The organism is Bradyrhizobium sp. TM239, from assembly GCF_036247985.1.
Classification (GTDB): domain Bacteria; phylum Pseudomonadota; class Alphaproteobacteria; order Rhizobiales; family Xanthobacteraceae; genus Bradyrhizobium; species Bradyrhizobium ottawaense.
In genome coordinates, this window is sequence record NZ_BTIR01000001.1 from 1 (window position 1) to 455,045 (window position 455,045).

Below are 455,045 nucleotides of genomic sequence, written 5' to 3' on the forward strand. Positions count from 1 at the left end.
CCGCAACAGATCATCCATGAAAACAGGCCTTCATACAGGGAGGGCACGCACGAATTGTGATGCGCCTATTCGGAATGGGGCCAGCTTCACCGCAAAGCGTTTAATATTGGTTGAGTATGTGCAAAAGAACGGAACCAACAAAGAGATAAGGCGCTCCGGACAAGCCGAAGCGCCTCGTAAAGATTTGATTAAGATACCGAGCGCGCTGCGCGCGTTTACGAAGCGGTAATGATGATGGCTTCGCCTTCCGGCTTGAGCGTCACGGTGAGCCCGCAGGCCTGCGCCAGCAGCCGCGTGTAATAAGGCTGGATCGCATGCGCATCCGCGGCAGGGCCGCGCTCGCCGCTCAAGAGCTCGGAGATGTTCTGCGGCAGGCGCGCATTATGTCCGGTCGCGGTGATGCGAAAGCTCATCGTTTCGCCCTCGCCGATCGGGTCGATCGTCAGCATGCCGCCGCGCGGGATGGTGTGCTGGGACACGACCAGCATGTTGAGCAGCAGCTTGACGCGATTCTTCGGCAGCAGGAGCCGCGGCAGATTCCAGGTGATCGAGCACTTGCCATCCTCGATGTGGCCGCGCGCCATGGTCTGGGCATCGCCGAGATCGATTTGCGCGCCGGAGGAGCCGGCCGCCCCGAAGGCGAGACGGCAGAACTGGAGCCGGGCGGAGGCGGTCTTGGCGCTCTTGCGAATCAGGTCGAGCGCGAATTCGCGGTCTTCCGGCTTGGGATCGTCGTCGAGCACTTCGAGCCCGTTGACGATGGCGCCGACGGGGCTGATGAGATCGTGGCAGACCCGCGAGCACAGCAGCGCTGCGAGTTCGAGCATATCGGGAGCAGTAGCAGTCGCGGGCGACGAGGCGTCAGACATATAAAGGGGTCCTGGAGGGTTCCTGAAATTGCACGGCGCTGGACGCCGCGAATCACGCATGCTCGACGGATGCTGCGGGTTCTAACATTCGCCAGCCCGTGGCAGCTAGCTTGCGATAGGTTCGAAGCGGCCATAAAGGGCTGCGGGCGAATCAACTGAGAGGGGCGAGACTTGCTGACGAATGAGGCACACAGGTGAGGATCATCGACGCCGAGGCCGCATCCCGGTTGATGGAGCCGCTCACCGCGCTGGTCGTGAAGGCGGGCGAGGCGATCCTCGGCGTCAACCGCGCGGCGATGCGGATCGACGGCAAGCAGGACGGCTCGCCGGTCACCGAGGCCGACCTCGCCGCCGACCATATCATCGCGGAAGGCCTGGCCCAGCTTGCGGGCGACGTTCCGACGCTCTCGGAAGAGCGGACCCAGCTTGCCTCGCCATCGTTTGAGGGCAGCTTCTTCCTGATCGATCCGCTCGACGGGACCAAGGAGTTCGTCGCCGGTCGCGACGAGTTCACCGTCAACCTCGCTTTGGTGACATCAGGCGTGCCGCTGCTCGGCATCGTAGCTGCGCCCGCGCTCGGCCTGCTCTGGCGCGGCATCGTCGGCCGCGGCGCCGAGCGCGTGAGCTTTGACGGCGCTACCATCGGCGCGGCCGAGCCGATCCACACCCGCAAGCTGCCGGCGCAAGGCGAGCCCTGGATCGCGGCGGTGAGCCGCTCGCATGGCGATCCCAGGAGCGAAGCCTTCATCGATAACAGGCCCAATGCCGTCAGACGGACGGTCGGCTCGGCCGTGAAATTCGGCCGGATCGCGGAAGGCAGCGCCGACATCTACCCCCGCTTCGGGCCCACCTGTGAATGGGACGTCGGGGCCGGCTCGGCGGTCGTGACCGCGGCCGGCGGCAGGGTGACCGACGGCAAGGGCGGCGAGCTCCGCTTCGGCGAGCGGCACGCCAGCGGCTTCATCATCCCGGAGTTCATCGCCTGGGGCGACCCGCAGGCGGCAAGTCTCTGAAAGCCGCTACTGACTGAGCTGTTCCTGAAGGGCCGGCCAGCGCTTGCCGACTTCATAGAGGAACCGCTCGGGGTCGGCGGCGAAGGCGTCGCGATTGGCTTCGCGGCTGAACAGGTAGAGCCGCTGCGCCACGATCGCGAAGAAGCGGGGATTGCCGGCAATGGTCACCCCGCGGGCGATATCGGCGGGGTCGTAGCCGCCGAATTGCGGCCCATAGATTTCGGGATGGGCCAGGAAGGAGGCGCGGTTGCCCTCGTTGCGGAAGCGCCAGACCGCGCCCCAGAGATTCGCCTCGAACTCCGCCGTGCCCTGCATGGCCGTCCCCTCGACGAAATAGGCGACGGGGTCGAACCCTTCGATGGCGACGCCGGTGAAGCGGTTGACGACGACCCGCTCGGTGGTGGCAGCCCCGGCCGGCATGACCGAGCCGCTGAGCCATATGCCCGACAGCAGGCAGACGAGGAGGCCGATCAAGGCAATTCCGGGGCGCAAAGGGCTATCTTCCTGCCGTTGTGCCGTCATAGTTGCTGCGGATAACATCCGAGTCGAGGGGACATCCGGCGCAACCTAGAGCCGCGCCTGTTGGCGTCAGGTTAAGGAAGCGACCGGTTTCGGTACCAGGGGTTCTTTTATGACTTTCGCATCACGCCTTGCTGCGCTCGCGCTTGCCGCGATGGTCGGCTGGATCGTGCCGGCCTCCGCCCAGCAGGCGCCGCCGCCCAATCTGCCGCCGCCGCAGCGGACCCCGACGCCCAGCACCTATGGGCCGGACGAGCTCGTCGGTGCCGGACACCGCTTCTTCGGCAATGTCTCGCGTGGGCTCGCCTCGATCATCGAGAAGGCGATCAGCCAATGGGGCCTGCCCAACGGCTATATCCTGGGCGAGGAAGGTTCCGGCGCGTTCGTCGCCGGCCTGCGCTACGGCGAAGGCACGCTCTACACCAAGAACGCCGGGGATCTGCGCGTCTACTGGCAGGGCCCCTCGCTCGGCTTCGACTGGGGCGGCGACGGCGCGCGCACCATGACGCTGGTCTACAACCTGCCCGCCACCAACGCGATCTACCAGCGCTTCGCCGGCCTCGACGGCTCGGCCTACATCATCGGCGGCTTCGGCATGACGGCGCTCACCGCCAACAACATCGTGCTGGTGCCGATCCGCTCCGGGCTCGGCCTGCGGCTGGGCGCCAATATCGGCTATCTCAAATACACGCCGCGAGCGACCTGGAACCCATTCTAGGCTCCCCTCCTCCATCCAGCTGCGGATCAAGGTTAACGACAGAGCGGGGCTGGCTTTTTGCCGGCCCGCCATGGCATGGTCGTTGGTGAATTTTTCCTTAAGCTCCGGAGTTCTGCCCCATGGTCGAACCGATCATGTACCTGGCGATCGGTTTCCTGCTATCGATGCTGTGCGGGCTCGCGATCGTGCCGCTGGTGCATAACCGCGCCGTGCGCCTGACCACGCGCCGGCTAGAGGCCGCAACGCCGCTGTCGATGGCCGAGATCCAGGCCGACAAGGACCAGCTCCGCGCCGAATTCGCCATGTCGGCGCGGCGGCTCGAGATGAGCGTCGACCAGCTCAAGAACAAGACCACCAGCCAGCTCGCCGAGCTCGGCAAGAAGAGCGACGCCATCAACCGCATGAAGATCGAGCTCGGCGAGAAGAACGCCACGATCTTCGCGCTCGAGGCGCGCGAGAAGGCGGTGAAGGAACAGCTCCGCGCCACCGAAGAGGAATTCAACGCCAAGACCGAGGCCCTGCGCGCCGCCGAGAACGCGCTGACCGACAAGCAGGGCGAGCTCGCCAAGATCAACTCCGAACTGTCCGACCGCTCGATGATGGCGGAGAGCCGTCAGGTCGAGCTGGTCGCGGTGCGCGCGCAGATCGAGGAATTGAAGAACCGCGTCGGCGATGCCGAGAAGGAATTTGCCGCCACCCAAGCGCGCCTTGCGCAGGAGCGCACCGAATCCGAGACCGCCTCGCGCGAGCTCGGCGATGCCCGCGGCCGGGTCGAGAATCTGAGCCAGCGCGTCACCGAGCTCGATCGCCAGCTGATCGGACAGGTGAAGGAAGCCGAGATGCTGTCGGGCCGCGTCGCCGACCTCGAGGGACGGCTCGCCACGCAGGGCAAGCTGCTCGCCGAGCGCGACTATGAGAACAACCAGCTCCGCCAGGCCAATGAAGGCGCCGAACGCACCGTCAAGGAGCTGCGGGTCGAGATCGCAGCCTTGAGCGGCGGCAAGTCGTCGGCCGCCATGGAAGCGCTGCGCGCGGAAAAGGCGGCGCTGGAGGAGCAGCTGCGCACCGCCCGCGACGAGCGCGCCAAACTCCAGCGCGACATCAACGCGATCCAGCAGCAGGCGGAAAGCTCCTGGGCGACCGAGCGCATGGAGAACGCGCTGCTCCGCGAGCGCATCAACGACATCGCCGCCGAAGTCGCAAAACTCGCGATGCAGCTCGAAGGCCCGAACTCGCCGATCGAGGCGCTGCTCGCGGCCGAGGCCGGCCAGCCGCCGAAGCCGGCGCCGCGCCCGGCCAACGACGCCGCGACCAATGGCGCGCCGAGCCTGCCCGAAGGCGGCGGAACGCTGGCCGAGCGCATCCGGGCGCTGCAGGCCCACGCCTCCCGGGCCCGCCAGCAGGGCGCGTAAGCAGCCCGAAATCCGGCCGGGCCAGCGAATTGCGCGACCGGGCCAAGGTTTTCCGCCCCCGCGGCGCCTGGAAACTTGACACCTTAAGCCCGCACTTCTAAATCGCGGGCTCCGATGCGCCGGCCGGCCGAACAGGTCCGGCCGTCTGCATGATGGTCCCGGGCGCATAGCTCAGCGGGAGAGCGTTCCCTTCACACGGGAGAGGTCCAAGGTTCGATCCCTTGTGCGCCCACCACGCTTCGCCAAAAGGCTTCGCGTGGCGCAGCCACGCCCAATGATGGCGAAGCGTGTCCGGCATAGCTCGAAGAGCGTCGACGGACTGGGGCGTCTTGCTCCTGCTCCGTCGAAAATCTCGAAAACAACCCCATGCACAGTAGCCGACGCCAGTCGGATCAAGGAGTTACGGCTTTCCCGAATCGGCTAGTACTTCGCGATGATGGGACCGCCAAGGCGGTAGTTCAATCGCACGAGCCCGATGTCGACGTCCTGGCCGATCCGCTCCCTGCGCGTGAAGGCGCCGGCGGTCACGCCACCAAAGCCGCCCGTGGCGGCGAACGTGACATCGCGATGGCCGAGAAAGATGTGGTCGTACTCCACACCCAGCGACCAGTTCGGAGCAAAGCCGAATTCAAGGCCCGCGCCGATGACCCCACCAAAACGCGTTTCGCTGGTCCGATCGAATTCCGCGCCGGTGACGACGTCGTTGGTTCGGTATTTGTCGGCCACCGCCGCGCCGCCGCCCTTCACGTACAGCAGGACATTGTTCCAAGCATAGCCGACCTGCCCGGTGATCAGGCCGAAGCCTTCAATCTTGGACCGATTACGAAGACCCGTCGGCGGGAAAAGCACCGTGCTGACGTTGTCGCCCGTGAAGTCGGCCCAGTTGCCCTGGCCCTCGATGCCGAACACCCAGTTGACGGACCGCCAACGAAATCCCATCTGCCCGCCCGCCGTGCCGCCCGTGGCATCGTGGCACCCTTCCGGGACGATAGTGCCAAGACCGGGGGAAATCAGATCCCAGCACTTGCGGCTCGATCCGCCGCCGCCGTTGACGCCGATGTAGAAGCCGCTCCAATCGTAGACGGCGGCGACCATCGGCGGCGCCTTGGTGTAGGGACGCGCCGCGAGATCGGCGGCGCCTGCGCCTGTGCAGGCCATTCCGAATGCTGCGACGGAAAGCAGGAACTTCTTCATCAGCGTCCCCCGAATGTCATGCGTCATGCAATTGGCCTGATCTTATCGCTTTTCGGGTGGTTGTATGTGATCGGCATGCAACATCCTGGGGCGACTTTGCCACGGCAGGGGCCGTAGAGTGCGCGCTGAAATATCCGAGGGAGCGCGCATGGCGACCATCTTCATCACCGGCAGCACCGATGGCCTCGGCCGGGCAGCGGCGCAATCACTGCTTGAACAGGGACACCGCGTGGTGCTGCATGCACGCTCGGCCGATCGCAGCGACGCGCTCGGCGAGCTGAGGTCGCGTTGCCAGGGGATCGTGGTCGGCGATCTCAAGAGTGCGGCCGAGACGAAGCATATCGCCGAACAGGTCAACGCGATCGGGCGCATGGACGCGGTCATCCACAACGCCGGCGTCTACACGCGTCCCGGCCGCGGCGCGACACCCGAAGGCCATGCCGAGACTTTGGCCATCAACACGCTTGCGCCGTACATGCTGACGGCGCTGATCGAACGGCCGGACCGATTGGTGTATCTCAGCAGCGGGCTGCACCGCGGTGGAGAGGGCTCGCTCGACGACCTCGACTGGACCAGGCGTCCCTGGGATTCGGCCAAGGCCTATGCCGAGAGCAAGCTGCACGTGGTCGCACTGGCCTTCGCGCTGGCGCGGCGCTGGCCGAAGGTCCTGAGCAACGCCGTCGATCCCGGCTGGGTCCGCACGAGGATGGGCGGCGCGGGCGCGCCGGTCGATATCGACACCGGACAGCGGACGCAGACTTGGCTAGCGGTGAGCGAAGATGCTGCAGCTTCGGTGACGGGGCGCTACTGGCATCACTTGCGGCAGGAGGAGCCCGCCAGCGAGGCGACCGATCCGCAGTTCCAGGACGAGCTCATCGCCAGATTGGGCAAGTTGACGGGCGTTGAGCTGCCCGAGGCGTAAAGCGCGATGACGGAGCAGGCTTCACGCCGCCTGCCCCGGCCGCCAAGCCGTGTAGAGACCGACGAGGGTTCCGATCGCAACCAGCGCGACGGCCAGCAGCACCTGCAATTGCCCATCATCGGTGGGGCCGACCGACGACACCAGTCTGGTCACGATGACGAACAGAATGCCCACGGCGGCCGCTGCACCCGCGCAGAGATAAGCGAGCTCCCGCGTCAAATTGCGACCGAGAAGTCCGAGCGCCGTGAAATACATCGCGCAGGCGTTGGGATGAACGAACAAGGCAATGCGCGCATAAGCGCCATAGGCGTCGAACAGGGACTCGCATCGGCGCAGGGCCGCTTTTGAGGCGACCCGCTGCAGGAACGGCCTGAAGAAGCGAGCCTGTCCGTAACTCAAGACGGCGCCCAGGATGATGGCGAGCCACGCCACCACAAAAACGGAGCCATCCACGGCCTTCGGACCGAGCGCCGCGGACATCAGGATGAGCGCGGTTCCGGGAAAATAGCCGAAATACGGGAAGACCGACTCCAGCAGCACGCAGACGAACATGAAGGCCGGAAACCATGCCGATCCGGTCGCGCCATGAACGATGGCGTTCAGGTCGAAGAGAGCAGTCCTGTACAGGACGAGGTACATGCACATGGCTAGTAGAGCCAGCGCGTAGAACGGCAACGCTCCCGACAAAAACCGTCTCATCCAACCATCAAGCTTCGTTTGGCGGAGACGACGGCCTCGCGCTGTTCCGGATCATGCATTAGGCGAATGAGATTGCTGCTGTCGATAGCGCCGTTTGCCACGCAATCCTCGCCGCGCTCCGCGCCTACGCAATCGACAAGATCTCGATCTCCTGCGCGCCCGCCCCCACAACGTCACCCACCGCCTTCCCCATCAGCGACCGCGCCACCGGCGCGACGAACGAGATCGATCCCGCCTTGGGGTCGGCCTCGTCCTCGCCGACGATGCGATAGGTCTGCACGCGGCCATCGGTGCGGCTGAAGGTCACGGTGCTGCCGAAGGCGACGATGTCGTTCGACACCGGGTTGGGAACCAACTGCGCCGTGCGCAGCCGTTCGGTCAGATAGCGGGCGTCGCGCAACGGCACCGCCGATTGCCGGCGCTTTTCGTTGACGTCCTCGATGGCTTGCGCGGCTTCATAGGCCTCGCGGGCGTGCTGGAGCTGCGTCTGCAACGCCTGCAGGCCGGCTTCTGTCACGAGGTTGGGATGCGGCGAGATCGGGCGATCCGGCAACAGCGTCTCGGACGCGGTTTCGGCGCTTTCTTCCTTGGTAAAGGCGACGCTCAATGCAAAATCCTGTCGAACTGTTTCGGGTAACGGCGCGCACCATCACGCTGCGACTCACCGAGGGGAATCGCGCAGAGGCGCCGCTGAAGATCGCCCTGGACTATATCTCAAGTTCGACGAAACGACGGAGCTTGAAGACGAGGTCCGGCATGGCCTGGCGGAACCGCGTCGCGTTCTGGAAATTGGTCGAGAACGGCGCAAAGGTGATCATGGCATTCCAGTGCCGGTAGCCATAGACCGTGACCGAGGCACCGGTCGCGGGAAAATTCTCCAGCTTGCGCAGCTCGCCGAGCACGAGATCGGCGATCGCTTCTGCCGGCAGCAGCTGCTTGCCATCCCGCGTCGTGACGATTTTCGCAGGCTGCGCGACCGGTTCCACAATGGCCGGCGCAGCGTCGGCTGCATCCTCCGGCCCGGTCGACGTCGCCTCAGGGATGGGCGCCGCGTCCGCTCCGTTCGACGGCACTGTCGGCGGACCCTCGGTGAGCGGCGGCGGTGCAACACTGTCTGCGCGCTTGTTGCCTCCAAGGATGCTGCTGATCATGGCCACAAGGCCAGCATCCTTCACGTCGTCACTCATCATTCCCCCCAGGCTTCGGCCTACTCTAGCACTGCTCTCGCAGACCGCCACCGGGGATGTGACATTGGCAGCCGACCGGCCAGGGGCCCAATTGGCCAGGCACCGGCGGCGCAACGGCTGATCGCGTCGCGCTGCCGTGCGACCCGTTATTGCTTATCGAACGGGATATATTGCTGGTACTGCTTGGGCACCGAGCTGCGATAGCGCGCGGGCACGGTGCCGCTGTCGACCGAGTGGTCGATCTCCTGCTGCCGCGTCATCTTCTTCTTCGCCGGCTTCTTCGACGCGCTCTTCTTGGAGTCGGTCGGCTGGCTGGGCGTGTCGGTGGTTGCGCTCGGCGTCGTCGCGGCCGGCGCGGCTGTTGTCGCCGCAGGCGCCGCGGCTCCGCCGGCAGCCGGCGCGGTCTGGGCCAGCGCGAGCGATGTTTGCGTCATGAGCGCCAGCGCTGCCACTGCAGCCAGCAAATATGATTTCTGCATCAGAACCTCCAAATGCCTTGATCCGAATGAGGCAAGCCTAGTCCCACCGGATCGAGGCGTGCAAGTTCGCCGAGGATAGGTCGGAACCCGTGCGCGAACTGTGGCCGAGATCACAGTGCGAGCCGCCGGCTGCGTCACGATGTACCTCGCTTCGAACGCATCCGGCGCCGCGGAGACCAACACAGCAGGACCCCGCGTCAGACAGGCCACGGGAACGCCGACCAAGACACGGCCGTTCCACCCTACCATTGAAGGAGATCGAAATGCGTCGCACCATCCTCACGCTTGCATCGTTCGCAACGCTGATCGCCGCGTCATTGTCGGCGGCCCCGGCCCAGGCCGGAAGCGACCGATACTGCCTGCAGGGCCGCAGCTGGGGCTATCCCGGCAACTGCCAGTTCGCCAGCTACCAGCAATGTGCCGCCACGGCCTCCGGAACATCGTCCTATTGCGGCATCAACCCGCGCTACGCGTACTCGCAGCAATATCATTACTGAGTGAGGCTGTCCCCTCATCGGGAGTGTCCCATCGGGGAGACACCCTCTCCCCAGCCCTCTCCCGCAAGCGGGAGAGGGAGAGCACCTCTTCTGTGGCAAGTGATCGATCCGACCTTACCGCGCGCTACAGATTGTTGTTCAAGCATGATCTTTTCGGAAAACCGCTGCGCACTTTTCCGGATCATGCTTCAGGCGCCGGGCCCGAGGCCGATTTCCGCAAGCCGCGTTGCGAACCAGCGCGACAGCGGCTGATCCACGGCGCCGCTGACATAGACCTCCGACATCGTCGGATGGTGCTTGTCCAGCACCAGCAGCAAGCCGACCCAGTACGGGAACCAGACATGCACGTCGGTCAGCGCCCGCAGCTTGTGCTGGTCGTGCTCCAGCGGCGTGTGATTGCTCGCCTTGCGGATCTCCACCGTGAGCAGATTGTTCGGGATCTCGCGCTGATGCACGACGACGTCGGGGTAGATCGACTTGCCCAGATGATCGTCGGTCGAGATGATGGTGCCGTGCGGCAGATGCAGCGTGCGCTCGCCGAGCCGGTCGTAGTTGCAGTCGACCGACCAGCCGGCGAACTGCTTCTCCAGATGCACGGCGAAGCGGTGCGTGACCGCGCGCTCGCCGATGTCCTTCTCGAACAGGAAGCCCTCGTGGGCGTAGAAGTCCCGCAGCGCCGCGATCACCTTGTTCAGCTCGGTCTGCATCGTGCCTCCGGGCTCATTCCACTTTGCGTCCCGAGCGGTCTCTCGCTCCCTCGCCCCGTTCTTACGGGGAGAGGGTGGGGTGAGGGGCCGCCTCCGCAAATCCGGTTGGAATGATAGGTCGAACGCGCGCGACGTGCGAGTCGGATGGTGTCTTGCCTGGACTTGGAGCCTGCCTTGCCCCTCACCCGGATTACATCTTCGATGCAATCCGACCTCTCCCCGCGGAAGAGCGGGGAGAGGTAAGACGCATCCTACATCTGAACTTCGATCAGCCGCGGCCCCGGCTCGGCGACGGCCTCGGCCAGCGCCTTGTTGAACTCGTCGGCATTGGTGACGGCGCGGCCGGGCACGCCCATGCCCTTGGCCAGTGCGACGAAATCCAGCGTCGGGCGGTCGAGGCGAAGCATGTCGTTGGCGCGCTGGCCGGGCTCGCCGGCGCCGACATTGTCGAACTCGCCGCGCAGGATCTGGTAGATGCGGTTGGCGAACACGATGGTGACGATATTGAGGTTCTCGCGCGCCTGGGTCCACAGCGACTGGATCGTGTACATTGCGCTGCCGTCACCGACCATGCAGATCACCTTGCGGTCCGGGCAGGCGATCGCGGCGCCGATCGACAGCGGCGTCGAGAAGCCGATCGAGCCGCCCATGTTCTGCAGCCAGTCGTGCGGTGCGGCGGCGGCCGTCGGCGGGAAGAAGGCGCGGCCGGTGGTGAGAGACTCGTCGACCAGGATCGCATTCTCGGGGATGGCGTACGCAATCGACTGCGCGATCGAGGCGTGGGTCAGCGCGCCGGTCGGCTTGAGCAGCTCCTGCGACGCCTGCGGCTTGACGTCCCTGGCGCTGGCTTTCACCGCGCCGGCGAGCGCCTCGAGCGCCGCGACCGAATTCTCGCCCCAGGAGGTCATGCGATGCACGTCGCAGCCCTCGGGCTTGAGCATGCTCGGCTTGTTCGGATAGGCGAAGAACGCCACGGGATCGTCGGACTCGACCAGCACGATGTGACGGAACTTGGCCAGCATCGGCAGCGCGTTCTCGATCACGTAGTGGATGCGGTCGATCGAATAGCGGCCGCGGCCGCGCGCCATCTTCGGACGGAAGGTCGGGCCCATCACGGTGCAGCCGGTCTTGGCGGCGATGCGCTCGGCGAGCGCGAGGCCCTGCTCGCTCAGGGCGCTGCCGGTCATCAGCAGCAGCGTACCCTCGCCGTCGCCATGCAGGATTTTTGCGGCCTGCTCGACCGCCTGCGGTGAATAGCTCGCGCGCTGTTGCTCGGCCGGGACCTCGGCGACGCCGTCGGCCTCGTTCCAGGCGGTGTCGGCGGGCAGGATCAGGGTCGCGATCTGCGGCGGCGCGCTTTTGGCGGCGGCGATCGCCGCGGCGCCATCGGCGGCGACCGATTTGGCATCCGGCGAGGTGCGGACCCAGGACGACATCGGCCGGGCCAGGCCCTCGATGTCGGAGGTCAGCGGCGCGTTGAAGCCGATGTGGTAGACGGCGTGCTGGCCGACGATGTTGACGATGCCGGAATTGGCCTTCTTGGCGTTGTGCAAATTGGCAAGGCCGTTGGCGAGGCCGGGGCCGAGATGCAGCAGCGTCGAGGCAGGCAGGCCCTTCATGCGGAAATAGCCGTCGGCGGCACCGGTCACCACGCCCTCGAACAGGCCGAGCACGCAACGCATGCCGGGTACGCGGTCGAGCGCTGCGACAAAATGCATCTCGGAGGTGCCTGGGTTGGTGAAGCAGACATCCACCCCACCCTTGACCATCGTCCGCACCAGGCTTTCCGCACCGTTCATTCGTTCTGCTCCCGCAACCGGCAATATCCAAAGATCCGTTCGATCAATCATTGTTCGCTCGTCCCGTCAAAGCAATAGGCGGCATCGCGGCCCTGCCCCGCGCGACAATGGCTAACGCTTTTCGGCAAATGGCATGGTTGCCGATTTGATAACGCCTGTCCTGGATGATGTCCCTCACGGGGCCGTGGCTTGCGAAAAGCCCGCAAATATGGCCTGTGGCCTGTGTTGAATCGATCTTTTCTGGGGGAAACAATGATCCGGTTTTTTGCCGCACCGATTGCCGCCATCGCACTGCTGTCGACCATGGCGGGCGGCGCGTTCGCCGAAGAGTTCGACTCGCGCGACATCATGGGCGGCGGCCCGAACTTCTTCCGTTCCGGCGCCAATCCGATCCCCCGCACCACCGTCATGTATAACGGCAATTACGCCCCCGGCACGATCGTGGTGAACACCAGCGAGCGGCGGCTGTATCTGGTGCTCCAGAACGGCCAGGCGCTGCGTTACGGCATCGGCGTCGGCCGCGACGGCTTCCGCTGGGGCGGGGTGCACAGGATCACCGCCAAGAAGGAATGGCCGGACTGGACGCCGCCGTCGCAGATGCTGGCGCGCCGGCCGGACCTGCCGCGCCACATGAAGGGCGGCGTCGAGAATCCGCTCGGCGCGCGCGCGATGTATTTGGGCTCGACGCTCTATCGCATCCACGGCTCCAACGAGCCGGAGACGATCGGCCAGGCGGTGTCCTCGGGCTGCTTCCGCATGACCAATGACGACGTCAGCGATCTCTACGGCCGCGTCTCGGTCGGTACCACGGTGGTGGTGCTGAACAACTGACGCAACTCTCGTAGGGTGGGCAAAGCCGGAGGATCGCGCGAACGCCGGCGTGCCCACGGTTTTGAGATGGTGGGCACGGCGCTTTGCGCCTTTGCCCTCCCTACGGCACCTGTAGCGCTCTTGCTACAGACAACGCCGGGAACCCGCAGGGCGCGTGAATTTGCGGTCTTGTGCGCGCGACGCGAATGCGGCAGCGTCGCACAACGATGAGCGCACTTGCCCCGCCCTCGCCTTGCCTTCGCATCGCCCTGCTCGCGCTCGCAGCGCTCGTGGCTGCGCCTGACACCGCGACCATGGCCGTCGCCGGCGAATTGCCCGCGATCTCCTCGCGCCAGCGCGCCGAGAAGAAGAATTTCACCGACGGCGAGATCGTCGAGGGCTTCCTGAAGACGGCGTTCGGTGCCGAATATCACCTCGCCGGCCGCGTCGACCGCATCCGCAAGTTCGACGGGCCGGTGCGCGTGTACGCCGAGAGCGACCGCGCCGACCGCAAGACGCAGCTCGCCAAGGTCGTGGCCGACATCGCCCATCGCGTGCAGCACCTCGACATCGCCATGATCGCGACCGCCGAAGCGGCCAATGTGCGGGTGAAGCTGGTGCGCGACCGCGACCTCTTCCGCACCATCTCCAGCTTCTACGGCGCCGAGAAGGCGCGCGAGATCCGCACCTCGCTCGACCCGCAATGCCTGTCCGGCTTCCGCAAGAACGACAATTTCGAGATCGAGCATTCCGACGTCATCCTCACGGTCGACAACGGCGATTTCGTCTTCCTCGACTGCGCCTATGAGGAGTTGCTGCAATCGCTCGGGCCCATCAACGACACCGCGAGCGTGCCCTGGACCATGTTCAACGACAATGTCTCGATGGGCTATTTCGACGTCTACGACCAGTACATCCTCAATCTCTTGTACGATCCCCGCATCAAGCCCGGCATGACCGTGGCCGAGGTCAAGGCGGTGCTGCCCGCCGTGCTCGCTGACGTGCGCACCTGGGTCAAGCAGGTGAATGATCTGAAGGAGTGAGCCGCGCGACCCTCCCCATGGTTCGAGACGCCTGCTTTGGCGGCTCGCACATGAGGGCAGAATCTCACGGTAAAACGCGCCTCACACCTTCCGTGCCTTCGACATCAGGAACTGCTGGCGCATTACATTGTGGCCGGCGTCGAAATATTCCGAGATCAGCGCCTCGAACTCGGCTCGGAAGCTCCTGAGCTTGTCCGGCTCGTCCTTGTACTGGGCGATGAGCCTGATCAAAGGCCCGATCGTCGTCTCCATGGTGCGGCGGAAATGCTGCGGGCTGAGGGCGGACGGCGTCATCATGTCCATCTCGAAGGAGAGATCCTTCGTTTTCCCCGCGAGACGCTCGGCGACGATCTTCGGATCGCCCCACAACACTGGCGATGCCACGCCCTCGGGCGGCGGCAGATGGCGGTCGATCAGTGCGAACATCCGCCCGACATACAGATGCGGTGGCCAGGTGGAGAACGCGATGGTGCCGCCGGGCTTCAGCACGCGCAGCATCTCGCCGATCGCGACGTCCGGACGCGGCGCGAACATGTGGCCGAACTGGCTGAGCACCACGTCGAACTCGTTGTCGTCATAGGGCAGGCTTTCGGCGTCGCCGTCCTTGAAGTCGACATCGAGGTTCATCAGTTGCGCGTGCTCGCGGGCGCGCTCGATCAGAACCGGCGAGAGGTCGAGACCCCTGACCTTCGCACCGCGGCGCGCCGCCGTGATCGCGACCACGCCGGTGCCGCATCCGACGTCGAGCAGCCTTTGGCCGGCGGCAACGCCGGCAAAACCGACGAGCCTGGCGGCGGTCGGTGTCGTGAAAACTTCCATCGGCGTGAACAGCGACCAGGCTTCCTTCTGGACTGCCTTGAAACCCGCAAACGGATCCTGCGCGGTCATGGAACTCTCCCTTTGCACGAGCTCGATCTCCATGAGGCTGGCGACGGACGCCGAAGGTTCAACGCGTCCGCATGGCGCCGCGAAACGCGGATGCCCGGGCATTCGCCTCGCCAAAGCGGCTTCGGCCTCGTCCCGCGCGGGGCCGCGCCGCAACACAACAGATCGGACCCTACTGGACGAGATCGGCGACGGTGGTCGCGGCCTTCAGGCCGGTTCCGGTGAGGACGGCGACCGTGGTGTCGGTCGCCTTGACGGCGCCGGTGGCGGAGAGCTTTTCAAGCGCCGCCGCCGCGCTGGCGCTGGTCGGCTCGGCGAACAGGCCCTGCCGCGCAAGACGGCGCAGCGCGGCGACGATCTCCTCCTCGGTGAGCGCGACGGTGCCGCCGCCGCTTTCGCGCAAGGCGGCGATGATCTCGCGCAGGCGCAGCGGATTCTTGATCGCGGTGCCCTCTGCGATGGTCTTGTTCACCTCGCGGGCGACGGGCGTATCGACGCCGGCCTGAAAACTCGCATCGATCGGCGAGCAGTTTTGCGGCTGCGCCGCGAACAGCCGCGGCAGTTTTGCGATCTGGCCGGCTTTCATGAGCTCGCGGAAGCCGAAGGCGCATCCGAGCAGAGAGCTGCCGGCGCCGACGGGAACGATGACGTTGTCGGGCGCGCGAAAACCGAGATCTTCCCAGATCTCATAGGCGAGCGATTTGGTGCCTTCGAGGAAGAACGGCTGCCAGTTATGGCTGGCATAGAAGGTCTGGCTCGACTGGCGGATGGCCTCGGCCTCGGACTCCTCGCGCGGGCCTTCGACGAGCTGCACCGTCGCGCCATAAGCCCGCACCTGCGCGATCTTGGCCGGCGAGGTCGAGGCCGGTGCCAGAATCTTCACGCGCATGCCGCCGGCAGCACCGAGCCCGGCCATCGACGAGCCGCCATTGCCGGAAGAGTCTTCCAGAATCGCGTTGACGCCGATCTGGCGCAGGAACGACAGCATCACCGCCGAGCCGCGATCCTTGAAACTGCCGGTCGGGTTGAACCATTCGAGCTTGAACAACGGCCGCAACTCGCCCCAGTCCTGCTGCACCAGCGGCGTGCAGCCTTCACCGAGCGTGATCGGAGTCTTGATCTCGACCGGCAGCGCCGCCCGGTAGCGCCAGAGCGAGCGCGTGCGGGGCTCGATGTCCTCGCGCGAGATCCCCGCCCCCGGCGTCACCAGAAGCGGCGTGCGCTCGTCCGAGCACCAGCGCGGCTGGTCGAGCGGATAGAGCTGTCCGTTGCGAGGATCGATGTAGCTGGCGGGCATGGGGGTCTCCGGGGCGGGCAGCCGATCCAGTCGATATGTCTGAATATGCGGGTTTAATCCAGTCGCCCGTTCGGAGGCGGAGGGGCCGCCCGCCCCTTCAAAAATTCAAATGATTACATAGATATAGGAAGCATTCCGGCGTGGTCCGCTGATCGGGACGGGCGCGGGAACGGCCTCTGGGTCGCCTCGCACGATTAACTTGTCTGTCGTCGCCGGCCGCTACAATATGTTGGATTGCGTCGCCGATGTTCCGCGTCGGCAACGCAACCGAGCCAGGCCCGTCCAAGCGGCGGGCCGTTGGCTTTTTGGGAGTTTGGTCATGAGCCGCGCGAACCGTACCGACCACATCCGCCTGACCTCCCATCCGGAGCCGGGCCGGAAGGCCGCCTTCCCGATCCACTGGGGCGCAGCTGATGCGCGCGGCCGCGGACCGATCATCGGCACGGTGTCGCGCGCTGGGGATCGCAACGTGATCGGCAGCCATGGCGGGTCCTATGCGATGTATCGCGCACTCGCGGTGTCCGCCGGCGCGCTCGATCCGATCAGGCGCCCTGACCTCACCAACACCTTTCCCGCCGCGACCATCGGGCCGTTTCCGCAATGGAGCGATCCCACCAAGATCGTCGCGCTCGATCCCTGGGGGCATCTGGTCGCGGAGAATTTCGGCAAGGAGATCGCAGAAGGCTCCGACATCCGCCCGAGCATCGCCGTAACGCGGGCGCGGCTGGACCTGCCCGAGATCCGCGAGGCGCTCGCTGCAAAACGCTTACGCGCGGACGGCGAGGTCGTGCATGCCAATGGCAGCGTCTCCGTGGTGAAGATCGCGATCGATCCGGTCTGGTACCTGCCGGGCCTTGCGGCGCGCTTCGGCACCGGTGAGACCGAGCTGCGGCGCACGCTGTTCGAGCAGACCGCCGGCATGTTCCCCGAGCTCGTCACGCGGCCGGACATGAAAGTGTTCCTGCCGCCGATCGGCGGCACCACGGTCTACATGTTCGGCGATGTGACGAAACTGCCGGACCATCGCACAAAGATCACCTGCCGCGTGCACGACGAGTGCAACGGCTCCGACGTGTTCGGCTCCGATATCTGCACCTGCCGGCCCTACCTGATCCACGGCATCGAGGAATCCGCACGCGGCGCGCAGGAGGGCGGGCTCGGGCTCGTCGTCTACAACCGGAAAGAGGGCCGCGCGCTCGGCGAGGTCACCAAATTCCTGGTCTACAACGCACGCAAGCGCCAGGAGGACGGCGATGCGGCCGCCGCCTATTTCGAGCGCACCGAATGCGTCGCCGGCGTCCAGGACGCCCGCTTCCAGCAATTGATGCCGGATACGATTCACTGGCTCGGTTTGAAGCGCATCGACCGCTTCCTGTCGATGAGCGACATGAAGCACGACGCGCTGACCTCGCAAGGCATCGACATCGTCGAGCGCGTGCCGATCCCGCTGGAGCTGATTCCGGCCGATGCCCATGTCGAGATCGCCGCGAAGAAAGCCGCCGGCTATTACTCGACCGACATCGCGCCGGAGAAAGACGTGAACGGCGTGGTCGGACGTTCGCTGGAAAAATACTGATCGCGATGGCGGAGGCTTTGGAATTGCAGGCACGCTCGCTGCTCAGCGCAGATGCGGTGCGCGCGCGGGCCGGGCAGATGCTGGAGATCGGCCTTGCCGGCGGCTTGAGCCACTTCACGATCGACCTCGACCGGATGGACGGCGTCGCGGAGGCCGTGCTTGCGGTGACGCGCAAGGCCTATCCGACGCTGCAGATTCCGTTCCATGCGCGCTGGCGGCATTTTGTGCTTGGCGGCGTCGACCGCTGGGCGAGGCTTGCCGAGGCTGCTTCGTGGCCGGACCGCGCCGCGCGGGCGCGCGCGGAGTTCGACCTCGCCATCGTCAGCGTGCTGCTCGACGCCGGCGCGGGCGCCGCGTGGCGCTATCGCGACGCCATGAGCGGCGAAAGCATCGGCCGGTCCGAGGGGCTCGCAATCGCGAGCCTCGACATGTTTGCGAGCGGCCTTTTCTCGGGCGATGCGCGCGCGCCGTTCCGAACCGATGCGGACGTGCTGGCAAAACTGCCCCTGGCATCCCTCACCTCCGCCTTTCAGGTGAGCGATGCCAATCCCCTGGTCGGGCTGGAGGGGCGCACCGATCTGTTGCGGCGTCTGGGCCGGCACGTCGCCGAGCGCGTCGACGTTTTCGGCTTGAATGATACGCCGCGGCCGGGCGGCCTGTTCGACCACATCGCGGCGCAGGCGAATGGCGGCGCCGTTGCCGCGCCCGTGATCCTGTCCGCGGTGCTGAACCAACTCGGGCCGATCTGGCCGTCGCGGCTGGCGCTCGCAAAAATTCCGCTTGGCGATTGCTGGCGGCATCCGGCGATCAAGGCCGATGATGCGACCGCCGGCCTCGTGCCGCTGCACAAGCTGTCGCAATGGCTGAGCTATTCGCTGATCGAACCGCTGCAGCGCGCCGGCCTCGATGTCACCGACATCGACGGCCTGACCGGGCTTGCCGAATACCGTAACGGCGGCCTGTTCGTCGATCACGAGGTGCTGCGCCTGCGCGATGCCGCGGACGCCGAGCGTGCGCATGCGGTGGATTCGCTGCTCGTCGTGGAATGGCGCGCGCTCACCGTCGCACTGCTCGACAAGCTGGCGGAACTGGTTCGCGCAAAACTCGGCCGCACGCCCGAAACCTTGCCGCTCGCCAGCATCCTGGAAGGCGGCAGCTGGGCCGCGGGCCGCGCCATTGCGTTCGCGCGCCGGCCCGACGGCTCGCCGCCGCTCAAGGTGATCAGCGACGGCACGGTTTTCTAGTCCATCCGCAAGTTGATCCATTGCGCAACGATGAATTTCAGGAGCATCCGATCATGGAAGGCGTCACGATCGTCGATCACCCGCTGGTGCAGCACAAGCTGACGCTGGTGCGGGACAAATCGATTTCGACAAAGTCGTTCCGCGAGCTGATCAAGGAGATCGGCATGCTGCTGTGTTACGAGGTGACGCGCGACCTGCCGCTCGCCGACACCGTCATCGAGACGCCGCTGGCGACGATGCACTCGGCCAAGATCGCCGGCAAGAAGCTGGTGTTCGTGCCGATGCTGCGCGCCGGCACCACCTTCGTCGACGGCATGATGGATCTGGTGCCGACAGCGCGCGTCGCCCATATCGGCCTTTACCGCGAGCCGCACAGCTTTGCGGCGGTCGAGTATTTCTTCAAATCGCCGTCCGACCTCGGCGAGCGCCTCGCGATCGTGGTGACCCCGGTGGTTGCCACCGCGAACACGACCGTCGCCGCCATCGACCGCCTGAAAGAGCGCGGTGCAAAGGACATCCGGCTCGCCTGCCTGATCGCCGCCCCGGAAGGCCTCGAACGGCTGCGCGGCTTGCATCCGGACGTGCCGATCTGGACCGCGGCGGTGGACGAAGGTCTCGACGAGAACGGCTTCATCCTGCCCGGCCTCGGCGACGCCGGCGACCGCGCCTACGGAACGCGGTAGATTAGACCTTCCCGCTGCCGCAAATCCCCTTCAGCGACTGCCATTCCTTGTCCGTCAGCAGCGGCGGGCCGGAGGCCGGGCGGTCTTCTTTGGTCATGCGCGCGAGGCGGTCCTCGGTGAGCGGGTGGCTGGCGAGGATCGACGTGAGCGTGGAACCGCCTTCCTTGCCGGTGATGCGGAACATCAGCTCGGCCGCGGGCTTCGGCGAGCGGCCGAGCTTGTGCATGACCTCGATCGCGAACGTATCGGCGGCAGTCTCGGCCTCGCGCGAATAGGAGGCTTCGACCACGCTGCGCGAGGCAAAGATCACGGCGGATGAGCCGGTGACGTCGCCGAACAACAGGCCGATCAGGAACGAGGTGCCGCCGTTGTAGATCAGGCCGCGCATGTTGTCGTAATGCTTGAGATGGCCGAGCTCGTGGGCGAGGATGCCGGCGAGCTCGTCGGGGTTTTGCGCCTTGTCGAGCAAGCCTCTCAGCACGTAGACCTTGCCGCCGGGCAGCGCGAACGCGTTCGGCACCGCGGTCGGCAGCACGCCGGCCGTCATGGAATCGTCGTCGAGGCCGGCGGCATCGCGCAGGCGGTTGACCAGCTTGGTGAACGCGGCCTTGCCCGCGGGGTCTTCGCACACGCTGCGGCCGAAGATGGTCTTCACCTGGACTTCGGAGGCGTCGCCGATGCGCCGCTCGATCGGTTTCGGCACCAGCGGCGCAAGCCGGTCGGCGGCGAGCGGAACGCCGAACAAGACGACGCAGACGATGGAGACGGCAGCGGCCACCGACCAGCCGACGATTTTTGCGACGCCGCGGCGCGAGGTCCGGTGCTCGTCGAGATGGGTGCAGCGGACGGTCACGTCAGCGGCCAGCGCAGCGTCGCGGATCTCGAGCCGCGCCAGCGGCGGCGCCGTGGTGCAGGCAAGACGCAGGATTCCCGGCGGGCTGTCGGCGCGGCGGATGTCCGCATAGGCCCAGCGAACCGGCGTTCCGCCGTCCTCGGCGATCTCGAGCGCATCAGCGAAGGTCAGTATCACCTGCCGCCGGCGGCTCGACGTGCCGTCGAAGAAGATGGTCGGCTTGGCGGACTGCGCCGGCGCCTCGGCAAACACGTCAGTCACAGCTCAGAATCCCGCGACATCGAGCCCGTCGGCAAAACCTTCGCCGAGCGCGCTGGCAAGCTGACCGCTGCCACGCACATCCGCCGCGGCCGCGATGTCGTGCACCTCGACGGTCTCCAGCACCTTGGCCCAGAGATCACGCTGAAGATAGACCCGCATGACGATGTTGATCGCAAGCGCCAGCGCGAGATAGCCGATCACCATCATCACCACCATCGGGATGCTCCTGGCGGCATTGTCGGAGCCGAACACCTGATCGGCGGGAACGCCGCTCAGTTGGACGACCAGCAAGGCGGAGCCGCCGAGATAGGCGGAAAAAGCCATCGAGAGCAGCGTCCACCAGCCGATCACCTTCCAGTACAGGCCGTAGAACGCGTCGTGCGGCAATCGCGATGACAGGCTGACGCCGCCGATGCGGATGCCGTCGAGCCACCAGCGCCACTCGCGCGCCCTGAATTCCGCATAGAAGAACGGGGCGAGCGGGAAGATCAGCAGCGCGATCGGGCTGAGCAGCCACAGCCACCAGGCGCGCTTGAAGAAGGTCCAGCCGTCGCCCTCGAAATCGCCGCGGAGATCGCCGTAATGGGTGTGCTGCATCTTGTAGCGTTCGAGCGCGGCCGCGCGCCAGGGCAGCGCCAGGCCGAGCGTGAGTAACACCAGCAAGCCCCACATCATGGCGCGGAACGAATAGGCCCAGCCCGACCCGTCCATCCAGAACCGCACGCCGCGCCAGACCGTGCGCGTCAGCCGATAACGTCGCGCGCGAAAGATCGCGAACTGGCCGAAGGCGTAGAAGCCGATGAACAGCGGTGTCGAGGCAAAGCCCTGCCAGCGCTCGAACTCGATGCCAACAAGGAAATAGGCGAGATAGATCGGCACCAGGATCGCGAGCGCGAACAGGAAGCCGACCAGGAGCTCCTTGGCACGGCCGGTATATTCAGCGGCATCACCGTCGATCGCGGTGTTCGCCCACAGATGACGGCGGATGTCGGTGACGAGCCAGAACCGGTAGAAGCCGAAAGTGACGAGCTCCAGCATGGCACCCTTGGTGACCATTTTCCGGAACTCGGAGCGGTTACCGCTGAAATCGACCCGCGTGGGCGGCAGCGGCGGGGGCAAAGGCTCGGAGCCGATCGGGGTCCATTGCATGTCGTTCACGGCGGCAACCTCGGGATGCGGTCTTGATCGGGTCAAACTATAGATCAGAGCTTGGTCGGTCCCCAAGATGGCAGGGTTCGATTTACCTCGATTCCAGTCGGTTTCTGGCACGATTTCACGACAAAGGGTGTGCGGCTGATCACGTCAATTGAGGTCCTGTCGCCGGATGGAGCCAATGGGTCGGCGCAACGCGCCGCCCCATGGGCTCCATCCGGGCTACGCATCCACCCTCTCGCAAAGGTTGGATGTGACAAAACTCTCCCTTGCTCCGGCGCAGACAACCGGCTGTAATTGCAAATCAAATACCGCAGCGCAGAATTCAACGAGAACGCGCGGTACATGCCAGGGAGAACGGTCATGCATGGGACCATCGAGAGCGCGGCCAAGCTCGACGCCCTTCGCGAGCGCGCCACGACACTGCCGCTGGAGCAATTCGATCCGGGCGATCCGGAATTGTTCAGGACCGATACGTTCTGGCCGTATTTCGATCGGCTGCGCCGCGAAGATCCCGTGCACTACTGCAAGGACTCGATGTTCGGCCCGTACTGGTCGGTGACGCGCTACAACGACATCATGGAGATCGAGACCAACCATTCGGTGTTCTCCTCGGCCTCCTCCCTCGGCGGCATCACCATCCGCGACATCGATCCGGACCTGCGCCGCGAGAGTTTCATCTCCATGGATCCGCCGCGCCATGCGGCGCAGCGCAAGACCGTGGCGCCGATGTTCACGCCGACGCATCTGGACAATCTCGCCCTCAACATCCGCAAGCGCTCAGCCGAGTGCCTGGACAATCTGCCCCGCGGCGAGGTGTTCGACTGGGTCGACCGCGTCTCGATCGAGCTCACCACGCAGATGCTGGCGGTGCTGTTCGACTTTCCCTGGGAGGACCGCCGCAAGCTGACGCGCTGGTCCGACATCGCGACCACCATTCCCGGTCCCGACGGCCTCGTCGCCACCGAGGACGAGCGGCAGGCCGAGCTGACCGAATGCGCGGGCTATTTCGCGCGGCTGTGGAAGGAGCGCATCGCGCAGCCGCCGAAGAGCGACCTGCTCTCGATGATGGCGCATGGCGCCGCGACGCGTGACATGGACGCGAAGAACTTCCTCGGCAATCTCGTGCTCTTGATCGTCGGCGGCAACGACACCACGCGCAACACCATGTCGGGCTCGCTCCACGCGCTGAGCCAGCATCCGGAGCAGTATCGCAAGCTGCGCGAGAACCCGGCTTTGCTCGACAGCTTCGTTCCCGAAGTGATCCGCTGGCAGACGCCGCTGGCGCATATGCGGCGCACTGCGCTCGCCGACTTCGAGTTCCGGGGCAAGGAGATCAAGAAAGGTGACAAGGTCGTGATGTGGTACGTCTCGGGCAACCGCGACGAAGAGGCGATCGAGAAGCCCTACGAATTCATCATTGACCGCGCCCGCCCGCGCACGCATCTGTCCTTCGGCTTCGGCATTCACCGCTGCGTGGGTTTGCGGCTTGCCGAACTCCAGCTCAAGATCATCTGGGAAGAGATCCTGAAGCGGTTCGATCATATCGACGTGGTCGGCGAACCCAAGCGGGTCTATTCGAGTTTCGTAAAGGGCCTGGAAGAGCTGCCGGTGAAGATTGCAGCGTGAGACGAAAAACCCTCCCTCTCCCCGTTCTTACGGGGAGAGGGTCGGGGTGAGGGGCTCTCTCCCCGAAGACGGCGACAGCCGAATCGCAGAGAGTCCCCCTCACCCGGATCGCATCTAACGATGCGATCCGACCTCTCCCCGCAAGCGGGGCGAGGTGAAGGAAGAACCAACTGGAGCCACGACGATGAACATCCAAGCGCCGGTTAAAGTGGACAAGGCCGAACGCCTGCGCAGGGCCCGCGAGGAGGCCTATGCGACACCGTTGTCGCAATTCCACCCCGGCGCGCCCAGGCTGTTCCAGGACGACACGCTGTGGCCGTGGTTCGAGCGGCTGCGCAAGGAAGAGCCGGTGCATTACTGCACCAATGCGCCGATCGAGCCATACTGGTCGGTGGTGAAGTACAACGACATCATGCATGTCGACACCAATCACGGCCTGTTCTCGTCGGATTCGACGCTCGGCGGCATCTCGATCCGCGACGTGCCGGAGGGCTACGACTGGCCGAGCTTCATCGCGATGGACCAGCCCCGGCACTCGTCGCAGCGCAAGACCGTGTCGCCGATGTTCACGCCAACGCATCTGGACGAGCTGGCAAAGCTGATCCGGCAGCGCTCGCAGACCGTGCTCGACAATCTGCCGCGCAACGAGACCTTCAATTTCGTCGAGCGCGTCTCGATCGAGCTGACGACGCAGATGCTGGCGACCCTGTTCGACTTCCCCTGGGAGGAGCGGCGCAAGTTGACGCGCTGGTCGGATGTTTCGACCGCGCTGCCCAAGAGCGGCATCGTCGCCTCCGCCGAAGAGCGCCGCCGCGAGATGGACGAGTGCTACGCCTACATGTCGAAGCTGTGGAACGAGCGCGTCAACTCCGCGCCGCGCAACGATCTGCTGTCGCTGATGGCCCACAACGACGCCACGCGGCACATGGACCCCGACAACCTCATGGGCAACATCATCCTGCTCATCGTCGGCGGCAACGACACCACGCGCAACACCATGACCGGCTCGGTGCTGGCGCTGAACGAGAACCCCGAGCAATACGACAAGCTCCGCGCCAATCCGGAGCTGATCGATTCCATGGTGCCCGAGGTGATCCGCTGGCAGACGCCGCTGGCGCATATGCGGCGCACCGCGTTGCAAGACACCGAGATCGGCGGCAAGCACATCAAGAAGGGCGACCGCGTCGTGATGTGGTACGTCTCCGGCAACCGCGACGAGGAGATGTTCGAGAAGCCGAACGATTTCATCATCGACCGCCCGCGCCCGCGCACCCACCTCTCCTTCGGCTTCGGCATCCACCGCTGCGTCGGCATGCGCCTCGCCGAGCTGCAGCTGCGCATCGTCTGGGAAGAGATGCTGAAGCGCTTCGACCGCATCGAGGTGGTGGGAGAGCCGAAGCGGATCTATTCGAGCTTCATCAAGGGGTACGAGACGCTGCCGGTGAGGATTCCGGGGTAGGCGCACTTCCACTAAGTCTCTTGGGGCAAACCGCCTCATCAATCTCCGCTGTCATGCTCCGCGAAAGCGGGGCATCCAGTACGCTGCGGCTTCTCGGCTCCAGCCGCGCTGTCTCTGGAATACTGGATTGCCCGCTTTCGCGGGCAATGACAGCTGAGAATGACGCGAAGAGCTAGCCAGCTATAAAATTTCGGCATGACAGCTCGCGCCAGATGCGATGGCCAGGCGGCGCGCGGCTGTTCTACCACACGGCATCTAACTCAATTTGATATCCCACACGCCTTCCTTGCGGCAGGCGGCGACTTCCTCGCGCAGAAGCGCTGTCACGGCGAGCGAAGCCGTCGAGACCGGGCGGTCGATCGGAGAAGCGAAAATGAGCTCGCGTGTCATCGGCTTGGAGACGACAGCGGTTTCCAGCCGCCCGTCCGCGACCTCGCCGTGGACCGACGACGGCGGCAGCAGCGCGAAGCCGAGCCCCTCCTCGACCAGGCTGGTCAGCACGCGGAACGAATCCGCCTCGAGCTGGACGTCGAGCTTGATCTTGCGCTGGGCGGCCGCGTGCTCGATCAGCGCACGGAGGCCGTGCGAGTGAGAGGGCAGCACCAGCCGTTGCCGCAGCAGCCAGCCGATGTCGACGCTCTTCTTGCGCGCGAGGCCGCAGCCGCGCGGGCCGACCGCGACGATGTTGTCGCGCCCCAGGCTCTCCACGTTGAGATGCAGATCGGCCGAGCGGCCATAGAGGATGGCGAGATCCATCTCGCCGCGATGCAGCCATTCGACCAGATGGCCGCTGTAGCTCTCGACGATGCGCAGCGAAATGCCGGGAAATCTTTCGACGCAGCGCCGCGCAAAGCGCGCCGACAGCACGCAGCTGACGGTCGGAACCAGGCCAAGCACGACCTGGCCGGACGGCGGCCCCTGGGACGACTGGATGTCGTCGCGGATCTGGTCGATCTGCCGCACGATGCCGGAGGTGCGCGCCAACAGCAGCCGGCCGGCTTCGGTCAGCACCATGCCGCGGCCGTTGCGGGTGAACAATTCGGTGCGCAGCTCGTGCTCCAGCAGCTTGATCTGCCTGGAGAGCGCCGGCTGCGCCACGCGCAGCGTGTCGGAGGCCTTGCTCAGACTGCCGAGCTCCGCCACGCAACTGAAGGTCCTGAGCTGCCGGAAATCCATGCTTGCCAATCCTGGAAGGCTACTCCATACGCTATAACAAATGAGCATAGGGGGCTGGCGTTGTTTTCACAACGCCTGAGGATCGGCCGGCGTTATCTTAACTGCCGCTAAGAACTGGAAACGCCATGAGTGAAGAACACCACACCGAAGATTACGCCGACATCCGCGAAGCCGTCGCAAAGCTCTGCGCGCAGTTCCCCGGCGAATATTGGCGCAAGCTCGATCGCGAGATGGCCTATCCCAAGGCGTTCGTCGACGCGCTGACAGCGGCCGGTTATCTCTCGGTGCTGATCCCCGAGGAATATGGCGGCGCGGGCCTGAAGCTGTCCGCGGCGGCTGCGATCCTGGAAGAGATCCAGCGCGCGGGCTGCAACGGCGGCGGCTGCCACGCCCAGATGTACACGATGGGCACCGTGCTGCGGCACGGCAACGCCGAGCAGAAGGCAAAATATCTGCCGAAGATCGCAAGCGGCGAGTTGCGCCTGCAGGCCTTCGGCGTCACCGAGCCGACCAGCGGCACCGATACCTCCTCGCTGAAGACCTTTGCGCGCAAGGACGGCAACGACAGCTACATCGTCAACGGCCAGAAGATCTGGACCAGCCGCGCCGAGCATTCCGACCTCATGGTGCTGCTGGCCCGCACCACGCCGAAGGAGCAGGCCAAGAAGCGTACGGATGGCCTATCGGTGTTCATCGTCGACATGCGCGAGGCCAAGAACAACGGCCTCGAGATCCGCCCGATCCGCACCATGATGAACCACGCCACCACCGAAGTGTTCTTTACCGACATGAAGGTGCCGGCGGAGAATTTGATCGGCGAGGAAGGCAAGGGCTTTCGCTACATCCTCTCCGGCATGAACGCCGAGCGTATCCTGATCGCGGCCGAATGCGTCGGCGACGCAAAGTGGTTCATCGCCAAGGCCACCAACTACGCCAAGGAACGCAGCGTTTTCGGCCGGCCGATCGGCCAGAACCAGGGCATCCAGTTCCCGATCGCCAAGGCCTACGCCTCGATGCGCGCGGCCGAATTGATGGTGAAGGAAGCCACGCGCAAATACGAGGCCGGGCTCGACTGCGGCGCGGAGGCCAATATGGCCAAGATGCTGGCGGCGGATGCGTCATGGGAAGCAGCCAATGCCTGCATCCAGACCCATGGCGGCTTCGGCTTTGCCGAGGAATACGACGTCGAGCGCAAATTCCGCGAGACGCGGCTCTACCAGGTGGCGCCGATCTCGACCAACCTCGTGCTCTCCTTCGTCGCCGAGCACGTGCTCGGCATGCCGCGCTCGTACTGAGGCCGCCATCATGGGAGCATTGGACGGGATCAGGGTGATTGCGGTCGAGCAGGCGGTGGCGGCGCCGTTCTGCTCCTCGCGTCTGGCGGATGCCGGCGCGGAGGTGATCAAGATCGAGCGGCCCGAGGGCGATTTCGCCCGCGGCTATGACGCGGCGGCCAAGGGCCAGAGCAGCTATTTCGTCTGGCTCAACCGCGGCAAGCAATCGGCGGTGGTGGATCTCGCAACGAAAGAAGGCTGCGCCGAGCTGGAGAAGCTGATCGCCAGCGCCGACGTGCTGATCCAGAACCTCAAGCCCGGCTCGATGGACAAGCTCGGTTTTTCGCGCGAGCGGCTGCTGAAGGACTATCCAAGACTGATCTCCTGCACGATCACCGGCTATGGCGACGACGGTCCTTACGCGCATCGCAAGGCCTATGATCTGTTGATCCAGGCCGAGAGCGGCCTGGCCTCGATCACCGGCAACCCTGATGGCGCCTCGCGCGTCGGCATGTCGATCGTGGACGTCGCGACCGGCGCCACCGCGCATGCGGCGATCCTGGAGGCGCTGATCGGGCGCGGGCGCACCGGCAAGGGCTGTGACATCCGCATCTCCATGTTCGACGTGATGGCGGACTGGTGCACCGTGCCGCTGCTCAACTCCGAAGCCGGCAATCCGCCCAAGCGCATGGGGCTGCGCCATCCCTCGATCGCGCCCTATGGCGTGTTCACCTCGAAGGACGGCAAGGACATTCTGATCTCGATCCAGAGCGAGCGCGAGTGGAAGACGCTCTGCGCCAAGGTGCTTGATCAACCCGACCTGCCCGCCGACCCCCGCGTCGCCAACATGGTGGAGCGCGTGCGCAACCGCGACTTCACCGACACGACGGTTGCGGACATCTTCGGCAAGATGACGCGCGACGAGCTCTTGAAGCGGCTGTCGAACGCGGACATCGCCTTTGCCGAGGTCAACACCATGGCCGACCTCACCAACCATCCGCATCTGCGCCGGATCGAGGTCGACACGCCGCAGGGACGCGTCAGCTATCCCGCGCCGGCACCGATCATCGTCGGCGAGACCCGCACCTATGGCGCAGTTCCCGCCATCGGCGAAAAGCCACAGTCCAAAAAGTAAGAAGAGCGAGGCGTCATGACCGAGAAGCTCGACATCGAACATCTCAGGCAGTGGATCGGCCGCAGCACGGAGGCCACCGACATCGTCACCGCGCAGCTCGTGATGGGCCTGCGCGCGACGCTGTTCCAGGAGGTCGGCGAGCCCAGGAAAGGCGACGCCGCACCATTCACGGTGCATTGGTGCCTGGCGCAGCCTGTGTTTCCGATGTCGATGCTCGGGCCCGACGGCCACCCCACCCGTGGCGGTTTCCTGCCGCCGGTGCCGCTGCCGCGCCGGATGTGGGCCGGCGGCGAGATCGAGTTCTTGCAACCGCTGCAGGTCGGCGATGAATCGACGCGGACTTCGCGCATCGCCGACGTCCAGGTGAAATCAGGCTCGACCGGCACGCTGTGCTTCGTCTCGGTCGAGCACAGCATCTCCAGCCCACGCGGCGTCGCCATCCGCGAGCGGCAGGACATCGTCTATCGCGAGATGACGAGCAGCGCGCCGGCGAGCACGAAGGCTCCGCCTCCGCCGCCGAAGGCGCAGCACCGCGAAACCCATGTCTCAGATCCCGTGCTGCTGTTTCGTTATTCCGCACTGACCTTCAACGGCCACCGCATCCATTACGACCGCGACTACGTCACCAAGGTCGAGGGTTATCCGGGCCTGATCTTCCACGGTCCGCTGCAGGCGGCACTGATCATCGAGATGGCCGCGAAGCTGCACGGCGGCAAGGCGCCGAAGAAGTTCACCTATCGCGGCCTGCAGCCGCTGTTCGAGGGCACCGAGTTTTCCATCAACGCCAACGAGACCGGAGCAGGCATGGAGCTGTGGACCGCGAATGCGGAAGGGCAGCCGACGATGAAGGGCACGGCGGTGTGGTAGCTTCGTCATTCCGGGGCATCGCGCCGCGATGAACCCGGAATCTCGAGGTTCCGGGTTCGGTCCTGCGGACCGCCCGGAACGACGCCGTAACAGTAAGCACGCAGGGGACGGAAACCATGGCCAAGAACGGCAAGACCGGCAGCAAGTCCGTCACCGTCAAGCAGGCGACGCTCGATCTGCTGCGTGCCTTCGGCATCACAAAAGTGTTCGGCAATCCTGGTTCAACCGAGCTGCCGTTCCTGAGCGACTGGCCCGATGACATCGACTACGTGCTGGCGCTGCAGGAAGCCTCCGCCGTCGGCATGGCCGACGGTTACGCGCAAGCGACCCGCAATGCCGGCTTCGTCAATCTGCATTCGGCCGCCGGCGTCGGCAACGCGCTCGGCAACATCTACACCGCGCATCGCAACCAGACCCCGCTGGTGATCACCGCGGGCCAGCAGGCGCGCTCGATCCTCCCCTTGCAGGCCTTCCTCTATGCCGAGCGCGCCTCGGAGTTTCCGCGGCCGTATGTGAAATACAGCGTCGAGCCGGCGCGGCCCGAGGACGTGCCGGCCGCGATCGCACGCGCCTATTACACCGCGATGCAGCCGCCATACGGGCCGACTTTCGTGTCGATCCCGATCGACGATTGGGCGCATGCGACCGCGCCGATCGAGGCGCGCAAGGTCAGCCGCGAGATCGGGCCCGAGCCTGAGCCGATGAACGCGCTGGTCGCCGCGCTCGGCTCCGCAAAGCACCCTGCCCTCGTCGTCGGCCCCGGCGTCGACCGCGCCGGCGCGGTCGATCTGATGGTGCGCGTGGCCGAGAAGGCGAAGGCCAGCGTCTGGGTCAGCCCGTTCTCGGCGCGCTGCTCGTTCCCCGAGCGGCATCCGCAATTTGCGGGCTTCCTGCATGCCTCGCCGGCGCAGCTCTCGGACGCGCTGCGCGCGCACGATCTCGTCGTCGTCATCGGCGCGCCGGTGTTCACCTTCCATGTCGAGGGCCACGCCGCGATCTTCGATGGCGGCGCGACGATCTTTCAGATCACCGATGACCCGGATGCCGCGGCGGTGACACCCGTCGGCACCAGCATCATCGCCACCATGAAGCCGGCACTGAGCCTGCTGCTTGATCTCCTCCCCGAGAGCAAACGCGCCACGCCAAAGGGCCGTACGCTGCCGCCGGCGCCGCAAGCCGCCGATCCGCTGCCCGTCGAATTCCTGCTGCATTCGCTGTCGCAGGCGATGCCGGATGGTGCGTCAGTCGTCGAGGAAGTGCCCTCGCACCGGCCGGCGATGCAGAGATTCATGCCGATGCGCGGCCAGGACAGTTTTTACACCATGGCGAGCGGCGGCCTCGGCTATTCCCTGCCCGCCGCCGTCGGCATGGCGCTCGGCAAGCCGAACAGCCGCACGGTCTGCCTGATCGGCGACGGCTCGGCGATGTACTCGATCCAGGCGCTGTGGACCGCCGCGCAGCGCAAGCTGCCGCTCACCATCGTCGTCATCAACAATTCCGGCTACGGCGCGATGCGCTCGTTCAGCCAGGTGATGCAGGTGCGCAATGTGCCGGGGCTGGAGCTGCCGGGCATCGATTTCGTCCGGCTCGCCGAAGGCATGGGATGTCACGCGGTGCGGGTGACGAAGGCCGCAGAGCTCGGCGAGGCGCTGAAGCGCGGGATGGCGTTCGAGGGGACGAGCCTGGTCGAGGTCGTGGTGGATTCGGCGGTGCCGGTGCTGTACGGGCAGAAGCATTGATTGATTGTCGTCCCTGCCTAGTGCGCAATTGCGCACGGGCGCAGGGACCCATACCGCGTGATCTATCGTTAGTGACGCGATGTTGATACCGCGGGACAGAACAACTACCTGTCCTCGCCAAATTTCGCCCTGTGGTTATGGGTCCCCGCGTTCGCGGGGACGACACTGAGTTTGTCGCGCCACCTCATCACTACGACGCCAGAAATCCCCCATCCGCCGCCAGCACATGGCCGACCACATACGACGACGCATCCGACGCCAGCCACACCACGGCTTCCGCCACCTCTTCCGGGCTTCCCATCCGCCGCAGCGGCAGGCCGGCGCTCACGGTTGCGACGTCGCCGACGCCGGCGCGCAGCATCATGTCGGTAACGACGCGGCCGGGCGCGATGGCGTTGATGCGGATGCCGCGCGGGGCGTTCTCCAGCGCCGCCGAGCGCGTCAGCGAGATCGCGGCGGCCTTCGAGGCCGAATAGAGCGAGAAGCCGGGATTGGGATTGCGCACGCCGCTGACGGAAGCGTTGACGACGATGCTGCCGCGCCCCTGCGCCAGCATCGCCGGCAATTGGTGGCGCAAGCACAGGAACAGCGCGCGGACATTGGTGTCGAACACGCTGTCGTAGATGTCAGTACCCTGCTCCTCCAGCGGCGCGCGGCGCTCCTGGAAGCCGGCATTGTTGAAGGCGACGTCGAGCCGGCCGCAGCGCTCGACCGCGGTGCCGACGAGACGCGCGACGTCGTCCTCGCGCGTGATGTCGGTCTTGAGCGCGATCGCCTCCGCACCGAGCTCGCGGCATGAAGCGGCGGTCGCCTCGATCTCGGCTTCGCGCCGGCCCGCCACGACGATCGCCTCGGCGCCCTCGGACGCCATCCGCAACGCTGTGGCGCGGCCGATGCCGCTGCCGCCGCCCGTGACGAGGCAGACCTTGCCATTCATCCGCTGACCTGCCGGCAAAGCTCCGCTCATGGCTCACTCCAAAACGCTTGCGCGCGGCGCTGCGCGCATATAGTTGTATGGTACAACTATATGCCGGGAGTCAAGATGGCCGAGCTTGCGCTGATCGACGACATTCGCGCCGCCTCGCGGTTGATGGTGCGCGAGCTCGGCTTCATGGATGCGACGGTGGCGGCCTCGGACTATCCGCCGTCGGCCGTGCACACCATCCTGGAGATCGGCATCCGCGGCCCGATGACCTCGGGCGAGCTCGGCGATTTCCTGCGACTGGAGAAGTCCAGCGTCAGCCGCCTCGTGCGCAAGCTGATCGATTGCGGCGAGCTCACGGAGACGCCGGATGAGAACGATGCACGCAGCAAGCTATTGTCGCTGACCGCGAAGGGGCGGCGCACGCTGGAGGGGCTGCACGCGTTCGGCCGACAGCAGGTGCGCGGCGCGCTTGCGGCATTGACGGCGGCGGAGCAGCGCACCGTGCGGGAGGGAATGATGCTCTATGCGCGGGCGCTGCGGCAGAGCCGGGTGGAGGACGAGGTGGCGGTGTAACGACAGGTATCGTCCCTGCGAACGCAGGGACCCATACCGCGTGATCTATCGATAAGCGCAGGTGTCAGTCCCGCGCAAAAGAACAACAAGCGGCCTTCGCCAAACTTCTCCCTGTGGTTATGGATCCCCGCGTTCGCGGGGACGACAGTGAATATTTGGCTTGAGCCGTGCGTCAAACGCACCGTCGCCTACTTCCCGAACTCTTCCCGCATCTTCGCCTGGATCTTGGCCATGCCGCCGAGCCAGCGGTCGTAGTTCTCGGTCTTCTTGCGCATGTAGCCGAGCACCTGGGGGTGCGGCAGGATCAGGAAGGTTTCCTGCTCGAGGCCGGCGAGCACGTCTTTCGCCACCTGCTCCGGCGTGAGATCGCCGTCGCCGGATTGCGGACCCTTCGGGATCGAGCGCAGCATGTTGGTGTCGACGCCCTGCGGGCAGAGGATCGAGACCTTGATGTTGTCTGCCTTGTGCGAGATCGCGAGATTCTCGGCAAAGCCCACCGCGGCATGCTTGGTTGTCGAATAAGCCGGACTGCCGACCTGGGACAGCAGGCCCGCGGCCGAGATGGTGTTGAGGAAATAGCCGCCGCCGCGCGCCTTCATGCGGGGGACGAGGTGCCGCGCCGCATAGACATGGGCCATGACGTGGATGGCCCAGCTGCGCTGCCACGGCTCGTCGGAGGCGCCGCCGGCATTGACCGACATCGGATCGAAGCCGCCGCCGATGCCGGCATTGGAGCAGAACAGGGCGATGGGACCGAACTGCCGCTCGGTCTCCTCGATCACGTGCGAAACGTCTTTCTCCTGCGCGACGTCGCATTTGAAGGCCGCGCCATCCACCATGGCGGCGACGGCCCGCGCATTCGCGGCGTCCATGTCCGCGACGACGACCTTGGCTGCGCCCGCATTGTAGAACGCCTCGCACAGCGCCTTGCCGATGCCGTTGGCGCCGCCCGTGACGACCACGACCTTGCCGGTCACCTGCATGCGACGTCTCCTCTTGTCTTATGGCGCTTCGGAGCAGACCCCCTGGGTCTTGCTCAGCTCAACACGAGGTCGAGCACCGCGGTATAATGGCATGCCGCGCCGGCCAAGACAAAGCCGTGCCAGATCGCATTCTGGAAGCGCAGCCGCCGCCAGGCGTGGAAGATCACGCCAAAGCTGTAGAGCAGGCCGCCCGCAAGGATGAACCCCAGCACCACCATGGGCAAGACCCTGACCACGGCGTCGTAGAGCATCACGCCGCTCCATCCCATCGCGAGATAGATGCCGACAGAAACCCGGTCGAACCGGCCGGGGCAGCACAGCTTGAGCACGATGCCGAGGATCGCCACGCACCAGACGCCGGCGAGCAGCACCAGCGCGAACCCGCTGTCCTTCACCTCCAGGATGAACGGCGTGTAGGTCGCCGCGATCAACAGATAGATCGCGGAATGGTCGAACCGCCGCAGCAGCCATTTGGCCGGCGACACCGGCCAGAGATTATAGGTCGCCGACAGCACCAGCATCGAGAGCAGGCCGGCGACATAGATCGAGACGCCGACGATGTCGGTCGCATCGGCATAGATCGCCGTCAGCACCACCAGCACGGTCGCGGCGATGAGGCCGGAGAGGACGCCGATCGCGTGGATGATTCCATCGGCGATCAGCTCGGCGCGGTCGTAATTCCAGCCCATCACGTCGGCTGCGGCGTGGACGGAGGTGGAGGCGAACTCTTTCAGTTGGAAGACGGTCATGACAAATCCGCAAGATGAGGCAATGTCCTCTTTTATGGGTCTTTCGGGATCGGCGCGTCGTTCAAACGGCTGATTTCCGACAAAGACGGTGGAAGTATGGAGCTTGATTTTCTTCACGCAATTGCCACTTTTGTGATCGGTCACACAGTCCCGCCGCCCCCGATCCATTAACGTTCATATGGCATTCAGTTTCCAGGATATGGTCGAAGAAGCGCGCTTGTCCGCGCAGGCGCTGATCGACTATGGCGAGCACTTCTTCAACCCGACGATGCGGTTGGGCGTTACCGGCTTGTCGCGCGCCGGCAAGACCGTGTTCATCACCGCGCTGATCCACGGCCTGACCCGCGGCGGCCGGTTTCCGGTGTTCGACGCTTACGCCTCGGGCCGGATCGCACGAGCGCATCTGGCGCCGCAGCCCGACGATGCCGTGCCGCGGTTTGCCTATGAGAGCCATCTGCGCGCGCTGATCGAGGAGCGACGCTGGCCGAACTCGACCGTCGACATCAGCGAGCTCAGGCTCGTCATCGACTATCAGCGCCCGAACGGCGCCGACCGCACGCTGACACTCGACATCGTCGACTATCCCGGCGAGTGGCTGCTCGATCTGCCGCTGCTGCAGAAGAGCTTTGAGCAATGGTCGGCGGAGAGCCTGGCTTTGTCGCGCGAGGCGCCGCGCGCGCATCTTGCGGGCGAATGGCACACCCATCTCGCAACGCTCAAGCCCGAGGCGCGCGAGGACGAGCAGGCAACGCTCACCGCAGCAAAGCTCTTCACCGATTATCTGCGCGCCTGCCGCGACGAGCGCTTCGCAATGAGCCTGTTGCCGCCCGGCCGCTTCCTGATGCCCGGCAATCTCGCAGGCTCTCCCGCGCTGACCTTTGCGCCGCTCGACGTGCCCATCGGCGGGCAGGCGCCTGAGGGATCGCTGTGGGCGATGATGGTGCGTCGCTTCGAGGCTTACAAGGACGTCGTGGTGCGGCCGTTCTTCCGCGATCATTTTGCCCGGCTCGATCGCCAGATCGTGCTGGCCGATGCGCTCGCGGCGTTCAACTCCGGACCCGAGGCGCTGCACGACCTCGAAGCCGCGCTTGCCGGCATTCTCGACTGCTTCAACATCGGCCGCAGCACCTTTCTTTCCAGCCTGTTCCGGCCGCGCATCGACCGCATCCTGTTTGCGGCGACCAAGGCGGACCATCTACACCATTCCAGCCACGACCGGCTCGAAGCCGTGCTGCGCCGCGCCGTCGCGGGCGCGGTTGCGCGCGCGGAAACTACCGGCGCGGCGATCGACGTTGTGGCGCTTGCCGCGGTGCGTGCGACAAGAGAAGCGCAAGTCGCGCAGGGCCGCGACAAATTGCCGTCGATCCTGGGAACACCGGCCGCGGGCGAAAGCGCCGGCGGCGAATTCTTCGATGGCAACACGGAGGTTGCGACCTTTCCGGGCGATTTGCCGCTGGATCCCGAGCCGCTGTTCAACGGCAATGCCGCGTTCCGCGGCCTCGCGACCGAGACCGCCGGGACAAGCGATTTCCGTTTCCTGCGCTTCCGCCCGCCCACACTCGACCGCGAAGGCACCGAGCCGCCGACGCTGCCTCACATTCGCCTCGACCGTGCCTTGCAGTTCCTGATCGGAGACAAGCTCGCATGAACGACCGATCGAAGCCACGGCGGCCGGCGACGTTCCGGCTCGACGATCCCGGCGTCGTCGTCACCGAAGCCGACGAGACCAGCCGGCTCAGCCGCGCCACCATCCAGATCACGCCTGAGCCCGATCCCCTGGCGCTTCCGGTGCCAATTCAAGCGGCGCTGCCGCCGCGCCGCGGTTTTCCCTGGGGCGCGCTGTTCTGGTCCGGCCTCGCCGGACTGACGCTGCTCGGCACCGGGCTCGGCGTCGTCCATCTGATCGAGGACCTGTTCGCGCGCAGCGAAAGCCTCGGCTACGTCGGTCTCGCCTTCGCGCTCGTCACCGCCCTTGCGCTCGCGGTGGTGATCGGCCGCGAGGCACTCGGCCTGGCGCGGCTGGCGACGATCGAGCAGCTGCATACGCGCGCAGCGGCCGTGCTCGCCAGCGACGACCGCAAGGAGAGCCGCGTCATCGTGCAGGATCTGCTCAAGATCGCGCACCAGAACCCGCAGCTCGCCCGCGCCCGCGCGACGCTGGAGAGCCACACCGGCGAGATCATCGACGGCGCCGACATGATCCGGCTCGCCGAACGCGAGTTGATGTCTCCGCTGGATGCGGAGGCGCGGCGTCTGGTGTCGTCAGCCGCGCAAAAGGTCTCGATCGTGACCGCGGTGAGCCCGCGCGCGGCGATCGACGTGCTGTTCGTGTTCGTCGCCGCGCTGCGCCTGATCCGCCAGCTCGCTTATCTCTACGGCGGCCGCCCCGGCGCGCTCGGCATGATCCGACTGCTCCGCCACGTCATTGCCCATCTCGCCATCACCGGCGGCATGGCCGCGAGCGACAGCCTGGTGCAGCAGATGCTCGGGCATGGGATTGCGGCGAAGCTGTCGCAGCGGCTCGGCGAAGGCGTGCTGAACGGATTGCTGACGGCGCGGCTGGGCCTCGCCGCGATCGACGTCACGCGCCCGCTGCCCTTCGCGGCCCTGCCGCCGCCGAAGCTGTCGGATCTGGCGACGGATCTGCTGCGGAAGAAGGATGGGGAGGAGTAGCTTCGCCTCTCCCCGCGTGCGGGGAGAGGCCGGAGCGCATCGCCAGATGCGATCCGGGTGAGGGGGACTCTCCGCGAGTTCAACTGTCACCTCCCCCGCGGAGAGTCCCCCTCACCCCAACCCTCTCCCGGCAAGCGGGGAGAGGGAGAGGAAAGCCAACACCTTCCACCAAAACAGCGGCGAATCCTTCGGCGGCGACAGCTCGGGGGTCCAGCCGGTGAGCTTTTCGATCACATAGGTGTCCGCGAGAACACCCCGCCAGCGGCGTTCGACTTCGCCGAGCGGCTCGCGCTTGGCTGGGATGTTCTCCCATAGCGAGGAACGGTTGTCCGGCTCGCGGCCGACATAGATGCCGGCGTGGCCCTTAATCCGGTCCAGGCCGGGATCGCGGAAATCCTGGAAGCGGCCGCGCTCGTTGAGCTCGATGACGGGCACGCGCCCCCTGAACAGCCAGCGCATCATGGCATAGGTGCGGTAGTCCGTGGTCGCGATCCAGGTCGCGCCGGTCTCATCCAGCGCGGCCTGCGCACGCGCGGCGACCTGCTCATAGCCGGCCTCGGCGCCGATCGGATCGATCTTGCCGAGGAGATTCCAGGGCGCTGCGACGTAATAGAGGAACACGATGACGACGAAGGCGATGCCCGAGCCGACGGCTGTCTTGGCCCAGAACACCGACGATCTCAGCATGCGGGCCGACCAATCCTCCTTCATCATGGCCGCGAGGTTGACGGCGGCCGCGGCGAAACCGACCGGCCACATGAACATCGGCCAGGTGTCGCCGACCCTGAGCGTGGTCGACTTGAAGAGGAAATAGGCGAACGGCACCAGCACCGCCGTCGACAAGAGAATTCCAACCGGCTCACGCGTGCGGTAGCCGCGCCATGCCGTCAGCACCAGCCCGGTCAGCACCACCGGCAGCATGACGAAGCCGACCAGACCGAATTGCAGGCCGATGAAGTCGCCGATGGTCCGCAGCGAGATGCCGTAATTGGCGGTGGCGCGCACGCCCTGAAAACGGAACGAGGCCCAATCGTGCTGCGCATTCCAGATCAGCACCGGCGAGAACACGAGGGTCGCAATCAGCACGGCGAGATAAGGATAGGGGCTGCGCAACCAGCGCCAACGCCACTCCGGCACCAGCAGAAAGGCGGCAACCGCGGGGGCGAACATGATCGCGGTGAACTTCGACAGCATCGACAGCCCGGCGAACAGACCGGCCGCAAGCCACCAGCGTCCGTCGCCGCTTTGCGCCAGCCGCACCAGCGACCACATCATCGCCACCGCGAACGGGATCATGGCGACATCGGGCGCGACCTTGGCCATCAGCAGGCCGTAATAGAGCGCGGCTTCCGGCATCAGCACCGCGAACAATATGGCACGCACATCATGGGTGAGGCGGCGGACGATGTCGGCGAGCAGACACTGCGTCACCAGCATCGCGACGATGCCGCCGAAACGGACCCCGAGCGTGGTATCGCCGAAGATCGCGGTTCCGAAACGGATCAGCCAGGCGATGGCCGGGGGATGATCGAGGAAGCTCAGCGCTGCCTCCTTCGACCAGGTCCAGTAATAGGCCTCGTCGGTGCGCAGCTCGATCGCGGAGGCGTAGACGATCCGGAGCAGCGTCATCGCGGCGATGACGAGCACGGCAACACGGATGAGACGGCGTTCGGCGCCGTCTGGCTTCACAGAGATGTCGGGAGCGATCGTCACGGCCGCGCTTTTCCCCAACTTGGGAGGGGGAGTCAATGTGGGTTGCCCCAACAGAGGTGTCGTCCCGGGCAAGCGAAGCGCAGACCCGGGACCCATAGCCACAGGGGGGTTGGGCGACCTGGTCACTCCAAGTCTTCGCCAAACATCTTCCTGTGGCTATGGGTCCCGGATCGGCGCGTGCCTGAGGGCGCGCTTGTCCGGGACGACGGCGGAGTTGACCGTGACATCGTGGGCACGACGCGAAGGGCGCGCCTTTGCCCAACCTACGATTTCGCAGCCTTGTCGGGCTTGTGATCCCCGAACCTGTCCACATCGGGAATTAACCGCTACGCTGGCCGTTCTCCTTGATGAACTGATACAACCGAATCATGGCCAGCGCTCCTGCACACATGTCCGACCTCGTCCGCGCCACCAGCGTGCGGCAGGTGCGGCTCGTCTGCGGCGTGATCCTGTTCTGTTATGTGATCAGCCATTTCCTCAACCATGCGCTCGGCAATATCTCGGTCGAGGCGATGGAGGCCGGGGTCTACTACCACACCGTCTTCTGGCAGTTCCTCCCTGTCGCGATCCTGTTCTACACCGCGGCGCTCACGCATATGGGGCTCGGCATCTATGCGCTGTATCAGCGCCGGCAGTTCCGCTGGCGGACGGTCGAGCCGCTTCAGCTCGTGCTGGGCTTGAGCATCCCCGCGCTGATCATGGCGCACGTGATCGGGGTGCGGCTTGGCCAGACGCTGTACGGACACGAGAAGCTCTATCCCCAGGAGCTCTATCTGTTCTTCGTCGCAGCGCCGGGACGGCTCTGGCAGATGACGATCCTGCTTCTCATTGCCTGGGTGCACGGCTGCATCGGGATTTATTTCTGGCTCCGCCTCAAGCCGTTCTTCACGCGCGCCGCACCCTACCTGCTCGCCGCCGCGGTGCTGGTCCCGACATTGTCGCTGCTCGGCATCTACCAGGGCGGCCGCAGCGTCGCGCTCGAGGCCGATGACGGGGAATGGCGCACGCACAATCTCACGCGACGCCAGGTCGGCACGACGGCCGAGGCCGCGACGCTCGATCGCATCACCGGCGCCTTCACCATCACCTATTTTGGGCTGCTGGGCCTGGCGCTGGCGGCACGCGGCGTGCGGGCCTGGCGCGAGCGGCGCGGCGGCATGATCGCGCTGTCCTACGGCAACGGCAGGACGGTGCGGGTTCCCAAGGGCCTCTCCGTGCTGGAAGCGAGCCTGCGCCACAATCTGCCGCATGCCAGCGTCTGCGGCGGCCGCGCCCGCTGCTCGACCTGCCGCATCCGCGTCATCGGCGATCATGGCGTCCTGCCCGAGCCGTCGCAGCGCGAGGCCTTCGTGCTGACCCGCGTCGGCACCAACGACCCCTCGATCAGGCTGGCCTGCCAGCTGCGGCCGACGTCGGACCTCTCCTTCTTCCAGCTCTTCACCCCGCAAACGTCGTCGGCCAACGCGCAGGCCTCGGCGCCGGCGCGGATCGGCCAGGAGCGCTATCTCGTCAGCCTGTTCGTGGACATGCGCGGCTCGACCCAGCTCGCCGAGAAGCGGCTGCCGTTCGACACCGTCTTCATCGTCAACCGCTTCCTCGGCGCGGTGTCGCAGGCCGTGATCGAGAATGGCGGCCAGCCGAACCAGTTCGTCGGCGACGGCATGCTGGCGCTGTTCGGGCTCACGGCCGATCCGCAAACCGCCTGCCGGCAGGCGCTGAAGGCGGCCTCCGGCATCGCCACCCATATCGACGAGCTGAACCAGCTGCTCAGCCACGATCTGCGCCAGCCGATCCGCTTCGGCATCGGCATTCACGGCGGCGAGGTCATCATCGGCGACATCGGCTATCGCGATCACATCGTCTTCACGGCGCTGGGCGATGCCGTCAACGTCGCCGCCCGCCTGCAGGACATGACCAAGACGCTGGCCTGCGAGGCGATCGTCTCGGACGAAATCCGCCGCACCGCGGGCCTCGCCGACGATACGCTGCCGCAACAGGAGGTCGCGATCCGCGGCCGCGACGAGCCGATGGCGGTGCGCGTGGTGGCGGATGCGCGGGGGCTGACGGCGCTGGTGGATCGCGGCGAGCGCGTCGCGGCGTAACGCAGCCGCACGAGAGGTGCGCCCCCTCTCCCGCTTGCGGGAGAGGGTTGGGGAGAGGGTCTGTCCACAACGGGACAATCCCCCAGAGGAGAAAGCCCTCACCCGCGCCTTCGGCGCGACCTCTCCCGCAAGCGGGAGAGGCGCACCACCACCCGCGCTGCTACAGCTCGACTCTCACTACATCCGTAACACCGGCCTGCTGCAACGCAGCGGCATGGGCCTGCTGCGAAAGCACGAATTGACTTCGTTCAAATCGTTGCGACAGATGAGCGCGGCTCGCGGTGATGACCGCAGGCCAACGAAAAGCTCCGGGAGGGGACTAGATGTTCGATCGCCGCGACCTGCTCAAAGGAGCGGGGCTTGCCGCCATGGCGGCCACATTGAATGCCACCAAGGCGTTGGCACTCGATACCGTCACGCTCCCGTTTGCCAATGGCGAACGGCCGCTGGTGAAATATCCGCAGAAGCGGCCGATGATCGGCCTGACCAGCCGGCCGCCACAGCTCGAGACACCGTTCACGATCTTCAACGACGGCCCGATCACGCCGAACAATGCGTTCTTCGTGCGCTATCACCTCTCCGACCTGCCCTACAATCTCGACCCCGACAAGTTCACGTTGGAGGTCAAGGGCAAGGTCGACAAGCCGCTGAAACTTTCGCTGAAAGACATCAGGAAGATGAAGGCGACGGAGATCGTCGCCGTCGCGCAATGCTCTGGCAACAGCCGCGGCTTCTTCGAGCCGCGCGTCGCCGGCGGCCAGCTCGCCAACGGCGCCATGGGCAATGCGCGCTGGCGCGGCGTGCCGCTGAAGGCCGTGCTGGAGATGGCCGGCGTGCAGGCCGGCGCCAGGCAAGTCACCTTCAACGGCATGGACGGACCGGTCAGCGACAAGACGCCTGACTTCGTCAAGGCACTCGATCTCGCTCACGCCAGTGACGGCGAGGTGATGCTGGCCTATGGCATGAACGGCGAGGATTTGCCGTTCCTCAACGGCTTTCCGCTTCGCCTGATCGTGCCCGGCTATTACGGCACCTACTGGGTCAAGCACCTCAACGAGATCACCGTCATCGACAACGTCTATGACGGCTTCTGGATGAAGTCAGCCTATCGCATTCCCGATACGCCTGATAACGCGATCGAGCCCGGCACCGCACCGAAGGCGACGATCCCGATCAACCGCTTCACCATTCGCTCCTTCATCACCAGCGTGCCGGACGGTGCCAAGCTGAAGGCTGGCCGCACCACCCTGCGCGGCATCGCCTTCGACGGCGGCAAGGGCATCAAGGACGTCGCGGTCTCCACCGACGGCGGCAAGACCTGGGCGAGCGCCAAGCTCGGCAAGGATCTCGGCAAATATTCGTTCCGCGAATGGAAGCTGCCGGTGAAGCTTGCGGCGGGAAGCGTTGAGCTCAAGGTGCGCGCCACCGGCAATGGCGGCGAGACGCAGCCGGACACGCCGCGCTGGAACCCGGCGGGATACTTGCGCAATGTCGTCGAAACCGTCCGCGTCACCGTGGCCTGAAAGGAGAATGACCATGCAGCGCACCGTTCTCCTCGCCGTCACGCTCGCCCTCGCCACCGGCCTCGCGGCCGTGACCGCGGCGCCCGTCAACTACCAGCTTCCGGACGAGGTCGCCGCCTTCAAGGCAGGCCCCAATCTCGAAATCGTCAAGGGCAATTGCAGCGCCTGCCACTCGGCCGACTACGTCAAGACGCAGCCGCCGATGAAGGACAAGAAAGGCTTCTGGCAGGCCGAGGTGACCAAGATGATCAAGGTCTATGGCGCACCGATCGACGATGCCGACGTCGGCAAGATCGTCGATTATCTGGCCGCGACGTATTGACGGACAGCGCGAAGCACGCCGGCCATTTGACCGCGAAACGGGCAAAACCGGCAAAAACGCCGCGAAGTTGAGCGGAATTCGGCGAAAGGCCGATGTGGTTTGAGCTACCAAGCCGGCCACATTCCGCGTATCCTGTTAGGACCGAACCGGCCGGTTGGCGGGGATTGGCGGTTCGAGATCTCGGAGGAAGACCCGCGGAGAAGTCGTGATGGCTAAAGGTACGGTCAAGTGGTTCAACCCGACGAAGGGTTATGGATTTATCCAGCCTGCGTCGGGCGGCAAGGATGTGTTCGTGCATATCTCGGCAGTGCAGAAAGCCGGTCTGTCGTCCCTTAACGAAGGACAGACGGTGGAATACGAAGAGATCGCAAACCGGGGCAAGACCTCCGCAGAGAACCTCAAAGTATAAGCCCGCCAGCTTTTGCTGCCTCCCGGATCGATCCGGGAGCCGGGCCAAGAAAATTTTAGAAGACGGCCAGTGCATTCGACGACAGGCGTTGCGACTGCACACGGAGAGCTATTTTCCCGCGAGGACCGCCCGTTCAACGCCTCAGCAATGACAATCGCGACGGCACTTCGTCAGCCCACCGGTAACGGTGCGTCGCGCTTGATCTCCTCCATCACCGCATAGGTCCGCGTCTCGCGCACGCCCGGCATCGACAGCAGGGTCTCGCCGAGAAAGCGTCGATACGCCGCCATGTCCGCGAGCCGCGCCTTCACAAGATAGTCGAAGCCGCCGGCAACCATGTGACACTCCAGAACTTCCGGCGCGAGCTTCACCGCGCGCGCAAACCGCTCGAAATTGTCCGGCGTGGTCTTGTCGAGCAGCACCTCGACGAACACGAGGAGCCCGAGACCGAGCCGGTGCGGGTTGAGCCGCGCGCCATAGCCTTCGACGAAGCCCTCCCGCTGCAAGCGCTTCAGCCGCTCGCCGATCGAGGTCGGCGACAACCCGATGCGCTCGGCGAGCTCGACATTGGCGATGCGCCCATCCTCCTGCAAAATCGAGAGGATCTTCCGGTCGATTCGATCGAGTTCCATGTTTTATCAGGTCAAGTGGCTCATGATCTTCATTTTCTAAGGCAAACCGGCTAGATTGTCTATCGAACTACGGTCACGCGGGCCTTATCCTGGATTTTAGCCACAGGACACGCCATGCCGAACATCCCGCCGCCCTTCACCGCCCCCTACGCGCCCGATGATGCCGCGATCGCCGCGCGCCTGTTGCCGGCATCGCATCTGTCCCCGCCGCAGGAGGCCCGGATCGACCGCACCGCGACGCGGCTGATCGAGGCGATCCGCAAGCGCGACGACCGGCTCGCAGGTAGTCTTGGCGGGGTCGAGGACATGCTGCGGGAGTTCGCGCTCTCGACCAAGGAAGGCCTGGCGCTGATGGTGCTGGCCGAGGCGCTGCTGCGCGTGCCGGACGCGCGCACCGCCGACCAGTTCATCGAGGACAAGCTCGGCGAGGGCGACTTCATCCACCACGAGACCAAGTCCACGGCGTTCCTGGTCAACGCCTCGGCCTGGGCGCTCGGCCTGTCGGCGCGGGTGATCCAGCCCGGAGAGACGCCCGACGGCACCATCGGCCGTCTGGTGAAGCGGCTGGGGGCACCTGCGGTGCGCACCGCGACGCGCCAGGCGATGCGGCTGATGGGCAGTCATTTCGTGCTGGGCGAGACCATCGAGCAGGCGCTGGAACGGGGCCGGCCGCGCTCCGGCCAGAAGCCGCGCTATTCCTTCGACATGCTCGGCGAAGGCGCGCGCACGGCGGCGGACGCCAAGCGCTATTTCGACGCTTATGCCAGCGCGATCGAGACCATCGGCAAGGCGGCGGGCAGCAATTCCCTCCCCGACCAGCCCGGCATTTCCGTAAAACTCTCGGCACTGCATCCGCGCTTCGAGGCGATCAGCCGCGACCGCGTGATGGCCGAGCTGGTGCCGCAACTGCTGGATCTCGCGCAGCGCGCCAAGGCACATGACCTCAACTTCACCGTCGACGCCGAGGAAGCCGACCGGCTGGAGCTGTCGCTCGAAATGATCGCGGCAACGCTCGCCGATCCCTCGCTGAGAGGTTGGGACGGATTTGGCCTCGCCATCCAAGCCTACCAGAAACGCGCTAGCGCGGTAATCGATTACGTCGACGCACTCGCCCGCGCGCATGACCGCAAGCTGATGGTGCGACTGGTCAAGGGCGCCTATTGGGACACCGAGATCAAGCGCGCGCAGGAGCGCGGGCTCGACGGCTATCCCGTGTTCACGCGCAAGGCGATGACGGATTTGAACTACGTCGCCTGTGCGGCGAAGCTGCTGGCGTTGCGGCCGCGCATCTTCCCGCAATTCGCCACCCACAACGCGCTGACGGTTGCGACCGTGCTGGAGCTTGCCGGGAAGAGCGGTGGATTCGAATTCCAGCGCCTGCACGGCATGGGCGAAGCGCTCTACGAGCAGCTCGCCAAGGATCATCCTGATATCGCTTACCGCACCTATGCGCCGGTCGGCAGCCACCGCGATTTGCTGGCGTATCTTGTGCGTCGCTTGCTGGAGAACGGCGCCAACTCGTCGTTCGTGGCGCAGGCCGCCGATTACCGCGTTCCGGTGCCGGCCCTGCTGCAGCGTCCGGCGGATGCTATTCTCCGGCCGCAAGCGGCGGCGCATCCGAAAATTCCGTTGCCCGGTGATCTCTACGCGCCGGAGCGGCGCAACTCGCGCGGCGTCGAATTCGGCGCACGCACCGCGCTCGACCGGTTGCTCGCCGACGTCAAGGCCGAGGCGACCGAGCTCGAGCCGATCGCGGATGCCACGCCGGATCAAGCCAATGCGGCGGTGACTGCCGCGCGCGTGGGCTTTGCGGCCTGGAGCCGGACACCTGCGGCCACGCGCGCGGCGGCGCTGGAGCAGGCCGCGCATCTTCTGGAGAACCGCGGCGCGCGTTTCATCGCGATGCTGCAAGTTGAGGGCGGCAAGACGCTCGACGACGCACTGTCGGAGCTGCGCGAGGCCGCCGACTTCTGCCGCTATTATGCCGCAGAGGGCCGCAAGCTGTTCGGCGCTGATGCGGCAATGCCAGGCCCGACCGGCGAAAGCAACGCGCTCGCGATGCGCGGCCGCGGCGTCTTCGTTGCGATCTCGCCGTGGAATTTTCCGCTGGCGATTTTCCTCGGCCAGATCACGGCGGCGCTGATGGCGGGCAACAGTGTGGTCGCAAAACCGGCCGAGCAGACCCCGCGCATCGCGCGCGAGGCCGTCGCCCTGCTGCACGAAGCCGGCATCCCGAAAGATGCGCTGCATCTCGTCACTGGCGACGGCAAGATCGGCGCGTTGCTGACGGCACATCCCGACATCGCCGGCGTCGTCTTCACCGGCTCGACCGAGGTCGCCCGCAGCATCAACCGGACGCTCGCCGCCAAGGACGGACCGATCGTGCCGCTGATCGCGGAGACCGGCGGCATCAACGCCATGATTGCGGATGCCACCGCGCTGCCCGAGCAGGTCGCAGACGACGTCGTGACGTCCGCGTTCCGGTCCGCCGGCCAGCGCTGCTCGGCGCTGCGGCTGCTGTTCGTGCAGGAGGACGTCGCCGACCGCATGATCGAGATGATCGCGGGCGCGGCGCGCGAGTTGAAGATCGGCGATCCCCGTGACGTCGCGACCCATGTCGGTCCGGTGATCGACATGGAGGCCAAGCAACGCCTCGATGCGCATATCGCACGGATGAAGACCGAGGCGAAACTGCACTTTGCCGGCGCGGCGCCGCAAGGCTGCTTCGTCGCGCCGCACATCTTCGAGCTCAAAGACGCCGGCCAGCTCACCGAGGAGGTGTTCGGCCCGATCCTGCACGTCGTGCGCTACCGTGCCGAGAACCTCGAACGCGTGCTGCAGGCGATCGAGCGCACCGGCTACGGCCTCACGCTCGGCGTCCATTCCCGCATCGACGACACCATCGAAGCCATCATCGACCGCGTGCAGGTCGGCAACATCTACGTCAATCGCAACATGATCGGCGCCGTGGTCGGCGTGCAGCCGTTCGGCGGCAACGGCCTGTCCGGAACCGGCCCCAAGGCCGGCGGCCCGCACTACCTCGCGCGCTTCGCGACGGAGCAGACCGTGACGATCAACACCGCGGCCGCCGGCGGCAACGCTGCCCTGCTTGCGGGGGAGGAGTGAGGCCCTGCGCCTGATGCCGTTGCATCCCGGCAAAACATCGGTCTAATGCTCTCACGATCTGGCCCGCGCCAATTCCAGCGCACGGGAAACGACAAGAGCGAGGGAGCAACGCCGCGATGGAAAAAGGCATCTTTTCAGGCCTGAAGGTTCTGGACTGCGCGAGCTTCATCGCAGCGCCCGCGGCCGCGACCGTGCTGTCGGATTTCGGCGCCGACGTCATCAAGATCGAGCCGCCCGGCGCCGGCGATCCCTACCGCAATCTGCCGAACCTGCCAGGCTATCCGACCGGCGAGCACAATTTCGCCTGGCTGCTGGAAGCCCGCAACAAGAAGAGCATCGCGCTCGATCTTGCCAAGCCGGAGGCGCAGGCCGTGCTCTACAAGCTCGTGGCAGAGGCCGACGTCTTCATCACCAACATGCCGCCGCCGGTGCGCGCCAAGCTCGGCATCACCCATAATCACCTCGCCCATCTCAACGACCGGCTGATCTACGCCTCCTTCACCGGCTATGGCGAGAAAGGCGAGGAGGCCAACAAGCCCGGCTTCGACAGCAACGCCTATTGGGCGCGCTCGGGCCTGATGGACCTCGTCCGCGCCGACACCGACACCACCCCGGCCCGCTCGGTCGCCGGCATGGGCGACCACCCCTGCGCCATGGCGTTCTACGGCGCCATCGTCACCGCGCTCTATCAGCGCGAGAAGACCGGCAAGGGCTCGCACGTCGCCTCCAACCTGATGGCGAACGGGGTGTGGGCCGCGAGCGTGCTGGCCCAGGCGAAACTCTGCGGCGCCAAGTTCGGCGAGCGGCGTCCGCGCGAGCGCGCGCTGAATGCGGTCGCCAACCACTATCAATGCAAGGACGGCCGCTGGCTGATCCTGTCGCTGCTGAGCGAGGAGAAGCAGTTTCCGACGCTGGCGAAGTGCCTCGGGCGCGAAGACCTCATCACCGATCCGCGCTTTGCCACCAAACCCGACCGTCACGCCCGCTCGGTGGAGCTGATCAAGATCTTCGACGAAACCTTTGCGACCAGGGATCTTGCCGAATGGCGCAAGATTCTCGACGGCAACGGCCTCGTGTTCGGCGTCGTCGCCATTCTCGACGACATCCCCAACGACCAGCAGATGCTCGACAACGAGGTGCTGGTGCCGTTCGAGAACGACACCATGCTCACCATCTCCAGCCCGATCTGGATCGACGGCACCAAGAAGGTGCAGCCGCGCAAGCCGCCCGCTGTGGGTGAGCACAGTGACGAGATTTTGCGCGAGGCGGGATACGACGAGAAGGCGATCAAGCAGCTGCGGGGTTCGGGGGCGGTGGGGTAGCGCCGGCGCGTGCGCCACACACGCCGCTGTCGTCCCGGCGAACGCCGGGACCCATAACCACAGGGAGTGGTTTGGCGGAGACACGTCGTTCGGGACGTCTACCAGACTACGACCGATAGATTCCGCGGTGTGGGGCCCGGCGTTCGCCGGGACGACACTGAACAAGATGCATTGCTGGATTGCTTCGCTGCGCTCGCAATGACGACGCGGGACCATCTCGCTATAACAATCGGCAGAACACGAACGCCGCGAGGTCCCATGCCCCTCTACCGCCTGCACTACTTCCCCGAATCCGGCAACAGCTACAAGCTGGCGCTGATGCTGACGCTTTGCGGCGAGAGGTTCGAGCCGGTCTGGACCGATTTCGGCGGCGGCGTCACGCGCACGGCGGAGTGGCGCAAGGCCGTCAACGAGATGGGCGAAATCCCGGTGCTCGAAGTCGACGGCGTGAAGATGACGCAGACGGCGCCCCTCTTGCTCAGGCTCGCCGAGCAGTACGGCCGCTTCGGCGCCGAGACCGAGGAAGAGAAGTTCGAGCTGCTGCGCTGGCTGTTCTGGGACAACCACAAGCTCACCGGCTACATGGCGACCTATCGCTTCATGCGCGCCTTCACCGAGAAGAACGACCCGCAGGTGCTGAAGCACTTTCGCCGCCGGCTGGAGGACTTCCTCGGCATTCTCGACGGGCATCTCCAGCACAACGCCTTCGCGATCGGTGCGAAGCCGACGGTCGCCGATATCTCGATGATGGCCTATCTGCACTATCCCAGCGACGAGCACGGCTTCGATTTCGCGGCGAGCCATCCCGCCATCCATGCCTGGCTCGGCCGCATGGCCGCCCTGCCCGGCTGGAAGCCGGCGTACGAGCTGCTGCCGGGCAAGCGGATGACGAACTACGCGACGTGATTACCGCAGCGACAGCCAGCCGAGCGTGAACAGGATGCCACCGACGATGACGGCCATCGCGATCGCCCAGATGCTGACGCGGGTGCTGCCGGTGACCTGCTTGACTTCCTCATTGCGCGCAATCTCGCGATTGCGCTCCTTGTTGGCGTCGCCAGTATTCGTCATGAATCATCCAAATCGCTTTGCGGGCTCAACGCGTCTTGATGAAGCACATGCCGATGCGGCGCGAGGCCGCGGCAGCCTGACAGGTGAGACCGTTAGCACAGCTCCATGACGTAAAACTCTCATCTGGCGTTCCCGATCCCGCGTCTTGCAGGGAACAATGCGCTCCCCAGCCGTCCTGATACTCGCTCCCGGCGAGCTCCCGGCTGCCGCGGGTCTGCGGCCGGCTGGCAAATCCGCGTGAGAAATCAGGACGCGTGCCCGCTGCGAACGCGGTCAGGATGTCGCGGCGGCGGGGCTGGTCGCCGAGAAAGTGCGGCGAAGCCGGCACGATGGTGGAATTCGACGGCCTGTCCGCCAGCCAATCGACGCCCGGAAAGTGAAAGCCGCCGATGCCGCGGGTCTGGTGGCAGCCGGCGCAGGTGACGTCGTTGAGACGGCGCTGGAAGCCCGCGACCGAGCGGATGTTCTGCATGTCGCCGCGCGCGGCCGCCTGCTTCAACGCAGCGACCACGTCGTTGTCGGTGAAGATCGGCTGGCCCCCGCCCTCCCCTTCAGCAGGCATCATGCCGAATTCCGGCTGCAGCGCCGAAGCATCGAGGCCGGCCGGCGTCGGCACCACCGCGCTTCTGGCCAGGAATTTCTCGGGGATCAGCACGGTGCCGCGATCGAATTCGCGCAAGTTCTCGGGTGCGAGCAGCCAGGCCTTGAAGTCGCGCCGAAGCACCTCGTCCGCCATGATCCGGTCGCGGTCGATCTGGTTCTCCAGCGTCGATTCCTCGAAGGCCTTCGTGGCGGAATTGTACTTGAACACCTTGAGCAGATAGTCGGAGCGGAAATCATGCAGCGCCGACTTCGCCGCGACCGAGAGCTGGATGTTGGTCTCGATGCGATCGAGCATGGCGTCGTCTCGACTGCCGATCAGCTCCTGCCAGTTGCCGTTGTCGAGCCAGCGCCGCGCAAGCTCGGCGCAATTGATCGGCTTGCCATTCGCGTCCGTCTGGCGCGCATCGCGCGCCTTCATCACCAGATTGAGCGTCATCGGCAGCCGCGTCGCGGTTGTGCCGTCGAAACGCGCCAGCCGATAGATCAGCCGGATCTCGCCGCAGGAGTCCTCCGAGGCGTAGGCGCGGTCCATGCGGTTGACGATGCCGGCGAGCACGAAACGCGTGTCGCGGGAATTCAGCACGGCCCGATCGAACAGCTGCACGTCAAAGCCCTCACCGACGCCGATGCTCTCGCTCGGATAGGCCGCCTTCTGCCTGATGATGTAGCGGTCAAACTCCGCATCGATCGCCGGCGGAATGTCCTTGAGCTGGGGCAGCGACGCGAACAGCCGGTCGGTCGTCAGCGGACCACCCGCCTTGCGCTCCGGCGACAACAGGCGCTGGAGCGTGAGAGCGTCGCCCTCGTCGAGCTTGCGCAGCAGATCTGGATCGGTGATGGCCGTGCCGCGCGTCAGCGGCGCGGTCTGCGCTGACGATAGCGCGGCGGCGTCGCCGAACAACACGGCGGCAACAAGGAGAATTCGCAACGCGCGGCTCATGCCTGAGGTAACACCGCGGCGGTCCGCCTATTCAAGCAAAAAGGCGCTTCACATCGTGGTGAAGCGCCTTTCGAAAGTCCTATCCGAGCCGCTCAGCGTCCGGTGATCAGGCCCTTGCTGGTGACGACCACCCAGCGGCCATCCTGGCGGCGGATCGCATCGACGCGGCCGAGGCCGGGGATGGGATCGCCGGGATAGACCTCGTAGAGCCCATCGCGGCCCTCGATCAGCGCACCGCCATTGGCGGCGTTGCGCAGCCGCCAGCCTTCGACCGTCGGCAGGCGGCCGACATCGGTCTTGGGGGCGGCCGGCACTGGAGCCTGTGCGGCGGCGGCGGTCGCAACCTGGGTCGGCGCGATCGAGCCGGTGGTCTCCTTGGGCACCGCTGCTGCGGCCTGCGCGGGGGCGGCGGGCGGCGCGGCGCGGAGCTTGTCGACGGTCTCGGACAGTTTTGCGATTTTGGCCATCGGCTCGGCCTGCGCCTTCTCGAGCTTGTCGAGGCGGTCATTGGCCCGGTTGAGCTGGTTGACGCCGGTTTTCGAGCTGTGCTCGACATTGGCCTTCAGTGCGACGAGGTCGGCGTCGATCCGGGCGACCGAAGCATCGATCGCGCTGGTGTCGGCGACCTGCACCGGCGCCTGGGCCGGGGCAGCGAAATGCATCATGCCGGCGGTTGCGAGCGCGCCGCTGATGGCGCCGACGCCGGCGGCGATCGCCACCACCGCGGCCATCGCCGACAGGCGGCGCTTGCTGCCGGTCTCGCGCGGCTCCTCCGCCTTCACATGCGGAGCAAAATCCTCGCGGTCCCAAGAGCCGTTCCGCGACCGCTCCGACGGCGCCATGACGATCAGCTTGCCGGGCTTCGGCTCAGGCTTGGTTTCGGCTTTGGCTTCGAGCTTCGGCACCTCGATCCTTGACGCCTCGATCTTCGGCGGCTCGATCTTCACCGGATCGGGCTTGACCGGATCAGGTTTGGGCGGCGCCTCATGGTCCGGCGCAATCGAGGGAGCCTCGATCCCAGCGGCCTCGACTGCCTGCGGCGCGGTCGCAGCAGCTTCGACGACGCCGGTGTCCTGGGCAGCCTGCTCGGGCATTGGTTCGCTCACGGCTCAAATACTCCAGTCTGGGTTGACCTTTTGGTAACTTTCATTGCTTGCGAAATCCTTACCTGCGGACCCGCTTACCGAAATTTTAGGAAGTTATCCGGGGCCGAATTTGGCCGGGAAAGTGGAACCGGTGTGGCGGGCGTGAAACAAATTGTAATCGGGTGAAGATGAACGGCCGCGGAATAGGCGCTGGGCAGCCCTTGTCACTTCCGTCACCCCCGCGCAGCGGCGGAGCCGTTGCGCGAGAGAACGGCGCGCGCTCCGTTCACATCACGACCGGCGCATCCGGCAGCTCGTTGCTCTGCGGGCCGTGCGGCGGGAAGTGCCGCGCCAGCTCGCGCGACACCGCTTCGATGCCCGCGATCACGCCGCGCTCGAACCGGCTGGAAGCGAACTCGGTCTCCATTGCGCGGCAGATGCTTTCCCATCCCTCGACACCGACCTTGGCGTGGATGCCGCGGTCGGCGACGATCTCGACATCGCGGTCGGCGAGCAGCAGATAGATCAGGACGCCGTTGTTATGCGCGGTGTCCCAGATGCGCAGGTGAGCGAACACGTCGAGCGCGCGCGCGCGGGCCGGCTGGTTGCGGAACAGCGGCGCGCCGTCGAGCGCGCCTTCGACCACGAAACGGACCTGGCCGGAATGGGTGGCCTCGCCCTGCTTGATCGCCTGCTCGATGCGGGCGAGCACGGCCGGCGGAAAGATCTGCTTTGCCCGCCAATGATGCTGCACGAGATGTCTGGCGATACGCTTGATGCTCATGACCGCTACCAGCTCCCCGAGGCGCCGCCGCCGCCAAAACTGCCGCCACCGCCGCTGAAGCCGCCGCTGTCACTGCTCGACGATCCGCTGCTCCAGCCGCCCGACGAGGAGCCGCTCGACCAGGAGCCGCCGCGCGAGCGGCCGGTGCCCGGCGTGATCGCCGAAAACAGATCGGCGACGAATCCGATGATGAAGCCGAGGGCTCCGACAGCCATGGCGAGCGCGAAGGAGCCGAGAATGAGCCAGGTCAACCCTGCGATGATGCCGCCGGTCACCAGGGATCCGAGCAGCCGCCCCAGCATGGCTCGGAAGAACCCGCCGACCCCGATCGAGGCGAACAGCGTCACGATGAAGATCGGTGCAAGATCGTCCAGATTGCCGAAGTTGACGGTGGGAGAAGGAACCGGCAACGGCTCACCGTCGATGACGCGGACCATGCGATCGACGCCATCGGCGATGCCGCCGCCGAAATCGCCGGTGCGGAATTTCGGTGTGATGATCTCGTCGATAATGCGGCGCGAGGTGACGTCGGTGAGCACGCCTTCGAGGCCGTAGCCGACCTCGATGCGCAGATGCCGGTCGTTCTTGGCGACGACGAGGATCGCGCCGTCGTCGATCCTCTTGCGGCCGATCTTCCAGGCCTCCGCAACGCGGATCGAGAATTGCTCGATCGTCTCCGGCTGCGTGGTCGGCACGATCAGGACGGCGATCTGGCTGCCCTTGCGCGTCTCGAAGTCCCGCAGCTTTTGCGACAGCGCGGCGGTCTCGCTGCTGGACAGCGTGCCGGTCTGGTCGACCACGCGCCCAGTGAGCTGGGGCACGGCGACGTCGGCTGAGGCGGGGAGCGCGAAGAGGAGTGCGATGGCGAGGACAAGTGAGGCGACCACCGAATACGCTCGCCACACCCTCGCTGTCATCGCCCGCCTTGTGCGCGCTGCGCACTGGGGCGGGCGATCCAGTATTCCAGAGGCCGCAGTGCATGAGCCGTGAAGCCGCGGCGTACTGGATTCCCCGCCTTCGCGGGGAATGACAGTTGTGAGTGGGGCGCGCATGGGAGCCGAACGCGTCTACTTCGACGGCGCCGGCGCCGGGTTGAAGTCCACCTTCGGCGCGGTCGAGATTTCCTTCTCGTTTGCGACCGAGAAGTTCGGCTTCTCCTTGTAGCCGAACATCATCGCGGTGAGGTTGCTCGGGAACGAGCGGATGGTGACGTTATAATCCTGCACCGCCTTGATGTAGCGGTTGCGCGCCACCGTGATACGGTTCTCGGTGCCCTCGAGCTGCGACATCAGATCCTTGAACAGCGCGTCCGACTTGAGCTGCGGGTAATTCTCGGTGACGACCAGCAACCGCGACAGCGCGCTGGAGAGCTCGCCCTGCGCGGCCTGGAACTTCTGGAAGGCGGCCGGATCGTTCAGTACCTCGGGCGTCGCCTGGATGCTGCCGACCTTGGCGCGGGCATTGGTGACGCCCAGCAGCACGTCCTTCTCCTGCTGGGCAAAGCCCTTCACCGAGTTGACGAGATTGGGCACGAGGTCGGCGCGGCGCTGATACTGGTTCACGACCTCGGACCAGTTGGACTTGATCTGCTCGTCCTCGCTCTGGATCGCGTTGTAGCCGCAATTGGTGAGGCTCAGCGAGGCCAGCGCCGCCAGCACGGTCAGGATCTTGCGCATTAAATTTCTCCCGGTGGAATCCCGTAACTCAATATCAGATAGCGATAACGCGGTACCAGCTTTTCGGGTTCATTCCGGGGCGCGAAGCGAGCTATGGTGCGCCCTTGCGCACCTGAAAATCTCGAGATTCCGGGGCTGGTCCTTCGGACCATCCCGGAATGACGGCGCTGGATGAGCGCATCCCAGCCGACTGACGCAAGCCTCTTGCCTATCCCTGACCGACATAGTCAACTCGGCGAAACAATAAGACAGAACACCGGGGGAACGCGATGACCTCGTTCGAGACCATCCTCGTGGAGAGGCCGGATCCGGCGGTCACCCGGATCGTGATGAACCGGCCGGAGGCGCGCAACGCGCAGAACCTGCAAATGACCTACGACCTCAACGCCGCCTTCGACGCGGCGGTGCAGGACGATACGGTCAAGGTGATCGTCCTCGCCGGCAACGGTCCGCACTTCTCCTCCGGCCATGATCTGCGTCCCGGCGGCAAGAATACCGCCGGCGTCGATTTTCCACCGATCGGAAATTGGGGCGGTTTTGCCGAGCCAAATGCCCATGGCCGCTTCGCGCGCGAGCAGGAAATCTATCTCCAGATCACCCGGCGCTGGCGCAACCTCGCCAAGCCGACCATTGCCGAGGTGCACGGCAAGTGCATCGCCGGCGGGCTGATGCTGGCCTGGGCCTGCGACCTCATCATGGCCAGCGACGACGCGCAGTTCTGCGATCCCGTGGTGACCATGGGCGTCTGCGGCGTCGAATGGTTCGTGCACCCCTGGGAGCTCGGTGCGCGCAAGGCCAAGGAGTTCCTGTTCACCGCCGACAACTGGAGCGCCGAGGTGGCGCAGCAGCTCGGCATGGTCAATCAGGTCGTGCCACGCGCGGAGCTTTCTGCGCGCACGCTGGAGCTGGCGCGCAGGATCGCGGCAAAGCCGGCCTTCGCGCTGAAGATGACCAAGGAAGCGGTGAACCGCTCGGTCGACGTGATGGGCCAGCCCGCCGCGATCGACCAGGCCTTTGCGCTGCATCAGCTCTGTCACGCCCACAATCTTCAGGAGTTCGGCATGATCGTCGATCCCTCAGGCCTGCATCCCTCCGTGCGCAAGCCGCCGGCGGCCGCGGAGTAGACGCGATGGACCTCAATCTCAGTGACGAGCAAAGACTGCTGCGCGAGAGCGCTGAGCGTTTCGTGGCCGGAAGCTACGATGCCGATCACCGCCGCAAGATGGCGAACGATCCACTCGGCTTCAGCCCGGCCGTGTGGAAGCAGTTCGCCGAGCTCGGCTGGCTGGCGCTGCCGATTGCCGAGGAGTTTGGCGGGCTCGGTGGCAGCGCGGTTGAAATCGGCATCTTGATGGAAGCCTTCGGCCGTGGGCTGGTATCGGAGCCCTATATCGCGACGGTCGTGCTGGGTGCCTCACTGCTCGACCGCTGCGGCACCCATGAGCAGAAGCAGGAGAGCCTGCCGAAGATCGCGGATGGTTCGTTGAAGCTTGCGCTTGCGCATTCCGAGCGCGCGGCAAGGTTCGATCTCGCCAAGGTCGCAACCGCCGCCGACCGGACGGCGCAGGGCTGGCGCCTGGCCGGCAGCAAGATCGCCGTGCTCGACGGCCATGCCGCCGATGAGATCATCGTCTCCGCGCACATTCATGATCATCAGAGGCCTTCGGGACGGATCGGCCTGTTCCTGGTGCCGGCGACGACGCCTGGCCTCGTCGTCAGCGACTATCCGCGCCTCGGCGGCGGACGCGCCTGCAACATCGAGCTGTCCGACGTGCATTTGCCCGAAGATGCCCTGCTCGGTGACGGCCATGACGCGCTGCCGGCCGTCGAATGGGCCGTCGACCGCGCCATGGCCGCGCTCGGCGCGGAAGCCGTCGGCATCATGCAGACGCTGCTGGACACCACGCTCGAATACACCAAGATCCGAAAGCAGTTCGGACGGCCGCTCTCGGCCAACCAGGTGATCCGCCATCGCCTCGCCGACATGGCGATGCAGGTCGACGAGTCGCGCTCGATGGCGCTGCGGGCTGCGCTGAAGGCGGATAGCCCGCCGGTCGAGCGGGCCCGTGCCGCGTCCGGCGCGAAAGCAAAGATCGGCAAATGCGCGCGCTTCGTTGGCGAGCAGTCGATCCAGCTTCACGGCGGCATGGGCGTCACCGAGGAGCTCGAGGTCGGCGCCTATTTCAAGCGCCTCGTCGCCTTCGACACGCTGTTCGGCGGCAGCGCGCATCATTATGCCCGCCACGCTGAGCTTGGCCGCAAGGCCTGATACCGGGAGAGCCTCATGGACCTGTCGTTCAATGCCGAGGAGCGCGCCTTCCAGGATGAGGTGCGCGGCTTCATCGCCAAGAATCTCACCGAGGAGATGAAGCGCGCGACCGCGCTGACGCCGTCGGTATTCTCCGACCCTGATATCGGCATGGCCTGGCAGCGCGCGCTACACAGGCAGGGCTGGGGCGCGCCGGGCTGGCCGGTCGAGCATGGCGGGCCGGCCTGGACGCCGGCGCAGCGCTGGATCTTCGAGACCGAATCCGCACGGGCCGGCGTGCCGAATGTGAATGTCATGGGCGTGAAGATGGTCGGGCCCGTCATCATCGGCTTCGGCAGTCCCGAGCAGAAGAATTTTTACCTGCCGCGGATTCTCTCCGGCGAGGATTACTGGTGCCAGGGCTATTCCGAGCCGGGCTCCGGCTCCGACCTCTCCTCGCTGAAGACGCGCGCGGTCCGCGACGGCGACGATTACATCATCAACGGCACCAAGATCTGGACCACGCATGCCCACCACGCCAACCGCATGTTCGCGCTGGTGCGCACCAGCGACGGGCCGCGGCAGCAGGACGGCATCAGCTTCATCCTGATCGACATGAAGACGCCGGGCATCACCACGCGCCCGATCCTCACCATCGGCGGCGACCACGAGGTCAACCAGGTGTTCTTCGACGACGTCCGCGTGCCCGTGGCCAACCGGGTCGGCGAGGAAGGCAAGGGCTGGACCTACGGCAAATATCTGCTCGAGTTCGAGCGCGGTTCGGGCATCGCCTCGGCCAAGCTGCGCGAGGGGCTGAAGGCGATCGCGGATCTCGCCGAATCGGATCTGACCGGACGGGCCATCGACAGTCCCGATATCGCGGCGCGCATCTCGGAGGTGGAAGTCGATATCGACGCGCTTGAAATGACCGAGCTGCGCGTGCTCTCCGCGCTGCAGACCGGACAGAATCCCGGCGCGGTGTCGTCGATCCTGAAGCTGCGCAACAGCGAGATCCGCCAGGCCGTCACGCGGCTCGGGGTCGACGTCATCGGCCACGACGCCCTTGCCGTCGAGCCGATGCGCCCGCTCTACAAGCTCAACCACGAGCCGGCGACGCCGGAGGAGATGCTGACAATGGTGCCGGAATATCTCAACGGCCGCGCCTACACGATCTTCGGCGGCACCTCGGAGATCCAGCGCGACATCATCGCGAAGATGATGCTGGGGATTTAGCCCCGTAGCCCGAGCATTTGGCGCGAGCGAGCACTACATACTCCACTGTCGTCCCGGACAAGCGTAAGCGCAGATCCGGGATCCATGGCCACAGGGGGATGTGGTTGCGGGGATTCGGAGTTACCAGTTCGCGCCACAACCACTCCCTGTGGCTATGGGTCCCGGATCGGCGCGCGCTTATGGCGCGCTTGTCCGGGACGACAGCGGAGTTTGACGCAGTACCAGCGCAACAACGCGCCGCGCTTAGCCCGCCGCCTTCGCCTCCTTGATCGCCTGCCACACCTTCTGCGGCGTCAGTGGCGTGTTGAGCTGGGTGATGCCGAGCTCGGCGAGCGCGTCCATCACGCCGTTGGTGACGCAGGGCGGACCGCCGATGGCGCCGGATTCGCCGCAGCCCTTGGCACCGAGCGGATTGGTGCGGCAGGGCGCGGTATCGTCCAGCGTCACCACGATCGGCGGCACGTCGTCGGCGCGCGGGATGCAATAATCCTGGTAGCTCGCGGTGAGGAGCTGGCCGTCGGCGTCATATGAGACGCCTTCGTACAGCGCCTGGCCGATGCCTTGCGCGACGCCGCCATGGATCTGCCCGGTGACCAGCATCGGGTTCACGGCGACACCGACATCGTCGACGGTGGTGTAGCGCACGACCTTGGAGACGCCGGTCTCGGGGTCGATCTCGACCTCGCAGATATGCGTGCCGTTTGGCCAGCTTGGACCGTCGACCTCGCCTTCGGAATCGACGCTGAGCTTGGCGCCGCTCTCCTTCTCGGCAATGTCGAACAGGCTGATGCGGCGGTCGGTGCCGACCACGGTGAGCATGCCGCCCTGATATTCGATGTCCTCGACCGAGGTCTCCAGCACGTTGGCCGCCCTCTCACGCGCCTTCTGGATCAGATCGTTGGAGGAGACCGCGACGGCCGTGCCGCCGACGAACAGCGAGCGCGAGCCGACGCTGCCAAAGCCCATCGCGAGATCGGTGTCGCCCTGCACGACGTCGATCTTGTCCATGGCAATGCCGAGCGTGTCGGAGATCATCTGGGTGTAGGTGGTCTGCAGCCCCTGCCCCATCGCCATGGTGCCGGAATGCAGCACGACGCGGCCTTGAGAGGTCGCGTGCAGGCTGACCTTCTCGGTGTGGGCGCGGCCGCCGGTCCATTCGATGTAGGAGGTGAGACCGCGGCCGTAGAGCAGGCCCTTCTTCTTCGCCGCCTTCTTGCGCGCGGCAAAGCCGTCCCAGTCGGCCAGCTTCACGGCGCGGTCGAGCATGTGCGCGAAGGCGCCGGAATCGTAAACCTGACCCGCGGCATTGGTGTAGGGCAACTGGGCCGGCTTGATGTAGTTGGCTTTGCGGATCGCGCGCGGATCCATGCCGATTTTTCGCGCCGCGGCGTCGAACAGGCGCTCGACGATGAACACCGCTTCGGGACGGCCCGCGCCGCGATAGGCGCCCACCGGCGCGGTGTGAGTCATCACCGACTTCACCTCGAAATGCACCAGCGGCAGATCGTAGACGCCGGTCTGCACGAACGGGCCGAGCACCAGCGGGATGATGTTCGCCGCGCCCGAGGAATAAGCGCCGGTGCAGCCGATCGACCTGACGCGATAGGCCAGCACCTTGCCCTTCTCGTCCAGCGCGAAGGACGCCGTCGAGGTGAGATCGCGGCCATGGGTGCCGCCGACGAACTCGTCGGTGCGATCGCCGCGCCAGCGGATCTTCTTGCTCAGCTTGGTCGCGGCATAGGCGACGATGCCGTCCTCGGGATAGAGGTTGGTCTTCTGGCCAAAGCCGCCGCCGATGTCGCCGACCAGCACGCGCACGCTGTCCTTGGGACGCTTCAGCACGGCCTCGGCGAGCACGTCGCGGGTCGAGGCCGGCGTCTGCGACTGCACGTGCAGCAGCAGGCGGCCGGTCTTGTTGTCGATCTCGGCAATGGTCGAGCGCGGCTCCATCGCCGACGGCACGAGGCGCTGGCTGACGAGATCGAGCTCGACGGTGTGCGCGGCCTTCGCAAACGCCTCGTCCACCTTGGCGGCATCGCCATAAGCCATCGCGCCGACGATGTTGTCGGGCGCCTCCGGCCACACTACGGGCGCGCCGGGCTTCACGGCCTCGACGGGGTCGACCACGGCCGGCTGCACGTCGTACTCGACCAAGATCGCTTCGGCCGCGCTCTGCGCCTCGACGCGGGACGACGCCACGACGGCCGCGACGGCTTCGCCCGCGTAGCGCACGACCTCATGGGCGAGCAGCCGGCGCGGCGGCACCGTCATCGGCTTGCCGTCGGGTCGCTTGAAGATGCTCAACGTCGGGATGCTGCCGACATCGTCCTTGACGAGGTCGGCGCCGGTGTAGATCGCGGTCACGCCGGGCATCGCGGCGGCCGCACTGGTGTCGATCGAGACGATCTTGGCGTGGGCATGCGGCGAGCGCAGCACGTACAGCCACAGCGCGCCGTCGCCCGGCTTGTCGTCGATGAACTGCCCCTTCCCGGTGAGCAGCCGCTGGTCTTCCAAACGCTTGACGGGCTGGCCCGCTCCGAAACGCAAATTGCCGGGAAGAATGTTCATTCCGTGGGGTCCTCAGGTCTTTTCGAAACTGCGGGCAGCCTTTTAGCGGATCGATCAAGGGCATACCAGCCGCGGTTTTGGGCGGGATATCCACGGATTCGGCATGCCGTTGGAGATCGTCATTCCGGGATGGTCCGACGGACCAGACCTCAGGTGCGCAATTGCGCACCGGGGAATCTCGAGATTCGGGGTTCGATGCTGCGCATCGCCCCGCAATGACAATCACGCCAGCTCCCGCAACGCCGCCTCGACCACCTTGCGCGCATCGGCCGTCAGCGGGGCTTGCGGCGGGACGGGGTCGCCGACATCGTAGCCCTGGATCGACAGCCCCGCCTTGATGCAGGCGGCGAGGTTGAAGCGGGCGAAGGCCTCGTTGATGCGCCACAGCCTGCGCTGGAGCGTCATGGCCTCGTCCCAGCGGCTGGCCTTGCAGAGGTCGTAGAGCGCGACGCTCTGGCGCGGGATGATGCAGGCCGGCCCCGCCATCCAGCCGAGCCCGCCGATCAGCATCACTGCGGCCGGGATATGGGCGGAGGCCGAAAACACCCGCAAGCCATCCCCGCAGCGGTTCATGATCGAGAGCAGCCGGCCGGTGTTGGTCGAGGCGTCCTTGATGTAGCCGATACGCGGAAGCTCGGCGAGGCGCGCGATCACGTCGAGGGTGAGGTCCGAGCGCTGGAATTGCGGATTGGTGTAGATGACGACGGGAATGTCGACGGCATCCGCGATGGCGCGGAAGTAGGCTTCGACCTGGGCATCATTGAGCGGGAAGTACGCCTCCAGGATCGCGAGGATGCCGTCGGCCCCACACTTCTGGTAGGCCCTCGCCTGCGCCACCGCATCCGTCGTCGAGGTCGAGGCGACGCCCGCAATCACAGGCACCCGGCCCCTCGCGGCCTCGATCGTGGTCTGCACGACCGCCGTGCGCTGCGCTGCACTGAGATAGGCGAACTCGCCAGTCGAGCCCAGCGGCGTCAGCCCATGCACGCCCGCGCCGACCAGATCGTCACAGAGCTTGCCGAGCACTTTGGTGCGCACGGTGCCGTCGGCATCGACGGGCGAGACGAGATAGGGAAAGACGCCGTGGAATTCGGACATGTCTGGACCGGACCCTGAAGACAGCTTCGGACAGGAGATATCCTTCCGGGTGCTAACATGAGGTCCCAGCGCCAGCAAGCAACGCGGTCGCCCGATGCGGATTTGCGCCCGGACCACAACCTGCAGAAATATATGTGTGGATGGACTACCGCGAAGATCGCAGTAACATCCCTCGTAGCAAGAAAAATGCAGGGAGGGGCGCGCTGTCTTGCGCCGGCGTCGTTGGCTACGCGTCGCGCGCATCGCAGGCAGTGCGTCGAGGGGCGTCGATGGTTGCGTTGTTGTCATGGCGAAGATCGGCCGCGCGCCATCTCGCCGCGAGCTTGATCGTCGCAATGTCGCTGCCGATTGCATCGGCGGTGGCACAGGAGGAAGGATCGTCCGGTCAAGGCGGCCGCGACGTGCGCACCGAGGCAAAGCCGTTCCAGCTCTATCGCTGGAAAGAGGACTATTCCTACCTGGCCGGCAAGCCGCAGCTGAGCACGTGGGAGCGGCTCAAATATATTCCGATCGCGCAATCGCCGGAGGTCTGGCTCTCGCTGGGCGGCGAGGCCCGTTACCGACTCGATCGCTACGCGCCTTACCTGTTCGGTCTCGGCAAGAGCGGCTTCGACTGGGCATCCCATCAGGAGCGCATGTTTCAGCATTTCGATCTGCATCTCGGCCGAACATTCCGAACCTTCGTGCAATTCGATGCGGCCTATGAGGATGGACGGCCGGTGCAACGCGCCTACGACCAGAGCCGGCCGGACGTTCGTCAGGCCTTCGTCGATGTCGTGCTGCCGATGGGGCCCGGAAACGTCATGCTCCGCGCCGGACGGGAGGAGCTCTATCTCGGCGATTCCCGCTGGCTCGCGGTTCGCGACCCCACCAACCTCAGGCGCTCGTTCAACGGATTGCTTGCCGAATATGACGATCCCTCACTGACCTTGCGCGTCTTCGCAGCGAACCCGGTCAACATCCAGTCCGGCACATTCGACGACAACACGCTCGGCTCGGAATTCTTCCGCGGCGCCTATGCCGTCGTTCGCGAGCCGCTTGCGCTTCCGCTGACGCTGGACGCTTATGTCTACGGCCGGCAGCAAGCCAGCGTCACCTATGCACGAGGCATGGCGCCCGAAGATCGATGGAGCGGGGGCGCCCGGGTCGCAGCAAGGCACCGGGGCTTCGAGCTCACCGGCGAGGCAACCTATCAATGGGGCTCGTTCGGGACCTCATCGATTTCGGCCTTCGGAGCCTTCGGCGATTTCGGCTACAGGTTTCCACGGCTTGACATCTTCGGCCAGAGTGCCGCCCCGAAGCTCGGCCTACGTGCCCACTATGCCAGCGGTGACGACAATTTGAAGGGTACGACCCTGCACACTTTCGCGGGCGCCTATCCGGCAGCGAGCGTGATCTCGGAGATGTCCCTGCTCTCCGCCTCGAACGTGACGAACCTGCAGCCCTATGGCCAGCTGTTCATCACCTCCGGACTGGTCCTCGGCGCGAACTGGAACTTCGTGCGCAAAGCCACAACGGCCGACGCGGTCTATGGTCCAATCGGAACGCAGATCACGGCCAAGGGCTCGGCATCGCTCGATGTCGCGCAGATCGGGCAGATCGACATGACCTGGACCATCAATCGCTTTCTTCAGTTGCACGCGCTCTATGCGCACGTCTACGCGGGCGACTACATTCGCGCCGCCGGCGGACGCGATTTCGACTATTACCGCCTGCAATTGATGGCCCGATGGTAACGTCGATGGGGCCTAACCCCTGATCAGCCGCACCCGCGTGCCCCAGGGATCGACGGCCTCGACACCGTTCGCGAGCGTCGTGACCTGCACACCGCCCTTGCGCAGGCGCTGTTCCTGGGCGGCCAGGATGTCCTGCTTTTCCGTCACCAGCGAGAACCAGGCAAGGCCGGTCATCTGATCGTCGCGCTGGCCGGCGCCCTGGCTCTGCCAGACGTTCATGCCGAGATGATGATGATAGCGGCCCGACGACAGGAACGCGGCGCCGTTGCGGCTGCGAGTCGGATCGAGGCCGATCGCGCCATGATAGAAATTTCCGGCCTGCGCGAGATCGCCGACCCGCAGATGCATGTGGCCGATGCGCATTCCGTCCGGCGCCCTGGCGTAATCGGGAACGCGCGTATTGGTCAGCGACAGCAGGTCGGGAATGTTGAGCTCGTCGGACGCCATCTTCACGCTGCCCTCGCTCCATTGCCATTGCGAGGGATCGCGGTCGGCATAGACCTCGATGCCGTTGCCTTCGGGGTCATCGAGATAAACGGATTCGCTGACGAGATGATCGGCGAAGCCCGACAGCTTGACGCGGTGCGAGGCGGCGTGAACCAGCCAGCGCGCCAGGTCCTTGCGGGTCGGCATCAGGAACGCGGTGTGGTAAAGGCCGGCGGCATTACGCGGCTCGATTGCCGCATCGGGCCGCGCCTCCAGCACCAGCAGCGCGATGCCTGATGTGCCGAGCCTTGCGGCGGCCGCCGAGCGCTCCATCACGGTGAGGCCGATGACATCGCGGTAGTAGTCCGCAACCTTGTCGAGATTCTTCACCCGCAGCGTCACCATGCCGACCCGCATCGGCGTGCGGCTGGCATAGGTCGGCCCGCCGCCCTGCGGCGCGCCCTCGGCACGCGCCGCGGCTGCGGCCGCCATGGCAAGCGAGGTCGCGCCGGCGAGTTGGAGCAGGGTGCGGCGGGTGAGGTCGATGGTCGTCATCAGTCAGGGCTCGCTGAAAGGGCTTCAGGCCGTGCGGCGCAATGTCGGGCCGATTGCTACACGTTCCCGTGAGCGGCTCCCAATCACATGTTCGTCGGCCGTAAAGGCTGTGTCCTGACCACCCGGCCAGTTTCGCGATTCCCCGCGACATCCCAGATTGGGGGCAGCTTATAGGAGCCTGCTATGACCGACCCAACTCCCCTGTCCTCACTGTCGTCCGCCCTCGCGGACGTGGTGGCGCGCACCGCGCCCTCTGTCGTCTCCGTGCACTCGCATCGCTCCCGCGCGACCGGCTTCGTCTGGAAAGGGGGCCTGATCGTCACCGCCGACGAGGCGCTGGCCGATGAGGGCGAGGTCGAGATCGGCCTGCCCGACGGCAGCCGGGCGGCCGCCACGATCGCCGGTCGCGACCACACCACCGATATCGCGCTGCTGCGCACCGACGCCGCTGTTACGCCGGTTAAGCTCGCCGCAACCGTCCCGCCCCTCGGCACATTGGCGATCGTGGTGGCCACCAACCGTGACACGCCCAGTGCCGCGCTGGGGATGGTGTCGGCGTCCGGAAAGGGCTGGCGCTCCTTGCGCGGCGGCGAGATCGATGCACGGATCGAGCTCGATGTTCGCCTGCGCGCCAGCCAGCAGGGCGGCCTCGCGCTCGATGCATCGGGCGCGGCCTTCGGCATGGCCGTGCTCGGCCCGCGGCGCGTGCTGGTGATCCCGACCGCGACGATCGAGCGCGTCGCGCCGCAGCTGGAGGCGCGCGGCCGCATCGCGCGGGGATATCTCGGCCTCGGGCTCCAGCCGGTCCGGCTCGACGACGGCCTCGGCGCCATGGTGATGAACGTCGACAAGGCCGGTCCTTCGGCCGCCGCCGGCATCCGCCAGGGCGACGTGATCGTCGCGGTCAACGACCAGAAGCTGTCCGGCGTGCGCGCCCTGTCGCGAACGCTGGGACCTTCGAGCGTCGGCGCGGTGGTCGATGTCGCGGCGCGCCGCGGCGGCGAGCCGGTCAGCTTCAAGGTCACGGTCGGCGAGAGGCCGGAGGCGTGAGCGAGGACCGGACGCCGGAGATCGTGCTTGCCTTGGAGATCGACGATCCCGCCCTCGCCGATCGCCTGGCGGCCTTGCTCGGCAGCGTCGCCGGGCTGCGTCTCGCCGGGCCCGGCGAGGCGGCCGCGGCGACGATCGTCGCCCGCGATCCGCGCATCATGCCCGAAGACATCGCGCTGACGCAGCGCGAGCTCGACGTGCTGGCGCTGATGGCCGAGGGCGCCTCCAACAAGATGATCGCCCGCCGGCTCGGCATCTCCGTGCACACGGTGAAATTCCATGTCGGCTCGCTGCTCGACAAGCTCGATGCCACCGGCCGCACCGATGCGGTGGCGCATGCGGCACGCCGCGGCGTGATCGAGCTATGATGAACTCAATAGTGCTTTGGTCTTGGGGAAGCTGAGCTCGACCGTCAGGCCGGGCGCATTGTCATGCAGCGCTACTCCCGCGCCGTGAAGCCGCGCGACCGCGGCGACGAGGCTGAGGCCCAGGCCATTGCCCGGCGTGTAGCGGCTCTGCTCGAGCCGGTAGAAGCGCTTGAAGACGTGATCGCGCTCCTCAGTGGGAATGCCCGGACCATCGTCGGCGATCGCGATCACCGCGCCGCCCTCGGTGCTGCGGCAAGTCACGCTCACCTGCCCGCCTTTGCAGCCGTGCTTGATCGCGTTGTCGACGAGATTGGCGATGGCATCGAACAGCAGGTCGCGATCGCCGGTGATCGGCACCTGGCGGTCTCCGGCAAGGCTGAGGCGGGTTGCGACCTGCTCGGCGGCGGCGTCGTAGAGCTCGACGACCTCGCCGGCGATTTCCGTCAGGTTCAGCGCGCGGAAGGCGCCGGTGCGGGCACGGGTCTCGATCTCGGAGATCCGGGTGATGGAGGCGAACATGCCGAGCACGGCGTCGAGATCGGCGATGGTGTCGCCGATCAGCGCGGCATCCGCCTCGCTGTTGCGCTCGTGGTGATAGGCCTTTTCCAGCCGGCCGCGCATCCGCGTCAGCGGCGTGCGCAGATCATGGGCGACGTTGTCGCTGACCTGCTTGACCTCGCCCATCAGCGTCTCGATGCGGTCGAGCATCTGGTTGAGGCTTTCGGCGACGCGGTCCCATTCATCATGGCTGCCGCGCAAGGGGATGCGCTGGTCGAGGCCTGAGAGCATGATGGCGCGGCTGGTGGCGTTGATCTCTTCGATCCGCCCGACGGTGCGCCGCGTCACCAGCACGGCGGCGAGCCCGGCGAGCACCAGCAGCAGCACGGCAACCGCCAACATCGCAAGCTCGATCATCGCGGTGAAGCCGCTGTGATCGCCGGCGTCGCCGACCCGGCTCCGCACATAGGCGATCGTGCCGAAATAGACATAGGCCATGATCGCCGCGACGATCAGCCCGAACGCGGCGATCGCGATCAGCGCCAGACGGAAGGTCGAGGAGCGGAGCGTCTTAACCAGGAGCACGGAGGCAATATCCGATGCCGCGGATGGTATGGATCAGAGGATAGGCCTGGGCATCGTCGACCTTGCGGCGGACGCGCCCGACATAGACGTCGATGATGTTGGTGGAGGGATCGAAATGCAGGTCCCAGACGTGCTGGAGCAGCATCGCACGGGAGACGACCCGGCCCTCGTTGCGGACGAGATATTCGAGCAGCTGGAATTCGCGCGGCAGCAGCGGGATCTTGCGGCCGCGGCGGCTGGCACTGCGTGCGATCAGGTCGATGGCGAGATCGCCGACCCGCAGCAGCGTCTCCTTGGCGATGGTCTCGCTGCGGCGGCCGAGCGCCTCCAGCCGCGCCAGCAATTCGGTGAAGGAGAACGGCTTGACGAGATAGTCGTCGCCGCCGGCGCGCAGGCCGCGCACGCGGTCATCGACCTCGCCGAGCGCGGAAATGATCAGGAACGGCGCGGCGACGCCGTCGTCGCGCAATTGCCGCATCACGCTGATGCCGTCGATATCGGGCAGCATCCGGTCGATCGTGATCACGGCATAGTCGCGCGCCGCGCCGTGGCTCAGGGCTTCGCGCCCGTTAGCTGCGAGATCGACGTCGTAGCCGGAGGTCGTCAATTCCTCGACGAGCTGGCCTGCGGTTTCCGGATCGTCCTCGACGACCAGGATGCGACGGTGACCTCCGGTCATGCAAAACTCCGCGCGACGATCGCCACCAGACTATCCCGTTCCGGGGCTGGACGGAACCGCCCGGTGGCGACCGCGACAATGGTGCGGTACGGCGATGCGACTACCAATAGTCTCCGCACACATTGACCCATTGCCATCCATAGGGCGTCCAGCTCCTGCGCCAGCAGCCGTCATTGTAGCCGGCGTAAATGAAGGGCGCGCCGAAGACGGCGAAACGACGGAAATGATGATGGTGGAAGGCGTGGCGGCCGTGCCAGCCGGCACCGGCGAAACGCGGCCCGATCGCCGCATGCGCGAAGCGTGCGCCGCCGAAGGCCGGACCGCCGACATGGGCGAAGCGCGCGCCGCCCATCCCGCCGACATGCATGCCGCTAAAGCCGCCGGCGCGCATCCCGCCGCCACCGAAATGACCACCACCACCGAAATGGCCACCGCCGCCGAAGCCGCCATGTCCGCCACCGCCGCCTCTGGCGAGCACCGGTGAAGCTGCCGCCATCACCGCGCCGAGCGTCACCGCGGTGAGGCCTTTGAGAAGCCTGCTGTTCATCGAAGCATCCTCCTTGCAGTGCGGCGGTCTTAACGCCGCACGAGGACGATCAGATGAGGAGAAGCGACGGGCGCCTTCAACTTACAAATGCGCCAGATTCTGACGCGGGTGTTAGGGAGAGGGAGCCCGCGCTCTCTCCCCGTCATTGCCAGGAGCCCTTGCGACGAAGCAATGACGACGTGGAGAAAGTTTTCCAAACGTCGGGCAGCTCACCTCTCCCCGCAAAGAGCGGGGAGAGGCTGGAAAACCTACGCCCGCTTGCCGTTGTTCTTTTCCGCCGCCCTGCGCAGCGCTTCGGCGAGGGCACCGCCGCCCGAGGATTCCTGCTTGCGCGGGGCGGACGACGTCATGCGGGACGGGTTGCGCGAGCTGTTGTCGCGCTGCATGCCGGGGGCGTCCTTCTTGGCGCCGACCTCGTCGTCGAGACGCAAGGTCAGCGAGATGCGCTTGCGGGCAACCTCGAAGTCCAGCACCTTGACCTTGACGATGTCGCCGGGCTTCACCACCTCGCGCGGATCCTTGATGTAAGTCCTGGACATCGCGGAGATGTGCACGAGGCCGTCCTGGTGCACGCCGATGTCGACGAAGGCGCCGAAGGCGGCGACGTTGGTCACGGTGCCCTCGAGGATCATGCCCTTCTTGAGATGCTTGATCTCCTCGACACCCTCCATGAACACGGCGGCCTTGAACGCCGGACGCGGATCGCGGCCGGGCTTTTCCAACTCCTTCAAAATGTCGGTGACGGTCGGCAGACCGAAAGTCTCGTCGACGAAATCCTTCGGCTTCAGGGTGCGCACGATCTCGCTGCTGCCGATCAGCGCCTTGATGTCGCTCTTGGTGGCGCTGAGGATCCGGCGCACCACCGGATAGGCTTCCGGATGCACGCCGGACGCGTCGAGCGGGTCCTCGCCGCCGAGGATGCGCAGGAAGCCTGCGCACTGCTCGAACGCCTTCGGCCCGAGCCGCGGCACGTCCTTGAGCGCCTTGCGCGACTTGAACGGGCCGTTGGCGTCGCGATGCGCCACGATGCTCTGAGCGAGGCCGGAACCGACACCCGACACGCGGGCCAGCAGCGGTGCGGACGCCGTGTTGACGTCGACGCCGACCGCGTTCACGCAGTCCTCGACCACCGCATCGAGCGATTTTGCGAGCTTGGCCTGGCCGAGATCGTGCTGATACTGGCCGACGCCGATCGCCTTGGGCTCGATCTTGACCAGCTCGGCGAGCGGGTCCTGCAGACGCCGCGCGATCGAGACCGCGCCGCGCAAGGTGACGTCGAGGCCGGGCAATTCCTCCGAGGCGAAAGCCGAGGCCGAATAGACCGACGCGCCGGCTTCCGACACCACGATCTTGGTCATCTTCAGCTCGGCCAGACCCTTGACGAGATCGCCCGCGAGCTTGTCGGTCTCGCGCGAGGCAGTGCCGTTGCCGATCGCGATGAGCTCCACACGATGCTTCAATGCGAGCTTGCCGAGGATCGCGAGCGACTCGTTCCACTGCCGCTGCGGCTCGTGCGGATAGATCACGGCGGTGTCGACGACCTTGCCGGTCGCATCGGTGACGGCGACCTTGACGCCGGTGCGGAAGCCGGGATCGAGTCCCATGGTGACGCGGGTGCCGGCCGGCGCGGCCAGCAGCAGGTCGCGCAAATTGGAGGCGAACACGCGCACGGCCTCGGTCTCGGCGGCGTTCCACAGCCGCATGCGCAGGTCGATGTTGAGATGCACCTGGATCTTGGTGCGCCAGGCCCAGCGCACGGTGTCGATCAGCCAGCGGTCGCCGGCGCGCTTGAGGTCGGCGATGCCGAACCGCTTCATGATCTTCAGTTCATAGGCGCTCGGCACGCCCGGCGGCGGCGCTTCGGCCTCAGCCTGGATCTGCAGATCGAGGATCTCCTCCTTCTCGCCGCGGAACATCGCGAGGATGCGGTGCGAGGGCAGCTTGGTCAGCGGCTCGGAGAATTCGAAATAGTCGGCGAACTTTTCGCCCTCGGTCTTCTTGCCGTCGCGCACCTTGGAGGCCATGCGCGCATTGGTCCACATTTCCTCGCGAAGTGCGCCGATCAGATCGGCGTCTTCGTCGAAACGCTCGACCAGGATGGCGCGGGCACCGTCCAGCGCGGCTGCGGCGTCCGCAACGCCCTTCTCGGCGTTGACGAAGGCTTCGGCCACCACCTTCGGATCGTTGGTCGGCTCCGCCATCAGCTGGTTGGCGAGCGGCTCGAGGCCGGCTTCCTTGGCGATCTCGGCCTTGGTGCGCCGCTTCGGCTTGAACGGCAAATAGATGTCTTCGAGGCGGGCCTTGCTGTCGGCGGCGAGAATGGAGGCTTCGAGGGCGGCATCGAGCTTGCCCTGCTCGCGGACTGATTCGAGGATGGCCTTGCGGCGGTCTTCGAGCTCGCGCAGGTAACCCAGGCGCTCCTCCAGGGTGCGCAATTGCGCGTCGTCGAGCGCACCGGTCGCTTCCTTGCGGTAGCGGGCGATGAAGGGAACCGTGGCGCCGCCATCGAGCAGCGTCACCGTCGCCTCGACCTGCTCCGCCCGAACCCCAAGCTCCTGCGCAATTTTCTGGTTGATATTTGCCACGCGAGAATTCCTCTATCCAAGCACGCAACGCGGGGGCGAACCACCGGCCACGGGACGCCGCTTATGGACCAACCGGGGTTGATTCATCAAGGTACCGCGGAGGACCGTCGACAGGGGATTTTTTTGTCGAACCGATGCGATCTCGCCACATTCGTGGGGGTGCCGATGTGAGCGGCAGACACGTGCCGTAGGGTGGGCAAAGGCGCGAAGCCGTGCCCACCAAACTCAATTTGCGGCACGAGATGCGTGGGCACGCTTGCGCTTTGCCCACCCTACGATGTCGGAGGTTGTGACTCGCAGACATGGCTTCTCCTCCTCGCGGCGCTTCCGCCCGAGTTTTGCTCTCTTCGTCACGCCCTCAATGAAGGGGCGCAGGGAAGGCCGGGTGCCGGCTGGCACCCGCAAGACCCCCGTGCGAAGACATTGCACACGCAATGCACGAGGGAGACACAGGGCAGCCGATCATCCGGCCTTCCCTGCGCGATGTTTGACGGCGTATGGCGCGCTCTCCCCGGAGACGAGTTCCTGCTTGCCTCCGTCACCTCGCGGATTGACGATGCGCTTCGCCCGGTCGGGCTTGGCGCACCTCCGCAAGGCTTGGCTGTAGCAACGACAGCCAGGACCACGCGATTTGGCCGTACGCATCAGCGCCGCTCGTCCGCACGCCGCCGGGACCTCACGGGGTTCGCCCGCCCTGCTCCCGCTTCTCGTGCACGACGCTGCCGCGTCCACCGCTCCCCGATCCGCGGCTCGTTGCGACGTACGACCGCCCCTTTTGCCGGATCAGGATGGGCGACACATACGCCGAAACCGAATTTCGGTAAAGTGGAATATTTTCGCGCTCGTGGATTGACAGAGGGCGACACAGGCACGATGGCGTAGCCCGGATGGAGCGCCAGCGTAATCCGGGACGGTGCAAGATGCCGGGCGAGCGGCCCCCGGATTGCGCTGCGCTCCATCCGGGCTACGGTCGAACGTCCGCCAGCCCGGTTGCAACCATCGCACCACTGCCGGATTGAGATCCGCCTTGCGACCTCTCCGCCCCATGCAACCCTGCCCCTCGTGCCGGCTCAGTTGATTCATGCGGTCCCTTGCTAAAGGAAGGTGGCGCTGCATCAGAGGGATTTGAATTTCATGACTTTGCCGATGAGCTGGACTGAATGGGCGCAGCACGATGGCGTGGGCCTCGCGGCGCGTGTCCGCAAGGGCGAGCTGACGGCAAAGGAGCTGGCGCGCCAGGCTGCCGCGGGTGTCGCCAAGGTCAATCCGGCGCTGTCGGGCGTGGTCGAGCTGTTCGAGGACGTGATCGCCGATCCCGCCAAGGACGGCGCCAATCTCGCCGGTCCCTTTGCCGGCCTGCCGTTCCTGATGAAGGACCTCGGGCCGACCATGAAAGGCCGGCTGCAGGAAATGGGCTCGCTGTTGATGCGCGGCAATCGCGCCGCGGCCGATACCTTCCTCACCGGCAAATTCCGCCAGGCCGGGCTCAACCTGATCGGGCGCACCACGACGCCGGAGTTCGGCGTGTGCTCTTCGGCCGACAATCCCGCCGTCTACGTCACCCGCAATCCCTGGAATACCGATTACACCACCTGCGGCTCCTCGGCGGGCAGCGCCGCGATGGTCGCCGCCGGCGTGGTGCCGATCGCGCATGCGACCGACGGCGGCGGCTCGATCCGCATTCCCGCCGGCGTCAACGGCAATATCGGGCTGAAAGTCTCGCGCGGCGTGTTCTCGCTCGCCCCCCACATGTCCGACCTCACCGGCCTCGTCTCGATCCAGGGCTGCCAGTCGCGCTCGGTGCGCGACACCGCCGCCTTCGTCGATCATGCCCGCGGGTCTGCGCCCGGCGAGTTCATGCCGTTCTGGACCACGGCGCAGCCTTATTCCGAGATGATCAAGCGCGATCCGGGCAAGCTGCGCATCGCGCTGTCGCACACATGGGGCGACTACACCGCGACGCCCGAGCTCGCAGCCGAGCTGGAGAAGACCGGCCGCTTCCTCGAAGGCCTCGGCCATCACGTCGACTACGCGCTGCCCGAGCTCGACTTCCGTGCCGCGTTCGAGGCGCAGACGATGTGCTACATCTCGAACTTCGCCGTGGTGATCTCCAACATGCTCGCCGCCCGCGGGCTGGACAAGCCGCCGGAAGACCTGATCGAGCCGATGAACATCCGGATCTGGGAAGCCGGCCGCCACACCACCTTTGCCGAGCGGGCGAAGATGCAGGGCGTATTCAACACCACATCGCGCGGCTTCGGCGCCTTCTTCGAGCAGTGGGACGTGATCCTGACGCCGATCACGGCGCTGCCGACTCCGAAGGTCGGCACCAGGGAATACCTGACCATCTCCGACAATCCTGACGTCCTCGACTGGTTCGGCAATCTCTGGCGCTTCTTCGCCTTCACGCCGCTCGCCAATCTCTGCGGCATGCCGGCGATCTCGATGCCGATGGCGACGCAAGACCACGGCCTTCCGCTCGGCATCCAGGCCATCGCGAAACAGGCCAATGACGGCCTGCTCTTGCAACTCGCCGCCCAGATCGAGCGCGCGCTCGACGGCAAGTGGAACGGCGGCAAGACGGCGAAGGTGCATGTCGCGAGGGCGTAAGCTGTCGCCAGGGATTGCTTAGCCCATCTCCTTGCCAACACCTCGCGCGATCGCCTTGTCGGCGCGCCCGCGCGAGACGCCGTGCTCTGCAAGCAGGCGCGCGGCGGGGCTTCGTGTTTCCGGAAACAGGGCAATTAGGGCGTTGGCGCCGGTCACGGCAGTGTAACCCATCTCCTGGGCGTGGAGCGCGGCGCGCTGATCGACGCGATTGAATGCCGCCGTGGGCTCGGCGCTCCCGACCTCCGTCACGATATGTTTGAGATCGTCGTCGAGATATTGCACGAGTCCCTGCCTCAGGCCGGCGAGATCGGCGTCGCAGGCCCGCATCACGGCGGATGCTTCCGCATCATCGATCAGCGCGAGTAGCAAATGCTCAAGTGTCGCGTATTGATGGTGACGGCGGTCGGCGTGATTGAGCGCCTTCCGTATCGTAGTCGCATAATTTGCTGAAACCGGGCGCTGCGGCAGGTCAAGCAGTGCCTCGATGCGCTCGAGCCGCTTCGCGGGATCGAGTGTTGCCAACAGCTCGTACTTGTCCTTGATCGGCAACTTCATCCGCGTCGCAACGGTATCGGCGATCTGTCCGGGATCACGGGTTTGATCGAAGAACAGCCAGATGTCGGGGACTATAATTCCGTGAACCGCCGTGTAATCCTGGAAGCGCTGATAGATCCTTCGGATGAGATCCCTTGCATTGCGGGCAACTCCCTCGCTGACGTCGACCGCCTCGGCCCAATAGGCGGCCGATTCGGTAGCGAAGCTGCGTAGCTCGACACGCCGCAGTCCTCGCGTCAGCACCCTGAACGTGCCATCGGCGAGCGGTTCGAGTTCGAGCAGTTGGGCCACGATGCCGATCTCGTAGACATCGGCAAATCGGGGATCATCGACGCCCGCCTCCCGCTGGACCGCCAGCACGACCTCGCGTGCGCCGTCAAATGCCTGGTTCAGGGCCTGGAAGGAGCTCTCTCGGCCCACAAACATCGGGTATGTCGCATTTGGAAACGGAACGAGATCGCGGAGCGGAACGGCGGGATAAAGCGCTGTTGTCGTTTTGAGCCTCGCAATCGGCGCCGCCGTATCACGCCGCTCGGCGTGAAGCAGCGCCGACAACGTGTTCCAGTCGGCAACGCCGAGCATTCTCGAGACAAGTTCGAGGCTTTCGCTGTGACTGACGGTGACGGCCTTGCTGGTCAGAGATTCGCGCAGGGTCTGCGCCATAGCCTTGGCATCGCGAAAATCGCGCATCGGTTCGTCCTCTGCATGAGCGATCCAGGTGTGTCAGGCGGTTGCGTTGCTGATCCGGTCGCTCGGGCAAAGGGGAGGCCGATGAGGGCTCGATACGTTCACCATTCCACAGAGGGTGCAACCGGCAGGTCGTATCAACCTGTACGGAAGGTGGCGCAAAGATAAATCGCTGTCAATTGCGATCTCAATTCTTCACCGCGGGGATCTCCTCCGTCACCGGCTGCTGCTGGCCCTGCCGGAACATCGCCAGCGCCTTGTCGAGGGCTTCGCGCAGCGCAAGCGCTGCGGCGACGCTGCAGCGCAGATGCGCGGTCTGGATCACGTCGACCCTGACGGCCGCGCCGACCGGCATCAGCAAGTTCGCGGCGAGCTCGATCTGGATCGCGCCGTTGTGATGGCCGAAGCAGGACGCGCCGTCGAAATAGATGATCGGCGCCCGCTCCGAGCTGGAGCTCGAAATGGTGACGGGCCCCTGATTGTTGGCGGGCGTTTCGGGGTCGGCCATGGGCGCTCCTTGCGGCTAGTCGGCGAACGAAGCGCCCACCATCGGTGCTTCTGCCTGCTCTGTCGAGGCCAATTCGGGGTTTTGCGCGGCGCCCGACACTGGTCTAGAACCTTCCCATGAGCACCATACCGACCACGCTCCCGTTCGAGGAACTCGCCGACGCCGTCCAGGGCCGCCGCTCCGATTACGGCCATATCAGCGGGCTCCAGCTCGACCGCTTTGCGCCGGCCGAGGCCTGGTCGAGCCTGCCCTATCGTCCCGTCTTCGTCGGCGACACCGAGACCGGCGTGCTGCATGGCGGCGTCGTCACCGCGATGCTGGACGAGAGTTGCGGCATGGCGGTGCAGCTTGCGCTCGACGGCACGCGCGCGATTGCGACCCTGGACCTGCGCATCGACTACCAGAAGCCGGCGACGCCGGGCCTCGACATCAAGGCGCATTCGGTCTGCTATCGCACCACGCGCTCGATCGCCTTCGTGCGCTCCACCGCCTATCAGGAGTCCGAGGACGACCCGGTGGCGACCGCGACCGCCTGCTTCATGATCGGCGCCAACCGCACCAACATGCTTGCCGACCGCCGGATGGATGCGCGCAGCATCCCGGTGCTGGAGGCGCCGGAGGATCCGGATGGACCATTCGCGCGCAGCCCGTTCGCGCGCGCCCTCGGCATCCGCCTCAATGACGACGGCACGCTGACGATGCCGTTCTCGCCGCAAATCATCGGCAACCCGATCCTGCCCGCGATCCACGGCGGCATGACCGGCGCCTTCCTCGAGACCACGGCCGTCATCGGCGTGGCGCGCGAGCTCGGCGCCGCCGCGCCGCCCAAGCCAATCGGGCTCACCGTCAACTATTTGCGCTCCGGCCGTGCGCTCGACACGTTTGCCAACGTCTCGATCGTCAAGCAGGGCCGGCGTATCGTCGCCTTCGAGGCGCGCGCCTGGCAGGACGATGCGGACAAGCCGATCGCCACCGCCTTCGGCCATTTCATGCTGCGCCCGACGCCCGGACGTGACGAGGAATGAGCGCTTTTTGACTTGACGGCCGCAGCGCCGGCCACAACGATAGCGCGTCCCCGCGAGAGGTATTGGATTGCGGCATCCGCTCGACATCATCGCCATGTTCGCCGCACTCTGGCTGCTGGCCGCGATGATGCTCGACGCGCTGACGCCGAAGGAGCTGACCGCGGTGATGATCGGGGTTGCGATCGGCCCCGCGATCGTCATCACCGCCGTGTTCTACTATTTGCGCTGCGCGCGAACGGATTTCGCGGTGATGTTCGCAGCGCTCTGGCTGATCTCGGACATCGCGATCGCCTTCGTCTCGCCGACGCAGCTGCCGCACTTCCTGATCGCGCTCGGCTTCGTGCCGGCCCTGCTGATCGGCAGCGTGCTGCACTGGCAGCGCTTCCAGCGCCGCCAGGAGCAACTGCCCGCGCCTTCGGTGAAGCGGGGCTAGCGCGGCAAGAGGTTCGTCTTGGCGAGGTCGAGCACCTCGTCGCCGCGGCCATTCATCACCGCGCGCAGGACCCAGAGGCTGAAACCCTTGACTTGTTCGGTGGTGATGGTCGGCGGCATCGACAGCTCCTGCTTGGCGGTGACGACGTCGAGCAGCGCCGGCCCGTCATGGGCGAGGATCTCCTTGACGGCACCGGGAAGCTCGCCCGGGTCTTCGACACGCTTGGCAAAGATGCCCATCGCGCGCGCCATCGCGGCGAAATCGGGATTCTCCAGGTCGACATTGGTGTCGACGAAGCCCGCCGCCTTCATCTCCAGCGCGACGAAGCCGAGCACGCCGTTGTTGAAGATCACGACCTTCACCGGCAGCTTCTCTTGCGTCAGCGTGATCAGATCGCCCATCAGCATGGTGAAGCCGCCGTCGCCGGAGAGCGAGATCACCTGGCGACCGGGCTGGGCGGCCTGCGCGCCGATCGCCTGCGGCATCGCGTTGGCCATCGAGCCGTACACGAAGGAGCCGACCAGCCGGCGGCGGCCGTTCATGTCGAGATAGCGCGCGGCCCACACTGTGGGCGTGCCGACATCGGCGGTGAAGACCGCATCGTCGGAGGCATGGTCGCTGATGACCTTGGCGAGGTATTGCGGATGGATCGGCTTGCTTCCCGGCGTGCCCCTGGCGAGCGAATCCAGGCCCTCGCGCGCCTTCCTGTAATGCGCGACGGCGTCGTCGAGATGCTTGCGCTGCGTCTTTGCTTTCAGCAGCGGCAGCAGCGCCTCGATGGTGAGCTTGACGTCGCCGACGAGGCCGAGATCGATCTTGCAGCGTCGTCCGAGATTTTCCGGGCGGATGTCGATCTGCGCGACCTTCGCATCATCAGGGAAGAACTGCTTGTAGGGAAAGTCCGTACCGAGCATCACCAGCGCGTCGCAGGCGTGCATGGCGGCGTAGCCCGAGGAGAATCCGATGAAGCCGGTCATGCCGACGTCGTAAGGGTTGTCGTACTCGACGTGCTCCTTGCCGCCGAGCGCATGCACGATCGGGCTCTTCAGCGTCTCCGCGAGCTGCATCAAGGGTGCATGCGCGCCGGCGCAGCCGCGGCCGCAGAACAGGGTGATGCGCTCGGCGCCGTTGAGGAGATCGGCGAGCGCCTGCAGCTCATCCGCCTGCGGCACCACCTTCGGCGCCGCCACGTTGAGGCCGCGCGTGGTCGACAGCGCGCGCTTGGCCGGGCTGCGAAACGCGACATCGCCGGGCATGGCGACGACGGCGACGCCGCGCAGGCCCACCGCCGCGCGGATTGCGTTCTCCAGCACAAAGGGAAGCTGGCTCGGGTCGGAGACCAGCTCGCAATAATGGCTGCATTCGCGGAACAGGTTCTGCGGATGGGTCTCCTGGAAATAGCCGCCGCCGATCTCGGCGGTCGGGATCTGCGCTGCGATCGCCAGCACGGGGACGCGGCTGCGATGCGCGTCGAACAGCCCGTTGATCAGATGCAGATTGCCGGGACCGCAGGAGCCCGCGCACACCGCAAGGCTGCCGGTCATCTCGGCTTCGCCGGCGGCGGCAAACGCTGCGACCTCCTCGTGGCGGACATGGATCCATTCGATCGTGCCACGGCGCCGCAGGGCCTCGGTCAGGGCGTTCAAGCTGTCGCCGACGATGCCGTAGATGCGCTTGACGCCGGCCTGTTCGAGCGTTGCCACGAACAGATCGGCCACGTTGTTGATCGCCATGTCGGTCTCCTGCTGTCGCCAGTCATCCATACGATGCGTGAACAGCAGCATCGCGAACACAATGAGGCACAATAAGCCATGACCGGGTCACGGCTAGGTCATTGCCGTCTCAGTCTTTCGCGATCGCCCGATCGTAAGCCGCGATCGTCGCCTTCGCGCGCGCGGCGACGTCGGCTGCGCTCATGCCGGGCTTGTAGAGGCTGGAGCCGAGCCCGAAGGCGGTCACGCCGCCCATGATGTACTCCGCAAAATTCTGATCGGAGACGCCGCCGACGGCCGCGATCATCACGCCAGCCGGCAGCACGGCGCGGATCGCGGCGATGCCGGAGGCACCTAGCACGTTGGCCGGGAAGAACTTCAGGCCGGATGCGCCGGAGCGCGCGGCAAGCAGCGCCTCGGTCGGCGAGAACACGCCGGGTAGCGTGACCATGGCGTACTGATGCGCACGCACGAGCACCTGCGTGTCCACATTCGGCGAGACCATCAGCCTGCCGCCGACGTCGTTGAGACGATCGACGTCCGCGGTGGCCAGCACCGTGCCGGCGCCGATCAGCACGCCCGGAGGCGCCAGCTTCACCGCCATTGCGATGGAGCGGAACGGATCTGGCGAGTTCAGGGGAATCTCGATCGCGGTCATGCCGGCTTCGATCAGCACGCCGACGATCGCCTCGGTCTCCTCCGGCTTGACGCCGCGCAGGATCGCAACCAGCGGCCGCTTCATCGGCGGAAAGGGAATGGTCATCTCAAAGATCCTTTGATTTCGTCCAGATCGCGGCAGCCGCCATCGACAGGCCGCGGCGAACGGCTTCGTCCGCATCGACCGTATCAGCGTTGACCGACAGCGCCTCGAACGCCAGCCGGTACAGCATCGCAAGCCGCCCCGAGGCAATCAGCGTGATGCCGGCTTTCGGCACAACGCCGGAAAGCCCCGCCGCCAGCTCGACGCCGATCAACGTGCCCGACAGCGTCTCGCGCGCCGCGGCCGGCGTGCCGCCGAACAGCAGCTGGCGCGAGCGCGCACCGAACAAGAGATTGGCGGCGAAGGCCGGCGCCTCATACGCGGCTTTCACCGCTGCCTTGAAGCTCGCGACGTCCTCGGCCTCGTCGGCGCCGGCGACCGCCAACGACAGGATGGTCTCGCGCGCGACGACGCTGAACAGCTCGCTGGTCATGAAGGTGGAAAAGCGCTCGACGATGCCGTCCCTCACCCGCACCCATTTCGAATGCGTGCCGGGCATGCAGACCAGCGCCTCGCCGGCGGCATCGAGGCCGAGCGCGCCGAGCAGCTGCGTTTCCTCGCCGCGCATGACGTCGGGGGCGGCTGCATCGCGCTGCGCGATGCCGGGCAGGATGCGGATGTCGCGCGCCTCGCCGGGGACGCGCACGGCCTGCTTCAGGATTGCCGAGAGCGGTGCCGGGGTGTCGACATAGCCGGCTTCGACCCAGCCGTTCCTGGCACCGGCCATGCCGCAGACCAGAACCGGCAGATGATCCGGCGCTTCGACCGCCGCAAGATGCGATCGCAGCACGGCGGCAAAGCCGGCCTTCGCCGCCGCCAGCATGCCCTCGCCGCTGCGGCGCTCCGTCAGCACCTCGCCGGCGCGGTCGACCAGCCACAGGCGAAAGCTGCTGGTGCCCCAGTCCACCGCGACATAAGCGGGTTCGGTCATTCGAAACTGTCCTCGTCTCACCGCCGGGACGCTGTCTCGCGACAATGAGACGACATCTTGCGGGTCTGTGCCGGGATACCGGCTATTGCGCGGGCAAACCAGCCCTTTCTCTGCGATCTGAGGCCGCCCCGCGCTGGCACAACGCTTGCTGAAGCCTTTCCGCTCAACTCCGTCAACGCGCGACAAGACGCGTCAACATCAGATGAGGAAACCCATGGAGATCGGCTATTTCACGATGCCTTCGCACCCGCCGGAGTGCGGCCTGAAGGAAGGGAACGACTGGGACCTGCAGGTCATGCGCTGGCTCGACGAGCTCGGCTATCAGGAGGCCTGGGTCGGCGAGCACCACACCGCGCCCTGGGAACCCAATCCCACGCCGGACCTTCTGATCGCACAGGCGTTGATGCAGACCAAGAAGCTTCGCATCGGGCCCGGCGGATTCCTGCTGCCCTATCACCACCCGGCCGAGCTCGCCAACCGCGTCGCGATGCTCGACCATCTCTCCGAGGGTCGGCTCAATTTCGGCGTCGCGGCGAGCGGCCTGCCGAGCGACTGGGCGATGTTCAACGTCGACGGCATGAGCGGCCAGAACCGCGACATGACGCGCGAGGCGCTGGAGATCATCCTGAAGCTGTGGACCGAGCCGGCGCCCTTCACCCACAAGGGCAAGTTCTGGACCGTGACCAAGCCTGACACGATGTTCGACTTCCTCAAGCCCCACATCAAGCCGCTGCAGGCGCCGCATCCGCCGATCGGCGTTGCCGGGCTGTCGAAGAACTCGGACACGCTGAAGCTCGCGGGCGAGCGCGGCTTCATCCCGATGAGCCTCAATCTCAACCCGGCCTATGTCTCCAGCCACTGGGACTCCGTCGAGATCGGCGCCGCCAAGACCGGGCGCAAGCCGAACCGGCAGGACTGGCGCCTGGTGCGCGAGGTGTGTGTCGCCGACACCGACGAAGAGGCCTGGAAGCTCTCGACCGGCGACATGATGGGCCGGATGATGGGCGAGTACTTCCTGCCGCTGCTCGGCCATTTCGGCTTCAAGGATTATCTCAAGCACGCCCCTGATGTGCCCGACAGCGACGTCACCGTCGAATATTGCGCCAAGCGGAACTGGATCGTCGGCTCGCCCGCGACTGTCGCCGAGAAGATCGAGAAGATCTACGACGAGGTCGGCGGCTTCGGCGTGCTGCTGGTGTTCGGCTTCGACTACAAGCACAAGGCGGAAGCCTGGCACCACTCGCTCTCGCTGCTGAAGAACGAGGTGATGCCGCGCCTTGCGCATCTCGGCTCCGCGAAGAAGGCGGCTTGACGCTCGGCGGGTGCGGCGCGATCGTGCCGCACCCGCATCCATTTCGGAGGCCTCGGCGTGAGCGTGGACGCAAAGGATTTCAAGCAGGCGATGCGCCAATGTGCCGGCGCCGTCGCGCTGGTCACGGTCGGCGCCGAGCACGGCAAGCGCACGGGATTGACGGTGACCTCGGCCTGCTCGCTGTCGGACAATCCGCCATCACTGATCGTCTGCGTCAACCGCAACGCCAGCGCGCATGCACGCATCCGCGAGGAAGGCGCCTTCGCAATCAATTTCCTGCACGAGGATCACGCGCTGCTCGCGCTCACCTTCAGCGGCCAGAAGGGCGTCAACGGCGACGACCGCTTTGCGTTCGGCCAGTGGACGCGGGGTGCGACCGGCGCGCCGGTGCTGACGGATGCGGTGGCCGCATTCGATTGCGTGCTGGCGCAGGAATTCGAGACGACGACGCATTCGATCTTCGTCGGCGAAGTCCGCGGCGTGTCGCATCTGGCGTCCGCCGCGCCGCTGGTGTACCTGCGCAGCAGTTTCCACACGCCGCAGGAGATGCGCGAAACGGTGACGGTCGGCGACCTCGATTCACGGCATCTGAGCTGGACGGATTTTTCGTAAGAGGCGCCACGCAAGCGATCCACGACTACAGATATCGTAGGGTGGGCAAAGCGACTTGTCCGCCGTAGCTCGAAGAGCGAAGGCGGAAGCGTGCCCACGTGTGAGGTCCTAAACGAGAAGACCTGGGCACGGCGCAAGTGCGCCTTTGCCCACCCTACGACGTCTGTGATTTGGGACAGAGACCGCTATTGCGTTGTCTCGATCTTCAGCAGCTTGATCTTCCGATAGAGCGTCGCTCGGCTCAGCTTCAGCGCCCGAGCTGCATCGGTCACGCGTCCACCGTGCTTGCGCAAGGCCTCGACGATCGTGGCGCGCTCGGCGGCTTCAAGGTCGGGCTCAACCCGCCCGCCGAACGGCGGCAGATCCAGATCCGCATCGGTGATGACGCCGTTCTCCGCCGTGCAGCCGGCGAGCCGCAGCACGTGGCGGAGCTGGCGCATGTTGCCGGGATAGGAATAGGCCGAGAGTCGCGCCCACGCTTCATCCGAGAGGCGACAGTTCGGCGCCTCCTCGCGCGCGATCTGGCGAATGACGTCGTCCCGGTCGGCGCGCTCGCGCAGTGCCGGCAGCCGTACCTCGAGGCCGCGCAGGCGGAAATAGAGATCGGCGCGGAAGGCGCCCTCCTCGGCCATGCGGCCGAGATCGCGGTGGGTGGCGCTGATCAGGCGGATGTCGACGGCGACAGGCTTGAGCGCGCCGAGCGGCCAGACCTCGCGGTTCTCCAGCACGCGGAGCAAGCGCGTCTGCAGCGCGATCGGCATGTCGCCGATCTCGTCGAGGAACAGGGTGCCGCCATCGGCCTGCACGATCAGCCCTTTCGAGCCGTCGCGCCGTGCGCCGGTGAACGCGCCGGCCTCGTAGCCGAACAGCTCGGCGTCGATCAGGCTCTCCGGCATCGCCGCGCAGTTCAGCGCGACATAATTGCTGCGCGCCCGGCAGCTCGCGGCGTGAATGGCGCGCGCGAACACATCCTTGCCGACGCCGGTTTCGCCGTACAGCAGCACGGGCAGATTGTGATCGCCTATGCTTCGGAGCCGCTTCACGCTTCTGATCAGCCCGGGATCGCGGCCGGCGAGCCGATGCAGCGCGTCGAAGCGATCGACGGGCTCATCGCGGCGCGGCGCATGCGGACGCGCCGATGATCTCGCCCGCAGCGGCGGCGCAACATGCCCCTGCCCGATCCCACTGCCGTCGGCGCGGCGCAGCTCAACGACACCGTCCGCGCCGCGGGCGGCATGATGATCGAATTTGAGGTAGCGCGACAGGTCGATGCCGGATGCGATCAAGCCGTCGGTGAGGCCCAGCAGCGCGCGCGCCGAACGGCAGGCGCCAACGATGCGGCGATCGTCGTCATAGGCGAGCAGACCGCTGCCGCCGTCGCCCGGCACGGTCGCGATCCAGGCGTTGCGGAAATGACCGCGGAAGATCGCGCCCTCCATGCGCCGCGTCGCCTCCATCGTCACCGCGAGCGCGAGCTGATGCGCAGCGCGCTCGAGATCCTCTCGGCAAGAGGTGATGTTCACGGCACCGGCGAGGCGACCGGCCTGGTCGAACAGCGGTGCCACAGCGCAGGAGAACATGTGCCACTGCGCGCGAAAATGCTCGTCACGATGCACCAGGATCGGCTTCTGCTCCGCGAGCGCGGTGCCGAGCCCGTTGGTGCCTTCGAAAGCCTCGGAAAAATTCGAGCCGGTATAGACCTTCCAGCGCATGAATATTTCAGTATCGGCCGGGCCGGGCAGCCGGCTCCACAGCATCGTGGCGCTGGGATCGGCGAGATTGACGCAATAGCCGGCCTCGCGCAGCACCCGCGCGAGGTCTTCGAGCTCCGGCGTCGCCAGCCGGATCAGCTGCTCCATCGGTTCGGCGACATGCCGGACCTCGGCTTCAGTCAGCGTCTGCGGCGGTCCCTGGCGGGCGGGGTCGAGCTTGTGGCCGATCAGGCAACGCCGCCAGGAATCGGCAATGCGCGAAGAGGCATCGACGTCGGCCAATTGATTGGCGACGGACAAGACGCGGGCGACATGGTTCGAGGCCGACAGGCTGGCCATCGCGGACGTCTCCACCCTGTATTATTGTGCAAAGTCTGGCACCACAGGCGGGGATGTCAATCCGGAACCGGGACGCAGCTATTGCTGCACCGCCCTCACCACGTATCGATGCACGGCCGCTTCTTCCCGGCCCTGGCCGGCGGCTTCGGCACCGAACGGAGTCCGGCCATGATCCAGCGCCGCGTCTCGGCGGGGTCGATGACGTTGTCGATCTCGAACACCGAGGCGATCGAGACCGCCTTGCCGTTGGCATAGAGCTCGGCGACCTTGTTGCGGTAATAGGTCTCGCGCTCCTCGGGGTCGGCGATGGCTTCCATCTCCTTGCGGAAGCCGAGGCGGACGTACCCCTCCAGCCCCATGCCGCCGAACTCGCCGGTCGGCCAGGCCGCGGTGAAGAACGAGGCGTGGAAGCCGCCGCCGATCATCGACTGCGCGCCCAGGCCATAGCCCTTGCGCAGCACGATGCCGAACAGCGGCACGGTGAGGCTCGCGCCTGTGACGAACATGCGGGAGACGTGGCGCACGATCGCGGTTTTCTCCGCTTCCGGACCAACCATGAAGCCGGGCGTGTCGCAGAGCGAGACGACGGGCAAGTCGAAGGCGTCGCAGAGCTGGAGGAAGCGCGCGGCCTTGTCGCCTGCATCGGCATCGATGGCGCCGCCGAGATGGCGCGGATTGTTGGCGATCAGGCCGAACGGCTTGCCTTCGATGCGGATCAGCGCGGTGATCATGCCGACGCCGTAGTCGCGGCGCAGCTCCAGAACGGAATCCTTGTCGGCGACGAGATCGATGACGCTGCGGATATCGTAGACGCGCAGGCGGTTCTCGGGGATGGCGCGGCGCAGCAGGCGCTGGTCGGCGGCCTGCCACTCCGTCACCGCACCCTGGAAATAGGACAGGTATTTTTGCGCGACCTTCGTCGCTTCCTCCTCGTCCTCGACCAGGATGTCGATGACGCCGTTCGGCGATTGGAACGAGACAGGGCCGACCTCGGCCGGGTGATAGACGCCGAGGCCGCCGCCCTCGATCATCGCGGGGCCGCCCATGCCGATCGAAGCATTTTTGGTCGCGATGATCACGTCGCAGCAGCCGAGCATCGCGGCGTTGCCGGCGAAGCAATAGCCGGAGACGACACCAATCACGGGCACGAGGCCGGAGAGCCTTGCGAACTGCACGAAGGACGGACCGTCGAGACCGGTCATGCCGAGCCGGTCGGTGTCGCCGGGCCGGCCGCCGCCGCCCTCGGCGTAGAACACCAGCGGGACGCGCCAGTCTTCCGCAAGCGTCAGCATGCGGTCAATCTTCTTGTGGTTCATGTGGCCCTGCGTGCCCGCGAGCACGGTGTAGTCGTAGGCCACGACGATGCAGCGCGCGCCCTCGGGGCCGAACTTCTCGCCATTCACCGTGGCGACGCCCATCACGAGACCGTCGGCCGGCGTGTTCTTGATGAGATCGTCGAGCTTGCGCCGGCGGCGCTGCGCCGCGATCGCGAGGCTGCCATATTCCATGAACGAGCCGTCGTCGACGAGCTGGGCGACATTCTCGCGCGCGGTGCGCTGGTTGGTGTTGCGGCGGCGCTCGACCGAGGCGGGGCGATTCGCATCCAGCGTGTTGGCCTGGCGCGCGATCAGCTCGGCAAGATCGGGGCGGATGTGGTCGAGATCGATATCGGCTTCGGCCGTCGTGCTGTCAGCCGCAACGTCGAGCGGCTCCAGATAGAGGATCGCCTCGCCATGCAGCAGCGTGGCGCCGTCGCCGGCGGCGAGTTTTGTCACCCGGCCGCCCTGCTCGGCCATCACGAGATGCTCCATCTTCATGGACTCGATCACGGCGAGCTGCTGGCCGGGGCGCACGATCTCGCCCTCCTTCACCTGAATGGTGACGATGGTTCCTTGCAAGGGTGCAGCGACCATCACCGTGCCTTCAGGCACGATCTGCGCGACATGCGTCTCCGCGCCGTAAACGCCACTTCCTTCGGTCGGCGCAAAGTAAAGCGGCTTGGCCGCACCGTCGGCGGCATCGACGAGCTTTGCGATATTGCGGTCGATGAAGTCGGTCGCGATGCGGTTGGTCCTGAAATCAGGATGCGCCAGCACCGCCTGCAGGAAGGCGATATTGGTGACCACGCCGTCGATCCGGAACTCGCGCAGGGCACGCGAGGCTTTTGCAACGACATCATGCCAGGCTTCGCCCGGCGTATGCACGATGACTTTCGCGAGGAGCGAGTCGAAGGCCGCGCTGGTCTTGTAGCCGGCGTAACCAAAACTGTCGACGCGCACGCCCGGCCCTGACGGCGGCTCGAACACAGCGAGCACGCCGCCGGTCGGATGCGTCGCGCCGGTCTCGTCCAGCGTCTCCATGTTGACGCGGAGCTGCATGGCATAGCCGCGCGGCTTCGGGATCGATCCCTGCGCAAGGCCAAGCGAGGACAGCGTTGCGCCTGATGCGACCGCGAGCTGGGCGCGGACGAGGTCGAGCCCGAGCACTTCCTCGGTCACGGTGTGCTCGACCTGGAGCCGCGGATTGGCCTCGATGAAGGCAAAGCTGTCCTCGGCGGTGCCGTCGACCAGGAACTCGAAGGTGCCGAGATTGTCGTAAATCGCTGCCGTCGCAAGCTGCTTGGCCGCCTCGATGATACGGCCGCGCAAGGGCTCGCTCAGCGAGGGGCTCGGCGCGACCTCGATCAGCTTCTGGTGCCGGCGCTGGATGGTGCATTCGCGCTCCCAGAGATGGGAGATCGCGCCGTGCTTGTCGCCGATGATCTGCACCTCGATATGGCGCGCCTGCCGGATCAGCCGCTCGGCATAGACACCGTCGAAGCCGAAGGCAGCCTTGGCCTCGGACTGGCAGCGCGCATAGGCCTCCGTGAGATCGGCCGCGTTCTCGACGACGCGCATGCCGCGCCCACCGCCGCCGGCCATGGCCTTGATCACGATCGCAGCATTGCTGCCTAGGGAAGCGAAGAACGCCGTGATCTCCTCCAGCGAGGAAGGCCCGCTGGTGCCGGCAATGATCGGCACGCCGCAACGCTTTGCCAGTTGCCGTGCCGCGACCTTGTCGCCGAACAATTCGAGCGCCGCCGGCTTCGGCCCGACAAAGGTGAGGCCTGCATCGGCGCAGGCCTTGGCGAACGCAGCGTTCTCACTGAGGAAGCCGTAGCCGGGATGCACGGCATCGCACCCCACGCTCTGTGCCGCCGTCACCACCGCATCGATGTCGAGATAGGCCCTGGCGCCACGGCCGGGGATTTCGACCGCTTCGTCGGCAACACGCACGTGCAGCGACAGCGCATCATCAGCGGGATGGATCGCGACGGTGGCGATGCCAGCGTCGGCCGCCGCGCGCGCGATGCGAATGGCGATCTCGCCGCGATTGGCGATCAGGAGTCTCTTGAACGACATGCGGCGGTCTCCATGCCCGCAAGCGGAGCGGGTCGGCAGGTTCGATGATCCTGCTTCTTCACTTTAGCCGCTGCCGTCAAGGCTGGGGAAGCCAGTTGCGGTGACCGCTCCCGCGGGCCGGAATATCAGCCGGCTGCACGCGCTGCGATGAGGCAAATAATCCGCGCCACGGCAGACGGGATCGGCGCGATGATCGGCACGGTGAACATCGGCTGAAGCGTTCGCGCAGCCTCGCCGAGCGGCCCCCCACCGATGATCACAGCCTCAGCTCCGTCCTGCACGATGCAGGCTTCGACCGCGCCGGCAAGGGCCGCGCGCAGCCGTTCCGAATCGCGCATCAGCTCGTGCGGATCACCATCGGCGAAGCGCGTTCCCATATAGCTGGATCGCAAGCCCAGCGCTTCAGGCAAGGCGTCGATCTTCGCCTCGAGCAGCGGCGTCGTGGTCGCCACGCCAAAGCGACGACCACCTTCGGCCGCCGCGAGCATCGACGCCTCGCCGATGCCGACCGCAGGCAGCTTCAGCGCGCTCTTGATCCCGGCAAGGCCCGGGTCGCCGAACGCAGCGACGATCATGCCGTCGCAAAGGTTCCAATGCGCGCTCGCGATCTCCTCGACCTCGGACGCAGCCGCGTCCAGCGCATCCGCCGACACGATCATTTGGGGAGCGCGTGTTGCCGTAGCGCCGACGATGTCGAAGCTGTCGGGAACTGCGGGCCTCGCAATGGCGACCATCATCGCTGTGGTCGCCTCGAGGCTGTTCGGATTGATCAGGAGGATGCGACGGCCTGACATGTCAGGCGCCGGCCCGTGAGCGCGCACCGATCTCCTTGAAGATCGCGGTGAATTCGTCGACCTCGTCCTTGTCCCCCTGCTGGCTGATCCGCCGTTCCATCTCCTCGAGGTGATGACGCATCGCATGGATCGCGCCCGCCTTGTCCCGGGCGAGGATCAACGCCCCGATGTCCGGGTGCGCGTCCGGCGAGCAATCCGGTTCGCCCGGCTGCTCGAATGTCGCGATCGCCAGCGATGTCCGCAGTATCAGCTCGCGCGACATGTCCAACAGAACGCGGTTGCCCGCAAGCTTGGCGACCAGGATATGGAATTCCGCCGTGAGCGACAGCGAGGCCCAGCGGTCGTTGCGATCGTGGCGCGCCTCCAGCTCCATGTGCGCCTTCAGCGCGGCTCTGCCGGACTTGTCCAATCGGTCGACCGCCGCGGCGACCGCGGCGACCTCGATGATGCGGCGCGCGGCGAAGATGTCCTGCGCCTCCTCCCAACTCGGCCGGTACACGAACGCCCCGCGGTTGGGGATCTGCATCACCACCTTGCGCGAGGCGAGATGGGCAAGCGCCTGCCGGATGTGAATCCGCGTCGTGCCAAAGGCAGAAGCAAGCTTATCCTCGCCGAGCTTGGCGCCGGGCTTGAGCCGCTTCTGGCTGATCGCGGTCAGGATGCCCTGGACCACCGGATCATCGTCGATGCTGCGCGGATCGACGGCATCTGGCTCCCCGTGTTTCGGCGCGGGGCGCTTCCGCGGGCGCTTGAGGGGGCGGGTTCGCTTCATGCCTCGCTTTTATAGGATTCTGGAGTGTTGCCGCAGCCTATTTTTTATACAAACGAGGCCAACGCTTGTTTACAATATAGCCATCATATTGGCGCCAATATTTGGCGACAATTAATTACCGGCGTATTTACAATGTGTTGGCGAACCGCCTGCATTGGCACGGCGCTTGCTGACGACCCTCCGGCAGGACAACGCCAACGACGGAGCTGACGTTGAGTGACGTGCGCGGACATTCGCTGGATCTGAAGGACATCGGCCATGCTTTCGGCGCAACGGTCGCGCTGGACGAGATCGATCTTGCCGTCGCAGCCGGAGAGCTGATCGCACTGCTCGGGCCGTCAGGCTGCGGCAAGACCACGATGCTCCAGATCATCGCCGGCTTCCTGCGTCCGTCCAGGGGGGAAGTCCGCTTCGACGGTGCACGGGTCGAGCACATCCCGGCGAACCGCCGCCGTATTGGCATGGTGTTCCAGAACTACGCCCTGTTTCCGCATCTCACCGTGTTCGAGAATGTTGCCTACGGGTTGCGGGCGCGCAAGACGCCCGGCGCCACGGTCTCTGCCAAGGTCGAGCAGATGCTCGGCCTCGTTCAGATGACGACGTTCGCGCGCCGGCTGCCCGGAGAGCTGTCCGGCGGACAGCAGCAGCGCGTGGCGCTGGCGCGCGCGCTCGCGATCGATCCAGGCCTCGTCCTGCTCGACGAGCCGTTCTCGGCGCTCGACAAGAATCTGCGCCTCGACATGCAGATCGAGATCAAGAGCCTGCTGAAGACGTTCGGCGTCACCTCCATCATCGTCACGCACGACCAGGAGGAGGCGCTCTCGATGGCCGACCGCATCGTCGTCCTCAACAAGGGACGCGTCGAGCAGATCGACAACCCAGACGCGCTCTACGACCACCCGGCCAGCCTCTTCATCTCAAGCTTCATCGGCCACACCAACTTGCTGCGCGGCACCGTCACTGAGGCGGACCGCGTGTTGCTGGAGGCGGGTCCAGAGATCGACCTCGGGCGCTCCGCGCAACGACGGCGCGGCACGCCGGTGACGATCTCGGTGCGACCCGAGAACATCGCATTCGGCGCCGCTGACCGACCCGGCGCCATTCCCGTCACGATCCGCGCCACCGTACCGCTCGGCGCGGTCAGCGTCACCGAGGGACTCACGGCGAGCGGCGAGGCCGTGAAGATCAGCCAGGCGCGCGCCGCCGGCATCGCGAAGGCGCAGACGGGATCAACCGCCTGGCTCGCGATCTCCGACGTCTCACGCGTCAGCATTTTCAGCACGCCGGCCGACGGCGTCCAAGACCATCAGCAAAGGAGTGTTTGACATGAGCCTATCCCGGAGATCGCTGCTCACGACCGGTTCGGCCGCTCTTGCGGCAGCACGCCTCGGATGGCCGACATCATCGCGCGCCGCCACCTCGATCGTGGCGACGACGTATCCCGGCAGCTTTGACGAAGCGTTTCGCGCCGTGGTCGGGCCGGCCTTCAAGAAGACCAGCGACAGCAGCGTCACCTTTACGCCCCTGCTCGGTGTCGACCAGATCGGCAAGATTCAGGCCTCGCGCAACGCGCCGCCCTTCGACGTGGTGCTGTTCGACGAGGGCCCGCTGATCCCCGCGATTGCGAGCGGCGTGCTAGAGAAGTTCCCGGCCGAGCAATCAAAATCCTTTGCCGACATTCCGAGCGCGTTCCGCCATCCCGACGGTTACGCCCCTGTCATCACCTGTCAGTTGATCGGCATCGCCTACAACCCGAAGAAGATCACGACGCCGCCGACCTCGTGGGAGGACCTCTGGAAGCCAGAATACAAGGGCCGCGTCGGCATCACCGGGCTCGGCTCGAGCCTCGGCACCGCCTTTATGGTCGAGATCGCAAAGCTGAACGGCGGCTCCGAGACCAACATCGAGCCGGCTTTCGAAGCGATGAAGAAGCTGCTGCCGAACGTCGGCGCGATCGCGGCCTCGCCGGGCGCGCTGGCTGCGCTGTTCCAGCAAGGTGAGATCGATATCGCCTTCAATTTCTGGAACAACGTGGCGCTGCTCGCCGCCAAGGGGGTCGATATTGCCTTCGCCAAGCCGAAATCAGGCGCCGTCGTGATCCGCACCAGCGCGCAGATCGTGAAGAACAACCAGAATGCGAAGGCGGTGCTCGACTATCTCGACACCGCGATGTCAGCCGAAACGCAAAAGGGGATCGAGGCGGCGCCCTGGGTGATGATGCCGACCAACAGAAAGGTCGTGCTGACCGGCGCGAACCTCGCTGTCGCCAAGAGCGTCGACGAACTCGTTTCCAACAATGTGCTGCTCGACTGGACCAAATTCCAGCCGCTGCGCGGCGAATGGATCACCCGCTTCAGCAAGGAAGTGAAGATCTAGATGATTCCAGCGAGCACGAGCGCATCAAGACAGCTGCTGCCGGTGATCCCGCTGGCGACACTGTTCTTCGCAGCCTTCGTGCTGCCGCTGCTCGCGCTCGTCGCGATCAGCCTGTTCCGCAACCCACAGTTCGCGGACCTGTCGCTGGCGCAATATATGCGCTTCTTCACCGATCCGTTCAGCATCAAGGTGCTGACGGACACGTTATGGTTAGGGGCTGAAGTCGCGCTGGCGACGCTGGTCCTCGCCTATCCGCTCGCGCTCGTCTATGCCGCGAGCGGTCCGTTCATGCGCACCCTGATCACTTTCTTGATCATGCTGCCGCTGCTGACCAGCACGGTGGTGCGCACCTTTGCCTGGATCGTCATCCTCGGTCGCGACGGCATCGTCAACTCGGCGATGCTGTCGCTCGGCCTCTGGCAGGCGCCGGCCCGACTGCTCTACACTTGGGAGGGCATGGTTTTGGCGCTGACCCAGATACAGCTTCCGTTGATGGCGCTGCCGGTCATCAACAGCCTGCTACGACTCGACGGCAACCTGACGCGGGCGGCAGAAGGACTCGGCGCAAGCCGCGCCCGCATCTTCCTCACCGTCATCCTGCCGCTGACGCTGCCCGGCGCCATCGCCGGATGGCTGCTCGTCTTTGCCGCGGCTGCGACCGCCTTCATCACCCAGACGCTGGTGGGCGGCGGACGCATCATCCTGATGCCCTCCTATATCTACCAGCAGGCGGTTGGCGTGCAGGACTGGCCGTTCTCGGCCGCGCTGTCGCTGATCTTCACGCTGGCCGTGACCGGCATCGTCTTTGCCGTCGGTGCGCTCTCCCGTCGCTACGTGCGAGGCGTCGATGCAGCGTAGCTTCGTCGATCGAGTGTATTCGGGCGTCGTCGGCACGATCACCGGCCTCGGGATGCTGCTGCTATTGGCGCCGACACTGGTCGTTGTCATTATTTCCTTCACCGGTGGCATCACCCTGAAGTTCCCGCCGCCGAGCTGGTCGCTGCGCTGGTATGTCGAGCTGCTGCAATCGCAGGAGATCGTCGAGCCCGCTCTGACGAGCCTCAAGATCGCGGCGGCGGCGACGATCCTCTCCGCGATCCTGGGCGGCGCGGCAGCGCTCGGACTTGCGCGCAGCAAGCTCAAGATCGCTCGCGCGCTGGATGCGCTGTTCATGTCGCCGATGGTGCTGCCTGCGATGGCGTTCGGCCTGTCGCTGCTGCTGGTCTTCAACCTGCTCGGCATTCGCCTTTCGGCGGCGACGCTGGTGCTCGGCCACACCGTCATCTGCGTGCCATTCGTGATCAGAATGATCGGCGCTTCCGTGCAGCAGCTCAATCCGGTGCTGATCACCTGCTCGCTCAGCCTCGGCGCCAGCAGCTGGTACACGTTCCGGCGCATCACGCTGCCGCTGATCCGCCGCGGCATCGTCGCGAGCTGCTCTGTCGCGTTCCTGACCTCGTTCGACAATGTGCCGGTGTCGCTGTTCCTCGCCGATGCACGCACCGAGGTCCTGCCGATCAAGCTCTGGGCGATCCTCGAAGGCAGCCTCGACGTCCGGGTCGCCGCGGTCTCCGGCGTGATCGTGCTGCTGACGCTGGCCGGCCTCGTCTGCGCCGAGATCTTCGGCGGCGTCAGCCGCCAGATCGGGAGCCGCTGACCATGCCGATCGAACGCGATCTTCGCGGATACGGGCGGGCGCGCCCGGATATCGTCTGGCCGAACGGCGCCCGCGTCGCGGTGTCGCTGGTGGTGAATTTCGAGGAAGGCGCCGAGCTTGCCGTCGAGCAGGGCGACGCCGACACCGAGCGCTATGGCGAAGTCGCTTCGACATCGCCGCCTGGGGTCCGCGATCTCGTGCAGGAGCAGGTGTTCGATTACGGCATGCGCGCCGGCCTGTGGCGCTTCCTCGACGCCTTCGCCGACGCGAAGGTACGCTCGACCTTCATGATGTGCGGCCGTGCGGTCGAGCGCGTCCCGGATCTCGCCCGAGCCGTGATCGAAGCGGGACACGAGCCGGCCGTGCACGGCTGGCGCTGGTTGCCGCACGCGCTCTATGGCGATGCCGAGACCGAACGCCGCGACATCGAGAAGACGCGCAACATCATTGCCCACGCAACCGGCGTTACGCCGGTCGGCTTCATGACCCGCGGCAGCCAGAGCGCCTGGACGCGTGACGTCCTGATCGACCTCGGCTTCACGTACGATTCCAACGCACTCGACGACGACCTGCCCTATTGGAGCCGGTCGCCGCACGGATCAATGCTGATACTGCCCTACGGCTTCGACACCAACGACATGAAGTTCTTCCATCCGAACGGCTTCGTGCAGCCGGATGATTTTTCCGGTTACGTCAGCGCCGCGCTCGCGACGCTGATCGAGGAGGCCGAACGCGGCCGCTCCGCGATGTTGTCGGTCGGCTTCCACCTGCGTATTTGCGGCCGGCCTGCGCGTTTCCGCGCGGTGAAGGCCATTCTCGCGGAACTGGCGCGGCTCGAAGGCCGCGTCTGGGTGGCGACACGTGCCGACATCGCGAAGCATTTTCGCGGTGTCGCAAGCGAGCGCCGGATCTAGGCCGCCCGCACGCCCGCGACGAAAGCGCTGACTTCGTTTTCGAGCGATTGCAGCTTCTGCGTCAACCGGCCGCTCGATTGCAGCACGAGGCCTGCGGCCTGGCCGGTCGCCGCGGTCGCGTCGCTGACGCCGGAGATGTTCTGCGAGACCTGGTCGGTGCCGGAGGCCGCCTCCTGCACGCTGTGGGCGATCGCCTGCGTCGCGGCGCCCTGCTCCTCGACCGCGGCGGCGATCGACGAGGAGATCTCGTTGACCTCCATGATGGTGGCGCGGATGCTCTCGATGTTGCCGACGACCTGGTTGGTCTCGGCCTGGATCGCGGTGATCTGCGCGCCGATCTCGTCGGTCGCCTTCGCGGTCTGGCTCGCCAGCGACTTCACTTCGCTCGCAACCACCGCAAAGCCCTTGCCGGCTTCGCCCGCCCGCGCCGCCTCGATCGTGGCGTTGAGCGCGAGCAGATTGGTCTGCGAGGCGATCTGGTTGATGAGGTCGATGACCTCGCCGATCTTGTGCGCGGCCGCGGCCAGCCCCTGCACGGTGTCGTTGGTGCGCTGCCCGTCCGCGGCGGCCTTGTCGGCCACCGTCGCGGCCTGTGCGACGCGCTGGCTGATCTCCGAGATCGAGGACGACAGCTGGCCGGCGGCGGAGGCCACCGTCTGCACGTTGCTCGAGGCCTGCTGGCAGGCGGAAGCCATGAAGCTCGCGCGGTCGGTCGCCTTGTCCGCGGTTTCCGACATGCCTTGGGCTGCCTGCTGCATCGCGCGCGCCTCGTTGAAGACATCGCGGACGACGGCCTGGACGCTCGCCTCGAACTTGCCGGCGAGATCGGTCATCGCCTTGCGCTTCTCTCCGTCGGCCAGCTGCTTCGCCTCCTGCTGCTCGGCGTGCATCCGGCCGACGGCCGACGCATTGTCCTTGAACACGGCGAGCGCCTTGGCGAGCGCGCCGACCTCGTTGTTGCGGTCGGTATAGGGCACCTCGAACGCGCTGTCGCCGGCGGCAAGCCGCTCGGTGAGCGCGGTGATCTTTGCCAGTGGCCGGGTCACGCTGCGGCCGATCACGAAGGAGGCGCCGAGGACCAGGACCAGCACGGCCAGACAGACGTAGCCGAACGTCGTCGCGGCCTGGCGGAACACGGCGTCGACGTCGTCGAGATAAATGCCGGTGCCGATGATCCAGCCCCAGGGCGCAAAGCCCTTCACATAGGAGATTTTCCCGACCGGCTGGTCGAAGCCGGGCTTCGGCCAGAGGTAGCCGTAGAAGCCCGCGCCCTGCTTCTTGACGACGTCGACGAAGCCCATGAACAGCGCGTTGCCGGCGGGATCCTTCATGCCGGAGAGATCCTTGCCGTCGAGCTCCGGCTTGATCGGATGCATGACCATCTTCGGGGCCATGTCGTTGATCCAGAAATACTCGACCTTGTCGTAGCGCAGGCTCTTGATCTCGGCGATCGCGGCGGCCTGGGCCTGTTCGCGCGGGAGTTTTCCGTCGCTCTCGAGCTTCCGGTAATGCGCGAGGATGCCGTAGCCGACATCGACCATATGTTGCGTCTTGGCCTGACGATCGGCGACCATCTGCGTGCGCAGGGTCGACAGCGCGATCGGCGCCAGCGCGATCATGCCGAGCAGGCTGATGCCGACAATCAGGACCAGCTTGAAACTGATGCGGGAGAAAATCATCGGAGCTCACGAGATTTGGCGGGACAGACATACCAATTTATCCCGATCCCCTTAGCAAAGCTTTAAGCATTCGGGTTCCCGAAGCGGCCGCCGAAGGCCTGCGTCTGCGCACGGATTTACCACCCTTGCGATGCGGCCCCGCGCCTCCGAATATAAACCTCTTCAAAACTAGAAGACCTCGATATCGCCCTTGCGAGCGTTGACTTGGAGCGGGCTCCGGCAGAACGATCGATGCAGGCAATCAGCGCCAGCTGTGGCGTAAGCGCAGCCAAGGGCCAGAGGTTTCATGCATCAATCGACATCACCAGGGTCTCTCGACCTTCCCGCGCTCAGCGCGGCGGAACGGCTCTTCATCTGGGGATTCCGGGCCAAGGCACGCAGCGGCGGCGCCGTTCCGACCGCAGCCGATATCCAGGAGGTGTACGACCATTTCCGCGTGGGCGATGCCGTGCTCTCGCTGGAATCCATCATCGAGATCTTCGCCTGCACGGCCCATACGGCGATCGAAGTGCACTGCCCGACCTGTCCGCGCATGTCGGACAGCGAGCAAGGGATTCTGCACGCCATCGCCGCGGCACAACAGGATCGCATCGACATCGTGCGCGAACGGTTCGCGAGCTGGCTGCCGCCGGTCGGCGCCGATTGGGCGCTGGCGCCCGTCCGCGGGCTCGCCACGATCTTCCGCATGGCAGGTCTCATCCTGCCCGACCGGCAGGTGCGATCATTCGACCATGACCGGACCATGGCGATGAAGAGCTGGCTGGTCGGAAGCCCGACATTGCACTGACGAGATCGATCATGCCCCCCGATACTTGCGGTTCTGTGCCGGACGCCGGCCAATCGCGGCTCTGTCCGCTCCAGGCCGCGCTTGCGGCGCGCCCCGGCGTCGACAGCTACGACGATTTCTGCCGCGTCGCGCTGTCGCTGTTCCGCTTCATCGGAGCGGCATACACCACCGGCGCCTCCGATTGCTGGGAGGCCGCCTATCGCTTTGCCGACGAGGCGCCTGATATTGCCGACAGTCCGCTGCTGGTCGCGCGCGTGGCCGCGCTGGTCAGAATCCTGCGCAGCGGCCGGCCATGCGAGCTGTGCTTCATGCCGCCGTCCTGTCGTCGGCTGTCGAAAGACGAGACGGAATTGATGCGGTTGCTGGCGGTCGCGCGCCGCAAGCAGCCGGGCGAGCTCGAATCCATCGTCTGCGCGTTCGTCGGCTCCGGCAAGCAAGCTGCGGCAACGCGGGCGGTCAACGCGCTCGCTCTGTGCTGACGTCTAGCCGCCTTTCCTGCCGAGCACGAGATCGATGGTGTGCGCGGCGATCTTGTGCAACTGCGGCTCGTCGCCGAAGGCACGTTCGAGCACGGCGAGGCCACGTGTCACGGTGACAATGTGTAGCGCCGCGGCCGCGGCATTGCCGTTGAACTCGCCGCGCTCGGCGCCTGCCGACAACGTGTCCTGAACCAGCGCTGTGATGCGCGCGATAAGGCCCGCAAGAGCCTTGCGCGCGTCTTCGTCCAGCCCCTCGCCTTCGGCGGCGCCGAGCTCCATCAGCCCGCGCGTGGTCGGACAGCCGCGCGGCGGCGTACCCGACCGGAAATTGGTGATGGTCAGTTCGAAGAACGCGGTGAGGCGCTTGCGCAAGGAGCCCGTGCCGAGCGCCTTCTGCAGCGCTGCGAGATAATCCCCCGCATAGCGATCATAGGCCTGCAGGAACAGCGCTTCCTTGCTGCCGAAGGCATTGTAGAGGCTGCCGCGCTGGACGCCGGCATCGCGCGCGATGTCCGACAGCGAGGTGCCGCGCACGCCTTTGCGCCAGAACTGGTCGAACGCAATGCGCAGGACCTCGTCATGATCGAATTCGCGCGGCCGCAAGCTCGGCTCCTTTTGGAAGTATTTGACACGACGTCAAGAACATGCTTTCTCGACATCGTGTCAAAAACCAGTTGGAATTGATAGCCCGTTTCAACACTGGGCCGAACAGTGGCGTATGCATTCGCCCTGCTGGTCGGACCCGCATGCAAAGGGACGCGCGATGCCTCTGCTCCACATCTCGATGCGCGCCGGCAAGCCGCAAGCCTATCGGCAGGCGATTCTCGACGGCCTCTACCGCGCCATGCGCGAAGCGCTGAACGTGCCCGCCGACGATGCGTTCATGGCCATCACCGAACATGAGCCCGCGAATTTCCGCTGCGGCAATGCCTACGGCGTCGCACGCAGCGACGACGCGCTGCTGATTCAGATCACCGTGTTCGCCTCGCGCACCCCGGAGCAGAAGAAGGCGCTGTATCGCCGGATCGCGGACCTCCTCGGCGAAAGCCCGGGTATCCGGCCCGAGGACGTGTTCGTGAACGTGCTCGATGCCCCAGCTGAAAACTGGTCGGTCGGAAACGGCATCGCGCAGTTCGCGTGAGACGGCACAGACTGCAGCTTCATTCGACAACGCACGCATCCATGATGCCGTCGAGCTCGGCCTTGGAGAGCACGCCGAGCTCGGCGATGAAGACGATCCGCGACCGCGGCACGCCTGCCGCCGGCGCCTCGCCAGGGGCGAGCGTGGCGCGGCCGGCGGCGAATTGAAACACCATCTGGCGGCCGGGCTGCTCGATGGTCTCGAACAGGCCTTTGGCGCGCGCCAGCTTCGGCGCCAGCTTGCCGATGGCCTGCTGCAGGCGGGGCAGCGAGATCGGCCGGTCCGAGGTCCAGCTCAACGTCTCGAAGCGCTGCTCTGCCGGTCGTTTCGGGCCCGGATCACGCGGCGCGGGCGCACGCTCGACATTCGCGGGGAACAGCAGCGCGGACGGAATCTCGCCATGCCGGGCATCGACCACCACGGCGGGAAGGCGCAAGGCGCGGATGGCCTGACGCATCCGCGCACCCGCGCCCTCGTCGGCCAGATCCAGCTTGGTCAAGGCCACGATGTCGGCGACGCGCAATTGCGAACGCTGGAGAGCATCATCCAGGGCGGCGGGCGGCGTCGCGGCGTCGATCACGCACAGCACCGTCTCCAGCGGCGCCTCGCGCAGGATCACGGGGTCCATCAGATTGCGGACGATGTCGGCGGGATCGGCAACGCCGCTGGTCTCGATGACGATATAGTCGGGCTTCGGATCCCGCCGCAGCAGTGTCGAAAGCGTGCGCAGCAGATCGCCCTCGAGCGAGCAGCAGATGCAGCCATTGGCGAGGCTGACCACGCCGTCGCTGGCGCCCGCGATCAGCTCCGCATCGATGTTGATGGCGCCGAAATCGTTGACGATTGCGGCGATCCGCCGCCCCTCCGCATGCGCCAGCAGGTGATTGACGACCGTGGTCTTGCCCGCCCCCAGAAAGCCCGTCACCAGGAGAATGGGGACCGGCATGGGTCAGCCCCCGACGACGGGGCGGCGCACCGGCTTGCCCGGCCGCGCCGCGAGGTCCAGCTCGCCGTCGCTGATCAGCACCTCGCCGCTGACCACGAGGTGCCGCACACCCTCGGAGGGACGGTTCATCGCCGTGAAGGTCGCGCGGTCACTCAGCTTCTCGTAGTCGAACACGACGATGTCGGCGTCCGCGTCCTTCGCGATCCGACCCTTGGCGCGCATCGCCGGCGTGCTCTGCGACAGGATTTCCGCCGGGATCAGCGCGCATTTGCGCACGCCTTCGAGCAGCGACACGGTCTTGCGCTCGCGCACCCATTCGCGGATGAAGCGGGTGAAGCAGCCGGCCGAACGCGGATGCGAGGTGGCATCCTCAGGCAGCGGCCAGGCATCGCCGGTGTAAGTCTTGCCGTCCGATGTCGTCCACGGCATCGCGTCGGACGCGATCGCGCCGCCGGGATACAGCACCGACATGTCGAGCAGGTCGCGGTGATGCGAATTGTTCTCGATGTCGAGGATGTGCCAGAGCACCAGCGAGGACGGCTCTTCGGCCTGCGCCTTCAAGAGCTCCTCGCGGTCGTGGAAGCGATAACCGTCGGTCACCCGCTGCACGGAATCGTAGCCGGTGCCGTTGCGCTCGACGAATTCGGGGTCGCTGAAGAAGGCGGCGGCCAGCACAGTCGAGCCGGTGCCGTAAGGATAGGCCTCGACCGTGATGGGCAGGCCCTGCGCCTGCGCCTTCGCGATCAGCACGCGGCAACGCTCGACGTCGGTCTTGCTCGACGAGTTGAAATGGCAGATGTGCATGTGCGCGCCGGTGGCGCCGGCATAACCGATCAGGCGGATATAGGCTTCCACCGCGCTCTCGGGGTCGATGCGCGACATGAAGGCGACGTGGGTGAAGGTCGGCACGTCCTTGGCGGCGGCGAGCTGGCACACCGCGGTCAGCTCCTGCACGCCGGCGCCCGGCGCGTAGGCATTGAGGATGCCGATGCCGATGCCGCCTTCATCGAGGCCGCGCGAAAGACGCTCGAGAATGCCGGCGACCTCCGCATCACTTGCCACATTGTCCATCCAGCGGCGATCGCGCATGGCGTTGCCGAATGCCTCCAGCGAGCTCTCCGCGTTGGAGCCGGTCATTGCGCCGATGCGCGCAAACGCCCAGTTGGTGGCGGCGCCGTAGTTCAGCACGCGGCCTTTTCTCGCCTGGCGCTCGTACCAGGACCCGACCGGCAGCACGCCAGCCTCGAGATCGAGCGTGGTCGTCACCCCGTCGAACGCCTGCATGCGGTCCGCCGGGATCGATTGACCATGCGCGTGCAGGTCGATGAAGCCGGGGGCGACCACGAGCCCGGTCGCGTCGATCACCCGCTCGGCGCCGCCGAGGCCCGTGCCGACCGCGGCGACCTTGCCGTCCACCACCGCCACGTCGCCGACGGCGTCCATCCCACTCGCGGGATCTACCACCCGGCCGCCAGAGATCACCAACCCGCTCATATCGTCACTCCTCCACCTCGAAATCGCATCAAGGCAGATTCCGGAAGCGACGACCACCTCCACTGAAGCCGACGCATCATGCTCGCACGGAAGGTCATCTGGCAGGCAACCCGCGGACGCGCGCCCGCGTCCTCGCGGCATGTTTTGCCCGAGTGATGCTGCTCTCCTCACCCTCTCGGAAAGAAAGGGCGCAGGGAAGGCCGGGCGCCGGCTGGCACCCGTAAAGACCCCCGTGCTGAACAAATGCACACGCAATGCACAGGGGAGACACAGGGCAGCCGATACCAGGCCTTCCCTGCGCGATGGTTTGACGGCCTATGCCGCGCTCTCCCCGGAGACGAGTTCCTTCTTGCCTCCGTCACCTCCGCGAAATTCAGGCCACCACGCCGGTTGGCGCGATGACGCCTTCGCGAAAGGCTTGACCGTAGCAACGACGGCCAGGACCACACGGTTTTGCCGTACGCAGGGGCGCCGTTCGTCTTTGCGGGTCGCGCCATGCTCACGAGGTGACCTCGCCCTGCACGCGCAAACTCCGCCTTTAACGCCGCCCGCGTCCACCGCAACTCCCAGCCCGCGCTCGAAACGACGTACGACCGCCCCTTTGGTGGGCTGGGATGGCCGACACATACGATAAATCCGAATTTCGGTAAAGTGGAATGTTTTTGCGAGGAGGGGTTGACAGCGATCGGGCTGTTTTGCCCGACGCTAGCCCGCGTCAAATGCCCGAACTCTTGCGAAGCAACCGGCTGGCCAGTAGCCTCAACGTGCTTTTCAGAGGACAATCGACCATGAGCGTTCCGCAACGCATCAACGATTTTATCACCTCTTATCGGCCGAAGTCGGTGTGCAACAAGTGCATCGCTGAGGGTGTTGGATTAGTCAACGACGGGCCCACCCCGCGCAAGTCACGGGCGCCCTAGCCACAACAAGCGATTTCGTACAAGAAGACGGGGTGTGCGATATTTGCAAGGGACAGAAGAAGGTGATCCGGCGCGCCTAGACGCTTTTGCGCAAGAGGCGCCCGCGTTCATCAAGAGAGCACTTTCTGGACAAGTGTTCGCTTCATGCCGGCTTGACGGGCTATGGCCTCCGGTCGGCCGATTGTGGCCGACCAAAAGGAGTTCGCAGATCGCAAGGAAACTTCCGCCGATTCATCCGGGCGAAATCCTACGGGAAGAATTTCTCGTTCCGTTGAAGCTGACGCCCTACGCGGTCGCGGCGGCTCTGAACGTGCCGCGCACTCGGATCGAGCGCCTTGCGCGCGAAGAAAAGCCCGTCACGGCCGACACTGCGCTGCGGCTCGGAAAGTTCTTCAAGACAGGCGCCGCGTTCTGGATGAACATTCAGACCCGCTTCGACCTCGAAACGGCCGAGGACGTGCTCGCACCTCAGATCAAGAAAATTACGTCTTACGAGGCCGTTTGAGAGTGCGCCATAACTTGAACCGGCCGCGAAGCTGCTCCGCCGTCTTCTCGCCTGCATTGTCATTCAGTGAGCTAGGTGGGGCGGCGTTACGGTGGGCAAGTTCCCAAAGGTTCCCAGTGATCGTCCGACGTCCTCTGCAACGCCATTCCCGCCATTCCGTTTCGCGCCGCGCGCTGCTCGGCGGATTCGTGTCGGCGGGAAGTGCCCTCGCGCTCGGCGGATGCGCCGGCCTGGGTGCGACCGGCGCGCGCTTCGACGCCTCGTCCCTCTCCCTCGACCCGACATTGCTTGTCACCACCACGCGCAAGCCCGTCAACGGCGCTCGTGCCAAGCCCTGGTTTGGGCCGGAACGCGCGACGACCATGACGGTCGCGCGGGCCAAGCTGGCGGCGCCGGACGAGAGCCGTCTTTCCCTCGCCTCCGTTGGACTTGGCGATTGGCGCCTTGATCGGGTGGAACCGGTGTCGGCCGACGCTGGCGATCTCGCTGCGCAAGCCGGGACAGGAGACGTGCTGATCTATGTGCACGGCTTCAAACAGACATTCGAGACGGCCGTGCTGGATGCCGCCCACCTCTCCGATGGGATCAAGTTTCGCGGCAGGACCATGGTGTTCTCCTGGCCCTCCAAGGCCGGGCTGTTCGACTATGCCTATGACCGCGACAGCGCGATGTGGTCCCGCGACGATTTCGAACGCGTGCTCTCCGCGCTCGTGTCGGCGCCAAGCGCCGGCCGCGTGCACATCGTTGCCCACAGCATGGGAACCATGCTGACGCTCGAAAGCCTGCGTCAGCTCCATGCGCGATACGGCGACACGGTCACGGGCAAGATCGGCGCGGTGGTGTTTGCCGCACCTGATATCGACATGGACGTGTTCTCGTCGGCAATCCAGCGCATCGGCCCGCTGGCCGGCAAGATCACCGTGATCGCGTCAACGAACGACCGCGCACTGGCGCTGTCGGGACAGATCGCAGGTGGGATGACCAGGGTCGGCGCCGCCGAGAAGGCCGTCATCGCACGGCTCGGCGTGCGCGTGGTCGATGCCTCCCAGGAAGGCTGGGGCATCATCAACCACGATCTGTTCCTGTCGAATTCGGAGGTGCAGAAGGTGATCCGCCGCTCGATCGACGGCACCACGGCGTGAGGGCGCGGCCGCGCCGAGCCATGCGCGAAGATTGCTCCTGCGCACGCTCGCTGCGGCTCCGAGGGGAAAAACGGCCGGCTTCGAGTGCCAGTCTCGATCGACATGGCGCTCCGCGCAGAATAAAACCGCGAACGCTGAATTGCAGCTTGCGGATGGAGGACCTATGTTGGTTCTCTAGTCAGGCAGCCGCCCATCGTATGGCGAGAGTCTGCAAGGTCGACCTCGCGGTGGATGGTTTGCATTCCGCATCGGAGGTGATGCCATGGCCATTGCTCCCACGCTCCAGAAATACCTCGCCGCTGAGAACATCCAGTACGAGGTGATCCCGCACGAACTCAGCATGACGTCCGCTCGAACGGCCGAGGCATGCCATATCTCGGGCGACCGCCTCGCCAAGGGCATCGTGTTGCGGCGCGACGGCGGATACATGCTGGCCATCTTGCCCGCATCGCATCACCTCCGTCTGTCGGACCTGAGGACAAGTCTCGGCGACGATGTCCACATGGCCGATGAAACCGAGATCAATCGGCTGTTCAGCGACTGTGCACACGGTGCGGTTCCTGCCGTCGGCAAATGCTACGGATTGGATATCATCGTTGACGACAGCATCGAGGCACAGCCAGACATCTATATGGAAGCCGGCGATCATGAGACGCTGCTCCATATGGCTCACGCGCAGTTCGCGCGCCTGACGGCCAACACACCGCACGGGCGCTTCAGCGCGCATGACTGAGGATTAGACCGCCCATTGCCGTTGCGATCTTGGGCGGGAACTCTGGCCGCGAGGTCGCCGCCATACTGTTCCGCAGGATGGCGGCGAGAGTGTCTGCGCTTGTCTGGTCGGAGTTCGGAAGATTGGGGGTGCCGCTGCATTGCATCAAGGCACTTGAAACCAACGAACGGAGGCTCGCCATGAAAGTCAAAGACGTGATGCACAAGGGTGTCGACTGGGTCAGCCCCAACACCCCAATCACCGAGCTTGCCAAACTGATGCGGGCGCATGACATCGGCTGCATTCCGATTGGCGAGGATGACAAGCTGGTCGGAATGGTGACCGACCGCGATATCGTCTGCAAAGGGCTCGCGAGCCACAGCTTCGATGCTGGCCGCGCGACGGCGCGCGACGTGATGACCGAGGGCATCCACTGCTGCCGCGAGGACGATGACCTCACCAAGGCGATGCATCACATGGAGAAGCTGCAGGTCCGAAGGCTGCCGGTGATCAACAAGAGCAAGCGGATGGTCGGCATCATCAGCCTGGGCGACGTCGGCCATTCCACGTCCGGTGATATGCTCACCGAGACCGTCAGGAGCATCTCGGCGCATCACTGAACTTGCGGCCAGGGCTTACGGCTAGGGCTCCTCTCGCGATCGCCGCTCAAACAGGCATTGGGGGGAGCCCGAGCCACGTCATGCAACCATCGCGCGGCACAGAAGCGACGGCGCGATGTGGCTTACTTTGCGCCGGAGTGAATGTTCGGGCGGGTTCACTCGATCGCTTCATCAGCATCAGCGTCGACGCTGCGGCGCGCAACCCATGACCAAGCGAGATTCGCGCGACCGGACCGGGATGCGGTCGGGTCGCAGAAAAAAGTCGAGGAATATCGCGGATTTGGCGCTCCCTAGGGGAATCGAACCCCTGTTTCAGCCTTGAGAGGGCTGGAAGCATTTTCCGCCCTGGTTCGCAGTTGTTCGTCATAATATAGCCTTGTCAATAACTTAGACAGAAGCCGTTCTTCGCTGTTCGGCTTTGTACGCCGATGCTTATTCGACGGATATTCGACGACTCCGGGTTCGTATGCCATGACAAAGACGCTCGCTGAGGCTCAGATCACGACTGCCAAGGCGCGCTCGAAACTGGAGCTTGGTGTACATTGGCGCCGCCTCGATGCCGAGGCGCATCTTGGCTATCGCAAGGGCAAGCGGAGCGGCGTTTGGTTCGTGCGCTGGCGCAATCACCATGATGGAGCCAACTACAAGCAGGCGCCGGTCGGCATCGCCAACGACGTCAACGACAAACTTGCCGAAGGCACGCTGACTTTCGAGCAGGCGGTGACACAAGCGCGGGAACATGTCACCCGTTTCAGAACAGAAGCGGCTGCACAAGCCGCCGGACCGGCCCCCACCGTGCGGACGGCTGTAGAGACATATATCAGGGAACGTAATGCCCGTGACAGCCGAAGGACCGGTCGCGAGGTTCGATCCGATGCTGGTCACCGCTTGCGGCGTTACGTTCTTGGTCAAGAGGAACGTGGTAGCCAGGAAGCCATTGAGGCCGCCCCGCTCGCCGCAGTGCATCTGCACGCGCTACGGGAAGATGATCTTTTGACGTGGCGCGAGGACCTTCCTGTAGAGTTGAAGGCCACGACAAAACAGCGGCTCATAAATGACCTGAAGGCTGGGCTGAATGCAGCGTGGCCTCGCCTGTCGACAGAGCAAAAGAAGCTGAACCCAACATTCCCTTCGATTGTGAAAGACGGGTTTAAAGCTGAGCGAATCGATGATGATGATCACACATCAGTCGCCCGAGACAACCAAGTCCTTACGGATGCGCAAATAAGCACCCTACTTCGAGCCGCACGCGAGATCGACGACGAGCAGGGATTTGAAGGCGACCTACATCGCATTGTCGTGTGCCTTGCAGCCACGGGCGCCCGATTTGCGCAGGCAAGACGGATGCGCGTCAGTGATGCACAACGGGAAGAGCAGCGCTTGATGGTACCAGGTTCCTACAAGGGTCGTGGTGGCAATGGTGGCTCCGTTCCAGTTCCGGTGGGCGAAGATGTCATCGAAGTCCTCTTGCCAGCCATGTTAGATCGCCCAAAAGAGGCGCCGTTGTTCGAGCGATGGAGCTACGAGCAGGAGGCCGGCAGCATCGTTTGGAGAAAGTCAGAACGCGGTCCTTGGAAGACGGCAGAACTTACACGTCCGTGGCACGCCATCCGCGATCGCGCAGCGCTACCAGAAGCCATTCCTTATGCGTTGAGACATTCCAGCATCGTTCGCGGTTTACGAAATCGACTCCCTATTCAACACGTTGCTAAGCTACACAACACTTCCGTGAAAATGATCGAGCGGCATTACGCGAAATATATCTCAACAGCCTTGGAAGATCTCGCTCGGGCGGCAGTTGTGCCCCTCGTCCCGCGGCACGGCGAAAATTCGGTTGGGTACGGATGACCAATAAGACGCGCTTGCCAGCGAACGCGTACGGCCTTTCCCGGCTGAGACGACAACCAAGTTGAGGGCCAATTCACGATCGATACGGTAAGCCGTGTCAAGCTTCCGGACCTGCTTACCTGACTGTCATCAGGAGCCGTGAACCTGTCCAGGGTCGATTGGTATCGCATTGATACCAACCAGAGCCAGTAGAGATTGCAGATGTGGACGGCCCCCCACTTGTCAGGATGGTAGCAGACTTTTGACCTGATCGCTTGCTATCAGATGTCCGGCCTGTTTGCGCGGACAAAGCCCGCTGGCCGAGATGGTGTTCGCTACGCACGTTCCAAGCACATAGGCGACATTGATGATGCCAGTGTAATCTACGGAAGCTCGCGCGTATCGACCGATCGGTCGTTCCATCTACTGCGTCCTGCAAGTTCGTGGGCTATCCGCCTAGCAACCTCGCTCGCGGCGCCGATTTCAGATCAGATGGGCATGGCAGCTACCGGCCGGTTGTACACGCCGCCCGATATCATCAAGCGCCAGGCGATGCGGGCGAACTTATTGGCCAAGGCCACCGCCACCAACTTCGGCGGCTTCCGTTCGAGCAGCGAGGCGAGCCAGGGTGTGGGCTTATGACGACCCTTTCGGATATGCCTGAGCAGCGCGGTCGCCCCGACGATCAACGTCGATCGGAGCACTGAATCTCCGGCCTTTGTGATACCGCCATGTCTTTGCCGGCCGCCAGTTGAATGATCCTTGGGCGTCAGTCCGAGCCAAGCTGCAAAGTCACGGCCTGACCTGAACGTCTCCGGCGGCGGCGCCTTCATGCTTAGCATGGACGACCCAATCGGACCGACGCCGGGAATCGTCGCGATACGCCTGCTGACGTCATCTTCGCGATGCCACTTCATCAGCTTGGCCTCGATCTTTACCAGGCGAGCTTCGACTGCGGCATATTCCTCCGCCTGGAGGCGGAAGAGATCCCGCGCCATTTCCGGCAAGCTGTCATCCTCGAGCACCCGCTTGATAAGTGCGGTGACGTTTTGCCGACCGGAGGGGCCGACGATGCCAAACTCAGCTGCATAGCTCCTGAAAGCATTGGAGAGCTGCGACTTCACGCTGACTAGGCGTTCCCTCACGGTCATCAACATGCAGGCCGCTTGCCGTTCCTTCGATTTCACCGGTACAAACCGCATACTCGGCCGGGTGACCGCCTCGCACAAGGCCTCGGCGTCAGCCGCGTCGTTCTTGCCGCGCTTCACGTAAGCCTTCACATATTGAGGTGGGATTAGCTTCACCTCGTGACCGAATGATTGCAGCAGGCGCGCCCAATGGTGCGAGCTGCCGCAGGACTCGATGGCGACGAGAACCGGCGGAAGCCGCTCGAAGTAGCGGATCATCTCGGCTCGCCGAAACTGGCGGCGGACAACCACCACCTCGTTCTCGTCAACACCGTGAAGCTGGAAAACCGACTTAGAAGTATCCATACCGATACGAACGGGAATGTTCATCAGACTTCCTCTCATCTAGCTGTGACGCCGAGAGCGCCATAGAACCGTGGGGATGAGAGGCCGTCCACACCAGCACATTGACTAGACGACGGCGCCCGACCGTCGTCGTGGTAACTCGACCATCCCCGATGAGTTCATAGATTTTGGTCCGCCCGAGACCCGTCGCTTCACAGGCCTCCGCAACAGTGCAGGTCAACCGCTGCGCAAACGGGAGACGACCTAGATGGCTGGACATCGGCATATCTGCGGCCGCACTACGTTCACCTTGGAAACTACTTTCGAAGCCCTGACCACGCCGCATCAAGATCCGTCCCCTCCATAATCGAAGGAGCTACCCTGAGGCGCGCCGCATTGCACGTCAATGGAAGCAAGGGAGCAGAAGGGAGGGCCTTAGCGAACGTTAGAGAGTGTCAGAAAAGACCAGGTTACGAAAGACAACGCAGAATTTTTCGTAACTAGTGTTGCAAGGATCGATGCTGCGACAGTTGCAACACCCAGTTCTTGGCATTGCTTGAGCGAACATTGCTGAAGCTGCAGCTCAGCCTGGGGCCGAAGCCGTTCCGACGTAAGCTTCCTGCGGGAAGGAAAATACACCGCCTGCCAGCATCGCTGGATCGGACGTGTCCGCGACTTCCGATGCGACCCTGTCGATCACCGCCTGCCGTTCGGACTCCGGACGGCCGTCGAGCAGCCCCGCCATCGGCGTCGCAAGAAGCTGAAAGCGCACGTAATCGAGGACGGACGGAAAAGCGATCCCCTGAACAACGGTGTCGACACGCACGTTCTCGAACGCGGCGTTGAAAGAAGCTCCTCTAACTCGCCAGGGGCGCCGAATGAATGCTCCCCGCGTTTGATCAGGCAAGCGTCGCTTCCGAGGACGCGGTCGAGCGCCTCGACAAACGCGTGGGCGCTAGGAGTTCTTTCGATCGGGCTTTAAACGCTCACCGCCAGGCGCCCGCCCGGCAACAGCACCCGACGCATCTCGCGTAGAGCCATCCCTTGATCGGGGAAAAACTGCAGACCGAGTTGGCAAAGCACGACGTCGAAAGTGACCGCCGCGAACGGCAGATCCAGGGCGCTTCCGTCGATGAACTCGATCGCCCCATCGCCGCCGGATGCGTTGCGCGCGACGGACAGCATGCCTTGGTTCAGGTCGAGGCCGGTGACGCGGCCGGACCCGGTCCGGAGGCTCGCGAGGCGGGCCACGATCCGCGTTTCGCAAGCGACGTCGAGGACCTTTTCCTCGGGCCGGAGCCCGGTGCGTTCGACAAGGTCGACCGCCCATTTGGCGGTGATCGCAGGCACAAGATAGCGCTCGTAGAGCTCCGGCGCGCTACCGTCGGGTTGCCAATGGGAAAGACCAGACACCGTCCCCTCCAGCTGGTATCCGCTTCAGTATAGCACACCGCAATTACGATCTCGGTCCGCGCGTAGCCGGCTGGTCCGGGCCGGGAAACGCCGTAGACGTCGAAACCATTTTTCGAAGCCGCGACACATTCCTGAAACCGAACAGGATCAAGCTGCTGCCATTGGACCAGATGGGGATGTGGTCATGCGGACATTCATCGAAACCCTTTACCGCGATTATTGCCTGGCCCGGCTGCAGGAGATGCGGAAGCTCGAGATCTCGCACTGACCCATAAGTGATACTCAAAGATATCCGATCGCGTTCGCCGTAGTTTCGGCCTTCGCGATCGCCATCGCGGTCTGGGCCGCCATGGGGCAACCGCCCGTGAATTATCCGAAGAAACCCGGCTCTGGCCTCGTGCTGAATCCATCAGACGGTTCCCTCTGGTTCAGGAACCGGCCGTCGTTTTCAACCGTTCGGTCAACGCTCATCGATCTTGGTACCGGTCTGGAACGGGTACGCAATCCTGTTGTTCGACATGAGCAACAAACCGGTTCGGAAAGAGCAAGCAGTGAGCGTACTTCTCGTCGAGGACGACCCCCTGATCCGCGAATTCGTGGTCGAAGCTCTGCGTGAGGCAGGGTACCACGTGATCCACGCAAGCACCGGCGAGGAGGCGCTCGCCTGGTGCAAACGCCACGTCGCCGACGTGCTGGTCACCGATGTGAGGCTACCTGGACAGCTTGATGGATGGCAGATCGCGGAACGCTACAGAGAGGAGGATCCTGGGTTGCCCGTCATCTACGCCACCGGCTTCTCGCCCAGCACTCCACGCCCCGTCCCAGGTAGCCGCATCGTGAAGAAGCCCTTCCATCCAGATGAGATCGTCCGGACGATCAAGGAGCTCGACGAAAAGAAGGGCGCACCGCCTGTTTGATCGGTACTCGCGGTCGTTCGCGCGGCGCGCCGGCTTTCCGGTCGACCAGATTCAAACCGCGCACAGGAACGATAGCGCACTGCCAAGTTTTCCCAACGCCCCTGCCCCAGGGGCGAACCCCGTACTGGCCCCAGCTCATAGCCCCCTTAGCCCCCAGAGCTGGGGCCTTCATACCGGCGGGATATCGTTCGGAAGAACTTCAGGGAGATCGCTCGCCGACCACTACTCGTCGGCCACGGCAGCGGTGGAATACTGGCTGCCGAGCAGCTTCAGCGCCGTCTCGATCTTTGAAAGCAGCGCCTGGATCTCGGCCCGTTCGTTCGGACCCGGATCGAGGCGCGCGAGCAATTGCTCTTTCTGGGCCAGGAGCTTCGCAACAGCTGACATCTCATCATCCCCGGAGGAACCGACGGAGAAAGGGCCGCTCGAGAGCGGCCCTTTCGTAATTCACCAGCTCCGGGTGCCGAAGCTGAAACCGATGCTCGGCCCGCCACCGTAGTAGCCGTAGCCGCGGTCGTAGTAGCCGGGTCCGCCGTAGTACCCATAGCTGCGGCGCACGACGTACCCGTCGTCCCCGCCGTAGTAGCGCTGGACATAGCGGGGGCCGCGGGTCCGATAGCAGCGGCCGTACTCGTCACAGACGAGGCGGACCTGCTCGACGCCGCCAAGCTCGGCGGACGCGACTGCCGCAGGCGCGAGCGGGGCGGCATTCGCAGACGCCGCCATCAGGGTGGCCCCGAGCACTCCTAAAGGATGGTCTTCATGGTTCTTCTCCTTACGTTTCGAGATCAATCGATCTCTTCGATGACGCGACGTTCACGGGGTTCGACGATGTAGGTGTGGCTGTCCCGGTTGATGTACCGGTACTCGCGCAGGGTCGGAGCATCCCGGTACACCTCTTCTGGGAACGCCTCGATCTCCACGCCCTCCGGCACATGCTCGCCGGTACGGATCTCGGTACGGACCGAGCTGCCCGTGGTCACGCGCTTCTCGCGCTCGACGGGGCGCGCCTTGGCGTGCTTGCGAATGACTTCGCGGTCGCGGTCGCTGAACGTCGCCTTGCTCTGCTCGGTGCGCGCCGGCGCCGCCGCCGTCGAACGGCCGGAGTACGGCAGGACCGTCACGATCTTGTAGGTGGACGGTTCGACGATGACGATCTCGTCCTTCACGAGCAAGAAGTCGTAGCCGCGGTACTGCGGCACGATCTCGACGACCTCCGCCGGCAGCGGCTGCAGGCGGACGTCCCGCGGGACGACGGTGCCCACAGATAGCGAGAAGTTCACGTTGGTCAGCGGCTGCACGTTCAGGTGCGAGATCGACGCGCTGATGCGGGTTCGCTGCTGGTCGTTGATGTTCACGGACGCGTTCACGTTGGTGTTCGACGAACGATCAGCGGTGTTCTGCTGATTGTTCGGCTGCTGGGCCGCGTTGGTCGAACCGCTACCCGACGGGGACTGCGCCTGGTTGGTGTTCGAGGAACGCGGGTTCGCGCTCTGTGTCTGGTTGTTGGTGCTCGACGGCGAATTGGTCTGCGCCTGGTTGGACGGCGTCGTGGACTGGTTTGACGGCTGATTGGTCTGGGCCTGGTTCGTCGAATTGTTCGAGGCAGGCGCCTGCGTCGTGTTGGTGCCGCTGCCGGAATTGGACGACTGGCCTCCTGCGGTCTGGCCGGTCGAGGACGGAGACTGCGTCTGCGCAGAATTCGTCGAAGGATTGGTCTGCGATCCCGAAGACGCGCTGGAGGGGGTCGACGCCGAAGACGACGGCGACGTCGTCGAGGTGGAATCCTGCTGACGCTGCGTCGCGGACGGGTTCGAGCTCGACGTGCTCGGAGAAGACTGCGCGAACGCCGAAGTGGCGATGGCGATCGCAGCGGTCGTGGCCAAGAATAAACGCTTGTTCATCTGAAACCTCCCTAATGTGGACGCCGATCAACCCTTGGCGCGGCCTTCGGTTCCGAACCGGGAAATTTCGGCAATTGGCGCAGGATCGAGGCTTCGGATTTTTCCGGCGTCCGGAGATGCTGCTTCGCGTAATGGCAAGCGAGCGTTAACCAAGAGGGCGTCCGCCGCGGCGTCGATCTGATGCTCGGGCGCAAGTGTCACTGGAGCATGCCGGCTGGTGTGTATCTTTTTATACTTTCCCGCGCCGCCCGAGCTGCTACGACTTACCAAACACAGAGCGGCGGGGGCGGCCGATGAAGCGACTGAAGGATTCCCTGGCGGAAGTCGGCAATCCGACGTGTCCCAACTGCCGCGTAGCCATGCGGTGGTTTCGATCCGAGCTCGTTCGGGACAATCCCTCGACGATGATCGCGCACCTCTTCGTGTGCCCCAATTGCAAGCGCGCCCAACGACAGGACACGGATTTCGCGCCCGTCAGGGTGCCGCCAGACAAGCTGGCCAGTCAGCGATTTCCGGTCATCGATGGGGGTAAGCAGGCCACCTGAAAGCTTTTCGCTTCATTGCGCCGTAACCGGGAAAAAGTGGAACTTCAGCCGCGCCAGCTTCGTTAGCGGTGACAACTTACGGACTGCTTTAGGAGGACACCATGAAGAAGCTGATCGTGTGCGGCGCGCTCGCCGCTTTCGCTCTCGGCACCCAGGCCGCCAGTGCCGCCGAGTTCTACATCGTCCGCGACGCGACCACCAAGAAGTGCACCGTCGTCGACACCAAGCCGACGACCACCACCACAACGGTCGTGGGCAATGGCGTCTACAAGACCAAGACGGAGGCCGAGTCCGCCGTGAAAACCACCAAGGTCTGCACCGAGCAGTAATCCGGCTCTATTCCGAAAAGGCCATTTTGACGAACGGCTCGTCCGGTACACTGGGCGGGCCGTTTTCGTTTCGGCCGAACGATTCCTTCGGCAGCGTTACCTGCCCGCGACCAGCTCGCGATATCGTTCTTCGTATTCTCTCGCCATTCGGCTCGCGACGAATCGTTCCTCGAACCGGACGCGAACTTTTCGTCGATCCAAGCCGACGACTTTTTTGATCGCCTCGATCGCCTGCTCCTCGCCGTCCACGATGAAGCCGGTGAGGCCGTCCTCCACGACTTCCGGCACCGATCCGGACCGGTAGGCGATCACGGGCGTCCCGCATGCCATCGCCTCGATCATCACCAGGCCGAAGGGCTCGGGCCAATCGATCGGAAAGAGCAACGCGGCGGCGCCCGCGAGAAACGGTTGTTTGCGGACGTCGTCAACCTCCCCGACCAGCTGGATGTTCTCGCCGTCGATCTCAGGCTCGAGCTTCTTCTTGAAGTAGGCCGTCTCCGCGCGAGGAATCTTGGCCGCGATTCGGAGCGGCATCCGGACTGAGCGGGCGATGCGCATCGCAGCTTCCGGCCCTTTCTCCGCCGTCAGCCGCCCGAGAAAGGCCAGGTACGACCCCGCTTCGTAGGAGGGGCGAAACAGGTCATGGGGCAATCCGTGCTGAATCTTCGCGATCCAGTTGGCACCCGGAAGCGGACGGCGCTGGTTGTCGGAGATCGAGACGAAAGGGGCATCGGCGAACGTCCCGATCACGTCGGACAGGCCAGGAAGGTCGAGCCGGCCGTGCATCGTCGTCAGAAACGGCACGCCGGTCCGGCTCAGCACCGGCAGCGGCAGCCAGTCTACGTGGGAATGAATGACGTCGAATTCGTGCGCACGTTCGGCGATGGCCTCGATCAGCAGCGAGCAGGCCGCGTTCGGGTCGCCCCCCGTCGCCCCAGGCGCAACGCGCGCGGCCACACCGCGTGGAGATTGGCCTTCGTGCGGGAGTCGCCGCTCGCGAACAGGGTGACGTCGTGCCCTAAGTCGACGAGCTCCTCCACCAGCCAGGCGATCACCCGCTCGGTGCCACCGTACAGCTTCGGAGGAACGCTCTCGGCCAAAGGGGCAAGCTGGGCGATTCTCATCGAGTTACGCCCCAAACGCGATGCGCAAGCCGACCACGAAGACCGCGGAGATCAGAAATGAAATCGCGAGCAGCGTCCAATAGGGCCTTGTGGTTCCGCGGGCTACGCGCGCGACGAGCATTTTGAGGGTCCTCAACATCCGTCCTGGAAGAATCGGTGCAGGTAGACAATCCCGAAGCCCGGCGAGTTCTTCGGTATCGCTCTCGCGCTCTTCTCCTCGCCTTTGCAGATGGCGCTCGAGAAGGCAGCGCCTGCTGTCCTGCGGGTCGATCTCAGGGTGGTGCGCCCGGTAGACAGACCAGGCTGTTTCGGTGGCGTTCTTCAGAACGACTTCGTCGACCATCTCCACGCTCCCGCGGCCTATCCGGTCGCTGGCAACTCGAAGCGTTGGGCAAAGTTTCCAGTTTTTCCCGTCGCCCGTAGTTCACCGGATCAGCGCGTATCAGCTCGCTTTGGCGCGGGCGCGCACGCGTGCCGCGCGACGGCTCTGCAGACGTTGGCTCCGGACGGAGCGCCTGGCGGCTAGAGGCGGGGACGCCGAGGCCGTATCGAAGGGCTCCGCTGCGGCCGCAGCGCTCTCCGTTCGCATCTCGCCAGGCTTCGCTTCCATGAACTCGAGCACGGCGCGCCCCTTCTCGGTGATGCGCCAGCCGCCATTCAGACGCTCGACCAAGCCTTGCGAGAAGATGTCGAGCTCCGGCACGCGAGCGGCGAGGCGCTTGGTCCGCTCGGCCCAGTCGCGCCCGCTCGTCGCCAGTATCGCCATATCGCGCTTGAGGTCCGCCATGACGGCAAACCCGTCGGGATAGCTCACCAGGATCTTGAGCACAGTAACCTGGAAGTTCACCCCCGCCTTCCTCCACCTACCGCCACATCGACGGAGCTTCGTGAAGGGCTTCGCGTCCAACCTGCTTCAGCCTCTCGAGCGAGGTGTCCCCGTTTGTAGCCGCCTCCAGAATTCTTGAGGCCACGTGGGTGCGTGCTCCCGTCTCATAGCGCGAGACGTCTTCGCAGACCTCGTCGAAAACGGCGCGCAAGAGCGCGGTAGTGGTCGTATCGAACATGGGAACCCTCAACGCAGAAGAGTGAGCGTACTGCGGAACGCTTCGCGGCGAATTCAACGATGTTAACGTCACTACATCAGGCGAGCGAAATTTCTCGAACTTCCGCGGCGCAACATGAACTGAACCCAACCCGAGCCTTCGTGTGTGGTCCAAGCTCGATGCTTCGGAGTGAAGCAGCCCTGGCGCCGAGCATCCATCTCGCTGCCGGGGCCCGGCACTGCCGGCACTGGTGAGAGTCGTCGATCCGCATGCATTAGGGCCGTGCCATGGAAAGCGCGGCCTCTCCCTTCAGCATGCCCCGTCACCACAATCCGGCGGCAAATGGATCGGCCCGCTCGAAGGCGAGACGCCGGTCGGGTATCCTTTTCTGCAGCTTTGCCGAGCGCTTCGGATGCGGGCGAGCCGCTGCGGTCGCGCGCACAGCCGACTCCTTCTTCGCCTCAGCGGCCGGAGCTACAGGCATTGCGGCCATGGCTTCGCGCACTTGTTGCCGGGATTCTTCAGGGAGCGGATCGGCCTGCGCAATTGTCGGCAAGTCGGCACGCGGCCGCGTGTCGAACACGATCTTCTCCGGAAGGCTCCTCGCTGAGGCGATCCGGATGATGGTCCTGTCCGGCTCGGATGGGCCGGCCTGTTCAACCGGCGCTGGCAGATACCGGTCGGCAGCGAAGAGCAGCACCAGCAGCAGGGCGCCGACGAAGACGAAATAACGAATGATCGGCATGGACGGCCGCTCGCAAATGGGAAGGCGGGTATCGGCGGAGGGCCGGATGGGGTGGCGGGCCGCTGCTTTCAGCGACCCGCAAGGAAGGCTTAGTCGATCTCCTGGACGACCGTGCGGGTCGACGGATCGACCAGCATCACGCGTTCGCCCGAGTAGACATAGCGATACTTGGTGAGCGACGGACCCCAATCGGCAGGCACCGCCTCCAGCTCGACTTCGCGCGGCACTGGTTCGCCGACGACGATCTTCTCGCGGCTCTCCATAGGACGAATCTTGTGCTCGGTGACGTAGGTGCGGATCCTGGTGCGATACTCCGGCTCTATCTGCACGGCGGCTGCATGGCCGGTACCGGTGGTGGTCGTAACGACAGTGGACTGCGCCATGGCGCCCGTCGAGATCAGCGCGGCGGTCGCGCACGTCAGCATCAGCTTCTTCATCGAAATCTCCTGACCGCAGGATGCGGCCTGCGAGAACCCGCGGATGATGGCAAGGTTCCGCAGCTGCGGCGGAAAATTGCCGACTTTTCCCGGCGACAGCCAAACCCGAGTCGGCCTAATCTCGGCGCATAATCCCGAAGATGGATCCCTCCAGCACCAGCCGATATGGACCGATGCTGGACTTGGTGCAGCAGCGGTGGAGAGATCAGTGAAACGTCGCACCTTCATCGCGTCCGCGGCGGCCTCGGCGATCATAGCCCAAAGGCAAGTGCGTGCGGCGTCCAAGCTCTGCAGGATAGGCTGGCTCACCGCGCAGCGGGAAGCCAGCCTAATCCCTTTTCTGGCGACGTTCCGGGAGGGGCTTGCCGAGCTCGGCTATCGCGACGGGGACAATCTGAAGATCGAATATCGGTACGGTGATGACGACCCGTCACGCGTCGGACCGCTGGCCGCCGAGCTTACCCGTCTTCCCGTCGATCTGCTGGTCGTCCAAGGGGCCGCCGTCCCGATCGTGTTCGGCTTGAAACTCTCCACGCCATCCATCTACGCCTTCAGCGGAGACCCGGTCGTCGCGGGCCTCGCCGACAGTCTCTCGCATCCGCGCGGCAGCATGACCGGCCTGACCTTCATGGCGGCCGAACTGAACTCCAAACGTCTCGAGATGCTGCGGGATATCGTGCCCGAACTGAAGCGCGTCGCCATCGTCGCAAATCCCGAACATCCGGGGTCCCAAATCGAGCGCGCCTATTCCGAAGAGGCCGCAAAGAAACTCGGTCTCGCGCTGGAATTTTACGGGACGGGCACGGAGAGCCAGCTCGCAGGAGCGTTAGCGACCATGGATAAAGATCCTCCGCAGGCTATATCGCTCTTCTCCGACGGCTTCGCCATTCAGTACCGTCAACGGATCATCGATTTTGGACTAGAGCGCCGCGCGCCCCTCATCTCGGGCTGGCAGGTGTTCGCGAAGAGCGGCGCCATCTGCACGTATGGACCCAAGCTCTCCGAAAGCTATCGTAGATTGGCGTACTACGTCGACCGGGTACTCAAGGGGACGCCGACGACGCAGTTGCCGATCGAGCGGCCGACCAAATTCGAGACCGTGGTCAACGTACGGTCGGCAAAACGGCTCGGATTGACCGTTCCGGATTCCATGCTCGCCTCCGCCGACGAGCTGATCGAATGAGCGCATCGTCGCGCCCACCCGCTTCCCACCTTCCCTGCAAAGTTCGATTCGAAAAGGTAGGGCGGACGAGACGCGGTAATTGCAAATCGCTGGCGCAGTGGCGGAGGGGCCGTGGACACCCGCCGGAGTACCGGCGGATGCCATCAGCCGACCTCAATGGTGGTGCCGCCGGTTGGCGCGACCGATGTACCAACCGTAGTGGTGCCCGCGGTTGCCGTGCCAACCGCGGTGACCTCCTCCGTGACCATGACCATGCCCGCCCTTCACCTGGATCACGCTGTCGTCCTGCGTCGCTATGGGTGCCATGCCCAATCTTGCCGAAGCGACATGCGCGCCGCCGAGCATCGCTACAGTCAATACTGCCATCGTCCATCCGAGCTTCTTCACCGACAATCCTCCCGCGCGAGATTGCGCCCGGCATCAAGCCGACCGTGACAGGATTTGTTCCCAGCGCTTGGTGCCCACCCAAGCCCGATCACCGCCGCCAGTGTCGGTCTGCTGTGCTTCGGCGCTCTGGAAGAGTGACAACACCTTGCAGTCGATCACGTGGCTTCGCTCCCGTCGCGCGAGTTATTTCGCCGTGGTCGCTGTCGCCGGTCTCGCTGGCATCCGAAATCTCTGCGCGCGACATGCAGAATGTGCAATTTAACTCGAAGAACGGAGGGAACAGTGCGAAGGCGCGATTTCATCCAAGGGCTTGCGATCGCAGCCGGCATGCCGGCGGTCGCGCGTGCCCAGCAGGGTCAACCCGTCGTCGGATTCCTCAGCACTCGCTCGCCGGAGGAAGCCAAAACGCACACGAATGCGTTTCGGCGGGGGCTCGAAGAGATGGGGTACGTCGAGGGCCGCAACGTCGTCATCGAGTATCGTTGGGCGAAGGGCGATTACGGCCAGTTGTCCGCGCTCGCCGCCGATCTCCGCGATCGGCGGCCTTCGTTGGTGGTGGCGGCCGGCGACCCCGCGGCGAAGGCCGCGAAGGCGGCGAACTTCCCGGTCCCGATGGTCTTCGTAGTCGGCGAAGATCCCGTGCAAGCCGGCCTCGTGACGAGCATGAACCGCCCCGGAATGGCGACCGGCGTCAACTTCTTCACCGGCGATTTGGGAGGAAAGCGACTTGCGCTCCTCTGCTCGATGGTCCCTACGGCTCGTATGCTCGGACTACTTGTGAACCCGCGCTTCGGCGCCGAGGCGGCCGAAGAACACAAGCGATCCATAGCAGCCGCCGCCCGCACACTCGGACGCGAGCTCCTGGTTCAGCAAGCGAGCACCGATGCCGAAATCGACTCCAGTTTTGCGGAGTTGGTCAAGGCAGGGATCTCGGGTCTCGTCGTACAGAACGATCCGTTCTTCGACAGCCGGCGCGAGCAAATCCTGACGCTCTCCTCCCGGGATCGTCTGCCGGGCATCTTCCATATCCGAGAATTTCCGGCTGGAGGGGGTCTCATAAGCTATGGCGCCAGCCTCTCCGACACGTATCGCCAATTGGGCGCGTACGCCGGCAAGATCCTTAGAGGCGCGAAACCGGACGAGCTTCCGGTTTCGCGCCCAACGAAGTTCGAATTGGTCATCAACACAAAAACGGCCAAGACACTTGGTCTCGCCGTACCTCCGTCCATTTTGATCGAAGCGGACGAATTGATCGAATAATCGCCTCTACGAGCCGATCCTCTCGCTGCTTCGAACCGCCCCCAGGCCAACCCCTCATCGCTTCTGCAACACCGTCGAGAGCGCCGAGCCGTCGTTTAAGATCGAGAAGACTTCCCGCGAAGACAGATGCGCTGCGGCTTCGTCGAAGGTATCGCTCGCGTCCACCTTGGCACGGCCGACCGCCAGGTTCGCATCGACAGTGTCAGGCCGGGCGGTGCGCGGAGGTGGAAGCTGCGCCAGGTGGAAGGCCAGCAGCGCGGGTTCTTCGCGTAGCTGCACCAGTGCGGGTCTTACCCCTACCTCCGCCGACGCGCATAGTTCGTTCGCCCGACGCAGGACAGAAGGCGGCTCTCGTTCTTCGGGAGTGACGAACAATTTGGCGGACACTGGCCTGGCGGTCAGCGCGCCGATAGGAACAGCGAACAGCAGTCCAACGATGACCGGCGACATCCAAAGCAAAAGGGGCAGCGAAACAGCATACGCGCTTGCCGCCATCGCAACGCCGCAAAGAGTTGGAACGCCGTATTTCCGATAGAGTTCGCGGCGCTCGACCGTGCCGTCGTCGCGCCTCTGCGTCTGCCAGCCCGCATCGCGGCCGGCAAGAATTTCGACTACCGCGATCGACTGGAAGATCATCATCACTGGCGCCATCAGCGCGGACATGACGATCTCTGCGATAACTCCGGCCGAGGTTCGCAATGCCCCGCCGAATTGGCGTCGCTCCGAGCGCCGTATCCAGACGAGGAGCAGGCTGAGCAGCTTCGGCAACAGCAGCAGTCCCATCGTGGCGACGAACACCCAAACGGCGAGCACGGGATCCTGGGCCGGCCAGGTGGGAAACAGCGAGAAGCCCTTGGGAAAGTATTCCGGCCGCACGAAGCGGGCTTGCAGCGAGATGAGCATCCCCAGCAACAGGAACAGCAGCCACAGCGGCGCCGTCAGATAGGCTCCGATCCCCACCATGAAATGCAGGCGCGACAGCCAATGGAGACCGCGTGCAGGCACGACAGCGATATGCTGAAGATTGCCTTGGCACCAGCGCCGGTCGCGCGCGGCGAAATCTAGCAGCGAGGGCGGCATCTCTTCGTAGCTTCCGCCGAGCATCGGCAGCATGTAGATGCCCCACCCGGCGCGCCGCATCAGCGCGGCCTCGACGAAATCATGGCTGAGGATGTGCCCGCCGAACGGCTTGGGCCCCGGCAGATGCGGCAGCGCCGCCGCATCGGCAAACGCCTTCACCCTGATGATCGCGTTGTGGCCCCAGTAGTTGCCTTCGGAGCCGTGCCACCAGGCCACGCCGGCGGCGATCATCGGTCCGTACAGTCGGCCCGCGAACTGCTGGACGCGGCTGAACAGACTTCGCGCATTGACGATCAGGGGGAGCGACTGGACGAGCCCGGCGGTGGGATTGGTCTCGATGGCATGGACCAATCGGACGATGGTCTGCCCGCTCATGAGGCTGTCGGCGTCGAGCACGATCATGAAGTCGTAGACGGCGCCGAACCGCGTGATCCACTCTGAGATGTTTCCGGCTTTGCGCGCCGTGTTGTCGGCGCGGTGGCGATAGTACAGCCGCGATGTTCCGACGGCTTGTCGTAGTGCGAGCAGTGCCTTTTCTTCGGCGACCCAGATGTCCGGATCGGTGCTGTCGCTCAGAACGTACCAGTCGAACAGCTCCCCATGGTTCGTCGCTTCCAAGGACTCGACGATGGCGCGCAGCCTGGCCGTCAATCGGTGCGGGTCTTCGTTGTAAGTGGGAAGCAGCATGGCGGTGCGGCTTGCGATCGCAGGCAGCTTCCCGTCTGACACGAAGGCGCCCGAACGATGGGCCAGCAGCACAAAGAAGCCGGCCAACGCGGATGCGAACGAAAACGCGACCCAGGCGAGCAGAACCAGGAAGAGCGCCAGCACCATGGCTTCAAGGACGGTGACGCCGCCTACCTCCAGCACGCGATACATCTCATATCCGCCGCCCGCCGAGAGCGCTGCCGTCGAGAGGAGAATGAGGCCGCGCCGCCAGGCCATTGCGGGGGCGACCGGCGAGGGAATGCGGTCGGGTACCCGGTCCTTTCCGAGGTCTCCCGGAGCCATGGAAAGTGGCGACTCGCGCGGCAGCAGGCGCTGGGTCGCGATATCGCCGGCGACCGGCCGTGGCGCCGTGTTCAGGGTGCCCATCGGTAAACCCACACTTCCGACAAGGGCTTATCGCCCTCGGTCAGAAACGCCCGCAGCTCGATCGGCTCTCCCTTCACCTGGCACTGGAAGCTAAGGCGCCAACCGCCGGTGTAAGGATTTGGCTGCGTGACGATGTTCTTCACCTCGGACTTCTCCGCGGTCACCATGCCTTTGACGCCCGCAGGATCGATGCCCTTCAGGTTGTCGCCAACCAGATCGAGCACGAAGAGGCGCGCGTCCTCGCCCCTCGCGCCGATCCCGCTTCGCGTGAATCTGGCGAGCGAATGCGGTTTCGGACTGTCCGGTCCCCAATGCAGCCGATAGGTGTAGTTGTGTTCGCCTTTGGCCTGTAGCGGGCTTTTAGGCCGCCAGAATGCGGCGATGTTGTCGTGCACCTCCTCCTTGGTCGGGATCTCGAACAGCATGACGCCGCCCTCGCCCCAATCGCCGATCGGCTCCATCCAGAGACTTGGGCGTTTTTCGAAGCTGGACTCAATGTCCTGATAGACGAAGAAGTTTCTCTCCCGCTGCATCAGCCCGAACCCACGGGGATTGAGATCCTGGAAGGTGCTGATCTGGAGATCGCGGGGGTTGCTGAGCGGCCGCCACAGGCTTTCGCCCTTCCCATTGAAGATCGCAAGGCCATCGGAATCGTGGACCGACGGACGAAAGTCGTCGATGTCGTTGCGGTCATTCGGACCGTAGAAGAACATGCTCGTCATGGGCGCGAGCCCGGCCCGCTGCATCTCGACGCGCGGGTAAACCGACATTTCGACGTCGAAGACCGTCGTGTCTCCCGGCCGCACGGTGAACCGGTAGCTCGCTGCGCAGCTTTTGCTGTCGAGCAAAGCATGGATGACGAGCGAGGTCGCACCGGGCGCCGGCCGCTCGAGCCAGAACGTCTTGAAGAGCGGAAATTCCTCGCCCTTGGCTTCGCCCGTATCGATCGAAAGTCCCCGGGCCGAAAGTCCGTACGTTTGCCCCTTGGCAACGGCACGGAAGTAGCTCGCGCCCAGGAAGACGCAGACCTCGTCGTAGTAGTCGGCGCGGTTCATGGGCGCGTGTATGCGGAAGCCTGCGAACCCGAGATCGACGTCCTCGAACGGCGGGACCTTCTCGCCAAAGGAGAAGTCCGCCCTGCGGTACTTGAGCTCGGTAGCCTTCCCGTCCGCGACTTCGAAGATGGTCACCCTGTTCTTGTAGAAGAAGCCGCGATGAAAGAACTGCGCCTCGAAGGGTAGGTTCTTGCCACGCCAGAGCGCGCGCTCCGGCAGAAAGCGGATCGAACGATACTGATCGTAGTCAAGGTCCTTCAACCCGCCCGGCAGCTTCTCATCCGGCGCCTCGTACGGTTTGCCGGCCAGCGCACGGGCCAAGTCCCTGACCGTGGACGACCCAAACGCGTCATCCGACGCAGCGGCAAAGCCGCTGCGCGAGACGAGCAGCAACGCCGGCAGCAACGCCGACCCTTGAACAAGCTGGCGTCGGTTCAAGTGCTCTCCTACTCGCTACATCTGCCGCGGCCAAGCAACGGCCGCCGCGCGTGCGAGTTCCACCGCCCGGCCATCATTGACGAGAGGACAACCCCTCAATCGGTCCCAAAACGGACGAAATTCGGCCTACGGCCGTAAGAGTCGGAGGACTGGCGGGCGCCGATCCGCTGCGGTCCGGCACGTCAGCGGTCGTTACGGTAGGATTAGGATTATCCCCTCTAGGCCAGGCCGATGCGATGGCGCCGTTCGGTCGGCGCCTGAAGCGCCTTTCGACCTGGACACCAGTGTCCGGACGCTGCCGGCGGCCTCATCGTTTTCCAACCCGTCACCTGCTGCTGCAGCTTGCGGGTTGCGCTCCGTGGATTCAAAATCCTCCCGCGAAGTCTCAGTCATCTGCGTGTCTCGCTCCTAAGCCGCTGCCCGTTCTACCGGCCGCAGACGCGCAGTGCGGAATTGGTGGCGATGGCGGCGACCCTGATGAACCTTCTCGACTGCCATCGGCATGCTGGCGAATCTGACCTTCGGAACGCCTACCATCGCATCGGGCACGCGGCGCCCATCGGGCGGAGCACCAGAGCTGCCGGCAGATACAAATTGGCTCCGTCCTTGCAAAAATCGGAAAATGATATATATCAAGCGTGCTCGATTAGCCGCTGTGCCTTGTTGAATGCGCCCGCAGGCTCCTTTTCCAATGACATCGACGAAGTTGAAGTTAGCTGCGTGATTGTCGCGCGGCACGCGCTTGCGCGCCTTGGAGAAGAAAATGACGACAGGTACCGCTAAGTGGTTCAACGGCCAAAAGGGCTTCGGATTCATTGAGCCGAACGATGGCGGCAACAATGTTGTTCGTTCTTATCAGCGCCGTTGAACGAGCTGGTCTTTCCGGACTCGGAGAAGGTCAAAAGGTCAACTTCGAAATCACGACCGACAAGATGCGAGGCAAGGTCAGCGCCGAGAACCTCTCGCTGGCTTGATAACGTCGTACCGTTTCACGGATGTACTGAAACGAGTACCCTGCCCGCTCAATCTTCTTGATTGAGCTGGGTGTTGCCCTTTGCATAGCTGAGTGAAGCATGAGCGCCAGGAAGTCGGCCGAGCTTTTACCCGAAGGCATCGCGCGTTCCAATCGAAAGCGCCTCGCCGCCGAACAAGGAATGCGGGCACTGGCAGATGTCGAACGGGCAGGCCATCGAGGTCCGCAAGAACATGGCGCGGTGCTTAAAAAGGTGCGCGAGGCCAAAGAAGCGGCTGATGAAGCTCTTCGAACAGCTTTGCCTCCGCGCAGATAGTCGTCTTCAACGCCGCAGAAATTTGAATGGACCGATCACATGACAGAAAGCGCGGGTCGGCGTAGAGCCAGGTCAGACGGCGGCGGGACGATCACTTTCTTTCTAGCGTTCGGCGCAAATCGACAGATGTGCCGGCTGGCGACAATCTTCAGTACGCAGAAGCAGGCCCTCAGCTACCTACAGAAGCATCGAACGGAGTTCGAGCGTATGGCGCGCGCACGTCTGGCTTCAGGCGACCTCGAAGACGGAATTGTCGTGCTTTCGATGCTCTAGTCAGACTGACCAGGTTTGCAACGGCACTCTTGGCGCTCTCAATAGGGCGGGAACCTCAGATGCCCAATATCAGGAACAGTCCATGAAATTGAACGAAGCTCAGATAACCAAAACGCTATCTCAGTTTCGAGCTCAAGTGCTTGCTGAGGATCATCCAGCAGTTGCGCAATTTCGCGAGTTGTTCGGGCAACATACCTTCTTTCTCGACGCAAGTGGACTGTATGTATTGGAGCTGCTCGAGGTCCCCGGGATGGAAGCTGCGGAAGGAGAGGTCATAAGTCTCGCGGATTGGAGCGATACGGACTTGAGAAAATTGACCACACATCGGCCCGTACCGACCGGCGTCGTAATTCGCTTGCAAGAAATCCGACACTGAGGACAAGAGGTCCGTTGTCCAGTCCGCGCGATCAGTTTCGCTTTGATCTCCCCGTCTGAGGGCCACGTCCGGCACACCTTTGCCGCGCGACAGTGGGCAGAAAACCGGAGTCTACACTTAGCGATGGTAGCCAAGATGCCCAGATCGAAAACGTTTCCACAGAAGACCCCAGCGGCGACAGGTCGCGAGCAAGGTCAGGCGGTTCGACTGACCCGCGAGCTTCTCGAACGTGTTGAGGCGTGGGCGCTGAGCCAGAAGCACAAACCCAACCGATCAGAAGCCGTACACTTGCTGATTAACGCAGGGCTGGACGGCCTGCCTGCTCGGCCCAAGCGTGCAGCTCCCAAGTCAAAGCGCGCGAGTTCTCGCAACCGTGCAAAGGAGCTAGCCTCCGATGCAATCGATCGGCTGGGCGATGCGGGGGCGACATCTGAAGCCAGAGCGAGCCGAAAAGGAAGACTTATGAAGGGGCCCGAGGAGTTTCGCAACGTGCGGCGGGACAGGTCGGATAGTTGAGGCCTTGTTAGAGGTGGGTCTCGTTCGGTGACGCCGCGGCATCGAGCGGTTCGAGCCGGGCATAGCTGCGCAGGATCAGAAAGTGCAACGAAATGCGAAGCGCTCTATCCTTGGAATGTCATTTTCCTTTCTGCTTAGCTGTCTCTTTCGCTAACGATCCGCGCTGCAATCGTTCAGATCTAAGACCCAGCCGCTCTTCCTGTTTGGACAGGTGCCGCTTTTCAATGTTCGCTGGAACTCCTGTGCAGTTTGAGAGAATTGAGCGGATCCTAGAAAGTTTCTGCGAGACGAATAAATTTAGGATTCGACTTGGATAGCCGCGAGGCAGACACTCTGGTCATCACAGCGCGGATCCCGGCTTTTATCTGTGATGAGAACGCCGACAGCGCTCCCGCCCCCTTCTATCGGGAAAGGAGCGCGCCATGCCCAAACGGCGTCGTTTCAAACAACTTCTGTCTCTCGGCGAACGTCTCGATCAGGAAGCCGCGCGCCTGCGTGCTGAGGCAGACAATCTGCCGTACGGGCCCGAGCGCGAGAAGCTCCTCCGCAGGGCGCGACAACTGGAAACAGCGACCCATGTTGAGGAGTGGCTTAGGTCCCCGGGTCTGCAGGCTCCGCGATGAACCAAAAAATTCAGCCGATTGTCATCGAAGTATCCAATCACTCTGCGTTCTCAGGACGGGGCAGCATTATCGTGCTCGAACTGGCGGATGAAGCTGCCGCCAAAACGCTTGCGCAAAAAATCGCGCGGGAGACGGGGCGCTCGGTCACCGTCCGAGGAGCGGATTTCGCAATAATCCAGACAGTTTCAGTCGCCCAATCACATTAGTGTGCCAAAATGCGTGTTGCCCGAGGATCCCGACGCTCGGATATTCCTCGCAAGGGACGTTTCGAGTGGCTTTGAAACCCAAACTCCTTTTCGTGCTTGTAGGTATATGCAGCGGGTTCATTTGGTTCGGGTTATTTCTGACAGTGGCGAGCGCCAATTATGGCTCGCCGCCACGGCTCGTGAGGAGGCCGTCGACAGGGTGCTCGATGCAATCCCTGAGGGATGGACCGCCAGCTTGGTACAGCGCGAACTCGGAGCCGACGACGCTGCCGCATTGAACTTGCTTCCCGGAGAAGTCCGGCAACATAGGGTGTCCTGATCTGGCGCAAGCGGCTGGGCTCCGAAAAGTGCGAAAGTGCACTCTGCCAAGCCAAGTCACGTCAGAAATCAGTTAAAGCCGCCGGAGGATAAGATGCTTCTTGTCGATTTCCGGAATTCGTGCTCGCGAGTCAACTAGCAGATTGCGACTTCCGGACCGTGGAACTCTGCAGGTGATGGTGTTCGGCAAGCGCCCGACCTTCAGGCACAGTTGAACTCGGTGGATCTCTGGAGCCTCGGAGGCTTCAAGGACCTATTCAGCAGTCGATGAACTTGCGGCGACCAGAGCGGATCGTCGCAATGGGTCGCGGAAGGCTGGGCTGGGGAGATCTGCGTCGCGACTATCTTGATCGGCGGCCAACGGTCCCGGACGAAGCGGGCAAGCTTCAACCCGTCCATCGAACCCGGCATCTGGATATCGGTGAAGACGAGGTGGATGTCGGACCGGGGGACAGGATTGCGATGGCTTCGTCGGCATTTGTCGTCGGGATGACTTCGAAACCCCCATCCTCCAAAATCTCGACGGAATCCATCCGCAGCAGGAATTCATCTTCCACGATCAGGATGACAGGCTTCACCGTCGGCATTTCAGTACGAACCTCCGCATGCCAAGCAAGACGGGAAGGATTCGTTCCGACGTAAGGATGCCCTTAGGGTACGCGCTCACTTGGCTTGATCGCACTGGACGAGCGGCATCGAGAACACGAACCGGGTTTCCTGCCGCGTTGAGGTCACGTCGATCTTTCCGCCGTGCGCTTGCGCGATCTGCGAAGCGATATGCAATCCTGGTCCGAGACCGTTCGGCCGTTGCGAACCTCGCCGCGGAAGAGCGGCTCGAAACGTCTCGGCATGGCGGCCTCTGGAACGGGCTCGCCGGAATTCGCGACCCAGAGCTTGAATTCCCTGCCTTCCATTGTCGCTCCGATCCGCACTGGCTAGTCCGGCGCTCGATGACTCCATGAGTAAGTGCATTGCCGACCAAATTGGAAGCCAACTGTCCGATCCGCGCACGATCGCAATTGACAGGCTAAGTTATCTCGATGCGGGTCTCGATCAGTCGCTGGGGGGAGGCCGCCGTTGGCAATTCGTCGACGACCTGCTCGAGCGCATGCTCGAGAGGCTCAGCGTCGCCATGCAAGTAATCCCTCGTCGCGCCGACCACGCGCGAAATCCAGGATGTTGTCGATCCAATCGGACATGCGGGTAACCGTCGAATTGATCATGTCGAGAACGCGTATTGCTCCTGCGGCGCCCCCGACCGCTGCAGTATCCTCGCTCCTGCGCTAATGGCCGCAAGTGGATTCCTTAGATCATGACCTAGGACCCCTATGAATTGTTCGCACGGTTGCCCGGTTTCCTGTTGAGTGACGAGGCCCTCTTGAAGCTTCGACTTCGACTCGACGAATTCGCGTTCGTAGGCCTTCTAGAAGGGAAACGGCTCGTCGAACCTTGGCTGTTCTGAGTCCGCCTTGCAGACCTGTGTTTACTCAAGCCGCAACTTTTACTCATCCTCCGCCAAATGAGCATAGTACTACGCCGTAGCTCATAAATTCGCCGGGTGCGCGACTTGTCAGATCCGCTCCGATGGCGACGAAATTTGGCGGCTTGGCGAAATGAGGATCAACCACAAGCGCTCATGCGCCCTAGTTGCCGTGAGAAGAGCCTCGACAATCAGCGAGAATGCCGGCCAAGCATGAGGGCTCGAATAGTAGATGTGACAGCCAGACCTTCACCGCGAGCCAGAAGCGTCAAAGTGAGGGTTGGAAGTAATCATGTCACTTCGCGTACCCCTGTGATCGGAGCCACGCGATCCGTCGCTCACCATTCATCCAATCGTCAATTTCGGCTTTGCTCGCGAAGCCCGTGATTTCTCGGGGTTCTGCGCCCGGGTACTCGGCAATAATAGCCCAGTCGCCCTCTGAGTTACGGAGTGGTTTGAAGTTCACTTTTGCTTTTGCCATGCCGAACTATGCAGGAAAGTGCGCGAGATGGGAACCTCAGGGAAGCACTTTAAGCAACTTGTCGTCAGCCTGGGCCGGCGGCTCTGTCCTGTCGTGCCAACTCGCTTCCGCATCAGTCATCAGCGGCTCCTGGCTACGGAACAAATAGACTAACCATGCTGAGATGAACCGTAGGCTTCTTCTTGAAGTATCCCAACTGCTGGTGTATGGTCTCAAGTATCGATACTGGCCGAACAACTGTTCCGCTTTCGCCTCAAGTCCTGACGGCGCGCACGTTTCAGACATTCTCCAACATCGAAAGACTGGACACTGGCCGCAAGTCCGCGCGCCAGCTCCTGCGCGCATGCGAAAGAAAGACCGATGAATACAGGTACAGTGAAGTGGTTTAACAACCAAAAGGGCTTCGGCTTTATCCAGCCGGCAAACGGCAGCAACGACGTTTTTGTTCATATCAGCGCGGTCGAACGCGCCGGAATGGACACCTTGAACGAAGGTCAGATGCTGTCTTACGACGTCGTCGCGGACCGTCGTACGGGCAAGTCCGCTGCCGAAAATCTTCGTGCTGCTTAGTTAAGAGCACGACCGACCTGTCGCTCTAGCCACGGATGTACTGGCAGAGCTTGTGGTCCTCCCCCGCGCCTGAGTCATCAGGGGCGGGGTTTTTGCTTCAACTCGTGCAACCGGCTGTAAAGTGAGCTTTTCGTGGCTTCTCTTCGACATTCGGTCCCGGTGTTGCCTAGCTAGAACATGACCGGACTGAAAAGGTGAAACGAGAGAGCGTCTCGGTTCTCGGCGTTCAATAGCCAAATCGAATTTCGAAGTGGCTTGTTTTGTCTTTCGGGCGCATAAACGCGCATGCTCGAATCTCATCACCGATCCTGTCGGTGCGGCGCTGTCTACAGCCGAACCGAGGAAATAGCCCCCAGTCGGCAGATTGCCAGCTTCGAGTGCTCGGTTTGCGGCGCGACCCTGGAATCGTGGAACACTGCTTCTGTGCCCACCTACAGGTTGATTGTCGGCCCCGTTCGGCATTCGCCGTCCGAAGGATGATTCCACTGGCAAATTGAACCAGCAGCCGGCGATCGGATCGGCCGTTCATGGCAGCGTCGTCCGGCAACCCCGTGCTTCCCTGGTGATGTCGCTCACTCCTTCAGCGGCTTGTTCCGGCTCTCTATGAAGTCATTCGCATGTGCATTGGGCGGCGGTGCATCCGAAGAACATGCAGGTCAGCGCAAAGCAGGAGATTCAATGAGCATTGTAAAGCGGCATCTCGCCGAGCAAGAAGAGCGACTGGTTCTAATCGAAGAAATTTGCATCGATAAGGGAGCGCTCGTCTTGGATACCGCCACAGACGAGGTCTACTTCTCTGCGGACGAAGAGGCTTACAAGAACGCCTACGTGACCGTGTTTCAGGCCTGGGCCAAGGGCACGATCAAAGGCACAGCGGAACAGATATTCGAAGCTACAAAATCCATTCTAGAGGATTAGAGTAGTCTTGTATTTGGTTCACGAACCAGAGCCGCAGGCGATTGTAGGCGTCATTCCACACTTTATGCTAAGGTAACTCGATACGCTGAGGTAACGCATGCCCTATGTCTATAAGCTAAATGAAGACGTTCGCCACCAACCCCAAGGTCCGCAAGGACGTGCCACCACCGAACCGCCAGTAATTTACACCATCGTTCAACATATGCCGATCGAGTCCGATGGACGAGTTAGATACCGCATCAAGTGCAAGTCGGAAAAAATCGAGCGAGTTGTTACTGAAGATCAGCTTTCGTATTTTCAGTGATCTAAGCAAGCAATAACGGACTGAGACGCTGCGGCACGCAAGCGAGACGCGCCACGACGAGCTATGATGTTAGCTGGCCGTCTTCGCCAGTTTATAGGCCCGGCGTTGGTCGCGCATTTCGTCTTCGAGGTCCGGGATCAGTTCAGCCGTGGATCTAGCGAGAAACTGCTTCTTCAGTTCCAGGCAGCGCGTAAGGCATACATCGAGTGCCTGCTTATCCAATGCGTTAGTCGCGCCAGCGCGCCGCTTACGTTCGGGGCAATCGAACTGTGAGCGTGGTGCCCATCCCTTCCTCGGAGGCGACGTCGATCTCACCACCATGGGCCTCGACGATCAGCTTCGCGATGTAGAGCCCCAGGCCGAGATGCGAGTGCTCGCCGGGATCCTGGACTTGGCCACGCATCCACGATTGAAATATGGTCTTTTGGGCTTCCGCGGGAATGGGCGGACCGGGATTGTGAACACTCACACGGAGCGTTGAAGGATCGGTGCCCGCTATCGACACCGTGACGGGGCCGGATGCATCGCTGTATTGGATCGCGTTTCCGATCAAATTGGACATCACCTGCCCCATCCTTGCGTCGTCCCAAAGCCCGGTCGAATCCCCCTCGTGCGTGACCTCGATCGTCTGCTGTTGGTGAATGCTACGAAGTTCGTCGGCAATCGATTGGCACAGCGTGAGCATGTCCGTTCGGGCTTTCTTGACGGGAATATCGGTTCCGAAAGACGCGCGGGTGAGATCGAACAAGTCATCGAGTATCCGAGTGGCCCGGTCCGTCGTACTGACGAGATCGGATACCATCTTCGGGTGCCTCGGGTCTGTGGGTCCCGCGCGTTTCATCCACTGGGCCGCCATCGACGCTGCCCCGATAGGATTCCGCAGGTCGTGACCTAGGATACCCAGGAAAAGATTCCGGGAATTGTTGATGGTTTTGGTGTAGCGGGCGACCGACTCCGCAACGGCTTGGTCAATTGCTTCGTTGAACCGAGTGAGGTCCTCGAGGTCCGTGCCGGCAAGGTGCTGTTGATGGGCTCCCCATTGCTTGACGACGCTGGCCCGCAGGGCTCGATATTCTGAAACCATCTGATCTATGTCGAAGCCGTCCGCAAGACGGAGCGCCGCGTGAATCTCGGCCGCGCTCCTGCGGAATGGTCCGTCCCTGTCGGCGAGCCCTCGCGACTTGTCCATTTGCTCGGCCGGGGTTTGCTCGGACTCCAGATCGTTGGCCACGAATTTGAGGATGTCGACGATATGATCCTGGAGCGCCAGCCTGGACATTCCTTCGCTCGCCGGCGACCTCGTCCGGGCGAATTCGGTCCATTCGTTTATGATGGCGGGCGCGTTTTGTCGGATGAAATCCGCAAGTCTCAGATGCGGCGTGGACTGGTTTTCTTTGCCGGTCATGTCGCCCCCAAGCTCCCTTTTTCAGAAGGCTGGATCTTGCGGCCCTTCATCCTAGCCTCTCACTGCAGCAGATTCCAGTCGGCCGGTCGGTTCCGATCGGCTACGACGCGGCGGCCGTCGACCCGTTCGTAACTTCGCGTAAGGCCGACATGACCTCCTCCGTCGCGGTCTGATGGATCATGTGGCCGTCTCCCGCGATCCGGTGAAAACTGCTGTGCGGTATGTCGGAATGTAGCCTGGTCGACTGGGCCTCCGTATCGACGAGTTTGTCCTGCGCGCCCGCGATGATGGCCACCGGCATTTTGAGATCGCCGTACCCGCGCTCCCTCAGCGCGTCCGGTACCATCAGCGTGGCTTCCGCTGCGGCCGCCCTCAGTTGGGACGGCCGGAGCGCCATTTCCTTTGGAAAACCATTGAACTTTGCAGGCACACGTCGCGGTCCGAACATCTTCGCCATCATCATCGGCCAGGCGAGCCGCTCGACCAGAGGCGAAAGGGTATGGCTGAGAATGTCGCCAACCAGGGGCAGCGAGGCCGGCAGGGATGTGAAGGTGTCGGACCGGACAGAAGGATAGTAGTATCCCGAGGCGAGAACCAGTCCCCGGACGAAGGCGGGATACCGGTGGGCCATTGCGACGGCGACCGATGCGCCCCACGAGTGACCCAGAACGATCGCTCTGGAAACGCCGATCTTTTCCAGCGCAAGCTTCAATAGCTTAGCTTGAGCATCCGGTGTCCATACGACACTACGCGGGCGCCTGCTGTGTCCGAACCCTGGGCGGTCGAATGCGACGACGCGGTATTGCCTGGCCGCAATGTCGAAGAGCCCGCTGCACTCAAAATCCTGAACCATGCTGCCGTTGCCATGCAGAAGGACGATCGGATCGCCATCGCCGCGCTCCATGTAGTGCAGCCGGACGCCGTTCGCTTCGACGAAGCGGCCCATGGGCGGATTTTTTGCTTCCGCCTGTTTCGCGAGGTACCGATTGACCGCTGCGATTGCCGCCATGGAGGCAACGATGATGGACGCGGACGCGATCAGGGAGCCGCTGGGCGCGGCCGAACGGGGTCGGCGCGCGTAGGCCGCTTGGACGACTTTCATCGGGGCCTTTCTGCAGTGGCCGGCAACCCGCGCGGCGTCCGAAAATGTTTCGGAGCAGGATCAACATGCGGCGGTCGACATCGTTCCAACCCAAGCCTTGGCCGCCTTTTTCGGCCCGCCAGTTGTCGGAAACAATGGGTCCAACGTTCTTGGCTCAGCTATCAGAGCCCGGAGTTCGGCGAGTGCACTGCTCTTCGACTCCGAGGAGGCCGGCCGATGGCCGTCAGTTGGGCGGACACTCGGGACAGGTATCGCCGAGGAATTCCAACCGCAAAGTTCGTCGTGGTTGGCAGATCGACATATTCGAAATATCGGCCCTTCGAGTCGCTGGTCCGCTACATCGCGAAACCCACCATTTCGGAAGCTCTGCTTTCTTACCGGAGCAGCCTAACGACAGAACGTCGGAAGCATGCCAAAAACCGCCGTTCGTGCGCGGTCCGTCGCCGTCAAAAAATGGTCGGCGAGTAGGTTCAAATCGGGGAGGCGCAACCACCGATACCGACATTCCGTTCAGGTGGCGATCTGACCGAGGGCGCTCCCTGCGTCCCGAACGCAGTGAGCATCTTCTAAGTCATTGACGTTCTTGATACGGCAGCCTCACCGATCGCGTTCTGTTCACGATCGTTTCGCCCAATTCGTTGCGATTTCATTGCGGCATTCCCCGACGAGAACGAAAGCTGACGACGAAATGAGATCACCTAATGCGAGCCGGGAACGGATCGCGTTTTCGGCCGGGCGGCGCATTTCCAAATGGCAGGCTTCCAAATGAAGACCCAGCTACCCGCAAGGTCTTGATTTTCAGCCTATGAATTGGACCGAGCGACCTCCGAATGGCTGCTGATTATTTAACGATTTCAAGCCGCGTTTGAAACGGGCCACTGGCCTTTAATATCAATTACTTAGCAGGCATTTCCAAACAAGAAAGCGCCTTTCCCAGTAAGGAGCTTAACCCCCTTTCCAGCTTGTCGATGAGCTCGGCCGAAATTCTGGGAGTCCGTAGCCTCTCAGGCGGGCTGCTGCGTCACATGCACAAGGTGACGTGCAAGGACTACGTCGCCTTCGATACCGACCTTCCTGTTTCGGGGTGCGCGTCATGCCGAGTGGGAAGTGGTTCTTCCTGGTGCAATACCGGCGTCATGGCCAGACGCGCCGGGTGATGATTGGACAATTCGGTGTCGTGACGGCGGAATTGGCACGAGACGAAAGCAACGATCAAACTCGGCAGTGTAAGAGGCGCCAATGGCGAACCAGCGGCGTTGCGCGACGCTGAACGGCAATCGACCACACCATGAAGGAACTCGGAGAGCGCTTCCTCACGCAATATGTCCCCACTCGCTGCAAGCCGTCGACGCAGGCAGAGTATCAGCGCTCGGTCGAGCTAATCCTTGATCCGTTTTTTGCCAAAGCAGCACGTTCGCTCTGTGACGACGGCAGACGTCGCAGAATTGCACGGTCCTTCTCTCGTATCCCCTACCAGGCGAACCGAATCCTGTCGAAAATGATGAACCTCGCTGAGACTTGGGGATAAGGGACAAGCACAGCAAATCAGACGGAGACAAAATATGCGGTTGCCGCTTTCCGCGTCCTGCTCCTCACCGGTTGCCGCTTGTCTGAGATTCAGACCCTTGAATGGCGCTACGTGGATCTAGAACAGAAAGAACTGCGACTACCCGACAGCAAGGCCGGTGCAAAGACCATTCATCTGAGCGAGGCGGCGGTCACATTGTTATAGGCATTTGCCTCGCGTAAGCGGCAACCCTTACGCTATTGTAGGAAGAAAGCAGAAATCGCACCTAACCGATCTTCAGCATCCGTGGCGGCGCATCCGGAAAGCTGCGGGACTGAATGACGTACGTATTCACGATCTCCGCCACACATTTGCGTCAGGCGCTGCGCTTCTCCGACGATACCTGGGCGACGCGGTCCGCGGTCAAGCTGCTCGCCGGCGGGTTCACGGCGATCAAGCCGAAGGTGCTGACGGTGAAGCCGTCCGACGTCGGCGCCAAGGCGATCGGCCATTTCGGCTTCTTCCGCCCCAAGCATCGCGACACGCTGTGGCGCGGCATGGCGGAATAGGTCCAGGGCGAATGAGGGCGACGCAAGGGATTGCGGGCGCGGCCCGTGCTTTCGTCGACTATTGCCGGCTGGCCGGGCTCAGCAGGAAGGCCGCCAGCTCGGTGCGATTATGCGCTCCGAAGCGGCGACACAGGTTTGCGACGTGCTCCTTCACGGTCTGATCCGAGATTCCCATCTCCCGCGCGATCTCCTTGTTGGTTTGGCCGCGACAGACGCGAACGGCCACATCGGCTGAACGCGGCGGAAGCGATGCCGAAAGCGTCGCGGCAGGCTCGGGAGCCGGGATAGGGCCGCGATGCGCCTCGATCTCGCGCGCATTCGTCATATTCGTCAAAGCAAGCGAACCGGCACGGCACAGCACTTCCATGCGCTGCCGTGTCCGCGACGTGTAGGGCGCGTCCGTATCTGTCGTCGCGGTGAACAGCACGCCGACGATCTTGTGGCTGGACCACAGCGGCCCGCCCATGTTGTAGGCTAGACCCCACTCGTGCAGCATCTCGAAGGACGGACTGTGCCGCCACCGCTGCGGGCCGACTACGGTTTCACCGTCTGCCGCGCGGCCCCTGGTCATGATGCAGTCGAGCACGGGATCACACTTCCAGAAGCCGGCCTTGTAGTTTTCGAGCAGGCCTTCCGCGACGTGACTACTGTAGACCAACTCGGGCGTCAGCCCGTCGAGCAGATAGAGACCAACGGTCGGCGATCCCGTCATTTCCGCAATCGCGGAACAGCAGGCAATGCCGAGCGACCGTACCGACCGGCTCTCGGCGATAGAGAGCAGCCGATCTGCGAGCCGCTCGGGCAGACCATCAAAATGCTCCTGCTCGGCTCTCACCACCGCTCCTCGCGAGATCGTGTCGTGCCCGAAGCGACGACGCGGAATTGCCGATTATTATAAGCCTAAAATTTCTTCCTTGCCTGTTGCTTGGTCAAGCGAAAAGAAGCGTCAAAGCCTCGTTCTAACAGCTCAGCTTTGCGGCAGCGCACCATTATCGCCCCCCCCCATCATGGGGGATTGCCGGTTTGCCTGCCTCGTCTCTAGCATTCAACGATCGTAATCGCGCGACGACCTTTGCGCGGTTCCGACGGGGACACGTCGACACCATCGCAAGCCGTTCATCACACGTGCCAACTGGATTGGCGCGCGGCGGAATCGTTTTGCGAAAAGCCGCCCCCGTGTTCCCGCCGATCCAAGCCTTCCCGCCGCCGTCAATGCGCGCGGGCGACCAACAGCCTGACGTGGAGACATCGACCATGAGCCTTTCTGTGCAGCGCGCCGTAAAGTCAACCGCAACGCCAACGGTGGCCGAATTTCATGCGCGCCTCGACGCCCTGCTGCCATTGGTCGAATCGAGGGCCGCTCAGGCCGAGGCGCAGGGCTATCTCACCGATGACGTGGTGGCCGCGCTGCGCAAGGCCGGCATCTACAACATGCTGTTTCCTAAGGAGGTCGGCGGCGCTGAGCTTCTTCCCTACGACGCCATGACCGTGATCGAGCGTCTCGCCTACACCCACGCATCCGCTGGCTGGTGTGCGATCGGCTGCAACATGGAAGGAACGACACTCGCCATCTACATCGAGGATGAGGGCATAAGAAAAGTCTTCGCTGGCGGCCCCGATATCACCATTGCCGGCAACGGCGTTCCACGCGGTTTCGCCCGCCCGGTCGACGGTGGGTACATGATCCGCGGCAACTGGGCCTATGGCAGCGGCATCCAGCATGCCGAGTGGGTGCATTCCGGCTGCTTCCTGACGGACGCATCCGGCAAGAACATGGTGCTCGGCCCAAACGGCAAGCCCAAGATCGTCGTAACCCACCATCCGCGCTCGACGATCAAGCTGATGGGCAATTGGGACGTGCTCGGCCTGCGTGCCACCGGAAGTTTTGACTATACGCTGAGCGAAGGCGACGAGCTGTTCGTGCCGACCCACATGACCTACGACTTCGACATCGGCGCGCCGCGGCGCGGCGGTGTGCAGGGTGCTCTGGGACTGGCGGGCTACAGCGCCTGGTCGCATTCGGCCTGGGCGGTCGGAGCTGGACGCCGCATGCTCGACGAACTCGTGAAGGTGATCGTCCAGCGCCAGGATCCCTTCGGCAAATCGTGCGAAAGCGCGAGCTTCAAGTTTCAGTTCGCTCAGGCCGAAGCGCGCTTCCGCGCGGCTTGCGCGCTGGTGCACGAAACCTGGAAGGAGGTCTCGGACACCTGCGCCAGCGGCGAACCTCCGTCGCTGGACCAGATGACCATGATGAAGCTGTCGCTGCGCCACATCCACGACGTGCTGTCTGATGTCGGGACCTTCGCGCACCGCGCTGCCCGAGGCGCCTCGCTGCACAACACGCCGATGCAGCGGTTCTATCGCGACATCCACTCCGGCACCCAGCACATCCTGATGGCCGACCAGATCGTCGAGGAATGCGGCCGCGCCCTGCTCGGTCTCCCCGGTCCCGATGCGCAGTGGACCGTGTTCGGGGTAACGGGCTGAGCGTGCGGCCAGACATGAAGGGCGTGAACGTGAGGACATCCCGCATCGTTGGATTCTGCGGTAACAGTTGGCGACCGGCGAAGTCGCGCGTGCTGGTGGAAGCCGTCGCGGCTGACCTGCTCGGGCAGCATGGACTCGAGACCGACGTCCTCGACCTCGTTGATGCCGGCTCAGGCATAGCCGCCTTTACTCGCATCGGCCTCGACGGCCAGGCCCGCGCCGTCGTCGAGGCGATCGAGCAGGCCGACGGCCTTGTGATCGGCTGCCCGGTATTCCAGGGCTCCTATCCAGGCTTGTTCAAGCACGTATTCGACCTGATCGAACCAGGCGCGCTGCGCAATCGCCCGGTGCTGCTCACCGCCGTCGGCGGCGGCCTGCGCCACTCGCTGGTGGTCGAGCACCAACTCCGTCCCCTGTTCGGGTTCTTCGAGGCTTGCACCATCTCGACCGCGATCTACGCTAGCAGTGGCGAGTTCGAGCCGGATGAATCGCTCTCTCCAATCATCGCAGCACGGCTCGCCAATGCCGTCGAGCAGTTCGCCATGCTTCTCAACGGTCGCCAGGCGAACGCCGCATGAGAGTCCTTCGCATCACACGACCTGACGACCTCAACCGGAGATAGCGCCATGCTTGATACCGTCAAACCCTCGCCCGATCTCACCGGCTTCACGCGCGCGGAGTACGACATCAACGGAGTGCGGACGGTCGTCCACACGATCGGAAGCGGTCCGGAGCTGGTGTTCCTACACGGCACCGGCACCTTCACCGGCTTCGAGATGGCGCGCGACTGGGCGAAGCGGCACACCGTGATCATTCCCTATCACGTCGGCTTTGGCGACTCCGGTGATGCCGCTGCGATCGACACGATCGAGGATCACGTCCTCCACTACATGGATCTCTTCGACAAGCTCGCGCTTGCGCAGTTCGACCTCGCCGGCTTCTCGCTTGGCGGATGGCTCGCCGCAGAGTACGCGATCCGCCAGGCGCAGCGCGTGCGCAAGCTGGTGCTGGTCGCGCCAGCCGGCCTCGTGGTGCCGAGCGCGCCCGCCCCGGGATTGTTCGAGATCGCGCCGCAGGAATTGCCGGCCTATCTCGCGCACGATCCCGCAGCGGCGCTGCGTTACTTCCCAAAGGTGCCCGATCCCAGCTTCGACGAGCGCCTGGGTCGGGAGGTCACGGGCTTTGCCAAGCTGATCCGCAGCGAGCCGCAGGGTAATCCGAAGCTTGCGAACTGGCTGCATCGGATTTCGATGCCGACGCTGGTGTTGTGGGGCGCGGCTGACCGGTTGCGTCCGACGGCACAGGCGCACGCCTGGAGGGCCGGCCTACCCGACGCCCGCATGACGCTGGTGCCCGCGACGGGCCATCTCGTCTTCGAAGAGACGCCCGCTGCCGCGCAACACGTCATCGACTTCCTTGCCGATTGAATCCAGCAATAGAGGACATAAGCATGATCGAGATGCCCCCGGGCGTAACCCCTTCCAAGGAAGGTTTCGGCAACATCGTCTGGAACATTCTGGGCCAGACCTACACGCTCAAGCAACATTCCGAGGCCTCAATGGCCTGGCACGCCGTGTTTCCGGACGGAACCTTCGTGCCGCCGCACGTGCATCGGACCCAGGACGAGTTCGTCTATGTGCTGACCGGCCGATACGATCTCTGGCTCGATGGCAGAGATTTCGTTGCCAAAGCCGGCGATCTCGTGCGCATGCCCAAGGGCATTCCCCACGGCATCTTCAACAAGTCGGGCTAGACAGCGACAAGCCTGTTCTGGGTGGCTCCAACGCGCTCGCTGAAGGAGCTGTTCGAGCGCATCCATAACCTCCCCGATCCGCAGGAGGTCGTGCGACGCGCCGCCGAGCACGAGGTCGAATTCCTGCCGCCGCCGACCTGACGCCGCGCTTTTGCCCCGACGATACGCACCCCGCAAAGACGGATGATGACCATGCTGATGACCAACTGGACGACGATTTCCGAGAGCGACCGCCAGCGGATTGGACGATGGCAGAAGGGAATGCTGGCACTCGCCATCCTCTGCGAGATCTTTCTTGCCGCGGACTGGTACGCCTTCGCCGCAGTACTGCCCTTCGTCTCGGAAAGCCTGAAACTCAATCCCGCTGAGGCAGGGCTGGCACAGGGCATCTTTGCGCTGACCTACGGCGTCGGAATGGTGGTGTGGTCGCCGGTCAGCCGCGCAATGACGGCGCGCAATATGCTGCTGATCGGACTTGCGGGCACCGGCCTCGGCATGGTGCTCCAGGTGTTCGTACAGAGCTACATGCAGCTCGTATTGCTGCGGCTCGCAATCGGCTTCTTCGACGCTGGCATCTTCATCGGCAATATGAAGCTGATCTTCGGCTGGTTTCCTCAAAGTCGGCGGGGCTCGGTGGTAGGCATCATTCTTGCCGCCTACAGCCTCGCCATCACCATGGATTTTGCACTCGGCATTCCTCTGACGATCGCAGCCGGCTGGCGGTTCTTCTTCGCCGTGCTGGCAGTGGGCACGCTGATCGTTGCAGCGATCGACGCGCTCGTCGTCCGCAACAATCCGCGCGAGCTCGGCCTCGACGGCTTCACCTGGGGCAACGAGGCACAACAACAGCATCTGCCACTCGGCGAAATCTTCCGTTCGAAATGGATCGCGGTGGGCGGCTTCGGCATCGTGGCCTGCACCTTCGCGATCGCCGGCACGGCCACCTGGGTCGTGCCGGCCTTCATCACCGTGCAGCACATGGTGCCGGAATCCGGCGCTGTGATCGGCACCGTGATGGGACTGTCTCAGGTGCTGTTCCTGGTGATCGGTGGTTACATGTCTGACCGATTGGGCAAGCTCTTCATGATCAAGCTCACCTCGTTCCTTGCCTTCCTCACGGCACTGATGTTCCTGTGGAGCGTAGTCACGCCGATGCCATTCGGAATGCTGGTGTTGTTTGCAGCGCTCAGCGGCGTTGCGCTGCTTGGCGGCGGCGCGATCTTTGCCCTGTTGAGCGAAAAGTATTCCGATGCGCTCGCGCCAGCGGCGATCGGCTATGCCGAAGTATTCGGCATCTTCTCGGCGTTCGTGGCCCCCTGGATGATGGGCGCCATCATCGACGCCTCCGCCGGCCTGTTCACCGGGGCCTTCATTGCCTTTGCCGTGGTCGAGTTCATCATCGTCGGCCTCTTGATGATCCTCGCCCGCGACGACGTCAGGCAGGAAGTAACCATGGAAAGTCCCGCGGAATAGATCTCAACTGGTCTGGTGGGGGGCTTCGTCCTGCACCGGCGTCTTCCCTCAGCGAACGAACGTCGTCAGCGACGAGTAGCTCCTGTTCGGCTTGGCTTCGCCCGGCGCGAACTGCGCGAAGGGATCGCTGACGCGCACCGCCTGCGGCGTATCTCCGGCGAAGCGGAATTCCTTGGGCCGCGCCGTGTAGAAGCTGGTGCTGAAATAGGCGTCGTCGAAGCGCGCTTCGCCGACCCCGAACAATGCGCCCCAGACGAACGGAACGTATGCACTCGGTAAAATTGTCGAGCGCAGCGGTGCTGTGCTCGCGGCCAAGGCCGGAGTCGCGTTCGCCGCCCCAGGGCAGGCGCACGGCGGCGTAACCATGGTATTCATCCGGACCGAGCCGACGCGGGCCCGCAAAATGCTGGAGCTTGCCGATGTCGCCGCTCCAGACGCCAGCGGCGACGCTGTAGGCCGTGCCGTTGGCGATCCGCAAAGCGCCGGCCTCATCCCTGAACTTGATGACGCTGACAACCCGGCCGAAGATTTCCCCCTGCGAGATCCGCATCTCGTGTTCGACATTCGCAAACGCCGCAGGGCCAATGAAGTAGCCGCGCTCGGCGCCCCGCTTCCCGCCGGTACGAGGGTCGCCCCCTCCTGACGGCCGATGTCGACATAGTCGAGGATCGACTTCATCTGCTTCTCGGAGATGACGGGGCCAAGCGCAGTCTTGCTGTCGAGCGGATCGCCCATCTTCAGGGACTTGGCGCGCGCAGCAAGACGTTCGACGACTTCGTCATAGGCCCTCTCCTGCGCCAACACGCGGGAGCCGGCCGAGCATATCTGGCCGGCGTTGGAGAAGATCCGGGAGGCCGCGGCTTTCGAAGCTGCTTCGAGATTGGCATCGTCGAAGATAACGTTTGGCCGATTTGCCGCCGACCTCGAGCGAGACGCGCTTGAATTTGCCGGCCGCGCCTTTCATCATTCCACGACCCACGCCCGGTAAAGGTGACCTTGTCGAAATCAAGGTGATTGACCAGTGCGTCGGCGACGACGCGGCCCGGCCAGGCGACGACGTTGAAGACGCCCGCCGGCAGGCCCGCTTCGAGTGCGAGCAAGCAGCACTTCGAGCTGAAGGGGCTAACCTAGCTCAATTCGATTAGGGCATAGCAGTGAGCCTGCTTTTCGCGGATAAAAGCGAAAGCAGGCCTCAACTGGATAACGGAGATGATTACCCCCGCAGCGGAGGGACGACTCCTAATGTCACGAGAATTGCGAGCACATCGAACTGTTCCCAATGTGCAGTGATCTTGCCGTTGCGTATCGCATAAGCGGTGATGCCATTCAGGCGGAAACTTCGTCCCGTTGGGGCGACGTGCAGAAATTGTCCAACATGTGTGACGTCCGCATGCCAGATCGCCACCGCCGTCTCGCCCTGCTCGATGAGACGATCAATGTGATACACTTGGCGGAATGCGCTGTTGATGAAGCCGACCGTCTTGGCGAATCCCGCCTTATTTGGCGTCGCCCCGAAGGCCGGCGCATGGTCGACGAAGTCGTCAGCGACCCGTTCAGCTACCAGGCGCGTCGCGGCCTCGGGATCATTAACGTTATAGAATCCAGCGAACAGATCAGCGCCGAAAGGATTGATGCTCATGATGACCTCCTAAGGCCTAGCTAAATTGATGGAGCGGGAGCTCCGGCGCGAGCGCCGCGGAGCGAATGTTTTTGTGATCAGGCATTTCGCCCGTGTGACGTTTTAGATTTCGGCGAGCTACTGTCTCACGGTGCGCGGCGTCAGCCAGCAGCTTTTGTGCGCTGGTGCGCTCGTCGATAACGTTGGCCGGGAGTTCACGGAGCCGTGGTCCAGAACGCTCCGCTCGCCTTTACCGTGCGTGCCGAGCACCCACCTTCCCTGCAGCTAACAAACGGCCTCAAGGGGACCACCCTGTGCGCCTGTGGCGCCGTGGACGACATAAGCCATGAACTCTCCTTAGTATCAGGCATGCACTGAGAATTTGTTGGTGCAAGAGATTCACCGGTTAAGTCAAATGCACTAATGGGAAAATCTTGTCGTAAACGTGCTGCTACTTGGCAACCGATTGGGGCGGCACCTTACACTGCTCCACCAGATGCACTGGTTGAGCCGCTCGGGTTGGTGACACGGACCCAGCAATCGAGACCGCCTGCGTGGTCGCGGACAGTTCCAAGTTGCCAACCTGTCGAACTCGACGATCCAATTTCAGCTTTGATCACTAAACGTGGCGCCTCATGCATATGAAGGTAAACTCTATTCAATCGTCGCCAGCGACTTTGGCTCGTCCGAGGATGGGCAACCGGGAAGCTACAACTGCATCTCAGGCGTGGTGGGTCCGAGTCGGGATGAACTACGGCACCCTCTTCGACACGCGAGGTATCGCCTGTGCCAATTGCCCCCTCGGCTCCATCGTTGACGGTAAGCCGTTCCACGATATTGCGGACACTATAATCGGTCCTACGGCTTTGTCTGGATACAACGCCGCGCACGCCCGATTGCGATGGCGCTCCCAAGCCGAACAAAAGTGCAGATGTCCTTAATCGACGACTATACATTCGTGCGGGCGCGCGTTGCCGGCCGCTGGACAAGCACTTGCACTAAAGTTGATCTCGCCGGCACCGTTGTCGATCGTTATCGCTTTGACCTTGAGATCAGCGTTTCTGGATGAAACGAGTGTCGCCTATCGGCAGAAGGCGCGATATGCCTGGGAGGACGGCGGCGTCGTAAACTTGGCGTTTGACGCGAGGTTCGAGTACTCGGCTCGGGGACGACCGCGCATCTGCTGGGATCGTGCAGGAAGCGATTCTTGAGCTCCGACGGCCAGCACTACATGCGACACGCACCGGTACAAGGATGGCGTGCCATTTCGAAAGACGTTGGTCGATGAAGTCCGCGCCAAGGTTTCCCGCGAGGCCGATGAAATGTCATCGACTTTGGCGACTCCAACTGGGCTCGCCTGCTCCTGCGCGTTGTTGATTCCATCTCCCTCGGCCAGGAACCGCTTCCCATTATGTTGTTCTTCGACTTCGATGATCGCTTCGTATCACCCAACGTTCCCTTGGTTTGCTCCAGCAAGCGCAATTTCACACGTCGATGACGACCTCATCTTTGCCCTCCGGCACCGTGCAGCAAAGCAATATCTCTGAATCGTCCAGTTCGGCGACAGGTGGCAGTGTATAAGTCACAGATCCCCTGACCAAGCGCGCGGCACAAGATCCACATACACCCGATTTGCAGCCATAAGGAGCAGTAACACCCGCCACACCAGCCGCGCCGAGTAGAGAGCCAAAAGACGAACTCCAGGCGATGGCCTTTCCAGTACGCCCAAATCTGATCAATTGGCTCGAACCAGCGGGGCGTATTTTCTCTTGCTTACGCAATACCCTTGCCGGGCCGAACGACTCGAAATGAATCTGTCGGTCCGGCACCCCCAGGCCGAGGAGTGCGTCATAGATCGACTGCATGAAGCCGCCAGGGCCACACAAATACGCGTCTATGTCGGATGTGGGCAACAAACGGGCCAGAACGTCGCGGTCGATCCGGCCGACGTGGTCAGCAAGCCTTCCAGCCTGGTCTTCCCGGTTTGGCGCACTGAGAACGAAGTGCGCTGACAAGTTCGCATGATGACGGACCTTGTGAATTATGTGTGCAGCAAAAGCGAGATTGCCACCATTCCGAGCCGCCTGCAGCCAGATGATCGGCTCAGCATGACGCGTCCGCATGTCATTGACTAGAAGACTATTCACGATCGCCACCATTGGAGTAACGCCGACTCCAGCGGAGATCAGCATTACTGGCTTTCGAGTGGCAGTGTTGAAGATAAACTCGCCTCGCGGCGGGAGCACGTCAAGAACTGCGCCTGTGGGACGGTCATGAAGCCAACAAGAGGCAATCCCGTCGCGTTTCACGCTAATTCTGTAGGTCCGGCCATTGGCCACCTCAGACAACGAGTAAGACCTAACTAGATGCGAGCCGTCATCCCCAGCTGGCACTTTGATAGGCAAAAACTGTCCGGCCAGGTGCGCAGCAACGCCTCCATCGTCCGCCGGCTCAAGCACAAAGGAAACAATGTTTCTACTTTCTTTATCCTTCTTGACAATTCGAAATGGTCGCCACCGCGTTAGTTCACGGCTTGCTTTCTGGGCCTGTACCGCCTCCGACCAGGTACCCGTTCCCTCGATCTCGGTTGACACTTCTGTCGATCCGACCGCTCGAAACGGTAACGCGCCGCACAACCTGATAATCTGTTTAATGTGAAAGCGGACAAGCCTTTGCGCGCCCGCAAAGCTCCTTAATTCTTCTCCCTCCCAAATCACCTCGGATCGGCAAGCTATCATGGTTACGTCCCCAGACTTGAAGTCCGCGAACAGCAAACCAGCACGCGGCTCTACTGACAAGTTGCCTAGTGTGTTGAAGACATAATTTCCGACAAAGTCTGGGGTCGTAATCGTTCTATCATCATCAATACGAATAAACCCGGGCCGCCCGCCACGGTGCGACACGTCAGCTCCCGCCGAAATATCTTCCGGTCCGCCCGGACTGGCACTCGCAATGTAGAACGCATCGGCACCAGCAAGCATAGTTATGTCATGCTGAGTAAGCCGATCAGAATGCTCAATGCTCGCGCTCGGTCGTTCCTGTAGAAACTCCAACTCGCGTCCTTGAATGTACTGCGGGCAGTTCCCAAAGCTCTGAACCACTCGAATTGCAAAGCCCCTCTCATCCAGTTCCAAAAAACGACCGCTGATACGATTGCGGCGGCGCGTCGGAAGCTCGATACCGAGCACACCGATCGGTGCGCCATCGACCAAGTGGCGAGGTAACGGATCGCCGGGGAGCGGATCCGCTTCGAAGCGAAGAATTACAGGATTAGTCGAGTGCATGAAACCGGGCCGCCCAACCAGCATCGATGCCCAGGGTTGCCCTTCATGGTCAACGCTTCCGATCAGAACAAACGGAAGCTGACCAAAGAAGACGCGATGCTGTTCGGTTAAGTGGTCTTGGATCACTCGGCGCGCGGCGAAGTCAATTTGCTGCCTTCGCCCGTACAGCTCGTGCAACGCCCGCTCGCCTTGGTGAAACGGAGATTGATCAAAGGGCCATCCTAAACCTGGTTTCGATATCATCGCTCCCCCTGCTCTCATGCCCATGTTGTAGCGGCTTCGATGCGACTTAGCCGAGCCCATACGTTCGAATAGCAATCCCGAGCGATCCACTTCCGGAGCAACGGTCAATATATGAAACACGAAAATCTCAATAGTGCAGCAACTGTGTCTATGTTAATGCATTTACGGCATCAGTTACGTCAAATGCACTAATGGGGACTTTCGTATGGCTCGAAAGGCACAGTTACCGTCATGTGGAGTCGAACGCTTCCTTCTCCTCCTCGGCGGCCCTTGGGCCACCCTTATTATTAGAGAGCTTTTGCACGGTCCTCAGCGCTTCATGGACCTACGCAAAGCGTTGGTAGGTATCAGCGCACACACGCTTACTCATCGACTGCGCCGGTTCGAGCAGAATGGGCTTGTGACACGCACGGCCTTTGCCGAAACGCCTCCAAGGGTGGTTTACGAACTAACGCCCCTGGGATTCTCGCTTGAAGGGATCCTCTACAGCATGAATGATTGGGGCAATTCGATACCCGAAGATGTTCTTATGACCGCGCTCGCGAATGAACGCCAATTGCGACACTCGGCTGGCTCGCCGCAAGGTCGAGCACGTTGACGCAGCGAACGCCAGCTGGAAACGCTTAGCCGAGAGCGATTAATATTGGCCCTTCCTACACATCGCGTATTCGATCTCGCTCTCGTATCTCAAAAGCGAGTTATCTAACCGGGCTCTTCCGTTCAGCCTTTGCGTGACGTATCGAGGCTCCATGCGCAATCCGGTGAGCTGGGTGCAGCGAGATTTCATCGCCATTGTCTCAGTTGATCTGGTTCGCATAGCACCCACACAGACTTGCAATCAGGTGCAACGGCCCAAAGACGGCGAAGAAGTTCCCAATGGGAGAGCTCATAACTGAGTGACCTCGACGTACTGATGGCTGCGTGCCCTCTTTATGAATATCGTACCACGCCAGAAATTTCAGGGGCCGGCATTCATCAGGATCAGGGCGGATAAATGATCGGCCCGCCATGCATCGATGCAGCAGAGAGCGCGCGTCCTCGATCGGATGAATTGCAGGAAGCTCCTTGAAACGACTGCAGATTCGCTCACCAACAGCATGGGGTCTGGCCGGGCGTCCTCAAAGAAATCCTGTCCGAACCTCGACATAGGCAGGAATATCCTCGGCGCGCAGCAGATAGTGCGTCACCTTTACGTGCATTGTCATCCGGCTAACGCCAGCATGTCGATAATTTGCGGCCACCATGTCAGCCTGGCCTGCGATGTCGGACGGTAGCTTGCCGTCAATCGCAAGCCCAGGTGTCCCCGACGTGAGCAGCCAGCGGGCATTTTCGCTCAGCTCATCAAAACCTGCCCGGGCGTACGTAACCGTCCTCTCAGGTCGTTGATAGCTTCGCCGGGGAACTGATATCGTCAGCGTGCTAAACGCTGACGATGGTGGTGAGATACCCGCTCTCATCACGCTGCTTTCGATGCTGCCGCAAGTGACGCGAAGGTCTTGCCTTCGGCCGCGAGCTTCTTCAGCAGCGGGGCGGGCTCGAGGCTGGGGTCGTTGGCCTCCTTGGCGTAGTGGGACAGACGATCGGCGATGTGCTTGAGGCCGACGCTGTCGGCCCAGAACATCGGACCGCCCCGGTAGATCGGCCAGCCATAGCCATAAAGCCAGACCACGTCGATGTCGCTAGGACCCGCCGCGATACCCTCTTCGAGGATCTTCGCGCCCTCGTTGATCATCGGGTACATCATGCGCTCGAGGATCTCCTCGTCGCTGACGACGCGCTTCTTGCGCCCCAGGCGCAGCAGCGTCTCGTCGATCAGCTTCTCGACCTCCGGATCGGGCAGCGCCGCGCGGGAGCCGGCTTCGTACTTGTAGTAGCCCTTGCCGGTCTTCTGGCCGAAGCGGCCGGCTTCGCACAGCGCATCCGCGATCTCCGACTTGATGCCGCGATCTTTCCGCGAGCGCCAGCCGATGTCGAGCCCGGCGAGATCACCCATCGCGAACGGTCCCATCGGCATGCCGAATTTTGTCACGACGGCATCGACCTGCTGCGGCAGCGCGCCCTCGAACAGCAGCTTCTCGGACTGCTTGCCGCGCTGGGCGAGCATGCGATTGCCGACGAAGCCGTCGCAGACGCCGACCACGGCCGGCACCTTTGCAATCTTGCGCGCGATCGAGACGGCCGTCACGAGGGCGTCCGGCGCGGTCTTGTCGGCGCGCACGATCTCGCACAGCTTCATGACATTGGCCGGCGAGAAGAAGTGCATGCCGAGCACGTCCTGCGGACGCTTGGTCGACTTCGCGATCTCGTCGATGTTGAGGTAGGAGGTGTTGGAGGCAAGCACAGCGCCCGGCTTGGCGTACTGGTCGAGCTTGCCGAACACTTCCTTCTTCACCGCCATGGTCTCGAACACGGCCTCGATGACGAGGTCGGCATCGCCGACATTCTCGATGCCGATGACGCCGTTGATCAGCGCCATGCGCTTGGCGGGCGCATCCGCGGGAATGCCGCCACGCGCGGCCGTCGCTTCCCAGTTCTTCTGCATGATGCCCATGCCGCGCTTGAGCTGCTCCTCGCCGGTCTCGATCAGCGTGACGGGAACGCCGGCATTGGCAAAGGACATCGCGATGCCGCCGCCCATGGTGCCGGCGCCGAGGATGGCGACGCGATTGACGGGACGCGACTTGGTGCCTTCGGGGACGCCGGCGATCTTGCTGGCTTCACGCTCGGCGAAGAAGGCGTAACGCTGCGCCTTGGACTGGTCGCTGGCGACGAGCTTCAGGAAGCCCTCGCGCTCCTTCTTGAGGCCTTCCTCGAAAGGTAGGTCAATGGCGTAGCCCACGGCATCAGCGGCGGCGAATGGCGCCTCCAGGCCGCGCGACTTCTTGGTCATGGCGGCGACCGCATTGGTGAAGATGGAGCGGTCGGCCTTGGCGGCCGCTATCTTGGAATCGTCGTCGCGCAGCCGCCGCAGCGGACGCTTCTCGGCCAGCAGCTTGCGCACGAAGGCCTCGCCGCCCGATGCCGGTCCCTCGACGATCTCCTCGATCAGGCCGTTCTTCAGCGCTTCCGCAGCGCCAATGGGATCGCCGCCGACAATCATCTTGACGGAGAGCTCAGGGCCGACCGCGCGCGGCAGACGCTGGGTGCCGCCGGCGCCCGGCAGCAGGCCGAGCTTCACCTCCGGCAAGCCGAGCTTGGCTTCCTTGACGGCGACGCGATAATGACAGGCGAGCGCAACCTCGAGGCCGCCGCCGAGCGCGGTGCCGTGAATCGCGGCAACCACCGGCTTCGGCGAGTTCTCGATCTCGGACAGCACGTCGTTGAGGGCGGGCGGCTTCGGCGGCTTGCCGAATTCGGTGATGTCGGCACCCGCAATGAAGGTGCGGCCGGCACAGGTCAGCACGATGCCCTTGATGGCGGGATCGGCGATCGCGGCCTTGATGCATTCCAGGATACCACCGCGGACTGCGGCACTCAGCGCATTGACCGGAGGGCTGTTGACCGTGACGATCCCGACTTCGTCATGACGCTCAAGCTTGACCACTTCGTTCACGGCTTACTCTCCTTCATGGCCTCTGCCAACGCTAGTCTGCTTTCTTTGCAGCCTTGTTCGCGCATCAGCGCGCGGTAGCACGGTCGTCGCCTCGATTTCAACTCGCGCCGCCTTCTCGACCAGGCGAACGACCTGAACCAGCGCTATCGCCGAAAAAAATATCTCTCGGTCCGCCTGGCCCAAGCCCGTCAGATTCGCCAGATACTCGTCCATATCAACGACGTACCAGATGAGACGCACGAGATGCTCGGGCCGCGCGCCGCCTTCGGCAAGAATGACCGCGATGTTGCTCGAGGTCTGACGGACGCGCGGCACGAAGCCATCGGCAAGACGTTCCTCAGCGTCCCAGCCGATCACGCCGCCAGTGACGACGATTCGCCCTTCCGCGGCCACGCAATTGGTATAACCTTTTGGGTATCGGCCAGCGGGCTGCAAAATCCGTGTAGCCTCATCGACGCACAGTAGATCACGAAGCCCGCATCGCCCGACGTAGGGCACGCTTCTCAATCAGGAATAACGGCGGTCGCTTGCACTTCGACTTTAGCGCGGTCTTCTATCAGTGCAGACACTTCGACGGCTGTCATGGCAGGAAAGTGCCGTCCCATCACTTGACGATACGTTTCTCCGATTTGTCTAAGCCGTGCCAGATAGTCCCGACGATCAGTAAGATACCAGGTGATGGTCGTGATGTGCTCGGGTCCTCCGCCATCGCACGCCAGGACCGAAACGATGTTCTCAAGAGCTTGACCGATCTGGTCAACCAGATCGTCGCTTTCGAATTTGCAATCCTTGTTCCAGCCAATCTGTCCTCCAACGAAGACGGTGCGACCTCTCGCGCTTACGCCGTTGGCATAGCCGATCGGCTTAGCCCAGCCTTCAGGTTGTAGAGTCTTGTACATCTGTGTTCCCAATTCTCCTATTAAGCATCCGCCTAGTTCGCAAATGCAGCGATCCCAGTAAGTCCCCGACCGATGATGAGAGCATGGACGTCATGTGTTCCCTCATAGGTGTTGACCACCTCGAGATTTACGAGATGCCGAGCGACTGCGAACTCGTCTGAGATGCCATTTCCACCAAGCATGTCGCGCGCGACACGAGCGATCTCCAAGGCTTTACCGCATGAATTGCGTTTGAGGATCGAGGTCAACTCAACGGGCGGATGCCCTTCTTCCTTCATTCGACCGAGCCGCAAGCACCCCTGCAAACCGAGACCGACTTCAGTCACCATGTCCGCGAGCTTCTTTTGGATCAACTGGTTGGCACCGAGCGGCCGCCCGAATTGTTTGCGCTCCAGTACATAGGACCGGGCGACGGAGTAGCACGCCTCGGCTGCGCCCAGGGCACCCCACGCGATGCCGAACCTTGCCGAATTGAGGCAAGTAAATGGACCCTTTAATCCCGTTACGTTCGGCAAAACGTTCTCTTCCGGAACGAACACGCCGTCGAGAACGATCTCGCCGGTGATGGAAGCTCGCAGTCCGACCTTCCCATGAATAGCCGGTGCACTCAGACCCTTTGCGCCCTTCTCGATCAAATATCCACGGATTAGACCATCCTCGGATTTTGCCCAGACCAGAAAGAGATCGGCGATGGGGGCATTTGTAATCCACGTCTTGCTACCGCTGAGGGAGTATCCACCGGCTACCTTCTTGGCCCGCGTGGCCATCGATCCTGGGTCCGAGCCATGATCCGGCTCTGTCAGGCCAAAGCAGCCGATCCACTCGCCCGTCGCCAACTTCGGAAGATACTTCTGCTTCTGAGCGACAGAGCCGAACGATTCAATCGGCGTCATAACGAGGGACGACTGTACGCTCATCATCGAGCGATATCCCGAATCGACGCGTTCGACCTCACGCGCAATGAGGCCATAGGCAACGTAGCCTAGGCCGGCACCACCGAACTCAGGCGAGACGGTACATCCAAGAAATCCGAGTTCACCCATTTCCCTGAAGATTGCCACGTCAGTCTTCTCGTGACGGAAAGCATCTCTAACTCGTGGCGCGAGCCTGGCTTGTGCATAGTCTCGGGCTGTCTTTTCGACCATCCGCTCCTCTTCCGTCAGTTGACTTTCAAGTGCAAACGGATCATTCCAATCAAGCTCTTGTAACGACATGTCTGGTCCTCATCGCGACTTGAGAAGTTCGCGTGCAATGATCAATTTCTGTACCTCGGTGGCACCTTCGTAAATTCTCAGCGCGCGAATCTCCCGATAGAGGCTCTCCACGACTTCCCCCTTTCTTACACCGCGACCGCCGAACATCTGGACTGCGCGATCAATCACGCGTTGGGCCGTTTCGGTAGCTGCCAGCTTGGCCATCGCCGCTTCCCGAGTGGTCGGCAGCTTCTGGACATCGCGGCGCCACGCGGCCCGGTACGTCAACATAGCCGCGGCGTCGGTCTCGGTCGCCATGTCGCCCAACGCGGCCTGAGTCAATTGAAAGTCCGACAGCGTCGCACCGAACATCCGACGATTTCGCGCGTGCAGAAGCGCCTCGTCGAGTGCCCTGCGCGCAAATCCAAGAGATGCTGCCGCAACAGACGCACGGAAGATGTCGAGCGTCTGCATCGCAATCTTGAAGCCTCCGCCCGGCGTTCCTAACATGCGCTCGGCGGGTATCCGACAATTAGTGCAACGCAGTGTGGCTAGCGGGTGCGGAGCGATCACATCTATCCGCTCGGCGATGCTGAAACCCGGGTCATCGGGAAACAGGACAAACGCCGAAATGCCGCGAGCACCCGGCGCTTCGCCGGTTCGCGCGAACAATGTGTAGACGTCGGCGATCCCTCCATTGGAGATCCAGGTCTTCTCGCCGTCGAGGATGTAGGCATTGTCCTCGGCGCGAGCGGAGCAGGCCATAGCCGCGACGTCCGAGCCCGCTTCCTTCTCCGAAAGGGCGAATGCCGCAAGCCACTCACCCGCCCGTACCTTGGGCAGCACTCGTGACCGAAGCTCGGGCGAGCCCGCAATTGCGATTGCGCCAGAACCGAGGCCCTGCATGGCAAATGCGAAGTCAGCGAGGCCATCGGCGTAGGCAAGAGACTCGCGAGCAAGGCAGATCGATCGAGAGTCAATCGAACCAGCGTCACCATTTGGTGTAGCAACCGCGCAATCCAGTAGGCCGGCTTCGCCCAACGCCCGGACGATTTTTCTGCATGCGCCATCGACATCGGTGTGATCGATCGCTGCGATAGCGCCTGAGTTTACGAAACGGTCGAGCTCATCTCCGAGAGCTCGGTGACGCTGATCGAAGAACGGCCACTCTATCCAATCGCGAACAATCGTTTTTGCGGGGGATCCCATCAGACACCTTCAAAGGTTGGCTTGCGTTTGGAAGCGAAGGCCTCAAAAGCTCGACGGAAGTCTCCCGTGGCCATGCAGATTGCTTGTGCCTGCGCTTCGGACTCGATCATCTCGTCGATGCCCATCGCCCATTCCTGGTTCATCATCGTCTTGGTGATTCCGTGCGCAAACCACGGTCCGTCGGCAAAAGTACGGGCCAATGCGACCGCCTCAACGTCCAAATCGCCGCTCGAATGCAGGGCGTTGTAGAAGCCCCACCTATGGCCTTCCTGGGCTGTCATAGCGCGACCCGTGGCGAGAAGCTCCGCCGCACGTCCCTGACCGATGATGCGCGGCAGGATGCCACATGCCCCCATATCCGCCCCGGCGAGCCCGACGCGCGTAAAGAGAAAGGCCGTCTTGGCTTCAGGAGTGGCCAATCGCAAATCCGACGCCATCGCCAGGATTGCTCCTGCACCGGCGCATATTCCATCCACAGCAGCGATGATCTGCTGCGGACATTTGCGCATCGCACGAACCAGGTCGCCCGTCATACGCGTGAATGCAAGAAGATCATGCATCCGCATTCGCGTCAGGGGCTCGATGATCTCGAAGACGTCACCACCCGAGCAGAAGTTTCCGCCGGAGCCCGTCAACACCACCGACCGAATGTCCGACGCGTAGACGAGATCACGAAATAGATCGCGCAATTCAGCATAGCTCTCGAACGTCAGCGGATTCTTGCGTTCGGGACGATTCAGGCGAATGATCGCAACACGCCCATCGGTGCTGGCTTCGAATCTTAGGTGTTTCGCGGCGTAGGACGCGAACGGTCGGCGTCCTTCCTGCATTGCAGATTGCTCACTCATCCCGCCATCACCTCTCCACCTGCAACCACTATCGCCTGGCCATTGATTGACGACGCCCCCGGCGAGACGAGCCAGAGCACGGCGTCGGCAACCTCGTCGGGTTTTACCAACCTTCCTTGCGGGTTCGATTTGACGAGCTCAGCGATCGCCGCATCGCGGGATTTTCCAGTCTTGGCGACGATCGTGTCAATGGCGCGCTCGATGAGAGGCGTTTCCGTAAAGCCCGGGCAAACCACGTTCACCGTTACTCCGCTGCGCGCAACCTCGAGCGCCAGGGCGCGGGTAAGACCCACGACACCATGCTTGGCCGCGCAATAGGCCGTTACATAGGCGTACCCTACCAGGCCGGCGGTTGATGCCACGTTCACGATGCGCGCGCCGGCACCAAGCTGCTTGAGGTCCGGCAGCACTGCTTGAGTGACCAGAAAGATCCCGGTGAGGTCAACCGAGAGCACTCGAGCCCATACTGCCGCCTCGGTCTTCTCGAACGGCGCACTGGGTGCTTCCCCCGCGTTGTTGATCAAGATCGAGATCGGCCCAAACAATTCGCGCGCGGCCTGAATGCCACGAGCGATCGCCGCCTGATCGGTCACGTCGAAATCATCAACTACGAGACTTGCTCCCCTCGGCAGCGTGCGACTGACGTCATCGAGAGGCTGACGTCTACGGCCGGCTAGACTGACACGCGCACCGGCACCCGCCAACGAAGTGGCAATAGCTGCCCCAATGCCACTGCCGGCGCCGGTCACGAGCGCGTGGCGGCCGGCGAGAGGTTGGGTGGCGCTCATTTTGCTGACACTGCCGCTGCGGAACGCGCCAGATTGGTTTCGTACTGTACTTTTGCCGACAGGTACTGTTTCGGCCAGTTGACGGCCGTGATCCCGATACGCGCGGCTTCATGTAAGGTCCACGCGGGATCGGCAAGATGCGGCCGCGCGATCGCACAGAGATCGGCTCGGCCGGCTGCCAGGATCGAGTTGGCGTGATCTGCCTCCGAGATCGCACCCACCGCGATGGTCTCGATGCCAATCTCATTGCGGATCAGATCGGCGAACGGCGTCTGGAACAATCTCCCATAGATCGGCCGCTCCTCCTTCCAGACCTGTCCCGACGAGCAATCGATCATGTCGGCGCCCGCATCCTTGAACATTGCTGCAAAGATTGCTGCATCGGCGGGCGTGTTGCCGCCCTCGGTCCAGTCATGGCAGGAGAGCCGAACCGACATCGGTCGCTCCGACGGCCATACCGCCCGCATCGCCTTGAATACCTCCAACGGATAGCGCGCTCGATTCTCGTGACCACCGCCGTACCTATCGGATCGCCGGTTGGTCAATGGCGACAGGAAGCTCGACAAGAGGTAGCCATGAGCGCAATGGAGTTCGAGCCATTCGACGCCAGCCTCAGCTGCCCGACGCGTCGCGGCAACGTGATCGTCACGCACGCGATCCAAGTCGCTGCCATCCATCGACCTCGGCAACTGGCTGTGAGGGAGGTAAGGCAACGCCGATGCAGAGATCAACGGCCAGTCGCCAGACTTAAGAGGCTGATCTATTCCCTCCCAGGGGACTCGCGTCGCGCCCTTGCGCCCGGCATGACCAAGCTGAATGCCCACTTTGGCATGCCCAAGGCTGTGGATCAGATCGACGAGGCGGCGCCACTGCTCAGCCTGCGCGTCGTTCCAGAGCCCTAGACAGCCTGGTGTGATGCGCGCATCCGACGAGACGCAAGTCATTTCGGCGAAGATCAGCCCGGCACCACCCATGGCGCGCGCACCGAGATGGGCGATGTGGAAGTCGTTGATGAGCCCGTCCTGCGCCGAATACATTGCCATCGGTGAGACCACGATCCGATTCGCAAGCGTCAGGCCGCGCACGCGGTGTGGCGTCAGCATCGGGGGCGGCACCCGCTCGCCATCCCGGACATTGATGCCCGCACGCGCCGCGTACCAGCGCTCAAAATCCTCCAGCCAGGTGCGATCGCGTAGGCGGAGATTCTCGTGGCTGATGCGCTGGGAGCGCGTCAGCATAGAATAAAAGAACTGCGGCGGCTCGAGCGTGTCGGCATAGCGGCGCCCCACCACCTCGAACCACTCCATGGCATTCCGCGCGGCATTTTGGATGCGCGCGACATCGACACGGCGCAGCTCCTCATAGGCCTCCAGCACTGTCGCAATGTTGGCGAGATCGTGACCATGACGATCGAACTGATTGACAAGTTCGATGGCGTCGTCGAGTGCGAGCTTGGTGCCTGAGCCGATGGCGAAATGCGCGGTGTGCGCGGCATCTCCCATCAGTACGACATGCGACTTGCCGTTGAACACGCTCCATTTGCCGCAGATCAGGCGGCTGAAATTCAGCCAAGCCGAACCGCGCAGATGGCGGGCATTGGTCAGGAGCTTCGCGCCATCGAGCGTCTCGGCGAAGATCTTTTCGCAGAAGTCGATCGAAGCCTGCTGATCGAGCTCGTCCAGCCCGTGGGCCTTGTAGGCTTCTTCCGTGGTCTCGACGATGAAGGTCGAGGTTTCGCTGTCGAACTTGTAAATGTGCGCCTGGAACCAACCGTGCTCGGTTCTCTGGAAATCGAACGTGAACGCGTCGAACAACTTCTTGGTGCCGAGCCAGATGAAGCGGTTCGGCCGGATCACCATGTCCGGCTGGAATTGTTCGGCATAACGCGTGCGGATCCGGGAATTGACACCGTCGGAGGCGACAATCAAATCGGCATCCGGAAAATCGAGATCAGACTCAACCTCACGCTCGAAGATCAGCTCGACGCCTAGCGCCTCGCAACGCCGTTGCAGGATGTTGAGCAGATGCTTGCGTCCGATACCGATGAAGCCATGGCCGCTCGTGCGCTGGCGCGTTCCCTTGAAGATGAGCTCGATGTCATCCCAATGATTGAACGCATCCTCGATTTCGGCGGCGCTTTCGGGATCGGCGACGCGCATTGCAGTCATCATGGCGTCGGAGAACACGACACCCCAACCAAACGTATCGTAGGGCTTGTTGCGTTCGACCACCGTGATGGAGTGCCCTGGATGTCGGCGCTTCATCAGGAGGCCCAGATAGAGACCGGCGGGGCCGCCGCCGATACAGACTATGCGCATGTCCTCGCTCCAAGAATATTTTAAGCTTAAAATATTGAAGCATAAACTATCTTGTCAAGGGAATGTTCTGGGTCAGGTCCCTTTGGCTGATCCCGCCAGCATTTTCGCCAGCATGAAACCCGAACCAGCGCCGGTGCCTGCGCCAGGCCATGTCGATGCTCCGCACATATACAACCGGCGAACAGGCGTGCGATATCGTGAATAGCCCGCAACCGGCCTGAAAATGAAATTCTGGTCGAGGTGATGGCTCCCCGAGAGATTATCGCCTCCGATAAGGCAAGGGTTCTCCCGTTCGAGATCCAGCGGTGAAAAGACGGCTCGGCCGATCAGCTTCGAGCGCACGCCCGGCGCATACTGCTCAAGCAGATCCAGCGCGCGCTCCGCATAAGGCTCCTTGGCGCGATCCCAGTCCCGCGCCTCAATCGTGCCGGCGGCGTCGCCGACAATCGCGGACGGCAAAGCCCGTACCTGCACCCAAAGGATGTGCTTTCCTTCGGGAGCGCGACTTGGATCGATGGCAGTCGGTTGTCCGACGACAAGCACCGGTTCCGCCGGCAATAGACCGCTCGCAGCCTCCGCATAAACTTTGGACATCATTGCTAGGTCGGGGGCAATGTGGACGTACGCAAACCGCCCGAGAGCCTCGCCAGCACGCCAGTTGGGGGGGCCGTCGAGCGCCAGATGAATCATCATGGTACCAGGCCCAGGGCGAATGCGCGCAACACGAGCATCAAACTCAGCGCGCCCCGGATCGGGCGGGAGGAGCGAGCCAAAGACGAGTTGCGGGTGCAGGTTCGCGACTACAGCGCGACGCGCTACTATACGCGTTCCGTCTGCAAGCCGCACCCCGCATGCTGATCCCATCTTTGTTTCGATCTCCACAACGGGCGACCTCAAACGGATGTCGACACCTTCGGCGTGCAACAGCCCGCACATAGCTTTGATGATGGTATCCGCGCCCCCATCGCCGACAACCATTCCAAAGGACTGATCAGCCATCGCCTCAATATAGGGAAAGAGCGCTCCGCCGGCCGTATCGGGCGCAAAGTCCAGATGCATACCCCAGGCGGCCAACATCGCCTTGACTTGGGGCGAATGAAAATGCGCATCCAGGAAGTCTCGCGGAGTGGCCAGCAGTAGCCTCGCAGTGTCGGCGAGCCAAGCTCCTCCTTGCTTACGCCAAGCCGAGACGACAGCGCGCGCGGCGGCCACCGATGGCATCGGCGATCCAAGTAAGGCGAATATATGCGGCGCGTCGCCGCGAAAGCGTTCCACCATGTCGCGCCAGGCTAACGCATCCTTCTTCGATATCGCGAATATGGCGGAGAGGGTTTTGTCTAGATCCGCGCTCACGCCGAGATAAGTGTGATCACGAAAGACACTGGCAAAGCAGTCGGAAACAGGCAGAAATCGAAGTCCGTGAGTAACGAGCTCATCCTTATAAGTCGCAAAGAATTGCGACCCAGCGAACATCGACAAGTTCATTGCGAAAACGTCGTGCCTGAACCCCGGCAGCGTGAGTTCGGCCGTCTTTACCGCGCCGCCGGCCGCTGCGCCGGCTTCCACGACGGCGACTGACCAACCACGCCTACTGAGATGCACCGCGGCGGCTAGCCCATTGTGTCCGGCCCCCACCACTACCGCGTCAAAGGTGTCCATTCCATCTTCTCTCGATACATACCGATGCATATATCCATTTGGTCACAACCCGCAACTTAGTTCAGACGATACGCGGATCGCCATGTTCAATTTTTCGGGTCATGAGCTACGATTTCTACCCCTTTGAAAGAATATGCTGCTGTTAGAATGCGGCTCCGGACTTCAAGGCGACTAGCCAGATACTTGCATTTTCATATTTCTTGATCTAGCTTGCACCGATAATCAAACCAGCGTGGCGCATTACACCACGCCTCGGGGCGCATACATTCCAGGGAGAAACAGGATGAGCCAACTTCTTGCAGATTTTGCCACGGCGCTCATTTCAGGCGCCGTAAAAGTCGTTGACCTTTCCGCGCCTCTCGGCCCCAACACGCCGATCCTCTATTTGCCCCCCGAGATCGGCAAGAATACCCCGGCCCTGAAGGTCCACGAAATCTCGCACTACGACAAGAATGGCCCCTACTGGGCCTGGAATTGGTTCGAGCTTGGCGAGCACACGGGAACGCACTTCGATGCACCGGTTCATTGGATTTCCGGAAAGGACCACGCGGACGGCACGACCGACCGAATCCCCGTGAAGAATTTCGTTGCGCCCGTTTGTGTCATCGACCGCTCCAAGGAAGCGTCGGAAAACCACGATTATTTGCTCACCGCCGACAGTGTCCGCGATTGGGAGAAGCAACACGGCGCCATTGAAGCCGGATCGTGGGTGCTGCTGCGCACCGATTGGTACAAGCGCAATGGATCCAGCGATACGTTCCTGAACGCCGATGCAAGCGGGCCGCATTCACCCGGTCCGACTGCGGAAGCTATTCAGTATTTGCTGAGCAAGAACATTATTGGATGGGGATCAGAGACCATTGGCACCGATGCGGGTTCTGCCGCCGGCATGACGCCACCGTTTCCTGCTCACCATCTGATGCACCAATCAAACCGATACGGCCTCGCGAGCCTTTGCAACCTCGACCTGCTCCCGCCGAAGGGAGCAATCCTGATTGCCGCGCCGTTGAAGTTCGTCAACGGAACGGGTTCGCCTATCCGAGCACTAGCACTCGTTCCCTGATCGCGGTCGCAATAGCAACGTCATCGGACAACCGGAGTGACGCGTGAGTGCCTATGATTACGTACTGGTGGGGGGCGGCATCAACTCACTTGTTGCCGCTGCCGTCCTGGGCAAGAAGGGCGCGAGGGTTCTTCTGCTCGAGCGTAATTCGACGATAGGGGGTTGCTTACGCACTGAAGAGATCACGGCGCCAGGCTTCATCCATGACGTCATGGCCACCACTTTGGTGCTTTTTCGCACTTCTTCAGCCTATGCGGCTCTCGGAAAGGACCTCGAGGCGAGAGGGTTTGCTTTCGCAGATTCTCCTTTGCCGACGGGCGTTCTTCGTCCCGATGGGTCCAGCGTTCTCTTTGCGATGGACCGCAAGCGCAATGTCGCCACGCTTGAATCACTTGCAGCAGGGGACGGCATAGCCTTTGCGCGTGAAATGGACACTCTTGGCGGCGACGCCCCCTTCTTGTTCGGTCTACTCGGCGGCAGTCTATGGTCCTTGAGCACCGCGAGGTTGGTCGTCCGGGAGGCCTGGAAGCGCGGCCTGCGCGATCTAGCTGCCTGGGCCGGCGAGGCACTGGCCCCCGCGCGAAACCATCTGGAAAACACCTATTGTTCGGACGCGGTCCATGCGCTTTGGGCTCCTTGGGTGTTGCATACCGGCCTCGGACCCGAAAGCGCCTATTCCGCCGCGATGGCGAGGGTCATCGCCTTCGCCATTGAGATGGCGGGTTGCCCAATCGCGGTCGGCGGCGCCCGATCGTTGCTTCGCGCCTTCGAGCGCCTCATTGCTGACCAAGGAGGAACAATCCGCACCTCAACCGAGGCTGCGAAGGTCTTTGCTGGCCCCAAGGGTCGCGCCGCTGGCGTACGCCTGTCGAATGGCGAGGCCGTTTACGCTCGCAAGGGCGTCATCTGCTCGACTACGCCCGACCAGTTGTATCGGCATCTGACTGCCGAGTGGGGGCCTCCACCGAAAGAAATCGCGGAGGGACTGCGGAAGTTTCGGCACGGCAAGGGCAATATGCAAATCCATTACGCCCTCTCCCGAGCGCCACGGTGGAAAGGCGACCCGGAGCTCGCGAAGGTTGCTCTGCTGCACCTCACCCCCGGGTTGGACGGAGTATCCCGAGCCAACAACGAGGCCGAACGGGGTCTGTTGCCAGCCGAACCGACAATCTGCGTCGGACAACCAACGGCGCTCGACCCCAGTCGGGCTCCTCCTGGCGCGGCCATTCTTTGGCTTCAATTGCCGGAGACGCCCCGACTGATCAAGGGAGATGCGGCCGGGATCCTGCCTACGCCGCAGGACGGGCAATGGACAGAGGCGTTGCGCGAAGCCTATGCCGATCGCATCGAGGCCAGGCTCGCTTCCCATATCCAGAATTTTGCTGAGATCAGACTGGCCAGACGCACCTACTCTCCCGCCGATCTGGAGGCCTTGAATGTTAATTTGGAGGGGGGAGACCCCTATGGGGGATACTGCGGGCTTGACCAATTCTTCATATGGCGTCCATTTAAGTCCAGTACCAACCATCGAACTCATATCCGCGGTCTCTACCACATAGGTGCATCGGTCCATCCCGGGCCAGGCCTTAGCGGCGGTTCCGGCTTCCTTGCCGCTTCCTCGCTGGAGTGACCGTCCCATGAGAGACTTTCATGAACGAGCGCTTTTACGGCAACATCATGCAGGACGGGAGCGACCAGGAAGCCCCCCCGCCGACCCTAGGCGAAATCGGTATCAATCATTTCGCCCCTTATCTGATCAACCGCATCGCCGCGCGTTACAATGCCAACATGGCGGAGGCGCTGAAAGCGCTGGGAATCACGACAACCGATATGCGGGTGTTGGCGATCCTCAGCCTCAATTCATCCATCACGATCAACGAACTCGCCGTTTATACGGTCACGCAGCAATCTACGATGAGCCGCACCCTCGACGAACTCGAAGATCAAGGCCTCATTCGTCGGACCGCTCGACCGGACGATCGGCGGATCCGGGACGTTTCAATCACCAAAAAGGGGCGACAGGCTTTCGAAAAGATCTGGCCGATCCTCTACGAACAGTTCCGGCAGCTGTTCGATGGTGTCCAGGAAGAAGAGTACCGTTCGTTCATCAACACCCTGCATCAGATTCTGCGCAATATCCGAAAGCACGAAATCTGATCAGATCAGGGAGGCTTTGCTGTGCCCTGATATTCTAGTTTTCATTTTTTGGTCCAGAAGCAACGATCATCAGCTCGAGCCGCATCGCGCGCCGGGTTTTCTCCGAAATCACAGGATCATCCCAAATGTCAGGGACTCGCTCTACGCGTGTCGCGCGTGTATTCGCAGCAGGCTTTGCCCTCCTTGTAGTTTCCTCGTCTGCGAAGGCCGAAGGTCTACCCACACTGCGCGGTCACGACCACACCGGCATTACCGTTCCCGATATGAACCAGGCCGTCAACTTCTTCGTGGACATCCTGGGCTGCCAGAAGGCAACCGCCTTCGGTCCGTTCTCCGATGACAAGGGTACCTTCATGAAGGATGTGCTCGACGTCGATCAGCACGCTGTCATCAATCAGATCGTTCTCATTCGTTGTGGATCGGGCTCCAATATCGAGCTCTTCAGCTACAGCTCGCCCGATCAAAAAATCGTGCAACCGAAAAACAGCGACGTAGGCGGCTACCACATCGCCCTTTACGTTGACGACATCAAGGCCGCGGCCGAGTATCTCAAGACCAAAGGCGTTCGGACGTTCGCCGGTCCTATCCCGATTACCGAGGGGGCAGCCGCGGGTCAGTCGATCCTATACTTCAAAGCTCCTTGGGGACTGCAGTTCGAAGCGATCACATATCCGCAGGGTATGGCGTACGAGAAGACATCGAACGTCAAGCTATGGGATCCGAAGAATCCAGGCCAGTGAGGGCCCCGTCCCTCTGCTTACGCAGCGGTTGGCGAATTGCGGAAGCCGCATCTCGGAGACGCGGCTCCCGCCTATCTCGATGCCAGTCGTTCAGGCTGACGACTATTCTGCGATCTCACTGCCGTCGAAGCCGCCGTGCTTCAGAGCCGTTCGAAGGGCTATTCTGCATCAGGTGATGTGATTCACAATTGAGAAACAGCATCGCAGTGAACACGAGTAGAGGACTCCGATGGCCAGGATCGCCGCCTCCGCCGGTCGCCTCCTACAGCCCTCCTTTTCACGCGACTTTGAGGACGTTCGATAAGCGTAGGCGAAAGCTTCGCACCGATCGTCCAAAAGGAAACCGACTGGATGGCCGAATGCCGTTCAACTTAAACCCTGGATGTTGGAGCCGTGGGCTATGGCACCGATGTGCGGATGACCTTGGAATCGACTCGATCGAAGCTAGCAAGACCGCCGATCTGGCCGTCGACCGCTACCTACTGGGTGCCAAACAGGTTTGAGAATCCGGTTGCCGATTGCGTTGATCGCAATGGATGCGCGAGAGCAAAAACGGTGATCATGAATGGCGCTGTTCTGTTCGACAACGGACTCTTCACCTCGAAAATCGATCTCGTCCGTCTCACTGCGCCGTCGGCGCGAGGCGACGCATAAGACACCGGTAGCGTTCGACGCTTGATCCTATACGAGGGCATCCGGCGGCGCGCCCTGGTGATCAAGGCGTTGAACCAGCGCCGAGCGGAGATCGCTCGGCCATTCCGTCGCGCGATGTGTCTCGAGTGACGTGGCAACGATCCTCTGGTCGGCCAACCAGAGCGTTTTGTCCTGATGGGTAACGTGGTGATTTAGATCGAGTGATGAGGTTCCGATCTGCCTTACGCGCAGCGCGAAATTCAACCGGTCACCGTGAAAGCCGGGCTGCTTGAATGTAACATCAAGCCGAACCGTCGGAAGTCCGAGTTTTCTCTCGCGAATGAGACTTGGCCAGGCGAAGCCAATCTCCTCAAAGAACTCCTCGACTACCCCCACCAGAATATCGAGGTAGGTCGGAAAATAGACGAGACTCGATGGATCGCACTGTCCGAACTTGATCGTGCGTACCGCATTGTAGGTCACAGCAGTCGTCTCCGCTTCGTTGTGGCCGACCTAACCTCTCGCCCACGTACACGCATCGCAGGACGAGGAATCAGCCGGCGCACCTCCACATGTATCCGATAGATTTTGAGCCGATGCTTGTGCCCTTATCTATGTTTCTACTTCGCGTTCCATCATGGATGATGCGATCTCGGCGCAACGATCGCAAATCCGGCGCCGAGGGTGCCGCTTCCGCGTACGCTGATCAGATCGTCAAAGATCCTTCGCTGATTTCCTCCAAGCGTCCTCGATTGAGCCAACCCGCGTCGATGCACGGCAGCGGGATGGCATCGATGAGAAGTTGGGTGTATGGATCCTTGGGGTGCGCGAAAACCTCGTCGCATCGTCCGTGCTCGACGATCACTCCGTGACGCATGACGTACACGCGGTCGCAGACCGATCGGATCACTGAGAGATCGTGACTGATAAAGGCCATAGCGAGCCCCATCTCGCGTGAGAGCGCCTTGAGAAGGTTCAGGGTCTGGGCCTGCGTTGATACGTCGAGACCAGAAACGATCTCATCGGCGAGGACGAAATCGGGCTCGAGCAACGCCGCGCGCGCGATTCCGACACGCTGCCGTTGCCCACCTGACAGCTCGTGCGGAGCGCGATCCAAGCAACTCAACGGCAGGGCGACCCGTTCGAAAAATCGCCGCACGCGGCGCTCCGCGTCAACCTTACTCGTCGCGACGCGATGGAAAAGTAGAGGTTCGGTCAATATCTGGCGTATGCTTCGCCGAGGATTGAGCGAACTCATAGGATCCTGAAATATCATCTGCATGCGGCGCCGCAGCGGAACGATCTGGGACTCCGGCAGATGTGTTATGTTTCTTCCGTCGAAAGTGATGTTGCCGGCGGCGACCTCAGTCAGCCTCAGAAGTGCTCGACCCAGCGTCGATTTTCCTGACCCGGACTCGCCGACGATCCCAACTGTTTCGTGGCGCCCGATATGGATATCGACGCCATGAAGCACCTTTACTCCGCGGGTCTCGCCGCGTCCGACGCGACGGCGTGCCCCGTAGACGACTTCGATGCCGTTCGCTGCGATCAAGGCCTCAGGCATGATTTCTTCCGTCAGACGCGAAGATATCCGCCCGCAGGGAATTGATGATCCCGTCGGGCACCGGCTGAAGCCCGGCACCCGGCCGATCGTAGCGTGGACCTGCTGCGATCAACGCCTTGGTGTAGGGATGCTTAGGTGCTTCCAGCATCTCTGTCGTGGTCCCGGTTTCGACGACGCGCCCTTCGAAGAGGAGCGTCACCCGATCGCAGATCTGAGCAACCACACCAAGGTCATGAGTGACGAACATAATTGCCGTGCGGTGATGCGCCTGAAGATCCCGCATCAGGCGCAAGACGTGCTTCTGAACAGTGACGTCAAGGGCGGTGGTCGGCTCGTCCGCGATGATGAGCTTCGGCTCGAGAGCGAAGGCTGCAGCGATAAGAATGCGTTGGCGCATTCCTCCGGAGAGTTCATGCGGGAAGGAGCGCATGACGCGTTCGGGCTCGCGGATCCGCACCTCTTCGAGCAACTGAAGGGCCCGAACTCGTGCCTGTCGCCACGGCAGCTTGCGGCGCAGACGTAGACCGTCCGTAAGCTGACGCTCGATCCGACGCCCGGGATTCAGGGCGGTGAGCGGATCCTGCGGTATCAAGGCAATCTGATCACCGAATATCCGATTGAGCTCACGCTCGGGGAGTTCCCTAAGGTCGCGCCCATCGAATACGATACGCCCGGAGGCTATTCGCACTGTCCGAGGCAGTATCCCTAGCAACGCCTTTGCTATCGTCGACTTACCGGCCCCGCTTTCACCAACCAACCCGAGTGTCTGGCCGGGCGCGATGTCGAGGCTGACCCCGCGAAGAATCGGTCGACCGCCGAAAACCGAGATCGCATTCAAGTCGCGGATTCTGAGCATCGAGTCGGTCATCTTTTCAATACCGGATCGAGAGCCCGGCGCAGTCCCTCGCCCAACTGATTGAAGGACAGTACCGTGGCAAACAGAGCGGCAAGCGGCGCAGCCAGAACCCACCAGGTCTGATGAATATATTGACGGCCCTCGGCGATCATCCCGCCCCATGTCGGCGTGTCCGAGGAAACCGAGAGACCCACGAAAGAGAGAATTCCCTCGACGATCACGGCTATGCCCATCTCGAGGCTTACAAGCGCCAGCAGCGCTGGCATGATGTTGGGAAGGATCTCTCGGAGGAGGATGTGGAGACGCCGATAGCCGACTGCGCGAGCGGCAAGTACATAGTCCTCCTGCGCTTGCGCCAGCGTTTCCGCGCGAATCACCCGGCAAAATCTCGTCCAATCAATAATGGCGATGGCGGCGATCACGGAGGTAACTCCGGAGCCGATCACGGCTACCAGCAAGATGGACAGCAGCACCGGGGGAAACGACATCCAGATATCGACCAATCTGGAGATTGCAGCGTCCACCACGCCTCGATACCAGCCGGCCAGCAGCCCGAGCATCGTGCCGACGATCGCAGCGAGGCCCGCGGCCACGAACGCGACGATCAGGGCGATCCGGGTCCCGTAGATGAGCCTCGACAAGACATCTCTTCCAAGATTGTCTGTTCCGAGCCGATAACCCGGCTCTGCATTGGCGAAGCCTGCGGGTGGAAGCGCCGTGGCCATCAAGTCCTGATCCAGCGGGTTGTGCGGCGCGATGTACGGAGCCAGGATAGCCACAATCGCGAGCAAAAGTACGAATCCACCGCCGATCGCAATCTTCGGCTCGGTCGCCAATGCCCTCAGGCGATGCCACGAGCCATGGCCGGATTGCGCTTGAAGCACCTTCGTGAGTTCGGAAAAAGAGACGGTCTCATCCATGACGCAGCCTAGGATTGAAGACGAGCTGCAGAAAATCGACCAGCATGTTGACCACGATGAAGATCACGGCAAAAACGAGGACGAGCCCTTGGATGAGAGGAAGGTCGCGGTTGATGACGGCGTCGATTGCCATATTTCCGATCCCCGGGTAGGCGAAGATCCGTTCTGTGATGACGGTTCCGCCGACCAGGAATGTGAACTGGACGCCAGTCAGCGCGAGTGTCGGTCCCACCGCGTTTCCCAGTGCTTCTTGAAGCACCAGGCGCAACTCCGACATCCCTTTCAGCTTTGCCAGCAGAACGTAGTCCTGAGCCATCGCTTCGACGAGTGAGCCCTTCAACACGCGAGCGATCACGGCGCCGAGGGGCAAACCCAATGCGAGAACTGGCAGCACGAGATGGCGGCAAAGATCCCAAAACACGTCGGACCGAAGCCGCAGAAGGCTCTCCGTCCAAAAGAACGGGGTGACCATGCCCGAGGCCACACCTGGATTCAGGCGCCCGGAGAGCGGAAGCACTGGCCAGAGCACACCGAGGAGCAACGCGAGAGCGAGAGCCCAGACGAAATCCGGCACGGCGAGCAAAAGTCCGTTGACGGCGTCGATCAGGTCCTCAACCCACGAATTGCGCCAGACGGTTCCGATGAGGGCAACCGTGCCGCCAACGAGAGCAGCAAGCTCCAGAGCGGCAATACAAAGCTCGAGCGTTGCCGGCAGCCGCTCGAGGAGCACCTCCATAACGCTTCGACGAAGCGAAATGGAAACCCCAAGATCTCCGCTCAACAGCGCCTTGAGCCAAATGCCGAATTGCGAGAGCAGGCTACCATCGAGCCCGTAATGAGCGCGCAGTGCAGCAACGTCGCTCGCGCTTGCGCCAGGAGAAATCATCATCGCCACCGGATCACCCGGAACGATTCGAAGCAGCACGAAGACTACGATCGCCACTCCTGCGAGCGTACCGGCTGCCGTGGTCAGTCGCCGAGCAAGGGCCATCGCAATCATTGCCGAAGCCTCGGTTTGCCCGTGCCGGCCAAGGCCGACACGGGACGTCCGAAGACTTGTGTCGCAAGCCGTGCGGCGCCAACATCGTTTGCGTTCACGGGCGCGCCACAAGCGTCGGCTGCAGCGCGCCCGATGTGTTGGGCGAGACCCTCAGCTCAGACTTGTAGACGATCGGCTGAACATACTGCAGCAGCGGGATGACGTAGCCTTGTTCTGCGATGTACCTGTCGACGGCCTTCCAGCCCTCGATGCGCTTGCTTTCGTCCTTTTCGCCCCAGAGCGGACCGATCTTGGCATCGAGATCCTCCGTCTTCCAAGCTGAGTGTGGCGAGGGACCGAACATGGCGAAGCCCGTTGAGGATGTCGGGTCGGCGATCGCATTGCCCCAATTGTAGAAGGCAGCCGGCGCCAGCTTGTGGGTGGTGCGAAGCTCGAAGTGTTTGGCAATCTCGTAGACCTCGATTTCTGCCTCGATGCCGACTTTGCGCCACATGCCGACGATCGCCTGGATCATCTCGAAATCTTTGGGCTTGAAGCCGCGCGTTGTCTGGATCGTGAACTTGACCGGCTTCTCCGGCGAATAGCCTGAGGCCTTGAGCAGTTCGACGGCCCTTTTTGGGTCATACTGCGTTCTGATCGAAGGATCGTAGGCCGAATACTCAGGAGCCTCGAGCGTATCAATCGGCACGCCGTAGCCACGCAGCAGACGGCTGACGATCGCCTTCTTGTCGATGGCATGGATCGCCGCCAAACGAACGTTCTTGTCGAGCATCACGTCCTTGTTGGTGATGAAGATCATGCCGATATCTGAGATTGGCGCTGCCACGCCGGCAAGACCCTGCTTGTTGATCAACCGGTCATACTCCTCATAGGACACCTCCAGCGTGATGTCGGATGAACCGGATTCGATCTCAGCCACGCGGGTGGTGGCGTCGGGCATGAACTTGAAAATCACAGTCTGGAAGGCCGGCTTGGGGCCCCAGTAGTTCGGATTAGCCTTCAAGCGCAGGAACGCGTTGCCGGAGTATTCCTCGACCATAAAAGGACCCGTCCCGATTGGCTTCTTCTCGAAGCCTTCCGCGCCCACCTTCTCGTAATAGGCCTTCGGCAGCACGTAGCCGGTGAGGAACGCCATCCACATGAAGAATGTTGGCTCGTACCGGACGACGTCAGCCGTGATCCGATTTCCGTCAATCTTGTAGTTTGCGGCAGTTGCCCAGATGAACTGGACCGGGTTGCCTCCGTCCTTTCTTGCTGCGCGCTCAAGCGAAAACACAACGTCTTCCGGACTGAAGCGCGATCCATCGTGCCAAGTTACGCCGCTTCTGACATCCATCCAGAGCCTGGTCTTGTCTTCGTTCCATCCCCACCCAGTCAGAAGTCCAGGCTGAAACGCGAGATCCGGCTTCTGGCCGATGTACTGGTCGAAGATCGAGCGGTAGATCGCCTGGATCGTCGGATTGACGGAGGATGGACCGGACGTCGGATCGAACGACGGAACGTTGACGTTGAATGCGATCGTCAGCGTATCCTTGGCGGCGGCGATGGCACGCGAATTTGCGAAAAGTACTTCGCTCAAAAAAGCGCTCGCACCCAATGCGAGCGACTGACGCCTGGTCAGCAGCACGGTCCCCTCCCTCGTACCAGGCCATCGGACGCCATCATCATATGCGGTCGCGTCACAAGCTCGGCCATTTGCTTTAGGTCTAAACCATTGGAGCATAGCATGGCGCACCATTTTTTCAAGATGCATGAATATGGATTTATTTGACCTCCATGAAAGCCGCGTCATTTTGGGGAAAAATGCACAAAATCCCGAGTTTGTTTGACAGGCGATTTGGCAGGAAATATGCTTATGCAACTAATTCGAAAGGGAAGCAGCTCATGGCGGAGCGGTCGTTCGAGCGCGAGGTTCAGGATCTACGACTTGGCGAGGGAGAGGTTTTTCGGGGCGAAGGCATACTCGCCATCACGAAAGCTCTTCTGCAGTCCGGCGTGTCCTATGTGGCCGGTTACCCAGGGTCGCCCATTTCACACTTGATGGATGTGCTCGCCGACGCCAAGGACGTTATGGACGACCTGGGAGTGCATTTTGAGACTTCGGCTTCCGAAGCCGCGGCGGCGGCGACTCTGTCGGCCTCCGTGATGTATCCGTTGAGAGGCGCCGTGACCTGGAAGTCGACGGCCGGCACGAACGTCGCTGCAGATGCGCTCTCCAATCTATCGTCAGGTGGGGTCACTGGTGGCGCACTGATCATCATCGGTGAAGACTACGGCGAGGGCTCTTCCATCATGCAGGAGCGTAGCCACGCCTTCGCTATGAAATCCCAAATGTGGCTCTTGGATCCTCGGCCGAATCTGCCGATGTTGGTGCAGATGGTGGAGCAGGGCTTCGAGCTGTCCGAGGCCACCAACACGCCCGTAATGTTGCAGGTTCGCATTCGGACTTGCCACGTTCACGGACACTTCGTGGCCAAGGACAATAAGCGCCCTGCCTTCACCCTGCGGCAGGCGATGGAGAACCCGTCCCGCGACGTTAACCGCATCGTATTGCCGCCAGCTTCCTTCCTTCATGAGAAGGAAAAGTTGGAGAAGCGCTGGCCTGCGGCCATAGCGTTCGTCAAAAACAGACGCTTGAACGAATTCTTCGGAGCGAAGGAGGGTGACGTCGGGATTATCCTGCTCGGCGGCCTGTACAACACCGTCATGCGCGCATTGCAGCAACTCGGCTTGGCCGACGTCTACGGACAGTCCAAGATACCCCTCTACGTGCTGAACGTCGCCTACCCCATTATCGAAGACGAAATGGCGGACTTCTGCGCCGGCAAGTCGGCGGTCTTGATGATCGAGGAAGGCGCTCCCGACTTTCTCGAACAGGCACTCAATACACTACTGCGCAGGCGCGACCTGAATACGAAAGTCGGTGGCAAGAACGTCCTGCCAATGGGCGGAGAGTACACGGCGCCTGTGGTTGCAAAGGGCGTACGGGATTTCCTCCTGACGCATGCGCGTCCGCTGCTGGGAAATCAGCCCCCGATTCCTGATCCTTCCGCGATTCTAGCGCACGAGAAGGTGAAGACTCTGGCGGAGGTCGTTCCTCCGCGGCCGCCGGGCTTTTGTACTGGTTGCCCAGAGCGGCCTATCTTCGCCGCTCTGAAGTTGACCGAGAAGGAGCTTGGGTCTCATCACATTTCCGCGGATATCGGCTGCCATCTGTTTTCGATTCTGCCGCCTTTCAACATCGGTGGGACAACGATGGGCTACGGCCTCGGGCCGGCATCCGCCTCGGCGTTCAACGTCCCCGCGGATAAACGCGCCATCTCGATCATGGGTGACGGCGGCTTTTGGCACAACGGACTCGCCTCGTCTGTGGGCAACGCGGTATTTAACAAGCAAGACACCGTTATCGTCGTCGTCGACAATTTCTATTCCGCCGCGACCGGCGGGCAGGACATTCCCTCCTCGCGCGCGGACAATCCGCGGCGGAAGACTAAGAATTCGATCGTCGAAGCCGTGAAGGGAGTCGGCGCCACCTGGGTGAAGCAAATCGATCGGACTTACGACGTTGGGCGTCTGCGAGACACGTTCCGCGAGGCGTTGACGACCAAAGAGCCGGGTCCGAAGGTCATTGTGGCGTCTTCGGAATGCATGTTGAACAAGCAGCGCCGCGTAAAGCCCCAGTTCAACAGGAAGGTCGCCGCCGGCGAGCGCGCGGTGAAGGAGCGCTTCGGCGTCGATGAGGACATCTGCACCGGAGATCACGCCTGCATTCGCCTATCCGGCTGCCCATCGCTCTCGCTCAAGCATACGGACGATCCGTTGAAGGATGATCCCGTCGCTGCGATCGACAATAGCTGTGTTGGCTGTGGAAACTGCGGCGAGGTGTCTGAGGCGGCCGTGTTATGCCCCTCCTTCTATCGAGCAGACGTCATCTTCAACCCAACGCGATGGGACCGCTTCACGGCTAAGATGCGCGGTGCGGTGATTGGATGGATGCAGCGCCGCCGTGAGGCGCGACGTATCGTATTTTCGTGAGGATTCAGGAATGGACGCGTTGAGTCCGATGGCCGACCAACTTTCGCGCGAGAAGCCGCTCTCGATCGCCGTTTTGGCCATGGGTGGTCAAGGTGGCGGGGTACTGGCCGATTGGATTGTCGAGGTTGCCGAAGCCGAAGGCTGGGTGGCACAGTCAACTTCGGTACCCGGTGTGGCACAGCGTACCGGCGCGACCATCTACTATATCGAAGCTCTTCTACCGCGGGATGGGGTATCACCTGTCCTGTCACTGATGCCGACGCCCGGTGACGTCGACGTGGTCATCGCCGCCGAGCTTATGGAGGCCGGGCGTTCGGTCTTGCGCGGTCTGGTCACCCCTGATCGCACGACCTTGATTGCCTCTACGCACCGGGCGTTTGCTGTCCTGGAGAAGGTAGCGCCGGGCGATGGCATAGGAGATCCTATCGCGGTTACCGAAGCAACTGACGTTGCCGCCCGAAAGGTTATCGCCTTCGATATGGAAGCACTTGCTCTTGCCAATGGAAGCATGATTTCCGCAGCCATGCTGGGGGCCCTGGCAGCGTCCGAGACGCTGCCGTTCCCGAGGCAGACCTACGAGAAGATCATTGGAGGTGGCAAAAAGGGAGCTGCTGCGAGTCTGAAGGCGTTTTCAGCCGCGTTCGACCGAACACGAACTGCCCCCCGCGAGACGCCTCGGCGAGGAGTCGAGAAGAGGTCAGATCCGATCCCGCCAAGCGCCGGTCATCCCAAGCTCGATGCGCTGCTGAGACGTCTGCGATCGGAGATCCCCGAGGCAGCTCAGCCCATGGCTTTCGTAGGCTTGAAGCGCTTAGTTGAATTTCAAAACATAGCATACGCACATACCTATCTGGATCGCCTGAAGCGACTGAGCGAGCTCGATCGCAAGCATGGTGGCGAAGCGGCAGGATTTTCGTTCAGCCTGGAGGCAGCAAAGTATGTGGCGGTCGCGATGGCATATGACGACGTCATCCGGGTCGCCGACATCAAGGTGAGATCCGCGCGTTTTACGAGAATGCGTAGGGAGATCGGCGCTAAGGATGATCAAATCGTCTATTCGATAGAATATCTTCACCCGCGCGCCGAAGAGATATGTGGCATGCTTCCCGCGCGATTGGGACAGTTTGTTGAAACCCGTGGGCCGCTCTTTCGCGCATTGGATCGAATCGTCAATCGTGGCCGGCGCGTCGAGGTTCGGCGGCTAAGGGGCTTTCTCCAGCTCTTTGTCGTAGCGTCACTCCGTGGAACGAGGTTGGGGAGCCTTCGGCACAAGCGTGAGATTGATCATCTGGAGAAATGGCTCGCGATGGCTCGCGACGCCCTGCCGAAGAACTACCAACTCGCAGTGGAAATTCTGCGCTGCCGTCGACTGGTCAAAGGCTACTCGGACACCCACGCCCGGGGTCTGTCCAAATTCGATCGCGTCATGAATGTCGTTCCAGCTCTCCTGGCCCGAGATGACGGTGCCGATTGGCTCGATCGCCTGAAACGCGCAGCGCTTATGGACGAGGCTGGCGTCGAACTGGACGGCGCGATCAAGACAATCCAGGTGTCCTTGAATTAGGACGTTCCACTCGACTTCAGATCAAAACCTGATCATAGCTTTTCATATCGGCCTCATCGCCGGGACAAGGAAGGATGGCCAGGCAATGGCATTCCACCTTACCCGTTGGGGTGGCTTCGACGCGGAAAGTGACGGTAGGTGGCTGACCAAGGTTCGCTCGGAGAACGAGGATCCAGGGGAGAATGGTCTGATCGCAGACGTGGCGTCCGCACAGCATCATCCCGCTCGGATCGCTGTGCACACGTACGCGCGAGGTGGCTGGAGCAACGGCCGGGGCCTACCGCGAAGCGGGGGAATGACCGATTTGTCGCTGTGTCGGGAAAAGGCATTGGAGCTCGCCTCCGCGGAGCTGCGGCGTGTTTGCGAGACTTCGGCGCCGACCACATCCACGGAGGATCATACGGCCGGGAAGCCTAAATGCCATCTCAAGAGTCCTTCTCTTCAAGGCGAAGGCCCTCGCCTCGCCTTCTTCGTGCAAATGCATAATACGCTCCCAAATTCATCGATCGGGGGGCATGCTCTGGTTGAATGAGTTGCCCTCGCCCGAACTGCATGGAAGACGCGCATTGCGACCACCAGTTTCTACACGGACGCAAGCTATCCCCGGCTCGGGCTGAGCTTAGCGAGGATGTCGCCAGCCTCGCGCATCATCGCTTCGATAACCACAGCGGCCGGCTCGATCTTCTTGATAACCCCGACGCCCTGCCCACTGCATACCGGCATCTGCTCTATGTCGGCAACGGCAGACGCCACCGGAACATAGGCGCCGAAGCGTCGCAAGACGATATGTTGACCGGCCAAGGTCATCTCACCAACGACAGGCTGTGACTCGAGATCAGTCGGAACCGCATTCTCGCGGTGCGCCCACTCACCCACAAGCTTGTTGGCGACGACACGCATTGGGTTGAAGCCACCCATCTGCCGGCCCCAAAGGCTGCTCAACGTCGTTTCCGTACCGTTAGCGGTCATCAGGCGTTCCTTGTACTCAGCGGAGACATCCGCCTCTGTCGTCGCTACCATTCGCGTGCCAACCCAGACGCCGTCAGCACCCAAAGCCAACGCTGCAGCGACACCTCGACCGTCGGAAATGCCTCCCGAGGCGAGAACGAGCGCGGGGGCAACCGCATCAACAATCTCCGGCACAAGCACGAAGGTCGGAAGCGTGCCGTAGTTGTGCCCGCCAGCCTCGGTCCCTTGCGCGACTATCACATCGATGCCGTCACCTGCGGCGCGGCGCGCGTTGCCGACCGAACCAACCTGCTCCCAAATCTTGCACCCGGCTCGATGCAGGCGCTCGATCCACTCTGAACGAGGGTGCCCCCAATGAAAGGAGACGATTGCAGGCTTCAGCTCCTCGCAAAGGGCGATGTGGCTCTCGTCGGTCAAGAACGTGATGAAGTTGAGGTTCAAAGGCGCGTCGACCTCCGCGCGGATCGTCGCCACATGTTGAGCTACGAGCGGGGCCGGTAGCGGGCCAACACCGAATGCGCCGACGCCTCCGGCTTTACCGACTGCGATCGGGAGAGCCGGGGTTGAACCAGCAAAGGCCATTCCGGCGCAGGCGAAGGGATAGCGTACTCCGTATTCGCGAGTGAATCTCGTTTCGATTGTGTGTTGAGCGGCCATGGGGTCCCTCGGGAAAATGAGCCAACAGTACGGATTGAGCGGAGATTGCTAGCGGATGAGCTTGCGATGCCTTTCCAACAGGTGCGCGATATTCTCACATGTGAGTGGATCGAAATTCGCGGCAGAGTAACCCACCTTGAACGAGTGCCGTCGCAAACGTTGCATTGCAAAAATGCTCCGCTCGGAGGGCGGCAACGACGCGCTGCAACGACTGGGTAAGCCCCGAGAAGCGCACAACATCGTCGACTCCGGATTGAAGTTGATGCTAGTCTCGTCACAGGGAGGAGGAAGCCGTGCCCTGCGACGAGCTTCAATACTATCCGGCGCCAAATGCGCCGGCTTGGACCACGGTGCTTGATTCTTTGGCACTGCGCGCAAGTGCGCATCAGCAAGATGCTTCGGCTCCGTTTGGCGGCGCTAAGCACAGCGCGGATGCTGACGTTGATGCGTGGCAACAACGACTTCGCAGGACCTTTTGCGATCTGGAAATCGAACCCTATTTGCCGAGCAGGTTTTCGGCCCGTCTGAGTACTTTGGACAGAGGCGAGCTGAAAGTCTCTTTTCTCCTTGCACCGGGTCAGACTGCTACTCGTTCGATGACGGGGATTCGCAGGGCGCCTGTTGAGACGTTTTTTCTAAATATTCACCTACACGGAAACGGCTTCGTGGAGCATCGCGACGGCGTCTCACAAGTTTACGCAGGCGAGGCCGTGTTGATTGATGCAATGCAACCGTACAGGATAAACTATCGCGATCCGTTCCGCGCTGCATGCATCCAATTTCCGCAGAGCTGGCTTAGAGAACGTTGCGACAACAACCTCGACTCTTCGATTGCAAGACGGTTGTCGGCAGGCACGGGCGCGCCGCGTGTGCTGGCTGCCGCCGTAGAGACGCTGATTGAGTCTAATGCACCAGGATCCACAGACGACATCTCGGTCGAACTTTTTCTGGACGTGCTTACTACCAGTCTCAAAGGGGCCGAATGTGGCAACAATTCACTGGCTGCCGGAGTTGCAATGCGCGCGGGACTTCTGCGTCGTTATTTGGCGCAGACCTATCGAGAGGAATGCCTAACACCGGCGATGGCGGCGGCGGCCTTGGGCTGGTCAGTTCGCAATTTGCACAAGATATGCCAGGATAGCGGAACAAGCTTCGGCAAGATGTTGCTCAATATAAGATTGGCGGCTTCCACACAAAAGCTCGTGTCAGCCAGGCAAGGTCATCAACAGATTTCAGAACTTGCGCTGGAATGCGGGTTTCGCGATATCTCTCACTTCTGTCGTGCGTTCAAGCAGCGCTACGGCTTGAGCCCGAGCCGATACGCGCTGTATCACCGGTGATCGCTTACACAGGCAGAAACAAGAGTGGCGGGCGAGCTACCTCATTGGTCGCCATCAGCGTGAACAGGTCGACTATCGGAATTGATCAATCGCCTTATCGAGATATGCGCCCAAACCGAGCGGTCGTCGACCGATCAGCTCGCTTAAGTCGGCTCTCACGTTCGCCTCGTCGCCCGCAGCGCAGGCTTGGGCAACTCCAGAAACCAGGCTGGCATAGCTCCACGACATCCGGCCAAACGTACACAGCATTGTCTTGAACAACAGATGGGGCGGGTTGACGTGACGGATCCTTCGCCCGAGCCTTTCACTGAGCGCTGCGCACACCTGACTCATGGTCCAGGCTTCCGGCCCGGTAAGGATAAAGGTTTTCCCAGAAAGCGATGGGTCGAGCACGACGCGCGCAGCAGCGGCGCCAATGTCCCTAACATCGACAAAGGCGACGGCCCCACCATGGGTTGGAAGCGGAAAGACATTTTGCTTCCGGACGGGATCGCGGAACAGTGCGAGAGACTGGAGGAAGAAGGTCGGCTGCAAGATTACCCAACTTAAACCTGACCTCTTGAGATGATCCTCGATGGCGCCATGAGCAACACCGACGCTAACCCGTGGCGTCAGACTCGCGGTGATTGCCGATATTTTGATAATGCGCGGCTTCGTCGCGGCCTTTGCCCAGTCGATCAAGCGAATCTCCCGCTCGGCATGCCCTGGATCGTCGCCGGTGGTGAGCACCAGGTCCGTGACGCCGTCCAAGGCTCGGACCACGTCATCGCGATCTTCGAAGTGTCCCTGTCGAACATCTATGGTCGAACTCGCAAATTTTTGTAAGGCTTCGGGACGACGCGCGAGCACCCGAATGGGAGGCGAGCCAACGCCTCCCTCCAAGAGCGAGCCGAGAATACATGTCCCGACCTGGCCCGTTGCTCCTAGGATGAGGATCATCGAAGCTTTCTCCTGAGCTGCCCGGCAAAGTTGTCTAACGCTGGCCAAGCGACCGCCAGAGATCGATTGGCGCTCGCGTAGGCTCATGTTAGTCGGACTGAATTTGCGGTAAAGAGAGCGCGCTTTTGCTGCCATCAGCCGGTCGCTACCGTCCACGATGGCAAATCGCCAACGACGTTCAGCGCGATCTCTACGAATCCACAGTGGCTTAGCTGGTACCGCAGCGCTTCACCGACTGGCGGTTTCGCGCAACGAACTCCTAAGTCCGGGCGAGATCTGCAGCGTCAATCAATATTCTATGCGTCTCCAGCAAAGAGATTTCTCAGGACGAAAGATGAGATCGGCGTCAACATGGCGATGGACGCGATTGGCGGCATCTTCCGAAAGGGGACGCGCCAGAAGCCCGAATTCAAATGTGCTTCATTCGCCGATATTCTGGGACCAAAGGCCAACCCTATCCATATCGTGCTGAGGAAGCGACTACACGTTTCGCTGCAACTTCGCAAATTGCCCATCCAAGCCGGCGTCACGCGCCGCATTTCGTTTGGACAAGGTACCGCGTTTCACAAGTGACCGATGGCACTCAAATTGCGCATCAGGAGGGTCCTTTTCCCGCATCCACTTGGCCCCAGAAGCGACGAATTCCCCATCGTCAGAGCTCAGATTTGCCTCGTGGAGCGCGATAACTTCCTTTCCCTCGCTCCGGAACACCTTACGGACGTCCAAGCTTTCAAAGACCCATTCCTCCAATCCGCCGCCGGAATTTTCGGAAAAGCGCCCAGGCGAGCTCGATACGATATCTTGTATCCCTGCTGAAATATCTTATGATGTTCCTCTGGCAACAAATCGCCGGCTGCGCGCAACGTGCCTGCGCTCGACTGCGGCGCTGTCCGGGACGAAATCGACCTGCTCGAGCGGATTGCCATAGACGCTGACGTCAAGGCCAACGGGTTCGGCCACATCAATTTGGAGAAACTCGCGAAAGCCTTTGATTTCATCAATTTCAACGTACAGGTCACTGGCAGCAAACTCGACGCCGCGCAACCTGTGCGACGGGATTTTTGCCTCAGACGCCGATCCTGCCCGATCCGAAATAGTAGCCGATGTCCGAAACCTCGTCGACAGAACGCGAGTGTCGTTCGTCACGACACCGAGAGTTCTGATCGATGGCCGATCACCACACATCGTCCACCTTTCGACCAACCAGGGAAAACCCAATGCGGAAGAACCACCTCCTTTTAGACTTGGTGAACGCAATGTCTTCAGAGGAAATCCGTATTGTGGATCTGACGTTCACGCTTAGCCCGGATTTTCCAACCATTCTCCTCCCGCCGGAACTTGGCCAAGTTGCTCCAGTTCGCATCGAGGAGATTTCGCACTATGACGCGCGCGGCCCTGGACACTATTGGAACAACCTTTCGTTCGGCGAGCACGTTGGAACCCATTTTGATGCACCGATCCATTGGTATACTGGTAAGGACTTGCCGGCCAATTCGGTCGATACGATGCCACTGAAGGATATGATTGCACCTGCCTGCGTGATCGACTGCTCCGAGCAGGCCGAGCAGGATCCCGATTTTCTTCTCACGGTGCCCATTGTCGAGGCTTGGGAAGCGCAGCACGGCCGCATCCCTGAACGAAATTGGGTCTTTCTTAGGAGCGGCTGGGCGAAGAAGGACTTTCGCGCTTATGCAAATCTTCGAGATGATGGGGCTCACACCCCGGGACCAAACGCCGAAGTCATGAAATGGCTCGTGGAGCATCGTGGGATCGTGGGGTTCGGCACCGAGACAATCGGAACGGACGCGGGGCAAGCCGGACATCTCGTTCCGCCCTACCCGGCACATCACTATCTGCACGGTGCGGGACGGTACGGGCTACAATGTCTCTGCAACCTCGACCAACTCCCAGCGACGGGAGCCGTCATCATTGCCTCACCACTCAAGATCAGGAATGGCTCGGGTAGTCCACTTCGCGTCCTTGCTTTGATTTCGAATTGAAGGGAGAAGGATTACGGAACGCAGGGCAAATGCACGCCTCGGCCACGTGAGCGGCTTATCCAAGACCCCTGCTTCCGCCATTCTCATTTCGATAAGTCGATCCTGGAAGTTCTTCGATCGGCGCCAAGCCATCAAGAGTAGCCGGCATCAACAATCTTGATGACGTTGTGCGAACCTGACGACCCCGCTTCTGTCACTGCACTTCTCCAAGTGAACGCTGAAACTTTCAGGCCTCGGCGACACAGTCAACTTCCAGCAAAAACTCCTTGCGCGGGAGCCTCGCCTCCACCGTCGTTCTAGCAGGCCATTGAGCTGGATCATTGCCGAAGAATTCTTTGTAGATTTCGTTCAGTTCATCGAAGTCAGCCCGACGGTCGAGGTAAACATTCACCTTTGCAACTTTGTCGATCGAACTGCCGGCGTATTCGAGCGTCGCCTTAATATGCTTCAGCGCCTGTCTCAATTGCGCTGCGAAGTCTCCCTTTGCCACCTGCACACTCTCATCGTAGCCTGGAAAGCCGGAAACAAAGATCAGACCACCAACCTTTACCGCATTCGAGTGGGGGGACTTCGAGCGAGGAAGGCTCGGATTGTTAATGACGACACGTGCCAATGTTCTTCTCCTGCCGTTGCAATGTTGATTAGTCGTCAGCCCCAGGACGCTTGCTCGTCTCGGCGTGGTGCCTAGTACGAAATTGCTCCGGCGACATTCCTCTTCGCTTTCTGAAGAAGCGCGCAAAATGCGATGCGTGTGAATAGCCGAGCATAAATGCAACTTCCTTGATCGGGAAATTTGAATACAGGAGCAACCGCGTTGCCTGCTCAATCAACGCGTTCTGAACGACCTCATGGGCTCCCGCTCCTGTCACAAATCGGCATGCGGCGTTGAGGACATAGACGGTGGTCGAGAGCCTCGTCGCTAAGCTTTCGACGGTATGAGACTGCGGTTTGATCACGCCGCTCGCGAATCCGACGGATCCGATCACCGACCGCAACACACCTTGAAATTGTCGATATAACTCCGTCTGCGCATCCGCTTGATGCTGCAATTCGCCGTGCGCACTGTTCTGCACCGCGGCCCGATCCAACTCCAATAGCAGGCAGCCCATCAGGTATCGGAGCAAGTCCCTTCTGCGATTGTCGGGCGTTTCGAAGCTGACCAACAACAGTGAGACGAGTTGTTTGACGACCGCCAGGACGTCTTTTGTGGGCAGTTTCACGAGCCGAATGGTGGCCAGCCGTAATGCCGCTCTGTTCAACGCCCCCTCAACCGATGGAAGGCCTGCGATGAAGTCGGACGATACGCTTATGACGACCCCTTCGGCATCGAGTTCATAAGCAAACTCGTGCACCACATTGGCCGGCGTAAATACACATGAGGGCGCACCGACTGAAATCTCTTGTCCATCGTGGCGGAACGTGCACTTGCCCTTCAAGAGTATGGAGAACTGCTCGAAATCCGGATGACTATGTAAGGCGATGCGCCAGTTATTCGGGATATTCCTGACGGCCAACGGCTCGATATGAAAGAAACCGAACACCGACTGATCATGACTTTCGCCATACAATCGGTATGCTGGAACACGCAGAACCGTATCCCCCATAGGCGATGATCTCGCGTTCGCTCCTACTTCGGCCTTTTGTCTTCTCTTGGCCATCGCTCTGCGGGTTCAGGTATCAGTTCCGATACGCCAGATAGTTGGACATTCGCGGTCGCTCTTCTCCTTCCACGCCGCCCATGCGGCTTGTACCTTGGAAAGATCCTGTTCGATGTTCTCGATCAGGAATTCACCTCGGAACTCCAACCTCCCTTTCTCATCATACCATTCCAAGGCATCGATTTCACCAGGCTGCCGATACCGTTCAATCACCAAACCCATGGAGCCGGCTGGCCTTTGCGGTGAATGCCTGACGTGCGGCGGCAACAAATACATCTCCCCCTCGCGAACGATCACCTCACCACGTTCGCGAGTGACCGGATCAATCAGCTTCAGGGTGACGTCGCCGCGGAGTTGAATAAAGAGTTCTTCACCGGGATCGTCATGATAATCCGGGCGGTAGTTCGGTCCGCCGACCATCATAATCAGCAGGTTCTTCCAATCTGCCTTCCAGAACTGGCGATTGCCTATCGGAGGCTTCAGGGTCGCCCCATTCTCCTCGATCCAGGCATCGAGATCGATCGGTAGATTTTCTAGCGCCTTTAGCACGTTGGATCTCCGTTCGGCCTCAACCGGGGTCGGTACGCAAGTCTGATGTCTTCATTGATGCTTTTGAGACCGGGCCATCTCATCATGCAATGATCGATACTGCCGATTGAGATAAATCAGGAAATTCGCTTCGCGGCTCATCGCAATCGCATCAACTTCACCGAAGACCACGCTGTGAGTACCGACCTCTATCAGGCCGGTAAACTTGCAATCGATCGACTCGATCGCCGACAACAAGGCAGGCGCGCCCGTCGAAAGTGTGCGCCACTGGCCGATCGAGAACCGTTCTGACATAGCCATACCCGCCTGACCACCGAAAGCCTTGGAAATTTCCTCCTGGTGACCGCTCAGCACGTTCACACAGAAGACCCCGTTGCTCTTAACCGCAGCAAGCGCGCGACTCTGCCGGTGAAGACAGACGAGTAGCGTCGGGGGATCGTCCGAAACCGAACATACCGCGGTACAGGTCACTCCGAGCCGGCCCGCCGGCCCGTCGGTTGTCACGACCGCGACTCCAGCCCCCAAACGGGCCATGCCATTCCTGAATTCGACCGCGTCGATGGCCACGTTACGTCCGCTGCAGGTTCTTGAGTACGGAGATATCATCGTTGCTATGGTATGACGTCCCACGCCAGCCGTTTTCATCGTACTCTTCGAGGAATTCGGACGCGAGCGCCTCCATCGAGGCAAGCGCGCCGGACCCCCGAGCGTAAAGTAGGCCGTGCATCCTGATCACCTCGTGGTTGCCCGCATAATTCCGTTCGTACAACTCGTGCCGCGCCCCGAATTCGGAACCAATAGCGTCCCAAAGCGCCTTCATGATCTTTATTCGCTGCTTGTAATCGATTCCGTTCGAACCTCTCGAGTATCTGGCCAGGTAGGCGTCAACCGTGGGGTTCTTGAAATCCAATGCGCTGGAAGGAAGATAGATCAGACCAGAGGCGACGATCTGCTCTATGATTGCCCGAATCGCGGGATAGGCCTCGGTTGCAAATACGCGGTAGGCTTGGCAAGCTCTCATATTTGGCAGAACCGCTCCGTTGACCCAGGCATCGGGTACGGCGGCCATTGCATCGGTAAGAGACCAGAATAGGTTGCGCCAGCTGATGATTTCACCGAGTTGAACCTGTACCCCCCGAAACTCGTCCGTCCCGCATGCGCGAAGCGCCTTCACCAGCAGCCCTATGATGAAGTCGAGCTTAACGGCCAATCGGGTGCAGCCTTGGAACGTAAAGCCGTTCTGGAATCCCGATTGAGGATAGAACTTCTTCAACATGCCGATGTCGCGGTAAACGAAAACGTCCTCCCATGGAATGAAGGCATTATCGAAAACGAAGATCGCATCATTCTCGTCAAAGCGGCTGGTCAAAGGGTAGTCGAAGGGAGACCCGATCGCCGCTGCAGCCAATTCGTATGATGGACGGCAGATCAGCTTTATTCCTGGCGTGTCCATGCGAGCCATGAACATGACCGCCATCCCTTCGTCCGTAATCTCGGTCGAGATGTTCTGTCCGAGGAAATTGTAATGCGTCAGCGCCGACGAAGTCGCGACCACTTTTGCGCCGGAAATATAGAGTCCAGCATCCGTTTCCTTTTGAATGCTTACATAGACGTCCTTGACGTCCTCGACAGCGCGGTGCCTGTCGATCGGCGGGTTCACAAGGGCATGATTGATGAACGGAACGGTCTCTTGCGTGAGCCTGTACCAGGCACGCGCGTTCTCGGCGAAAGCGCCGTAGAACTCGGCGTTTGCACCCAACGTATTTGTAAGGCTCGCCTGATAGTCAGGGCTCCTTCCCATCCAGCCGTATGTCAGCCGAGCCCAAGCAGCGATCGCTTCTCTCTGAGCGAGCAGGTCCTCGCGTGAGGTCGCATACCGGAAGAAGCGATGAGTCCACCCCTCAGAGCCCGTGTCCGTTGTCGTCGTCAACACATTTTTGAGCTTCTCATCGCGCAAGGCGTCATAGAGCCGCGCGATCGATACTGCCGAATTTCGAAAGGCCGGATGACGGGTGACATCCTTGACACGCTCTCCGTAGATCCACACTTCGCGCGCGTCTCGAATGGACTCGAGGTATTCCGCACCAGTATAGGGATGATCTCCCGTCGCGCTCCTCACATTGGTCTTGACGTTCATTGCGCTACTCATGTCCTGCCGCTTCCTCGCTTCAGCATTTCATCTTGCAAGAGGTTGAGGCAACGACCACTTCTTCAAAAGGAGTGACCGGCACCTGGCAAGCGGACCGCAAATATCCTTGACGGCGCGTTCCCCGGTCTATTTCAGGAGAGCGCAGCCGCCGTCCGAAATGGGACGAAATGCCACTTCGCCTGGGATCGTTGAAAGAAGCTTGTAGTAATCGTAGGGATAATTTGTCTCTCCAGGACGCTTCACCTCGAAGAGATACATCGGATGGATTACGCGACCGTCTTGCCTGATCCTGATGTCGCCGAACAGCTTGTCTTTGCCGCTTACCTTCTTCATCTCAGGCACGACTTGTCGGGCGTCGTTGCTATCTGCCGCCGCAACCGCATTCAGGAAGGCCAACGTCGACGAGTAAACGCCCGCCTGATTCCCACTTGGAACCTTGCCGTGCATTCCCGGTCGCGCACCAAATCGCATCGAGAATGCTCGCGTATCGTCGTCAGCATCCCAGTAGAAGGACTCGAGAAGCTGCAGGCCTTGGGCGACATTCAGGCCCATTCCATGAACGTCGTTGATGAACAGGAGGAAAGCGACCATGGACTGTCCTCCCTGCCGAATACCGAACTCGGATGCCTGCTTGATGGCGTTGATCGTGTCGCCGCCGGCATTAGCGAGCCCTATGACCTTTGCCTTAGAATTCTGCGCCTGCAGAAGTAGCGACGCAAAGTCTGAAGTACCCAGCGGGTGTCTTGCTGAGCCAAGCACCTTCCCGCCATGTGACTCGATAAAGCGGGTTGCCTCAGCCTCGAGGCCTTGTCCAAGCGCGAAATTGACCGTGATAAAGTACCAGTCCTTTCCGCCCCGCTCCATCATCGCCGCCGTGGTCGCATGGGCAGTCGCCCAGACGTCATTAACCCATTGAATGGTGTTGGGTGAGCACTCCTTGCCCGTAAGTTCGGAGGTCGCTGTCGACGACGCAAGAAACGTGACCTTCGTGCCGCGAAGCAAAGAGTTGACTGCGAGGCCAACCGCGGAATTAGGTACGTCCACCACCGCATCGACGCCGCCGCTATCTAACCACTTACGCACGATCGCGGTGGCGACATCTGGCTTGTTCTGGTGGTCCGCGAAGACAACTTCGACCTTGATTCCCTTGTGCGCACTCTCGAATTCCTCGGCTGCCATCCTAGCCGCCTCCACCGATCCCATACCGTTGGTGTCTTGGTACAAACCCGTGACGTCGGTGAGCACGCCGACACGGACGATCTTATCGGACAGCTCCGCGTTCGCCATCTGGGGAGCAAAGATGGTCGATGCGAGCACTAGCGGAAGGATCGTTAGCTTCATTTTGCGCTCTTTGTCGTCGCTGGTTGGCGATTTAGACCTGCTTGTCCGGCACGCGAAGAATGAGGCCATCGAGGGTCGCGGTCATTCGTATCTGACACGACAGACGGCTAGTAGCCCGTCGGTCGGCAGCAACGCCAATTAGAAGCTCATCCTCGAGCTCTTCGACATCTGCGAGGCAACCGCTCCATCCCTCATCCACATAGACGTGACAGGTCGCGCACATGGCGTTGCCGCCGCACTCCGCAAGAATGCCCGGTACGGCATTGCGAACGGCCGCCTCCATGGCACTCTCTTGTTCTCGCGCCTGAATCTCGTGTGATTCGCCCGAAGAGAGGACGAACATAGTTTCTGGCATTTTTAGCTCGCCCGCTTGAGAGTTATTGGAAGGCTTTCAAGTCCACGAAGTGTGTTGTTGTATCGGCGCTTTATTTCTCCTGAAATCTCAATCGCACGCACTCTTTTGGCCAAGGTCGACAACATCACCTCACCCTCAAGTCGCGCGAGAAATTGCCCGCTGCACATGTGTATCCCGGAACCGAACCCCACATGGCCACTTGTCCGACGGCCGATATCGTAGCTATCAGGATGCTCCCATTTTCTCGGGTCTCGATTTGCCGCTCCGAGGAACATCAGGACCTTCTTGCCGGCGCCGACCTTGAAGCCGCCGATCGTGACCTCCTGTGTTGTCGTTCGGAAAAACGTTTGCACGGGGGACTCGTAGCGAATGGCCTCCTCGAATGCGTTGCGGGCGCGGCCTGGATCATCCCTGAGCAGCCTCCACTGATCAGGGAAACGAGCCAGGCAATACAGTGCCGCGCCAAGTCCATTGACCGTCGTGTCAAGACCCGCGCTCAGCAGCGTGCGCACCAACAGGGGTGCTTCAGCTTCGGCAATGTCGCCGGATTCAACACGAGAATAGATACAAGCCCCGAACCCCTCGGTGGATAGGTTCTCACGTTGGCATTGCTCCAAGACATACGCCTGATGCGGAGCGGAGCGCTCGATCGCCTGTTGTCGAAGTTGGTTGGGCGGGCCGAACGCGTTGAATACGACACCCGCATATGGCAACAGATGTTCTCTTCCCTCTTTCTTCAATCCGACTGCCTCCGGAAACACCGAGAGAGGAAATGCCTCCGCAATATCTCTGATTGCATCGACGCTGCCCCGCGCAAGCAACTCATCCGTCCTGTCTTCAGCCACTCTTGTGAATTTCTCGCGCAAGGCCCTCACGACGGCGGGGGATAGAATCCGATCGAAGACCGCTCTTATGCGGGTATGCGCAGGAGGATCAGCTTCTAGAATGAGGCTGGGTGGTCGCCAGGGCTTCTCCTTGGCGAAATCAGTTAGCCCGGCGCCGCGACTTGAGCAGAAATTGCGATGATCATGCAGTACGTCGTGCACCTCCTTATATCGAGCAATGGCATAGACATCCCATTTCGATAGCCATACAACTGGTGCGATGTCACGAAGACGCTCGTGCGTGGGATAAGGATCATCGAAGAAGTCAGTCGAGAACGGATCCAAATCCAGCTCTGGCATCTGACGATCTGTCGACGTCATGATCGCACACCTCCGGCTCGGCTAAAGACGTAATGATGTTATGCAGGCGCAGGCGCACTCCCCCGGAGCGTACATATTCTGCTCTAATCGGCTTCCGGCACTAATTATGCTGGACGCACCCGCGCAGCCTGACAATGACCAATTCCGCAAATTCGCCAGCCACCCGTCCGGCCGCGACGATGATCCGCCGGGCCTACTTGGGATGCACGAACTATCGCTAGAGACGAAGCGGGGCGATCCTCAGTGAGGCTCCCTGCTTCCCGATCCAACAAAGCCAGATGCCAACCTCGCTCAATTGCTCTCCCCGCCGCGACAGCATCGCCTTGCTAGTGGCCCCCGGGGCTGCACGCTCTAAAAAAACCGGCCGCTCAGCGCTTGCGCGCGCGGCCAGTATTGGGAGGAAACGCCGAAGTGGGACAATGCACGCGAGATCACGTCCGTACTTAGCGGCGAGGTCATTTGCGCGAGGAGCCGGTCGAGCGCAATGACCATTTTGACAAAACCGCCCACCATTTATGACAAACTTGCAGCGAAAGCCGAACGGTTGGTCCCGCTCAGCGACAGCGCCTCGTGTACCGCTGCCGTGAGATCATAGATCAAGGACCAGTCGACTTGACTTCGCCCTCGAACAGCACGGCGTGAAGCGATCGCCTCGCTCTCTTTCTTCATCAGTGAATACTGAGTCTCGATGATCCGGCGTTCCTTCCAAGATTCCCGTGATGCACGATCCGCAAATGCCCTCCTCACATGAAACAGTAAGCGAAACGCCAGCTTCGATCAGAACATTCGCGGCCGATTTGCCGGGAGGCACACGCAGCTTCTGACCAGTACTGGCAACAATGATTTCAAATGGCGCAAGCTGCCCGTCCGAGACATGCTGTGGCGAGAAGTATTCTCGATGGAGACGACTTGCATCGACCCCCGCCATTTGGGCCCCTTTCAGTACCCAATCAATGAAGCCCGATGGCCCGCAGACATATAATTGAGCATCGGGGCCCGCCTCCGAAACGACTTGCTGAAGATCCAATTTCTGATCGTCGGGACCATCATCAACGTGAAGATGAACCCGCTTTGAGTAATCGCACGACAAGAGATAGTCCCGGAATGCCATTCTGTCTTTTGATCGCGCACAATAATGTAGCCCGAATGCCGCCCCCATCGTGTTCAATTCCTCGGCCATACGGAGAAGCGGCGTAATGCCGATCCCGCCGGCCACTAGGAGTGAGCTCGTCGCAGACTGAACCAACGAGAAGTGGTTCCGCGGCTCACTTATCTTTATGATGTCACCAACTTCTAGCTTATCGTGAACAGCAGTCGAGCCCCCCCGCGATTCTGTCTCTCTCAGGACCGCAATAACGTAAACATCTTGTTGGGCAGCAGTATTGCATAGAGAATATTGGCGAACTATTCCTGTCGCGAGATGAATGTCCACATGCGCTCCGGCGCTGAAGAAAGGCAACGGTTCTGCACTGGCGGGCGCAAGCTTGAGGACGCAGATATCCTTAGCGATCTGCTTTTTGTCAGTGATTCTTACGTTGAGCAGATTTTGCATCGGTGAATATCGTTCCGGCTTCTTTCGTGGGCCAATCCCTGGACGTCGTCCTGTTTGAGCAGGGAGGCCGATGGCACATCGGTCAGTTTCTGCTGAAGCGCATTGGTAGCGAAGCATAGCCGCCGAGAGTGTTATTGAGGAAGATTTCTGGCTTTCCTACCTCGATCGTCTCGACTCTCTCCACCATTGCCATCAATAGGCTGGAGATTTCGAGGCGAGCCAGATGCATGCCAGCACAAGTGTGGATTCCGTGCCCGAAAGCCAAATGGTCGGTCGGTCGTCTTGAGACGATGAATTCGTCTGGTTGATCCCACTTCCTTTCGTCTCTATTTCCTGACGAAAACATGACGAGGACCCGAGAGTCTGCTGGCAGCAAGATGCCACTCAACTCGACATCCTTCTGCACGCATCGGGTAAACGTGCGCACCGGAGATTCCAGGCGCAACGCCTCATCGATCGCTGCAGGGATGAGGGCCGGATCCTTGCGAAGCAGCTGCCACTGCGTGGGATTCTCTCCGAGTAACCGTAGGATATGACCCGTGGCAAAGATGGTCGTATCCAGACTTGGCCCGATGTATTCGCGCATCATAGCCGGGCATCGCTCGGCCAATGTCTTGTTGTCACCGACAACTTTGTAAATGCGATCGGCCCAACTGCCAGGCCGCAGCTTTCCGGGAATGGCCTCTTTCAGACAGAATTCGTGCAACTCCTTGATCTCTGCTACGGCGCCTTTTCCACGCTCGTTCATCGGGCCCATCGCGTTGAACGTCGCTGCTGCCCACCTCAGCATGGACTCGCGACCATATATTGGGAGGCCTACGAGATCGGATACGATCGTGAGCGGGAGGACCTGGGCAAGTTCGGTCATCCCGTCGAAGGTTTCGCGCTCACAAAGATCATCCACAGTGCGACGGGCTGTATCTTCAATAAGAGGCTTGATCTCCTTGAGTGCTCCAGGCAGGAGCGGAGCCGACGTGATGCGTCGGATCTCGTCATGAAGCGGCCGATCGGTGGTAAGCGAATTTGCTTTTGGGCCCGACGTCGCAGCGTTCACAGCGGCGTCCATTGCGACACCGCGGGAAGACACGAACGTATCCCAGTTCTTGAGGACGTGCTTCACTTCCTCATAGCGAGGGATCGCCCATACCTGATTGGAGGTAAGCCAAACGACCGGCCCAAGATCTCGCAATTCCTTGTATAGAGGATACGGGTTTGTGATGCTGTCCGGCGTAAAAAGGTCGATACTCGACCTGGGGGCTTGGGCCATAGTTACCTCGATTTGCAGCAATTCGTCCGATCGGTTGAGGCCGAAGAACGTCAGCTACTAAAGTTCGAGGTGGCGCTCGTTTCGCCACCTCGAAGTTGAATGCGGCATCGTGCCTGCGGTCTTGGTGCTAATTGTCAAGCTGGATCGAGTGCCAAAACTCGCAACCGCGAGCCGGTGCATCCGACAGGCTGGTGCTGTCAAATCGACGACTTTAAGCGCGTCCGTGGCAAAATGGTTCATCGGGTAGGTGATCGTGGCATGAGCATCCATCTCAAGCCTCCTCGTTTAGAAGTTCACTCCGAAGCGCTTCAAGGCCGCTGATGAAGCGGCTCGGAGAATCCGGTCGTAGAGAAATCCAAGACAGCCCAGAGTCAAAATGCCCGCAAACACCCAGTCTGTGCGACCGTAATTGCGCGCATTCCAGATGAGAGCTCCCAAGCCGACTTCCGAGGCAACGATTTCTGCGGACACGATGGTGAGGAATGAATTCCCCATCGCAATCCTGGCGCCCGTCACCAAATGCGGCACCACTGACGGTACGATTACGGTGAGCAAAGTCGCCAATCGGCCGGCACCGAGCGCTGCGGCCGCTCTCAATCTGATCTCGGGTACCGCAACTGTGCCCGCGATTGCGTTGAGGGTCATCGCAAATACCGTGGTGTAGAAGATCAAAGCGATCTTCGACGCGTCGCCGGGCCCCAGCCAGATGACGGCGAGGGTTACAAACGAGATCGGCGGGACAAATCGGAAGAATTCAATATAAGGCTCACACAGCTTCCTGATTGCACCGACATATCCCATCGCCATGCCAAGAGGAATTCCTACCGCAACTCCGGCAATCCATCCGGCCAGTATGCGAAAGGTCGATGCGACGATGGACGCCCATAAGCTCCCATCGCGCGCAAGTTCAACCAAGGCCCAGAATGTAGTCGCTGGCGATGGTAGGAAGATTGGAGGAAACCAGAGGCTCGACAGCTCCCAAGCGACCAAGCCCGCGAAGATCGACAGGATGGGAAAGACAACCCCACTAAGTGACGGGCGCTTGAACAACTTCGCCGGAAGCAACGAGACTTGCGGTGTCATCCCAACGGCCTTCACGCACGACCTCCCAGCACTAGTCCTTGGGCGGTCAAGACTTTGTTCACCTCGACTGCGATGTCGTCCCGAAGCGTCCGGAGGAGTTCGATTGCGCGAGAGCTTGCCAACTGGCGCGGTCGGGACAGATCTACTTCGGCTATGCTCTTGATGCGCGCTTTTGGCCCGACGGTCATCGTTACAACGCGATCAGCTAACAGTATGGATTCTCCGATATCGTGCGTAACGAACAACACTGATGCCCCGGTCTCCCGCCAAATTCGTTCGAGCTCGATTTGGAGAACTTCACGGGTCTGAGCGTCCAACGCTCCGAATGGCTCATCCATAAGAATTACGGACGGCTCATTGGCAAGCACCCGTGCAATTTGGGCTCGCTGACGCATTCCGCCCGACAATTCGGAAGGAAAGCGATTTGCCGCCGACGACAACCCGACCATGCGGAGGTACTTGTCAGCTTTCTCAGTGCGCTCGCTGCGGCTTACGCCCCGAATGCGGGCAGCATATTCGACGTTTTGACGAACAGTCAGCCATGGAAAGAGCGCCTCAGAACTCTGGAATACAACGCCCCTCTCCTTACCAGGCCCCGTGATCGGAACTCCTCCGGCGAGAACGGTGCCTTGAGCTTGAACGAAGCCTGCGATGACGTTCAGAAGAGTAGACTTCCCGCATCCAGAAGGCCCGAGTAAGCATACAAACTCGCCCGGAGCGATGCTCAGGTTTACACCGTCTGCCACAACGGTGTCCCCAAGCTTGACTGAGACGCCTTTCAATTCGATCGCTATGCTCACCGTGATCGATCCACGTAGAAGCCACGAGCTAGAAAGTGGGGAACGTCAACCTTCGCCGGACTCGACTTTCGACTAAACTGAAATTCAGCAATTTTGTCGAAGCTCTGGATATCGGGGTCGGAGAAATCCCGAAGATGAAACCTCAGGAGCCCAAAAAGCGGAAGCGTATCCGAAGCAGCGAGCTTGGTTTGCTTCTGAAAATCGGCGGCCGCCGCCGGCAGGTCGGCCTCCATTTGGCGGTTGGCTTCCGCAAGGACGTCTAGGAGCTTGTGCGCAACGGCTTCATTCGACGCCAACCAAGTCGGCGATGCCGTGACCCACATCGTGCTGAGATAGCCCACCTTGCCGTTAGTTGCGAGGCCCCTCGCTCCCTGCTTCATTGCCATTGCCGGAAACGGAGGCCACGAGAAGAACGCGTCGATATCTCCCCGGAGCAGCAGCGCAACAAATTCGGGGCCGGTTGCGTTTACGTATTTCAACGCCGATTCCAAGCCGTATTTTTCGGCAAACATCGCCGCGCAATATTCACTCACAGTACCCTTAACGACTCCCATCTTCTTGACCTGACTTGGCTCGTCGATTCCCGACCGAGCCACGGCTTGCAAATAGTCTTCGGAGTCGTGGAGAATTGCCAATGGCCGCAAGTCAGCACGGGCCAAGCGAAGAATGACGGTTTGGTCGGCAGCAACACCGAGCTGAGCCTGCCCGGCGATGATTGCGTCCATCGCCTCGCCACCTTGCGCTACCCGCAGTAGCTTAACGTCCAAGCCGGCCTTGGCAAAAAGGCCGCGCTCTTGTGCGATGTAGACCGGAGAAAATGCCGGGTCGATACCAACGCTTATTGTGATCGTATCAGCCGCGGCAACCCGCGCGATAGCCGAGATCAGCAGGCCGCAGACGGAGAAGCAAATCAGCGATTTGCGCAGCGGGAGCGGGAGTCTAAATTTGTTGGATTTGTGAATGAGCATGTCGCCCCTGATAATTGCCGGTTTCGAGCCCGGTCTATCAGTCAGGCTAGCAGACGGATCCAGCATTGTGCAATCTGATATTTCTGGTGATATGTCCAGATGTATAACGGTTTGTATTTTTTGGCTGTATGTCCGTCGATGAAGCCGCTGGCTTTCGCTCTCGGCTCGCCATCGCGACGATGGAGGAACCGAAATGACTTGGTTAGCAAGGCGAACGGATCCGAAGTTCCGTTCGAAGATGCTCGGATTCGGCTTCCCTCAGGTCGGACCGCGAGCGCTGAACAGAGGAACGAGCCGGTCGCGCCGCGACCGCAGGTTCGGTCGAGGCGGACGAAAGGAAAGGCTGAGTAGGTCAACCCGCCCGGTTGTTGCGCTACGGCGCCCGGCAAACGGGAAGGTGGCAGGCTCGACTCACGCCTTCGAGGTGCTAGCCGTTTTGAGCTCAACAAGAATGTTGCGATAACGCCAAGTGCTGCGGTTGATCAACTCATGAGGAATTCCCGGCTCACGCCAAAGAGCCGTTCCGGGAGTTTCCTTGGTTGGCTTGCGCCGCCCGTCGGAGAAAATCATCTCATTGTCTCCGTCCGTAAGCGGTATCACCAGATAAGGAAGTTCGTGCCGATGCCACGGCTGGCGCCCGCCGGGATCAAGCGCCAGACCCCAAACGCGAACATATTCATTCTCGAAGACAATCTCATCTCCGATTGGTCCCAGTGGTTTGGAGGAATCAAACGCAATTTCATCGCCCATATTATGTCTCCCATCTTCTATATTTGAACGGATGCTATGTTGCCTCGGAAGATGGCGTCACGCTCGTTGGGCAGCAGAGCAGCCAATTGATCATGAGGATCCATCAAGCCCATCGGAAATGGCCAGTCAGATCCAAACAGGACGTGCGAGGCGCCAAAGACACTTTGGGCCAATCGTAGCGCTTCAGGATCATGAGTGACACAATCAACCATGAGGCGTTTCATCAACGCCTTGGGCCCGGGCAACGACCTATCCACTCCGGGTCGAACCGTGTGGAAGCCCATCTCGAAACGGCCCGCCAGCATTGCGGCGGCCCCTCCTCCGTGCGCAAAGCAAAACCTGATATGAGGGTAGCGGGCGACAACGCCACCAAACACGAGATGTGCGATGGCGACCGTCGTCTCATATGGATTCCCGAGGAGATTCCCCAGATAGAACGGCGCGAGGCGTCGATCTTCAGCTTCGCCCGGATGAACTAGAACGAAGGCCCGATTGTCGCTCAATACCCGCCATAACTGGTCGTAGCACTTGTCAGACAACATCCGGCCGGACGCGCCGGCTGGCGAGCTAAATCGACTGAAACCACCTTCGATGGCGCGAGTTGCTATTTCGGCCGCGAGATCCGGATGCTCGATCGGCAAATGCGGCAGGGGCGTAAGACGAGCCGATGACACTCGCGTCAGCGATATGAGGCCCTCATTGACCCGGCTGATCCATTGCGCGGCAGCATCCTCGCCCAGCTGCTGGCGATACATCGGAGGCGGTACTGAAACATAGGCGGCCTCGACTGAGTTAGAAGCTAGCCATCCAAGTAGGGCCGCAGGAGAGAACAGACCTTTTGCACCGACCACATGCCCGTCGATCGTGAGGGTCGAAGACGCGGCATCCCAAGCAATGCCGTCGCTCCCAAGCACCGATGGTTCTTGGACCGGTACAAGATGAGTATGGATGTCGAGTGAGATCGCTTCCAAAGGATCAACCCTGCTGCAGGACAATTCGACGATACAACTCATCGGCCCGTCCTGGAGTGATGGGTTCTATCGCGGCGACGTGATCATCTGGACGAATCAACACCAGGGTGTTGGGCGCACAACCCATGCGATTGAACAGCCTCTCACCGACATCCAATAGCGCGCGGTCCCGCAGCCCCGAATCCAACGGAGCATCCCATCGCGAGACGACATAGTGCTTCAAGCCAGGACTGTGAGCTGGAATTTTCGGCTTGCGGCGTGCGTCGGTGAAATACAGAGCAAGGAAGGTGTTGTCGATCAAATCGTGCAAACGGTGCGGCCGACCATCCGGGGCCTGCACCTCGAAATCAGGCACCCTGTCTCCGACCAGGAGAGGTCCCTTGTCCATTTTGACCATAGACCACTGCGCGCTGTCGTCGACACCCAATCGTACGCCGAGCATTGTTCGAGTTGCTGCGAGTCCCCAGGCAGTCCCGGACATCAGATCGGTGACATCGCCCTGCCCGCCCATATACTTGCGAGCTTGCTCCGCCATTTCTCCCGAGCCATTTGCAGCAAGAGGCATTTGCTCGCGTGCATATCCTCGAAGGAGGTCCGGGCCAGCCCAACCGCGCAAGACCCAAGCAAGTCGCCATGGCAGGTTGATCGCATCAAGAATGCCGGTATTCAACCCAAGCGCCCACATCGGCGTAATCAAATGCGCAGCATCGCCCATGAGGAATATTCGGTCGCGCTGCCATTCCGATGCAATCCGATGATGCACGCGGTAGACGACGGTGTTTATGACCTCGAGCTTGTCGACGTCCCCGATAAAACGACGGACCTTTTCTCCGAAAGCATCGTTGCTCGGTGGCTCCATCCCAGGAGCGAGCGGAAATAAGAAGCGCCAGCAGTGAGGCTGCCGAACCAGGATCATCCACTCCTCGGGGTCCGAGAAGTACGCCAGATACGGGTAGTCTCGAGGATTTGCGAGGTCGAGATCGACCTTGAGGTCCACTAGCATGTACCGGATATCGTGAGACACACCGTCGACGGGTATGTCTAACTGAGTTCGGACGGTGCTACGCCCACCGTCACAAGCAAGCAAATAGGACCCTTCGAACTCGCGTTCCCCTTGTGGAGTATCGAAGATCGCTGCCACACCGCCTTCGTTCTGACGGAACGATTTGAGGCGATGGGACAAATGCATCGATCCAGGACTGGCCTCGTCAACCGCTCGCTGCAGGATCGGTTCAAGGTGGTGCTGAGGCAAATTTATCACGAAAGGAAAGCGGGTATCCTCGGCGAGCACCTCCGTGCGAACCGACAGAGTTGGCTTATTGGTGGCGCGATCGAGGCCGCCAATTTCGTCCAAACGCAGCGCCTTCTGCAATACCGCGTCCGCCACGCCGTATCGCCGGAACGCCTCCAGTGTTCTGGTGAGGATTGTTCCGGCCTTCGTATCAAGCGAAAGCGTCGCGTCCTCCTCGAAGATTTTGAAAGGAAGGCGGTAGTAGTGGAGACCCAGCGCCGTCGTAAGACCGACGGGTCCTGCACCGATAATCAGGATAGGCTTCGTCTCGCTAGTATTCTTCATGCTTCACTCGCTGGATAGGCGAAGTCGCGACTGACGATGGAGGCCGTCATTGTTGCAGCGTCGGACAGCAAAAACAGAAGGGGGCCAACGACGTCCTCCGGAACTCCGACTCCCGTCGAAGCCCGCCATCGTTCATCGTCGGCGCCGGCGTTGGCCGCGCGATACTGCGGCGTGTCGATGACTCCCGGGGCAATCAGATTGAAGCGCACCCGATGCTGTGCGACTTCCTTTGCAGCGCTCTTGACGAACGCGATCAGGCCACCCTTCGTGGCCGCATATGCGGACGCTTCCGGCCACCCCTGGTACGCGAGCCCAGACGAAAACGCCACAATGATTCCGCGTCGGCGCTCGATCATTCTCCCAATGACCGCCTGATAGCACCACACGACGCCGTCGAGGTTGACCGCCATGACCTTCTTCCATTCGGCCGGATCCATGTCCTTGACCGCCGTCCTCGGCTGTATCGCCGCACCACAAACGAGGCCGTCGATGTGACCGAACGATTTTTCGATATCGGCGAAGGTCTCGATGACGGCGTCGCGATTTCCAACATCGAGCTTTTGAGCTACAATCAAGTCGCTCTCCGCCGCCAGCGACTGCATCGCCTGCTCATCGACATCGCAAACAACAACTCGAGCGCCGGCGAGGGCGGCGGCACGGGCCAGCGCTCGACCAATGCCGTTCGCGCCACCGGTGATGACGATCACATCGCCTTTTGCTTGAAAGGATACCTTCATCGTGGGGCGCTCATTGACGGTATGTTGGTTGCTCCGTAAAGGTCCTGTTCAACCAAGCGGTTGCTGAGTTCGCCCAAACCGGTACCGCGAACGACGACATGATCACCGGCCTTCATGAAGACTTGCGGCTCTCGCGCGTTACCCACGCCAGCGGGCGTTCCGGTTATGATGACGTCACCTGGCATCAGAGTCATACCGAACGACAGTTCAGCAATGAGGTCGGGAATCGAGAATGCCATCTGCTTGACCAAGGCGCTCTGGAGCACTTCGCCATTGAGCAGGCATTCTAGACGAATGTTCGGAATGTCCAATTCATCCCCCGTAACGACGTACGGTCCCATCGGCATCGTACCATCAATGCTCTTGCCCTTGAGCCATTGTCCTCCATGACGGCGCTGCAGATCTCGCTGAGACACATCGTTGGCGAGAAAGTATCCGAAAACGTGGTCCAGTGCCTGCGCGGCCGGAATGCTTCTCCCGGCTTTCCCGATAACAAGCGCGAGTTCCGCCTCATAGTCCCATTTTGCAGAAATGCGAGCATCGAAGCCAATATCCGCGGTGGGACCGATCACCGTCCCAGGCGCCTTGCCAAAGAAGGTTGGTGCATTCGGTCGCTCGACCTCCTGCCCGTCGCGCTTCCCGCGACCTTCTTCAAAGTGATCCCAGTAATTCCAGCCCGTGCACAGGATATCCCGCTGAAAACGGCGGATCGGAGCCAACAATTGGGTCTGCGCAAGTGGCACCCTGGGCAAGCTGTCGTCTCTCCGCAGTTTGGCGATCAGGCCATGCCATTCGTCCCCGAGCGCAATCAGATCGGAGACGCTAACCATCCGATGGGGCAGAAGCAGAACCTCATCGTGCTCGACAATGCCCGCGCGCTCTACGCCTGCGAACTTAACACTTGCGAACCGCATCCGTCCCTCTTGCTAAGCGCTAGGTAGCACGGCGATGGCGTTGATCTCGATAAGATAATCGGGATGCGTCATCTTGCAGATTTCGACCATGGTAGAGGCAGGCAGCGGGGGCTTGAAGTATTCCCTGCGAACGGCGTGGATTGCGTCGAAGTGCTCCATGTTTCGCACATAGACATCGACGCGCACGACGTCTTCGAGCGAACCGCCCGCAGCCTCCACCGCAGCCTTGATATTCTCGCAAACCTGCCGGGTTTGCGCGCTCACGTCGCCCACTCCGGCGATAGTGCCATCCGGCTTCCGGGCAGTCATGCCCGAAACAAAGAGAAGCTTTCCACTAGCCTCGATAATGGTTGCCTGTGAGAAGTGACCGTTCGGTTGCCTGAGCTTGTCCGTCGTGATCTGTTTCTTCATGATGACTATTCCTTTTAGTGCTTGTGAATCAACCGATTGCAACACCGACCTTCATCGCCGCCTCGGTCAGGCTGCGCATCGTTTCCGGACTAACGTTGCAAGTGCCGGCGCTTTTCTTGGACATTGCGTGAACCAACTCGCCAGGGGCGTAGACACGCTCAATACCAGGCGCGCGCTTGGACGACGAAATACGGCGCAGCTGTGTATCGACGCGCGACTTGAAGTCATTCTCTTCCGCGAAGTGGGAAACGTCGATCGCAATGAACAACTGGCTGCAATTGTATGGCTGCGATGCGTCACCATACAAAGGCTTGACCTCCGCACCGACCGCGCCGCCGGAAAGACCTCCACTCAGCATGTCGATCATGAACGCGAGTCCAAAGCCCTTCGGGCCGGCGGCCGGTAGCAACATCCCCCTGATTGCCGCGCTTGGATCGGTGGTGGAGCGCCCTTCCGAGTCGGCGGCCCACCCCTCTGGAATCGGATTTCCGGCCGCCGCAGCCAATCGAATTTTCCCCATCGCCGTGGCGCTCATGGCAAGGTCTACTTCGGCCGGGTAGTCACCCAAGGTAGGTAATGCGATCGCGATGGGATTATTTCCAACGAGCGCTTCGGCGCCTCCCGGAACGGGCATTAGCGGCCGAGTATTCGACATGACGATACCGATGCATCCTTCGCCGGCGATCATACGAGCGTACCGTCCGGCAGTACCGAAGTGAAAGGCATTACGCACCGCCACCGCGGCAAGACCGGCCTTGCGCGCCCGCGACGCCGCAAGCAGCACGGCCTGCCGTGCTGTCAACTGGCCAAATGCGTTGGCGGCATCGATAACAATAGCCCCATCCTGATCTTTTACGATTTCGCCGGCCGGCCGTTTTGAGATGGAGCCGCTCAAAAGACGATCCAGATACATTGGGACCAACATCACGCCATGTGACGGCACACCCTCGAGATCTGCCGCCACGAGGTCTTCGCCGACCACCTCAGCATCTTCACGACGAACTCCCGCCGCGGCAAAGATCGACGCAACATCACGTACCAAGCTGGCAGCATCGACCGCGACGGCCGGCTTTGGACTGGCCGCCGTCATTATCGAGCATCCTGATCATTATCGTACCAGCTCGGGCGCTGGGGGTAGTGCGGGCCATCATAGATCTCAACGACGACCGTATCCTCATGCGCGATCGTTGGGCCGTGAACGTTGCCCTTCGGATTCCAGTAGAACGAGCCCGGCCTGAGCACCAAGCCATTGTGTTTGTATTCATAGTGCCCCTCCAGCACGAACATGAACTGGTTCGATGCGTGCATGTGGGGCTCTGGAATGCTGGTACCTTTGTCGAATTTAATCAAACAGATCGAAGCACCCGAAGCATCATCCCGCCAAAGCACTTTTTCATAGACTCCCTTGAGGGATTTCGGACGCCATTCCTGCTCGTTACTCTTGATAAGCACCTCGTCGAGCTTCGGCATGTTCTCAGGCATTTGCGGTTGCGTGGTCACGTTGGGATTCTCCCGGGTTACGTCTCAAGTTTGATGTTATTCCGTCTCGCCAACCCGCGGCTGCTCAGCCGTCCTTGCGTTTGAACCAGCGCATGAATGGGAACGAACTAATTTTCGCGATGCACGTATCGGCAAGCTGCTGCCGGATGAACGCCGCGACGAAGTGTCCCCACTCCACGAGCCCCCGTTCGCTTTCGCGAGATATCGTGTCGTCGGTGCCTGCTCCGTTAAACGGCATCGCCAACTCTCCTGCGCCCACGCGAAGGCAGGCGCGTCGGCTGCAACAACGCCAGTTCCACGGAGGGCTCTGTAACTTCAGCTTGCACAACACCTGAAATATCTGAATTATCGTCTTTGTCAATCGACCTTGAAGGCAGGGAATTGGCCTCGACCACGTTGAGTTCGCGGCGCACCAGAAGAGGTCGCTGCTGATCCGCGGTTTTGGGGAAGCTTGGCTTCCGGGCCGACAGAATCTGCATAGAGGTCGAAATGACTGTGAGAATGATGTTGTAGTGCTTTTCGAAGTGAGGATTCACGATGTATCGCGCCTTATTCGCGACTGCTTTTCTTGCGGCGACCTGCGCAATGGCTTCCGCGGACCCGTTTCCTAATCATCCGGTCACGATCATCTCGCCTTATCAGGCAGGCGGGACGAGCGATATCATTGCACGAGCCTTAGCTCAGAAACTCCGGCAGATGTGGTCGCAGCCGGTGGTTGTTGAAAATCGACCCGGGGCCAACGGCGCAATCGGTGTGCAGGCGGTGGTTCGGGCGCCAGCGGACGGCCACACGTTGCTCGCCGTTGCGTCGAGCGCACTGACCTCCAATCCGTCTGTTTTCCAGAACTTGAGTTATGACGTTAGGCGCGACCTTGCGCCTGTCACAAGGACGGGACAGGTCCCCAATGTCCTTGTTGTAAACCCATCGGTGCCGGCGGCGACGGTGAAGCAATTGATCGCCCTCGCGAAAGAGAACTCTGGCAAAGTTAGTTATGCTTCCCAAGGCATAGGATCGAACGGTCATCTCAACGGAGAGATGTTCGGAATGCGAACGGGGATCAGCCTGCTACATGTGCCTTACAAAGGCAGCGCGCCGGCCGTTACAGACCTGATCGGCGGGCAGGTCCAGGTGATGTTCGACAATTTGCCGTCGGTATTGGCCCAAATCGAAGCCGGTAAACTCCGGGCGTTGGCGGTAACCGCAGGGAGGCGCAGTCCGCTTCTCCCTGACGTTCCGACTTTGACTGAAGCTGGATTAGCGAACTTCGACACGAGCGCGTGGTTTGCGATAATGGTCGCCCACAATACCACGGACGAGATACGCCTGAAATTGGAGGATGCATTTAGATCGGTCCTGGCCGACCCCGAGACCAAGGCTCAACTGGTAGCAGCGGGAGTTGAACCTCTTGGAAAGGGCGCAGCTGATCTAGCAGATAAAATTGGTGCCGATACTGCGATCTGGAAGGAGGTTATCGAAGCCGCAAAGATCAAGGTGGAGTAGGACGGGACCGGTCAAGCAGATCGCACAGGCCCGCGCAGCAGGCCGATCTATCGCTGCAATTTCGGGCCTGCCACCTCGCGGTCCCATGTGGCCTCAGTTTTACCTCGCTCCCGCAATTTGAATTTCTGAATCTTGCCGTTTTCGGTCCGCGGAAGATCCGAGACGAATTCAATGAAACGGGGGATGGCAAAGTACGAAAGTTTTCCTTGGCAAAACCGCACCACATCTTCCTCCTGGATTGCCGCGGACTCCTTCAGTACGATCGCAGCCATCACCTCGTCTTCGGCCAAGTCAGAGGAGACGGGGAACACCGCAGCAAGTCCAATTGATGGGTGGGACAGCAGAACTTGCTCGACCTCATAGGACGAGACGTTCTCTCCGCGGCGACGAATGGTGTCCTTCAGCCTATCGATGAAACGGAAATAGCCGTCGGTCGTTCGCACGAGCCTGTCGCCGGTGTGCAACCAAAGATTTCGCCAAGCCTCGACTGTTTTGTCGGACATCCCGTAGTAGCCCGAAGCCATCGCAAATGGCTCTTTCGCTCTCAGAAGGAGCTCGCCTGGCTGACCGTCATCGACCGGATTGTCATCTTCATCAACAATAACCGCCTCGAAACCATCCATCACTTTACCGGCATATCCCGGTTTCCGGCAATCCATCGTCGAACAGATTACCGCGTTGCTTTCAGTTGAGCCAAAGCCGTCCAATAGGGCAATGCCGGTGCGCCTTTCGAATTCTACGCTTGCCTGCTCGGGCACGCCCGGCGCAAGTGCGCAGCGTACCGAGTGCTGTCTTTCGTTCTTGCCTTCGGGCCGCGAAAGCAGCATAGGCACCATCGCCCCCAACACGTACGTGACCGTCGCACCCGAGCGCTCTAGGGCTTCGTAGAAATTCGAAACCGAGAACCGCACTTCCACAACCTGCGTTGCGCCGTGCAACAGCGCTTGGAAGAAGCAGTTCAGGGCGTTGGTGTGAAAGAGCGGCAGGGTAGTGTGCAGAACATCGCGCTCGACGAGGCCGAGGGCCTTGCCGGTATACACGCCCCACCAAAAGAACTGTGCGTGTGGGCAAACAACACCTTTGGACGGACCTGTGGTTCCCGACGTGAAGAGGATCGTCAGAGGTTCTGAGGGCTTGATGACAGCCGGCTTTGCAGGGCCGCCTGGCCCAGGGAAAGGGCTTATCTTGATCGAAAGAGACTTCAGCACGCTCACCGAAGTGTCTCCCAGCACCCAAGCTTCATTGAGTGGCAGAACGCTGAGATCGAGCCCATCGAGCACGGGTAGGAACTCGGCCTCGATGAAGATCAACCGGGCTCCGGAAGTGCTGAGCATGTGCTGGAGTTGAAGGCCTCGTGCCGCGGTATTTATTGGGACGCTGATGGCCCCCATCCAGGCGCAGCCCAAGAACACAGCCATGAATTCCGGCTTGTTGCTGCAAAACATCGCGACGCGATCGCCAGGAGCGATGCCCGCTTCGCGAAGACGCGAAGCGTAGGCTTCAGCCATGTCCCTGCAGTCGCGATAGGTCCAGGATGTACCTCCGCAGATGAAAAGATTTCGTTCCCCGAACCGAGACGCCTGCTTTTCAAGTATGGCCGCCGCTGTTCGTTCACTCGCGTGGATATCTGCGACGAGTGCTTGCGCCTCGACCACGGCGACCTCCCAACCAACGTGAAGGAGAGCTGTTTCGTTCTCCGGATGCGCGAGGAGTACGCCTTGAAAAATTAAAATGTCAAGTGATATATCAATTGACTGGAGCGGACATCTGCCCTGCGCTCCATTGGAAAATTTCCTCTGGCGTCGCAAACCAGACGTTGTCGGCCTTAAGAATGTAGTCCAAAGCCTGCTCGAAATACTTCATTCGATGAGGTGCGCCGATGATGTACGGATGAACACTCATGGACATGACGCGCGGCTGTACCTCTCCCTCGAGGTAGAGGCGATCAAATTGATCCGTCACTCGCGTGAGCCAAGCGGATGATTCATGTTGGTGTGCAACCATCAATGGCAAATCACCCATCTCGACGGAGTAAGGAATCGAGAAAATGTCCCCGCTCTTCGTGTGCATTCGCACGGGATGGTCGTCCAAAGGCCAGTCGACAACAAATTTGAAGCCTGCTGCCGCTAGGTGATCGAGAGTTTCCGGCGTTTCATGCAAGCCTGGTCCCAGCCACCCGAGCGGTGGCCTGCCGGAATAAGCACGAATAACCTCGAAGGTACGCCTAATGTCGGCCGATTGATCTGGCAGAAGGTGCAGTGGCCGCTGGTGATATCCATGGCCCATGAAATTCCAACCTGCCTCCTGCACCGCGCGGGCAACCGGCTCGTATTCTGAATCCACGACCTTTCCGTTGATTGCGGCGGACGCCTTTAGACCGCGCGCTGCGATGCTATCTCTCAACCGCCAAAAGCCGACGCGCATTCCATATTCGTGCCACGACCAGTTAGGTACGTCCGGTACGACAGCGGCACCTCCCGGGGCGCCGAAGTACTGGCGAGGAACCGGCTGATCAAATGCCCACGCCTCGATGTTGACGATCAAATAGACCGCCACACGTGCCCTGTTTGGCAGTTCAAGGCGTGGTCGTTGGCTGATTGGATTAAAGCCGAACCTCTTTAGCGGAAACTCTTTCGACAACACCGCACCCCTGTTTCGACGTTTTGCGCCTCCGAAAGCTTACGCATCCAGACGGCAGATACAGCGATGCGGGGATATCGCATTCTATGTGAAATATCAATTGATATCACTGCGGCGGCGACACCAGCGGACCGAATGGATCCGAGGGACGACGAAGCGCATTGGGCGAGTTGTGCTGAATTTTTTCGAGCCTGTCGCGCACGGCCTGAATATGCTCGCGCATCTGCTGGGCCGCGGCATCCTCATCCCCAGCAAGGACGGCTTGCGCGATCGCCGCATGCTGCCGGTTTGACGTTTTCACGTCGATCGTTTGCCACAGGTTCAAATACCAAAAACGAGTTGAACGCTCATGGAGCCTTCGCGCAAACTCGCTCATTTCGGTATTGCCCGAAAGCAACGCCACCTCTTGGTGGAAGCGACGGTCATTTACGGTAAACGCTGCGATGTCTGGCGGGTTCTGCTTTGGATCAGTTGCAGTTGCTAGACTCTTGAGCCGCTCGAGAACTGACGGATCCACCCCTCCCATTTTTGCTCGTCGTGCCGCGCCCCGCGCGAGCTCGGGTTCGACGGTCAATCTGGAATCGAGGATCTTTATGATTTGAGCAAAGCTGTCTGGCTGGACGACAATGCCCTTTCGAGGAAGGATTTCCACCAATCCCTCGACTTGCAACCTCTGCAATGCCAAATGAACCGGTGTGCGGCCTAGGTTAAGATTGGAACAAATCGCCGCTTCGTTGAGATACTGACCGGGAAGGAAATGGAGCATCAAAATGCGCTCCTTGATCTCCTCATACGCTTGCGTCACAAGCGAGGGAGACTGCTCCGCCTTCTTGCTGACAGGTTTTGGTCCGGTCGCCTTCGTTTGTCCCGTCTTTTTCCTGCTCTGCTTCGCCATAGCGATCGTCTAACCTTCTTTTTTAGCCCGCGATTGTGGTAGGTGGCACCACACGTGAACCTTCACATTCTAGTCTCGATCCATACCACGTAAAATATCTCAGGAACACTTCAGAGTGGAAATTGGCAGGAATCGCCCTTTCCGACCCTCTAAGTTGGGCCTCCTGAGGGGGCCCCGCATCCTGTGCCCAAGGCGATTTCCTGCTGGATGAGGATATCCACACACCGGGGCACCCTGCTTCTTGGATCGGGGCGATCATCCTGGATCAAGCACCGGAGCCGCTCTTACACTCGAGCTTGCGTCACCGATGCGAGGACAATTTGTTCGACCTGATCGCCCCATTCAGCCCACCCTCGCCTTCGCCACGTGGGTCGCGATCGCGTCCATCAGGGCCGGCGACAGGCAATCATAGGGCTCGAGCCCGATTTCCTTCAGCCGCGAACGAATGCCCGCCATCTGCTCCGGCTTCACGCCGGATTCGATCACGGAGGAGACGAAGGCGGCGAATTGCGGCGCCTGCGAGCCCTGCTCCTGGAACAGCTCGGGATGGACGAAGTCGAGGCCGTAGAACGGGTGGCCCTTGTTCTCGATGCGGCCGTACATGTGGGTGCCGCAGGCCTTGCAGGCGTAGCGCTGGATCACCGCGGAGGGATCGACGATCTGGAGCTTGTCCCCGTTCTCGAGCACGGTGACGTTCTGGCGCGGCACCACGGCGACGACGGAGAATGTCGCGCCTTGCGGCTTCCAGCACTTGGTGCAGCCGCAGGCATGATTGTGGGCGACGTCGCCCTTGATGCCGACCTTGACCGGATGGTCCTTGCATTTGCAGACGAGCGTGCCGCCGGCAAAGCTGCCGCTGCCCTGTTTGAGGCCGTTGTCGATCGAGGGGTGGAGTGCAACAGTCATGGGTCGATCCTCCTTGGGGTGACGGTTTCGGGCTAGAACACGACGACTGAACGGATGGATTTGCCCTCGTGCATGAGGTCAAAGCCCTTGTTGATCTCCTCCAGCTTGAGCACGTGGGTGATCATCGGATCGATCTGGATCTTTCCGTTCATGTACCAGTCGACGATCTTCGGCACGTCGGTGCGGCCGCGCGCGCCGCCGAACGCCGTGCCGCGCCAGTTGCGTCCGGTGACGAGCTGGAACGGGCGGGTGGAGATCTCCTTGCCGGCTTCGGCGACGCCGATGATGATCGAGGTGCCCCAGCCGCGGTGGCAGGCTTCCAACGCCTGCCGCATCACCGTGGTGTTGCCGGTGCAGTCGAAGGTGTAGTCGGCCCCGCCGTCAGTGAGGCCGACGAGGTGCTGGACGATGTCGCCGGTCACCTTCTTCGGGTTGACGAAGTGGGTCATGCCGAACCGCTTGCCCCACTCCTCCTTGGAATCGTTGATGTCGACCCCGATGATCTTGTCGGCGCCGGCCATCTTGGCGCCCTGGATCACGTTGAGGCCGATTCCGCCGAGGCCGAACACGACCACGTTGGCGCCCGGCTCGACTTTCGCGGTGTTGACGACGGCGCCGACACCGGTGGTGACGCCGCAGCCGATGTAGCAGCTCTTGTCGAACGGGGCGTCCTCGCGGATCTTGGCGACCGCGATCTCCGGCAGCACGGTGAAGTTCGAGAACGTCGAGCAGCCCATATAGTGGTAGATCGGCTTGCCTTTGTAGGAGAAACGGCTGGTGCCGTCGGGCATCACGCCCTTGCCCTGCGTCGCGCGGATCGCGGTGCAGAGATTGGTCTTCTGGCTGAGGCAGCTTTTGCACTGCCGGCATTCCGGCGTGTAGAGCGGGATGACGTGGTCACCCGGCTTCACCGAGCTCACGCCGGGCCCGATCTCGCGGATGATGCCCGCGCCTTCGTGTCCCAGGATCGACGGGAAAATTCCCTCGCTGTCGAAGCCGTCGAGCGTGTAGGCGTCGGTATGGCAGATGCCCGTCGCCTTGATCTCGACCAGGACTTCGCCGGCCTTCGGACCTTCCAGATCGAGCTCGACGATCTCGAGCGGCTTCTTGGCCTCGAAAGCGACGGCGGCACGTGTCTTCATCGTAAACTCCTCGAATCGAGATGTAGCCTTGGCTTCGGCCTACCGCTCTTCTTGCAAACAGGTATTTGACGCGATGACCCTAGGCGTTCGATCTTGGCACTCTTCCTCCCTGGATCAGTTCTTTGAATTGACTACGAGCGCCATCGCTGGGAAGCCGAAAGCTAGGGCCACGACCCGGTTCGATTCCATCTATCCGGCGTAGTTGCGCCCACAGCTCGGCTGTCTTTAGGGCGAGCGACGCGCAGTTAAGGACCGGCGCGCGATCAACTCGGCACTCCCGCTCTCCAGCAATCAGCAAACCCGGCAAGACACCCGCTGGAATTATAACGTCTGCGCCTGCGGCAAGCAGCGGATCCGCACACTTGCGGAACTCCTCGATCATGCGCTGCCTAGCCCCCGCATCGCCGGCAAAGGCGGCCGAAAAGTCTTCCGGACGACTACCCAGACCAGCAACCTTGACCACGCGGCCTTGAACTCCGTACCGCTCAGCCTGCTCGAGGTGCCAGACTTCGAAGTCGGGATCGAGAGTAACAAGACCTAGCCGACGTCCAAGCTGCAGACCGGCGAGGATACTCGCCTCGCCAGCACCGACGACGGGTATCCGAACAGAAGACCTTAGTTCGTAGAGGCCCGGATCTTGAAAATGGCCAATGACCACCGCGTCAAAGCCAGCCTCTTCGGCCCAAATCCCGTTGTCCACCGCCAGAATCGAGCAACGAAATTCGCTCAACCTTGAAATGTCACTGTCGGGCGGCGACATTCCGTGCACCTCGACCTGAACGCCCGGCGCCGAAATGTTCGCGAGATACTGTGACAGACGCACGAGATAGGCATCATTCATCGATCGATCAACGAAGCTCTGCCAGTAAATCCGGATAGGCTTTTGGTCTTTCATGAGCTCGGCTCCGCTACCATGGCGAACAGTTCAGTTGCCTTGCGCCTTTGTCATTCACTTGATATATCAGATGATACTCTAATGAAACAGCTTTTCCGCCTGGGATCGGCATTGTTGCGCCAAAAGCAGAATGAGATGCACGATGATTACGTGGTTTTGCGAATGGAGAGACGTTGGTGGGTTAAGCACGGGCGTGTCCGACTCTGACGTCCGAGCGATCGCGTCTCTCGTCCGTATCTGCAAGCCAATCGAAAGTGCGACGCTCATGCGGCCTGTCCCCGCAGTAGATCCCCATTACCAAGACACCAGCAAGTCTTCCTGTCTCGTGATGCAAATCGACTTTCGCGACGCACTTTCTCTCGAATCTGCCCTGACAAGATCAGGACCGCTAGCCGCGCTGTGCGAGCCGATGCTTTTCCCGAGCCTTAGCGATCTCAAGCCTACGCAGGAAGTCATGCTGGGCAGGAACTATCCGGTCGCCAGACGGGCGCAATCGGAGGGCCAGGAGATTGCGTACCTAGTCACATACTCAGGCCCGGCGCAGGACGAATTGTCCTGGCACACCAGTTACCTCGCCCGGCACCGCGTCGTTCTGACCAAACTTGTCGGTATCAAGCAGTTAGAGATATTTACACCGGCGATTGCGGTATCAGGCCTGCCTATTCCATTCGTACGCTCGTTACAAAGAAATAGGACCCTCTTCGATTCAGCGGATGCAATGATGGAGGCGATGTTATCGGAGGTTCGCACCGAGTTACGATCTGATTTCGAGAACTTCCCGCCCTATGAGGGCGAGGCTCGACACGAACCCCATTCTCTCGTGAGGATCGTTTAAAGCCAGGACAATCAACTCACCGGTAAGGATTCAGCGGCGCGGGTGCCGCCGAGATAGGCTGCGATAAGCTTTGGATCGTGAATCAAGGCCTCGGATGACCCCGATTGGACGATCTCGCCTGTCTCAAGCACGTATCCAAAATCCGCTGTATTGAGCGCCGCCCTGGCGTTCTGCTCGATTACCAATACGGAAACTCCGAGCCCGCGCAGTGCCGCAATGGTGCGGAAGATCTCCGCGACAATCAGTGGCGCGAGCCCAAGGCTTGGCTCGTCTAAGAGGAGAACCTTTGGCTTCGCCATCAGTGCTCGCCCAAGCGCAAGCATCTGACGTTCGCCGCCCGACAACGTGCCCGCAACCTGGCTTAGGCGTTCTTTTAATCTTGGAAATCGGTCGTAAACGTCGTCCAAATCAGCCTTGCGGCTACGGCGATCCCGCCTGAGATACGCGCCGAGCAGCAGGTTATCTTGAACTGACATTTCGGAGAACAGCTCGCGTTTTTCCGGAACGAGGCAAAGACCACGTGCGACCCGCTCCTCGACCGTGAGGTTAGATATGTCGGCCCCCTCAAAGTAAACGCGGCCGTGCGATCCCAACAGACCGATAGTTGCGAGAAGGAGTGTGGTCTTTCCTGCGCCGTTGGGACCCAGCAGCGTCACGATCCTGCCAGGCTCGACACGCAGCGATACGTTGCGGACAACTTCGACCTTGCCGTAGCTAACGCTCACTTTATCTAGCGAAAGTATCGCCATTAGACGGCAACCCCAAGATACGCTTCCTGGACGCGCGGATCATCGACAATCTCGGCAGGTCGCCCCTCGCAGAGCTTGGAACCGAAGTCCATGACGACTACGCGATCGGCGAGGCCCATCACGAATTCCATGTCGTGCTCGACCAGGAAGATGGTGACCCCTTCCGCTCGCAACGCTCTAAGCAGTTCTCCAAGTCGTTGCTTCTCGTTCCTCCGAAGCCCCGCAGCAGGCTCGTCCAGCACGAGGAGCAGCGGATCTGCTGCCAGGGCGCGCGCAATCTCCAGAATCCGCTGATTTCCGAGGGCCAGATTTCCAGCTAGCTCCAGAACGTCCCGACCAAGACCGACACGATCCAGTTGATGAAGGGCATCGGCCGTTGCCCGCGCCTCTTCCTGACGGTCCAGTCTGAACGCGCCAGTGAAGATGCCGGCGCTAGTGCGCGGATATGTCCCGAGCAAGACGTTGTCGAGAAGCGTCATGGTCGGCCGCAATTTGACATGCTGAAAGGTGCGCGCGATGCCTTCTCGTGCAATGCGGGCCTGCGATTGACCAGCGAGAGACCGACCGCAAAAGATCACATCCCCCGAATCGTATCTCAGGGCGCCCGTAATCAGATTGAACAGAGTGCTTTTTCCTGCTCCGTTTGGACCAATGAGGGCCAGAATCTCTCCAGAATTGACTTCAAATGTCACGCCATTGACTGCGATGAGGCCACCGAACCTACGGACCAGCTTCCCGACCTTGAGCAATTGTGTGCCTGGCTTAAGTTGCTGGCGACGTGGCAAGGATCCATTGCCTTTGGGAATAGCTTTAGGCCGCATTGGCATCAGGCGAGCCAGAAACGGCACAAGCCCCTGGCGCGCGCGCTGTAAAAATACGATGAAGAGCGCAGAGAATACGACGAGTTCGAGCTGCCCTGATCCGTTCTTGATCACGAGTGGCAGAAAATCCTGAATGGTATTCTTTAGGTACGTCACGATAGCGCTGCCGGCGACGCCTCCGAGCAAGGTTCCAGCGCCGCCAACCATTGCCATCATGAGGTACTCAATGCCGGCCCCTGCTTCGAACGGTGTAGGACTAACGAAACGGCTTAGATGCGCATAAAGCCAACCAGAAAATGCCGCGAGCAGCGCAGCCAGCACAAAGGCAACCAACCTCGCATCAAAGACGTTGATGCCAAGGCTCTCGACGAGAACAGCTCCGCCGCGCAAGGCCCTGAACGAGCGACCAACGCGCGAATCAAGGAGATTGCTTAACAGAAGCAGAACGATGAGTACGATGCCCCAGATAAGGTAGAACATCTGCCAACTCTGTACGAGTTGATAGCTTCCGACCGCGATCGGCGGGACGTTTGCCAGTCCGTTGAAACCGCCAAGACCATCGATATTGCCGAAGAGGAAGCCAATTGCGAGGCCCCAAGCTACAGTACTGAGTGAAAGAAAATGCCCTTGGAGACGCAGCGTGATCAATCCGAGGATGGCAGCGACTCCACACGTTAGGGCAACACCAAGCAAAAGACCAACCCAAGGAGACTGGCCCTGGACAACAGAGAGCCACGCGGTGGCATACGCGGCAACGCCAACGAAGGCGGCCTGACCGAACGAAACGATGCCGCAGATTCCAGTCAGGAGTGCAAGGCCGATCGCAACCAAGGAATAGATGCCGACATAGTTCAGGAGGGTGATGCTGAAAGGGGGCAAGATCGCCGGCAATGCTCCGAGCAACAAAACGACCGCGGCTATCAGCAGCTTGGATAGCGCGCCGTTCATTCTTCAGCTCCCTCTTCTGAATGCGAGTAGTTGATTGAGCGCCAAAGCAGGATTGGGATAAGGAGAGAGAACACGATAACATCCTTGAGAGCGCTGCTCTGAAAAGAAGCAAAGCTTTCGAGGACACCGACCAAGACTGCCCCGAGAGCGGTGGCAGGATAGCTCGCTAGTCCGCCAATAATCGCCCCTACGAACGCCTTCAGGCCGAGCAGAAAGCCAGAGTCGTAGAAGATTGTATTGACTGGAGCGATAAGAATTCCGGACACACCGGCCAGTACCGATCCAACGATGTAGGCAATCGTGCCGGCTCTGGCCGGCTCTATCCCCATTAGGCGCGCGCCAGTTCTATTCATCGCAGTGGCGCGCAGTGATTTTCCCAACATCGTATAATCAAAGAGCATAAACAGGGCCGCACTCAACATCAGAGCCGCAAACACAATGATCAACGACTGGCCCGACAGCTGGATTGGCCCGATGACCAAGGACATAGCGGTGAGCGGCTGCGTTCGAACACCCTCTGGACCGAAAAACAGAAGGCCAAGACCTACGAGGGCAAAGTGAAGGGCCATGGAGACAATAAGCAACAGCAGCACGCTGGCGTCCGCGATTGGACGAAAGACGATCCGATCGAGCAGAGGCGCTACCGGAACCATGAGAGCCAACGCGGTTAGTATCTCAAGTGGCATCGGCAAATTCAGAGTGAGCGCAAGCCACGTCACCCCGACAATCAGGAGCGGAAGCACGAGGTACATCATCAATGCTCGCGGGATTTCCCGATATCGCGCTCCGCGAAGCAGACCAGCGACCTCGATCAGCGTTGCTAGACAGGCCAGTGCGACCACTAAACCTATCGTTCCTGGAACTTGCCCGGTCTCGATCGCGGCCAGTGTCAATACTGTGAACGCGGCAATGTCGCCGAAAGGTATGTAGATTACCCGGGTGACACTGAATATCAGTACCGTGCCGATAGCGACCAGAACGTAGATTGCGCCCGTAGCAACACCGTCAATCGCGAGAATTGCGACAATATCGCTGGTCATAGGATGTAGGAACTCACCTTTTGCGTCGTTGGAAATTATGGGACGTACTTCCAGGCACCGTTTGTCAGCTGAACGATCACCAACGATCGCTCGTCGACCCCGTAATTCTCACCTGGCTTGAAGTTGTATACGGCGTGCACGCCAGTCAGTTCGTGCGTGCTAAGGATCGCATCCCGCAGCGCGGCTCGAAATGCGAGATCGCCCGGCTTGGCGGTTTTGATGGCACGCTCGACTGCGTTGTCGAGAATGCGCCACGCGTCGAACGAAAGACCAGAGAACTGATCGGTAACGGGCGCCTTATTTGCGCGTTCGTACGCGGCACGGAACTCCATCGACAGCATTTTTGAAAAGTGATCATCTGGGAGTTGCTCGGCAACAACCACCGGCCCCACCGAAAGTTTTATAGCCTCGGCGGCCTTACCACCTACGCGAACAAACTCGGGGTTGACTAATGCGCCCGTCCCGTAGAGCCCTCCCTTGAAACCGCGCTCGCTTAGGCTCAGCAAGGGAAGTGCCCCTTGAGTGGCCGAGCCACCGATCAACACAGCGTCCGGCTTTGCGGCCATAAGCCTCAGAATCTGACCCGTGACAGACGTATCAGTACGGGCATATCGCTCGTTAGTGACCACCTGCATGTCACCTCGGGCCTCCGCGGCCTTTGCTCCGGCATAGACAAGATCTCCCCAACCGTCGGAGAATCCGATATAGCCCAGCTTCTTGACCCCATCTCTTTTCATCCGATCGGCAACAATCTTCACCAACAGGTCAGCCGATTGAGGGACGGTTACAGCCCATTGACTCTCAGCCGAAGCCGGCTTCGGTGGGATCGGGGACACGCATATCATCGGGACCTTAAGCTCCGACGCTACCGCGATCATCGCCACCGTCGAAGGCACCGTCGCGGTGCCGATCAGAACGTCGACCTTTTCCTCTTCAACAAGCTTCCTTGCGTTGCGTGTCGCAGCAGATGGGTCTGAACCGTCATCGAGCTGGATGAGGCGGACTTTCTCGCCGGCCATCTGCGCCTTGTATTCATAAGCCGCAGCAATTCCTTTTGCATAGCCCAAGCCGATCGAAGACCCCGGCCCGCTCAGCGAGGTCACGAAGCCAATGGTTATGTCGGCACGGGCCGCAGTTGCGAACGAAAGCAAGACACTGACCGCAAGCGTCAATTTTCGCTGCATTTCCTAACCTCCCCAGGTCATCTGCACGACCACCGAAGCCGACCTCATCTGGCAATGAAGACGCGCGAAAGCTAAGCCATGCCTGTTGATATTTCTTGTGAAGCGTTATATGGAATATGTCAACCGCGACCGCGCAGCGTGGCTCATCAACGATCGGACAAGGCCTTCTACTTGTCCGCCGCTTCCAAGATGTCCTGTTCAGCGGCCAAAGGGTCGCGTTTCGGCGCTGAAACTGGATCGGTGGGCGACTTGGCGAATCCGGAACGTCTCGAATTGACCGTAACGCATGTGAAACGCGAAACGCAGCTTGTGCGTGCGCTCACGCTCGCGGCGCCCGACGGCGGAGTGCTTCCTGGGTGGCGTTCCGGCGCCCACGTCAACGTTCAGTTGCCGGACAGACAGCAGCGGTCGTATTCGCTCGTCAATCTGATTGCCGATGCCTCCGCCACGACCAATCCGCGCTCATATCTTGTCGGCGTGCGGCTTGAAGAGAGCGGGTTGGGAGGCTCTCGTTTCATGCATCGTTTGGAGGTAGGAAACACGCTTTCGATTTCCGCGCCTCGGAACAATTTCCCGCTCGAGTGCACGGACCGTCCGGTCCACCTGATCGCTGGGGGCATCGGGATCACCCCACTCGCGTCGATGGCCTCTGAACTGATCGCCGCGAAGCGACCGTTCCGGCTGCACTATGCTGGCCGGTCGATCGAGGATCTGGCGTTTTTGTCGGAGCTCCGGAGTTTGGCTGGAGAGAAACTGATCCTCCACGGCGACGATCGTGACGGTCAATTTCCTTTAGCCGACGTGATGCGCGTCCTGGTCAATGCAGAACCCCTCTATCTTTGCGGCCCGCGGCCTATGATCGACTCGGCAGTAGCTCTCGCGCGCGACCTAGGGTGGTCCAAGGACCGTCTTCACTTCGAGATCTTCTCTGCGGCACAACCGATGGATGCCGACGACTCGTTCGAGGTCGTTCTCAAGGCTTCGGGCCATTCGTTTCAAGTGCCCAAGGACAAGACAATTCTTGATGTATTGATCGAAGCGGGGTTGGACACACTGTTCGACTGCCGGCGCGGGGACTGCGGCATTTGCCAGGCGGCGGTCCTAGAGGGCATCCCCGATCATCGAGATTATGTGCTCTCGGACGAAGAGAAATCATCAGGAAAGCTCATTCAAATCTGCGTGTCGCGATCAAAGTCGCCACGCCTGGTTCTTGACCTCTAGGGAACTGCGCAAGTGGGAGAATGCAGGTGAGCCACATTCCGTTTGACGCGAACGCGATTCAAAACCTGGTCCGCGATCGGGAAGTCCATCGAGACGTTTATGTCGATGAAGAGGTCTTTCGCCTCGAGATGCTGCATTTGTTCAGCAACACGTGGGTGTACGTCGGGCATGACAGCCAGATCCCGAACTCCGGAGATTATTTCGGCACGGAGATAGGGACACAACCTGTTCTGATGGTTCGGCATACGGACGGATCCGTCAAAGTTCTTTACAACCGATGTCCGCACAAAGGCGTCCGTATCACGTCGGAGACCTGCGGCAATGCTGGTAAATTCTTTCGCTGCCCCTATCACGCGTGGAGCTTCAAAACGGATGGTTCACTTCTCGCGATTCCCCTCAAGAAGGGTTATGAGAATACGGGACTTGCCGAAAGCCACGCTGGCCAAGGGATGAGCCCCGTTGCTCATGTGCGAAACTATCGAGGCTTTATTTTTGCGAAGCTGAGCAATCTTGGACAGGGCTTCGAGGAGTACTTCGGCGACAGCCTGTCTTCGATTGACAATATGATCGATCGTTCGCCGGAAGGGCGTCTCGAAGTCGCTGGTGGCGTTTTCCGATACACCCATCCGTGCAACTGGAAGATGCTGGTCGAGAACCAGACCGACACATGCCATCCAATGGTCGCGCACGAATCATCCGCCGGAACCGCGGTCGAGGTTTGGAAGAGCGCTCCACCAGGCACCCTAATGCCCATGGCAATCGAGTTGCTGGCTCCATTCATCGGCCCATACGAATTCTCCGAAGAAATGGGAATAAGGGTCTGGCCAAACGGCCATGGTCATACCGGCGTTAGCAAGTCGATCCACTCGAACTATTCGGCCGTTCCAGAATACTTCGAGCGGATGGTGGCCGCCTATGGTGAAGACCGAGCCAAGGGGATTCTTGGAGAGAATCGACACAACACCATCTATTTTCCCAACCTGATGGTCAAAGGTCCCATACAGCTTCTTCGGATCTTCAAGCCTTTAGCGGCCAACAAGACGCTCGTCGAGTCCTGGACCTTCAGGCTCGTAGGGGCGCCGGATCTACTTCTCGAGCGCACGCTCTCTTACAATCGGCTGATCAACGCTCCCACATCAATCGTTGGCCACGACGACCTCGAAATGTACGAGAGGGCCCAACTCGGTCTTCGCTCTAACGCAAACCAGTGGGTCAATCTTCAGCGCCTCTATTCGCCCGATGAGGATCCTGAACAAACCATCGCGACTAACGGTACCACCGAGCTTCAGATGCGAAATCAATTTCGTGCCTGGGCGAAATACATCACCCTGTCGATGTAGCGAAGTGATGACCATGCATCCGAGCAACCACGATCTGACCAACTTCATCCTCAACGAGGCGCGGCTGATCGATCAAATGCATTTCAATGAGTGGCTCGATCTTTTTACAGAGGATGCGTTCTATTGGATGCCACTCGAATGGCAACAGACCGACCCTCGCCTCGGGGCTTCTCTGATGTACGAAGATAGGATGCTACTGAAGATTCGCGTCGAGCGGCTCAAGGGTAGTCGAACCTTTAGCCAGAAGCCAAAGAGCCGGTGCCATCATCTCCTGCAGACCCCGCTCGTTCTCGATCGCGATGACGCCACATCGACCTATACGACCTGGACGCCAATGCACTACGTCGAGACGAGGCAAGACGAGCAGACCCTCTTTGCGGCGTGGGCTACTCACACGCTGGTTTCCACCGACGGCACCCTGAAAATCAAACTGAAGCGGGTCGACCTGGTAAATTCCGACGCAGCGTTTGGAAGCATTCAGCTTTTTATGTGAGGACGATTCCGATGCTTTCCGGCGATTCTGCGGCGGCGGTGGTAACTGGCGGAAGCGCCGGAATCGGTGCTGCCATCTGTCGTGCTTTGCTCGATACTGGGCATAAGGTAATCGTGCTCGATGCACAGCCATTGACTTGGAAACATGAGCAGGCGCGCCACGTAGCTGTGGATCTTTCTGACACGGAAGCTACGCAGAATGTCGCCTCCGCACTCGCAGAGGAGTTCAAGGTATCAATCTTCGTCCACAACGCCGGCGCGATAAGACCTGCCCTCGTAGAGGCGACAAAGTATGACGATCTCAAATTCTTGTCGGACCTCCATCTCGCGGCTCCGCTTGTGCTTCTGCAAGCCTTCCTACCGACCATGAAACTTCAGCAAAACGGCCGCGTGGTTCTTATTTCGTCGCGTGCACTGCTCGGCGTTCCGACGAGAAGTTCGTACTCGGCAACCAAAGCAGGCATGATCGGACTAGGCCGTACCTGGGCGCTCGAGCTTGCAAAGCACAGCATTACCGTAAATGTGGTCGCTCCAGGTCCAATCGGGGCCACCGATATGTTTCGTGCTCTGACACCAGAAGGAAGCGAGCAGGAAGCGCGCCTCGCAAACTCCATTCCGGTGGGGCGGCTCGGACGTCCCGAAGATGTGGCCAACGCCGTGCTATTTTTCGTGTCTTCCCGCTCCTCATTTGTCACGGGTCAAACCTTGTTTGTTTGCGGTGGAGCAAGCGTCGGCAGTTTTTCCCTCTAGCAACCAAATGTGCCCCGTTCGGCCGGTGCGCGCTCGAACAACGCGGAGATTGACGCATGAAGCCCGAAAGGATTCTTTTCGAAACGCAAGTGACGGCTAAAGGGGGGCGCCAAGGTGAGGTAACGAATGAAGCGGGCGATTTCGTCTTGAGGCTTGCACTCCCGAAGGAATTGGGTGGTGCCGGCGGCCCCGGCACAAATCCAGAGCAGCTGTTTGCCGCGGGCTACGCCGCGTGTTTTCTGGGCGCGGTGAAGCTCGTTGCGAGGAACAGGAAAATTCCGATCTCGGATGAAGTGAGCGTTACGGCAAATGTTGGAATTGGGCCGATCGCGGTGGGCTACGCCTTGGCGATCGAATTGAAGGTCCACCTTCCCGGCGTCGATCAAGCGCTTGCAAACGAGATCGTCTCGGGAGCCCACGAACGGTGTCCGTATTCCAACGCCACTCGGGGGAATATTGACGTCGTTCTTACTGTTGTCTGAAGACGCTCTCCATGAAGACAGTTCGGCGATTGCCTTACGATGGCGTTGTAGTCGCGATTCCAGTAACCATTCGATACGCGCGTTACTCACAAGAGAGCGCGCAATGGTGGATCGGAAGAGCACTAAAGGCCCTCCTTAGTGAAAGTGGCTTACAAATTGGCGATGTCGACGGCCTTTCAATATCGAGCTTTACGCTTTTTCCAGATACCGCAGTTGGATTGACGCAGCATTTCGGTGTTTGCGCGCGCTGGCTGGACACAATTCCACTGGGCGGTGTCAGCGGGATTGCTGCGCTTCGACGAGCCGCACGGGCCGTCCAGATGGGCGACGCCCGTGTGGTCGCATGCATCGCAGGTGACACAAACCATGTCGATACATTTCGAAAGACATTGGAATCATTCTCACGAGCTAATCAGGATGCAGTTTACCCGTACGGCGCGGGTGGCGCTAATGCAAGCTTTGCTCTCATTGCTCGCAACTATATGCGGACGTACGGCGTGTCGCGTGAGGACCTGGCTAAGATTGCCGTATCTCAGCGCGACAACGCGTTGCGCAACCCGAATGCGTTATTGAAGCGTCGCCTCACAGTCGAGGAATACTTGGCGGCGCGTCCCATTTCGGATCCGATTCATCTCTTCGACTGCGTCATGCCTTGCGCCGGTGCCGAGGCATTCCTGGTAATGGACAGGGATTTTGCAGTATCTCGCGGGATTTCGGGGGCGAAGCTGCTGTCAACGATCGAACGGCACAACGCCTTTGCGCAGGATCCGCTTCAATTGCGTGGGGGTTGGGTGATGGACATCGACGAACTTTACGCCATGGCGGGCATTGGCCCAGACGAACTCGATGTTGTTCAGACATACGACGATTACCCGTTTGTGACAATGATGCAGCTCGAAGACCTCGGCTTTTGCAAGAAGGGAGAGGCCGCCGAATTTGTGAGGAAGCACGATCTAACGATCAACGGCAGCTTCCCGCATAATACTTCGGGTGGTCAATTGTCCGTCGGGCAAGCCGGAGCGGCAGGCGGATACCTCGGTGTGACTGAGGCGCTTCGCCAGGTGTTGGGGTCTGCTGGCCCCACTCAAGTTCCGAACGCACGAAGCGCGCTCGCGTCTGGCTTCGGGATGATAAATTACGACCGCGGTCTCTCTTCCGGGGCTGCAATATTTGCAGGACCATCGGCATGACTCCTCCCCTCCAAAGACCTCCGCGCAAGGGGGTTCTTAAGCGCACACGAACTGCAACCTTGCCCCCGAACCGGCGCAGCCGGGCGGCTCACGCTTTGACCAAGGCGGCGGCGGAGTCCCGCTTCGCCCTGCAATGCTGCTCGGAATGCAACACTTTCGCATACCCACCACGAGATTGCTGCCCAGTTTGCTTGTCAACCGTGCTTCCGCTCAGGGATGCTCCGAACGAGGGAGTATTGGTGTCGGACACATTGGTGCGCGTGCCTGCCGACGTCTACTTCCGCGAACGTGCGCCGTGGCGCATAGGACTAGTCCATCTCGATTGCGGACCAATCATGGTGGCGCACGTACACGGTGACTGTCACGAAGGCGAGAAAGTTCGTATGTCTCTTCAACTTGACAAAGCCGGCCAAGCAGTCGCTTTTGCTGCTCCGACCAGCATGACGCCTAACTCGACAGACGATGCTCAATGGCGCGAGTTGACCGCGGACCCACGATTTCGAAGAGTACTCGTAACGAACGGACGCAGTGAAATAGGACAAGAGATTGCACTAGCACTTGTCGAGGCTGGCGCCAGCAACGTTTTTGTCGGCGTCGCCCAACCTTGGAAGCCGTTTCGAGGCGAGGACCGCTTGGTTGGGGTTTCTGGTATTCAATTAGTTCCACTCGACCTTGCCGACGAAAAATCCGTGTTCAATCTCGCCGCGGATATCGCAGGAAGGACCGACATCGTCGTCAATACCGCTGAGCACATAAGGCCAGGTGGGCTTCTGACTCGAAATGGGGTAAGCCATTTTCGCGACGAAATCGAGCAAAGCTATATTGGCTTCGTTCACCTAGCTCAGGCCTTTGGCCCCGTAATGCGGATTCGGGGCGCTGATGGTACGAACAGCGCGGCCGCTTGGGTCAACATCTTCTCGGTCTATTCACTGGCAAATTGGCCAGCCTACGGAGCCTACTCTGCGTCCCAGGCAGCGGTTCTGTCGTTATCTCACTGTCTGCGCTCAGAACTACAACCCGGGGGCATAAGAGTCATGAACGTCTTCACCGGTCCACTTGACACGGAATGGTACCAGACGCTTCCGCCGCCAAAAGTAGCGCCTAAATTCGTCGCCGACTCCGTAGTGCGGGCCTTGAGGTCTGGAACTGAAGAGGTATTCGTCGGAGATGTTGCGGAAGACCTCAGGAGGCGGCTCGCTGCAAATCCAAAGGCGTTAGAGCGAGAGCTAGGACTTTGAGGGCGTATGGAGCCGATCCTAACCAGATCGGCCTGCTTTGCTCTTGACGGACAGCGTGTTCTGGTTGTCGCATCTTATTGCAAACCGGCAACACCGGCCCGCTCCTGCGGTCGCTGGAGGCGGCGCTGCCCCACTGAGGCCGTCGCCGCTCAAGCCGACGCGGCAGCCGCGCGGCGCCGCCACCCTCTACTCACGAGGGACCTTGCGCGTTGGAACCTATGGCTTTCAGCTGGCCCTACAATCTACCAGCATCCTATCTCATAGATGAAAGGATCCATGAGGGCAGCTAAGCAAGCTGCGTCAGTCACGACCGCCTTATTGCCTATTTATTTCATGTGAAATATCATACGACTCGTAGGCGTCCGTATGTCTCGGAGTAGGGCTCTCTGGATGTTGGTGATGACGCGCCAAATCAAGGCCGCACGATCGTTGTTGGGTTGGAAGCAGAACGATCTCGCGATGTATTCTGGAGTTGCGATTTCGACTATCAGGCGGCTGGAGGGGCAATGCGACGAGCCATTGGCGGCACACTTCCAGACAATTGAGAAGATCAGATACGCTCTCGAAAGGGCTGGCATCGAATTCCTTGGCAAGCCCTCTCCAGGTGTCCGCGTTCGTTTGAATGTTCACGACCAATCCGATGGGGGCGAGAAAGCGGCAATCCAGAACTCGGGCTAGCCGAGAAGCTATTATACGAGTCCATTGTACGCCTCCTTGCGCTACGGCGTACGAGGCCAAAGGACTTGGCTCAAAAGGTAAGATGTTGGGGAGTTGCTAAGGCTATCCTCCCACTCGTCTGAGAATGGCCAGCATTTTTTGTCGCGCGCCACGGAAAACGGCCCCTATAGGGAGTGGCAAAGATCGTTGTCTCATGAGTCGTGCAAGCCAAGGGAGTCGTGCAAGCCAAGGGCTATATCGGAGACGCCGATCTGCAGGATCTGGTCATGTCGCCCATTTATGCGGATCTCAAAAGCTTTCCGCTGCATGACGGGAAAAGCGACTTCCTCCTGAGCGGAAACAGCATTTTCCACCGCGCGCTGTGCCGAGCCAATGTGCTGACGGAATTGGTCATGTTCGACGGTCTTCCCCACGTGCATTGGAGCACCTTCACGATGTCCGGGGTACACTTGTCTGAGCTGCCAGGACCAAAGCGGACATCCGATTGCGATGCGGAACTACCGAACGGCCGGTTGTCCCCTACATAGGTCCGCGATCGCGGGTATGGGTCTTGCCCTCGCCAGCACCGGGAAGGTCGTGCCCCCACAAGACTTCGCTGAACACAGCACCGATAGTGACGAAGTTCCTACCATGGATGCCCTTGGTCCTCTCCTCCGACCTCAGCGCTCGCTATACATTCAGAATTGACGTCTTCGCTAGATCGCCCCGTGCGGAAGCGGCCAAACTTAATGCCCGACCCAGCTCATGCCGCATTAATCGTGGCCATGAACTTCATGAGCTCATCGCGAAGCCGAGCGCTTTCCAGCGAGAGCATCTTCGCTGAATCTAATACGTTGACCGATGCCACTCCCGTCTCCCCAGCGCCACGATCGACTTCCGTGATGCTTTCTGCAACTTCCTGGGTGTCTCGAGCCACTTCCTTCACGTTGACCGATATTTCTTGGGTCGCATCGCTCTGCTGGCGTATGGCGGCAGCGATGCTAGACGCGATCTCCGATATTTGCACGATTGTCTCACCGATCTCCTTGATAGAGTCGACGGATTCCTCGGTGGCGGACTGCATACCGGCGATTTGCGCCGCAATTTCCTCGGTAGCCTTCGAGGTTTGGCTTGCTAGCGATTTGACCTCGGCCGCTACCACGGCGAATCCACGTCCCGCCTCACCCGCGCGGGCCGCTTCGATCGTCGCGTTCAATGCAAGCAAGTTTGTTTGCTCCGCAATTGCGGTTATCAATTTAACAACCGCGCCGATTTGCTGCGCAGCATTCGAGAGTTTAGCGATACGACAATCAGTTCGTTCCGCCTGGAGAACCGCTGCTTCGGCGATGCGACTGGACTCGTGGACTTGACGACCGATGTCGCGCACCGAAACCGCCAGTTCTTCCGTCGCACACGCTACTGACCGAACATTGGAGGACGCCCGTTCGGAAGCACCTGCGACGCGCCCGGAGAGATCCTGTGTAAGCTCTGCCGTGCGAGTCAACGAACTTGCCGCCCCCTCCAACTGATTCGCGGAAGAGGAGACATTTGAAACGATGCTACCGACCGCAGCTTCAAACCCTTCCGCAAGACGCTGCAACTCCGCACGCCTCATTTCCTTTTGTTCCTGATTGCGTGCTTCTCTCTCCCACGCCTCGCGTTCGGCCTCCGCGAGGGCTCGAACCTTGAACTGCTCAACGGCACTCGCCATCTCGCCCAGTTCGTCTTTGCGCCCGAGGCCCGGCAGCACCACGTCAAAGCGTCCGCTAGCGAGTTCACGCATTGCAGCGCACATTGCAGTCATTGGCCGTGCAATCCCCTGTCCCAGGGCCCAAGCCAATAGCGAACCGAGCATCAGGGTTACTACGCCGAGGAGCGTCGCAGACCGCTTAGTATCTTGAGCGATCGCCCCCGATCGAGCAGCAATCGCTTGCTGCTGTGCGAGTAGCGAAGCCTTCATTTCGTCGCCATCCTGGGCGATCTTGCGGGCCGCTTCGTCCAACCTATTGACGAGATCGGCGATCGCCACAGAGTTGTCGACGAACTTGGCGAAGGACATTTGGTACGCGTCAAGCTGAGAGGCGAGTTCCACCATTTTCGGGGTAATCTTGGGATCTGCGTTGCTTAGTGCCTCGAGGGTATTCTTCAGCAACTGTAGGCCGGTCGTGGCGGTCTTCACGATCGATGGATCGGGCCGAGCTACGTAGTTTGAGATGGCGGTGGCGACAGTCGCACTTCTACCTGCGAGCTCATTCAGGCTCAACTGCAGTTCAGCGAGGTCCGCAAGCGCCGCGGCGTCGCGAATATCCTCAAGCTTATAGCGAAACGAATTTCCAAATCGCGCTAGATGGCTCGATACAATTTTGGAATTTTCCTTCTTCAGCTGTACAATCTGCGCAAACAGCTTGACGACCTCGTCAAACTCGCTGCCGAGCTGTTTGACTTTCTTGCTCGTGGCTACGCTGGCGACATTTCTCGCATGCTCGATGGCGCGTGCGAGGGCAGCCTCGGCTTTTCGTGCGGCGTCCTCGTCACCCGACGTTCCTGTAGCGGCAAAATATCGAGTGAGTAGTTCATAGGCGACTAGACCACGATCGATGTCGCGGGCCGCGTCGGTTTCACTGACGATCTGCTGATATGAGTCCATGCCAGCTGATACCTTCTCAAATCCGAAATACCCGACGCCAATGCTAATTGCCAATAGGGCCAGCACCGCGAAGAAGCCGAGCACTATTTTGGCACGGTATCTCAGATGAGACAGCATCCCTAGATTACTGGGTGATTTGCGAGTACCTTTGAACCAATTCATTTTTGCACTATCTGACTTATGTCAATTTCGTCAAAGCATCACGAAGCGGAGAGAGCTGCCTTCATCTTGATGCAGACAATACGGCGAAAACAATAAGTTGGGGTAAAGCTATCTAACGGCGCCGAGTCGAGATTCGCCCGATAATGATATATGAAATACAAATTCTTGACGCATTTCGCCGGTGTGTGCGGTCGAAGGATTGCGACAACTCTGAAACCTCTCGTCTACGCCTGGTGCCCGGGTCCTGGCAGTCGCGAAGTAAGCCGGTAGAGCCCGCCTTCGCCGATTGAGCTCGAGCGTGAGATGTCTTGCTCACCAATTCGCAAGCAAGATGAGCAAACGTGACGACGGCTACGGTTCTGTCCGGTCCCGAGCGGCGGTGACGAGTGCCGAGAAGCGTCGGATCATGGAGGAGAGTCTGGTGCCTGGCGCCGGTGTTGTCGAGGTTGCTCGACGACATAGCGTTCACCGCAATCTGTTTCCTGGAGCAGATGGCGCTGGAGCTTGAAGAGCTGGATGCAACCGCAACCGAAAACCAACTGGCAGCATAGAGGACGGACCAAGATACAGACCGTCAGGTCCTTCCAGCGCAAGCGCCGTCACGCAAACCGTTCCCCGACCATTTGCCGCGCGAGCAGGTCGTAATCGCCGCACCGCAGAGCTCCTCTTGCTGCGGCTCATCGAAGCTATCAAAGTTGGGCGAAGACATTGCGGAGACGACAGAGACGCTGGAAATCGTTCCGGCAGTGGAAGGTGGTCCAGACGGTGCGCGAGAAGTTCTGCGCCGGGACTGCGAGACGATGACCGAGCCGCCAGCCTCTTTCCACGCGATGTCGCGCGGCTTCGCCGGGCCGAGCCTGCTGGCCATGATCCAGTTTGAGAAGTTTGGCCAGCATCATCCCTTGAACCGGCAGTGCGAGCGCTACGCCCCGGAGGGTTATCGATCTGAGCCTGTCGACACTGGCCGACCAGGTCGGCGCCTGTGCGGCGGCTTACAGCCGATCTATGGGCTGATCGCGCGCCATGTCCTCGCTGCCGAGCGGCTTCACGGCGATGACACCACGCAGCATCTCCAAGCTTCACCGGCATCCTGCAGGCCGATGCCGATAGCGGCAACAACGAGCTGCACGACGCCTCGCGCGCGCAGGGACCGGTTACGCCCACATTCTGTTGAGTCCATGCCAGGCGGCAGTTTTTTGAGCTGGCGGACATCGCCGCCAATGCGAGGCGCGACAGGAACGCCGCGGCGATCTCGCCGATCGCCCTGGAGGCAGTCAAGCGCATCGATGCGCTGTTCGACATTGAGCGCCGCATCAGCGGCCAAAGCGCTGAAGAGTGTCTGCGGATGCAAAGAACAAAGCGCGTCGCTTTTGACGGCCTTGGAAGCATGGCTGCGCGAGCAGCGCACCCGGCTGTCGAACTCCTCATCGGTCGCCAAGCCGATCGATCACATGCTGCGCCGCTGGGGCAGGTTTGCCCGCTTCATCGATGACGGGCGGATCTGCCTGGCAACCAATGCGGCGGAGCGCGCGCTGCGCGGCCTTGCCTTGGGTCGCATGTCTTGGCTTTTCGCTGGCTCCGAACGGGGTGCCGACCGCGCCGCTGCCATGGTGACGCTGATCATGACGGCAAAGCTCAACGGCGTCGATCCGCAAGCCTCCGCCGACGTGCTCGCCATGCCGGAGGAAATGCTGAAAACCGCTGACGACCCGAGCAGCGACACATCCTTTTTGAATTTGTCTTTGAAAAGGATCTACCCACCTAAATAGCGGTGCCGAGTTTCAGTGTCTTCTCTCAAGGCATCGGGAGGTCCCGAGTAAACGATCCGACCTTTGTTCATGATGTGAACATGGTCAGCGATCCTCATCACCAATCCAAAGTTCTGCTCGACGAGAAGAATCGCCATCCCTGCGCTCCGGCCCTCCTGGAGAACGTCGGCAACCTGTTGCACCAGTAGAGGCGAAAGTCCTTCAGACGGTTCGTCCAAGAGGGCAACGAGCGGATTTGCCATAAGTAGACGGCCCATCGAAACCATGCTCTGTTCTCCGCCACTCAGAGCGGCCCCAAGATTATCAAGACGTTCACCTAGACGAGGAAAGGCTTTCAAGACCCTGTCGAAGTTCCAGGCATTTGGCTTCTCACCGCCGCGCTCCGAGATCTGCAGGTGTTCTCTCACCGTGAGCGAGGGAAATAGCCTTCTGCCCTGAGGAGCAACGGCCATTCCAAGTCCGGCGCGTTTGTGCGCGGCAAGATGGGTCGCGTCGATGCCATTCAGACCGACCTTACCTTGTCGTACAGGGTGATGACCCGCAATCGACTGGATCAAGGTTGACTTCCCCACGCCGTTCCGTCCAAGGACGCAGCAAATAGTTCCGGAGCGGACTTCGAGGTCTATGCCATGCAGAACTGTGCCGTCACCGTAGCCAGCTTCAAGCTCTCGGACGGTCAGCGCGCTATCCATGCTGATCTCCGAAATAGATCTTAGCAATTTCGGGATCCGAGTGGATCTCTGTTGGGGAGCCGCTTTTCACATGGCGGCCGTTCTGCAATACAGTTACCCTGTCGGCGAGGCGCATTGCCAAGTCGATGTCGTGTTCGATCAACAAGATCGTGACGTCGCGTTGCATCTTCGAAATCATTCTCTCCACGATTTCGGTCTCAGCGATGGAAAGGCCTGCCGCCGGTTCGTCGAGAAGCAAAAGCTTCGGGTGCCGTGCAAGCGCCAAAACCAGCTCCACCTGCCTTTGCTCTCCATACGAAAGTTGCTTTGTAAGAGAGGCCGCCCGGCCGCCAACTCCCCATTGATTGAGCATCTCCATCGCTTCATCTCGACAAGATTCATACGCCAGAAGGGGCTTGAACATGCCGAAACGCGAGCGCGCGCCGGCTTGTAGAGCCAGCATTGTGCTCTCCAGAACGGTGAGATCCGGAAACAGCGTGGTGATCTGGAACGTGCGGCCCAGACCGAGCCCTACTCTCCGCGAAATGCTCATGGAAGCGACATCGCAGCCGAAAACGCTTATGGACCCACCCGCCGGCGTGATCGCTCCTGAGATCGCGTTGAACAGAGTCGTCTTTCCCGCGCCGTTGGGTCCGAACAGAACAAGTCGTTCGCCTTTTGCAACGGCCAAGCTCAGGTCACTGAGAACGGCGATGCCCCCAAAAGTGACGGTTAGATTGCGTACCTCGAGTACATTCATGGCCGGTTGCCCCGCATAGCACGAAACAATCCGACGAGCCCTTGCGGTGCAAACAGTGAGGTAAGAATGTAGATGAGGCCCAGTACCAACACCCATCTGTCTGTTATGGCACTCACGACGTTTTCGAGGCCGATCAGGATGAAAGCACCGATAACGGGACCAGCCACCGTACCCGCGCCCCCGAAGATCACCATGATGAGAACGAGCGCCGAAGTCGTGACGCTCAAATAGCCCGGACCAACAAAGCCATTTTGCCAGGCAAGCAAGGCACCAGCCAAGCCCGCAAGGGCGCCAGAGATCGCGCAGGCAATGAACTTGTGAAGCCAGACGTTGAATCCGAGTGCCCTCATCCGGCTGCCATTTTCTCGTATACCGATCATCGATCGCCCGAAGGGCGAATACACCAGCAATCGACTGGCAATGAGAACCATGGCAAATACCGACAGGACGATACCGTAAAAGAAGATCGCCGCATTCGATCCGAAGATTGAGAACGGAAGTCTTATCCCAGGAATGCCATCGTCACCGCCGCTAACGGCTCGCCAACTGTAGGCAGCGCCCCAGAGCACTTGACTGAGGGCGAGCGTGATCATGAGCTGATAGGGGCCAGTGGACCTTAGCGTCAGACATGCGAACGCCATCGCTAGAACCGTGCTAGCTGCGATCGCCACTGCTAGCGGTAAGAAAAAGCCGTCTACTCCAGCGCGAGAAAGGATAGCGATGACATATCCTCCAGTGCCAAAAAACGCGGCATGCCCGAGCGATGCAATACCGGTATATCCGACTAGCAAGTTCAGGCCGATCGCGAATATGCCGTAGATCATCATCTTGGCCAGCATCGCCGATGGGTAAGACCCCAGCACCAAGGGGGCCATGGCGAGAGCGCACACGAAAGCAATCGTTGCCGACCCCGCGACCGACCGCGTCTGACCTACCTGCGTTAAACGCCTCGAAATTTGTGCCGTTGACATTCTATCGTCCAAACAGGCCGGAGGGCTTGAGTGCCAGTATAAGTGCCATCGGCACAAATACTGAGAACAGCGCCATTTCAGGAAAAAGGGCCTTGCTGACACTGTCCATCAGACCAATGAGAAGAGCACCGACCATTGCCCCGCGGAGACTGCCTAATCCGCCGATAACGACGACGACAAAGGAAAGTAGCAGGACATCGAATTCCATTCCGACCTGAACACCAAGAATGGGTGCCGCCACGACCCCAGCTAGCGCTGCGAGGGCCGCTCCAAAGGCAAACGTGACAGTTGTCAACAGAGGAACATTCACGCCGGCGCTTTGAGCCATGAGCGGGTCGTCTATTGCGGCCCGGATCATCATGCCGATGCGGGTTCGCGTCTCGATAAGCCACAGGCAGATAGCCAACACGACGCCGAACCCGGCTACGAAGAGCCGATACTTTGGGAACACGATCCCCTGCAAACTTACGACACCCTGAAGCAATCCGGGAGCTTCTATGGTCAGGGGAGTACCGCCCCAATACCAGAGCGAAAGATCGCCCAACACAAGCATTGCACCGAACGTCAATAGGGTCTGCGGCAGCTCGGCCTTGGGAATGTATCGCAGCAGGCGTTCGATCATAAGTCCGATAAGGACAACGGCCACCACTCCACACAAAGCGCCGAAAACAATGCTTCCGCTCTGCCTGCCCGCCGATACTCCGATCCAAGCGCCGACGGCGTAGAATGCACCATGAGAAAGGTTGAGCACGCGCATCATGCCGAAAATCAAGGCCAACCCTACAGAAAGCGCGAACAGCGTCATGCCGTAGGAGATTCCGTTTAGTAGCTGAAAGGCCCAAAACGTCATGACACGGCAGGTCCGCTTGCCTTTCCGGCTAAAACGGGACGTCTCGGATTTGCATTTGTCAATGCTGTCCGCCACTGCTGCGGCCGGGTGCCAATCAGTGATGACGATTTTCGACGAGCTTCACGAAGTTTGCAAAGGCTCGCTGGAGCAATATTCGACTCACTCCAGAGGGAATGGCCGCTAATGGTCACTTTCGCCGAGGCCACATGTGCGACCGCTGATACGGCCGCTTCGATCTCATGCATGAAGCTTGGGGCAAGAGTGCATCCTGGAGAAGTCAAACGCATCAGTATGTCGACGTGCCGATCTGCCCCGATCGACCAGCCGAGAATGAGTCCCATGTCGATCACGTTGATGGAAACACCAGCGTTGACACTGCACGGATCGAATACCGTTGCGATAGCACGACGTATTTCTCCTTGATCCGGGAACATCTCGCTGCTCATTCCGCCCTCCCCTCATTGGGCGCCCAACGCGACCAGGGCTGGGCGTATCCTTCGGCGGAGAGCCGGCGGGCGAACCTGTCATCCTTGATCTTTGCTTTTGCTGCTTCAATGTCGATCTCGAAGATTCTGCAGGCGTTTTCTCCGAGCACCAATTTCTTCTGATCCCTTGTAATCTGCTCAAGACCAAACTTATCAAGGATGTGCTGCGGGAATTTAAAGTCGCGCCAAAAGCGCTCGATCAGCGGCCGCGGATGTGCAAACATCGAGCCGCTACTCCAGACAACCTTCTCAGGTCCACCCCACCAGAAGAAATGGGCAAGAATATCGGCGAACCAATCGGGCGCCTTGTAAAGCAAAAGCGTGGTGACCTCCATGTTTACACTTACATTTGGATAGCGAGCGATGGCCTGGGCTGTCTCATCCATGAAGGCCATGCCCCCATGAACGATCTGAAAGTGCAATTCCGGGAAAAGAGACGCGGGCTCGTCGATGTCATCGATGCGATAGGGGTTTAGCGGCACCGGACCGTCAGTCAGCGCCTTGTGGAAGATGAACGTCTTGATGCCCATTTTTGCCGCCTGCTCATAGAGCGAGTAGACTTGGCGGTTGTCGGCGCGCCAGCTCGCAAAGCGTTCTTTGCCTTTTTCCCAGTAGATCTGACTCGGATAAAGTTTGAGCGCGACAGGCATCCGCGGCATCTCTGTCGCGAGGTCCTTGAGGTCCTGCAGGTAGGCTTCTGGCGGCTTGGTGCAGTCGATACCGATGTAGTTGACATAGCGGTCCGGATACCGACTGGCCGCTTCAATGTTCTTCTCACGAGAAGCCAGACCGTCTTTCATCCAACCAGTGAGTTCGAGATTCATGTTGCCGATGAGATCAACCGGACTTTCCAGTAGAAGGGTCTCGATCTGCTGCTCGATCGTCAGGTTTCGATAGAAGACGTCTTTCGGAATTCGGTAACCGCCTGGGTTCCACTGATTTAGATGAAAGAAGAGATCGGCAAGGCCCTGGCCGTACCGATTGAGGATGTTATCGGGGGCGAGATTGAGCGCGTGCGAAATGGTGTCGAATACGAAAGCATCATCGATCATGATGGGATTGTTCTCAAGGCTATCGGACGGCGTATCCGCCGTCCGCAAGAATGTGCTGCCCCGTGATGTAGGAGGCATCGCTTGAGGCAAGGAAGAGCGCGACGCGCGCGATCTCACCAGGATCGGCCACCCGGCCCAGGAGCGTCAGCCTGCCTCCTGTGTCCCTCCACATCTGATCCTCTGCTTCAGCGCTGATATTTGGATGGAGCTGCCGCAATTGATTGGTTCGTGTCGCTCCGGGAGCAAGGGTGTTCACTCGAATGCCGTCCTTTCCGTAGCGGCTGGCCAGCGAGCGGGTGAATTGAAAGATTGCGGCCTTGGTCGTGCTGTAAAGCCAAGTGCTCTCGCCGCCGAACTCCATACCGACCATGCCGGCCAGCGAGCCTACGTTGACGATCGCGCCCTCTCCTCGCGCAACCATCATGGGAAGGACAGCTCGGCATACTTGGTACATGCTCTTAATGTTGACTGCCACGACTCGGTCGAACTCGTCTTCCTGCGTTTCAGTGATGTCGCGGCAGTGGAGGATGCCTGCGTTGTTGACCAGAATGTCCGCTCTTTGGGCAACCGCATCCGCTTCCCGCGCCAACGCGGAAGCCGTTGCGGCGACGGACACATCGCCAACCACCAGGCGATGATCCCGATCGGGAAGATCGGCCTTGAGTCGGATCAGGCTGTCCTGATCTATGTCATTGAGTACCAGCGTGGCGCCCTCTTGTGCAAAAGCGCGGGCGATCGCAGCCCCGATTCCGCTGCCTGCCCCAGTCAGAATTGCGGTTTTATGCGCTAGCTTGCCAGTCAATCTCTACACTCCCTAACCTGCAGCTTCTCGCCTTCCCATTCGCTCTGGCCGTCATGCGCGCTCACCAAGCGATCGGAAGTAGCCCTCGCGATCGACTGATATCGCTTTTCCGCGCTCCTTCGCTTCTGGTCCAACCAGCACTTCGGAGGCGCCCGCCTCGAGCGCGTTCAGGATTTCGTCGGCGGCCTCACGCGGACTGATTTTCGGAATGTCCAGTGAGGCGATCATCTCGGTGTCGATAGCTCCCGGCTTTGCAACCAGCACCTGAATGCCGGCGGGCGACAGCTCCGCTCTCAGAATATCAGCCATCGCGCCGGTTGCCGCCTTCGAAACGCAGTATGTCGCGAGTTCCAGGATCGGAGCGTCCGCCAGCGCAGAACCGGTGACGACGATGGCGCGATGCCCCTGCCGCTTACGTAGTTCCGGAAGCAGCGCGCGGATCACGCCTAGCGCTCCTAAATAGTTTACCTCAAGCTCGAGTCTTGCGGCCGCCAACCCGCCTTCTGTCAAAAGTCCCTGCATACGGTTCACGCCCGCATTGCTGAAGACGAGCTGGGCGCCTGCGGCAGACGCCGCGAGCGCGTCCAAGTCAGACTGTACCGTCACGTCACATAACTGCCAGCAAACCCGCTCGCGCTCCTTTGGCCGCAGTGCGCCGTTGGGCATGGGCAGCACGTCGCTTGCCACCACGGACTCAGCGCCGCGGGCCAGGAGGGCTCTCACCAACGCGAGGCCAACCCCCTGCCTCGCACCTGTTACGACCGCTACCTTGCCCGCGACCTGCATCATGACTTAATCCGGAGCGACGTCTCGCCTGACGTCGAGGATTTCATATCCGCGCTTATTCCCGTCTGGCACCACCTTCACGAAATAGAAGTCGAGAAGCGGAAACTGCTTTCCGGCTGCGAACCGAAACCGACCCTGCGGCGAATCAAAGTCGACCTTGCGGATGGCCTGGATCAATTGACCCGCCTCCGACTTCCCGTTCGTCTGTTTCAGGCTTTCGCCAATGACTTGCCCAATCGTGTAACCCAAAGCTTCGTAATAGCCGCTCGGGGCGGAACCGTATTTTGCCTTGTAGTCAGCCACGAATTGCTTGTTCTGTGGGATGGATAGGGTTTCGAGATAGTGCGTGATCACGATGGCACCATCGGCTGCCGAGCCCATGGAGGGCAAAAGAACCCCATCCACGGTGCTGATGACACCCGTGAGCGGCATCGACTTGGTCTGCCCGAGATCCGCCCTTGCACGAACGTATTTGATGGCATCGCCGCCAGGAATTGCCGAAAGGACCGTATCTGCACTCGGCAAGCCGGCGAGGAAGGACAACCAATCGGCCGTGCCGAGGGGAATGAAGAGCTCGCTTTTGATAGCCCCCCCAGCAGAAGTAAAACCGCTCTTGAATCCCTCTGAGACCCGAATTCCGAAACCGTACTTTGAACTGACAATGTTAGCTGTCTTGTGTCCCAGTTTCGCGAACGCGTATTCGCCCATGAGCTTGCCCAGCTGCACAGCGTTCCAGCTCGGAACGAATACGTTCGGGTGCCTGACGTTTTCCGGGGGCTGACCGACCATTACGATGTTCGGAATGCCGGACGAACCGATGTAGTCCTGCGTGGCGGCTACGACATGGGCCAGAAAGGGCCCAACGATCACATCCACCTTGTCGAGTTCGACTAGCTTGCGCACCTTCGCAAGGCCGGTCCCCGGATCGCCCGCATCGTCTTCGATGAGAAGCTTGAGATCTCTGCCGCCAGCTGTTCCGCCGATCTTCTCGAGATACAGCTTAAGGCCGTTGAGTTCGCTGTTGTTGATATCCGCTGTGCCACCCGTAATGGATGCCACGACGCCAACCTTGAGCGGCTGTTCTTGTGCCACTGCGGGGACGGCCCCGACGGTCGCGATTGCGGCCAGTACCAGTAGCAGGCTCGCCTGGATCAGCCAGCGCCTGCCAAGTGTGTTGGAGTTCTGCATGTCTGCCCCTCGTCTCCCCGCCTGCAATGGCACATAACTTTTCTCCTGAAATATCACGATTGTCAATCCACTTGCCCCTTCAAACGGGGGCCGCTGGGCTTCATAGGGCTTTTGGCCGCCGCGAGCGCATCCCGCTGCTCGAAGGCTCTGACGACGGTTCGCCCATATCCCGATGGGCTCCCGGGACCATTAAAGCCCCTACCCCACACGACACGAACTCTGACGCTGATGCTGCAGGCGACTCTTGAGAAGCGCTCCTGGGCCAAGCCAATGCACGGCGCGAGCGCAGCGCCTGCGGTCGTCACGCCCCAAGACTGGCGGCGGACACGGTCCTCGAAGGGTTACGTCAGATGGAAATCTCCTGAAGCCGGGATATCCACCCGGCCGCACGTTCGGCGAGATGCCCGTGCGTCACGAGGCATTGGGATAGGTACGCTTCAGACGCGCCCACACTCATACGGCATTCCGGACTCGCGCCACGCTTCACCCCCCGCCGTCGCGCGGCAGCCCCGGAAGGCGGACGCGCTTGTTGCTTGTCCCGCTCCTCTCCATGGCGCCACGTTCGATACTCATTGACTTCATCTGATATTTCATCACAAGTATCAAAAAGGGAGGTCACGGAATGCCTATTTCTCGCAGCAGTACTTTGACGTTAGGTGCCCTGGCAGGAGCGCTCACGTTGAGCTCCAGTTATCCTGCCGCGGCACAGCAGGACGCTCCGATAAAAATAGGCGTTGTGGCAACGCTATCCGGACCAGGAGCGAACGTTGGTCGACAAATTCGCGACGGGTTCAATCTCGCGATCAAAGATCTCAACGGCAAGATGGGAAACCGCAAGGTCGAGGTGTTTGTCATCGACGATGAGCTGAAGCCCGACGTAGCCGTCACCAAGGTGAAGGGGCTCTTGGAGCGCGACAAGGTTGATTTCGTGGTAGGGCCCGTCTTCGGGAACGTACTGCTCGCTATCGAAAAGCCGATTTCGGCGTCGCAAGTCTTCCTGATCAGCCCCAATTCAGGCCCCTCCAACCTCGCTGGAAAAGCCTGCAGCCCTTACTTCTTTGTCACTTCCTATCAAAACGACCAGGTAAGTCAGATCCTCGGCAAAGTGGCTCAGGAGCGCGGCTATAAGAGGGTTTATGTACTTGTACCTAACTATCAAGGAGGCAAGGACGCCGTTGCGGGCTTCAAAACAGACTTCAAAGGCGAGGTGGTGGAGGAATCCTACGTACCGCTAAACACGCTCGATTTTCAATCGGAGCTTTCAAAAATCGCGGCCTTGAATCCCGATGCGATATTTACCTTCATGCCGGGTGGCATGGGAGTTAACCTCGTGAAGCAGTACAGGCAGGCCGGGTTGGCCGACTCGATTCCATTCCTCTCTGCCTTCACAGTCGACGAAATGACGCTGCCAGCGCAGAGGTCTGCAGCATTAGGCATGTTTGGCGGCGCCAACTGGGCTCCGAATCTCGACCTTCCGCAAAGCAAGCAATTCGTATCGGCCTACGAGGCAGCCTACAATACCGTTCCTGGTGCCACTGGGTTTCAAGCCTATGACGCCGCGATGCTGATCGACAGCGCCGTGCGAGCGACTAACGGCGATCTTAGCGACAAGAAAGCCGTTCGGGCTGCATTGAAGCGCGCCGATTTCAAATCGCTGCGCGGCTCGTTCAAGTTTAATACCAACGGTTACCCGATTCAGGACTTTTATCTCGTAAAGGCGGCATTGCGCCCTGACGGCAAATTCCAAACTGAGATTGTCCAGAAGATATTCTCAAATAGCGCGGACCAGTTTGCCAAAGACTGCACAATCAACGACTGATGTTGAACAGGCACGATACCCTTGTGATACCGGCTGCGCACACATGACGCTCACCTTGGCTTTGGTTCAGGTCCTCAATGGACTGCAATTTGGACTTATCCTCTTTTTGATAGCGGCTGGTCTCACAATCGTCTTCGGAGTGATGGACTTCATCAATCTTGCACATGGCGTGCAATATATGGTGGGGGCTTATCTAGTCGCTGTTTTTAGCGCGTATACCGAAAGTTTCGCCGTCGGGCTTGTTCTCGCGTTGTGTCTTTCACTGGCACTTGGTCTGTTGTTGGAAGTCTCGGTTTTTCGTCATCTCTACGGTGCTGATTACCTCTATCAGGTTCTTGCGACATTTGGCGTTATCGTCTTTGTCGATCACACCCTCAAGTTCATCTTCGGAGCGGCTCCGCTTAGCGTGGCGATTCCTGATATCCTGTCAGGCACAGTGACTATCGCGCCGGGGATGCGCTATCCCGTCTATCGGCTTGTGGTCATCGCGTCAGGGATTGCCGTCGCACTTCTATGTGCCTGGATGGTCAATCGCACCCGGTTGGGTATGCTTGTTCGTGCTGGCGCGAGCAACGCCCCCCTTGTGTCGGCGCTCGGAGTCAACATTCGGCTCCTCTTCACTGTGGTCTTCGGCCTGGGCGCGATGTTGGCGGGTTTCGCCGGCGCCCTCACGGCCCCGATTCTCTCAGTCGAACCTGGGATCGGCGCCAATGTCCTAATTCTAGCTTTCGTCGTAATCGTGATCGGGGGGGTGGGCTCGATACGCGGCTCGTTTGTTGCGGCTCTGCTGATTGGCCTAACCGATACGCTTGGCCGCAGTTTTGCTCCTCTACTGCTTCGAGCTGTCTTCGATCCGTCGACCGCGAGCCAAGTCGGTCGCGCCCTCGCACCCATGCTGATCTACATTTTGATGGCTGCGGTGCTTTTCTTCCGACCGGCCGGCAACCTTTCAACCCGCTAGCGGAGCGTTTACGTGTCATCACAAGCTGCGCAATCGTTAGAACGCGCAAGATTCTTTCGCACCGAAGTTCGCACGCAACGAGCAATTCTGGTGCCGTTGTTGTGTTTTGTGCCTTTGGCCGTCGTGCCGATGCTGCCTGAGGCGCTCGCGTCGAGCTTTGTTGTTGCACTTGTCACACGTACGATGATCTTCGCATTAGCAGCAATGTCGCTCGATTTCCTCATAGGGTACGTGGGACTTGTCAGCCTCGGTCATTCCGCATTTGTCGCACTTGGCGCGTATTCTGTTGGGTTGCTGAGTTTTCATGGACATTCCGGCCTCCTTATTCATATGGCGACTGCAATTATTGCCGCTGGCGGTTTCGCGATTTTCACCGGGGCAATATCACTTCGAACCCGTGGCGTGTATTTCATTATGATAACGCTTGCCTTCGGCCAGATGCTCTATTTCCTCGGCACGTCTCTTTCGGCATATGGCGGCGATGATGGAATGAGTTTGGCAAAGCGCAGTCAGCTTTATGGCTTCTCCGTCCTGAATGACCCTCTTGTCTTTTACTACCTGGTTTTCGCCGTCCTGCTGGGTGCCTATTTGCTCTGCCGCTTGCTTGTTGCCTCACGCTTCGGACGCGTACTTCGCGGATTGAAGGAAAACCCCGTCCGGATGGCCGCAATTGGTTTCCCATCTTTCAGGTATCAATTAACTGCCTATGTCCTTTCTGGCATGATCGCTGGCATTGCCGGCGTTCTGCTTGCAAACCAGAGCGAATTCGTGAGCCCAGCAGCTGCATCCTGGCAGCGATCGGGCGAGCTGATTTTCATGGTGGTCCTCGGTGGAGCAGGTTCTCTGCATGGTGCGATTGTTGGTGCATTTGTCTTCGCTCTCCTCGAGGAGTATCTTTCGCAACTCACCGAGCATTGGGGAATGATCTTTGGCCCCCTATTGATACTGGCAGCACTATTCGCCCGCAAAGGGTTGATCGGTTATCTGGAAATCCGGCGATGACGAGACCGATTCTTGAGCTTGAGCGGCTGTGCAAGAGCTATGGCGCTCTATGCGTAACCGACAACGTGTCTCTTGCCGTCATGCCGGGGGAACTGCACGCGATCATCGGTCCCAACGGTGCGGGAAAGACGACATTGATACATCAGGTATCGGGTCTCCTCAGATCGGACACGGGGCGGATTAGATTTGACGGACGAGACGTCACTGCATGTCCGATCGACGTTCGGGCCAATATGGGTCTCGTACGGTCGTTCCAGATCGTTTCAATCTTTCCCAACTTCACGGTTCTCGAGAACGTCGCCATCGCCGCACAGGCTGGAGCCGGGTCGAGTTTTAGCTTCTTCGACAATGCGGCGGCAGACGAGGACCTAAACGACATCGCATACACTCAACTTGCCCGCGTTGGATTGCGTGAGAAGGCGGATTCACTTGCGTGCTTTCTTTCGCACGGAGAGAAGCGGCAGTTGGAACTTGCGATTGCTCTCGCGACGAACCCCAAGCTTTTACTGCTTGACGAGCCATTGGCTGGCACGAGTCACGACGAATCTAGGCAGGTGATGGGTCTGTTGAACTCATTGAAGCGCCAACTACCAATGATCTTGGTTGAACACGACATGGAGGCGGTCTTTGCGCTGTCGGACACGGTTTCTGTACTGGTCGCGGGCCGGATCATTGCCAGCGGTTCTCCTGAGAGCGTCCGAGGGAACGCAGAAGTGCGCGCCGCTTACCTCGGCGAAGAGGTAGCTTGATGTTGAGCGTTTCAGGTCTGCAGGCGTCATACGGCGCGGCACAGGTGCTTTTCGACGTTTCCATCGACGTCGAGGAAGGCCAAGTCGTCACCCTGCTTGGCCGCAACGGAATGGGCAAAACGACCACGGTGAAAGCTATTCTTGGCTTATTGCCTCCCCGTGCAGGAACAATAGTGTTCGATGGAAAACAAGTGGCAGGGCTGCCTTCCTACCAAATTGCAAAACTGGGAATTGGCCTGGTACCCGAGGGGCGTCAGTGCTTTCCCACATTGACGGTGGCGGAAAATCTCGTCGCCACCGCAGCTAAGCGCGAGAGGCGGAATCGATGGACATTGCAGTCGGTATATCAATTGTTTCCGCGCCTCGAGGAGCGCCAGAACAACTTGAGCACCCGCCTCTCTGGCGGTGAGCAGCAAATGCTGGCGATCGGCCGGGCTTTGATGACTAATCCGAAGCTTCTGATTCTCGATGAAGCCACCGAAGGCCTCGCTCCGCTGGTACGTGGTGAGATCTGGGACTGTCTCCGACAGCTTAAAAGTGAAGGGTATGCGATCGTCGTGATCGACAAACACGTCGATGCCCTTACGTCCCTCGCCGATCGACACTTCGTCGTAGAGAAGGGACGAATCGTTTGGACCGGGAGCAGCAGCGAACTTCGCAGCGACCCAACCGTCAAGGATCGGTTTCTGCACGTGTAAAATTGCGAGGCCTCCTCGGAGCCTGAGAAAAAATTTGAGCGGTTTTGGTAGGCCTGTGATTCCTTCGGATTGGCGAAGATTCGAGGGAGGACACCATGCCGTGGACCAAAGCCGCTGGCTGGCTGCTTATGTTCATCGCGCCAACATTCGGGATGTCCATGGTGCCGTCCCCATGTTGGAGGGCTTGCGAGGCCGCTTCCCTAGTCTCGAGCACATCTGTGCCGATCGGTCTATCGCGGCTAACAGCTCGCCAACGCACTCTCAAAAATGCGGACCGTGGAGGATCGAGATCGTCCAGCGCCCCCCGGGGTCAAGGGCTTCCAGCTCCCGCCCAGGCGCTGGGTCGTCGAGCGCACCTTCGCATGGATAGAAGGATGCCGTCGCCTCTCCCAAAGACTTCGAGGGCTCTGCCGCTACCGAGCTTGCCTGGCTGCTGGCCGCCCATCTGAGGCTCTTAGTTCGCCGCCTGACCAAGCCCTAAACGTGTACGCTTTTTGAGCCAGGCTCTCAGGAGGAGCGGCTCTCGGATGCATTGGATCGCGGTCGCAAAAATCTCACGACATTCGAAGGCTTTTGGGTATCCGAGCGCTGTGAGCTATGCCACAAAAGGCTGTTCGTAACGGGGGTGTGATCTGCCGTTGAACCCGTCGAAACACGGCGCCCTTTGGGCAGGCATTCTTGTTCATACATGAAAAGTGCGTGGCGAGGATGTTCCGCATCAGCCAATTTATCGGCAAGACACCGCGCCCCGAGTATCGCCCGAGATGCGCCGTTCGAGATGGCAGGATAGGCCGCATGTGCTGCATCTCCGAGCAGAGTCACACGGCCGTGCGACCACTGAAGGAGTGGAACCCGCTCGTACAACGGATACTCCCACAATTCACGAGTCGCTTGGATCAGGGCTGAGGCGTTGCAATAGGGAATGCTGAAGTGCCGCACATAGGGCATGACATCATCCAGGACTCCGGGGCGTGCCGGGCCTGCCTCCCGTCGCTCTTCCCAAGCCCGCCCGACGTCGGCAAGCACGCTCCAGTTCGTGAGGTACTGACCTTTTAATGGACCCTCGGCAATCGGGTATAACTGCAGCTTGCTCGCAGACGCGGCAGCGATAAGCATCGAACGTCCTGTCAAAAAGGTAGGCCAATGATGCATCCCGCACCACACTACTCTTCCAGTAAAGCGGAGCCCATCGTTATGTGGAAACAGCAGAGCTCGAACTGATGAATGAAGCCCGTCTGCACCGATCAAGATGTCGCCGCTCGCTGTCCGGCAATGCGATCCGTGCCCGTCAAAGAAATAGGCCGTGACGCCTCTCTCGTCCTGGGTGAAGGACCTAAGTTGATGTCCGAAATGGATGCAGGATGATCCTAATCGAGCTTGTACGGCGGTGCTTAGCAACTTCAGAAGGCGTCCGCGACGCAATGAAAACTGAGGATATTCGAAGCGCGCTTCGGCGCCAGGGGCATTCCTCCGAAGCTCGCGGCCCATCGAGTCGACATATACCGACTCGCGAGTTTGTAGGGCCTCGTTATCCAATTGACCCAGCAAGCCAAGCTGTACCAATTCTCGTCCGGCGCGCGGAACCAAATTGATTCCAACGTCTGGACCTGACTGGACATTTGCCTGGTCGTAGAGCTCACACTCAATGCCCCGCTGGCGAAGCATCAGCGCGATCGTCAGGCCGCCGATCCCGCAGCCTATTATTACAGCCTTCATTCAACCGCTCCAGACCGGCTACGACAACTTCACGCCAAGCGCTATTCGCTCGAAGTCTTCCCGCTGCCGGAGAGTACTCCTTCGAGTGACGGCTGCTTAAGAAAGATCCCTCACGGCCAACAATCGCAATTGCGATAGCGGACAAGTGCGGCAGCGACGCCACTAGGTGCTGGGCGCCTCCCCCGACGATAAGAATCGTGCCGTCTGCCGAATTGCTTAGGCATCAGGTCCTTCATGTTAGTCTTCCGGGGCTACCGTTAGCTTGATGCCATCGAGATCATCGTGGAAGCGAATCTGGCAAGACAGCCGCGACTCCTCCGTTCGATGCTGCGAACCATCCAAGAGATCGCGCTCGTCGACGCCTATCGGCGGAAGCTCCTTTGCGGACGAATTGACATAGACGTGACAAGTTGAGCACGAGCAACAGCCGCCGCAGATTGCGAGGATCTGCTCTACTCCGCTGTCGCGGATAATCTCCATTACGCTTCGGCCGGCCATCCCTTCACCTGAGAGGTGGTGTTCAACTCCCGATCGATCGACTACTATTAGCTTCGGCATCACCGCTCTTTTTCCTCTGCTTCAACAACGGCGACATCAATCAGACGGGTCGTTGAACGAAATCGCAGAAGCCCGAGGCTCAGCCTCATCGCAGCTTCACTGCTTTCCGACGCCGCTTGTTTTGCCGGCATGCTACATTTCAAGAAGGGTAGCTGAGCCGCGCTGATCATGACAATCGATCGCCTGCTACAACTGCTCTGGAAACGCATCTAATGAGCCAAAGACGAATACTTCGTACATCTTCTGGAGCGGAGCGACCGCTTTCATATTTTCAAACCGCTGCGGACCCGCGAGCCGTTGTAATCTTGATTTGCTTCCCGCATCGGACAACCGGAGATTGGCGCGTGAATTCTTATGACTACGTGATCGTGGGGAGCGGCATCAACGCACTCGTTGCCGCTGCCGCCTTAGGCAAGAAGGGCGCGAACGTTCTCTTGATCGAGCGCAACTCGACCATAGGAGGCTGCTTGCGCACCGAGGAGATAACTGCGCCAGGTTTCGTGCATGACGTCATGGCAACCACTCTGGTGCTGTTTCGCACCTCCCCGGCTTATACGATCCTCGGAAGGGATCTCGAAGAGAGAGGCTTCGCTTTCGCAGATTCTCCTTTGCCAACGGGCGTCCTTCGCGCCGACGGGTCCAGCGTTCTCTTTGCAATGGATCGCAAGCGCAATGTCGCTACTTTTGAGTCTCTTGCCGCAGGGGACGGCGCGGCCTTCTCGCGAGAAATGGACGCTCTTGGCGCCCACGCTCCTTTTTTGTTCGCTCTGCTCGGCGGCAAGCTATGGTCCTTGAGGACAGCGAAGTTGGTTGCCTTAGAAGTCTGGAAGCGCGGCCTGCGCGATCTAGCCGCTTGGGTCGGAGAAGCACTGATGCCCGCGCGCAACCATCTTGAAAGCACCTATCGTTCGGAAGCGGTTCACGCCCTTTGGGCCCCATGGGTGTTACATACCGGTCTTGGACCGGAGAGCGCCTATTCCGCCGCGATGGCCAAGGTCATTGCATTCGCCACTGAGAGCGCGGGCTGTCCGATCGCGATTGGCGGCGCGCGTTCTTTGCTTATTGCCTTCGAGCGCCTCATCACTGACCAGGGAGGCACGATCCGCACCTCAACTGAGGCTGTGGGGGTCTTTCCGGGTCCCAAGGGCCGCGCCGCCGGCGTGCGGCTAGCGAATGGCGAGGCCGTGCACGCCCGCAAAGGCGTCATCTGCTCGACCACACCCAAGCAGTTGTATCAGCGGCTGACTGCCGAGTGGGGGCCTCCGCCGGAAAAGGTCCTGGAGGGACTGCGAACCTTCCGGCACGGCAAAGGAAATATGCAAATTCACTACGCCCTTTCGGGAACGCCACGGTGGAAGGGTGACCCAGAGCTCGCGAAGGTTGCCCTGCTGCATCTCACCTCGGGACTAGACGGAGTATCGCGCGCCAATAATGAGGCCGAACGGGGCTTATTACCGGCGGAGCCGACGATCTGTGTCGGCCAACCGACGGCGCTCGACCCGAGTCGGGCCCCTCCCGGGGCCGCAATACTTTGGCTCCAAATGCCGGAGGCTCCCCGACTGATCAAGGGAGATGCGGCTGGCATCCTGCCCACGCCGCCTGACGGCCGATGGACGGAGGCTTTGCGCGAAACCTATGCCGATCGCATCGAGGCCAGGCTCGCATCCCATATTGAGAATTTTGCGGAGATCAAACTGGCGAGACGCAGCTACTCGCCCGCTGACTTGGAGGCCATGAACATCAATTTGGAGGGGGGAGACCCCTACGGGGGCTTTTGCGGGCTTGACCAATTCTTCATCTGGCGTCCGTTCAAGTCCAGCATCAACCATCAAACTCATATTCGCGGTCTCTACCATATCGGCGCATCGGTCCATCCAGGGCCTGGCCTGAGCGGCGCCTCCGGTTTCCTGGCTGCCTCCTCGTTGGAATGAACCTCTCTTCAATGATCTGCCTACCAGGCGCGCGGGACCCTCCGTGGAGGCCCCGACGCTATTCAATGCGATATCAACAGCATTGCATCAATGGGCTCGGCGCAGCATTAGGCGGAACGCGCCCGCTTTCGACGCCGTCGCACTTGTCCGCCCGTCCCATGAAGTTCGGTCATGTTGCGACGTCCGGCAGCCTCTCCACGCCTCGTCAGCAGATGTCCAGATGACCTCAGCCTCGCGTACCGTGACTGAAGTCGCTGCCGCGCGGTAAAGCCCTCATGAGCGAACAGGACCGACATTGATCCAGCCAATTTCCTGTGCGCCGGCCGGCTGACTAGACAAAAGGTGCGCTAACGAGGAGTGCCAACTTTATCCCTGAAGCGACAATATTGGTCGCAAGCCGAAATACCTCAGGACGTTGCTGGGCGAGCCGTCGTTAGCCATTAATGGATCAAAGCGTCGTTCGAGAAGCGCCGCCACGTCATTGTGAATGCGTGTTGCATTGCGCGAGCAGCCGCCAAGGACTGCGCACTGAGATTGGTGCGGCATACCGGAAGGAGCAATCACACAACAGAACTGTGTAATTGTTCATATTTTCGAGGTGCTCTCGCTCCTCGTCAGGCGTGCCTCGTCAAGATTCTTCTCGATTCGCATTAACGACTGCCGTAACCGCCGAAGATCGTTCTCAGGGATTCCCGCAATAGAAAGTCTTAGTTTGCCCATAGCAAGCGCGAGTGCCTTATGGAACGTGTCACGACCGGGCGGGTGCAGGCAGATGACGATCGACCGACGATCCGAAGCCGCCGGCACACGGGAGATCCAGCCGCGCTGTTCCATTTTGTCCAGCGCCCGCGACAAGGTTGATGGTTCCGTATCGGTTGCGTCAGACAGCGCCAGAATGCTCAGTCCATCTTCTTCATGCAAGAACGCCAGCACCCGCCATTGAGTAAACGTCAACCCGAGCGCTTCCAACTCGAGCTGGAAGTCACTATTGAGCTTCGTCACAACTCGGTTGAGAAGATAAGGAAGAAAATGACTGTGCCCAGGATATTCCCTTTCGCCTTCCTTAATCATCGCGCGTTCGATCTCCTCTCACGGACAAAGCTCCCAAACAGCGTCGGGCCCGATTTGGATAGTAGCCCGACAACGGAGATTGCAATAAGTGGCGCGAACATGACCACCACTTGGAAGGTCCTTGGGCTGGGTGTTAAGCATTGGTTTCAGTAGGCACTCCGGGGACGCGGCGCCTGCTCGGACCGCATCGCGCGCTCGATGTGAAAGCTAAGATTTTCAAGAAGCAAGCGCCGGTAGCCTTCGAGATCCAAACCTTTCCAGTCGTAGAAGCCGAGACCGGTCTTGAGACCCAAACGGCCCTCGCGCATGTGCTGCGCAACAATCTCCGGGCTCCCAAAACGGTCCGCCGCAAGGGCACCGGCAAGATAATGACTTGCGTAGTGCAAGATGTCACAACCTCCGAAATCGACGAATTCCAGAACTCCCATACTCGCATAACGAACGCCGAATCCCACCCTGATCGCCTTGTCAATGTCTTGCGGCTTGGCAACCCCCTCCTGCACGATCCGAGCAGCCTCATTCATAATCAGGGTCTGCAGACGTGGCACGATGTAGCCGGCGGACGGGGCGCACATCACCGGCACTTTCTCATTCTCTTCAAGAAATGCAGCGAACTCCGTAACGACGTTCGGATCTGTGTCTTCGTGAGGCGATACTTCGACGAGTGGTATGAGGTAGGCTGGATTAAGCCAGTGTGCATTGAGGCAGCGCCGAGGCCCGGGCACAAGCGCGGCTATATCGGTCGAAAGGAAGGTTGAAGACGTGGAGGCAACAATCGTCTCCTGCGGAAGATATTCGGAGATTGCGGCAAATGCCTCACGCTTGGCTTCCATGGTTTCGGGGACGGCCTCGAACAGCACACGGGCTGACGCCAGCGCAGGACGAATCCCATGGCGCGCCACAACAGTTATGTGATTAGCAAGCGCTTTATCCTGTGCATTGTCCATTTCCCCCAGCACTTGCGCCGTGAGCTCGACTTCCTTGCTAACTTCGGAATATAGGGTTCGGAAGTCAGAGTCAGAGCGCGGCTTGAGGTCAATCAAGACGCTTGACACCCCACGTCTTGCGAAGGCGAGCGCGATGCCACGGCCCATTCGACCGGCACCGAGGATGGCAACCGACGCCTCACTCATGCGACGGCTCCGACCATCAGCATGTCGCCAACTTCCTTTGGTGAGCGTCCGGCCAAACCGAGCGAGGCCATCGTGCGGGGGCCTTTTGCAAGATCCCGCGAGCAAATGGCCGACGCAATAGCAAGCAAGCCAGTGGCGGTCGGCGCAGGCACTCCGACCCAATTCGCCACCGACACCAGAAAGCCCAGACCGTAGTGCACGTCTTCAGTCATGTATCGGTGCTCGGTTAAATTGATCTTCTCACGCCAATCGCCGCTGTCCACCAGCACCTTGTGGGTATCGCCGTACATCCAGCGGTCACTACCATAGGTATCGCGCAAGGGATAATGGTAGGGCCGATATCCAAGCGCTTCGCGAACCGCGATTCGCTCCTGGTCCAGCGCGTCCATCACACGGCGCACCGATGGTTGCGTCCCCTCATTGTGAATATCGTATCGCTCCTGAAACTCCAGGGGACCGGCATTCATCAATATCAGCGGCGGATGAATGATTGGCCCACCGTTCATCAGTGCGGCAGAGAGCGCGTCCTCAATCGGATGAACTGCCGGAAATGCGTTCGCCACCACAGCAAGCCCGCGCTCACTTTGTCTCGCTGGAAAGAAACCGGTCGGCAAGCGAACGGCACGCACGGTGATGGCTACTTCGGACCGGCCGTACTTGCGCGTGAGATAGGGCAAAGTGCCAGTCTCTGCAAAGATGACGTCGGCCTTGCTGCCGCTGGCTCGCACCTGCTGCATCATCGCAAAACTTCCGAAGGTGCCCGGCGGAAGGAAGATGACCTGACCATCTGTCAAATGCGGGGCGATCAGCCGTGCAATCACGTCTTGCGCGAACGCGGGCGTAGGGATGACGATCAATTCGGAACCACGGATAGCCTCACCAATATCCGTGGTGACCAGCGCGACGGGCACTTCTCGCGCTCCCTGTTCATCCTTCAAGGTTATTGATTTTTTCTCAAGCAAAGGGACTAGGCCGGCTGCATCCCGTCGCCAAAGCCGGACACCATGGCCTTGCTCCGAAAGATCGGCAGCGGCGGCATATGATCCATTCCCTCCGCCCAACACTGTGATGTGCATATCGGCCCTCCCTTTATTTGTATGTACATGCAATAATTGTCACGAAAAGTAAAGTGGAGCTTCACCTAGCCGAATGACGGCACGACAGAGGCTTTGCGTGAAGCTTATGCCGATCGCATCGAGGCCAGGATCGCATCGATATTGAGAATTTTTCGGAGATCAAACTGGCAAGACGCAGCTACTCCGCCGTTGACTTGGAGGCCAAGAACATCAATTTGGGGGTAGACCCCTACACCTACGGGGGCTTCTGCGAGCTTGACCAACTCTTCATCTGGCGTTCATTCAAGTCCAGCATCAACCATCGTACTGGCCTGAGCGGCGCTTCCGGCTTCCTGCCCGTTCCTCGCAGGAATGACCGCTCGGTGAAGATCCTCGTTGATCGAGCTTTAGAGCAACGTCACGGAGAAGGAATCCGCGGCGCGTGCTAGCTAGAGTTAGCAAGGCGCTGAAGCAGCGCCGCACGGAGATCGGGACGACGCTCCTCCACGTCTATCCAATGATACCAACCAGAGATGTGCTCGCATTGCTCCATCGGCGCGATGCGTTTCTATCAGCGTGTTGCGTTTCCGCCCCGAAATAAGACCAAACTTCCCAAAGAGAATAATAGCTCACTTCTGATATCTTCTATTTCGGAAGTGATCCCTGTGTCTCGCAAATGCGACGGTCGTAACTTCAAGTTCGCACACGCGCCTGCGAAGGCTTGTCTACACCCTTCATCGTGCACAAAATGTCGCACTAGCCCGTCGCCAGCCGGCCTTGGTTGAAAACTCGTGAGCAGAAGCATCAAGCCGTTTGGATGAAGGCTTCGATCATTCCGCGAAGGCGCTGATGGTATCCGTCGTTAGCTCTCGTGGTCGCACTAGGAATGTTGTTGCAAGCGATCGGTCAAATTCAGAATTGGCTTGCGAACACGCAACTCTAACTTTGGTTAAGCTTGGTCGTTTCGAAAATGTCCAATAGACCGCATGAAGATGGCACCATCCTTCCTCCGTGGAAGCTCAATCGCGCGATCGAACTACTCTCAGAAAATCTCGCGCAGCCGATTTCAGTCGACGAGTTGGCCCGAACGGTCGGCCTTTCACCCAGTCATTTTTCTCGCGCATTTACCGCTAGCACCGGCGTTTCTCCTTACGAATGGCTCAGCCGTAGGCGTGTAGAGCAGGCTAAACAGTTGCTCGAGACTACGACTAGCCCGATAACGGCCATCGCTCTCGAACTTGGCTATTGCTCGCCCAATCATTTCGCCTCACGTTTCCGCCAGTTCACCGGCATGTGCCCGCGGGATTGGCGCCGGATACGTCCGGCGTCAACATGATCGCTTTGCACGGCGGCAGACCCTCCTAATCATGTTCGCTTGACCAGTCGGTGGTCGTTGAGAGAGAGGCTCGCTGTGGCTCTCGATCGCAAACCTTGAGTGAATAAGCTTTCGATGGCAGGGCGAGCGAAGGGATAGTCCCTTTGCTGTTATATCCCTGCCGTCAAGAGTGATATCGTTCTTCAGCCAATCTCTTCCCTGGATCAAGACAAACGACCGGTCGGGCGCGATGCCCGCCGGCCACTGCGTTCTCTTGACTACTTGCGATAGAGCGGCCGTGTCGGCGACACCGGAGCCTCCGGTGCCCAGAGACGATAACTGAGTTGGGCAAATGCCGTGAAACCCTTCGCAACTGCCGCGGTATCGATGCCGGGAGGACCAGCCGTACCACCAGATGCGCGCGCCGAAAATTCCTGCGTCCCCCAGACATTGAGCTGCACGGGGCCGAAGTTGTAGCCCACTAACGCGCCAGCCGCCCAGATGTCATACCGATTCACATTGATCGCGTTCCCGTAAAAGGCGCTTGAACGATCATTGGTGATTTGCCCGACGTAGTAACCTACAGGACCGAACGTCCAATTCCCAATTGATTTAGTCGCTGTGAATTCGGCATGAAAAATGTCACCAGACTGGTACTGCGTAATTGGATTCTTGGTGTGTATCTCGTCGAAAAGGTTGACTGTAAGATTCCAACCATCCTTCAGATATGAGATCACGAGATTGGGCTGGAACGTCCACCAGGGATCACCGAAGCTTTCAAGCTTGTTGAAACCGGTCGTAGTACCGATAGGCACGTAGATGCCGAGGCCCGCCTTCACGAAAAAGCCGCTGTCCCCGAGGCGCCAACTCAACTCGTTCGCGATGAATGGATTGTGTACTCCCTCGGGGGTGACGTTGATCGGCGAGCCGACGACGCCGGAATTGACGGGCACGACACCGACCACTCCGTAGGTGCCACCGAGGAAGGTCCACCCTGGCACCCACAAGATTCCCTGCGCGGCGACATCGCCTTTCACGGTCGTTGCTTGGCCGTTCGGGCCGACGGGCGCACCAGGCCCGACGAGTTTGGCTTGATAGTGGAAGACTTGATCGAAACCATAGAGGCCTGGCGGAGGAGCAGCCGCGGCAGCTCCGATGACCAAGCCAGGCTTTTGTTCAGCACCCGGCCAACCAAACTCGTAGGCATTCGCCGTCGTGCTCGCTGAAAGAGCCAGCACGGCCAGTGCAAGAAGTCCGTGTCTATTCACCATAGTTTCCCCCATCGGTGGATCTAACAATCCGTCAGACGGGCTTTTGTATAGTCACCACAAATGCGAACATTCAGAAATCCGCTGCAATGTGCATGATCCTATCTCCGAAGGACTTTCGATGCGAAATTGTTGGCAACTGTAACTTCTTTGCTACGGGACGTGAGCGTGACTGCAACCAATCCCCTTGCGACGACAAATGATATTTCCATGCGGTTGCCACGATTTCTGCCTGCGGTCGACCACGTAGCTATGACTTGTTCTGAATAATATCACTTCTGATCTGTTTCATCGCTCGCAAAGCGGGACGTGATCGGCACTGCGAGGGACCTCTCACGTTCATCTCCCGCTCGATTCTTCTGGACGGCAGTTCGCACCGTTGTAAGTCGACTTGGCTAGGAAGCCGCTCGCCTCTCCGGTTGAGCAAGCTCCGATCTTCGTCGTACATTTGTTACCGCTAGTCAGATGGAAATGCCGCCAGACAATATTCTGGCATCACTCCGATACTAAATTTGCGAGTTCGACAATCCGCTGTGCTTTTCTCGTCGGTGGCCATCGTAGACGTTCCGCCGAGAACTCAAGTGTCCAGCGTCAAGCTTCCGCTCTTTCCCTTCTTGGACTCCTGCGCTACTGGCCTTCGCAGAACACTACTGAGGCTTGGCGATAGTGAGCCGTACTCCGTAGTTCGGACCGTCGATGAAGCTGACGCCTGCCCGTTCAAGCGCGCTGCAGACCTTCGTGACGGTGTCATAATGTGCTTCGATGGATCCATCGGAAGCCTCGAGACGCCGGATGGTCGATATCGAGACGCCGGCCTGTTTGCATAGTTCGAGTTGGTTCCATCCCAGCAGCGCTCGCGCTGCCTTGATCTGATTGGTAACCGTCAGCATGGCAAGACCCGCGGATTGGAGTGCGCAGTGACAGCCATGGAGCTTGACGCTGCGGCGACCTCTGCGATTTCCAGCAAATGCGAAGAATTAGAATTGACGTCCTAGGTCGAGGCGGCCGACGGGGTCCCATCAAGAGCTCTGGCAGGTGCCCAAAGTCCAACGAGCTCCATGGAGCGCACCTCCGGCTTAAGATAATCCGCGAGGTGCCCGATGAGAATGAGCCATGCCAAGACGATTCCGAAGCCACCAATCGCGATCATGAGGTAGTTGAGCCATATTGATCCTTGGAACAGGAGAGCCGCGATTCCGATGGCGCCCAAGAGTGACCAGCATTCGGCCATAGCAGGCCGAGGGGCCAGTTGCTTCGCACTTCGCGCAAAGTGTAGGCACCTCGACGCTGTTATGGCGACTAGTTCAGTTCGCGATCGCGCTATCACGTACAACAATAGCGCTCTTCGCAGAGCTCGCTTCACGTGCCAGCACAAGCAGTACCACTACGAATACGACCTGCAATGCAGAGAAGGCTAAGAATGCGTGAGTAAATGATCCATTCGTTGCGTTTAGAAACAGGCCCATCATCCAGGGAGAAAGAAAGTTTGCAATCATGCCGAATATCTCGGCGTATCCAACAGCGGCTGTAGCGAGAGCGGGTGAATATTTTTCGCTGAGCAACGAAAAGATCGCACCTCCGCTGAGAACGCACATCCCACTAAGTCCCGCAATTACAAAGAGCGACGCTAGACTCATTGGATAAACCGTTGAGACTGTGAAAAGCAATGCTGAGACCAGGCCCAATACGGCGCCGATCCTGATAACGACCGTCTTCCTCACGCGGTCGGAGATGTATCCGCCCACAATCAAGAAGGCCACTTGGGATAGCCCCATAGCCATCCCTATCAGGCCCGCGATTTCCACCGGAACCTGTTGAAATTTGACGTAGGCGGGGACCACCCAAGTCGCCGTGCCAGCGATCGCGGCGACAGCGGCGGAAATTCCTACCGCAGTTACAAAAACCCATCTCTGGGAAACGAGCAGGCGGAAGGCCGCGAGCGAGGATGTCGTTTCGGTCCCCTCCGATGCGAAGCCAGGATGTCCAATCTCGGTGGGGTCATTCTTGACGAATAGCCAATTGGCAAGTCCCGTGATCAATGTCCCGGCGGCAAGTGCTCCAAAAAATGTTCTCCAGCCGAACGCGATGCTGAGTGGAATGCCAAGAGCAAAATCGAGCGTGATTGCAAGACTGTACGCAGCAAGCACTAACCCGACAACGCTTGCCCTGCGTGATTGCGGAAACCATCCGAAAATGAGCTTCATGTTTCCGAGAAAGATGGCGGCGTCGAAAACGCCGATCAACAGCCGTAATGCGATCAACTCAACATAGCTTTGCACGAACGTCTGCAGCACCATTCCAACGCCGGTTCCGACAAGTCCCATAAGCAGCATGCTGCGGGCACTCATCCGCGTGGTGACCTGCGACCAGGCCAGCATGCCGAATGCGTAGGCGAGGGCGAAGATGCCTTGGGCAAAACCAGCTTCGGCAGGATCGAGGTGCAACGTCTCGGAAACAAAAGAGATCACCGCAGCAAACGCATACCAGTCTGCTGCGAGAAACACCTCCCCGACGAGAGCGAGAGTAAGCATCCCTATTTGCCAACGCCGCAATTGCGTTTGGCCTTCCTTGGCGTGCACATTCAAGTTCATTCCGGCCTCCCCTTTCTCAATCTCACACAGCTGTGCGGCTCGTTGTTCGCTCACCTGGAGCGAATGCGCCGTTCTGAATTGGAAGAACCCTGATAAGCCGCTGGCAAATGCGCATTCCACTTGCACGGCACGCACGATGGTGCGCAGGCTCATGGGCCCGTAGTCGGATGATTGCTATCGTGATATGCGAGGACGGCCTCGATTGCCAATCGCAGCGCTATCCTTAGCAGTCGGATTGTTTCGCTTTTTGCATTCTGTCTTCGCTATTTGGGCAGACAGATAGCCTCGCTCAGTTTGCTTACGCCTTCCGCGTGCCTTCAATCGTGCGGTGCCATCAAGAGCGATCAGAATGCCCGTTCTGATAGAGGAGGCTCGCGTGCCTCACAAGGCACCCGGTGGCAATCGGCGCGTCGATGGAGGTGGTGTATCGAGACTGTCAGACAGTGACAAGGTCAACGCATAGATCGAGCCGTCGACGGCACCGTTGGTTCGAGAACGTAGAGCTTAAAAGACCGTTTGGAGAGCTTGCAGGCACTTGGCCAAGCCACGGCGTGGCGATGCGGTACCTCGCGCTTCTTGCTTTCTTGCTGCTCCAATTGCGGTAGTTGCAACGTCCCGTGCCGAAGCAATCATCAGCGCCACAAACAGTGGGCTGCGTAGCGACCAGTGCAGTCCGGGATTCCGGTACGGCGCCAAGCCCCGTTCGAACCGGCCGGCGGCGGCACAACCGCTCTCTCTGGCCTTCGTCGGCTGATGGCGTGTCAGTCGCGCCTGAATAACAGGTCCTAGACGGTAATAGACCTACTTCGCATTGTCTCGCGCGGTGTACGACCGAAGCGCAATCGGTACGCGCGCGCAAACTTGCTCATGTCGACGAATCCCGCACTGCGGGCGAAATCGCCAATCTTTGCCGTGCCGCTGGCGTGCTCGAGCGAACTCATCACTTGATCGAGCCTGTAGTTCCGCAGATAAAGCATCGGCGAAACGCCCCGAAACGCTCTAAAGCCGATTTGAAGGGTACGAGCGCTAACTCCCACGTGGGCAGCAATTTCATCCAAGGAAAGCTGCCTAGATGACTGCGACTTGATGTAGTTCTCGGCGCGCCTCACGTACCAGGGAACGGCTGTCGGCTTCTTTATCTTTGCAAGTTGACCGGAATAGTTGTGCGGTTGTGTCCAAAGCAAAGCAGTTAGGAATGCGTCTTCCAGGCGCTGATGAACTGGAGCCCTATAGCCTTGAGCATCCGAGATACCCGTCTCGGCGAGCAAAACATCAATTAGGCCGCGAAGAGGTCGAACCATATCTGAACCAAAGCGCATCTCCATTTCAAAAAGTAATGGCTTGCGCAAATCAGCACCGGTCAAAGACCTGAGATGTTGCTCGGCTTTCGTACGACTGATCTTAAAAAGGAGCTTGGTGCAATCGGCGGTCCATGTTGACGAGAAGGCCGCTTGTGGCGACATAATGCATCCAGTGCTCGCATTACCCATGACCTTTGCCGTCCCCAGGCGCGTGACACTTTCACCTGATAGAGGTACCTCCATGAAAAAGAGATCATCGCCCATGCCATCGGAATAGACCTCCAGCTCCGCTCCATAGCTCAGATGGCTAATCGAGATTCCCCCGATTTGAGCTCGAGCCAACTTTCCGTGGAACCCCCCCCGATCCTTAACGATTAGTCGGTGATTGCACAAAGACCGAGAGCTTACCGCGATCATTTCGTCGACGTTAGTCGTGTGAAATAAATTTGCTCCATTCATTTGCGCCTCCTCGGCTTATGCCAATTAAACGGTATTGTATGAACCAACGATCGCTGTGAGATCGTACTTACCTTCATGCTTGAACGCTGGCTCGGCGCCGAGCGCCTCGCGCGACATCGGGAGAACAACAGGATGAAGTTTGGGTCCCTGGCTGATGACACTGGAGACCCATCTTGCGCTCGGCTCTTGCCCTGAAGACCTGCCTGATGGCGCTCCCAAGATTGAAGTCGTCTCAATGTTGGCGGCGTTGCCGAAACCCGAGGTTCTGCACGATGACGTCAAATGACACATCACCATTGTCGAACGCTCCGTCTGACTCGTCACGATCGAAGACGATGATGAAGCAGTCTGGACGCCGGCTCTTAGAAGTGCGTTCGAGCAACGCCTTGCCGGCCCGCCATCGGTACCGTCGACCCGCATTCGCTCCTCGCTTTCGCGCCCCTTTGAGATTTTATTTTATACCTAAAGTATTTTGCGGCAAGGGCGGCTTGTCAAGCGCTTTCGGCCGCGACGGGCTGTGAGCACCCGCGAAAACGCGCCTCGCTGCGGTGCATTAGGCGTTTCACCGCACGAGCGATCCGACAGGTCCTCCTCAGGTACGCTAGCAGGGATCACTTCGGACCAAGCCTGGCGCCCTTTCAAGCCTCACCAACAACCGGGACGCAACCTGCGCTCAGAATGCTCGGGGTGAACTCTGTGACTGCGGGATCGCCAGGTGTGAAAGAACGTGTGTACCGCACGAACTGACGCATTCACCGCTGACGCTGATCAGATGACGATCAACGACTTGCTCGTGATGGGGCACTAATCGACATTGATTTCCCAAGCCGAGCACAGCTCGGCCGGATAACGCAATCGCCGAGAAACACCTTTTGTGCAGCGCTTGGGGGAGCTTTTCTCGACCGAGAGCCGCAAGTTGACGCGAGGCCGAAAGAGTGATTCATCCTCTTTGGATCTCGCTAATAGAGCGTCGCTTGATAGATCACTGGCGTCAATTCCTCCATCTGCTCGTAGCTATAAGGCGCATCGGGGCAGAGATCCTTGGTGATGCGGGCAATACTTGCCATCTCTCCTTTGGCTACTTGAGTTGCCGGATCCCAGAGCTGAGCGCGCATGACCGATTTTCCGCAATGCATGAAGGCTTCATAGACCTTGATGACAACTACCGACTTCGGCAGCTTTTCGCGAAAACTCATGCGCTCGAGTAGATCGGGATCGGTCGAGATGGTCGCCAAGCCGTCCACTCGTAACGTCTCCAGGCGTCCCGGCACGAGAAAGATCAGTTGAACCTTTGGATTGATCGCGATGTTCTGCATCGAAATAATCTGATTATTTCCTGGGCGATCAGGAAAGAGGATCGTGTGCGCGTCGACAACATGAACAAAGCCGGCCTGATCGCCTTTCGGTGACACCGAAGGCCGGCCCTGCAAGTCGCTCGTCCCAAGCAAGCAAAATGGGCTGCGGCGGATGAAGTCGGCATAGTGCATGTGCAGGTGGTCAATGTGCGCCATCAGACCAAGATCGAGAGGGGGACCGTAACGATCCCGCAGCGCCACGCGGGGATCTTCGGTTACGCCGACCGCATCCGATAATTCAGTCATTGGGAGCTCCGCCTTGTGCGAGTCGCGCCGCACTTGCCGTACCTTTGTTCTAAAGAAGTTATCGGTCGCAGGATGCGTCAGCAACTAATCTCACGAGGGCATATTAGCCCTCAAACGAAGCGGATGCTCCAGAAGCGAATAAGGTTGGGGTGAAACGGTCTTCATTGTCGGACTGGCCGAAGCAGCGTAGTGCCAATTGGTATGGGAGTCGGAGCTTTATCATCCTTCACAGACGTTTCTGGCGATCGGGCTAGGCAGAGCTACGCAGCTCGGGCGAGCTGAGACATCTAGGTTCTCGTTCAACGGCCAAGAGAGGCTGATGTAGATTTCCGGCACCCTAGACACCCCCGGCCCCGCCGCATTGCGTTCTTGGTGGCTTCACAGCCAAGATGATCCAATATCGTCGCCTCGCAAACGTCCGGGGTATCAACCCAAGAGCCACGCCCCTCGATTCAACCAAAAAATTTGGCCGCCGCAAAGCGGCGGCCAAGTCTAGGAAGGAGGCAGACAGCCGGTCTGCTAGCGGAGCTCGTTCATCTCAAACGGATGGAGATGGACATGTGCCTCCACCGTCCAGTATTCGATCGACGCCCTTTAGTGGCGTGCCCTCCGTCAATCGCAATCTCAGATCTGCGGGCCGGCCGGGTAGATTGCAAAGACTAAACCACCGATCGCTCCAGCCATTGGGCAATAAGGCCCGCTGTCTCCTGCCATCCCGGTTCAAGCAGCAAGTTATGACCGCGCCCACGCAGGTATCGGTAGTCTGCTCCATAGAAATCGGCCAGTGCTCGAGAGGTCGACGGCGGCGTCAAGACATCCAGTTCTGCGCCAAGGACGAGGATCGGGCCCGACACGCGAGTCTTGTCGACCGACACGCTCCAGCGAGTGGCTTCGTAGGCCGCTTTGGGCGACTCTGGGCACAAGCGCTCGTAGTAGGGCCGGGCCTCATCTTCGGTGAGCCCTTGGAAGAAGAGCTGCATCGCCAGCTCGAAGGGAGGCGGGCCCCAGGGGCGGCTAAAATCCACCGGCACATCGATTTTCGCACCGCCGACCTCCGAAGGAACGACCGAGGTGCTCAACACCAATCCTGCCAACGAGTTCTGCTCAGCGAACTTCTGAGACGCCAACGCCCCCATGCTGTGGCCGATGAGGATCGGCTTGGCTTCGAACTGGCCGGCCACAAGCGAGATCTCTTCGACGACGTCCGCGATGCTGCGGTGAATGAGGTCGTTCTTCGGATGGGGGTCAGATCCGTTGTGGCCGTACCAGTTGAGCGCGTGGCATTCCCAACCGGCATCGGCAAAATACGGCAGAAACTTCTCCCACGACCAACTTCCATGACATCCCCCATGGACGAACAAAATCGGTGGCCGCGGCTTACCTGCTGACTTCGCTGGAGCCCTGGTTTCAACACGGATACCCTTGATCTTATACTCTCTGCTGTCACTCAATTTTGCGCCCTTTCTATTTCCCAAGCTCTGTTAAAGTTACAATCAACGAAGCCGACTTCTCCTTGCCGGAATGCCGATCTGCTTGCTGCCGGACTCGCGTGGCGAGTTTCCACGTTCGCCAAACAAGTACGGAACTGTTTGAAGGAGGAAGGAACACCTCTTTGCATCCTCGCAGCCACTACGCAGCGCATCTCAGGTACTCTCGTCAGGCCTCTTGATGACGAGGCAGAAGCGCTGACGTTTGTACTGTTGCACCGGTGACGAATTGGCTATGCGGCGGGCCCGGGTGAATTGATGCAACGATTTCATACTGAATCTCAACGACCAGGGAATTGTCGCGTGCAGCGGAGCGCTCTTTTCACTCTTTCCCAAACCATCGATCCGGATACGACGCAAGCTCGCTATAGAAGCCGCCGCGCTTTGGTTCGCATTCGGTTCATTTGCTGCGTGAGTAGACCAGATGCGCTTGCCGCCACGTCTACCGGGACAACGCGCTCGTCGCCATGGCGGCAACGCGGCTCTAGGATGACGGGACGCAAGCACCGATTGTGAGAACATGGAGGGCCGCCAAAGCGCCTTGGCTTTCGCAACCGTAACGTGGTAGAGCCATTATGACGTCACAGTTTCTCATGATCCGGCGACGCCGATCATCCTTCTGCCGTGTGGGTCAGTTTCCCGGGACTTCGCACTACGATCAAACGGATCGTTCTCAGCCTCGAACTGGCTCGGTCTTCGCGGGCGAGCCGCAAACTCGAAGCGCCTGTGCACTGGACATCTAAACGGGACTGCGCGGCGCTTGGCAGCTCGACCGCACAGTATCCCACTACAGCGCTGTTACCTGCTACTCAGCAGCTCTCTTCCGCTATCGCCAGGTCTCCTAGACGTCTTGCATCACGCGATCGATGCGAAATTCTTTCAAGGAAAGCCCGTTTGAACGCGGCTGACACTACTGACGGACAGGCACGCCAGACAACCAGGCGCGCGGTCCTAAACCTTGATCGGGCCCGAGACTGGTGAAGCCGCCATCGACCGCAATGTCGGTACCCGTTACAAAGCTAGCAAATTCCGAACAGGCGAACAGGACAGCGTTCGCCACCTCCCGGCCACGACCGATCCGGCCCAAGGGATGAAGAATAGCGCCCCTTTGATCGGCTTTTTCGATCGACCCCGTAACCGCCTCGACGCTAGGAGACCAAGTCACCGCCGGCGAGACCGAGAGGACTCGGATGTTCCGTGGCGCCAAGGTGACCGCAAGATTCTTTGTGATCTGCAGAATCGCGGCCTTGGAAGCTGGGTACAACATACGGTTGGCAGCACCGGATTTGCCGCCAATGCTACTGATATTCACGACGACACCGCCCTCAGGCGGCATGCTGTCGACTACCTGTGCCGTGAGAATCGCCGGCCCGATCAAATTCACGTCCAGCAACCGATGCCACTGTTCCCGAGTAGCCGTCAATCCGGGATCGTCGTACATGCAGGCGTTGTTGACGAGGCCATCAATGCCTCCGAACAGCCTGATGACATTTTCGACACATGCCTCGATATCCCGATCTAACGAAAGATCAGCCTCTATGAACCGGGCCCGTGGCCCCAGTTTCCGCTCTAATGCCGTTCCCTTCTCCTTACCTCGCCCTACAATGGCAACGAAAGCGCCTGCCTCAATCAAGCATTCGGCTATGTCAGCGCCCAGTCCCTGGGTCGCCCCCGTAACGACAAACTTTCGACCATCCAGACGTATCATTCGAACCCCGCTTCAACGAGGTTGTTGACCGTGACGACTGAGCCGATGAGGCTGATGTTGAATAGCGCGGCCTCGTGCACCTCCGGGCGCGAAGCAGAGCATGCGTCCTCGGCGACGATCACCTCATAACCCATATCGGCGGCGTGTCGCGCGGTGTGCTCCACGCATGAGTTTGTGGCGACACCTGATAGAATCAGACGGGTGACGCCCAACTCGCGCAGGCGCATCTCAAGATTCGAGTCGTAGAAGCCGTTAACTCGATTATGAACCACGACGGTTTCATCTGATATTGGACCGAGTCCCTCGAAAAATTCCGAACCCCACTCACCTTCTACAACGGCGCCTGCAGCGACAACATTACGGAAAATTGGCGCATTCTCGGAAAAAGTACCCGCAGCACGCGGTCTTGCAGTCCGGACATGTACGATCGGCAAGGACGCCGCTCGTGCCCCAAGCAGCAAGCGCTTAGCTGCGTCCATCACGCCTTTCCTATTTTCTGCATCTTGACCGAATCCGAGCCTGATCCGGCCATCAGGATGAAGGATGTCATTCTGATAATGCAAAGCCACGAGGGCAGTGCTTCGAGGGCTCCGTCTGATCACATGTACACCTCGAGTGCGTGATGAATACCGTCGCAATTTATTAGGTCGACACGCTTCTGCCGTATGCGCCACTTGTTTTCGACAAGGATGAGCGAATGCGTGTAGTGCCCCGCGAGCTGGCGAAGATCTCGCCGCGCGCGCCATTCAGTCAGTTGGAAAGTCGAGCGCACGCTCAACTTGCCCTCGCCCCTCCCTCCCGACAGGATCATCACGTTTCCAAGAACGCGCGCGGTACGAGTAACCGGCAGTTGCGACCACGCGTGGACATGCTCCAACCGTCGCCGCCTCACTTCGCGCATCATGGCATCCTCATAGAACAGCGAGGCGTGATTGAGTGGGTCCGTCTGGCCGTGAGCTAGCGGCGCCCAATAGGTGCCGTCCTCTGCGAACAGCGCTTCCCATCCTTCCCAATCGCGATCGTCCAGGAGTGCCGCCTCGCGGTAAAGATACTGCTCGATCTCGTGCTGAAGCTCCGGTGTCGTCTGTGTTGCAGGACTCGATCCATTATCCTGTAGCTTGATCGCCTTCATCTTTGTGCACCTATTCCGCCGCCGTGACCTGTTCGTTGGGTCTGGGGCTTACCGGTTGCCCCATGTACTTTTTCCAGGCGCCAAATTGATTTCGCATTGGAAGTTCGGTTACGCCCTTTCCGATGGTTTCGTGGTCCCCTTGAATGTCCTTGCCGAAGTTGCGGTGCTGACTGATCCATTGGCCGCCATCCGAAAGCATGCCCTCCTGACAGCGGCGGTAGAGATCGACGTCGTCGACCATCACGACGGATGACGGCGAGTTGACGATGTTGGTGTAGTTGATCGTCCTTTGGAAAAACTCGTCCGTCGTACCCGCCAGCCTAAAGGTGAAGAATTCGATCATGGTGCGGTTGACCGCAATCGGGCGGATAACGCGCATCTGCTGAAAGCCGACATGAGGCGAACAGCTCGGATAGATCACTGTGTTGTGCCGGTTAACCTTCAAGATTTCTTCGGCACGTTCTTCGCCATACGCTTTGACAAGTTGTTCGCGATACTCGAGCGAGATCCTGTCGCCTGGGGCATTGAAGATGGCATCGAAGAAGCTATGGCCATAATCGTAACAGCGAAAGTCGAGTGATTCCCAGAAGGCGTTCGGCTCGCCGTTGCCTTCGATAATGTGGAGCTGGAACGGAGATTTCCCTCCAAAGCGGCTCTTCGCCGTTTGCTTGGCGGCAGTCCACGACGACTCATGCGTGGCGGGCGCGTGCGCCGTATCGTTCATGTTCTCCAGGAATAGCTTCCAGTTGTTTTCTTGCCAGACGCGCTGGACGCCCCCGGCTACTATCACTCTCCCTTCGGGAGCACGGTCGGCGAAGTTGTCGAGCGTACTGATCGCGCCGCCCAGGAATGTCTTCAAGTCCGGGCCTTGTTTGCTCAGGCTTGCAAACACAAACCCCCGATGGGACTGGACACGAGCAACCGATTGCATCGAGAATGCGTCGCCCTTGGGATCAAAACCGGTCCCGTCATACCAGCTACGGTGAGGCACGCCCATCAGAGATCCATCCAGCTTGAATGTCCAAGCGTGGTAAGGACAGCGGAAGATCGGCCCGGTATTCCCGCAGCCCTCAGCTATGACCTTGGCACCCTTGTGCGGGCATCGGTTGTGCAGCACATGAACGCTACCCGCCTTATCGCGCACCATGATCACCGGATGCTTGCCGATCAGCGTTGTCCAATAGTCTCCCGCGTTCGGAACCTGACTCTCATGGCCTACATAGATCCATGCGCGTCCAAAGATCCGGTCCAGCTCGATCTCGAAGATTTCGGGATCGGTGTAGACATCGCGATGAACGTGATCCGGATAAACCAGCTCAGCAATTCGGGATTCGAAGGGTTCTTTCTGCATGGGAATTCCTCCTGATAAGCAGGGATTGTCTGAGCTCATGGACGTGTCCAAGGGGCAGCAATTGGTGGCATTAGAAACCGCCCAAGCCGCTCGTGGTGATGATGGGCAGCACGGTACGCAGTTCCACCAGGTTTCGTTCATCTTGCTGCCTGAGACCGCTTCGCCCTCCAAAGACACTTGCAATCTGGATCGCATGGCCCATGATTTTTCCACTCCTACGAAATGTCACGTAAGGGGAGGTTCGTATCGGATAGAACGTCTGCCGCCGAACGCACTCCGTTCTCGACCAGACGCTTACCCTGCACGTAGTCTTTGGTGGAATTGACGCAGTCCAACGCGATGACCCGGCTATCGCGGAGATAGATCACCGAGAAAGAACGCGACGCCGGGTCCCCGCGTACGACCTCCGCGTCGTAGCCCATCGACAATCCAATTGTCTGAAGTCGCAGGTCGTACTGGTTGGACCAGAACCATGGCAGAACTCGATAGGGTGTCAGTTCGCCCACGACAGCTCTTGCGGCCGTCGCCGCCATGTCATTGGCATTCTGCACTGATTCCAGTCGGATTTCGGCGCCGCCTGCGAATGCGTTGGCATGGAGTGCGCAGTCACCAATGGCATACATGTCGGGAAGCGTGGTGCGGCAGTATTCATCGACGATCACCCCATTGCCGTAGCGAGCACCTGCTGCGATGAGCGCGTCGATGCACGGCGCAATTCCGATCCCGACAATCACCATCCCACAATCCAGGATCTCACCATTGGCCAAGCGTACCCCAACTACGCGGCCGCGTTCGCCAACGATCTCCCTTACGACCGCGTCTACCCTGATGACGACGCCATGTGCTCGGTGCTCGGCTTCGTAAAAGTTCGAGATCGCCCGACCCGCCACGCGAGCGAGCACACGATCCTGCGCCTCCAAAACGGTAATATCTTTGCCGGTCTTTGAAAGGACGGCCGCCGTCTCCAAGCCGATGTAGCCGCCACCGATCACAACGACTTTCTCGACCTCCTCCAGATGTCCCAGAATATTGTCGACATCGGCCCGCGTTCGAACGGAATGGACACCCTGTAAATCTGCCCCGGCGCAGGGCAGGCGTCGCGCACGACCTCCGGCCGCCCAGATCAACGTATTGTAGGCGATGACACTGCCATCGCTTGCAATTACCTTCTTGTCGGACGGATCGACCATGTCGACTTCACGCCCCAGCAGCATGTCGACCTCCCGGTCGTCCCAAAAGCGCGCAGGCCGCAGCAAAATTCGCTCGAACCCCTTCTCCTGTGAAAGATAGTCCTTGGATAGCGGCGGCCGCTCGTAGGGAAGTTCAGCCTCATCGCCGACGATAGCAATCGTGCCAACGAACTGGTGTTGCCTTAACGCAATTGCTGCCTGGGCGCCCGCATGGCCCGCCCCAACGATGACTACATCGTACTGCTTGGTGAAATCCTCGCGCGTCAGCCACTTCATTTGAATTTTCTGGAACCAATGTTGGCAGAATCATCGAAACGCTGAGGTGCAGTTTTCATTGCTACTCTGCGCCGTGGTCTAGGCGTTCTTTCGCCGACAACTGCGAAAGAGACGTTAGCTGAGCCTCACCCTCAATGGCAATCGATCGAGCTCCGCGCGCTGCGCCGAAAACGAAGGGCATAAACCAAGGGCGAATCGTTTGGCTTTCCTGGGCGAACGGAGGACTTTGCATCCGTCACATCACATCCGGCGAGATGACACAGTGCCAGGCATCAATCCGCCGTTCAGGACATCATCAACTGCACGAGTCGTTCTCAGACGACGCTTCTGAGATGGTGTCGACCTGTCGGCGATCGCTGTCCCATGATCCAGGCCGTCCAGCTGACGCTTCTCTACGGTGCGTGGGGAGACGCTTTACGAAGCGCGGGGGCGATAGGCATTGCTGGGTCGAGCAATTCGCCCAAAAGCGAAGAGAATGATCCAAATGCGCATCGATATCTTGCGCGAAGCCAACAGGCGTGGCGCGGCGAGCACCTCTCAAGGCATTCTGACGTTTGGTACTGCCAAGGTCCCGGTCCTGGCCCTTCCCAAATCGATGCCTGGAGCGCCTGCTCGGATTCAAACGGTCCTTGTGCGATCTCGACCTGTTGAATCACCTCCATACAGTTTTGGGTGAAATGGGTTCGCAAACTGATGCTTGAAGGGAATGAAATCGTTGGGCTAACCTTCATTGGGCCATTGGCGAATTGGTGCGGAGCCAATAAGCGAGGGTTAAGGTCGCGGGCAATTTGCTCCAATTTTGCGGTATGACGGAGACCTTTTATGGTGCAGCGAAGCATGAGGTCGATCTTCAGCTCTGCCGACGCAGATGAAATGGTCTCAATGACATCTCGGCTTTTGAGCCCGCACAAGCTACTTGTCCGGGATCGCGGTGCTTTTGGCGGACGACTTGTGCAAAGTCAGTTCGCGAGTCTTTCACTCAGCCATTTGGTCTATGGAACCGAACTGGAAGTCCGCGCAGAAAGCATGGGTGACGATGTCTTCCTACTAGCAGTGCTGCTCTCGGGAGAGAGCGTTACCAGGCAGGGCGGACAGCATGTCGTGACTAATTGCGACGTTGGCTGCATTCTAACTCCCAACACGTCGTTCTCTACTGAGTGGAGCCCAGATTGCAGCAAGATTCTGATCAAAGTCGATCGTCGTCGGGCCGAGCGAGAGCTCAGTCGGTTGATCGGGCAAGACCTGCGACGACCTCTCCGTTTCGAGATGGAAGTGGCTTTCGGCTCGGACCATATTCGCACGTTGCGGACCCTAGTCGATGTTATGCGCGCCGAAGCAAGTGCGTCGGTGATCGGACCTGAGAGGTTGCCGATTCATCGGTCCCTGGAGGCCGCTTTCGTGTCAACACTTCTGTTGAGTCAGCCTCACAACTACTCAGATATTTTGAACCATCGGAGATCAGCTGCCGTTCCTTGGTATATCCGCCGGGCAGAAGAGTTCATCAAGAGACATTCCAGTAGACCAGTCTCACTGACTGAAATTACAAATGCGGCGGGCGTTAGCGCGCGATCGCTCCAGGTTGGCTTTCAAAAGTTCCGCGGCGTTTCTCCAATGGAATTTCTCCGTGATTACAGGCTGGATCAAGTGCGAAACGAGATCGAGGCGGCCGGCGGCAAAGGCCTTGTGCGTGAATTTGCCTGCGCGGCGGGCTTCACCAACATGAGCAAGTTCGCACGATCCTACCGGGCCCGTTTCGGTCAAACCCCGCGCGAGACGTTGCGTTTCTCTGGGGAATCCCCGTATTCCCGCTAGTCCCGAGACATTATTTCGACTCCAAGAAGATCGAATTCGGACATTCCGGAGCGGCGGCTCGGTCATCGATTGAAAGGAACGGGCGAGACTATCCCTCTGGAGCGATCGTCAAGCTCAGGCCGTCTAGCGGCTCGGCGAAAATGATCTGACAAGACAACCGGGATGTCGGCTTACGATGGCTCAAGTCGTCCAGCAGTCCATCCTCTAACTCAGTCATAGATCCAAGCAAATGAATCTGTCCGCTATCGACGTAAACGTGACATGTCGCGCAAGAACAGTTTCCACCGCAAAGCGCCAGAAGCTCATCGAACCCGGCGTCTCGGATGATCTGCATAACGGTTCTTCCCGGCTCTGCCGGGAGCTTCGTGGTGCTTCCATCAAGTGCAGTAAGAGAAATCGTTGTCACTGGGTTAGGTTATCCTCAGATTGGTGCGGCAGTTAATCGGATATCAAGCGGGCTTGACGTTGACGGGCATGCTTTTCAGGCCGCGGAGGGTGTTGTTCAGTCGACGAATGGGTTCGCTTGCCAGTTCGATCGTGCGCACTTTCGTAGCCAGCGCCGTCAGCACGGCCTCTCCCTCGAGGCGCGCCAGGAGTTGGCCAGCACAGGCGTGAATGCCATAGCCGTAACCGACATGCCCGGCCGTTTTGCGCGAAATATCGTACTTGTCCGGGTCAGTCCAATGACGAGGGTCGCGGTTAGCAGCCCCCAGAAAGAGCAACACCTTGGCACCGGCTGGCAGGGGATAGCCCGCGAATTCAGTTGGCTTGGTCGTTGTACGAAAGAAGGTCTGCACGGGGCTTTCGAGCCGGACTGCTTCCTCGAATGCAGCCCGCGCAAGGGTGGGCTCGGCGCGAAGTTTCTCCCACTCGCCAGGGAAGCGGCAAAGGCAGTAGAGTGCGGCTCCGAGCCCATTGACGGTGGTATCCACACCCGCCGTGAGAAACGACTTAACGAGCGCTGCGCCATCTTCCTCGCAGATCTCCCCCGCATCGACGGCCTGGTAGATAATGCTTCCGAACCCCCCGTCCGCGAGGTTTGCTCTCAAGGACTGCTCTTTTACCCACGGGTGAGCGATATCAGCGCGCGGCGCCGAATCGCGAAAGAGCTTGTTCGGCGGGCCAAAGGAATTGAACACCATGTCACCATAGGGAAGCAGGTTCTCCCGTCCCTCCTGCTTCATACCGAGCGCATCCGGGAATACTCGCAGCGGATATGCCTCGGTCAGATCGGCGATTGCATCGAACTGGCCGCGCGCCACCAGCGCATCGACCATATCATTTGCAATCTGAAAGAAGCGCCCGCGCAGGGTCTGCATGACCGCGGGCGAAAGAGCGCGCATCAAGATGGTGCGATTCTGCGTGTGGACCGGGGGGTCGACCTCCAGAATGATACTCGGCAGCCGGAAGCGTCCGTGTCGGACATAGTCCGCCATGCCCACGCCGCGAGTCGATGTAAACGTTTCCCAGTCGCTGTAAACCTTCCTCACATCCGCAAATCTCGATACGGCTGCAATGTTGTAGCGCGAGAGCCAGACCATTGGACCGGTCTCTCGAAGCAAGTCGTGCATGGGAACCGGATCCATCAGGTTCTGGTCCGAGAACGGGTCGATGTCCAGCACCGGGATGTTTAGCGGCGGCTTGAAATCATACATCGGGGCGACATCGACACTTGCGGTCATAATCAACTCCAATGGCCAGAGCCATGCTGTGTTCGCAACATGCCATATTGATTACACAGCATGAAATGCGCGTCAACGACATTTCCTCGCTCATGCCAGGTGCCGGTTTGCTATTCTGCATGCGGTGTGATGAATTGTGCGTCGCGAAAGAACCGTCGCCCAGCAGCAACGGGGATGCTCGCAAGAAAGAACAGCTAACTTAGCTGCAAGTAATCCAGAGAAATGGCACGATGGGACGCATCAAAATCGACATTCGGAATTACGTTCCAGCGCTGCTGACGTCGATAAGTGCTATCCACCGGTCGGCACAGGCGGCCGATCTCCGACGACGCTTTCAGATCGGAATCATGGAGTGGCGCGCCATACTAATCCTGTCGTCGCGACCAAACATTTCTGGCCGGAGACTCGCAACAATATTGGGTACGGATACAGCCGCGATTAGCCGCTCTTTGAAGGCTCTGGAAGCGCGAGGTTTCGTCAAAGTAACGCGAGATCCAACTCATGTTCGCCGGCAGAAGATTGCGCTGACCCGCGAAGGTCTGCAGGTCTACGATCGAATGGCGCCCATTGCCATGCAGCGGCAGGAGCATCTCTTGGAAGTTCTGACACGAGGCGAGCGCGCCCAGCTTATTGATTTGTTGCAGCGCTTACTCGATCACGCTCCGCAGCTTGAGAAAGCCCCGAGCGCGGGAAAGCCTAATCGTCGTAAACATGAGGCCAACTAGCTAGCCCGCGCCGGGCCACCTTATCAATTTCTCGGAACGAGCAGTTTTGCGTCTCTTGGCGCGATCCTCGATCCACGCCACCATCTGCAGCGCAACCATAGCCCGTGAGGTACCCCGCATTGTGGGGCCACACCTGACCATCGCACCCAAATTGCTCAGCTAGTCCGACTTGTCGACGAGATGCCATCTAATACGTCAATCGAGACCCGAGTGAACGATTATGACACACGAAATTTCCTCAGAGCTTGGCGCGGTGTTCAGGAAGATGACAATCGCTCTGCCACCAAGCGAATACTTGTGCGGGAGCCTGGACATGAATCGAATGCAGATGTTTAGCCGGCAAACCGGGAAATTTCTATTTGCCCGTCCGAACTTGCCGAGATCAAAGATGCCGCCTCATTTTTTCGGACGGACACTTTCCAAGTTCAACCCAACTCTCAACGGTCACAACAATGCACCGGATCTTTCAAACCTTCATCGATCTCCTGTCGGAGGCTGAAAATGCCGAAGGATTTCGCCAAGCTATGGATTCGACCGTGGCCGCGCTTGATCTGTCTTGTTTTGCTTATCTATCTCTGCCCAACGCGTCGCAAAAGCAGCCGCGCGTAATCTCGACATACCCGATCGATTGGACCACTTACTATCTCCGCAATCACTACGAGAGAGTAGACCCTATTGTAATTCAAGCTCTTCAAGACCCAGAGCCTTTCCGATGGGGATCCGGGTTGATGACAAACTCCTATTCATCGGCACAACGGAAGCTACTCGACCAGGCTTCCGAATTTGGCATCCGCTTCGGTTTCACGATCCCGATTCATGATGGTCGCGGTCCAATCGCAGCCCTGACTTTTGCGACCGATCTGCAAAGATTGCCGTTCGAAAAATGCATTGATTCACATGCGCGAGTGCTTCAGCTCATTGCATTGTACTTCCATGCTCACGTTCGACGTAAACTTTCGGGCGATCATTGCATTGGCGAAGTATGCTTGTCTCCCCGTGAACTCGAATGCTTGGAATGGGCTGCACAAGGGAAAAGCGCTTGGGAGATCGGGTGCATTCTTGGCATCTCGCGGAACACAGTCGCATATTACTTAGAGAATGCGAAGAAAAAGCTGGGTGTTCGCACGATCGCGCAAGCGGTGGCGCGCCTTGCCGCTGCAAATAAAAGAAAGCAGAATTAGGACGCGCTTCCCCTACAACTACAGGTAATGCTTCAGATCAATAATCTCGCTTCAAAAAAGGTGGTGAACACCTTTGGAGGGGTTATGATTCAGCTGATCACACCATCTTCGTATGGAGAGTTTTCCGAAACTCTCGTTGGGATGCACCGGTTACGGCATCGCGTTTTCAAGTTGCGCATGGCATGGGAAGTTCAGGCTTGTGGCGACTTGGAGGTCGACCACTTCGATGCGCTGCATCCCGACTACCTAATCCAGGTCGGTGAAAACGGCCAAGTGCAAGGTGCCGTTCGCCTGCTCCCGACGCTTGGCTCGACGATGCTTCGCGACACTTTTCCCGCACTTCTTGAGAGCCAACCCGCGCCCTCAAGTCCTCTCATTTGGGAAAGCAGCAGATTCGCAATCGATGTTGCTGCCGATGCTCCGAAAGGAGATCATGGTATCACTCGTGCCGCTTACGAGCTGTTTGCGGGAATGGTCGAGTTCGGGCTCTCACGACAACTCACAGACATCGTTACCGTTACGGATGTCCGAATGGAGAGAATCCTTCGGCGAGCTGGTTGGCCGCTGCGGCGTGTTGGCAATCCTTCCGCAATCGGTAACACCTTGGCTGTGGCGGGTTACCTCGAAATTTCGCGCGAGACTCTGGCCAGCCTTCGTAAGGCCGGCGGTCTTTCTACGCCGGTTCTTTGGACGCCGGTAATCTTCGCTGCTGCCTAGAACCATCGACCGAACCGAGACATACGTCCTCGCATGGAGCGGGGACGTTGCGTCTTGCGGTTTCCTGCGAGCTATGAACATGTACGAGATTGAAACTAGGAACGATCAGCCAAACGCAGCGAGAGCTATTGACCTGCGACAGCTTCGGCTGGCGGTTGCCGCTTGTGACTACGGAAGCTTTCGACGAGCCGCAGAAGCGCTTTCCATCAAACACACCGCGTTCAGCCGCGCTATCGGCCAGCTCGAGTACCTGGTGGGAACTTCACTGTTTGAGCGCTCAAGCGGGGGAATAAAGCCTACTCTGGCTGGCCGAGCGGTTCTGCGGATCGCGCGGTTGATCCTGGAACAAGTCGACATGCTCATTGACACAGGGAGGTCCGGCGGTCGCGGCGATACTGGCCATCTTGTCATCGGCTTCTTCACATCCATGTCCACCGGCAATTTGCGAGCGACGATAGGTGAGCTCAAGAAGCTGCTACCAAGGCTCCAATTGGCAACGATGGAACGCTCTCGCTTTCGTCTGATGACGGCCCTCCGTTGCGGAACTGTCGACGTTGTCGTTAGCCCTGGACGTCTGCCTTCAAAAGATACCAAATCACTACTGCTCTGGAGCGAACGCATCCTGATCTCGTTGCCTCAGGATCACTGCCTGGCGGCACGCGAGATCATCTATTGGACCGATTTGCGTAACGAAAAGATGCTTCTAAGTGAATATGATCCAGGACGAGAGCTCGAGGATCTCTTGATTTCGAAGCTGGTATTGGCCGACGATCGGCCCAAGGTAGAACGCCATGACGTAAGCCGTGGCATTATCAAGAGTCTGACGAGTATGGGCATGGGACTTAGTCTGGCTATGGAATCGGATATTGGTGCAAGCTTCGCTGGCCTTGTGTACCGGGAGTTGCAGGACGGAGCGGGACCAAGCCGGGTGGACTTCTATGCGCATTGGCGCGACGACAATGAGAATCCGGCTCTGAAGCGTTTCCTCAATCTGTTGGCAGAACGCTATCCCTCACCCTCGCCGGCTCTTGGGGAATGACCAGATCGTCTCGCTTTTGCAAATCCACGGTCCGTGGCCATAAAGCGCGCCAGCATGGGCGCGATCAGCTTTGCCGGGTCGATACGCTGCCCACTTTCGCGCGCCAAGGCCTCTGCATAGGCGACGAGATCTCGATGCACTGACGCTGGAAGCTCAGTGGCGACCTTGACCGGCTTGTCGTCGGGCAGCGCTCCTATTCTAAGCTTGGGCATGGCGTTACCCTCCGTATGGCACAAGTATGAGGTCACGATTGACGAGAACGCGAACTGGAAAACCAGGTCGCACGGTCAGAGTAGGCTGGACGTTGAGACTGCGCCGAACCACCTGTTGTCCGGTTTGATTCAGCGAGTCCGAGGCGCCGTGTCGCAATGCCTGGATGATGGTGCTGTCGTTGCTATTGGTGTCGGAACCTGCTCCTAGTTCCGTCCCGACTGCCAAGAACGTCGATAGCGCCGCAGCCTTGAACAGCTCGCCCCAGTGATTGTCGACTTGGTCCTCAAGACCGGCATACCCGGCAGTGTCGGCGCCAGGCTGCCGCTCGAGAACGATTGAACGTCCGTTCGGCATGATCACCCGGGTCCAGACGAGCAGGACTCGGGGCTGCCCGAAAGCGACCTGGCTGTCGTAGATGCCAACCAGACGCGCTCCCTGAGGCACAAGCAGGAAGCGGCCGGTCGGCGTATCGAAAACATTCTCGGTAACTTGCGCGGTAATTTGGCCTGGCAGGTCCGATCGGATCCCAGTGATCAGCGCCCCTGGAATGACCGTTCCAGCCTGCACGATGTAGGGTGAAGCGGGCTTGGTGACGCGGTCAGGGCTTACCGTGCGACGGTCCACGGAGGCGTTTACGAAGGCAAGCTTGTGGTCCTGACCGCTTTGCGCAGATCCATCGTCGCTAGTGCTCGTTGCGCTCGGCGACACGACGCGCTCGCTGCCAACAGCCGCAGCGGAGGACGGACGCACTTCTCGTCCATTGGTCGAAGCGAACAGATGGCTGATGCGGGCTGCTTCGGTCTCTTGATCCCGCCGCTGCTGGTCCGGATCAGCGCCGCTCGTCGGCAACTGCCCCTGAGCAGCTAGGATCGGTCGGCCGAGGTCCCCGGGGAGCGGCGGACCAAGCTGCGGAATCGGCTGGCGCGGAACGCCAGCGTAGTCCTTCGGCAGCGTCGTAATGCCATCGGCGACATTGTGATGGTCAGTGCTGTAAAGCTCATCGGCCGCCTGGCTTCGGGAACGATTGCCCTGCAGCGACCACAAGACCGCTCCGCCGATGACAAGCAGGGCAACCGCGCTCCCGCCGGCCAAGACCTTCCGCGACAGCCGTGTCACGCGCGGATGCTCTGCTCTCAAGCGGAATCTCCTGGACTGTTCCTCCGGTGTAGCCGGCGGAGTACCTTGCTGGTGATCGGCTTCGTTCCTGGTATTCATGACGACGGCCTCCCGTCGGTCCTGACAATCCTAACCTTCTGCTGGTGTTCACGACCAAGCCGCAGTTCGGCGGCCGCAAACAGCCGATCGACGATCAACACGTTGCCGTAGGCGCGATAGTTGACGAGTTCGGTCTTGCCGTCTGGACCAATGACGAAAAGCGGAGGCATCTCGCCTTGCACGATCCCCGCCGGGAATTCGATGTAGACCTTGCGGCCATCATCATATGCGGCGAGCGGCCGCCAGGGAGGACTGTCCCCTTCGATGGCATAGCGGGAGATGCGCTGCGCCGGATCCGGAAGAATGGGCTTCAGAGCGACCGAGCGCGATCGTTCCCGTGTAGTTTCTGGATAGTACCAGGCAACAGACGGCATGTATGGCCGTTCGCGGGAGCGGAGCTCGATCAGGTAGGTACGCCGATCGGTATTGACCACCAGGTTGGTCTCGATCGAGGCTCGGGTTGGCTTGACCAGGATATGGACCCGCCGTGTGTCGCCGCTTCCGCTTTCGGTGTCGCCGACGACCCAGCGGACGGTATCTCCGGCCGCGATCGGCCCTGATCCCGTCAACTGTTCTCCCTCCTCGAGCGCGATATCCGTGATCTGCCCCGGTGCGGCGTAAATCTGATAGAGCGCCCCGGGACTGTAGGCGTAGACTTGCGCCGCGTTGAAATACCCCCGCTTGCGCGGCTCGACCCGGGCTGCGCTGTTTGCGGTCTCAACCCGGCTCACGGGTTCAGCGTCTTCCTTCCCTCCCGACTTACCGCCGAGGGCCGGTTTCCAGAGCGGTGGGATGTGAAGCGGTCGCGATCTATCGTCGAGAGCCACCGGCGTCGACGGTAACGGAGGGACTTCCGCGTCATAGCTGATTTCCGGCGGAATGTAGGCCGCGCACCCACCGAGCGCCGAGGAACCAAGCAGGAGAGCAACCAAAAGTGCTCGCTTCGTGATCAAGAATTCAGGCCAAGTGGCACCGATCCGGCAGTGCGGGACGGGGCCCTTCGAATAAACGTCAAACAGCGTCTTGGTCACTGACCCAACTCCTTTGACCAGTTGATGGCGCGGACGTAGACGCCAAGGGGATTTTTGCGCAGACGTTCGGCATCGCGCGGCGTCTCGATCACGATTGTGAGAATCGCAGTCCATCGCTCGGTCGAACTCAGCGAGCCGTTGTCGTAAACGCGCTGAGTCCACGCGACGCGAAAGCTCTCCGAAGATGCGCGAATGACGCTCGAGACTTCCACGGAGATTTGAGCTTTGCCCAACTTGGCAAAGGGGTCGTTGTTACGCGCATAGTCATTGAGTGCCGCGGCGCCGCGATCGGTCGTAAAATCATAGGCCCGGAGCCAGTTTTGACGCAGAACGATGCCGTCCGCCGGCAGGCCCCTAACATCCTCGATAAAGCGGGACAGATGGTAGGCGATTTGCGCGTCAGAGGGCTGATAGTCGAAGTTGGCCGGCGCAACCCTCTGAGCTTGGCCGAGATGATCGACCTCGACAACCCATGGCGTAATAGACCCTTGGCTCGATTGCCAGACAAGTCCGCCGGCGAGGCCGGCGGACAGCATCAAGCAGCCGAACGCCATTAGGCGCCAGTTCTTAGCTTGCACGCGAGCGGATCCAATGCGTTCGTCCCAAACCTGAGCCGCCTTTTGATAAGGCGTAATCGGCTCGGGCATGCGCCCGTAGTGAACGGAAGGTCGTTTGAACATCGATGGCTGCCCCTGAGATCAAGTGAACGGTTTCAAGTCGTGCGATAGATGGATTTGAGGCGCTGCTATGCGGCGGAGATGCAGTGGTGCGTCTCAGCGTTCTCCTTCGGACAAATCGACGGAGGAGCCGCTGCCGCCATGATCGCCCGAGCGGACGGCGTGGCCAGCAGCCGAGGCACCATGCCGAATGGTCTGAGCGCCCTTCATGCGGCGAGCCCAATCAGGCTGCCCTTCGGCCGAGGTGCTCGTGCCCTGCTCGCCCGCTTGACTACCTCCGAACGCAGTTGCTGCTCGACGCAAGGGACTCGTCGCAGCCGAGGCGCCCGCCTCCGCTACGCCAGCAAGGCCGCCGCTTCGATACGCGGCCGATGCTCCGCTTATGACCGCGCCGCCACCGCGCGCAGCGCCTGCAATCGCACCGCCAGCAAGCCCGGCACCGCCAGCGGCAAGTCCCGCGCCAGCCGCAACAGTGCCGCCGGCAGCAAGGCCTGTTCCAATCGCCGCGCCGGCGCCGAGTTGAGGCCCGCCCGACACCAAGCCGTTTGCGATACCCGGACCGAAGATCCCGAGGCCCAGCAAGGAAAGCGCCGCGAGTACCAGCGTCATCGCGTCTTCGATGGTGGGCTGTGCACCGCCGAAACCTGCGGTGAACTGCGAGAACAGGGTCGAGCCGATGCCGACGATGACGGCCAGGACCAAGATCTTGATGCCAGAAGAGATGACGTTGCCCAGAACGCGCTCTGCCGCGAATGCGGTCTTGCCAAACAAGCCCAAGGGAACCAGCACGAAGCCGGCCAGCGTCGTGAGCTTGAACTCGATCAGGGTGACGAAGAGCTGGATCGCCAGAATGAAGAAGGCGAGCAGCACCACGACCCACGCAAACAGGAGAACGACAATCTGGACGAAATTTTCGAAGAAACTAATGTACCCCATCAGGTTTGAGATCGAATCGAGGAGCGGTCGACCGGCATCAAGCCCGACTTGGGCGATCTTTCCCGGCCGCAGGAAATCCGATGCAGATAGGCTTGCGCCCGATGCTTTCAGCCCAAGACCGGCGAAGCTCTCGAAGACGATGCGCGCGAGGCTGTTCCAGTTGCCGATCAGGTAGGCAAAGACGCCTACGAAGAGCGCTTTCTTGACGAGGCGCGCGATGATGTCCTCGTCCGTTCCCCAACTCCAGAACAACGCTGCGAGCGTAATGTCGATCGCAGCAAGGGTCGTTGCGAGGTATCCGACCTCGCCCCCCAGCAATCCGAATCCGTTGTCGATATAACGCGTGAACGTTTCCAGGAACTGGTCGATGATCCCCGTACCGGTCATGGCTTGATCGCCCCGGGGGTCGCCAGGTTCGGATATCCCTGCGGGATCCGGCTTTGATCCTCTGGAGCAAGCGCCACGCCGGCGGCGGAATCGTCGTAGCCAGGAATTGCGGCACCGTCTTTCTTGCCAAAGAAGCGGCGCCGGTTTTCGGCCCAAATCTGTCGGCAATGCTGATAATCTGCAGTTTCCACCGCTGTGACACTGCGGCAGTGTGCGAGGTCAGAGCTGGTTGAGTCTGTCGTCTGCTCCGCTTTCGGCGGCGGAGGGTTGTCTCCGCCACGAAGCTGAATCGTGCAGACAGCGACGACCAACACGCCAATTGTCGTCAGCAGCGACAACGCCTTGAATGCCCGGATGTCGGTCATCAGTGGAACATCTGCACGTTGGATGATTGATAGCCCTGCCCTGGCGTAAGAAACCGCCGGAGCTGTTCGCGGCCCTGGTCCTGGGCCGCCGCGCGTTGCGCGGCTTCAAGGCTTTGCGCCCTGCCCTGCGCCGTCACGACAGCCGTGAGGTCGGCGAGCTGCCGTGCATTCAATGCCAGAATCTGATTGCCGGCCTGTGTTGCCTGCAAGGCACCGCTAGCGCCTTGGCTTGAGCTAACGAGCGCGGAGGTCTGGACGCGGTTGGTGTCGAGGTTGCCAACGATGCCGGCCTGGACACGAAGCGCGTCTTGCGTTGCGGCATACGAATTCTGCCAACGAGATTGAGCATTGGCGATCAGCAACTGATTCGACTGGCTGCTGGTAGCTGGCGCGTAGCTCGTCGAGAAGGCATGATCGATCTGCTGGACGTCGTAGGCAATGCGCTGCGCTTGGGCCAGCAATTGCTGAGTCCGCTGGATCGAAGATTGCAGTTGCTGCAGCGACGAGTACGGCAGGTTTGCCAGGTTCTTCGCCTGGTTGATTAACATCTGCGCCTCGTTCTGCAGCGAGGTGATCTGATTGTTGATCTGCTGCAGCTCTCGTGCGGCAGTAAGGACGTTCTGAACGTAGTTGTTGGGATCGAAGACGATCAGCGCCTTTGCAGGCACCGTGACGCCCAGAATCAGCGCGACGGTGCTAGCAGCCGCAATTAGACCGAAACGCCTCATAGCGATTTCTCCAGATTGACAAGATTGGGGATCAGGTCCAGGGCCCAGGCGACGTCACGGTGCTGGAGCCAAGCCGGCACAAAGCCGTCAGGTCCATGTTCGGCAAAGAGGTGCGCGATGACAGCCTGGTCGGTCTTGGAAGAAGCTGCCGTAAAGGCGAGCGCGACTTCACCAAGCCCAAGTTCGAACATGCGGTTGCCGCGGCGCGACTGGCAGTAGTAGTCGCGCTTTGGCGTAGCGCGGCTCAGAAGCTCGATCTGGCGGTCATTGAGACCAAAGCGGCGGTAGATGGCAGTGATCTGCGGCTCGATCGCCCGCTCGTTCGGCAATAACAGACGAGTTGGGCAGCTTTCGATGATTGCCGGTGCGACAGCGGAACCATCGATGTCCGAGAGCGACTGGGTGGCGAAGATGACGGACGCATTCTTCTTCCGCAGCGTCTTCAGCCATTCCCGGAGTTGACCAGCAAAATCTTCATCGTCGAGGGCAAGCCAACCCTCGTCGACAATGAGAAGAGTGGGCCGGCCGTCGAGCCGATCTTCAATCCGATGAAAGAGGTAGGCCAGCACAGCCGGGGCCGCGCTCGTTCCGATCAGTCCTTCGGTCTCAAACGCCTGAACCGAAGCTTCGCCAAGGCGCTCGAATTCGGCATCAAGCAGGCGTCCGCAAGGACCACCCAGGCAATAGGGCTGCAGGGCCCTTTTCAAAGAATTGGATTGCAGCAAGACTGAGAAGCCCGTGAGGGTGCGCTCCTCCCTCGGCGCCGAAGCGAGCGAGGTGAGCGCCGACCACAGGTAATCCTTGACCTCCGGCGAGACCTCGACCTTTTCCCGTGCCAGGATCGCGCCAATCCATTCCGTGGCCCATCCGCGCTCTGAGGGATCATCTATCCAGGCCAGCGGCTGCAGCGCGACGGCTTGATCACTTCCATCAGACAATGCACCGCCGAGATCGTGCCAATCGCCGCCCATGGCGAGCGCGGCCGCCCGGATCGAACCACCGAAATCAAACGCAAAAACCTGAGAGTTTGGATAGCGCCTAAACTGTAGCGCCATCAGCGCAAGCAGGACTGACTTGCCAGCACCCGTCGGTCCCACCACAAGGGTATGGCCGACGTCACCGACGTGGAGGGAGAATCGGAACGGTGTTGATCCCTCGGTCTTGCCAAATAGAAGAGGCGGGGCCTTGAAATGCAGGTCCCTGGTTTCGCCCGCCCACACGGCCGACATCGGAATCATATGGGCGAGGTTCAGGGTCGAAACCGGCGGCTGCCGCACATTGGCATAGACGTGTCCCGGCAGACTACCGAGCCAGGCTTCGACGGCATTCACCGTCTCGATCATGCAGGTGAAATCGCGGCCCTGAACGACCTTCTCCACCAGCCGGAGCTTTTCATCAGCAGCGTTGGGATCGCGGTCCCATACAGTGATGGTCGCAGTGACAAAGGCCTGTCCGATCTGATCGGACCCCAGTTCCTGCAGGGCGGCGTCGGCATCGATCGCCTTGTTGTGAGCGTCGGTATCGAGCAGCGTCGACGCCTCGTTGGTCATGACCTCCTTGAGAATGGCGCCGATGGATTTTCTCTTGGCAAACCACTGCCGGCGAATCTTCGTCAGCAGCTTCGTGGCATCGGTCTTGTCGAGCATGATTGCTCGGGTCGACCAGCGATACGAGAACGCCAGGCGATTGAGGTCATCAAGAATTCCTGGAGTCGTCGCGCCCGGAAAGCCGACAATCGTCAGAACCCGGAGGTTGGCTGAACCCAACATCGGCTCGAGGCCGCCGGTCAGCGGCTGGTCGGCCAACAGCGTATCGAGATACATCGGAATTTCTGGCACCCGAACCCGATGACGCTTGGTGGAGATCGTGGAATGCAGATAGGTCAGCGTGTCCTGATCATCGAGCCAAGCGCATTCCGGCATGAACCCTTCGACGAGTTGAAGCACGCGGTTGGTTTGGTCGATAAATCCGCGGAGAACCTCGCGCGCGTCTGCTCCAACGGTGCGATCGCGACCTTCATAGAGCAATCGCTCCGCCTTAGCCGCTCCCTCCTCCGGAGGTAGAAAGAGGAAGGTCAGGAAGTAGCTTGACTCGTAATGAGCGCCCGCCTCCTCGAACTGTGCTCTGCGTTCCGCGTCGACCAGCGCGGACGCGACATCCGGAAATGTACTCGGAGGATAGGCCCCAGCGAAATGACGCTGCGCCTCAACGAATACGGCCCAGCCTGATCCGAGCCGGCGAAGTGCGTTGTTCAGACGGCCGGCGACGGCGACAAGTTCAGCGGGCACTGCGCTATCCAGGTCGGGTCCGCGGAACTTTGCAGTCCGCTGGAACGAGCCGTCCTTGTTCAGGATGATTCCCTCGTCGACGAGCGCTGCCCAAGGAAGGAAGTCGGCGAGCCGCGCGTTGGAATGGCGATATTCGGCAAGGTTCATCATGACCGAGAGCTCAGGTGTTGAGATGACCGGGGATGCGCAGATGTCGGCGCACCACATCGACAAAAGCGGGGTCGCGCTTGGCGGCCCAGACGGCGGCCATGTGGCCGATGAACCAGAGGACCAGACCCGCGATCCAGAGCCGCAGCCCCAGACCCAGGGCTGCGGCAAGCGTGCCATTGACGATCGCAACCGATCGCGGCGCGCCGCCCATCAGCATGGGCTCGGTGAGTGCGCGATGAACAGGCACAACAAAGCCTGTGACAGGTTCGTCCATCAGATCACCACGCCACCGCCGAAGGAGAAGAACGACAGGAAGAAGCTTGAGGCCGCAAACGCGATCGACAGACCGAACACGATCTGGATCAGTCTGCGGAAACCGCCGGAGGAATCCCCGAATGCGAGCGTTAGGCCGGTCACGACGATGATGATGACCGCGACGATCTTGGCGACCGGCCCCTCGACCGACTGCAAGATTTGATTGAGTGGCTGCTCCCACGGCATGTTCGAGCCAGCCGCCCATGCCGGCGCCGCTCCCAAAAGCACCGTGCCGAAGGCGGCCAACGATGCACCTCGAAGAAAGCGAAATTTCTGACGCATGTCAGTCTCCTGCTGTTGAAAGGCTGTAGTCACCGGTGGCACCCAACCCTGAGACGGCGGCGAGCTCAGCGAGGCGGCGGTCAGCGCCGCGGCCCGAAAGGACGGCAACGAGGTTGATGGTCTCGGCGATCAGGGCTCGCGGAACCGTGACGACAGCTTCCTGGATGAGCTGCTCGAGCCGGCGCAGCGCGCCGAGCGCAGTCCCAGCATGGATGGTACCGATGCCGCCGGGATGACCGGTGCCCCAGGCCTTGAGGAGGTCGAGTGCTTCGGCACCTCGGACTTCGCCGATCGGGATGCGGTCAGGACGTAGTCGGAGGGACGAGCGGACAAGATCCGACAGCGTCGCCACACCGTCCTTGGTCCGCAGCGCAACGAGATTGGGCGCCCTGCACTGCAGCTCGCGGGTGTCCTCGATCAGCACGACCCGATCGGAGGTCTTCGCCACCTCGGCCAGAAGCGCATTCGTCAAGGTTGTCTTGCCAGTCGATGTCCCACCGGCAACGAGGATGTTCTTCCGTGCTCCGACCGCGTTCTTCAGGATCCTGGCCTGCTCTGAGGTCATGATCTTCTTGGCGGCGTAGTCGTCGAGCGTAAACACGGCGACGGCGGGCTTGCGGATAGCAAAGGCCGGTGCTGCAACGACCGGAGGCAAGAGACCTTCGAAGCGCTCGCCTGTCCCAGGCAGTTCGGCCGAAACCCGTGGCGCGCCGGCGTGCACCTCGGCGCCCACATGATGCGCAACCAGGCGAACGATCCGTTCGCCATCCGCGGCCGACAGAGTTTCGCCAGTGTCGATCAGGCCGTTCGACAACCGGTCGATCCACAGCCGCCCATCGGGATTGAGCATCACCTCAATGATCGCTTCGTCTTCGAGGTAGCCCGCGATCGCGGAGCCGAGCGCGCTACGCAACATTCGCGCACCGCGCGAACTCGCCTCCGATTGAATGGAATGGATTGCCACCGTTCGCCCCCACCGAGAGGACGTCCAAAGAGCGTCCTCAGATGGGGATGATTAGAAAAGGCACCAATGGACTTGGCGCAACAAGCGCTTTCAGTGATCGTAGACCGGCGTAGAAAAAGAAAGACTGAGAACCGATGTTTGAGGCCTACTCAATTGTATCGTGCTCGGCGAGCTACCGCTTACCACTCCCCATCGTCATCCGTGGGCACGAGTATGACCGAATCCTCATACAACCCGACTAACTCGACAGCATAGGAAACATCAGCCGGCTTAAAGGGGAGGATTGAACTCATGCACGAAGAGATAGATCGGCGCGAGGGCAGCGTGAACCAGACCAACGTCGCGATCTGCAGTGCTACATTGAGACCGAACGCGACTTGATAGGCTTGGACCGGCCTATGGCCATCATTCGCAGACCATTGCTCCAGGATCAGGCCCGTCGCGTATTGTGCCAGAAACGCCCAGCCAAAGTGCAAGACGTTCAAGGCGCCGTTGGCACGACCGGCAAGCTCCGGCGGAAAGTAATCTGCCATTACCGCGAAGCTGACCACGGTTGCCGTTCCGGAAATTGCGACAACGGACCAAGGCAAGATGGACGGCAGAGGCACTCGCAGGATCAAAGCAAGCTCGGCTACGACAAACAGCACCGCAACCGTCGCTAACACCGTCTCCGCCCTGATTCCTCTTCGTTTGACGTAGTGGACGGTCATCCCGAACAACAAGGCGCCGCAGCTCAAGATGATCGACATTATGAACAGCTGTCTTACGAGACTTGCGCGATCAAGCCCCTCCACGTCGGTCAGCCACGGTGATGCCCAGAGTCCTTGCAGAGACCAGGCTGATCCAATGCAAGTCGCCGATAACGGAGCCATTCGCCAGAACCTTCGATCGCTGAAAACAGAGCTCAGGCTGGTGGACGCTGTTGACAGCGCGATGCTTCGTTCAGGCACTGCGACGTAGATGAGAATGGCCGTCGCGCCGGTGGCGGCCGCCAGAATCTCAAAGAGCTGCCGCCACCCCATCCAGGCGAGCAGGTGTTCGACGGGAGCCGTCGCTGTCACCGCTCCTAGCGATCCCAGCATGACCATGCAGCCGTTCAACAAGGCAACTCGCTCCCTGGGGAACCAAATGATGATGGACTTCAGTCCAGCAGTCAGCGCTGCAGCAACACCAAACCCGATCATTGCGCGCGCGATCAAAAGGGACAGGAAGCCGCTCGATACTGCGAACAGTCCGGCGCCTACTGCTGCGAGCAGGAACAGAACACTTTGGATGCGTCGCGGACCAAAGCGGTCCAACAATATGCCGACGGGGATCTGCGCCGCCGCAAAAACGAGGAAATAGACCGAGGTAAGCAACCCGAGGTCGGCAGCCCCAAGCCCAGCATCCGAGCTGAGATGACTGGCGATCAAAGCGTTGATCGTTCGAAACAGATACGAAAGATAGTATCCAACCGCAAACGGGAAAAATACGCGCGCGGTGAGGCGCCATGCCCCTGAGATCTGCATGCTGGCCCCCTCTTGCTGTCAGCTCGTGCAAGCCGATAGCGTGACCAGCTTTTCGTTGGTTCGGCTAAATCGCTGCGGTCGTAGGCTGGCGTAGAAAAAGAAGGGTCGGCGCGTTTGCGCATCCATGACGCTCGGTCAGGATTCGTCGACCGGTTCCTGACGGCGGATATCTTCCGGAATCTCGCGGAGAAAGCTTTGCCCCTTTTGCAGGCGGCGGCCGAGTGCCTCGACAAATCCTTCAAACCGCTCCCGGCCTTTTGCTTGCGCGGCCGCCTGCGCGTCATTGGGCAGTGGCGGCGTGATCGTCAGCCAGAACCTTATGAAGAGCGCCAAGCTTTCGGCCGTCAAACCCACGTCGCGCTCCAACCTCTGCATCTGACGCGACAGCCGATCGAGGCGCCGGGTGAACGCTGCCTCCCGCCTGTCCGCTCCATCCGGCGACAGAAACGAAGCGACAGCCGCCTCCACGATCGCGGACCGGGAAAGCTTCTTGCGATCGGCGAGGTCCGAGATCTGCCTCAGTAGCTCTGGCGGAAAATAGACGTTCATCCGGTCGCGCATATTGCTTCAGAGCTCCATACCGTCATTCGGGTCCATGGCAACCTGGCGGGCGACGCCACGCATCTGCTGGCGAAGCAGTCGAGATTGGCGAACCGCGTCCTCATCGTCGTCAAGAACGACGGCAAATTCCTCTGCCGGCGTTGGTTCGGTCGTTTCCTTGGCGATCGCGACGTGGTCGGGAAGTTCGGGCTCCCGACGGAGCCCGCTATTCGCCGTGTCTTCCTCGGCCTCCGTGGCTCTGTCAGTTGGACCTGCCGTCGGCTTCAACGGTCCGAGCGCTGACCATCCGTCCGTTCGCGGCGATCGGCCGGCGCTCGCCGGATCGGGCGGTGACAAAACCCGCTCGGTGAACGGGCGATCCTCGTAATAGCGGACCTTCTTCGCCCTGATCGGCGGCGTGCCCGCCACCATGACGATCTGGTCCATCGGCGGAAGCTGCATGACCTCGCCCGGGGTCAAGAGCGGCCTTGCCGTCTCCTGGCGTGAGACCATCAGATGCCCGAGCCAGGGGTTAAGCCGGTGACCGGCATAGTTCTTCATCGCTCGCATCTCCGTCGCCGTGCCCAGTGCATCGGACACCCGCTTGGCCGTCCGCTCATCGTTGGTCGCGAAGCTGACGCGGACGTGGCAGTTGTCGAGAATAGCGTTGTTGGGCCCGTACGCCTTCTCGATCTGATTGAGCGACTGCGCGATCAAGAAGCTCTTGATGCCATACCCCGCCATGAAGGCGAGCGCGGACTCAAAAAAATCAAGCCGCCCGAGTGCCGGGAACTCGTCAAGCATCATCAGGACTCGATGCAGGCGGTCGCGGGCGTGCAGATCCTCGGTCAGGCGCCGGCCGATCTGGTTCAGCACCAGGCGGATCAGCGGCTTGGTCCGAGAGATATCCGATGGTGGCACCACGAGGTAAAGCGTCGTCGGGCGGCTATCTGCGATCAGATCGGCTATCCGCCAGTCACAGCGGCAGGTCACCTGGGCGACGACGGGATCGCGGTAAAGACCCAGGAACGACATTGCGGTGGACAGGACCCCCGAGCGTTCATTCTCGGATTTGTTGAGGAGCTCACGCGCGGTCGAGGCGACCACGGGATGCGCACCTTGCTCGCCAAGATGAGCGGTGGTCATCATTGCCTTCAGCGTCGCCTCGATAGGCCGCTTCGGGTCGGACAGAAAGGCCGCGACGCCGGCCAGGGTCTTATCCGCCTCGGCATAGAGGACATGGAGGATAGCGCCGACCAGGAGCGAATGACTGGTCTTTTCCCAATGGTTCCGCTTGTCGAGTGAACCTTCGGGGTCGACCAGGACGTCAGCAACGTTCTGCACATCGCGAACCTCCCATTCTCCACGCCGGACTTCAAGGAGTGGATTGTAAGCTGACGACTTTGGATTGGTCGGGTCGAACAACAGGACGCGCCCATGCCGCGAGCGAAAGCCCGCGGTCAGCTGCCAGTTCTCACCCTTGATGTCGTGCACGATGGCCGAGCCCGGCCAGGCCAGCAGGGAGGGGACGACAAGACCGACGCCTTTGCCGGATCGAGTTGGTGCAAAACATAATACGTGCTCCGGTCCGTCATGGCGGAGGTAGTCGCGGTCGAGCTTGCCAAGCACCACACCATCCGGACCGAGAAGTCCGGCCGCCCTCACCTCCTCCAGGCCGGCCCAGCGCGCCGAGCCATAGGTCTCGACGTTCTTGGCTTCGCGCGCCCGCCAGACCGACATACCGATCGCCACCGCGATCGAAACGAAGGTCCCCGACGCCGCGATGAAGGCCCCCTCGACAAAGACCTGAGGCGCATAGGCGTCGTAGACGAACCACCACCAGAAGAAAATCAACGGATAATAGATCTTGAAGCCGAACAGTTCGAACCAGGGCCGCCCGAGCTCCGGTTGATAGGCAAGCCGCCAAGCTGTCCACTCCGTTGCTCCCCAGATGGCGAGCAAAACGATCAGGCCGACGACGATCACCTGTCCCCAGAGAATTTTGGTTCCGGACATCCCGAACACCCCTCCGCAACTGAGTTCGCGAGATAGCTAGAGGCCGAGGTCGCGCCTGCGGCCAAAGCCCCATTCGATGCCGCCGCCGTCCTTCACGACGCCGGTCACATGCTGGCCGAGTCTCTTTTCGAGTTCGCGCGACCAGGGCACGAGCTGGAAGCCGAGGCCGTTGTCGATCATAGCGAAGCGTCCCGAGGCGAGCGTCAGTCGCTGACGGTACGTGCCTGCCACATGCTCCCCGGAGGCCGGCTTCACATGAGCTAGGCCGGTGTCGGTCGACACTTTTGCTGCCACCTGATCCAGTTCGCGTTGGCGCAACGTATCGAGGAGATCGCGCTGCAGGATGATGCGCTGGCCCTGCCGCCGTGCCAGACCTTCCTGAACTAGATGCTCAGTCCGAGCTTCCATGGCGTTGCGGGTCTCGCGGCCGAAGCCTGCCATGGCGAGCGGCATGGGGTCGCGCTCGACAAGCCTGTGGTCGAGCCAGGTAGCGCCCTTAGCGCTGACCTGCTCGCCAACATCGAGATCGGAGCGGAGCGCCAGCACCACGGTCGGCCGCGGATCGCCGGTTGGACCGAAGCGTCGGACCTCGACGATTCCGCCAATCGGCGGTGCATGCTCGAAAGCTTCAAGCCCGCGGAAGCGCACGTGGTGCGCGCGTCCGTCTATTCCGTCGATCAGGGCGTACGCCTCGCCAGTCAGTTCGTCATGCAAGCCGCGATCGACCAATCGTCCGATGATCTGGGACGTCGGCTGTCCACCTTCGATGACGAAGTCGGCAACGCCGCGCGCTTCCCCACGCTCGGTAAAGGCGCGGTGCATGGTCTTGATGATGTCGCCGCGCATGCCCAGGTCGCGCAAGCTACGCTCGGCCTCCAGCCCTACCATCCATTCGCCTGGTGCGGCGGAGGCAGCAAGACCCATCCTCTCCAGGTGTTGGAGGCGACCGACCATCAGGCGGCGGATCTCAGGATCCGCGCTACCCGGATTCTCCGGGCGAAGATCGATAGTGCCGGTCTCATCGGCCGCGAGCCGCATCTCCCGGTCGAGCCGCGTCCATCGTTCCGCCGTAACTTCCCTCCCCAGTGAATTGCGGATCTCGTGCTCGGGTTTGGGACCCAGCTCGATGGCGACCAGTTCCTCGGCCCGTGAGCGCAGGCCCTGACTGATGTAGTCGCGGGAGATCACGAGGTCCGCTCCGTCCTTATCCACGCCCCGAACGAGAAGATGGACGTGTGGGTTGTCGGTATTCCAATGATCGACAGCCACCCAATCGAGCCGCGTGCCGAGATCGATCTCCATCTGCCTGGCGAGATCGCGGGTGAAGGCCTTCAGGTCAGTCATGTCGCCGGCATCCTCCGGTGAGACGATGAACCTGAAATGATGCCGGTCGTCCTTGCAGCGTTCTGCGAAAGCAGCGCTATCGGCGCGGTCGCTGCCGGCATCGAACATTTCGGCACGCTCGCCGCTCCGGGTCACGCCGTCGCGCTTCAGATATGAGAGGTGGGCGGTCAGTGGTGCTGAACGGAAGGCTCGCCCTTTGTGACGAACCACGCGGGCCTTCACCACGACGCGACGCGTCGGGCTGAACAATCGGGCACGGCTAAAAGACAGTCGACCGCGGCCAAACGTCGAACGTCCATAGGCCGCCGAACGCCTGCCCGCTACGGCCTGACCCGAGGTGTATCCCGCTCTCTTCGCGGCCCGCAGCACCTGGTTGATGAAGCTCTTCGGCTTAGGCGGGCGTGTGCTGCGGATGCGCCCAGGCCGAATACGCAGGTCGCTGTCGCCCACGCTCACGGCAGGGCCTCCCAACTGTCGAAAACGCACACAGTGTCGAAAACGCCTTTGATTGTATTCGTAAAAATGCAAAGCGCGGCACGCGCCCCGACCGACCAGCACGCCGGAACCCAAGCCATGTCAATGGCTTGCGGTTCGACCGGCGAGCCTCTTTTATCTCGCCGTCCTGCCGTCGTGGTCCCCCGGCCGCCCCCCAATGCTTGCGAGCGCTTGCGATAGCGATCGTTACCCGAAGGGCCGAGACACCCGCAGGGTGGCTCGGTGAGGAGCGAAGCGACGAGTAGAGCGCGGGCCGAAGGCATCGCCCATACGCCATCAGCACGTGCCACTTGCTTTGTTAAACACGCCAAGGCTTGCGAACCCGCACATTTGGTCATCGCGATACTTCCGAATCCGATCGAGGGACGAACACGCCAATAGGCCGGGGGACCATAGGCGAAACATCGGGCGCCGAGATTGCGGTCGTGACACCGCTCGACGGCACGAGCGCCAGCAACCGATCACTCGTTTTCATGAGATCGGATCGCGTGACGAATAGCGTCGCAGCTGCTGGTGACTGTCCGCTGGACGTCCATCTCGGCGGCAGTTCGATGGCAAGCAGATTTGCAAGCTTTGCGACGTATGCTCGCGTCTCGTCTGGCAAAGAGCCGCCAGCGAGATGCTCTTCATAGCGAGATGGGCCCGCGTTGTAAGCGGCAAACACGCCGGGCGAGCCATACCGATCGAGCAGTTCGCGCAGGTAGGCCGTGCCGGCCAGGATGTTATCGTGCGGATCGTAGGGGTCGTTCCCGAGATTGTAGCGCGCGCGAAGTTCCGTCCAAGTCGCCGGCATGATTTGCATCAGGCCCATTGCGCCTTTTGGCGATCTGGCGTGCACGTCACCAGCACTCTCGATGCTTTGGACAGATCGGATCCAGTTCGGCGCAATCGCAAAGCGTTGCGAGGCTTCATTGATGAAGCCGGCAAATGAGTGAGCGGTCTGACTGATCGCTGGCTGGGCGGCTGATCCGCTCTGGGCCAAAGCAGCACTGTCGAACGCGGTCAGAAGAAGCAGGGTCACGACAGCACAAACGCGCGTGACCAACCGACCCAAGCACGCGGTCGGGCTCGCGCCAGCCTTGCAGACATCGATCGAGATGGAGGAATGATCCCGCAATCGATCGAGCAAGGGAATGGCGAGGAGAACACGTCGAATACGCACGATCACTCCTCCCACGTCCACACCGGTATCGCATGGCCGATCACGCTAGATGCCGGAAGAACTCCAAAATACCGGCCATCAAGCGAGTCGTTCGACTGCCAGTTCATCAGAAACAGCTCGCCGTTGCCGACGACGCGGCAGCCCTGCCATTTCGGCAGCGGCCTGCCGCGACCATCGCGATCCCGCGCTTCGCCCACCGCGATGGTATCCACCGAAACCGTGAGGCCGGCTCTGCAAACACTCTGCCCCGGAAGGGCGAGCACGCGCTTCAGCATCGGGACGCCAATGGGCAAATAGCCGTTAAGGTCGAGGAAGGTCGCGAGCGGCTCCGGCGGCTGCACGGCGACCAATTCAGTGACTTGGAATTGGTCCGCCGGTCGAAGGCGGTAGAGACCGATCGGCACGCTTGCGGATGCGTTCCAGATGTAAAGCGGAAGCGGCTCCAGGACGATCGTCGCGATGAGCGCAGCAGCGACCCCAATCGTCACAGCCAGCATCATTAGGCGGCCCGTCATCGCATCACCTTTTGGCGATGAAGCCAGGCCTGATGGCGCGCTTTCGTATACGGGCGCGGGTTTTCGTTGACGGACAGGCGGTTATGAACGTGGTGCCAATGATCAGGCGCGACATCAGCTGGATCGATGCCGAGTTCCTCAACGGCATCGGTCATTTGCAGCACTCGCTCGACCTTCGGCCAGCCGGACAGACGCAGCAAAATCTCGCCGCCGGGTGTCACATAAGGGACGGTCGAGCATCGCTGTCCCGGTGCGACCGCGCGCAAGATGTCGATCCGCGAAATGATTGTCCCAAAGTCGTTGGAGGTCCATCGGACGAAGGCAAAGATGCTGCCGGGCGCAAATGACAGGACACGCCGATGACGATCGAGCTTGCGTTCGTTGACGATACGACCGAACCGAATCCGGTTTTCGATGCGCTTCTCGAGCCACACCACTTCCACTTCGGTGAGATCGCTCATGCCGCCGCTCCCCGAGACTGAAAGGGGGCGCCGTAAGCTTTGCGGGTGGAGAAGCACCTGTACGGCTTCTGCGGACAAGCAGGATTGACGGCCCGCCGCTGCCGGTTGCCTCCGATGCGGCTTGTGGTCTGGTCCGTTAGAAGAAATCCGAAGGATTTCTGGTTAGTAAAGTTAGAGCGGCTGGAAAGCGCGGAGAAACAAGCTCTTAAGCTCGATTCCGGTCCCCGATAGCACGAGGATCGGGTCCCCGATAGCACGAGGGTTGCGGTCCCCGATAGCACGAGTTGATTCACAGCTTGTCCTCCGAATTTGGAACGAGACCGCGCCGGCGCAGGCGTGCCGTTAAGGGAGCAACAGGATGAGGGGCGAAGTTCAGCCGCTCGGTACCGTTCGGATCGCGCGTCAGCGCGAGTTGATAGCCGGGCAATGTCTGGCGCTGGACGATCTGGCGGACGTCGTAAGCAAAATGCTTAAGCGGCGAGAGGATGCCGGACTTGGCATGGAGGTGCAGAAGATCAAAGCTCCAGCCTGTGTCCTGGCGGCCGCCATGCTTGCGCACGAGCCGATAGAGCCACCGCTCAAGTCCGCCCGTCAGATCGAAATAGGCGCGATCAATAGTCAGCACGAGCGCGTCATCGATCACGCCCGCGTAGAACCAATCAGGGAGGATCAATTCGAGCCCGAATGGACGGCCGTTTGCATCGGCGGTTTCTTTCCACTCGTTGATCCATGAGAAGCGATGCCGTCGGCGCTCTGCCGGCTGGCGGATCGATGTCATCACGGTCGTTGACTGAAGTCTGTCGAGACCCGCCTTCAGCCGGTCATAATCGCGCGCGCTGGTGCCGCGGCCGACAAACGTCAGGATCTCGTAAGGTGTTGCAGCCATCAGGCGCGAGGCTTTCAAGCCGGCGTCGCGCGCTTCGACAATCTGAGACGCAGCCCAAATCAGAACGTCGGCATCCCAGATGGTCGCCATGCCGTGTTCCGGCACGGCTTCGACACGAACTGAGATTGCGCCGGCACGGAAGTCGATCGGCACAATGCGCTTCGTTTTTGCGAGCGAGAAGAACGGATAAGCCATCAGATCCTGCGCATCGCGGGGCGCGAGATCACCGGGCAGCGCCCGAAAGAGCTCAAGCTGGTCGCGCTCGGAATGGTGTTTGCGCCGCATGGTCACTGCTCTCGCACGGCGATCAGCGACGTTCCTGGCCGGCATAGGGGCGCAGCACCGGATGCTTTTTGGCCGGCAGCACGGTCCCCTTCCCGGGGTCTGAGGTCGACGTCTTGGCGCCGCGGTCGGCCCACGCTGTCAGATCATCGACGGCGTAGACAACACGCCCACCGATCTTCCGATACGTCGGTCCGGTACCGTACGTGCGGTGCTTCTCGAGCGTGCGGCCGGACAGGCCGAGATAGCGCGCGGCCTCAGGTGTACGCAGGAATCGCGGGGGAAGACCGGCCATCGGATCGGGCATTTGAGAACTCCAAGAGGACAGCGCACCACGCTTGGCTAGGCCGGCGTGTGTGCGGTCATCATGGAGGAGCAAGACCTCGGAGGGGGATGCCGAATGTTGGGGGTGCAATTTTCGATATCCCCAAGCCGACGGCGCTACTCGTCTCTACGCCCGGGTCGCAGAAGCCGGCGATAACCGCCGCGCACCAGTGCGAGGCCGGTTTGCACCAGACGGACGGTTCGATTGCGCAGATCGTGTGTTTTCCAGGCTCGGTCTGGGATGCGTTTCTTGCCGAACAGCGCTTCTGCGATGGCGCGATATGTGCTGCCGTCGCTCTGTGCATCCAGCGCGCGAATAGCTTCACTCAACCGCTCGCGCCTTTGCTTTGACAGATCGCGAAACGCAGGGCCTGCCGTACGCCCCTTCATTGCGCGCCATAACCGTCGTGCTGCGTACGCGCGTTCATCGAAGTCGCCGTCGAGCGGTAACTCGGCGACATAGTGGGCGCCTACTTCCAGCGGCGCTTTGGACCAGACGCGATGTTCCACCGGGCCGATGCGCAGCACGGCATGCCAACCGTCAGCGGCGCGGCGAACCTGGCCGGCGGCGAGATCAAGTAACGGCTGAGTCGCTGCGCCACTGCTGACGGGCAACACGGTCACTGCGACCGGGACGACAGTCGACAGAACCTCGGGCGCCCAAAAGATCGTCTGTTCGTCGAAGGACCGCTGCGGGTCATGGGCGAAAGCAGATGCCCCATCTCCTCCTAAACTCGGGAGTTACTTCGCCATCCGGGCTGTTCGCGATCGTCTCTTCGTAGTCGCGCCGGTAATCCGGGTTTCGACGAAGACACTCCCAGGCGACGTCGGTAACATCAGCATCTTGGAGACTCTTGTAGGACTCTGGCGATCGCCAGTCGAATTTAGGCATTGCTTCCGGCCCTATTGCTAACAAGGATTGCGGCGCAATAGTTCTAATCGATTGGGTTGCAGGAAGTCCCTAGTTTGGCACCACGTGGTGCTCCCGGATGACCACGTGCCGGCTGAAGGAAGCGATTTTCAATAGACGCTCCGGTCGATAAGGCTTTTCTACTTTGAGTCAGTACCGCGCAAAAGACGTCCTTGCTCGCTGGCCCACTTAGCGCGCGCGAGGTGACTCTGGTATGCATTCCGCGCACGATCCGGCTCACGCACCGGGTCAATCTTGAGCACGAGCTGAGCGACTTCTCTCCAGTCAGCGCCCTCACCCTCCGCCTGCAGAAGTCGCATGTACGTCACAACATGCTGCTCGTCATACGGCGTCAGCTTCGCATCCGAGGGGGCAGCGTCCGCAACGTCGGGATCGAGCGGCGGCTTTTTCATGGCTTCCAATCCACTTACAACGATTCTAGACGCTTGGCCGCCAGAGAGGTGCACGCGTCCAAATTTAGCCGTATTCCGCCGACGGGGCCAGCACGCGATAGTTGAATACATATTATAGGAGATAAACCTCATAGTATGTAAAGCCGCAACTTGCGCCGATGGACATGCGCAAGTTGGTCGGTCGGAATTTCGCAAGACTGCGGAAGCAGAAGCGCTTCACGCAGGAGAAATTCGCCGAAGCGTCCGGCTTCACCCAACAATACGTCAGTGACCTGGAGCGTGGCCGCCGTAATCCAACTGTCGTAACGCTGTTTGAACTGGCCAGCACGTTGGGCGTCAGTCACGTCGATCTCGTCCTGCCAGACGAAGAGGCACGAAGCGAGCGATCAAAGCCTGCAAAGCGGAAATGATCGGGCTGGAAAACCTATTTTGAACAGTCGTGGGCTCATTTTTTTCGAGCCGAGCCGAAGGTCCGGCGAGCGCCGGACGCGGATATGCTGCCGCCGGGGCGGCTTGCCAAACCGGCGGCGACGGAGAGGCCACAACGAAGTAGCTGCGCTACGCGCAGCTCACCGTTCAGACCATACGCTCCATCGAGCGCTTCGCTTTTGTCTTCTGACGGTTCGAGCTGAGCGTCCCGGCGCCTCTTGGTCCGCGCGGATGCCGACGACGATGCGATAGTGAAGCGCCCCGTTCGGATGAGCGGGGCGCTGCACTCAGCCCGGCTCAGTCGCCGTTGGGCTTGCGGCTGCGGGACCAGATCAGGGTGTAGGTCTCGGCGTCTTCGTCGTCGAAAAGGTTGGCGTAGATCGGAGCGTTGAAGCTCGGATCGTCCAGCTTGACCGAGAGATAATCGCGCCCCTCATTGGAGCGCTTCGGCCACGCGGCCCCGATCTCGGCGCGACCGACGTAGACCCGGTGGCTCGGGGCGTTGTCGTTGGTCCTGTCGGTCTCGGGAACGATGCGGACGCCCTTGGTCTGGAGGCTCAGGGTGACGATCTCGCCCTGGAATTCCTGGCCGGACTTCTTGAATGAACCGATGTTAGCCATGTCACTTCTCCTTGCTGTATCCGAGCCCGCGACCACCGCGGCCTCGATGGCGATCTGAAAGCCGAAGGCGATCGACGCCGCACCCGCTTGGGCCGCAGCGTAGCGGAGGATGGCGGCGGTGAGACTTTCTTGCCTCGCGAGGAATGGGCGAAGCCCAGGGGAAGAAAGTCTCACCGCCGCCGTTGCGGTTCAGGCGATCGAGGCGTAGCCGGCCTTCGGCCAGATCAAGCAAATGAGAGGCCAGGTGCTCGCGTGCGCTGAACAGCATTTTGGAGAGGTGCCAGCGATCGATCGGCTCACACAAGAAACTCGCATGCCCCGGGGAAGGAAAAGAAAACCTGGCGTGCAGAAAGGCGACCGTTGTCTTCGAACAGACAGAAGCCTGCGCACCCGACAGCAACCGCGGGACCAGTCTGCCAACGAGACAACCCGGCTCAATCGAAGCGCTCCAAAGAGGGCTGCGATTATCTCTCGGTCAAGCTGGACGATCCGAGTTTCAACGCTTCGATCTACGCCAACCGGGAGAGACGACAAACGCGCGCCGTGACCCGCCCGTGGTCGTCGGCACACCATTTGGTGGCTGGACGGGGCTGAGTGCAGCGCCCGGGCTAGGAGCGGGGTCGATCCGCATCGACACATTCGCCCAAGCGACGCCGCCAACTGCGATGGCACCAAGCACGGCGAACGGCTCCCCCCATCCTTCCGAGGGAATGCCTAGGTGTGCAAAGGTAAGCGTCACACTATAGCCGGCGCGCGCCGCCGGAACCGCGAAGAGTAGTCCAATGACCAGGCGCACGATCGGAGAGCGCGCGACGGAGAAGGCGTACCGCGCGACCACGAATGTGAAACTGGCCGCAAGGAGGCCTGTAACGGCGGCGCCGAACGGGCCTGCTCCCGCTTGCAATGAATAGATCCCCATGGTCATGCCGACAAAGAACGGCAATGCGTGGGTCGCGAGGGCGAGTAGTGCCCAGCCGAAGATGCCGAGCCCGACGATATTGAGAAGAACGCCAATGATGAGCATGGTGATGGTCCCCGTGACAAAGGTTGCAAGGGTCGCGCCTTCCACCACCACCACGGCGCGGTCCGAGGAATAACCGATCCCACCCGTATTTGGAATCCCTTTACGGTCAGGTTTCAGGCATGAACACGCAATGCAGGAGAGCAGCCCGGTCGCTATTGAGATAGAAGGCGACATTGAACGGTGCGGCCGACGGGTCGCCGTTGCCGGTCTTCGAAACAGCTTCCGCCCTCTTCGTAAGGCGTCATTACGCAGCGAGGCGGCGCTTACGCGCCACCATTGCCGAATTTCCAGACGCGGATGCCGAGCCGCTTCGCCTTGTCGGCGAGGTTGTCCTGAATTCCCGTACCTGGGAAGTGCATGACTCCAATCGGAAGGAGTTCGAGCATGACGTCGTTGCGCTTGAACGGTGCCGCCTTGGCGTGCTTCGTCCAGTCGGGCTTGAAGGCGATCTGAGGCACTTTGCGGTTGGCCGCCCATTTGGAAGCGATCAGTTCGGCTCCTTTCGGGGAGCCGCCGTGGAGCAGCACCATGTCAGGATGCTTGGCGTGAACCTTGTCTAGACGGTCCCAAATGAGGTGATGGTCGTTGAAGTCGAGCCCACCGGTGAGTGCGATCTTTGGTCCCGGTGGCAACATGACCTCAGTCTCGGTGCGACGCTTGGCTGCGATGAAGTCGCGGGAGTCGATCATGGCGGCCGTTAGCGTGCGGTGGTTTACCAGCGATCCCGATCGGGGACGCCAGGACGAGCCGGTGTGAGTCTCAAAGCGTTCGATGGCCTGGTCGCGGAAGACCTCGAGGCAGTTACGGCGCTCGATCAAAGTGATGCCTTCGGCCGTCAGGCGCTCGAGCTCGACCGATCGGACTTCGGAGCCATTCTGCTCGCGCTGGCTTTTCTGCTGCGCCTGTTCGTTATCGTCGAGGTGGCGTTCGATGCGGTCGACGGCACGGTGGAACAGATTGACGGTCGACCAGAGCAGATCGTCAAGATCTGACTCGAGCCGCGTGTCGCTCAACGTCGCGACCAGGGCATCGAAGATGTCGGCGACGGCTCCGGTGATGATGTTACCCTCGGGAAGCGGCCGTGGATCAGGCTCGTCGTCAAAGGGGCGGTAGCCAAAGAGTTGTAGTTCGGTGAGGACGTGATCAGTCGGAGAAGAGGCGTGCGGCGGTTCGATGTCGTCGTGGCCGGTCATTTGAGGAGTTCCTTTGCCGGATCGGCCGCGCCCATCGCGGCCTTCGTGGCGATCACTCAGACGGCACGCGGAACGGGCCAGAACCCGGAGGGCCGAAGCGGCAGCGGAGGATGGCGGAGGCCGGCTATTTTGTTTCGCGATGCAAAGCGCGCCAGCCAGATAGATGATGTGTCTTCTCATCGCCGGCGCGCGGCGGAAAATAGCCGGGCGTAGCCATTGCCGGCCCGGTCCGCTTGCCGTCCGATCGCCCTCTAGAAGGCCGAGGTCGCGTCCCCTTCCGGCAATGACCTCGTTATGACTGACCTATCAAGGTCGATCGAAGCATCGGCCTATTCTGCGGCTACCGTCGACGAATGCAGGAAGCGGACGACGTCCTCTGGGACGAGTTGAAGCCGCAACGCTGTTCTGAGGGTCTCGTGACCGAAGATGTGCAGGTCTTCGTTGAAATCGCCTAGCCGGGGCGACAACGCGATCGCTTCAATGCCGACGGCTGCTGCACGCTGGCTAAGCGTAGCCTGTACGGCATCTCCAGCGGCATCAGCGTCACGGGCGATATAGAGCCGACGCAGGCCAGGCGGCAGCATCATCGCTGCAAGGTGATTGGCCGAAAGCGCGGCTGTCATCGGCAACGTTGGCAGCACGTAACGCAGCGACAGCATGGTCTCGAGACCCTCGCCGGCAGCGAGCACGTCGTCCACCGCGCCGAACCGAACGGCATTGCCGAGCAAGTCGCCCATAGCCCGTCGTGGTGTGTCGATCGGGGCCTTTCCGAGCCGCACCCGATCGAAGCCGTCTGGATCGAGCCAGGTTCGATGCACGCCGGTGATCCGCCCCTCAAGGTCCGTGACGCGGGCAACCATCGCCGGCCAGGTTTCGGTCGGAGAATGCTCATCCGGTCTATAGTAGCAACGAGGATGGAAGCGCAGGCTGCCGCCATGGTGGACGCGGGCTATTCCGCGGCGTTGCAAATACGCCTCGACCACCGTGCCTTCGATCGGATTTGAGATCGCAAAGAGCCGACGGGCGGCTTCCTGCGATCCGACCGGCGCAAGCGAACGATTGGGTTTCGAGGCCAGCAGCGGCTCGGGGCGAGGCAGCTTCAGAAACCGCCTTGCTTCTTCGGCGGCTTCGCCGAAGTCGCGCAAACCCCGGCATTCGCGGATGAGGTCGAGAAGGTCGCCATGCTGGCCGGTCGCAGCGTCAGTCCACTTGCCGGCGGGCCCCTTTGGCGATTCCTGGAGCCGCACGAACATGGAGCGGCCCGGCGTGTTGTGGACGTCGCCGACCACCCAGTACCGCCCCGCCCGCTTGCCATTGGAGAGATAATATCGGCACACGGCCTCGGCCTCGCGCGCGAGGCGGCGTGCCAGTTCGGAGGCGTCGGGGGCCATCACGCGGCCTCCCGCTCACTGACGCGCGCAACCGGATAGGTGTCGAGCACCTTTGTCAGGATCCCGACGCCGCTTGCGTCCGTGGGCACGAACATCCGCAGCTTCCAGGATATGATCTCTCCAAAGAGGCCGTAAGCGCGGAGGCGATCACGCATCGTGTCGTTGAATCCCGACAGCTCGATGCGACATGCGCCCATCACTCGGACGCGGCGAAGCTGAAGCCCCTCTGCGAGGTCGAGGACGGTGCGTCCCTCCATCACCGCAGCAAAGACAGCGTCGGGCGTCAGAGCGGGCGCCTCCGTCGAGACGACGTTAGCGACCCACGCGGCAGACACCTTGCGGCCGATGATGCGCTCGCCCGTATCGGTCTGGAGCCGATAGACGCGGGTCGATTCATTCGGCAATCGTTTCCAAATGGGTAACAGCAAGCCGGCCACGACGTGGACCGTGCTTTCCGTGAACTCAGGGACCTCGGCAAGCTCCGCCAGCCAAGCCGCGGCAAAACGTTCGCGATCCGCTTCAAGCCAATGGCTCTCCACCATCATGTCCAAGGGAACCTGGTGCTGCTCCATAGGCCGGATCAGGCGGACGCGACGCTCGATCTCGCCGTCGTCGAGCATGATGCTCGGGGCCGGAACCTGCACGGCGGCCCGTCCCGAGCGCTCGTTGATCAGTAGGACTGCATGATTGGAACGACGAGCAAGGGCGTCATCCAAACCGACAGGATGGTTGCGCTGGCGCTGCGTGATGCTGAGCAGCCGTGTCTCTGCGCCTGTGCGCGGATGGACATAGATTGTCCTCCGGTCGGCGACTATAAAGCTCTCGGCGCGGAGCGTTTCCAGCCCAACGTCGTAGGTGCCGGATGCGACCGCGCCCTCGATCCGAGCGGTCAAGAGCTGCTCGAAGGCGGTGAAGAGGACATTCTGTAGGTCGATCGTGAGCGCCAACAACCTGTTCAGGAATGTCGTGATCGGCGGCAGGTCATCCCTGAGCCCATTGGCATCTGTCAGCTTCAGGCCGGTGGCATCCTCGAACCCTTCGAGCGAGCATCCGTTGACCTTGCCTCGGACGAGCAACGTGTAGAGTTGACGCAACGCGTCACGCCCGTACTGGCTTTCGAGATTGTCCTCGGGCCGAAACAGCCCCTGCCCTCCGGTCTGGCGCTGGCCGCGCGTAATGGCCCCCAATGTGTCGAGCCGACGCGCGATGGTGCTGAGGAAGCGCTTTTCCGCCTTCACGTCGGTAGCGATGGGCCGGAACAGCGGCGGCTGCGCCTGATTGGTCCGGTTTGTCCGGCCGAGCCCCTGGATCGCGGCATCCGCCTTCCACCCGGGCTCGAGCAGGTAATGAACCCGCAGACGCCGATTCCGGGCAGAGAGTTCGGCATGGTAGCTCCTCCCTGTGCCGCCCGCGTCGGAGAACACCAGGATGCGCTTGACGTCGTCCATGAAGGCCGATGTCTCGGCGAGATTGGCCGAACCGGCTCGATTTTCGACGATCAGTCGGTCGCCCTTGCGAATGATACGGCGCGAGCGGCCGGTCACTTCGGCGACCATGTCGGTGCCGAAGCGCTGCACGATTTGATCCAGCGCGCCGGGTACCGGAGGCAGAGAGGCGAGTTTCTCAATGAGGCGGTCGCGTCGTGCGACGGCCTCCCGGCTCTCGACCGGCTGGCCATCGCGATAGACAGGGCGAGAGCAGAGGTTGCCTTCAGAGTCGGTGAACGGTTCGTAGAGCTGGACCGGGAAGGAATGGGCGAGATAGTCGAGCACATACTCGCGCGGGGTGATATCGACCTCGACGTCGCCCCAGTCTTCGGTCGGGATCTCGGCGAGCCGGCGCTCCATCAGGGCTTCGCCCGTTGAGACAATCTGGATGACAGCGGCATGGCCGGCGTCGAGATCGCGGTCGATCGATTGGATGAGCGACGGCGTCTTCATCGAGGTCAGCAGATGACCGAAGAAGCGCTGTTTGGCGCTCTCGAAGGCGGACCGGGCCGCGGACTTTGCCTGCCCGTTCAGCGTTCCGGTTTCGCCGGTGATGTTGGCGGCTCGCATCGCCGCGTCGAGGTTGTTATGGATGATGCTGAACGCGCCTGCATAGGCGTCGTAGATGCGAACCTGCTCCGGCGTAAGCTGGTGTTCGACGAGCTCGTACTCGACGCCCTCATACGACAATGAGCGGGCAGCGTAGAGACCGAGCGCCTTGAGGTCGCGCGCCAGCACCTCCATCGCCGCCACCCCACCATGCTCGATTGCCTCGACGAACTCGGCACGTGTGGCGAACGGGAAATCGGCGCCGCCCCAAAGACCGAGGCGTTGCGCATAAGCGAGGTTGTGGACGGTGGTGGCGCCTGTCGCCGACAAGTAAACCACTCGAGCATTCGGCAAGGCGTGCTGGAGCCTCAGGCCCGCGCGCCCTTGCTGAGAGGCCGCCTGGTCGCCGCGCTCGCCCTTGACGCCGACCGCATTCTGCATGGCATGGCTCTCGTCGAAGACGATCACTCCGTCGAAGTCGGAGCCCAACCATTCAACGATCTGCCTGACACGCGAAAGCTTTTCGCCACGCTCGTCGGTGCGTAGCGTGGCGTAGGTGGTAAAAAGGATGCCTTTCGAAAGCCGGATCGGGGTGCCCTGGCGAAACCGGGATAGGGGCGTAACGAGCAGTCGCTCCATGCCGAGCACGGACCAGTCACGCTGCGCATCCTCGATGAGCTTGTCGGATTTGCTGATCCAGACCGCGCGACGGCGGCCCTTGAGCCAATTGTCGAGCAGAATCCCTGCGACCTGCCGCCCCTTGCCCGCGCCGGTGCCATCGCCCAAGAACCAGCCGCGACGAAAGCGGACGGCAGTCTCTGCGTCGTCGCGCGCGGCGGCCACAACGTCAAAGGTCGCATCGACGGTCCAGGAGCCCCTGAGAAATTCGGCATGCGCCTCGCCGGCATAGATGATGCTCTCGAGCTGGGCGTCCGACAGAACTCCATCTGACACTAGACTCGATGGCAGATGCGGCCGGTAGAACGGCTTCTGTGGCGCAACGGACGCCATCGCCGCAGACTGCACGAGCTTGGTCGGATGTGCGCACGATCCGGGAATACGGATCGACTGCAGTCCATATTCCTCATAAAGCGCATCGGTGAGTCGAGCGCCTTCCGGCGGCGACCATTCGACCGTCTCGTATATGAGTTCAGCGCCATTTGGCGCTGCGCTTTCCGAAGTGGACGACAGACGTGATGCAGAAGCGCCGGCCGATCGGGACATTGCAGGGCGCCTAGTGGCGTCGGCCACGACCGGCGCGGCGACGGGCAGCCTCGGCGGCACATGCAGGGTTACCCAATTGAGCAAGGTGGCGACATCACCCGCCATGCCTTGCGAGGCAGGAAAAGCCTTCGGATCGGGGGCGGGCAACTTGTCGATGACGAGCAGCCTCGTGTCCGTCTGAGTGCCGTGCTTGGCGTAGACGGCGCCGTCGATCGCGGCAGAAAACACGACCCGTCCGCGCTCCTGGAGGCGAACAAAGGCATCTCGCCACGCCGGGTTATCCGGCGCAAGACCTGCGCCAGCGATGGAGACGAGGCGTCCACCGTCGCAAAGACGCGCGTGCGCCGAAGCGATGTTCCGGAAAGCGGCGTCCGCCATCCGTCGATCCACATTCGCCACAGCGGAGAACGGCGGGTTCATCAGAACGACGGTCGGTACGATACTCGCGTCGAGGTGATCATCGATCTGCGCGGCATCGAACCGCGTGACCTCAACATTGGCGAACAAATGATCCAGGAGCGCCGCGCGGCCTTCGGCCAGTTCGTTCAACATCAAGGAGCCGCCGGCGAGCTCGGCAAGGATGGCGAGCAAGCCGGTCCCCGCGGATGGCTCCAGAACGCGGTCGGCAGGCGTAATACCGGCTGCGGTGCATGCAGCCAGCCCAAGCGAGATTGGCGTCGAGAATTGCTGAAACGCCTGACTGTCCTCGGAACGCCGCGTATGAGTCGGCTGACAGCTCGTGATTTTCGCGAGCATTGGCAGCATCGCGGCCGTCGAGCCAGCCTTGGCGCGCATGGCCGGACCGAACTTGCGAAGGAATAGAACGGTTGCTGCCTCGCAGACGTCATAGGCGGTCTTCCAGTTCCAGGCGCCGGTTGCGTCCGAGGTGCCGAAGGCAGCCTCCATGGCGCTACGCAGAACGGCGGCATCGATACGACGGCCGCGTTCGAGATCAGTCAACAGCTGTCGGGCGGCCCTGACGGCCGCAGAGGTGAGACTTGCAGCGGCACGCGTCGAGAGTGGCGCGGCGGCGCCGCCGCCGGCGAGAGATTCGGTCATGACGGGATTTCTCGGGAGAGCAGGAACGGGTCGAACCATCAGGCGCTCTCCTTTGACCCGACGGCTCGAACCCTTCCCGGCCCAGCTCTCCCTCTCAGCCCTCGCCCATAAGAATGGGGACCGGCGCTGCACACCGGTCCCCAAGCAACTGCGGGATGGCCAGGCCATCCCGCTCTCTGATGTCACTCAGCCGCATCGAGTTGTTGCGGGTCATCGTCGCCGGCGTTCTCCCGATCCTCATCGTCGGCGAGGAATTCGGGCAGTGGGCTGGCTTCACCCTCCTGCTCCGCCGACGACACGCTGGGATCGACGAGACGCAGCGGTTCCGGCAACCAACCCGAACCATCGAGAAGCCGCTCAGCCTCCTTGGCCATGTCAGCTTTCTTCAGGTGGTCGATCAGTTGTGCGGAAGATTCACCCCGTGCTTCCCGCACCGCCTCCAGAATGCGAGGCTTGGTGACCCGGCCGAGATAGTTGTCGGCGGTCGGTCGCCAGCCGGCCTGCACCATGTCGAGCCCGACCGCGCGCGCCAGCACATTTGCCTGGTCGAGACGCGTGCGGGCGCCGTGGGCGGAGACATGGCCCTGATTGTAGCGGTTGGCTGGCTCGTAGAGAGCGTTGACCGCAAATGATGCGCAGTGAGCGAACAGGGACGCCTGAGCGGCACCGTCGAGAGCTGTGAGCGCATCCCAAAGATCGCTCTCGCCCTTCGGCAACCGTGCTTTCCAGGACTCGTGCCGCGCCTCAACGGCCTTCGCGGACGCGCTCTCCCTCAGGCCGGGGGCTTGAGCGGGAAAGGTCGGCGCACGAAGTCCGATCTCAAGAGAGCTTCCAGAAGACGAGAACCGGTAAAATGCGGTCAGCACGAAGTTGTGCAATACCGCCTGGAATGCGATGGCGGGATTTTCTGCCAGTGCATCGCGTAACGCCAGCGTGCGATACGCCGTCAGCTCGGTGATGAGCCGATCCGGCAGAGGTTTGGCCGCATCGTCATCTTCTTCGGTATCGACCGGTCTACCTGCGACTACGATCACCGTGCGCTGGACGGAAGTGATTGCCTTTTGCCCTTCGGGCGATAACGGATCGGCGGCCCGCCCGACATCAGGATCAGTTGCCGGCTTGTCGTCCTCTGCCCGGACGTAACCCCGGTCCACGGAAAGGCGTCCCTCGGAATCGATGCTGACGAAGACGCCAGCTCGGGCGATCTCGGTCGGATCGTAGAGCACCGGCCTGTCTTCGAGCGCCGTCAGTGCAGCTTCGATCTCGCCGAGACGCTGATCGACGTCGTCGGGCAATTCGTCAGCATCCTGGTATTCGGATTCAAGCTTGGCCTGTTCGGCGATCAGCACGTCGATGGTGACCTGCTCGTCAGGGGACAGGTCGACAGGTTTGCCCTCCAGTTCGCGCAGGCCTGTCGCATGGCCGTAGGGGAAATCGACGGCCACGGAAATCCACTTCCACCCCTCGGCGGCAATGGTCTCGGCTTCGGCCTTGAGCCTTTCTGTCACAAGGTGGTCGAGCAAAGGGACATCTTGAAGCCAGCCGCCGTCATCGTGCTCGAAAAGGTCCCGCAAAACGGTGCCGCCGGCCTGCTCGTAACCGTCAAGGCCGACGAACTGGGCGCGACGGTCGGAAGCGCGCACGGTATTCTCCGTCAGCATCCGCCGGATCTGATATGGCTCGTCGTTGCCGGATCTGCTGGCATTATCCCAGACCTGCTCCTGACGCGCCTGGTCGGCCGTGACGGAAAAGGCCATCAACTGCTCGAGCGTCATGCCATCAGCGGCATAGACGTCGTGCAACTTCGGCGACACCGATGCCAGACGCAGGCGCTGCTTGACGATCGCTGGCGGGACGAAGTGCCGCGCGGCGATATCCTCTTCACTCATGCCACCGTCATGCAACACCTTGAACGCGCGGAACTGATCCAGCGGGTGCAGGCCGACCCGCTCGTCATTCTCCGCGAGGGAATCGTCCTCGGCGATGCCACCATCCCTAATAACGCAGGGGACAGGTTGCGTCCTCGCCATGCGCTTCTGCTTGACCAGCAGTTCGAGCGCGCGGTAGCGGCGTCCACCAGCCGGCACCTCGAACATACCAGTCTCCTGGCCGTCGGCATCGGCGACCGCACGGACGCTCAGGCTTTGTAACAGCGTGCGCTGAGCGATGCTCTCCGCCAGTTGCTCGATCGAGACGCCGGCCTTCACGCGGCGGACGTTGGACTGGCTGAGCACCAGTTTGTTGAAGGGGATATCGCGGGAGGGACTGATTTTGATTTTCTGAACAGCGCTTGCCATGTCGGATTCTCCGACGGGCGGCCGAAAGACTCTCTCTCGACCTCCTACCCGTCACTGGCAAACCGGCGCTCCTCTCACTCTCTGACGCGCAGCACCAACTGTAGGCGGACACTGAGACGACGTGCGGATGCATCACGCGGCCTCCTCATTGCCCTCAACGATGGAATCGATCGCGGGGGGCAGAAAGGCGAGCAGGAAATCAGCGGCCTTCGATGCCGCGCTCGCGGCGCGCACGACGGCGCGATTATCCTCGCGCAGCACCTCCAGCCAGGAACCGATGTAGTCGGCGTGGCGCACGGTCGGCACGATACCGAGCGAGGCACAAACGAAGGCACCCGCTATTTCGGCGACCAGTTCTTCTCGCGCGTACGATTTTGAGCCGAACGAACCGGAGTGGTCGCGGTTGAGGCGGGACGCCTGGCCGGTCCAATGACCGAGTTCATGGAATGCGGTCCGGTGCCAATTGATCGGTTCGAAATAGGCCGCCGGTGGCGGCACCTGCACGAAATCGCCCGTCGTGTTGTAGTAGGCGCGCGCGCCCCGGATGCGGAAATCCGCGCCGGTGGCGGCAATCAACGCCTCGGCTCGGGGCTCAATCTGATCTGGTGGCGGCGGGACGACCGAGGCAGCGACCCCCTCCGACAAGCCATCGCACTGGTCCGTGTTGAAGACCGTAAAACGCTTGAGAAACGGGATGGCGCCCGGCTCTTCACCGGCCTCCGCGGCGCGCCGACGTTCGTCGTCCGGGGTGAAGCGATCGGCATAGACGACGGTCGTTCCCCGTTCGCCCTTCCTGACGTAACCGCCAAGCCCAAGCGCCTGGCGAAAAGTGAGCCAGCTCTGTCCGGAAAAGCTGTGCTCGATAACGGCACCCCACAGGATCAGCACATTGATCCCGGAATAACCGCGCTGCGTCGACGCGTTGCGCGGCATGGCGAGCGGCGCCTTGATCGCCGCCGTCCCCCATGGCTGCACCCACGGGATACGGCCGGCCTCCAGCTCGGCGATGATCTTGTCGGTGATTTCGGTGTAAAGGCTCGCGCGGTCTTTGCCGGCGCGAACTCGGGCGGTATGTCCAGGCATCGCGGTTCTCCGCGACGGGCACCGGAAGCCTCTCCTCCGATCTTCAACCCGTCGCGGCAGACCCGGCCCGCACTCTCACTCTCAGTGACGGTGACGCGACGCGCTCTTTGACAAGTGGATTCGCCGTCGCGCCGCGTCTTGGCGTTAGGGATGAAAGCCCGGCGAGCGACTCAAGAGCGATCTCACCACTCGTTGGTATCAATTTTGCATTTGTGATATCGTCTCAATGTTGCGCATGTCGATTCACGGCGTGCGCATGTTCACTGAGCCAGTTTTTTACAGAGGACGACATGGCCAAGAAAGCGAAGAAGGCAAAGAAGACCGCCAAGGCAGCCACCAAGAAGGTGGCAAAGAAGACCTCAAAGAAAAAGAAGTAGTCGTATCTCCGACTGAGAGATTGCCGCCTGCGGGTCGCCGCAACCCGGACGCAAAGCGAACCTGTCCAAAGGATCTGAAATGTCCTTTGCATCCGTTTCACTAGCGCGGCAAGGCAACATAAGGCCGGCCCTTTGTGCAGCTAGCTACTGCATAAAGGGCCGGTTTTTCGTTTCTGCCCGGCGAGGGCATGATCTGCTCTTGCGCGAAGCATCAATACCGCCACTTCCAGCGACGGTGACGCCACGATTCTCTGAGAGAATGGTCTTCGCGGCAGCGCAGCCTCCTTTCGCAAAAGTGATGGAAGCCCGAAGAGCGCGGAGCGAAGGGAAGGCAAAGGCACCCGGCGCGGGGCAGTGATAGCGACGCCGGCATGAAATGACGGCGGGACCCGCGACCGAGTGCAGTCGCGAGACCGGTTAACAAGGCACCCGCGTTCGGGGCAGTGATAGCGGCGCCGGCATGAAATGACGGCGGCCCCTAACGCGAGTGCCTCCGGCGAGCGACTCATGATCGCGCGAGGGATCGAAGCCGGATGGCCGAGACGCCTTGCGGCTCGGTTCACGAGAGCCCGGTGCGGCACTTGCCGCACGCGCCCAAACAAAAAGCCAGGAAGACTAAGTTCAGGGACTTGGTGTCTGCGCGCCAAAAATTCGAACCAGACCTCGAGCTCCCGCCGTTGCGAATCCCAGCCATGTGTTATCGGCCGGAACGAATGACGGACAAAACGATTCGCCGTATCAGGAGCTATTCCTATGCTGATGAAAAGTGAACGAAGACCGGCGATACGGACGATGCGTGGATGGGCGATTGACGTGCTCCAGGAAGCTGGCGCCATCCGCGAGTGCGAGGAGCACGGTTGGATGCAGGACCGCGCCGATCCGCATGCAAGGGAGCGGGCCTTCGATATCGCCCGTGGAGACCCGCCCGCAGGCGTCTCCCCTGATGCAGCGGCGGCCGAGGTTCGCGACGTGCTGAACTCGATCGGTGATGCCTGCCCAGAATGCCCTCCTGATTAGAAGGACCGGCGCCGAGCATAACGGAAACTAACCCCGCGCGCGCCGCAGCGTAGCTTCCAATCGCTCCTTCTCCTTATCCCAGCGGGCTTCTTCGGCCTGCGATCTCTTCTCGAGAGCCTCGACTTCGGCCTGGATGGCGCCGGCCCGCTTCGCGTGCTCTTGCTTAGCCTTGTCCAGCGCAGCCTGCGCCTTGTCGACCGCCTGCTGACGGCGTTCACGGTCCTTCTGCCTGGCAGTCTCTTCCTTCGCCTGTTCAAGTTGGCGCCGCTTCTGCTCCTTTTCGAAGGCGAGAGCGGCCTTTCGTTCCGCAGCCTTGTCGACGGGGCGAGAGGAAGGCTGCTTCGCCTTTGGGCCTTTCGACTTGCGGGCGGCTTTCGTTGGTCCGCCGCCGCCAAGATCGGTGGGCAGTTCGGCATGTTCGCTGAAAGGTCGGTCTGTTCCAACCGGGCGCCTGAGAACGACGCCGGGCTTTGCCATGGTCGCGGCGATGATGTCCGGATCGTCGCTTTCCGTCGCTGCGCCCTGGTGGAAGAGATTGCTGTCTGCGCCCCACGCTTCCAGAGCCGCTTTCATGGAGGGAGTAGCAATCGCCAGATCGAAGAAGCCCAGCGAGGTCTGGTAGGTCTTCAGTTTTCTCGCCATGAGAGGTTTCCCCGCACCGACCCGCTGACCGCCGCCATGCGATCAGCCGTGCTGTCTACCTCGCGAGGAGAGAACTTCCAAAGCGGCCGCACAGAGCGGCCTGCCCGGGAAATATCTCGACGGATCCGGCGTGCCGGAGCGAGCTTTCCGTGAATCCACCGCAAGGATACCCTACGCCGACTTCCGCTGCGGTTTGGCTGCCGGCTTCTTCGCCGCGACCTCCTTGGGCGGTTTCTTGCCGGCAATCGGCATCAGCATTTCCTTCTGCCTGGCGGTCGCCTTGCGCGCCTTCTTGGCTGGCTTCTTCGGTGCCTCTGTCGCTGCCGCCTTTTCGCCGCCAATGCTCTTGCGCAGCGCGTCCATCAAATCAACGACATTCTCGCCACGCGGTCGCTCTTTCGCGGTGATGGGCTTGCCGGCGCGCTTCTGGTTGATGAGATCGATGAGGGCGGTTTCGTACTGGTCTTCGAACTTGTCCGGCTCGAAGTGGCCCGCCTTCTGGTTGACGATGTGCTTGGCGAGATCAAGCATGTCCTTGGTAACTTTGACATCCTGAATGTCGTCGAAATACTCATCCGCGGAACGGACTTCGTAGGGATAGCGCAGCAGCGTGCCCATCAGCCCCTTATCGAGCGGCTCGAGCGCGATGATGTGCTCGCGATTGGTCAGCACCACACGACCGATCGCGACCTTGTTCATCTCACGGATGGTTTCCCGAATGACGGCGAAGGCATCGTGCCCGACCTTACCGTCAGGACGCAGGTAGTAGGGACGAATGAGATATCGCGGATCGATCTCGCTGCGGTCGACGAACTCGTCGATCTCGATGGTTCGCGTCGATTCCAGCGCGACGTTCTCAAGCTCCTCCTTGGTCACCTCGATGAAGGTATCGGTATCGACCTTGAAGCCCTTGACGATGTCCTCGTTGTCGACCTCCTCGCCGGTGTCGGCGTCGACCTTGGCGTACTTGATCCGATGGCCTGTCTTTCGATTCAGCTGGTTGAACGACACCTTTTCGGATTCCGAGGTGGCCGGATAGAGCGCGACCGGACAGGTGACGAGGGAAAGACGCAGAAAGCCTTTCCAGTTGGCGCGAGGGGCCATCGCGGGGAACTCCATTACTGATGCCGGATTCAAGACGAACGGCCCGCCATGGTTCCGACATTGCGCCCCGTCCCATGGGAGGATTTTTCTCAGCAGTGCCCTCGTCGGACTCGACATTTGTTCTTGTTATGTTCTAATTCGGGCATGACCGACCGACCCGCGAGCTGGCGCATGCTGACCCCGAAGCAAATGGAAAAGCTGGCCACTGAAGCCGCCCGTAGGCCGAGCCCTTCCACTGCGGCTCCGGATGGGCCGCTTCCGGCCGAATACTGGGAATCCGTCCTCAAAGACCCTTTCGCCGGCACGACCGGGGCTCAGATCCGGCAACGACGTCTCCTCGAAATCCAGCGCCACGTGCTGCGCGTCTCCTGCCGCCGGTGCGAGCGGACCGTGGAAATCCGAACCGCCGATGCCGTTCGACTGTATGGCAACAACGCGCTCTGGAAGGACGTGGCGCAGGGGTTGCTCGACAACACCTGCCAGCAGCGCAGCGGCAGGCATGAAGAAGATGGGTGCTGGCCAGCGTTCGAGACGCCGTAGTCGCTCTGGATTTGCCGATCCGATCTCTTTGCGCCTGGATGTCCGGATGGCCCCGAAGTATCACCCCACGCCCCTATCGGGCGGCGATCGCAAGGCTCTGGTGAAAGAGCTCGGCAAGGCACGCGCGATGGCTAGCATGCTGGCAACCCAATCGGCGGAGATGCGGGCCAAAGGCGAGGCGATGATCCAGCAAGCCGATAGGTTGCTTTGCGAAAGCTGGAACGAGCGGATGTGGAGTGACGGCGAACCGATAGATCCGTCGCCGACCATCGATCAGGCCGTGAACGGAGGTTTCCCCTGGCTGGAGATCAGATGCGCGCGTTGCAAGACGCCGAGCGACGTGGACCTCGCGGCGATGAAGCACCCGCCGACCACCTTCGTGCACGATCTCGCCAGCCGTCTGCGCTGCCGCAAATGCGCCAGGGCGGGCCGGCGTCCATCCGCGACGCTGCTACAGTTGACGTGGCAGCCGCGCCATCCTCGAACCGAATCCTGACCGATGTGCAATCTTTATTCGATCACGACCAACCAAGCCGCGATCAGCGAGCTGTTTCGTGTCGTGAACCGTTACGTCGGCAATCTAGCGCCGATGCCTGGGGTCTTTCCTGACTACCAGGCACCGATCGTGCGCAACGGGGCTGAGGGCCGCGAACTTACTACGGCGCGGTGGGGAATGCCGTCGTCGTCAAAGGCGCTGATGGACGCCACCAAGAAGCGAGCCGAGAAGCTGCAGGCCAAGGGCAAGGCAATGGCTTTCAAGGAATTGCTGCGCATGGAGCCGGACGGCGGCACCACCAACATCCGCAATGTGAAGAGCAAACACTGGGCCCGCTGGCTCGGCGTCGAAAATCGCTGCATAGTGCCGTTCAACTCGTTCAGCGGAGTTCAACAAGGCTGAGGGCGGTGATATCTGGTTCGCGCTCGAGGAGACCCGTCCCCTCGCCTGCTTCGCCGGCATCTGGACCAACTGGAAGTCTGTCCGGAAGGTCAAGGAAGGCGAGACCACCAACGACCTCTAACCAATAGCGGTTTTGTGCCCGCAAAACCGCGACAAACGACGAGCCTGCGGCGACAGCAGGCGAATCGATCTACCGAGCGGCTCGTCAACGCAGCGATGCAATCGGCTCACGGCAACACTATTGTTGATGAGGAGTATGCTGAGGGATAACTGCTCGCGCCGCAAAAGACCGATTCGAGGAGGACAAACGCTTGAGCGAGCCGGTTGTCAAAATTCGCGTCCACGGTCACGTCGACGACCTCTATGCCCTGAGCCTGCTTTTCCCGGAAGGCGTGTATCCCGATCTTCACGTCGTCACGGCGATCGAAGGGACCAAGGACGGAGTGCTTGACCGCGTCAAGAACACCGACCATCAGGAAACACATGTTACCGGACCGGGATGCTTGCCGGTCATCGGAGCGCGATTTCTGGAAAGGGGCTGGATCGCGCGAGAGATCATTGCGCCTCTCAATGGTTACGCCACCCTCGCGGACAGCAACTTCAAACCCGTCGTGCCAGTCTCAGCGTCATGGCAGGTGAAGGGCGGCGGCGGGGAAGCGGTGTTTGGCTCACCTGTTCCGAACCGCCCGACTCGCGCGATCACCGCGAACCGGCATGTCTCTCTCAGGGAGTTGCTCCCGAAGCGTGTCACGTTCATGAGTGAAAACCCCATGGCCGCTTACGCGGCCTCGGTGCTGGCGGGCCAGCCGTCTTGGTCCGAATACTATCGACTGCTCGAAGACATTGCAGGACATCACGGAACGCCGCTCGACAAGCTGCCGGAGACGGGTTTGGCGCAGCGCCAGGCGCTGAAGGCTTTCACGATGGCGGCCAACAACCGTGCCTTTGGCCGTCACGGCATGTCCAAACGCAACGCCAATCTCGCGCAGGACGAACTGATGAACCTGCTTGAGGCCCGCGAGTTCGTCCGAAGAGTCGTCAGCGCATGGCTGGATGCCGAATGCGGTGGCCTGATGCCTCGCGATCGTGTTGACGGCGGCCCGCTGCGCTTCGGGCTCGACGATCCGGGTGCTAGCTAGCCACAATCGCCATCGACCGAACGCGTCTCATCGCGCGCTAGGCGGCCGCTGGAAACGCCTTGGCGATCGTCGCGAATATCTCGTTCGCGTCAGCTTCTATGCCATCAACCACTCTTTTGACCTTGGCTCTGATGTCGCCCTCATCCTCGTTGTAAATCTCGGATGCGACGAATTTCGTCTTCTTCAGATAGAAGGACGACCATTTCTTTCCTTCAGGCTTGCGGTAGAATTTCAGATCCTTGGCCGCCGACAGGATCGCTTCGCGCATCCCTTCGTTGCCGGGCGAGATGATTGCCTTGGCGACGGCATTCTGATCCGACCAGAAGTAATCGATCTCGAACAGGAAGACCTCCTTGTCCGGCCAGCCGACGCCATTGCGGGGCAACCGGTCCACCAGTTCCCGCGAACTGAACCGCACGAAACCCTTGTTGCGCGACCCAATCACAAAGCCACGCGATTTCAGTTCCTCCTCGAAATAGGGATAGAGGACGCTGGCCGGATCGGGTCGGTTCTCGAACACAAAGTCGAAAGCCGCCTGATGCGCCTTGTAGACCTTGCGCGCCAAGTCGTTCAGCCTGTCATTCATGAGAAGCTCGCGATTGATGGTGGTCAGGTAGTCCTCGATATAGAGTGCCGTCTTGGCGCTTATCGAATCCCGATAGAGCTCAAGGACGTTGGCGAGAATGCTGGCGATCTGTTCATGGGAGTAGTTGATGTAGACCTTGCGGTCGTCCTCATCGACCGGGTCCGATCCGAGTGGCGTCAGGAACACGAAATGCTTCCGCTTGGCGGCGAATTCGCCGTCCACCACGCCTCTGTAGCGGCTGAGCTGCTGCGAGTGTTCGGATGAATCGACCTTGTTCTCGACCACAATCACGTCGTGGGGAAAATCGATCAGGATGTCGATTCCTCTCCACTCGCGCCGCACATCGACCTCGCCGAAATCCATCAGATCGGCATCGAACAGCGTGCGGCCTTGGGCGCGCGTATCGGCAAAGATGTCGCGCAGGAATTTCCGCAGGAGAATATCGCCCAAGCCGTGATTTTCACCCGGGTCTAGCAGGTAGGCGAAAAAGTTCGAGTGCCGGATTTCGTGCCTTTCGATCGCAAGAGCCCGAAAGATGTTCGGCTCGCGCATGGCCAGTTCAAGTTTCTCGAAATCGGGATCGGTAATCGCGGCCGCCAGCCGCGTCTCCAGATCAACGTCGTCAGTCACTGCCGTACGCGCCTCAGTTGCAGACACAAGACTAGCTTCACCAAGGCTTTCACCTCAAGCGTAATCTGGCTCTGATCCCATGGCGCAGTGCAGCGGCTTGCCCAAAGCTTCCGGTCCAGCTTCGTGATCGCAGCGCCAACCGCGTCTCCATCCAGCCATTTAGCACCTTCGTCGGCTGACCGATGGCGGCGAAACCGGATCGAAAGGGTTGGGAGTTGAGGCGGAATAGTTGGGAATGTCTGTCACTCGCGACAGGTGACGCCGCCATCGTGGCGGCCATCGGCTTCGCCACGGGCTCGCGATCCATGCCGGAAATTGTCTTGCAGACGCCGAAAGCGCACGGCACGATCAATCGCAACGTGAGGTGAGCAGGGGCCGAGCTTGTGGGAAGCAGCACGCACAAATATGCGCGGCTCGACGCGCTTGCGTCGAAGGGCGAACTGGGCTCGGTGCTTGTGCGGCTGATGGCGGTCATCAACGACATGAGCCTCGCGGCGGATGCACAACGCCGCTGGACCGAAGACCCGAAGACGGAACGGGAGCATCGCCAGCGCGGGGCCAAGATCTATTTCATGCGCTTGCAGATCTCGCACATCTTCGAGGCGCTGACGATCGTCGAGGAAATCCGCGATAACCACGATCTGATGAAGGCGGTGGATCGAAGCGACAAATTCACGAAGAAGGGCTTTGCCAGCCTTCTGGGCTTCATCGGCAGCGCCGAATACAGAATCATGGCTCGCATCCGCAACAACCTGACATTCCACTACGATCCGAAAGTCATGGAGCGCGCCCTCACCTCGCTGGTCGCCAGGCATCCCGATGCAACGGGGTCGATCTCGCTAGGAGACGAGCCACACAACTGGTACTTCGCGCCAGGCGACATGGTGGGTGATCGCGCCGCGGTTCGCGAGATATTCAAGGTGCCGGAGGGTGCGGATGTCGTGGCTGAAACCGACAGGATCGTCTTGCGGATTCACCAAATCGTCCAGCTCTTCGGCGGTTTCGCCGGCAGCCTCATCTGGCAGAACTCGAAGTAAGACACGTTCACGACTGGGGAGTAGCCGTCGGACGCCCAATTCACGCCGCAATTCGCCTGCGCGATACGAGCGGATGGAGGGCATGAAATGTTACCCGAGGCGTTTACGCGAAACTTGAAGATTTTGACGATCGTGTTTGGCGTGTGCACGGTGGTTTGCGGCGCAATTTATGGGCCCAGCATCGCCCGAGGGTGGGCCCCGACGGCGCATGAGAAGCAAGTGCTCCGTCCGTTCTCGAACTGAAATCAGCGCACCGGGTTAATCCGAACCCGTCAGTGGCTGCGCTTCAGTCGTCGGGATAGTCCTCGACCTTCAGCTGGTTCACGATCTGGTAGGAGCGGATGAGCGCCTGACGATAGCGCAGCGGTTCGCCATAGAGATCGAGGAAATTCAGCCGCCCCGCGAGCAGCAGGCGTATGACCGGGTCGAGCGCATCGGACGCCATCGAGAGACTCCCCGTCAGTTTGCCGTCGGAAATGCTGAGGTGACCGACGCCACGTGGCGGCTGCTCGCCACGGTGCGCAATGTCTTCCGGGCGAACATCGGGAAGGCAGGCCAGCTCGGCCGTATCGGCTTTGAGCTTGAGTTTTGTTGGAAGAAGCACGCGCCCACGGATCAGCAGGTGGCGGTAGTCGCTGTACCGGCGCTCCTCCCATTTGGGGACGTTCACGCTGAAACCGTAGCTCCAGTCCCAGTCAGTGATCTGCACGACGTAGTAGACCGACGACAGCTCGGGCCGGGCCCGCCGCTTCTTCCTTGTCTTTCGCGCAACAGCCATGGGACCACCCAGGAACTCGCGGCCGCATCATTCTAGTCTGTTGCGGTCGCGGATGTCCGAGGCCGTGCGTGGAGCGTGCCTCATCGGCCCTCAAGTTGTCCGCTTGACTCTGAGTTCTTCTTTTGTTCTATTCGAGGCACGGATGGACATGGTCGGATAGTTGTGTCGCAGAAGCTGGCTTCTGCGGACAGGCAACCATGTGTCGGCGAGCAAGCCGACACATGGCGATCCCGTGTTGCCAGCAAAACGAGTTCGCCGGGGGCGTACGATGGACCGGAATCTGGTTCTGCTTAATCGCAACATCGCTCGCCTCCGGCGTAACGTGCGGCGGCAGTCCCATGAAATCGAAGAGCTCATCGCGGCCGATCTTGATTGCACCTCGGCCGCGCAGCGCCTGATGCGGGCGCAAGCCGATCTGGTTCTTTTCATTGAGAAGAGGGAACACCTCGTGGTGGCTGACATATGAACGACGATCCTGTTCCCATGAAAATTCTGGCGTTGCGCGGACAGATCGCGGAGCTGTCCGCGACCATTCACCAGCTTCGATGTTCAGGCCTCGACGATGCCGCGCCACTCCTGTTGATCGCGAGAAAGCGCGCGGAGCTCGAGGATCTATCGCGTCGGGCACGTGTGCCCGTTTGGAGAGAACGATGAGCAGGGTTTTGAAGCTTGTTCTTGTGATATGCGGCCTGCTCGCGGCGGGGATTGCGAGGGCTGAGCCGATCAGCGCAAATGCGATTCACGTGGTCGACGGCGACACGATCGATGTTGGCGACCAGCGCTATCGCATGATTGGCTACGACGCGCCGGAAACGGGCGATGTTTCCTGGCGCGGCGTCTCGGCTGATGAGAAGGCGCTCGGCCAGATCGCAAGGGAGCGCTTGAAGGAGTTGATCCGGACCGGACCGCTTGATCTCGGTGAAGTCCCTTGTTCGTGCCCGGTTCAAAAACTGCGGGATGGCACGTGCAACCACGGACGCAAATGCGCGATCCTGAATCTGAACGGCAGGAATGTCGGTGAGACCTTGATTGGGGAGGAACTGGCGGTACGCTTCCGATGTGGCCGGACGCGGTGCGAGAAAATGCCCAACTGGACAAGGATCATCGAAACGCAGTTTCCGACAACAAGGAAGCGCTAGTCTCATGTGCAATCTCTATTCCGTCACGACCAACCAGTCGGCCATCGCGGGTCTCTTCCGTGTGATCAACCACTATGTCGGCAACCTGCCGCCGATGACGGGCGTGTTTCCCGACTATCCGGCGCCGGTCGTGCGCAATACGGATGCCGGACGCGAGATGTTGTTGATGCGCTGGGGCATGCCGCCACCCCCGCGCGCCGGCAATTTTCCGGTCACGAACATCCGCAACACGTCATCGCCGCACTGGCGCGCCTGGCTGAAGCCGAAAAACCGCTGTCTCGTGCCGGCGAACAGCTTTGCCGAATACGCACCCGAGCCGAACCCGGACACCGGCAAGAAGGATGTGGTGTGGTTCGGGCTGAATGAAGACCGGCCACTGTTTGCATTCGCCGGCATCTGGACCGAATTCAAGGGAGATCGCGGCACCAAATCCAAACCGATCCCCGGTCCTCACCTCGTTTGTGGATTTTTGACGACCGAACCGAACGCGGTGGTCGCGCCCATCCATGAGAAGGCCATGCCGGTGCTTCTGACCACGGATGAAGAGCGGGATGTCTGGATGCGCGCCCCGTGGGAAGAAGCCAAGGGCTTGCAGCGACCCTTGCCCGACGCGGCACTCAGAATCGTTGCACGGGGAGCGGACAAGGAAGACAAGATCGCAGCGTAATCCGTGGGAAGCCAGCGCGGCGGCACTCATGAACCTGGATGGCCCGAACTGATGATGTGAAAGATGCACGTTCCTCCCTTCGCCGACCGTTTCATATTTGCAGATGATGCGAAGCTTGCAGCGCAACTCTCTTCGTTGCTCGCTGCGCCGGGCCATTATCTGGGGGTTTGCGACGGGCCACGAATGCAACGACCCGATCACAGGCTTGAGGTGTTGCAGCGACATAATGCGATGGGGCGAACGCGCGCGAAGATGGCCTTCATGGCCGCCTTGCCCGAGAGTGCCATCCAGGCGCTCAGCCAGTCACTGAATTCACGCAGGCACGTCCCTTGCGTTCGCATTTCATCTGCGGATGATATTGCAACGGCAATTCCTCGGAGACCCGAGCGTCAGGTTTTGAGATGGGGTCGGGATCGCATTGGCATCGGGCTTCTTAAGGCTCTTTGCGCCGGACAAGAGATCGTGTTCGAAGACAAGCCCTCGCCTTACGAGTGGATTCCATCCAAGGGCGGGCACATCGTTGTTTGCGAGCAGGGCGAGGAAATCTCCGAGGTCATTGCAGCAAACTACGCTTACGCCCTGGATGCCGGGCTATTTCTGATCCCGGAAGTGGACCGGGATCGGGCTGACGAAATTCTTGAAGCCTTCTATTCGCTCAACGACCGGCCTGCGAGCACGCCGCAGGAGGCCCAGGCAGGCCTTATGCAGGAATTGCTGGGCTTGTGCGGATCAATCCCGGTACCTGACGGAGGATCGATCACCTTTATCGGTCGCTTGCCGTACGGTTTCGCATATCCGGAGCATCCCACAACGCATCTGTTCATATATCCCGCTTTGGGCTGCGCGGTGGTCAATGGTTTCGCGGCCGAACAGCCGAGTCAGCCTGGTACCGGCGTCGTGATGCTGGTTGATCCGGGCACCACGCCCGCACCGGAGATTCAGTCTGCCGTCGACCTCATGGAGCCGCGGCGCGCCTTCATCCGCGTGTATCAGGACCGTGGCGCCAACGTGCGCGACGTGTCCGAAATGATGGAGCATTTTCCCTACGATCTTCTGATCTTCGCGACACACTGCGGCGATAGTTCCGGTTATCGCCGGACGTATGAATACACGGACTCCGAGGGACTATTCCGCACGATGGTCGTGGATCTGGCCGTTGGCTTTCAGCGAACGGACAATCCCGAGATGCTGAAAGTTGGTCACTTCTTCCGCTTTGTCTCTCTCGACGGCGTCGATTGGACGGATCGCGTCGCCAAGTCCAGATTGTACGTCGGCGAAGCCGTGCATGATTTCAATCGCCTGATGGACGGTGGCCCAAGCGAATTCAACTACACCAAGAGAGAGATAATTGACCGTGTTGTCGGTTCGTCAGCAATGATGATGTCTGACAGCAATTTCATCTTCGCCCAGCATTCGATAGCCGGCATGGGGACGCCGATCATCATCAACAATGCCTGCGTCTCGTGGCACAGGCTGGCGGCAGACATAACCTACGCTGGTGCCCGTGCTTACATCGGAACGTTGTTTCCCGTGACTCCAATAGAGGCTTCCGAAGTCGTCACGCGACTCCTCGATGGGCATTGGGGCAAGCCGCTTGCCGTCGCGCTATGGGCCGCTCAACGCGATGTCTATGAAAGAAGCCCGCGGCGCCCCTACGTACTCTCGGGTGTATTTCCTCAGCGGCTGCGCGTGGAATCGCTCGACTACCCGGAGCGCATCCGAAGAAACCTTGCCCGGAGTCTCGCGGGCTACAGGGAGATGCACGCGGGACTGAACAAAGGGGACGGCAAGCGCATCGAAGCCGTCCAGGAGATCATCCGGGTTTACGAGCGGGAATTGCAGCATTTCGAGGATACGGGCGTGCAGCAGGACGAACGGACCTCATAAAGTAACCTATTATCAATATGATAGACCGAATATTGCATGATTTTTCAATGAGAAAACTTGCAAAATGGCCGATTTGGTCCTATATTGGTTAGCATGACAAAGCTCGATGAACTCAAGCGCCATCTGAAGCCCGGCCACGCCTACCGGCGTGCGGACCTGGGCCGGTGGTCGAAGTCCGTCGACCGGCATCTCAGGCAACTGGTTGATCAGGGCGTTCTGAAGAAGCTGTCAGGGGGGCTCTACGCCTGCCCGAAGGATACCGCGTTCGGTCCGGCGCCCGCCTCCGACAAGGATGTTGTTGGTGCCTTCCTGAAGGATGACCGGTTTCTCCTGGCCTCACCCAACGCGTACAACAGCCTGGGCCTCGGAACGACGCAGCTCTATGACAGGACAGTTGTCTACAATCACAAGCGCCATGGTGACTTTCAACTGGGCAATCGCAGGTTTGCCTTCCGCGTGAAGCCGCGCTTTCCGAAGAGTCTGACGAAGGAGTTTCTGCTGGTCGATCTCGTCAACAATGTCGACCAGCTTGCCGAGGCGAAAGATGAGGTTCTCAAGCGCGTGACCGAACGCGTGGCAGCGTCGGATGGACCGCGCCTGCGACGTGCTGTCCGCGAATATGGCAGCGAGCGGACAAAGAAGCTGTTCCGGCGCACGCTCGAACCTGCGGGGCTGGATCATGCCGCGTGACTATCTCCACAATCATCCGGAATTTGCGGATCTGATCCGGATCGTGGCGGACGAGAAAGGCATTGATCCTGCTCTGGTCGAAAAAGACTACTGGATCATGCATTGCCTGTACGGCCTCCAGCAGCTTGGTCATACGTTCCAGTTGAAGGGCGGCACCTCCCTTTCAAAGGGGCACCAGATCATCAACCGGTTCTCGGAGGACATCGATATCCTGATCGAGCCGCCGCCTGAACGGGATGTGAAGACGGGCAAAAACCAGAACAGCCCCGCGCAGATCAAGACCCGCAAGGATTTCTACGACTGGCTGACCCAATCGATCACGATCGACGGCATCTCAAGCGTTGAACGGGACACCGCCTTTGATGATGTTCCCGCCTACAGAGGCGCCGGCATCAGACTGAACTACGACAGCGTGACCGAGGCGATGGAGGGCCTTCGTGAAGGCGTGCTGCTTGAGGTCGGGTTCGACACGGTGGCGCCGAACGAGCCGAAGGACATCAGTTCGTGGATGTACGACTACGCCGCCGACAAGGTCGATATCATCGACAACCGGGCCAAAGCCGTTCCTTGCTACGATCCTGGCTACACCTTCGTCGAGAAGCTTCAGACTGTCTCGGCCAAATTCCGCAATCAGCAGGTGGACGGAAGCGATCCGGTCGAATTCATGCGGCACTACTACGACATCCACGAACTGCTTCAGCAGCCGGACGTCCAGGAGTTCATCGGCACCGCCCCATACAAGGAGCACAAGAAGGCCCGCTTCCGGCAGGCGGACAATCAGAACATCGCGGAGAACCAGGCTTTCGTCCTGAGCGATGCAGGAACGCGCGCGTTGTACGCTGACGCCTACGAGCGCAGCAGTGCGCTCTATTACGCCGGCAAGCCGACATTTGAGCAGATCATGAGCGAGATCCACTCCTGGGCCAACCGACTGTAGGCGGTGCCGTCTCACTCCAGTATCCGCCCGAGGCTGATGGAATGACAACGCGCGCAGAACTTGCCGACCAGCTTGCAGCCCTCGCCGAAGCGGAATTCGAGCGGCAGCGGGCGCAAGTGGCCGCGCTCCCCGAAGGCGCACAGACCCTGCTGCTGATCGAGGGCTGCCGGGTGGCCGATCTGCACCACGTTGTTCAGGTCATGTCGAAGACGCCGGACTATTACCTGTCCGACTTCGAATTCACCGTCATGATGAGGGGATGGAACGCCTTCCTCGCGTTGCTACTGCCGTACGTTGGCCGGTTGAAGGGCATCCCCACCCAGGAAAGTACCCCTGAGTTTCGGCGCGTAATACTCGCGATCCTGATGGGTCTCGGGTCTGCGACGATGATGCGGGAGAATGCCGAGATGGTTCGTCATGGCATGACCGAATGCAGCATCGAGGATGATGTCGTTACCTTCCGGATGAGTGATCGATGCGCGATCGACCACTACCTTGATAGGCTGGAAGACGACAAGTTGCGTCAACTCGAAGACTCCATGCCCGGCGACAGCATCTTCAGCAAATTGATCGCCGACAACAAGATCGAGAATCTCGATGAGAGACTTCGCGCCCTCGTCTTCCCATGGAAGCCTAACGACAAGGTGACGATGACGGGGTATGGCGCGGCACCCGATATCGACCAGTACTTTCTGGCACTGGTGGGCGAACATCTCGACGACAGCATCAACGATGCGGGCATCCACCCGGATACGAGACTTGGCACCATAACAGGGCGGGATCTCCAGAGAGTGGTCTTCCTGACAATGAGTTTCTATTTGAAGCATATCGAGTTCGTGCGCGTTGCCCGCAAGCACTACCCCGAGATCAACGTCCCGATGAGTCTCACCATATGGAAGACTCGCGATGATTTCATTGAGTCGATCGCCACGTTCACCAGGATGCCGGAGAAGACAGTTTCGGCGGTGGTTGACCTGATGACGGTCAGGTCCGTACATGCCTCGTACTTCAGGGGTGAAGTGACGCCCTTCGTTCCGCTGCTCATCGAAGTTGCGGACAACTATCTGCTGTCGCCCATCAGCAGCATCTTCCGCAATCCCTTTCACGGCATCCGCATGCTTCACGAAGCTTTCGACAGCAAGGCCGCGACCAACCTTCTCGCGCATCGCGAGCGCTGGATGATCGCTGAACTCTACGGCCTGTTTCAGGGTGATCGATACATCTGCATGCAGGGTCCGACCAGACTTCGACGGAACGGCAAGCTCGTCACCGACATTGATGCCGCTGTGCTTGACACAATATCAGGCGAGCTCGCCCTGTTTCAACTGAAATGGCAGGATTTCAATTCGAACGACGTTGCCAAGCAGAGGAGCAAGGCCCGGAATTTCGTCGACAAGGTCGACGCCTGGGCGCTGGCCGTGGAAGGCTGGATCAGTGAGTTCGGTATGGACGTTCTCGTGCAAGCCATGCGCATGGGACGCGTGTCCGTCACATTGCCGGTTCGTCTATTTGCGATTGGCCGCTCGGCCGCACGTTTTCAGAGCTATGGGTGCGTGTCGCAAGTCGAGTCCCTCGCCCCCGCGACCTGGCGGCAGTTCATGAGGCTGAGGCATGAAGTTGGGCCATCAGACAATGTGCCGCGCGACCTGCATGCTGCAATTCTTGCCGAACGAACGACACCCGTGAAGCTGAAGCCCGTTCGACAGGAAGTGCCGCTGGGAAATCGAACGGTCGTGTTCGAGAACTTGTGGAACGAATACGAGGAGGATGAACCGCCAACTGGCGAACAGCCCGAGGCGTGACCGTAGTCCGGTGGTGTGACCATCTACTGCAGCAACTCGCGCCCGATCTGGCAGCCCTCCTGGTGCATCTTCTTCAGCGCCTCGATGGCAATCAGGCACTGCTTCTCGCTAGGGACGCGATTGGGGATGGCGGCCGCAACGTCGAGGATGCCGGCTTCCGTGGGTGTCAGCAGCCGCCGCGATACACCCCACTCCTTGACGGTCCGCCAGAGCGGGCCGCCGGCGCGGACGACTACTGTCTGTGCCTCGATGCCATTCAGAAGGCGTTGATCCTTTTCGGCATCCGACTGTTCTTCCTGCTCCTCCTCGTGTGTCATCAACTCGCGCACGAAGGCCCTCGGCCACAGGATGTCGAGTGCCAAAATCCGATTCCAGCAAGCCTGCTGCTTGGCCCATTCCGTCACGTTGCTCATCCCGGCCGGAGGATCGACCAGCACGTCGTGGCTTGCCTTCGCCGCCAGGACCAAGGCTTCCTTGAACGCGTCCGAGATGTCCTGCTTTCGCCAGATCAGATCGAAATTGACGGCCCGATCCATATCCTCCACATCGTGCGCGACCTTGGCGATCGCATAGGCAACGACGTTGGCGCGATAGCCGCCCTGATACCAGGACTGTTCACTGACCAGCTTTTCGGCCTCGCGAAACACGATCGCCTTTGCGACCGAGTCCGTGTAGTAGCGCTTGTTGAACTGATCGGGATTCTTGGTCCATGCCTTGCCGATCGTCTCGGCAAAGCGGGCAAAGTTCTTCTGTGCGCCGCGGCTCACGATGTCCGGGTGGCCAAGCCAGAGATTCAGGAATTTCGCGAGATCGGTCTTCGAGAAGACCTGGCTCTTTGGGTACTCAAGATCGAATTTCTTGCGCTGGGTCGGATTGAGCAGGGCGCGTGCGTCCTGGTACTGCCCTCTCGCTCGCTCATAGAACCATTTCGACTCGCGGAAGGTACCGTCCGGCGATGGCGCGAAGATGCTCCGCGAGATCTTTTCCAGTTGGACATGATACGGGTGGTTGGCGAAGAAATCGGCCGCGTTCACCCGGTTCTGGCTGTTCGCGAATTCCGAGATTTTGGGGACGACATCGATCGCCTTGGCGGGCTCGACCACCGACAACTTCATCTGGACGAAGACGCGCGAGAGGTCGACGTCCTTCTTGCGGCTGGCGGCATGGATCGACGCAGTCGTCTGGCCACCATTCACGATCTGAAGATTGTTCAATTCCGTGATGACGAGGCCCGCATCGGACATCTTGATAGTGACTTTCTCGGCCGTGGCCGTGATGCCGTTGTTATAGGCAAAGAACATCCCCGGATCATTTTCGATCGTGTTCCTGATGCCCTTGTTCACGCCGCCACGCGCCTGAAGGAACACGCGGACATTCTGTTCAAGAAGCCGCGCGCCCCATCGGTCATAGATGGCGGCGAGCTGCTTGCCTGGAATGACGATCAGATAGGCCTCGTAACCGGCATTGTTCAGATGCGCCGGAAGGGCCGGCAACGGTCCGCCGAAATCCTTTTGAAGGTCGATGAGAATCTCTTCGCGCCCGCGGCCGGTCGCGACGAAACGGTGCAATCGGCCGAGATCCCACACGCTGTAGGTAACCGGCACGCCCTTGAACTCACCGGCCTCGCGTCCATCGACGCGGCTGCTGAGGACGCGGTTCGATATGAGGAACAGCCGCACCTTGGACACGGTCGGCCAGCGCTTCGCGATCAGATCGGCCAGCCCGAACGCAGGAGTGCTCTCCTCGGCGGCGTTGCGATGCGCGGGATCGAGCGACCGGGCAAGAAAATTGGACAGACGCTTGAAGATGGCGTCCATCTCGGACGCCGTCAGCGTCGCGATCCCGGCGGATTGATTGAAGTCGGCGATGATGAGGCTAAGAACCCCGTCGGCCGAAGCTGGATCTCCTCCATAGCCGTCCACGCGCATCCCGCGAGGAGAGCCACCGGGCGCGCGATCGGCAGTTTCGAGCTCGCCAGCCTCGACAAGCTGCGAGGTGAACAGCTCGAAGAAGGCGTCCTCGGCGTAGCGGCCACCGGCATCGGCCAAGCCGTGAACGTCCTGAAAGAACTCCTTGTGGAAGTCCTCAAGCTCATTCGCCATTGCGCCTCGCTCTCACGGCCTCGACCAGGCCGCCCTCATCAATCAGGAATGGTACACAGTCCTGCAGGGAAATCGAATATCGGACATTGTCGATGCCGGATGGCAGAAGGCTTGCGCTGATACGCGGAAACCCGTCGGCAACCCGGAAAAGGCGGCTTGCGCCTTCGACCCATCGTGAATCGGAATAGTCGTCGAGCCAGTCGAAGCCGGCCGCCCCGAGAAGCCGATCCAGGACACCGGAGATGCCAGGTTCGGTCCGCAGCATCCGGTCACGCAGCCGGGCTGCGAGTTCAGTCAGGGTGAAGCTCTGGGCGGTGCCCGCCGGCGCTTGGTCGAGTTCGACAACATAGAGGTAGAGCTCGTCCACGCCCACGGTGTCGAGCTGGTCAGCCGAGCTGATCGCGACCTGGGGCGTGGCGGCTCCGCGGCGCGCCTTCACCTCGACGCACAGCCGGCCAATCTCGAAGTCCTTTGGCGAATCGAGCGGCCCGCGCCACGCATTCAACGCCTCGGCTGGCGTAAGACATTGCAACAGGAAGCGCTTAATGACCAGCAATTCGCCGGCCAATCCCTTCTGTTCTTCCGGGCTAAGCTTGCCGTCCAGACCGCCCCGCAAGAGGTGATGCCATCTCCAAGTGCGTGCCAGCGCAAGTGCGAGGGCTTCGGGCTCCGAGGCGGCTCGACTGGCGCTTGCCACGATGTCCCGGCACAGCCTTTCGAAGATGTCGCGGTGTGTATCGTCCAGCAGCTTGAAAACGAGTACGCGATCGACACCCGCTCCTCGCGGCATGTCCGTGATTTCGATACCTTTCAAATTGGGAAGCTTCCCCGGCGGCAACGATTCGGGCGAGTGAGCGAGAACGAAGAGGCACTTGCGATCAAGAGCACGGCCCCAGAAGAAATTCCACGGCAGGTCGGGATCGACTCGTTTCGCCTTGAAGGCGTCAACGACGGTCGGTGGAACGATGTCCTTCCAGGGATCGTCACTCATCGTCACCCGCCATCTCGTCTTCGTCGATGTCATCGCGGTAGTTTTCGCGCATCCACGTCGTGTTGACGACGTACTCGACCCGGTCCTCCTCAAGGTCGGTCTTCGGGAAACTGATGCTCCAGGCGACAATCGGGTCCTGACCGCTCAAGTCATCTCCGGCCTCTCCGATTGCAAGCAGATGGAGAATAAGCAGGGGACGGACTCGCTTGTTTCGATAGATCCTGTCCGGAAAGTTGCGAACTTCCTCTTCGCTGTGCTTCTGGCGGAATTCGATCTCAGCATCTTTTGCTGCGTCTGGATCGACGCCAATCTTCTCGACGCCTCGCGAGGCGACGCGCTGGTTGTCGGTGACAAGAAGCGTTCTTCCGGCTCGACTGGTCGACCCCTGCTTTCGGCGCTGGCACGTCACTTCGATGCCGAGGGAATGATCGATCAGCGGCTTGTAGTCGGGGCGCGACACGCTTGGCACGAAGATGTCCCAGTCCTTGAGTTCACCCCTTGCGCGGTCCTCGATGTAGCGGCGGACCGGAGCGGGGTCCGTCAGCATTGATTGCTGATCATTCTGGAATTCGGTGAGAAACTCGAGGATCGGGCCGACAGGCACCGCTTGCAGAAGACGCCCTCCCGAGACCACGTCAGAACTGGCGAATGGCCTGCCTTCAGCCGAAAGGTGCTCCGCCAGATTAACGGCCGCGCGCCGGTTGGCCTTGAGACTGCTATCGTCCCATTTGAGCGCCGTTGTTTCAATGAACTCGTTGCCGAGACCAACGCGTACCACGACTTGCTCGCCTGATCCCATCTTGTTCCGGGCCGTGACGATGAGCGTGTCGGGATGGCTGCGAACCTTGAGGCCAAACTGCTCGGGAGTCGCGTTCGCCTCTTCCATCCTGCGCATTTCTTCCCGAAGCTCCTCGACCGCTTCGGCGATGTAGCGGTACCAGCTCTCGGCGGTATCCAGCATCCAGACCCGGCAGAGATCCTCATAGCCGGGGCGATAACCGAACCAGCGCCCCATCTGCATGAGGGTGTCGTACATCATGGAGTTGCGCAGGAAGTAGCTGACCATCAGGCCTTCAAGCGTGAGCCCGCGCGAGAGCGAGAATCCGCCGACGGCGATCACGTTGAGGCCCGTCTTTTCGTGATCGGCGTAGTTGAGAGCGCCGGACGACCGGCTGTTCACCTCCACGGCCCGGATGGTGGACGCAGCCTCATGCAGGGCCTTCTGGATATCGGGCCATGCGGTATCCGTGTCGCTGTATTCTTCGTCCCAGACGGCATGAAGCTCGCGGATTTCGGGGTCCTTCAACGCCTTCTCGGGCGACAGCGCTCCATTGACGCGGCAGCTCGCCTGGATCGCCTCCAGCTTGACGTGGATCTCGTTGCGAATCTGGCGCTGCACATCGGTGAATCGTGATGCGTTGACCAGCATGGAACAATGCTGGTTGGCCTGGCCGCGAACGAGGCGAATGGCTCGCGCAACGACGAAGGTTCGCACGGCCTTGATCAGGCTGGGCGGCAGTGTGGCGACCTGCGTCTCCTTTGGATGTGTCAGGGGAAGATAGTCCCCATTGTCATCAATGTGACGTATGAAGGCCCGCGGCTCGTCAACGAAGACCCGGGTGGCACCGAAATAATTCGTCGGAGGATCGAGCCCCACGATGAAATGCTTGGGAAACAGGTCTTCGCCCAGCATCGCGTCGTCGGTGTCTGGGCTGATGAAGATGTTGGCGAAGGGAGTCGCGGTGTATCCCACATAGCAGCTTCGCTCGAACATGCGCAGCAGTTCGCGAATCTGGGCGTTGATCTTCGAGACCTCGCCTTGGCCATGCTTGATGTTGATGGAAGCATTGTCGGCTTCATCATCGATCAGCAGCATGGGCGCCTCGACGGTCCTGCCGCCGCCACGCGCGTTGTACTCCTTGAGCCAATCGGTCAGGTTCTTGAGCGTCTTGCTGTTCTTCTTGATCACAAAAACCGCCGGAACGCGGAGATCGGAGAGCTTACCGCCCACCTGTTCGGCGCCGACGCGATTGAAGTCGCGGACCGAATTGGTGAAGGTCCAAGGCAGGTGCCGGCTGTCGTAGCGCCCGACGCCGATGATGCGTCGCTCGCGATCCGTGACCTTCAAGGCGCTGTCGCGTCCAACAAATCCCTCGTCGATGCGCACTTGCGTCTGGTTGCGCAGATTGTTGTGAATGCCGGCAATCACGATGATGATGCGGTAGCCCACGTCCGCGGCCTTGCAGATGAGGCCGATGTAGTTGGCCGTCTTGCCGGACTGCACGTGGCCGACGACCATGCCGCGCCGGTCCCAGTGACCTTCCCTGTCAGGGTTCTCCAGAAGTCCCAGGATGCGGTCGGTGACGTTGTCCATCGTCGCCAGCACCTGCGACGAGTAGTTCTTCTCCGCGAGAAGTCGCTTGTAGCGCCCCCAGTAGTAGGGATCGATGCTGCTGCGACGGCCTTCGAGCCACGGTTCGAAATCGTGGCTCGTCAGCATGGCGCCGATGGTCATGGTCACGTCGTGGCGAGCTTCGAGTTGACGCGCCAGACGCTCGGCATCGGCATCGCTGACGGCGCAGGTCGGAATGACGCGGAAGCTCGTGATCAGTTCGCGGATCTTCTCGGGCGTTGGCGACGGCTCGCGGGCCAGCAGACCTTCAACCGCAAGTTCGAGATTTTTCAAGTTCTCCAGCACGCTCGTATTCCTCGGCAATATAGTTGTTGGCAATTGTTTCGGCTCGATCCCAGTTCGAGCGGAATGGTTCGGCAACGCTCAGCATGTCGACGACAACATCGGTCCGCAGACCGCTCTCCAGAAGTTTCGCGATGGTCGTCGTGACCATGTGCGTCAGGGCCTCGTCTGAAACCTCGTTGCCGGTGACCTTGTCCGGCGATCCGCCGAGATCGGCAAACAGAGCGTCCATTGGAAGCGATGAGCCAAACAGCTCGACGACACGCGTAAAGGCCCGCTTCTGCTCGTCGGAGAGATCGCCGACGAAATCAGCTACCACCGGATGGCTCGGATTGATCTTGTAGGAAATCTCGTTCTTGTCCTGCACGCGGTTCCAGACCGGGAGGCGGCTGTCGGTCACAAGCACGCGGCCACGGCTTGTGTAGACGCGCTTGGACGTCGCTCCGATGGTCTCGATGATGCGACGCAGACGCTCGCGCACCTGATATGGCGGCTGGGCCGACGCCTTCTTGACGTCGATCTTCCAGTCCGCGTCCAGATCGTTCGGCATGTCGATGCGAACACGCGCCAGCTTCGTCAATTCCGTCTGTCGCGCGAGACCGAACCAGGTTCCGTGGATGATCAGCCGCTTCCCGCGATAGACATAGAAGCCCTGATTCTTCACGTAGCCCGCCCGGCCGGCGTAGCGCTCCCAATCCCCCGGCGTGACCTTCTTGTGGTGCGGCAGCGTGAAGGTCTGCACGGACACGACGTGATCGCCAACCTTGATGTCTTCTGGCGTGAGCGGCTCCGCGATCGTCGCGGGGTGCGTGCTGTGAAACGGATCGAAGGCGACGAGCGGCCGCTCATTGAGCCTGATCTCGATCCGCTTCAGTCCGGGTTCTCCCGAGAGGAACCGATGGAATACGAGCTCGAGATGCTCGCGTGCATCGTCGAGACGCTTGACGAGGCGCTGGATGCCCACCGCGCTGCTATCCTGTTCGAGGACGCGGTCGAGGTTCTCCCAGATGACGAGCGTGCCGTTTTTCGAGAGCTGGTCAGCCCAGGGCAGGCTCGATGGCTCGTCCGGAACTTGCACGAGCCAGTCGTTCTTTTCGGCCACAAAGTCGAGATCCCACGTCGCGGCGGCAAACTCGCCCGCCGAGCGCGTCAGCACGGTCACGCGGCGGCATTGCGAGAACGAAGCCGTCTTGAGGCCGAGGCCGAAGCGGCCGAGATCGGTGGAGTTGCGGTCGTCGCGGGGATTGATGCTGCCCGGCCGCATGGCGGCGAACAGCTCGGTCTCGGTCATTCCCCTGCCGTTGTCGAGAACGCCGATGCGAAGATCATCGAGATCGGTGAGAATGTCGATCCGGGTTGCTTTCGCCGTTATGGAATTGTCGATGACATCAGCCAAGGCCGTCTCAAGGGAATAGCCGATATCGCGCATGCTCTCGATGAGCATGGCTGCCTTGGGTGCAGCACTTACTGTTTTCATCACCCCCCCGGTACCGGAAGCCCTGTACTGGCCCTTGGACCCGTGCACAGTAGCCCAATCGCAACCGAAGGTGCAAAGTCTTTGGTCTAGCTTGCCTTTTTGAGCCTTTCTTGGCTGCCATTGGCCATGGAATCGATGAGCAGGGCGTGAAGGACCGAGGCTATCTTCCGCGCCAATAACGGCGGTACCGCATTACCGACCTGGATGTATTGCTCGGTACGATTCCCCTTGAAGAAGTAGTTGTCGGGAAATGTTTGCAGACGCGCCGCCTCCCTGACCGTGAGGCTGCGGCACTGGGCGGGGTCGGGGTGAATGAAATAGTGGCCGTCCTTGGAAATATGACTGGTGATGGTCGTCGCGGGCTGCCTCCAGACCTGAACCCGGAAGCGATCGGCGAACTTGCCGGACTTCCAGTTCTTGTGGTCCGGGGCCAGTTCGCGCGGAAAATCCGTTGCCTTGGGTGATGTGCCGGTGACCCGGCCGTACACAGCCGCGAAGAAATAGCGCTTGAGATCGGTGAGCATGTGGCTCCGCGTCTCATGATTGGGAAATCGCTTGAGCCTCGTGTCCACAAGCCAGCGCTTGAGCCCTCTTGGGCAGCGCGTCCCCACGGAAACGTAGCCACCACCCGAGCGTCGGTAATTTCGGTTCGTCCTTGCCAGGGCCGCTCCGATTTTTGCGCCAAGCTTGCGAAAGACTTTGGCCTTGTCCCCGTCGAGACGAACAGCAAGGTCGGCAACCTGCCGCATCACGCGCGAGGTCTGGATCTTCCAGTTCTGTTCATCGTCCTCGTCGCGACTCAGTCCGCTCCGCAGCTTCGGCATGCCCCTCAGCACGTCCTGGACGGCAACCTTCGCCTCCGATTTCGGCAGCAGCGCTTCATCCAGATCGTCCTCGATAAGCTCTGCAATGTCGTCGCGAATTCCGACGATGATGACACGATGACGGCACTGTGGAATGCCGTGATCCTCGGCCTTCACGACAAAATCGGAAGCCGGAGGATGGCCCATGCCCTCGAACAGAACCTCGCCCGATCTCGGTGTCAGTGGAACAAGCCGATAGGCGCCATTTCCGACGCGACTGAGATCATCCAGGACCTGGTCAAACACCCGCTCGCCGTCGACCGACGACGAGAGAATCCCTTTCACGTTCTCCATCACGAACACAGCCGGCATCAGCCGTTCCAGAATCCGGATGTATTCCTTGTAGAGGAAGTGACGATGATCCTCGCGCGCCTCGTAGCCTTCCGTTCCCTTGTTCCGGGCGCGGCCCACGAGTGAGTAGGCCTGGCAGGGCGGTCCGCCAATAAGGATCACGTCGTCACCGAAGCGCTTCCGGATTTGCCGGAGGCGTTCGTCGATCAGTGCGGATGCCCCTTTCGATCCCAGTTCGAGTTGCAGGGTCTCCTGAACCGCGTGAGCCCATTCCGTGGGGTACAGCGCATTCCAGTCGGGCTCCTCGATTTCACCATTGAGAAAGCGGTAATACTCCGCAGGAAAGCCGCCCTCGAAATGTCGGAGGAAACTGCGAAGTCTCAGGGTGGCGAAAGCCGAATCCTCTTTCTCGACGGAGAGCGCAATGCGGAAGGGGCGCGTGCCGTTTGCTGTGCGAATGCTTGTAAAGCCCTCGGCGAGCCCGCCTGGCCCTGCAAACAGATCAACGACAGCGAATTCAGTCAAAACGCCCCCCTTCTCAAGACCGACTGGCCCGAACCATAATTGAACATTCCCGGACCGAACACCAGGAAAGATTGGGTAGGCCTTCGTGGCGGACATTGTCGACAGGAAAACGCGCTCGCGCATGATGTCAGGCATCAGGGGCAAGAACACAAAGCCCGAGTTGCTCCTGCGACGCGCGCTTCATGACCTTGGCCTGCGATATCGCCTGCACGGCCCAGGGTTGCCCGGCAGACCGGATATTGTGTTCCCGAGGCATCACGCCGTCGTGCAGATTCAGGGATGCTTCTGGCACCGGCACGATACCTGCCGGTTTGCGACCTCTCCGTCGTCAAACATCGAGTTCTGGGAAAAGAAATTCGGTGAGACTGTGAAGCGCGACAAACGCAACCTGGCGGCATTGCGCCAGTTGGGTTGGAGAGTCGCGATCGTCTGGGAGTGCGAGATCAACGAAAAGGGCGGCGAAGCCGTAGCGGGGCGGATCGTGAAATGGCTCGCGTCAGGTCGCCCGGTCCTGGAGATTCCGGCGGCAGCCAGCACGGAATCGCAACGATTGCTCAAGGCATCGAAGTGAGCGGCCATCCCCCGGCTCAGGAGGATTGTATGGCGCGTGGGGAGCACACATATTCAGGGAACGACCAGAGTCCCCCATCTCCACCAAGCGCATCATCAGCTGCCTCGGCATGGCGAAACCCATCTTCGACATCTGTCATCTTTGCGGCGCGCACAAGCGGCTCTCTTTCGAGCATGTCCCACCACGGGCGGCATTCAACCACAACCCAATCCTGCGCAGCAGCTTCGAACGGGTGGCGTTGAGCGAGGACCTTGACGATCTGCAGGGCAAGATCCAGCAAAGAGGGTCCGGCGCGTACACACTATGCGAGAAGTGCAACAACGATACAGGTGCCTGGTACGCGGACTCCTACGTCAAGTGGGCCGAACAAGCGATGCGCCTGCTCATGGCCGCGCGAGGCCAGCTATCGCTAGAGTACCCTTTCCATCTGTATCCGCTGAGGGTCTGAAGCAGATCGTCTGCATGTTCTTCAGCGTCAACAATCCCCGATTTCAGGAGGCGCAGCCTGATCTCGTGAGGTTTGTGCTCAATCGGGAAGTCCGCCAGTTTCCTCCCGACGTACAGATCTATGCTTTCTACACACTCTCGAACCGGATGCGCTCATCAGGCGCATCGGGCGCCATCCAGGGTCTTGGCAGCGGCAACTCCAGGCTCCACGTCTTCTCCGAGATAGCCTTTGCGCCGTTCGGCTTTGTCATGACGCTCGGCGACACGCCGGCACCGCAACGAGACCTCGTCGACATTTCGGGCTTCGCTCAATATGGCTATCGCGACTGGCGGACCGGAATTTCGATCAAGCTGCCTGTTATGCCGATCTATACGGGCTTTCCTGGTGACTACAGGACGCGCGGGCAGACCCTTGCCGATTACGCAGCAAACAAAGCGTATGAGGCGACACTCAAGAGCACATCACCATGAGCCTCAAGCCACTGGCCAGAAAATCAAGTGACGTCCGCGCATGCCTTTGCGGGACTAAAACAAACGCTTAAACGCCTGCCACAGGCCCTTGATTGTGTCCCAACGACGCCCCCAAATCCCCCGTTCACGCCTGTAGCGATCCGCATGGGCCTGTTGCCGCACGCGTTGATCGCTGGCGCGGTTCGCCGCGATCTGCGCAGGGGTAAAGCCCAGCGCCCAATCGATACGGTTGTCCCTGATCCAATAATGCGACTGGCAGCCCGCGCTCCAATTACCAATGGACGGATAGAAACTTACGGCCTCACCCTGAGCTTCTAGCCTCCACCGACCAGGCTTAAGAGGGGTCACGATCTTGGTGCCGCATCCGCAACAGCAGTTGTGCGCCGCCGTCGCGTATTTGCGGGAAATGTAAACAACTCCGTTGTCGAGAACTTTGGGTATGCGATCAACGAACTCGGGCCGGATAGAATCTAACTTGTTCATACAGTATCGCCCTTGGCGAGCAGGCTATTTGCGATTGTATATGAAACAAAGCGCTCCTTGCCCAGATTGAAGTAGAAGCCGCGCAGCTTCTTCCAGGCGATCACTGCGAAGCAAGCATTGAGCGCATTGAGGTCTGCGACCTGGATGTTCTTGTCGTATTCGTTATTGGCGTCATCGGTGGCGAAAGGTATTCGCGCGCGAGCGCTTTCTCGGGCATCCGGCAGGCTTAGGACACTGCGGAGCATCCCGCCAATGGAATTGCGCTTGGCATACAGGCCCATGCCGACGTCGGCGAACGGTATCCCGAGCGCCTCAAGCTTGTCCACTATCGCGCGCTTGGCAGCTCCTCCTTCCATGCAGAGGAAAACAAAGGACATGCCATTCAGCTGCTCCACGTTCGTTGCATCAATATGGAAGGGATGCGGGACAATACCGCGATGCATGTGGGCATAGATCGACGCGAAATATTCTACTTTGAGCGGCTGCTCCCGCAATTCCTCAATTGCTGGCGCGCCAGGCGCGCGAAAAGCATTGTGTGTCAGGAAGCGGTCGGCATCAAAAATGTGGATTTTCTTGACGGGCGTCTTGGCGACCATATCGAGCACGTAAGAGCCGGTCCCGCCAATCCCCACGATTGCGATCGCATCCTCCGCAAGCCTTGCGGTGATGGTGTTGATTTCTGCTCGTGCCGACGCAGTATCGAGGTAATTGAAAGGTGAGTTGTCGTCCTCGGGCTCAATGACCTTGTGGGTTTTGGCCGTGACCAAGGGGTCTATTGCCGCGACGTGCTTGCCGAGAAGGGCGATATAAGCCGTCATCTTCTCATAGTAATTCTCGTAATGCCCACACGCTGGTTTTCGCGAGAATGAGTGTTGGGCAATGAGCCCGCTCCCAAGGTCGAACGACCCGCTGGTATGCTGCAAGACAGTCAACGTGTTCCCCTGACTGTCACAGGGATATTCGCCGATGAATTTGGCCGTATGATCCTGCGGTTGCGCTGTGATATCGCCTGCAAGATCGAGGTTCGACGCGAGCGCGCCGATCGCGATCTCGCGTTTGCTGTTGACGTAGGGCACGTCACGAACAACCAGATTGCCGGCGTTCGTTACCTGAACGTTGTAGCCCTCCTTGCGTAGCCGCTGAAGGTCAGGGCTACGATCGATTGGTATGATCGACATCGAAAATGGTGCCGTGTTTCTTGACTGTTACCGTGCCCCCCGCCGGCAGGTCACCGTGATGGGGGATACTCTTCGCGTGCTCAAAGCTTACCGTGAATTCCGGGTCTTGCCCGGTTGGTAAGACCGGAAACGCGATGTTCACGAGCTCATTGAACGTCAAGACATCATGATCGACGACGACGGGGTCGGTGTTGACGATGATGATGTAATGCTTCTCGGGCGCTTCTCCGGTGTGGAAGTGCTCATCCTGTGTGAGATCGATCTTTGGACTGTCGATCCGTACCAGGTCGTCTTCCTGGTCGCCCGCGACCTCCTTGTAGAGCACCTTCCCCTCGGGGACCTGGCCGAGTTCATAAAGGTCGGCTCCCGACGTCGGGTTCGGCGAGTGCAGCGGCTTCTGATCGATGTGAATACGCACTTCGTGCTGGTGGTCCGACATACTCAGTCTCCCTTGAGAATCTTGGAGAGCGAAGCGCCCATGCGAGTGCGCAGCGTGTCGAGCCGCATGTCGCTGCGAACGCCGGCTGCAAAGTCATCCCCATAAGTCTTGCGCAGTGTTCCAACCAACGTATCGCCGCGCTTCTGGCGAATCTCGCCATCGCGGTCGCGGCAACGGTCATCAAGCCCGGTCTTGCAGTGCTTCGACATCGATATTACCTTTCTAAGCTCGGCAGCATATCCGCCGATCTGCTAATTTGCGTACCACGGCGACGAAGCAAATTCAACCCGGGGCATCTCCGGCTTCGGCGCCTGTGGATTAAAGGTTGAAAAGTGACGGACCGGCGCCTGTCGGGCCGAGAATTCCAAGCTTGATGAGGCGGATGCGGGCGGCGTCGCCGGAAACCTCGAACCCGCCCTTCACAATCTCGATCAGATCCTGTCCGTGCGGATCGCGCTCGCCGACGACACCGAACAGTCCGTGCCGCTCCAGGTAGGACCTGATGAGTTGTCGAAGCGCCGTTGCCGGCATCAGGAACGCACCGCACGCATATCCTGCCTGCCATTCCATCCAGTCGGTCTGCACGGCATCGAGCATGGTATCGCGGTAGCAGATTTGCATGTTGGCGGTAGGTTTGCGCCTTAGCAGATCGGCGCTGGGAGGCTCCATATCCCAGAGAATGGCATGAAACCGCACATGCCCATACTCATGGGCCAAGGTCGTACGAAGACGATTTTGCCGGCGCTCGTCCTCCGCCAGACGAGCCGAGATTTTGACCTGCGGCTTACGGCCGGGCTGAAAGAGGGTCAAACCCTCGACATTTGGGCCGTACGCCGAAAGATCAGCAAACTGATCGAGGGACTCTGTGTCTCGCTCGATCAGCACAGTTAGCTCGTCTGTCGAAATGGGATAGCTGACGTCGCCGCGGCGCTCTTTTAGGAAGGTGGCAATAATGCTTTCGCACTCCCGATCAAGCTCCTGCGGCTTGAAGTGCGGGCGCTGGGAAAACCTGCCAGTCTTATCCGGAACGTATCGCACCCTATCGCCGCGTCCTTCCTTTCGGCGGCCCACCTCGGAAAGCAAGCATCGCGTCAGTCACTTCTTTTTCTGTAAGGTTTCGGACTCGAACATCCTCGGGAAATCGCCCCGCTAAATAGTAGAGCCAGTCACGATTGATCCCGAGCACGTCAGCAAACTGCTGCACCATGCGGTCAGAAGATGGGCTGCGGCGATCATGTTCAATGTCATTCAGGTATTGGGGTGAGATAGCCTCTTCGTCTTCGCGCAAGATACGCGACGCCAGATCCTTGAGACTCCATCCCTTGGCCTTTCGAGCCTCGGCAATGGCGCCGCCGAAAGTCTTCTCACTCGTCCCCATAACACTCCCTTGCGCTCGCAAATGCGCTTGTGACGCTAATACGCGGATTAGCGTAGTCTCATTGTGGATTCACGTCAATTCACTCGTTGGAGTGATTGCCCACTCACTTGCCCTGACAACGGCAACGAGCCCAGCGATCGATCATCGGACATGGGCAGGCGGCCTCCCAGACAGCATGGTTCATCTCGCGGCTATGTCGCGCGGGGTATCCCGCGACGTTTGGGAGGAATACCAAGCTGTCGGTCGTTTCGTTGATGTTCCTATGCGTGCCGTTCTCACGCTCGTGAGATCGGTGGGATCTGTGCGAGCAGATCGCTTAACTGCACGTCCGCTAGTTTGACATGTTTGTGTCAAGAAGCGACAGAAGTGAGCGCACCACTACTAGTCGCCGACGTCCGATCGTTGTCGTGACGATACGTCTAGCTCCTATCAACTCGTAAAGTTTCGTGCGCCCCAAGCCGGTCACTTCGCATGCATCGCCAATCGTGCAGGTGAGCCGCTGTGTGAATGGCATCGTGCTCGGTTCTGCGGCATTCGGAGCAGATAGACTGTGTGACTGTTGTCCGCCAGTTTTCTCTCGTCGATTGTATCTCACATGGCCCTCCTATTCGCACCAGCCTCGACAGGACAAGCGTTGAATGTGCGACGAGCAACGTCAATGCGAACAGCCGAGGGCGCTCGCGTACTACAGCGCGCGTCAGCGGCGGTTTGAATATTTCCGGACACCAAGGACGACGAGGAAATTTTTAGCAAATGCGCCAGCCAAAGTGAGACATCGCGCCGAGGCTAGTCTGCTAATGTCGTCAGGCAAATTCCCCAAGCGTTCGCCGCTGTTCACCAGCGTCTTATTCAACCATTATTCAACGAACGCGGCTGATGGCTATCTAAGTGCCTGAATTTGCTGGCGCTCCCTAGGGGAATCGAACCCCTGTTTCAGCCTTGAGAGGGCCGCGTCCTAACCGCTAGACGAAGGGAGCGTGAGGGACAGGACATAGCCGCGAATTTTGCCGGCGGCAAGGTGAGATTCACGGGATTCAAATGGCCTCGGCAACGTCGTCCTGGCGAACCCTGGGGGCCATTACCCGATGGGTCTTGGTTAAGGCGAAACGGAGCTGCCAGCTGGATTCTTTAACTGAGCCCTGTGGTTATGGGTCCCGGACCAGCGCTTCGCTTGTCCGGGACGACAGCGGGATATGCCGCACGACTGCGGCCCAGCTTACGGCTCATTGGCAAATTTCAGCTTTCCGGCGGGTTTCAGCGTGTGGGCGTCGAAGGTCCTGATCTCGATGACCCCGCCGACATCCAGCGTGACCACGAGGCGGTCGCCGGCGAGGCCGGTCGAGACGATTTTGGCGCCCTTGGGCAGGATGGCGGTGACGTCACTGGCCGCCTCGGGCGCCCTTCCCTCCGACTTGAAAAGGCGGTAGCCCACCGCGATCAGCACGGCGCAGATCGCCAGCGCCGTGGTCAACCCCGCGATCAGCATCATCCGCCGCACCCGCGCGAACAGCGCGGCCTGCTCGGGGCTCGGTTCGGGAACAGCGGTATCAGTCGTCGTCATGGAAAATTCTGGCTCTGCGCAAAGGTTGGAGGTTGTCGTCGCCGGCAACGAGGGCTCGGCCCGGCTCGACCGCGTGCTGGCGGCGCACCTCACCGACCTGTCGCGATCGCGGCTGAAGGCCCTGATTTTGGCGGGCGCGGTGAGCCTGAAGGCCGCCGCGGTCCGCGACCCCGCTTATCACGTCACATCCGGCGATACGATCATAATCGACGTGCCGGAAGCGGCCCCGCCGGAGCCGAAGGGGGAGGATATCGCCCTCGATATCGTGTTCGAGGACGACGACATCATCGTCATCAACAAGCCCAAGGGGCTGGTCGTGCACCCCGCGGCCGGCCACGAGACCGGCACGCTGGTGAACGCGCTGATCGCCCATTGCGGCTCGACGCTGTCGGGCATCGGCGGGGTGCGCCGGCCCGGCATCGTGCACCGGCTCGACAAGGACACGACAGGGCTGATGGTGGTCGCCAAGAACGACCTCGCCCATGCCTCGCTGTCGGCGCAGTTCGCCGACCACGGCCGCACCGGCGAAATGCGGCGCGGCTACATGGCCTTTGCCTGGGGCGTGCCGGGGCGCCATCGCGGCACCGTCGATGCGCCGATCGACCGCCATCCGCATGCGCGCGAGAAGATGGCGGTGCGCCAGGGCGGCCGCGAGGCGGTGACGCATTGGGAGATCCTGGAGAGCTTTGCCGGGCGCGACGGCAAGCCGATCGCGACGCTGCTCGCCTGCGAGCTCGAGACCGGGCGCACCCACCAGATCCGCGTCCACCTCGCCCATATCGGCCATCCCCTGATGGGCGATGCCGTCTATGGCCCGCATTTCAAGACCAAGGCGAACCAGCTGGCGCCCTCGTCGCAGGCCGCTCTGGCCGCGCTCGGGCGGCAGGCCCTGCATGCGTATTTGCTGGTATTGGAGCACCCGAGGACCGGAGAATTACTCCACTGGGAGGCGCCTTTGCCGGAGGATTTGCTTCTCCTCCAGGGCGCCCTGAAAGCGGCGGTATGACGCAGGCTCTTTAGGAAAAGCGTTACATTACAAAAGATTATAGCTGCCACACGGGGACGTGACGTCAGCAATCCTTCCCTTTTTGCCCCCCCATGGGGTATATTGCGCCTGCGTTGGAAATGACCAACGCGGAACATCGCAGCTACGGCCGGCTTTAACAAAGCGGTCGTCTGCCTGGCCCGCCGCTATCGGGGGCCTGAACCTTTGGAGGGCTTCAGTATGGCCCGTACCGCTGCTCTGCCGGTCCTCAATGGAGAATCCGGCCTTTCCCGTTACCTCGCCGAGATCCGCAAGTTCCCGATGCTGGAACCCCAGCAGGAATACATGCTCGCCAAGCGTTGGCGCGAGCATGACGATCGCGACGCGGCGCACCAACTCGTCACCAGCCATCTCCGTCTCGTGGCCAAGATCGCCATGGGCTATCGCGGCTACGGCCTGCCGATCTCCGAGGTCGTCTCGGAAGGCAATGTCGGCCTGATGCAGGCGGTGAAACGTTTCGAGCCCGAGAAGGGATTCCGTCTCGCCACCTACGCCATGTGGTGGATCAAGGCGTCGATTCAAGAGTACATTCTGCGTTCCTGGTCGCTCGTGAAGATGGGCACCACCGCGAACCAGAAGAAGCTGTTCTTCAACCTGCGCAAGGCGAAGAGCAAGATCAACGCGCTGGACGAGGGCGATCTGCGCCCCGACCAGGTGAAGATCATTGCCAAGCGCCTCGGCGTCACGGACCAGGACGTGATCGACATGAACCGCCGCCTCGGTGGCGACGCGTCGCTCAACGCGCCGATCCGCGACGACGGCGAAGCCGGCGAATGGCAGGACTGGCTGGTCGACAATACGCCCAACCAGGAAGCCATGCTGGCCGAGCACGAGGAGTATGACGAACGCCGTGACGCGCTGAACGGCGCCATGGGCGTGCTCAACCCGCGCGAACGCCGCATCTTCGAGGCTCGCCGCCTCGCCGATGAGCCGATGACGCTGGAAGACCTCGCTGCCGAGTTCGGCGTGTCGCGCGAGCGCGTCCGCCAGATCGAGGTCCGCGCCTTCGAGAAGGTGCAGTCCGCGGTCAAGGGCACGATCGCAAGGGCGGAACAGGCCGCGCTGGAAGCCGCGCACTAAGCGGGGCTTCGCCGCGGCGAGAAATTGGCGGATCGAAAAGACGGAAAAGCCGGCGGCAACGCCGGCTTTTTTGTTTTGGGGATGGTGCATTGTTGGAGTGGTGCGAAGCGCAGCCTCACGCCCGGTGTCATCGCCCGACTTGATCGGGCGATGACGGCGATGAATGAGACGACCATCACAGTCCCTCCCGCTCGTCCGTCATAGAATCGGCCGGCCTTGAACCCGCGCTGCCGGTCGACCGACCCAAATGATCGGACCGACAGCCTCAATAGGACGCACCCCCGTGTCGATCATCCTGCAATCCACCGTCGGCGGCTTCTCAGCCCAGTTCATGCGCAAGCTGCCGCTGGTCGAGCAGGCGATGCGCGAGCACGGGCTCGAGCCCTCGGAGTTCGTGATCTCCAAGGACTATGCGTCGACCGCGACGATCCCGATCATGGGGCCGTTCTTCTTCAGTTACAGCGTGTTCTTCGGCGAGGAGACATTCACCGTCACCGAGCCGAACGACATGGTGTTCCTGGATTACTTCTTCAAGCGCGTGCTGGCTGTCGATGATCCACCGGAATTGCCGCAGCGGCCGGGATTGATGCGACGGTTCTTCGGCTGGATGGCGCAGGCGGTGTGACGCCCCCGTCACTCCCCCCACATCCGCGCCAGCGTTGCCAGCCAGCAGCCCTCGCAATAGCGCGAATCCTTGTAGTCGATCCAGTTGTGGGCATAGACGCGGTCCAGCGGGATGTCGTAGCGCGCGCGCAGCACCTTCACGAGGGTCTTCCACGCCGCGACCTGCGCCTCGGTGGGGCCGGCCGCGACGTCGGGATAATTGCCGGCGAACTCGACGCCGATCGAATTGTCGCGAACGACCTGACGGTAGGTCGCGCCGTTGTCGATGTATTTGTTGTCGTTGCGGTTGGCGCCGTCGCCGTGGGTCGGCACCAGGTTTTCCGCGACCGCCCAATAGACCGTGCCGTCGGTCTCCACCCACACGGTGACGCCGCGCCGCGTCGGGGTCTTCGACTGCTCCGCCGCGCCGCCGCGCGCCGACCCCGCCGGCCCTTCGGTCTGGTGCACGATGATGTTGCGCCAGGGTCTTGCGCTCCGGACGTCACCCCATGGCGCCAGCCAGACCATCTTCAGGCCGGGAATGTCGGGCGTACCGGAGGCGCGCGCGAGCTTTGCGAGCTCGGCATCCACGGCAGCGGCGGGGGCGGTCAGGAAGAAGACGGCGAGGGCGGCCGCGAGCAGGCGAGCGATCATCATGCGGGTCCAACGGAGCCCCAAACCTAGCATGGCCTCAGGCGAAATGGCGCGCGGTCTCGCCCCGGCCGATCGGCTCAGGCGAGAGCGGCGGCGACGGATCGTAGACGGCAAAATCGTTCTTGCCGTTCTTCTTGGCGGCATAGAGGGCATGGTCGGCATTGGCCATCAGGCGATCCGGGAATTCTCCGATGCCGCGATCCCACTGCGCGACGCCGATCGAGATCGCGATCGGGATCTCGCTGCCGGTGCAGGCCTCGGCATCCTGGCGGCAGACCTCGAGCACGCGGCGAGCGATTGCGGCGGCCTCGCGCAAGGACGAGGACGGCAGCACGACGCAGAACTCGTCGCCGCCGGTGCGGGCCAGCATGTCGCCGGGCCGCAGCCGCGTCTGCGCCATCAGGGTGAAGTGCTGCAGGCAGGCATCGCCGGCGGCATGGCCGTGGGTGTCGTTGATGGTCTTGAAGCCGTCGAGATCGATCACCAGCAGCGAGAACGGCGCGCCGCTGCGCTCCGAGCGGGCGCATTCCTCGGTCAGGCGCTGCAGCAGGTGCCGCCGGTTGGCGACGCCGGTGAGATCGTCGAGCAGCGCGAGGTCGGCGACCTCGCCCCGCAGCCGGTCCATCGCCATCAGCAGGAAGCCGAAATTGAGCGTCATCGACAGGAACAGAAGCCCCAGCACCATGACGGCATGGGTCTGGCCGCCGGCCTTTGCCGAGAGATCGTGGCCGAGCAGATTGCCGATCGTGCGGGCAATGAGGATCGCGATGATGGTGAGGATGACGATGCCGGACAGCCGCGCGCCCGGGCTGACGTGCCCTTCCGGCGGCGACAGCAGCAGGCGCAGCGCCAACACCAGCGGCAGCGCCTGACCGAGCGTGTAGCTGAGCATGCGCAGCTGCATGTGCTCGAAGCCGACCATGAAGATCACGACGCCGGCAAGGCTCAAGCCTCCCGTCGCCGTCATCAGGCGCCACGAGACCGGCCGGCCATAGAAGCGCTGAATGCCCATGGCGGCGAGGCAGCTCGCGGCGATGACACCGGCAGCGCCAAGCAGAAGCGGAAGAGGAGAGGCGACGAACAGGCGGATCAGCGCCGTCATCGCCCCGATCGCGCCGACGAAGGACGATGCCATCCAGAACCGCGCGGCGGCGAATTTCGGATAGGAGCGCGTCACGTAGGCCCAGATCACGCCGAGCGCCAGGAAGTTGACGACGAAGACGGTCCAGAGCGTCGGTACGTTCAGCATGACGCGCGCGGCATGCGCAGCGTCGCGCCCCCCGTCCCTGGCAGCCGTCCGTCCATGACCCATCCCCGTTTTCTTGCGGAGAAGAATGCGGCCCTCGCGCTTAATGGAGTCTCACCGCAATCCGGCAAAACGCGCCTTTGGTTTTGGATTCATGAACGGCGCCGCTTGCGTTGTCGGATCGTTAGGGATGTCGGCGGTGATGCTGCTTCGATGCCGCGATGCGGATTCGCGCACCAAAATCACCCGAAAATGCATCTGAGCTGTGGATAACGCGATGACACCGATGTGACAGCGCGGGGCAGAGACCTGCGAATCTGCTGAGTTTGTCGTCGAGGATGTTGCGAGGCTGGCCCTCCGCCGAGCATCCCTCGTGTCGCGTTTCACCATTAACCCTGAAGAGGATCCTATGGCTAAGAAAGCGAAGAAGGCGACGAAGAAGAAGGCGAAGAAGGCCAAGAAGGCGAAGAAGAAGTAACGAGGCTTCTGTTTCTTTGCCCGGGTGGAGCCTCGCTCCGCCCGGGCTTCGGGTGATGATGGAAGAGGTTGACGGTGGCGGGCGCAAGGCCCGCTTTTTTATTGGCTGAGTGTTGAAGACGCGGACGCTCCCACACCTTCGAGAGGGAAAGAAGAAGCTACCTCTCCGCGAACGCCAGCTTGGCGCCGAGCGCGGCGAAACCGGCGGCGAAGCTGCGGCGCAGCCAGGCCATGACGGGCGGGCGGGAGATGACGTGCTCGCGCACCGAGGCGGCGCAGAGGCCGTAGACCACGAACACCGCAAGGGTCATCGCCATGAAAGCGCCGCTCAACTCCAGCATGCGCGCCAGCACATGGGTCTCGTCCGCGGCGATGAACTGCGGCAGGAAGGCGAGGAAGAAGATCGACAGCTTCGGATTGAGGATGTTGATCAGAAAGCCGGTGACGATGACGCGGCCGACCGAACGCTCGCGGATCTCGCCCTCGACCGCCAGCGCACCTTGTTCGCGCAGCGCCTGCCAGGACATGTAGAGCAGATAGAGCACCCCGCCCCATTTCAGCGCGGCAAAGGCGAGCGCGCTGGTGTGGAGCACGGCGGCGAGCCCGAGCATCGCCGCCATCATGTGCGGCACGATCCCGAGCGTGCAGCCGAAGGCGGCGGCAAGGCTGGCACGCGAGCCGCGCGTCAGCGCGGCGGCCAGTGTGTAGAGCACGCCGGTGCCGGGGGAAGCGACGACGATGAGCGAGGTGAGCAGGAAGGACCAGGTCATGGGCCAACGCTATCACCCGGCATCACGGCGGGGAAGCCGGGCCTTGGACCTTCAGGTTCTCATTCCGTCACCCCCGCGCAACGGCGGAGCCGTTGTCGCTGGAGGTGCTCGCCTCTTCGGCGAGCCTCGAAGGGCGACGGCCCGGCTGCAGCTCGGCCGTGCATCCTTCGAGGCTCCCGATGGGGCGCTGAGCGCCCCATCACTCGCGCCTCAGGATGACGGATTGAGAGTAGTCAGGCCAGTTGCGCGAGCTCGGCTTCGCGCAGCACGTCGAGTGGCGCCCAGGGTTTGGCCCAGAACTTTGCGCCGTCGGGCAAGGGCTGCCTCAACGGACGGCCGGAGGTGACGACGACGTCGAGCTTGGGATTGCGGTCCTTGGCGAGGTGCGCGAGCTCGACGCCGGTCATGCGCCCCGCGAGCTGGACGTCGGTCATCATCAGGCAGAGCGCGCCGGCGCTCTTGTCGAGGACGCGCTCGGCGGCCTCGGCGCTTTCGCACTGGATGACCTGATAGCCGCTCTCTTCGAGCAGGAGACAAAGCATCTCTCGCTGCATGACGTCGTCCTCAACGACCAGCGCAGTCGCGCGGAATGGTTGTGCTTGTCCCATCAGCGTCTCCCATTGCTTGCGTAACGTAAGTTAAGGAGCCAATGCGCGAACGGTTCGGTTCCATTCTGAAAAAATGTAAAGCATAGTTCCCGCACCAGGGGCTTGACGGGGAACATCATGACAGCGATTCGCGGCGCCGCCGCCATCACGGGAGCCGCCAGCGGCATCGGCCGCGCGCTGGCCATCGAGCTTGCGCAGCGCGGCTGCGATCTTGCGCTGGCCGATCGCGACGAGGCCGGGCTGAAGGCGCTGGCAGCCGAGATCGGGGCAGCCCGCAAGGTCAGCGTCCACCGCGTCGACGTCGGCGAACCCGACGACATCGCGCAGTTCGCGAACGAGGCGACCACCGCGCATCCCGCGCTCGGCATCGTCGTCAACAATGCCGGCGTGGCGCTGATGGGCTCGTTCGAGGAGATCGACCAGGCGCAGATGGATTGGCTGTTCGACATCAATTTCTGGGGCGTGGTGCACGGCACGCGCGCCTTCCTGCCGCATCTGAAGACGAGGCCCGAGGCGCATATCGTCAACCTCTCCTCGATCTTCGGCATCATCGCGCCGCCGGGGCAATCGGCCTATGCGGCGGCGAAATTCGCGGTGCGCGGCTTCTCCGAGAGCGTGCGGCACGAGCTTGCGGTGGCGGGCAGCCCGGTCAGGCTGTCGGTCGTGCATCCCGGCGGCGTCGCCACCGCCATCGCGCGCAACTCCCGCACCGGGGTCGGCGTCACCGACAATGCCCGCCGCGCGCAATCGATCGAGCGGTTCGAGAACGCGGCAAGGACCACGCCGAAAGACGCCGCGCTGCGCATCATCAAGGGTATCGAAAAGAACGAGCCCCGCATCCTGATCGGCAACGACGCCCGCTTCATGGACCTGTTGCAGCGCTTCCGCCCGGGGACCTATTGGGCGCCGCTGCAGCGGCGGCTGGAGAAGATGGCGAAGGGGACGTGAATTCGTAGGATGGGTAGAGCGCAGCGAAACCCATCATGTTTCCGCAAAGAGAGTACGCGATGGGTTTCGCTGCGCTCTACCCATCCTACAAACGACAAGCTGCGCCGTCGTCGGGTGGGCAAAGCGGAGCGTGCCCACGACTTCCGACGACGGATGGAAATGGTGGGCACGGCGCTTTGCGCCTTTGCCCACCCTACGAGACTGCGTGTGTCGTTACTGCCCCGCCAGCCGGTCGGCGAAATAGCCGATTGTCTTGCGATACACCACCGCCCTGTTCCACTCGCGCATCGCTTCGAAATTGGCGGTGCCTTCGCCGTAGGGCTGGCCCATCTTGAAGCCGTTGGTGTGGAGCAGATTCGCGGTCGAGGCGAGCACGTCGGGGACGCTGTGGCGGAGGTCGACATGGCCGTCGCCGTCGAAATCGACGCCGTATTTGATGTAGGACGACGGCAGGAACTGGGTCTGGCCGATCTCGCCGGCAAAGGCGCCGATCAGGTCGCGCAGCGGCAGGTCGCCGCGCTGCACGATCTTCAGCGCAGCGAGCAGCTCGCCCTGAAACAGATCGGTGCGGCGGCAATCATGCGCCAGCGTCGCCAGCGTACGCACCACCGGCATCTTGCCGATGTCGCCCTTGCCGAAATCGCTCTCCAAGCCCCAGATCGCGACCAGGATAGTGCGGGGCACGCCGAACTGCTGCTCGATGCGCGAGAGCAGCGCGGCGTGGCGCTGTAGCAGCGCGCGGCCGCCATTGATGCGGCCGGGGCCGACGCGGGTCGAGACGTACTGCTCAAAGCTCTTGTTGAAGGTGTGGCGCTGGCGCCGATCGAAGGCGAGCACCGCGCCATCGGGAGTGACGCCGCTGAGCGCCGCGCTGGTCACGCTTGCCGAGACGCCGGCCGCTTGCGCTTCCTGGGCCATGCTGGCGACGAAGCTGTTGAAGTCGCCGCCGCAGCGCGCGGCCTGCGCCGATCCGCCGGCCAGACAAAGGACGGACGCGGCGGCGAGAAGCAGTCTCAACATGTGGAGCAATCCCCTGAAAAAACCTAGCTGCGAAGCAGCGCGCGGATCATGCCCGGGAAAGCTGCGAGCGTCAAAGCGCAAGGCTTGAAAGCACAAGGCTTGAAGGCTCAAGGCTTGAAGGCTCAAGGCTTGAAAGCGCAAGACTTGAATCAGAAGGCTTGATCCGCATCAAACTGTCTCACGTCCCGCTTCCTAGATTGCAGCGAGCAGGAGAGTCGCCCAGGAGACGCGTCCATGACCGGAATTACCTTGACCGCCGAGCAGATCCGCAATGCCCCCGCAGCGGTGCGGCAATGGATCGAGCAGGAGGTCATCACCTCGCTCGGCCTTGCGCCGCGCGCGCCCGTGACCATCCCGCCCCAGGCCTCCCATCTCGTCGCCTGCAGCGTGGAGGACGTCGCCGGCGTGCTCGAGCACATCAGGGGCGTGCTTCCGGCCGTGAACGTGCTGCTCGAGCTCGGCCGTCCCGGCATCAGCTTCGGCCAACCCGCGGTGATGACGTTCCGCCTGATGGACATCCTGCATCACACCCGCCTGCCCGACATCGGCGGGGTCATGACGTGCCTGGAGATGATCAACCAGGCGCTGATCGAGGTGAAGAAGGACCCCTCGGTGCGGTTCTGCGGCTTCGACAATGAAGGCCACTGCCTGATCGCGCCGCAGACGCAAGTGAGCATCGCAACGCTGTGGCAGACCATGATGGAACGGCAGCAGGCGGCGCAGGAGCGTGCGGCCGTCGGCCGGGCCACACCTGCGGCCTGAGGCGGCGGCGCGATTTCCGGGACATTCGAACCGGGAATGGTTCGTCGGTTAGAACCGGCAGGACGGCGCGCGAGACTAACGTCTTGCGTCCCGTCCCCCGCAACCGACAGAGAGTGCCGATGTCCGCTCCGCAGACCATCCCGGGAATGCTCGTCCTTGCCGCCCTGCTCGTCCTGAACGCGATCCCCGCCTCCGCACAGACGCGCGACGTGGCGGGCGCGCGCGACTATCCCGGTATCGGCCGGTTCGCCGGCAGCGTCGTCACCGGCTATGTGGTGAAGGATTTTGACGCGACGCGGATGCAGGCCGCGGCCTTCAAAGATGGCCAGCCAACCGATGCGCGGCAGCTCGAAGGCCGCATCGTCCGCATCGCCTATCGCACCAACCCCGGTCCCTCGATCCTGGAGGTGTCGCGCAATTTCGAGACGCAGCTCGCCAAGACCGGCTTCGAGACCTTGCTCGCCTGCGACACCGACGCCTGCGGCGCCATCCCCTTCACCGAGAGCATCGACACGCTGCCGGTGCCGCAGATGTGGGTCGACGGTTTCAACTACCGCTATTTTGCCGGCCGCAAGGCCGAGGGCGGACGCGAGATTTATGCCAGCGTCATCGTCAGCCAGAACAACCAGGACATCACCGCGCAGGTCACGATCGCCGAGCTCGGGGCCATCGCGAACAAGATGGTCGATGCCGCCGCGATGGCGAAGGGTCTTGGCGAGACCGGCCACATCGCGCTCTACGGCATCTATTTCGACACCGACAAGGCGGTGCTGAAACCGGAAAGCCGGCCGACGCTGGAGCAGATCGCCAAGCTGCTCGCGAGCCAGCCGCAGCTGAGCGTCTTCATCGTCGGCCACACCGACAGCCAGGGCGCCTTTGAGTACAATCTCGATTTGTCGAAGCGCCGCGCGGAGGCGGTGGCCGCCGAGTTGGTGAAGAGCTTTCGGATCGTGCCGACACGCCTGCGCACCGCCGGCGTCGGATTGCTCGCGCCGGTCGGCCCGAACGCGACGGATGCCGGCCGCGCGCTCAATCGGCGCGTGGAGCTGGTGGCGCCGTGAGACGTCGCGCCGGAGTTTGATGCGGGTCAACATCGCAGCACGGACGGCGTGAGATGGATGGCTGCAGACATCCTCTCTCGTCATTCCCGGGCGCGACAAAGTCTGAGGCAACAAGCCATGCCCGACCAGCAGAACAAGCCGGCCCCTTCCGTGCTCCTGCGCATCCCCCTGTTCCGCCTGCTCGCCATCAACCTCGCGATCGGCGCCTGCGCCGCGACGCTCCTCGTCGGCGGGCTGCTTTGGCTCAACCCCGGGCACCTGCGCGAGCTGATCTTCGCCGACAATTCGCCCGGCATTGCGCTCGCGCTGCTGCTCGCCTCCTTCCTCATCACCTTCGGCTCGGCCGCGATGGGCAGCGCGATCATGGCGCAGGGGCGCAAGGAGGACAGCGGCAAGAGCGGCGGACATGGATCGCGACTCGCCGTGCAGGAAGTGGCGCAGCGCACGCGCACACGTTGAGACATCAGCGCGACGATGGAACTCGCTTTTGCAGAGCGGGATCACACTGTCTGCACGCCGGCGGGAAGACATGCAGGTTGGCGCGCCTTCCGACACAGCACGGCACTCGCACTGCGTTGCGAGAGCCGGGAAGATGAACAAATTGGTTTGACGGTCCAAGCAATTAATTCGATGTGGATCGAAACCACATGTCGCAACCAGCGCATATCTGATCCGCTGGCTGCGACACCAACGCCGTCACGATTCGCCTTGCCATCGCATGGCGCTTTCTATAGCCTTCTATTTTAGGTTGTCGCCCCGCCAGCCCCGGGCGACGCTGAAGACCAGAAATAAACGGCGGGCTTCGGCCCGCCGTTTATTGAGGCAAGGGTCCGAGGCCAAGGGTCCGAGGCAGGATCTGAGACATGATCTGAGACATGGGTCCCTCGCAGGGGCGCAACCGGCGCCTGGCCCCCTCTCCGCAGCCGGATTTCATCCATCAGCCGCATCGAGCCCAGCCGCGTCCGGGGTCGCGGCTGACGTCGATAAGTGCTGAAGTTATTTGACTGCGGCCCCCTGATCGACGAAAAGCCGGCCATGGCCAAGAAACCCGGAACCAATCCCAAAGGCGAATTCGCCTTCTTCAACGTCTTCTATGAAGACGATTCCCAGCGCTCCAACCGCCGCGTGCCTAGCGAATTGCTCGGCGGCCTCGACGGCGACGAACCCGCGCGCAACTTCATCATGGAGCAGGACCGCGAGATCGCCGAAAAATCCGGCCGCCCGGCGCTCGAGATCAAGCGGATCGAGCGGGTCGGGGTGAAGAAGAAGTAGGACGACATCAGCAGGCGCTCACCAGCGCCCGCTCCTCTTATTCCAGGCAAACAGCAGATCGGCAAACCGGTCATAAAAGAACCGCGTGGACGGCAGCGCCACGCGATTGCCGAACAGCCCCGCAAGCCATCCCTCCCCCGGCGTCAGCCTCCACAACGCGATCGCAACGTCCGCACCGACGATGAGCCGGCCGGCCTCATCGGTCGCATGCAGACGGCGCCTGATGTCGTCGAGCGAAGCGCCAAAGTGCGCCAGCGCATCGGGCTGCTCGTTGATGTCCTTGAACTCGATCGTGCCCGCGCGCACCAGCGCCAGCAGCTTGTTGCGCTGCAAGTCGATGCCGGCGTCACAGACGGGGCAGCGGGTGTTGTAGTAGACGGTGAGGTGGGCCGGCATCATCGAAGCATAGGTGTCGACCCTCGCGACGTCGAGGCTGAAGCCAACCGCCTGGAATTCCTTGCCATCCAACAAAAAAGAGAGGAAACAAGGAACGTCAACGCAGGGTAGCACCTTTATGGCAAAGCACTTTTTTATTCGACGAGATTTTGCAGATATCTCTCCGTTCCTGGATTTTATAAGAGCGCAAGCAGACCGTGAGCGCGATGCGCTGGGCTTCTTGCCGCAACCCGCGTATGCGGAAGCCGCTCGGCAACGTAAACTAATACTTTTGGTCGTACAGGACGGAGATGAAACGTCTTATGCCGGCCACATACTCTTCGGTGGAATTTTTCCAATCCTGCGTGTCCGACAAATTGCTATAGCCCCGCGCTACAGACGACACCAGCATGCAAGCACATTACTTAGAACACTTATCGCTCAAGGCGAAAATGAAGGCTATCTGAATATAGTCGCGAATGTTGCCACAGACTTGACGGGCGCTAATTCGTTCTACGAAAAGCACGGCTTCGTTTCCTCTCGCCTGAAAGCTGGCGGCAAGACTCGAAACAGAAAAATCAATGTGCGAATACTTCAACTAGATACGCCGAGCCTAATCTCTTACATGGTAGATTCCAAGGTAGCGACAGCCGTCGAGATGCTCCCACGGAAGAGGTCTCCGGAAATCCCCATCTATGCGATCGATCTCAACGTATTCTTTGATGCGGTGAAGGACCGAGCGCGTTCACAAGATGCGATTGCGGTGTTTGAAGCTGCGCTCAAGCACCAGATCAGAGTTGCAGCCAGTCACGAGCTTTTTGCTGAACTCAAGCGAAAGTCGAATAATCCAACTAATGATCCGATTCTGTCCCTAGCGAAAACAATTCCCACGTTGCCCGTGCAGGATAAAGCGAAAATCGAGAGCTTAAAGCCTCACATTGCCCCCCTTGTCTTCCCCGAGCGATCAGCAGCAGGCAAGCTAAAATCGACGGACGAGTCAGACATCGCACATTTGGCCCATGCCGTGGCGGCAGGCGTATCTGGTTACATAACAAGCGATGAGAAGGTTCTGGCAGCTCGCGACCGCTTGATGAAGAATTTCAGCTTGGACGTGATTGGCCTATCAGAATTCGTCCACCTTCTTGACTTGCCTAACGAGATCGCGCCCGCACCATCCAAATCAACGAAGGGCTTTCGTATTCAGACGCCCACGATCGAAGAGGTGACCACGTTTCTCAAACGTGAAGGCGTCTCGACTGAGGGATACATCAGCATTTCTAAATGTCGACGTTCTGCGGTTTTTGACAATCAGGGATTGGTTGCGGTCAGTCTCCTTGATCCAGCTCCTGCTTTGGAGCGACCAACCCATAGCGTTGTTTGCGTTCATCAAGAGCATCCGTTTTCATCGACAGTTGCAGACTTCCTCATCTCAGAACAAGTGCAACTCTGCTCGACAAGTGGAGCATGCAGCCTGCTCCTAATGGACATATCTTCACAGCCAATCACACGAAGGATCGCGCTGGGGCAGGGATTTCAGCAAGCGCATGAGCAATCAGGCCTCTTCAAAGTTTCACTAGGCACCCCCATCACAAACACGACGTGGACCGATGCTAGATTAGTCATCGAGCGCCTTTCAGGCATGACCCTTCAAGAGAAGTGTCCTAGATATGACAAACCGGAAGTAACCGTCTCAATCAACAGCACACCTAGAACGATGGGGCTTTTCGAGCTCGAAACCCTTCTGTCCCCCACCCTCTTAGCCCTACCTCAACGCAAAGCGGTCGTCGTTCCAATTACTCCCACCTTTGCCGCAGATCTCCTCGGCACCGACGCTCAGTATACGTTTCTGGATGTTCCGGAAGCGCAATTCTTATTTCGCCGGACTTATTTCAACACAGTCAGAGCTGCACGTGCTATGATTCGAGGATCGATTATCGCGTTCTACGAATCTTCAAGAGGCGGAAAGGGACGCGGAGCGATTGTTGCTTTGGGACGGATTGTGGACGTGACTTCGATCCCCGCCAACAACGCACCGGAGCTTCTTCAACGAGGTGGCGTCGTTGACGACATTGAAGCCTTGACTAAATCCGATAGAATTCTTGCGACAACATTCGACAACCTCCTCGTACTGAACAAACCCGTCTCATTTAAAAAACTGCGCGAGCTAGGTTGCGTCAGTGGAGCAAACTTTGTGTCTGCGACGCCGATAACGGCCAAACAGTTAGTTTCAATTGTTCAGGCCGGATTTTCCGATGACTGACGCGAACGAAATTTTGATTTCGCTGAAACCGCGACACGCGGAAAGCATCTTTGGTGGGACAAAGACCGTTGAGCTAAGAAAGAGGCGGCTCAACGTAGAGCCTGGTTGCCGGATTTGGATCTATGCAACGATTCCGACAGCGGCAATTCGGGGTTATGCACGCCTCGACCGAATAGAGGCCGCGCCTCCATCGCAACTCTGGAAGAAATTGGGGTCAAAGACCGGCGTATCACGCGAAGAATTCGAGACATATTTTCAGGGCTGCAAGGTCGCATATGGCTTAGTTCTAGCGGACGTAATGGAAATGGAAGCACCTTTACCGCTCGCCAGAATTCGGGAGACTATCGACGACTTTCATCCTCCCCAATTCTATTGCCACCTCAATGGCGCAAGAAGATCGATGCGCCTCTCGCGCCGAAAGTATAGGCCGATTGAGAAGCAGATGAGCCTCTTTGCCTGACTGAACTCCTCCAACGGATAGACACAAACAAAAACGGCGGGCCTTGGCCCGCCGCTTTCGTTTGATGAATGTCCGGATCAATTATCCAAGAAGCTCCGCAGCTTCCTTGACCGCGACGGATGCTTCAACTTCCGGAGCGCCTTCGCTTCGATCTGGCGAATACGCTCTCTCGTCACCGAGAACTGCTGGCCGACTTCTTCCAGCGTGTGGTCGGTGTTCATGCCGATGCCGAAGCGCATGCGCAGGACGCGCTCTTCGCGCGGGGTGAGCGAGGCCAGGACGCGCGTGGTGGTTTCGCGCAGGTTGGACTGGATCGCGGCGTCGATGGGCAGGATCGCGTTCTTGTCCTCGATGAAATCGCCGAGGTGTGAATCCTCTTCGTCACCGACGGGCGTCTCCAGCGACAGCGGCTCCTTGGCGATCTTGAGGACTTTTCGCACCTTCTCCAGCGGCATGCCGAGCTTCTCGGCGAGCTCTTCGGGGGTCGGCTCGCGGCCGATCTCGTTGAGCATCTGGCGGGACGTGCGCACGATCTTGTTGATCGTCTCGATCATGTGCACGGGGATGCGGATGGTGCGGGCCTGGTCGGCGATCGAGCGGGTGATCGCCTGCCGGATCCACCACGTCGCGTAGGTCGAGAACTTGTAGCCGCGGCGGTACTCGAACTTGTCCACCGCCTTCATCAGGCCGATGTTGCCTTCCTGGATCAGGTCGAGGAACTGCAGGCCGCGGTTGGTGTACTTCTTCGCAATCGAGATCACGAGACGGAGGTTGGCTTCCACCATTTCCTTCTTCGCCTGACGTGCTTCGCGCTCGCCCTTCTGCACGGAGTGCACGATCTTGCGGAACTCGACGATCTCGAGGCCGGTCAACGCGGCGAGCTGATGCACCTCGTGACGCAGGTCCTTGATGCGGTCCTTCTCGTGATGGACGAAGTTCTTCCAGCCCTTGGCCGAGAGCTTCGAAACGCGGTTGAGCCAGCGCGGATCGAGCTCCGAGCCGGTGTAGTTGCGCAAAAAGTCCTCGCGCGCGACGCCGTGGCTGTCGGCAAGGCGCATCAGGCGGCCCTCGTGCGAAACGAGGCGCTTGTTGATGTCGTAGAGCTGCTCGACGAGCGAGTCGATACGCGCCTGGTTGAGGCGCAGCGACTTCACCTCGACGATGATCTCGTCCTTCAGCTTCTTGTACTTGCGCTCCTGGTGCGGCGAGAGCGACTCGTTCTGGAGCTGGTTCTGGATGTCCTGCTCCTGAAGCTTGCGCAGCTTCTTGTAGCTGTCGGCGATCTTGTCGAAGATCTCGACCACCTTCGGCTTCAGCTCGGCCTCGATGGCCGCGAGCGACATCTGGTTCTCGAACTCGTCGTCGTCCATGTCGGACTCGGCCGCGGCCTCGCCCGGATCCTTCTCCTCGCCGGCCTCAGCGCCGCCCGGCGCAGGTGCGGCACGGAACGGGGTCGGCGACGGCGGCGCGGCGGGCGGAGCGACATGCGCGGGGGCGCCGGTCGCAGCGGCGGCCTGGCCCTCGGCGGGCGCTTCACCGTTCTCGCCGGTGGGACCTGCGATCATCGCATTGTTCATGCCGGCCTTGGCGTCGGGACCGGCATAGGTGGCTTCGAGATCGATGATGTCGCGGAGGAAGATCTTGCCTTCGTTGAGCTCGTCGCGCCAGATGATGATGGCCTGGAAGGTCAGCGGGCTTTCGCACAGCCCTGCGATCATCGCCTCGCGGCCGGCCTCGATGCGCTTGGCGATGGCGATTTCGCCTTCGCGGGACAAGAGCTCGACCGTGCCCATCTCGCGCAGATACATGCGCACGGGATCGTCGGTGCGCTCGCCCGGCTCGCTCTTCTTGACCTCGGTGACGGCCTTCTGGGTGACCTCGACGAGCTCGTTGTCGGTCTCGTCCTCGCCGCCCTCGTCCTTGTCGTCCTCGCCTTCGCTATCGTCGGCTTCGGTGACGTTGATGCCCATGTCGGAGAGCATCGACATGATGTCCTCGATCTGTTCGGGCGAGGTCTGGTCGGACGGCAAGACTTCGTTGAGCTGATCGAAGGTCACGAAGCCGCGCTTCTTGGCCTGCTTGATCATCTTCTTTACGGCGGCGTCGGACAGGTCGAGCAACGGCGAGGGCGCGTCCTGGGAATCCTTTTCCGGCGCGTCCGCTGCCTTGTCGTCTTTTTCCTTGTCCTTCGCCTGCAGCGTCTTTGCCTTGGTGGCCATCCATTGCTCCTAAACGCGCTTCAATGCAGTCGGCTCGCCGCGTCTGCCTGAATTCACATGAACCTGTTGCCCGACGCTCTCGCTTCGGCAGCTCTCGACACGGAAAGGGCGGCGCACATGTCTCTCGCCACCCCCAACTCTCTCTCGCCGGAAATGCCTAACGCTTCGTCAGCCTCTTTGTCGCAGCGGATGCAGGTGTAGTGCCAACAGCAATGCGCGGATTCATTCCTGACGCGTCTGTTCTGCCTGCGGCCGCCTGGTGGCCAAAGTGCTACAAGACCGTTAAGCCTCGATTAACCCTGTTTTTGCCGCCAAACCTTGGATTTGGCGAGTCTTTTAGCGGTTCCGGCTCCGGCCGTCCGCATGATTCTTTCATCACACACTCTTCTGGAACCGGCCCGACAGCTCGCCAAAACCCTCGATCAGGGCCTCGGTGCCGTCGACCTCGGCCAGACGGGCCTTGACGTCACGCAGCCACGCCAAATTGGCCTCGCTGGGGTCCTCCCCCAAGGCCAGCTCGGCGTCCTTCAACTCTCTAAGTAGTGAATGGTATTGCCGATGCAAGGCAACCAGCTGGTGCCAGGTGGAGAGAACGTCGTCGGGGGCGGCGCCGGCGCGGGCGCCCCACACCGCCGCGGTGGTGATGCCGTTCTCAACCCTTTGAAGGACTTGCGAAAATCCGCCCTTGGCGAGATCGCCGCGCATCTTTTCGGCCTGCTCGCCGGGGTCCGGGGAGTGGTGGTGGTCGTTGGCAAAGGCGGCGATGATGCCGGCCCTGAGCTTGTGGGCCTCGGGATGGGCCAGCTCCAGGGCGGCGACCTCCTCGAGGTGGTCGTGCAGCAGCCAGGGATGGTTGATCAGGCTTTGCAGGATCAGGGCCTCCCGGCGGGAGATGGCGCTGCGCTGGCCCTTCATGATCGGGCTGGCCGCCAGCTGCGGGCTCGCCGCCTGGTAGGGGCCGGAGGGTAACAGGGTGGGGCCGGGCGCGCCGCGGCGGCCGCCACCGAACCCTCCACCGAACCCCTGGCCACCGAATCGATTCGCGCCTCCCGCAGCGCGGGGCTGGAATTGGCGGCCGCCGCCACCCTGGCGGAAATTGCCCCGGCCACCAAAGCCGCCGCGCCCACCCTCGGGGGCAAAGGCGCGCTGCAGCCGCTCGACGAATTCGTCGCGATAATAGCGCCGCACCACCTCGTCGCGGATGCCGTTGGTGAGCTCCTTGATGCGCGCCTCCAGCGCGGCGCGGCGCTCGGGGGTGGCAAAATTGCCGCCTTCGAGCTCGCGCGACCAGATCATCTCGGCAAGCGGCTTCGCCGCCGCGATGACCTCCTCGATGGCACCGCGACCGCCGGAGCGCGCGAGATCGTCGGGGTCCTGCCCCTCCGGCAACAGCGCGAAACGAAGACTCTTTCCGGGTGCGAGGAAGGGCAAGGCAAGGTCTGCAGCGCGATAAGCCGCCTTCTGGCCGGCGCGGTCGCCGTCGAAGCAGAGGATCGGCTCGTCCGCCATCTTCCAGAGCAGCGCGAGCTGGCTTTCGGTCAGCGCGGTGCCGAGCGGCGCAACCGCGCCCGCAAAGCCCGCGGTGACCATGGCGATGACGTCGACATAGCCTTCGACCACGATCAGCGCGCTGCCGTCATGGGTGGCTTTGCGTGCGGTCTGGTGGTTGTAGAGATTGTCGCCCTTGTGGAAGAGCGGCGTCTCCGGCGAATTCAGGTATTTTGCCGGAACGTCCTTCTCCAGCGCGCGCCCGCCGAAAGCGATGACGCGGCCGCGCAGATCGGTGATCGGAAACATCACGCGATCGCGGAAGCGGTCGTAGGGAACGGGGATGTCGTTGCCGGCCACCAGCAGGCCGGTCTCGACCATGTCGTCGACGGAGATTCCGAGCTTGCCGAGATGCTCCTTCAGCGCGAAGCGATCGGGCGAGGCGTAGCCGAGGCGGAACTGCAACTGCGTCGCCGGCGAGATCGCGCGGTCGGCGAGATAGCCGCGCGCCTTGGCGCCGACGCGCGAGGCCAGCGTCTCCGCGAAATAGGTCGCGGCAAGATCCATGACGTCATGCAGCGTACGGCGGCGCTGCTCCTGCCGCGCCGCATCCGGCGTCACCGCCGGCAGCGCCAGGCCGGCCATGCTGGCGAGCCGCTCGACGGCTTCCGCGAACGGCAGGCCGTCGGTCTCCATCACGAAGCTGATGATGTCGCCGTGCTTGCCGGAGGAGAAGTCGTGGTAAAAACCCTTCTGGTCGTTGACGTAGAAGGACGGCGTCTTCTCCTGCTGGAACGGCGACAGCCCCTTCCACTCCCGCCCGGCCTTCTTCAGCTTGACGCGCTTGCCCACGACTTCGGAGACCGAAAGCCGGGCACGAAGCTCGTCGAGGAATTGGGGCGTGAAGCGCATTATGCTGATTTCTGGGCTGAGTCGGGCGTTATGGCCAACCGGATAGGCATATAGGGACGGCCCCGGGAAATACGAAGCATGTGTGGCTTCTCCCGGCTATTCACAGGCGAAAGTTTCGACGGAAAGCTTGAACCGCGTCCGGTTCCGCGCTTCCATAGGCCATGTTCAGGACGTTTCGAGGCGGCCACAGCGGGGGCTGGCGCGTCACCTCGATTTCATCAGTGACGGGCGAGCCCCTGCCCTTCATGCCGGCGCTGTCGGTGACCGACAGCGAGGCCGTCTCATTGCCGCTGGTGCCCTCGCGCAATGCGTGGCGGCTGGTCGGCGCCCCGAGCAGCTTGCGCTACACCGAGCGGCCCGAGAAGGAGCAACTCACTTCCGTGCAGGCCGGGCTCGGCCGGGTGGAAGCAACCAGCGCGGCGCTGATCCCGATCCGCAAATCGCAGGCCTGGTGGGAGCTGACCCAGGAAGAGCGCCGGGCGATTTTCGAGGACAAATCGCACCACATCGCGAGCAGCCTTCGTTTCCTGCCCGCGATCGCGCGGCAGCTCTATCACTGCCGCGACCTCGGCGAGCCCTTCGATTTCCTGACCTGGTTCGAATTCGCTCCCGCGCACGCCCCGCTGTTCGAGGAACTGGTGGCGATGCTGAGGCAGACAGAGGAATGGAGTTACGTCGAGCGCGAGGTCGACGTACGCGTGGTGAAGGAAGTGCTGTCGGCTTAATGATCGAGAAACCGCCCGGACTCGATGCGCGGCAGACCGGCGACGGGCCAGTTGTAGATGTAGGTCCAGGCCTTCTCCGTGGTGCCATCAGGCAGCGTCACGTCGATCAGCCGGCGCAGATATTCGGTCGGCTCCGGAAAACCCTCGCCGCAGGCTTCATACATGTCGAGCTCGCCGAGCAATTCGTCGGGCACGCGCAGGTGAAACAGCTCGCCATGAACGATGTCGGAGGCTGCCTCCGACAGCAGCAATCCCGGATAATGCATCACCAGGACGAGGCGGCCGCGGCAGGTCGCTTCACCCAGGAAATCCGCGTGGCCCGCAAGCAGCCGCGCCATCGGATGGTCGAAGCCGCGCATCAAGGTGCCGTAGACGAAAAGGCGATCGGAGGTCATGCTGTTCTAACGTTGCGACATCGGTGCAATATCGTTACTCCGTTTAGACACGTAATCGTTTCATAGGCAATCAGGATGGACCTGCACATAGCCGAGACGGCCGATCAACTGCTCGGCGAGGGCGATAGTCCGCCCGTGCATGAGGTGAATGCGGAAGGAACATCGCCCTTCCTGCTCACCTCGGATCATTACGGACGGATCTTGCCGCGCGCGCTCGGTGATCTCGGCATCACGGAAGGCGAGCTTGTCAGGCACATCGGCTGGGATATCGGCATTGCCGGCGTCGCCGATCGGCTCGCCCAGATGCTCGATGCGCATCTGATCGCGCAGCGCTATTCGCGGCTGGTGATCGACTGCAACCGCCCGCCTGCCGCCGTGAGCTCGATCCCCGTGATCTCCGAGGCGACCGCGATCCCGCGCAACGAGGGGATTTCGGAAGGAGAGCGCGAGGCGCGGCGGCGCGAGATCTTCGAGCCCTATCATGATCGCATCGATGCCGCGATCGACGCCCGCCTGCAGGACAAGCGACCGACGGTGCTGGTGTCGCTGCACAGCTTCACGCCTGTTTACGCCGGCGTCGCGCGGCCCTGGCACATCGGCGCGCTCTACAACCGCGACACCGTGCTGCCGCACCTGCTGCTGAAGCATCTGCGCGAGCAAGGCGACCTCGTCGTCGGCGACAACGAGCCCTATGCGGTCAGCGATCTCACCGACTACACCATCCCCGTCCACGGCGAAGGGCGCGGCCTCGTCAACACCGGCATCGAGATCCGGCAGGATCTGATTGCCGACCACACGGGCCAGCAGCAATGGGCCGAGCGGCTGGCAAGGATTTTTGCCGAGATCGAAGTGGAGCTGTTGGCGGATTAGCCGCCGCGCGTGGCGACGAACAGCGCCAGCGCGGCGAAAATGCCCGCGATACCCCACAGCAGCCAGGCGATGCGGCCGGCGCCGTTTGCATCGATCGTTGCCTCGGCCGGATTGTCGGGATTGACGCGCACCTCGACCGTTGCGCCGTCCTGGTAGCGCGCCATGAGCTTCTTCAGCATCGCATCGGACGTCCCGGCCGCAACGCGCGCGCATTCATTGGTGTAGCTGACGTTCTGATAGCGATAGGTGTATGTCACGCGCTTGCCGAACACCTCGGTGCCGCGGCGCTCGCCCGGCTCGCTGGCCTCGTAATAATGCTCGAGTGCCGACAGCTTGATCGTGCCCCGCACCACCGGCCAGCGTGTCGCCATCGAGGCCTGGCGTCGCACCCCATACCCCATCAGCGCGATAACGAGGCCGAACGCGCCGAGGCCGACGGCGAGACCCGCAAGATCAGGCCGGGCGATGTGGTGCGCGAGATATGCATAAGTCTGGTTGAGCCCGAACGCCGAGCCGAACACGATGCCAAGCACGATCGCCGTGCCGATGCCGAGGCAGCCCCACAGACCCTTGGGCAGGTCGCGCTCCAACACGGCCTGATCGGGATGGCGTGGATTGTAATAGACGGTGACGATGCTGCCGGCGGGATACTTTGCCAGCTTCTCGGCGACCTCGAAATTGCCGAGATCCTCGCCGATCGAGATGCGGTTACATCGCAGCTTGCGGCCGCCGACCGCATATTCGTAAGTCACGTTCGCAAAATTGCGTTTCTCGAGGCGATAGCCGTCCTCGCGGTCGCTATCGGAGACCCTGATCTCGCGCACCTCAGCAACCGAGGTGACGACCTTGCCCGGCGCTTGCGGCCAGTTGCGCGCCTCGCGCACCTGCCAAGTCTTCACAGCGGCGGCGATCAATATCAGCCCGAGCGGCGCGAGCAGCATCGCATAGACGAACCAGGGCAGATCGGGCACGGCAAAAATCCTTCGTCAGCGGCAATGCCCGATTGGACGCATTGCCGCCGCGAAGGGTTCAAGCCGGACGGGCCCGAAGCGAGGTTATTTCGCCCTGGTCAGCGCCAGCCAGATGCCGCCGCCGATCATGAAGCCGCCGGAGATGCGCGACATCATCCGGGTGCGGCGGGCCGAGAAGAATTTTCGCGCGCGGCCTGCGGCGATGGCGTAGAGCGCATCGGTCACCACGGCGGTGACCATGAAGGTTGCGCCCAGAAGCGCGACCTGCGGAAAGTGCGGCTGGTTCATGTCCATGAACTGCGGGATGAAGGCGCCGAAGAACACCAGCACCTTCGGGTTCGACAGCAGCACCAGAAAGCCCTGCAGGAAGAAGCCGCCGCGCGGCGGCGCCGGCGGCTCGTCGACATTGACGCCCTCGACCGGCGCCCAGATCAGCTTGATGCCGAGCCAGACCAGATAGGCGGCGCCGGCAAAGCGCACCCAGTCGAACCAGTAGCCCATCGTCGCCATCAGCGAGGTCAGGCCGATCGCGACGATGCCGATGACGATGGCGAGGCCCGCTTGCGCGCCGGCCACGTTGGTGAGCGCGGCACGCGTGCCGTGACGCAGGCCGTTGGCGATCACGAGGGTGACGATCGGCCCCGGCAGCAGCGCCAGCGCAATGCAGGCGGCGACGAAGGCGAAATAGGCTTGCATGGACATCATGGGGAGGACTCGGCTCGGGGTGGCTTGGGGCATTAATGCATGGGATGGGCGGAGAGGGAAGTGAGATGAGCGCAAGGTGTGCGCTCAACGACCGGTGTCATCCCCCGCGAAGGCGGGTGATGCCGGCAGAGAATGTGGGGGAGATCATGCGCTCCTCGCGTTCCATGCCCGCACCTCACCGCCCCGCGCCGCATCGTCAGTTCTTCGGCAGGCCGGCGACCGCGCGCGCGGGTCCAGTCAGCTCCAGGATATGCAGGCCCGTATTAGCGCGGTCGACGATGTAGATGTAGCCGCGGTCGTCGGTCTCGACATTGTTGGTCTGGATCGCGACCTTGCAGCGTTCGCCGCCCTCGATCGGGATGCAGCGTTTGTCGGTTGCCTGCGTGATCGACGGGATGAAATAGCCGACCTCCTTCGGGTGATAGGGATCACGGATGTCGAGCGCGCGCACGCCGGCATTGAAGAAGGCGATGAAGGCCATCTTCTTGTAATAGACCGGCGCCATGCTTTCGTTCGAGGAGTGTGAGCCGAACCGCCCGCCGCGCTGGCAGAACTGCCCGCTCGCCTCCGGCACGGTGTAGCTCGAGATCATCATCGGCCGCGTCTCGGTGGTGACGTCGGCGAACCACACCATCTGACGCGCCTCGCCGCATTCGTTCAGGACCGCCTCGTCGACGATCATGACGATGTCGCGGGTCTTGCCGTCCTTGTCCTCGGCGAATTCGGCGATCGGCATGTCGAGCATCGGAAGCGTCGTGTGCGCGCCGTTGAAGGCGGACATCGGCATGCGCGCAATCTCGGGATAGCGCAGGTTGTCCGGCGTCGGCTCCTTGGCCCCGTTCAGGAGCTTGTCGCGATCGACGATCTGCAGAATGCCGCCCTTGTTGGTGCCGTAACCGAAATAGACGCGGTTGCCATCGGGCCCGGTCGAGATCGGCCCGTGCAATTCGGTCGGCACCGCGCCGGTCGAACCGGGCTCCTGACCGGGCAGACCGAAGTCGCGGATCTTCTGCGGATGCGCGGGATCGGAGAGATCGTAGATCTGCGTCATGCGCCGCGTGCGCCAGTCCGGCGCGCCCGAGACGAGATAGGCGATGCCGGTGTCGCATTCCCACCAGTTCTTGTGCGTGTACTTCAAGCCGCCAATGCGCGTGATGAGCACCGGGCTGGCGGGGTCAGTGACGTTCCAGATCTCGTGCGCCTCGCCGCCGAAGGTTCGCAGCATGTAGACCGCGTTGGGATCGCCCTTTGGCAGCACCTTGCCGTCGCAGACCCGCACCATCTGCGCGCCGCCGGATTCGTACCTGCCCTCCTGCCCCGGCAAATGCCGCAGATATTTTGGACGCGCAGGGTCCGTGACGTCGACGATCGAGGTTCCGTTCGGCTCGGCCCTGCCCGTTATCGGATTGACAGGCGCGGGCACATCATCGGTGCCGCCGTGATGGCCGATATAGGCGATCCAGCGATCGCCTTGATGATGGATGGTCGGCTGATAGGCGCTGCGGGCCTGGAGATCGTTGCTCCCGACGAGCTTCATGTTGGACGCTTCAGGCGGCGCGCCGATGGTCTGCTTTTGCGCGTAGGCCGCAGAGCTGCAGGCGAAAAGGACAAGGCTTGCAGCAGTCAAGACGCAGCGGAACATCGATGTCCTCCCGGAACCAATCTGTGCTGGCTGAGCTGGAAGGCTAGCACGGCCGATTGCGCGCGACCAAAACACGATTTCGGCGGCTGGTCATTCCGGGGCGCACAAAGTGCGAACTATGGTGCGCGGTTGCGCACCTGAGAATCTCGAGATTCCGGATAACCGCTACGCGGTTTCCGGAATGACGGCGCGCTTGACATGCAACCATTTGGTTGCCTATTATCGGCGCCATGGATGAAGTCTTCAAAGCGCTCGCCGATGCGTCACGACGGTCGCTGCTCGACAGGCTTCATGCGAAGAACGGCCAGACGCTGAACGAGCTCTGCGAAGGCTTGGCGATGACGCGCCAGGCCGTCACGAAACACCTTGCGATTCTGGAAGAGGCCAGTCTGGTCACCACCATCAGGCATGGCCGCGAGAAGCTGCACTATCTCAACCCGGTGCCGATCCATCAGATCGGCGAACGCTGGATCAAGAAATTCGAGCGCGGCAAGCTCGCCGCACTCAGCGAGTTGAAACGCCAGTTGGAGAAGCGCGATGAGTAAGCCGGAGTTCGTCTACGTGACCTATATCGAGACCACAGCGGAGAAGCTGTGGGAGGCGCTGACGTCGGGCGAATTCACCAGGCAATATTGGTTCGGCGCCGAGGTCCACTCCGACTGGAAGGCCGGCTCGCCCTTTGCGCTCACGCTCGACGGCGAGATCACCGATTCCGGCGAGATCCTCGAGGCCGATCCGCCGCGCCGCCTGTCCTACAGCTTCAAGCACCAGAAGTTCGAAGAGCTGCGCGGCGAGCCGATCTCACGCGTCGTCTTCACCATCGAACCGTTCGGCGCGCTCGTGCGTTTGACCGTGTTGCATGACGGCTTCGTCGAGGGCGGCAAATATCTCGGCGCCGTCTCCAATGGCTGGCCGGCGATCCTGTCCGGGCTCAAAAGCCTGCTGGAGAGAGGCAAGGTGCTCGCCATTCCCCGCGCGGCGCTCAACAAGGGATTCGACGCAAAATGAACCTCGATCAATTCAAGCCGCTCACGGTCTACACCATCTACATCGCTTCGACGCCGGAGAAGGTGTGGCAGGCGCTGACCTCGGCCGAGTTCAGCAAGCAATATTTCTTCGGCAATGCCGTGGAGGTCGAGCCGCGCCTTGGCGGTGCGTTCACCGTGCGCACGCCCGATGGCGCGTTGCACATCAGCGGCGAGGTTCTCGCCTACGATCCGCCGCGAAAGCTGTCGGTCACGTTCAACGTGAACTGGCCCGAGCTGATCGAGAAGCTCGGCCCGACCCTCGTCACCTACGAGATCGAGCAGGTCGGCGATGCGGTCCGGCTCACGATGAGCGAAAGCCACGACCGGCCGCTTAGCGACGACATCCTCGAAGGCGGACGGCAGGGCTGGCCGGCGATCCTGTCCGGTCTCAAGAGCGTGCTCGAGACCGGCAAGCCGCTGGTGGTGAAGATGGGCCCGCCGCAGCGGATGCTGGATGCGCTGAAGGCGATGGGGATCAAGACGCCGTAGCGGCCGGAACCTGGGCCCTCATCGTTTCTTCTTCACCAGCGGCGGATGAATCTCGTCGATCTTGCGACGGCATTCCCCTTCAGAGTCGTGCGGCCCCGAGACAAAGGTCCCGCTGACTTTGATCGCGTACCAGCCCGACTCCACGCCGAGCCGGAGCGCTTCGTCTGCCTTGACGTGCCGTGGGGAGAGCGTTTGCATCAGGTGCTTTCGGTTGGCGTTCGATCTCATATCGACCGCGATGGAATCTTCCCGGCATCGAGCGGCACGAGCCCGCCGCGCGCGGCCCAGCCGCTGGAACGGGCAATACGCCAATGGTCGTCGTCGTTACGACGTATCGGTTCCGCCGACGCCAGAAATGAGCCGTTCAAATCGCGCGCTTGGAGTCGTAGCGGCCTGTGTGCGCAGAGACGACCGGCCTGCCCGACATTGGCGCACCGTGCGCGCAATCACTGCAATTAGCTATCGTTTTCTCGCCCCGCGCCGCGCTTTTGAAGCGCCAAATGCCGCTCGCGGGCGAATAAGGCGGTCGAAGCCTTGTGTTCGACCGCTTCGTAGCCATGTTGAGAGCTTAGCCAAGGGAAAGTGTTTCGTATGAAGCTCCGCGTCGGGTACGAGATGCTGTACGAATTCCCGCAGCCGACGCCCATGATCATGGTGTTGGGCACGCACTTCACGCGCGCCTCCGATGTCATCGTGCCCGACCTGCTGACCACCAGCCCCTCGGTGGCGATCAATCCCTATCGCGACCTCTTCGGCAATTGGTGCAGCCGCATCGTAGCGCCGGCCGGCGCCTTCCGCCTTGCCGGCGATGGCGTCGTTGGCGACAGCGGCCTGCCCGACCCGGTGTTTCCAAACGCGATTCAGCACGCCGTCGAAGCGCTGCCGGCCGACACGCTCGTCTATCTGCTCGGTAGTCGCTACTGCGAGACCGATCGCCTGTCGGATATCGCGTGGAAGTTGTTCGAGCAGACCCCGCCGGGCTGGGCGCGGGTCCAAGCCATCTGCGATTTTGTTCATCGCCGCATCACGTTCGGGCATGAGCACGCGCGTGCGACCAGGACCGCCCGGGAAGCCTACGACGAAGGCAAGGGCGTATGCCGCGACTACGCCCATCTCGCCGTCGCTTTCTGCCGTTGCATGAACATCCCGGCGCGTTATTGCACCGGCTACCTCAGCGACATCGGCACACCGCAGCCCTGGCCTGCGGGAGATTTCGCGGCCTGGTTCGAGGCTTTCATCGGTGGGAGCTGGCACATGTTCGATCCGCGCAACAACACGCCGCGGATTGGCCGCGTGCTGATCGCACAGGGACGCGACGCCGCAGACGTCCCGATCACCCAGACCTTCGGTCCGAATAAACTGCTCAATTTCAAGGTATGGACGGACGAGGTCGCCTGATGACAGACAGCACCGCTGCGCTCAGCGCCGATGAATTCGCGTCGCTGGCCGAGGTCGGCAAGGGCAAGGCGCAAGACGAAATTCCGCAAGGACGCGGCGAACGCCTGGTCAACCTGGGCTATGCGATCAGGCGGCTCGGCAAACTCGAACTGACCTCATCCGGCGTTCGCCGCTTGGCAACCGGCGAATAGCTCGCCGCCGTCGCGCCCGGCTCCCTTCTTACGCCGCCGGCACCACCAGCCGCCGATAAAGGTGCCAGGTCGCATGACCGAGCACGGGCAGTGTCACGATCAGCCCGAGAAAGTACGGCAGCGCCGAGACGATCAGCAGCATCACGATCACGGCGGCCCACGTGATCATCGGCAGCGGGCTCGTCACCACCGCGCGCACGCTCGTCACCATCGCCGTGACGAAATCGACCTCGCGGTCGAGCAGCAGCGGAAACGACACCACGGTCAGCGAGAACAGGATCAGCGACAGCACGGCACCAACCGCATTGCCGATGCCGAGGAACAGCAGGCCCTCATTGGTCGTCAGCACCACGGTCATAAATTCCTGAAGGCTCGAGAACGACGCGTGCAGGCCGAGCAGCAGCGCGATCAGGAGCCGCACCTGGTACATCCAGATCACGAACACGAACAGCGTGACGAACGCCATCCAGCCGATCTCGCTGCGCGAGCGCACGGCCGACCAGATCGCCCCGAAGGAGACCGGCTCGCCGCGCTCGCGGCGGCGGCTGACCTCATAGAGCCCGATCGCCACGAACGGCCCGATCAGCGCGAAGCCTGCCGCCAGGGGATAGACGAGATAGACCATGCCGAAGGCGGTGAGGCACAGCATGATGGCGATCCCCCCGGCGGCGTAGAGCGCACCGAAGCAGAGACCGTAGAACGGCAACGCCTGGAAATCACGCAGACCCTCGACCAGCGCCTCGGCGATGTCGGTCGCCGCGACGGGGCGTACCACCGGATCGACCTTGCCCGAGATGGACATCAGCTCCCTCCACACATCGGCGCGATCTTTCGTCGCGCATATGCTGCGATATTAGCGCCGCCGTGCGGAGGCGCAACTTGATGCCGGCCGGCGCGAGGAGTAGCGGCGACGCAACAATGCTCGCGATGCGAAATCCTTGACCATTGTTGCGATTTTCGCGCCAATGGCTATGGACTGGGGAGACGATCGTACCGCAAATTGTACCTCCGAGCAGATACGAGAGCGGACCGCCCCACCGATGAGCCTGCGTACCCGGTTACTGATCCTCGTCATCGCCGCCATGCTCGTGCCGGCGATCCTGGTCGGGCTGCGCTTTGTGCAGAACCGGGCCAGCGAGATCGACGCCGCGCTGGCCAATCTGGCCGCCTCCGCCGACGACATCGCCAGCGATCTGAACGAGAAGATCCAGGGCACCGCCCAGCTTCATTATGGGCTCGCCCGGGCCCGCGACCTCGACACGCGCGACAAGGCGGCGTGCTCGGCGTTCCTGTCGGATGTCCGCGAAGAATATCCGCAGTTCACGGGTATCCTGACCATCGATCCCGACGGCAGCCTGTTCTGTGACTCGCTGCGGACCAACCGCACGCTCGACCTGAACGACCGCGGCTATTTCAAACAGGTCAAGGGGCTTCAGGGCGTCGTCGCGGTGGAGCCGGTGTTCGGCCGTCTCACCGGACTGTCGGTGCTCCAGATCGCCTACCCCGTGCGATCAGAGGCGGGCGCGCTGAAGTTCGTGCTGCTCGCGTCCTTCAACCTGAACAAATTCGCGGAATTTCACGATAAGCGGCTGCTCGCCGAGAAGGACATCCTGCTCGTCGACGCCAAGGGTACGGTCCTGGTCGCCCCCAAGGGCGGCGGCTGGAGCGAGCCCGTCGGCGGGTCCATTGCGGGCTCCGATCTGTTCCGCTTTGCCGCAGCGCCCGATGGCGAGCCATTTCGGGAAGTCACCGACCGCGGGGGCCGCACGCAGATCTGGGGCGTCGCCCGCTCGCCCTCGATCCGCAAGGCCGGCCTCACCATCATGGTCGGACGCTCCAAGGACGGGCTGGTCGCGGCGGCGAACCGCCGGCTTTACGAGGATATGGCGATTCTCGCGGTGGCCTTGCTGCTGCTCCTCGCCGGCTTATGGATCCTCACGACCGTGAGCATCGGCCGCCAGGTCGGGCGGCTCGCCACCATGGCGAAGAGGCTCGGACGCGGCGATCTCAGCGCGCGCATTCCGGAGCCCCATCCGGGCGGCGAGCTCGGCGGATTGATGACCCTGCTCAACGGCACCGCCGAATCGCTCGAACAGCAGCGCGCCGCGATCGCGGATCTCAACCAGAAGCTCAGCCAGTCCCAGAAGATGGAAGCCATGGGCCAGCTCACCGGCGGCGTGGCACATGATTTCAACAATCTCTTGACCGTCATTCTCGGCAATTCGGAGCATCTCGCCGACCAGTTGGCGGGAAACAAGGAATTGCACCGAATCGCCGGCGACATCGCGACCGCCGCCGAGCGCGGTTCTGACCTGACACGGAGCCTGCTCGCCTTCGCGCGAAAGCAGCCCCTGCGGCCGAGAGAGATCGACATCGCCGAGAAGGTGCTCGGCATGGAGCAGCTTCTGCGTCGGACGCTGGGCGAGCACATCGAGTGCCGCTTCGCGTTCGAACAGGATTTATGGCCGGCCAGCGTCGATCCCGGCCAGCTGACCACGGCCCTGCTCAACCTCGTGCTCAACGCGCGCGATGCGATGCCGGAGGGCGGCAAGCTGACGGTCGAGGTCCATAACAGCTCGCTCGGTGAATCCGACCTCGACGTCAACGGCGAGCCGCGCCCCGGCGACTACGTCATGGTGGCCGTGACGGATACCGGCAGCGGCATGACCTCCGAAGTCGCGAGCCGCGCGTTCGAGCCGTTCTTCACAACCAAGGAAGTCGGCAAGGGGACCGGGCTCGGCCTGAGCATGGTCTACGGATTTGCACGACAGTCCGGCGGCCTTGTGCAGATGCAGTCCGAACCGGGACGGGGCAGTGTCATCAGGCTGTTCTTTCCCCGTCTCGCAGCACCGCCGGGCGAGGACCTGCGCCCCGCGGAGGCGACCGTCACACAAGCGGGACACGAAACCATTCTCCTCGTCGAAGACGACGACATGGTGCGGGCCTATGTCGAGAGCGAGCTCAGAACGCTGGGCTACCGGGTCGTCGCGACGTCGAACGGGCCCGCAGCGCTGGAGGTGTTGCGCCAGCCCGGGGACATCCAGCTGCTGTTCACCGACGTCGTGATGCCCGGCGGTATGTTCGGGCCGGAGCTTGCGAAGCAAGCAACCGAGCTGCGGCCTGATCTCAAGGTGCTCTTCACCTCGGGCTACAGCCAGACTCCCGTCAAGACGCCGGACGGGGCCGGCGAAGCCCGCATTCTGACCAAGCCGTTCCGGCGAAAGGATCTTGCGGCGATGCTGCGCTCCGCCCTGGCGTCGACATCGCGGTAGTCAGGATCGGGACACGAGCACAAGCGCCACAGCGAGATTGGCCGCGAACAGACCTGCGTCAATGACGAAGATCCTCAGCATCGGGCCCTTCAGCACGGGCCAGTAAGCCACGCCGACGCGGCCTCCGCGCATCAGCACCGGAAGATTGTAGGCGAATTGGCTGAAATGGCAGGCGGCAAAGAACAGGAACAGCACCAGCTGCGCCTCGACCGGCTGGAAGAAGGGCGGACGCGCGACCAGGAGATAGAACGACAACAGCCCGATCGGCAGGTTCATTCCGCCCAGGAACGCAACGCTGGCCGCCAGGGTCGGCGCGATCGGATTGCTGCGCTCTTCCCGCGGCAGCAAGATCTTCAGCGTGTTGGCTTGCGCAATGCTGAACTGGATGAAGGCGCCGCCGAACCACAGCGCGTTGAGGAGCAGGACGATATCCGAAAGGCGCATGGTCATTTTCCGTAAAAGGCTTCGCTGCGCACGACGCGCCCCGTTTCGTCAAAATCCATGAACTCGCTGGCGCGCGTGTCGCCCAGCTGCCACCACACCGTCAGTCGCGCGATGGTGTCATCCCAGCTCCAGCTCAGGATCTTCAGGTCCGCGCTTTCGATGTGGCCATAGGCTTTCCGCCAATAGGTGCGGATATTCTCGATGCCGGCGACGACAGGAGAACCGGTCAGCGTCAGCGCCAGAGGGCTGCGCATCTGCGCGTTCTCGGCAAAATGCGCCACGACCGCGTCGATATCGACCTTGCACCAGCTCGAGCACCATGCCGCAACAAAGCGCTCGGCGGCCGCGCGATCCATTTTATGCGCGCTCATGGAACCTGTCCGCTCATGACACGGGCCCTCCCCGGCTCGTTGCCAGGACAGTGGCAAAGCCCGCTTCTCATGTCAACTACATTGACTTGACGAGTCGTCAGTTGGTGTCGGCGATCGTCTCCATGACCGCCATCCATGCCGCCGCCCCAGATGCGCCGACGCGATCGAACGCCTCGCGCAAGACCTTGCGCTCGTGGTCCGAGGCCCGTTGCTCGATGCGCTGCCCGGCGGCCGTCAGACGCAGCAGCTTGGAGCGATGCTGCTCGGGCGAGCGCTTCGACGTCAGGAGCTTGCGTTCCAGCAGCAGATTGAGCGGCCGGCTCAAGGCCTGCTTGGAAATGCCGAGGACCTCGAGCAGCGAGCCGATCGCGATATCGGGCCGGCGTGCCACCACGTAGAGAATGCGATGGTGCGGACGCGACAGGCCCTGCTTCGCAAGATATTCGTCGGCCTCCAGCGTCATGCCACGCCAGCCGTAATACATGAGCTCCAGCGCCGCATCGAGATCGTGCAGCTTGTCGAGCGAGGCGCGGTGAAGCCCCGCGGCTTGAGACGTCTTGGCCATCGACGGAAGTCAGCCCTTGTAAGAAGTCAGCCCTTGGCCCGCAGCTCGCGCCGCAGCACCTTGCCGGTCGCCGTCATCGGCAGCGTTTCGGCGAACTCGACGAAGCGCGGATATTCATGCGCGGCGAGCTGCACCTTGACGAACTCCTGGATCTCGCGTGCCAGCGTGTCGGTGCCGGTGAAGCCGGGGCGCAGCACGATCCAGGCCTTGATCGATTCGGTGCGGATCGGATCGGGGATGCCGACCACCGCGGCCATCGCCACCGACGGGTGCTTCATCAGCGTATGCTCGATCTCGGACGGACCGACGCGATAGCCGGCGGTGGTGATGACGTCGTCCTCGCGGCTGACATACCAGAAATAGCCGTCCTCGTCCTGCACGCCGAGATCGCCGGTGAGCAGGAATTCGCCGGCATATTTCTTCGCCGTCGCCTCCGGATTGCGCCAGTATTCGAGCATGGTGACGGGGCATGGCTGGCGCACGCCGATGATACCGCGCTGGCCGCGCGGCATCTCCTCTCCCTTGTCGTCGACGATGCGGACGTCGAAGCCCGGCGTCGCCTTGCCCATCGCGCCGGGGCGGATTGGAAACAGGTTGGAGTTGCTGCCGATCACGAGATTGCACTCGGTCTGGCCGAACACCTCATGGGCGTCGATACCAAAAGTCTCGCGCACCCAGCCGAGCAGCTCGCCGCCGAGCGATTCTCCGCCGGTGAAGATGCTGCGGAGCTTGACGCCCGGATGCTTCACCCCGGCCTGCCGCATCAGCTTGAGCGCGGTCGGCGGCAGGAAGACGTTGCGGACGCCAAGGTCGGCCATCATCTGCATCGCCGCCTGCGGCTCGAACTTTCGCGCGCGATGCCCGACCAGGGGGATGCCGTGATACCAGAATGCGAGCAGGCCGTTGACGAGGCCGCCGATCCAGGCCCAGTCCGCCGGTGTCCACATGAGATCGCCGGGGCGCGGCAGGAAGTTGTGACACATCTCGACGTTGGGGAGATGGCCGAGCACGACGCGGTGCGCATGCAGCGCGCCTTTTGGATTTCCCGTCGTGCCCGAGGTGTAGATGATCAGCGCGGGATCGTCGGCGGCGGTGTCGACGGTCGCAAAGTCCTCGGACGCGGTTTCGATCGCCGGCCAGAATGGCTTTGCGCCGGCGTGGACGGCGCCGCTCGTGATATAGATGTCCTGCAAATAGGGCAGCCGCTCGCGGATCTTCGTGAGCTTCTCCCAGCCCGCCTCATCGGTGATGATTGCCTTCGCCTGTGAATTCGACAGGCGGAATTCCAGCGCGTCCTCGCCGAACAGTGCGAACAGCGGGATCGAGACCAGGCCCGAGCGGAACGCCGCCATATGCGCGATCGGCAGCTCCAGCGATTGCGACAGGAACACCGCGACGCGGTCGCCGCGCGAAAGCCCATCCGCCTTCAGCACGTTGGCGAAGCGGCGCGACATGTCCGCGACCTCGTCGAAGGAGGTCCGCGTGGTGGCGCCGTTCTCGTCGACATAGATCAGCGCGAGCCGGCCGGTGCCGTCGGCATGCCGATCGCAGCATGCTTCCGCCATGTTGAAGCGCGCCGGGATGTCCCAGCGGAAGTTGCGATAGAGTTCATCGTAGGTTGCGGCTTCGGTCAGCATGGCCCGGCGATTCCAGTCTCGGTGTCATGGCCGCGCTCGTCCCGGCCATCCACGTTCTTCTTGCTTCACTGCTAGTCTAAGGCCGTGGATGCCCGGGACAAGCCCGGGCATGACGTTTGAGGGGACACCTCACCGCAACGTCGCAAAGAACTTGCGGACGTCCCGCACGAACAGCTCCGGCTGCTCGAAGGCGGCGAAATGGCCGCCCTTCTCCATCTCGCTCCAATGCGTGATGTCATGGAAGTTCGGCTCCATCCAGCGCCGCACCGGCGTGATGATCTCCTTGGGGAACACCGCGACGCCCGTCGGCACCTTGACGACAGGCGTGGTGCGGCGCTTGCCAAAGCTCTCCCAGTAAAGCCGCGCCGAGGAGGTCGCCGTCTCCGTCACCCAGTACAGCATGACGTTGTCGAGCAGCTCGTCCTTGCTGAAGATGTTCTCAGGGTGCCCGTCGCAATCGGTCCAGGCCCAGAATTTTTCCAGAATCCAGGCCGCCTGCCCGCTCGGCGAATCCGTCAGGCCATAGCCGAGCGTCTGCGGACGGGTCGCCTGCTGCTTGGAGTAGCCGGAGTCGAGATCGACATAGTGCTTGAGGCCGGCGAGCGCCCGCTTTTCCTCCGCCGTCGGTTCACCCTCGACCCTCGGCGCCGCGTTGAAGGCGAGCGTGATGTGGATGCCGGCGCAGTGCTCGGCATCTTGTGCGCCGAGCGAGGTCGTCACCGCCGAGCCCCAATCGCCGCCTTGCGCGCCGTAGCGCGCATAGCCGAGCCGCTCCATCAGCTTCGCCCAGGTCGCGGCGATGCGGTCGACGCCCCAGCCGGTGACCTTGGGCTTGGCCGAGAAGCCGAAGCCCGGCAGCGAGGGACAGACGACGTGAAACGCGTCCGCGGGATTGCCGCCATGCGCGACCGGATCGACCAGCGGTGCGATCACCTTCTGGAATTCGACGATCGAACCGGGCCAGCCATGCGTGACGATCAGCGGCAGCGCGTTTGGTTCTTTCGAGCGCACATGCAGAAAATGAATGTCGAGCCCGTCGATCTCGGTGGTGAACTGATCGAAGCGGTTGAGCTTTGCCTCGCGCGACCGCCAGTCGTAGCCATCGGCCCAATAGGCGCAGACCTCCTGGATCCATTGCAGCGGCGCGCCCTGGCTCCAGTCGTCGACCAGCTCCGCCTCCGGCCAGCGCGTGCGGGCGAGGCGCGATTTGAGGTCCGTGAGGATGTCGTCGCTGATGGCGATGCGGAACGGTTTGATGGCGGTCATCGTGCCTCCCAGTTTCCTTTTGTCATTCCGAGGCGTGCGAAGCACGAACCCGGAATCCATTGAGCAACAGAGCTGGCGGCCTGATGGATTCCGGGCTCGACGCTTCGCGTCGCCCCGGAATGACGGCCTAGCCCGACAGCGCCGCCTTCACCAAACCGCTGGCTTTGCCGAAATCCATCTGTCCGGCGTACTTGGCCCGCAGCACGGCGATCACCTTGCCCATGTCCTTCATGCCGGCGGCACCGGTTTCAGTGATCGCGTCTGCGATCGCCTTCTTCACCTCGTCGTCGGCCATCTGCTTCGGCAAGTACGCCGAGATCACCCCGATCTCCTCGCGCTCCTGGGCCGCGAGCTCGGCGCGGCCGCCCTTTTCGTAGAGCTCGACCGATTCCTGCCGCTGCTTGATCATCTTCTGAAAGACGCCGAGCAGGTCGGCGTCCGACAACGGCGGCTTGCCCTGCCCGCGCGCATCGATGTCGGCGTTCTTGATGGTCGAGTTGACCATGCGCAGCGTGGACAGCTTGCGCTCGTCCTTGGCCTTCATGGCCTCCTTGACCGCATTGTTGATGTCGTCGCGCAGCATGATCGTGATCCCTTCGAAAGATATGACGCCTGATCTAGGCCGTTCGCGGGTCCTAGACAACCTCGGTTCCGAGCCATTCGGTCAGCGCGCGCACTGTCGCTTCCGGCTGCTCGGCTTGCGGCAAGTGCCCGCAGCGATCGAGGACTTTGAGCCTTGCGCCGGCGATGCCCTCGGCCATCTCCCTGGAGAGAGCGTTCGGGATGGTGTTGTCGGCATCGCCCGTCAACACCAGCGTCGGGCATTTGATGGCTGCAAGCGTCGGGCGCGAATCCACCCGTGCGATGATCGCGGTCTGCTGCCGCAGATAGCCCGCGACACCGACATCCTCGTCCTGCGCATACACCAGCTTGAGAATCTCGGCATCATCGCGCCGCGACGGATGCACGAGCTCCGGAAAACTCTCCTCCCGGATTGCGCGGAGCTCGCCGCGCCTGGCGCGCTCCATCAGGCCGCGGCGGCGCACGGTCGCCTCCGGCGTATCGGGACGCGCCTGGGTGTTGATCAACGCGAGCTTGACCACCCGCTCGGGCGCCTGGCGCATGATCTCGAACGCGACGTAGCCGCCCATGGAATGGCCGGCCAGCGCGAAGCGCGGCGGGGCCTCGCTCAGCACGCGGGCGGCAATCGCAGCCATGCTGTCGTCGCGGATATGGTTGGCAACCATGACCGGGCCGAAGCGCCACAGCGCCGGGATGACCGGAGCATAGATCCGGGCCGAGGAGGCCAGCCCCGGAACCAACAGGATCGGGGTGGTCTGGTCCATTATTGCCTCGCGAGCCCAGGAATTTGCCGGAAATTGTGCAGCCAAGCTTAAGAGCCCGAGACGGGCTGTCAAATATGCAAAAACGCATGTGAATCGGCGCAACTGCGCTTTGACGGGGGCGTCCGGCAGGCTTATGAAACGCGCTCATGACACAACATGACAACGATCCTGCTTGGCCGGACCATAAACCGACCGCGCTCCTCGTGCTTGCCGACGGCACGGTGCTCGAAGGCTTTGGTCTCGGCGCCGAAGGCCACGCCGTCGGTGAAGTCTGCTTCAACACCGCGATGACCGGCTATGAGGAGATCCTTACCGATCCCTCCTATGCCGGCCAGCTCATCACCTTCACCTTCCCGCATATCGGCAATGTCGGTACCAACGAGGAAGACATCGAGACGGTGAACATGGCCGCCACACCCGGCGCCCGCGGCGTGATCCTGCGCACCGCGATCACCGATCCCTCGAACTACCGCGCCACCAAGCATCTCGACGCCTGGCTCAAGGCCCGCGGCATCATCGGCCTGTCCGGCATCGACACCCGCGCCCTGACCGCGCTGATCCGCAGCAAGGGCATGCCCAACGCCGTGATCGCGCACGCCAGGAACGGCGAGTTCGACCTGCATGGGTTGAAGGAAGAGGCGCGCGAATGGCCGGGCCTCGAGGGCATGGACCTCGTGCCGATGGTCACCTCGGGCCAGCGCTTCACTTGGGACGAGACGCCGTGGCTATGGGACAAGGGCTTTGGCCGCCAGGACAAGGCTGAGTTCAACGTCGTCGCCATCGACTACGGCATCAAGCGCAACATTTTGCGCCTGCTCGCCGGCGTCGGCTGCAAGGTGACGGTGGTGCCGGCGACGACCTCGTCCGAAGACATTTTGGCAATGAAGCCGGACGGCGTGTTCCTGTCGAACGGTCCGGGCGATCCGGCCGCGACCGGCAAATATGCCGTGCCTGTGATCCAGGACGTGATCAAATCGGGCACGCCGACCTTCGGCATTTGCCTTGGCCACCAGATGCTCGGCCTCGCCGTCGGTGCCAAGACGAAGAAGATGCATCAGGGCCATCACGGCGCCAACCACCCCGTCAAGGACGAGACCACCGGCAAGGTCGAGATCACCTCGATGAACCACGGTTTTGCCGTGGACGAGGCGACGCTGCCGAAGGGCGCGACGCAGACCCACATTTCCTTGTTTGATGGGTCCAATTGCGGCATCCAGCTCGACGGCAAGCCGGTGTTCTCGGTGCAGTATCACCCCGAGGCCTCGCCCGGCCCGCGCGACTCGCACTATCTGTTCCAGCGTTTCGCGGATCTGATGCGGCAAAAGAAGAGCGCGTAAGACGCGCTCTCGTGCCCCGGGCGCAGTGCAGCGCGCCGCTCTTTGCGGCGTGATGCGCTGCTGAACCGGGGCCTATGACTCCCGGCTCTCTGCGTCCCGGCTCTGCGCAGCAGCGTTACACGCTGCAGCGCGTCCGGGACACTGGACCTCTGAGGAACACCTCCACACGATAGAATGTTGTCCCGCTGTCTTTTGCAGCCGGAGCCCGCCATGTCCGTCGTCCGCGACAAGGCCGAGCCGCTCGCCATCGTGTTTAGGGATGACGGGCTCGTGCCGAACAACATCCGCCCCTTCCTGGTCTACCAGGGTGCGGTGAAGCTCGACCCGAAGCAGCCGGAAGAGACCATCGAGAGCCTGTTCGAAGCGAACGGCTGGGGCGGCACGTGGCGCAACGGCGTCTACGACTATCTGCACTATCACGCGACGGTGCATGAGGTGCTCGGCGTCGCGCGCGGCAGTGCCCGCGTCCGCTTCGGCGGCGACCACGGCCAGGAGCTTGAGATCAAGGCGGGTGATGTCGCGATTCTGCCGGCGGGTACCGGGCATCAATGCATCAAGGCGAGCCGTGATTTCTGCGTGATCGGGGCCTATCCGCCCGGCGCGAAGATGGAGATCACGCGCGCAACGCGGGACAACCACGCCAAGGCGCTGAAGACGATTCCACAAGTCGCGCTGCCGCCGGCTGATCCCGTGACAGGCAAGGATGGGGCGTTGATGCGGTTGTGGGGGTAGACAAAAGCGAAGGTGCGTAGGGTGGATTAGCGAAGCGTAATCCACCACGTCTGTCTCCGCTGAAACAGAAGAGGTGGGTTACGCCTGCGGCTAACCCACCCTACGGCACCGTGCCCTACGCCTCGTTGCCGCCTTCCTGCCGCGTAGCTTCGAACAGGAACCAGGTGCGACGCTCGGTCTCGTCGATGAAGACTTCGAGGATGCTGGCGCTCGCGACATCGCCGGCGTCGTCACAGACGTCGTGCGCTTTGCGCATCGCGGCCGCGACGTGCTTGTTGTCCTGCATCAGCTCGCGCAGCATCTCGCGCGGCGGGACGTAGTCCTCGTTGTTGTCCTTGATGGTCTGGAGCTTTGCGACCTGGCCGATCGACTTCAGCGTGGTGCCGCCGATCTTGCGGACGCGCTCGGCGAGCTGGTCGGTGGTGGCGAAGATCTGGTCGGACTGCTCGTCGAGCAGCAAATGATAGTCGCGGAAGTGGCGGCCGCTGACGTGCCAGTGAAAATTCTTGGTCTTCAGATACAGCGCGAAGGCGTCGGCCAGAAGTACGTTGAGCGCCTCCGAGACCTTCTTGACCCCGTCGGGCGACAGGTCGGTGGGGGTATCGAGATCGGGCGAGACCTTGTTGTTGGTTTTGCTCACGGGAAGCCTTCCTGTTAGGACGCGGACATTGACGGCGCGCCGTCGCACCCCTAACGCAAGGCGGGCAGCGCCGGTTCCGTGACAAGGAACCGTTTGGCCGGGACCTTCGAATACCATGGACGATTGGATCGATTATTACGACTCGACGCACACGATCTATGTCAGCAAGCTGCATCGCGACTTGCACTTCCAGATCATCGCGCGGGACATCATCGGCTACATCTCCTCGCCGGACGCCACGGTGCTGGATTATGCCTGCGGCGAGGCGCTGTCGGCGAGCCAGGTGGCATCGGCTTGCGGCAAGCTGATCCTCGCCGAGCCTGCGCCGGGCGTGCGCGGCCGGCTGATCGCGCGGTTTGCCCCGAACACCAGGATCCGCGTCCGCTCGCTCGACGATGTCCGCAAGATGCAGGACCAGTCGATCGACCTCGTCGTGATGAACTCGGTCGCGCAATACATGGCGCCGGACGAGCTCGACGCCGCGCTCCTCACCATCCGCCGTATCCTGAAGCCCTCCGGCAAGCTGGTGCTGGGGGACATCCTCCAGCCCAATGTCGGCATGGTCAGGGACGTCATGGCGCTGCTCGGCTTCGGCCTGCGCCACGGTTTCCTGAAAGACGCGCTGGTCGGGCTGATCAGCACCGCGCTGTCCGATTACCGTCATCTGCGCACGCGCATCGGGCTCCAGCGCTACAGCGAGGAGGACATCACCGCCAAGCTCAGAGCGGCCGGGTTCGCGGTCCAGCGCGCCCACACCAATATCGGCCACAATCGCTGGCGCATGACCTTCATCGCGCGACCGCCGCTGGTTCGTTAAGCATAACAGTTAGCTGAGGTGGCTTGTCGCACCCCGATCGGTCATGATCGCCGTGGCCCGGTGGCGGAAGCGTCTACGCGAGGGCGGTGCAACGCTCTACATCCTGGTTCAAATCCAGGCCGGGTCTCCACGCTTCGCCCCTTCGGGGCTACGCGTGGCGCAGCCACGCTTGACCCGAAGGGGCAAAGCGTGTCCGGCGTAGCTGAAGCGAAGCGCGTAGACGGACTGCACCTCAACCTGCCTCCACCACTTCACCCTCCGGCAGCAGCTGAAGCCGCTCCGCATCCTTGCTTGCGGACTTGATCACCGCATCGAGCAGGCCGGGAAAACGCGCGTCCAGATCCTCGCGGCGGAGCCGCATGAAGCGGTTGGTGCCGGCCACGCGCGTCTGCATCAGGCCGCATTCGCGCAGCTTGGCAAAGTGATAGGCGAGGTTGGACTTGCCCGCGAGCCCGTTGAAGTCGCCGCAGCAGAGCTCGCTGCTGACACGCTCCTGCAGCGCAAGCTGGTAGACAATGGCGAGCCGGATCGGATCACTCAGGCAATCCAGCACCATCGGCAATTCGATCTGCTCGCGGGTCGGGTGAAGAGGAGTGCGGCTCATGATCCGGAAATCATAGCGAAGCGGCCGCAATGTTCAATAGTTCTTGAACCAATTGACTTACAGCCCCTCACATCCAATAGTTCAATAAACATTGAACATATCGTCCAATGAGCGTGTTCTGGCTGGCCCTGGCGGCCTTTGCGATCGGCACCGAAGGCTTTGTCATCGCGGGACTTTTGCCCGGCATCGCCGCCGATTTGCAGATTTCGGTCTCCGCCGCCGGCCAATTGGTCACTGCCTACGCCCTCACCTACGCCGTGGGCTCGCCGATCCTGGCCGTCGCGCTGAACAATATCGATCGCCGGACCGTGCTGGCCCTGGCGCTCGCGACCTTCATCGCCGGAAATCTCGCCGCGATGGTGGCTTCCAGTTACGCCCTGCTCCTGGCCTCGCGGATGCTGATGGCGCTGGGCTCCGGACTTTGCATGCCGACGGCGCTCGCGGTGTCCGTGGCGGTCGCCTCGCCCGAACGGCGCGGCCGAGCGGTGGCTCTGGTCACGTCGGGCCTGACGGTCGCGACCGTGATTGGCGTTCCCCTCGGCAACCTCGTCGGCAGCCTCTTCGGCTGGCGCGCGACCTTTGCCATGGTCGCCCTGATCGGCGCCGTCGCGCTCGCCGGCCTTCTGCTCGGCCTGCCCCGCGGCCTGCCGCGCAACACCGCCTCGCTCGGCGAACGGTTGGCGGTGGCGCGTCACGGCAATGTCCTGGTCGCGCTTGTGATCACGATCCTATGGGCGCTCGGCGGCTTCACCGTGTTCACCTATTTCGCGGTTCCGCTCCGCGGCCTCGGCTTCGATGCTTCGCAAATCAGCCTTGCGTTGCTGGTGTTTGGCGGCGCAGCGGCGATCGGCAACATGTTCGGCGGCTTACTTGCCGACCGGCTCGGCACGCTCGCCACCGTGGGCCTCGGGCTCGCCGGGATGGCAGTTGCGCTGATCCTGCACTCGGTGGTCCTGAAGCTGATGCCGGGCCAGGCGCACTATGCGGTGCTGGGCACGATCTTCCTCTGGGGCATCTCTGGCTGGGCATTCTACCCGGCCCAGGTCGCCAGCATCATCCGGATCGAGCCGCAGGCCTCGATGATCGCGCTCTCGCTCAACGCCTCCGCCATGTATCTCGGCTTCGCCATCGGCGGGGCACTGGGCGGGGCGGTGCTGGCGACCCTCTCGCCGAACGACCTCGGCTGGATCGGCGGATCGAGCGTTGCGACCTCCCTTCTGGTGCATCTCGCCCGTGGCTGGCAGGCCCGGCCAAAACCCGTCAAAATTGCCGGTTGATGGGCGTTTTTCGGGGTTTCGCCGCCCTGGAATCTGGTCTAAGACCCACCCGCGCGCGAGGGAGACCACCGCGCTCTCGGCCAAAGGGACGCGCAGGAGCGCGCCCTTTTTTTGTGCCCAAATTCCAGTCCGGCGAGAGTTGATGCCCAAACGTACAGACATCACCACCATCCTTATCATCGGCGCCGGTCCCATCGTGATCGGCCAGGCCTGCGAGTTCGACTATTCGGGCACCCAGGCGGTGAAGACGCTGAAGGAAGAGGGCTATCGCATCGTCCTCGTCAATTCCAACCCGGCCACGATCATGACCGACCCGGAATTGGCCGATGCGACCTATATCGAGCCGATCACGCCCGAAATTGTTGCGAAGATCATAGAAAAGGAACGTCACGTCATTCCCGGCGGCTTCGCGCTGCTGCCGACCATGGGCGGCCAGACCGCGCTGAACTGCGCGCTGTCGCTGCGCCTGCAAGGCACGCTCGACAAGTTTGACGTCGAGATGATCGGCGCCACCGCGGACGCGATCGACAAGGCCGAGGACCGCCAGCTGTTCCGCGAGGCCATGACCAAGATCGGGCTTGAGACGCCGAAGTCGCGGCTCGCCAACGCCTCCGCCCTGAAGAAGTCCTTCCGGGACAAGCGTCAGGCTGAACGCGAAAAGCTCTCGGGCGCGGCCCTCGAAGAACACGATCGGCAGTGGACGCTGGGCGAAAGCGACCGCCGCAAGCGCTACCAGGAATATGCGCTCGGACAGGCCATGATGGCGCTGTCCGAGATCGGCCTGCCCGCGATCATCCGCCCCTCCTTCACCATGGGCGGCACCGGCGGCGGCATCGCCTACAACAAGGAAGAGTTCCTCGACATCATCGAGCGCGGCTTAGACGCGTCTCCCACCAACGAAGTGCTGATCGAAGAATCCGTGCTCGGCTGGAAAGAGTACGAGATGGAGGTGGTGCGCGACAAGAAGGACAATTGCATCATCGTCTGCTCGATCGAGAACCTCGATCCGATGGGCGTGCACACCGGCGATTCCATCACGGTGGCGCCGGCCCTGACGCTGACCGACAAGGAATACCAGATCATGCGCGACGCCTCGCTGGCGGTGCTGCGCGAGATCGGCGTCGAGACCGGCGGCTCCAACGTGCAGTTCGGCGTCAATCCCGAGGACGGCCGCATGGTCGTCATCGAGATGAACCCGCGCGTGTCGCGCTCCTCCGCTCTGGCTTCGAAGGCCACCGGCTTTCCGATCGCGAAGGTCGCGGCAAAACTCGCGGTCGGCTACACGCTCGACGAGATCGCTAACGACATCACCGGCGGCGCCACGCCGGCCTCGTTCGAGCCGACCATCGACTACGTCGTCACCAAGGTGCCGCGCTTCGCCTTCGAGAAATTCCCCGGCGCCTCCACCACGCTGACCACGTCGATGAAGTCGGTCGGCGAGGTCATGGCGATCGGCCGCACCTTCCAGGAAAGCCTCCAGAAGGCGCTGCGCGGGCTCGAGACCGGACTGACCGGCCTCGACGAGATCGAGATTGAAGGCCTCGGCCGCGACGACGACAAGAATGCGATCCGCGCCGCGCTCGGCACGCCGACGCCGAACCGGCTGCTGCAGGTCGCCCAGGCGATGCGGCTCGGCTGGTCAAACGAAGAGATCTTCAACTCCTGCAAGATCGACCCGTGGTTCCTCAGCGAGATGCGCGGCATCGTCGACATGGAGGAGAAGGTCCGCAAGAATGGCCTGCCGGGCAATGCCTTCGGCATGCGCACGCTCAAGGCCATGGGCTTCTCCGATGCGCGACTCGCGGTGCTCGCCGAGACGACGGAGGCCGAGGTCACCGCGAAGCGCCACGCGCTCGACGTTCGCCCGGTCTACAAGCGCATCGACACCTGCGCGGCCGAATTCGCCTCGCCGACCGCCTACATGTATTCGACCTATGAGTCACCGTTCGCGGGTGCGCCGGCAGACGAGAGCGCGCCGTCGGACAAGAAGAAGGTCATCATTCTCGGCGGCGGACCGAACCGCATCGGCCAGGGCATCGAGTTCGACTATTGCTGCTGTCACGCCTGCTTCGCGCTGCACGATGCCGGCTACGAATCCATCATGGTCAACTGCAACCCCGAGACAGTGTCGACCGACTACGACACCGCCGACCGGCTCTATTTCGAGCCGCTCACCGCCGAGGACGTGCTGGAGATCATCGCGAAGGAGCGCACCAACGGCACGCTGCACGGCGTGATCGTGCAGTTCGGCGGCCAGACCCCGCTGAAGCTCGCGCGCGCGCTGGAGGCCGCCGAAGTGCCGATCCTCGGCACCTCGCCGGACGCGATCGATCTCGCCGAGGACCGCGACCGCTTCAAGCGCGTGCTCGACAAGCTCCGTCTCAAGCAGCCGAAGAACGGCATCGCCTATTCGGTCGAGCAGGCAAGGCTCGTCTCTGCCGATCTCGGCCTGCCGCTGGTGGTGCGCCCGTCCTACGTGCTCGGCGGCCGCGCGATGCAGATCATCCGCGAGGAGAACCAGCTCAACGACTATCTGCTCGGCACGCTGCCGGAGCTGGTGCCGGCCGACGTCAAGGCGCGCTATCCGAACGACAAGACCGGGCAGATCAACACCGTGCTCGGCAAGAACCCGCTGCTGTTCGACCGTTATCTCTCGGACGCCATCGAGATCGACGTCGACTGCCTCTGCGACGGCAAGGACACCTTCATCGTCGGCATCATGGAGCACATCGAGGAAGCCGGCATCCATTCCGGCGACAGCGCCTGCTCGCTGCCGGCGCATTCGCTCGAGCCCGAGATGATCGAGGAGCTGGAGCGGCAGACCCGCGAGCTCGCGCTCGGCCTCGACGTCGTCGGTCTGATGAACGTGCAATACGCCATCAAGGACGGCGAGATCTACGTGCTCGAGGTCAATCCGCGCGCCTCGCGCACCGTGCCCTTCGTCGCCAAGGTGGTCGGAACGCCGGTCGCGAAGATCGCCGCGCGCATCATGGCCGGCGAGAAGCTCGCCGATTTCAAGCTGAAGAAGGCAAAGCTCAAGCACGTCGGCGTCAAGGAATCGGTATTCCCGTTCGCGCGCTTCCCCGGCGTCGACACGGTGCTCGGGCCCGAGATGCGCTCGACCGGCGAGGTCATGGGCATCGACCGCAATTTCGAGGTCGCCTTCGCCAAGAGCCAGCTCGGCGGCGGCACGCGAGTACCGCGCAAGGGCACGGTGTTCGTCTCGGTGCGCGAGAGCGACAAGACGCGCATCGCCGAGGCGGTCCGCGAACTGCATTCGCTCGGCTTCAAGGTGCTGGCGACCTCGGGCACCCAGCGCTTCCTGACCGACCAGGGCATCCCGACCGAGAAGGTGAACAAGGTGCTGGAGGGCCGGCCGCACATCGTCGACGCCATCACCAATGGCGACGTCCAGCTCGTCTTCAACACCACCGAAGGCCCGCAGGCGCTCGCCGACAGCCGTTCGCTGCGGCGCGCGGCCCTCTTGCATAAAGTGCCGTATTACACCACTCTTTCCGGGGCCGTGGCGGCCGCGCAGGGCATCCGCGCCTATCTCGGCGGGGACCTTGAGGTTCGTACCCTGCAGAGCTACTTTTCGGAAACCTGATCGCGAGCGGAAGGCCGAGCCTTAAGGGTTAAGCCATCCGTTAAGTGATTGGCAATGAAGCCACAATGGCCGGAGGAACTGTCCGGCCATGGTGGTTGTTCTGTTCCGGCGCCAACCCACATAACGTTCCGGTGGCCGCGTGTTCAGGGCCGGGAATACCGACGAATCAAGGTTGCCGCGCCCGCTGTTGTGGGGACGCGGAGCCGAAGGACGAGAGAAGAGATGGAAAAGGTTCCGATGACAGCGGGCGGCTTTGCCGCGCTCGGGGAAGAATTGAAGAAGCGCCAGTCCGAGGACCGTCCGCGCATCATCGAGCACATCGCGGAGGCGCGCTCGCACGGAGACCTGTCGGAGAACGCGGAATATCATGCCGCGAAGGAAGAGCAGTCCCACAATGAAGGCCGCATCGCCGAGCTCGAGGACAAGCTCGCGCGCGCCGACATTATCGACATCTCGAAATTGTCCGGCGACACCATCAAGTTCGGCGCCACCGTGACCCTGGTCGACGAGGACACCGAGAAGAAGACGGTGTGGCAGATCGTCGGCGAGGTCGAGGCCGACGCCAAGAAGGGCCGCATCTCCATCACCTCGCCGCTCGCACGCGCGCTGATCGGCAAGAAGAAGGGCTCGACCGTCGAGGTCAACGCACCCGGCGGCGCCAAGGCGTATGAAATTACCAAGGTGGAGTGGCGGTAAGAATTTGCCGCCCGAGCTGAGACGTTTCAAAAGGCCGCGCGATGCGCGGCCTTTTCGTTTCGGCGTGTTGCTTGTGTGGGTGGAGCACGCTCTCTCACCCCTCGTCGTTGCGAGCGGAGCTTGTAGCAGCTACGCCCTTCACTCTCGTGTCCCGGACGCGCTGCAGCGTTCTTACGCTGCTGCGCAGAGCCGGGACCCAGAAGGCGACACGGGAAGGCGAGGTGAGATGGGCCCCGGCTCTGCAGCGCACCGCACCGGACGATGCTTCGCATCGCCGGGGGCGCTGCGCAGCGTCCGGGGCACCAGACTGGCGCGCTACCGCCTCCCCTTCACGTCCAGCGGCACCGCCGCCTCATACTTCGAATTATGCAGCACCAGCGATGTCCGCACATTGCGCACGTGGGGCGCGGCGGTCAGGTGGGTGACGAAATCCTGGAAGGTCGCCATGTCGGGGGCGACGCATTTGAGGATGAAATCGACCTCGCCGGACAGCATCCAGCATTCGCGCACCAAGGGCTCGGCGCGGACGAACTCCTCGAAGGCGCGCAAATCCGCCTCGGCCTGGCTGGACAGGTGCACGGCGGCGAACACGGTGACGTCGAAGCCGAGCTTGCGGGCATCTAACAGGCCGCGATAGCCGTGGATGTAGCCCTCCTCCTCCAGCACCCGGACGCGGCGCAGGCAGGGCGGCGGCGAGATGCCGACCCGCTTGGCCAGCTCGACATTCGTGATTCGACCGTCGGCCTGAATCTCGGAGAGAATTTTCAGGTCGATCTCGTCTAGGTTCCGCGACACTTGATTGGAACTCCTGGCCTTTGCGGCTGTATTGGTGGGTTTGCCGCAATCCTCATAGCCCAGTCCGCACGAGTAGCGCAATTTTATTGCGCGTGCACCGCAATCGACTTTTGTTCCTTGTTGGAAAAATCCGCCGACAGGCAATGCAATTCTTGCATAGCTCACCAGAACGCTTAGATTAGCTCTGATATTTCAGCGCCTCCGCGAGGCCTCCCGGCACGTTCCGCGCCCGCGCTGCGAATCCCCCGTGAAAGGCGTCCGTCAATATGTCCGCCCCTGTCCATGCAAAGGTCGTCATCATCGGCTCCGGCCCCGCCGGCTACACGGCGGCGATCTACGCCGCGCGCGCGATGCTCGAGCCGATCCTGATCCAGGGCATCCAGCCGGGCGGCCAGCTCACCATCACCACCGACGTCGAGAACTATCCGGGCTTCGCCGACGTGATCCAGGGCCCCTGGCTGATGGAGCAGATGGAGAAGCAGGCGGTCCATGTCGGCACGAGGATCGTCTCCGACCTGGTGATCAAGCTCGACAGCTCGCAGCGGCCATTCCGCCTCACCTGCGACTCCGGCGACGTCTATCTCGCCGACGCCGTGATCCTCGCCACCGGCGCGCAAGCGCGCTGGCTCGGGTTGCCGTCCGAAGTGAAGTTCCAGGGCGGCGGCGTATCGGCCTGCGCGACCTGCGACGGCTTCTTCTACCGCAACAAGGAGGTCGTGGTGGTCGGCGGCGGCAACACCGCGGTCGAGGAAGCCCTGTACCTCACCAACCACGCCTCGCAGGTCACCATCGTGCATCGCCGCGACCACTTCCGCGCCGAGCGCATCCTGCAGGAGCGTCTGTTCAAGCACCCGAAGATCAGGGTGATCTGGGACAGCGCCGTCGACGAGATCTGCGGCACCGAGAACCCGAACAAGGTCACCCATGTGCGCCTGAAGAACGTCAAGTCCGGCGCGCTGACGGACGTGAAGACCGACGGTGTCTTCATCGCCATCGGCCACGCGCCGGCGACCGAGCTCGTGAAAGACCAGATCAAGCTCAAACCGTCGGGCTATGTCGAGGTCGCCCCGAACTCGACCGCGACATCGGTGCCCGGCCTGTTCGCCGCCGGCGACGTCGCCGACGAGACCTATCGCCAGGCCGTCACGGCCGCCGGCCTCGGCTGCATGGCGGCGCTCGAAGCCGAACGTTTCTTGGCCCTGCGCGCCAGCGAGCGCGCGGCAGCGGAATAAAGATCATGCCCCGAACACGCGACGGATTTACGGATATGGACTGGGACAAGCTGAAGGTGTTTCACGCAGCGGCGGAAGCGGGCAGCTTCACGCATGCGGGCGAGCAGCTCGGCCTGTCGCAATCGGCGGTGTCGCGCCAGGTCTCGGCGCTGGAGCAGGAGCTTTCGGTCTCGCTGTTCCACCGCCATGCCCGGGGCCTGATCCTCACCGAGCAGGGCGATTTGTTGTTCCGCACCGCGCATGACGTGTTCATGCAGCTCCAGGCGGCGCGCGCCAAGCTGACCGACAGCCGCGAGCGGCCGAGCGGCGACCTCAAGATCACCACCACCCCCGGCGTCGGCATCAACTGGCTGATCCCGCGGCTCGGCGAATTCACCGCGCTCTATCCGGAAATCCGGATCTCGCTGATCGTCACCGACGAGGAGCTCGACCTGTCGATGCGCGAGGCCGACGTCGCCATCCGCACCCGCAAGCCGACGCAGCCGGATCTCATCCAGCGCAAGCTGTTCGCGATGGGCTTCCACGCCTATTGCTCGCCGGAATACATCAAGCGCTTCGGCACGCCGCGCACGCTGGAGGAGCTCGACTCCCACCGCATCATCACGCTCTCGGACGGCAACTTCGCGCCGCATCTGCAGAACCGCAACTGGCTGGTCGAAGCCGGCCGCAACGGCTCGGGTCCGCGCGAAGCCTATTTCAGGGTCAACAACATCCTCGGTCTGGTGCGCGCCTGTCAGCAGGGCCTCGGCATCGCCGCGCTGCCCGACTACCTCGTCGAGGAACAGAGCAAACTCGTGCAGCTGTTCGGCGAGTCGGATTCGATCCAGCTCGATACGTATTTCGTATATCCCGAGGAGTTGAAGACGGTTGCGCGCGTGCAGGTGTTCCGCGACTTCGTGGTGAGCAAGGCGCAGCGCTGGCCTTCCTGATTTCCGCATGACTGACATGCGGCCTCGGCTGTTGCTGCATGGCGCTCGTCAAGCTCATACTGTTTGCACGCTGAGCCTTCGCGTTGCGCATTTGTCCCCCTCCTCCAGTGGCGCGGGAGTTCAGTAATCCCTCTTGGAAGGTGATTGTGTCGGCCTCACGTGGCCAATACCTTAAGCCGGGCTCGTTCGAGCCCGGCTTTTTTTCGGCCAAACCGGCCTTCGCCTTCCGCGTGTATTGACAGTTCCAGGCATACCCCGCATCATTTGCAAATGATCACGAAGTCGTGCGCAATCTCGTCGAAGGCGATCGCCTCGAAAAAAGGCCCCCATCCGGGGACCTCGGAGTTTTGCGCGCGCTAGACCGGCTTCGTCATCGCTGCAATCCGAAAACCCCGCCGCCTGGACGGGGTTTTTTCATGTGCCCTCCGTCTCAGGTTTCCCGAGAAGGAGATGGAAACATGACCGGACTTGAAGATCATTTGCACGGGCTGTGGCTGCCGCTGGTGACGCCGTTTCAGGGCGGCGCGCTCGACGAGCGATCGCTGCGGCGGCTGACGCGGCACTACAGCGCGCAAGGCATCGACGGCTTCATCCTGGGGGCGACCTCCGGCGAAGGCATGACGCTGCGAGAAGCCGAGCTCGAACGCCTCGTCGCCATCGTGCGCGACGAGATGGCGGCGGGCCGGCGCACCTTGCCGATCTGCCTCGGACTGTCAGGCGCGGACACCTCGCGGCTGAAGGACCGCCTCGACGAGACCGCGGACTGGCCGATCGACGGATATCTGATCGCAAGCCCTTACTATGTGCGCCCCTCGCAGCGCGGCCTCTTGGCGCATTTCGAGACGCTCGCCGATCACGCGGCCTGGCCGATTGCGCTGTACAACATTCCCTATCGCACCTCGGTGAACATCACCAACCAGACCATGCTGCGGCTCGCCGAGCACCCGAACATCGTGGGCCTGAAGGATTGCGGGGCGAGCCGCGAGCAATCGATCGCGCTGCTGCGCGACCGGCCGAAGGAATTTCGCGTGCTCACCGGCGAGGACGCGAGCTATTTCGAGGCGCTCAGCGACGGCGCCGACGGCGGCATCGTGCTGTCGGCCCATGTCGAGACCGCGACGTTTGCGGCGGTGTATGCGGAAGCGAAGCGCGGCAACCACGACGCGGCGCTGGCGCGCTGGCACGAGGTCGCCGATCTGACGCGGCTGCTGTTCACCGAACCGAGCCCGGCGCCGGCAAAGTATTGGCTGTGGCGGTGCGGCCTGATCGACAGCCCCGAAGTGCGTCTGCCGATGGTGGAAGTGAGCAGCGAGCTCGCCGCCGCGATCGATCGCGAGATCGAGCGACGGACGAAGGTCGCCGCGTAGTATCGCTTACGCTCCCCTGGAGGGCCCCTCCAGGGGAGGGTAAGAGCGCCGCCCGTGGTTAACATCACCCCAACGGTCTTCGCGCCCGCCGCATGGCGCATCCACCGCTCGTTTACCCATCCGTCCCTATCGTTGCTCTCCAGGAACTTCCAGAGGGGGAATGACCATGGGACATCGCACCCGGCCTACGGCCGCGAGCCAATACGCGCCGCCGATCTTTTGCAGGGAATTCTCGTCGTTTCGTCGTTCGGGTTCTGGGCAGTGATGCTCGGCCTGATGCCGGTGCTGCTGTATCGGATCTGGCTCGCCTGAAGGCGGCACGTCGCGCGGATGGTTAAGCGGCCGTCACAAATGCGCTCAAAATGCGCAGCGGTTTGCCAGCCGGAATCTTAAAACATCCCGCGTATCGTTCACGCCCATAAGCGAAGAAATCGCGGGGGCGTTTATGAATAGTCATAATGAGATGGCGTCGTATTTCGGCGCCGGACAGGAGAAGCTGTCCACCGAGCAGAGCTTTACCACCGAGGACATTCTCTGGGCCGCCGGCATCTGGTCGGTGATCCTGACGCTGTCGCCGGTCATCGTGTTCTACATGCTGATGGTGGCGTAGCCCTCCTTCGGCAGATCCCGAAAACGCAAAACGCGCGGACATTCCCGCGCGTTTTTCGTCCGGGGAATGATTTATGAAAATTATGCAGCCTGCTTGTGCATTGCGCCGGACGCCGACGCCGTGCCGCGAATGGCCTTGACTGAACGCTCGATCGCCGCCCACAGCCTTGCGATTTCCTGAGCCGCACGGCTCTCGGCCTGATACTCCCGCGCGCCTTCGCCGTGGCTCAGCGCCATCAGCAGATCCGAACGGTTGGTGATCTGGCCGCCCCACACCGGAGCCCGGAATTTCGCCAGCGCTTCGCGCGCGATGGTGACGATCGGGCTTTCGGACTCGTCGCGGCGCGCCGGCGCACCGTTGAGCACGACCGCGTAGGGCTTGCGCGCGGCGCGGCACATCTGGATGGTTTCCTGCACCGCGTTGACGTCGAACACGCCGGGACGCGCCGGAATGACCACCATCGTCGCGTTCTTGATCGCGTCGTCGACCACGGCCGAGAGGTTCGGCGGCGTGTCGATCAACACCCATTCATAACCGTCGCGCTTGGCAGCGGAGACGATGCCGCTGACGGAGTTCACGGCCGCCTTGATCGGCGGTTCGTTGGTGCCACGCAGCTTGTGCCACAGCGTGAGCGAGCCCTGCGGGTCCGCGTCCACGAGCATGACCTGCTTGCTCGCCTTGATCTGCGCGGCGAGATGCGCGGCTAGGGTACTCTTGCCCGAGCCGCCTTTACGCGATGCAAAAACAATAACGTTCATACCTTCGGCCTCCAGATTGACCCCAGGCCGCGAAAATGAATCACCGCGCTGATTCGTGAAAGAAAAATTTATCGAGGGTTGCGTTACGGCCACGAAATAACAAGGCGTGTTGGCTTTTGAGTCACACTGCGTCGCAGGACGAGAGACAGACTGCAACGAAACGCCGTCCGCGCGAGCGTCTGTGCGCTTTTTGAGCAGCCGAGCAGGACCAGGCGGAATGCAACCTTCCCGCGCAAACCCTTACCCGACTCTTTTCCATCGCGCGTTCGTAATTGCCGCAGGCATCAGCGCGGCCTTCGCGAACAAAAGGAGTCCGCTCGCTGGCGCAGGGCTGACGCCGGGCATGACGAAGGTTTCAGACAAGGAACGCGGCTGTCCCGGGCTCAGCCGTCGCTGGTCTTTTTCTTCCTGGCGACCGGCTTGGTGCTCTTCCTCGCGGTTTTGGGCGCGATGTTGGTCGGCTTGCCGGCGCGGGCCTCGCCCGGCTCGGGCCCGGGGCGGAAGAACACCCGGCATTGCGGCGAGAGCTGCGCCTTCTTCTTGATCATGCAGGCGGTGATGGCATCGACGTTCGGAACGAACTCGCCGCACAGCCGCATCGCATCCGGCGTGCAGGCCTGCTGCTCCTCCGGGGTATAGGCGAAGCCCGCACCGGGCTGGATGAGCACGGCCAGGGCCATCCCGAGGGTTGCAGCAGCCAAGGATGTCTTGAAGCGAAACGCCGGCATCGATCCCCCCAACATGTCGAGTCGGAGGGAATAGTGGGTGAACGACGGTTCGTTGGCAACCGAGGGGGGATGCGAAAGGTCGGACCTGTGCGGTCTTGGCAACAGGATGAGGCAGGCTTCCGCTAGCTGTCCACGACGTCATGGCCGGGCTTGTCCCGGCCATCCACGCCTTGCCACGAAGCACTGAGAACGTGGATGCCCGGGACAAGCCCGGGCATGACGACCACATGGAGGCGCGGGGGATGACAGCTGTGCGCGAGGAAAGAGTACCCCGCCCACAAAAAACGCGAAAACAACCCCATGCACAGTAGCCAAGCCCCGGTAACCCTTACGCATTTTCATGACTTAGGATTTAACGAAGCCGAATTTGACTCGTCGGGCAAAACGGAGGCATGATGTCATCATCAAAAAGATGCGCGTGGGTGGTCGGCCTGTCTCCTGCGCTGGTCGGAAAGCGCACGAGAGGAAGCGATCGCAATGGAAGGGAATGAAGCGGATCTGCCGCTGGCGGGCGTCACGGTGGTCTCGCTCGAGCAGGCGATCGCAGCGCCGCTGGCCAGCCGGCACCTCGCGGATTGGGGTGCGCGGGTGATCAAGATCGAGCGGCCGGGCACTGGGGATTTCTGCCGGGACTACGACCACGTGATGAACGGCATGTCGAGCCAGTTCGTCTGGACCAACCGCTCCAAGGAAAGCCTCGCCATCGACATCAAGAGCGAGGACGGCCGCACGGTGCTCGACGCCCTGCTGCCGCAGGCCGACGTGTTCATCCAGAATCTCGCGCCCGGCGCTGCCGAGCGGCTCGGCCTCGATGCCGCATCGCTGTTGCGCAGACATCCGCGCATCATCGCCTGCGACGTCTCGGGCTATGGCACCGGCGGCCCCTACAGCGACAAGAAGGCCTATGATCTGCTGGTCCAGTGCGAGGCCGGGGTTCTCGCCATCAACGGCACCGAGGCGGAGCCGGCCAAGGTCGGGCTGTCGGTGGTCGACATCGCCACCGGCATGTACATCCTCAACGGCGTGCTGATGGCGCTGTATCGCCGCGAGCGGACCGGCAAGGGCACCGCCTTCCAGGCCTCGTTGTTCGACTCCATCACGGACTGGATGAGCTATCCCGCCTTCTACACCCAGAGCACCGGCCGGCCGCTGCCGCGAACCGGCGCGAAGCATGCGACGATCGCGCCGTACGGCCCGTTCCGGGTCGGCGACGGCAACACCATCTTCTTCGGCATCCAGAACGATCGCGAATGGCGATCGCTGTGCCGCATCGTGCTCGGCGACGCCGGCTTCGCCGATCATCCGAGCTTCCGCACCAATCCGCTGCGCATGCAGAACCGCGACGATCTGCAGGCGCATATCGAGCAGCGCTTTGCCGCCATGACCAGCGAGGAGGTGCTGCGCCTGCTCGATGAGGCCGCGATCGCCAACGCGCATCTGAACTCGGTCGAGGCTTTCCTCGCGCATGAGCAGCTCCACACACGCAGCCGCGTGCAGAGCGTCGGCTCGCCGTGCGGGCCGGTGATGAGCTTCCTGCCCGCGCTCACCATTCCAGGCGTCGAGCCGCGGATGGATCCGGTGCCGGATGTGGGACAGCACAATCAAGCCATCCTCAGCGAGCTTGGTCTGGCGAAGGACATTTGACGATGGCACAACGGCCAACGCGGGCTTACCTCGCCGTCCCCGCGCATCGCTCCCGTCTCGTCGCCAAGGCGGCGGCCTCGGCTGCGGATGCGGTTTTCATGGATCTCGAGGACGCGGTGCCGCCATCGGAGAAGAGCTTTGCGCTGGAGGAAGCCGTCCGCTCCCTCGCCTCGCTCGACTGGGGCACCAAGCGCGTCACGGTGCGGGTCAACGCCGTCGACAGCCGCTTCATCGCGCAGGAAATCCGCGCGCTGGCGGCGCTTCCCCGGCTGGATGCGGTGATCGTGCCGAAGGCGGAGCGCACCGGCGACATCGTTGCGATCGCCGATCAGCTGCGCGCCGCCGCGCTAGATCGCGCTTCGCCGGTCGCGCTGGAATTGCTGATCGAGACGGCGCTCGGCCTCGTCAATGTCGATGCGCTCGCCGCGTGCCACGACAGCGTCGCCGCGCTGCATCTCGGCGTCGGCGATTTCGCGGCTTCCATCGGCGCCCGCTCCTCCGACATCGGCGTGTCGCCGGATGGCTACCGCCATGTCGGATCGGCGCAAAGCGGCTATGCCTCCGCTCCGCTCGATCTGTTCGCCTATCCGATGATGCGCCTTCTGGTCGCCGCTCGCGCGTGCGGCCTCATCGCCATCGACGGCCCCTGCGGCGCGTTCCGCGATGCCACGCTGACCGAAAGCGCTGCGCAAAAGGCCGCGGCGATGGGTTTTGACGGCAAGCAGGTCATCCACCCCGACCAGATCGAACCGACGCTGCGCGCGTTCATGCCGTCGGAGCAGGAGCTGGCCCAGGCGCGGCGAATCGTCGAGGCCATGGAGCAGGCCGAGGCGCAGGGACAGGGCGCGGTGACGCTGGACGGTAAGATGATCGACTATGCCAATGTGCGGATGGCGCGTCGGATCATCGCCCTGGGGTCGTAGCGGCGCCTACAAGCCATTCCCGACGCGCATCCTTCAAAGGCCGGTGGTTCAAGGCCCTCGCAACACGAGCCGGCCGAGCAGCGCCGCGAGCTCGCTTTGCCTGGATATGCCGAGCTTCTGAAATACGCGCTTCAGCACATTGCGCGCCGTGTCTTCGGCAATCCCGAGCCGGCCCGCAGCTTGTTTCGGCGGAACGCCCGAGCCCACCAGCGAGGCGATCCTGGCCTCCCCGAGCGTCAAGCCCAGGATGTCCCGCACGATGGCGGGATCCGGAGGCTCGGCAGATTTCTGCTCGATCGCGAGCACGATCGCTCGCGTGCGGGTCAGAAAATGGCTGTCCGAAAGTGCGCCGGCGGTGATCGGGAGCAGGTAGATGACGAAACGCCGGCCTGTCGCACTCGACTCGACGAGAATGGGTCTCGGCTCGGCCAGCAGATCGCGCGCCTCGGCGCGAAGCGTTTGCGTCATGGCGGCCTCGAACGGCGCCCGGCTCGCCACCATGCGAACACGCAGACGATCGTTCACGAGGTCGAACACCTCGCCGAGAAGGCTTTCCCCAACCGGATTGGCGAACAGCACGCGCGCCGACGAGTCCAGCGCGAACACGCCGATGCCGATCCGCGCGAGGGCGTCGCCAAGGCCCAGATTGGCCAGTTCGGTATCAAGCAGCCTGATCGACAGCCGCAACGATTTCTCGGCATGGCGCCCGAGCGTCGCTATCAGGTCCAGTTCGGCGTCGGAGAACTGCGGCCTGGCGAAGGCTCGCTGCACGCTGAGAGCCACGATGATCCGGGGGTCGGGTGACACCCCGATCGATCCGAACCAGCCCAAACCGTGCCTTGCAAGGAATTCTCTGCTGAACGGATGGTTGAGGTAGGCGTCGTCGATCGGGCCGATGTGTCGATCGGTGAAGGGCTCGCCGCTGACGTAAAGGCCGGCCGAGATGCAACGTTCGGCCTTGAAATCGTGCTGCGCCCAACGCGTCCCATAGTCGGTGAGCGCCGGCGCGAGGCTTTCGGAGGCGATGGCTCCGAAAGCCCCGTCGTCCCTTCGCCATTGCAGGATCGCGCCGGCGTCATCGAAGCAGCCTGCGATCTTGCCAAGAGCGGATGGCCAGAATGATGGGCTCGCTGCCGTATCGTAGATCGCTTCGACGGCAGCGAGGAGACGGTCGGCGGCAAGGGGCATGGGATCCAATCGATCAAAGAATGTAGTCAGGTTACACGAGATTGCCTTCCAGCAATTGCCGTTCGGCTGCCTTCGCGGGACTTCTCCCGGATTTCTGCGTGAGAGATCGGTCACGGTGGCGGTGCACAAATTGTCTTTGGTCAGCCTTGCGGCTAACGTGCATTTTGCGGTGCGGGAGTTTTTATGCACTGTCACCGTCATCAAGCACTGCCACCGTCCTCAGGGGCGGTGACGCTGGAAGGCTGGATGATCGATTATGCCAATGTGCGGATCGCACATGGGATCATCGAGCTGGGGTTGTAGGGGCGCATGGCTACGCTGTTGATCGTCGCACCGGTGTTCGCGCTGATCGCGGCCGGCTATGCCGCGGTGCTGTTTCGCTTCGTCTCGGAGAGCGCGCACAAGGGCATCAGCGAATTCGCCTTCAGCATCGCGATCCCTGCCCTGCTCTTCCGCACCATCGTCGTCTCGGAATTCCCCGACGTCAGCCCTTACCGGATGTGGGGCGCCTATTACGGCGCGCTCGCGCTCATTTGGATCGCGGCGCTCGCGATCTCCGCGCTGCTCCGCGCGCGGCGCGAAGATCGCGAGGACGGCGTCGTGTTCGCGATCGGCTCGGTCTACGGCAACATCGTGATGCTCGGCATTCCCCTGACGCTCTCGGCGCTGGGCAACGAGGCCGCAGGCCCGATGGCGCTGATCCTGTCGGTGAACACGCCGCTGCTCTGGCTCTGCGGCATCCTGCAGATGGAGCTGGTCAACCGCAAGCGGACCGGCTCGGCCCTGTCAGTCATCTGGCCCGTGCTCACAGACCTCGCCCGCAACCCCTTGATGCTCGCGATCGGTTTCGGCGTGATCTGGCGTTTTACGGGCCTCGGCCTTACCCCCGTCGTCGACCGCACCATCGAGCTCCTGGCGCAGGCGGGATCGCCGACAGCCCTGATCGCGCTCGGCATCAACCTGTTCCGCTTCGAGGTGAAAGGCGAGAAGCTGAGCATCCTGGTGATGTGCGCGCTGAAGCTGGCGGCGATGCCGGCCGCCGCGTTCGTGCTGGCAAAGCTGCTCGACCTGCCGCCGCTGGCCACCGGTGTCGTCGTGCTGTTCGCAGCGATGCCGACCGGCGCGAATGCGTACATCTTCGCGGTGCAGTATCAGCGGCTGGTGAACCCGGTGTCCGGCGCGGTGGCGCTGGGCACGCTGCTGGCGGCGGTGACGCTGCCGGTGGTCGTGTGGGCGGTGACAGGAGGGAGGTAGGCGCGCCTGACGTCTGCCGACACCGCTATGCGACGGCTTGGCCCGCGCGCCAGGCCATTTCCCAGAAGTCTGCCTCGAGCCGGGTGGCTTCCTTGAAGATCGCAATCAGCTCGGCCTCGCGGGCCGGCGTGGCGTAGAGATCGGCGAGATGCTCCATATGCGCCCGCGCCTTGGCGGCGACCTCCTGGTACGGCGGGCCGGCGTATTCGGCGATCCAGACGCGATAGGCGTTCGTCGCGGCGTTCGCTTGGGGGCGCGAGGCGAGCCGCGTTGCGATCTCCGCGTACCCGATCACGCAAGGCGCAAGCGCCACCTTGAGCGCCAGCAGATCGCCGCGCATTCCCGCATCCAGCACGTAGCGCGTATAGGCCAGCATCTCGGCCGCCGGAGGGGCTTGTTCAAGGTCGCTCGGGGACAGGCCCCATTCGGCACAGAGCTTCACATGCAGGTTCATCTCGACATCAAGGATAGCCGAAAGGCCGGCCGCGGCTTCGCGCATGTCGGCAAGTCTGGGCGACTTGTAGACCGCGAGCGCGTAGGCGCGCGCAAACTCGATGAGGAACAGATAGTCCTGAACGAGATAGTGACGAAACGCAGCTTCAGGGAGCGAGCCGTCCGCCAATCCGTTCGTGAAGGGATGCTCGGTGTAGGCCCGCCACTCAACGGATGCTGCTGTCTTGAGACGCTCGAAGAAACTCACGATGTTTTCCGCCTGGCTTGCTTGTCGATGAACGTCTTTGGCTCGCTACCGATAGCGCATTGCGGAACGAGGAGCTACGGTGGCGGCGGACAAGATTGGTTTTGAGCAGCGTTGCGGATAGGGCGCTCTCCTCGACGTGAATTTAGTGCACTGTCAGCGTCCGCGCATATCTTCGCGGTGCAGTATCAGCGGCTGGCGAACGCGGTATCGGGCGCGGTGGCGCTGGGGACGCTGCTGGCGGCGGTTACGCTGCCGCTGGTGGTGATGATGATCGTGCGGTTGAAGGTTGGCTGAATTTCAACTATCCGTTATGATAGCGCAAATGTCGGGGGGCAAATGCAGAAATCAGCGTCTACGAAGCACAAAGCAACAACTAAGAGCGTGCTCGATCTCTGGAATTTGTACGAGCGCAATCATCTGAACCTTGAGCCAGGTTTCCAGCGCCAATCGGTTTGGAATGAGCGCGATAGGGCCAAACTCGTAGACAGCATCCTACGGAACTATCCTCTTCCTGCTATCTTCCTGTACAAGCGTGAGGAGGACGGCCACTTAGTATTCGACGTGATCGACGGAAAGCAGCGTATTGAGTCCCTGCTGATGTTCATCGGCACGTTGCGCGGTCGATTTTATACACGCACTCAGCTTCCAGGCTCTGATGAATTGGAGTGGATCGACTGGCCTCTTATGAAGAGAAGAGGCCTACAACATCTCATCACAGGTTATGAGATACCCGTGATCGAGGTCGATGGCGAGCTCGGAGAAATCATAGAGGTTTTCGTTCGAATTAACTCGACCGGCAAAGCACTGACACGACAAGAGAAGAGGCATGCCCGTTACTATCGCAGCCCATTCCTCAAGGAGGCATCGAGACTGGCAAACCGATTCGCGAAGTACTTCTTGAAGAATGGAATTCTCACTGCCGGTCAAATCGATCGGATGAAGCACGTTGAGTTCGTGTCAGAATTGATGCTGTCGCTCGTTCAAGGCGACGTACTAAACAAGAAAACCGCTCTAGATAGGGTTATGCAAACGAACTCCTTCGATGGTCGGCAACTAAAAAGAGCTGTGTCGCTGGCAACCACAACGCTGAACCGGGTACAACGCATGTTCCCGGACTTAAAAAGCACCCGTCTAAAGCAAATCACAGACTTCTATACTTTGGCAGTCTTGATCGGAAAGTACGAGCAAGAAGGACTCGTCCTTACTGATCGTCGTCGAAATCAGCTTGCGTGGGACTTGCTCAAGGCTTTCGCAAACCGAGTCGACGAAGTTCGTGAGCTCCAGCGTAAAGCGAAGGGAGCTCGTCCAGACCAGGAACTCTACCGAGAATACTTAGTCACGGTGTCGCAGATGACCGATGACGTAAGTCAGAGGCGAAAGCGCGAACAGATCCTTGGTAGCATCTTGAAGAGTCTTTTTTCGAGCAAAGACTCGCAACGAGGGTTTACCGCCGAGCAGCGCCGCATCATTTGGAATACCTCCGCGAACCGCGTTTGCTCTCATAAGGGATGCACGACCAAACTGAGTTGGAACGACTTCACAATCGATCATATAGATCCACACAGTAGAGGTGGGCGAAGTAAGTTGGAGAACGCCGCTCTGATGTGCAGAAGGCACAATTCGTCAAAGGGAAATGGAAACCGCAGATTGGCGGCGTAACAGCTATGGCTATTGCAGACGACAATGAGCTGAAGGCTGCAGCTGCAAATGCAGGCTCTTTAGTCCAAGACATCCAAGACTATTGTGGGCGCGCGTTTAAGCCAGAGGCTAAAATCAGCTTCCCGCGTGGAATGATCGGAACCGCTGCCCAATACAGGGTACGGTGCCCTGCATACTTGACGCGAGATCAAATCAGCAGTTGCGCTTACGGATTCATGTTCCTTGACGTTCTTTGGTGGGTGGTTTCGCGTACGGATATCGCTAGCGTCGGCAAGCAAATGGCCTTGAAGTCCGCCATCGTAACTTTAGGAACGATATTGGAGGTATCGCTCTGCGTTCCCGGCCTTTCCCGAGATAAAGTGCTATCCGCAAAGAACGGCGCCGGTGTGAATCCTCGGTTGACGAAGGCTCAAGAAGAAGGGTGGATCTCCCAAGAGCAATGCGCAACCCTCACGCAGCTTTGGAAGCATCGAAACAACGTGCACCTCAAGATTTTAGCCGAAAGCGAACTAGATTTGTATCAGCCGGAGCATGTCAACGAGCCATATGCCGCCCTCCTAGTTCTGCTCGGCCGATTGAAGGACTGGAACGGTGGCTGGTAGGGCGGCTGGATAGGTGTTTTCGTGCACTGTCACTGTAACTATTTTGAAGTCAGCGCTCGCTTGAATACGGCCTCTTCGGGATTGGTGAGAGCTGAGAGAATATTTTCTGCGACCTTCTCAATGAGTTTCTCACCCCAGAAGGGATCGCTAACGTTGTAGTAGATAACTCGGATGTGCTTTAGATCGAAGGGGACGTCGCCTTCGTTAGACGATATTAGCACTACTGGTTTGTTGAGAGCGTGGGCCAAGCCCAACTCGTAGAAAACATTTGGATTGCGGCTAGTAAGCTCCGCAATCAGAACCTTCGCTGAATTGATACCATTCCATATCTGATCGATAATCTTCCCCGTTCCGAATATATCGGCATCCGCCCGGACGGGCCGCAGGCCGGCCTTTTGGATGGCTGGCTCATAAATCTGACTGTAGTAGTCTCCTACCGGAGGACCAAAGGGCATCAGCACAAAGCAGCTATCACTAGCGCTAACATTGGCACTAGTGCTCAGCTTTTTGATTTGTGTTGCTCCCTCCTGCGAGGCGCCCTTCGTATCAAGTATGCGAAACTTGTCATCTCTGCGTTCCACCAATTGCGCACTTTGCAATGAGGCGAGAAATATCTCCTTGAATTCGGCAACCTTATCATTTGGGATGCCAAACTTGTCCTCAAGGGCGTGTTCGAAAAATTCTTCGTCCGGCAAATACTCGCCGCGATAGTGGGTATAGGCTTCTTTGATTTCTGGCGCGTCGAGCACGGCTGCTCGGAGGGCTTCAATATCGTCGCCCGCCTTCTGAGGACGAATCGCCTGTCGCGCTCTCTCTGTCACGGCAATTCGGCCTGCGCTCGGGCGAGAGAGAAATCCGTATTTGATCGATGAACTTACTTCTACCTTAAATGGACCATTGAACCCGACGCCGACGAACGTGGCAGCTTCCGCGTCGGTACAGTCATGTCCAGCGTTCTGGTCGATTATCGCGCGTGGAATGCGGAGCGCTTTGTCCACGCTGTGCCGCGGAAACTTTGCCGTATTGCTGCTAACGGATTGCTTCTTCGGCTTCCCCAATCGTCTTGTCTTCGCGGTCTTCTTTTTGTTCTTTTCAGACCGCTTCTTCCTTTGCGGAGTCCCTGTGGACTCGGCACCATCTTCCTCGCTCATTCTCGCTCCCCTGCCCGCTCTCTACAATTTACGCGCGCAAACGGAAGCTTCCAACTGTCGTTTAGTAGAATCCCCGGGAAAGGTCCTCTCGCCGATGCGACAAGCCAAGATTGTGCGGAGCGTCCCGAAGTCGATCGAAAGCAATCCAAATTCGCTACTCAAAGGGGCTTAATAAAAGGTCCCGATCCTATCTTTAAGAGCTTTGGTACAGTTGGGTGGGCTCGAACCACCGACCTCCTGTTCCACAGACAGGCGCTCTAACCAACTGAGCTACAACTGCATCCTGGCGAGCCGCGCCTTGGGACGCCCTGAAAAGGGCCGGTCACCGAGGGGGCTGGACGGGGCGGAAACTAGGTGCAACGGGCGTTTTTGGCAAGGCCGCAAGACCCCCAAATCGTCCCCTAAGCGACGTTATTTCCAAAGCAAAACCCGGGCTTTTCGGCCCGGGTTTCTCAAATTCAAACCGGCCGGCCAGATCAGGCGGCGGGCTTGTAGAACTTCGAGGCGCTGGCCTTGATCGGCTCGGCGGTCTCGGCAGCGACGCGCTGGGTGAGCTCGACCAGCTCCTTGGCCTGGGACTGGAGGGTCTCGAGCTGGGTGCGGGTGTGGCCGGTCCACAGCTCCAGCGCTTCCGCCGGCGACTTCAGGCCGAACAGCTGCTGTGCGAAGTCCAGCTGGGCGCTGGTGTTGGCCTTCATGAACTCCACCAGCTTGGCGGTGTATTCGCTCGCGCCCTTGCTGGCCGAGGTGAACACGGCCTCGACGGTGCCGTTGTGGCTCTCGGCCACGTCCTTGAACTTGGCGTAGTTTTCGCGGGCCTGCGACACGCCCTTTTCGGCGAACGCACGCATCTGCTCGGGGACCTCGAACGGAATGATCGAGGCAGAAAACGGATCAGTCGCACCTGTCATGGTTGTCCCTCACGCTAATTGAAAAAAATGGAGTGAGCCTTCTGGCGCGCCCGCCGGCCCCCGGTCTGGGCCGTCACACATTGAGCGGGTACGAAAGACTGGAAACGCGAAACAAAGAGATGGCTCGCCCAGCGCCCAGCATTATGGCTGCCTATCGTGTCAACATTGTGCAGCGCAATGCGCCAACAGGGTGCGCTGCGAAATTTAATCTAGGTTAGGATGAGGTTCCGGTATGAGGGAACCGGGGGTTGAGGTGGGGTGGGTCGGGCTAGCCCGCTGTCATTCCGGGGCGCGACGAAGTCGCGAGCCCGGAATCCATTCCGCCACCGTCTCTGCGGCCCGATGGATTCCGGGTTCGCGCTGAGCGCGCCCCGGAATGACGGCGGAGAGCGCCTCGCCTCGAATCCCTTGGATGAACCGGGCGGCGGCTTGCGGGGTCGGGCGGATTAAGGTTATCGCGGCTTAGGGCCGCCGCCGGGGACCGGGGCCGTGGACCTGCCCGCGGGCGCGGGCGATACTAACCCTTTCTTAAGGCTGTCATTCCCGGCAGCCGCCAGCTTCAAGCGTGAGACACAGCCGGTCGGATGACGAGTTCGGATTTCCAGTTGCGAGGTGTGGGCGATCCCCGGCTGGCCGTGCATGCGACCTCGCAGCTCGCGACATGGCTGTGGTCGATCGACGGGACGCGCGTGCTGTGGGCCAATCCGGTCGGCGCAAAGCTGTTCGGCGCGGCGAACGGCGCGGCGCTTGCGGACAAGGTGTTCGGCCCGGCCGACCCCCATCGCCGCCAGGTCGCCCGGCTTGCCCGGCAGCTGCCCGCGAATGGCGCTGTGCGGCTCGAACGTCTGCGCGGCTTCGGCGCCCGGTTCGGCACGCTGATGACCTGCGCCTGCGCCCGGCTCGACTTTGCCGATGGCGGACACGCGGTGCTCGTCACCGCGATGGACCCGACCTTGCGCACCATGCCGCTGGTCGAGCGGCTGCATCGCCTGGTCGAAGACGCGAAGATGCCGATGGCGGCGTTCGCGCCCGACGGCCTGTTCGTCGGCGCCAGCGAGGCCGCCCGCTCCCTGCTCGGCTTCCGCGATCTCGGCGAGGCCGGCCTCGAACAGGCGCGCAACGATGCGCTGCGCGAGGGCCGCGTCGAAACGCCGATCGGCATCGGCCAGATGGTGCTGCAACGGGTCGGCCTAGGGGCCGATGTCGGCCTGATCGCGCTGATCGAGCCGGCCAGGCAAGCTGCGCCCGCAGCGGCCGTGCAAGAGAGCACGGCGGAAGCCGCAAACGAGACGCCGGTTGAATCTGCGCCGCAGGCCGCGGCCACGCCGAGCGAGCCGCCACCGGCGCAGGACGGATCGGCCGGGATCTCGTTGTTCGATGCGTTCGCCGAGCCGATCGAGGCGCCCACGGCAACCGAGACGACCGCGCCTGAACCGCAGGGCTCGGCAAGGATTGAGGACGCGGCCGAAGAGCCTGTTCGAGAACCAGCTCGCGAAACGCCGGACCAGACCGCCGACATCGCGCCAAAGACTCCGGTTGAAAACCCGCACCAAGCCATTGTGTCGCCGCAGGCTGCGCCGATCACATCAGGCATGGTCGAGCCGCCGTCGGGCCAGGAATCGTCTGGCCGGGAGTCGTCGGGCCAAGAATCGCCCGCACCGCGTCAGCATCCGCTGCGCTTCCTCTGGCAGATGGATGCAGAGGGTCGCTTTGTGCTTCTCTCCGACGAATTCATCCGCCTGATCGGCGCGCGCACCGCCGCCGGCTTCGGCCGCCCTTGGCGCGAGATCGCCGAACAATTCTCGCTCGATCCTGATGGCCGCGTCGCGGAGGCGCTTGCAAGCCACGACACCTGGGCCGGGATCACCGTGAACTGGCCGGCTGACGGCGGCGAGCATCTGCCGGTCGAGCTCGCGGGCCTGCCGGTCTACGACCAGTCGCGCAACTTTGCCGGCTTCAAGGGCTTTGGCGTCTGCCGCGATCTCGACGGCCTCAACCGCCTGGAAGCGCTGAGGCGCTTCGAGGCGGTGGTCGAGCCGCCGGCGCAGCACGGCCCGTCCGCCGAACGGGTCGCGCCGGAGCCCGAGGCCGAGCCGGTCGCGGAGGCGCCGCCTCGGCCGATCGAGCCGCCCGAGCCCGAGCCACCATCCGAACCTGAACTGCTAGAGCCCACCAGCGACGCGAATTCACACCCAACCGATCCGGACATTTCAGTGGAAACGCCAGTCGAAACCCCTCCGAATGTCGTGCCGTTCCGCCCGCACGGCGATGTCAGATCACTCAGTGATCAGAGATCGCCGACGCTGACGCCGGTCGAGAACAGCGCATTCAACGAGCTCGCCCGGCAACTGTCCGAACGCCTCGAACGCGAGCGTGAGACGATCGCGGCCGAAGCTTCCGAGCCTGTGGCCGAGATCACCAATGAGCCGCTGGCGCCGGAGCCCGAACCGCCCCACGCGCCGGCCGAATGGCTGACCGAGCCCGCGCCGCCGGCACGCGGCGCCAGCGCGCGCGACCGCACCCTGCTCGACCTCTTGCCGACGGGCATCCTGATCTACCGGCTCGACCGCCTGCTCTACGCCAACCCTGCTTTCCTCGCGCGCATGGGCTATGCCGGCATCGCGGCGCTGGAGGATGCCGGTGGGCTCGATGCGCTTTATGTCGAGCCCGGCGTGTCCTCGGCCAGCAGCACCTCGCAAGCCGGCACGCCGGTCACGATCAGCGCGACGCTCGCGAACGGCGAAGCGCCGCTTGCGACCACCGAAGCGCATCTGCACACGATCGACTGGGACGGCGAGAGCGCGCATGCGCTGATCTGCGCGCTGCCGCAGGCGGCGCCCAGCGTCGCGGCGCCCGTGATCGCACAGACGATCGTCACTGAATCCGTTGTCGCCGAATCCTTCCCCTACGCGCCCGAGCTCGACTCCGCGGCCGGCGATGCCGATGCCGAGGATCTCGCCGCGATCCTCGACACCACCGCCGAGGGCATCGTCATGTTCGACGCCGAAGGCAACATCCACGCCTGCAACCGCAGCGCGGAAGCACTGTTCGGCTATGACGGCGCCGACCTGCTCGAGCAGAATCTGGCGACGCTGTTCGCGCCGGAGAGCCGGCAGATCGTCGCCGACTATCTCGAGAGCCTCAAGAGCCAGGACATTTCGAGCCTGCTCGATCACGGCCGCGAGGTGCTCGGACGCGAGAAGAAGGGCGGCGTCCTTCCGCTCGCGATGATCATGGGCCGCACGCGGCCGGACGGCCCGAACTTCTTCGCCGTATTCCGCGATCTCTCGCAGAGCAAGAAGGGCGAGAGCGAGCTGACGCAGGCCCGCCACCTCGTCCACAGCGCGGCCAACGCCAAGGCCGACATGCTGGCGCGGATCAGCCACGAGATCCGCACGCCGCTCAACGCCATCATCGGCTTTGCCGAGGTGATGATCTCCGAACGCTTCGGCACGCTCGGCAATGAGCGCTACGGCGAATACATGAAGGACATCCGCGCCTCCGGCGAGCGCGTCATCGCGATCATCGACGATTTGCTGGAGCTGTCGCGGATCGAGACCGGCAAGCTCGATCTCAATTTCGCCAACCTCAACCTCAACGACCTCGTCGAAGCCTGCGTGACCGTGATGCAGCCGCAGGCCAATCGCGAGCGCATCATCATCCGCACCTCGCTCGCGCATGCGCTGCCGCAGGTGACAGTGGACGCGCGCGCGATGCGGCAGATCACCATGAATCTGATCTCGAACTCGATCCGGCTGGCCAGCGCCGGCGGCCAGGTCATCGTCTCCACCGCGCTGTCCGACCGCGGCGAGATCGCGCTGCGCATCCGCGACACCGGCCATGGCCTCTCCGAGCGCGAAGTCGCCGCCGCGATGGAGCCGTTCCGCACCCCGCCGCCCGGGGACGCCGCCGACAATTCGGCGCTGAGCCTGTCGCTGACCAAGGCCCTGGTCGAAGCCAACCGCGCCCGCTTCAACATCAAGAGCGCGGCCAATTCCGGCACGCTGATCGAAGTGGTGTTCGCACCGGTGGTGGCGGGGGCGTGAGGCGCTCAATCAGACCGGGCTGAATGCTTCCGCAAGGACGGTGCCCTCCCTCTCCCGCTTGCGGGGGAGGGCTGGGGTGGGGGTGTCTCCGCAACGGGACACTCCCGATGTGGAGAGAGCCCCCACCCGGCGCTTCGCGCCGACCTCCCCCGCAAGCGGGAGAGGTTAAACCTGCGGCACGACTGATTTAAATCACTGCCATTCCGCACGCGGCAATCACGCCGCGCGCACGGTGTCCAAAAACCTGCTGACCTCGAGCTTCAGCCGGCTGCTGTCGTTCGACAGCGACTGCGCCGCGGAGAGCACCTGTGAGGAGGCTGAGCCGGTTTCGGTCGCGCCCTGCCTGACGCTGCTGATGTTGGCGCTCACCTGCGTGGTGCCGGCGGCCGCGTTCTGGACGTTGCGCGAGATCTCGCCGGTCGCGGCGCCCTGCTCTTCCACGGCGGCAGCGATGGTGGAGGAGATCTCGGACAGCCGCTCGATGGTGCCGCCGATGGTCTTGATGGCGCCGACCGAATCCTCCGTCGCAACCTGGATGCTGGAAATCTGCTGACCGATGTCGCCGGTGGCCTTCGCGGTCTGCTCGGCCAGCGCCTTCACTTCCGAGGCCACCACCGCAAAGCCGCGTCCGGCTTCGCCGGCACGCGCGGCCTCGATGGTGGCATTGAGCGCCAGCAAATTGGTCTGGCCCGCGATGGCGTTGATGAGCTCGACCACGTCGCCGATGCGCGCGGCCGCCTTCGACAATTCGCTGACGCGGTCGTTGGTCTGCCCGGCCTGGCTGACGGCTTCGCCGGCCATGCGCGCGGAGGCCTGCACCTGGCGGCTGATCTCGTGGACGGAGGCGGTCAGCTCCTCCGCTGCGGAGGCCACGGACTGCACGTTGGTCGCGGCCTCCTCGGAAGCCGCCTCGACCAGCGTGGCAAGCTCGGTCGAGCGGCTGGCCGTGGTGGTCAACGACGTCGCCGACGCCTCGAGCTCATTGGCGGCAGACGACACGGTCTCGACGATCTCGCCGATCGCGCCTTCGAAATCGTCGGCCATCCTGATCATGTCGGCGCGACGGCGCTCGGCGGCGAGCTTGTCCTGCCTGATCTTCTCGTCCGCCTCTTCCTGCGCCTTCCGCTCGGCATTGACCTTGAACGTCTCGACGGCCTGGGCGATTTCGCCGATCTCGTCGGGACGGCCGAGCCCGGGCAGCACGATGGCGAAATTGCCGTTGGCGAGCTCGATCATCGCCGCGCGCATGGCCGACAGCGGCTTGGAAACCGAGCGGCCGATGAAGATGCCGAGGCCGAGCACGGCGGATGCGATCAGCGCGATCGCAACGCCGATCCACCACTGGATGCTGTCGCGCTGGGCATCGTTCAGCCGGTCGGCTTCGGCTCGGATCTGGTCGACCGATTTCGACACCTGCTCGATGACGGGCTCGACCGTGGAGAAGGCCTCCGACATCGCCTTGAGTTCGCTCGCCAGAGTCAGCGCGGTCTCCATCCAGGCGAAGAAATCACGCTGGTAGTCGGCGAGCTTCTGGCGCAACTCGGCCTTCGCATCGCCGGGAATGGAGGGCTCGTCGAGGCCGGTCACAAACTCGGCCGCGCGCTTCTTCATGTCGTCGCCGTATTTGGCGTCGCGACGCAGCATGAAGTCCTTCTCGTGCCGGCGCATCATCAGCATGGTCACCTTGAGCGACGGATTCCGGAGCTCATCGACCTTGGTCTCGATGCCGTGGACCGAGGCCCGCAAGCGGCCTTCGAGACCGGACTTTTCGTCGAGCCCGAGCCGCTGTCTCTGCTCGACCACCGCGGCGAAGCGGGCCTGATAGGTCTTCAGCGATACGGTCATCGCGTCGATCCTCGCAACCAGCTCGGGCTTGCCGAGTGCTGAAATCCTGGCGCGCAGCTTCTCGATATCGAGCGAAACCTGCTGGCTGATCTCGGCCTGGCGCTGCGCCCTGGCCGGCTCGCTGCGCAAGAGGAAGTCCTTCTCGGCGCGGCTTCCCTCGAGCAGCTCGACGGCGATCCTGTTGTTCAGCTCGAAGATGGTGCGCGCGTTCTCCGCGGCGCCGCGATAGAACGCCATCGCGTTCTCGCCGTAGAGATGGATGCCGCCGATCAGGACGACACCGATGACGCCGATGACCCCGATCGCCGTGATCTTGTGCGTGAGACGAAGGGAGAGCAACCGCATCTGACGAATACCCGATGGTGGCAGATACGGTTGATGAAGCGATAACGGATAAAAACTTCCGTTAATTTGCGGGCACGTATGAATACGTGTGTTTGCAATTATACTCGCCTTTATGCACGACGGGATGCACAAGGCGGCACCAAAAAAGAAGCACGGCGCTGATGGCGCCGTGCTTGGTTACCTTCAACGCTCAGCGAGCGATCAGCTGTAGATCTCGAACAGGCCGGCACCGCCCTGGCCGCCGCCGATGCACATCGTCACCACGCCCCATTTGGCCTTGCGGCGCGCACCTTCCTGCAGCAGGTGGCCGGTGAGACGGGCGCCGGTCATGCCGAAGGGATGGCCGATCGCGATCGAGCCGCCGTTGACGTTGTACTTGGCGGGATCGATGCCGAGCTGGTCGCGGCAGTACAGGCACTGGCTGGCGAAGGCTTCGTTGAGCTCCCACAGATCGATGTCGTCGACCTTGAGGCCGGTGCGCTTGAGCAGCTTCGGAATCGCGAACACGGGGCCGATGCCCATTTCGTCGGGCTCGCAGCCCGCAGTCGCCCAGGCGACGAAGCGGCCGAGCGGCTTCAGGCCGCGCTTCTCGGCGTCCTTGGCTTCCATCAAAACCACGGCGGCGGCGCCGTCCGAGAGCTGGCTGGCATTGCCGGCGGTGACGAACTTGCCGGGGCCCTTCACCGGCTCGAGCTTGGCGAGACCTTCCAACGTGGTCTCGGGCCGGTTGCACTCGTCGCGATCGACGACGTAGTCGACGATGCTCTCCGCCTTGGTCGCCTTGTCGACGACCTTCATCTTGGTCTTCATCGGGACGATCTCGTCCTTGTACTTGCCCGCCTGCTGCGACGCCGCCATGCGGCGCTGCGATTCCAGCGAGAACTCGTCCTGATATTCGCGGCTGAGCTTGTAGCGCTCGGCGACGATGTCGGCGGTATCGATCATCGCCATGAAGATGTCGGGCGCGACCTTGAGCAATTCAGGATCGATCGATTCCTTCGGCGTGCCGCCGCCGGGCATCGAGATGCTCTCGACCCCGCCGGCGACGATGCAATCGGCTCCGTCGGAGCGGATCGAGTTGGCAGCCATCGCGATGGTCTGAAGCCCCGAGGAACAGAACCGGTTCACCGAGACACCGGCGGTGGTCTTCGGCAACCCGGCGAGCAGCGCGGCCTGGCGGCCGATGTTCGGCGCGCCATGGGCGCAATTGCCGAGATAGCAGTCCTCGACATAGTCCTTGTCGACGCCGGCGCGCTTCACCGCGTGCTGGATGGCGTGGGCAGCGAGCGACATCGGCGGCGTGATGTTGAACCCGCCGCGGCCGGATTTTGCGAGGCCCGTGCGCGCATAGGAAACGATGACGGCTTCACGCATGTGTTTCTCCCTTGTCGAACGATTTTGAACGGAGCGTCCTGGCCGCCATTGGTACACAAAGTCGGGAGGCCGTGGAAAATAAAAACGCCGCCTCCGATAACGGAGGCGGCGTTGTTCCGCGGGTCGGAATATGTCGGTATCTCAGAACGTCAGCGCCTTGGCCTGCTTGACCTGCGGCAGCGCCTGCACCTTGGCGAGCAGATCGGCCGGCACCGCGCCATCGACCTCGACGAGGGCAATGGCATCGCTGCCGGGCGCGACGCGGCCGAGGTGGAAGGTGGCGATGTTGAGCTTGGCGTCGCCCAAGAGGCTCGCGAACTTGCCGATGAAGCCCGGCTTGTCCTCGTTGGTGACGTAGATCATCGACTTGCCGAATTCAGCATCGACGCGGATGCCCTTGATGTCGACGAGGCGCGGCTTGCCGTCGGCATAGACGGTGCCCGAGACCGACCGCTCCTGCCGCTCGGTGGTGACGGTCACGGTGATCAGGCTTTCATAGTCGCTCTGGGCGGCGCGGACGATCTCGTCCACCACCATGCCGCGCTCCTTGGCGACGACCGGCGCCGACACGACGTTGACCTCGCCCAGCATCGGCCGCAACAGGCCCGACAGCACGGCGGAGGTGATCGCCTTGATCTTCATCTCGGCGACGTGGCCCTCATAGGTGATCTCCACCTTGAGGATGCCGCTCTCGGTCAGCTGTCCCGCGAACGAGCCGAGCTTCTCGGCGAGCGAGATGAACGGCTTCAGCTTCGGCGCTTCTTCGGCCGTGATCGATGGGAAGTTGACGGCGTTCGAGATCGCGCCCGACAGCAGATAGTCCGACATCTGCTCGGCGACCTGGAGCGCGACGTTCTCCTGCGCTTCGGTGGTGGAGGCGCCGAGATGCGGCGTGCAGATCACGTTGGGATGGCCGAACAGCACGTTCTTGGTGGCGGGCTCCTCGACGAAGACGTCGAAGGCGGCGCCGGCGATGTGCTTGGAATTGAGCGCATCGACCACCGCCTGCTCGTCGACCAGGCCGCCGCGCGCGCAGTTGATCAGGCGCACGCCCTTCTTCATCTTGGCGATTGCGGCAGCGTCGATGATGTTCTTCGTCTTCTCGGTCAGCGGCGTGTGCAGCGTGATGAAATCGGCGCGCTTGAGCAGGTCATCGAGCTCGACCTTCTCGACGCCGATGTCCTTGGCGCGCTCCGGCGACAGGAACGGATCGAACGCGATCACCTTCATGCGCAGGCCGAGCGCGCGGTCGGCGACGATCGAACCGATGTTGCCGCAGCCGACCACGCCCAGCACCTTGCCGGTGATCTCGACGCCCATGAAGCGGTTCTTCTCCCACTTGCCGGCCTGGGTCGAGGCGTCGGCTTGCGGAATCTCGCGGGCGAGCGCCAGCATCAGGGTGATGGCGTGCTCGGCGGTCGTGATCGAATTGCCGAACGGCGTGTTCATCACGATGATGCCCTTGGCCGTGGCGGCGGGGATCTCGACATTGTCGACGCCGATGCCGGCGCGGCCGATCACCTTGAGGTTGGTCGCCTTGTCGAGGATCTTTGCGGTCGCCTTGGTCGCGGAACGGATCGCAAGGCCGTCGTAATTACCGATGATCTCGGCGAGCTTGTCCTTGTCCTTGCCGAGATTGGGCTGGAAGTCGACCTCGACACCGCGGTCTTTGAAGATCTGCACGGCAGCGGGCGAGAGCGCGTCGGAAATGAGAACTTTGGGTTTGGTCATGGGGATGATCCTCTACCCTCCCTGATGGAAGGGTTGGCGTTCGACCGGAACAGGATGATGTCGGAAGCAACTTCTGCCTCTCCCCGTCGGAACGGGGAGAGGTGAGAAAGTAAAGCTAGGCTGCCTTGGCGAGTTGCGCCTTGGTCTCGGCAAAAGCCCAGTCGATCCACTGCGTCAGCAGCTCGACGTCCTTGGCCTCGACAGTGGCACCGCACCAGATGCGCAGGCCGGCCGGCGCATCGCGATAATACGCGAAGTCGTAGCCGGCGCCTTCCTTCTCCACCAGCGCCACCAGCTTCTTGCTGAAGTCGGCTTGCGCGTCCTCGGACAGCGAGGTGATGGCAGGATCGGTGAACTTCAAGCACACCGAGGTGTTGGAACGGATCGCCGCGTCCTTGGCCAGGAAGTCGATCCACGGCGTCTTCGCCTTCCAGTCGGCGAGCACCTTGGTGTTGGCATCGGCACGCGCGATCAGCGCCTTGAGGCCGCCGATCGACTTGGCCCAGTTCAGCGCGTCGAGATAATCCTCGACGCAGAGCATCGACGGCGTGTTGATGGTCTCGCCGACGAAGATGCCCTCGTTGATCTTGCCGCCCTTGGTCATGCGGAAGATCTTCGGCAGCGGCCAGGCCGGCTTGTAGGTTTCCAGCCGCTCCACCGCGCGGGGCGACAGGATCAGCATGCCGTGGGCAGCTTCGCCGCCGAGCGCCTTCTGCCAGGAGAAGGTGACGACATCGAGCTTGGCCCAGTCCAGCGGCTGCGCAAACGCGGCCGAGGTCGCGTCGCAGATGGTCAGGCCTTCGCGGGCAGAGCTGATCCAGTCGGCGTTCGGCACGCGCACGCCCGACGTGGTGCCGTTCCAGGTGAAGACGACGTCGCTCTTGGGATCGACCTTGGAGAGGTCGGGGATCTCACCATAGGCTGCGTTGAGCTTGGTGACGTCCTTGAGCTTCAATTCCTTGACGATGTCGCTGACCCAGCCCTCGCCGAAGGATTCCCAGGCGAGCGTGGTGACGGGTCGCGCACCGAGCAGCGACCACAGCGCCATCTCGACCGCGCCGGTATCGGAGGCCGGCACAATGCCGATGCGATAATCGGCGGGCACCTCGAGCACTTCGCGCGTCAGATCGATCGCGAGCTTGAGCTTGGTCTTGCCGACCTTCGCGCGATGCGAACGGCCGAGCGCTGCGTCCTTGAGATTTTGGGCGTTCCAGCCGGGGCGCTTGGCGCAGGGGCCGGAGGAGAAATGCGGCACGTTCGGCCGCGAAGCGGGCTTCGCTACAGTCATAATATCTACCCTTCCAGATAGTCAGCCTCCCGTTGGGGGGAGGTGTCCCGCCGCGGCTGATACGGGAAACAGGAAGAGTCGTCAAGGAAGTTCCGGCGCCTCACGGCGGCGTGATGGTGCTTCCGGTGCGATATCAGGGGATTCGACCACCGCGAGCGCATTGAGCAAGTCCGTGGCCTCACTGATCAATTGCGCGGCCCGGCGGCGGCTGCCGACTTTCAAAATGCACTTGTCATTGGCCTGCACGACGTAGTCGTTGCCGACCTTGATCATTGAATAGCTTGTCATCGAAATCCCCGAACCGACAGAGCCCGGTGTCTGACGTTGCCCTAGCACCGTTCGTTCCCGGTTCAACGTGAACGACGGCTGGGTAGTTTATCAGCTGTTAATATGAACGCATGCGCGATCCGAATTCGCTGATCGCGCAAGGCTCGCGAGGAGCTGCTTCAAAAGCGGACAGTCATACCGACGTGGCTCGCTGCGAATCCGAGTCGCTTGTAGAAGCGCTGCGCATCGACGCGGCTCGCATGCGTCAGCAGCTCGACCAGATTGCAGCCGCGTGCCTTCGCTTCCGCGATCGCCCATTGCACCAACCGCTCGCCGATGCCGCGGCTGCGACAGTCAGTGGCAACGCGAACGTCTTCGAGCAGGCCGCGCACGCCGCCTTGCGAGCTGATGCCCGGCAGGATCGCGAGTTGCAGGCAGCCGACCACCCTGCCCTCGCTCTCGGCGACCACCAGCGTGAGATTCGGATCGCGCTCGACCCGCGCGAAGGCATCGTAATAGGCGGCAGGCAACGGATCCTCGACGCGTTCGCGCGCGCGGCCGAGATGATCGTCGGCGAGCATCGCCACGATCGCTGGAACGTCGTCGCGGCGCGCGCGGCGAATGGAGACGGATTCGGCGTTCATGTCAGACAACTCCAACCTCAGCGCACCGGCGGCAGGCCGAGAAACGCTTCGACCTCGCCAATCCAGCGGCGAAGCGAAGCGTACCGGCCGAGATCGAAGCCGCCCTCATGCGCCACGCGGGTATAGGCGAGCAGCGAGACGTCCGCGAGGGAAACCTCTTCACCGGCGAAGAAGCGATTGGCCGAAAGATGCTGCTCCATGCGGTCGAGCGCCGCATAGCCGCGCTTGACCTTTTCAGGGTCGAGCTCGGATGCGTCCTTGCCGAGATAAACGAGGAGGAAGCGGCACACCGCGACATAAGGCTCGTGGCTGTACTGTTCCCAGAACAGCCATTCGTCCATCTTGGCCGCAGTAAAGGCATCGCGCGGAACGAGCGCGCTGTCGCGGGCGAGATAGCGGATGATGGCATTGGACTGTGCCAGCGTGCGGCCGTCGTCGAAGGCGACAGTGGGCACCTGGCCGGCGCCGTTCATCTCGAGGAATTGCGGCGTGCGCGTCTCGCCCTTGCGGGTGTCGATCTCGATCCAGTGGTACGGCAATGCGAGCTTGTCGCAGACCCACTTCACCTTCAGGCAATTGCCGGAATTGCTGTCGCCGTAGATCTTCATCGCTGCCGCCCCACTTTGGGGCGACAGAGCATCAGGACGACGCAGCCGTGTCAACCGGCCGCAGACACGGACCTAGAACTTGTAGCCGGCGCCGACGCGAAAATTGTTCAGACTGACGGAGATGTTCTTGGCGTTCGAGAACCCGACGTGCTCCCATTCGCCGCGCAGGAACAAGCAATCCCAGAGCATATACTCAATGCCCAAGCCGGCGGTCCAACCGTAGATAAAGCTATTGGTGCGTGCCTCGGTCTGGGAGAGCGAGACAGGAGGGCCGACCGTAACGTGCTGGTGTGTCGTGACGCCGGCTACCGTCTGGTCATAGTCCCACCACTTCTGCCAGGAAACGGTGGCATAGCGCGAGACTTCGGCACGCCCGATGGCAAGGCCGCCGAACGCATAAGGCATGAAGTCTCCACCCGACCATCCGACACGACCGCGGAAGGTCGCGTAGTCCTTGAGCTGCAGCGACGCGCCTCCGCCCAGAGTTGTATCGTACGTGTAGGTGCCCGTGGGCGCCGTCTCGCCTGGAATAATCCGGCCCATCGAGTCGCTGGCCGACGAACCCAAATTGTTCATGTAGCTGTAGTTGGCTTCGACGCCCATCACGGCGTCGTAGAACTGCCAATTCCGGCCAACAAAGGCACCGAACCCCGTGGTCTGGACGTGGTTCTTCGGCAGTAGCGACCATCCTCCAACCGGTGCCTGCAGGACGCTATCGCGCAGCATGAAATCCGTCATCGACTTGGGGGCGCGGCTGAAGTCGATCTCGGAGGTGACGAAACCCCACTGACCGCCGACGTAGAAGCCATCCCAATTGACCGAGGACTTCGACAGACCGTCGGTAAAGCCGCCGCGCAGGATCGGCAGATCCGGCATATCGGCCGCGTGCGCGGCAGACACCGTCCCCAACATCACCGCTGCCAACAAAAGCCCACGCATCGCAACGCTCCATCGAACTCGAACTTTCGCTTGTGATCATGGCTCGTTAACCTTAACCAATGGTTGCGTCGGACGCCTTCGTCGCCACTCGCCATGAAAAATACGCAAAGCAAAACGGCGCGGGATGATCCCGCGCCGTTAAGAAGTCCTAACCGATCGAGATATCGATCAGCCCTTGGTGACGAGCGGCGGCGGCGGCATGTAGGCCGGCGCACTGTCGAGATTCCAGCGCACGCCGAGTTTCAGGTCGTGCGAGGTGATATCCTTGAACTTGAAGACGTTGCCCGTGGTCCCACCGGTGTAGTCCGACAGGACACCGGTTTGTCCGGGGCCCAGGTCGACATAGCTGTAGGCGAGTTCGAGGACGAGATTGGGATTGACCTTATAGGCAAGACCGGCATGGGCCGCCCAGGCGAAATTCCACTTCGAGCCGGTCGGCGCGCTCGCGAAGCTGGTATTTCCGACGGCGAGGTTGTTGATGCCCGTGTCGGTGAAGTTCGCGATCGAAACGCGTGCACCGCCGACGCCGGCGCCGATGAACGGCGTGATGCACCACCAGGTGCCCAGATCAACGTACGCGTTGGCCAAGACCAGCCATTCGGACTTGCTTGCGCTGTAATTGTCGATGCCGCTGTACGGCACGCCGCCCGCGGTCCCGGTGAAACGATCGGTGCCCTTGAAATTCGAATTGCCGCGATACTGCCCGGTCACGTCGGCACGGAACCAATTGTTGAACCGGTAGCCGACGCCGACGCCGTAGATGCCGGCCGCATCGAACGAAGTCTTCTGATCAAACGAGGTGAGCTGCGAGTAGGCCGACTCGCGGCCGTAGTGCAGGTCGCTCGTCTTCTGATTGCTGAAGCCGATGTCGCCGCGGAGATACCAGCCACCGAAGTCGGCGGGCGGGGCGGGCGGCGCGTACATGGGAGGGGGAGCGGCGATCGGCATATCGGCAGCAAACGCCATCGACGAGATCAGGGTTGCCGCACCCGCGGCAAGGAGAGACTTAACGCTACGCATTGGCTTCGTCCTTTTGGCCGGTGAGGCAAATACACAGGCCTCACGTTCTGGAAACTCACGGAGCGGACGATGCCAGCAAATGTTTAAGCGCCACTTAACCCTAATTTTTAAGGTTGATTTTTCCTGACTGCTCGCGCGCATGGACGCGAAGCGTTGCAAAATTGCAGCGCCTCGCGCCGCAATTGCTAACGATGTGTGAAAGTGCGGTGCGGCGAGAGAGGAAACGTTAACGCGCGTGCCGCGGCAGCTTGGGCAGGAACACTGCAAGCAGCCCAATCGCGGGCAACCAGGCGCAGACCTGGTAGACGAACTCGATCGAGGTGTGGTCCGCGAGCGTGCCGAGCACGGCGGCGCCCAGGCCCCCGATGCCGAAGGCAACGCCGAAGAACACGCCGGAGATCATGCCGAATCTGTGCGGCACCAGCTCCTGCGCGAACACGATGATCGACGACGTCGTCGAGGAGATGATCAGGCCGATGATCACGCTGAGCACCGCGCTCGCATAGAGCCCGGCAAAGGGCAGCGCCAGCGTGAACGGCAGCGCGCCCAGGATCGAAATCCAGATCACGATCTTGCGGCCGAAGCGATCGCCCAAGGGACCGCCCAGAAACGCGCCGACCGCGTTCGCCGCGAGGAAGAGGAAGAGATAGATCTGCGCGGCCTGCGTCGACACGCCGAACCGATCGATCAGGTAGAAGATGTAGTAGCTCGACAGGCTCGAGACGTAGAGCTGCTTGGAGAACAGCAGCGCGACCAGCACGAGCAGCGCGACGGCGACGCGGCGCGAGCTCGGCGCGTCGGGATGGGCTTGCACCGCCGCCGTCTTCTTCGCCTTGATCTGCGGCGCGTACCAGCGGCCGATGCGCCAGAGGATGAGGATCGCGAGGAACGCGATCGAGGAGAACCAGGCGATGCTGCCCTGCCCGAATGGCACCACGATGAGAGCCGCCAGCACCGGCCCCATCGAGGTGCCGAAACTGCCGCCGAGCTGGAACACCGATTGTGCAAAACCGTAGCGGCCACCGGAGGCGAGCCGCGCGATGCGCGCGGATTCGGGGTGAAACACCGCCGAGCCGAGACCGACCAGCGCGGCGGCAACGAGGATGACGAGATATTGGTGCGCGGCACTGAGCAGCAAGAGGCCGAAGAAGGTCGAGGCCATCCCGATCGCCAGCGAATAGGGCTGTGCCTTCTTGTCGGTGTAATGCCCGACCACCGGCTGCAGCAGCGAGGCCGTGAACTGGAAGGCGAGCGTGATCATGCCGATCTGCGCGAAGTCGAGCGCGTAGGTATCCTTCAGGATCGGATACACCGAGGCGATCAGCGACTGCATGGTGTCGTTGAGGAAGTGCGAGAAGCTGATGCCGGCGAGCACGACATAGGCCGGCCCCGCCGCTTTGGCGGCGGGTGCCACGTCGGCGACGACGACGGGCTCGGTCAGCGTTTCCTCTGAGACGACGACAGGCTTGTTCAATGCAGCGGTCCCGGCAGGCGCGGCGAACCGCCGCATCCGCTCATTACGATGCAAGCGGCGATGGAACCACCGTCAATCGCAAATGGCTGGAATGCGCGGGTCTTACCCTCCCCGCGAGTCCGATATCGCAGGGTGGGCAAGGGCGCCATTGCGCCGTGCCCGCCATCTTTCCGATACGGTGCCAGAAGCGTGGGCACGCTGTCGCTTTGCCCACCCTGCGATACTGGTGCTTGAAAGACCTTACGCCGCAGCCTGGCCGAGCGCGGAGACGATGATGTCGACGACGTCCTCGACCAGGACGCGGTCTTCGCCCTCGCCCATGACGCGGATCACAGGCTCGGTGCCGGAGGAGCGGATCAACAGGCGGCCGTGGCCGTTGAGCCGTCTCTCGCCGTCGGAGATTGCCGATTTGACGTCGGAATCGTCGAGCGGCTTGCCGCCCTTGTGGCGGACGTTCTTGAGGATCTGCGGCAGCGGATCGAAGCGGTGGCAGACTTCCGACACGGGCCGGCGCAGCTTCTGCACCACCGCGAGCACTTGCAGCGCGGCGACAAAACCGTCGCCGGTGGTGGCGTAGTCGGACAGGATGATGTGACCCGACTGCTCGCCGCCGAGATTGTAGCCGCCATTCAGCATCTGCTCGAGCACGTAGCGGTCGCCGACCGGCGTGCGTACGAGATCGAGCCCCTGCTCCTTCAGGAAGCGCTCGAGCCCGAGATTGGACATCACGGTGGCGACGATGCCGGGACGCGACAGGCGGCCGTCTTCCTTCCAGCTCTGCGCGATCACCGCGAGCAGCTGGTCGCCGTCGACCACATGACCGCGCTCGTCGACCAGGATGACGCGATCGGCGTCGCCGTCGAGCGCGATGCCGATGTCGGCGCGCATCTCACGCACCTTCCGCGACAGTGCTTCCGGCGACGTCGAGCCGCAATCCTTGTTGATGTTGAAGCCGTCGGGCTCGACGCCGATCGGCACGACGTCGGCGCCCAATTCCCACAGCGCTTCCGGCACCACCTTGTAGGCGGCACCGTTGGCGCAATCGATCACGACGCGCAGGCCGTCGAGCGAGAGGTCGCGCGGCAGCGTACGCTTGGCGAATTCGATGTAGCGGTCATGCACGCCGTCGATACGGCGGGCGCGGCCGAGGCTCGCGCTCTGCGCCAGCCGCTTGTCGATGGGCTCGTCGAGCAACTGCTCGATCTGCCTCTCGACGTCGTCAGAGAGCTTGAAGCCCTGCGGGCCGAACAGTTTGATGCCATTGTCCTCGAACAGATTGTGCGAGGCCGAGATCATGACGCCGAGATCGGCGCGCATCGACTTGGTCAGCATCGCAACCGCCGGCGTCGGCATCGGGCCGACCAGCAGCACGTCCATGCCCACCGAGGTGAAGCCGGCGACCATCGCGTATTCGATCATGTAGCCGGACAGGCGGGTGTCCTTGCCGATCACGACCCGGTGGCGGTGGTCCCCGCGCTGAAACGCGAGGCCTGCGGCTTGGCCGACCTTGAGCGCGAGTTCCGGCGTGATCAGTCCGTTGGCGCGGCCCCGAATCCCGTCCGTCCCGAAATATTTGCGGCTCATATCGTCCCCCAAGCAACAACCAGGGGATCCCCTTGACAACCACGGGCTGCCCGAACGGGGCCCGCATCCCTGATTTGCTAGGCGTCTTATAATGCCTGCGAGGCTAACTTGGCTTCAAAAAATATGATGAATCATTACGGAACCGGGGCGCCGCCCGCTCCGATAACGTCTTGTTAACATTATATTTCCTGCCCGTGGCGCCGGAACAGGGTGGAACCCGTTTTAATCGCTGCGCTTCACGTGGCCATCCCCGCGGCTCGGCGCCGGCTGGGTGACGTTGACGGGATCGGAGCCCGGAAAGGTCTCTTCCAGCCCCTCTTCCAGGGCTTCCTCGAGATCGCGCTTCTCCTTGATCTCTTCCGGCGAAGGTCCAGCGTGCGGCCTCGTCATGGCGACCTCCTGCAAAACGGTCTGCAAACGGATTTGGCTGTGCATCCAACCATGCTAGATGACCCCGAAATCTTCCGATGCAAGACTCTTGGTACAAGACGGGCCGGGGAAACGATCATGAAACATATCACCTGTATCGACGATCTTCGCACGCTGCATAAGCGCCGCGTGCCGAAGGCGTTCTTCGACTATTGCGACCGCGGCTCCTATGCCGAGGAGACGCTGCGCGCCAACCGCGAGGATATGCAGGCGATCAAGTTCCGCCAGCGCATCCTGGTCGACGTCTCCAAGCGCGACACCTCGACCAGGATCCTCGGCGAGCCCTCGACCATGCCGCTGATGCTCGCGCCCGTCGGCCTGCTCGGCATGCAGCATGGCGACGGCGAAATTCATGCCTGCCGCGCAGCGCAGGCCGCCGGTATCCCGTTCACGCAATCGACCATGTCGATCTGCTCGATCGAGGACATCGCTGCCAATGTCGAGAAGCCGTTCTGGTTCCAGCTCTACGTCATGAAGGACCGCGGCTTCATCAAGGAATTGATCCAGCGCGCGATCGCGGCCAAGTGCAGCGCGCTGGTGCTCACCGTGGACCTCCAGGTGATTGGCCAGCGCCACGCCGACATCAAGAACGGCATGACGGTGCCCCCCGAGTGGTCGCTGTCGAAGCTGCTGGATTTCGCCAGCAAGCCCACCTGGGTCTCCGGCGTGCTGCAAGGCAAGCGCCGCACCTTCGGCAACATCGCCGGCCACGTGAAGAACACCGAGGATCTCAATCGCCTTGCCGAGTGGACGGCCTCGCAGTTCGACACGTCGCTGAACTGGAAGGACGTCGAGTGGGTCCGCAGCATCTGGCCGGGCAAGCTCGTCATCAAGGGCATCCTCGACGTCGAGGACGCCGAGGAAGCCGCCAAGACCGGCGCGCAGGCGCTGGTCGTCTCCAACCATGGCGGCCGGCAGCTCGACGGTGCACCGTCCTCGATCGAGGTACTGCCCGAGATCGCCGACGCGGTCGGTGACAGGATGGAGATCATGTTCGACGGCGGCATCCGCTCCGGCCAGGACGTGATGCGCGCGCTCGCGCTCGGCGCAAAATCCTGCATGCTCGGCCGCGCTTATGCCTACGGCTTAGGGGCCGGCGGCCAGGCCGGCGTCGCCAAGGCGATCGACATCATCCAGAAAGAGCTGCTCACCACCATGGGCCTGTGCGGCGTCAACAGGATCGACGAGATCGACGATCACGTCATCGCGGTGTGACGGCTTTGAGGCGAGAAAGCCGGCTTCAAATCACCGCTGTCGTCCCGGACAAGCGTAGCCCTCGACAATGCGCAGCGTTGTCGAGAGCGTAGCGCCGATCCGGGACCCATAGCCACAGGCGGGCGTGGTTATGGGGACTCGGAGTGACCTGCTTCTTCTCACTGTGGTTATGGGTCCCGGATCTGCGCTGACGCTTGTCCGGGACGACAGCGGAGTTTGTGGCGGTCGTTGGGTCTTATAACTCCCCACCTCACATCGGCGGTGTAATTCCGTCCCGGCCCACATTCACCCGGTTGGCTTCCAGCGAGCCGTCGTCCTTCTTCGCCGCGCCGAAGATGATCAGCTTGGCGCCCGGCTTCACTTCCGGCTTGTCGGTGGCGATGAAGGTGACGATCGGCGTGTCCGGCGGCACCAGGACTTTCTTCTCGCCGTCCTTGTATTTGACCGTGATGTGCTGGCCGTCGGTGCCCTTCACCGTCTGCGCCACGGTGGCATTGGTCATGGTTGAATTGGCACGCGCGTCCCAGGGACGAAAACCCTCGGCCGCGCCGCGCTGGTTCTCCGGGAAGATGTGCACCGCGATCGCCTTCTGCGTGCCGTCCGGCTCGGGCATGGCGGTGACGCCGATATAGGAGCCTTCCTTGATTTCCGACAGCTCCGTCTTCACCACGGCGAAGACGGCGACGTTGTCGGTCATGCGCACCTTCACGTCGCTGCCTTCGCGCGTCTTGATGCCGAGGATGTTGCCGTCGACACTCTCGATGGTGCCGCGGATGCGGACCGTCGGCGCCTGCTGCGCCGAGGCCGCAAACGGAGCGAGGGCGAGGATCGCCGCGAGCAGGCCGGATTTCATCGTCGCATTCAGCATGATCCGGTCCTTTCTCACATCGGCGGCGTCAGGCCGTCGCGGCCGACGCTGACGCGGTTGGTCTCGAACGAGCCGTCCGGCAATTGCTTCATGAAGGCGATGACCTTGGCGCCGGCCTTCAGGTCGGACTTGTCGCCGGGCACGAAGGTCACCACCGGCGTGTTGTCGGGGACGAACACCTTCTTCTCGCCGTCCTTGTACTTGACCAGCAGCGTATGGCCGTCATTGCCGACCACGCTCTCCGACACCGTGGCGTTGGTCATGCTGGAGTTCGGCTTGAGGTCATAGGGCCGCGAGCCCTCGCCGGTGCCGCGCATGCTCTCCGGAAACACGTGGACCTCGACCGCGTTCTGGCCGCCGTCAGGTCCCGGCACCGTGGTGGCGCCGACGAAGGAGCCGACCTTGATGTCGGCGAGTGAAATTTTGGTAATCCCCGATACGTTCACGTCAGGAGCGATGCGCAGCTTGACGTCCTCGCCACTGCGCGACTTGACCTGCATCGTGTCACCATTGACGCTTTCGATCGTGCCACGCACGCGCGTCGGCACCGGCGCCCTCTGCGCGAAGGCATAGAGGGTGGAAGCAGCCACCATCGCGACGGCGATCAGTGGACGTGTGAAAGTTGCACGTTGAACAGACATGACGGTCTCCGATTGTCCCCACGGATGGAGAACTCCGGACGACGCGCGCTATTCTCTCAAGTCTTTGTGAGATCGGCCTCGACCAGCGCCCGCAGCTCGGCCGTGACCTCTGGCCGCCGGCCGAACCACAGCTCGAAGCCGCGCACCGCCTGGTGCAGCAGCATGCCGAGCCCGTCGGCGGTCTTCAGGCCGCGCGCCGTTGCGGCGGCGAGCAGCGGCGTCACCAGCGGCACATAGACGAGGTCGGCGACCACCGCCGCCGGTGGCAGGCGCGCCACGTCAACGTCGAGTGGGGGCTGGCCGTGCATGCCGAGCGAGGTGGTGTTCACGAGAAGTTTTGCGCGCGGCAGCACGTCGTCGATCCCGTCCCACGTTACGGGATCGACGTTCGGCCCGAACTGTCTTGCCAGCGTCTCGGCCCGCGCGATGGTGCGATTGGCCAGATGGATGCGCTTGATCCCACGCTCGAGCAGGCCGAACACGACCGCCCGCGAGGAGCCGCCGGCCCCGAGCACCAGCGCCTCCTCGGCGACATCCCAGCCGGGCGCGCTGGCGTCGAGATTGCCAATGAAACCTTCGACGTCGGTGTTGGTCGAGCGCAGCTCGCCGTCGGCAAACCACAGCGTGTTCGCCGCGCCGACGGCCTTGGCGCGGGCGTCGGGCGTCGACAGCGCCAGCACACCTTCCTTGTGCGGGATGGTGACGTTGGCCCCGACGAAGCCGCGCAGTGACAGCCGCAGCACGAAATCGCGCAGATCCTCGGGCGGAACCGCTTCGATGACATAGCCGCCGGCAATGCCGAGCGTGCGCAGCCAGTAATGATGGATCAGCGGCGAGCGCGAATGCGCGGCCGGCCATCCGATCAGACAGGCTGCAGGAGCTTTGGGCGCGGTCATCTCTTCCTCGGGGTCGTATCCGAGGCGATCCATTTCGCGTCGCGCCCGCTCTGTCAAGCGCGCGGGCGCCGCAGCGCCGGTCAGGCCGGCCGGCGCGAGAACGGCGCGCCGTCAGCTCGCGGCAGCCTCCTCGCCCGCGCCGCCCTTGATGTCGGCAATCGCGCGTTCGAGGCTCTGGCGATAGCGCGCCCGCGGCGGCGTCACGCCATGGGTGAGCAGCGCGCGGCGGACCGCGGGCGAAGCCCCCGTGATGAACAGCCGGATGCCCTGGCGGTGAGCCTTGGCGGCGACGCGGCCGAGCACGTTCGCCGCCGTCGAATCCAGGAACGGCACCGCGGCGAAATCGACCACGAAGGCCTTGCGCTTGTCGGCGACCTCGTCGAGCACGCCTCCGATGGCGGAGGCCGCGCCGAAGAAGAACGCGCCGGTGATGCGATAGACCAGCACGTCGCGATCGACCGCAAGCGCAGGATCGTAGCGAACGCGCTCGCCATTGCCGTCGTCGGGACGATCGCCGGCGACCAGTGGCGAGCGTTCCTCGATGCCCGTCATCTCCGCCATGCGATGGATGAACAGCACCGCGCCAAGCGCGAAGCCGACCAGGATGCCTTCGGTGAGATCGCGGAAGATCGTCAGCAGGAAGGTCGCGAGCAGCACGACCGCATCGCCCCACGACGAACGCAGCAGCGTGGCGAATTCGTGCTTCTCCGCCATGGTCCAGGCCACCACGACCAGCACCGAGGCGAGCGCGGCCAGCGGAATGTAGCTGGCGAGCGGCGCCGCGATCAGCATGAACAGCAGCAGGAACACGGAGTGCAGCATGCCGGCCAGCGGCCCGCGCGCGCCGGCGCGGATGTTGGTCGCGGTGCGCGCGATCAGGCCGGTGACGCAGATGCCGCCGAACAGCGCCGCTCCGATATTGGCCGCGCCTTGCGCCACCAGCTCGCAATTGGAGCGGTGACGGCGCCCGGTCATGCCGTCGGCAACCACGGCAGACAGCAGCGATTCGATGGCGGCCAGCAGCGCGAACGAGATCGCATCCGGCAGCACGGCGGTCGCCTTCGCAATCGAGAACGCCGGCAGCGCCGGCGAGGGCAATTCGCGCGGAATGCCGCCGAAGCGCGATCCGATGGTTTCCACCGGCAGGGAGAGCACGGCGCACGCAACGGCGGCGAGCACGACCGCGATCAGGATACCGGGCCAGGATGGCCGCCAGATTCGCAAGGCCGCGATGATGGCGATGCTGACGATTGCGACCGCGACGGCGGATGGATTGATGGTGTTGAGACCGCCGGCGAGCGCGACCAGCTTCGGGACGAACTCGCTGGGCTCTTTTCCTGCAAGCGTGATCCCGCCGAGATCGCGAAGCTGGCTGGCGAAGATGATCACAGCGATGCCGGCCGTGAAACCAACCGTCACCGGATAGGGAATGAACTTGATGTAGGTACCGACCCGCAACAGGCCCGCGGCGACCAGGAACAGGCCCGCCATCAGGGTGGCGAGGATGACGCCGTCGACGCCGTGACGCTCCGCGGTCGCTGCGACCAAGACGATGAACGCGCCGGCGGGTCCGCCGATCTGGAACCGGCTGCCGCCGAGCAGCGAGGCGATGAAGCCGCCGACCACCGCGGTATAAAGGCCGCGGTCCGGCGTGACGCCCGAGGCGATCGCGATCGCCATCGACAGCGGCAGCGCCACGATCGCAACCGTCAGCCCCGCGAAGACGTCGGCGCGGAAGTCTGCGACGCCGTAGCCTTCCCGCCAGACGGTGACGAGCTTCGGCAGATACAGTTCGGCAAAGGTCGGCTGGCGCAGCTGGTGCAACCGGCTTGCGTGATCGCTTGTGATGCTCATTTCAGCCCCACGATGCTCCGAAACATCGTGCGTCCCGTGTTGCCGAGGCGCGACGATGCGCTAGCCCATCTTTATCCCGAGCACGATCAACGCCCGATCATGCTCCGACGCGGCGCGGCGGCCCGGGCTCCTTCAGGCGAACGCCGCGCCCGCCGCTGTCGCTGCGGACCTGCTCGCCGATCAGCTCGACGCCGGCCCGGTCGAACGCCTCGACCACCTTGATCAGGGTCTCGACCACGCCACGCACATTGCCGGTGCTGGCCTCCATCCGCTGGATGGTTGGCAGCGAAACGCCAGCGAGCTCGGCCAGGGTTTTCTGGTCAATGCCGAGCAGCGCGCGGGCTGCCCGCATCTGGAACGCCGTGATCACCTTGGCCTCACTTACCAGCACCTATAAGTGATATCTCAGACATATACAATGATGCAAAATACATCAATCTGAGCCAAATGCAAGAGGTTGCCGAGCGGTCTCCTCCGGCATTGCAATGACGAGTGGCGAGGGCTCGGCCAAATGGAACGCCGCACTCATGGAGACAGCCCCCACCCCACCCTCTCCCCGTCAAGAACGGGGAGAGTGAGCCAGTGGAGCACTCCTTACGGCGCGAGGCGGATCACGCCGCGTGTTGATGCGCGGCGATGATCTGGTCGGCGGCGCGGCCTGTGACTTCGGCCATGTGGTCGAACTGGCGGGTGAAGCTGCCGGCGCCGGCAGTGGCCGAGCGCAGCTCCACGATCAGTTCGCCGATCTCGGCTTCCGGCATCATGGCGCGGACGCAGTCCCAGCCGCCCCAGCCGTCACGCGTGTCGAAGCCGAGGATCTGGCCGCGCCGCGCCGACAGGATCGCGTTGATCTTGGCGGTGGCGTCGGTCGGACAGACGATCTCGACCACGTGGATCGGCTCCAGCAGCACTGACTGACAATGCGGCAGGCCTTCGTTGAGTCCGATCCGCGCCGCGGTGCGGAAGGCGAGATCGGAAGAGTCAACGCTGTGATAGGAGCCGTCGGTCAGCGTCACCTGCAAATCGGTGACAGGGAAACCGAGCGGACCGCGCGTCAATCCGTCGACGACGCCTTCTTCCACCGCGCCGATGTAGTTACGCGGCACGGCGCCACCAACGACCTTCTCGGCGAACTTGAAGCCCTCGCCGCGCGGCAACGGCCTGATGTCGAGCACGACGTCGCCGAACTGGCCGTGGCCGCCGGACTGCTTCTTGTGGCGGCCGCGCTGGACGATCGGCTTGCGGATGGTCTCCTGATAGCCGATGGCGGGTGGATGCGAGGTGATCTTGACGCCGAAGCGGTCGCGCAGCCGCTCGCCGGCGACGCGCAAGTGCATCTCGCCCTGTCCCCACAGCACGGTGTCGTGGGTCTGGGCGTTCATCACGATGACGAGCGAGGGATCCTCCTCGTGCAGCCGCGTCAGCGCCTGGCCGAGCTTGACGTCGTCCTTGCGATCGGTGGCCGCAACCGAGATCGCAAGCACAGGCGGCGTCGGCTCCGCGACCGCGAGCGCTGCAGGCGGGGTCTTGCCGCTCGAAACCGTGTCGCCGGTCTTGACCGGATCGAGCTTGGCGAGCGCCACCGTGTCGCCGGCTTCGGCCGCGGCACGCTTGGTGTCGTAGGCGCCGTTGACGGCGAGGATGCCGGAGATGCGGCCCGCTCCCCCGGAAGCGGATTGCAGCGTGGCGCCGTCGTCGAGATGGCCGGCGAGCAGCCGCGTCAACGACAGTTTGCCGCCATGCTGCGAATGCAGCGTCTTGAACACGAATCCGAGCGCGTCCCTGGTCTCGGGTACGCCGAGACGTTTTGCGGTCTCCGCTATTCCCGGCGCCTCGTGGCGCAGCGCCTTCATCAGGCGCAGCACACCGTTCTCGCGCGCGGCTGCCCCTAACAGCACAGGGCAGATCACCCCTTCGCGCAATTCGCGGGCGAGATCGTCGAACACGGCATCACGCGGCGGCTGAATGTCTTCGAGCAGTTGCTCCATCAGCGCGTCGTCGTGGTCGGCGAGCTTCTCCAGCATCGAGAAGCGGGCTTCCTTCTCGCGATCGAGATTGCCGCCTTCGAGCGCGACCACCTCGGAGGCCTTGTGCTCGCGATAGATGAAGGCGCGCTCCAGCGCGAGATCGACGAAGCCTTCGATCAGCTCGTCCTTCCAGATCGGAATCTGGCGCAGCACCAGCGGCACGCGGGAGGCGGGCTGCAGCATTGCGAGCGACTCGCGGATGCGCTGGCTCGCACGGTCGATCTTGTTGAGGAACAGGAAACGCGGGATCTTCAGCTCCTCCAGCTCGCGCAGGATGATCTGAAGCTGCGGCAGCTTCTTCTCGTCGGCCTCGCAGACCACGATCGCGGCATCGACCGCGGGCAGCGCGGCGCGCATGTCGTGGGCAAACTCGACGGAACCGGGACAATCGAGGAAGGTGTAGCTGTCGCCCATGAAACTCGTGGTGGCGGCAGTGAGCCCGACGGTCATCTTGTGATGACGGGCCTCTGGGGCGGCGTCGCCGACGGAGGTTCCGGCGTCGACGCTGCCGGCGCGGGGGATTGCGCCCGTTCGCGCCAAGATAGCTTCGAGAAGTGTGGTTTTACCGCTTTGGAAAGGGCCCACCAGCGCGATGCACCGTGGACCTCGGGGACTTCTGACGTCTTGTCCCATTCGCCGCCTCCTTGGTGTGGAGCTCGGCCCATGATTGGGTCGGCAAACGCAGATGCTCTGCCGGTCCCCGAGATTTGGCAAGCATCAAACGTCGCTGCGGTGCGTCGTCCGTGTTCCACCTCGCCCGAAGGGAGAGGTGGAAGAGGAGCTCTGCATGATCGTCAACGGCCCGGACGAAGTTCCAGGCTTTCGAGGCCGGCGGCGACGTTGAGGCCAACTTGGCCCTGCACGCTGAGCGGCTGGAGCGCGATCGAATTGTTGGAGCCGCCGACCAGCACGTTGCCGCCCAAGCCGACACCGATCGAGGCGCTGCCCTGCGCGCCGGCATAATTGCCGGAGAGGTCGCCGGGGCCGAGCCGGTCGACCGGCGCAAACACGCCCCACGCCAAAGCCGTCTCCTGGGTGATGCCGATGTCGAGCCCCACCTTGCGGATCGTCGCGACATAGCGATCGTCGGGCAGACCGTCGGCGCGCAGCACGCAGCCGAGATGGGTCACCGATCCCACGATGAAGCCGACGCTGGCGCCGCCGCGGCATTCGAGCACGCCGACCCGCGCCATCCGCTGCTGCGCACTGCCGCCCACGCTGGAGGCGACGAGGCTGGCGGCGGCGAGCCCGGCGAAGACGAACGAACGGCGCATGAAATATCTCCGGCGATGAATGGAATGCGAGCAGAGAGGGTGCCCCACCCGTGTTGCGCGTCTATGCCACAAGAGCCGTGGTCGTGCCAGATCATACGCGCTTGGAATCGAACCTGCGGAGAGAGCCCCCACCCTCTCAAGGCGAGCTCTGCTCGTCCCGCCCCCGTAAGAACGGGGCGAGGGAGCGAGAGAGCGGCGCGCGTCCCTCACGATGCCGCCTCGTTGAAGCACAAACAAAAAGGCCCGCACGAAGCGGGCCTTTCCAATTTGTACTGTCGCAACGCGATCAGCGCAGGTTACCGCAGAAGCGCTGGATGCGCTTGCAGGCGTCTTCGAGATCCGAGGTCTTGGTCGCATAGGAGATGCGGAACGCAGGGCCGAGGCCGAACGCCGACCCCTGCACCACCGCGACGCCTTCGGTTTCCAGCAGCTCGGTGACGAAGGTCTCGTCATTGTCGATCACCTTGCCGGACGGCGCGGTCTTGCCGATCGTGCCGGCGCAGGACGGATAGACGTAGAACGCACCCTCGGGGCGCGGGCATTCGATCCCCTTGGCCTGGTTGAGCATGGAGACGACGAGGTCGCGCCGCTCCTTGAACACCTTGTTGTTGGCGGGGATGAAGTCCTGCGGACCGTTCAGCGCTTCCACCGCGGCCCATTGCGCAATCGAGGACGGGTTCGAGGTCGACTGCGACTGGATGGTCGACATCGCCTTGATCAGCTGCGCGGGGCCACCGGCATAGCCGATGCGCCAGCCGGTCATGCAATAGGCCTTCGACACACCGTTCACGGTGAGCGTGCGGTCGTAGAGTTTCGGCTCGACCTGCGCGACCGTGGTGAACTGGAAGTCGTCATAGACGAGATGCTCGTACATGTCGTCGGTCATCACCCACACATGGGGATGCTTCACCAGCACGTCCGTGAGCGCCTTCAGTTCCGAACGCGTATAGGCGGCTCCCGTCGGATTCGACGGCGAGCACAGGATCACCCATTTGGTTTTCGGCGTGATCGCACGCTCGAGCGCCTCGGCCTGGAGCTTGAAGCCGGTCGCGGCGGTGCAGACCACCGGCACCGGCTCACCGCCGGCGAGCGCCACCATCTCAGGGTAGCTGACCCAGTACGGCGCGGGAATGATCACCTCGTCGCCCGGATTGATGGTCGCCATCAGCGCGTTGTACAGCACCTGCTTGCCGCCGGTGCCGACGATGATCTGGTTCGGCTTGTAGGTGACGCCGTTCTCGCGCTGAAACTTCGCGATGATCGCGTCCTTCAGCTCGGGGATGCCGTCGACCGCGGTGTACTTGGTCTTGCCGGCCTCGATGGCGCGGATCGCCGCCAGCTTGATGTTGGCGGGCGTGTCGAAGTCGGGCTCGCCGGCACCGAGGCCGATGACGTTGCGGCCCGCCGCTTTCAGCGCGCGTGCTTTATCCGTGACCGCGATGGTCGCGGACGGCTTCACACGGTCGAGCGCAGCGGCAAGGAAGGACATCGTCATCTCCTGACAAGCGTCGAAAAGCCCTGGGCCTCACGACTGTGATTGTGGGAATGAGATACCCTAAAACGTGTGCCGCTGCGCCGCAAGAAACTTCGGCCCGATCTCGGAAAAACTTACGGATTTGGAGCGGTTCAAGCAGCGATTTCCAGCAATTTTCCGCAACTTTACCGCGCGAATCGCTCATATCCCGGAAGGCTTGTCCTCGGAGCAATTTTTGCGCGTTGAGCGTCGCCGGGAAACCACTCTTCGTCATGCCCGGGCTCGTCCCGCCTGCGCGGCCGAAGCCGCTTCGGCGAGGCGAAGGCCCGGGCATCGACGTTCTTTGTGCGGCAAGTCAGACGTGGATGGTCGGGACGAGCCCGGCCATGACGATGCGGAAGCATTGGCGCCCTAATCCCGATCGTCCATGCGATGGCCGACGTGCTTCACGGCCTCGTAGAGCGTTGCGTCCGCAGATTGACGAACACGTGATCCGATTTGCATCGTCGCGCGGAAATGATCTTCCGCAGCGCTGCAGTGCGGTAGGGTTTTCGAGTTTTTCTATCGGCCGGGCCTTGCGGCGGATTCGCATCGGCATCATTGTTTAGCCGCGTCGCGGAACAACAAGCGCCGCGCCTCCCCGTCTTCCGGAATCATTCTCAGAATGTACAAGCTCTATTCGATGCAACGCTCGGGCAACAGCTACAAGGTCCGCCTTGCGCTGGCGCTGCTCAACGTGCCTTACGAAGCGATCGAGGTGGACATTCTGCGCGGCGAGAGCCGCACGCCGGACTTTCTGACCAAGAACCCGTCGGGACAGGTGCCGCTGCTCGAGGTCGGCGACGACCGCTTTCTCGCCGAGTCCAACGCCATCCTCTGGTACGTCGCCGTCGGCACGCCGCTCGCACCGGAGAACCGCATCGACCGCGCCGAGGCGCTGCAATGGATGTTCTTCGAGCAGCACGCGCTGGAGCCGAACATCGGCGCCGCCTATTTCTGGCTGTCATTGGTCAAGGGCGGGCGCGACCTCCAGACCCATTCGCTGGAGGATTGGATGGAGCGCGGCTATGGCGCGCTCCAGGTGATGGAGAACCACCTCAAGACCAACGCCTATTTCGCCGCGCGCCAGCTCACGGTCGCCGACATCGCACTGTACGGCTACACCCACCTCGCCGACCGCTGCGACTTCGACCTCCAGGCCTTCCCGGCGATCCGCGACTGGCTGAAGCGGGTGGAAGCTGCGCCGGGCTTCGTATCGATGGACTGGCGGCCGGCCGACGTCGACGCCCCCGCCAGCATTGCCGCCGGGGCCTGAGCGCGCCCTGCGCTCTGGCGAATAGCGGGCACAAAGGTAACATTCGCCGCAATCCCGCCATTTTCGGCGCGCTTGCCGCCGCAATATTGCCGGTTGAAACTGGGAAATTGTGGAAAGTCGCGGGTGATTCGCTCGCGTGTTGAGGGATTTAGACCATGATACGGGCGTCCGGCACGGCAGGCTTTCAGGGCCATCCCGCTACCGTCGCGTCTTCCCGGCTGACCAACGCGGTCGTGGCCTCGCTCGCCGTCGCCGCGCTCTCGCTGTGCCTGATCGTCACCCTGACGGTGCTGTCGACCAAGGCGACCATGGCGATGGGCCTGCCGGTCTGATTCCCGTTTCATCCTGGTCCAGCCTTCAAGGCGCCGCGTGGCCCGTGCCGACCGGCATCGCGACAGGACGTCGATGAAGTCACCCGTGGTAGTCGTTGCAATCGCACTCACTGCGGCCATCCTGGTCGCGGCGTCGCTGTTGATCGTCGTCGGCACCCGCAAGGGCCCGGGGACGTCCACGCTGAATGCGCCCGCCCTGCGAGAGCCCCTCAAGCACGCGCATCTGGTCTAAAATCGTCCGAAAACCTTACGCTTGTGCGCAAGCGCGCCTTAAGCACATCGCAGGAAAGCGCATCGCAGCGGCGCAACGATCAGCCAGTGTTGCGGCCTTAGCTCGTTCGGGAAGGAGCGAGACTGGCCCATGCGGTTCGGATGGCGTGCGATCTCCGGTCCGGTGCTGACGGCAGCGACCCTGCTGCTGGCGATGCTTTTCGATCGCTTTACCCCTGCTCTCTCACCCGCCCCGCTGCTCGTCGGCATCGTGGCGCTCGCCGGCGCACTATCGGGCCTCGCCTCCGCCGCCACCAGCGCGGCCGTCGCGGTGATCGGTGCGGCGCTGCTCCTGCTCAGCCGCCAAGGCGTTTCCGGCCCTGCCACCACCGATCTGGTCCAGCTCGGCCTGCTGGCGATCACGACTGCCGCCACCGCCGCTATCACCGGCCTGATGCGCGAGCGGCTGCTCGGCACGTTCGCGGCCGAGCGCCGCAACCATGCCACGGCGGCACGGCTGTCGGCCGCGCTCGACCAGGTCGATATCGGCATCGTGCTGCTCGATGCCGAGACGCGCGCCGAGTTCATCAACCGCGCGTTCCGCGATTATTTCGCGGTGCCGGACGAGATCGCCGACGGCAAGCCGCCCTTCATCGCCCTGATGTATCACGGCCGCGACATCGGCGCGTTCGAGCTGCCCGAAGACGAGCTCGGCACCTTCATCGCGCAGCGCATGGAGATGGTGCGCATCGGCGATGCCACGCCGATCAACATCGCCTTGCGCAGCGGCGAGGTGCTGCGCTTCGTCTGCGCCGCGCTGCCCGACGGCGGACGCATGCTCAGCTACACGCCGGTGACCGACCTCGTGCGCCACACCGACGCGCCCTCCCGCGCCGACTACTACCGGTCGCTGCGCGATCCTGCGGACCGCAGGCTGATCCGGCATCTGCGCGTCGCGGAGTGATGCGACTGGCGATTGATCGGCACGCCCATCATCACGTATGAAGGACGTTCCATTGATCGCAGGAAATCCACATGTCCCTCACCATTCGCGCCGTCACCAGGCAGGACTACGATCAATGGCTGCCGCTGTGGGACGGCTACAACGCTTTCTACGGCCGCTCCGGCCCGACCGCGCTGGCGGGCGAGATCACTGCGATGACGTGGCAGCGTTTTTTCGATGCCTATGAGCCGGTGCACGGGTTGGTCGCCGAGAGCGACGGCAAGCTGCTCGGCATGACGAACTACCTGTTTCATCGCAGCACGACCGCGATCGAGCCGTCCTGCTATTTGCAGGACCTGTTCACGCTGGAAGCCGCGCGCGGCAAGGGCGTCGCCTCGGCGCTGATCCACGGCGTGTATGAGCGGGCGAAACTGGCGGGATCGCCGCGCGTCTATTGGCAGACGCACGAGACCAATCTCACGGCCCAGCGCCTCTACGACAAGGTCGCGGAGCGGTCCGGCTTCATCGTCTATCGCAAGCTGTTCTGATCCCCGCCCGCACCCTGTGGATAACTCCGCCTGTCACCTGCGCGTAACATGGCGAGGCTACGCTGCACCTGCGTCTGATCAGGCCCCCCGTCACCGATCAAGCGCCCCAAGCGGTCCCCGTCAGTCGCCGCGTCTGACAGGGGCCGCATTTTTTTGTCCGCTCTGTCGGCATGGCAGCAGCGCGGCGCGCGCCTTGCTGCTGCGGCGCACGATGGTCACAATGAGTGGCTGCTCTCTCTGACAGGACTCCCATGGAAATTCGCAATCTCGGCGCCTCCGGCCTTCGCGTGTCCGCGGTCGGGCTCGGCTGCAACAATTTCGGCCAGCGCACGGATCTGGAGACCTCGCGCAAGGTGATCCATCGCGCGCTCGACCTCGGCATCACGCTGTTCGACACCGCCGACATCTATTCGAACATGGGCGGCTCGGAAAACGTGCTCGGCGCCGTGCTGGGCGATCGCCGCAAGGACATCGTGCTGGCCACGAAGTATTCCAAGCCGATGGCGGAGGACGGAACCAAGCAGGGCGCCTCGCGCCGCTACATCATGGACGCCGTCGAAGCGAGCCTGAAGCGGCTGAAGACCGATTACATCGATCTCTACCAGCAGCACGACTACGACCCGCTGACGCCGATCGAGGAGAGCCTGCGCGCGCTCGACGATCTCGTCCGCCAGGGCAAGGTTCGCTACATCGGCAATTCGAACTTTCCGGCCTGGCGCGTCGCTGAAGCCGAGTACGTCGCGCGCGCGATGAATGTCAGCCGCTTCGTCTCGTGCCAGGACGAATACTCGCTCGTCGTGCGCGACATCGAAAAGGACCTGCTGCCGGCGGCGCAGGAATACAAGCTCGGCCTGTTGCCGTTCTTCCCGCTCGCGAGCGGGCTTCTGACCGGCAAGTACCGGAAGGGCGAGGCCGCGCCCGGCGACACCCGCTTCGGCAAGGTGGAGCGGCTGCGCGACCGCTATGTCACGCCGCGCAACGAGGACATCGTCGAGAAGCTCCAGGCCTTCGCCAAGGCCCGTGGCCACAGCATGCTCGAGCTCGCTTTCTCCTGGCTCGCCGCCCGCCCGCAGGTGTCCAGCGTGATCGCAGGCGCCACCCGCGTCGAGCAGATCGAGCAGAACGTCAAGGCGATCGCCTGGAAGCTCAGCGCGGATGAGATGGCCGAGATCGACAAGATCACGCTGGGCTGACGTTCGAGGCGCGGCGCTACTTCGCCACGGTCTGAATCACCTCAAAGCCTTCGAACTGGGGATGGCCGAGATATGTCGGCTTGGTGTCGCCGGCCCGCGCATGCGCCGCGCGAAACGCTTCCGACTTGGTCCAGGCCTCGAACGCGGCATGGTTCGTCCAGATCGTGTGCGAGGCATAGAGCGTGTGGTCCTCGAGCTCGGGGCCGCGCAGCAGATGGAATTCGACGAAGCCCGGCACCTTGTCCAGATGCGTGTCGCGGCCGAGCCAGACCTGCTCGAAGGCAGCCTCGGAGCCCTTGGCGACACGGAAGCGGTTCATGGCGATGTACATGAGTGGTCTCTCCTGATGCTCGGCTCATCATGTCGTCATTCCCTGCCGCACCGCAAGCCGCAGGCCGGAATGACGGCTTAAGCCACCAAGCCCTTCATCGGTCGCGCCGCAGCACTATCCGGAAACACCGTCTCGGCCAGCACGCGATCGGACAGGCCGAACTGGCCCTGCAGCACGCCCTTGATCACGGAGCGAAGATCGGTGGTCGGCTTGAGATCGCGAGCTTCATACAAGTTCGCGAGCTTGAGGCCGGGCCAGTCGGAGATGACGCGGCCGCCTTTCACGGCGCCGCCGGCGAGCAGCGCGATCGTGCCGGTGCCGTGATCGGTACCGTCGGTGCCGTTGATGCGCGCCGTGCGGCCAAACTCGGTGGCGACGACGACGACGGTGTCGCGCCAGCGCTCCCCCAAACCGCTTTGGAATTCGGCGAGTGCGCCGTCGAGCCCGCCGAGCAGGAAGGCGAGACGACCGACCGGGCCGCCTTCATTGGCATGGGTGTCCCAGCCGTCGAAGGCGAGCGCGGCGATGCGCGGGCCGTCGTCGGCCGCCATTAGCTTGGCCGCGCCGCGCGCGACCTGGCGCATCTGCGCCACCGCATTGCCGGGCTTTGGCTTCATGTCGTCACCGCTCGCGGCCTTGTCGAGCTGAAGGCCTTGCGACAAGGCCATCGCCAGCGCGGGATCGCGATGACGGTAGAGATCGACGAGGCGCATCGCGGTGTCGTCATCGGCCTGCGGCAGCGCCACCGGCGCCCAGCCGACGGTCGGCGCGCTTCCGCGCAGCACCAGCGGCGTGGTGGGCCCGACCGCAAGAGCGCTCGATACGCGCTCGCCGCGCGGCAGCGCTTCCAGCGCGCGATTGAGCCAACCGGACTGCACGCGGCCAGGCCCGGCATAACCGCTCTCCAGCACGTCCTGGCCGTCGAAATGCGAGCGGTCGCGATAGGGCGTCGCCACCGCATGGATCACCGCGGCGTGCTTGTCGCGATACATCCGCGCGAATTCCGGCATCGCCGGATGCAGCGCGAAGAAGGAATCGAGCATGATCGCAGGATGCGCGCCGTCCGCGGCGAGCGCGATCGAGCCGTGCAGGCCGGCATAGTCAGGATCGCCGATCGGGGCGACGGTCGAGAGGCCGTCGAGCGCGCCGCGCAGGATCACGACGACCAGCCGCGGATCGCGCCCATCGGCCGCGCGTGCGAATTTCGGCAGGTAAGCCCAGGCCGCGAACGAGGCGCCGCCGAGCAGAAGGCCGCGGCGCGAGGTGAGGAGCCGGTTCTCGACGCAGTCGACCATCATCATCTCCTCTGCATTTCCGGCGACATCAAGAGCAGCGCCAGCGCCTGCTGGCGCGACTCCGCGCGCTCGATGGTTCGCCGCGTTTCGATGGAGGCCGCATCCGCCGCTGCGAATTCCAGCAGGTCAAGCGGATCGACGTTGGGCCCGAGCCGCGCGCCCATTTGCGCCGCGATATCGAGCCTGAGCTTCATGCCCTCGGGCGCAGCCCAGGCGGCGCTGGTATCGGGGAAACCATTGGGGCCGGCCGGCGACCACAGCGGCTGTCCCAGCAGATTGAGATTGTTCAGATAGGCGCCGGGATCCTCCGGCACGCGCGCGAGCAGCCGGCCGCTCGCGACGAGGAAGTCGTAAGGGCTGCGCATCTTGGTCAGCGGCGCCTTCCACGCCTCGTCGGAATCGACCAGCGCCGCGGCAAGCGCCTTGAGGTCGCCGTCGGTCTTGACGAAGAGTTCGCGCAGCCGCGCCACCAATCCCGGCGGCGGATCGTCGGCAACGAAGTGGCGAACGAACTTGGTCGCGATGAAGTTCGCGGTCGACGGATGGCGCGCGATGTCGGCGAGTGCGGCTTCGCCTTGCGCGAGACCCGTCGCCTCGTAGCTCTTGCCGAGCAGCATATGCGGCCCAGGCTGGTGCGCATTGGTGTTGAACACGAAGGAGCCGGGCGTCCCCAGCTGCCCCTGCCGTCCGGCAAAGGTCCAGCCGGTGATGATGCGCGCGAGTGAGGTGACGTCCTCCTGCGTATAACCGCCGCCGACGCCGAGCGTATGCAACTCCATGATCTCGCGCGCCAGATTCTCATTGAGCCCGCGCTTGCGATTCTGGCCTGCGCGCGAATCCGGCCCGAGCGATTGCTGATTGTCGAGGAAGAACAGCATCGCCGGATGCTGCTCGACCGCCTTCAGCATGTCGGCGAAGCGCCCGAGCACGTGCGGCCTGATCGCCTCGCGCTCGAACGCGCCGGCCCATATCCGCGCCAGTTCGCCCTTGGTCGCGGAAACGCAGAAATGGTTGGACCAGAACGCGACGAGACGCTCGGTGAAGCCGCAGGTGGCCAGCGTCGCGCGCTGCAGGCGCGCCAGCGCTTCGGTGCGGAAGGTCTTTTGAATCACGTTGAGCGGCTGCGGGGCCGGCTTCGCCGCCGGCGGTGCGGCCGCATTGGGCTGCATCGCGTCCGGCTTTGCCGCATTGTCCGCCGGCTTGGCCTCCGTCATCTGGCCGGCGACCTCCGTTGCTGCCGCATTCAGCGAGAGATTGCGGCGGAGCCCGGGTTTCTGTTCGGTCGGCGCAGGCGACGGAGTCTCGGCGGGCGCGGCGGCCTTCGCCGCTTCGCGCGCCTGCCTGACCTGATCCTGATAGGCGAAGACGGCCTGCCCGAGTTGCTGCGTCGATTGCAGACCGGGCGCCTCCAGCAGCACCCCGCTCGCACGGACGAGCTCAGCCTTCACGAAACCGCGCGGATCGGAGGCTGCGTTGATGAGATCTCCGGACGCGCCGCCGCGGGCGCCGAAGCCAAAACGGTTGAGCGCGACGAGCGCGGCTTGCGAATCGCGGGCCATCGATTTGTCCTTCGCGTGCCGGGAGCCGCTTTCGGAGTCCGCGCGCGACGCCTAATATACCGCAATGACCGATGAACCCGACATGAAAATCACGGCGAAGCTTCGACGCAAATCATGACAAATCCGAAAGAATCCTCGCCGCCGGAACCGCGCCGCCTCGCCTGCGCGCGCTGCGGCACCGAATTCGGCTGCGACCTCTCGGGCACCTGCTGGTGCGCGGAGGAGGTCGCGAAGCTGCCGATGCCGGTCGAAGGCGAAGACTGCCTGTGCCGGGAGTGCTTGCGCAAGGCGGCGGAGGCGGCTCGTTAGTGTATCGTAGGGTGGGCAAAGCGCAGCGTGCCCACGCATTTTTGGTGATCGAGAGAGATGGTGGGCACGGCGCTATGCGCCTTTGCCCACCCTACAAGATTTGCCCTACGAAGCTTACACCTCGTGTCCCGGCGATGTCCGCGCCATGCCGTCGAACGCATCGAGCAGTGTCTCGCGCCAAGCATACACCGGATCGTCCGCCTCGAGCAGCTTGAACGGGCTCACCACGCGCGCCCACTGGAAACCGCCGAACACGATGTAATCGGCGTAGTTCGGCGCGGCGCCGCCGAGATAGGGCTGCTTCTTCAACGTCTGCCGCATCACTTCCAGCGACTTGCGGAAGGCGACCACGCCGGTGTCGCGGCTCGCCATGACCTCTTCCAGGCTCTTGCCGCCGAAGCGCGCCTCGCGCGACTTTCGGAAATAGGCAGCGTCGACCCCGGCGAGATTCTTCGGGATGTCGGCAACGATCAGCGGAAAGATGCCGCCGACGACGGCGATGTCGCCGAAGGCGTTGATCATGCGCGCCATGGCGCGGCCGCCCTCGCCGCCGAACAGCGACGGACGGTCCGGGAAATTGTCCTCGAGATAGTTCGCGATCGTCCAGGAGTCGACGACCGGTCTGTCCTCGTGCAGCAGCACCGGAACCTTCTCCGAGCCATGCGGCGCAAGCGCGCTCTTCTCGGTGAAGCGCCAGGGCAGCGATTCCGCCGCGAGGCCCTTATGCGCCAGCGCCATCCGCGTGCGCCAACAATACGGGCTGAAGGGGCGCGAGGCGTCGGTGCCGACGAGTTCGAAGAGTCTGAGTGACATGGCTGATCCAGCTGCTGTGATTGGCGATCAGAGTAGCCGTCATACCGACGAGCGCAAGCAAGCCGTCTTGCCGCCGGTGTCGGGGTGTGACCGGCGACCGGCTGCCTCGCCCGTGCCGGATTTGGCCGCGGCTTGTTGAGCCGGCCCCGGATTGGACCTAAGCTTGGGCATTTCCAAGATCCGATACAGGAGGCGTTGCAATGACCAGGACCATTCAACGGCGCGATTTTCTTCTGGGTTCGGCGGCACTGGCCGGAGCTGCGGCCGCCAATGCTTTCACCTGCGTCGAGATCGCGAGCGCTGCCCCGATTGCCGTTCCAACCGTCGACAAGCTTTCGATCCGCGTGCTGGTGGATTCGAGTTTCGACCTGTTCTTCCGTCCCAAGCAGATCAACGGGGTCTCCATCACTCCGGCTGCACGCGGCGGTGATTTCCGCAAATCGCTGCACAATGAATGGGGCCTGTCGCTTTGGCTGGAATCCGAGGGCGGCGGCAATCAGCGCACGCTGATGCTCGACTACGGCTACACGCCCGACGTGCTGCTCAACAACATGGCGTTGATCGGCGTCGATCCGGCCAAGCTCAACGCGCTGATCGTGAGCCACGGCCACTACGATCATTTCGGCGGCTTGAACGGCTTCCTCGACAAGTTCCGCGACAGGCTGCCCGCCGACCTCAAGCTCTATGCGGGCGGCGAGGACAATTTCTGCCATCGCGTCACCCCGACGCCGACGCAGGGGCAATTCGCCGATTTCGGCACCCTCGACCGCCGGCAGCTTGCGGCGCAGAAAGTCACGACCGTGCTGTGCGAAACGCCGACCGTGATTGCGGATCATGCCTTCACCACCGGCAAGATCACCCGGCGCAGCGGCGAACGCGTACTGCCGAACACGCTCGTCGAGTTCGGCATCAAGGACGGGCTGGGCTGCAATGTCGGCCACTATTTGCCCGCGGAAATGGAGGGCAAGATCGTGCCGGACGAGCACATTCACGAGCACGCCACCTGCTTCAACGTGCGGGATCTCGGTCTCGTCGTGATCTCGTCCTGCGGCCATGTCGGCATTGTCAATTCGGTGAAGCAGGCGCAGGAGGTGTCGGACGTCCAGAAGGTGCACGCCGTCGTCGGTGGCTTCCATCTCGGCCCGGCGCCCAAGGACTACCTCACGCAGGTCGTGAGCGAGATCAAGGCGCTCAATCCCGACGTCGTGGTGCCCATGCATTGCAGCGGGCTCAACTTCGCACAGGAAGCCAATGCCCAGATGGAGGGCAAGGTGGTGGTGACGACGACAGGCAGCCGTCTCACCTTCGGGCTGTGATGCGGCTCGCCAGCGCCTGGCTGTACGTGATGCTGGCGCTCGCCTGCGCGGGAGCGGCGCAGGCGCGCTCGGCCGCCGAGACGATGGACATCCTGATGTGGAATCGGGAGCCGGTCGGCGGACCGTTCCAGTTGATCGACCAGACCGGCAAGCCGCGCAGCGAGGGCGACTTCCGCGGGCGGCTGATGCTGGTCTATTTCGGCTTCACCTATTGCCCCGACGTCTGTCCGACCGACCTGATGGCGATCGGACAGGCGCTCGAGCAACTCGGACCGGACGCAGAGGCCGTGCAGCCCGTCTTCATCACGCTCGACCCCGAACGCGACACGGCCGAGCATCTTGCCGAATATGTGCCGCTGTTTCATCCGCGGCTGCTCGGGCTCACCGGCAGCCCCGAAGCGATCGGAGCAGCGGCAGAGGCCTACAAGGTCTATTTTGCCAGGATTCCGATCGGCAAGGGGGCCAACGACTACACGGTCGACCACACGTCCTTCATCTATCTCATGGACCGCGACGGAAAATATCTCGGCTTCTTTCCCCCGGGCACCTCGGCCGAGCGCATGGTCGAGATCATCCGGCCACGGCTTGCGGTGCCTTCGCGATAGCACTCCGGCGAGAGCCGTCGAAAGCGACGCGCTCACCGCCCGTTGGTGCGCAAGAACCTTTCGCCACCTTCCGTCACCGCGATGACGAGGCCAAGGCCTGCAATGGTCTGGCGCGCGACGTAGCCGCGATCGGCGGCGTCTTCCCAGATGGTGAGGCGCGGGCACGAGGTTTTCCAGGTCGCGATCACCTCGGCATAGGCGCGCGGCTCGCGCGCGACCCATTCGACGAAGTCCAGCACCAGCGGATCGGCGTTACTGCTCATTGCAAACCTCCCTTGTCGAAGGCGGCCAGTACTGGCGTGCGCACCATGAGCCAGCCGCCATAGGCGATGTAGTAGCAGGCGATGGTGGTGATCAGCTTGTTCGACCACGTCACGAATTGCTGGTCGGTCATGGCTTCGAGGATGCGCCGCGCCAGCGTGGTGCCGAGCATCGAGGCAAGGATGGCGACGCCGGCGAGCACGGGATCGAGGCTCGCGGCCTGGTCGATGATGCCGCCGAAATAGATCAGCTTGGTGAAATGGCTGACGAGCTGGCACATCGCCTTGGTCGCGACCTTCTCGCGCCGACCGAAATCGCCGCCGAGGAAGAAGGTGTCGAGCAGCGGGCCGGACACACCTGTCATCAGCATCAAGCCCATGCAGATCGTGCCATAGACGGTGCCCTGCCAAAGACGGTCGGGGTCCGGCTTGATGGTCGACGGCAACAGCCGCGCCATGAACGGGGTGATGCCGAGCAGCAGCAGGGCCATCGGCTTGTCCGGCACGTAGCGCGTGATCGACCAGGCCGAGAGCGCGACGGCAGCGCCGACCATATAGTTCGCGACCGGCCGCCAGCGGATATGCGCGCGCCATAGAAACGCGCGCCAGCCGTTCGAGGCCATCTGCGTGATCGCATGCAGCACCATCGCGGTCGGCAGCGGCATCAGTGCCAAGAGCACGCCGATCAGGATCAGCCCGCCCGCCATGCCGAACAGTCCCGACAGGAACGCGGTGGCGACCATCAGCAATCCGAGGGCAGCGATCATGATGGGCGTCACGAAGGGAAACTCCTGCTGGCGAGTGAGGGACGCAACCTGTTTCACTCCCTCGCCCCGCTTGCGGGGAGAGGGTGGGGTGAGGGGGAGTCCCCGCGGGGACGGCGAAAGTGAGACTCGTGGAGAGTCCCCCTCACCCGGAATTTGCTATCGCAAATTCCGGCCTCTCCCCGCAGGCGGGGAGAGGCGAAGGCACCGGCGCCTCCCGGCAAATCAACCTGGAATTACTCTCATTCTTGTGCCTCGCTTGCCCTGTCTTCGCAAACTGAGTTATCTTGGCCTGGCCTCAGCTTTCCTGAGGGTATTGCATAAGGGTCTTGCATTTGCGGCGTCTGCTGTTTCTCAACGGCATCAAGGCATTCGAGGCGGCGGCGCGGACGGGCAGCTTTGCCGCGGCCGGGCTCGAGCTGAGCGTATCGGCGGCCGCCGTCAGCCGTATGGTGCATCTGCTGGAAGAGCGGCTCGGCGTTGCCCTGTTCGAGCGCAAGGCCAATCGCCTGGTGCTGACGCAGGCCGGCCGCGCCTATCAGAGCGGGCTGACGCCGATCTTCGATGCGCTGGCCAGCCTCACCGCGCAGGTGACGGCGCCTGCAAGCGTGCGCGTGCTCACCATCGGGGTCGGGCACACCTTTGCGATGCGCTGGCTGATTCCACGCCTGTCGGAATTTCGCAGCGAAGAGCCAGACATCGAGGTGCGCTTCACCACCGGCGGCGCGTCGGTGCCGTTCGGAGAGGACTGGAGCTGCGGCATCAAGCTCGGCACCGGCGACTGGCCCGGGCTGGTCGCCGAGCCCCTGTTCGCCGGCGATCTCACGCCGGTCTGCGTGCCCCGCCTTGCGAGCGGCCTGAAGCGCCCGGCCGACCTGAAGGGACCGAGCCTGATCCGCGTCGAGCATTCGCCGGAGGACTGGCCGATCTGGCTGAAGGCCGCGAACCTCACCCGCATCAATCCGCGCGGGCCCGAGTTCCAGTTCTACGGCCAGGCGCTGCAGGCCGCTGCCGACGGGCTCGGCATCGCCATGGGCATCCGCCCCTATATCGACGACGACCTCGCCGCCGGCCGGCTGGTCGCCCCGTTCGACCTCTCGGTGCCCAAGGGCATGCGCTGGTACCTGCTCTATCGCAGCTTCCAGACCGAGCAGCGCGATTTTGCCGCGTTCCGCCGCTGGATCATGCGCGCGGCCTCGGAACCCGCCGCCCGCCCCGTCAAGCGGACGGGCCGCGTCGTCGCCCGGAACTGACGCCGAGAGACAAAAAAGCCTGCCGCTTGTGAACGGCTTCACATCCCGGAATCCGCAAACGTGGTCCCCTGACCCTCCGAAAAGAAACGTGGGACCGACAAGAATGACGACACTCTACGACGGCTTTGACATTGAATCCTTCGAGGCTGGCAAAGGCCTCTGGCACGCCCGCATCCGCCGCGCCGATCTCAGCCCCGTCGCCATCGACGGCGTGCTGTTTCCGGCGATGGAAGTCGGTTTCGCCTGGCCCGATCAGAACGCCGCGATTGCCGACGCCAAGCACCACATCGACCGCTTCCGCCGACGGGCCGACAGCGACGACGAATAAGCGAGCCGAACGGCGAACCAGGGACAGCGCAGCTAAGGGGGCAACCGGGTCATGTCAGTCATCGAGATCGACGACTCGTCGCGGCCGAGGATCTACACCCGCAATGTGCTGTCCAACTGCCCGGATTGCGACGGCGATCTCACGGTGCTCCGCGTGATCGGCGGCCGCGCAGGGTGCGAGTACTGGACCATGCGCTGCACCGATTGCGGCGGCATCCATCTCGACATCCTGAAGCCGCATCAGGCGGGCGAGGACGAGGGTCCGCTACCAGCCGCGTGAGGCCCCTGCCCCCGCATGACCGGCCGCTAAAGCGGAATGGCTTTGGGTTGAATCAATTGCCGCGGCTCTTTCACCTCTCCCGCTTGCGGGAGAGGGAGCGCACCTCCGCCGTTGCAACGATCCAGCCTCATCTCATCCCGCTTTAGCGGCTGCCCGCGATGCCGCCGACGAACGCCGTCGCCCGGCCGGCAATCGCCGAGGACAGTGCGCGTTCGGACAAGCCGCAGAAGAATCCGATCAGGATGGCCACGCTGCCGGCCTTCCAGAACGAACTCGCTTCGGTGTTCAGGTCGCCGATCTTGACGTTGATCGCCCCGGTCCAGAACAGCAGGCACGCGGCCATCGTGAGCACCACGACGAAAATGATGCGTAGGGGCGCATCGAGCAGCTCCTCTTCCGGCGCTGCAAGCTGCTCGAAGGTCAAATTGACCTGACGCACCGAGAACGACGCCCAGGTCCCCAGGGACGCGCCGGCGGCGGCAAGCAGGAACGACCTGTGCACATACCACCACGACGCGCAGGAGGTGACATCGTCGCACGCGCGATTCTTGACCACGACGTAGACGAGGAGGAACAGCGCGGCGAAACCAAACGACCACGCTCCGAGACGTCGTACATATCTATTGAGTATTTCCCGTGCTTCGTGCGCAATGAACTCCTGGCGCAAGCGATCGATCGCGAGTTTCGCAAGCGCGGTGTGCGGCTGCTGGAGACCGATCCGCGCGATGCCGACCAGCTTGTCGATATATTCATCGAGCATCCGCAGGCCGCGCTGTTCCTCCTTCGGGCGAGACCAGAACCGCGCGTGGGCGCGAGCGCGAATCTGGCGGCAAACCGTGGCGATGATCGTCTCGGCCCTGCTGATCTCGACATAGAGATCGCGTTGATCCTGCGTCGGCTGGTCGTTGGGTGGCGGCAATCCCTCCGCAATGCGTATCTCGAGCGCGACATTGTAACCCGCGTCCTCGCCGGTGCCTCGTACCGGCGCGACCGTGAAAAGCTTGCGGCCGAGCCGGGATCGCTGCGCAGCGTAATAGCCACGCGTGTACGACACGTTGGCGGCGGCCGCATCGGAGGCAAGTTCCTCCGACTTCCAGAAGGTGAATGTCTCCCTGAGCCGACCTATCACCTCGGTGCGCTGCGCGCGGCGCGTCTGTAGCCCGGGCTCCGAATAATTGGCACGCAAATCCGCGGCCTCGTCGGCCGCGAGACCGTCGATCAACTCCCTCTGCGCGTCGAGATAGGCCTGCTCGGCCGGATCGGGCGCATAATTGACGACCGCGAGCGCAATCTCGCCATCAAAGCGCGGCGGCAATGCGTCTGCAAGTGTCACGTCGGGGACGTCGGCGCTGACCCGGCCGAGGATTTCGGCAGAGCGGTCCGTCGTCGCGGCCATATCGGCGGGGCCGTTGACCAATTCCTCGGCAACGGCGCGCAGGGCGGCCATCTGTGCCGCTCTGAACGCGACGCGAGCCCGCAGGATGCTGTCGCGGAGCGTCGCCCTGGCGTCAGCGGCCGCCTGCGCGGCAAGCTGATCGACCGCGCGGGCGACGTTGGCGATGATTGCGCGCTCCGGCTCGGCCGGTGCATAGGCTTGCGCCGGCGCAATCTGAAAATCGCCCGGAATTCGCGCTGGATTTCGATTTCCGATCGTAAACGCCATCACTTGTACTTTTTGTTCGGGCAGTCCTTTTTGCCGCAATTGATTTGCACGCGCGGACGATTCTCGTCCTCGTCGTCCGGGCGGATGATGTTCTGAAAGTATTCGTCGAAGGCGTGCGCCTGCAGCTTCGGAGACCCGGCCGCTGCTCGGCGCGCCCGGGCTTCCACCAGGGATTTCATCAAGGGTGAGGGTTCTACGCCCGGTGCGATAACGGCGGAATTGTCAAAGAGATCGCGAAGCTCGGAATACAGGAGCTCCTCATAATTGGTCAGCTTGTCGGCGCGCTTGTGCAATTCCGCGAGCAGCAAGCTCAGTGCAGGGCCCAGCATCTCCAGGTTCCTCCCCGGCTCCATTAAAGTCGAGCATTTAGTTTTAATCAACCAAAAATTGAAATCGTCATCAAGCAATGGCGGGGCGCGGTGCTGTCGCCGGCCTGCTGCCAACCTGCTGTCAGCAGGCTGCATGAGGACGGTCATTCGCCCTTTATCGGGAGGCGGACTCATCCCATATTCGGCTCATGGCGAAGAAACCTGCATCCTCCGAAAAATCCGGCAAATCCCCCAAATCCAAGGCTCCGTCCAAGGCTCCGTCCAAGGCCCCGAACTCGAAGGCGCATCGGCCTGACGTGCAGCCGATCGGGCCGGCGCTGGCCGAGCTGCTCAATCCCGCGATCAATCGCGGCGACGCCGGGCTTGGATCGGGCACCGGGCTGCAGCCGCCGCCGGACAATTCACGCGACCGCCGCTCGGGCGGCGAGGCTGCGGCCCATCGCGCGCGGGCCTCGACGCCCAAAGACCTTCAAAAGCAGTTTCCGCAGGATAGTGCGCGGCCGATGCCGCTGCGGCCCAATCCGCAGCCGCCGGGGGCCCGGCAATCCACCGAGGTTGACGGGCTGGAAGAAGCGCCGCAGGCCAATTACGGAACCGCGGCCACGATCCCGACGCTCGATCCGGAACTGGCGCGGCAGCTCGGCCTGCCCACCGAAGAGGACGATGCCGAAGCGCTGGCGCGTCCGCCGCGCAACAAGATGGAGGCGCTCGGCGTCAAGGCGACCGCGGAGGCGCTGGAGTCGCTGATCCGCGAGGGCCGGCCGGAGTTCCGCAAGAACGACGGCTCCACCAAGGTATGGACGCCGCACCGGCCGCCACGTCCGGAGAAGTCCGAAGGCGGCGTGCGCTTCGAGATCAAATCGGAATACCAGCCCAAGGGCGACCAGCCGACCGCGATCGCCGAGCTGGTCGAAGGCGTCCAGCGTAACGACCGCACCCAAGTGCTGCTCGGCGTCACCGGGTCGGGCAAGACCTACACGATGGCGCAGGTGATCGAGAAGACGCAGCGCCCCGCGCTGATCCTGGCGCCGAACAAGACGCTCGCCGCCCAGCTCTATGGCGAGTTCAAGAATTTCTTCCCCGACAACGCGGTGGAGTATTTCGTCTCCTATTACGACTACTACCAGCCGGAAGCCTACGTCCCGCGCACCGACACCTATATCGAGAAGGACTCCTCGATCAACGAGCAGATCGACCGCATGCGCCACTCGGCGACGCGCGCGCTGCTCGAACGCGACGACGTCATCATCGTCGCTTCGGTGTCCTGCATCTACGGTATCGGCTCGGTCGAGACCTACACCGCGATGACCTTCGCGTTGAAGAAGGGCGAGCGCATCGACCAGCGCCAGCTGATCGCCGACCTCGTCGCACTCCAGTACAAGCGCACCCAGCACGATTTCACCCGCGGCACGTTTCGCGTGCGCGGCGACGTCATCGACATCTTCCCGGCGCATTATGAGGACCGCGCCTGGCGCGTGAACCTGTTCGGCGACACCATCGAGACCATCGAGGAATTCGATCCGCTCACCGGCCACAAGCAGGACGAGCTCGAATTCATCAAGATGTACGCCAACTCGCACTATGTGACGCCGCGCCCGACGCTGGTGCAGGCGATCAAGTCGATCAAGGCGGAGCTGAAGCAGCGGCTCGACCAGCTGCACGACCAGGGGCGCCTTTTGGAAGCGCAGCGGCTGGAGCAGCGCACCACTTTCGACCTCGAGATGATGGAGGCGACCGGAAGCTGCGCCGGCATCGAGAACTATTCGCGCTACCTCACCGGACGCCGTCCCGGCGAGCCGCCGCCGACGCTGTTCGAATACGTCCCCGACAACGCGCTGGTGTTCGCCGACGAGAGCCACGTCACCGTGCCGCAAATCGGCGCCATGTTCAAAGGCGACTTCCGCCGCAAGGCGACGCTGGCCGAATACGGCTTCCGCCTGCCCTCATGCATGGACAACCGCCCGCTGCGCTTCGAGGAGTGGGACATGATGCGGCCGCAGACGGTCGCGGTGTCGGCAACGCCGAGCGGCTGGGAGCTGAACGAGAGCGGCGGCGTGTTCGTCGAGCAGGTCATCCGCCCGACCGGACTGATTGATCCTCCGGTCGACATCCGCCCGGCCCGCACCCAGGTCGACGATCTCGTCGGCGAAGTCCGCGCCACCGCGCAGGCCGGCTATCGCTCGCTGATCACGGTGCTGACCAAGCGCATGGCGGAGGACCTCACCGAATATCTGCACGAGCAGGGCATTCGCGTCCGCTACATGCACAGCGATATCGACACCATCGAGCGCATCGAGATCATCCGCGACCTGCGCCTCGGCGCGTTCGACGCGCTGGTCGGCATCAACCTCTTGCGCGAAGGCCTCGACATTCCCGAATGCGCGCTGGTCGCGATCCTCGATGCCGACAAGGAAGGTTTTCTGCGCAGCGAGACCTCGCTGATCCAGACCATCGGCCGCGCCGCGCGCAACGTCGATGGCAAGGTGATCCTCTACGCCGACCAGATGACGGGCTCGATGGAGCGCGCCATCGCCGAAACCAACCGCCGCCGCGAGAAGCAGGTCGAGTACAACACCGCCAACGGCATCACGCCGGAGAGCGTGAAGAAGCAGATCGGCGACATCCTCAACTCCGTCTACGAGCGCGACCACGTGCTGATCGAGGTCGGCGGCCACGACATGACCGACGACGTCATCTCGATCGGCCACAATTTTGAAGCCGTGCTCGGCGATCTGGAAACGCGGATGCGCGAGGCCGCCGCCGATCTGAACTTCGAGGAAGCCGCGCGCCTGCGCGACGAGGTCAAGCGCCTGCGCGCCACCGAGCTCGCGGTGGTCGACGATCCCACCGTCAAGCAGCGCGCCGTGCAGGGCAAGGCCGGCGCCTATGCCGGCAGCAAGAAGTACGGCGACGCCGCGAATTTGCCGGTCAGCGCCATGAAGAAGAAGACCGTGGGCTCCGCACTGAAAGCCAGCGGCGGCGGCAGCGGCTCGAAGGTGCACAAGCCGCATCTCGACGAGATGCACGGCCCGGAATCGCTGCCCTATCGCGAGAACCGCGCGCTGCCGGCAAAGCCATTCGGCGGCGAGAGCCGGATCATCCAGCCGACGGACTCGAGGCAATCTGGACCGGAGTTCGGGCCGGCGCCGAAGTCGACGGGTGGGATGCCGGGAAGGCGCGGGGGGTGGAAGAAGAGGTAGGCAGACGAATGCGATCGAGAGGTCGCTTTACGACTTATGGCCGCTCTCAGATACTTCGTCGATCTCCACATGATTCGCTAAGATCGGACATTGATGGCGCACCTGCCCAAGCATAGACCGGGTAGCTTCACCAAGAACTTTGCTTGGGGAGGAAGGGGGTTCAAAGACCTATACGATGCTATCCGCTCAGGGTACCAATCAACGCTAACGGCGGTCCCGCGAGATGTTTGGCGCAAAGAATCAGGCATTGACGATTCGTCACTTGATCTGATTCCCATCAACTTTTTTCTACATAATCTCAAAGGACGAATGTCGGTGGATGAGCTTGTATTCCAAGCCATTCAGCGTCCCCACACTAGCGACTTTGATCGCTTGGCGCTCTTCGCATTTCATCTCAACAGGGTAGGTACGCCGCCATTTAAAGGGCCCTCACGGCCGGCGCTCTGGGCAAACGAATTTGTTAGGCGCGTTCTATGGCGATCCGGCGCTTGGCAAACCGCCGCACTTGGTCAGCAAAGTCTCGATAACTTCATTGCGGCAAACATGATCGGCCAAGGCGATGTCAGAGTAAAATCACGGAATAATTATCGTCACTTTTTTGAGCTTGCCGGTTATTTGCCTACGGTGACCGTGACCATAAACACCGGCGCTCACAGTTGGATGGCGTCGGCGCTTTTTCTGGCGTGGGATAGGCACATCTTAGACACCGGTCGAACAAGGGAGGCTGAACTTCTCGGGATTGTGAGAACTGAAGAACTCCACAAGCTGCTCGGCGTGTCGGAAGCGGCCGCACTTACTAACGCAAGAACGCTCGCAAAAACATATTTGGCCGCCGGCGGGCTCCTTCGTTTTAAGATGGATGCGAGCGTTTCTAGACCAAAAGTCACTCGCCTACCCGCTGCACCGATACCTGGTGGGGCGCCCCCAACACCGCCCCTAGACGCAGAATGGCTCGATCAAGACGGTTCGGATGAAATCGTCGAACGCTCCATGATTTCGCGAATGGCTCAAAAACGGAACCGTAAGATAGCTGTGCAACTGCGCCTGCATTACAATCACAAATGCATGTTTTGCGGAGTTCGTTTGGAGATTGGAGAAAGTCGATTCTATTCGGAGGCCGCGCATATCAAACCCTTGGGAAAACCACATAACGGTCCTGACAAGACAGGTAACCTACTCGTACTTTGCCCGAACCATCACCTACAGTTTGACCGTGGAGTTCTCCGGATAAAAAATGAAGGATCGAAACTACGGCTCTCATCCGCCGTCCCGTCCGATCCTCTCGACAAGAAATTAATCACACCGTCGCACACTCTCGATACCTCTTGTATCGACTGGCACTATGAGTGGTTTGAAGACAAGCGATGATTGCTCGCTAGCCCTAAGGGCCCTATCGAAATGTAAAGCGCCCTTTGCGAGCCTGGGACTTATTCGGCCGCAATTAGCCCGGCCTGCGAATGATTTGCGTAGGTCTTCCACGTCGGAGCGTACCCATCGTCGGCCTGATTGCCCCACGTGGTCCAGCCCTTACGCGTACCGCGTCCAAACAATTCCATAAATGGCCCAGGCGAACACGCTTCGATAATATCGTATTGCTCATCTGGCTTACGCGAATGCTCGCGCTTGCGCGTCGCAAGTAAATTTACCTGCCGTCGTCCCGGCGCGAGTGTGCGCGCGTTCTTGCCCCGTACGCCGAACAAAATCAGTTCAGTGACATTGCGGAAATAGAACCCGACTCCACGTCCGTCGGATCCGCCGTCCTTGCGCACCTTGTGCCAGACGATGTTAGATTTGTAGGTGAAGCCCCATGCCTTCATGACCGCCAGACCGTCAGGCAGCATCGCGTTCGGACACCACAGATAAAGGTGAGCTGTCGGTGCGCATATCTCGGGGATTGGCAGCGCACTGATCTCGTCGAGTTTCATGGTCCCGTAGCGCGAAAGGCGCTTGTGTTCAGGGGCAACCTTCCCGGTCTTGTTCGTAAATTGCCAGGGCGGATCGGCCATGACCGTAGAAAATCGGCGGTTCGAAGCGAATTTAAGTAAGTCCTGCCCGGCCGACTGCATTGGCGATCTCGTGTTTGAGCGACTCAAGTAGGTATACGCGAAGATAATTTTTCCATCTTATCATGTTCACGGTACGTTCTCAAGATACTTGGTGATAAATCTTTTCTTTTGCTGGGCGTGAGTCGACTGGAAAAGTTGATGTTTGAAAAGTTGACGAAGCGTGGGTTTCAAGTCGAGTTTTCTTCGCACGCAGAGGCAATCTTAGCTGGCGACTTTCCGGAGGTTGCTTCGCAGCTCGAAGAAGTCCTCTTGGATTCGACGATCCCCATCGAAGAAATCATTGGTTCAGGTGGCGGCGAAACGAAGGGCACACAAAGGCTGCGCAATGCGCTCGCCGAACACGACTGGCGCAAACATAATTTCATCGTCCAACGGATAATAGACGGCGTCGAGCGCGAAGCCCAATCGCACGAGGTCGACCATATCAGAACATTCAAGGCAGGCACGGTCGCGCTCGAGATAGAGTGGAACAACAAAGATCCCTTTTTTGACCGCGATCTCGAAAATTTCAAACGTCTACATGCCGACGGCGCAATCTCGCTAGGCATCATAATAACAAGAGGCTCTACCCTTCAGGACGCTATGAAGCGCTTGGTACGGCGGTTTGTTGATGACAACAACGTCGACTCCCATGACGACATGGAAAGAATTGGTCTTGATCGGACCCGACGCCAAATTGCCGACGTTACTAAACGCGTGACTCGAAAAAAGAATCCAGTCCCCTTTCGAGATGCTTGGGTGGATCACTTTGTCGGCGACAAATTTGGTACGGCAACGACGCATTGGAGCAAGTTGCAGGATCGGGTACAGCGCGGCGTCGGCAATCCTTGTCCGCTGGTGCTGATCGGCTTGCCTGAATCGATCGTAACGTTTGGCGAGGATCCTTCCGAAATCAAAAAACTGCTCAGCGATGGCGAGGATGCATCCGATACGTCTGGGGTGGTTCTCCGAATCGTAAATTGAACAGGGCCATGCAGCGGTTCTCCGTAATCCATACGTAAGGTCACGGCTATGGATTCCGGGCTCGCCGCTTTGCGGCGCCCCGGAATGACGATGGGGGCTCACCCCACACGTGCCGCCAGCAGCGACAGCAGCAGAACCGACGCGATCAGTTGAACCGACGTCGCCGGCTTGGCGCGCCAGTGGGCAATCTTTTCGGAGAAGGACAGGTCGCGTCGAAGAACGATGGCTCGTAGGCCTTGGCAAATCTCCGGAATGTCGATCGCGCCCAGATCGCGAGGAGACTGTAGAGGATCGTCGCCATGGCGATAGTGAGCACGGGATTGCCGCCATGATGGTCGCCCAGCAGCTTCACCATCAGCGATGGCTGCGGCGAAGATCGGGAAGCCGTGCAAGGTCGCGGTCAGCGCAAAGCCTTGTTGAAGGCCCCGGATTTCGACATGGTGATCGAGGTCATGACATCTTCACCCCACACTCGCCGCCACCACCGCATCTCCGACAGCAGCAGCACGATCGTCACGAGTTGCAACGAGGCGACCGGCTGGGTGCGCCAGGCCGTGATCTTGTCGGACAGCGACAGATGGGCCTCGAAGAATTTCGGCTCGTAGACGGTCTTGAACAGCTGCGGGAAGCTCGGCCCGCTCTGAACCAATCCGGAGTCCCTTCCTGACGCAGTCTGGTTGCTTCGTCGCGAGGGCTCCTCGCACTGACGTAGCGCCAGCCCAACCCAGCTTGCCCCACGCACTGTTTTGCCCGACGCGTCAACACCTCCACGCAAAAATATTCCACTTTACCGAAATTCGGAATTATCGTATATCGCAGTCACTCCGGCCCACGGAGAGGGCGTATCGCGATCGTCACGACATGGGGCCGGACGGCGGTGGACACGGGTCCCATCGGCGCGAGAGGTTTTGCAGGGCGGGCAACCGTGAGCGAGACGGCGCGCTTTCGACGGGTGAGGCGCGTGTACGGCAAAATCGTGTGGTCCTGGCGCCCGGGGTTCTGGCGCCAAGTCTTGCGGTGACATGAGCGGCCCAACCGGGCCGGCGTGTCGGTGATCCGCGAGGTGACGGGGGCAATAGTGCAACGCTCCCCGGGGAGAGCGCGACATAAGCCGTTCCAACCATCGCGCAGGGAAGGCCGGGATGTCCCGGTTGCCCTGTGGTCTTCCGCCTGTGCCTGCACACGCAGACTACCTTTTGCACAGGCGGCCACGGGAGCCAATCGGCTCCCGGCCTTCCCTGCGCCCTCTCTTCCAATCGGGGCGCGCAACCAGGCAAAGCTCGGGCGAAACGCGCCGCGGGAATGCGGAGGTGTGCCTGCCATGAAAGATGCAAGGGATCGAGCGATGTCCTCACGACACATTCGTCATTGCGAGCGCAGTGAAGCGATCCAGGAACGTCTCCGCGGCAGGATTCAGGATTGTTTCGCTGCGCTCGCAATGACGAGATCGAGACAGCGAACGCACCCTCATCCCACGCTCGCCGTCACCACGGCCATCACCGATAGCAGCAGCACGATGGTCACGAGCTGGAGCGAGGCGACGGGCTGGGTGCGCCATGCCGTGATCTTGTCGGACAGCGACAGATGGGCTTCGAAGAATTTCGGCTCGTAGACGGTCTTGAGGAAGGCCGGGAAGCTCGGGCCGAAGGTCACGGCGAGCATGGCGTGGGCGAGCGAGGCGATGGCGACGAAGATGGCAACGCCGGGGTCGCCGACGAGATCGTGGTTGCCGCAGAGCTTGAGCAGGAAGGCGGCAGCGGCGAAGGTCGGGAAGCTCTGCAGGATCGCGGTCAGCGCGAGGCCTTCGAGCGCGTTGTGCAGGCGGGACTTTCTGACGGTGGCGAGGGCAGCCATGGCACGTCTCCCTGATGACATGCCGATGACGTTAGCTGCGATGGGATGGGCGTGATGTGAGATGGGTCACGCGCCTAGGTCTGAGTTCGTGGCTACCCCTCTCCCCGCCCCTCCCCGCAAGGGGGGAGGGAGAGAGCGGTGGCCGCCTCACTCGCCTCAGCGTGACGAGGGCTACAACTTCCCCTGCCCGTTGATCTGGCTCTGCTGCCGCTGCCTGTCCTGTTCCTTGGCGTGATGCCTGCCGTAGAGGCAGCCGGCGGCGGCGCCGAGGACGCCGTGGTGGCCGGCGTAGTGACCGGCGACGCCGCCGACGACGGCGCCCTTGATGCAGCCCTTGGCGCTGGCGGCGGAGGTCGCGCCAAGCATCAGAAGCCCGACGGCGATGGCGAAAAGCGGGGCTTTCATGGATCGATGTCTCCGGATGCGATATCGGCGTCTCAACGGGCGCCGATGGGTCCGGGTTCCAACGCCCGGCGCATGGCAGGATGCGACCGCGATGTGCACGCGGCGTCACGCAGGACGCAAAGCGCCGAGCGAATTTTTGCATGCGGAAACGCACGCAACCCGCAATTGCACCCCATGAACCGGGCATTGTGCTCGCGCGTCATACCCTGCAATCACCCTGTGATTTTGCGGATCGATGGACCCGCGAGCCGCACGATAGCGTTTGCAAAGCAGGCCAGCGAGGACAGGAGCAGCATGACGATTGAATCGCTGAACAGGCAACGCGTGCTGCATCTGCTCGACGCCTTCGCGCGCGGCGATCTCGAGGCCGCGCTGGCGTGCTGCACCGACGACGTCGACTTCCTCACCCATGCGCCCATCGACGTGCTGCCGCACCTGGTGCCGCGCCACGGCAAGGCCGAATTGCGTGCGCTCTGGCAGACGGTCTGGTCGCGCTATTCGGAGATTCGCTACAAGGCGCCGCACATCCTGGCCGAAGGCGAGGCGGTCGCGACCTACATGCAGGCCTATTTCAGGAAACGCAGCAACGACCGCATCGTGCAGTTCGACATGGCCGTGTTCTACACCTTCCGCGGCGGGCTGGTGGCGGAGATCCGCGAGATCATCGATTCCTACGATCTGGTGCAGCAGGTGTTGGAGCGCGAGATCGGGCCGCTGATCGTCGGCGCCGGGGTGGACTGATCCTCCGCCCCTGGAACCGGCGCGCGAGCCGCCGGGACCCGGGAGATTACGGGGTTCTATTGCAAATCTCACATTTCGCCATCAATTGTGCATTGCGAAAACGTGAATTGCGTTTTGGCCGAAATCGGGTATTTTGTTCGTATACAAATGAGTTGAGCCCCATCGCCTGACTGCGCATGGGGTCGTTTTCCGTTTCCGCAAGCCAGCTTCAGGACTGCCCAAAATGACAGAGCACAGCCTCTGGCGTTTCTCGCGTGCGTTGCACCGCGCGATCAACGACCGGCATTTCGAGGACATCGAGGCCCTGATCGACGAGGACGTCGAGTGGGCACTCTACGGCCCGATCGACATGTTTCCGTTCCTCGGCGCGCGCCAGGGCAAGGACGCCGTGCTCGACGTCATCCGCCAGCTCGCCGACAATTTCCAGGTCCGCCGCTTCGACCGCGAGAGCATCATGCTGGGCGTCGATTCCGCCGCCTCGATGCTGCGTTATTCGCTGACGGCACTGGATTCCAACAAGCCGATCAGCTTGCGGGTCGCGCAGTTCGCCCAGTTCAGGGCGGGCAAGCTCACCAGCATGCGGGTCCTGATCGATACCTTCGACCTGGTCGAGCAGGCACTCGGCCGCGCCATTCATCTGCCGAAGATGACCAGCGTCGGTTGAGGGGGACGCCAACGGGCCCCGCTGTTCGGGACCGATGACAATGCCTGACACGACGTCCTGGCCTCCAGCCCCGCCGGATGCCGTCGTGCCGGAAGCTCGTCGTCGGGCGCGCGCCTCTCGCGCGGCCCGTTGGTTCGCGTCCCCCACGCGAGTTGCCACAATTTCGCAACGATAAATCCGCATTGATGCAAGCAGACCGAATGGCGCATGGTCATCACCAAGGACCGTCTTATATTGGCGGACAACGTGCGCTGGGGTTGGCGGGCAGGACGATGGAATTCTCGACAGGTTGTGGCTGGACCAGGCTGCCGGTGCTGGCGGCCGCGTTCATCTTGGGCTCTGTGCTGACGGTTTCGGCGCAGATCATTCCCCCCTTCTCCCCACCCGCGGCCGCGTCCGACGAGGCCGAGACCGAGACGGCAGAGGCCCCCGACGTCAACGACCCCGACGTGCTCAAGGGCATCGACGTCGACAAGCTCGACTGGAGTCAGCTCGCGGTCGATGCCGGCACCGGCATTGATCCCATCGCCGCCAAGAAGCGCGCCCAGGCCGCCGCCAAGGACGGCCTCGACTGGTCGTCGAATGCCAATGCGAACGGCTCCTCGGCGGTGACGGTGAAACAGTCCGTGTTCTCGTTCTGGGATACGCGGATCGGCGCCGACATGACGGTGACCAGCGAGCCGCGGACGATGTCCGAGCTGCTGGCGCAAAAGGCCACCAATGGCGGCAACCTGCCGCAATCCTCCGGCAGCGCCTGGGCGACGGCGACCGCGCCCGGCGCCGGAGTAATTTGGGACAAGACCGCGGTGGAAGCCCGCGTCGATCCCGGCTCGGAACAGAGCAAGCTCGGGGCCTCGCTGACCAAATCGGTGCCGCTGTCCGGCGACACCTCGCTGACGCTGCAGAACGGCTACAGCGTCAACCAGCAGGGCACGAGTGCGGTCCCCGGCATCGGCGGCCACATCACCCGCAATTACGAGACCGACCAGTCCGCCAAGGTCACCCTCGCCGACACCGGCACCAGCGTCACCGCCGGCCAGACGCTGTCGACCACCGACGACAAATGGCTGCGCAAGGTCGGCGCCGAGCAAAAACTGTTCGATAACGTCACCGTCTCCGGCTCGGTCGGCGAGACCTCGCAGGGCGCGATCAACAAGAGCGTGACGGCGGGTTTCAAGAAGAGCTGGTAGGCCAAGCCTCTACTCTTTGCCCCTTATCCTGAGGGCGCTCCAAAGCAGCGCGTCTCGAAGGATCGAGGCCGCGCTGCGAGAGCGGGGCCGGCATGGTTCGAGACGCACGCGAAGGGGCGCGCTCCTCAGCATGAGGGGATGGGTTCCGACGCGCGTTACCGCCATTCAGACTCTCGTAACCATACGCCACGGCAAAACCCCCGAATGGTCCGCCCTTGCCGCATCTCGGCCCATTTGCGGCCCAATTCCGGCGCCCTGATGCGGGTTGCCTCACAGACGTCGTCGTGCGGGGGACACTCGCGCTGCGCTCAACGCGAACAGGGGAATAACGATGAACGCCATGCGTCCGGAAAAGACCGAAGCCGCCGAGACCGAGACGGTCGACACCAACCTCGCTGCAGTTACGGAAGTCGAAGCCGGCATCCGCGACTTCGTCCGCAACGACATCGCCTATCTGCGCCGTCCGGCGGCGACGACCACGGATGCGCCCCCGCTCGATCCGAGCGCGGAGGCTACCGTCACCAACGTCAACTCGCTGATCCAGCGCGTCGCCGGCACCTCGCTCGCCGAGATCGAGAATCTGATTTCGGAGCTCGAGAGCCTGCGTGACCTGCTGCATGCCGAGGGCCAGCGCGTCCAGCGCGAGATCTCCGGCTACGCCCAGCTCAGCCAGGCCGCGATGAAGTCGACGCGGATGATCGCCGACAACGTCGCGCAGTGGAAGCGCGCCGCCGACGGCCTGCGCAATAGCTAAGCACTGGCGCCAAGCATCACCGAGCCGCCGCGTCCCCGGAAGGGTGCGCGGCGGTTTTGATTCTGGGTGTCGTACAAGCGTAGCCGGGGGTCCGCACCCCGTTCCTCAACACAAGTGTCATCGCCCGCGAAGGCGGGCGACCCAGTATCCCAGGGCCGGCGTTGGCGGGCTCGCTCTCCCCACCTCCGCCGCGGCGTACTGGATGCCCCGGTCAAGCCGGGGCATGACGGCGGTGGGTGTGGCTGAAAAAAGGCCGCATAAGACGGTGGACGCACGTTCACACCGTCACCGTAGCCATGCGGTGCGCATTTGAACCCCCCGCGCCTTCCCGACGACCAATGCCAAGCGCCCGCTTCTCTTGCGGCCGGGCCGGGGGACATTTCATGGAAAGCATTCGGCCCGACAACACGGACCCGATCTCGCTGCGGCCCGCGCCCAATCAGCTCGGCACGATCATGCTGCGCTTTGTCGGATTGCTGGTGGTTGCGATCGCGGTGCTGGCGTTCGTCTACAGCCGCTGAGGCGGGGCCGTTTTCCGGCCCCGAAAACTTAACAGATTATTACCGGCTCGCGTCGACGGCCGAGGCTTCCAGGGTGTAGGCGCCATCGGCATAGCCCTTCACCACCATGCCGGCGACCAGCATCACTGCCAGCGTCGCGGTAGCGAAGAGAAATCCGACAAGCTTGAGTGCGCCGCGATCTGCCATGGTCCTCGTCCCCTGTACTCTGCCCAATTCGTTTCAATTAGACAGCGACAGGTTCATAATTGGTTAGCAACTCGATGGTTCCGCCAACTGCTTCGCGGATAATCCATGTTGCGCAGGCTTATGGCAGCCGCCCGGAATCGCGTCCATAGCGCGCGGGCAACACTCGCGCACTCATTTGCCCGTTCATCCTGGAACAGGTCTAACCGCTCTTTGCGCGCATCGGCACGAAGGCGCTGGCGGTGATGGAATAGACCTCCTCGCCGCGCTGGTTGGTGCCGGTGGTGCGGGCGGTCAGGATGCCCCAGCCGGGGCGCGAGGCCGAGGTGCGCTTGTCGGTGACGACGTTGACGTAAGCGACGGTGTCGCCGGCGAGCACCGGCCTGATCCAGCGCAGGTCGCGAAAGCCCGGCGAGGGGCCCCATACCGCAACCTCCTCGCCGCGCGCTACGGCTTCGCGCGCTAGGCGCTGGCCGTCGGCGACAAGCAGGCTCATGCAGGCCGAGCCGACATGCCAGCCCGAGGCGGCAAGCCCGCCGAACAGCGAGTTCTTGCCCTCCTCCTCGTCGAGATGAAAACGCTGTGGATCGAACTTCGCGGCGAAATTCTTGATGGCCTCGGCCGTGAACGTATAGGCGCCGATCTCGCGGCGCTGGCCGATCTCGATGTCGTCGAAGAACCGCATCAGGCCGCCCCCTCGCGCCGCTTGATCAGGATCGGCGAGGTCATCTCGCCCAGCGCCTGGCCCTGGGCATTGCGTACGGTGCATTTGAACTTGACGATGCCGAGCTCGGGGCGGCTCTTCGAGGTGCGGGCCTCCAGCACGTCGACATCGAGTGTCAGGTCGTCACCCGGCCTGAGCGGCGAGAGCCAACGCACCTCGTCGACGCCGGGAGACCCCAGCGACGCGGCGCGGGTAATAAAACCGTCCGCCATCATCCGCATCATCAGCGAGCAGAGGTGCCAGCCCGAGCCGGACAAGCCACGCAGCATGCTCTTGGCTGCTGCCTCCTCGTCCAGATGCATCGGCTGCGGATCGAACTCGGCCGCGAAGGCCAGAATCTCGTCGCGGGTGACGTGGCGCGGGCCGAATGTTCCGAACCGGCCGGGCGGGAAATCTTCGAAGGTCAGGGTCATCTTGGGATTGGCTAGCGGAAATGACAGATTGTGGCCGCACTTTGCGGCAATCTCAACCCGCCGGCCCGCATGGCTCGTGCTACATACGGGGTGGCGGCGTTGGTCTTGAGTCGGATCAACCGAGGGCCAGAGATCCATTACCAAGGCCCGATGCCCTGGGGAGAGCAATGTTTTCATTCAGCGATCTGTTTCAGTGGGACCGCTTCATCACGCCGACGATCATCAAGACCTTCTATTGGCTGGTGATCGCGCTGATCTGCCTGTTCGGCCTCTCCGGCATCTTCTCAGGGCTGGCTGCGATGGCGATCAGCCCGTTCGGCGGCTTCCTGGTGCTGCTGTCATCGATCGCGAGCGTCGTCGTCGGAATCGTGTTCTCGCGCATCCTCGCGGAGTTGATCCTGATCGTCTTCCGCATCAACGAACATCTCGGCGCCATCCGCGACCAGGGCAGCGGGATGCGGTGAGGCTCTCGTGTCCCGGACGCGGCGCGGCATGAAATGACGCGACGCAGAGCCGGGACCCATGCATCCACAATTCGAAGCTTCTGGGCCCCGGCTCTGCAGCGCACCGCTGAAGAAGCGTTGCGCTGCGTCCGGGGCACGAGATTCAGCCCTTACGTATTGAACCGGAAATGCATCACGTCGCCGTCGGCGACGACGTATTCCTTGCCTTCGAGGCGGAGCTTGCCGGCATCGCGCGCGCCGGCTTCGCCGCCCAGCGCGACGTAATCCTCGAACGCGATCGTCTCGGCGCGGATGAAGCCCTTCTCGAAATCGGTATGGATCACGCCGGCCGCGCCCGGCGCCTTGGTGCCGCGGTAGATGGTCCAGGCGCGCGCTTCCTTCGGGCCCACGGTGAAATAGGTGATGAGGTCGAGCAGCGTGTAGCCGGCACGGATCAGGCGATCGAGACCGGCCTCTTCGAGGCCCAGCGTCTCCAGGAAGTCGGCGCGTTCCTCACGCGAAATGGTCGCGATCTCGGATTCGATCTTGGCCGAGATGACGACGGCAACCGCGCCTTCCTTGGCGGCCTGCTCCTGCACCGCCTTGGAGAACGAATTGCCCGTTGCGGCCGAGCCTTCCTCGACATTGCACACATAGAGCACGGGCTTTGACGACAACAGGCCGAGCATGCCGAAGGCGCGCTCCTCCTCCGCCTTGCGCTCGACGAGGCGCGCGGGCTTGCCCTCGCGCAGCAGCACCAGGGTGCGGTTGACGAGGTCGAGCTGCTCCTTGGCGTCCTTGTCGTTGCCCTTGGCCTTCTTGGTGAGGTTGTCGACACGCTTCTCGAGGCTGTCGAGATCGGCGAGCATCAACTCGGTCTCGATGGTCTCGATGTCGGCGAGCGGGGCGATCTTGCCCTCGACATGGGTGATGTCGGAATCCTCAAAGCAGCGCACGACATGCGCGATGGCGTCGACCTCGCGGATGTTGGCGAGGAACTGGTTGCCGAGACCTTCGCCCTTGGAGGCGCCGCGGACCAGCCCTGCGATGTCGACGAAGGTCAGCCGGGTCGGGATGATCTGTCCCGACTTGGCGATCGCCGCGAGCTTGTCGAGCCGCGGATCGGGCACCGCGACCTCGCCGACATTCGGCTCGATGGTGCAGAACGGATAGTTCGCGGCCTGCGCCGCGGCCGTCTCGGTCAGCGCATTGAACAAGGTCGACTTGCCGACATTGGGCAATCCGACGATCCCGCATTTGAATCCCACGAGCGTTATTCCTTGCCGTTGTCGTCCTTGGTCAAAAATCCCTTCGCCTGCATGGCGAGATGCACCCTGTTGGCGAAGGTCGCATCCGTGCCCTTGGCGAGCAGTGCGGCGTGCTCGACCACCGCCTCGCACAGCGTCGTCACCCAGTCGTTGTCGGCCTTGGCGAAGTCCGACAGCACGTGGCCGTGCACCAATTCCTTGACGCCGGGATGACCGATACCGAGCCGGACCCGGCGATAGTCGTTGCCGATATGCGCCGAGATCGAGCGCAGGCCGTTATGGCCGGCGATGCCGCCGCCGATCTTCACCCGCACCTTGCCCGGCGGCAGCTCGAGCTCGTCATGAAACACAGTGACGTCGCCCATGGCGATCTTGAAGAAGCTTGCGGCTTCCTGCACGGCGCGGCCGGAATCGTTCATGTAGGTCGTGGGCTTGAGCAGGATCACGCGCTCAGTGCCGAGCGTGCCTTCCGAGGTCTCGGCCTGAAAACGACGGCGCCATGGTGCGAAACCATGACGCCGCGCGATCTCGTCGACGGCCATGAAGCCGATATTATGCCGGTTACGTGCGTATTTCGCGCCGGGATTGCCGAGCCCAACAAAGAGTCGCATGACGCGGCGCGCCCCTCGCTCGGCGCGCGATCAGAGACCGCGCGCCAGCTTTGAGAGATTACTTCTTCTTGTCGCCGCCGGCGGGAGCCTTGGCAGCCGCCGCCGGAGCAGCAGCACCCGCAGCCGGAGCCGCAGCGCCAGCCGCCGGAGCTGCCGCAGCAGCGCCAGGAGCTGCAGCCGCAGCCGCGGCCTTCTGCTCTTCGGCGTAGCCGGACGGCGGCACGATGGTGACGAGGGTCGCGTCCTCGCGGGTCAGCGCCTTCACGCCGGCCGGCAGCTTGATGTCAGCCAGATGCAGGGAGTGACCGATTTCGAGCGAGCCGACGTCGGCCTCGATGTACTGCGGAATGCTCTCGACGCCACATTCGAGCTCGATCGCATGCGCGACGATGTTGACGGCGCCGCCGCGCTTCACGCCGGGCGAACCTTCTGCCCTCACCACGTGCAGCGGAACGCTGATGCGGATGGTGGCACCTTCGCCGAGCCGCATGAAGTCGACATGGATCGGGAAATCCTTGACCGGATCAAGGTGGTAGTCGCGCGGAATCACCCGGTGCTTCTTGCCGTCGAGGTCGATGTCGACCAGCGTGGTCAGGAACCGGCCGGCGAGGATACGCTGGCGCAGTTCACGATCGTCAACCGAGATCGGGAGCGGGGGTTGCTTGTTACCATAGATCACTCCGGGCACTTTCCCGGCGCGACGCTCAGCCCGGGCGGCCCCCTTGCCGCTCTTCGGACGTGCGGTCGCCTTCAATTCCTTGACGGTCGTCGCCATGTCGTTAAGTCCTTGTTTTTGCAAAAGTTAATGGGCCGCAGCGCGGCCCATGGCATCGTTCGCAGCAAGCCTCCAGGGGTGCGGGGGCCACGAACTGGCGGGCTTTTACCCGGAAGATGCGGAAATGACAAGGAGAATGGGCTGCCGGCCAGGACCGGATAGCTCTTGTAGCCCGGATGGAGCGCAGCGAAATCCGGGACCAATGCCGCCTGTTGCCCAAGTCACCCGGATTACGCTGCGCTCCATCCGGGCTACGGTCCCGGCGTCAGCCGCCGAGCTTGGCCTCCAGCGCCGCGAGGCGCGCCTTCAGCGCCTCGTTCTCCTCGCGCGCCAGGCGGGCCATGTCCTTGACCGCCTCGAACTCCTCGCGCTTGACCAGATCCATGTCGCGCAGGAATTTTTCGGCCTGGGTGCGCATCACCGTGTCGAACTCGCGCTTGACGCCCTGGGCCGCGCCGGCGGCATCGTTCATCAGGCGGCCGATCTCGTCGAAAAACCGGTTGTTGGTCTGGGTCATTTCGGCCTCCTGAAGCTCCGATAAACTTTGCGCGAACGCTCCGAAACACAATGGCAATCCGATTGGACCGGTTCAAGACCCGATCGGCGGTATCCTTGTCATGCCCCGGTTTCCTTGCAATCGTATTCAACGTCCCTGCATAAGAAGAATCACAAGGCGACAAGAGATGATCGACCAGCAGATCGCGATCCCCACCAGGGACGGCCACACCGCAACTTTCATCAGCCATCCCGAACGCGGCGGGCCGTTTCCGGTCATCCTGTTCTACATGGACGCGCCGGCGATCCGCGAAGAGCTGCGCGACATGGCGCGCCGGCTCGCGACCTCGGGCTATTACGTGATGCTGCCGAACCTCTATTACCGCTCCGGCGTGATGGAGCTCGGCGCGCTGCCGGCCGATCCGAACGCGCCGGAGCGCAAGCGCATGTTCCAGCTGATGGGCTCGCTCACCATTCCCATGATCATGGACGACACCCGGGCGCTGCTCGCTTATGCCGAGGGCCAGGCGGCCGCGAACACCAGACTGGTCGGCACCGTCGGCTATTGCATGAGTGGCCGCTACGCCATCAACGCCGCTACGCATTTCCCTGACAGGGTCAAGGCGGCCGCCTCGGTCTACGGCGTGCAGCTGGCAACGGATCAGGCCGACAGCCCGCACCTGGCTGCGGCTAAGACCAAGGCCGAGCTCTATTTCGCCTGCGCCGAGACCGACGTCTACGCGCCGCCGGAAATTATCGAGAAGGTCAAAGAAGGCATGAAAGCCGCGAAAGCCGAGGTCGAGATCTATCCCGGCACGCATCACGGCTTCGCCTTCCCCAAGCGCCCGGTCTATGACCGCGACGCCGCCGAGCGGCATTGGGAGCGTCTCTTGGCGCTCTATCGCCGCAATCTCGTCCAGATATAGAAGGCGAGATGCAACTTCTTCTCATCGACTTCCCCGCCTTCAAGCCGATCGCGCTCGAGATCGGACCGTTCGCGATCCGCTGGTACGCGCTGGCCTATATCTGCGGCATCGTGTTCGGCTGGCTCTATGCGCGCTCGCTGCTGAAGAAGGAGCGCCTGTGGGGC

General features: G+C 61.9%; 439 protein-coding genes, 5 tRNA genes and 11 pseudogenes (1 of these 455 running past the window's edge). 186 read left to right on the top strand and 269 right to left on the bottom strand.

What is annotated here, in order from left to right; translation table 11 throughout:
- Positions 1–215 precede the first annotated feature (215 nt).
- Complete coding sequence (gene chpT, locus AABA84_RS00005; RefSeq protein ID WP_026202749.1) at positions 216–869, bottom strand: histidine phosphotransferase ChpT; 654 nt, start codon at positions 867–869, stop codon at positions 216–218.
- Between the two features lie 230 nt (positions 870–1,099).
- Here chpT and AABA84_RS00010 point away from each other — a divergent pair, with 230 nt between their 5' ends.
- Positions 1,100–1,882, top strand: a complete 783-nt coding sequence (locus tag AABA84_RS00010) for a 3'(2'),5'-bisphosphate nucleotidase CysQ family protein (protein WP_338311470.1) — start codon at positions 1,100–1,102, stop codon at positions 1,880–1,882.
- Between the two features lie 6 nt (positions 1,883–1,888).
- Here the strand turns inward: AABA84_RS00010 and AABA84_RS00015 are convergent, their stop codons facing one another.
- A complete protein-coding gene (locus AABA84_RS00015; RefSeq protein ID WP_212253637.1) occupies positions 1,889–2,374 on the bottom strand; it encodes a YHS domain-containing (seleno)protein in 486 nt (161 codons plus the stop codon).
- 139 nt (positions 2,375–2,513) lie between these two features.
- Between AABA84_RS00015 and AABA84_RS00020 the strand changes: the two genes are divergently transcribed.
- From AABA84_RS00020 to AABA84_RS00030, 3 genes are all read left to right on the top strand, one after another.
- Positions 2,514–3,119: a DUF1134 domain-containing protein gene (locus tag AABA84_RS00020; RefSeq protein ID WP_018322430.1), complete on the top strand. Its 606-nt coding sequence runs from the start codon at positions 2,514–2,516 to the stop codon at positions 3,117–3,119.
- A gap of 119 nt (positions 3,120–3,238) precedes the next feature.
- Complete coding sequence (locus AABA84_RS00025; RefSeq protein ID WP_338308596.1) at positions 3,239–4,531, top strand: hypothetical protein; 1,293 nt, start codon at positions 3,239–3,241, stop codon at positions 4,529–4,531.
- 160 nt (positions 4,532–4,691) lie between these two features.
- Positions 4,692–4,766 (top strand) — tRNA-Val (locus AABA84_RS00030).
- Positions 4,767–4,951: 185 nt separating this feature from the next.
- Here the strand turns inward: AABA84_RS00030 and AABA84_RS00035 are convergent.
- Positions 4,952–5,725: an outer membrane protein gene (locus AABA84_RS00035; RefSeq protein ID WP_338310846.1), complete on the bottom strand. Its 774-nt coding sequence runs from the start codon at positions 5,723–5,725 to the stop codon at positions 4,952–4,954.
- Between the two features lie 148 nt (positions 5,726–5,873).
- Between AABA84_RS00035 and AABA84_RS00040 the strand changes: the two genes are divergently transcribed.
- Complete coding sequence (locus AABA84_RS00040; RefSeq protein ID WP_338310848.1) at positions 5,874–6,647, top strand: SDR family NAD(P)-dependent oxidoreductase; 774 nt, start codon at positions 5,874–5,876, stop codon at positions 6,645–6,647.
- Between the two features lie 21 nt (positions 6,648–6,668).
- On the opposite strand, the gene AABA84_RS00045 is transcribed toward AABA84_RS00040, so the two are convergent.
- From AABA84_RS00045 to AABA84_RS00060, 4 genes are all read right to left on the bottom strand, one after another.
- The gene (locus AABA84_RS00045; protein ID WP_338310850.1) at positions 6,669–7,346 is read right to left on the bottom strand and encodes a hypothetical protein; all 678 of its coding nucleotides are present in this window, start codon (positions 7,344–7,346) and stop codon (positions 6,669–6,671) included.
- Positions 7,347–7,470: 124 nt separating this feature from the next.
- Positions 7,471–7,953 carry a transcription elongation factor GreA gene (gene greA, locus AABA84_RS00050; protein WP_212253626.1) on the bottom strand — a complete coding sequence of 161 codons (483 nt, stop codon included), beginning with the start codon at positions 7,951–7,953 and terminating at the stop codon, positions 7,471–7,473.
- Positions 7,954–8,053: 100 nt separating this feature from the next.
- Positions 8,054–8,533 carry a hypothetical protein gene (locus AABA84_RS00055; protein WP_212253619.1) on the bottom strand — a complete coding sequence of 160 codons (480 nt, stop codon included), beginning with the start codon at positions 8,531–8,533 and terminating at the stop codon, positions 8,054–8,056.
- A 146-nt stretch (positions 8,534–8,679) separates the two neighbouring features.
- A complete protein-coding gene (locus tag AABA84_RS00060) occupies positions 8,680–9,012 on the bottom strand; it encodes a hypothetical protein (RefSeq protein WP_212253616.1) in 333 nt (110 codons plus the stop codon).
- Positions 9,013–9,275: 263 nt separating this feature from the next.
- Between AABA84_RS00060 and AABA84_RS00065 the strand changes: the two genes are divergently transcribed.
- A complete protein-coding gene (locus AABA84_RS00065) occupies positions 9,276–9,509 on the top strand; it encodes a DUF3551 domain-containing protein (protein ID WP_212253614.1) in 234 nt (77 codons plus the stop codon).
- Positions 9,510–9,697: 188 nt separating this feature from the next.
- On the opposite strand, the gene AABA84_RS00070 is transcribed toward AABA84_RS00065, so the two are convergent.
- The gene (locus AABA84_RS00070) at positions 9,698–10,216 is read right to left on the bottom strand and encodes a hypothetical protein (RefSeq protein WP_338310851.1); all 519 of its coding nucleotides are present in this window, start codon (positions 10,214–10,216) and stop codon (positions 9,698–9,700) included.
- A 251-nt stretch (positions 10,217–10,467) separates the two neighbouring features.
- A complete protein-coding gene (locus tag AABA84_RS00075; RefSeq protein WP_338308603.1) occupies positions 10,468–12,015 on the bottom strand; it encodes an acetolactate synthase large subunit in 1,548 nt (515 codons plus the stop codon).
- A gap of 252 nt (positions 12,016–12,267) precedes the next feature.
- Here AABA84_RS00075 and AABA84_RS00080 point away from each other — a divergent pair, with 252 nt between their 5' ends.
- Positions 12,268–12,846, top strand: a complete 579-nt coding sequence (locus tag AABA84_RS00080) for a L,D-transpeptidase (RefSeq protein WP_338310852.1) — start codon at positions 12,268–12,270, stop codon at positions 12,844–12,846.
- 206 nt (positions 12,847–13,052) lie between these two features.
- Positions 13,053–13,868: a DUF2927 domain-containing protein gene (locus tag AABA84_RS00085; protein ID WP_212253608.1), complete on the top strand. Its 816-nt coding sequence runs from the start codon at positions 13,053–13,055 to the stop codon at positions 13,866–13,868.
- A gap of 81 nt (positions 13,869–13,949) precedes the next feature.
- Here the strand turns inward: AABA84_RS00085 and AABA84_RS00090 are convergent, their stop codons facing one another.
- Together AABA84_RS00090 and AABA84_RS00095 are read right to left on the bottom strand one after the other, a co-directional pair.
- Complete coding sequence (locus AABA84_RS00090; RefSeq protein ID WP_338310853.1) at positions 13,950–14,756, bottom strand: class I SAM-dependent methyltransferase; 807 nt, start codon at positions 14,754–14,756, stop codon at positions 13,950–13,952.
- 169 nt (positions 14,757–14,925) lie between these two features.
- Entirely contained in the window at positions 14,926–16,050 is a 1,125-nt protein-coding gene (locus tag AABA84_RS00095) for a threonine synthase (protein WP_338310854.1), read from the bottom strand.
- Between the two features lie 319 nt (positions 16,051–16,369).
- On the opposite strand from AABA84_RS00095, the gene AABA84_RS00100 reads away from it, so the two are divergent.
- From AABA84_RS00100 to upp, 3 genes are read left to right on the top strand one after another with little or no spacing between them, the layout of a single operon-like run.
- A complete protein-coding gene (locus AABA84_RS00100; protein WP_212253601.1) occupies positions 16,370–17,626 on the top strand; it encodes a GTP cyclohydrolase II in 1,257 nt (418 codons plus the stop codon).
- A gap of 5 nt (positions 17,627–17,631) precedes the next feature.
- Positions 17,632–18,870: a URC4/urg3 family protein gene (locus AABA84_RS00105; RefSeq protein ID WP_338310855.1), complete on the top strand. Its 1,239-nt coding sequence runs from the start codon at positions 17,632–17,634 to the stop codon at positions 18,868–18,870.
- 53 nt (positions 18,871–18,923) lie between these two features.
- A complete protein-coding gene (gene upp / locus AABA84_RS00110; protein ID WP_212253598.1) occupies positions 18,924–19,553 on the top strand; it encodes a uracil phosphoribosyltransferase in 630 nt (209 codons plus the stop codon).
- 1 nt (position 19,554) lies between these two features.
- On the opposite strand, the gene AABA84_RS00115 is transcribed toward upp, so the two are convergent.
- Both AABA84_RS00115 and AABA84_RS00120 read right to left on the bottom strand, forming a co-directional pair.
- Positions 19,555–20,667, bottom strand: coding sequence for a M48 family metallopeptidase (locus AABA84_RS00115; protein ID WP_338310856.1), 1,113 nt, complete (start codon positions 20,665–20,667; stop codon positions 19,555–19,557).
- A gap of 3 nt (positions 20,668–20,670) precedes the next feature.
- Complete coding sequence (locus AABA84_RS00120) at positions 20,671–21,825, bottom strand: DUF898 family protein (RefSeq protein WP_445083383.1); 1,155 nt, start codon at positions 21,823–21,825, stop codon at positions 20,671–20,673.
- Positions 21,826–22,182: 357 nt separating this feature from the next.
- On the opposite strand from AABA84_RS00120, the gene AABA84_RS00125 reads away from it, so the two are divergent.
- Both AABA84_RS00125 and AABA84_RS00130 read left to right on the top strand, forming a co-directional pair.
- Positions 22,183–23,448: a cytochrome P450 gene (locus AABA84_RS00125; protein WP_212253594.1), complete on the top strand. Its 1,266-nt coding sequence runs from the start codon at positions 22,183–22,185 to the stop codon at positions 23,446–23,448.
- 184 nt (positions 23,449–23,632) lie between these two features.
- Entirely contained in the window at positions 23,633–24,907 is a 1,275-nt protein-coding gene (locus AABA84_RS00130) for a cytochrome P450 (protein ID WP_212253592.1), read from the top strand.
- Positions 24,908–25,162: 255 nt separating this feature from the next.
- Here AABA84_RS00130 and AABA84_RS00135 read toward each other — a convergent pair whose 3' ends face one another.
- Positions 25,163–26,083: a LysR substrate-binding domain-containing protein gene (locus AABA84_RS00135; protein WP_338310857.1), complete on the bottom strand. Its 921-nt coding sequence runs from the start codon at positions 26,081–26,083 to the stop codon at positions 25,163–25,165.
- 125 nt (positions 26,084–26,208) lie between these two features.
- Between AABA84_RS00135 and AABA84_RS00140 the strand changes: the two genes are divergently transcribed.
- The 4 genes from AABA84_RS00140 to mdlC all read left to right on the top strand — a co-directional run bounded on the left by AABA84_RS00140 (position 26,209) and on the right by mdlC (position 31,098).
- Positions 26,209–27,378, top strand: coding sequence for an acyl-CoA dehydrogenase family protein (locus AABA84_RS00140; protein ID WP_018317224.1), 1,170 nt, complete (start codon positions 26,209–26,211; stop codon positions 27,376–27,378).
- A 10-nt stretch (positions 27,379–27,388) separates the two neighbouring features.
- The gene (locus AABA84_RS00145) at positions 27,389–28,492 is read left to right on the top strand and encodes a CaiB/BaiF CoA transferase family protein (protein ID WP_338310858.1); all 1,104 of its coding nucleotides are present in this window, start codon (positions 27,389–27,391) and stop codon (positions 28,490–28,492) included.
- Between the two features lie 15 nt (positions 28,493–28,507).
- Entirely contained in the window at positions 28,508–29,359 is an 852-nt protein-coding gene (locus AABA84_RS00150; protein WP_212253588.1) for an FAS1-like dehydratase domain-containing protein, read from the top strand.
- Between the two features lie 116 nt (positions 29,360–29,475).
- Positions 29,476–31,098: a benzoylformate decarboxylase gene (mdlC, locus tag AABA84_RS00155; protein ID WP_338310860.1), complete on the top strand. Its 1,623-nt coding sequence runs from the start codon at positions 29,476–29,478 to the stop codon at positions 31,096–31,098.
- 190 nt (positions 31,099–31,288) lie between these two features.
- Here mdlC and AABA84_RS00160 read toward each other — a convergent pair whose 3' ends face one another.
- Positions 31,289–32,065 carry an SDR family NAD(P)-dependent oxidoreductase gene (locus AABA84_RS00160; RefSeq protein WP_338310861.1) on the bottom strand — a complete coding sequence of 259 codons (777 nt, stop codon included), beginning with the start codon at positions 32,063–32,065 and terminating at the stop codon, positions 31,289–31,291.
- Between the two features lie 75 nt (positions 32,066–32,140).
- On the opposite strand from AABA84_RS00160, the gene AABA84_RS00165 reads away from it, so the two are divergent.
- Complete coding sequence (locus AABA84_RS00165; RefSeq protein WP_212253582.1) at positions 32,141–32,596, top strand: MarR family winged helix-turn-helix transcriptional regulator; 456 nt, start codon at positions 32,141–32,143, stop codon at positions 32,594–32,596.
- 188 nt (positions 32,597–32,784) lie between these two features.
- On the opposite strand, the gene AABA84_RS00170 is transcribed toward AABA84_RS00165, so the two are convergent.
- Positions 32,785–33,579, bottom strand: coding sequence for an SDR family oxidoreductase (locus AABA84_RS00170; protein WP_212253580.1), 795 nt, complete (start codon positions 33,577–33,579; stop codon positions 32,785–32,787).
- Positions 33,580–33,632: 53 nt separating this feature from the next.
- On the bottom strand, positions 33,633–34,328 hold the full coding sequence (trhA, locus tag AABA84_RS00175) for a PAQR family membrane homeostasis protein TrhA (protein ID WP_212253578.1): 696 nt from the start codon (positions 34,326–34,328) through the stop codon (positions 33,633–33,635).
- A 178-nt stretch (positions 34,329–34,506) separates the two neighbouring features.
- Here trhA and AABA84_RS00180 point away from each other — a divergent pair, with 178 nt between their 5' ends.
- Entirely contained in the window at positions 34,507–35,976 is a 1,470-nt protein-coding gene (locus tag AABA84_RS00180; protein WP_338310862.1) for a YcjX family protein, read from the top strand.
- The gene (locus AABA84_RS00185) at positions 35,973–37,001 is read left to right on the top strand and encodes a YcjF family protein (protein ID WP_338310863.1); all 1,029 of its coding nucleotides are present in this window, start codon (positions 35,973–35,975) and stop codon (positions 36,999–37,001) included. Before AABA84_RS00180 ends, AABA84_RS00185 begins: the two co-directional genes overlap by 4 nt.
- 111 nt (positions 37,002–37,112) lie before the next feature.
- Here the strand turns inward: AABA84_RS00185 and AABA84_RS00190 are convergent, their stop codons facing one another.
- Positions 37,113–38,630: a glycosyltransferase family 39 protein gene (locus AABA84_RS00190; RefSeq protein ID WP_338311472.1), complete on the bottom strand. Its 1,518-nt coding sequence runs from the start codon at positions 38,628–38,630 to the stop codon at positions 37,113–37,115.
- A gap of 452 nt (positions 38,631–39,082) precedes the next feature.
- On the opposite strand from AABA84_RS00190, the gene AABA84_RS00195 reads away from it, so the two are divergent.
- The 4 genes from AABA84_RS00195 to AABA84_RS00210 all read left to right on the top strand — a co-directional run bounded on the left by AABA84_RS00195 (position 39,083) and on the right by AABA84_RS00210 (position 43,070).
- The gene (locus AABA84_RS00195) at positions 39,083–40,816 is read left to right on the top strand and encodes an adenylate/guanylate cyclase domain-containing protein (RefSeq protein WP_338310864.1); all 1,734 of its coding nucleotides are present in this window, start codon (positions 39,083–39,085) and stop codon (positions 40,814–40,816) included.
- 323 nt (positions 40,817–41,139) lie between these two features.
- Positions 41,140–42,339: a SorA family sulfite dehydrogenase catalytic subunit gene (gene sorA, locus AABA84_RS00200; RefSeq protein WP_338310865.1), complete on the top strand. Its 1,200-nt coding sequence runs from the start codon at positions 41,140–41,142 to the stop codon at positions 42,337–42,339.
- A 13-nt stretch (positions 42,340–42,352) separates the two neighbouring features.
- A complete protein-coding gene (sorB, locus tag AABA84_RS00205) occupies positions 42,353–42,661 on the top strand; it encodes a SorB family sulfite dehydrogenase c-type cytochrome subunit (protein ID WP_212253553.1) in 309 nt (102 codons plus the stop codon).
- 208 nt (positions 42,662–42,869) lie between these two features.
- Positions 42,870–43,070 carry a cold-shock protein gene (locus AABA84_RS00210; RefSeq protein ID WP_008134691.1) on the top strand — a complete coding sequence of 67 codons (201 nt, stop codon included), beginning with the start codon at positions 42,870–42,872 and terminating at the stop codon, positions 43,068–43,070.
- Between the two features lie 170 nt (positions 43,071–43,240).
- Here the strand turns inward: AABA84_RS00210 and AABA84_RS00215 are convergent, their stop codons facing one another.
- The gene (locus AABA84_RS00215) at positions 43,241–43,702 is read right to left on the bottom strand and encodes an Lrp/AsnC ligand binding domain-containing protein (protein WP_018317238.1); all 462 of its coding nucleotides are present in this window, start codon (positions 43,700–43,702) and stop codon (positions 43,241–43,243) included.
- Between the two features lie 114 nt (positions 43,703–43,816).
- On the opposite strand from AABA84_RS00215, the gene putA reads away from it, so the two are divergent.
- From putA to AABA84_RS00230, 3 genes are all read left to right on the top strand, one after another.
- Positions 43,817–46,828 carry a bifunctional proline dehydrogenase/L-glutamate gamma-semialdehyde dehydrogenase PutA gene (gene putA, locus AABA84_RS00220; protein ID WP_338310866.1) on the top strand — a complete coding sequence of 1,004 codons (3,012 nt, stop codon included), beginning with the start codon at positions 43,817–43,819 and terminating at the stop codon, positions 46,826–46,828.
- Between the two features lie 116 nt (positions 46,829–46,944).
- Positions 46,945–48,150 carry a CaiB/BaiF CoA transferase family protein gene (locus AABA84_RS00225; protein ID WP_338310868.1) on the top strand — a complete coding sequence of 402 codons (1,206 nt, stop codon included), beginning with the start codon at positions 46,945–46,947 and terminating at the stop codon, positions 48,148–48,150.
- A gap of 258 nt (positions 48,151–48,408) precedes the next feature.
- On the top strand, positions 48,409–49,056 hold the full coding sequence (locus AABA84_RS00230) for a glutathione S-transferase family protein (RefSeq protein WP_338308622.1): 648 nt from the start codon (positions 48,409–48,411) through the stop codon (positions 49,054–49,056).
- Here the strand turns inward: AABA84_RS00230 and AABA84_RS00235 are convergent, their stop codons facing one another.
- The 6 genes from AABA84_RS00235 to AABA84_RS00260 form a co-directional block, all read right to left on the bottom strand.
- On the bottom strand, positions 49,057–49,221 hold the full coding sequence (locus AABA84_RS00235; RefSeq protein ID WP_271592401.1) for a hypothetical protein: 165 nt from the start codon (positions 49,219–49,221) through the stop codon (positions 49,057–49,059).
- Positions 49,222–49,246: 25 nt separating this feature from the next.
- Complete coding sequence (locus AABA84_RS00240; protein WP_338310870.1) at positions 49,247–50,764, bottom strand: hypothetical protein; 1,518 nt, start codon at positions 50,762–50,764, stop codon at positions 49,247–49,249.
- Positions 50,765–50,856: 92 nt separating this feature from the next.
- Positions 50,857–51,858, bottom strand: a complete 1,002-nt coding sequence (locus AABA84_RS00245) for a hypothetical protein (RefSeq protein WP_338311473.1) — start codon at positions 51,856–51,858, stop codon at positions 50,857–50,859.
- 277 nt (positions 51,859–52,135) lie between these two features.
- Entirely contained in the window at positions 52,136–52,633 is a 498-nt protein-coding gene (locus AABA84_RS00250; RefSeq protein ID WP_338310871.1) for a TPM domain-containing protein, read from the bottom strand.
- Between the two features lie 5 nt (positions 52,634–52,638).
- The gene (locus tag AABA84_RS00255) at positions 52,639–53,550 is read right to left on the bottom strand and encodes a TPM domain-containing protein (protein WP_338310872.1); all 912 of its coding nucleotides are present in this window, start codon (positions 53,548–53,550) and stop codon (positions 52,639–52,641) included.
- A gap of 150 nt (positions 53,551–53,700) precedes the next feature.
- Positions 53,701–54,309, bottom strand: a complete 609-nt coding sequence (locus AABA84_RS00260) for a LemA family protein (RefSeq protein ID WP_018317247.1) — start codon at positions 54,307–54,309, stop codon at positions 53,701–53,703.
- 269 nt (positions 54,310–54,578) lie between these two features.
- Between AABA84_RS00260 and AABA84_RS00265 the strand changes: the two genes are divergently transcribed.
- The 3 genes from AABA84_RS00265 to AABA84_RS00275 are packed head-to-tail and all read left to right on the top strand — an operon-like array spanning position 54,579 to position 57,790.
- Positions 54,579–55,433, top strand: a complete 855-nt coding sequence (locus AABA84_RS00265) for an enoyl-CoA hydratase (protein WP_338310873.1) — start codon at positions 54,579–54,581, stop codon at positions 55,431–55,433.
- 5 nt (positions 55,434–55,438) lie between these two features.
- Entirely contained in the window at positions 55,439–56,578 is a 1,140-nt protein-coding gene (locus tag AABA84_RS00270; RefSeq protein WP_338310874.1) for an acyl-CoA dehydrogenase family protein, read from the top strand.
- A gap of 15 nt (positions 56,579–56,593) precedes the next feature.
- Positions 56,594–57,790: an acyl-CoA dehydrogenase family protein gene (locus tag AABA84_RS00275; RefSeq protein ID WP_212253524.1), complete on the top strand. Its 1,197-nt coding sequence runs from the start codon at positions 56,594–56,596 to the stop codon at positions 57,788–57,790.
- A gap of 243 nt (positions 57,791–58,033) precedes the next feature.
- Here the strand turns inward: AABA84_RS00275 and AABA84_RS00280 are convergent, their stop codons facing one another.
- Together AABA84_RS00280 and AABA84_RS00285 are read right to left on the bottom strand one after the other, a co-directional pair.
- The gene (locus tag AABA84_RS00280) at positions 58,034–60,358 is read right to left on the bottom strand and encodes a xanthine dehydrogenase family protein molybdopterin-binding subunit (RefSeq protein ID WP_338310875.1); all 2,325 of its coding nucleotides are present in this window, start codon (positions 60,356–60,358) and stop codon (positions 58,034–58,036) included.
- Positions 60,359–60,580: 222 nt separating this feature from the next.
- The gene (locus AABA84_RS00285; RefSeq protein ID WP_338310876.1) at positions 60,581–61,456 is read right to left on the bottom strand and encodes a dihydrodipicolinate synthase family protein; all 876 of its coding nucleotides are present in this window, start codon (positions 61,454–61,456) and stop codon (positions 60,581–60,583) included.
- A gap of 269 nt (positions 61,457–61,725) precedes the next feature.
- On the opposite strand from AABA84_RS00285, the gene AABA84_RS00290 reads away from it, so the two are divergent.
- A complete protein-coding gene (locus AABA84_RS00290) occupies positions 61,726–63,192 on the top strand; it encodes an alginate export family protein (RefSeq protein WP_212253518.1) in 1,467 nt (488 codons plus the stop codon).
- A gap of 12 nt (positions 63,193–63,204) precedes the next feature.
- Here the strand turns inward: AABA84_RS00290 and AABA84_RS00295 are convergent, their stop codons facing one another.
- Complete coding sequence (locus AABA84_RS00295) at positions 63,205–64,173, bottom strand: VOC family protein (protein WP_212253516.1); 969 nt, start codon at positions 64,171–64,173, stop codon at positions 63,205–63,207.
- 183 nt (positions 64,174–64,356) lie between these two features.
- Here AABA84_RS00295 and AABA84_RS00300 point away from each other — a divergent pair, with 183 nt between their 5' ends.
- Positions 64,357–65,223 (top strand): S1C family serine protease, encoded by an 867-nt coding sequence (locus AABA84_RS00300; protein ID WP_338310879.1) that lies wholly within the window; start codon positions 64,357–64,359, stop codon positions 65,221–65,223.
- A complete protein-coding gene (locus AABA84_RS00305; RefSeq protein WP_212253512.1) occupies positions 65,220–65,591 on the top strand; it encodes a response regulator transcription factor in 372 nt (123 codons plus the stop codon). Before AABA84_RS00300 ends, AABA84_RS00305 begins: the two co-directional genes overlap by 4 nt.
- Here the strand turns inward: AABA84_RS00305 and AABA84_RS00310 are convergent.
- From AABA84_RS00310 to AABA84_RS00325, 4 genes are all read right to left on the bottom strand, one after another.
- The gene (locus tag AABA84_RS00310; RefSeq protein WP_338308633.1) at positions 65,586–66,674 is read right to left on the bottom strand and encodes a sensor histidine kinase; all 1,089 of its coding nucleotides are present in this window, start codon (positions 66,672–66,674) and stop codon (positions 65,586–65,588) included. The genes AABA84_RS00305 and AABA84_RS00310 overlap by 6 nt on opposite strands.
- Positions 66,661–67,353: a response regulator transcription factor gene (locus tag AABA84_RS00315; protein ID WP_212253508.1), complete on the bottom strand. Its 693-nt coding sequence runs from the start codon at positions 67,351–67,353 to the stop codon at positions 66,661–66,663. Before AABA84_RS00315 ends, AABA84_RS00310 begins: the two co-directional genes overlap by 14 nt.
- Before the next feature lie 100 nt (positions 67,354–67,453).
- Positions 67,454–67,900, bottom strand: coding sequence for a hypothetical protein (locus AABA84_RS00320; protein WP_338310880.1), 447 nt, complete (start codon positions 67,898–67,900; stop codon positions 67,454–67,456).
- 248 nt (positions 67,901–68,148) lie between these two features.
- Positions 68,149–70,485, bottom strand: a complete 2,337-nt coding sequence (locus AABA84_RS00325) for a Tex family protein (RefSeq protein ID WP_212253499.1) — start codon at positions 70,483–70,485, stop codon at positions 68,149–68,151.
- Between the two features lie 1,134 nt (positions 70,486–71,619).
- Here AABA84_RS00325 and AABA84_RS00330 point away from each other — a divergent pair.
- On the top strand, positions 71,620–73,095 hold the full coding sequence (locus AABA84_RS00330) for an amidase (RefSeq protein ID WP_338310882.1): 1,476 nt from the start codon (positions 71,620–71,622) through the stop codon (positions 73,093–73,095).
- An 18-nt stretch (positions 73,096–73,113) separates the two neighbouring features.
- Here the strand turns inward: AABA84_RS00330 and AABA84_RS00335 are convergent, their stop codons facing one another.
- Both AABA84_RS00335 and AABA84_RS00340 read right to left on the bottom strand, forming a co-directional pair.
- Complete coding sequence (locus tag AABA84_RS00335) at positions 73,114–74,340, bottom strand: LON peptidase substrate-binding domain-containing protein (RefSeq protein ID WP_338310884.1); 1,227 nt, start codon at positions 74,338–74,340, stop codon at positions 73,114–73,116.
- Between the two features lie 184 nt (positions 74,341–74,524).
- A complete protein-coding gene (locus tag AABA84_RS00340) occupies positions 74,525–74,845 on the bottom strand; it encodes a hypothetical protein (RefSeq protein ID WP_028140433.1) in 321 nt (106 codons plus the stop codon).
- Positions 74,846–74,961: 116 nt separating this feature from the next.
- On the opposite strand from AABA84_RS00340, the gene AABA84_RS00345 reads away from it, so the two are divergent.
- Both AABA84_RS00345 and AABA84_RS00350 read left to right on the top strand, forming a co-directional pair.
- Positions 74,962–75,870, top strand: a complete 909-nt coding sequence (locus AABA84_RS00345) for a PaaI family thioesterase (protein WP_338310885.1) — start codon at positions 74,962–74,964, stop codon at positions 75,868–75,870.
- A 67-nt stretch (positions 75,871–75,937) separates the two neighbouring features.
- Positions 75,938–76,303 (top strand): hypothetical protein, encoded by a 366-nt coding sequence (locus AABA84_RS00350; RefSeq protein WP_212248273.1) that lies wholly within the window; start codon positions 75,938–75,940, stop codon positions 76,301–76,303.
- Here AABA84_RS00350 and poxB read toward each other — a convergent pair.
- From poxB to AABA84_RS00365, 3 genes are all read right to left on the bottom strand, one after another.
- A complete protein-coding gene (gene poxB / locus AABA84_RS00355; RefSeq protein ID WP_338310886.1) occupies positions 76,300–78,036 on the bottom strand; it encodes a ubiquinone-dependent pyruvate dehydrogenase in 1,737 nt (578 codons plus the stop codon). The two genes, AABA84_RS00350 and poxB, sit on opposite strands and share 4 nt — an antisense overlap.
- A gap of 109 nt (positions 78,037–78,145) precedes the next feature.
- Positions 78,146–78,778: a 2-dehydro-3-deoxy-6-phosphogalactonate aldolase gene (locus AABA84_RS00360; RefSeq protein ID WP_212248275.1), complete on the bottom strand. Its 633-nt coding sequence runs from the start codon at positions 78,776–78,778 to the stop codon at positions 78,146–78,148.
- Position 78,779: 1 nt separating this feature from the next.
- Complete coding sequence (locus AABA84_RS00365; protein WP_338310888.1) at positions 78,780–79,706, bottom strand: 2-dehydro-3-deoxygalactonokinase; 927 nt, start codon at positions 79,704–79,706, stop codon at positions 78,780–78,782.
- A 214-nt stretch (positions 79,707–79,920) separates the two neighbouring features.
- Here AABA84_RS00365 and AABA84_RS00370 point away from each other — a divergent pair, with 214 nt between their 5' ends.
- Together AABA84_RS00370 and AABA84_RS00375 are read left to right on the top strand one after the other, a co-directional pair.
- Positions 79,921–81,018: an LLM class flavin-dependent oxidoreductase gene (locus AABA84_RS00370; RefSeq protein WP_212248451.1), complete on the top strand. Its 1,098-nt coding sequence runs from the start codon at positions 79,921–79,923 to the stop codon at positions 81,016–81,018.
- Positions 81,019–81,075: 57 nt separating this feature from the next.
- Positions 81,076–81,630 carry a flavin reductase family protein gene (locus AABA84_RS00375; RefSeq protein ID WP_212248277.1) on the top strand — a complete coding sequence of 185 codons (555 nt, stop codon included), beginning with the start codon at positions 81,076–81,078 and terminating at the stop codon, positions 81,628–81,630.
- A gap of 185 nt (positions 81,631–81,815) precedes the next feature.
- Here the strand turns inward: AABA84_RS00375 and AABA84_RS00380 are convergent, their stop codons facing one another.
- The 4 genes from AABA84_RS00380 to AABA84_RS00395 form a co-directional block, all read right to left on the bottom strand.
- Entirely contained in the window at positions 81,816–83,681 is a 1,866-nt protein-coding gene (locus AABA84_RS00380; RefSeq protein ID WP_338310889.1) for a sigma-54-dependent Fis family transcriptional regulator, read from the bottom strand.
- Positions 83,682–83,776: 95 nt separating this feature from the next.
- A complete protein-coding gene (locus AABA84_RS00385) occupies positions 83,777–87,082 on the bottom strand; it encodes an acetyl-CoA carboxylase family protein (RefSeq protein ID WP_338310890.1) in 3,306 nt (1,101 codons plus the stop codon).
- A 125-nt stretch (positions 87,083–87,207) separates the two neighbouring features.
- Positions 87,208–87,876, bottom strand: coding sequence for an aspartate/glutamate racemase family protein (locus AABA84_RS00390; RefSeq protein WP_212248280.1), 669 nt, complete (start codon positions 87,874–87,876; stop codon positions 87,208–87,210).
- A gap of 1 nt (position 87,877) precedes the next feature.
- On the bottom strand, positions 87,878–88,648 hold the full coding sequence (locus AABA84_RS00395) for a GntR family transcriptional regulator (protein WP_338308646.1): 771 nt from the start codon (positions 88,646–88,648) through the stop codon (positions 87,878–87,880).
- Positions 88,649–88,860: 212 nt separating this feature from the next.
- Between AABA84_RS00395 and AABA84_RS00400 the strand changes: the two genes are divergently transcribed.
- From AABA84_RS00400 to AABA84_RS00420, 5 genes are read left to right on the top strand one after another with little or no spacing between them, the layout of a single operon-like run.
- On the top strand, positions 88,861–89,973 hold the full coding sequence (locus AABA84_RS00400; RefSeq protein WP_445083384.1) for an ABC transporter ATP-binding protein: 1,113 nt from the start codon (positions 88,861–88,863) through the stop codon (positions 89,971–89,973).
- A 1-nt stretch (position 89,974) separates the two neighbouring features.
- The gene (locus tag AABA84_RS00405) at positions 89,975–91,024 is read left to right on the top strand and encodes an ABC transporter substrate-binding protein (protein ID WP_338308647.1); all 1,050 of its coding nucleotides are present in this window, start codon (positions 89,975–89,977) and stop codon (positions 91,022–91,024) included.
- Positions 91,025–91,882, top strand: coding sequence for an ABC transporter permease (locus AABA84_RS00410; RefSeq protein WP_338310891.1), 858 nt, complete (start codon positions 91,025–91,027; stop codon positions 91,880–91,882). It abuts the gene before it with no gap.
- Positions 91,872–92,681 carry an ABC transporter permease gene (locus tag AABA84_RS00415; protein ID WP_338310892.1) on the top strand — a complete coding sequence of 270 codons (810 nt, stop codon included), beginning with the start codon at positions 91,872–91,874 and terminating at the stop codon, positions 92,679–92,681. Before AABA84_RS00410 ends, AABA84_RS00415 begins: the two co-directional genes overlap by 11 nt.
- A gap of 2 nt (positions 92,682–92,683) precedes the next feature.
- On the top strand, positions 92,684–93,595 hold the full coding sequence (locus AABA84_RS00420) for a polysaccharide deacetylase family protein (RefSeq protein WP_338310893.1): 912 nt from the start codon (positions 92,684–92,686) through the stop codon (positions 93,593–93,595).
- Here the strand turns inward: AABA84_RS00420 and AABA84_RS00425 are convergent.
- The gene (locus AABA84_RS00425) at positions 93,592–95,274 is read right to left on the bottom strand and encodes a methyl-accepting chemotaxis protein (RefSeq protein ID WP_338310894.1); all 1,683 of its coding nucleotides are present in this window, start codon (positions 95,272–95,274) and stop codon (positions 93,592–93,594) included. The two genes, AABA84_RS00420 and AABA84_RS00425, sit on opposite strands and share 4 nt — an antisense overlap.
- Positions 95,275–95,560: 286 nt before the next feature.
- Here AABA84_RS00425 and AABA84_RS00430 point away from each other — a divergent pair, with 286 nt between their 5' ends.
- Together AABA84_RS00430 and AABA84_RS00435 are read left to right on the top strand one after the other, a co-directional pair.
- Entirely contained in the window at positions 95,561–96,061 is a 501-nt protein-coding gene (locus AABA84_RS00430; protein ID WP_212248287.1) for a hypothetical protein, read from the top strand.
- An 11-nt stretch (positions 96,062–96,072) separates the two neighbouring features.
- Complete coding sequence (locus AABA84_RS00435) at positions 96,073–96,540, top strand: hypothetical protein (protein WP_338310895.1); 468 nt, start codon at positions 96,073–96,075, stop codon at positions 96,538–96,540.
- 3 nt (positions 96,541–96,543) lie between these two features.
- Here AABA84_RS00435 and AABA84_RS00440 read toward each other — a convergent pair whose 3' ends face one another.
- The gene (locus tag AABA84_RS00440; RefSeq protein ID WP_338310896.1) at positions 96,544–97,143 is read right to left on the bottom strand and encodes a TetR/AcrR family transcriptional regulator; all 600 of its coding nucleotides are present in this window, start codon (positions 97,141–97,143) and stop codon (positions 96,544–96,546) included.
- Positions 97,144–97,303: 160 nt separating this feature from the next.
- Here AABA84_RS00440 and AABA84_RS00445 point away from each other — a divergent pair, with 160 nt between their 5' ends.
- Positions 97,304–97,681: a tautomerase family protein gene (locus AABA84_RS00445; RefSeq protein ID WP_338310897.1), complete on the top strand. Its 378-nt coding sequence runs from the start codon at positions 97,304–97,306 to the stop codon at positions 97,679–97,681.
- Positions 97,682–97,700: 19 nt separating this feature from the next.
- Here AABA84_RS00445 and AABA84_RS00450 read toward each other — a convergent pair whose 3' ends face one another.
- Positions 97,701–98,627: a CobW family GTP-binding protein gene (locus AABA84_RS00450; RefSeq protein ID WP_338310898.1), complete on the bottom strand. Its 927-nt coding sequence runs from the start codon at positions 98,625–98,627 to the stop codon at positions 97,701–97,703.
- Positions 98,628–98,630: 3 nt separating this feature from the next.
- On the bottom strand, positions 98,631–100,121 hold the full coding sequence (locus AABA84_RS00455; protein WP_338310899.1) for an amidohydrolase family protein: 1,491 nt from the start codon (positions 100,119–100,121) through the stop codon (positions 98,631–98,633).
- 1,101 nt (positions 100,122–101,222) lie between these two features.
- Here AABA84_RS00455 and AABA84_RS00460 point away from each other — a divergent pair.
- From AABA84_RS00460 to AABA84_RS00475, 4 genes are all read left to right on the top strand, one after another.
- Complete coding sequence (locus AABA84_RS00460; protein WP_445083394.1) at positions 101,223–101,546, top strand: HigA family addiction module antitoxin; 324 nt, start codon at positions 101,223–101,225, stop codon at positions 101,544–101,546.
- A 116-nt stretch (positions 101,547–101,662) separates the two neighbouring features.
- Positions 101,663–102,688 (top strand): alpha/beta hydrolase, encoded by a 1,026-nt coding sequence (locus AABA84_RS00465; protein ID WP_445083385.1) that lies wholly within the window; start codon positions 101,663–101,665, stop codon positions 102,686–102,688.
- A gap of 262 nt (positions 102,689–102,950) precedes the next feature.
- The gene (locus AABA84_RS00470; RefSeq protein ID WP_212248294.1) at positions 102,951–103,421 is read left to right on the top strand and encodes an aminoacyl-tRNA deacylase; all 471 of its coding nucleotides are present in this window, start codon (positions 102,951–102,953) and stop codon (positions 103,419–103,421) included.
- Positions 103,422–103,600: 179 nt separating this feature from the next.
- On the top strand, positions 103,601–104,020 hold the full coding sequence (locus AABA84_RS00475; protein WP_338308659.1) for a CBS domain-containing protein: 420 nt from the start codon (positions 103,601–103,603) through the stop codon (positions 104,018–104,020).
- A gap of 281 nt (positions 104,021–104,301) precedes the next feature.
- Here AABA84_RS00475 and AABA84_RS00480 read toward each other — a convergent pair.
- Positions 104,302–104,372, bottom strand: a tRNA-Glu gene (locus tag AABA84_RS00480).
- Between the two features lie 119 nt (positions 104,373–104,491).
- On the opposite strand from AABA84_RS00480, the gene AABA84_RS00485 reads away from it, so the two are divergent.
- Entirely contained in the window at positions 104,492–105,868 is a 1,377-nt protein-coding gene (locus AABA84_RS00485) for a tyrosine-type recombinase/integrase (protein WP_338310901.1), read from the top strand.
- A 467-nt stretch (positions 105,869–106,335) separates the two neighbouring features.
- On the opposite strand, the gene AABA84_RS00490 is transcribed toward AABA84_RS00485, so the two are convergent.
- The 4 genes from AABA84_RS00490 to AABA84_RS00500 form a co-directional block, all read right to left on the bottom strand.
- Positions 106,336–107,364 (bottom strand): IS110 family transposase, encoded by a 1,029-nt coding sequence (locus tag AABA84_RS00490; RefSeq protein ID WP_304491954.1) that lies wholly within the window; start codon positions 107,362–107,364, stop codon positions 106,336–106,338.
- Complete coding sequence (locus tag AABA84_RS34995) at positions 107,327–107,665, bottom strand: excisionase family DNA-binding protein (RefSeq protein ID WP_445083386.1); 339 nt, start codon at positions 107,663–107,665, stop codon at positions 107,327–107,329. The genes AABA84_RS00490 and AABA84_RS34995 overlap by 38 nt, the downstream gene beginning before the upstream one ends.
- A 237-nt stretch (positions 107,666–107,902) precedes the next feature.
- Positions 107,903–108,145, bottom strand: a complete 243-nt coding sequence (locus AABA84_RS00495; RefSeq protein WP_338310902.1) for a hypothetical protein — start codon at positions 108,143–108,145, stop codon at positions 107,903–107,905.
- A gap of 152 nt (positions 108,146–108,297) precedes the next feature.
- Positions 108,298–108,732: a methyltransferase domain-containing protein gene (locus tag AABA84_RS00500; protein WP_338310903.1), complete on the bottom strand. Its 435-nt coding sequence runs from the start codon at positions 108,730–108,732 to the stop codon at positions 108,298–108,300.
- 551 nt (positions 108,733–109,283) lie between these two features.
- On the opposite strand from AABA84_RS00500, the gene AABA84_RS00505 reads away from it, so the two are divergent.
- Positions 109,284–109,649, top strand: coding sequence for a response regulator transcription factor (locus AABA84_RS00505; protein WP_338310904.1), 366 nt, complete (start codon positions 109,284–109,286; stop codon positions 109,647–109,649).
- A gap of 222 nt (positions 109,650–109,871) precedes the next feature.
- Here AABA84_RS00505 and AABA84_RS00510 read toward each other — a convergent pair whose 3' ends face one another.
- The 3 genes from AABA84_RS00510 to AABA84_RS00520 are packed head-to-tail and all read right to left on the bottom strand — an operon-like array spanning position 109,872 to position 111,553.
- A complete protein-coding gene (locus tag AABA84_RS00510) occupies positions 109,872–110,036 on the bottom strand; it encodes a hypothetical protein (RefSeq protein WP_338310905.1) in 165 nt (54 codons plus the stop codon).
- Positions 110,037–110,096: 60 nt separating this feature from the next.
- Positions 110,097–110,441 carry a hypothetical protein gene (locus tag AABA84_RS00515; RefSeq protein ID WP_445083387.1) on the bottom strand — a complete coding sequence of 115 codons (345 nt, stop codon included), beginning with the start codon at positions 110,439–110,441 and terminating at the stop codon, positions 110,097–110,099.
- Positions 110,438–111,553 (bottom strand): DUF1236 domain-containing protein, encoded by a 1,116-nt coding sequence (locus AABA84_RS00520; RefSeq protein WP_338310906.1) that lies wholly within the window; start codon positions 111,551–111,553, stop codon positions 110,438–110,440. Before AABA84_RS00520 ends, AABA84_RS00515 begins: the two co-directional genes overlap by 4 nt.
- 293 nt (positions 111,554–111,846) lie before the next feature.
- Here AABA84_RS00520 and AABA84_RS00525 point away from each other — a divergent pair, with 293 nt between their 5' ends.
- Positions 111,847–112,098 (top strand): hypothetical protein, encoded by a 252-nt coding sequence (locus AABA84_RS00525; protein WP_338310908.1) that lies wholly within the window; start codon positions 111,847–111,849, stop codon positions 112,096–112,098.
- 101 nt (positions 112,099–112,199) lie between these two features.
- Positions 112,200–112,427 (top strand): hypothetical protein, encoded by a 228-nt coding sequence (locus AABA84_RS00530; RefSeq protein ID WP_124162174.1) that lies wholly within the window; start codon positions 112,200–112,202, stop codon positions 112,425–112,427.
- Between the two features lie 96 nt (positions 112,428–112,523).
- On the opposite strand, the pseudogene AABA84_RS00535 reads toward AABA84_RS00530, so the two are convergent.
- The 6 genes and pseudogenes from AABA84_RS00535 to AABA84_RS00560 all read right to left on the bottom strand — a co-directional run bounded on the left by AABA84_RS00535 (position 112,524) and on the right by AABA84_RS00560 (position 115,776).
- Positions 112,524–113,551: pseudogene (locus AABA84_RS00535) on the bottom strand (glycosyltransferase family 4 protein).
- Positions 113,552–113,555: 4 nt separating this feature from the next.
- Entirely contained in the window at positions 113,556–113,894 is a 339-nt protein-coding gene (locus tag AABA84_RS00540; protein ID WP_338310910.1) for a hypothetical protein, read from the bottom strand.
- A 99-nt stretch (positions 113,895–113,993) separates the two neighbouring features.
- Positions 113,994–114,398, bottom strand: coding sequence for a hypothetical protein (locus tag AABA84_RS00545; protein WP_338310911.1), 405 nt, complete (start codon positions 114,396–114,398; stop codon positions 113,994–113,996).
- A gap of 16 nt (positions 114,399–114,414) precedes the next feature.
- On the bottom strand, positions 114,415–114,615 hold the full coding sequence (locus AABA84_RS00550) for a hypothetical protein (RefSeq protein WP_338310912.1): 201 nt from the start codon (positions 114,613–114,615) through the stop codon (positions 114,415–114,417).
- A gap of 301 nt (positions 114,616–114,916) precedes the next feature.
- Positions 114,917–115,339 carry a hypothetical protein gene (locus tag AABA84_RS00555; protein WP_338310913.1) on the bottom strand — a complete coding sequence of 141 codons (423 nt, stop codon included), beginning with the start codon at positions 115,337–115,339 and terminating at the stop codon, positions 114,917–114,919.
- Positions 115,340–115,428: 89 nt separating this feature from the next.
- Positions 115,429–115,776 (bottom strand): DUF1236 domain-containing protein, encoded by a 348-nt coding sequence (locus AABA84_RS00560; RefSeq protein ID WP_338310914.1) that lies wholly within the window; start codon positions 115,774–115,776, stop codon positions 115,429–115,431.
- A gap of 208 nt (positions 115,777–115,984) precedes the next feature.
- Here AABA84_RS00560 and AABA84_RS00565 point away from each other — a divergent pair, with 208 nt between their 5' ends.
- Both AABA84_RS00565 and AABA84_RS00570 read left to right on the top strand, forming a co-directional pair.
- Complete coding sequence (locus AABA84_RS00565; RefSeq protein WP_338310915.1) at positions 115,985–116,959, top strand: ABC transporter substrate-binding protein; 975 nt, start codon at positions 115,985–115,987, stop codon at positions 116,957–116,959.
- Between the two features lie 669 nt (positions 116,960–117,628).
- On the top strand, positions 117,629–118,606 hold the full coding sequence (locus tag AABA84_RS00570) for an ABC transporter substrate-binding protein (RefSeq protein WP_338310916.1): 978 nt from the start codon (positions 117,629–117,631) through the stop codon (positions 118,604–118,606).
- Positions 118,607–118,660: 54 nt separating this feature from the next.
- Here AABA84_RS00570 and mdoH read toward each other — a convergent pair whose 3' ends face one another.
- The 3 genes from mdoH to AABA84_RS00585 all read right to left on the bottom strand — a co-directional run bounded on the left by mdoH (position 118,661) and on the right by AABA84_RS00585 (position 123,090).
- Positions 118,661–120,781 carry a glucans biosynthesis glucosyltransferase MdoH gene (gene mdoH, locus AABA84_RS00575; protein ID WP_338310918.1) on the bottom strand — a complete coding sequence of 707 codons (2,121 nt, stop codon included), beginning with the start codon at positions 120,779–120,781 and terminating at the stop codon, positions 118,661–118,663.
- Positions 120,769–122,274 carry a glucan biosynthesis protein G gene (locus tag AABA84_RS00580; RefSeq protein WP_338310919.1) on the bottom strand — a complete coding sequence of 502 codons (1,506 nt, stop codon included), beginning with the start codon at positions 122,272–122,274 and terminating at the stop codon, positions 120,769–120,771. The genes mdoH and AABA84_RS00580 overlap by 13 nt, the downstream gene beginning before the upstream one ends.
- 408 nt (positions 122,275–122,682) lie before the next feature.
- Positions 122,683–123,090 (bottom strand): hypothetical protein, encoded by a 408-nt coding sequence (locus tag AABA84_RS00585; RefSeq protein ID WP_338311485.1) that lies wholly within the window; start codon positions 123,088–123,090, stop codon positions 122,683–122,685.
- On the opposite strand from AABA84_RS00585, the pseudogene AABA84_RS00590 reads away from it, so the two are divergent.
- From AABA84_RS00590 to AABA84_RS00610, 5 genes and pseudogenes are all read left to right on the top strand, one after another.
- Positions 123,038–123,248 (top strand): annotated as a pseudogene (locus tag AABA84_RS00590) (cold-shock protein). The gene AABA84_RS00585 and the pseudogene AABA84_RS00590 overlap by 53 nt on opposite strands.
- Before the next feature lie 99 nt (positions 123,249–123,347).
- The gene (locus AABA84_RS00595) at positions 123,348–123,563 is read left to right on the top strand and encodes a transcriptional regulator (protein WP_338310920.1); all 216 of its coding nucleotides are present in this window, start codon (positions 123,348–123,350) and stop codon (positions 123,561–123,563) included.
- A gap of 39 nt (positions 123,564–123,602) precedes the next feature.
- Entirely contained in the window at positions 123,603–123,836 is a 234-nt protein-coding gene (locus AABA84_RS00600; protein ID WP_338310921.1) for a hypothetical protein, read from the top strand.
- An 82-nt stretch (positions 123,837–123,918) separates the two neighbouring features.
- Positions 123,919–124,212 (top strand): hypothetical protein, encoded by a 294-nt coding sequence (locus tag AABA84_RS00605; protein WP_338310922.1) that lies wholly within the window; start codon positions 123,919–123,921, stop codon positions 124,210–124,212.
- A 1,135-nt stretch (positions 124,213–125,347) separates the two neighbouring features.
- Complete coding sequence (locus AABA84_RS00610) at positions 125,348–125,557, top strand: hypothetical protein (protein ID WP_338310923.1); 210 nt, start codon at positions 125,348–125,350, stop codon at positions 125,555–125,557.
- A 519-nt stretch (positions 125,558–126,076) separates the two neighbouring features.
- Here AABA84_RS00610 and AABA84_RS00615 read toward each other — a convergent pair.
- Both AABA84_RS00615 and AABA84_RS35000 read right to left on the bottom strand, forming a co-directional pair.
- Positions 126,077–126,462: pseudogene (locus tag AABA84_RS00615) on the bottom strand (response regulator).
- A gap of 632 nt (positions 126,463–127,094) precedes the next feature.
- Positions 127,095–127,205 (bottom strand): histidine kinase dimerization/phospho-acceptor domain-containing protein, encoded by a 111-nt coding sequence (locus tag AABA84_RS35000; protein ID WP_445083395.1) that lies wholly within the window; start codon positions 127,203–127,205, stop codon positions 127,095–127,097.
- Positions 127,206–128,196: 991 nt separating this feature from the next.
- On the opposite strand from AABA84_RS35000, the gene AABA84_RS00620 reads away from it, so the two are divergent.
- The 3 genes from AABA84_RS00620 (at position 128,197) to AABA84_RS00630 (ending at position 129,628) form a co-directional block, all read left to right on the top strand.
- Positions 128,197–128,406: a cold-shock protein gene (locus tag AABA84_RS00620; RefSeq protein ID WP_338310924.1), complete on the top strand. Its 210-nt coding sequence runs from the start codon at positions 128,197–128,199 to the stop codon at positions 128,404–128,406.
- Positions 128,407–129,084: 678 nt separating this feature from the next.
- Positions 129,085–129,324, top strand: coding sequence for a hypothetical protein (locus AABA84_RS00625; protein ID WP_338310925.1), 240 nt, complete (start codon positions 129,085–129,087; stop codon positions 129,322–129,324).
- 97 nt (positions 129,325–129,421) lie between these two features.
- Positions 129,422–129,628, top strand: a complete 207-nt coding sequence (locus AABA84_RS00630; protein ID WP_338310926.1) for a hypothetical protein — start codon at positions 129,422–129,424, stop codon at positions 129,626–129,628.
- 247 nt (positions 129,629–129,875) lie between these two features.
- Here AABA84_RS00630 and AABA84_RS00635 read toward each other — a convergent pair whose 3' ends face one another.
- Positions 129,876–131,033: a sensor histidine kinase gene (locus AABA84_RS00635; RefSeq protein ID WP_338310927.1), complete on the bottom strand. Its 1,158-nt coding sequence runs from the start codon at positions 131,031–131,033 to the stop codon at positions 129,876–129,878.
- Between the two features lie 100 nt (positions 131,034–131,133).
- Positions 131,134–132,135 (bottom strand): alpha/beta fold hydrolase, encoded by a 1,002-nt coding sequence (locus tag AABA84_RS00640; RefSeq protein ID WP_338310928.1) that lies wholly within the window; start codon positions 132,133–132,135, stop codon positions 131,134–131,136.
- A gap of 1,093 nt (positions 132,136–133,228) precedes the next feature.
- Between AABA84_RS00640 and AABA84_RS35005 the strand changes: the two genes are divergently transcribed.
- From AABA84_RS35005 to AABA84_RS00645, 3 genes and pseudogenes are all read left to right on the top strand, one after another.
- A complete protein-coding gene (locus AABA84_RS35005) occupies positions 133,229–133,405 on the top strand; it encodes a hypothetical protein (protein WP_445083388.1) in 177 nt (58 codons plus the stop codon).
- A 336-nt stretch (positions 133,406–133,741) separates the two neighbouring features.
- Positions 133,742–133,867, top strand: a complete 126-nt coding sequence (locus AABA84_RS35010) for a hypothetical protein (RefSeq protein ID WP_445083389.1) — start codon at positions 133,742–133,744, stop codon at positions 133,865–133,867.
- A 152-nt stretch (positions 133,868–134,019) separates the two neighbouring features.
- Positions 134,020–134,211, top strand: a pseudogene (locus AABA84_RS00645) (alpha/beta fold hydrolase); the annotation flags it as partial.
- A 58-nt stretch (positions 134,212–134,269) separates the two neighbouring features.
- Here AABA84_RS00645 and AABA84_RS00650 read toward each other — a convergent pair.
- The gene (locus AABA84_RS00650; RefSeq protein WP_338310929.1) at positions 134,270–135,046 is read right to left on the bottom strand and encodes a helix-turn-helix transcriptional regulator; all 777 of its coding nucleotides are present in this window, start codon (positions 135,044–135,046) and stop codon (positions 134,270–134,272) included.
- A 419-nt stretch (positions 135,047–135,465) separates the two neighbouring features.
- Here AABA84_RS00650 and AABA84_RS00655 point away from each other — a divergent pair, with 419 nt between their 5' ends.
- The 5 genes and pseudogenes from AABA84_RS00655 to AABA84_RS00675 all read left to right on the top strand — a co-directional run bounded on the left by AABA84_RS00655 (position 135,466) and on the right by AABA84_RS00675 (position 139,924).
- Positions 135,466–136,698 carry an acyl-CoA dehydrogenase family protein gene (locus AABA84_RS00655; RefSeq protein ID WP_338310930.1) on the top strand — a complete coding sequence of 411 codons (1,233 nt, stop codon included), beginning with the start codon at positions 135,466–135,468 and terminating at the stop codon, positions 136,696–136,698.
- A gap of 14 nt (positions 136,699–136,712) precedes the next feature.
- A complete protein-coding gene (locus AABA84_RS00660) occupies positions 136,713–137,276 on the top strand; it encodes an NAD(P)H-dependent oxidoreductase (RefSeq protein WP_338310931.1) in 564 nt (187 codons plus the stop codon).
- A 48-nt stretch (positions 137,277–137,324) separates the two neighbouring features.
- Positions 137,325–138,125, top strand: coding sequence for an alpha/beta fold hydrolase (locus AABA84_RS00665; protein WP_338310932.1), 801 nt, complete (start codon positions 137,325–137,327; stop codon positions 138,123–138,125).
- A 23-nt stretch (positions 138,126–138,148) separates the two neighbouring features.
- Positions 138,149–138,592 (top strand): annotated as a pseudogene (locus AABA84_RS00670) (cupin domain-containing protein).
- 51 nt (positions 138,593–138,643) lie between these two features.
- Positions 138,644–139,924 (top strand): MFS transporter, encoded by a 1,281-nt coding sequence (locus tag AABA84_RS00675; RefSeq protein WP_338310933.1) that lies wholly within the window; start codon positions 138,644–138,646, stop codon positions 139,922–139,924.
- Between the two features lie 48 nt (positions 139,925–139,972).
- Here the strand turns inward: AABA84_RS00675 and AABA84_RS00680 are convergent, their stop codons facing one another.
- The 4 genes and pseudogenes from AABA84_RS00680 to AABA84_RS00695 form a co-directional block, all read right to left on the bottom strand.
- Complete coding sequence (locus AABA84_RS00680; protein ID WP_338311477.1) at positions 139,973–140,239, bottom strand: hypothetical protein; 267 nt, start codon at positions 140,237–140,239, stop codon at positions 139,973–139,975.
- A pseudogene (locus tag AABA84_RS00685) lies at positions 140,196–141,021 on the bottom strand (aldehyde dehydrogenase family protein); the annotation flags it as partial. The pseudogene AABA84_RS00685 and the gene AABA84_RS00680, both read right to left, overlap by 44 nt.
- A 116-nt stretch (positions 141,022–141,137) precedes the next feature.
- The gene (locus AABA84_RS00690) at positions 141,138–141,563 is read right to left on the bottom strand and encodes an ester cyclase (protein WP_338310934.1); all 426 of its coding nucleotides are present in this window, start codon (positions 141,561–141,563) and stop codon (positions 141,138–141,140) included.
- Positions 141,564–143,026: 1,463 nt separating this feature from the next.
- Entirely contained in the window at positions 143,027–145,189 is a 2,163-nt protein-coding gene (locus tag AABA84_RS00695) for a 2Fe-2S iron-sulfur cluster-binding protein (protein ID WP_338310935.1), read from the bottom strand.
- 85 nt (positions 145,190–145,274) lie between these two features.
- Between AABA84_RS00695 and AABA84_RS35015 the strand changes: the two genes are divergently transcribed.
- Complete coding sequence (locus AABA84_RS35015) at positions 145,275–145,667, top strand: winged helix-turn-helix transcriptional regulator (protein ID WP_445083390.1); 393 nt, start codon at positions 145,275–145,277, stop codon at positions 145,665–145,667.
- 858 nt (positions 145,668–146,525) lie between these two features.
- Here AABA84_RS35015 and AABA84_RS00700 read toward each other — a convergent pair.
- From AABA84_RS00700 to AABA84_RS00740, 9 genes and pseudogenes are all read right to left on the bottom strand, one after another.
- The gene (locus tag AABA84_RS00700; protein ID WP_338310936.1) at positions 146,526–148,622 is read right to left on the bottom strand and encodes a 3-hydroxyacyl-CoA dehydrogenase NAD-binding domain-containing protein; all 2,097 of its coding nucleotides are present in this window, start codon (positions 148,620–148,622) and stop codon (positions 146,526–146,528) included.
- Between the two features lie 69 nt (positions 148,623–148,691).
- Positions 148,692–149,120 (bottom strand): annotated as a pseudogene (locus AABA84_RS00705) (RidA family protein); the annotation flags it as partial.
- 5 nt (positions 149,121–149,125) lie between these two features.
- The gene (locus AABA84_RS00710; protein WP_338310937.1) at positions 149,126–149,521 is read right to left on the bottom strand and encodes a RidA family protein; all 396 of its coding nucleotides are present in this window, start codon (positions 149,519–149,521) and stop codon (positions 149,126–149,128) included.
- A 32-nt stretch (positions 149,522–149,553) separates the two neighbouring features.
- The gene (locus AABA84_RS00715) at positions 149,554–150,735 is read right to left on the bottom strand and encodes an acyl-CoA dehydrogenase (protein WP_338310938.1); all 1,182 of its coding nucleotides are present in this window, start codon (positions 150,733–150,735) and stop codon (positions 149,554–149,556) included.
- Between the two features lie 9 nt (positions 150,736–150,744).
- Positions 150,745–151,923, bottom strand: coding sequence for an acyl-CoA dehydrogenase family protein (locus AABA84_RS00720; protein ID WP_338310939.1), 1,179 nt, complete (start codon positions 151,921–151,923; stop codon positions 150,745–150,747).
- Positions 151,923–152,771 carry an enoyl-CoA hydratase family protein gene (locus AABA84_RS00725; RefSeq protein WP_338310940.1) on the bottom strand — a complete coding sequence of 283 codons (849 nt, stop codon included), beginning with the start codon at positions 152,769–152,771 and terminating at the stop codon, positions 151,923–151,925. Before AABA84_RS00725 ends, AABA84_RS00720 begins: the two co-directional genes overlap by 1 nt.
- Positions 152,768–153,559, bottom strand: coding sequence for an SDR family NAD(P)-dependent oxidoreductase (locus AABA84_RS00730; protein ID WP_338310941.1), 792 nt, complete (start codon positions 153,557–153,559; stop codon positions 152,768–152,770). Before AABA84_RS00730 ends, AABA84_RS00725 begins: the two co-directional genes overlap by 4 nt.
- Entirely contained in the window at positions 153,556–155,877 is a 2,322-nt protein-coding gene (locus tag AABA84_RS00735) for a bifunctional salicylyl-CoA 5-hydroxylase/oxidoreductase (protein ID WP_338310943.1), read from the bottom strand. Before AABA84_RS00735 ends, AABA84_RS00730 begins: the two co-directional genes overlap by 4 nt.
- Before the next feature lie 72 nt (positions 155,878–155,949).
- The gene (locus tag AABA84_RS00740; RefSeq protein WP_338310944.1) at positions 155,950–157,536 is read right to left on the bottom strand and encodes a phytoene desaturase family protein; all 1,587 of its coding nucleotides are present in this window, start codon (positions 157,534–157,536) and stop codon (positions 155,950–155,952) included.
- 283 nt (positions 157,537–157,819) lie between these two features.
- Here AABA84_RS00740 and AABA84_RS00745 point away from each other — a divergent pair, with 283 nt between their 5' ends.
- From AABA84_RS00745 to AABA84_RS00760, 4 genes are all read left to right on the top strand, one after another.
- On the top strand, positions 157,820–158,599 hold the full coding sequence (locus AABA84_RS00745) for a cyclase family protein (RefSeq protein WP_338310945.1): 780 nt from the start codon (positions 157,820–157,822) through the stop codon (positions 158,597–158,599).
- A gap of 43 nt (positions 158,600–158,642) precedes the next feature.
- Positions 158,643–160,229, top strand: a complete 1,587-nt coding sequence (locus AABA84_RS00750) for a phytoene desaturase family protein (protein ID WP_338310946.1) — start codon at positions 158,643–158,645, stop codon at positions 160,227–160,229.
- Positions 160,230–160,249: 20 nt separating this feature from the next.
- On the top strand, positions 160,250–160,756 hold the full coding sequence (locus tag AABA84_RS00755) for a MarR family winged helix-turn-helix transcriptional regulator (protein ID WP_338310947.1): 507 nt from the start codon (positions 160,250–160,252) through the stop codon (positions 160,754–160,756).
- A 125-nt stretch (positions 160,757–160,881) separates the two neighbouring features.
- Positions 160,882–161,496: a VOC family protein gene (locus AABA84_RS00760; protein WP_338310949.1), complete on the top strand. Its 615-nt coding sequence runs from the start codon at positions 160,882–160,884 to the stop codon at positions 161,494–161,496.
- Positions 161,497–162,177: 681 nt separating this feature from the next.
- Here AABA84_RS00760 and AABA84_RS00765 read toward each other — a convergent pair.
- The 6 genes from AABA84_RS00765 to AABA84_RS00790 all read right to left on the bottom strand — a co-directional run bounded on the left by AABA84_RS00765 (position 162,178) and on the right by AABA84_RS00790 (position 168,096).
- On the bottom strand, positions 162,178–162,612 hold the full coding sequence (locus AABA84_RS00765) for an acyl-CoA thioesterase (RefSeq protein WP_338310951.1): 435 nt from the start codon (positions 162,610–162,612) through the stop codon (positions 162,178–162,180).
- 223 nt (positions 162,613–162,835) lie between these two features.
- Positions 162,836–163,693 (bottom strand): ATP-binding cassette domain-containing protein, encoded by an 858-nt coding sequence (locus AABA84_RS00770; RefSeq protein WP_338310952.1) that lies wholly within the window; start codon positions 163,691–163,693, stop codon positions 162,836–162,838.
- The gene (locus AABA84_RS00775) at positions 163,686–164,561 is read right to left on the bottom strand and encodes an ABC transporter ATP-binding protein (protein WP_338310953.1); all 876 of its coding nucleotides are present in this window, start codon (positions 164,559–164,561) and stop codon (positions 163,686–163,688) included. The genes AABA84_RS00770 and AABA84_RS00775 overlap by 8 nt, the downstream gene beginning before the upstream one ends.
- Positions 164,558–165,469, bottom strand: a complete 912-nt coding sequence (locus tag AABA84_RS00780; protein ID WP_338310954.1) for an ABC transporter permease — start codon at positions 165,467–165,469, stop codon at positions 164,558–164,560. Before AABA84_RS00780 ends, AABA84_RS00775 begins: the two co-directional genes overlap by 4 nt.
- Entirely contained in the window at positions 165,462–166,469 is a 1,008-nt protein-coding gene (locus AABA84_RS00785) for an ABC transporter permease (RefSeq protein WP_338310956.1), read from the bottom strand. Before AABA84_RS00785 ends, AABA84_RS00780 begins: the two co-directional genes overlap by 8 nt.
- Before the next feature lie 94 nt (positions 166,470–166,563).
- Positions 166,564–168,096, bottom strand: a complete 1,533-nt coding sequence (locus AABA84_RS00790) for an ABC transporter substrate-binding protein (RefSeq protein ID WP_338310958.1) — start codon at positions 168,094–168,096, stop codon at positions 166,564–166,566.
- A gap of 257 nt (positions 168,097–168,353) precedes the next feature.
- Here AABA84_RS00790 and AABA84_RS00795 point away from each other — a divergent pair, with 257 nt between their 5' ends.
- Both AABA84_RS00795 and AABA84_RS00800 read left to right on the top strand, forming a co-directional pair.
- Complete coding sequence (locus tag AABA84_RS00795) at positions 168,354–170,504, top strand: indolepyruvate ferredoxin oxidoreductase subunit alpha (RefSeq protein WP_338310960.1); 2,151 nt, start codon at positions 168,354–168,356, stop codon at positions 170,502–170,504.
- Positions 170,505–170,514: 10 nt separating this feature from the next.
- Positions 170,515–172,068: an indolepyruvate oxidoreductase subunit beta family protein gene (locus tag AABA84_RS00800; protein WP_338310961.1), complete on the top strand. Its 1,554-nt coding sequence runs from the start codon at positions 170,515–170,517 to the stop codon at positions 172,066–172,068.
- 597 nt (positions 172,069–172,665) lie between these two features.
- Here AABA84_RS00800 and AABA84_RS00805 read toward each other — a convergent pair.
- Positions 172,666–173,694 carry an NAD(P)H-dependent flavin oxidoreductase gene (locus tag AABA84_RS00805; RefSeq protein WP_338310962.1) on the bottom strand — a complete coding sequence of 343 codons (1,029 nt, stop codon included), beginning with the start codon at positions 173,692–173,694 and terminating at the stop codon, positions 172,666–172,668.
- 293 nt (positions 173,695–173,987) lie between these two features.
- Here AABA84_RS00805 and AABA84_RS00810 point away from each other — a divergent pair, with 293 nt between their 5' ends.
- Positions 173,988–175,034 carry a helix-turn-helix domain-containing protein gene (locus AABA84_RS00810; RefSeq protein WP_338310963.1) on the top strand — a complete coding sequence of 349 codons (1,047 nt, stop codon included), beginning with the start codon at positions 173,988–173,990 and terminating at the stop codon, positions 175,032–175,034.
- 72 nt (positions 175,035–175,106) lie between these two features.
- Here AABA84_RS00810 and AABA84_RS00815 read toward each other — a convergent pair whose 3' ends face one another.
- Positions 175,107–175,973: an NmrA family NAD(P)-binding protein gene (locus AABA84_RS00815; RefSeq protein WP_338310965.1), complete on the bottom strand. Its 867-nt coding sequence runs from the start codon at positions 175,971–175,973 to the stop codon at positions 175,107–175,109.
- Positions 175,974–176,324: 351 nt separating this feature from the next.
- Between AABA84_RS00815 and AABA84_RS00820 the strand changes: the two genes are divergently transcribed.
- The gene (locus tag AABA84_RS00820) at positions 176,325–176,546 is read left to right on the top strand and encodes a hypothetical protein (RefSeq protein ID WP_338310966.1); all 222 of its coding nucleotides are present in this window, start codon (positions 176,325–176,327) and stop codon (positions 176,544–176,546) included.
- 249 nt (positions 176,547–176,795) lie between these two features.
- Here the strand turns inward: AABA84_RS00820 and AABA84_RS00825 are convergent, their stop codons facing one another.
- Positions 176,796–177,119 (bottom strand): hypothetical protein, encoded by a 324-nt coding sequence (locus tag AABA84_RS00825; protein ID WP_338310967.1) that lies wholly within the window; start codon positions 177,117–177,119, stop codon positions 176,796–176,798.
- A 71-nt stretch (positions 177,120–177,190) separates the two neighbouring features.
- Here AABA84_RS00825 and AABA84_RS00830 point away from each other — a divergent pair, with 71 nt between their 5' ends.
- On the top strand, positions 177,191–177,973 hold the full coding sequence (locus AABA84_RS00830; RefSeq protein ID WP_338310968.1) for a cyclase family protein: 783 nt from the start codon (positions 177,191–177,193) through the stop codon (positions 177,971–177,973).
- A gap of 226 nt (positions 177,974–178,199) precedes the next feature.
- Here AABA84_RS00830 and AABA84_RS00835 read toward each other — a convergent pair whose 3' ends face one another.
- From AABA84_RS00835 to AABA84_RS00945, 23 genes are all read right to left on the bottom strand, one after another.
- Positions 178,200–178,586 (bottom strand): RidA family protein, encoded by a 387-nt coding sequence (locus AABA84_RS00835; protein ID WP_338310969.1) that lies wholly within the window; start codon positions 178,584–178,586, stop codon positions 178,200–178,202.
- 28 nt (positions 178,587–178,614) lie between these two features.
- The gene (locus AABA84_RS00840; RefSeq protein WP_338310970.1) at positions 178,615–179,514 is read right to left on the bottom strand and encodes an AraC family transcriptional regulator; all 900 of its coding nucleotides are present in this window, start codon (positions 179,512–179,514) and stop codon (positions 178,615–178,617) included.
- Positions 179,515–179,643: 129 nt separating this feature from the next.
- A complete protein-coding gene (gene nbaC, locus AABA84_RS00845) occupies positions 179,644–180,180 on the bottom strand; it encodes a 3-hydroxyanthranilate 3,4-dioxygenase (RefSeq protein WP_338310971.1) in 537 nt (178 codons plus the stop codon).
- 51 nt (positions 180,181–180,231) lie between these two features.
- Positions 180,232–180,747: a flavin reductase gene (locus tag AABA84_RS00850; RefSeq protein ID WP_338310972.1), complete on the bottom strand. Its 516-nt coding sequence runs from the start codon at positions 180,745–180,747 to the stop codon at positions 180,232–180,234.
- 1 nt (position 180,748) lies between these two features.
- Entirely contained in the window at positions 180,749–182,317 is a 1,569-nt protein-coding gene (locus AABA84_RS00855) for a 4-hydroxyphenylacetate 3-hydroxylase N-terminal domain-containing protein (protein WP_338310973.1), read from the bottom strand.
- 138 nt (positions 182,318–182,455) lie between these two features.
- Positions 182,456–183,670 carry an ABC transporter substrate-binding protein gene (locus AABA84_RS00860; protein ID WP_338310975.1) on the bottom strand — a complete coding sequence of 405 codons (1,215 nt, stop codon included), beginning with the start codon at positions 183,668–183,670 and terminating at the stop codon, positions 182,456–182,458.
- Between the two features lie 31 nt (positions 183,671–183,701).
- On the bottom strand, positions 183,702–183,953 hold the full coding sequence (locus tag AABA84_RS00865; RefSeq protein WP_445083391.1) for a 2Fe-2S iron-sulfur cluster-binding protein: 252 nt from the start codon (positions 183,951–183,953) through the stop codon (positions 183,702–183,704).
- 74 nt (positions 183,954–184,027) lie between these two features.
- Positions 184,028–185,230 (bottom strand): cytochrome P450, encoded by a 1,203-nt coding sequence (locus tag AABA84_RS00870; protein WP_338310977.1) that lies wholly within the window; start codon positions 185,228–185,230, stop codon positions 184,028–184,030.
- A 589-nt stretch (positions 185,231–185,819) separates the two neighbouring features.
- Entirely contained in the window at positions 185,820–186,782 is a 963-nt protein-coding gene (locus AABA84_RS00875) for a PDR/VanB family oxidoreductase (RefSeq protein ID WP_338310978.1), read from the bottom strand.
- Positions 186,783–186,864: 82 nt separating this feature from the next.
- Positions 186,865–188,049: a cytochrome P450 gene (locus AABA84_RS00880; RefSeq protein WP_338310979.1), complete on the bottom strand. Its 1,185-nt coding sequence runs from the start codon at positions 188,047–188,049 to the stop codon at positions 186,865–186,867.
- Positions 188,050–188,334: 285 nt separating this feature from the next.
- Positions 188,335–189,147: an ABC transporter permease gene (locus AABA84_RS00885; protein WP_338310980.1), complete on the bottom strand. Its 813-nt coding sequence runs from the start codon at positions 189,145–189,147 to the stop codon at positions 188,335–188,337.
- Positions 189,144–189,932, bottom strand: coding sequence for an ABC transporter ATP-binding protein (locus tag AABA84_RS00890; protein ID WP_338310982.1), 789 nt, complete (start codon positions 189,930–189,932; stop codon positions 189,144–189,146). The genes AABA84_RS00885 and AABA84_RS00890 overlap by 4 nt, the downstream gene beginning before the upstream one ends.
- Positions 189,929–190,900: an ABC transporter substrate-binding protein gene (locus tag AABA84_RS00895; RefSeq protein WP_338310983.1), complete on the bottom strand. Its 972-nt coding sequence runs from the start codon at positions 190,898–190,900 to the stop codon at positions 189,929–189,931. The genes AABA84_RS00890 and AABA84_RS00895 overlap by 4 nt, the downstream gene beginning before the upstream one ends.
- 411 nt (positions 190,901–191,311) lie before the next feature.
- Complete coding sequence (locus AABA84_RS00900; RefSeq protein ID WP_338310984.1) at positions 191,312–191,650, bottom strand: hypothetical protein; 339 nt, start codon at positions 191,648–191,650, stop codon at positions 191,312–191,314.
- Positions 191,651–191,667: 17 nt separating this feature from the next.
- Positions 191,668–192,663 carry an amidohydrolase family protein gene (locus AABA84_RS00905; protein ID WP_338310985.1) on the bottom strand — a complete coding sequence of 332 codons (996 nt, stop codon included), beginning with the start codon at positions 192,661–192,663 and terminating at the stop codon, positions 191,668–191,670.
- Positions 192,626–194,197, bottom strand: coding sequence for an FAD-dependent monooxygenase (locus AABA84_RS00910; protein WP_338310987.1), 1,572 nt, complete (start codon positions 194,195–194,197; stop codon positions 192,626–192,628). The genes AABA84_RS00905 and AABA84_RS00910 overlap by 38 nt, the downstream gene beginning before the upstream one ends.
- The gene (locus AABA84_RS00915) at positions 194,194–194,934 is read right to left on the bottom strand and encodes an SDR family NAD(P)-dependent oxidoreductase (protein WP_338310988.1); all 741 of its coding nucleotides are present in this window, start codon (positions 194,932–194,934) and stop codon (positions 194,194–194,196) included. The genes AABA84_RS00910 and AABA84_RS00915 overlap by 4 nt, the downstream gene beginning before the upstream one ends.
- Positions 194,931–195,848, bottom strand: coding sequence for a fumarylacetoacetate hydrolase family protein (locus AABA84_RS00920; RefSeq protein WP_338310990.1), 918 nt, complete (start codon positions 195,846–195,848; stop codon positions 194,931–194,933). Before AABA84_RS00920 ends, AABA84_RS00915 begins: the two co-directional genes overlap by 4 nt.
- A gap of 12 nt (positions 195,849–195,860) precedes the next feature.
- Positions 195,861–196,259 (bottom strand): RidA family protein, encoded by a 399-nt coding sequence (locus tag AABA84_RS00925; protein ID WP_338310991.1) that lies wholly within the window; start codon positions 196,257–196,259, stop codon positions 195,861–195,863.
- A 28-nt stretch (positions 196,260–196,287) separates the two neighbouring features.
- A complete protein-coding gene (locus AABA84_RS00930; protein ID WP_338310992.1) occupies positions 196,288–197,349 on the bottom strand; it encodes an Ldh family oxidoreductase in 1,062 nt (353 codons plus the stop codon).
- Positions 197,349–197,759 carry a cupin domain-containing protein gene (locus AABA84_RS00935; protein ID WP_338310993.1) on the bottom strand — a complete coding sequence of 137 codons (411 nt, stop codon included), beginning with the start codon at positions 197,757–197,759 and terminating at the stop codon, positions 197,349–197,351. Before AABA84_RS00935 ends, AABA84_RS00930 begins: the two co-directional genes overlap by 1 nt.
- A gap of 64 nt (positions 197,760–197,823) precedes the next feature.
- Positions 197,824–197,997, bottom strand: a complete 174-nt coding sequence (locus AABA84_RS00940; RefSeq protein WP_338310995.1) for a hypothetical protein — start codon at positions 197,995–197,997, stop codon at positions 197,824–197,826.
- A complete protein-coding gene (locus AABA84_RS00945; RefSeq protein ID WP_338310996.1) occupies positions 197,987–198,295 on the bottom strand; it encodes a hypothetical protein in 309 nt (102 codons plus the stop codon). Before AABA84_RS00945 ends, AABA84_RS00940 begins: the two co-directional genes overlap by 11 nt.
- A 1-nt stretch (position 198,296) precedes the next feature.
- Here AABA84_RS00945 and AABA84_RS00950 point away from each other — a divergent pair, with 1 nt between their 5' ends.
- A complete protein-coding gene (locus AABA84_RS00950; protein ID WP_338310998.1) occupies positions 198,297–199,259 on the top strand; it encodes a Bug family tripartite tricarboxylate transporter substrate binding protein in 963 nt (320 codons plus the stop codon).
- Positions 199,260–199,306: 47 nt separating this feature from the next.
- On the opposite strand, the gene AABA84_RS00955 is transcribed toward AABA84_RS00950, so the two are convergent.
- The 10 genes from AABA84_RS00955 to AABA84_RS01000 all read right to left on the bottom strand — a co-directional run bounded on the left by AABA84_RS00955 (position 199,307) and on the right by AABA84_RS01000 (position 211,314).
- Positions 199,307–200,914, bottom strand: coding sequence for an ATP-dependent acyl-CoA ligase (locus tag AABA84_RS00955; RefSeq protein ID WP_338311000.1), 1,608 nt, complete (start codon positions 200,912–200,914; stop codon positions 199,307–199,309).
- Positions 200,915–201,005: 91 nt separating this feature from the next.
- On the bottom strand, positions 201,006–201,899 hold the full coding sequence (locus AABA84_RS00960) for a polysaccharide deacetylase family protein (protein ID WP_338311001.1): 894 nt from the start codon (positions 201,897–201,899) through the stop codon (positions 201,006–201,008).
- A 106-nt stretch (positions 201,900–202,005) separates the two neighbouring features.
- Positions 202,006–202,794 carry a GntR family transcriptional regulator gene (locus tag AABA84_RS00965; RefSeq protein ID WP_338311002.1) on the bottom strand — a complete coding sequence of 263 codons (789 nt, stop codon included), beginning with the start codon at positions 202,792–202,794 and terminating at the stop codon, positions 202,006–202,008.
- Between the two features lie 342 nt (positions 202,795–203,136).
- Positions 203,137–203,700, bottom strand: a complete 564-nt coding sequence (gene gfa, locus AABA84_RS00970; RefSeq protein ID WP_338311004.1) for an S-(hydroxymethyl)glutathione synthase — start codon at positions 203,698–203,700, stop codon at positions 203,137–203,139.
- A gap of 32 nt (positions 203,701–203,732) precedes the next feature.
- Positions 203,733–204,842: an S-(hydroxymethyl)glutathione dehydrogenase/class III alcohol dehydrogenase gene (locus AABA84_RS00975; RefSeq protein ID WP_338311006.1), complete on the bottom strand. Its 1,110-nt coding sequence runs from the start codon at positions 204,840–204,842 to the stop codon at positions 203,733–203,735.
- Positions 204,843–204,921: 79 nt separating this feature from the next.
- Positions 204,922–205,737, bottom strand: coding sequence for an aspartate/glutamate racemase family protein (locus AABA84_RS00980; protein ID WP_338311007.1), 816 nt, complete (start codon positions 205,735–205,737; stop codon positions 204,922–204,924).
- Positions 205,738–206,583: 846 nt separating this feature from the next.
- Positions 206,584–207,321 (bottom strand): ABC transporter ATP-binding protein, encoded by a 738-nt coding sequence (locus AABA84_RS00985; protein ID WP_338311009.1) that lies wholly within the window; start codon positions 207,319–207,321, stop codon positions 206,584–206,586.
- Positions 207,321–209,090, bottom strand: coding sequence for a branched-chain amino acid ABC transporter ATP-binding protein/permease (locus AABA84_RS00990; RefSeq protein ID WP_338311010.1), 1,770 nt, complete (start codon positions 209,088–209,090; stop codon positions 207,321–207,323). The genes AABA84_RS00985 and AABA84_RS00990 overlap by 1 nt, the downstream gene beginning before the upstream one ends.
- Positions 209,087–210,130: a branched-chain amino acid ABC transporter permease gene (locus AABA84_RS00995; RefSeq protein ID WP_338311011.1), complete on the bottom strand. Its 1,044-nt coding sequence runs from the start codon at positions 210,128–210,130 to the stop codon at positions 209,087–209,089. Before AABA84_RS00995 ends, AABA84_RS00990 begins: the two co-directional genes overlap by 4 nt.
- A gap of 35 nt (positions 210,131–210,165) precedes the next feature.
- Positions 210,166–211,314, bottom strand: coding sequence for an ABC transporter substrate-binding protein (locus AABA84_RS01000; RefSeq protein ID WP_338311012.1), 1,149 nt, complete (start codon positions 211,312–211,314; stop codon positions 210,166–210,168).
- Between the two features lie 78 nt (positions 211,315–211,392).
- On the opposite strand from AABA84_RS01000, the gene AABA84_RS01005 reads away from it, so the two are divergent.
- The 9 genes from AABA84_RS01005 (at position 211,393) to AABA84_RS01045 (ending at position 219,232) form a co-directional block, all read left to right on the top strand.
- Entirely contained in the window at positions 211,393–212,535 is a 1,143-nt protein-coding gene (locus AABA84_RS01005) for a PDR/VanB family oxidoreductase (RefSeq protein ID WP_338311013.1), read from the top strand.
- A 26-nt stretch (positions 212,536–212,561) separates the two neighbouring features.
- Complete coding sequence (locus tag AABA84_RS01010) at positions 212,562–213,875, top strand: aromatic ring-hydroxylating dioxygenase subunit alpha (protein WP_338311014.1); 1,314 nt, start codon at positions 212,562–212,564, stop codon at positions 213,873–213,875.
- 7 nt (positions 213,876–213,882) lie between these two features.
- Entirely contained in the window at positions 213,883–214,368 is a 486-nt protein-coding gene (locus AABA84_RS01015; RefSeq protein WP_338311015.1) for an aromatic-ring-hydroxylating dioxygenase subunit beta, read from the top strand.
- 11 nt (positions 214,369–214,379) lie between these two features.
- Entirely contained in the window at positions 214,380–215,117 is a 738-nt protein-coding gene (locus AABA84_RS01020) for an SDR family NAD(P)-dependent oxidoreductase (protein ID WP_338311016.1), read from the top strand.
- 56 nt (positions 215,118–215,173) lie between these two features.
- Positions 215,174–215,599 carry an organic hydroperoxide resistance protein gene (locus tag AABA84_RS01025; protein WP_338311017.1) on the top strand — a complete coding sequence of 142 codons (426 nt, stop codon included), beginning with the start codon at positions 215,174–215,176 and terminating at the stop codon, positions 215,597–215,599.
- A gap of 11 nt (positions 215,600–215,610) precedes the next feature.
- Positions 215,611–216,789, top strand: a complete 1,179-nt coding sequence (locus AABA84_RS01030) for a thiolase family protein (RefSeq protein WP_338311018.1) — start codon at positions 215,611–215,613, stop codon at positions 216,787–216,789.
- Positions 216,786–218,027: an SDR family NAD(P)-dependent oxidoreductase gene (locus tag AABA84_RS01035; RefSeq protein ID WP_338311019.1), complete on the top strand. Its 1,242-nt coding sequence runs from the start codon at positions 216,786–216,788 to the stop codon at positions 218,025–218,027. The genes AABA84_RS01030 and AABA84_RS01035 overlap by 4 nt, the downstream gene beginning before the upstream one ends.
- 399 nt (positions 218,028–218,426) lie before the next feature.
- Complete coding sequence (locus tag AABA84_RS01040) at positions 218,427–218,705, top strand: transcriptional regulator (protein WP_338311020.1); 279 nt, start codon at positions 218,427–218,429, stop codon at positions 218,703–218,705.
- Between the two features lie 218 nt (positions 218,706–218,923).
- On the top strand, positions 218,924–219,232 hold the full coding sequence (locus AABA84_RS01045; protein ID WP_338311021.1) for a hypothetical protein: 309 nt from the start codon (positions 218,924–218,926) through the stop codon (positions 219,230–219,232).
- Between the two features lie 215 nt (positions 219,233–219,447).
- On the opposite strand, the gene AABA84_RS01050 is transcribed toward AABA84_RS01045, so the two are convergent.
- Both AABA84_RS01050 and AABA84_RS35020 read right to left on the bottom strand, forming a co-directional pair.
- Positions 219,448–221,493, bottom strand: a complete 2,046-nt coding sequence (locus AABA84_RS01050; protein ID WP_338311022.1) for a methyl-accepting chemotaxis protein — start codon at positions 221,491–221,493, stop codon at positions 219,448–219,450.
- 689 nt (positions 221,494–222,182) lie between these two features.
- Positions 222,183–222,392: a hypothetical protein gene (locus tag AABA84_RS35020; protein WP_445083399.1), complete on the bottom strand. Its 210-nt coding sequence runs from the start codon at positions 222,390–222,392 to the stop codon at positions 222,183–222,185.
- Between AABA84_RS35020 and AABA84_RS01055 the strand changes: the two genes are divergently transcribed.
- Complete coding sequence (locus AABA84_RS01055; protein ID WP_445083396.1) at positions 222,360–223,262, top strand: IS66 family transposase; 903 nt, start codon at positions 222,360–222,362, stop codon at positions 223,260–223,262. The two genes, AABA84_RS35020 and AABA84_RS01055, sit on opposite strands and share 33 nt — an antisense overlap.
- Here AABA84_RS01055 and AABA84_RS01060 read toward each other — a convergent pair.
- The 9 genes from AABA84_RS01060 to AABA84_RS01100 are packed head-to-tail and all read right to left on the bottom strand — an operon-like array spanning position 223,247 to position 230,827.
- Positions 223,247–223,954: an ABC transporter ATP-binding protein gene (locus AABA84_RS01060; protein WP_338311024.1), complete on the bottom strand. Its 708-nt coding sequence runs from the start codon at positions 223,952–223,954 to the stop codon at positions 223,247–223,249. The genes AABA84_RS01055 and AABA84_RS01060 overlap by 16 nt on opposite strands.
- Positions 223,947–224,693, bottom strand: a complete 747-nt coding sequence (locus AABA84_RS01065; protein WP_338311025.1) for an ABC transporter ATP-binding protein — start codon at positions 224,691–224,693, stop codon at positions 223,947–223,949. Before AABA84_RS01065 ends, AABA84_RS01060 begins: the two co-directional genes overlap by 8 nt.
- Complete coding sequence (locus AABA84_RS01070) at positions 224,690–225,664, bottom strand: branched-chain amino acid ABC transporter permease (RefSeq protein ID WP_338311027.1); 975 nt, start codon at positions 225,662–225,664, stop codon at positions 224,690–224,692. Before AABA84_RS01070 ends, AABA84_RS01065 begins: the two co-directional genes overlap by 4 nt.
- 1 nt (position 225,665) lies before the next feature.
- Positions 225,666–226,514 carry a branched-chain amino acid ABC transporter permease gene (locus tag AABA84_RS01075; protein WP_338311028.1) on the bottom strand — a complete coding sequence of 283 codons (849 nt, stop codon included), beginning with the start codon at positions 226,512–226,514 and terminating at the stop codon, positions 225,666–225,668.
- Positions 226,511–226,960: a metal-sulfur cluster assembly factor gene (locus AABA84_RS01080; protein ID WP_338311029.1), complete on the bottom strand. Its 450-nt coding sequence runs from the start codon at positions 226,958–226,960 to the stop codon at positions 226,511–226,513. The genes AABA84_RS01075 and AABA84_RS01080 overlap by 4 nt, the downstream gene beginning before the upstream one ends.
- Positions 226,957–228,051, bottom strand: coding sequence for an amidohydrolase family protein (locus tag AABA84_RS01085; protein WP_338311030.1), 1,095 nt, complete (start codon positions 228,049–228,051; stop codon positions 226,957–226,959). Before AABA84_RS01085 ends, AABA84_RS01080 begins: the two co-directional genes overlap by 4 nt.
- 19 nt (positions 228,052–228,070) lie before the next feature.
- Positions 228,071–228,853, bottom strand: coding sequence for an SDR family NAD(P)-dependent oxidoreductase (locus AABA84_RS01090; protein WP_338311031.1), 783 nt, complete (start codon positions 228,851–228,853; stop codon positions 228,071–228,073).
- Positions 228,854–228,904: 51 nt separating this feature from the next.
- Positions 228,905–229,642, bottom strand: a complete 738-nt coding sequence (locus AABA84_RS01095; RefSeq protein WP_338311032.1) for an SDR family NAD(P)-dependent oxidoreductase — start codon at positions 229,640–229,642, stop codon at positions 228,905–228,907.
- 3 nt (positions 229,643–229,645) lie between these two features.
- Positions 229,646–230,827: an ABC transporter substrate-binding protein gene (locus AABA84_RS01100; protein ID WP_338311033.1), complete on the bottom strand. Its 1,182-nt coding sequence runs from the start codon at positions 230,825–230,827 to the stop codon at positions 229,646–229,648.
- 622 nt (positions 230,828–231,449) lie between these two features.
- On the opposite strand from AABA84_RS01100, the gene AABA84_RS01105 reads away from it, so the two are divergent.
- The 6 genes and pseudogenes from AABA84_RS01105 to AABA84_RS01130 all read left to right on the top strand — a co-directional run.
- Positions 231,450–232,646 carry an ABC transporter substrate-binding protein gene (locus AABA84_RS01105; RefSeq protein WP_338311034.1) on the top strand — a complete coding sequence of 399 codons (1,197 nt, stop codon included), beginning with the start codon at positions 231,450–231,452 and terminating at the stop codon, positions 232,644–232,646.
- Positions 232,647–232,689: 43 nt separating this feature from the next.
- Positions 232,690–233,607 carry a branched-chain amino acid ABC transporter permease gene (locus tag AABA84_RS01110; protein WP_338311035.1) on the top strand — a complete coding sequence of 306 codons (918 nt, stop codon included), beginning with the start codon at positions 232,690–232,692 and terminating at the stop codon, positions 233,605–233,607.
- Positions 233,608–233,619: 12 nt separating this feature from the next.
- Entirely contained in the window at positions 233,620–234,609 is a 990-nt protein-coding gene (locus AABA84_RS01115; protein ID WP_338311037.1) for a branched-chain amino acid ABC transporter permease, read from the top strand.
- Entirely contained in the window at positions 234,606–235,358 is a 753-nt protein-coding gene (locus AABA84_RS01120) for an ABC transporter ATP-binding protein (RefSeq protein ID WP_338311038.1), read from the top strand. The genes AABA84_RS01115 and AABA84_RS01120 overlap by 4 nt, the downstream gene beginning before the upstream one ends.
- Positions 235,358–236,056, top strand: a complete 699-nt coding sequence (locus AABA84_RS01125) for an ABC transporter ATP-binding protein (RefSeq protein WP_338311039.1) — start codon at positions 235,358–235,360, stop codon at positions 236,054–236,056. Before AABA84_RS01120 ends, AABA84_RS01125 begins: the two co-directional genes overlap by 1 nt.
- A 118-nt stretch (positions 236,057–236,174) precedes the next feature.
- Positions 236,175–236,537, top strand: a pseudogene (locus AABA84_RS01130) (transposase); the annotation flags it as partial.
- Between the two features lie 26 nt (positions 236,538–236,563).
- Here AABA84_RS01130 and AABA84_RS01135 read toward each other — a convergent pair.
- Positions 236,564–237,772 carry an FAD-dependent monooxygenase gene (locus tag AABA84_RS01135; RefSeq protein WP_338311040.1) on the bottom strand — a complete coding sequence of 403 codons (1,209 nt, stop codon included), beginning with the start codon at positions 237,770–237,772 and terminating at the stop codon, positions 236,564–236,566.
- A gap of 237 nt (positions 237,773–238,009) precedes the next feature.
- Positions 238,010–238,330, bottom strand: a complete 321-nt coding sequence (locus AABA84_RS01140; RefSeq protein ID WP_338311478.1) for a 2Fe-2S iron-sulfur cluster-binding protein — start codon at positions 238,328–238,330, stop codon at positions 238,010–238,012.
- Between the two features lie 344 nt (positions 238,331–238,674).
- Here AABA84_RS01140 and AABA84_RS01145 point away from each other — a divergent pair, with 344 nt between their 5' ends.
- Complete coding sequence (locus AABA84_RS01145; RefSeq protein WP_338311041.1) at positions 238,675–240,261, top strand: phytoene desaturase family protein; 1,587 nt, start codon at positions 238,675–238,677, stop codon at positions 240,259–240,261.
- Positions 240,262–240,846: 585 nt separating this feature from the next.
- Here AABA84_RS01145 and AABA84_RS01150 read toward each other — a convergent pair.
- From AABA84_RS01150 to AABA84_RS01160, 3 genes are all read right to left on the bottom strand, one after another.
- The gene (locus AABA84_RS01150; protein ID WP_338311042.1) at positions 240,847–241,332 is read right to left on the bottom strand and encodes a MarR family winged helix-turn-helix transcriptional regulator; all 486 of its coding nucleotides are present in this window, start codon (positions 241,330–241,332) and stop codon (positions 240,847–240,849) included.
- Between the two features lie 146 nt (positions 241,333–241,478).
- Positions 241,479–242,465 (bottom strand): 3-hydroxyacyl-CoA dehydrogenase NAD-binding domain-containing protein, encoded by a 987-nt coding sequence (locus AABA84_RS01155; protein WP_338311043.1) that lies wholly within the window; start codon positions 242,463–242,465, stop codon positions 241,479–241,481.
- Complete coding sequence (locus AABA84_RS01160; protein ID WP_338311045.1) at positions 242,462–243,541, bottom strand: NAD/NADP-dependent octopine/nopaline dehydrogenase family protein; 1,080 nt, start codon at positions 243,539–243,541, stop codon at positions 242,462–242,464. The genes AABA84_RS01155 and AABA84_RS01160 overlap by 4 nt, the downstream gene beginning before the upstream one ends.
- Positions 243,542–243,610: 69 nt before the next feature.
- Here AABA84_RS01160 and AABA84_RS01165 point away from each other — a divergent pair.
- Both AABA84_RS01165 and AABA84_RS35025 read left to right on the top strand, forming a co-directional pair.
- Positions 243,611–243,969: pseudogene (locus tag AABA84_RS01165) on the top strand (hypothetical protein); the annotation flags it as partial.
- A gap of 521 nt (positions 243,970–244,490) precedes the next feature.
- A complete protein-coding gene (locus AABA84_RS35025; RefSeq protein WP_445083392.1) occupies positions 244,491–244,856 on the top strand; it encodes a helix-turn-helix domain-containing protein in 366 nt (121 codons plus the stop codon).
- A gap of 257 nt (positions 244,857–245,113) precedes the next feature.
- On the opposite strand, the gene AABA84_RS01170 is transcribed toward AABA84_RS35025, so the two are convergent.
- From AABA84_RS01170 to AABA84_RS01220, 11 genes are all read right to left on the bottom strand, one after another.
- Positions 245,114–246,118, bottom strand: coding sequence for a transporter (locus AABA84_RS01170; RefSeq protein ID WP_338311046.1), 1,005 nt, complete (start codon positions 246,116–246,118; stop codon positions 245,114–245,116).
- A gap of 632 nt (positions 246,119–246,750) precedes the next feature.
- Positions 246,751–246,993, bottom strand: a complete 243-nt coding sequence (locus tag AABA84_RS01175) for a helix-turn-helix domain-containing protein (RefSeq protein ID WP_338311048.1) — start codon at positions 246,991–246,993, stop codon at positions 246,751–246,753.
- A gap of 414 nt (positions 246,994–247,407) precedes the next feature.
- Entirely contained in the window at positions 247,408–248,847 is a 1,440-nt protein-coding gene (locus tag AABA84_RS01180; protein ID WP_338311049.1) for an MFS transporter, read from the bottom strand.
- Between the two features lie 632 nt (positions 248,848–249,479).
- A complete protein-coding gene (locus AABA84_RS01185) occupies positions 249,480–250,454 on the bottom strand; it encodes an AraC family transcriptional regulator (protein ID WP_338311050.1) in 975 nt (324 codons plus the stop codon).
- Positions 250,455–251,413: 959 nt separating this feature from the next.
- Positions 251,414–252,055: an MSMEG_1061 family FMN-dependent PPOX-type flavoprotein gene (locus tag AABA84_RS01190; protein ID WP_338311051.1), complete on the bottom strand. Its 642-nt coding sequence runs from the start codon at positions 252,053–252,055 to the stop codon at positions 251,414–251,416.
- A gap of 659 nt (positions 252,056–252,714) precedes the next feature.
- On the bottom strand, positions 252,715–253,506 hold the full coding sequence (locus AABA84_RS01195) for an alpha/beta hydrolase (protein WP_338311052.1): 792 nt from the start codon (positions 253,504–253,506) through the stop codon (positions 252,715–252,717).
- 946 nt (positions 253,507–254,452) lie between these two features.
- Positions 254,453–255,250 (bottom strand): SDR family oxidoreductase, encoded by a 798-nt coding sequence (locus AABA84_RS01200; RefSeq protein ID WP_338311053.1) that lies wholly within the window; start codon positions 255,248–255,250, stop codon positions 254,453–254,455.
- Positions 255,247–255,819 (bottom strand): cysteine hydrolase family protein, encoded by a 573-nt coding sequence (locus tag AABA84_RS01205; protein ID WP_338311054.1) that lies wholly within the window; start codon positions 255,817–255,819, stop codon positions 255,247–255,249. Before AABA84_RS01205 ends, AABA84_RS01200 begins: the two co-directional genes overlap by 4 nt.
- A 29-nt stretch (positions 255,820–255,848) precedes the next feature.
- Positions 255,849–256,382, bottom strand: coding sequence for an aromatic-ring-hydroxylating dioxygenase subunit beta (locus AABA84_RS01210; RefSeq protein WP_338311055.1), 534 nt, complete (start codon positions 256,380–256,382; stop codon positions 255,849–255,851).
- Positions 256,383–256,392: 10 nt separating this feature from the next.
- Positions 256,393–257,733: an aromatic ring-hydroxylating dioxygenase subunit alpha gene (locus AABA84_RS01215; protein WP_338311056.1), complete on the bottom strand. Its 1,341-nt coding sequence runs from the start codon at positions 257,731–257,733 to the stop codon at positions 256,393–256,395.
- 215 nt (positions 257,734–257,948) lie between these two features.
- A complete protein-coding gene (locus AABA84_RS01220; protein ID WP_338311058.1) occupies positions 257,949–259,199 on the bottom strand; it encodes an NAD(P)/FAD-dependent oxidoreductase in 1,251 nt (416 codons plus the stop codon).
- Between the two features lie 837 nt (positions 259,200–260,036).
- Between AABA84_RS01220 and AABA84_RS01225 the strand changes: the two genes are divergently transcribed.
- Complete coding sequence (locus tag AABA84_RS01225) at positions 260,037–261,011, top strand: AraC family transcriptional regulator (protein WP_338311060.1); 975 nt, start codon at positions 260,037–260,039, stop codon at positions 261,009–261,011.
- An 88-nt stretch (positions 261,012–261,099) separates the two neighbouring features.
- On the opposite strand, the gene AABA84_RS01230 is transcribed toward AABA84_RS01225, so the two are convergent.
- On the bottom strand, positions 261,100–261,417 hold the full coding sequence (locus tag AABA84_RS01230) for a 2Fe-2S iron-sulfur cluster-binding protein (protein WP_338311061.1): 318 nt from the start codon (positions 261,415–261,417) through the stop codon (positions 261,100–261,102).
- Positions 261,418–261,460: 43 nt separating this feature from the next.
- Positions 261,461–262,693 carry a cytochrome P450 gene (locus tag AABA84_RS01235; RefSeq protein WP_338311062.1) on the bottom strand — a complete coding sequence of 411 codons (1,233 nt, stop codon included), beginning with the start codon at positions 262,691–262,693 and terminating at the stop codon, positions 261,461–261,463.
- A 230-nt stretch (positions 262,694–262,923) separates the two neighbouring features.
- On the opposite strand from AABA84_RS01235, the gene AABA84_RS01240 reads away from it, so the two are divergent.
- The 4 genes from AABA84_RS01240 (at position 262,924) to AABA84_RS01255 (ending at position 266,355) form a co-directional block, all read left to right on the top strand.
- Positions 262,924–263,418: a MarR family winged helix-turn-helix transcriptional regulator gene (locus tag AABA84_RS01240; protein WP_338311064.1), complete on the top strand. Its 495-nt coding sequence runs from the start codon at positions 262,924–262,926 to the stop codon at positions 263,416–263,418.
- A gap of 452 nt (positions 263,419–263,870) precedes the next feature.
- Positions 263,871–264,599, top strand: coding sequence for a LuxR family transcriptional regulator (locus AABA84_RS01245; protein WP_338311066.1), 729 nt, complete (start codon positions 263,871–263,873; stop codon positions 264,597–264,599).
- An 84-nt stretch (positions 264,600–264,683) separates the two neighbouring features.
- On the top strand, positions 264,684–265,316 hold the full coding sequence (locus AABA84_RS01250; RefSeq protein WP_338311479.1) for an acyl-homoserine-lactone synthase: 633 nt from the start codon (positions 264,684–264,686) through the stop codon (positions 265,314–265,316).
- Positions 265,317–265,395: 79 nt separating this feature from the next.
- The gene (locus AABA84_RS01255) at positions 265,396–266,355 is read left to right on the top strand and encodes a LysR family transcriptional regulator (protein WP_338311067.1); all 960 of its coding nucleotides are present in this window, start codon (positions 265,396–265,398) and stop codon (positions 266,353–266,355) included.
- On the opposite strand, the gene AABA84_RS01260 is transcribed toward AABA84_RS01255, so the two are convergent.
- From AABA84_RS01260 to AABA84_RS01370, 23 genes are all read right to left on the bottom strand, one after another.
- Positions 266,322–266,567, bottom strand: a complete 246-nt coding sequence (locus AABA84_RS01260) for a DUF2274 domain-containing protein (RefSeq protein ID WP_128918413.1) — start codon at positions 266,565–266,567, stop codon at positions 266,322–266,324. The two genes, AABA84_RS01255 and AABA84_RS01260, sit on opposite strands and share 34 nt — an antisense overlap.
- Positions 266,568–266,571: 4 nt before the next feature.
- Positions 266,572–267,783, bottom strand: a complete 1,212-nt coding sequence (locus tag AABA84_RS01265; protein WP_338311068.1) for a TrbI/VirB10 family protein — start codon at positions 267,781–267,783, stop codon at positions 266,572–266,574.
- Positions 267,780–268,814: a P-type conjugative transfer protein TrbG gene (gene trbG / locus AABA84_RS01270; protein ID WP_338311069.1), complete on the bottom strand. Its 1,035-nt coding sequence runs from the start codon at positions 268,812–268,814 to the stop codon at positions 267,780–267,782. The genes AABA84_RS01265 and trbG overlap by 4 nt, the downstream gene beginning before the upstream one ends.
- On the bottom strand, positions 268,811–269,494 hold the full coding sequence (gene trbF, locus AABA84_RS01275; RefSeq protein ID WP_338311070.1) for a conjugal transfer protein TrbF: 684 nt from the start codon (positions 269,492–269,494) through the stop codon (positions 268,811–268,813). Before trbF ends, trbG begins: the two co-directional genes overlap by 4 nt.
- Before the next feature lie 93 nt (positions 269,495–269,587).
- Positions 269,588–270,814, bottom strand: a complete 1,227-nt coding sequence (gene trbL, locus AABA84_RS01280; protein ID WP_338311071.1) for a P-type conjugative transfer protein TrbL — start codon at positions 270,812–270,814, stop codon at positions 269,588–269,590.
- Positions 270,811–271,179: a putative entry exclusion protein TrbK-alt gene (trbK-alt, locus tag AABA84_RS01285; RefSeq protein ID WP_338311072.1), complete on the bottom strand. Its 369-nt coding sequence runs from the start codon at positions 271,177–271,179 to the stop codon at positions 270,811–270,813. Before trbK-alt ends, trbL begins: the two co-directional genes overlap by 4 nt.
- A complete protein-coding gene (gene trbJ, locus AABA84_RS01290; RefSeq protein ID WP_338311073.1) occupies positions 271,179–271,907 on the bottom strand; it encodes a P-type conjugative transfer protein TrbJ in 729 nt (242 codons plus the stop codon). The genes trbK-alt and trbJ overlap by 1 nt, the downstream gene beginning before the upstream one ends.
- On the bottom strand, positions 271,904–274,345 hold the full coding sequence (gene trbE / locus AABA84_RS01295) for a conjugal transfer protein TrbE (RefSeq protein ID WP_338311074.1): 2,442 nt from the start codon (positions 274,343–274,345) through the stop codon (positions 271,904–271,906). The genes trbJ and trbE overlap by 4 nt, the downstream gene beginning before the upstream one ends.
- Before the next feature lie 10 nt (positions 274,346–274,355).
- Positions 274,356–274,619: a VirB3 family type IV secretion system protein gene (locus tag AABA84_RS01300; RefSeq protein ID WP_338311075.1), complete on the bottom strand. Its 264-nt coding sequence runs from the start codon at positions 274,617–274,619 to the stop codon at positions 274,356–274,358.
- Complete coding sequence (locus AABA84_RS01305) at positions 274,619–274,942, bottom strand: TrbC/VirB2 family protein (protein ID WP_338311077.1); 324 nt, start codon at positions 274,940–274,942, stop codon at positions 274,619–274,621. Before AABA84_RS01305 ends, AABA84_RS01300 begins: the two co-directional genes overlap by 1 nt.
- Before the next feature lies 1 nt (position 274,943).
- On the bottom strand, positions 274,944–275,858 hold the full coding sequence (trbB, locus tag AABA84_RS01310; protein ID WP_338311079.1) for a P-type conjugative transfer ATPase TrbB: 915 nt from the start codon (positions 275,856–275,858) through the stop codon (positions 274,944–274,946).
- Between the two features lie 227 nt (positions 275,859–276,085).
- A complete protein-coding gene (locus AABA84_RS01315) occupies positions 276,086–277,414 on the bottom strand; it encodes an MFS transporter (protein WP_338311081.1) in 1,329 nt (442 codons plus the stop codon).
- A gap of 135 nt (positions 277,415–277,549) precedes the next feature.
- Positions 277,550–277,975: a CopG family transcriptional regulator gene (locus AABA84_RS01320; RefSeq protein ID WP_338311084.1), complete on the bottom strand. Its 426-nt coding sequence runs from the start codon at positions 277,973–277,975 to the stop codon at positions 277,550–277,552.
- Positions 277,976–277,981: 6 nt separating this feature from the next.
- Positions 277,982–279,970 carry a conjugal transfer protein TraG gene (locus tag AABA84_RS01325; RefSeq protein WP_338311085.1) on the bottom strand — a complete coding sequence of 663 codons (1,989 nt, stop codon included), beginning with the start codon at positions 279,968–279,970 and terminating at the stop codon, positions 277,982–277,984.
- Positions 279,971–280,006: 36 nt separating this feature from the next.
- Positions 280,007–281,770, bottom strand: coding sequence for a relaxase/mobilization nuclease domain-containing protein (locus AABA84_RS01330; protein ID WP_338311086.1), 1,764 nt, complete (start codon positions 281,768–281,770; stop codon positions 280,007–280,009).
- Positions 281,771–282,143: 373 nt separating this feature from the next.
- A complete protein-coding gene (locus AABA84_RS01335) occupies positions 282,144–282,977 on the bottom strand; it encodes a lytic transglycosylase domain-containing protein (RefSeq protein WP_338311087.1) in 834 nt (277 codons plus the stop codon).
- Positions 282,974–283,486, bottom strand: a complete 513-nt coding sequence (locus AABA84_RS01340; RefSeq protein ID WP_338311088.1) for a S26 family signal peptidase — start codon at positions 283,484–283,486, stop codon at positions 282,974–282,976. The genes AABA84_RS01335 and AABA84_RS01340 overlap by 4 nt, the downstream gene beginning before the upstream one ends.
- Positions 283,483–283,947 (bottom strand): DUF2840 domain-containing protein, encoded by a 465-nt coding sequence (locus AABA84_RS01345; RefSeq protein ID WP_338311089.1) that lies wholly within the window; start codon positions 283,945–283,947, stop codon positions 283,483–283,485. Before AABA84_RS01345 ends, AABA84_RS01340 begins: the two co-directional genes overlap by 4 nt.
- Before the next feature lie 289 nt (positions 283,948–284,236).
- Positions 284,237–285,118 carry a replication initiator protein A gene (locus tag AABA84_RS01350; protein ID WP_338311090.1) on the bottom strand — a complete coding sequence of 294 codons (882 nt, stop codon included), beginning with the start codon at positions 285,116–285,118 and terminating at the stop codon, positions 284,237–284,239.
- A gap of 22 nt (positions 285,119–285,140) precedes the next feature.
- Positions 285,141–285,422 (bottom strand): helix-turn-helix transcriptional regulator, encoded by a 282-nt coding sequence (locus AABA84_RS01355; RefSeq protein ID WP_338311091.1) that lies wholly within the window; start codon positions 285,420–285,422, stop codon positions 285,141–285,143.
- A 134-nt stretch (positions 285,423–285,556) separates the two neighbouring features.
- Entirely contained in the window at positions 285,557–286,057 is a 501-nt protein-coding gene (locus AABA84_RS01360; RefSeq protein ID WP_338311093.1) for a DUF2285 domain-containing protein, read from the bottom strand.
- A 79-nt stretch (positions 286,058–286,136) separates the two neighbouring features.
- On the bottom strand, positions 286,137–286,331 hold the full coding sequence (locus AABA84_RS01365) for a transcriptional regulator domain-containing protein (RefSeq protein WP_338311095.1): 195 nt from the start codon (positions 286,329–286,331) through the stop codon (positions 286,137–286,139).
- A gap of 158 nt (positions 286,332–286,489) precedes the next feature.
- Positions 286,490–286,762, bottom strand: a complete 273-nt coding sequence (locus AABA84_RS01370) for a DUF2285 domain-containing protein (protein ID WP_338311096.1) — start codon at positions 286,760–286,762, stop codon at positions 286,490–286,492.
- Positions 286,763–286,920: 158 nt separating this feature from the next.
- On the opposite strand from AABA84_RS01370, the gene AABA84_RS01375 reads away from it, so the two are divergent.
- Positions 286,921–287,172 (top strand): helix-turn-helix domain-containing protein, encoded by a 252-nt coding sequence (locus tag AABA84_RS01375; protein ID WP_208086328.1) that lies wholly within the window; start codon positions 286,921–286,923, stop codon positions 287,170–287,172.
- Positions 287,173–287,488: 316 nt separating this feature from the next.
- Here the strand turns inward: AABA84_RS01375 and AABA84_RS01380 are convergent, their stop codons facing one another.
- On the bottom strand, positions 287,489–287,812 hold the full coding sequence (locus tag AABA84_RS01380) for a DUF736 domain-containing protein (RefSeq protein WP_071910666.1): 324 nt from the start codon (positions 287,810–287,812) through the stop codon (positions 287,489–287,491).
- 432 nt (positions 287,813–288,244) lie between these two features.
- Here AABA84_RS01380 and AABA84_RS01385 point away from each other — a divergent pair.
- Positions 288,245–288,331: pseudogene (locus AABA84_RS01385) on the top strand (DUF736 family protein); the annotation flags it as partial.
- Here AABA84_RS01385 and AABA84_RS01390 read toward each other — a convergent pair.
- From AABA84_RS01390 to AABA84_RS01415, 6 genes are all read right to left on the bottom strand, one after another.
- Positions 288,309–288,890 (bottom strand): hypothetical protein, encoded by a 582-nt coding sequence (locus tag AABA84_RS01390; protein WP_338311480.1) that lies wholly within the window; start codon positions 288,888–288,890, stop codon positions 288,309–288,311. The pseudogene AABA84_RS01385 and the gene AABA84_RS01390 overlap by 23 nt on opposite strands.
- A 209-nt stretch (positions 288,891–289,099) precedes the next feature.
- Entirely contained in the window at positions 289,100–290,029 is a 930-nt protein-coding gene (locus tag AABA84_RS01395) for a DUF2493 domain-containing protein (RefSeq protein ID WP_338311099.1), read from the bottom strand.
- 329 nt (positions 290,030–290,358) lie between these two features.
- On the bottom strand, positions 290,359–291,420 hold the full coding sequence (locus AABA84_RS01400; RefSeq protein WP_338311100.1) for a DUF7146 domain-containing protein: 1,062 nt from the start codon (positions 291,418–291,420) through the stop codon (positions 290,359–290,361).
- On the bottom strand, positions 291,420–295,739 hold the full coding sequence (locus AABA84_RS01405) for a strawberry notch-like NTP hydrolase domain-containing protein (RefSeq protein WP_338311101.1): 4,320 nt from the start codon (positions 295,737–295,739) through the stop codon (positions 291,420–291,422). The genes AABA84_RS01400 and AABA84_RS01405 overlap by 1 nt, the downstream gene beginning before the upstream one ends.
- A gap of 182 nt (positions 295,740–295,921) precedes the next feature.
- Positions 295,922–298,036: a ParB/RepB/Spo0J family partition protein gene (locus AABA84_RS01410; protein ID WP_338311103.1), complete on the bottom strand. Its 2,115-nt coding sequence runs from the start codon at positions 298,034–298,036 to the stop codon at positions 295,922–295,924.
- Between the two features lie 132 nt (positions 298,037–298,168).
- On the bottom strand, positions 298,169–299,119 hold the full coding sequence (locus AABA84_RS01415) for an ArdC family protein (protein WP_338311105.1): 951 nt from the start codon (positions 299,117–299,119) through the stop codon (positions 298,169–298,171).
- Between the two features lie 226 nt (positions 299,120–299,345).
- Between AABA84_RS01415 and AABA84_RS01420 the strand changes: the two genes are divergently transcribed.
- On the top strand, positions 299,346–299,600 hold the full coding sequence (locus AABA84_RS01420; RefSeq protein ID WP_338311107.1) for a hypothetical protein: 255 nt from the start codon (positions 299,346–299,348) through the stop codon (positions 299,598–299,600).
- A gap of 649 nt (positions 299,601–300,249) precedes the next feature.
- Complete coding sequence (locus tag AABA84_RS01425; protein WP_338311108.1) at positions 300,250–300,513, top strand: hypothetical protein; 264 nt, start codon at positions 300,250–300,252, stop codon at positions 300,511–300,513.
- A 27-nt stretch (positions 300,514–300,540) separates the two neighbouring features.
- On the opposite strand, the gene AABA84_RS01430 is transcribed toward AABA84_RS01425, so the two are convergent.
- Together AABA84_RS01430 and ku are read right to left on the bottom strand one after the other, a co-directional pair.
- Positions 300,541–301,155, bottom strand: a complete 615-nt coding sequence (locus AABA84_RS01430) for a cell envelope biogenesis protein TolA (protein ID WP_338311109.1) — start codon at positions 301,153–301,155, stop codon at positions 300,541–300,543.
- A gap of 171 nt (positions 301,156–301,326) precedes the next feature.
- Complete coding sequence (gene ku, locus AABA84_RS01435) at positions 301,327–302,259, bottom strand: non-homologous end joining protein Ku (RefSeq protein ID WP_338311110.1); 933 nt, start codon at positions 302,257–302,259, stop codon at positions 301,327–301,329.
- Between the two features lie 144 nt (positions 302,260–302,403).
- Between ku and AABA84_RS01440 the strand changes: the two genes are divergently transcribed.
- The 4 genes and pseudogenes from AABA84_RS01440 to AABA84_RS01455 all read left to right on the top strand — a co-directional run bounded on the left by AABA84_RS01440 (position 302,404) and on the right by AABA84_RS01455 (position 304,836).
- Complete coding sequence (locus AABA84_RS01440) at positions 302,404–302,799, top strand: hypothetical protein (protein ID WP_338311111.1); 396 nt, start codon at positions 302,404–302,406, stop codon at positions 302,797–302,799.
- Positions 302,800–302,845: 46 nt separating this feature from the next.
- Positions 302,846–303,295 carry a hypothetical protein gene (locus AABA84_RS01445; RefSeq protein ID WP_338311481.1) on the top strand — a complete coding sequence of 150 codons (450 nt, stop codon included), beginning with the start codon at positions 302,846–302,848 and terminating at the stop codon, positions 303,293–303,295.
- A gap of 3 nt (positions 303,296–303,298) precedes the next feature.
- A pseudogene (locus AABA84_RS01450) lies at positions 303,299–303,815 on the top strand (SOS response-associated peptidase); the annotation flags it as partial.
- Positions 303,816–304,008: 193 nt separating this feature from the next.
- Positions 304,009–304,836 (top strand): hypothetical protein, encoded by an 828-nt coding sequence (locus AABA84_RS01455; protein WP_338311112.1) that lies wholly within the window; start codon positions 304,009–304,011, stop codon positions 304,834–304,836.
- Positions 304,837–304,873: 37 nt separating this feature from the next.
- On the opposite strand, the gene AABA84_RS01460 is transcribed toward AABA84_RS01455, so the two are convergent.
- Positions 304,874–306,052, bottom strand: a complete 1,179-nt coding sequence (locus tag AABA84_RS01460) for a PDDEXK-like family protein (RefSeq protein ID WP_338311113.1) — start codon at positions 306,050–306,052, stop codon at positions 304,874–304,876.
- 464 nt (positions 306,053–306,516) lie between these two features.
- Here AABA84_RS01460 and AABA84_RS01465 point away from each other — a divergent pair, with 464 nt between their 5' ends.
- Positions 306,517–307,089 (top strand): hypothetical protein, encoded by a 573-nt coding sequence (locus tag AABA84_RS01465; protein ID WP_338311114.1) that lies wholly within the window; start codon positions 306,517–306,519, stop codon positions 307,087–307,089.
- A gap of 286 nt (positions 307,090–307,375) precedes the next feature.
- Here the strand turns inward: AABA84_RS01465 and AABA84_RS01470 are convergent, their stop codons facing one another.
- Entirely contained in the window at positions 307,376–307,867 is a 492-nt protein-coding gene (locus AABA84_RS01470) for a hypothetical protein (RefSeq protein ID WP_338311116.1), read from the bottom strand.
- Positions 307,868–308,135: 268 nt separating this feature from the next.
- Here AABA84_RS01470 and AABA84_RS01475 point away from each other — a divergent pair, with 268 nt between their 5' ends.
- The 7 genes from AABA84_RS01475 (at position 308,136) to AABA84_RS01505 (ending at position 314,989) form a co-directional block, all read left to right on the top strand.
- On the top strand, positions 308,136–308,333 hold the full coding sequence (locus tag AABA84_RS01475; RefSeq protein WP_338311117.1) for a hypothetical protein: 198 nt from the start codon (positions 308,136–308,138) through the stop codon (positions 308,331–308,333).
- 184 nt (positions 308,334–308,517) lie between these two features.
- Positions 308,518–309,006 (top strand): thermonuclease family protein, encoded by a 489-nt coding sequence (locus AABA84_RS01480; protein WP_338311119.1) that lies wholly within the window; start codon positions 308,518–308,520, stop codon positions 309,004–309,006.
- 4 nt (positions 309,007–309,010) lie between these two features.
- A complete protein-coding gene (locus tag AABA84_RS01485; protein ID WP_338311121.1) occupies positions 309,011–309,673 on the top strand; it encodes an SOS response-associated peptidase in 663 nt (220 codons plus the stop codon).
- A gap of 63 nt (positions 309,674–309,736) precedes the next feature.
- Positions 309,737–311,560: a hypothetical protein gene (locus AABA84_RS01490; protein WP_338311123.1), complete on the top strand. Its 1,824-nt coding sequence runs from the start codon at positions 309,737–309,739 to the stop codon at positions 311,558–311,560.
- A gap of 93 nt (positions 311,561–311,653) precedes the next feature.
- Positions 311,654–312,250 (top strand): hypothetical protein, encoded by a 597-nt coding sequence (locus AABA84_RS01495; RefSeq protein WP_338311124.1) that lies wholly within the window; start codon positions 311,654–311,656, stop codon positions 312,248–312,250.
- Complete coding sequence (locus AABA84_RS01500; protein ID WP_338311125.1) at positions 312,240–313,187, top strand: nucleotidyl transferase AbiEii/AbiGii toxin family protein; 948 nt, start codon at positions 312,240–312,242, stop codon at positions 313,185–313,187. Before AABA84_RS01495 ends, AABA84_RS01500 begins: the two co-directional genes overlap by 11 nt.
- 41 nt (positions 313,188–313,228) lie before the next feature.
- Complete coding sequence (locus AABA84_RS01505; RefSeq protein WP_338311126.1) at positions 313,229–314,989, top strand: hypothetical protein; 1,761 nt, start codon at positions 313,229–313,231, stop codon at positions 314,987–314,989.
- 23 nt (positions 314,990–315,012) lie between these two features.
- Here AABA84_RS01505 and AABA84_RS01510 read toward each other — a convergent pair whose 3' ends face one another.
- The 5 genes from AABA84_RS01510 to AABA84_RS01530 are packed head-to-tail and all read right to left on the bottom strand — an operon-like array spanning position 315,013 to position 323,933.
- On the bottom strand, positions 315,013–317,091 hold the full coding sequence (locus AABA84_RS01510) for an AIPR family protein (RefSeq protein ID WP_338311128.1): 2,079 nt from the start codon (positions 317,089–317,091) through the stop codon (positions 315,013–315,015).
- Positions 317,081–318,082, bottom strand: a complete 1,002-nt coding sequence (locus AABA84_RS01515; protein ID WP_338311129.1) for a PD-(D/E)XK motif protein — start codon at positions 318,080–318,082, stop codon at positions 317,081–317,083. The genes AABA84_RS01510 and AABA84_RS01515 overlap by 11 nt, the downstream gene beginning before the upstream one ends.
- Positions 318,075–320,780: a Z1 domain-containing protein gene (locus tag AABA84_RS01520; RefSeq protein WP_338311130.1), complete on the bottom strand. Its 2,706-nt coding sequence runs from the start codon at positions 320,778–320,780 to the stop codon at positions 318,075–318,077. Before AABA84_RS01520 ends, AABA84_RS01515 begins: the two co-directional genes overlap by 8 nt.
- Positions 320,743–322,302 carry an ATP-binding protein gene (locus tag AABA84_RS01525; protein ID WP_338311131.1) on the bottom strand — a complete coding sequence of 520 codons (1,560 nt, stop codon included), beginning with the start codon at positions 322,300–322,302 and terminating at the stop codon, positions 320,743–320,745. Before AABA84_RS01525 ends, AABA84_RS01520 begins: the two co-directional genes overlap by 38 nt.
- Before the next feature lie 38 nt (positions 322,303–322,340).
- Positions 322,341–323,933, bottom strand: a complete 1,593-nt coding sequence (locus AABA84_RS01530; RefSeq protein ID WP_338311132.1) for a DNA cytosine methyltransferase — start codon at positions 323,931–323,933, stop codon at positions 322,341–322,343.
- Between the two features lie 85 nt (positions 323,934–324,018).
- Here AABA84_RS01530 and AABA84_RS01535 point away from each other — a divergent pair, with 85 nt between their 5' ends.
- The 3 genes from AABA84_RS01535 (at position 324,019) to AABA84_RS01545 (ending at position 325,422) form a co-directional block, all read left to right on the top strand.
- A complete protein-coding gene (locus tag AABA84_RS01535) occupies positions 324,019–324,504 on the top strand; it encodes a very short patch repair endonuclease (protein ID WP_338311133.1) in 486 nt (161 codons plus the stop codon).
- A gap of 109 nt (positions 324,505–324,613) precedes the next feature.
- On the top strand, positions 324,614–324,952 hold the full coding sequence (locus tag AABA84_RS01540) for a hypothetical protein (protein ID WP_338311134.1): 339 nt from the start codon (positions 324,614–324,616) through the stop codon (positions 324,950–324,952).
- Positions 324,953–324,966: 14 nt separating this feature from the next.
- Positions 324,967–325,422, top strand: coding sequence for a hypothetical protein (locus AABA84_RS01545; RefSeq protein WP_338311135.1), 456 nt, complete (start codon positions 324,967–324,969; stop codon positions 325,420–325,422).
- 54 nt (positions 325,423–325,476) lie between these two features.
- On the opposite strand, the gene AABA84_RS01550 is transcribed toward AABA84_RS01545, so the two are convergent.
- The 8 genes from AABA84_RS01550 to AABA84_RS01585 form a co-directional block, all read right to left on the bottom strand.
- Entirely contained in the window at positions 325,477–325,905 is a 429-nt protein-coding gene (locus AABA84_RS01550) for a DUF6527 family protein (protein WP_338311136.1), read from the bottom strand.
- The gene (locus AABA84_RS01555; protein WP_338311137.1) at positions 325,902–327,083 is read right to left on the bottom strand and encodes a ThiF family adenylyltransferase; all 1,182 of its coding nucleotides are present in this window, start codon (positions 327,081–327,083) and stop codon (positions 325,902–325,904) included. Before AABA84_RS01555 ends, AABA84_RS01550 begins: the two co-directional genes overlap by 4 nt.
- On the bottom strand, positions 327,058–327,522 hold the full coding sequence (locus AABA84_RS01560; protein WP_338311138.1) for a multiubiquitin domain-containing protein: 465 nt from the start codon (positions 327,520–327,522) through the stop codon (positions 327,058–327,060). The genes AABA84_RS01555 and AABA84_RS01560 overlap by 26 nt, the downstream gene beginning before the upstream one ends.
- Before the next feature lie 2 nt (positions 327,523–327,524).
- Entirely contained in the window at positions 327,525–327,731 is a 207-nt protein-coding gene (locus AABA84_RS01565; protein ID WP_338311139.1) for a hypothetical protein, read from the bottom strand.
- Positions 327,732–327,840: 109 nt separating this feature from the next.
- The gene (locus AABA84_RS01570; protein ID WP_338311141.1) at positions 327,841–328,560 is read right to left on the bottom strand and encodes an ImmA/IrrE family metallo-endopeptidase; all 720 of its coding nucleotides are present in this window, start codon (positions 328,558–328,560) and stop codon (positions 327,841–327,843) included.
- A gap of 1 nt (position 328,561) precedes the next feature.
- A complete protein-coding gene (locus tag AABA84_RS01575) occupies positions 328,562–328,900 on the bottom strand; it encodes a helix-turn-helix domain-containing protein (RefSeq protein WP_338311142.1) in 339 nt (112 codons plus the stop codon).
- Between the two features lie 902 nt (positions 328,901–329,802).
- Positions 329,803–329,877, bottom strand: a tRNA-Glu gene (locus AABA84_RS01580).
- 239 nt (positions 329,878–330,116) lie between these two features.
- On the bottom strand, positions 330,117–330,461 hold the full coding sequence (locus AABA84_RS01585; RefSeq protein WP_212248296.1) for a hypothetical protein: 345 nt from the start codon (positions 330,459–330,461) through the stop codon (positions 330,117–330,119).
- Here AABA84_RS01585 and AABA84_RS01590 point away from each other — a divergent pair.
- From AABA84_RS01590 to AABA84_RS01600, 3 genes are all read left to right on the top strand, one after another.
- Positions 330,460–331,467, top strand: coding sequence for an RluA family pseudouridine synthase (locus AABA84_RS01590; protein ID WP_338311144.1), 1,008 nt, complete (start codon positions 330,460–330,462; stop codon positions 331,465–331,467). The two genes, AABA84_RS01585 and AABA84_RS01590, sit on opposite strands and share 2 nt — an antisense overlap.
- 219 nt (positions 331,468–331,686) lie before the next feature.
- The gene (rpoH, locus tag AABA84_RS01595; RefSeq protein ID WP_018318222.1) at positions 331,687–332,586 is read left to right on the top strand and encodes an RNA polymerase sigma factor RpoH; all 900 of its coding nucleotides are present in this window, start codon (positions 331,687–331,689) and stop codon (positions 332,584–332,586) included.
- Positions 332,587–332,869: 283 nt separating this feature from the next.
- Complete coding sequence (locus AABA84_RS01600) at positions 332,870–333,211, top strand: hypothetical protein (RefSeq protein WP_106949008.1); 342 nt, start codon at positions 332,870–332,872, stop codon at positions 333,209–333,211.
- 8 nt (positions 333,212–333,219) lie between these two features.
- On the opposite strand, the gene AABA84_RS01605 is transcribed toward AABA84_RS01600, so the two are convergent.
- The 4 genes from AABA84_RS01605 to AABA84_RS01620 form a co-directional block, all read right to left on the bottom strand.
- Positions 333,220–333,846 carry a peptidoglycan recognition protein family protein gene (locus AABA84_RS01605; RefSeq protein WP_338311145.1) on the bottom strand — a complete coding sequence of 209 codons (627 nt, stop codon included), beginning with the start codon at positions 333,844–333,846 and terminating at the stop codon, positions 333,220–333,222.
- Positions 333,847–333,880: 34 nt separating this feature from the next.
- Complete coding sequence (locus tag AABA84_RS01610) at positions 333,881–335,092, bottom strand: GGDEF domain-containing protein (RefSeq protein ID WP_338311146.1); 1,212 nt, start codon at positions 335,090–335,092, stop codon at positions 333,881–333,883.
- A 632-nt stretch (positions 335,093–335,724) separates the two neighbouring features.
- A complete protein-coding gene (locus AABA84_RS01615) occupies positions 335,725–336,336 on the bottom strand; it encodes a LysE family translocator (RefSeq protein ID WP_338311147.1) in 612 nt (203 codons plus the stop codon).
- Positions 336,337–336,569: 233 nt separating this feature from the next.
- Complete coding sequence (locus AABA84_RS01620) at positions 336,570–336,944, bottom strand: response regulator (protein ID WP_212248300.1); 375 nt, start codon at positions 336,942–336,944, stop codon at positions 336,570–336,572.
- A 117-nt stretch (positions 336,945–337,061) separates the two neighbouring features.
- Between AABA84_RS01620 and AABA84_RS01625 the strand changes: the two genes are divergently transcribed.
- Positions 337,062–337,892 carry an SDR family NAD(P)-dependent oxidoreductase gene (locus AABA84_RS01625; protein WP_338311148.1) on the top strand — a complete coding sequence of 277 codons (831 nt, stop codon included), beginning with the start codon at positions 337,062–337,064 and terminating at the stop codon, positions 337,890–337,892.
- Positions 337,893–338,105: 213 nt separating this feature from the next.
- On the opposite strand, the gene AABA84_RS01630 is transcribed toward AABA84_RS01625, so the two are convergent.
- On the bottom strand, positions 338,106–338,912 hold the full coding sequence (locus AABA84_RS01630) for a lytic murein transglycosylase (RefSeq protein ID WP_338311150.1): 807 nt from the start codon (positions 338,910–338,912) through the stop codon (positions 338,106–338,108).
- A gap of 234 nt (positions 338,913–339,146) precedes the next feature.
- Here AABA84_RS01630 and AABA84_RS01635 point away from each other — a divergent pair, with 234 nt between their 5' ends.
- The 4 genes from AABA84_RS01635 (at position 339,147) to AABA84_RS01650 (ending at position 342,007) form a co-directional block, all read left to right on the top strand.
- Complete coding sequence (locus tag AABA84_RS01635; RefSeq protein WP_212248302.1) at positions 339,147–339,674, top strand: hypothetical protein; 528 nt, start codon at positions 339,147–339,149, stop codon at positions 339,672–339,674.
- Between the two features lie 119 nt (positions 339,675–339,793).
- A complete protein-coding gene (locus AABA84_RS01640; RefSeq protein WP_338311151.1) occupies positions 339,794–340,735 on the top strand; it encodes an OmpA family protein in 942 nt (313 codons plus the stop codon).
- 117 nt (positions 340,736–340,852) lie between these two features.
- Positions 340,853–341,194: a hypothetical protein gene (locus tag AABA84_RS01645; RefSeq protein ID WP_338311152.1), complete on the top strand. Its 342-nt coding sequence runs from the start codon at positions 340,853–340,855 to the stop codon at positions 341,192–341,194.
- Between the two features lie 576 nt (positions 341,195–341,770).
- On the top strand, positions 341,771–342,007 hold the full coding sequence (locus tag AABA84_RS01650) for a hypothetical protein (protein ID WP_028140470.1): 237 nt from the start codon (positions 341,771–341,773) through the stop codon (positions 342,005–342,007).
- 18 nt (positions 342,008–342,025) lie between these two features.
- Here the strand turns inward: AABA84_RS01650 and AABA84_RS01655 are convergent, their stop codons facing one another.
- A complete protein-coding gene (locus AABA84_RS01655) occupies positions 342,026–342,406 on the bottom strand; it encodes a thiol-disulfide oxidoreductase DCC family protein (RefSeq protein ID WP_445083397.1) in 381 nt (126 codons plus the stop codon).
- Positions 342,407–342,521: 115 nt separating this feature from the next.
- Here AABA84_RS01655 and AABA84_RS01660 point away from each other — a divergent pair, with 115 nt between their 5' ends.
- Both AABA84_RS01660 and AABA84_RS01665 read left to right on the top strand, forming a co-directional pair.
- Positions 342,522–344,642, top strand: a complete 2,121-nt coding sequence (locus AABA84_RS01660) for a GNAT family N-acetyltransferase (protein WP_338311153.1) — start codon at positions 342,522–342,524, stop codon at positions 344,640–344,642.
- Entirely contained in the window at positions 344,635–345,102 is a 468-nt protein-coding gene (locus AABA84_RS01665) for a hypothetical protein (protein WP_338311154.1), read from the top strand. Before AABA84_RS01660 ends, AABA84_RS01665 begins: the two co-directional genes overlap by 8 nt.
- Before the next feature lie 77 nt (positions 345,103–345,179).
- Here the strand turns inward: AABA84_RS01665 and rpoD are convergent, their stop codons facing one another.
- Positions 345,180–347,321 carry an RNA polymerase sigma factor RpoD gene (gene rpoD / locus AABA84_RS01670; RefSeq protein WP_212248307.1) on the bottom strand — a complete coding sequence of 714 codons (2,142 nt, stop codon included), beginning with the start codon at positions 347,319–347,321 and terminating at the stop codon, positions 345,180–345,182.
- A 375-nt stretch (positions 347,322–347,696) separates the two neighbouring features.
- A complete protein-coding gene (gene dnaG / locus AABA84_RS01675; RefSeq protein WP_338311155.1) occupies positions 347,697–349,721 on the bottom strand; it encodes a DNA primase in 2,025 nt (674 codons plus the stop codon).
- A gap of 161 nt (positions 349,722–349,882) precedes the next feature.
- On the opposite strand from dnaG, the gene AABA84_RS01680 reads away from it, so the two are divergent.
- The gene (locus AABA84_RS01680; protein WP_338311156.1) at positions 349,883–350,446 is read left to right on the top strand and encodes a chlorite dismutase family protein; all 564 of its coding nucleotides are present in this window, start codon (positions 349,883–349,885) and stop codon (positions 350,444–350,446) included.
- On the opposite strand, the gene AABA84_RS01685 is transcribed toward AABA84_RS01680, so the two are convergent.
- A complete protein-coding gene (locus AABA84_RS01685; protein WP_338311157.1) occupies positions 350,443–350,841 on the bottom strand; it encodes a gamma-glutamylcyclotransferase family protein in 399 nt (132 codons plus the stop codon). The two genes, AABA84_RS01680 and AABA84_RS01685, sit on opposite strands and share 4 nt — an antisense overlap.
- 75 nt (positions 350,842–350,916) lie before the next feature.
- Between AABA84_RS01685 and AABA84_RS01690 the strand changes: the two genes are divergently transcribed.
- Positions 350,917–351,711 (top strand): N-formylglutamate amidohydrolase, encoded by a 795-nt coding sequence (locus tag AABA84_RS01690; protein ID WP_338311158.1) that lies wholly within the window; start codon positions 350,917–350,919, stop codon positions 351,709–351,711.
- On the opposite strand, the gene AABA84_RS01695 is transcribed toward AABA84_RS01690, so the two are convergent.
- The 3 genes from AABA84_RS01695 to AABA84_RS01705 all read right to left on the bottom strand — a co-directional run bounded on the left by AABA84_RS01695 (position 351,708) and on the right by AABA84_RS01705 (position 355,029).
- Positions 351,708–352,682 (bottom strand): DUF3592 domain-containing protein, encoded by a 975-nt coding sequence (locus AABA84_RS01695; protein ID WP_338311159.1) that lies wholly within the window; start codon positions 352,680–352,682, stop codon positions 351,708–351,710. The genes AABA84_RS01690 and AABA84_RS01695 overlap by 4 nt on opposite strands.
- Before the next feature lie 84 nt (positions 352,683–352,766).
- The gene (locus AABA84_RS01700) at positions 352,767–353,387 is read right to left on the bottom strand and encodes a LysE family translocator (RefSeq protein ID WP_212248313.1); all 621 of its coding nucleotides are present in this window, start codon (positions 353,385–353,387) and stop codon (positions 352,767–352,769) included.
- A gap of 196 nt (positions 353,388–353,583) precedes the next feature.
- On the bottom strand, positions 353,584–355,029 hold the full coding sequence (locus AABA84_RS01705; RefSeq protein WP_338311160.1) for an LVIVD repeat-containing protein: 1,446 nt from the start codon (positions 355,027–355,029) through the stop codon (positions 353,584–353,586).
- A gap of 230 nt (positions 355,030–355,259) precedes the next feature.
- Between AABA84_RS01705 and AABA84_RS01710 the strand changes: the two genes are divergently transcribed.
- The 3 genes from AABA84_RS01710 to AABA84_RS01720 are packed head-to-tail and all read left to right on the top strand — an operon-like array spanning position 355,260 to position 356,546.
- Positions 355,260–355,574, top strand: a complete 315-nt coding sequence (locus tag AABA84_RS01710; protein ID WP_338311162.1) for an ArsR/SmtB family transcription factor — start codon at positions 355,260–355,262, stop codon at positions 355,572–355,574.
- On the top strand, positions 355,567–356,037 hold the full coding sequence (locus tag AABA84_RS01715; RefSeq protein ID WP_338311163.1) for an SRPBCC family protein: 471 nt from the start codon (positions 355,567–355,569) through the stop codon (positions 356,035–356,037). Before AABA84_RS01710 ends, AABA84_RS01715 begins: the two co-directional genes overlap by 8 nt.
- A complete protein-coding gene (locus AABA84_RS01720; RefSeq protein WP_338309451.1) occupies positions 356,034–356,546 on the top strand; it encodes an SRPBCC family protein in 513 nt (170 codons plus the stop codon). Before AABA84_RS01715 ends, AABA84_RS01720 begins: the two co-directional genes overlap by 4 nt.
- 18 nt (positions 356,547–356,564) lie before the next feature.
- Here the strand turns inward: AABA84_RS01720 and AABA84_RS01725 are convergent, their stop codons facing one another.
- Positions 356,565–356,744: a hypothetical protein gene (locus AABA84_RS01725; RefSeq protein WP_028140481.1), complete on the bottom strand. Its 180-nt coding sequence runs from the start codon at positions 356,742–356,744 to the stop codon at positions 356,565–356,567.
- 393 nt (positions 356,745–357,137) lie between these two features.
- On the opposite strand from AABA84_RS01725, the gene AABA84_RS01730 reads away from it, so the two are divergent.
- Together AABA84_RS01730 and AABA84_RS01735 are read left to right on the top strand one after the other, a co-directional pair.
- Complete coding sequence (locus AABA84_RS01730) at positions 357,138–357,944, top strand: transglutaminase-like domain-containing protein (RefSeq protein WP_212248319.1); 807 nt, start codon at positions 357,138–357,140, stop codon at positions 357,942–357,944.
- Entirely contained in the window at positions 357,944–358,135 is a 192-nt protein-coding gene (locus AABA84_RS01735) for a hypothetical protein (RefSeq protein WP_338309449.1), read from the top strand. The genes AABA84_RS01730 and AABA84_RS01735 overlap by 1 nt, the downstream gene beginning before the upstream one ends.
- Before the next feature lie 28 nt (positions 358,136–358,163).
- Here AABA84_RS01735 and AABA84_RS01740 read toward each other — a convergent pair whose 3' ends face one another.
- Entirely contained in the window at positions 358,164–358,937 is a 774-nt protein-coding gene (locus AABA84_RS01740; RefSeq protein WP_212248321.1) for a DUF2189 domain-containing protein, read from the bottom strand.
- A 238-nt stretch (positions 358,938–359,175) separates the two neighbouring features.
- On the opposite strand from AABA84_RS01740, the gene AABA84_RS01745 reads away from it, so the two are divergent.
- Complete coding sequence (locus AABA84_RS01745; protein WP_338311164.1) at positions 359,176–361,407, top strand: ATP-binding protein; 2,232 nt, start codon at positions 359,176–359,178, stop codon at positions 361,405–361,407.
- On the opposite strand, the gene AABA84_RS01750 is transcribed toward AABA84_RS01745, so the two are convergent.
- The 7 genes from AABA84_RS01750 to AABA84_RS01780 form a co-directional block, all read right to left on the bottom strand.
- Positions 361,408–361,851 carry a hypothetical protein gene (locus AABA84_RS01750; protein ID WP_212248323.1) on the bottom strand — a complete coding sequence of 148 codons (444 nt, stop codon included), beginning with the start codon at positions 361,849–361,851 and terminating at the stop codon, positions 361,408–361,410.
- A gap of 2 nt (positions 361,852–361,853) precedes the next feature.
- Positions 361,854–362,222 (bottom strand): hypothetical protein, encoded by a 369-nt coding sequence (locus tag AABA84_RS01755; protein ID WP_338311165.1) that lies wholly within the window; start codon positions 362,220–362,222, stop codon positions 361,854–361,856.
- Positions 362,223–362,319: 97 nt separating this feature from the next.
- Entirely contained in the window at positions 362,320–362,787 is a 468-nt protein-coding gene (locus AABA84_RS01760; protein ID WP_212248325.1) for a MarR family winged helix-turn-helix transcriptional regulator, read from the bottom strand.
- Positions 362,788–362,813: 26 nt separating this feature from the next.
- On the bottom strand, positions 362,814–364,424 hold the full coding sequence (locus tag AABA84_RS01765; protein WP_338311167.1) for an acyl-CoA synthetase: 1,611 nt from the start codon (positions 364,422–364,424) through the stop codon (positions 362,814–362,816).
- A 129-nt stretch (positions 364,425–364,553) separates the two neighbouring features.
- Positions 364,554–365,690, bottom strand: coding sequence for an epoxide hydrolase family protein (locus tag AABA84_RS01770; RefSeq protein WP_212248327.1), 1,137 nt, complete (start codon positions 365,688–365,690; stop codon positions 364,554–364,556).
- 127 nt (positions 365,691–365,817) lie between these two features.
- Complete coding sequence (locus AABA84_RS01775; protein WP_212248328.1) at positions 365,818–366,273, bottom strand: GatB/YqeY domain-containing protein; 456 nt, start codon at positions 366,271–366,273, stop codon at positions 365,818–365,820.
- A gap of 52 nt (positions 366,274–366,325) precedes the next feature.
- A complete protein-coding gene (locus AABA84_RS01780) occupies positions 366,326–367,036 on the bottom strand; it encodes an alpha/beta fold hydrolase (RefSeq protein ID WP_212248329.1) in 711 nt (236 codons plus the stop codon).
- Positions 367,037–367,182: 146 nt separating this feature from the next.
- Between AABA84_RS01780 and carA the strand changes: the two genes are divergently transcribed.
- Positions 367,183–368,373: a glutamine-hydrolyzing carbamoyl-phosphate synthase small subunit gene (carA, locus tag AABA84_RS01785; RefSeq protein ID WP_212248330.1), complete on the top strand. Its 1,191-nt coding sequence runs from the start codon at positions 367,183–367,185 to the stop codon at positions 368,371–368,373.
- A gap of 210 nt (positions 368,374–368,583) precedes the next feature.
- Positions 368,584–369,105 (top strand): cupin domain-containing protein, encoded by a 522-nt coding sequence (locus AABA84_RS01790; RefSeq protein WP_338311169.1) that lies wholly within the window; start codon positions 368,584–368,586, stop codon positions 369,103–369,105.
- A gap of 115 nt (positions 369,106–369,220) precedes the next feature.
- On the opposite strand, the gene AABA84_RS01795 is transcribed toward AABA84_RS01790, so the two are convergent.
- Positions 369,221–369,745 carry a Dps family protein gene (locus tag AABA84_RS01795; RefSeq protein WP_212248332.1) on the bottom strand — a complete coding sequence of 175 codons (525 nt, stop codon included), beginning with the start codon at positions 369,743–369,745 and terminating at the stop codon, positions 369,221–369,223.
- Between the two features lie 115 nt (positions 369,746–369,860).
- Here AABA84_RS01795 and AABA84_RS01800 point away from each other — a divergent pair, with 115 nt between their 5' ends.
- Both AABA84_RS01800 and AABA84_RS01805 read left to right on the top strand, forming a co-directional pair.
- Positions 369,861–370,562 (top strand): class I SAM-dependent methyltransferase, encoded by a 702-nt coding sequence (locus tag AABA84_RS01800; RefSeq protein WP_338311170.1) that lies wholly within the window; start codon positions 369,861–369,863, stop codon positions 370,560–370,562.
- Positions 370,563–370,616: 54 nt separating this feature from the next.
- Positions 370,617–370,692, top strand: a tRNA-OTHER gene (locus tag AABA84_RS01805).
- 102 nt (positions 370,693–370,794) lie between these two features.
- On the opposite strand, the gene AABA84_RS01810 is transcribed toward AABA84_RS01805, so the two are convergent.
- The gene (locus tag AABA84_RS01810; protein ID WP_212248334.1) at positions 370,795–371,166 is read right to left on the bottom strand and encodes an ArsR/SmtB family transcription factor; all 372 of its coding nucleotides are present in this window, start codon (positions 371,164–371,166) and stop codon (positions 370,795–370,797) included.
- Between the two features lie 107 nt (positions 371,167–371,273).
- Here AABA84_RS01810 and AABA84_RS01815 point away from each other — a divergent pair, with 107 nt between their 5' ends.
- The 3 genes from AABA84_RS01815 (at position 371,274) to greA (AABA84_RS01825) (ending at position 376,746) form a co-directional block, all read left to right on the top strand.
- On the top strand, positions 371,274–372,443 hold the full coding sequence (locus AABA84_RS01815) for an MFS transporter (protein WP_212248335.1): 1,170 nt from the start codon (positions 371,274–371,276) through the stop codon (positions 372,441–372,443).
- A 142-nt stretch (positions 372,444–372,585) separates the two neighbouring features.
- Positions 372,586–376,050 carry a carbamoyl-phosphate synthase large subunit gene (carB, locus tag AABA84_RS01820; protein WP_212248336.1) on the top strand — a complete coding sequence of 1,155 codons (3,465 nt, stop codon included), beginning with the start codon at positions 372,586–372,588 and terminating at the stop codon, positions 376,048–376,050.
- 222 nt (positions 376,051–376,272) lie between these two features.
- Positions 376,273–376,746 (top strand): transcription elongation factor GreA, encoded by a 474-nt coding sequence (gene greA, locus AABA84_RS01825; protein ID WP_007596674.1) that lies wholly within the window; start codon positions 376,273–376,275, stop codon positions 376,744–376,746.
- A 315-nt stretch (positions 376,747–377,061) separates the two neighbouring features.
- Here the strand turns inward: greA (AABA84_RS01825) and AABA84_RS01830 are convergent, their stop codons facing one another.
- Entirely contained in the window at positions 377,062–377,541 is a 480-nt protein-coding gene (locus AABA84_RS01830; RefSeq protein ID WP_338311171.1) for an Lrp/AsnC family transcriptional regulator, read from the bottom strand.
- A gap of 266 nt (positions 377,542–377,807) precedes the next feature.
- Here AABA84_RS01830 and trxB point away from each other — a divergent pair, with 266 nt between their 5' ends.
- From trxB to AABA84_RS01855, 5 genes are all read left to right on the top strand, one after another.
- The gene (gene trxB, locus AABA84_RS01835; RefSeq protein ID WP_338311172.1) at positions 377,808–378,773 is read left to right on the top strand and encodes a thioredoxin-disulfide reductase; all 966 of its coding nucleotides are present in this window, start codon (positions 377,808–377,810) and stop codon (positions 378,771–378,773) included.
- Between the two features lie 5 nt (positions 378,774–378,778).
- A complete protein-coding gene (locus tag AABA84_RS01840; RefSeq protein ID WP_026201990.1) occupies positions 378,779–379,702 on the top strand; it encodes a LysR family transcriptional regulator in 924 nt (307 codons plus the stop codon).
- Positions 379,703–380,160: 458 nt separating this feature from the next.
- Positions 380,161–381,069: a 4-hydroxy-tetrahydrodipicolinate synthase gene (gene dapA / locus AABA84_RS01845; RefSeq protein ID WP_338311173.1), complete on the top strand. Its 909-nt coding sequence runs from the start codon at positions 380,161–380,163 to the stop codon at positions 381,067–381,069.
- 54 nt (positions 381,070–381,123) lie between these two features.
- A complete protein-coding gene (locus AABA84_RS01850) occupies positions 381,124–381,381 on the top strand; it encodes a hypothetical protein (RefSeq protein WP_338311174.1) in 258 nt (85 codons plus the stop codon).
- Between the two features lie 133 nt (positions 381,382–381,514).
- On the top strand, positions 381,515–381,679 hold the full coding sequence (locus tag AABA84_RS01855) for a hypothetical protein (protein ID WP_212248460.1): 165 nt from the start codon (positions 381,515–381,517) through the stop codon (positions 381,677–381,679).
- 80 nt (positions 381,680–381,759) lie between these two features.
- On the opposite strand, the gene AABA84_RS01860 is transcribed toward AABA84_RS01855, so the two are convergent.
- Together AABA84_RS01860 and AABA84_RS01865 are read right to left on the bottom strand one after the other, a co-directional pair.
- Complete coding sequence (locus AABA84_RS01860) at positions 381,760–382,437, bottom strand: ParA family protein (RefSeq protein WP_028150667.1); 678 nt, start codon at positions 382,435–382,437, stop codon at positions 381,760–381,762.
- Between the two features lie 383 nt (positions 382,438–382,820).
- Positions 382,821–383,165, bottom strand: a complete 345-nt coding sequence (locus AABA84_RS01865; protein WP_212248339.1) for a hypothetical protein — start codon at positions 383,163–383,165, stop codon at positions 382,821–382,823.
- A 477-nt stretch (positions 383,166–383,642) separates the two neighbouring features.
- Between AABA84_RS01865 and AABA84_RS01870 the strand changes: the two genes are divergently transcribed.
- Both AABA84_RS01870 and AABA84_RS01875 read left to right on the top strand, forming a co-directional pair.
- Positions 383,643–384,809: a CaiB/BaiF CoA transferase family protein gene (locus AABA84_RS01870; RefSeq protein WP_338311175.1), complete on the top strand. Its 1,167-nt coding sequence runs from the start codon at positions 383,643–383,645 to the stop codon at positions 384,807–384,809.
- Positions 384,810–384,811: 2 nt separating this feature from the next.
- Complete coding sequence (locus AABA84_RS01875) at positions 384,812–385,732, top strand: HpcH/HpaI aldolase/citrate lyase family protein (protein ID WP_338311176.1); 921 nt, start codon at positions 384,812–384,814, stop codon at positions 385,730–385,732.
- 48 nt (positions 385,733–385,780) lie between these two features.
- Here AABA84_RS01875 and AABA84_RS01880 read toward each other — a convergent pair whose 3' ends face one another.
- On the bottom strand, positions 385,781–386,920 hold the full coding sequence (locus AABA84_RS01880) for a helix-turn-helix transcriptional regulator (RefSeq protein ID WP_338311177.1): 1,140 nt from the start codon (positions 386,918–386,920) through the stop codon (positions 385,781–385,783).
- A gap of 309 nt (positions 386,921–387,229) precedes the next feature.
- Here AABA84_RS01880 and AABA84_RS01885 point away from each other — a divergent pair, with 309 nt between their 5' ends.
- Positions 387,230–388,174 (top strand): AEC family transporter, encoded by a 945-nt coding sequence (locus tag AABA84_RS01885; RefSeq protein WP_338311178.1) that lies wholly within the window; start codon positions 387,230–387,232, stop codon positions 388,172–388,174.
- 25 nt (positions 388,175–388,199) lie between these two features.
- On the opposite strand, the gene tenA is transcribed toward AABA84_RS01885, so the two are convergent.
- Entirely contained in the window at positions 388,200–388,874 is a 675-nt protein-coding gene (gene tenA / locus AABA84_RS01890; RefSeq protein WP_338311179.1) for a thiaminase II, read from the bottom strand.
- A gap of 336 nt (positions 388,875–389,210) precedes the next feature.
- Here tenA and AABA84_RS01895 point away from each other — a divergent pair, with 336 nt between their 5' ends.
- On the top strand, positions 389,211–390,533 hold the full coding sequence (locus tag AABA84_RS01895; protein ID WP_338309436.1) for a GmrSD restriction endonuclease domain-containing protein: 1,323 nt from the start codon (positions 389,211–389,213) through the stop codon (positions 390,531–390,533).
- Complete coding sequence (locus AABA84_RS01900; protein WP_338311180.1) at positions 390,479–391,135, top strand: hypothetical protein; 657 nt, start codon at positions 390,479–390,481, stop codon at positions 391,133–391,135. The genes AABA84_RS01895 and AABA84_RS01900 overlap by 55 nt, the downstream gene beginning before the upstream one ends.
- Positions 391,136–391,173: 38 nt before the next feature.
- Here AABA84_RS01900 and AABA84_RS01905 read toward each other — a convergent pair whose 3' ends face one another.
- The 3 genes from AABA84_RS01905 to AABA84_RS01915 form a co-directional block, all read right to left on the bottom strand.
- Positions 391,174–392,286, bottom strand: a complete 1,113-nt coding sequence (locus AABA84_RS01905; RefSeq protein ID WP_338309434.1) for a hypothetical protein — start codon at positions 392,284–392,286, stop codon at positions 391,174–391,176.
- A 203-nt stretch (positions 392,287–392,489) separates the two neighbouring features.
- Positions 392,490–392,566 (bottom strand) — tRNA-His (locus AABA84_RS01910).
- Between the two features lie 196 nt (positions 392,567–392,762).
- The gene (locus tag AABA84_RS01915) at positions 392,763–393,197 is read right to left on the bottom strand and encodes a phasin (RefSeq protein ID WP_028140510.1); all 435 of its coding nucleotides are present in this window, start codon (positions 393,195–393,197) and stop codon (positions 392,763–392,765) included.
- Between the two features lie 584 nt (positions 393,198–393,781).
- On the opposite strand from AABA84_RS01915, the gene AABA84_RS01920 reads away from it, so the two are divergent.
- Positions 393,782–397,243 (top strand): PAS domain S-box protein, encoded by a 3,462-nt coding sequence (locus AABA84_RS01920; RefSeq protein ID WP_338311181.1) that lies wholly within the window; start codon positions 393,782–393,784, stop codon positions 397,241–397,243.
- Between the two features lie 216 nt (positions 397,244–397,459).
- On the opposite strand, the gene AABA84_RS01925 is transcribed toward AABA84_RS01920, so the two are convergent.
- From AABA84_RS01925 to AABA84_RS01980, 12 genes are all read right to left on the bottom strand, one after another.
- Positions 397,460–399,433, bottom strand: a complete 1,974-nt coding sequence (locus AABA84_RS01925; protein WP_338311183.1) for a methyl-accepting chemotaxis protein — start codon at positions 399,431–399,433, stop codon at positions 397,460–397,462.
- Positions 399,434–399,634: 201 nt separating this feature from the next.
- Entirely contained in the window at positions 399,635–400,807 is a 1,173-nt protein-coding gene (locus tag AABA84_RS01930) for a thiolase family protein (RefSeq protein WP_212248350.1), read from the bottom strand.
- Between the two features lie 141 nt (positions 400,808–400,948).
- The gene (gene serA, locus AABA84_RS01935; RefSeq protein ID WP_212248351.1) at positions 400,949–402,538 is read right to left on the bottom strand and encodes a phosphoglycerate dehydrogenase; all 1,590 of its coding nucleotides are present in this window, start codon (positions 402,536–402,538) and stop codon (positions 400,949–400,951) included.
- Positions 402,539–402,653: 115 nt separating this feature from the next.
- Positions 402,654–403,826 carry a phosphoserine transaminase gene (locus AABA84_RS01940; RefSeq protein WP_212248352.1) on the bottom strand — a complete coding sequence of 391 codons (1,173 nt, stop codon included), beginning with the start codon at positions 403,824–403,826 and terminating at the stop codon, positions 402,654–402,656.
- An 81-nt stretch (positions 403,827–403,907) separates the two neighbouring features.
- On the bottom strand, positions 403,908–404,099 hold the full coding sequence (locus AABA84_RS01945; RefSeq protein WP_246550243.1) for a hypothetical protein: 192 nt from the start codon (positions 404,097–404,099) through the stop codon (positions 403,908–403,910).
- 173 nt (positions 404,100–404,272) lie between these two features.
- The gene (locus AABA84_RS01950) at positions 404,273–404,737 is read right to left on the bottom strand and encodes a GNAT family N-acetyltransferase (protein WP_271592825.1); all 465 of its coding nucleotides are present in this window, start codon (positions 404,735–404,737) and stop codon (positions 404,273–404,275) included.
- Between the two features lie 17 nt (positions 404,738–404,754).
- Positions 404,755–405,345 (bottom strand): glutathione S-transferase family protein, encoded by a 591-nt coding sequence (locus AABA84_RS01955; RefSeq protein WP_338311186.1) that lies wholly within the window; start codon positions 405,343–405,345, stop codon positions 404,755–404,757.
- A gap of 72 nt (positions 405,346–405,417) precedes the next feature.
- Positions 405,418–406,284 (bottom strand): outer membrane protein, encoded by an 867-nt coding sequence (locus tag AABA84_RS01960; protein ID WP_338309419.1) that lies wholly within the window; start codon positions 406,282–406,284, stop codon positions 405,418–405,420.
- 168 nt (positions 406,285–406,452) lie between these two features.
- Complete coding sequence (locus tag AABA84_RS01965) at positions 406,453–407,304, bottom strand: outer membrane protein (RefSeq protein WP_246550245.1); 852 nt, start codon at positions 407,302–407,304, stop codon at positions 406,453–406,455.
- A 226-nt stretch (positions 407,305–407,530) separates the two neighbouring features.
- Positions 407,531–408,778, bottom strand: coding sequence for an MFS transporter (locus AABA84_RS01970; protein ID WP_212248357.1), 1,248 nt, complete (start codon positions 408,776–408,778; stop codon positions 407,531–407,533).
- Between the two features lie 240 nt (positions 408,779–409,018).
- Entirely contained in the window at positions 409,019–410,362 is a 1,344-nt protein-coding gene (gene glmM / locus AABA84_RS01975; protein WP_212248358.1) for a phosphoglucosamine mutase, read from the bottom strand.
- A gap of 222 nt (positions 410,363–410,584) precedes the next feature.
- Complete coding sequence (locus AABA84_RS01980) at positions 410,585–410,752, bottom strand: hypothetical protein (RefSeq protein WP_212248359.1); 168 nt, start codon at positions 410,750–410,752, stop codon at positions 410,585–410,587.
- A gap of 117 nt (positions 410,753–410,869) precedes the next feature.
- On the opposite strand from AABA84_RS01980, the gene AABA84_RS01985 reads away from it, so the two are divergent.
- Positions 410,870–412,006: an alpha-hydroxy acid oxidase gene (locus AABA84_RS01985; RefSeq protein ID WP_338311187.1), complete on the top strand. Its 1,137-nt coding sequence runs from the start codon at positions 410,870–410,872 to the stop codon at positions 412,004–412,006.
- A gap of 250 nt (positions 412,007–412,256) precedes the next feature.
- Here AABA84_RS01985 and AABA84_RS01990 read toward each other — a convergent pair whose 3' ends face one another.
- The 8 genes from AABA84_RS01990 to AABA84_RS02025 form a co-directional block, all read right to left on the bottom strand.
- The gene (locus AABA84_RS01990; RefSeq protein ID WP_246550272.1) at positions 412,257–412,859 is read right to left on the bottom strand and encodes a hypothetical protein; all 603 of its coding nucleotides are present in this window, start codon (positions 412,857–412,859) and stop codon (positions 412,257–412,259) included.
- A 29-nt stretch (positions 412,860–412,888) separates the two neighbouring features.
- Positions 412,889–413,515, bottom strand: coding sequence for a hypothetical protein (locus AABA84_RS01995; protein ID WP_338309412.1), 627 nt, complete (start codon positions 413,513–413,515; stop codon positions 412,889–412,891).
- Between the two features lie 56 nt (positions 413,516–413,571).
- Complete coding sequence (locus tag AABA84_RS02000; protein ID WP_338311188.1) at positions 413,572–414,411, bottom strand: shikimate dehydrogenase; 840 nt, start codon at positions 414,409–414,411, stop codon at positions 413,572–413,574.
- Positions 414,412–414,522: 111 nt separating this feature from the next.
- Positions 414,523–416,265, bottom strand: a complete 1,743-nt coding sequence (locus AABA84_RS02005) for a SulP family inorganic anion transporter (RefSeq protein ID WP_212248364.1) — start codon at positions 416,263–416,265, stop codon at positions 414,523–414,525.
- A 97-nt stretch (positions 416,266–416,362) separates the two neighbouring features.
- Entirely contained in the window at positions 416,363–416,635 is a 273-nt protein-coding gene (locus tag AABA84_RS02010; protein WP_212248365.1) for a helix-turn-helix domain-containing protein, read from the bottom strand.
- Between the two features lie 241 nt (positions 416,636–416,876).
- Complete coding sequence (locus tag AABA84_RS02015; RefSeq protein ID WP_212248366.1) at positions 416,877–418,925, bottom strand: elongation factor G; 2,049 nt, start codon at positions 418,923–418,925, stop codon at positions 416,877–416,879.
- Between the two features lie 161 nt (positions 418,926–419,086).
- Positions 419,087–419,566, bottom strand: a complete 480-nt coding sequence (locus tag AABA84_RS02020; protein WP_338311190.1) for a DUF992 domain-containing protein — start codon at positions 419,564–419,566, stop codon at positions 419,087–419,089.
- A gap of 286 nt (positions 419,567–419,852) precedes the next feature.
- Positions 419,853–421,055, bottom strand: a complete 1,203-nt coding sequence (locus AABA84_RS02025; protein WP_212248368.1) for a pyridoxal phosphate-dependent aminotransferase — start codon at positions 421,053–421,055, stop codon at positions 419,853–419,855.
- Between the two features lie 649 nt (positions 421,056–421,704).
- Between AABA84_RS02025 and AABA84_RS02030 the strand changes: the two genes are divergently transcribed.
- The 6 genes from AABA84_RS02030 to AABA84_RS02055 all read left to right on the top strand — a co-directional run bounded on the left by AABA84_RS02030 (position 421,705) and on the right by AABA84_RS02055 (position 425,581).
- A complete protein-coding gene (locus AABA84_RS02030; protein ID WP_212248369.1) occupies positions 421,705–422,355 on the top strand; it encodes a glutathione S-transferase family protein in 651 nt (216 codons plus the stop codon).
- A gap of 155 nt (positions 422,356–422,510) precedes the next feature.
- Complete coding sequence (locus tag AABA84_RS02035; protein WP_212248370.1) at positions 422,511–422,687, top strand: hypothetical protein; 177 nt, start codon at positions 422,511–422,513, stop codon at positions 422,685–422,687.
- Positions 422,688–422,772: 85 nt separating this feature from the next.
- A complete protein-coding gene (locus AABA84_RS02040) occupies positions 422,773–422,919 on the top strand; it encodes a hypothetical protein (RefSeq protein ID WP_212248461.1) in 147 nt (48 codons plus the stop codon).
- Between the two features lie 129 nt (positions 422,920–423,048).
- Positions 423,049–423,861 (top strand): PAS-domain containing protein, encoded by an 813-nt coding sequence (locus AABA84_RS02045; RefSeq protein ID WP_338311192.1) that lies wholly within the window; start codon positions 423,049–423,051, stop codon positions 423,859–423,861.
- 71 nt (positions 423,862–423,932) lie between these two features.
- A complete protein-coding gene (locus AABA84_RS02050) occupies positions 423,933–424,388 on the top strand; it encodes a GNAT family N-acetyltransferase (protein ID WP_028140530.1) in 456 nt (151 codons plus the stop codon).
- Between the two features lie 251 nt (positions 424,389–424,639).
- A complete protein-coding gene (locus AABA84_RS02055) occupies positions 424,640–425,581 on the top strand; it encodes an aldo/keto reductase (RefSeq protein WP_338309406.1) in 942 nt (313 codons plus the stop codon).
- A 16-nt stretch (positions 425,582–425,597) separates the two neighbouring features.
- Here AABA84_RS02055 and AABA84_RS02060 read toward each other — a convergent pair whose 3' ends face one another.
- The 3 genes from AABA84_RS02060 to AABA84_RS02070 form a co-directional block, all read right to left on the bottom strand.
- The gene (locus AABA84_RS02060) at positions 425,598–425,912 is read right to left on the bottom strand and encodes an antibiotic biosynthesis monooxygenase family protein (protein WP_338311193.1); all 315 of its coding nucleotides are present in this window, start codon (positions 425,910–425,912) and stop codon (positions 425,598–425,600) included.
- A 77-nt stretch (positions 425,913–425,989) separates the two neighbouring features.
- A complete protein-coding gene (locus AABA84_RS02065; protein WP_338309405.1) occupies positions 425,990–427,207 on the bottom strand; it encodes a DUF1501 domain-containing protein in 1,218 nt (405 codons plus the stop codon).
- Between the two features lie 2 nt (positions 427,208–427,209).
- Positions 427,210–428,766, bottom strand: coding sequence for a DUF1800 domain-containing protein (locus AABA84_RS02070; protein WP_338311194.1), 1,557 nt, complete (start codon positions 428,764–428,766; stop codon positions 427,210–427,212).
- A gap of 114 nt (positions 428,767–428,880) precedes the next feature.
- Here AABA84_RS02070 and AABA84_RS02075 point away from each other — a divergent pair, with 114 nt between their 5' ends.
- Positions 428,881–429,075 carry a cysteine-rich CWC family protein gene (locus tag AABA84_RS02075; RefSeq protein ID WP_338309403.1) on the top strand — a complete coding sequence of 65 codons (195 nt, stop codon included), beginning with the start codon at positions 428,881–428,883 and terminating at the stop codon, positions 429,073–429,075.
- Between the two features lie 114 nt (positions 429,076–429,189).
- Here AABA84_RS02075 and AABA84_RS02080 read toward each other — a convergent pair whose 3' ends face one another.
- Positions 429,190–429,888, bottom strand: a complete 699-nt coding sequence (locus tag AABA84_RS02080; RefSeq protein WP_338311195.1) for a glutathione S-transferase family protein — start codon at positions 429,886–429,888, stop codon at positions 429,190–429,192.
- A 200-nt stretch (positions 429,889–430,088) separates the two neighbouring features.
- On the opposite strand from AABA84_RS02080, the gene AABA84_RS02085 reads away from it, so the two are divergent.
- Positions 430,089–431,204, top strand: coding sequence for an MBL fold metallo-hydrolase (locus AABA84_RS02085; protein WP_338311196.1), 1,116 nt, complete (start codon positions 430,089–430,091; stop codon positions 431,202–431,204).
- Positions 431,204–431,809: an SCO family protein gene (locus AABA84_RS02090; RefSeq protein ID WP_212248379.1), complete on the top strand. Its 606-nt coding sequence runs from the start codon at positions 431,204–431,206 to the stop codon at positions 431,807–431,809. The genes AABA84_RS02085 and AABA84_RS02090 overlap by 1 nt, the downstream gene beginning before the upstream one ends.
- Before the next feature lie 32 nt (positions 431,810–431,841).
- On the opposite strand, the gene AABA84_RS02095 is transcribed toward AABA84_RS02090, so the two are convergent.
- Both AABA84_RS02095 and AABA84_RS02100 read right to left on the bottom strand, forming a co-directional pair.
- Positions 431,842–432,072, bottom strand: coding sequence for a hypothetical protein (locus tag AABA84_RS02095; RefSeq protein ID WP_212248380.1), 231 nt, complete (start codon positions 432,070–432,072; stop codon positions 431,842–431,844).
- The gene (locus AABA84_RS02100) at positions 432,069–432,848 is read right to left on the bottom strand and encodes a sulfite exporter TauE/SafE family protein (RefSeq protein WP_338311197.1); all 780 of its coding nucleotides are present in this window, start codon (positions 432,846–432,848) and stop codon (positions 432,069–432,071) included. Before AABA84_RS02100 ends, AABA84_RS02095 begins: the two co-directional genes overlap by 4 nt.
- Before the next feature lie 320 nt (positions 432,849–433,168).
- Between AABA84_RS02100 and AABA84_RS02105 the strand changes: the two genes are divergently transcribed.
- The 3 genes from AABA84_RS02105 (at position 433,169) to AABA84_RS02115 (ending at position 434,693) form a co-directional block, all read left to right on the top strand.
- The gene (locus tag AABA84_RS02105; protein WP_212248456.1) at positions 433,169–434,086 is read left to right on the top strand and encodes a LysR substrate-binding domain-containing protein; all 918 of its coding nucleotides are present in this window, start codon (positions 433,169–433,171) and stop codon (positions 434,084–434,086) included.
- A 103-nt stretch (positions 434,087–434,189) separates the two neighbouring features.
- Entirely contained in the window at positions 434,190–434,414 is a 225-nt protein-coding gene (locus AABA84_RS02110; RefSeq protein WP_018318312.1) for a hypothetical protein, read from the top strand.
- A gap of 51 nt (positions 434,415–434,465) precedes the next feature.
- Positions 434,466–434,693, top strand: coding sequence for a hypothetical protein (locus AABA84_RS02115; RefSeq protein ID WP_212248382.1), 228 nt, complete (start codon positions 434,466–434,468; stop codon positions 434,691–434,693).
- Between the two features lie 142 nt (positions 434,694–434,835).
- On the opposite strand, the gene AABA84_RS02120 is transcribed toward AABA84_RS02115, so the two are convergent.
- Both AABA84_RS02120 and AABA84_RS02125 read right to left on the bottom strand, forming a co-directional pair.
- Entirely contained in the window at positions 434,836–436,140 is a 1,305-nt protein-coding gene (locus AABA84_RS02120) for a hypothetical protein (RefSeq protein WP_338311198.1), read from the bottom strand.
- A 215-nt stretch (positions 436,141–436,355) separates the two neighbouring features.
- Entirely contained in the window at positions 436,356–436,832 is a 477-nt protein-coding gene (locus AABA84_RS02125; protein WP_212248384.1) for a hypothetical protein, read from the bottom strand.
- Positions 436,833–436,873: 41 nt separating this feature from the next.
- Between AABA84_RS02125 and uvrB the strand changes: the two genes are divergently transcribed.
- Complete coding sequence (gene uvrB, locus AABA84_RS02130) at positions 436,874–439,885, top strand: excinuclease ABC subunit UvrB (protein WP_338311201.1); 3,012 nt, start codon at positions 436,874–436,876, stop codon at positions 439,883–439,885.
- A gap of 93 nt (positions 439,886–439,978) precedes the next feature.
- Complete coding sequence (locus AABA84_RS02135) at positions 439,979–441,253, top strand: HNH endonuclease (RefSeq protein ID WP_212248386.1); 1,275 nt, start codon at positions 439,979–439,981, stop codon at positions 441,251–441,253.
- Positions 441,254–441,312: 59 nt separating this feature from the next.
- On the opposite strand, the gene AABA84_RS02140 is transcribed toward AABA84_RS02135, so the two are convergent.
- A complete protein-coding gene (locus AABA84_RS02140; protein ID WP_212248387.1) occupies positions 441,313–441,951 on the bottom strand; it encodes an MT-A70 family methyltransferase in 639 nt (212 codons plus the stop codon).
- Between the two features lie 138 nt (positions 441,952–442,089).
- Here AABA84_RS02140 and AABA84_RS02145 point away from each other — a divergent pair, with 138 nt between their 5' ends.
- Complete coding sequence (locus tag AABA84_RS02145) at positions 442,090–442,914, top strand: BglII/BstYI family type II restriction endonuclease (RefSeq protein WP_212248388.1); 825 nt, start codon at positions 442,090–442,092, stop codon at positions 442,912–442,914.
- A gap of 98 nt (positions 442,915–443,012) precedes the next feature.
- On the opposite strand, the gene AABA84_RS02150 is transcribed toward AABA84_RS02145, so the two are convergent.
- From AABA84_RS02150 to AABA84_RS02165, 4 genes are all read right to left on the bottom strand, one after another.
- Positions 443,013–443,306, bottom strand: coding sequence for a hypothetical protein (locus tag AABA84_RS02150; RefSeq protein ID WP_246550247.1), 294 nt, complete (start codon positions 443,304–443,306; stop codon positions 443,013–443,015).
- An 8-nt stretch (positions 443,307–443,314) separates the two neighbouring features.
- Positions 443,315–443,563 carry a hypothetical protein gene (locus AABA84_RS02155; RefSeq protein WP_338311204.1) on the bottom strand — a complete coding sequence of 83 codons (249 nt, stop codon included), beginning with the start codon at positions 443,561–443,563 and terminating at the stop codon, positions 443,315–443,317.
- A gap of 818 nt (positions 443,564–444,381) precedes the next feature.
- Positions 444,382–444,768, bottom strand: a complete 387-nt coding sequence (locus AABA84_RS02160; RefSeq protein ID WP_212248389.1) for a hypothetical protein — start codon at positions 444,766–444,768, stop codon at positions 444,382–444,384.
- Between the two features lie 171 nt (positions 444,769–444,939).
- Positions 444,940–445,173: a hypothetical protein gene (locus tag AABA84_RS02165; protein WP_212248390.1), complete on the bottom strand. Its 234-nt coding sequence runs from the start codon at positions 445,171–445,173 to the stop codon at positions 444,940–444,942.
- A 294-nt stretch (positions 445,174–445,467) separates the two neighbouring features.
- Here AABA84_RS02165 and AABA84_RS02170 point away from each other — a divergent pair, with 294 nt between their 5' ends.
- From AABA84_RS02170 to AABA84_RS02190, 5 genes are all read left to right on the top strand, one after another.
- Positions 445,468–445,914: a nuclear transport factor 2 family protein gene (locus AABA84_RS02170; protein ID WP_212248391.1), complete on the top strand. Its 447-nt coding sequence runs from the start codon at positions 445,468–445,470 to the stop codon at positions 445,912–445,914.
- 223 nt (positions 445,915–446,137) lie between these two features.
- A complete protein-coding gene (locus AABA84_RS02175) occupies positions 446,138–446,578 on the top strand; it encodes a nuclear transport factor 2 family protein (protein ID WP_038947455.1) in 441 nt (146 codons plus the stop codon).
- A gap of 272 nt (positions 446,579–446,850) precedes the next feature.
- Positions 446,851–447,768 carry a hypothetical protein gene (locus tag AABA84_RS02180; RefSeq protein WP_212248392.1) on the top strand — a complete coding sequence of 306 codons (918 nt, stop codon included), beginning with the start codon at positions 446,851–446,853 and terminating at the stop codon, positions 447,766–447,768.
- A 331-nt stretch (positions 447,769–448,099) separates the two neighbouring features.
- On the top strand, positions 448,100–448,522 hold the full coding sequence (locus AABA84_RS02185; RefSeq protein ID WP_028140177.1) for a hypothetical protein: 423 nt from the start codon (positions 448,100–448,102) through the stop codon (positions 448,520–448,522).
- Between the two features lie 383 nt (positions 448,523–448,905).
- Positions 448,906–449,043: a hypothetical protein gene (locus AABA84_RS02190; protein WP_164936752.1), complete on the top strand. Its 138-nt coding sequence runs from the start codon at positions 448,906–448,908 to the stop codon at positions 449,041–449,043.
- A gap of 39 nt (positions 449,044–449,082) precedes the next feature.
- Here AABA84_RS02190 and AABA84_RS02195 read toward each other — a convergent pair whose 3' ends face one another.
- The 3 genes from AABA84_RS02195 to AABA84_RS02205 all read right to left on the bottom strand — a co-directional run bounded on the left by AABA84_RS02195 (position 449,083) and on the right by AABA84_RS02205 (position 450,363).
- Complete coding sequence (locus tag AABA84_RS02195; RefSeq protein WP_028140176.1) at positions 449,083–449,229, bottom strand: hypothetical protein; 147 nt, start codon at positions 449,227–449,229, stop codon at positions 449,083–449,085.
- 199 nt (positions 449,230–449,428) lie between these two features.
- Positions 449,429–449,911, bottom strand: coding sequence for a MaoC family dehydratase (locus AABA84_RS02200; RefSeq protein WP_338309639.1), 483 nt, complete (start codon positions 449,909–449,911; stop codon positions 449,429–449,431).
- On the bottom strand, positions 449,911–450,363 hold the full coding sequence (locus tag AABA84_RS02205; protein WP_212248394.1) for a MaoC family dehydratase: 453 nt from the start codon (positions 450,361–450,363) through the stop codon (positions 449,911–449,913). The genes AABA84_RS02200 and AABA84_RS02205 overlap by 1 nt, the downstream gene beginning before the upstream one ends.
- A 167-nt stretch (positions 450,364–450,530) precedes the next feature.
- On the opposite strand from AABA84_RS02205, the gene AABA84_RS02210 reads away from it, so the two are divergent.
- Positions 450,531–450,827, top strand: a complete 297-nt coding sequence (locus AABA84_RS02210; protein WP_135164855.1) for a DUF4282 domain-containing protein — start codon at positions 450,531–450,533, stop codon at positions 450,825–450,827.
- Between the two features lie 149 nt (positions 450,828–450,976).
- On the opposite strand, the gene ychF is transcribed toward AABA84_RS02210, so the two are convergent.
- From ychF to AABA84_RS02230, 4 genes are all read right to left on the bottom strand, one after another.
- Positions 450,977–452,074 carry a redox-regulated ATPase YchF gene (ychF, locus tag AABA84_RS02215; RefSeq protein WP_338311205.1) on the bottom strand — a complete coding sequence of 366 codons (1,098 nt, stop codon included), beginning with the start codon at positions 452,072–452,074 and terminating at the stop codon, positions 450,977–450,979.
- Positions 452,075–452,079: 5 nt separating this feature from the next.
- On the bottom strand, positions 452,080–452,685 hold the full coding sequence (pth, locus tag AABA84_RS02220) for an aminoacyl-tRNA hydrolase (protein WP_338311206.1): 606 nt from the start codon (positions 452,683–452,685) through the stop codon (positions 452,080–452,082).
- A 58-nt stretch (positions 452,686–452,743) separates the two neighbouring features.
- Positions 452,744–453,460: a 50S ribosomal protein L25/general stress protein Ctc gene (locus AABA84_RS02225; protein WP_212248397.1), complete on the bottom strand. Its 717-nt coding sequence runs from the start codon at positions 453,458–453,460 to the stop codon at positions 452,744–452,746.
- A 265-nt stretch (positions 453,461–453,725) separates the two neighbouring features.
- Positions 453,726–453,977 carry an accessory factor UbiK family protein gene (locus tag AABA84_RS02230; protein WP_212248398.1) on the bottom strand — a complete coding sequence of 84 codons (252 nt, stop codon included), beginning with the start codon at positions 453,975–453,977 and terminating at the stop codon, positions 453,726–453,728.
- Positions 453,978–454,143: 166 nt separating this feature from the next.
- On the opposite strand from AABA84_RS02230, the gene AABA84_RS02235 reads away from it, so the two are divergent.
- Positions 454,144–454,881 carry a dienelactone hydrolase family protein gene (locus tag AABA84_RS02235; protein ID WP_338311208.1) on the top strand — a complete coding sequence of 246 codons (738 nt, stop codon included), beginning with the start codon at positions 454,144–454,146 and terminating at the stop codon, positions 454,879–454,881.
- An 8-nt stretch (positions 454,882–454,889) separates the two neighbouring features.
- On the top strand, positions 454,890–455,045 hold the start of the coding sequence (gene lgt / locus AABA84_RS02240; RefSeq protein WP_212248400.1) for a prolipoprotein diacylglyceryl transferase. The gene runs 690 nt beyond the window's last position; the window shows 156 of its 846 coding nt (coding positions 1–156); it begins with the start codon at positions 454,890–454,892; the stop codon falls past the right edge of the window.

Bases quoted from the DNA above. Each gene is read 5' to 3' on its own strand.
- chpT (WP_026202749.1), bottom strand. From the start codon at position 869: ATGTCTGACGCCTCGTCGCCCGCGACTGCTACTGCTCCCGATATGCTC.
- AABA84_RS00010 (WP_338311470.1), top strand. From the start codon at position 1,100: ATGGAGCCGCTCACCGCGCTGGTCGTGAAGGCGGGCGAGGCGATCCTC.
- AABA84_RS00020 (WP_018322430.1), top strand. From the start codon at position 2,514: ATGACTTTCGCATCACGCCTTGCTGCGCTCGCGCTTGCCGCGATGGTC.
- AABA84_RS00025 (WP_338308596.1), top strand. From the start codon at position 3,239: ATGGTCGAACCGATCATGTACCTGGCGATCGGTTTCCTGCTATCGATG.
- AABA84_RS00035 (WP_338310846.1), bottom strand. From the start codon at position 5,725: ATGAAGAAGTTCCTGCTTTCCGTCGCAGCATTCGGAATGGCCTGCACA.
- AABA84_RS00040 (WP_338310848.1), top strand. From the start codon at position 5,874: ATGGCGACCATCTTCATCACCGGCAGCACCGATGGCCTCGGCCGGGCA.
- AABA84_RS00045 (WP_338310850.1), bottom strand. From the start codon at position 7,346: ATGAGACGGTTTTTGTCGGGAGCGTTGCCGTTCTACGCGCTGGCTCTA.
- AABA84_RS00055 (WP_212253619.1), bottom strand. From the start codon at position 8,533: ATGAGTGACGACGTGAAGGATGCTGGCCTTGTGGCCATGATCAGCAGC.
- AABA84_RS00060 (WP_212253616.1), bottom strand. From the start codon at position 9,012: ATGCAGAAATCATATTTGCTGGCTGCAGTGGCAGCGCTGGCGCTCATG.
- AABA84_RS00065 (WP_212253614.1), top strand. From the start codon at position 9,276: ATGCGTCGCACCATCCTCACGCTTGCATCGTTCGCAACGCTGATCGCC.
- AABA84_RS00070 (WP_338310851.1), bottom strand. From the start codon at position 10,216: ATGCAGACCGAGCTGAACAAGGTGATCGCGGCGCTGCGGGACTTCTAC.
- AABA84_RS00075 (WP_338308603.1), bottom strand. From the start codon at position 12,015: ATGAACGGTGCGGAAAGCCTGGTGCGGACGATGGTCAAGGGTGGGGTG.
- AABA84_RS00080 (WP_338310852.1), top strand. From the start codon at position 12,268: ATGATCCGGTTTTTTGCCGCACCGATTGCCGCCATCGCACTGCTGTCG.
- AABA84_RS00085 (WP_212253608.1), top strand. From the start codon at position 13,053: ATGAGCGCACTTGCCCCGCCCTCGCCTTGCCTTCGCATCGCCCTGCTC.
- AABA84_RS00090 (WP_338310853.1), bottom strand. From the start codon at position 14,756: ATGACCGCGCAGGATCCGTTTGCGGGTTTCAAGGCAGTCCAGAAGGAA.
- AABA84_RS00095 (WP_338310854.1), bottom strand. From the start codon at position 16,050: ATGCCCGCCAGCTACATCGATCCTCGCAACGGACAGCTCTATCCGCTC.
- AABA84_RS00100 (WP_212253601.1), top strand. From the start codon at position 16,370: ATGAGCCGCGCGAACCGTACCGACCACATCCGCCTGACCTCCCATCCG.
- AABA84_RS00105 (WP_338310855.1), top strand. From the start codon at position 17,632: ATGGCGGAGGCTTTGGAATTGCAGGCACGCTCGCTGCTCAGCGCAGAT.
- upp (WP_212253598.1), top strand. From the start codon at position 18,924: ATGGAAGGCGTCACGATCGTCGATCACCCGCTGGTGCAGCACAAGCTG.
- AABA84_RS00125 (WP_212253594.1), top strand. From the start codon at position 22,183: ATGCATGGGACCATCGAGAGCGCGGCCAAGCTCGACGCCCTTCGCGAG.
- AABA84_RS00130 (WP_212253592.1), top strand. From the start codon at position 23,633: ATGAACATCCAAGCGCCGGTTAAAGTGGACAAGGCCGAACGCCTGCGC.
- AABA84_RS00135 (WP_338310857.1), bottom strand. From the start codon at position 26,083: ATGGATTTCCGGCAGCTCAGGACCTTCAGTTGCGTGGCGGAGCTCGGC.
- AABA84_RS00140 (WP_018317224.1), top strand. From the start codon at position 26,209: ATGAGTGAAGAACACCACACCGAAGATTACGCCGACATCCGCGAAGCC.
- AABA84_RS00145 (WP_338310858.1), top strand. From the start codon at position 27,389: ATGGGAGCATTGGACGGGATCAGGGTGATTGCGGTCGAGCAGGCGGTG.
- AABA84_RS00150 (WP_212253588.1), top strand. From the start codon at position 28,508: ATGACCGAGAAGCTCGACATCGAACATCTCAGGCAGTGGATCGGCCGC.
- mdlC (WP_338310860.1), top strand. From the start codon at position 29,476: ATGGCCAAGAACGGCAAGACCGGCAGCAAGTCCGTCACCGTCAAGCAG.
- AABA84_RS00160 (WP_338310861.1), bottom strand. From the start codon at position 32,065: ATGAGCGGAGCTTTGCCGGCAGGTCAGCGGATGAATGGCAAGGTCTGC.
- AABA84_RS00165 (WP_212253582.1), top strand. From the start codon at position 32,141: ATGGCCGAGCTTGCGCTGATCGACGACATTCGCGCCGCCTCGCGGTTG.
- AABA84_RS00170 (WP_212253580.1), bottom strand. From the start codon at position 33,579: ATGCAGGTGACCGGCAAGGTCGTGGTCGTCACGGGCGGCGCCAACGGC.
- trhA (WP_212253578.1), bottom strand. From the start codon at position 34,328: ATGACCGTCTTCCAACTGAAAGAGTTCGCCTCCACCTCCGTCCACGCC.
- AABA84_RS00180 (WP_338310862.1), top strand. From the start codon at position 34,507: ATGGCATTCAGTTTCCAGGATATGGTCGAAGAAGCGCGCTTGTCCGCG.
- AABA84_RS00185 (WP_338310863.1), top strand. From the start codon at position 35,973: ATGAACGACCGATCGAAGCCACGGCGGCCGGCGACGTTCCGGCTCGAC.
- AABA84_RS00190 (WP_338311472.1), bottom strand. From the start codon at position 38,630: ATGACGCTGCTCCGGATCGTCTACGCCTCCGCGATCGAGCTGCGCACC.
- AABA84_RS00195 (WP_338310864.1), top strand. From the start codon at position 39,083: ATGGCCAGCGCTCCTGCACACATGTCCGACCTCGTCCGCGCCACCAGC.
- sorA (WP_338310865.1), top strand. From the start codon at position 41,140: ATGTTCGATCGCCGCGACCTGCTCAAAGGAGCGGGGCTTGCCGCCATG.
- sorB (WP_212253553.1), top strand. From the start codon at position 42,353: ATGCAGCGCACCGTTCTCCTCGCCGTCACGCTCGCCCTCGCCACCGGC.
- AABA84_RS00210 (WP_008134691.1), top strand. From the start codon at position 42,870: ATGGCTAAAGGTACGGTCAAGTGGTTCAACCCGACGAAGGGTTATGGA.
- AABA84_RS00215 (WP_018317238.1), bottom strand. From the start codon at position 43,702: ATGGAACTCGATCGAATCGACCGGAAGATCCTCTCGATTTTGCAGGAG.
- putA (WP_338310866.1), top strand. From the start codon at position 43,817: ATGCCGAACATCCCGCCGCCCTTCACCGCCCCCTACGCGCCCGATGAT.
- AABA84_RS00225 (WP_338310868.1), top strand. From the start codon at position 46,945: ATGGAAAAAGGCATCTTTTCAGGCCTGAAGGTTCTGGACTGCGCGAGC.
- AABA84_RS00230 (WP_338308622.1), top strand. From the start codon at position 48,409: ATGCCCCTCTACCGCCTGCACTACTTCCCCGAATCCGGCAACAGCTAC.
- AABA84_RS00235 (WP_271592401.1), bottom strand. From the start codon at position 49,221: ATGACGAATACTGGCGACGCCAACAAGGAGCGCAATCGCGAGATTGCG.
- AABA84_RS00240 (WP_338310870.1), bottom strand. From the start codon at position 50,764: ATGAGCCGCGCGTTGCGAATTCTCCTTGTTGCCGCCGTGTTGTTCGGC.
- AABA84_RS00245 (WP_338311473.1), bottom strand. From the start codon at position 51,858: ATGCCCGAGCAGGCTGCCCAGGACACCGGCGTCGTCGAAGCTGCTGCG.
- AABA84_RS00250 (WP_338310871.1), bottom strand. From the start codon at position 52,633: ATGAGCATCAAGCGTATCGCCAGACATCTCGTGCAGCATCATTGGCGG.
- AABA84_RS00255 (WP_338310872.1), bottom strand. From the start codon at position 53,550: ATGACAGCGAGGGTGTGGCGAGCGTATTCGGTGGTCGCCTCACTTGTC.
- AABA84_RS00260 (WP_018317247.1), bottom strand. From the start codon at position 54,309: ATGCGCAAGATCCTGACCGTGCTGGCGGCGCTGGCCTCGCTGAGCCTC.
- AABA84_RS00265 (WP_338310873.1), top strand. From the start codon at position 54,579: ATGACCTCGTTCGAGACCATCCTCGTGGAGAGGCCGGATCCGGCGGTC.
- AABA84_RS00270 (WP_338310874.1), top strand. From the start codon at position 55,439: ATGGACCTCAATCTCAGTGACGAGCAAAGACTGCTGCGCGAGAGCGCT.
- AABA84_RS00275 (WP_212253524.1), top strand. From the start codon at position 56,594: ATGGACCTGTCGTTCAATGCCGAGGAGCGCGCCTTCCAGGATGAGGTG.
- AABA84_RS00280 (WP_338310875.1), bottom strand. From the start codon at position 60,358: ATGAACATTCTTCCCGGCAATTTGCGTTTCGGAGCGGGCCAGCCCGTC.
- AABA84_RS00285 (WP_338310876.1), bottom strand. From the start codon at position 61,456: ATGTCCGAATTCCACGGCGTCTTTCCCTATCTCGTCTCGCCCGTCGAT.
- AABA84_RS00290 (WP_212253518.1), top strand. From the start codon at position 61,726: ATGGTTGCGTTGTTGTCATGGCGAAGATCGGCCGCGCGCCATCTCGCC.
- AABA84_RS00295 (WP_212253516.1), bottom strand. From the start codon at position 64,173: ATGACGACCATCGACCTCACCCGCCGCACCCTGCTCCAACTCGCCGGC.
- AABA84_RS00300 (WP_338310879.1), top strand. From the start codon at position 64,357: ATGACCGACCCAACTCCCCTGTCCTCACTGTCGTCCGCCCTCGCGGAC.
- AABA84_RS00315 (WP_212253508.1), bottom strand. From the start codon at position 67,353: ATGACCGGAGGTCACCGTCGCATCCTGGTCGTCGAGGACGATCCGGAA.
- AABA84_RS00320 (WP_338310880.1), bottom strand. From the start codon at position 67,900: ATGAACAGCAGGCTTCTCAAAGGCCTCACCGCGGTGACGCTCGGCGCG.
- AABA84_RS00330 (WP_338310882.1), top strand. From the start codon at position 71,620: ATGACTTTGCCGATGAGCTGGACTGAATGGGCGCAGCACGATGGCGTG.
- AABA84_RS00335 (WP_338310884.1), bottom strand. From the start codon at position 74,340: ATGCGCGATTTTCGCGATGCCAAGGCTATGGCGCAGACCCTGCGCGAA.
- AABA84_RS00340 (WP_028140433.1), bottom strand. From the start codon at position 74,845: ATGGCCGACCCCGAAACGCCCGCCAACAATCAGGGGCCCGTCACCATT.
- AABA84_RS00345 (WP_338310885.1), top strand. From the start codon at position 74,962: ATGAGCACCATACCGACCACGCTCCCGTTCGAGGAACTCGCCGACGCC.
- poxB (WP_338310886.1), bottom strand. From the start codon at position 78,036: ATGGCGATCAACAACGTGGCCGATCTGTTCGTGGCAACGCTCGAACAG.
- AABA84_RS00360 (WP_212248275.1), bottom strand. From the start codon at position 78,778: ATGACCATTCCCTTTCCGCCGATGAAGCGGCCGCTGGTTGCGATCCTG.
- AABA84_RS00365 (WP_338310888.1), bottom strand. From the start codon at position 79,706: ATGACCGAACCCGCTTATGTCGCGGTGGACTGGGGCACCAGCAGCTTT.
- AABA84_RS00370 (WP_212248451.1), top strand. From the start codon at position 79,921: ATGGAGATCGGCTATTTCACGATGCCTTCGCACCCGCCGGAGTGCGGC.
- AABA84_RS00380 (WP_338310889.1), bottom strand. From the start codon at position 83,681: ATGGCCAGCCTGTCGGCCTCGAACCATGTCGCCCGCGTCTTGTCCGTC.
- AABA84_RS00385 (WP_338310890.1), bottom strand. From the start codon at position 87,082: ATGTCGTTCAAGAGACTCCTGATCGCCAATCGCGGCGAGATCGCCATT.
- AABA84_RS00390 (WP_212248280.1), bottom strand. From the start codon at position 87,876: ATGTCAGGCCGTCGCATCCTCCTGATCAATCCGAACAGCCTCGAGGCG.
- AABA84_RS00395 (WP_338308646.1), bottom strand. From the start codon at position 88,648: ATGAAGCGAACCCGCCCCCTCAAGCGCCCGCGGAAGCGCCCCGCGCCG.
- AABA84_RS00405 (WP_338308647.1), top strand. From the start codon at position 89,975: ATGAGCCTATCCCGGAGATCGCTGCTCACGACCGGTTCGGCCGCTCTT.
- AABA84_RS00410 (WP_338310891.1), top strand. From the start codon at position 91,025: ATGATTCCAGCGAGCACGAGCGCATCAAGACAGCTGCTGCCGGTGATC.
- AABA84_RS00415 (WP_338310892.1), top strand. From the start codon at position 91,872: ATGCAGCGTAGCTTCGTCGATCGAGTGTATTCGGGCGTCGTCGGCACG.
- AABA84_RS00420 (WP_338310893.1), top strand. From the start codon at position 92,684: ATGCCGATCGAACGCGATCTTCGCGGATACGGGCGGGCGCGCCCGGAT.
- AABA84_RS00425 (WP_338310894.1), bottom strand. From the start codon at position 95,274: ATGATTTTCTCCCGCATCAGTTTCAAGCTGGTCCTGATTGTCGGCATC.
- AABA84_RS00430 (WP_212248287.1), top strand. From the start codon at position 95,561: ATGCATCAATCGACATCACCAGGGTCTCTCGACCTTCCCGCGCTCAGC.
- AABA84_RS00435 (WP_338310895.1), top strand. From the start codon at position 96,073: ATGCCCCCCGATACTTGCGGTTCTGTGCCGGACGCCGGCCAATCGCGG.
- AABA84_RS00445 (WP_338310897.1), top strand. From the start codon at position 97,304: ATGCCTCTGCTCCACATCTCGATGCGCGCCGGCAAGCCGCAAGCCTAT.
- AABA84_RS00450 (WP_338310898.1), bottom strand. From the start codon at position 98,627: ATGCCGGTCCCCATTCTCCTGGTGACGGGCTTTCTGGGGGCGGGCAAG.
- AABA84_RS00455 (WP_338310899.1), bottom strand. From the start codon at position 100,121: ATGAGCGGGTTGGTGATCTCTGGCGGCCGGGTGGTAGATCCCGCGAGT.
- AABA84_RS00470 (WP_212248294.1), top strand. From the start codon at position 102,951: ATGGCCATTGCTCCCACGCTCCAGAAATACCTCGCCGCTGAGAACATC.
- AABA84_RS00475 (WP_338308659.1), top strand. From the start codon at position 103,601: ATGAAAGTCAAAGACGTGATGCACAAGGGTGTCGACTGGGTCAGCCCC.
- AABA84_RS00485 (WP_338310901.1), top strand. From the start codon at position 104,492: ATGACAAAGACGCTCGCTGAGGCTCAGATCACGACTGCCAAGGCGCGC.
- AABA84_RS00490 (WP_304491954.1), bottom strand. From the start codon at position 107,364: ATGAACATTCCCGTTCGTATCGGTATGGATACTTCTAAGTCGGTTTTC.
- AABA84_RS34995 (WP_445083386.1), bottom strand. From the start codon at position 107,665: ATGCGGCGTGGTCAGGGCTTCGAAAGTAGTTTCCAAGGTGAACGTAGT.
- AABA84_RS00510 (WP_338310905.1), bottom strand. From the start codon at position 110,036: ATGTCAGCTGTTGCGAAGCTCCTGGCCCAGAAAGAGCAATTGCTCGCG.
- AABA84_RS00520 (WP_338310906.1), bottom strand. From the start codon at position 111,553: ATGAACAAGCGTTTATTCTTGGCCACGACCGCTGCGATCGCCATCGCC.
- AABA84_RS00525 (WP_338310908.1), top strand. From the start codon at position 111,847: ATGAAGCGACTGAAGGATTCCCTGGCGGAAGTCGGCAATCCGACGTGT.
- AABA84_RS00530 (WP_124162174.1), top strand. From the start codon at position 112,200: ATGAAGAAGCTGATCGTGTGCGGCGCGCTCGCCGCTTTCGCTCTCGGC.
- AABA84_RS00540 (WP_338310910.1), bottom strand. From the start codon at position 113,894: ATGGTCGACGAAGTCGTTCTGAAGAACGCCACCGAAACAGCCTGGTCT.
- AABA84_RS00550 (WP_338310912.1), bottom strand. From the start codon at position 114,615: ATGTTCGATACGACCACTACCGCGCTCTTGCGCGCCGTTTTCGACGAG.
- AABA84_RS00555 (WP_338310913.1), bottom strand. From the start codon at position 115,339: ATGCCGATCATTCGTTATTTCGTCTTCGTCGGCGCCCTGCTGCTGGTG.
- AABA84_RS00560 (WP_338310914.1), bottom strand. From the start codon at position 115,776: ATGAAGAAGCTGATGCTGACGTGCGCGACCGCCGCGCTGATCTCGACG.
- mdoH (WP_338310918.1), bottom strand. From the start codon at position 120,781: ATGGGCACCCTGAACACGGCGCCACGGCCGGTCGCCGGCGATATCGCG.
- AABA84_RS00585 (WP_338311485.1), bottom strand. From the start codon at position 123,090: ATGAATCCGAAGCCCTTTTGGCCGTTGAACCACTTAGCGGTACCTGTC.
- AABA84_RS00595 (WP_338310920.1), top strand. From the start codon at position 123,348: ATGAGCGCCAGGAAGTCGGCCGAGCTTTTACCCGAAGGCATCGCGCGT.
- AABA84_RS00600 (WP_338310921.1), top strand. From the start codon at position 123,603: ATGACAGAAAGCGCGGGTCGGCGTAGAGCCAGGTCAGACGGCGGCGGG.
- AABA84_RS00605 (WP_338310922.1), top strand. From the start codon at position 123,919: ATGAAATTGAACGAAGCTCAGATAACCAAAACGCTATCTCAGTTTCGA.
- AABA84_RS00610 (WP_338310923.1), top strand. From the start codon at position 125,348: ATGAACCAAAAAATTCAGCCGATTGTCATCGAAGTATCCAATCACTCT.
- AABA84_RS00620 (WP_338310924.1), top strand. From the start codon at position 128,197: ATGAATACAGGTACAGTGAAGTGGTTTAACAACCAAAAGGGCTTCGGC.
- AABA84_RS00625 (WP_338310925.1), top strand. From the start codon at position 129,085: ATGAGCATTGTAAAGCGGCATCTCGCCGAGCAAGAAGAGCGACTGGTT.
- AABA84_RS00630 (WP_338310926.1), top strand. From the start codon at position 129,422: ATGCCCTATGTCTATAAGCTAAATGAAGACGTTCGCCACCAACCCCAA.
- AABA84_RS00635 (WP_338310927.1), bottom strand. From the start codon at position 131,033: ATGACCGGCAAAGAAAACCAGTCCACGCCGCATCTGAGACTTGCGGAT.
- AABA84_RS00640 (WP_338310928.1), bottom strand. From the start codon at position 132,135: ATGAAAGTCGTCCAAGCGGCCTACGCGCGCCGACCCCGTTCGGCCGCG.
- AABA84_RS35005 (WP_445083388.1), top strand. From the start codon at position 133,229: ATGCCGAGTGGGAAGTGGTTCTTCCTGGTGCAATACCGGCGTCATGGC.
- AABA84_RS00655 (WP_338310930.1), top strand. From the start codon at position 135,466: ATGAGCCTTTCTGTGCAGCGCGCCGTAAAGTCAACCGCAACGCCAACG.
- AABA84_RS00660 (WP_338310931.1), top strand. From the start codon at position 136,713: ATGAAGGGCGTGAACGTGAGGACATCCCGCATCGTTGGATTCTGCGGT.
- AABA84_RS00665 (WP_338310932.1), top strand. From the start codon at position 137,325: ATGCTTGATACCGTCAAACCCTCGCCCGATCTCACCGGCTTCACGCGC.
- AABA84_RS00675 (WP_338310933.1), top strand. From the start codon at position 138,644: ATGCTGATGACCAACTGGACGACGATTTCCGAGAGCGACCGCCAGCGG.
- AABA84_RS00690 (WP_338310934.1), bottom strand. From the start codon at position 141,563: ATGAGCATCAATCCTTTCGGCGCTGATCTGTTCGCTGGATTCTATAAC.
- AABA84_RS35015 (WP_445083390.1), top strand. From the start codon at position 145,275: ATGGCTCGAAAGGCACAGTTACCGTCATGTGGAGTCGAACGCTTCCTT.
- AABA84_RS00710 (WP_338310937.1), bottom strand. From the start codon at position 149,521: ATGTACAAGACTCTACAACCTGAAGGCTGGGCTAAGCCGATCGGCTAT.
- AABA84_RS00715 (WP_338310938.1), bottom strand. From the start codon at position 150,735: ATGTCGTTACAAGAGCTTGATTGGAATGATCCGTTTGCACTTGAAAGT.
- AABA84_RS00720 (WP_338310939.1), bottom strand. From the start codon at position 151,923: ATGGGATCCCCCGCAAAAACGATTGTTCGCGATTGGATAGAGTGGCCG.
- AABA84_RS00725 (WP_338310940.1), bottom strand. From the start codon at position 152,771: ATGAGTGAGCAATCTGCAATGCAGGAAGGACGCCGACCGTTCGCGTCC.
- AABA84_RS00730 (WP_338310941.1), bottom strand. From the start codon at position 153,559: ATGAGCGCCACCCAACCTCTCGCCGGCCGCCACGCGCTCGTGACCGGC.
- AABA84_RS00735 (WP_338310943.1), bottom strand. From the start codon at position 155,877: ATGCGCATAGTCTGTATCGGCGGCGGCCCCGCCGGTCTCTATCTGGGC.
- AABA84_RS00740 (WP_338310944.1), bottom strand. From the start codon at position 157,536: ATGGACACCTTTGACGCGGTAGTGGTGGGGGCCGGACACAATGGGCTA.
- AABA84_RS00745 (WP_338310945.1), top strand. From the start codon at position 157,820: ATGAGCCAACTTCTTGCAGATTTTGCCACGGCGCTCATTTCAGGCGCC.
- AABA84_RS00755 (WP_338310947.1), top strand. From the start codon at position 160,250: ATGAACGAGCGCTTTTACGGCAACATCATGCAGGACGGGAGCGACCAG.
- AABA84_RS00760 (WP_338310949.1), top strand. From the start codon at position 160,882: ATGTCAGGGACTCGCTCTACGCGTGTCGCGCGTGTATTCGCAGCAGGC.
- AABA84_RS00770 (WP_338310952.1), bottom strand. From the start codon at position 163,693: ATGCCTGAGGCCTTGATCGCAGCGAACGGCATCGAAGTCGTCTACGGG.
- AABA84_RS00775 (WP_338310953.1), bottom strand. From the start codon at position 164,561: ATGACCGACTCGATGCTCAGAATCCGCGACTTGAATGCGATCTCGGTT.
- AABA84_RS00780 (WP_338310954.1), bottom strand. From the start codon at position 165,469: ATGGATGAGACCGTCTCTTTTTCCGAACTCACGAAGGTGCTTCAAGCG.
- AABA84_RS00785 (WP_338310956.1), bottom strand. From the start codon at position 166,469: ATGATTGCGATGGCCCTTGCTCGGCGACTGACCACGGCAGCCGGTACG.
- AABA84_RS00795 (WP_338310960.1), top strand. From the start codon at position 168,354: ATGGCGGAGCGGTCGTTCGAGCGCGAGGTTCAGGATCTACGACTTGGC.
- AABA84_RS00800 (WP_338310961.1), top strand. From the start codon at position 170,515: ATGGACGCGTTGAGTCCGATGGCCGACCAACTTTCGCGCGAGAAGCCG.
- AABA84_RS00805 (WP_338310962.1), bottom strand. From the start codon at position 173,694: ATGGCCGCTCAACACACAATCGAAACGAGATTCACTCGCGAATACGGA.
- AABA84_RS00815 (WP_338310965.1), bottom strand. From the start codon at position 175,973: ATGATCCTCATCCTAGGAGCAACGGGCCAGGTCGGGACATGTATTCTC.
- AABA84_RS00820 (WP_338310966.1), top strand. From the start codon at position 176,325: ATGGCGATGGACGCGATTGGCGGCATCTTCCGAAAGGGGACGCGCCAG.
- AABA84_RS00830 (WP_338310968.1), top strand. From the start codon at position 177,191: ATGCGGAAGAACCACCTCCTTTTAGACTTGGTGAACGCAATGTCTTCA.
- AABA84_RS00855 (WP_338310973.1), bottom strand. From the start codon at position 182,317: ATGAACGTCAAGACCAATGTGAGGAGCGCGACGGGAGATCATCCCTAT.
- AABA84_RS00860 (WP_338310975.1), bottom strand. From the start codon at position 183,670: ATGAAGCTAACGATCCTTCCGCTAGTGCTCGCATCGACCATCTTTGCT.
- AABA84_RS00865 (WP_445083391.1), bottom strand. From the start codon at position 183,953: ATGGAGGCGGCCGTTCGCAATGCCGTACCGGGCATTCTTGCGGAGTGC.
- AABA84_RS00870 (WP_338310977.1), bottom strand. From the start codon at position 185,230: ATGACGTCGACAGATCGTCAGATGCCAGAGCTGGATTTGGATCCGTTC.
- AABA84_RS00875 (WP_338310978.1), bottom strand. From the start codon at position 186,782: ATGCAAAATCTGCTCAACGTAAGAATCACTGACAAAAAGCAGATCGCT.
- AABA84_RS00880 (WP_338310979.1), bottom strand. From the start codon at position 188,049: ATGGCCCAAGCCCCCAGGTCGAGTATCGACCTTTTTACGCCGGACAGC.
- AABA84_RS00895 (WP_338310983.1), bottom strand. From the start codon at position 190,900: ATGCTCATTCACAAATCCAACAAATTTAGACTCCCGCTCCCGCTGCGC.
- AABA84_RS00900 (WP_338310984.1), bottom strand. From the start codon at position 191,650: ATGGGCGATGAAATTGCGTTTGATTCCTCCAAACCACTGGGACCAATC.
- AABA84_RS00905 (WP_338310985.1), bottom strand. From the start codon at position 192,663: ATGAGTTGTATCGTCGAATTGTCCTGCAGCAGGGTTGATCCTTTGGAA.
- AABA84_RS00910 (WP_338310987.1), bottom strand. From the start codon at position 194,197: ATGAAGAATACTAGCGAGACGAAGCCTATCCTGATTATCGGTGCAGGA.
- AABA84_RS00915 (WP_338310988.1), bottom strand. From the start codon at position 194,934: ATGAAGGTATCCTTTCAAGCAAAAGGCGATGTGATCGTCATCACCGGT.
- AABA84_RS00920 (WP_338310990.1), bottom strand. From the start codon at position 195,848: ATGCGGTTCGCAAGTGTTAAGTTCGCAGGCGTAGAGCGCGCGGGCATT.
- AABA84_RS00925 (WP_338310991.1), bottom strand. From the start codon at position 196,259: ATGAAGAAACAGATCACGACGGACAAGCTCAGGCAACCGAACGGTCAC.
- AABA84_RS00930 (WP_338310992.1), bottom strand. From the start codon at position 197,349: ATGACGGCGGCCAGTCCAAAGCCGGCCGTCGCGGTCGATGCTGCCAGC.
- AABA84_RS00940 (WP_338310995.1), bottom strand. From the start codon at position 197,997: ATGCCGTTTAACGGAGCAGGCACCGACGACACGATATCTCGCGAAAGC.
- AABA84_RS00950 (WP_338310998.1), top strand. From the start codon at position 198,297: ATGTATCGCGCCTTATTCGCGACTGCTTTTCTTGCGGCGACCTGCGCA.
- AABA84_RS00965 (WP_338311002.1), bottom strand. From the start codon at position 202,794: ATGGCGAAGCAGAGCAGGAAAAAGACGGGACAAACGAAGGCGACCGGA.
- gfa (WP_338311004.1), bottom strand. From the start codon at position 203,700: ATGACTGTTGCACTCCACCCCTCGATCGACAACGGCCTCAAACAGGGC.
- AABA84_RS00975 (WP_338311006.1), bottom strand. From the start codon at position 204,842: ATGAAGACACGTGCCGCCGTCGCTTTCGAGGCCAAGAAGCCGCTCGAG.
- AABA84_RS00980 (WP_338311007.1), bottom strand. From the start codon at position 205,737: ATGAAAGACCAAAAGCCTATCCGGATTTACTGGCAGAGCTTCGTTGAT.
- AABA84_RS00985 (WP_338311009.1), bottom strand. From the start codon at position 207,321: ATGGCGATACTTTCGCTAGATAAAGTGAGCGTTAGCTACGGCAAGGTC.
- AABA84_RS00990 (WP_338311010.1), bottom strand. From the start codon at position 209,090: ATGAACGGCGCGCTATCCAAGCTGCTGATAGCCGCGGTCGTTTTGTTG.
- AABA84_RS00995 (WP_338311011.1), bottom strand. From the start codon at position 210,130: ATGACCAGCGATATTGTCGCAATTCTCGCGATTGACGGTGTTGCTACG.
- AABA84_RS01000 (WP_338311012.1), bottom strand. From the start codon at position 211,314: ATGCAGCGAAAATTGACGCTTGCGGTCAGTGTCTTGCTTTCGTTCGCA.
- AABA84_RS01005 (WP_338311013.1), top strand. From the start codon at position 211,393: ATGCCTGTTGATATTTCTTGTGAAGCGTTATATGGAATATGTCAACCG.
- AABA84_RS01015 (WP_338311015.1), top strand. From the start codon at position 213,883: ATGACCATGCATCCGAGCAACCACGATCTGACCAACTTCATCCTCAAC.
- AABA84_RS01020 (WP_338311016.1), top strand. From the start codon at position 214,380: ATGCTTTCCGGCGATTCTGCGGCGGCGGTGGTAACTGGCGGAAGCGCC.
- AABA84_RS01025 (WP_338311017.1), top strand. From the start codon at position 215,174: ATGAAGCCCGAAAGGATTCTTTTCGAAACGCAAGTGACGGCTAAAGGG.
- AABA84_RS01030 (WP_338311018.1), top strand. From the start codon at position 215,611: ATGAAGACAGTTCGGCGATTGCCTTACGATGGCGTTGTAGTCGCGATT.
- AABA84_RS01035 (WP_338311019.1), top strand. From the start codon at position 216,786: ATGACTCCTCCCCTCCAAAGACCTCCGCGCAAGGGGGTTCTTAAGCGC.
- AABA84_RS01040 (WP_338311020.1), top strand. From the start codon at position 218,427: ATGACGCGCCAAATCAAGGCCGCACGATCGTTGTTGGGTTGGAAGCAG.
- AABA84_RS01050 (WP_338311022.1), bottom strand. From the start codon at position 221,493: ATGAATTGGTTCAAAGGTACTCGCAAATCACCCAGTAATCTAGGGATG.
- AABA84_RS01055 (WP_445083396.1), top strand. From the start codon at position 222,360: ATGATCCAGTTTGAGAAGTTTGGCCAGCATCATCCCTTGAACCGGCAG.
- AABA84_RS35020 (WP_445083399.1), bottom strand. From the start codon at position 222,392: ATGATGCTGGCCAAACTTCTCAAACTGGATCATGGCCAGCAGGCTCGG.
- AABA84_RS01060 (WP_338311024.1), bottom strand. From the start codon at position 223,954: ATGGATAGCGCGCTGACCGTCCGAGAGCTTGAAGCTGGCTACGGTGAC.
- AABA84_RS01065 (WP_338311025.1), bottom strand. From the start codon at position 224,693: ATGAATGTACTCGAGGTACGCAATCTAACCGTCACTTTTGGGGGCATC.
- AABA84_RS01070 (WP_338311027.1), bottom strand. From the start codon at position 225,664: ATGTCAACGGCACAAATTTCGAGGCGTTTAACGCAGGTAGGTCAGACG.
- AABA84_RS01075 (WP_338311028.1), bottom strand. From the start codon at position 226,514: ATGACGTTTTGGGCCTTTCAGCTACTAAACGGAATCTCCTACGGCATG.
- AABA84_RS01080 (WP_338311029.1), bottom strand. From the start codon at position 226,960: ATGAGCAGCGAGATGTTCCCGGATCAAGGAGAAATACGTCGTGCTATC.
- AABA84_RS01085 (WP_338311030.1), bottom strand. From the start codon at position 228,051: ATGATCGATGATGCTTTCGTATTCGACACCATTTCGCACGCGCTCAAT.
- AABA84_RS01095 (WP_338311032.1), bottom strand. From the start codon at position 229,642: ATGATGCAGGTCGCGGGCAAGGTAGCGGTCGTAACAGGTGCGAGGCAG.
- AABA84_RS01100 (WP_338311033.1), bottom strand. From the start codon at position 230,827: ATGCAGAACTCCAACACACTTGGCAGGCGCTGGCTGATCCAGGCGAGC.
- AABA84_RS01105 (WP_338311034.1), top strand. From the start codon at position 231,450: ATGCCTATTTCTCGCAGCAGTACTTTGACGTTAGGTGCCCTGGCAGGA.
- AABA84_RS01110 (WP_338311035.1), top strand. From the start codon at position 232,690: ATGACGCTCACCTTGGCTTTGGTTCAGGTCCTCAATGGACTGCAATTT.
- AABA84_RS01120 (WP_338311038.1), top strand. From the start codon at position 234,606: ATGACGAGACCGATTCTTGAGCTTGAGCGGCTGTGCAAGAGCTATGGC.
- AABA84_RS01125 (WP_338311039.1), top strand. From the start codon at position 235,358: ATGTTGAGCGTTTCAGGTCTGCAGGCGTCATACGGCGCGGCACAGGTG.
- AABA84_RS01135 (WP_338311040.1), bottom strand. From the start codon at position 237,772: ATGAAGGCTGTAATAATAGGCTGCGGGATCGGCGGCCTGACGATCGCG.
- AABA84_RS01140 (WP_338311478.1), bottom strand. From the start codon at position 238,330: ATGCCGAAGCTAATAGTAGTCGATCGATCGGGAGTTGAACACCACCTC.
- AABA84_RS01150 (WP_338311042.1), bottom strand. From the start codon at position 241,332: ATGATTAAGGAAGGCGAAAGGGAATATCCTGGGCACAGTCATTTTCTT.
- AABA84_RS01155 (WP_338311043.1), bottom strand. From the start codon at position 242,465: ATGAGTGAGGCGTCGGTTGCCATCCTCGGTGCCGGTCGAATGGGCCGT.
- AABA84_RS01160 (WP_338311045.1), bottom strand. From the start codon at position 243,541: ATGCACATCACAGTGTTGGGCGGAGGGAATGGATCATATGCCGCCGCT.
- AABA84_RS35025 (WP_445083392.1), top strand. From the start codon at position 244,491: ATGTCCAATAGACCGCATGAAGATGGCACCATCCTTCCTCCGTGGAAG.
- AABA84_RS01170 (WP_338311046.1), bottom strand. From the start codon at position 246,118: ATGGGGGAAACTATGGTGAATAGACACGGACTTCTTGCACTGGCCGTG.
- AABA84_RS01175 (WP_338311048.1), bottom strand. From the start codon at position 246,993: ATGCTGACGGTTACCAATCAGATCAAGGCAGCGCGAGCGCTGCTGGGA.
- AABA84_RS01180 (WP_338311049.1), bottom strand. From the start codon at position 248,847: ATGAGCCTGCGCACCATCGTGCGTGCCGTGCAAGTGGAATGCGCATTT.
- AABA84_RS01185 (WP_338311050.1), bottom strand. From the start codon at position 250,454: ATGAATGGAGCAAATTTATTTCACACGACTAACGTCGACGAAATGATC.
- AABA84_RS01190 (WP_338311051.1), bottom strand. From the start codon at position 252,055: ATGACTGAATTATCGGATGCGGTCGGCGTAACCGAAGATCCCCGCGTG.
- AABA84_RS01200 (WP_338311053.1), bottom strand. From the start codon at position 255,250: ATGATACGTCTGGATGGTCGAAAGTTTGTCGTTACGGGGGCGACCCAG.
- AABA84_RS01210 (WP_338311055.1), bottom strand. From the start codon at position 256,382: ATGAAGGCGATCAAGCTACAGGATAATGGATCGAGTCCTGCAACACAG.
- AABA84_RS01215 (WP_338311056.1), bottom strand. From the start codon at position 257,733: ATGCAGAAAGAACCCTTCGAATCCCGAATTGCTGAGCTGGTTTATCCG.
- AABA84_RS01220 (WP_338311058.1), bottom strand. From the start codon at position 259,199: ATGAAGTGGCTGACGCGCGAGGATTTCACCAAGCAGTACGATGTAGTC.
- AABA84_RS01225 (WP_338311060.1), top strand. From the start codon at position 260,037: ATGAGGTCGATCTTCAGCTCTGCCGACGCAGATGAAATGGTCTCAATG.
- AABA84_RS01235 (WP_338311062.1), bottom strand. From the start codon at position 262,693: ATGACCGCAAGTGTCGATGTCGCCCCGATGTATGATTTCAAGCCGCCG.
- AABA84_RS01240 (WP_338311064.1), top strand. From the start codon at position 262,924: ATGGGACGCATCAAAATCGACATTCGGAATTACGTTCCAGCGCTGCTG.
- AABA84_RS01245 (WP_338311066.1), top strand. From the start codon at position 263,871: ATGCACCGGATCTTTCAAACCTTCATCGATCTCCTGTCGGAGGCTGAA.
- AABA84_RS01250 (WP_338311479.1), top strand. From the start codon at position 264,684: ATGATTCAGCTGATCACACCATCTTCGTATGGAGAGTTTTCCGAAACT.
- AABA84_RS01255 (WP_338311067.1), top strand. From the start codon at position 265,396: ATGTACGAGATTGAAACTAGGAACGATCAGCCAAACGCAGCGAGAGCT.
- AABA84_RS01260 (WP_128918413.1), bottom strand. From the start codon at position 266,567: ATGCCCAAGCTTAGAATAGGAGCGCTGCCCGACGACAAGCCGGTCAAG.
- AABA84_RS01265 (WP_338311068.1), bottom strand. From the start codon at position 267,783: ATGAATACCAGGAACGAAGCCGATCACCAGCAAGGTACTCCGCCGGCT.
- trbF (WP_338311070.1), bottom strand. From the start codon at position 269,494: ATGTTCAAACGACCTTCCGTTCACTACGGGCGCATGCCCGAGCCGATT.
- trbL (WP_338311071.1), bottom strand. From the start codon at position 270,814: ATGACCGGTACGGGGATCATCGACCAGTTCCTGGAAACGTTCACGCGT.
- trbK-alt (WP_338311072.1), bottom strand. From the start codon at position 271,179: ATGACCGACATCCGGGCATTCAAGGCGTTGTCGCTGCTGACGACAATT.
- trbJ (WP_338311073.1), bottom strand. From the start codon at position 271,907: ATGAGGCGTTTCGGTCTAATTGCGGCTGCTAGCACCGTCGCGCTGATT.
- trbE (WP_338311074.1), bottom strand. From the start codon at position 274,345: ATGATGAACCTTGCCGAATATCGCCATTCCAACGCGCGGCTCGCCGAC.
- AABA84_RS01300 (WP_338311075.1), bottom strand. From the start codon at position 274,619: ATGGACGAACCTGTCACAGGCTTTGTTGTGCCTGTTCATCGCGCACTC.
- AABA84_RS01305 (WP_338311077.1), bottom strand. From the start codon at position 274,942: ATGCGTCAGAAATTTCGCTTTCTTCGAGGTGCATCGTTGGCCGCCTTC.
- trbB (WP_338311079.1), bottom strand. From the start codon at position 275,858: ATGTTGCGTAGCGCGCTCGGCTCCGCGATCGCGGGCTACCTCGAAGAC.
- AABA84_RS01315 (WP_338311081.1), bottom strand. From the start codon at position 277,414: ATGCAGATCTCAGGGGCATGGCGCCTCACCGCGCGCGTATTTTTCCCG.
- AABA84_RS01320 (WP_338311084.1), bottom strand. From the start codon at position 277,975: ATGCGCGACCGGATGAACGTCTATTTTCCGCCAGAGCTACTGAGGCAG.
- AABA84_RS01325 (WP_338311085.1), bottom strand. From the start codon at position 279,970: ATGTCCGGAACCAAAATTCTCTGGGGACAGGTGATCGTCGTCGGCCTG.
- AABA84_RS01340 (WP_338311088.1), bottom strand. From the start codon at position 283,486: ATGACGGGCCGCCTAATGATGCTGGCTGTGACGATTGGGGTCGCTGCT.
- AABA84_RS01345 (WP_338311089.1), bottom strand. From the start codon at position 283,947: ATGAGCGATCTCACCGAAGTGGAAGTGGTGTGGCTCGAGAAGCGCATC.
- AABA84_RS01350 (WP_338311090.1), bottom strand. From the start codon at position 285,118: ATGCGGCGCAAACACCATTCCGAGCGCGACCAGCTTGAGCTCTTTCGG.
- AABA84_RS01355 (WP_338311091.1), bottom strand. From the start codon at position 285,422: ATGCCCGATCCGATGGCCGGTCTTCCCCCGCGATTCCTGCGTACACCT.
- AABA84_RS01365 (WP_338311095.1), bottom strand. From the start codon at position 286,331: ATGCCTAAATTCGACTGGCGATCGCCAGAGTCCTACAAGAGTCTCCAA.
- AABA84_RS01370 (WP_338311096.1), bottom strand. From the start codon at position 286,762: ATGAAAAAGCCGCCGCTCGATCCCGACGTTGCGGACGCTGCCCCCTCG.
- AABA84_RS01375 (WP_208086328.1), top strand. From the start codon at position 286,921: ATGGACATGCGCAAGTTGGTCGGTCGGAATTTCGCAAGACTGCGGAAG.
- AABA84_RS01380 (WP_071910666.1), bottom strand. From the start codon at position 287,812: ATGGCTAACATCGGTTCATTCAAGAAGTCCGGCCAGGAATTCCAGGGC.
- AABA84_RS01395 (WP_338311099.1), bottom strand. From the start codon at position 290,029: ATGACCGGCCACGACGACATCGAACCGCCGCACGCCTCTTCTCCGACT.
- AABA84_RS01400 (WP_338311100.1), bottom strand. From the start codon at position 291,420: ATGGCCCCCGACGCCTCCGAACTGGCACGCCGCCTCGCGCGCGAGGCC.
- AABA84_RS01405 (WP_338311101.1), bottom strand. From the start codon at position 295,739: ATGACCGAATCTCTCGCCGGCGGCGGCGCCGCCGCGCCACTCTCGACG.
- AABA84_RS01410 (WP_338311103.1), bottom strand. From the start codon at position 298,036: ATGGCAAGCGCTGTTCAGAAAATCAAAATCAGTCCCTCCCGCGATATC.
- AABA84_RS01415 (WP_338311105.1), bottom strand. From the start codon at position 299,119: ATGCCTGGACATACCGCCCGAGTTCGCGCCGGCAAAGACCGCGCGAGC.
- AABA84_RS01420 (WP_338311107.1), top strand. From the start codon at position 299,346: ATGTTGCGCATGTCGATTCACGGCGTGCGCATGTTCACTGAGCCAGTT.
- AABA84_RS01425 (WP_338311108.1), top strand. From the start codon at position 300,250: ATGCTGATGAAAAGTGAACGAAGACCGGCGATACGGACGATGCGTGGA.
- AABA84_RS01430 (WP_338311109.1), bottom strand. From the start codon at position 301,155: ATGGCGAGAAAACTGAAGACCTACCAGACCTCGCTGGGCTTCTTCGAT.
- ku (WP_338311110.1), bottom strand. From the start codon at position 302,259: ATGGCCCCTCGCGCCAACTGGAAAGGCTTTCTGCGTCTTTCCCTCGTC.
- AABA84_RS01440 (WP_338311111.1), top strand. From the start codon at position 302,404: ATGACCGACCGACCCGCGAGCTGGCGCATGCTGACCCCGAAGCAAATG.
- AABA84_RS01445 (WP_338311481.1), top strand. From the start codon at position 302,846: ATGGCCCCGAAGTATCACCCCACGCCCCTATCGGGCGGCGATCGCAAG.
- AABA84_RS01465 (WP_338311114.1), top strand. From the start codon at position 306,517: ATGGCGGTCATCAACGACATGAGCCTCGCGGCGGATGCACAACGCCGC.
- AABA84_RS01470 (WP_338311116.1), bottom strand. From the start codon at position 307,867: ATGGCTGTTGCGCGAAAGACAAGGAAGAAGCGGCGGGCCCGGCCCGAG.
- AABA84_RS01475 (WP_338311117.1), top strand. From the start codon at position 308,136: ATGGACCGGAATCTGGTTCTGCTTAATCGCAACATCGCTCGCCTCCGG.
- AABA84_RS01480 (WP_338311119.1), top strand. From the start codon at position 308,518: ATGAGCAGGGTTTTGAAGCTTGTTCTTGTGATATGCGGCCTGCTCGCG.
- AABA84_RS01485 (WP_338311121.1), top strand. From the start codon at position 309,011: ATGTGCAATCTCTATTCCGTCACGACCAACCAGTCGGCCATCGCGGGT.
- AABA84_RS01490 (WP_338311123.1), top strand. From the start codon at position 309,737: ATGCACGTTCCTCCCTTCGCCGACCGTTTCATATTTGCAGATGATGCG.
- AABA84_RS01495 (WP_338311124.1), top strand. From the start codon at position 311,654: ATGACAAAGCTCGATGAACTCAAGCGCCATCTGAAGCCCGGCCACGCC.
- AABA84_RS01500 (WP_338311125.1), top strand. From the start codon at position 312,240: ATGCCGCGTGACTATCTCCACAATCATCCGGAATTTGCGGATCTGATC.
- AABA84_RS01505 (WP_338311126.1), top strand. From the start codon at position 313,229: ATGACAACGCGCGCAGAACTTGCCGACCAGCTTGCAGCCCTCGCCGAA.
- AABA84_RS01510 (WP_338311128.1), bottom strand. From the start codon at position 317,091: ATGGCGAATGAGCTTGAGGACTTCCACAAGGAGTTCTTTCAGGACGTT.
- AABA84_RS01515 (WP_338311129.1), bottom strand. From the start codon at position 318,082: ATGAGTGACGATCCCTGGAAGGACATCGTTCCACCGACCGTCGTTGAC.
- AABA84_RS01540 (WP_338311134.1), top strand. From the start codon at position 324,614: ATGGCGAAACCCATCTTCGACATCTGTCATCTTTGCGGCGCGCACAAG.
- AABA84_RS01545 (WP_338311135.1), top strand. From the start codon at position 324,967: ATGTTCTTCAGCGTCAACAATCCCCGATTTCAGGAGGCGCAGCCTGAT.
- AABA84_RS01550 (WP_338311136.1), bottom strand. From the start codon at position 325,905: ATGAACAAGTTAGATTCTATCCGGCCCGAGTTCGTTGATCGCATACCC.
- AABA84_RS01555 (WP_338311137.1), bottom strand. From the start codon at position 327,083: ATGTCGATCATACCAATCGATCGTAGCCCTGACCTTCAGCGGCTACGC.
- AABA84_RS01560 (WP_338311138.1), bottom strand. From the start codon at position 327,522: ATGTCGGACCACCAGCACGAAGTGCGTATTCACATCGATCAGAAGCCG.
- AABA84_RS01565 (WP_338311139.1), bottom strand. From the start codon at position 327,731: ATGTCGAAGCACTGCAAGACCGGGCTTGATGACCGTTGCCGCGACCGC.
- AABA84_RS01575 (WP_338311142.1), bottom strand. From the start codon at position 328,900: ATGGGGACGAGTGAGAAGACTTTCGGCGGCGCCATTGCCGAGGCTCGA.
- AABA84_RS01590 (WP_338311144.1), top strand. From the start codon at position 330,460: ATGGAAAATTCTGGCTCTGCGCAAAGGTTGGAGGTTGTCGTCGCCGGC.
- AABA84_RS01585 (WP_212248296.1), bottom strand. From the start codon at position 330,461: ATGACGACGACTGATACCGCTGTTCCCGAACCGAGCCCCGAGCAGGCC.
- rpoH (WP_018318222.1), top strand. From the start codon at position 331,687: ATGGCCCGTACCGCTGCTCTGCCGGTCCTCAATGGAGAATCCGGCCTT.
- AABA84_RS01605 (WP_338311145.1), bottom strand. From the start codon at position 333,846: ATGATGATCGCTCGCCTGCTCGCGGCCGCCCTCGCCGTCTTCTTCCTG.
- AABA84_RS01610 (WP_338311146.1), bottom strand. From the start codon at position 335,092: ATGCTGAACGTACCGACGCTCTGGACCGTCTTCGTCGTCAACTTCCTG.
- AABA84_RS01615 (WP_338311147.1), bottom strand. From the start codon at position 336,336: ATGACCTGGTCCTTCCTGCTCACCTCGCTCATCGTCGTCGCTTCCCCC.
- AABA84_RS01620 (WP_212248300.1), bottom strand. From the start codon at position 336,944: ATGGGACAAGCACAACCATTCCGCGCGACTGCGCTGGTCGTTGAGGAC.
- AABA84_RS01625 (WP_338311148.1), top strand. From the start codon at position 337,062: ATGACAGCGATTCGCGGCGCCGCCGCCATCACGGGAGCCGCCAGCGGC.
- AABA84_RS01630 (WP_338311150.1), bottom strand. From the start codon at position 338,912: ATGTTGAGACTGCTTCTCGCCGCCGCGTCCGTCCTTTGTCTGGCCGGC.
- AABA84_RS01635 (WP_212248302.1), top strand. From the start codon at position 339,147: ATGACCGGAATTACCTTGACCGCCGAGCAGATCCGCAATGCCCCCGCA.
- AABA84_RS01640 (WP_338311151.1), top strand. From the start codon at position 339,794: ATGTCCGCTCCGCAGACCATCCCGGGAATGCTCGTCCTTGCCGCCCTG.
- AABA84_RS01645 (WP_338311152.1), top strand. From the start codon at position 340,853: ATGCCCGACCAGCAGAACAAGCCGGCCCCTTCCGTGCTCCTGCGCATC.
- AABA84_RS01650 (WP_028140470.1), top strand. From the start codon at position 341,771: ATGGCCAAGAAACCCGGAACCAATCCCAAAGGCGAATTCGCCTTCTTC.
- AABA84_RS01655 (WP_445083397.1), bottom strand. From the start codon at position 342,406: ATGATGCCGGCCCACCTCACCGTCTACTACAACACCCGCTGCCCCGTC.
- AABA84_RS01660 (WP_338311153.1), top strand. From the start codon at position 342,522: ATGGCAAAGCACTTTTTTATTCGACGAGATTTTGCAGATATCTCTCCG.
- AABA84_RS01665 (WP_338311154.1), top strand. From the start codon at position 344,635: ATGACTGACGCGAACGAAATTTTGATTTCGCTGAAACCGCGACACGCG.
- rpoD (WP_212248307.1), bottom strand. From the start codon at position 347,321: ATGGCCACCAAGGCAAAGACGCTGCAGGCGAAGGACAAGGAAAAAGAC.
- dnaG (WP_338311155.1), bottom strand. From the start codon at position 349,721: ATGCGCTTCACGCCCCAATTCCTCGACGAGCTTCGTGCCCGGCTTTCG.
- AABA84_RS01680 (WP_338311156.1), top strand. From the start codon at position 349,883: ATGTTCAGGACGTTTCGAGGCGGCCACAGCGGGGGCTGGCGCGTCACC.
- AABA84_RS01685 (WP_338311157.1), bottom strand. From the start codon at position 350,841: ATGACCTCCGATCGCCTTTTCGTCTACGGCACCTTGATGCGCGGCTTC.
- AABA84_RS01690 (WP_338311158.1), top strand. From the start codon at position 350,917: ATGGACCTGCACATAGCCGAGACGGCCGATCAACTGCTCGGCGAGGGC.
- AABA84_RS01700 (WP_212248313.1), bottom strand. From the start codon at position 353,387: ATGATGTCCATGCAAGCCTATTTCGCCTTCGTCGCCGCCTGCATTGCG.
- AABA84_RS01705 (WP_338311160.1), bottom strand. From the start codon at position 355,029: ATGTTCCGCTGCGTCTTGACTGCTGCAAGCCTTGTCCTTTTCGCCTGC.
- AABA84_RS01710 (WP_338311162.1), top strand. From the start codon at position 355,260: ATGGATGAAGTCTTCAAAGCGCTCGCCGATGCGTCACGACGGTCGCTG.
- AABA84_RS01715 (WP_338311163.1), top strand. From the start codon at position 355,567: ATGAGTAAGCCGGAGTTCGTCTACGTGACCTATATCGAGACCACAGCG.
- AABA84_RS01720 (WP_338309451.1), top strand. From the start codon at position 356,034: ATGAACCTCGATCAATTCAAGCCGCTCACGGTCTACACCATCTACATC.
- AABA84_RS01725 (WP_028140481.1), bottom strand. From the start codon at position 356,744: ATGCAAACGCTCTCCCCACGGCACGTCAAGGCAGACGAAGCGCTCCGG.
- AABA84_RS01730 (WP_212248319.1), top strand. From the start codon at position 357,138: ATGAAGCTCCGCGTCGGGTACGAGATGCTGTACGAATTCCCGCAGCCG.
- AABA84_RS01735 (WP_338309449.1), top strand. From the start codon at position 357,944: ATGACAGACAGCACCGCTGCGCTCAGCGCCGATGAATTCGCGTCGCTG.
- AABA84_RS01740 (WP_212248321.1), bottom strand. From the start codon at position 358,937: ATGTCCATCTCGGGCAAGGTCGATCCGGTGGTACGCCCCGTCGCGGCG.
- AABA84_RS01745 (WP_338311164.1), top strand. From the start codon at position 359,176: ATGAGCCTGCGTACCCGGTTACTGATCCTCGTCATCGCCGCCATGCTC.
- AABA84_RS01750 (WP_212248323.1), bottom strand. From the start codon at position 361,851: ATGCGCCTTTCGGATATCGTCCTGCTCCTCAACGCGCTGTGGTTCGGC.
- AABA84_RS01755 (WP_338311165.1), bottom strand. From the start codon at position 362,222: ATGAGCGCGCATAAAATGGATCGCGCGGCCGCCGAGCGCTTTGTTGCG.
- AABA84_RS01760 (WP_212248325.1), bottom strand. From the start codon at position 362,787: ATGGCCAAGACGTCTCAAGCCGCGGGGCTTCACCGCGCCTCGCTCGAC.
- AABA84_RS01765 (WP_338311167.1), bottom strand. From the start codon at position 364,424: ATGCTGACCGAAGCCGCAACCTACGATGAACTCTATCGCAACTTCCGC.
- AABA84_RS01770 (WP_212248327.1), bottom strand. From the start codon at position 365,690: ATGACCGCCATCAAACCGTTCCGCATCGCCATCAGCGACGACATCCTC.
- AABA84_RS01775 (WP_212248328.1), bottom strand. From the start codon at position 366,273: ATGCTGCGCGACGACATCAACAATGCGGTCAAGGAGGCCATGAAGGCC.
- AABA84_RS01780 (WP_212248329.1), bottom strand. From the start codon at position 367,036: ATGGACCAGACCACCCCGATCCTGTTGGTTCCGGGGCTGGCCTCCTCG.
- carA (WP_212248330.1), top strand. From the start codon at position 367,183: ATGACACAACATGACAACGATCCTGCTTGGCCGGACCATAAACCGACC.
- AABA84_RS01790 (WP_338311169.1), top strand. From the start codon at position 368,584: ATGTCCGTCGTCCGCGACAAGGCCGAGCCGCTCGCCATCGTGTTTAGG.
- AABA84_RS01800 (WP_338311170.1), top strand. From the start codon at position 369,861: ATGGACGATTGGATCGATTATTACGACTCGACGCACACGATCTATGTC.
- AABA84_RS01810 (WP_212248334.1), bottom strand. From the start codon at position 371,166: ATGAGCCGCACTCCTCTTCACCCGACCCGCGAGCAGATCGAATTGCCG.
- AABA84_RS01815 (WP_212248335.1), top strand. From the start codon at position 371,274: ATGAGCGTGTTCTGGCTGGCCCTGGCGGCCTTTGCGATCGGCACCGAA.
- carB (WP_212248336.1), top strand. From the start codon at position 372,586: ATGCCCAAACGTACAGACATCACCACCATCCTTATCATCGGCGCCGGT.
- greA (WP_007596674.1), top strand. From the start codon at position 376,273: ATGGAAAAGGTTCCGATGACAGCGGGCGGCTTTGCCGCGCTCGGGGAA.
- trxB (WP_338311172.1), top strand. From the start codon at position 377,808: ATGTCCGCCCCTGTCCATGCAAAGGTCGTCATCATCGGCTCCGGCCCC.
- AABA84_RS01840 (WP_026201990.1), top strand. From the start codon at position 378,779: ATGCCCCGAACACGCGACGGATTTACGGATATGGACTGGGACAAGCTG.
- dapA (WP_338311173.1), top strand. From the start codon at position 380,161: ATGACCGGACTTGAAGATCATTTGCACGGGCTGTGGCTGCCGCTGGTG.
- AABA84_RS01855 (WP_212248460.1), top strand. From the start codon at position 381,515: ATGAATAGTCATAATGAGATGGCGTCGTATTTCGGCGCCGGACAGGAG.
- AABA84_RS01860 (WP_028150667.1), bottom strand. From the start codon at position 382,437: ATGAACGTTATTGTTTTTGCATCGCGTAAAGGCGGCTCGGGCAAGAGT.
- AABA84_RS01865 (WP_212248339.1), bottom strand. From the start codon at position 383,165: ATGCCGGCGTTTCGCTTCAAGACATCCTTGGCTGCTGCAACCCTCGGG.
- AABA84_RS01870 (WP_338311175.1), top strand. From the start codon at position 383,643: ATGGAAGGGAATGAAGCGGATCTGCCGCTGGCGGGCGTCACGGTGGTC.
- AABA84_RS01875 (WP_338311176.1), top strand. From the start codon at position 384,812: ATGGCACAACGGCCAACGCGGGCTTACCTCGCCGTCCCCGCGCATCGC.
- AABA84_RS01880 (WP_338311177.1), bottom strand. From the start codon at position 386,920: ATGCCCCTTGCCGCCGACCGTCTCCTCGCTGCCGTCGAAGCGATCTAC.
- AABA84_RS01885 (WP_338311178.1), top strand. From the start codon at position 387,230: ATGGCTACGCTGTTGATCGTCGCACCGGTGTTCGCGCTGATCGCGGCC.
- AABA84_RS01895 (WP_338309436.1), top strand. From the start codon at position 389,211: ATGCAGAAATCAGCGTCTACGAAGCACAAAGCAACAACTAAGAGCGTG.
- AABA84_RS01905 (WP_338309434.1), bottom strand. From the start codon at position 392,286: ATGAGCGAGGAAGATGGTGCCGAGTCCACAGGGACTCCGCAAAGGAAG.
- AABA84_RS01915 (WP_028140510.1), bottom strand. From the start codon at position 393,197: ATGACAGGTGCGACTGATCCGTTTTCTGCCTCGATCATTCCGTTCGAG.
- AABA84_RS01920 (WP_338311181.1), top strand. From the start codon at position 393,782: ATGACGAGTTCGGATTTCCAGTTGCGAGGTGTGGGCGATCCCCGGCTG.
- AABA84_RS01925 (WP_338311183.1), bottom strand. From the start codon at position 399,433: ATGCGGTTGCTCTCCCTTCGTCTCACGCACAAGATCACGGCGATCGGG.
- AABA84_RS01930 (WP_212248350.1), bottom strand. From the start codon at position 400,807: ATGCGTGAAGCCGTCATCGTTTCCTATGCGCGCACGGGCCTCGCAAAA.
- serA (WP_212248351.1), bottom strand. From the start codon at position 402,538: ATGACCAAACCCAAAGTTCTCATTTCCGACGCGCTCTCGCCCGCTGCC.
- AABA84_RS01940 (WP_212248352.1), bottom strand. From the start codon at position 403,826: ATGACTGTAGCGAAGCCCGCTTCGCGGCCGAACGTGCCGCATTTCTCC.
- AABA84_RS01945 (WP_246550243.1), bottom strand. From the start codon at position 404,099: ATGATCAAGGTCGGCAACGACTACGTCGTGCAGGCCAATGACAAGTGC.
- AABA84_RS01950 (WP_271592825.1), bottom strand. From the start codon at position 404,737: ATGAACGCCGAATCCGTCTCCATTCGCCGCGCGCGCCGCGACGACGTT.
- AABA84_RS01955 (WP_338311186.1), bottom strand. From the start codon at position 405,345: ATGAAGATCTACGGCGACAGCAATTCCGGCAATTGCCTGAAGGTGAAG.
- AABA84_RS01960 (WP_338309419.1), bottom strand. From the start codon at position 406,284: ATGCGTGGGCTTTTGTTGGCAGCGGTGATGTTGGGGACGGTGTCTGCC.
- AABA84_RS01965 (WP_246550245.1), bottom strand. From the start codon at position 407,304: ATGCGTAGCGTTAAGTCTCTCCTTGCCGCGGGTGCGGCAACCCTGATC.
- glmM (WP_212248358.1), bottom strand. From the start codon at position 410,362: ATGAGCCGCAAATATTTCGGGACGGACGGGATTCGGGGCCGCGCCAAC.
- AABA84_RS01980 (WP_212248359.1), bottom strand. From the start codon at position 410,752: ATGACGAGGCCGCACGCTGGACCTTCGCCGGAAGAGATCAAGGAGAAG.
- AABA84_RS01985 (WP_338311187.1), top strand. From the start codon at position 410,870: ATGAAACATATCACCTGTATCGACGATCTTCGCACGCTGCATAAGCGC.
- AABA84_RS01990 (WP_246550272.1), bottom strand. From the start codon at position 412,859: ATGAAATCCGGCCTGCTCGCGGCGATCCTCGCCCTCGCTCCGTTTGCG.
- AABA84_RS01995 (WP_338309412.1), bottom strand. From the start codon at position 413,515: ATGTCTGTTCAACGTGCAACTTTCACACGTCCACTGATCGCCGTCGCG.
- AABA84_RS02000 (WP_338311188.1), bottom strand. From the start codon at position 414,411: ATGACCGCGCCCAAAGCTCCTGCAGCCTGTCTGATCGGATGGCCGGCC.
- AABA84_RS02005 (WP_212248364.1), bottom strand. From the start codon at position 416,265: ATGAGCATCACAAGCGATCACGCAAGCCGGTTGCACCAGCTGCGCCAG.
- AABA84_RS02015 (WP_212248366.1), bottom strand. From the start codon at position 418,925: ATGGGACAAGACGTCAGAAGTCCCCGAGGTCCACGGTGCATCGCGCTG.
- AABA84_RS02020 (WP_338311190.1), bottom strand. From the start codon at position 419,566: ATGCGCCGTTCGTTCGTCTTCGCCGGGCTCGCCGCCGCCAGCCTCGTC.
- AABA84_RS02025 (WP_212248368.1), bottom strand. From the start codon at position 421,055: ATGTCCTTCCTTGCCGCTGCGCTCGACCGTGTGAAGCCGTCCGCGACC.
- AABA84_RS02030 (WP_212248369.1), top strand. From the start codon at position 421,705: ATGTACAAGCTCTATTCGATGCAACGCTCGGGCAACAGCTACAAGGTC.
- AABA84_RS02035 (WP_212248370.1), top strand. From the start codon at position 422,511: ATGATACGGGCGTCCGGCACGGCAGGCTTTCAGGGCCATCCCGCTACC.
- AABA84_RS02045 (WP_338311192.1), top strand. From the start codon at position 423,049: ATGCGGTTCGGATGGCGTGCGATCTCCGGTCCGGTGCTGACGGCAGCG.
- AABA84_RS02050 (WP_028140530.1), top strand. From the start codon at position 423,933: ATGTCCCTCACCATTCGCGCCGTCACCAGGCAGGACTACGATCAATGG.
- AABA84_RS02055 (WP_338309406.1), top strand. From the start codon at position 424,640: ATGGAAATTCGCAATCTCGGCGCCTCCGGCCTTCGCGTGTCCGCGGTC.
- AABA84_RS02060 (WP_338311193.1), bottom strand. From the start codon at position 425,912: ATGTACATCGCCATGAACCGCTTCCGTGTCGCCAAGGGCTCCGAGGCT.
- AABA84_RS02065 (WP_338309405.1), bottom strand. From the start codon at position 427,207: ATGGTCGACTGCGTCGAGAACCGGCTCCTCACCTCGCGCCGCGGCCTT.
- AABA84_RS02070 (WP_338311194.1), bottom strand. From the start codon at position 428,766: ATGGCCCGCGATTCGCAAGCCGCGCTCGTCGCGCTCAACCGTTTTGGC.
- AABA84_RS02075 (WP_338309403.1), top strand. From the start codon at position 428,881: ATGACAAATCCGAAAGAATCCTCGCCGCCGGAACCGCGCCGCCTCGCC.
- AABA84_RS02080 (WP_338311195.1), bottom strand. From the start codon at position 429,888: ATGTCACTCAGACTCTTCGAACTCGTCGGCACCGACGCCTCGCGCCCC.
- AABA84_RS02085 (WP_338311196.1), top strand. From the start codon at position 430,089: ATGACCAGGACCATTCAACGGCGCGATTTTCTTCTGGGTTCGGCGGCA.
- AABA84_RS02090 (WP_212248379.1), top strand. From the start codon at position 431,204: ATGCGGCTCGCCAGCGCCTGGCTGTACGTGATGCTGGCGCTCGCCTGC.
- AABA84_RS02095 (WP_212248380.1), bottom strand. From the start codon at position 432,072: ATGAGCAGTAACGCCGATCCGCTGGTGCTGGACTTCGTCGAATGGGTC.
- AABA84_RS02110 (WP_018318312.1), top strand. From the start codon at position 434,190: ATGACGACACTCTACGACGGCTTTGACATTGAATCCTTCGAGGCTGGC.
- AABA84_RS02115 (WP_212248382.1), top strand. From the start codon at position 434,466: ATGTCAGTCATCGAGATCGACGACTCGTCGCGGCCGAGGATCTACACC.
- AABA84_RS02120 (WP_338311198.1), bottom strand. From the start codon at position 436,140: ATGGCCGCCCTGCGCGCCGTTGCCGAGGAATTGGTCAACGGCCCCGCC.
- AABA84_RS02125 (WP_212248384.1), bottom strand. From the start codon at position 436,832: ATGACCGTCCTCATGCAGCCTGCTGACAGCAGGTTGGCAGCAGGCCGG.
- uvrB (WP_338311201.1), top strand. From the start codon at position 436,874: ATGGCGAAGAAACCTGCATCCTCCGAAAAATCCGGCAAATCCCCCAAA.
- AABA84_RS02135 (WP_212248386.1), top strand. From the start codon at position 439,979: ATGGCGCACCTGCCCAAGCATAGACCGGGTAGCTTCACCAAGAACTTT.
- AABA84_RS02140 (WP_212248387.1), bottom strand. From the start codon at position 441,951: ATGCAGTCGGCCGGGCAGGACTTACTTAAATTCGCTTCGAACCGCCGA.
- AABA84_RS02145 (WP_212248388.1), top strand. From the start codon at position 442,090: ATGTTTGAAAAGTTGACGAAGCGTGGGTTTCAAGTCGAGTTTTCTTCG.
- AABA84_RS02160 (WP_212248389.1), bottom strand. From the start codon at position 444,768: ATGGCTGCCCTCGCCACCGTCAGAAAGTCCCGCCTGCACAACGCGCTC.
- AABA84_RS02165 (WP_212248390.1), bottom strand. From the start codon at position 445,173: ATGAAAGCCCCGCTTTTCGCCATCGCCGTCGGGCTTCTGATGCTTGGC.
- AABA84_RS02170 (WP_212248391.1), top strand. From the start codon at position 445,468: ATGACGATTGAATCGCTGAACAGGCAACGCGTGCTGCATCTGCTCGAC.
- AABA84_RS02175 (WP_038947455.1), top strand. From the start codon at position 446,138: ATGACAGAGCACAGCCTCTGGCGTTTCTCGCGTGCGTTGCACCGCGCG.
- AABA84_RS02180 (WP_212248392.1), top strand. From the start codon at position 446,851: ATGGAATTCTCGACAGGTTGTGGCTGGACCAGGCTGCCGGTGCTGGCG.
- AABA84_RS02185 (WP_028140177.1), top strand. From the start codon at position 448,100: ATGAACGCCATGCGTCCGGAAAAGACCGAAGCCGCCGAGACCGAGACG.
- AABA84_RS02190 (WP_164936752.1), top strand. From the start codon at position 448,906: ATGGAAAGCATTCGGCCCGACAACACGGACCCGATCTCGCTGCGGCCC.
- AABA84_RS02195 (WP_028140176.1), bottom strand. From the start codon at position 449,229: ATGGCAGATCGCGGCGCACTCAAGCTTGTCGGATTTCTCTTCGCTACC.
- AABA84_RS02200 (WP_338309639.1), bottom strand. From the start codon at position 449,911: ATGCGGTTCTTCGACGACATCGAGATCGGCCAGCGCCGCGAGATCGGC.
- AABA84_RS02205 (WP_212248394.1), bottom strand. From the start codon at position 450,363: ATGACCCTGACCTTCGAAGATTTCCCGCCCGGCCGGTTCGGAACATTC.
- AABA84_RS02210 (WP_135164855.1), top strand. From the start codon at position 450,531: ATGTTTTCATTCAGCGATCTGTTTCAGTGGGACCGCTTCATCACGCCG.
- pth (WP_338311206.1), bottom strand. From the start codon at position 452,685: ATGCGACTCTTTGTTGGGCTCGGCAATCCCGGCGCGAAATACGCACGT.
- AABA84_RS02225 (WP_212248397.1), bottom strand. From the start codon at position 453,460: ATGGCGACGACCGTCAAGGAATTGAAGGCGACCGCACGTCCGAAGAGC.
- AABA84_RS02230 (WP_212248398.1), bottom strand. From the start codon at position 453,977: ATGACCCAGACCAACAACCGGTTTTTCGACGAGATCGGCCGCCTGATG.
- AABA84_RS02235 (WP_338311208.1), top strand. From the start codon at position 454,144: ATGATCGACCAGCAGATCGCGATCCCCACCAGGGACGGCCACACCGCA.